At 32.2% G+C, this 461,373-nt stretch carries 421 protein-coding genes, 25 pseudogenes and 7 CRISPR repeat arrays (2 of these 453 cut by a window edge); of the genes and pseudogenes, 226 read left to right on the top strand and 220 right to left on the bottom strand.

All coding sequences use genetic code 11. The annotated features are described in order from the left end of the window. Window positions 1-434, bottom strand: partial view of a hypothetical protein gene (locus tag DFR85_RS28175; RefSeq protein ID WP_432417911.1) — the beginning only. 700 nt of this gene lie to the left of the window's left edge; only the first 434 of its 1,134 coding nucleotides appear in the window; it begins with the start codon at window positions 432-434; its stop codon lies off the left edge, out of view. Window positions 435-607: 173 nt separating this feature from the next. Here DFR85_RS28175 and DFR85_RS28180 point away from each other — a divergent pair, with 173 nt between their 5' ends. After that, window positions 608-1,945, top strand: coding sequence for a hypothetical protein (locus tag DFR85_RS28180; RefSeq protein WP_110271149.1), 1,338 nt, complete (start codon window positions 608-610; stop codon window positions 1,943-1,945). 139 nt (window positions 1,946-2,084) lie between these two features. Here DFR85_RS28180 and DFR85_RS28185 read toward each other — a convergent pair whose 3' ends face one another. Then, window positions 2,085-3,290 (bottom strand): RNA-guided endonuclease InsQ/TnpB family protein, encoded by a 1,206-nt coding sequence (locus tag DFR85_RS28185; RefSeq protein ID WP_110271150.1) that lies wholly within the window; start codon window positions 3,288-3,290, stop codon window positions 2,085-2,087. Between the two features lie 286 nt (window positions 3,291-3,576). Here DFR85_RS28185 and DFR85_RS28190 point away from each other — a divergent pair, with 286 nt between their 5' ends. Continuing rightward, window positions 3,577-4,638, top strand: coding sequence for an IS110 family RNA-guided transposase (locus DFR85_RS28190; protein WP_110271151.1), 1,062 nt, complete (start codon window positions 3,577-3,579; stop codon window positions 4,636-4,638). 307 nt (window positions 4,639-4,945) lie between these two features. Here the strand turns inward: DFR85_RS28190 and DFR85_RS28195 are convergent, their stop codons facing one another. The 4 genes from DFR85_RS28195 to DFR85_RS28210 form a co-directional block, all read right to left on the bottom strand. Beyond that, window positions 4,946-5,149: a hypothetical protein gene (locus tag DFR85_RS28195; protein WP_110271152.1), complete on the bottom strand. Its 204-nt coding sequence runs from the start codon at window positions 5,147-5,149 to the stop codon at window positions 4,946-4,948. 29 nt (window positions 5,150-5,178) lie between these two features. Then, complete coding sequence (locus DFR85_RS28200; RefSeq protein ID WP_110271153.1) at window positions 5,179-7,230, bottom strand: DEAD/DEAH box helicase; 2,052 nt, start codon at window positions 7,228-7,230, stop codon at window positions 5,179-5,181. A 57-nt stretch (window positions 7,231-7,287) separates the two neighbouring features. Then, window positions 7,288-7,860, bottom strand: a complete 573-nt coding sequence (locus DFR85_RS28205) for a hypothetical protein (RefSeq protein WP_110271154.1) — start codon at window positions 7,858-7,860, stop codon at window positions 7,288-7,290. 170 nt (window positions 7,861-8,030) lie between these two features. Then, entirely contained in the window at window positions 8,031-9,092 is a 1,062-nt protein-coding gene (locus DFR85_RS28210) for an IS110 family RNA-guided transposase (RefSeq protein WP_110271155.1), read from the bottom strand. A 140-nt stretch (window positions 9,093-9,232) separates the two neighbouring features. Between DFR85_RS28210 and DFR85_RS28215 the strand changes: the two genes are divergently transcribed. Further along, window positions 9,233-10,438 (top strand): RNA-guided endonuclease InsQ/TnpB family protein, encoded by a 1,206-nt coding sequence (locus tag DFR85_RS28215; RefSeq protein WP_110271150.1) that lies wholly within the window; start codon window positions 9,233-9,235, stop codon window positions 10,436-10,438. 103 nt (window positions 10,439-10,541) lie between these two features. On the opposite strand, the gene DFR85_RS28220 is transcribed toward DFR85_RS28215, so the two are convergent. Then, window positions 10,542-11,558 (bottom strand): hypothetical protein, encoded by a 1,017-nt coding sequence (locus tag DFR85_RS28220; RefSeq protein WP_110271156.1) that lies wholly within the window; start codon window positions 11,556-11,558, stop codon window positions 10,542-10,544. A gap of 258 nt (window positions 11,559-11,816) precedes the next feature. On the opposite strand from DFR85_RS28220, the gene DFR85_RS28225 reads away from it, so the two are divergent. The 4 genes from DFR85_RS28225 (at window position 11,817) to DFR85_RS28235 (ending at window position 14,821) form a co-directional block, all read left to right on the top strand. Further along, a complete protein-coding gene (locus DFR85_RS28225) occupies window positions 11,817-12,599 on the top strand; it encodes a class I SAM-dependent methyltransferase (RefSeq protein ID WP_246252890.1) in 783 nt (260 codons plus the stop codon). A 365-nt stretch (window positions 12,600-12,964) separates the two neighbouring features. Then, window positions 12,965-13,147: a PaREP1 family protein gene (locus tag DFR85_RS31975; RefSeq protein WP_246252891.1), complete on the top strand. Its 183-nt coding sequence runs from the start codon at window positions 12,965-12,967 to the stop codon at window positions 13,145-13,147. A gap of 10 nt (window positions 13,148-13,157) precedes the next feature. Next, window positions 13,158-13,445 (top strand): PaREP1 family protein, encoded by a 288-nt coding sequence (locus DFR85_RS31980; RefSeq protein WP_246253079.1) that lies wholly within the window; start codon window positions 13,158-13,160, stop codon window positions 13,443-13,445. Window positions 13,446-13,678: 233 nt separating this feature from the next. Beyond that, on the top strand, window positions 13,679-14,821 hold the full coding sequence (locus tag DFR85_RS28235; protein WP_110271157.1) for an AAA family ATPase: 1,143 nt from the start codon (window positions 13,679-13,681) through the stop codon (window positions 14,819-14,821). Between the two features lie 641 nt (window positions 14,822-15,462). Here DFR85_RS28235 and DFR85_RS28240 read toward each other — a convergent pair. Further along, window positions 15,463-16,158, bottom strand: a pseudogene (locus DFR85_RS28240) (transposase); the annotation flags it as partial. 160 nt (window positions 16,159-16,318) lie between these two features. On the opposite strand from DFR85_RS28240, the pseudogene DFR85_RS28245 reads away from it, so the two are divergent. Further along, a pseudogene (locus tag DFR85_RS28245) lies at window positions 16,319-17,237 on the top strand (IS5-like element ISC1290 family transposase). A gap of 203 nt (window positions 17,238-17,440) precedes the next feature. Here the strand turns inward: DFR85_RS28245 and DFR85_RS28250 are convergent. Continuing rightward, a pseudogene (locus DFR85_RS28250) lies at window positions 17,441-17,803 on the bottom strand (DUF4322 domain-containing protein); the annotation flags it as partial. 226 nt (window positions 17,804-18,029) lie between these two features. Between DFR85_RS28250 and DFR85_RS28255 the strand changes: the two are divergent. Then, a pseudogene (locus tag DFR85_RS28255) lies at window positions 18,030-19,087 on the top strand (IS110 family RNA-guided transposase). Window positions 19,088-19,151: 64 nt separating this feature from the next. Here the strand turns inward: DFR85_RS28255 and DFR85_RS28260 are convergent. Then, window positions 19,152-19,472, bottom strand: coding sequence for a purine-cytosine permease family protein (locus DFR85_RS28260; protein WP_162582799.1), 321 nt, complete (start codon window positions 19,470-19,472; stop codon window positions 19,152-19,154). A gap of 624 nt (window positions 19,473-20,096) precedes the next feature. Between DFR85_RS28260 and DFR85_RS28265 the strand changes: the two genes are divergently transcribed. From DFR85_RS28265 to DFR85_RS28280, 4 genes are all read left to right on the top strand, one after another. Then, complete coding sequence (locus DFR85_RS28265) at window positions 20,097-21,272, top strand: ArsR/SmtB family transcription factor (protein WP_110271159.1); 1,176 nt, start codon at window positions 20,097-20,099, stop codon at window positions 21,270-21,272. After that, window positions 21,269-21,931 carry a DUF72 domain-containing protein gene (locus DFR85_RS28270; protein ID WP_110271160.1) on the top strand — a complete coding sequence of 221 codons (663 nt, stop codon included), beginning with the start codon at window positions 21,269-21,271 and terminating at the stop codon, window positions 21,929-21,931. The genes DFR85_RS28265 and DFR85_RS28270 overlap by 4 nt, the downstream gene beginning before the upstream one ends. 185 nt (window positions 21,932-22,116) lie before the next feature. After that, entirely contained in the window at window positions 22,117-22,962 is an 846-nt protein-coding gene (locus DFR85_RS28275) for a hypothetical protein (RefSeq protein ID WP_110271161.1), read from the top strand. Window positions 22,963-23,157: 195 nt separating this feature from the next. Then, a complete protein-coding gene (locus DFR85_RS28280) occupies window positions 23,158-24,051 on the top strand; it encodes a 2-hydroxyacid dehydrogenase (protein ID WP_110271162.1) in 894 nt (297 codons plus the stop codon). Here DFR85_RS28280 and DFR85_RS28285 read toward each other — a convergent pair whose 3' ends face one another. From DFR85_RS28285 to DFR85_RS28295, 3 genes are all read right to left on the bottom strand, one after another. Next, entirely contained in the window at window positions 24,052-24,639 is a 588-nt protein-coding gene (locus tag DFR85_RS28285) for a winged helix-turn-helix domain-containing protein (RefSeq protein ID WP_246252892.1), read from the bottom strand. Window positions 24,640-24,717: 78 nt separating this feature from the next. Further along, on the bottom strand, window positions 24,718-25,002 hold the full coding sequence (locus tag DFR85_RS28290) for a hypothetical protein (RefSeq protein ID WP_246252893.1): 285 nt from the start codon (window positions 25,000-25,002) through the stop codon (window positions 24,718-24,720). Between the two features lie 6 nt (window positions 25,003-25,008). Next, complete coding sequence (locus tag DFR85_RS28295) at window positions 25,009-26,235, bottom strand: YeeE/YedE thiosulfate transporter family protein (RefSeq protein ID WP_110271164.1); 1,227 nt, start codon at window positions 26,233-26,235, stop codon at window positions 25,009-25,011. 372 nt (window positions 26,236-26,607) lie between these two features. Between DFR85_RS28295 and DFR85_RS28300 the strand changes: the two genes are divergently transcribed. Together DFR85_RS28300 and DFR85_RS28305 are read left to right on the top strand one after the other, a co-directional pair. Continuing rightward, window positions 26,608-27,549 (top strand): alpha/beta hydrolase, encoded by a 942-nt coding sequence (locus tag DFR85_RS28300; RefSeq protein ID WP_110271165.1) that lies wholly within the window; start codon window positions 26,608-26,610, stop codon window positions 27,547-27,549. 314 nt (window positions 27,550-27,863) lie between these two features. Continuing rightward, window positions 27,864-28,217: a hypothetical protein gene (locus DFR85_RS28305; RefSeq protein WP_110271167.1), complete on the top strand. Its 354-nt coding sequence runs from the start codon at window positions 27,864-27,866 to the stop codon at window positions 28,215-28,217. Here the strand turns inward: DFR85_RS28305 and DFR85_RS28310 are convergent. Further along, entirely contained in the window at window positions 28,214-28,678 is a 465-nt protein-coding gene (locus tag DFR85_RS28310) for a hypothetical protein (RefSeq protein WP_110271168.1), read from the bottom strand. The genes DFR85_RS28305 and DFR85_RS28310 overlap by 4 nt on opposite strands. A gap of 41 nt (window positions 28,679-28,719) precedes the next feature. Here DFR85_RS28310 and DFR85_RS28315 point away from each other — a divergent pair, with 41 nt between their 5' ends. Then, complete coding sequence (locus tag DFR85_RS28315) at window positions 28,720-30,030, top strand: APC family permease (RefSeq protein WP_110271169.1); 1,311 nt, start codon at window positions 28,720-28,722, stop codon at window positions 30,028-30,030. Window positions 30,031-30,105: 75 nt separating this feature from the next. Then, complete coding sequence (locus tag DFR85_RS28320; RefSeq protein WP_110271170.1) at window positions 30,106-30,450, top strand: DsrE family protein; 345 nt, start codon at window positions 30,106-30,108, stop codon at window positions 30,448-30,450. A 22-nt stretch (window positions 30,451-30,472) separates the two neighbouring features. Here DFR85_RS28320 and DFR85_RS32150 read toward each other — a convergent pair whose 3' ends face one another. The 4 genes from DFR85_RS32150 to DFR85_RS28335 all read right to left on the bottom strand — a co-directional run bounded on the left by DFR85_RS32150 (window position 30,473) and on the right by DFR85_RS28335 (window position 34,291). Further along, the gene (locus DFR85_RS32150; protein ID WP_281351038.1) at window positions 30,473-30,601 is read right to left on the bottom strand and encodes a hypothetical protein; all 129 of its coding nucleotides are present in this window, start codon (window positions 30,599-30,601) and stop codon (window positions 30,473-30,475) included. 71 nt (window positions 30,602-30,672) lie between these two features. Continuing rightward, window positions 30,673-31,803, bottom strand: coding sequence for a M20 family metallopeptidase (locus DFR85_RS28325; RefSeq protein WP_110271171.1), 1,131 nt, complete (start codon window positions 31,801-31,803; stop codon window positions 30,673-30,675). A 150-nt stretch (window positions 31,804-31,953) separates the two neighbouring features. Continuing rightward, window positions 31,954-33,000 (bottom strand): amidohydrolase family protein, encoded by a 1,047-nt coding sequence (locus tag DFR85_RS28330; RefSeq protein ID WP_110271904.1) that lies wholly within the window; start codon window positions 32,998-33,000, stop codon window positions 31,954-31,956. A gap of 1 nt (window position 33,001) precedes the next feature. Beyond that, on the bottom strand, window positions 33,002-34,291 hold the full coding sequence (locus DFR85_RS28335) for a glutamine synthetase family protein (protein WP_110271172.1): 1,290 nt from the start codon (window positions 34,289-34,291) through the stop codon (window positions 33,002-33,004). 114 nt (window positions 34,292-34,405) lie between these two features. Here DFR85_RS28335 and DFR85_RS28340 point away from each other — a divergent pair, with 114 nt between their 5' ends. The 3 genes from DFR85_RS28340 to DFR85_RS28350 all read left to right on the top strand — a co-directional run bounded on the left by DFR85_RS28340 (window position 34,406) and on the right by DFR85_RS28350 (window position 37,486). Further along, window positions 34,406-34,828 carry a hypothetical protein gene (locus DFR85_RS28340; RefSeq protein WP_110271173.1) on the top strand — a complete coding sequence of 141 codons (423 nt, stop codon included), beginning with the start codon at window positions 34,406-34,408 and terminating at the stop codon, window positions 34,826-34,828. A 152-nt stretch (window positions 34,829-34,980) separates the two neighbouring features. Continuing rightward, on the top strand, window positions 34,981-37,056 hold the full coding sequence (locus DFR85_RS28345) for an ABC transporter ATP-binding protein (protein WP_110271174.1): 2,076 nt from the start codon (window positions 34,981-34,983) through the stop codon (window positions 37,054-37,056). Then, window positions 37,016-37,486, top strand: coding sequence for a DUF1854 domain-containing protein (locus DFR85_RS28350; protein ID WP_162582801.1), 471 nt, complete (start codon window positions 37,016-37,018; stop codon window positions 37,484-37,486). Before DFR85_RS28345 ends, DFR85_RS28350 begins: the two co-directional genes overlap by 41 nt. A gap of 3 nt (window positions 37,487-37,489) precedes the next feature. On the opposite strand, the gene DFR85_RS28355 is transcribed toward DFR85_RS28350, so the two are convergent. Beyond that, on the bottom strand, window positions 37,490-39,082 hold the full coding sequence (locus tag DFR85_RS28355) for an outer membrane protein assembly factor BamB family protein (RefSeq protein ID WP_246252894.1): 1,593 nt from the start codon (window positions 39,080-39,082) through the stop codon (window positions 37,490-37,492). Window positions 39,083-39,230: 148 nt separating this feature from the next. On the opposite strand from DFR85_RS28355, the gene DFR85_RS28360 reads away from it, so the two are divergent. Then, window positions 39,231-40,139 carry a sulfurtransferase TusA family protein gene (locus DFR85_RS28360; RefSeq protein ID WP_110271176.1) on the top strand — a complete coding sequence of 303 codons (909 nt, stop codon included), beginning with the start codon at window positions 39,231-39,233 and terminating at the stop codon, window positions 40,137-40,139. Here DFR85_RS28360 and DFR85_RS28365 read toward each other — a convergent pair. From DFR85_RS28365 to DFR85_RS28395, 7 genes are all read right to left on the bottom strand, one after another. Next, window positions 40,136-40,555: a hypothetical protein gene (locus tag DFR85_RS28365; protein WP_110271177.1), complete on the bottom strand. Its 420-nt coding sequence runs from the start codon at window positions 40,553-40,555 to the stop codon at window positions 40,136-40,138. The two genes, DFR85_RS28360 and DFR85_RS28365, sit on opposite strands and share 4 nt — an antisense overlap. Before the next feature lie 42 nt (window positions 40,556-40,597). Further along, on the bottom strand, window positions 40,598-41,086 hold the full coding sequence (locus tag DFR85_RS28370) for a hypothetical protein (protein WP_110271178.1): 489 nt from the start codon (window positions 41,084-41,086) through the stop codon (window positions 40,598-40,600). A 147-nt stretch (window positions 41,087-41,233) separates the two neighbouring features. After that, entirely contained in the window at window positions 41,234-42,154 is a 921-nt protein-coding gene (locus DFR85_RS28375) for a 2-oxoacid:ferredoxin oxidoreductase subunit beta (RefSeq protein ID WP_110271179.1), read from the bottom strand. Beyond that, window positions 42,141-44,024, bottom strand: coding sequence for a 2-oxoacid:ferredoxin oxidoreductase subunit alpha (locus DFR85_RS28380; protein ID WP_110271180.1), 1,884 nt, complete (start codon window positions 44,022-44,024; stop codon window positions 42,141-42,143). The genes DFR85_RS28375 and DFR85_RS28380 overlap by 14 nt, the downstream gene beginning before the upstream one ends. 226 nt (window positions 44,025-44,250) lie before the next feature. Further along, window positions 44,251-44,718 carry a PaREP1 family protein gene (locus DFR85_RS28385; RefSeq protein ID WP_110271181.1) on the bottom strand — a complete coding sequence of 156 codons (468 nt, stop codon included), beginning with the start codon at window positions 44,716-44,718 and terminating at the stop codon, window positions 44,251-44,253. Window positions 44,719-45,271: 553 nt separating this feature from the next. Beyond that, window positions 45,272-46,267 carry an NAD(P)-dependent oxidoreductase gene (locus DFR85_RS28390; protein ID WP_110271182.1) on the bottom strand — a complete coding sequence of 332 codons (996 nt, stop codon included), beginning with the start codon at window positions 46,265-46,267 and terminating at the stop codon, window positions 45,272-45,274. A gap of 97 nt (window positions 46,268-46,364) precedes the next feature. Further along, the gene (locus DFR85_RS28395) at window positions 46,365-47,705 is read right to left on the bottom strand and encodes an MFS transporter (RefSeq protein WP_110271183.1); all 1,341 of its coding nucleotides are present in this window, start codon (window positions 47,703-47,705) and stop codon (window positions 46,365-46,367) included. 692 nt (window positions 47,706-48,397) lie between these two features. Here DFR85_RS28395 and DFR85_RS28400 point away from each other — a divergent pair. After that, a complete protein-coding gene (locus DFR85_RS28400) occupies window positions 48,398-49,714 on the top strand; it encodes an MFS transporter (protein ID WP_110271184.1) in 1,317 nt (438 codons plus the stop codon). Between the two features lie 2 nt (window positions 49,715-49,716). Next, window positions 49,717-50,427, top strand: a complete 711-nt coding sequence (locus tag DFR85_RS28405; protein ID WP_110271185.1) for a cyclase family protein — start codon at window positions 49,717-49,719, stop codon at window positions 50,425-50,427. Between the two features lie 7 nt (window positions 50,428-50,434). On the opposite strand, the gene DFR85_RS28410 is transcribed toward DFR85_RS28405, so the two are convergent. Then, window positions 50,435-51,193 carry an MBL fold metallo-hydrolase gene (locus tag DFR85_RS28410; protein ID WP_110271186.1) on the bottom strand — a complete coding sequence of 253 codons (759 nt, stop codon included), beginning with the start codon at window positions 51,191-51,193 and terminating at the stop codon, window positions 50,435-50,437. Between the two features lie 275 nt (window positions 51,194-51,468). Here DFR85_RS28410 and DFR85_RS28415 point away from each other — a divergent pair, with 275 nt between their 5' ends. Both DFR85_RS28415 and DFR85_RS28420 read left to right on the top strand, forming a co-directional pair. Next, on the top strand, window positions 51,469-52,692 hold the full coding sequence (locus tag DFR85_RS28415; RefSeq protein ID WP_110271187.1) for a M20 family metallo-hydrolase: 1,224 nt from the start codon (window positions 51,469-51,471) through the stop codon (window positions 52,690-52,692). Window positions 52,693-52,866: 174 nt separating this feature from the next. Beyond that, the gene (locus DFR85_RS28420; protein WP_110271188.1) at window positions 52,867-53,547 is read left to right on the top strand and encodes a hypothetical protein; all 681 of its coding nucleotides are present in this window, start codon (window positions 52,867-52,869) and stop codon (window positions 53,545-53,547) included. 88 nt (window positions 53,548-53,635) lie between these two features. Here the strand turns inward: DFR85_RS28420 and DFR85_RS28425 are convergent, their stop codons facing one another. From DFR85_RS28425 to DFR85_RS28485, 13 genes are all read right to left on the bottom strand, one after another. Then, window positions 53,636-54,661, bottom strand: coding sequence for an NAD(P)-dependent alcohol dehydrogenase (locus tag DFR85_RS28425; RefSeq protein ID WP_168367211.1), 1,026 nt, complete (start codon window positions 54,659-54,661; stop codon window positions 53,636-53,638). A gap of 119 nt (window positions 54,662-54,780) precedes the next feature. Next, window positions 54,781-55,854, bottom strand: coding sequence for an AAA family ATPase (locus DFR85_RS28430; RefSeq protein WP_110271189.1), 1,074 nt, complete (start codon window positions 55,852-55,854; stop codon window positions 54,781-54,783). A gap of 906 nt (window positions 55,855-56,760) precedes the next feature. Then, window positions 56,761-57,870, bottom strand: a complete 1,110-nt coding sequence (locus tag DFR85_RS28435) for an enolase C-terminal domain-like protein (RefSeq protein WP_110271190.1) — start codon at window positions 57,868-57,870, stop codon at window positions 56,761-56,763. A gap of 250 nt (window positions 57,871-58,120) precedes the next feature. Then, window positions 58,121-58,405: a type II toxin-antitoxin system RelE family toxin gene (locus DFR85_RS28440; RefSeq protein WP_110271191.1), complete on the bottom strand. Its 285-nt coding sequence runs from the start codon at window positions 58,403-58,405 to the stop codon at window positions 58,121-58,123. Between the two features lie 163 nt (window positions 58,406-58,568). Further along, on the bottom strand, window positions 58,569-58,724 hold the full coding sequence (locus DFR85_RS28445) for a hypothetical protein (protein WP_162582803.1): 156 nt from the start codon (window positions 58,722-58,724) through the stop codon (window positions 58,569-58,571). Between the two features lie 241 nt (window positions 58,725-58,965). Then, window positions 58,966-59,496, bottom strand: coding sequence for a PaREP1 family protein (locus DFR85_RS28450; protein WP_110271192.1), 531 nt, complete (start codon window positions 59,494-59,496; stop codon window positions 58,966-58,968). 178 nt (window positions 59,497-59,674) lie between these two features. After that, a complete protein-coding gene (locus tag DFR85_RS28455) occupies window positions 59,675-60,379 on the bottom strand; it encodes a helix-turn-helix domain-containing protein (protein WP_162582805.1) in 705 nt (234 codons plus the stop codon). Window positions 60,380-60,556: 177 nt separating this feature from the next. After that, the gene (locus DFR85_RS28460; protein ID WP_110271194.1) at window positions 60,557-61,582 is read right to left on the bottom strand and encodes an AsnC family protein; all 1,026 of its coding nucleotides are present in this window, start codon (window positions 61,580-61,582) and stop codon (window positions 60,557-60,559) included. A gap of 56 nt (window positions 61,583-61,638) precedes the next feature. After that, complete coding sequence (locus DFR85_RS28465) at window positions 61,639-61,782, bottom strand: hypothetical protein (RefSeq protein ID WP_162582807.1); 144 nt, start codon at window positions 61,780-61,782, stop codon at window positions 61,639-61,641. A gap of 383 nt (window positions 61,783-62,165) precedes the next feature. Continuing rightward, complete coding sequence (locus DFR85_RS28470) at window positions 62,166-62,813, bottom strand: GntR family transcriptional regulator (RefSeq protein ID WP_110271195.1); 648 nt, start codon at window positions 62,811-62,813, stop codon at window positions 62,166-62,168. A gap of 12 nt (window positions 62,814-62,825) precedes the next feature. Continuing rightward, a complete protein-coding gene (locus DFR85_RS28475) occupies window positions 62,826-63,947 on the bottom strand; it encodes a mandelate racemase/muconate lactonizing enzyme family protein (protein WP_110271196.1) in 1,122 nt (373 codons plus the stop codon). A 2-nt stretch (window positions 63,948-63,949) separates the two neighbouring features. Next, window positions 63,950-65,110, bottom strand: coding sequence for a UxaA family hydrolase (locus DFR85_RS28480; RefSeq protein ID WP_110271197.1), 1,161 nt, complete (start codon window positions 65,108-65,110; stop codon window positions 63,950-63,952). Next, window positions 65,107-65,394, bottom strand: coding sequence for a UxaA family hydrolase (locus tag DFR85_RS28485; RefSeq protein WP_110271198.1), 288 nt, complete (start codon window positions 65,392-65,394; stop codon window positions 65,107-65,109). The genes DFR85_RS28480 and DFR85_RS28485 overlap by 4 nt, the downstream gene beginning before the upstream one ends. 341 nt (window positions 65,395-65,735) lie before the next feature. On the opposite strand from DFR85_RS28485, the gene DFR85_RS28490 reads away from it, so the two are divergent. Further along, entirely contained in the window at window positions 65,736-67,076 is a 1,341-nt protein-coding gene (locus tag DFR85_RS28490) for an MFS transporter (RefSeq protein WP_246252896.1), read from the top strand. Window positions 67,077-67,185: 109 nt separating this feature from the next. On the opposite strand, the gene DFR85_RS28495 is transcribed toward DFR85_RS28490, so the two are convergent. Next, the gene (locus DFR85_RS28495; protein WP_110271200.1) at window positions 67,186-68,631 is read right to left on the bottom strand and encodes a sugar porter family MFS transporter; all 1,446 of its coding nucleotides are present in this window, start codon (window positions 68,629-68,631) and stop codon (window positions 67,186-67,188) included. A gap of 237 nt (window positions 68,632-68,868) precedes the next feature. Here DFR85_RS28495 and DFR85_RS28500 point away from each other — a divergent pair, with 237 nt between their 5' ends. The 5 genes from DFR85_RS28500 to DFR85_RS28520 all read left to right on the top strand — a co-directional run bounded on the left by DFR85_RS28500 (window position 68,869) and on the right by DFR85_RS28520 (window position 74,251). Further along, window positions 68,869-69,618: an SDR family NAD(P)-dependent oxidoreductase gene (locus tag DFR85_RS28500; RefSeq protein ID WP_110271201.1), complete on the top strand. Its 750-nt coding sequence runs from the start codon at window positions 68,869-68,871 to the stop codon at window positions 69,616-69,618. 57 nt (window positions 69,619-69,675) lie between these two features. Then, complete coding sequence (locus DFR85_RS28505; protein ID WP_110271202.1) at window positions 69,676-71,112, top strand: aldehyde dehydrogenase family protein; 1,437 nt, start codon at window positions 69,676-69,678, stop codon at window positions 71,110-71,112. 5 nt (window positions 71,113-71,117) lie between these two features. Next, on the top strand, window positions 71,118-72,272 hold the full coding sequence (dgoD, locus tag DFR85_RS28510; protein ID WP_162582809.1) for a galactonate dehydratase: 1,155 nt from the start codon (window positions 71,118-71,120) through the stop codon (window positions 72,270-72,272). A 62-nt stretch (window positions 72,273-72,334) separates the two neighbouring features. After that, window positions 72,335-73,321, top strand: a complete 987-nt coding sequence (locus tag DFR85_RS28515) for a mannonate dehydratase (protein WP_110271204.1) — start codon at window positions 72,335-72,337, stop codon at window positions 73,319-73,321. An 84-nt stretch (window positions 73,322-73,405) separates the two neighbouring features. Further along, a complete protein-coding gene (locus DFR85_RS28520; RefSeq protein WP_110271205.1) occupies window positions 73,406-74,251 on the top strand; it encodes an SMP-30/gluconolactonase/LRE family protein in 846 nt (281 codons plus the stop codon). A 2-nt stretch (window positions 74,252-74,253) separates the two neighbouring features. Here DFR85_RS28520 and DFR85_RS28525 read toward each other — a convergent pair whose 3' ends face one another. From DFR85_RS28525 to DFR85_RS28535, 3 genes are read right to left on the bottom strand one after another with little or no spacing between them, the layout of a single operon-like run. Continuing rightward, window positions 74,254-75,117: a sugar ABC transporter permease gene (locus tag DFR85_RS28525; RefSeq protein WP_110271206.1), complete on the bottom strand. Its 864-nt coding sequence runs from the start codon at window positions 75,115-75,117 to the stop codon at window positions 74,254-74,256. Further along, window positions 75,114-75,989 carry a carbohydrate ABC transporter permease gene (locus tag DFR85_RS28530; RefSeq protein ID WP_110271906.1) on the bottom strand — a complete coding sequence of 292 codons (876 nt, stop codon included), beginning with the start codon at window positions 75,987-75,989 and terminating at the stop codon, window positions 75,114-75,116. The genes DFR85_RS28525 and DFR85_RS28530 overlap by 4 nt, the downstream gene beginning before the upstream one ends. Window positions 75,990-75,997: 8 nt before the next feature. Beyond that, on the bottom strand, window positions 75,998-77,155 hold the full coding sequence (locus tag DFR85_RS28535) for an extracellular solute-binding protein (protein ID WP_246252897.1): 1,158 nt from the start codon (window positions 77,153-77,155) through the stop codon (window positions 75,998-76,000). Window positions 77,156-77,302: 147 nt separating this feature from the next. Here DFR85_RS28535 and DFR85_RS28540 point away from each other — a divergent pair, with 147 nt between their 5' ends. Continuing rightward, window positions 77,303-78,226: an IS5-like element ISC1290 family transposase gene (locus DFR85_RS28540; RefSeq protein WP_110271208.1), complete on the top strand. Its 924-nt coding sequence runs from the start codon at window positions 77,303-77,305 to the stop codon at window positions 78,224-78,226. 171 nt (window positions 78,227-78,397) lie between these two features. On the opposite strand, the gene DFR85_RS28545 is transcribed toward DFR85_RS28540, so the two are convergent. Beyond that, window positions 78,398-78,748, bottom strand: coding sequence for a hypothetical protein (locus tag DFR85_RS28545; RefSeq protein WP_162582811.1), 351 nt, complete (start codon window positions 78,746-78,748; stop codon window positions 78,398-78,400). A gap of 100 nt (window positions 78,749-78,848) precedes the next feature. Between DFR85_RS28545 and DFR85_RS28550 the strand changes: the two genes are divergently transcribed. Then, a complete protein-coding gene (locus DFR85_RS28550; protein ID WP_110271210.1) occupies window positions 78,849-79,907 on the top strand; it encodes an ABC transporter ATP-binding protein in 1,059 nt (352 codons plus the stop codon). Here DFR85_RS28550 and DFR85_RS31985 read toward each other — a convergent pair. Next, complete coding sequence (locus DFR85_RS31985; RefSeq protein ID WP_246252898.1) at window positions 79,899-81,743, bottom strand: glycoside hydrolase family 15 protein; 1,845 nt, start codon at window positions 81,741-81,743, stop codon at window positions 79,899-79,901. The genes DFR85_RS28550 and DFR85_RS31985 overlap by 9 nt on opposite strands. A gap of 101 nt (window positions 81,744-81,844) precedes the next feature. On the opposite strand from DFR85_RS31985, the gene DFR85_RS28560 reads away from it, so the two are divergent. The 7 genes from DFR85_RS28560 to DFR85_RS28590 all read left to right on the top strand — a co-directional run bounded on the left by DFR85_RS28560 (window position 81,845) and on the right by DFR85_RS28590 (window position 91,081). Then, window positions 81,845-84,538 carry a glycoside hydrolase family 57 protein gene (locus tag DFR85_RS28560; protein WP_432417912.1) on the top strand — a complete coding sequence of 898 codons (2,694 nt, stop codon included), beginning with the start codon at window positions 81,845-81,847 and terminating at the stop codon, window positions 84,536-84,538. Between the two features lie 500 nt (window positions 84,539-85,038). Then, window positions 85,039-86,385: an ABC transporter substrate-binding protein gene (locus DFR85_RS28565; RefSeq protein ID WP_110271211.1), complete on the top strand. Its 1,347-nt coding sequence runs from the start codon at window positions 85,039-85,041 to the stop codon at window positions 86,383-86,385. A gap of 5 nt (window positions 86,386-86,390) precedes the next feature. Continuing rightward, window positions 86,391-87,209: a carbohydrate ABC transporter permease gene (locus DFR85_RS28570; protein ID WP_110271909.1), complete on the top strand. Its 819-nt coding sequence runs from the start codon at window positions 86,391-86,393 to the stop codon at window positions 87,207-87,209. Beyond that, window positions 87,206-88,006 (top strand): carbohydrate ABC transporter permease, encoded by an 801-nt coding sequence (locus DFR85_RS28575; protein ID WP_110271212.1) that lies wholly within the window; start codon window positions 87,206-87,208, stop codon window positions 88,004-88,006. The genes DFR85_RS28570 and DFR85_RS28575 overlap by 4 nt, the downstream gene beginning before the upstream one ends. Further along, window positions 88,003-88,974: an ABC transporter ATP-binding protein gene (locus DFR85_RS28580; RefSeq protein WP_110271213.1), complete on the top strand. Its 972-nt coding sequence runs from the start codon at window positions 88,003-88,005 to the stop codon at window positions 88,972-88,974. Before DFR85_RS28575 ends, DFR85_RS28580 begins: the two co-directional genes overlap by 4 nt. Window positions 88,975-89,004: 30 nt before the next feature. Further along, a complete protein-coding gene (cas6, locus tag DFR85_RS28585; RefSeq protein ID WP_110271214.1) occupies window positions 89,005-89,793 on the top strand; it encodes a CRISPR-associated endoribonuclease Cas6 in 789 nt (262 codons plus the stop codon). A 478-nt stretch (window positions 89,794-90,271) separates the two neighbouring features. Next, complete coding sequence (locus tag DFR85_RS28590) at window positions 90,272-91,081, top strand: mechanosensitive ion channel family protein (protein WP_110271215.1); 810 nt, start codon at window positions 90,272-90,274, stop codon at window positions 91,079-91,081. Window positions 91,082-91,714: 633 nt separating this feature from the next. Here the strand turns inward: DFR85_RS28590 and DFR85_RS28595 are convergent. From DFR85_RS28595 to DFR85_RS28620, 6 genes are all read right to left on the bottom strand, one after another. After that, complete coding sequence (locus tag DFR85_RS28595; protein WP_162582814.1) at window positions 91,715-92,107, bottom strand: type II toxin-antitoxin system VapC family toxin; 393 nt, start codon at window positions 92,105-92,107, stop codon at window positions 91,715-91,717. Beyond that, entirely contained in the window at window positions 92,100-92,369 is a 270-nt protein-coding gene (locus tag DFR85_RS28600) for a VapB-type antitoxin (RefSeq protein ID WP_110271217.1), read from the bottom strand. Before DFR85_RS28600 ends, DFR85_RS28595 begins: the two co-directional genes overlap by 8 nt. A 359-nt stretch (window positions 92,370-92,728) precedes the next feature. Next, window positions 92,729-94,039, bottom strand: coding sequence for an ATP-binding protein (locus tag DFR85_RS28605; RefSeq protein WP_210433915.1), 1,311 nt, complete (start codon window positions 94,037-94,039; stop codon window positions 92,729-92,731). Window positions 94,040-94,186: 147 nt separating this feature from the next. Then, window positions 94,187-95,047 carry an NAD(P)/FAD-dependent oxidoreductase gene (locus DFR85_RS28610; RefSeq protein ID WP_110271218.1) on the bottom strand — a complete coding sequence of 287 codons (861 nt, stop codon included), beginning with the start codon at window positions 95,045-95,047 and terminating at the stop codon, window positions 94,187-94,189. A 37-nt stretch (window positions 95,048-95,084) separates the two neighbouring features. Further along, entirely contained in the window at window positions 95,085-95,360 is a 276-nt protein-coding gene (locus tag DFR85_RS28615) for a hypothetical protein (RefSeq protein ID WP_110271911.1), read from the bottom strand. A 25-nt stretch (window positions 95,361-95,385) separates the two neighbouring features. Then, window positions 95,386-95,796 carry a glycine cleavage system protein H gene (locus tag DFR85_RS28620; RefSeq protein ID WP_110271219.1) on the bottom strand — a complete coding sequence of 137 codons (411 nt, stop codon included), beginning with the start codon at window positions 95,794-95,796 and terminating at the stop codon, window positions 95,386-95,388. A gap of 52 nt (window positions 95,797-95,848) precedes the next feature. On the opposite strand from DFR85_RS28620, the gene DFR85_RS28625 reads away from it, so the two are divergent. The 5 genes from DFR85_RS28625 to DFR85_RS28645 all read left to right on the top strand — a co-directional run bounded on the left by DFR85_RS28625 (window position 95,849) and on the right by DFR85_RS28645 (window position 100,253). Further along, window positions 95,849-96,331 carry an HAD family hydrolase gene (locus tag DFR85_RS28625; protein ID WP_110271220.1) on the top strand — a complete coding sequence of 161 codons (483 nt, stop codon included), beginning with the start codon at window positions 95,849-95,851 and terminating at the stop codon, window positions 96,329-96,331. Window positions 96,332-96,477: 146 nt separating this feature from the next. Next, window positions 96,478-97,500 carry a lipoate--protein ligase gene (locus DFR85_RS28630; protein WP_110271221.1) on the top strand — a complete coding sequence of 341 codons (1,023 nt, stop codon included), beginning with the start codon at window positions 96,478-96,480 and terminating at the stop codon, window positions 97,498-97,500. Beyond that, complete coding sequence (locus DFR85_RS28635; protein WP_110271222.1) at window positions 97,497-98,387, top strand: radical SAM protein; 891 nt, start codon at window positions 97,497-97,499, stop codon at window positions 98,385-98,387. The genes DFR85_RS28630 and DFR85_RS28635 overlap by 4 nt, the downstream gene beginning before the upstream one ends. Continuing rightward, window positions 98,384-99,427, top strand: coding sequence for a radical SAM protein (locus DFR85_RS28640; RefSeq protein ID WP_110271223.1), 1,044 nt, complete (start codon window positions 98,384-98,386; stop codon window positions 99,425-99,427). The genes DFR85_RS28635 and DFR85_RS28640 overlap by 4 nt, the downstream gene beginning before the upstream one ends. Window positions 99,428-99,437: 10 nt before the next feature. Beyond that, a complete protein-coding gene (locus DFR85_RS28645) occupies window positions 99,438-100,253 on the top strand; it encodes a DUF8155 domain-containing protein (protein ID WP_110271224.1) in 816 nt (271 codons plus the stop codon). Window positions 100,254-100,490: 237 nt separating this feature from the next. On the opposite strand, the gene DFR85_RS28650 is transcribed toward DFR85_RS28645, so the two are convergent. Together DFR85_RS28650 and DFR85_RS28655 are read right to left on the bottom strand one after the other, a co-directional pair. Next, entirely contained in the window at window positions 100,491-101,552 is a 1,062-nt protein-coding gene (locus tag DFR85_RS28650) for an IS110 family RNA-guided transposase (RefSeq protein WP_110271225.1), read from the bottom strand. Between the two features lie 519 nt (window positions 101,553-102,071). Further along, the gene (locus tag DFR85_RS28655) at window positions 102,072-102,218 is read right to left on the bottom strand and encodes a hypothetical protein (RefSeq protein WP_162582816.1); all 147 of its coding nucleotides are present in this window, start codon (window positions 102,216-102,218) and stop codon (window positions 102,072-102,074) included. Between the two features lie 362 nt (window positions 102,219-102,580). Here DFR85_RS28655 and DFR85_RS28660 point away from each other — a divergent pair, with 362 nt between their 5' ends. From DFR85_RS28660 to cobB, 3 genes are all read left to right on the top strand, one after another. After that, entirely contained in the window at window positions 102,581-105,802 is a 3,222-nt protein-coding gene (locus DFR85_RS28660) for a thermopsin (protein WP_110271227.1), read from the top strand. Between the two features lie 539 nt (window positions 105,803-106,341). Then, window positions 106,342-107,520, top strand: a complete 1,179-nt coding sequence (locus DFR85_RS28665) for a PIN domain-containing protein (RefSeq protein ID WP_162582818.1) — start codon at window positions 106,342-106,344, stop codon at window positions 107,518-107,520. Window positions 107,521-107,557: 37 nt separating this feature from the next. After that, window positions 107,558-108,295: an NAD-dependent protein deacetylase gene (gene cobB, locus DFR85_RS28670; protein WP_110271229.1), complete on the top strand. Its 738-nt coding sequence runs from the start codon at window positions 107,558-107,560 to the stop codon at window positions 108,293-108,295. 12 nt (window positions 108,296-108,307) lie between these two features. Here cobB and DFR85_RS28675 read toward each other — a convergent pair whose 3' ends face one another. The 5 genes and pseudogenes from DFR85_RS28675 to DFR85_RS28695 form a co-directional block, all read right to left on the bottom strand. Continuing rightward, entirely contained in the window at window positions 108,308-109,414 is a 1,107-nt protein-coding gene (locus DFR85_RS28675) for an MFS transporter (protein ID WP_110271230.1), read from the bottom strand. A gap of 217 nt (window positions 109,415-109,631) precedes the next feature. Next, window positions 109,632-110,512, bottom strand: a pseudogene (locus DFR85_RS28680) (transposase). A gap of 71 nt (window positions 110,513-110,583) precedes the next feature. Next, window positions 110,584-112,197: an ATP-binding protein gene (locus DFR85_RS28685; RefSeq protein ID WP_110271231.1), complete on the bottom strand. Its 1,614-nt coding sequence runs from the start codon at window positions 112,195-112,197 to the stop codon at window positions 110,584-110,586. A gap of 2 nt (window positions 112,198-112,199) precedes the next feature. Further along, window positions 112,200-113,225: a DNA double-strand break repair nuclease NurA gene (locus DFR85_RS28690; RefSeq protein WP_110271232.1), complete on the bottom strand. Its 1,026-nt coding sequence runs from the start codon at window positions 113,223-113,225 to the stop codon at window positions 112,200-112,202. 89 nt (window positions 113,226-113,314) lie between these two features. Then, window positions 113,315-114,742 (bottom strand): TM1812 family CRISPR-associated protein, encoded by a 1,428-nt coding sequence (locus tag DFR85_RS28695; RefSeq protein ID WP_110271233.1) that lies wholly within the window; start codon window positions 114,740-114,742, stop codon window positions 113,315-113,317. A 1,576-nt stretch (window positions 114,743-116,318) separates the two neighbouring features. Next, a CRISPR array of direct repeats spans window positions 116,319-120,170; the repeat unit is 25 nt; unit sequence GTTTCATCCAAAAAGGAATTGAAAG. Window positions 120,171-120,209: 39 nt separating this feature from the next. Here DFR85_RS28695 and DFR85_RS28700 point away from each other — a divergent pair. The 3 genes from DFR85_RS28700 (at window position 120,210) to DFR85_RS28715 (ending at window position 122,213) form a co-directional block, all read left to right on the top strand. After that, complete coding sequence (locus DFR85_RS28700) at window positions 120,210-121,199, top strand: YncE family protein (protein WP_110271234.1); 990 nt, start codon at window positions 120,210-120,212, stop codon at window positions 121,197-121,199. A gap of 69 nt (window positions 121,200-121,268) precedes the next feature. Beyond that, on the top strand, window positions 121,269-121,484 hold the full coding sequence (locus tag DFR85_RS28705; RefSeq protein WP_110271235.1) for a hypothetical protein: 216 nt from the start codon (window positions 121,269-121,271) through the stop codon (window positions 121,482-121,484). A 330-nt stretch (window positions 121,485-121,814) separates the two neighbouring features. After that, complete coding sequence (locus DFR85_RS28715; RefSeq protein WP_110271237.1) at window positions 121,815-122,213, top strand: energy-coupling factor transporter transmembrane component T family protein; 399 nt, start codon at window positions 121,815-121,817, stop codon at window positions 122,211-122,213. Window positions 122,214-123,384: 1,171 nt separating this feature from the next. Here DFR85_RS28715 and DFR85_RS28720 read toward each other — a convergent pair. The 3 genes from DFR85_RS28720 to DFR85_RS28730 form a co-directional block, all read right to left on the bottom strand. Further along, window positions 123,385-123,564, bottom strand: coding sequence for a hypothetical protein (locus tag DFR85_RS28720; RefSeq protein ID WP_110271912.1), 180 nt, complete (start codon window positions 123,562-123,564; stop codon window positions 123,385-123,387). Window positions 123,565-123,655: 91 nt separating this feature from the next. Continuing rightward, window positions 123,656-123,886 carry a hypothetical protein gene (locus DFR85_RS28725; protein ID WP_110271238.1) on the bottom strand — a complete coding sequence of 77 codons (231 nt, stop codon included), beginning with the start codon at window positions 123,884-123,886 and terminating at the stop codon, window positions 123,656-123,658. A gap of 33 nt (window positions 123,887-123,919) precedes the next feature. Further along, window positions 123,920-124,084, bottom strand: a complete 165-nt coding sequence (locus DFR85_RS28730) for a hypothetical protein (protein ID WP_168367212.1) — start codon at window positions 124,082-124,084, stop codon at window positions 123,920-123,922. A gap of 335 nt (window positions 124,085-124,419) precedes the next feature. On the opposite strand from DFR85_RS28730, the gene DFR85_RS28735 reads away from it, so the two are divergent. Further along, entirely contained in the window at window positions 124,420-124,740 is a 321-nt protein-coding gene (locus DFR85_RS28735; RefSeq protein ID WP_110271239.1) for a hypothetical protein, read from the top strand. A gap of 596 nt (window positions 124,741-125,336) precedes the next feature. Here the strand turns inward: DFR85_RS28735 and DFR85_RS28740 are convergent. Both DFR85_RS28740 and DFR85_RS28745 read right to left on the bottom strand, forming a co-directional pair. Beyond that, a complete protein-coding gene (locus tag DFR85_RS28740) occupies window positions 125,337-125,588 on the bottom strand; it encodes a hypothetical protein (RefSeq protein WP_012716449.1) in 252 nt (83 codons plus the stop codon). Window positions 125,589-125,982: 394 nt separating this feature from the next. Beyond that, window positions 125,983-127,143, bottom strand: a complete 1,161-nt coding sequence (locus DFR85_RS28745) for a 2'-5' RNA ligase family protein (RefSeq protein WP_012716448.1) — start codon at window positions 127,141-127,143, stop codon at window positions 125,983-125,985. A gap of 350 nt (window positions 127,144-127,493) precedes the next feature. On the opposite strand from DFR85_RS28745, the gene DFR85_RS28750 reads away from it, so the two are divergent. Continuing rightward, window positions 127,494-128,585 (top strand): S-methyl-5-thioribose-1-phosphate isomerase, encoded by a 1,092-nt coding sequence (locus tag DFR85_RS28750; RefSeq protein ID WP_110271240.1) that lies wholly within the window; start codon window positions 127,494-127,496, stop codon window positions 128,583-128,585. Here DFR85_RS28750 and DFR85_RS28755 read toward each other — a convergent pair. After that, the gene (locus DFR85_RS28755) at window positions 128,572-129,174 is read right to left on the bottom strand and encodes an MBL fold metallo-hydrolase (protein ID WP_110271241.1); all 603 of its coding nucleotides are present in this window, start codon (window positions 129,172-129,174) and stop codon (window positions 128,572-128,574) included. The genes DFR85_RS28750 and DFR85_RS28755 overlap by 14 nt on opposite strands. 370 nt (window positions 129,175-129,544) lie before the next feature. Between DFR85_RS28755 and DFR85_RS28760 the strand changes: the two genes are divergently transcribed. Then, window positions 129,545-130,402: a DUF973 family protein gene (locus tag DFR85_RS28760; protein WP_110271242.1), complete on the top strand. Its 858-nt coding sequence runs from the start codon at window positions 129,545-129,547 to the stop codon at window positions 130,400-130,402. Here DFR85_RS28760 and DFR85_RS28765 read toward each other — a convergent pair. The 3 genes from DFR85_RS28765 to DFR85_RS28775 all read right to left on the bottom strand — a co-directional run bounded on the left by DFR85_RS28765 (window position 130,399) and on the right by DFR85_RS28775 (window position 132,724). Next, window positions 130,399-131,547: an MFS transporter gene (locus tag DFR85_RS28765; RefSeq protein ID WP_110271243.1), complete on the bottom strand. Its 1,149-nt coding sequence runs from the start codon at window positions 131,545-131,547 to the stop codon at window positions 130,399-130,401. The two genes, DFR85_RS28760 and DFR85_RS28765, sit on opposite strands and share 4 nt — an antisense overlap. Window positions 131,548-131,733: 186 nt before the next feature. Beyond that, the gene (locus DFR85_RS28770) at window positions 131,734-132,132 is read right to left on the bottom strand and encodes a GNAT family N-acetyltransferase (protein WP_110271244.1); all 399 of its coding nucleotides are present in this window, start codon (window positions 132,130-132,132) and stop codon (window positions 131,734-131,736) included. Between the two features lie 181 nt (window positions 132,133-132,313). Further along, the gene (locus DFR85_RS28775) at window positions 132,314-132,724 is read right to left on the bottom strand and encodes a hypothetical protein (RefSeq protein WP_110271245.1); all 411 of its coding nucleotides are present in this window, start codon (window positions 132,722-132,724) and stop codon (window positions 132,314-132,316) included. 344 nt (window positions 132,725-133,068) lie between these two features. On the opposite strand from DFR85_RS28775, the gene DFR85_RS28780 reads away from it, so the two are divergent. Both DFR85_RS28780 and DFR85_RS28785 read left to right on the top strand, forming a co-directional pair. Next, entirely contained in the window at window positions 133,069-134,034 is a 966-nt protein-coding gene (locus DFR85_RS28780; protein WP_162582822.1) for an alkaline phosphatase family protein, read from the top strand. A 129-nt stretch (window positions 134,035-134,163) separates the two neighbouring features. Continuing rightward, window positions 134,164-135,453, top strand: coding sequence for an MFS transporter (locus tag DFR85_RS28785; RefSeq protein ID WP_110271247.1), 1,290 nt, complete (start codon window positions 134,164-134,166; stop codon window positions 135,451-135,453). A gap of 130 nt (window positions 135,454-135,583) precedes the next feature. Here DFR85_RS28785 and DFR85_RS28790 read toward each other — a convergent pair whose 3' ends face one another. After that, window positions 135,584-136,408, bottom strand: a complete 825-nt coding sequence (locus tag DFR85_RS28790) for a molybdopterin oxidoreductase family protein (protein WP_432417931.1) — start codon at window positions 136,406-136,408, stop codon at window positions 135,584-135,586. Between the two features lie 112 nt (window positions 136,409-136,520). Continuing rightward, a pseudogene (locus DFR85_RS28795) lies at window positions 136,521-137,558 on the bottom strand (transposase). Window positions 137,559-137,698: 140 nt separating this feature from the next. On the opposite strand from DFR85_RS28795, the gene DFR85_RS28800 reads away from it, so the two are divergent. Next, complete coding sequence (locus tag DFR85_RS28800) at window positions 137,699-138,904, top strand: RNA-guided endonuclease InsQ/TnpB family protein (RefSeq protein ID WP_110271249.1); 1,206 nt, start codon at window positions 137,699-137,701, stop codon at window positions 138,902-138,904. Here the strand turns inward: DFR85_RS28800 and DFR85_RS28805 are convergent. The 3 genes from DFR85_RS28805 to DFR85_RS28815 form a co-directional block, all read right to left on the bottom strand. Beyond that, entirely contained in the window at window positions 138,798-140,042 is a 1,245-nt protein-coding gene (locus DFR85_RS28805; RefSeq protein WP_110271250.1) for a molybdopterin-dependent oxidoreductase, read from the bottom strand. The two genes, DFR85_RS28800 and DFR85_RS28805, sit on opposite strands and share 107 nt — an antisense overlap. 457 nt (window positions 140,043-140,499) lie before the next feature. Next, window positions 140,500-140,829: a nucleotidyltransferase domain-containing protein gene (locus DFR85_RS28810; RefSeq protein WP_110271251.1), complete on the bottom strand. Its 330-nt coding sequence runs from the start codon at window positions 140,827-140,829 to the stop codon at window positions 140,500-140,502. Beyond that, the gene (locus DFR85_RS28815; RefSeq protein WP_110271252.1) at window positions 140,813-141,232 is read right to left on the bottom strand and encodes a HEPN domain-containing protein; all 420 of its coding nucleotides are present in this window, start codon (window positions 141,230-141,232) and stop codon (window positions 140,813-140,815) included. The genes DFR85_RS28810 and DFR85_RS28815 overlap by 17 nt, the downstream gene beginning before the upstream one ends. 430 nt (window positions 141,233-141,662) lie before the next feature. Between DFR85_RS28815 and DFR85_RS28820 the strand changes: the two genes are divergently transcribed. Genes DFR85_RS28820 through DFR85_RS28830 form a run of 3 tightly spaced genes read left to right on the top strand, consistent with a single transcriptional unit; the run spans window position 141,663 to window position 143,732 of the window. Further along, the gene (locus DFR85_RS28820) at window positions 141,663-142,928 is read left to right on the top strand and encodes an MFS transporter (protein ID WP_110271253.1); all 1,266 of its coding nucleotides are present in this window, start codon (window positions 141,663-141,665) and stop codon (window positions 142,926-142,928) included. Continuing rightward, window positions 142,909-143,307, top strand: coding sequence for an STK_08120 family protein (locus tag DFR85_RS28825; RefSeq protein ID WP_110271254.1), 399 nt, complete (start codon window positions 142,909-142,911; stop codon window positions 143,305-143,307). The genes DFR85_RS28820 and DFR85_RS28825 overlap by 20 nt, the downstream gene beginning before the upstream one ends. 47 nt (window positions 143,308-143,354) lie before the next feature. Beyond that, window positions 143,355-143,732 (top strand): cupin domain-containing protein, encoded by a 378-nt coding sequence (locus tag DFR85_RS28830; RefSeq protein ID WP_110271255.1) that lies wholly within the window; start codon window positions 143,355-143,357, stop codon window positions 143,730-143,732. Window positions 143,733-143,737: 5 nt separating this feature from the next. On the opposite strand, the gene DFR85_RS28835 is transcribed toward DFR85_RS28830, so the two are convergent. Both DFR85_RS28835 and DFR85_RS28840 read right to left on the bottom strand, forming a co-directional pair. Beyond that, complete coding sequence (locus tag DFR85_RS28835) at window positions 143,738-144,487, bottom strand: CBS domain-containing protein (RefSeq protein WP_110271256.1); 750 nt, start codon at window positions 144,485-144,487, stop codon at window positions 143,738-143,740. A 25-nt stretch (window positions 144,488-144,512) separates the two neighbouring features. Then, window positions 144,513-145,073 carry a carbonic anhydrase gene (locus DFR85_RS28840; protein WP_246252899.1) on the bottom strand — a complete coding sequence of 187 codons (561 nt, stop codon included), beginning with the start codon at window positions 145,071-145,073 and terminating at the stop codon, window positions 144,513-144,515. A gap of 422 nt (window positions 145,074-145,495) precedes the next feature. On the opposite strand from DFR85_RS28840, the gene DFR85_RS28845 reads away from it, so the two are divergent. The 6 genes from DFR85_RS28845 to DFR85_RS28870 all read left to right on the top strand — a co-directional run bounded on the left by DFR85_RS28845 (window position 145,496) and on the right by DFR85_RS28870 (window position 148,706). Then, on the top strand, window positions 145,496-145,738 hold the full coding sequence (locus DFR85_RS28845; protein ID WP_110271258.1) for a hypothetical protein: 243 nt from the start codon (window positions 145,496-145,498) through the stop codon (window positions 145,736-145,738). Continuing rightward, window positions 145,725-146,141 (top strand): hypothetical protein, encoded by a 417-nt coding sequence (locus tag DFR85_RS28850; protein ID WP_110271259.1) that lies wholly within the window; start codon window positions 145,725-145,727, stop codon window positions 146,139-146,141. Before DFR85_RS28845 ends, DFR85_RS28850 begins: the two co-directional genes overlap by 14 nt. Continuing rightward, the gene (locus tag DFR85_RS28855) at window positions 146,114-146,500 is read left to right on the top strand and encodes a hypothetical protein (RefSeq protein ID WP_110271260.1); all 387 of its coding nucleotides are present in this window, start codon (window positions 146,114-146,116) and stop codon (window positions 146,498-146,500) included. The genes DFR85_RS28850 and DFR85_RS28855 overlap by 28 nt, the downstream gene beginning before the upstream one ends. A gap of 119 nt (window positions 146,501-146,619) precedes the next feature. Further along, entirely contained in the window at window positions 146,620-147,087 is a 468-nt protein-coding gene (locus tag DFR85_RS28860; protein ID WP_110271261.1) for a tetratricopeptide repeat protein, read from the top strand. Window positions 147,088-147,169: 82 nt separating this feature from the next. Further along, a complete protein-coding gene (locus tag DFR85_RS28865; RefSeq protein ID WP_110271913.1) occupies window positions 147,170-147,994 on the top strand; it encodes an ABC transporter ATP-binding protein in 825 nt (274 codons plus the stop codon). Then, the gene (locus tag DFR85_RS28870) at window positions 147,984-148,706 is read left to right on the top strand and encodes an ABC transporter permease (protein ID WP_246252900.1); all 723 of its coding nucleotides are present in this window, start codon (window positions 147,984-147,986) and stop codon (window positions 148,704-148,706) included. Before DFR85_RS28865 ends, DFR85_RS28870 begins: the two co-directional genes overlap by 11 nt. A gap of 66 nt (window positions 148,707-148,772) precedes the next feature. Here DFR85_RS28870 and DFR85_RS28875 read toward each other — a convergent pair whose 3' ends face one another. Continuing rightward, window positions 148,773-149,303, bottom strand: coding sequence for a PaREP1 family protein (locus DFR85_RS28875; RefSeq protein WP_110271263.1), 531 nt, complete (start codon window positions 149,301-149,303; stop codon window positions 148,773-148,775). Between the two features lie 346 nt (window positions 149,304-149,649). On the opposite strand from DFR85_RS28875, the gene DFR85_RS28880 reads away from it, so the two are divergent. Next, complete coding sequence (locus DFR85_RS28880) at window positions 149,650-150,204, top strand: hypothetical protein (RefSeq protein ID WP_110271264.1); 555 nt, start codon at window positions 149,650-149,652, stop codon at window positions 150,202-150,204. Between the two features lie 37 nt (window positions 150,205-150,241). On the opposite strand, the gene DFR85_RS28885 is transcribed toward DFR85_RS28880, so the two are convergent. Both DFR85_RS28885 and DFR85_RS32155 read right to left on the bottom strand, forming a co-directional pair. Next, window positions 150,242-150,493: a hypothetical protein gene (locus tag DFR85_RS28885; RefSeq protein WP_110271265.1), complete on the bottom strand. Its 252-nt coding sequence runs from the start codon at window positions 150,491-150,493 to the stop codon at window positions 150,242-150,244. 134 nt (window positions 150,494-150,627) lie between these two features. Next, window positions 150,628-151,681: pseudogene (locus tag DFR85_RS32155) on the bottom strand (IS110 family RNA-guided transposase). A 142-nt stretch (window positions 151,682-151,823) separates the two neighbouring features. On the opposite strand from DFR85_RS32155, the gene DFR85_RS28895 reads away from it, so the two are divergent. Then, window positions 151,824-153,029 (top strand): RNA-guided endonuclease InsQ/TnpB family protein, encoded by a 1,206-nt coding sequence (locus tag DFR85_RS28895; protein WP_110271266.1) that lies wholly within the window; start codon window positions 151,824-151,826, stop codon window positions 153,027-153,029. Here DFR85_RS28895 and DFR85_RS32345 read toward each other — a convergent pair. Both DFR85_RS32345 and DFR85_RS28905 read right to left on the bottom strand, forming a co-directional pair. Beyond that, complete coding sequence (locus DFR85_RS32345) at window positions 152,923-153,210, bottom strand: nucleotidyltransferase family protein (RefSeq protein WP_110271267.1); 288 nt, start codon at window positions 153,208-153,210, stop codon at window positions 152,923-152,925. The two genes, DFR85_RS28895 and DFR85_RS32345, sit on opposite strands and share 107 nt — an antisense overlap. 172 nt (window positions 153,211-153,382) lie before the next feature. Then, window positions 153,383-153,805 (bottom strand): hypothetical protein, encoded by a 423-nt coding sequence (locus tag DFR85_RS28905; RefSeq protein ID WP_246252901.1) that lies wholly within the window; start codon window positions 153,803-153,805, stop codon window positions 153,383-153,385. Window positions 153,806-154,472: 667 nt separating this feature from the next. On the opposite strand from DFR85_RS28905, the gene DFR85_RS28910 reads away from it, so the two are divergent. Continuing rightward, window positions 154,473-154,814, top strand: coding sequence for a hypothetical protein (locus tag DFR85_RS28910; RefSeq protein WP_110271268.1), 342 nt, complete (start codon window positions 154,473-154,475; stop codon window positions 154,812-154,814). Here the strand turns inward: DFR85_RS28910 and DFR85_RS28915 are convergent. Next, window positions 154,804-156,045, bottom strand: coding sequence for an HD domain-containing protein (locus DFR85_RS28915; RefSeq protein WP_110271269.1), 1,242 nt, complete (start codon window positions 156,043-156,045; stop codon window positions 154,804-154,806). The two genes, DFR85_RS28910 and DFR85_RS28915, sit on opposite strands and share 11 nt — an antisense overlap. Before the next feature lie 211 nt (window positions 156,046-156,256). Further along, window positions 156,257-157,381: an MFS transporter gene (locus DFR85_RS28920; protein WP_168367213.1), complete on the bottom strand. Its 1,125-nt coding sequence runs from the start codon at window positions 157,379-157,381 to the stop codon at window positions 156,257-156,259. Window positions 157,382-157,874: 493 nt separating this feature from the next. Here DFR85_RS28920 and DFR85_RS28925 point away from each other — a divergent pair, with 493 nt between their 5' ends. The 3 genes from DFR85_RS28925 to DFR85_RS28935 are packed head-to-tail and all read left to right on the top strand — an operon-like array spanning window position 157,875 to window position 159,396. Next, on the top strand, window positions 157,875-158,039 hold the full coding sequence (locus DFR85_RS28925) for a hypothetical protein (protein WP_168367214.1): 165 nt from the start codon (window positions 157,875-157,877) through the stop codon (window positions 158,037-158,039). After that, window positions 158,029-159,090, top strand: a complete 1,062-nt coding sequence (locus DFR85_RS28930; protein ID WP_110271270.1) for a hypothetical protein — start codon at window positions 158,029-158,031, stop codon at window positions 159,088-159,090. The genes DFR85_RS28925 and DFR85_RS28930 overlap by 11 nt, the downstream gene beginning before the upstream one ends. Before the next feature lie 30 nt (window positions 159,091-159,120). After that, entirely contained in the window at window positions 159,121-159,396 is a 276-nt protein-coding gene (locus tag DFR85_RS28935) for a DsrE family protein (RefSeq protein ID WP_110271271.1), read from the top strand. A gap of 65 nt (window positions 159,397-159,461) precedes the next feature. On the opposite strand, the gene DFR85_RS28940 is transcribed toward DFR85_RS28935, so the two are convergent. Next, on the bottom strand, window positions 159,462-160,268 hold the full coding sequence (locus DFR85_RS28940; protein WP_110271272.1) for a CAP domain-containing protein: 807 nt from the start codon (window positions 160,266-160,268) through the stop codon (window positions 159,462-159,464). A gap of 40 nt (window positions 160,269-160,308) precedes the next feature. Beyond that, window positions 160,309-162,497: a CRISPR direct-repeat array (repeat unit 25 nt; unit sequence CTTTCAATTCCTTTTTGGATGAAAC). Window positions 162,498-163,199: 702 nt separating this feature from the next. Then, on the bottom strand, window positions 163,200-163,367 hold the full coding sequence (locus tag DFR85_RS28945; protein WP_162582825.1) for a hypothetical protein: 168 nt from the start codon (window positions 163,365-163,367) through the stop codon (window positions 163,200-163,202). A gap of 143 nt (window positions 163,368-163,510) precedes the next feature. Here DFR85_RS28945 and crn1 point away from each other — a divergent pair, with 143 nt between their 5' ends. The 7 genes from crn1 (at window position 163,511) to cas1b (ending at window position 176,624) form a co-directional block, all read left to right on the top strand. Next, window positions 163,511-164,065, top strand: coding sequence for a CRISPR-associated ring nuclease Crn1 (crn1, locus tag DFR85_RS28950; protein WP_110271273.1), 555 nt, complete (start codon window positions 163,511-163,513; stop codon window positions 164,063-164,065). Window positions 164,066-164,434: 369 nt separating this feature from the next. Beyond that, window positions 164,435-164,644: a HEPN domain-containing protein gene (locus DFR85_RS31995; protein ID WP_246253081.1), complete on the top strand. Its 210-nt coding sequence runs from the start codon at window positions 164,435-164,437 to the stop codon at window positions 164,642-164,644. A 158-nt stretch (window positions 164,645-164,802) separates the two neighbouring features. After that, window positions 164,803-165,135 carry a nucleotidyltransferase domain-containing protein gene (locus DFR85_RS28960; protein ID WP_110271274.1) on the top strand — a complete coding sequence of 111 codons (333 nt, stop codon included), beginning with the start codon at window positions 164,803-164,805 and terminating at the stop codon, window positions 165,133-165,135. Between the two features lie 315 nt (window positions 165,136-165,450). Beyond that, window positions 165,451-167,706, top strand: a complete 2,256-nt coding sequence (gene cas3 / locus DFR85_RS28965) for a CRISPR-associated helicase Cas3' (protein ID WP_110271275.1) — start codon at window positions 165,451-165,453, stop codon at window positions 167,704-167,706. Window positions 167,707-167,782: 76 nt separating this feature from the next. Beyond that, window positions 167,783-169,626: a CRISPR direct-repeat array (repeat unit 30 nt; unit sequence GTTTCAAGTCCTCTAAGGATTTCTACAAAT). Between the two features lie 949 nt (window positions 169,627-170,575). Beyond that, window positions 170,576-170,833 carry a CRISPR-associated endonuclease Cas2 gene (cas2, locus tag DFR85_RS28970; RefSeq protein WP_110271276.1) on the top strand — a complete coding sequence of 86 codons (258 nt, stop codon included), beginning with the start codon at window positions 170,576-170,578 and terminating at the stop codon, window positions 170,831-170,833. A gap of 705 nt (window positions 170,834-171,538) precedes the next feature. After that, window positions 171,539-174,980: direct repeats of the CRISPR family, unit length 30 nt; unit sequence ATTTGTAGAAATCCTTAGAGGACTTGAAAC. 168 nt (window positions 174,981-175,148) lie between these two features. Next, the gene (cas4, locus tag DFR85_RS28975; RefSeq protein ID WP_110271277.1) at window positions 175,149-175,673 is read left to right on the top strand and encodes a CRISPR-associated protein Cas4; all 525 of its coding nucleotides are present in this window, start codon (window positions 175,149-175,151) and stop codon (window positions 175,671-175,673) included. A 21-nt stretch (window positions 175,674-175,694) separates the two neighbouring features. Further along, entirely contained in the window at window positions 175,695-176,624 is a 930-nt protein-coding gene (gene cas1b, locus DFR85_RS28980) for a type I-B CRISPR-associated endonuclease Cas1b (RefSeq protein ID WP_281351092.1), read from the top strand. A gap of 163 nt (window positions 176,625-176,787) precedes the next feature. Here the strand turns inward: cas1b and DFR85_RS28985 are convergent, their stop codons facing one another. After that, entirely contained in the window at window positions 176,788-178,554 is a 1,767-nt protein-coding gene (locus DFR85_RS28985; protein ID WP_110271279.1) for a TM1802 family CRISPR-associated protein, read from the bottom strand. Between the two features lie 297 nt (window positions 178,555-178,851). Between DFR85_RS28985 and cas7b the strand changes: the two genes are divergently transcribed. The 3 genes from cas7b (at window position 178,852) to cas6 (DFR85_RS29000) (ending at window position 181,260) form a co-directional block, all read left to right on the top strand. Next, window positions 178,852-179,757, top strand: a complete 906-nt coding sequence (cas7b, locus tag DFR85_RS28990; protein ID WP_110271280.1) for a type I-B CRISPR-associated protein Cas7/Csh2 — start codon at window positions 178,852-178,854, stop codon at window positions 179,755-179,757. 6 nt (window positions 179,758-179,763) lie between these two features. Beyond that, window positions 179,764-180,462, top strand: coding sequence for a CRISPR-associated protein Cas5 (cas5, locus tag DFR85_RS28995; protein ID WP_110271281.1), 699 nt, complete (start codon window positions 179,764-179,766; stop codon window positions 180,460-180,462). 63 nt (window positions 180,463-180,525) lie between these two features. Further along, the gene (gene cas6 / locus DFR85_RS29000) at window positions 180,526-181,260 is read left to right on the top strand and encodes a CRISPR-associated endoribonuclease Cas6 (RefSeq protein WP_110271282.1); all 735 of its coding nucleotides are present in this window, start codon (window positions 180,526-180,528) and stop codon (window positions 181,258-181,260) included. A 540-nt stretch (window positions 181,261-181,800) separates the two neighbouring features. Here the strand turns inward: cas6 (DFR85_RS29000) and DFR85_RS29005 are convergent. Continuing rightward, a pseudogene (locus tag DFR85_RS29005) lies at window positions 181,801-182,672 on the bottom strand (transposase). Between the two features lie 32 nt (window positions 182,673-182,704). On the opposite strand from DFR85_RS29005, the gene DFR85_RS29010 reads away from it, so the two are divergent. The 6 genes and pseudogenes from DFR85_RS29010 (at window position 182,705) to DFR85_RS29030 (ending at window position 187,230) form a co-directional block, all read left to right on the top strand. Next, window positions 182,705-184,693: a hypothetical protein gene (locus tag DFR85_RS29010; RefSeq protein ID WP_110271283.1), complete on the top strand. Its 1,989-nt coding sequence runs from the start codon at window positions 182,705-182,707 to the stop codon at window positions 184,691-184,693. Next, a complete protein-coding gene (locus tag DFR85_RS29015; protein ID WP_110271284.1) occupies window positions 184,680-185,210 on the top strand; it encodes an RAMP superfamily CRISPR-associated protein in 531 nt (176 codons plus the stop codon). The genes DFR85_RS29010 and DFR85_RS29015 overlap by 14 nt, the downstream gene beginning before the upstream one ends. Continuing rightward, window positions 185,194-185,616, top strand: a complete 423-nt coding sequence (locus tag DFR85_RS29020; protein WP_349290783.1) for an RAMP superfamily CRISPR-associated protein — start codon at window positions 185,194-185,196, stop codon at window positions 185,614-185,616. Before DFR85_RS29015 ends, DFR85_RS29020 begins: the two co-directional genes overlap by 17 nt. After that, window positions 185,558-186,027: pseudogene (locus tag DFR85_RS32000) on the top strand (integrase); the annotation flags it as partial. The gene DFR85_RS29020 and the pseudogene DFR85_RS32000, both read left to right, overlap by 59 nt. A 53-nt stretch (window positions 186,028-186,080) precedes the next feature. Beyond that, window positions 186,081-186,518, top strand: coding sequence for a hypothetical protein (locus tag DFR85_RS29025; RefSeq protein ID WP_210433916.1), 438 nt, complete (start codon window positions 186,081-186,083; stop codon window positions 186,516-186,518). A gap of 172 nt (window positions 186,519-186,690) precedes the next feature. Beyond that, entirely contained in the window at window positions 186,691-187,230 is a 540-nt protein-coding gene (locus tag DFR85_RS29030) for an MFS transporter (RefSeq protein WP_162582506.1), read from the top strand. Between the two features lie 536 nt (window positions 187,231-187,766). On the opposite strand, the gene DFR85_RS29035 is transcribed toward DFR85_RS29030, so the two are convergent. After that, a complete protein-coding gene (locus tag DFR85_RS29035; protein WP_110271286.1) occupies window positions 187,767-188,909 on the bottom strand; it encodes an MFS transporter in 1,143 nt (380 codons plus the stop codon). Window positions 188,910-189,347: 438 nt separating this feature from the next. Between DFR85_RS29035 and DFR85_RS29040 the strand changes: the two are divergent. Then, a pseudogene (locus tag DFR85_RS29040) lies at window positions 189,348-190,219 on the top strand (IS5 family transposase). 185 nt (window positions 190,220-190,404) lie between these two features. On the opposite strand, the gene csx1 (DFR85_RS29045) reads toward DFR85_RS29040, so the two are convergent. Beyond that, window positions 190,405-191,661, bottom strand: coding sequence for a CRISPR-associated CARF protein Csx1 (csx1, locus tag DFR85_RS29045; protein WP_162582831.1), 1,257 nt, complete (start codon window positions 191,659-191,661; stop codon window positions 190,405-190,407). 304 nt (window positions 191,662-191,965) lie between these two features. Here csx1 (DFR85_RS29045) and DFR85_RS29050 point away from each other — a divergent pair, with 304 nt between their 5' ends. From DFR85_RS29050 to csx1 (DFR85_RS29060), 3 genes and pseudogenes are all read left to right on the top strand, one after another. After that, window positions 191,966-193,204, top strand: coding sequence for a spermine/spermidine synthase domain-containing protein (locus DFR85_RS29050; RefSeq protein ID WP_110271289.1), 1,239 nt, complete (start codon window positions 191,966-191,968; stop codon window positions 193,202-193,204). 538 nt (window positions 193,205-193,742) lie between these two features. Beyond that, window positions 193,743-193,855: pseudogene (locus tag DFR85_RS29055) on the top strand (IS1 family transposase); the annotation flags it as partial. A 741-nt stretch (window positions 193,856-194,596) separates the two neighbouring features. Continuing rightward, entirely contained in the window at window positions 194,597-195,856 is a 1,260-nt protein-coding gene (gene csx1, locus DFR85_RS29060) for a CRISPR-associated CARF protein Csx1 (protein ID WP_110271291.1), read from the top strand. A 408-nt stretch (window positions 195,857-196,264) separates the two neighbouring features. Here csx1 (DFR85_RS29060) and DFR85_RS29065 read toward each other — a convergent pair whose 3' ends face one another. Next, window positions 196,265-196,543: a hypothetical protein gene (locus tag DFR85_RS29065; protein WP_162582833.1), complete on the bottom strand. Its 279-nt coding sequence runs from the start codon at window positions 196,541-196,543 to the stop codon at window positions 196,265-196,267. 459 nt (window positions 196,544-197,002) lie between these two features. Here DFR85_RS29065 and DFR85_RS29070 point away from each other — a divergent pair, with 459 nt between their 5' ends. After that, window positions 197,003-198,220, top strand: coding sequence for a hypothetical protein (locus DFR85_RS29070; RefSeq protein WP_110271293.1), 1,218 nt, complete (start codon window positions 197,003-197,005; stop codon window positions 198,218-198,220). A 397-nt stretch (window positions 198,221-198,617) separates the two neighbouring features. Here DFR85_RS29070 and DFR85_RS29075 read toward each other — a convergent pair whose 3' ends face one another. Continuing rightward, window positions 198,618-199,010 (bottom strand): PIN domain-containing protein, encoded by a 393-nt coding sequence (locus DFR85_RS29075; protein ID WP_110271915.1) that lies wholly within the window; start codon window positions 199,008-199,010, stop codon window positions 198,618-198,620. Window positions 199,011-199,065: 55 nt separating this feature from the next. Between DFR85_RS29075 and DFR85_RS32005 the strand changes: the two are divergent. Beyond that, a pseudogene (locus tag DFR85_RS32005) lies at window positions 199,066-199,218 on the top strand (RNA-guided endonuclease TnpB family protein); the annotation flags it as partial. A gap of 40 nt (window positions 199,219-199,258) precedes the next feature. Here DFR85_RS32005 and DFR85_RS29085 read toward each other — a convergent pair. Then, complete coding sequence (locus DFR85_RS29085) at window positions 199,259-199,492, bottom strand: hypothetical protein (protein WP_110271916.1); 234 nt, start codon at window positions 199,490-199,492, stop codon at window positions 199,259-199,261. Between the two features lie 178 nt (window positions 199,493-199,670). Then, window positions 199,671-200,724: pseudogene (locus DFR85_RS32350) on the bottom strand (IS110 family RNA-guided transposase). A gap of 538 nt (window positions 200,725-201,262) precedes the next feature. Here DFR85_RS32350 and DFR85_RS29095 point away from each other — a divergent pair. Then, window positions 201,263-202,481: pseudogene (locus tag DFR85_RS29095) on the top strand (RNA-guided endonuclease InsQ/TnpB family protein). A gap of 516 nt (window positions 202,482-202,997) precedes the next feature. On the opposite strand, the gene DFR85_RS29100 reads toward DFR85_RS29095, so the two are convergent. The 3 genes from DFR85_RS29100 to DFR85_RS29110 are packed head-to-tail and all read right to left on the bottom strand — an operon-like array spanning window position 202,998 to window position 205,439. Further along, window positions 202,998-203,561 (bottom strand): hypothetical protein, encoded by a 564-nt coding sequence (locus DFR85_RS29100; protein ID WP_110271294.1) that lies wholly within the window; start codon window positions 203,559-203,561, stop codon window positions 202,998-203,000. Beyond that, window positions 203,558-205,222, bottom strand: coding sequence for a DNA polymerase domain-containing protein (locus tag DFR85_RS29105; protein ID WP_110271295.1), 1,665 nt, complete (start codon window positions 205,220-205,222; stop codon window positions 203,558-203,560). The genes DFR85_RS29100 and DFR85_RS29105 overlap by 4 nt, the downstream gene beginning before the upstream one ends. Continuing rightward, window positions 205,215-205,439, bottom strand: coding sequence for a DNA polymerase II (locus tag DFR85_RS29110; RefSeq protein WP_110271917.1), 225 nt, complete (start codon window positions 205,437-205,439; stop codon window positions 205,215-205,217). Before DFR85_RS29110 ends, DFR85_RS29105 begins: the two co-directional genes overlap by 8 nt. 572 nt (window positions 205,440-206,011) lie before the next feature. Here DFR85_RS29110 and DFR85_RS29115 point away from each other — a divergent pair. Next, complete coding sequence (locus DFR85_RS29115) at window positions 206,012-206,530, top strand: PaREP1 family protein (protein ID WP_110271296.1); 519 nt, start codon at window positions 206,012-206,014, stop codon at window positions 206,528-206,530. Between the two features lie 27 nt (window positions 206,531-206,557). On the opposite strand, the gene DFR85_RS29120 is transcribed toward DFR85_RS29115, so the two are convergent. The 9 genes from DFR85_RS29120 to DFR85_RS29155 all read right to left on the bottom strand — a co-directional run bounded on the left by DFR85_RS29120 (window position 206,558) and on the right by DFR85_RS29155 (window position 221,893). After that, window positions 206,558-207,010 carry a hypothetical protein gene (locus tag DFR85_RS29120; RefSeq protein WP_110271297.1) on the bottom strand — a complete coding sequence of 151 codons (453 nt, stop codon included), beginning with the start codon at window positions 207,008-207,010 and terminating at the stop codon, window positions 206,558-206,560. Window positions 207,011-207,324: 314 nt separating this feature from the next. Next, window positions 207,325-208,875 carry an MJ0042-type zinc finger domain-containing protein gene (locus tag DFR85_RS29125; protein WP_246252902.1) on the bottom strand — a complete coding sequence of 517 codons (1,551 nt, stop codon included), beginning with the start codon at window positions 208,873-208,875 and terminating at the stop codon, window positions 207,325-207,327. A gap of 64 nt (window positions 208,876-208,939) precedes the next feature. Continuing rightward, window positions 208,940-210,220, bottom strand: coding sequence for an MBL fold metallo-hydrolase RNA specificity domain-containing protein (locus tag DFR85_RS29130; RefSeq protein WP_110271299.1), 1,281 nt, complete (start codon window positions 210,218-210,220; stop codon window positions 208,940-208,942). Then, window positions 210,210-212,903, bottom strand: a complete 2,694-nt coding sequence (locus DFR85_RS29135) for a DEAD/DEAH box helicase (RefSeq protein ID WP_110271300.1) — start codon at window positions 212,901-212,903, stop codon at window positions 210,210-210,212. Before DFR85_RS29135 ends, DFR85_RS29130 begins: the two co-directional genes overlap by 11 nt. After that, the gene (locus tag DFR85_RS29140; protein WP_110271301.1) at window positions 212,896-213,288 is read right to left on the bottom strand and encodes a hypothetical protein; all 393 of its coding nucleotides are present in this window, start codon (window positions 213,286-213,288) and stop codon (window positions 212,896-212,898) included. Before DFR85_RS29140 ends, DFR85_RS29135 begins: the two co-directional genes overlap by 8 nt. Beyond that, complete coding sequence (locus tag DFR85_RS29145) at window positions 213,288-216,575, bottom strand: DUF499 family protein (protein WP_110271302.1); 3,288 nt, start codon at window positions 216,573-216,575, stop codon at window positions 213,288-213,290. The genes DFR85_RS29140 and DFR85_RS29145 overlap by 1 nt, the downstream gene beginning before the upstream one ends. Next, a complete protein-coding gene (locus tag DFR85_RS29150) occupies window positions 216,572-219,367 on the bottom strand; it encodes a DUF1156 domain-containing protein (RefSeq protein ID WP_110271303.1) in 2,796 nt (931 codons plus the stop codon). Before DFR85_RS29150 ends, DFR85_RS29145 begins: the two co-directional genes overlap by 4 nt. Before the next feature lie 533 nt (window positions 219,368-219,900). Continuing rightward, complete coding sequence (locus tag DFR85_RS32160) at window positions 219,901-220,026, bottom strand: hypothetical protein (RefSeq protein WP_281351039.1); 126 nt, start codon at window positions 220,024-220,026, stop codon at window positions 219,901-219,903. A 79-nt stretch (window positions 220,027-220,105) separates the two neighbouring features. Further along, on the bottom strand, window positions 220,106-221,893 hold the full coding sequence (locus tag DFR85_RS29155; protein ID WP_110271918.1) for a DNA/RNA helicase domain-containing protein: 1,788 nt from the start codon (window positions 221,891-221,893) through the stop codon (window positions 220,106-220,108). Window positions 221,894-221,963: 70 nt separating this feature from the next. Here DFR85_RS29155 and DFR85_RS29160 point away from each other — a divergent pair, with 70 nt between their 5' ends. Together DFR85_RS29160 and DFR85_RS29165 are read left to right on the top strand one after the other, a co-directional pair. After that, entirely contained in the window at window positions 221,964-222,206 is a 243-nt protein-coding gene (locus DFR85_RS29160) for a hypothetical protein (protein ID WP_110271304.1), read from the top strand. A 151-nt stretch (window positions 222,207-222,357) separates the two neighbouring features. Further along, window positions 222,358-223,434, top strand: a complete 1,077-nt coding sequence (locus DFR85_RS29165; protein WP_110271305.1) for a DNA adenine methylase — start codon at window positions 222,358-222,360, stop codon at window positions 223,432-223,434. On the opposite strand, the gene DFR85_RS29170 is transcribed toward DFR85_RS29165, so the two are convergent. From DFR85_RS29170 to DFR85_RS29185, 4 genes are all read right to left on the bottom strand, one after another. Next, complete coding sequence (locus DFR85_RS29170; RefSeq protein WP_246252903.1) at window positions 223,431-225,548, bottom strand: phospholipase D-like domain-containing protein; 2,118 nt, start codon at window positions 225,546-225,548, stop codon at window positions 223,431-223,433. The genes DFR85_RS29165 and DFR85_RS29170 overlap by 4 nt on opposite strands. Then, window positions 225,538-228,420, bottom strand: a complete 2,883-nt coding sequence (locus DFR85_RS29175; protein ID WP_110271307.1) for a DEAD/DEAH box helicase — start codon at window positions 228,418-228,420, stop codon at window positions 225,538-225,540. Before DFR85_RS29175 ends, DFR85_RS29170 begins: the two co-directional genes overlap by 11 nt. 5 nt (window positions 228,421-228,425) lie before the next feature. Next, entirely contained in the window at window positions 228,426-229,445 is a 1,020-nt protein-coding gene (locus tag DFR85_RS29180) for a hypothetical protein (protein WP_246252904.1), read from the bottom strand. Window positions 229,446-230,019: 574 nt separating this feature from the next. After that, window positions 230,020-230,922: an IS5 family transposase gene (locus DFR85_RS29185; protein ID WP_110271309.1), complete on the bottom strand. Its 903-nt coding sequence runs from the start codon at window positions 230,920-230,922 to the stop codon at window positions 230,020-230,022. Window positions 230,923-231,197: 275 nt separating this feature from the next. Between DFR85_RS29185 and DFR85_RS29190 the strand changes: the two genes are divergently transcribed. Beyond that, complete coding sequence (locus DFR85_RS29190) at window positions 231,198-232,664, top strand: serine/threonine-protein kinase (protein WP_162582835.1); 1,467 nt, start codon at window positions 231,198-231,200, stop codon at window positions 232,662-232,664. Between the two features lie 592 nt (window positions 232,665-233,256). After that, window positions 233,257-233,922 carry a hypothetical protein gene (locus DFR85_RS29195; RefSeq protein WP_162582836.1) on the top strand — a complete coding sequence of 222 codons (666 nt, stop codon included), beginning with the start codon at window positions 233,257-233,259 and terminating at the stop codon, window positions 233,920-233,922. Between the two features lie 1,108 nt (window positions 233,923-235,030). Here the strand turns inward: DFR85_RS29195 and DFR85_RS29200 are convergent. From DFR85_RS29200 to DFR85_RS29245, 10 genes and pseudogenes are all read right to left on the bottom strand, one after another. Then, on the bottom strand, window positions 235,031-235,345 hold the full coding sequence (locus tag DFR85_RS29200) for a hypothetical protein (RefSeq protein ID WP_110271312.1): 315 nt from the start codon (window positions 235,343-235,345) through the stop codon (window positions 235,031-235,033). A gap of 73 nt (window positions 235,346-235,418) precedes the next feature. Next, on the bottom strand, window positions 235,419-235,760 hold the full coding sequence (locus DFR85_RS29205; protein ID WP_110271313.1) for a hypothetical protein: 342 nt from the start codon (window positions 235,758-235,760) through the stop codon (window positions 235,419-235,421). Between the two features lie 38 nt (window positions 235,761-235,798). Then, the gene (locus DFR85_RS29210; RefSeq protein ID WP_110271314.1) at window positions 235,799-236,935 is read right to left on the bottom strand and encodes a hypothetical protein; all 1,137 of its coding nucleotides are present in this window, start codon (window positions 236,933-236,935) and stop codon (window positions 235,799-235,801) included. Between the two features lie 52 nt (window positions 236,936-236,987). Further along, window positions 236,988-237,251, bottom strand: a pseudogene (locus DFR85_RS29215) (C2H2-type zinc finger protein); the annotation flags it as partial. Between the two features lie 580 nt (window positions 237,252-237,831). Further along, window positions 237,832-238,218, bottom strand: a complete 387-nt coding sequence (locus DFR85_RS29220) for a hypothetical protein (RefSeq protein WP_162582838.1) — start codon at window positions 238,216-238,218, stop codon at window positions 237,832-237,834. Window positions 238,219-238,290: 72 nt separating this feature from the next. Further along, on the bottom strand, window positions 238,291-238,884 hold the full coding sequence (locus DFR85_RS29225; RefSeq protein WP_162582840.1) for a hypothetical protein: 594 nt from the start codon (window positions 238,882-238,884) through the stop codon (window positions 238,291-238,293). A 45-nt stretch (window positions 238,885-238,929) separates the two neighbouring features. Further along, on the bottom strand, window positions 238,930-239,217 hold the full coding sequence (locus tag DFR85_RS29230) for a hypothetical protein (protein WP_110271317.1): 288 nt from the start codon (window positions 239,215-239,217) through the stop codon (window positions 238,930-238,932). A gap of 28 nt (window positions 239,218-239,245) precedes the next feature. Next, on the bottom strand, window positions 239,246-239,434 hold the full coding sequence (locus tag DFR85_RS32280; RefSeq protein WP_110271318.1) for a C2H2-type zinc finger protein: 189 nt from the start codon (window positions 239,432-239,434) through the stop codon (window positions 239,246-239,248). Window positions 239,435-239,732: 298 nt separating this feature from the next. Next, window positions 239,733-240,380: a DNA/RNA nuclease SfsA gene (gene sfsA / locus DFR85_RS29240; RefSeq protein WP_110271319.1), complete on the bottom strand. Its 648-nt coding sequence runs from the start codon at window positions 240,378-240,380 to the stop codon at window positions 239,733-239,735. 247 nt (window positions 240,381-240,627) lie between these two features. Next, complete coding sequence (locus DFR85_RS29245; protein WP_110271320.1) at window positions 240,628-242,193, bottom strand: AAA family ATPase; 1,566 nt, start codon at window positions 242,191-242,193, stop codon at window positions 240,628-240,630. A gap of 136 nt (window positions 242,194-242,329) precedes the next feature. On the opposite strand from DFR85_RS29245, the gene DFR85_RS29250 reads away from it, so the two are divergent. From DFR85_RS29250 to DFR85_RS29260, 3 genes are all read left to right on the top strand, one after another. Then, window positions 242,330-243,595 carry a hypothetical protein gene (locus DFR85_RS29250; protein WP_110271321.1) on the top strand — a complete coding sequence of 422 codons (1,266 nt, stop codon included), beginning with the start codon at window positions 242,330-242,332 and terminating at the stop codon, window positions 243,593-243,595. Window positions 243,596-243,755: 160 nt separating this feature from the next. Continuing rightward, window positions 243,756-244,043, top strand: a complete 288-nt coding sequence (locus DFR85_RS29255) for a HEPN domain-containing protein (protein WP_110271322.1) — start codon at window positions 243,756-243,758, stop codon at window positions 244,041-244,043. After that, entirely contained in the window at window positions 244,028-244,354 is a 327-nt protein-coding gene (locus DFR85_RS29260; RefSeq protein ID WP_110271323.1) for a nucleotidyltransferase domain-containing protein, read from the top strand. Before DFR85_RS29255 ends, DFR85_RS29260 begins: the two co-directional genes overlap by 16 nt. A gap of 126 nt (window positions 244,355-244,480) precedes the next feature. Here the strand turns inward: DFR85_RS29260 and DFR85_RS29265 are convergent, their stop codons facing one another. From DFR85_RS29265 to DFR85_RS32015, 4 genes are all read right to left on the bottom strand, one after another. Then, on the bottom strand, window positions 244,481-244,957 hold the full coding sequence (locus DFR85_RS29265; RefSeq protein WP_110271324.1) for a hypothetical protein: 477 nt from the start codon (window positions 244,955-244,957) through the stop codon (window positions 244,481-244,483). Window positions 244,958-245,415: 458 nt separating this feature from the next. Then, window positions 245,416-245,562: a DUF4143 domain-containing protein gene (locus DFR85_RS32385; protein ID WP_246252905.1), complete on the bottom strand. Its 147-nt coding sequence runs from the start codon at window positions 245,560-245,562 to the stop codon at window positions 245,416-245,418. 12 nt (window positions 245,563-245,574) lie between these two features. After that, window positions 245,575-245,733, bottom strand: a complete 159-nt coding sequence (locus DFR85_RS32390) for a DUF8612 domain-containing protein (protein WP_489884297.1) — start codon at window positions 245,731-245,733, stop codon at window positions 245,575-245,577. 206 nt (window positions 245,734-245,939) lie between these two features. Beyond that, window positions 245,940-246,287 carry an AAA family ATPase gene (locus DFR85_RS32015; RefSeq protein WP_162582842.1) on the bottom strand — a complete coding sequence of 116 codons (348 nt, stop codon included), beginning with the start codon at window positions 246,285-246,287 and terminating at the stop codon, window positions 245,940-245,942. A gap of 564 nt (window positions 246,288-246,851) precedes the next feature. On the opposite strand from DFR85_RS32015, the gene DFR85_RS29280 reads away from it, so the two are divergent. From DFR85_RS29280 to DFR85_RS29305, 6 genes and pseudogenes are all read left to right on the top strand, one after another. After that, entirely contained in the window at window positions 246,852-248,204 is a 1,353-nt protein-coding gene (locus tag DFR85_RS29280; RefSeq protein ID WP_246252906.1) for an MFS transporter, read from the top strand. A gap of 210 nt (window positions 248,205-248,414) precedes the next feature. Next, window positions 248,415-248,936, top strand: coding sequence for a hypothetical protein (locus DFR85_RS29285; RefSeq protein WP_110271326.1), 522 nt, complete (start codon window positions 248,415-248,417; stop codon window positions 248,934-248,936). Between the two features lie 41 nt (window positions 248,937-248,977). Then, window positions 248,978-249,644 (top strand): annotated as a pseudogene (locus DFR85_RS29290) (ATP-binding protein); the annotation flags it as partial. A 645-nt stretch (window positions 249,645-250,289) separates the two neighbouring features. Beyond that, window positions 250,290-250,524, top strand: a pseudogene (locus DFR85_RS29295) (AAA family ATPase); the annotation flags it as partial. 194 nt (window positions 250,525-250,718) lie between these two features. Further along, a complete protein-coding gene (locus tag DFR85_RS29300; protein ID WP_110271327.1) occupies window positions 250,719-251,084 on the top strand; it encodes a hypothetical protein in 366 nt (121 codons plus the stop codon). Then, window positions 251,060-251,440, top strand: coding sequence for a clan AA aspartic protease (locus DFR85_RS29305; RefSeq protein WP_110271328.1), 381 nt, complete (start codon window positions 251,060-251,062; stop codon window positions 251,438-251,440). Before DFR85_RS29300 ends, DFR85_RS29305 begins: the two co-directional genes overlap by 25 nt. 130 nt (window positions 251,441-251,570) lie before the next feature. Here the strand turns inward: DFR85_RS29305 and DFR85_RS29310 are convergent, their stop codons facing one another. Genes DFR85_RS29310 through DFR85_RS29320 form a run of 3 tightly spaced genes read right to left on the bottom strand, consistent with a single transcriptional unit; the run spans window position 251,571 to window position 253,065 of the window. Beyond that, the gene (locus DFR85_RS29310) at window positions 251,571-251,789 is read right to left on the bottom strand and encodes a hypothetical protein (RefSeq protein WP_110271329.1); all 219 of its coding nucleotides are present in this window, start codon (window positions 251,787-251,789) and stop codon (window positions 251,571-251,573) included. Window positions 251,790-251,792: 3 nt separating this feature from the next. Then, window positions 251,793-252,488: a CRISPR-associated endoribonuclease Cas6 gene (locus DFR85_RS29315; RefSeq protein WP_110271330.1), complete on the bottom strand. Its 696-nt coding sequence runs from the start codon at window positions 252,486-252,488 to the stop codon at window positions 251,793-251,795. Continuing rightward, complete coding sequence (locus DFR85_RS29320; RefSeq protein WP_162582845.1) at window positions 252,472-253,065, bottom strand: hypothetical protein; 594 nt, start codon at window positions 253,063-253,065, stop codon at window positions 252,472-252,474. Before DFR85_RS29320 ends, DFR85_RS29315 begins: the two co-directional genes overlap by 17 nt. Before the next feature lie 834 nt (window positions 253,066-253,899). Here DFR85_RS29320 and DFR85_RS29325 point away from each other — a divergent pair. From DFR85_RS29325 to DFR85_RS29375, 11 genes are all read left to right on the top strand, one after another. Then, complete coding sequence (locus tag DFR85_RS29325) at window positions 253,900-254,328, top strand: hypothetical protein (protein WP_110271332.1); 429 nt, start codon at window positions 253,900-253,902, stop codon at window positions 254,326-254,328. Next, on the top strand, window positions 254,309-254,995 hold the full coding sequence (locus DFR85_RS29330; protein WP_110271333.1) for an RAMP superfamily CRISPR-associated protein: 687 nt from the start codon (window positions 254,309-254,311) through the stop codon (window positions 254,993-254,995). Before DFR85_RS29325 ends, DFR85_RS29330 begins: the two co-directional genes overlap by 20 nt. Continuing rightward, a complete protein-coding gene (gene csx7, locus DFR85_RS29335) occupies window positions 254,992-255,837 on the top strand; it encodes a type III CRISPR-associated RAMP protein Csx7 (RefSeq protein WP_110271334.1) in 846 nt (281 codons plus the stop codon). The genes DFR85_RS29330 and csx7 overlap by 4 nt, the downstream gene beginning before the upstream one ends. Continuing rightward, entirely contained in the window at window positions 255,800-256,615 is an 816-nt protein-coding gene (locus tag DFR85_RS29340) for an RAMP superfamily CRISPR-associated protein (protein ID WP_110271335.1), read from the top strand. The genes csx7 and DFR85_RS29340 overlap by 38 nt, the downstream gene beginning before the upstream one ends. Further along, on the top strand, window positions 256,612-256,767 hold the full coding sequence (locus tag DFR85_RS29345) for a hypothetical protein (RefSeq protein ID WP_162582847.1): 156 nt from the start codon (window positions 256,612-256,614) through the stop codon (window positions 256,765-256,767). Before DFR85_RS29340 ends, DFR85_RS29345 begins: the two co-directional genes overlap by 4 nt. A gap of 136 nt (window positions 256,768-256,903) precedes the next feature. Continuing rightward, window positions 256,904-259,165: a hypothetical protein gene (locus tag DFR85_RS29350; RefSeq protein WP_110271336.1), complete on the top strand. Its 2,262-nt coding sequence runs from the start codon at window positions 256,904-256,906 to the stop codon at window positions 259,163-259,165. Then, window positions 259,162-259,749, top strand: a complete 588-nt coding sequence (locus DFR85_RS29355; RefSeq protein ID WP_110271337.1) for an RAMP superfamily CRISPR-associated protein — start codon at window positions 259,162-259,164, stop codon at window positions 259,747-259,749. Before DFR85_RS29350 ends, DFR85_RS29355 begins: the two co-directional genes overlap by 4 nt. Further along, entirely contained in the window at window positions 259,740-260,663 is a 924-nt protein-coding gene (locus DFR85_RS29360; protein WP_110271338.1) for a hypothetical protein, read from the top strand. The genes DFR85_RS29355 and DFR85_RS29360 overlap by 10 nt, the downstream gene beginning before the upstream one ends. Before the next feature lies 1 nt (window position 260,664). After that, window positions 260,665-261,453, top strand: a complete 789-nt coding sequence (locus tag DFR85_RS29365) for an RAMP superfamily CRISPR-associated protein (RefSeq protein WP_110271339.1) — start codon at window positions 260,665-260,667, stop codon at window positions 261,451-261,453. A gap of 59 nt (window positions 261,454-261,512) precedes the next feature. Beyond that, window positions 261,513-263,372: a CRISPR direct-repeat array (repeat unit 25 nt; unit sequence CTTTCAATTCCTTTTTGGATGAAAC). A 105-nt stretch (window positions 263,373-263,477) separates the two neighbouring features. Then, a CRISPR array of direct repeats spans window positions 263,478-264,226; the repeat unit is 25 nt; unit sequence CTTTCAATTCCTTTTTGGATGAAAC. A gap of 928 nt (window positions 264,227-265,154) precedes the next feature. Beyond that, a complete protein-coding gene (locus DFR85_RS29370; protein WP_110271340.1) occupies window positions 265,155-265,676 on the top strand; it encodes a nicotinamide-nucleotide adenylyltransferase in 522 nt (173 codons plus the stop codon). A gap of 86 nt (window positions 265,677-265,762) precedes the next feature. Beyond that, window positions 265,763-267,247, top strand: coding sequence for an APC family permease (locus DFR85_RS29375; RefSeq protein WP_110271341.1), 1,485 nt, complete (start codon window positions 265,763-265,765; stop codon window positions 267,245-267,247). Here DFR85_RS29375 and DFR85_RS29380 read toward each other — a convergent pair whose 3' ends face one another. Next, entirely contained in the window at window positions 267,248-267,931 is a 684-nt protein-coding gene (locus DFR85_RS29380) for a peroxiredoxin (RefSeq protein ID WP_110271342.1), read from the bottom strand. A 165-nt stretch (window positions 267,932-268,096) separates the two neighbouring features. Between DFR85_RS29380 and DFR85_RS29385 the strand changes: the two genes are divergently transcribed. Continuing rightward, window positions 268,097-268,255, top strand: coding sequence for a hypothetical protein (locus tag DFR85_RS29385; protein WP_162582851.1), 159 nt, complete (start codon window positions 268,097-268,099; stop codon window positions 268,253-268,255). Window positions 268,256-268,299: 44 nt separating this feature from the next. On the opposite strand, the gene DFR85_RS29390 is transcribed toward DFR85_RS29385, so the two are convergent. After that, entirely contained in the window at window positions 268,300-268,893 is a 594-nt protein-coding gene (locus DFR85_RS29390; protein ID WP_110271343.1) for a cyclase family protein, read from the bottom strand. A gap of 16 nt (window positions 268,894-268,909) precedes the next feature. Continuing rightward, a complete protein-coding gene (locus DFR85_RS29395; protein ID WP_110271344.1) occupies window positions 268,910-269,539 on the bottom strand; it encodes an amidohydrolase family protein in 630 nt (209 codons plus the stop codon). A gap of 149 nt (window positions 269,540-269,688) precedes the next feature. Here DFR85_RS29395 and DFR85_RS29400 point away from each other — a divergent pair, with 149 nt between their 5' ends. Further along, entirely contained in the window at window positions 269,689-271,269 is a 1,581-nt protein-coding gene (locus tag DFR85_RS29400) for an APC family permease (RefSeq protein ID WP_110271345.1), read from the top strand. 581 nt (window positions 271,270-271,850) lie between these two features. Here the strand turns inward: DFR85_RS29400 and DFR85_RS29405 are convergent. After that, on the bottom strand, window positions 271,851-273,164 hold the full coding sequence (locus tag DFR85_RS29405) for a TM1812 family CRISPR-associated protein (protein ID WP_110271346.1): 1,314 nt from the start codon (window positions 273,162-273,164) through the stop codon (window positions 271,851-271,853). Window positions 273,165-273,503: 339 nt separating this feature from the next. Between DFR85_RS29405 and DFR85_RS29410 the strand changes: the two genes are divergently transcribed. The 3 genes from DFR85_RS29410 to DFR85_RS29420 are packed head-to-tail and all read left to right on the top strand — an operon-like array spanning window position 273,504 to window position 277,427. After that, window positions 273,504-275,567 (top strand): xanthine dehydrogenase family protein molybdopterin-binding subunit, encoded by a 2,064-nt coding sequence (locus tag DFR85_RS29410; protein ID WP_110271347.1) that lies wholly within the window; start codon window positions 273,504-273,506, stop codon window positions 275,565-275,567. A gap of 30 nt (window positions 275,568-275,597) precedes the next feature. Continuing rightward, the gene (locus DFR85_RS29415; protein ID WP_110271348.1) at window positions 275,598-276,551 is read left to right on the top strand and encodes a YncE family protein; all 954 of its coding nucleotides are present in this window, start codon (window positions 275,598-275,600) and stop codon (window positions 276,549-276,551) included. Window positions 276,552-276,593: 42 nt separating this feature from the next. Then, a complete protein-coding gene (locus DFR85_RS29420; protein WP_246252908.1) occupies window positions 276,594-277,427 on the top strand; it encodes a DMT family transporter in 834 nt (277 codons plus the stop codon). A gap of 30 nt (window positions 277,428-277,457) precedes the next feature. Here the strand turns inward: DFR85_RS29420 and DFR85_RS29425 are convergent, their stop codons facing one another. Then, window positions 277,458-278,246: a DUF973 family protein gene (locus tag DFR85_RS29425; protein WP_162582853.1), complete on the bottom strand. Its 789-nt coding sequence runs from the start codon at window positions 278,244-278,246 to the stop codon at window positions 277,458-277,460. A 190-nt stretch (window positions 278,247-278,436) separates the two neighbouring features. On the opposite strand from DFR85_RS29425, the gene DFR85_RS29430 reads away from it, so the two are divergent. From DFR85_RS29430 to DFR85_RS29440, 3 genes are all read left to right on the top strand, one after another. Beyond that, window positions 278,437-278,976: a methyltransferase domain-containing protein gene (locus DFR85_RS29430; protein ID WP_110271351.1), complete on the top strand. Its 540-nt coding sequence runs from the start codon at window positions 278,437-278,439 to the stop codon at window positions 278,974-278,976. Between the two features lie 171 nt (window positions 278,977-279,147). Further along, complete coding sequence (locus DFR85_RS29435; RefSeq protein WP_110271352.1) at window positions 279,148-283,050, top strand: S53 family peptidase; 3,903 nt, start codon at window positions 279,148-279,150, stop codon at window positions 283,048-283,050. Between the two features lie 659 nt (window positions 283,051-283,709). Further along, complete coding sequence (locus DFR85_RS29440) at window positions 283,710-284,276, top strand: hypothetical protein (RefSeq protein ID WP_110271353.1); 567 nt, start codon at window positions 283,710-283,712, stop codon at window positions 284,274-284,276. 620 nt (window positions 284,277-284,896) lie between these two features. On the opposite strand, the gene DFR85_RS29445 is transcribed toward DFR85_RS29440, so the two are convergent. Beyond that, on the bottom strand, window positions 284,897-285,496 hold the full coding sequence (locus tag DFR85_RS29445) for a hypothetical protein (RefSeq protein WP_168367215.1): 600 nt from the start codon (window positions 285,494-285,496) through the stop codon (window positions 284,897-284,899). Then, on the bottom strand, window positions 285,496-285,777 hold the full coding sequence (gene sso10a / locus DFR85_RS29450; protein ID WP_110271355.1) for an Sso10a family chromatin protein: 282 nt from the start codon (window positions 285,775-285,777) through the stop codon (window positions 285,496-285,498). The genes DFR85_RS29445 and sso10a (DFR85_RS29450) overlap by 1 nt, the downstream gene beginning before the upstream one ends. Window positions 285,778-286,098: 321 nt before the next feature. On the opposite strand from sso10a (DFR85_RS29450), the gene sso10a (DFR85_RS29455) reads away from it, so the two are divergent. Further along, window positions 286,099-286,371, top strand: coding sequence for an Sso10a family chromatin protein (gene sso10a / locus DFR85_RS29455; RefSeq protein ID WP_110271356.1), 273 nt, complete (start codon window positions 286,099-286,101; stop codon window positions 286,369-286,371). Window positions 286,372-286,763: 392 nt separating this feature from the next. On the opposite strand, the gene DFR85_RS29460 is transcribed toward sso10a (DFR85_RS29455), so the two are convergent. From DFR85_RS29460 to DFR85_RS29475, 4 genes are all read right to left on the bottom strand, one after another. Continuing rightward, a complete protein-coding gene (locus DFR85_RS29460) occupies window positions 286,764-287,759 on the bottom strand; it encodes a hypothetical protein (protein ID WP_110271357.1) in 996 nt (331 codons plus the stop codon). Window positions 287,760-288,034: 275 nt separating this feature from the next. Beyond that, complete coding sequence (locus DFR85_RS29465) at window positions 288,035-288,721, bottom strand: metallophosphoesterase family protein (protein WP_110271358.1); 687 nt, start codon at window positions 288,719-288,721, stop codon at window positions 288,035-288,037. A gap of 182 nt (window positions 288,722-288,903) precedes the next feature. After that, complete coding sequence (locus DFR85_RS29470; RefSeq protein WP_110271359.1) at window positions 288,904-290,343, bottom strand: hypothetical protein; 1,440 nt, start codon at window positions 290,341-290,343, stop codon at window positions 288,904-288,906. Window positions 290,344-290,575: 232 nt separating this feature from the next. After that, the gene (locus DFR85_RS29475; RefSeq protein WP_110271360.1) at window positions 290,576-291,637 is read right to left on the bottom strand and encodes an IS110 family RNA-guided transposase; all 1,062 of its coding nucleotides are present in this window, start codon (window positions 291,635-291,637) and stop codon (window positions 290,576-290,578) included. A gap of 776 nt (window positions 291,638-292,413) precedes the next feature. On the opposite strand from DFR85_RS29475, the gene DFR85_RS29480 reads away from it, so the two are divergent. Further along, window positions 292,414-293,274 (top strand): MFS transporter, encoded by an 861-nt coding sequence (locus DFR85_RS29480; RefSeq protein WP_281351093.1) that lies wholly within the window; start codon window positions 292,414-292,416, stop codon window positions 293,272-293,274. 34 nt (window positions 293,275-293,308) lie between these two features. Here the strand turns inward: DFR85_RS29480 and DFR85_RS29485 are convergent, their stop codons facing one another. Then, window positions 293,309-294,403, bottom strand: coding sequence for an MFS transporter (locus DFR85_RS29485; RefSeq protein WP_110271362.1), 1,095 nt, complete (start codon window positions 294,401-294,403; stop codon window positions 293,309-293,311). A 420-nt stretch (window positions 294,404-294,823) separates the two neighbouring features. Here DFR85_RS29485 and DFR85_RS29490 point away from each other — a divergent pair, with 420 nt between their 5' ends. Next, entirely contained in the window at window positions 294,824-295,174 is a 351-nt protein-coding gene (locus DFR85_RS29490; protein ID WP_110271363.1) for a zinc-ribbon domain-containing protein, read from the top strand. 31 nt (window positions 295,175-295,205) lie between these two features. Further along, window positions 295,206-295,940 carry an AIM24 family protein gene (locus tag DFR85_RS29495; RefSeq protein WP_110271364.1) on the top strand — a complete coding sequence of 245 codons (735 nt, stop codon included), beginning with the start codon at window positions 295,206-295,208 and terminating at the stop codon, window positions 295,938-295,940. A 12-nt stretch (window positions 295,941-295,952) separates the two neighbouring features. Here DFR85_RS29495 and msrA read toward each other — a convergent pair whose 3' ends face one another. Then, window positions 295,953-296,477 (bottom strand): peptide-methionine (S)-S-oxide reductase MsrA, encoded by a 525-nt coding sequence (gene msrA / locus DFR85_RS29500; protein ID WP_110271365.1) that lies wholly within the window; start codon window positions 296,475-296,477, stop codon window positions 295,953-295,955. A gap of 524 nt (window positions 296,478-297,001) precedes the next feature. Here msrA and DFR85_RS29505 point away from each other — a divergent pair. Both DFR85_RS29505 and DFR85_RS29510 read left to right on the top strand, forming a co-directional pair. After that, on the top strand, window positions 297,002-298,189 hold the full coding sequence (locus tag DFR85_RS29505) for a coiled-coil domain-containing protein (protein WP_110271366.1): 1,188 nt from the start codon (window positions 297,002-297,004) through the stop codon (window positions 298,187-298,189). 224 nt (window positions 298,190-298,413) lie between these two features. Beyond that, window positions 298,414-299,778, top strand: coding sequence for a cbb3-type cytochrome c oxidase subunit I (locus DFR85_RS29510; RefSeq protein ID WP_110271367.1), 1,365 nt, complete (start codon window positions 298,414-298,416; stop codon window positions 299,776-299,778). Here the strand turns inward: DFR85_RS29510 and DFR85_RS29515 are convergent. Both DFR85_RS29515 and sso10a (DFR85_RS29520) read right to left on the bottom strand, forming a co-directional pair. Beyond that, entirely contained in the window at window positions 299,756-300,064 is a 309-nt protein-coding gene (locus tag DFR85_RS29515) for a hypothetical protein (protein WP_110271368.1), read from the bottom strand. The genes DFR85_RS29510 and DFR85_RS29515 overlap by 23 nt on opposite strands. A 102-nt stretch (window positions 300,065-300,166) precedes the next feature. Further along, complete coding sequence (sso10a, locus tag DFR85_RS29520; protein WP_110271369.1) at window positions 300,167-300,544, bottom strand: Sso10a family chromatin protein; 378 nt, start codon at window positions 300,542-300,544, stop codon at window positions 300,167-300,169. Between the two features lie 468 nt (window positions 300,545-301,012). Between sso10a (DFR85_RS29520) and DFR85_RS29525 the strand changes: the two genes are divergently transcribed. Continuing rightward, entirely contained in the window at window positions 301,013-301,807 is a 795-nt protein-coding gene (locus DFR85_RS29525; protein ID WP_110271370.1) for a hypothetical protein, read from the top strand. A gap of 1 nt (window position 301,808) precedes the next feature. Here the strand turns inward: DFR85_RS29525 and DFR85_RS29530 are convergent, their stop codons facing one another. Continuing rightward, the gene (locus tag DFR85_RS29530) at window positions 301,809-302,153 is read right to left on the bottom strand and encodes a DUF2173 family protein (protein WP_110271371.1); all 345 of its coding nucleotides are present in this window, start codon (window positions 302,151-302,153) and stop codon (window positions 301,809-301,811) included. A 239-nt stretch (window positions 302,154-302,392) separates the two neighbouring features. Here DFR85_RS29530 and DFR85_RS29535 point away from each other — a divergent pair, with 239 nt between their 5' ends. The 3 genes from DFR85_RS29535 (at window position 302,393) to DFR85_RS32025 (ending at window position 303,699) form a co-directional block, all read left to right on the top strand. Then, window positions 302,393-302,794 carry a hypothetical protein gene (locus DFR85_RS29535; protein ID WP_162582857.1) on the top strand — a complete coding sequence of 134 codons (402 nt, stop codon included), beginning with the start codon at window positions 302,393-302,395 and terminating at the stop codon, window positions 302,792-302,794. Window positions 302,795-302,887: 93 nt separating this feature from the next. Next, window positions 302,888-303,190 carry a winged helix-turn-helix domain-containing protein gene (locus DFR85_RS32020; RefSeq protein ID WP_246252910.1) on the top strand — a complete coding sequence of 101 codons (303 nt, stop codon included), beginning with the start codon at window positions 302,888-302,890 and terminating at the stop codon, window positions 303,188-303,190. A 119-nt stretch (window positions 303,191-303,309) separates the two neighbouring features. Next, window positions 303,310-303,699: a hypothetical protein gene (locus tag DFR85_RS32025; RefSeq protein WP_246252911.1), complete on the top strand. Its 390-nt coding sequence runs from the start codon at window positions 303,310-303,312 to the stop codon at window positions 303,697-303,699. On the opposite strand, the gene DFR85_RS29545 is transcribed toward DFR85_RS32025, so the two are convergent. From DFR85_RS29545 to DFR85_RS29570, 6 genes are all read right to left on the bottom strand, one after another. Further along, window positions 303,696-304,100, bottom strand: coding sequence for a hypothetical protein (locus tag DFR85_RS29545; RefSeq protein WP_110271373.1), 405 nt, complete (start codon window positions 304,098-304,100; stop codon window positions 303,696-303,698). The genes DFR85_RS32025 and DFR85_RS29545 overlap by 4 nt on opposite strands. Before the next feature lie 152 nt (window positions 304,101-304,252). Then, window positions 304,253-304,474 carry an SWIM zinc finger family protein gene (locus tag DFR85_RS29550; RefSeq protein ID WP_110271374.1) on the bottom strand — a complete coding sequence of 74 codons (222 nt, stop codon included), beginning with the start codon at window positions 304,472-304,474 and terminating at the stop codon, window positions 304,253-304,255. A gap of 32 nt (window positions 304,475-304,506) precedes the next feature. Then, window positions 304,507-305,853 (bottom strand): ATP-binding protein, encoded by a 1,347-nt coding sequence (locus tag DFR85_RS29555; protein WP_110271919.1) that lies wholly within the window; start codon window positions 305,851-305,853, stop codon window positions 304,507-304,509. 1 nt (window position 305,854) lies between these two features. After that, window positions 305,855-306,358, bottom strand: a complete 504-nt coding sequence (locus DFR85_RS29560; RefSeq protein ID WP_110271375.1) for a hypothetical protein — start codon at window positions 306,356-306,358, stop codon at window positions 305,855-305,857. 70 nt (window positions 306,359-306,428) lie between these two features. Next, window positions 306,429-306,989 carry a hypothetical protein gene (locus DFR85_RS29565; protein ID WP_110271376.1) on the bottom strand — a complete coding sequence of 187 codons (561 nt, stop codon included), beginning with the start codon at window positions 306,987-306,989 and terminating at the stop codon, window positions 306,429-306,431. A gap of 53 nt (window positions 306,990-307,042) precedes the next feature. Next, window positions 307,043-308,620, bottom strand: coding sequence for a B12-binding domain-containing radical SAM protein (locus tag DFR85_RS29570; protein ID WP_110271377.1), 1,578 nt, complete (start codon window positions 308,618-308,620; stop codon window positions 307,043-307,045). A 340-nt stretch (window positions 308,621-308,960) separates the two neighbouring features. Here DFR85_RS29570 and DFR85_RS29575 point away from each other — a divergent pair, with 340 nt between their 5' ends. The 5 genes and pseudogenes from DFR85_RS29575 to DFR85_RS29595 all read left to right on the top strand — a co-directional run bounded on the left by DFR85_RS29575 (window position 308,961) and on the right by DFR85_RS29595 (window position 320,574). Next, window positions 308,961-309,794: a DUF973 family protein gene (locus DFR85_RS29575; RefSeq protein ID WP_281351094.1), complete on the top strand. Its 834-nt coding sequence runs from the start codon at window positions 308,961-308,963 to the stop codon at window positions 309,792-309,794. Between the two features lie 955 nt (window positions 309,795-310,749). Beyond that, window positions 310,750-312,948: a carbamoyltransferase HypF gene (gene hypF, locus DFR85_RS29580; RefSeq protein ID WP_110271920.1), complete on the top strand. Its 2,199-nt coding sequence runs from the start codon at window positions 310,750-310,752 to the stop codon at window positions 312,946-312,948. Window positions 312,949-312,965: 17 nt separating this feature from the next. Beyond that, window positions 312,966-316,894: direct repeats of the CRISPR family, unit length 25 nt; unit sequence CTTTCAATTCCTTTTTGGATGAAAC. Between the two features lie 785 nt (window positions 316,895-317,679). Beyond that, a complete protein-coding gene (locus DFR85_RS29585; RefSeq protein WP_162582859.1) occupies window positions 317,680-318,000 on the top strand; it encodes a hypothetical protein in 321 nt (106 codons plus the stop codon). Between the two features lie 100 nt (window positions 318,001-318,100). Then, window positions 318,101-319,151, top strand: a pseudogene (locus DFR85_RS29590) (ISH3 family transposase). A gap of 365 nt (window positions 319,152-319,516) precedes the next feature. Next, window positions 319,517-320,574: pseudogene (locus tag DFR85_RS29595) on the top strand (IS110 family RNA-guided transposase). Window positions 320,575-320,724: 150 nt separating this feature from the next. Here the strand turns inward: DFR85_RS29595 and DFR85_RS29600 are convergent. The 4 genes from DFR85_RS29600 to DFR85_RS29615 all read right to left on the bottom strand — a co-directional run bounded on the left by DFR85_RS29600 (window position 320,725) and on the right by DFR85_RS29615 (window position 322,517). Next, complete coding sequence (locus tag DFR85_RS29600; RefSeq protein ID WP_110271380.1) at window positions 320,725-320,913, bottom strand: hypothetical protein; 189 nt, start codon at window positions 320,911-320,913, stop codon at window positions 320,725-320,727. Window positions 320,914-321,108: 195 nt separating this feature from the next. Then, a complete protein-coding gene (locus DFR85_RS29605) occupies window positions 321,109-321,360 on the bottom strand; it encodes a hypothetical protein (protein ID WP_162582861.1) in 252 nt (83 codons plus the stop codon). 128 nt (window positions 321,361-321,488) lie between these two features. Beyond that, the gene (locus tag DFR85_RS29610) at window positions 321,489-321,698 is read right to left on the bottom strand and encodes a hypothetical protein (RefSeq protein WP_110271381.1); all 210 of its coding nucleotides are present in this window, start codon (window positions 321,696-321,698) and stop codon (window positions 321,489-321,491) included. A 447-nt stretch (window positions 321,699-322,145) separates the two neighbouring features. Next, window positions 322,146-322,517 carry a hypothetical protein gene (locus tag DFR85_RS29615; protein WP_110271382.1) on the bottom strand — a complete coding sequence of 124 codons (372 nt, stop codon included), beginning with the start codon at window positions 322,515-322,517 and terminating at the stop codon, window positions 322,146-322,148. Window positions 322,518-323,210: 693 nt separating this feature from the next. On the opposite strand from DFR85_RS29615, the gene DFR85_RS29620 reads away from it, so the two are divergent. The 13 genes from DFR85_RS29620 (at window position 323,211) to DFR85_RS29680 (ending at window position 334,399) form a co-directional block, all read left to right on the top strand. Beyond that, window positions 323,211-323,426, top strand: a complete 216-nt coding sequence (locus DFR85_RS29620) for a hypothetical protein (protein WP_110271383.1) — start codon at window positions 323,211-323,213, stop codon at window positions 323,424-323,426. Between the two features lie 6 nt (window positions 323,427-323,432). After that, on the top strand, window positions 323,433-324,422 hold the full coding sequence (locus tag DFR85_RS29625) for a radical SAM protein (protein WP_168367216.1): 990 nt from the start codon (window positions 323,433-323,435) through the stop codon (window positions 324,420-324,422). After that, window positions 324,422-325,591: a hypothetical protein gene (locus DFR85_RS29630; RefSeq protein WP_110271384.1), complete on the top strand. Its 1,170-nt coding sequence runs from the start codon at window positions 324,422-324,424 to the stop codon at window positions 325,589-325,591. The genes DFR85_RS29625 and DFR85_RS29630 overlap by 1 nt, the downstream gene beginning before the upstream one ends. Window positions 325,592-326,205: 614 nt before the next feature. Further along, window positions 326,206-326,523: a hypothetical protein gene (locus DFR85_RS29635; RefSeq protein WP_110271385.1), complete on the top strand. Its 318-nt coding sequence runs from the start codon at window positions 326,206-326,208 to the stop codon at window positions 326,521-326,523. A gap of 177 nt (window positions 326,524-326,700) precedes the next feature. Beyond that, window positions 326,701-327,054, top strand: a complete 354-nt coding sequence (locus DFR85_RS29640) for a hypothetical protein (RefSeq protein ID WP_110271386.1) — start codon at window positions 326,701-326,703, stop codon at window positions 327,052-327,054. A 138-nt stretch (window positions 327,055-327,192) separates the two neighbouring features. Next, on the top strand, window positions 327,193-327,360 hold the full coding sequence (locus DFR85_RS29645; RefSeq protein WP_162582863.1) for a hypothetical protein: 168 nt from the start codon (window positions 327,193-327,195) through the stop codon (window positions 327,358-327,360). 34 nt (window positions 327,361-327,394) lie between these two features. Beyond that, a complete protein-coding gene (locus DFR85_RS29650) occupies window positions 327,395-327,916 on the top strand; it encodes a hypothetical protein (RefSeq protein WP_162582865.1) in 522 nt (173 codons plus the stop codon). 290 nt (window positions 327,917-328,206) lie between these two features. Further along, window positions 328,207-329,244, top strand: a complete 1,038-nt coding sequence (locus tag DFR85_RS29655; protein WP_110271388.1) for an acyl-CoA dehydrogenase family protein — start codon at window positions 328,207-328,209, stop codon at window positions 329,242-329,244. 188 nt (window positions 329,245-329,432) lie between these two features. Further along, complete coding sequence (locus DFR85_RS29660; RefSeq protein ID WP_110271389.1) at window positions 329,433-330,506, top strand: thiolase C-terminal domain-containing protein; 1,074 nt, start codon at window positions 329,433-329,435, stop codon at window positions 330,504-330,506. After that, the gene (locus DFR85_RS29665; RefSeq protein ID WP_110271390.1) at window positions 330,503-331,657 is read left to right on the top strand and encodes a thiolase domain-containing protein; all 1,155 of its coding nucleotides are present in this window, start codon (window positions 330,503-330,505) and stop codon (window positions 331,655-331,657) included. Before DFR85_RS29660 ends, DFR85_RS29665 begins: the two co-directional genes overlap by 4 nt. A gap of 25 nt (window positions 331,658-331,682) precedes the next feature. Beyond that, entirely contained in the window at window positions 331,683-332,174 is a 492-nt protein-coding gene (locus DFR85_RS29670; RefSeq protein ID WP_110271921.1) for a Zn-ribbon domain-containing OB-fold protein, read from the top strand. Next, window positions 332,175-332,591 (top strand): Zn-ribbon domain-containing OB-fold protein, encoded by a 417-nt coding sequence (locus DFR85_RS29675; protein WP_168367217.1) that lies wholly within the window; start codon window positions 332,175-332,177, stop codon window positions 332,589-332,591. Beyond that, the gene (locus tag DFR85_RS29680) at window positions 332,588-334,399 is read left to right on the top strand and encodes an AMP-binding protein (protein WP_110271391.1); all 1,812 of its coding nucleotides are present in this window, start codon (window positions 332,588-332,590) and stop codon (window positions 334,397-334,399) included. The genes DFR85_RS29675 and DFR85_RS29680 overlap by 4 nt, the downstream gene beginning before the upstream one ends. Here the strand turns inward: DFR85_RS29680 and DFR85_RS29685 are convergent. Together DFR85_RS29685 and DFR85_RS29690 are read right to left on the bottom strand one after the other, a co-directional pair. Next, entirely contained in the window at window positions 334,383-335,189 is an 807-nt protein-coding gene (locus DFR85_RS29685; RefSeq protein WP_110271923.1) for an HpcH/HpaI aldolase/citrate lyase family protein, read from the bottom strand. The two genes, DFR85_RS29680 and DFR85_RS29685, sit on opposite strands and share 17 nt — an antisense overlap. Continuing rightward, window positions 335,186-335,431, bottom strand: a complete 246-nt coding sequence (locus tag DFR85_RS29690; RefSeq protein ID WP_110271392.1) for a hypothetical protein — start codon at window positions 335,429-335,431, stop codon at window positions 335,186-335,188. The genes DFR85_RS29685 and DFR85_RS29690 overlap by 4 nt, the downstream gene beginning before the upstream one ends. Window positions 335,432-335,491: 60 nt before the next feature. Between DFR85_RS29690 and DFR85_RS29695 the strand changes: the two genes are divergently transcribed. The 6 genes from DFR85_RS29695 (at window position 335,492) to DFR85_RS29720 (ending at window position 343,277) form a co-directional block, all read left to right on the top strand. Then, window positions 335,492-336,676, top strand: a complete 1,185-nt coding sequence (locus tag DFR85_RS29695) for a 4Fe-4S dicluster domain-containing protein (protein ID WP_110271393.1) — start codon at window positions 335,492-335,494, stop codon at window positions 336,674-336,676. Between the two features lie 50 nt (window positions 336,677-336,726). Next, on the top strand, window positions 336,727-337,290 hold the full coding sequence (locus DFR85_RS29700) for a 2-oxoacid:acceptor oxidoreductase subunit gamma family protein (protein WP_110271925.1): 564 nt from the start codon (window positions 336,727-336,729) through the stop codon (window positions 337,288-337,290). A 25-nt stretch (window positions 337,291-337,315) separates the two neighbouring features. Further along, a complete protein-coding gene (locus tag DFR85_RS29705) occupies window positions 337,316-337,537 on the top strand; it encodes a 4Fe-4S binding protein (RefSeq protein ID WP_110271924.1) in 222 nt (73 codons plus the stop codon). Next, window positions 337,534-338,739 carry a transketolase C-terminal domain-containing protein gene (locus DFR85_RS29710; protein WP_110271394.1) on the top strand — a complete coding sequence of 402 codons (1,206 nt, stop codon included), beginning with the start codon at window positions 337,534-337,536 and terminating at the stop codon, window positions 338,737-338,739. The genes DFR85_RS29705 and DFR85_RS29710 overlap by 4 nt, the downstream gene beginning before the upstream one ends. Then, window positions 338,705-339,598, top strand: coding sequence for a pyruvate synthase subunit PorB (porB, locus tag DFR85_RS29715; protein WP_110271926.1), 894 nt, complete (start codon window positions 338,705-338,707; stop codon window positions 339,596-339,598). The genes DFR85_RS29710 and porB overlap by 35 nt, the downstream gene beginning before the upstream one ends. 733 nt (window positions 339,599-340,331) lie before the next feature. Next, complete coding sequence (locus tag DFR85_RS29720; protein ID WP_110271395.1) at window positions 340,332-343,277, top strand: thermopsin; 2,946 nt, start codon at window positions 340,332-340,334, stop codon at window positions 343,275-343,277. On the opposite strand, the gene DFR85_RS29725 is transcribed toward DFR85_RS29720, so the two are convergent. The 8 genes from DFR85_RS29725 to DFR85_RS32035 all read right to left on the bottom strand — a co-directional run bounded on the left by DFR85_RS29725 (window position 343,264) and on the right by DFR85_RS32035 (window position 347,659). Beyond that, window positions 343,264-343,794: a hypothetical protein gene (locus tag DFR85_RS29725; RefSeq protein ID WP_110271396.1), complete on the bottom strand. Its 531-nt coding sequence runs from the start codon at window positions 343,792-343,794 to the stop codon at window positions 343,264-343,266. The two genes, DFR85_RS29720 and DFR85_RS29725, sit on opposite strands and share 14 nt — an antisense overlap. Beyond that, window positions 343,791-344,531: a hypothetical protein gene (locus DFR85_RS29730; protein ID WP_110271397.1), complete on the bottom strand. Its 741-nt coding sequence runs from the start codon at window positions 344,529-344,531 to the stop codon at window positions 343,791-343,793. Before DFR85_RS29730 ends, DFR85_RS29725 begins: the two co-directional genes overlap by 4 nt. Further along, window positions 344,500-345,348, bottom strand: coding sequence for an ABC transporter ATP-binding protein (locus DFR85_RS29735; protein ID WP_110271398.1), 849 nt, complete (start codon window positions 345,346-345,348; stop codon window positions 344,500-344,502). The genes DFR85_RS29730 and DFR85_RS29735 overlap by 32 nt, the downstream gene beginning before the upstream one ends. Window positions 345,349-345,371: 23 nt before the next feature. Further along, window positions 345,372-345,602 carry a hypothetical protein gene (locus DFR85_RS29740; protein WP_110271399.1) on the bottom strand — a complete coding sequence of 77 codons (231 nt, stop codon included), beginning with the start codon at window positions 345,600-345,602 and terminating at the stop codon, window positions 345,372-345,374. 23 nt (window positions 345,603-345,625) lie between these two features. Then, entirely contained in the window at window positions 345,626-346,222 is a 597-nt protein-coding gene (locus tag DFR85_RS29745) for a hypothetical protein (RefSeq protein ID WP_110271400.1), read from the bottom strand. Between the two features lie 121 nt (window positions 346,223-346,343). Continuing rightward, the gene (locus DFR85_RS29750; RefSeq protein ID WP_110271927.1) at window positions 346,344-346,973 is read right to left on the bottom strand and encodes a hypothetical protein; all 630 of its coding nucleotides are present in this window, start codon (window positions 346,971-346,973) and stop codon (window positions 346,344-346,346) included. 146 nt (window positions 346,974-347,119) lie between these two features. Then, window positions 347,120-347,308 (bottom strand): hypothetical protein, encoded by a 189-nt coding sequence (locus DFR85_RS32030; RefSeq protein ID WP_246252913.1) that lies wholly within the window; start codon window positions 347,306-347,308, stop codon window positions 347,120-347,122. A 15-nt stretch (window positions 347,309-347,323) separates the two neighbouring features. Continuing rightward, window positions 347,324-347,659, bottom strand: coding sequence for a hypothetical protein (locus tag DFR85_RS32035; RefSeq protein ID WP_246252914.1), 336 nt, complete (start codon window positions 347,657-347,659; stop codon window positions 347,324-347,326). Window positions 347,660-348,103: 444 nt separating this feature from the next. Here DFR85_RS32035 and DFR85_RS29760 point away from each other — a divergent pair, with 444 nt between their 5' ends. From DFR85_RS29760 to DFR85_RS29785, 6 genes are all read left to right on the top strand, one after another. Next, window positions 348,104-349,492, top strand: coding sequence for a SelD-related putative sulfur metabolism protein (locus DFR85_RS29760; RefSeq protein ID WP_432417913.1), 1,389 nt, complete (start codon window positions 348,104-348,106; stop codon window positions 349,490-349,492). 105 nt (window positions 349,493-349,597) lie between these two features. Further along, entirely contained in the window at window positions 349,598-350,497 is a 900-nt protein-coding gene (locus tag DFR85_RS29765) for an ABC transporter ATP-binding protein (RefSeq protein WP_210433917.1), read from the top strand. Then, window positions 350,494-351,909 (top strand): ABC transporter permease subunit, encoded by a 1,416-nt coding sequence (locus DFR85_RS29770; RefSeq protein WP_110271402.1) that lies wholly within the window; start codon window positions 350,494-350,496, stop codon window positions 351,907-351,909. The genes DFR85_RS29765 and DFR85_RS29770 overlap by 4 nt, the downstream gene beginning before the upstream one ends. Window positions 351,910-351,973: 64 nt before the next feature. Continuing rightward, window positions 351,974-352,567, top strand: coding sequence for an NAD(P)H:quinone oxidoreductase (gene wrbA / locus DFR85_RS29775; protein WP_110271403.1), 594 nt, complete (start codon window positions 351,974-351,976; stop codon window positions 352,565-352,567). 274 nt (window positions 352,568-352,841) lie between these two features. Continuing rightward, entirely contained in the window at window positions 352,842-354,275 is a 1,434-nt protein-coding gene (locus DFR85_RS29780; protein WP_246252915.1) for a thermopsin, read from the top strand. 155 nt (window positions 354,276-354,430) lie between these two features. Beyond that, complete coding sequence (locus DFR85_RS29785) at window positions 354,431-355,024, top strand: GNAT family N-acetyltransferase (RefSeq protein ID WP_246252916.1); 594 nt, start codon at window positions 354,431-354,433, stop codon at window positions 355,022-355,024. 137 nt (window positions 355,025-355,161) lie between these two features. On the opposite strand, the gene DFR85_RS29790 is transcribed toward DFR85_RS29785, so the two are convergent. Further along, on the bottom strand, window positions 355,162-356,247 hold the full coding sequence (locus tag DFR85_RS29790; protein ID WP_110271405.1) for a hypothetical protein: 1,086 nt from the start codon (window positions 356,245-356,247) through the stop codon (window positions 355,162-355,164). Next, window positions 356,240-356,398: a hypothetical protein gene (locus DFR85_RS29795; RefSeq protein WP_168367218.1), complete on the bottom strand. Its 159-nt coding sequence runs from the start codon at window positions 356,396-356,398 to the stop codon at window positions 356,240-356,242. The genes DFR85_RS29790 and DFR85_RS29795 overlap by 8 nt, the downstream gene beginning before the upstream one ends. A 376-nt stretch (window positions 356,399-356,774) precedes the next feature. On the opposite strand from DFR85_RS29795, the gene fdhF reads away from it, so the two are divergent. The 6 genes from fdhF (at window position 356,775) to cutA (ending at window position 364,422) form a co-directional block, all read left to right on the top strand. Continuing rightward, window positions 356,775-359,693, top strand: coding sequence for a formate dehydrogenase subunit alpha (fdhF, locus tag DFR85_RS29800; RefSeq protein ID WP_110271406.1), 2,919 nt, complete (start codon window positions 356,775-356,777; stop codon window positions 359,691-359,693). Beyond that, window positions 359,690-360,007 carry a DUF1641 domain-containing protein gene (locus tag DFR85_RS29805; RefSeq protein ID WP_110271407.1) on the top strand — a complete coding sequence of 106 codons (318 nt, stop codon included), beginning with the start codon at window positions 359,690-359,692 and terminating at the stop codon, window positions 360,005-360,007. The genes fdhF and DFR85_RS29805 overlap by 4 nt, the downstream gene beginning before the upstream one ends. Continuing rightward, window positions 360,000-360,755, top strand: a complete 756-nt coding sequence (fdhD, locus tag DFR85_RS29810) for a formate dehydrogenase accessory sulfurtransferase FdhD (RefSeq protein WP_110271408.1) — start codon at window positions 360,000-360,002, stop codon at window positions 360,753-360,755. The genes DFR85_RS29805 and fdhD overlap by 8 nt, the downstream gene beginning before the upstream one ends. Before the next feature lie 106 nt (window positions 360,756-360,861). After that, the gene (gene cutB / locus DFR85_RS29815; RefSeq protein WP_110271409.1) at window positions 360,862-361,695 is read left to right on the top strand and encodes a glyceraldehyde dehydrogenase subunit beta; all 834 of its coding nucleotides are present in this window, start codon (window positions 360,862-360,864) and stop codon (window positions 361,693-361,695) included. A gap of 1 nt (window position 361,696) precedes the next feature. Continuing rightward, window positions 361,697-362,182 (top strand): glyceraldehyde dehydrogenase subunit gamma, encoded by a 486-nt coding sequence (cutC, locus tag DFR85_RS29820; RefSeq protein ID WP_110271410.1) that lies wholly within the window; start codon window positions 361,697-361,699, stop codon window positions 362,180-362,182. Then, window positions 362,179-364,422, top strand: coding sequence for a glyceraldehyde dehydrogenase subunit alpha (gene cutA, locus DFR85_RS29825; protein WP_110271411.1), 2,244 nt, complete (start codon window positions 362,179-362,181; stop codon window positions 364,420-364,422). Before cutC ends, cutA begins: the two co-directional genes overlap by 4 nt. A gap of 15 nt (window positions 364,423-364,437) precedes the next feature. Here cutA and DFR85_RS29830 read toward each other — a convergent pair whose 3' ends face one another. Then, on the bottom strand, window positions 364,438-365,106 hold the full coding sequence (locus tag DFR85_RS29830; protein ID WP_110271412.1) for a DUF4097 family beta strand repeat-containing protein: 669 nt from the start codon (window positions 365,104-365,106) through the stop codon (window positions 364,438-364,440). 36 nt (window positions 365,107-365,142) lie between these two features. Further along, window positions 365,143-366,202, bottom strand: a pseudogene (locus tag DFR85_RS29835) (IS110 family RNA-guided transposase). 140 nt (window positions 366,203-366,342) lie between these two features. Here DFR85_RS29835 and DFR85_RS29840 point away from each other — a divergent pair. After that, window positions 366,343-367,548, top strand: a complete 1,206-nt coding sequence (locus DFR85_RS29840; RefSeq protein WP_110271413.1) for an RNA-guided endonuclease InsQ/TnpB family protein — start codon at window positions 366,343-366,345, stop codon at window positions 367,546-367,548. A 176-nt stretch (window positions 367,549-367,724) separates the two neighbouring features. Here the strand turns inward: DFR85_RS29840 and DFR85_RS29845 are convergent, their stop codons facing one another. Next, window positions 367,725-368,477 carry an ATP-binding cassette domain-containing protein gene (locus tag DFR85_RS29845; protein WP_162582867.1) on the bottom strand — a complete coding sequence of 251 codons (753 nt, stop codon included), beginning with the start codon at window positions 368,475-368,477 and terminating at the stop codon, window positions 367,725-367,727. A 98-nt stretch (window positions 368,478-368,575) separates the two neighbouring features. On the opposite strand from DFR85_RS29845, the gene DFR85_RS29850 reads away from it, so the two are divergent. The 6 genes and pseudogenes from DFR85_RS29850 to DFR85_RS29875 all read left to right on the top strand — a co-directional run bounded on the left by DFR85_RS29850 (window position 368,576) and on the right by DFR85_RS29875 (window position 373,001). Further along, entirely contained in the window at window positions 368,576-369,379 is an 804-nt protein-coding gene (locus tag DFR85_RS29850; RefSeq protein ID WP_110271415.1) for a hypothetical protein, read from the top strand. Between the two features lies 1 nt (window position 369,380). Further along, on the top strand, window positions 369,381-370,028 hold the full coding sequence (locus tag DFR85_RS29855) for a hypothetical protein (RefSeq protein ID WP_110271416.1): 648 nt from the start codon (window positions 369,381-369,383) through the stop codon (window positions 370,026-370,028). A gap of 6 nt (window positions 370,029-370,034) precedes the next feature. Continuing rightward, the gene (locus tag DFR85_RS29860; protein ID WP_110271417.1) at window positions 370,035-370,349 is read left to right on the top strand and encodes a transcriptional regulator; all 315 of its coding nucleotides are present in this window, start codon (window positions 370,035-370,037) and stop codon (window positions 370,347-370,349) included. 48 nt (window positions 370,350-370,397) lie between these two features. Further along, window positions 370,398-371,030, top strand: coding sequence for a hypothetical protein (locus DFR85_RS29865; protein ID WP_110271418.1), 633 nt, complete (start codon window positions 370,398-370,400; stop codon window positions 371,028-371,030). 230 nt (window positions 371,031-371,260) lie between these two features. Further along, a pseudogene (locus DFR85_RS29870) lies at window positions 371,261-372,040 on the top strand (helix-turn-helix transcriptional regulator). A 55-nt stretch (window positions 372,041-372,095) separates the two neighbouring features. Further along, a complete protein-coding gene (locus DFR85_RS29875) occupies window positions 372,096-373,001 on the top strand; it encodes a coiled-coil domain-containing protein (protein ID WP_110271420.1) in 906 nt (301 codons plus the stop codon). Window positions 373,002-373,049: 48 nt separating this feature from the next. Here DFR85_RS29875 and DFR85_RS29880 read toward each other — a convergent pair whose 3' ends face one another. Further along, window positions 373,050-376,082: a hypothetical protein gene (locus tag DFR85_RS29880; protein ID WP_110271421.1), complete on the bottom strand. Its 3,033-nt coding sequence runs from the start codon at window positions 376,080-376,082 to the stop codon at window positions 373,050-373,052. A gap of 208 nt (window positions 376,083-376,290) precedes the next feature. On the opposite strand from DFR85_RS29880, the gene DFR85_RS29885 reads away from it, so the two are divergent. From DFR85_RS29885 to DFR85_RS29905, 5 genes and pseudogenes are all read left to right on the top strand, one after another. After that, window positions 376,291-376,437 (top strand): hypothetical protein, encoded by a 147-nt coding sequence (locus tag DFR85_RS29885; RefSeq protein ID WP_162582512.1) that lies wholly within the window; start codon window positions 376,291-376,293, stop codon window positions 376,435-376,437. Window positions 376,438-376,550: 113 nt separating this feature from the next. Then, window positions 376,551-377,556: pseudogene (locus DFR85_RS29890) on the top strand (transposase). Window positions 377,557-378,032: 476 nt separating this feature from the next. Next, complete coding sequence (locus DFR85_RS29895; protein WP_110271422.1) at window positions 378,033-379,289, top strand: acetyl ornithine aminotransferase family protein; 1,257 nt, start codon at window positions 378,033-378,035, stop codon at window positions 379,287-379,289. A 6-nt stretch (window positions 379,290-379,295) separates the two neighbouring features. After that, window positions 379,296-380,489, top strand: a complete 1,194-nt coding sequence (locus tag DFR85_RS29900) for an acyl-CoA dehydrogenase family protein (protein ID WP_110271423.1) — start codon at window positions 379,296-379,298, stop codon at window positions 380,487-380,489. Between the two features lie 35 nt (window positions 380,490-380,524). Further along, window positions 380,525-381,040 (top strand): hydrogenase maturation protease, encoded by a 516-nt coding sequence (locus tag DFR85_RS29905; RefSeq protein WP_110271424.1) that lies wholly within the window; start codon window positions 380,525-380,527, stop codon window positions 381,038-381,040. A gap of 189 nt (window positions 381,041-381,229) precedes the next feature. Here the strand turns inward: DFR85_RS29905 and DFR85_RS29910 are convergent, their stop codons facing one another. Then, window positions 381,230-381,502, bottom strand: a complete 273-nt coding sequence (locus DFR85_RS29910) for a hypothetical protein (RefSeq protein WP_110271425.1) — start codon at window positions 381,500-381,502, stop codon at window positions 381,230-381,232. A 185-nt stretch (window positions 381,503-381,687) separates the two neighbouring features. Between DFR85_RS29910 and DFR85_RS29915 the strand changes: the two genes are divergently transcribed. Continuing rightward, entirely contained in the window at window positions 381,688-382,146 is a 459-nt protein-coding gene (locus DFR85_RS29915; RefSeq protein ID WP_110271930.1) for a peroxiredoxin, read from the top strand. Here the strand turns inward: DFR85_RS29915 and DFR85_RS29920 are convergent. Together DFR85_RS29920 and DFR85_RS29925 are read right to left on the bottom strand one after the other, a co-directional pair. Next, on the bottom strand, window positions 382,143-382,373 hold the full coding sequence (locus DFR85_RS29920; protein ID WP_110271426.1) for a HypC/HybG/HupF family hydrogenase formation chaperone: 231 nt from the start codon (window positions 382,371-382,373) through the stop codon (window positions 382,143-382,145). The two genes, DFR85_RS29915 and DFR85_RS29920, sit on opposite strands and share 4 nt — an antisense overlap. Continuing rightward, the gene (locus DFR85_RS29925) at window positions 382,366-382,593 is read right to left on the bottom strand and encodes a HypC/HybG/HupF family hydrogenase formation chaperone (protein ID WP_110271427.1); all 228 of its coding nucleotides are present in this window, start codon (window positions 382,591-382,593) and stop codon (window positions 382,366-382,368) included. Before DFR85_RS29925 ends, DFR85_RS29920 begins: the two co-directional genes overlap by 8 nt. Window positions 382,594-382,696: 103 nt before the next feature. Here DFR85_RS29925 and DFR85_RS29930 point away from each other — a divergent pair, with 103 nt between their 5' ends. Beyond that, entirely contained in the window at window positions 382,697-383,857 is a 1,161-nt protein-coding gene (locus DFR85_RS29930; protein ID WP_110271428.1) for a nickel-dependent hydrogenase large subunit, read from the top strand. Here the strand turns inward: DFR85_RS29930 and DFR85_RS29935 are convergent. The 4 genes from DFR85_RS29935 to DFR85_RS29950 are packed head-to-tail and all read right to left on the bottom strand — an operon-like array spanning window position 383,854 to window position 387,020. Then, on the bottom strand, window positions 383,854-384,225 hold the full coding sequence (locus DFR85_RS29935; RefSeq protein WP_110271429.1) for a hypothetical protein: 372 nt from the start codon (window positions 384,223-384,225) through the stop codon (window positions 383,854-383,856). The genes DFR85_RS29930 and DFR85_RS29935 overlap by 4 nt on opposite strands. Continuing rightward, the gene (locus DFR85_RS29940; RefSeq protein WP_110271430.1) at window positions 384,192-384,533 is read right to left on the bottom strand and encodes a hypothetical protein; all 342 of its coding nucleotides are present in this window, start codon (window positions 384,531-384,533) and stop codon (window positions 384,192-384,194) included. Before DFR85_RS29940 ends, DFR85_RS29935 begins: the two co-directional genes overlap by 34 nt. Further along, window positions 384,530-386,062 carry a nickel-dependent hydrogenase large subunit gene (locus DFR85_RS29945; protein ID WP_110271431.1) on the bottom strand — a complete coding sequence of 511 codons (1,533 nt, stop codon included), beginning with the start codon at window positions 386,060-386,062 and terminating at the stop codon, window positions 384,530-384,532. The genes DFR85_RS29940 and DFR85_RS29945 overlap by 4 nt, the downstream gene beginning before the upstream one ends. After that, window positions 386,055-387,020 (bottom strand): NADH-quinone oxidoreductase subunit B family protein, encoded by a 966-nt coding sequence (locus DFR85_RS29950; RefSeq protein WP_110271432.1) that lies wholly within the window; start codon window positions 387,018-387,020, stop codon window positions 386,055-386,057. Before DFR85_RS29950 ends, DFR85_RS29945 begins: the two co-directional genes overlap by 8 nt. Before the next feature lie 155 nt (window positions 387,021-387,175). On the opposite strand from DFR85_RS29950, the gene DFR85_RS29955 reads away from it, so the two are divergent. Beyond that, window positions 387,176-387,673, top strand: a complete 498-nt coding sequence (locus DFR85_RS29955; protein ID WP_110271433.1) for a helical membrane plugin domain-containing protein — start codon at window positions 387,176-387,178, stop codon at window positions 387,671-387,673. Here DFR85_RS29955 and DFR85_RS29960 read toward each other — a convergent pair. Genes DFR85_RS29960 through hypE form a run of 8 tightly spaced genes read right to left on the bottom strand, consistent with a single transcriptional unit; the run spans window position 387,661 to window position 392,057 of the window. Beyond that, window positions 387,661-388,014: a winged helix-turn-helix transcriptional regulator gene (locus DFR85_RS29960; RefSeq protein ID WP_110271434.1), complete on the bottom strand. Its 354-nt coding sequence runs from the start codon at window positions 388,012-388,014 to the stop codon at window positions 387,661-387,663. The two genes, DFR85_RS29955 and DFR85_RS29960, sit on opposite strands and share 13 nt — an antisense overlap. A gap of 53 nt (window positions 388,015-388,067) precedes the next feature. Then, window positions 388,068-388,397: a hypothetical protein gene (locus DFR85_RS29965; RefSeq protein WP_162582870.1), complete on the bottom strand. Its 330-nt coding sequence runs from the start codon at window positions 388,395-388,397 to the stop codon at window positions 388,068-388,070. After that, window positions 388,390-388,650: a hypothetical protein gene (locus DFR85_RS29970; RefSeq protein WP_162582871.1), complete on the bottom strand. Its 261-nt coding sequence runs from the start codon at window positions 388,648-388,650 to the stop codon at window positions 388,390-388,392. Before DFR85_RS29970 ends, DFR85_RS29965 begins: the two co-directional genes overlap by 8 nt. Next, window positions 388,628-389,311, bottom strand: a complete 684-nt coding sequence (locus tag DFR85_RS29975; protein ID WP_246252918.1) for a class II aldolase/adducin family protein — start codon at window positions 389,309-389,311, stop codon at window positions 388,628-388,630. Before DFR85_RS29975 ends, DFR85_RS29970 begins: the two co-directional genes overlap by 23 nt. A 38-nt stretch (window positions 389,312-389,349) precedes the next feature. Further along, window positions 389,350-390,477 (bottom strand): hydrogenase formation protein HypD, encoded by a 1,128-nt coding sequence (gene hypD, locus DFR85_RS29980; RefSeq protein ID WP_110271438.1) that lies wholly within the window; start codon window positions 390,475-390,477, stop codon window positions 389,350-389,352. Continuing rightward, the gene (locus DFR85_RS29985) at window positions 390,474-390,746 is read right to left on the bottom strand and encodes a HypC/HybG/HupF family hydrogenase formation chaperone (protein ID WP_110271439.1); all 273 of its coding nucleotides are present in this window, start codon (window positions 390,744-390,746) and stop codon (window positions 390,474-390,476) included. The genes hypD and DFR85_RS29985 overlap by 4 nt, the downstream gene beginning before the upstream one ends. 2 nt (window positions 390,747-390,748) lie before the next feature. Then, window positions 390,749-391,000 carry a hypothetical protein gene (locus DFR85_RS29990; protein WP_210433918.1) on the bottom strand — a complete coding sequence of 84 codons (252 nt, stop codon included), beginning with the start codon at window positions 390,998-391,000 and terminating at the stop codon, window positions 390,749-390,751. A gap of 10 nt (window positions 391,001-391,010) precedes the next feature. Beyond that, the gene (hypE, locus tag DFR85_RS29995) at window positions 391,011-392,057 is read right to left on the bottom strand and encodes a hydrogenase expression/formation protein HypE (protein WP_246252919.1); all 1,047 of its coding nucleotides are present in this window, start codon (window positions 392,055-392,057) and stop codon (window positions 391,011-391,013) included. Window positions 392,058-392,312: 255 nt separating this feature from the next. Here hypE and DFR85_RS30000 point away from each other — a divergent pair, with 255 nt between their 5' ends. Then, on the top strand, window positions 392,313-393,239 hold the full coding sequence (locus DFR85_RS30000; RefSeq protein WP_246252920.1) for a hypothetical protein: 927 nt from the start codon (window positions 392,313-392,315) through the stop codon (window positions 393,237-393,239). 1 nt (window position 393,240) lies between these two features. Here DFR85_RS30000 and DFR85_RS30005 read toward each other — a convergent pair whose 3' ends face one another. Further along, window positions 393,241-393,651 (bottom strand): DUF3211 domain-containing protein, encoded by a 411-nt coding sequence (locus DFR85_RS30005; RefSeq protein ID WP_110271442.1) that lies wholly within the window; start codon window positions 393,649-393,651, stop codon window positions 393,241-393,243. Window positions 393,652-393,703: 52 nt separating this feature from the next. Next, window positions 393,704-394,231 carry a CPBP family intramembrane glutamic endopeptidase gene (locus DFR85_RS30010; RefSeq protein WP_110271443.1) on the bottom strand — a complete coding sequence of 176 codons (528 nt, stop codon included), beginning with the start codon at window positions 394,229-394,231 and terminating at the stop codon, window positions 393,704-393,706. Window positions 394,232-394,478: 247 nt separating this feature from the next. On the opposite strand from DFR85_RS30010, the gene DFR85_RS30015 reads away from it, so the two are divergent. The 3 genes from DFR85_RS30015 (at window position 394,479) to DFR85_RS30025 (ending at window position 397,843) form a co-directional block, all read left to right on the top strand. Beyond that, a complete protein-coding gene (locus DFR85_RS30015) occupies window positions 394,479-395,906 on the top strand; it encodes an APC family permease (RefSeq protein ID WP_110271444.1) in 1,428 nt (475 codons plus the stop codon). Window positions 395,907-395,986: 80 nt separating this feature from the next. Next, window positions 395,987-396,742 carry a hypothetical protein gene (locus DFR85_RS30020; RefSeq protein WP_110271445.1) on the top strand — a complete coding sequence of 252 codons (756 nt, stop codon included), beginning with the start codon at window positions 395,987-395,989 and terminating at the stop codon, window positions 396,740-396,742. Next, complete coding sequence (locus DFR85_RS30025; protein WP_110271446.1) at window positions 396,743-397,843, top strand: YncE family protein; 1,101 nt, start codon at window positions 396,743-396,745, stop codon at window positions 397,841-397,843. Between the two features lie 2 nt (window positions 397,844-397,845). On the opposite strand, the gene lrs14 is transcribed toward DFR85_RS30025, so the two are convergent. Beyond that, on the bottom strand, window positions 397,846-398,196 hold the full coding sequence (gene lrs14 / locus DFR85_RS30030; RefSeq protein ID WP_110271447.1) for an Lrs14 family HTH-type transcriptional regulator: 351 nt from the start codon (window positions 398,194-398,196) through the stop codon (window positions 397,846-397,848). A gap of 171 nt (window positions 398,197-398,367) precedes the next feature. Here lrs14 and DFR85_RS30035 point away from each other — a divergent pair, with 171 nt between their 5' ends. Together DFR85_RS30035 and DFR85_RS30040 are read left to right on the top strand one after the other, a co-directional pair. Then, entirely contained in the window at window positions 398,368-399,618 is a 1,251-nt protein-coding gene (locus DFR85_RS30035) for a thioredoxin family protein (RefSeq protein WP_110271448.1), read from the top strand. Continuing rightward, entirely contained in the window at window positions 399,605-400,093 is a 489-nt protein-coding gene (locus DFR85_RS30040; RefSeq protein ID WP_110271449.1) for a hypothetical protein, read from the top strand. The genes DFR85_RS30035 and DFR85_RS30040 overlap by 14 nt, the downstream gene beginning before the upstream one ends. Here DFR85_RS30040 and DFR85_RS30045 read toward each other — a convergent pair. Together DFR85_RS30045 and DFR85_RS30050 are read right to left on the bottom strand one after the other, a co-directional pair. Then, complete coding sequence (locus DFR85_RS30045) at window positions 400,058-400,522, bottom strand: hypothetical protein (protein ID WP_110271450.1); 465 nt, start codon at window positions 400,520-400,522, stop codon at window positions 400,058-400,060. The two genes, DFR85_RS30040 and DFR85_RS30045, sit on opposite strands and share 36 nt — an antisense overlap. A gap of 3 nt (window positions 400,523-400,525) precedes the next feature. Beyond that, complete coding sequence (locus tag DFR85_RS30050; protein ID WP_110271451.1) at window positions 400,526-401,221, bottom strand: hypothetical protein; 696 nt, start codon at window positions 401,219-401,221, stop codon at window positions 400,526-400,528. Window positions 401,222-401,397: 176 nt separating this feature from the next. On the opposite strand from DFR85_RS30050, the gene DFR85_RS30055 reads away from it, so the two are divergent. The 7 genes from DFR85_RS30055 to pyk all read left to right on the top strand — a co-directional run bounded on the left by DFR85_RS30055 (window position 401,398) and on the right by pyk (window position 409,439). Beyond that, entirely contained in the window at window positions 401,398-402,729 is a 1,332-nt protein-coding gene (locus DFR85_RS30055) for an NADH-quinone oxidoreductase subunit B family protein (protein ID WP_110271452.1), read from the top strand. Between the two features lie 5 nt (window positions 402,730-402,734). Then, window positions 402,735-404,972, top strand: a complete 2,238-nt coding sequence (locus tag DFR85_RS30060; protein ID WP_110271932.1) for a Ni Fe-hydrogenase I large subunit — start codon at window positions 402,735-402,737, stop codon at window positions 404,970-404,972. Window positions 404,973-404,977: 5 nt separating this feature from the next. Continuing rightward, the gene (locus tag DFR85_RS30065; RefSeq protein ID WP_110271453.1) at window positions 404,978-405,856 is read left to right on the top strand and encodes a hypothetical protein; all 879 of its coding nucleotides are present in this window, start codon (window positions 404,978-404,980) and stop codon (window positions 405,854-405,856) included. Beyond that, window positions 405,837-407,111 (top strand): (Fe-S)-binding protein, encoded by a 1,275-nt coding sequence (locus DFR85_RS30070; protein WP_110271454.1) that lies wholly within the window; start codon window positions 405,837-405,839, stop codon window positions 407,109-407,111. The genes DFR85_RS30065 and DFR85_RS30070 overlap by 20 nt, the downstream gene beginning before the upstream one ends. Further along, complete coding sequence (locus DFR85_RS30075; protein WP_110271455.1) at window positions 407,108-407,437, top strand: hypothetical protein; 330 nt, start codon at window positions 407,108-407,110, stop codon at window positions 407,435-407,437. Before DFR85_RS30070 ends, DFR85_RS30075 begins: the two co-directional genes overlap by 4 nt. Next, window positions 407,424-407,960 carry a hypothetical protein gene (locus DFR85_RS30080; protein ID WP_110271456.1) on the top strand — a complete coding sequence of 179 codons (537 nt, stop codon included), beginning with the start codon at window positions 407,424-407,426 and terminating at the stop codon, window positions 407,958-407,960. Before DFR85_RS30075 ends, DFR85_RS30080 begins: the two co-directional genes overlap by 14 nt. Window positions 407,961-408,128: 168 nt before the next feature. Continuing rightward, complete coding sequence (gene pyk / locus DFR85_RS30085; RefSeq protein ID WP_110271457.1) at window positions 408,129-409,439, top strand: pyruvate kinase; 1,311 nt, start codon at window positions 408,129-408,131, stop codon at window positions 409,437-409,439. Here pyk and DFR85_RS30090 read toward each other — a convergent pair. After that, window positions 409,432-410,205 carry a DUF929 domain-containing protein gene (locus tag DFR85_RS30090; RefSeq protein ID WP_110271458.1) on the bottom strand — a complete coding sequence of 258 codons (774 nt, stop codon included), beginning with the start codon at window positions 410,203-410,205 and terminating at the stop codon, window positions 409,432-409,434. The genes pyk and DFR85_RS30090 overlap by 8 nt on opposite strands. 93 nt (window positions 410,206-410,298) lie before the next feature. Between DFR85_RS30090 and DFR85_RS30095 the strand changes: the two genes are divergently transcribed. Further along, the gene (locus tag DFR85_RS30095; protein ID WP_110271459.1) at window positions 410,299-411,210 is read left to right on the top strand and encodes a fumarylacetoacetate hydrolase family protein; all 912 of its coding nucleotides are present in this window, start codon (window positions 410,299-410,301) and stop codon (window positions 411,208-411,210) included. A 17-nt stretch (window positions 411,211-411,227) separates the two neighbouring features. Here DFR85_RS30095 and DFR85_RS30100 read toward each other — a convergent pair whose 3' ends face one another. Next, entirely contained in the window at window positions 411,228-411,965 is a 738-nt protein-coding gene (locus tag DFR85_RS30100; protein ID WP_110271460.1) for a CorA family divalent cation transporter, read from the bottom strand. A 411-nt stretch (window positions 411,966-412,376) separates the two neighbouring features. Here DFR85_RS30100 and DFR85_RS30105 point away from each other — a divergent pair, with 411 nt between their 5' ends. The 7 genes and pseudogenes from DFR85_RS30105 (at window position 412,377) to DFR85_RS30130 (ending at window position 420,619) form a co-directional block, all read left to right on the top strand. Further along, complete coding sequence (locus DFR85_RS30105) at window positions 412,377-412,601, top strand: type II toxin-antitoxin system CcdA family antitoxin (protein WP_110271933.1); 225 nt, start codon at window positions 412,377-412,379, stop codon at window positions 412,599-412,601. After that, window positions 412,591-412,983 carry a type II toxin-antitoxin system VapC family toxin gene (locus DFR85_RS30110; RefSeq protein ID WP_110271461.1) on the top strand — a complete coding sequence of 131 codons (393 nt, stop codon included), beginning with the start codon at window positions 412,591-412,593 and terminating at the stop codon, window positions 412,981-412,983. Before DFR85_RS30105 ends, DFR85_RS30110 begins: the two co-directional genes overlap by 11 nt. Before the next feature lie 221 nt (window positions 412,984-413,204). After that, on the top strand, window positions 413,205-413,972 hold the full coding sequence (locus DFR85_RS30115) for a DUF929 family protein (protein ID WP_110271462.1): 768 nt from the start codon (window positions 413,205-413,207) through the stop codon (window positions 413,970-413,972). 125 nt (window positions 413,973-414,097) lie between these two features. Beyond that, window positions 414,098-414,395 (top strand): annotated as a pseudogene (locus DFR85_RS31710) (RNA-guided endonuclease InsQ/TnpB family protein); the annotation flags it as partial. 375 nt (window positions 414,396-414,770) lie between these two features. Further along, window positions 414,771-416,147 carry a selenium-binding family protein gene (locus DFR85_RS30120; protein WP_168367220.1) on the top strand — a complete coding sequence of 459 codons (1,377 nt, stop codon included), beginning with the start codon at window positions 414,771-414,773 and terminating at the stop codon, window positions 416,145-416,147. Next, on the top strand, window positions 416,116-416,649 hold the full coding sequence (locus DFR85_RS30125; RefSeq protein ID WP_110271463.1) for a hypothetical protein: 534 nt from the start codon (window positions 416,116-416,118) through the stop codon (window positions 416,647-416,649). Before DFR85_RS30120 ends, DFR85_RS30125 begins: the two co-directional genes overlap by 32 nt. A gap of 505 nt (window positions 416,650-417,154) precedes the next feature. Further along, window positions 417,155-420,619, top strand: a complete 3,465-nt coding sequence (locus DFR85_RS30130) for a proton-conducting transporter transmembrane domain-containing protein (RefSeq protein ID WP_110271464.1) — start codon at window positions 417,155-417,157, stop codon at window positions 420,617-420,619. 28 nt (window positions 420,620-420,647) lie between these two features. Here DFR85_RS30130 and DFR85_RS30135 read toward each other — a convergent pair whose 3' ends face one another. Beyond that, on the bottom strand, window positions 420,648-421,106 hold the full coding sequence (locus DFR85_RS30135; RefSeq protein WP_110271465.1) for a peroxiredoxin: 459 nt from the start codon (window positions 421,104-421,106) through the stop codon (window positions 420,648-420,650). A gap of 145 nt (window positions 421,107-421,251) precedes the next feature. On the opposite strand from DFR85_RS30135, the gene DFR85_RS30140 reads away from it, so the two are divergent. Both DFR85_RS30140 and DFR85_RS30145 read left to right on the top strand, forming a co-directional pair. Continuing rightward, complete coding sequence (locus DFR85_RS30140) at window positions 421,252-422,934, top strand: MFS transporter (protein ID WP_110271466.1); 1,683 nt, start codon at window positions 421,252-421,254, stop codon at window positions 422,932-422,934. After that, entirely contained in the window at window positions 422,921-423,355 is a 435-nt protein-coding gene (locus tag DFR85_RS30145; RefSeq protein WP_110271467.1) for a MarR family winged helix-turn-helix transcriptional regulator, read from the top strand. Before DFR85_RS30140 ends, DFR85_RS30145 begins: the two co-directional genes overlap by 14 nt. A gap of 7 nt (window positions 423,356-423,362) precedes the next feature. Here the strand turns inward: DFR85_RS30145 and DFR85_RS30150 are convergent, their stop codons facing one another. Continuing rightward, entirely contained in the window at window positions 423,363-423,557 is a 195-nt protein-coding gene (locus DFR85_RS30150) for a sulfocyanin (RefSeq protein WP_110271468.1), read from the bottom strand. A gap of 67 nt (window positions 423,558-423,624) precedes the next feature. Beyond that, on the bottom strand, window positions 423,625-424,002 hold the full coding sequence (locus DFR85_RS30155; protein WP_110271469.1) for a hypothetical protein: 378 nt from the start codon (window positions 424,000-424,002) through the stop codon (window positions 423,625-423,627). A gap of 348 nt (window positions 424,003-424,350) precedes the next feature. Between DFR85_RS30155 and DFR85_RS30160 the strand changes: the two genes are divergently transcribed. Next, a complete protein-coding gene (locus DFR85_RS30160; RefSeq protein ID WP_110271470.1) occupies window positions 424,351-425,331 on the top strand; it encodes an amidohydrolase family protein in 981 nt (326 codons plus the stop codon). A 2-nt stretch (window positions 425,332-425,333) separates the two neighbouring features. Here the strand turns inward: DFR85_RS30160 and DFR85_RS30165 are convergent, their stop codons facing one another. The 9 genes from DFR85_RS30165 to DFR85_RS30205 form a co-directional block, all read right to left on the bottom strand. After that, the gene (locus DFR85_RS30165) at window positions 425,334-425,792 is read right to left on the bottom strand and encodes a metal-sulfur cluster assembly factor (protein ID WP_168367221.1); all 459 of its coding nucleotides are present in this window, start codon (window positions 425,790-425,792) and stop codon (window positions 425,334-425,336) included. Then, the gene (locus tag DFR85_RS30170) at window positions 425,789-426,916 is read right to left on the bottom strand and encodes a ferritin family protein (protein ID WP_110271934.1); all 1,128 of its coding nucleotides are present in this window, start codon (window positions 426,914-426,916) and stop codon (window positions 425,789-425,791) included. The genes DFR85_RS30165 and DFR85_RS30170 overlap by 4 nt, the downstream gene beginning before the upstream one ends. Window positions 426,917-426,921: 5 nt before the next feature. After that, window positions 426,922-427,266 (bottom strand): MmoB/DmpM family protein, encoded by a 345-nt coding sequence (locus tag DFR85_RS30175; RefSeq protein ID WP_110271472.1) that lies wholly within the window; start codon window positions 427,264-427,266, stop codon window positions 426,922-426,924. Further along, on the bottom strand, window positions 427,263-427,664 hold the full coding sequence (locus DFR85_RS30180) for a Rieske 2Fe-2S domain-containing protein (protein WP_246252921.1): 402 nt from the start codon (window positions 427,662-427,664) through the stop codon (window positions 427,263-427,265). Before DFR85_RS30180 ends, DFR85_RS30175 begins: the two co-directional genes overlap by 4 nt. Before the next feature lie 2 nt (window positions 427,665-427,666). Next, window positions 427,667-428,098, bottom strand: a complete 432-nt coding sequence (locus DFR85_RS30185; protein ID WP_110271473.1) for a hypothetical protein — start codon at window positions 428,096-428,098, stop codon at window positions 427,667-427,669. A 3-nt stretch (window positions 428,099-428,101) separates the two neighbouring features. Further along, window positions 428,102-429,031 carry a YHS domain-containing protein gene (locus DFR85_RS30190; RefSeq protein WP_110271474.1) on the bottom strand — a complete coding sequence of 310 codons (930 nt, stop codon included), beginning with the start codon at window positions 429,029-429,031 and terminating at the stop codon, window positions 428,102-428,104. Between the two features lie 200 nt (window positions 429,032-429,231). Continuing rightward, on the bottom strand, window positions 429,232-429,678 hold the full coding sequence (locus DFR85_RS30195) for a GlcG/HbpS family heme-binding protein (RefSeq protein ID WP_110271475.1): 447 nt from the start codon (window positions 429,676-429,678) through the stop codon (window positions 429,232-429,234). A gap of 81 nt (window positions 429,679-429,759) precedes the next feature. Continuing rightward, the gene (locus DFR85_RS30200; protein ID WP_110271476.1) at window positions 429,760-430,566 is read right to left on the bottom strand and encodes a ferritin family protein; all 807 of its coding nucleotides are present in this window, start codon (window positions 430,564-430,566) and stop codon (window positions 429,760-429,762) included. Window positions 430,567-430,732: 166 nt separating this feature from the next. Beyond that, window positions 430,733-431,965, bottom strand: a complete 1,233-nt coding sequence (locus DFR85_RS30205) for an NAD(P)/FAD-dependent oxidoreductase (protein WP_110271477.1) — start codon at window positions 431,963-431,965, stop codon at window positions 430,733-430,735. A 232-nt stretch (window positions 431,966-432,197) separates the two neighbouring features. On the opposite strand from DFR85_RS30205, the gene DFR85_RS30210 reads away from it, so the two are divergent. Further along, complete coding sequence (locus DFR85_RS30210) at window positions 432,198-433,280, top strand: alcohol dehydrogenase catalytic domain-containing protein (protein WP_110271478.1); 1,083 nt, start codon at window positions 432,198-432,200, stop codon at window positions 433,278-433,280. A gap of 23 nt (window positions 433,281-433,303) precedes the next feature. On the opposite strand, the gene DFR85_RS30215 is transcribed toward DFR85_RS30210, so the two are convergent. Both DFR85_RS30215 and DFR85_RS30220 read right to left on the bottom strand, forming a co-directional pair. Then, window positions 433,304-434,311, bottom strand: coding sequence for a VOC family protein (locus tag DFR85_RS30215; protein WP_110271479.1), 1,008 nt, complete (start codon window positions 434,309-434,311; stop codon window positions 433,304-433,306). Window positions 434,312-434,930: 619 nt separating this feature from the next. Next, window positions 434,931-435,885: pseudogene (locus DFR85_RS30220) on the bottom strand (transposase). A gap of 329 nt (window positions 435,886-436,214) precedes the next feature. Between DFR85_RS30220 and DFR85_RS30225 the strand changes: the two are divergent. Continuing rightward, window positions 436,215-436,892 carry a helix-turn-helix domain-containing protein gene (locus DFR85_RS30225; RefSeq protein WP_110271480.1) on the top strand — a complete coding sequence of 226 codons (678 nt, stop codon included), beginning with the start codon at window positions 436,215-436,217 and terminating at the stop codon, window positions 436,890-436,892. Between the two features lie 3 nt (window positions 436,893-436,895). Here the strand turns inward: DFR85_RS30225 and DFR85_RS30230 are convergent, their stop codons facing one another. After that, the gene (locus DFR85_RS30230) at window positions 436,896-438,368 is read right to left on the bottom strand and encodes a CoA-acylating methylmalonate-semialdehyde dehydrogenase (RefSeq protein ID WP_110271481.1); all 1,473 of its coding nucleotides are present in this window, start codon (window positions 438,366-438,368) and stop codon (window positions 436,896-436,898) included. 168 nt (window positions 438,369-438,536) lie between these two features. Next, window positions 438,537-440,234 carry a thiamine pyrophosphate-binding protein gene (locus DFR85_RS30235; protein ID WP_246252922.1) on the bottom strand — a complete coding sequence of 566 codons (1,698 nt, stop codon included), beginning with the start codon at window positions 440,232-440,234 and terminating at the stop codon, window positions 438,537-438,539. A gap of 267 nt (window positions 440,235-440,501) precedes the next feature. Here DFR85_RS30235 and DFR85_RS30240 point away from each other — a divergent pair, with 267 nt between their 5' ends. Together DFR85_RS30240 and DFR85_RS30245 are read left to right on the top strand one after the other, a co-directional pair. Continuing rightward, window positions 440,502-441,332, top strand: coding sequence for an acetoacetate decarboxylase family protein (locus DFR85_RS30240; RefSeq protein ID WP_432417914.1), 831 nt, complete (start codon window positions 440,502-440,504; stop codon window positions 441,330-441,332). 107 nt (window positions 441,333-441,439) lie between these two features. After that, a complete protein-coding gene (locus DFR85_RS30245) occupies window positions 441,440-443,482 on the top strand; it encodes a xanthine dehydrogenase family protein molybdopterin-binding subunit (RefSeq protein ID WP_110271482.1) in 2,043 nt (680 codons plus the stop codon). 77 nt (window positions 443,483-443,559) lie between these two features. Here DFR85_RS30245 and DFR85_RS30250 read toward each other — a convergent pair whose 3' ends face one another. From DFR85_RS30250 to DFR85_RS30255, 3 genes are read right to left on the bottom strand one after another with little or no spacing between them, the layout of a single operon-like run. Then, window positions 443,560-443,826, bottom strand: a complete 267-nt coding sequence (locus DFR85_RS30250; RefSeq protein WP_110271483.1) for a hypothetical protein — start codon at window positions 443,824-443,826, stop codon at window positions 443,560-443,562. A gap of 10 nt (window positions 443,827-443,836) precedes the next feature. Continuing rightward, window positions 443,837-443,962, bottom strand: a complete 126-nt coding sequence (locus DFR85_RS32165; RefSeq protein WP_281351040.1) for a hypothetical protein — start codon at window positions 443,960-443,962, stop codon at window positions 443,837-443,839. Further along, a complete protein-coding gene (locus DFR85_RS30255; RefSeq protein WP_110271484.1) occupies window positions 443,935-444,309 on the bottom strand; it encodes a hypothetical protein in 375 nt (124 codons plus the stop codon). Before DFR85_RS30255 ends, DFR85_RS32165 begins: the two co-directional genes overlap by 28 nt. A 301-nt stretch (window positions 444,310-444,610) precedes the next feature. Here DFR85_RS30255 and DFR85_RS30260 point away from each other — a divergent pair. Together DFR85_RS30260 and DFR85_RS30265 are read left to right on the top strand one after the other, a co-directional pair. Further along, window positions 444,611-444,949, top strand: a pseudogene (locus DFR85_RS30260) (PaREP1 family protein); the annotation flags it as partial. A gap of 192 nt (window positions 444,950-445,141) precedes the next feature. Then, the gene (locus DFR85_RS30265) at window positions 445,142-446,380 is read left to right on the top strand and encodes a hypothetical protein (RefSeq protein WP_110271486.1); all 1,239 of its coding nucleotides are present in this window, start codon (window positions 445,142-445,144) and stop codon (window positions 446,378-446,380) included. A 406-nt stretch (window positions 446,381-446,786) separates the two neighbouring features. On the opposite strand, the gene DFR85_RS30270 is transcribed toward DFR85_RS30265, so the two are convergent. Both DFR85_RS30270 and DFR85_RS30275 read right to left on the bottom strand, forming a co-directional pair. Next, a complete protein-coding gene (locus tag DFR85_RS30270; RefSeq protein ID WP_110271487.1) occupies window positions 446,787-447,221 on the bottom strand; it encodes an NUDIX hydrolase in 435 nt (144 codons plus the stop codon). 451 nt (window positions 447,222-447,672) lie between these two features. Continuing rightward, on the bottom strand, window positions 447,673-448,425 hold the full coding sequence (locus DFR85_RS30275) for an SDR family oxidoreductase (protein ID WP_432417932.1): 753 nt from the start codon (window positions 448,423-448,425) through the stop codon (window positions 447,673-447,675). Window positions 448,426-448,548: 123 nt separating this feature from the next. Between DFR85_RS30275 and DFR85_RS30280 the strand changes: the two genes are divergently transcribed. Beyond that, window positions 448,549-449,385, top strand: coding sequence for an aldo/keto reductase (locus DFR85_RS30280; RefSeq protein ID WP_110271489.1), 837 nt, complete (start codon window positions 448,549-448,551; stop codon window positions 449,383-449,385). Here DFR85_RS30280 and DFR85_RS30285 read toward each other — a convergent pair. Both DFR85_RS30285 and DFR85_RS30290 read right to left on the bottom strand, forming a co-directional pair. Continuing rightward, a complete protein-coding gene (locus DFR85_RS30285) occupies window positions 449,382-449,924 on the bottom strand; it encodes a MaoC family dehydratase (RefSeq protein ID WP_110271490.1) in 543 nt (180 codons plus the stop codon). The genes DFR85_RS30280 and DFR85_RS30285 overlap by 4 nt on opposite strands. Continuing rightward, complete coding sequence (locus DFR85_RS30290; RefSeq protein ID WP_110271491.1) at window positions 449,921-450,697, bottom strand: dienelactone hydrolase family protein; 777 nt, start codon at window positions 450,695-450,697, stop codon at window positions 449,921-449,923. Before DFR85_RS30290 ends, DFR85_RS30285 begins: the two co-directional genes overlap by 4 nt. 134 nt (window positions 450,698-450,831) lie before the next feature. Here DFR85_RS30290 and DFR85_RS30295 point away from each other — a divergent pair, with 134 nt between their 5' ends. Next, entirely contained in the window at window positions 450,832-451,380 is a 549-nt protein-coding gene (locus tag DFR85_RS30295) for a class I SAM-dependent methyltransferase (protein WP_110271492.1), read from the top strand. Here DFR85_RS30295 and DFR85_RS30300 read toward each other — a convergent pair. Beyond that, a complete protein-coding gene (locus DFR85_RS30300) occupies window positions 451,377-452,795 on the bottom strand; it encodes an MFS transporter (RefSeq protein WP_110271493.1) in 1,419 nt (472 codons plus the stop codon). The genes DFR85_RS30295 and DFR85_RS30300 overlap by 4 nt on opposite strands. A gap of 88 nt (window positions 452,796-452,883) precedes the next feature. Between DFR85_RS30300 and DFR85_RS30305 the strand changes: the two genes are divergently transcribed. From DFR85_RS30305 to DFR85_RS30315, 3 genes are read left to right on the top strand one after another with little or no spacing between them, the layout of a single operon-like run. Further along, window positions 452,884-453,276: a PadR family transcriptional regulator gene (locus DFR85_RS30305; RefSeq protein ID WP_110271494.1), complete on the top strand. Its 393-nt coding sequence runs from the start codon at window positions 452,884-452,886 to the stop codon at window positions 453,274-453,276. Further along, window positions 453,273-454,265 (top strand): ATP-binding cassette domain-containing protein, encoded by a 993-nt coding sequence (locus DFR85_RS30310; RefSeq protein ID WP_110271495.1) that lies wholly within the window; start codon window positions 453,273-453,275, stop codon window positions 454,263-454,265. The genes DFR85_RS30305 and DFR85_RS30310 overlap by 4 nt, the downstream gene beginning before the upstream one ends. After that, window positions 454,265-455,146 carry an ABC transporter permease gene (locus tag DFR85_RS30315; protein WP_110271938.1) on the top strand — a complete coding sequence of 294 codons (882 nt, stop codon included), beginning with the start codon at window positions 454,265-454,267 and terminating at the stop codon, window positions 455,144-455,146. The genes DFR85_RS30310 and DFR85_RS30315 overlap by 1 nt, the downstream gene beginning before the upstream one ends. Here DFR85_RS30315 and DFR85_RS30320 read toward each other — a convergent pair whose 3' ends face one another. Together DFR85_RS30320 and DFR85_RS30325 are read right to left on the bottom strand one after the other, a co-directional pair. After that, complete coding sequence (locus DFR85_RS30320) at window positions 455,147-455,623, bottom strand: hypothetical protein (protein WP_110271496.1); 477 nt, start codon at window positions 455,621-455,623, stop codon at window positions 455,147-455,149. Window positions 455,624-455,748: 125 nt separating this feature from the next. Beyond that, window positions 455,749-456,486 (bottom strand): DUF973 family protein, encoded by a 738-nt coding sequence (locus tag DFR85_RS30325; protein ID WP_110271497.1) that lies wholly within the window; start codon window positions 456,484-456,486, stop codon window positions 455,749-455,751. Window positions 456,487-456,670: 184 nt separating this feature from the next. Here DFR85_RS30325 and DFR85_RS30330 point away from each other — a divergent pair, with 184 nt between their 5' ends. After that, window positions 456,671-457,210: a hypothetical protein gene (locus DFR85_RS30330; protein ID WP_110271498.1), complete on the top strand. Its 540-nt coding sequence runs from the start codon at window positions 456,671-456,673 to the stop codon at window positions 457,208-457,210. Between the two features lie 274 nt (window positions 457,211-457,484). Here the strand turns inward: DFR85_RS30330 and DFR85_RS30335 are convergent, their stop codons facing one another. The 5 genes from DFR85_RS30335 to DFR85_RS30345 all read right to left on the bottom strand — a co-directional run bounded on the left by DFR85_RS30335 (window position 457,485) and on the right by DFR85_RS30345 (window position 460,903). After that, the gene (locus DFR85_RS30335; protein ID WP_246252923.1) at window positions 457,485-458,423 is read right to left on the bottom strand and encodes a hypothetical protein; all 939 of its coding nucleotides are present in this window, start codon (window positions 458,421-458,423) and stop codon (window positions 457,485-457,487) included. Window positions 458,424-458,556: 133 nt separating this feature from the next. Next, window positions 458,557-458,916, bottom strand: coding sequence for a 7-cyano-7-deazaguanine synthase (locus DFR85_RS32040; protein WP_349290768.1), 360 nt, complete (start codon window positions 458,914-458,916; stop codon window positions 458,557-458,559). Window positions 458,917-458,973: 57 nt separating this feature from the next. Then, window positions 458,974-459,297, bottom strand: coding sequence for a 7-cyano-7-deazaguanine synthase (locus DFR85_RS32045; protein ID WP_246252925.1), 324 nt, complete (start codon window positions 459,295-459,297; stop codon window positions 458,974-458,976). Next, a complete protein-coding gene (locus tag DFR85_RS32170; RefSeq protein WP_281351041.1) occupies window positions 459,287-459,415 on the bottom strand; it encodes a hypothetical protein in 129 nt (42 codons plus the stop codon). The genes DFR85_RS32045 and DFR85_RS32170 overlap by 11 nt, the downstream gene beginning before the upstream one ends. A gap of 615 nt (window positions 459,416-460,030) precedes the next feature. Then, on the bottom strand, window positions 460,031-460,903 hold the full coding sequence (locus DFR85_RS30345; protein WP_110271500.1) for an NAD(P)-dependent oxidoreductase: 873 nt from the start codon (window positions 460,901-460,903) through the stop codon (window positions 460,031-460,033). 366 nt (window positions 460,904-461,269) lie between these two features. Between DFR85_RS30345 and DFR85_RS30350 the strand changes: the two genes are divergently transcribed. Next, on the top strand, window positions 461,270-461,373 hold the beginning of the coding sequence (locus DFR85_RS30350) for a hypothetical protein (RefSeq protein ID WP_246252926.1). 484 nt of this gene lie beyond the right edge of the window; only the first 104 of its 588 coding nucleotides appear in the window; the start codon lies at window positions 461,270-461,272; the stop codon falls past the right edge of the window.

A 461,373-nucleotide genomic window follows, 5' to 3' on the forward strand; every position in this document is an offset into this window, starting at 1 on the left:
AGAACACAAGTTTTGTTTAACGTTAGAGTTGTATTAGATATAAAGAATTCAATACGAAGCATATTACTAGTGTTTGTCCAAATTGTAGTAATATTAAAGGTACGACCAACAATGCTACTATAAAAATATTCATAATATGATCCATTGTAGTAAATACTAGTTTCCCATTGCGTATCGTAACCATTTTTAGTTAACATCATTGGCTGAATTACATTTTGAACAAATATATTGCTACCATTTAAATTAAGACATACGTTTTCCTGGATTGAAATATCTGGCGATCCAAGCTGTAAAGATATATTGTACAAATTCACTATTGCTTGTATTCCATTAGTTTCTACATATCCAAATTCATATCCATAATTAAACCCTGCATGAAATACTGGAATAAAAACTATTAACGTAAGGAGGAGTAATGCCTTCACAAATATCATTAGATTTAAGCAAAATAAAAATCCTTTAGTAATATTAGAAGTGTTTTTAAGATTACTCTATAAAAATTATTTTTAAATCAGAGCCATACAATACTGTATAAAAATTGATAGGGAGCGATCAAGGAAAACTCTTATAGAAAAAAGTATTAAATTTTCTATTCTCTTATTTCCATATGAAAAGTATATATTTACCATTAGTATCTTCAGAAGATCTTCTACCGTTACCTAGATATAAGCAACTTGCAGTATCCTTAGCTAAGGCTGGAGGAAAAGAAAATAGGTTTACTAAAATAGACATAATAGGCTGGCCATTTTTAGCATATAAGTTAGAAAAAAGCGGAGGCTATCTTATTTTTGATGAAACCCTAAAACTAAGTACAGAAATAAAAACCTACATAGTTCAAGATTATGAAAGGATATCTTCAATATTAGATAATTCTAAGGACGAAAACGAAATACTTAATTATATAACAAGTATCAAATGGGGAGATACAAAAGGTAGTTCTGTTCTCAGTTTCAGAGGAATAATAGAACAGAACATGCAGGATATTTTTAAGTTAGGAAACTCTGATATACCTGCTAGGATTATTGACAAAAGTTTAAAAGAAATAGATATAGAACTTTCTATTTCAGATATAGAAAAAACTATGGAAAAAATAAAAGATGATATTAACAATATAGAAAGAGCTGAGGAAAAAATTAAGACTACAATAGAAATAATTAAGGGAAGAAAAGCAGAAGATAAAAAGAGAGTAGAAGAGGAATTCAATAAAAAAATTCTAGAAAAATCTCAGATACTAAAAGAAAATGTTGGCAAAGTTAAAAAAGCCATTGAAGAGGAAGTAGGGAATACAAGTAAACAATTATATTCTAAATTGACTGACATAGAAGTTTTAATAGCTAAGGCAGAAATAGACATGGAAGCAGGATATGTTGAAAATGTAAATAGCGTTTATACTGTGAAAAATAAATATCTTAGCGAGATTAATCAAAAAATTAACGAGATTAAGGAAAAATATAAGAAGGAAATCCATAGGATAGTAGAAGATATTAACTCACTCAAAATAGAAAAGCAAACAGAAATAAATAGAATAAACAATAAAATACAGGAATTAGATAACATACAAAATCAAGCAATAATTCAATTAGAACAAATAAAAAAGGAGCAATTAACTAGCTTAGATAGACTAGCAAAATTACCAAAATTTCTCTCATTTATGGAAGATAGAGTTGAGGTAATAGTACCATTTATGGTACTAGAAGGTAATAATAGGATATTAATCTCCCCACAAATATACAAAGGAGGAAAGAAAGCTTTCTTTGGAATACTCAAAAAAGATCCGTCCGAAATTTCTACTCAAATTAATGGAATAGAGTTCCTATTGAATAACTTCTCTTGGAATACAGTAGATTCTTTAAGAAAATATAAGGAAGAAATAGAAAAAGGACTCAAAGAGCTATCAGAAGAAGGATGGAACGTTAAAAAAAGTTTGGATGAATATTATACATGATACAAAAACCATATTTATCAAAGATAATAAAGTGTTAGAATATTTCTAACAAGATAATTTATACATCTGTTCAAGAAAAGCTAGATTAATATGATATATAATTACGAATCGGAGATTAGCGTTAGTGAACTACCGCGCCCTAACGGACGTGGCTTCCTGCTTCAAAGCCGAGGCTTGCCAAAGGTAGAGGTCTCAGCTCCACAGGCACTAAGGGTCGTTCCGACCCCGATCTTCTTAGGATGTTGAGGGAAGCATTATAATCACGATCAGCGACCCAACCGCACTTGGGACAGACAAACACACGATCAGCCAAAGTTAAGTCCTTCTTAACATGCCCGCACCTAGCACAAGTCATTGAAGTAAAAGCAGGATCCACTAGAGTGAGTTTCTTACCGTACTTCCCAAGTTGATACTCCATGATACTCCTAAGCTCATGAAAAGCAACATCGTGTAACCTCATCCTCAGCCTTCTGAGAGACTTACCAACAAGTTGCTTAACGCGAATGTCCTCCATTACGAGAACATCATAATGCTCAGCAAAATACTTACCAAGTTTCATGTACATGTCCTTCCTAAGGTTCTTCAAGTGTTCGTGAGCCCTCGCTAGACGAATCTTTGCCTTAAACCAGTTGCGTGACAAGAACTTCTTCCTTGAAAGAGCTTTATGAAGCTTCTTCATCTTGTTGAGTGCCTTCTCATAAGGCCTCTGGTTGGGGACATATTCCCCGTCAGAGGTAGTGAGAAGTTTCTCTACACCAACATCCACAGCAACAACTTTGTTTGTCTTTGGGAGTTGAGGATACTCTTGATCCACAACGAAAGTAATGTACACTCTCCCTGATGGTGTTAACTTGACTATTACCCTCTTTACCTTGTCTAGCGGGAAATCCCTATGAACAATAACGTTGAAGATCCCTAGGTTTGACAGCTGAAGCGTTATTACCTTCTTCTTGTTCTTCTTGCTCTTCGTCCTTATTTCTCTCACCTTCAGGACTTTCCAACCTGATTGAGGGTAGACGAGGGAGTACCACTTGTGTGCTTTCTTTTCCTTTGGGAAACGTGCTAACCCATCGAAGAACCTCTGTCTAGCGTCGTAGAATCTGTCTGCAATCTGCTGCAGTGTTTGGGAATATAGATGTTGATATTGTTCATCCTGTTTTCTCAAATCGAGAGCTAGTTGCCTCAACTCCGTCTTAGTGAGTCCTTTTCCGTCTCTTTCATGAAAATAGATATCTGTCCAACGTAGAGTGTTGTATACTTCTGACGCTAACCTCAACTGGGCTTTTAACGCCCTCAATGTTTGTTCGTTAGTGTACGCTCTGAAGCGTAACCCTACGTCTGGCATTAATAGGATATTTGAAAAGAATTATTTAAGCTTTACAAAAGGGGGCTATCCATCTCCACCCTTACGGATGGAGTCTTCCGCTCCCTTTGAACCCCTTGTTAAGATAAAGTATTCTCTCTCAACCTTATATTTTTCTATTAGTAACTAAATTTCCTATAAATAATTCGCTAAGATAATTTTTGTAAGATGATTTTAGGGTCTACCCTCACTGATGGGGTCTTACGCTCCCTTTGAACCCTATATAGATTAATTAGTTGGGGAGAGTAATACTCTCCAACTGGGAAACATGGTCGACCCTTTGACTGAAGCAAAGTCTTCGAACGGGGGCGTGACAAACCCCTACCATCGGACTGAACATTGTGATAATATGCACGGATATAGGTGTGATAAAGAGGTAGGGATCCTAGGAATAGACATATCAAAAGATCATCTAGTAACGAGTGAGGGGAGGGTCTACGAGAACAACAAGAAGGGTTATGAAGAAATACTAAAAGTGAAACTAAACACAATAGTGGTCGAACCGACAGGAGCATACTCAATAAAACCATGTCAATACTTCAAGGAAAAAGGGATCAAGATACTACAAGTAAGCCCAAATATACTATGGAAGGAGAAGGACTTGAGAGGAAAGAAAACAGATTTTTACGACGCACAAAAACTAATAAACATGGCAAACAAGGCAAAGGAGTACAACTACAACCCATTGAAAGAACTAGTAACACTATACGTCTTCCTAAAAGACCTTGAAGTAAAGTACAAGAACAGGGTAAAAAGAGCACTATTCCTAGTCAGTGACGAGGAAAAAATAAGCAAGGAAATGCTTGAAGAATTCTCTAAAGGAAACTTCAAAATACAATTATACAACTTAGAGTACACAAAGATCGTACTTGAAGAAATCGAAGTATTATCTAAAGCACTACTGGAAACAAGCGAGAAAATAAAAGAAGTAGAGAAAATGATACAATCACAGTCTGAAAATCACGTTCTATTAACTATACCGGGAATAGGAAAACTTTCTTCGGGAATAATAATAGGCATTGTTGGAGACATTAAACGCTTTCCTAACCCTGAGTCCTTCGTAGCCTACTGTGGTTTAGACCCAATAGTTGAGAGGAGCGGTAAAGCTACTGTAAGTAAGGGAATATCGAAGAAGGGTAATAAGTACTTGCGCAGCTTGTTCTACTTCCTCGCTGAGATGAATTACTCTCGTAATCCTACATTACTAGAATTTTACGAGAACCATAAGGAAAAGTTGAAGGGAAAGAAGTTGTACACTGCTTTAGCCAGGAAATTGGCTAGAATAGTTTGGAGTGTTTGGTATAATAATAAGCCTTATGAGCCTAAGTGATCCTCCCCAAATCGCCACGTGAATTGAAAGGTACACGTGGCAATCTTAGTTGACATTATGCTTGAAGTTCAACCAAAATATTTATTACTGAACGCCCCTTGTTAAGATAAAACTCTAATGATGCGGTAAACTGTATCTTATGAATAGAATAGTATACATATACAGGGTGAGAATTATTATTATAGAATATGATGTTTCCGGAACCAGAAGTTATTATGCCTAATGTTCCATAAGGAACTTTAGAGGTAGATATTGATGAAGGTAATTTTACTTGTATAGGCTAGGACATATTATAGTAAATTAATGACTAATAGCCTGCTGTAGAGTTATAAGGTACAAAAAAGGCAGTCGAAGGACCTATTTCTGCTAGGGTTCCATGTTGAAATTGTAATATGTTTTGTTTAAATTCTTTTCCTAATTCAGAATGTATAAGTATTGAAGGCGAAACAAAAAATAGAAATAGACCTATTAATATTATAACTATTCCGATTATAAATATCTTGCTGACCATATTGACAGCTCGTCAAAAGCCAATAAAAATTAATTCGTTATAACATTTTCTAGCAATTCTTTAAAGAATATTTCTATGGCCTTGTAGCCTATTGCTAATGCATTCATTTTTACAATATCCTTATTTTCCTTATTCGTATCGTAATATGTTAGTTGAACTTTTGGGTATACAGTCAGTCTGTCTATACTCACGTTAAAATTGAGTGTTTCTGTAATAGAAGTAAAAGATTTGTTATAACTTTCAGTTAATGAGACGCTAAAATCCTTTCCTTTTAGATTTTCTAAAGAGTTTTGTATTTCCCTGTGAAGATATTCTTTTGCTTTTTCAGAGTTTTCTTTAAGGAAAACTTTCATATATAATCTTAGAATATTCTTTTTATCTAATTTTATTGATTTTATTAATCCTATCTTATTTAGCCATTCATTACAGATTTTTCTACAAGTTTCTCCATAACAAAGACTACAATATTTTCCTAAAAGGACTTTAGATAAAAGTTTTCCCATTTCTTCCACATCATAAAAATAAAGCACACTGCCTTCTTTCATTGCCTTATCTAAGTATTGTGAAAAACCTTCTTCTCCATTTAGTCTTGTATTAGACGATAAAATCTCATAGTAAAGGGAATTAATATCTTCATTCTTCTTTTTGAATTCCGCTACATATGTTAATGGTGTTACGTCCTTTTCTTCGGTCAATTTTAGGAAAGGTATCATATCTTCCTTCTCTTTATTAATAATATCTATTACCTTAGCTACAGGTCCCTTGCCTTCCTTCTTTTCTATAATGTAACTTACATCTACACCCTCAGCAAATAGATTTCTTAATGCGTCGTCAAGATTATCATATTCTGGAGTTTTAGGAGTTAATGCAACAACAAGGAATTTTTGGGTTTCTTCTTTTTCGCTTCTAATTAGTCTTCCTAATCTTTGGTAAAACCGTAATGGGCTTTGAGGCACATCAGTCATTATAAGGAGTTTAGCTTCAGGGATATCTATTCCTTCCTCGCCTACTAAGGTAGAAATAATTACGTCAACGTCTCCTCTTTTTGCGCTATCTACTAATTTCTGCCTTTCCTCTTTTGATGCGTCTCCAGTAAGAACTTTTACTCTTTTCATGTCAACTTTAGTTTCTCTTATAGCTTTTTCGAATTCGTACGCAGTAGCTTTTCTCGATGTAAAAATTAGTACTGGTTTGAAATCTTCTACCCTATATACGGAAAGTATATCTTGAAGAGCTCTAGCTTTATGGCTTAATCCTTCTGAATCACATAGCATAAAGTATGCAGAATTATCTTGAACTTTATCATTTAATCTTTGTAAACTTTCACAAAATGCACTCTTTCCGTAGCTATAAAGAGTGACTTCTAAGAATTTTAATGTGTCTTTATTTCCCTTTGCTTTCTTTTTAAAGAATAACTCATAAACGTTATCCTCTAAGGAATCCATGTCAGCATCAAAGAGATCTGCTATAGCTTTTGGCGGTTTGAAGGATGGGTCTATCTTAGACAGTGCCTTAAAGTCGTATGAAAGTACTATAGGTTCTCCAAAAGATTCTGATACTCTCAAGTCTAATTTATATCTCTTGTACCCTGGTAGAAGTGCAGTAAGTCCTATAATTATTTTTGGATTAAGTTGCATTAAAGCTTCCGTATATCTACTGTCTCCAAATGCATGGTGTACCTCATCAAAGATTATAGCGTCGGCTTTTGCATCGCATTTTGCCGCAGTAAATGGAGTTGAAACTATGATAGATTTTCCCTCGTTAAACGCTTCGCAGTTTCCTTCATATTCCATTCCTATATCTTGATAAACTTTTTTCCAAAATTTTGTATACATCTGATCGCATAAGAGTCTTGTAGGCTCCATTACTATTATATTGTGAAATCCCTTTTTCATTAGGAAATAGGCTAAAAATATTTCAATTACTGTCTTTCCACTACCTGTAGGCATTGATGCTACGACGAATTTTTCTCCTAAATCTATTGCATTTATTAAATCTTTGCTTACATGTTCTTGATAAGGAAACATTGAAAATCCAAGCTTTTCTTTTAAAAGAGAGTTAAAATCGCTAATATAATCCATTCTATATGATGTCTAAATATAGTTAAATAAAAACCATTATGCCCGTATTGTTAGAAATCAAGAAATTTGTTTATAATAACTTTCCTTTTTCTCTATTATTTTTTCAAAAAATTCGTCTAAATATACTTGATAGGCTATTAATGTTACTTTGGATCTATTTAAAAGAAGATTTTTGAGAACCTCATCACCTAATATTATTCTATTTTCCAATATTAGTTTCATGTTGGAGATATTCCTATCTACTACATATAGCGTAGCCTTAAGTTTTTCACCCTTAATTAATATAATTCCATTATCAATTTTTTCAGAAATTTCTCCTATCTTTGAAACTATTTGATTTGCAAAATTTTCTTCTCTATACATTTCATTTAAAGTTGTTTCAAAATCGTAGTCTTCGTCTTTATAAAGTTCAAAGAATGGAACAAAATGTGCTGTAACTATATGTTCTGCCAATTTAAAGGAAGAGCGTCCTAATAATTTTTCAAGACCCGTTTTCTTGTAATCTACATCAAGTATTATTTTTAATTTAGGTTTCTCATTTTCTTTTAAATAGAACTCCATGTTCCAAGAGAATTTTTCTGAATATCCCTTATATTGAATTCCTCCTATAATAAAATACGGTCCTTCCATTTCTCCTAAAATAGTAGTTACCTTAGAATCTGGCGTACCGAATATATATACTACCTTATATTTATCTTAACAAGGGCGTTCAGTAATAAATATTTCGGTTGAACTTCAAGCATAATGTCAACTAAGATTGCCACGTGTACCTTTCAATTCACGTGGCGATTTGGGGAGGATCACTTAGGCTCATAAGGCTTATTATTATACCAAACACTCCAAACTATTCTAGCCAATTTCCTGGCTAAAGCAGTGTACAACTTCTTTCCCTTCAACTTTTCCTTATGGTTCTCGTAAAATTCTAGTAATGTAGGATTACGAGAGTAATTCATCTCAGCGAGGAAGTAGAACAAGCTGCGCAAGTACTTATTACCCTTCTTCGATATTCCCTTACTTACAGTAGCTTTACCGCTCCTCTCAACTATTGGGTCTAAACCACAGTAGGCTACGAAGGACTCAGGGTTAGGAAAGCGTTTAATGTCTCCAACAATGCCTATTATTATTCCCGAAGAAAGTTTTCCTATTCCCGGTATAGTTAATAGAACGTGATTTTCAGACTGTAATTGTATCATTTTCTCTACTTCTTTTATTTTCTCGCTTGTTTCCAGTAGTGCTTTAGATAATACTTCGATTTCTTCAAGTACGATCTTTGTGTACTCTAAGTTGTATAATTGTATTTTGAAGTTTCCTTTAGAGAATTCTTCAAGCATTTCCTTGCTTATTTTTTCCTCGTCACTGACTAGGAATAGTGCTCTTTTTACCCTGTTCTTGTACTTTACTTCAAGGTCTTTTAGGAAGATATATAGTGTTACTAGTTCTTTCAATGGGTTGTAGTTGTACTCCTTTGCCTTGTTTGCCATGTTTATTAGTTTTTCTGCGTCGTAAAAATCTGTTTTCTTTCCTCTCAAGTCCTTCTCCTTCCATAGTATATTTGGGCTTACTTGTAGTATCTTGATCCCTTTTTCCTTGAAGTATTGACATGGTTTTATTGAGTATGCTCCTGTCGGTTCGACCACTATTGTGTTTAGTTTCACTTTTAGTATTTCTTCATAACCCTTCTTGTTGTTCTCGTAGACCCTCCCCTCACTCGTTACTAGATGATCTTTTGATATGTCTATTCCTAGGATCCCTACCTCTTTATCACACCTATATCCGTGCATATTATCACAATGTTCAGTCCGATGGTAGGGGTTTGTCACGCCCCCGTTCGAAGACTTTGCTTCAGTCAAAGGGTCGACCATGTTTCCCAGTTGGAGAGTATTACTCTCCCCAACTAATTAATCTATATAGGTTCAAAGGGGGCGGAAGACTCCATCCGTAAGGGTGGAGATGGATAGCCCCCTTTGTAAAGCTTAAATAATTCTTTTCAAATATCCTATTAATGCCAGACGTAGGGTTACGCTTCAGAGCGTACACTAACGAACAAACATTGAGGGCGTTAAAAGCCCAGTTGAGGTTAGCGTCAGAAGTATACAACACTCTACGTTGGACAGATATCTATTTTCATGAAAGAGACGGAAAAGGACTCACTAAGACGGAGTTGAGGCAACTAGCTCTCGATTTGAGAAAACAGGATGAACAATATCAACATCTATATTCCCAAACACTGCAGCAGATTGCAGACAGATTCTACGACGCTAGACAGAGGTTCTTCGATGGGTTAGCACGTTTCCCAAAGGAAAAGAAAGCACACAAGTGGTACTCCCTCGTCTACCCTCAATCAGGTTGGAAAGTCCTGAAGGTGAGAGAAATAAGGACGAAGAGCAAGAAGAACAAGAAGAAGGTAATAACGCTTCAGCTGTCAAACCTAGGGATCTTCAACGTTATTGTTCATAGGGATTTCCCGCTAGACAAGGTAAAGAGGGTAATAGTCAAGTTAACACCATCAGGGAGAGTGTACATTACTTTCGTTGTGGATCAAGAGTATCCTCAACTCCCAAAGACAAACAAAGTTGTTGCTGTGGATGTTGGTGTAGAGAAACTTCTCACTACCTCTGACGGGGAATATGTCCCCAACCAGAGGCCTTATGAGAAGGCACTCAACAAGATGAAGAAGCTTCATAAAGCTCTTTCAAGGAAGAAGTTCTTGTCACGCAACTGGTTTAAGGCAAAGATTCGTCTAGCGAGGGCTCACGAACACTTGAAGAACCTTAGGAAGGACATGTACATGAAACTTGGTAAGTATTTTGCTGAGCATTATGATGTTCTCGTAATGGAGGACATTCGCGTTAAGCAACTTGTTGGTAAGTCTCTCAGAAGGCTGAGGATGAGGTTACACGATGTTGCTTTTCATGAGCTTAGGAGTATCATGGAGTATCAACTTGGGAAGTACGGTAAGAAACTCACTCTAGTGGATCCTGCTTTTACTTCAATGACTTGTGCTAGGTGCGGGCATGTTAAGAAGGACTTAACTTTGGCTGATCGTGTGTTTGTCTGTCCCAAGTGCGGTTGGGTCGCTGATCGTGATTATAATGCTTCCCTCAACATCCTAAGAAGATCGGGGTCGGAACGACCCTTAGTGCCTGTGGAGCTGAGACCTCTACCTTTGGCAAGCCTCGGCTTTGAAGCAGGAAGCCACGTCCGTTAGGGCGCGGTAGTTCACAATGTTTCCATTAATAGTATGCTTCTGATATTTATAGGAATAATATTAACCATTATTGGCATAATATTCACAATAAAGAAAAGATAAATTATCTAGCTATCTCAAAATCAGAAGCAGAGTTTTTAAATATCAACAATGAAGGCTTCCCTATGTAAAAGTTCCTTATTAGTCCCCTATAGTTAACTTTGATGACCTGCGGTTCTAATACCAGTAATGTAGCATTCTTATCCTCAAATTTATCCATAAGAATACCGTTAGCTATTATTACCGAATTACCGAGTCTTATGCTTGTATTTCCCTTCTTACTGAACAGAAAGTTTAGAAATTCGTCCTTTCTTTCTATAACTTTTTTAGCTTTTAAACGTGTTATTAAGGAACTTACGTTTATAGGTTCATTCAATTCCTTCTCAATGTGCTCCTCATCTTCAGATATACTCTCATTAAGTCTTAATTTCATAGACGACCCGTATTCAAGAGGAATTCCGTTCTTAGTAGAAATTTCTATTATTTTACTTTCAATATCTCTAAATAATTCTTCTAATTGAGAATTATTTTCAACTTCTCTATCTAAAATATTCTTAATCTCGAGATAACTTGAAGAAAGCATTCTCAGTTCATCAATCTCCTTGTCATTCATATTTTGTGTAAATTCTTCATAAGGATTTGAAAAGTAAGATGTACCAATTTCCATAGCATAGTCCTTTCCTTCATACTGATTAAGCTCATTATTAATGATATAATCCTTTGCTTCTCTATCGTTTTTAAAGACTTTCAAAATTTCCATCATAATTCCTGGAAAATAGATTTTTAAACCGTCTCTTACTTCGAAGTTTTCCTTATACATATAATCAAAGCCAAAACATCTTCTTATATCCTTCTCAAATTTTACACAGTCCTTTGATACTGTATTCACGAATATTTTTTCATCAATTCCTGCAATAAAATCCTTGTTAGGATCTGAAGTTTCTATATATAGAAAATCTCCAATTTTAAAGGAATTAGTTTTTATTGCTAGCGCAGCCTTAAACCTAAAATAATGGGATTCGTCTAGAAAACATTCCTCACTATCCGCTTTTTCAGAATAAAGTACGTCTTCACAATTCATTCGAGATACTGTATTTTTGACTTTTTATTTTTTACTAGAATACCTTAATTTCAATCAACATGATAATCCTAGCCCATTTTACCATTATTTATGATTGTAAATATTCTGCACTTGGAAGCTTTTGCTTCAGAAAATTCCTTAGCTAATGGAAATTATTTAGCAATTTCAAATAATATATCTTTAAAATTGGTAAGAAATTCTTAAAGCGTTTTAAAATAAGCATGAATGTATAAAATATAGTAATTCATTCTCTAGAATATGAGTGAAAAAGAACTAGAAGACTTATTCCAGCTTATAGAATGGCCAGAAGATCCGTATAAAGAAGGAAAGAAAAGATATGAGAAAGCAATAGAAAATTTTAGGAAAATAGTTAATCACGCATTCTTTAATTTCGGTAACGATATTAGTATAATAGATTTAGCTGCTGGTACTGGAATAGGAGGAATAGCACTAAGCAAAGTACTGAAAGAAAAAGGATTTAGCGTTAAGCTATATCTAATAGATTTAAGAGAAAATTCGCTTTTAATTGGAAAAAAATTTAGTGAAAGTGAAGGAATATCTTGTGAAATAATAAAAAGTGATGTAAAAAATGTGCATAAACTTGGTTTAAAAGCTGATATAGCACTAATGTACGGAAATGTTCATGCCACCTTTAGTCCTATAGATCTTAATCTAATTATGGCAGCAGTTTCTGAGACACTAAATGAAAACGGCTTATTTATAATACAAGGAATGAACAATTTCTATTATGTGTTTTATGAGAGAGGATACAAAGAAATACTTCCAGAAAAAGTAGACAAAAATAAAATTCTCATTTCTATACATTCGAATTACGATCATTTCAACGGAATGTTTAAGAGGTATTATTTAGATTTAATTTCTGGTAAGAAAATCGGGATAGATATAAGATTTTGGGATTTTGGAGGAATTATAGGTATTTCTAAAATATTCTTTAAAGAAGTGAATTTAATAAGAGATGGTATACTAGGATTTATTTTAGCAAAAAATCCCAGAGGTTTAAAAGTTAAAGATATAGAATAGATTTTTGTATAAGGACTAAGTATATAAAATTAAATATTACTTAATTTACTAATATTATTATCTTAATATGATAAATCTACCGTGTATAAATGATGAAACTTCATATTTGATTTTGCTGATTGCTTTAATTTCTCAAAATAATATTAAACTCATTTTTAATCAATAGATAAATTTAGAATTTATCTTGATCTAGTGAGCTCAAGATCTAAGAAAATTCAACGAGTCTACAAAGAACCACGTATTTTATCAAATTCTATTGTTTCCATATATTTCAACAATATTTTTAGATTTTATACTAAATATTTGGTTATGCTTGATTATATCTGTCAAAAAGTTATATTGTGATTAAATAATATTCTCTCATAATGATTCACGAATTACCTAAGCCCTGGTATGATCCGATAGCATATAAAAAAATTAGATTAGAAGAGGCTAAATTTGAAGCAGAGATAGCCAAGAAGTTTGTAAACGAGAATCTTACTAGAAACGCTACAGGTAAAAATATTTCAAGCATGGGAAGCTTTAGTTGCAGCATTAGCTGTAGATAAACGGAATGAAATTGAGAACAAATATAAAGGAATTGTAAAAATTAAGGAAGGTAAGAAAGTAAAAAGAGCTGATTGGATTATAGCAATAATGCCAACTAGTTATTTAAAAGAAATTTCGATAATCATTGGAGGAGAGATCAATTATTTAACAGATAAGGCAATTTTAATTCATCAATACCAATATAATGGCCCAGATAAGGAAGGAGTTTTAAGTTCGTATAGAAGTGATGAAATAGCTAAAAATGATATATTGACTCTTATTAATGAAATAGAGAAGATTTTAAGCAGATTTAGCTAATCTTTTTAAAAACTAAGGATATTAAGAATTCCTAATTAAATAGATATCAAATAATTGTTCAGAATAACAAATAAAGGTAGAATTTTACTTATAAATAACCTATTTTTCATATATTGTATAATTTATACATCAATTTGATTATTAATATCTATTTTTAAATTTTCCTCGTTAGGAAAAATAATGGAAGTTCACTAACTATAAAATGTATTGGTACCCATGAAATATGGGTACCCATGAAATTCATATTTGGTAGACCTATTGATGAACCTTTTGATAGAGAAGAGGAAATTAAAGCTTTAAATGAATTAATAAGCAGGAATCAACCAACTGCAGTATTAGGCATAAGAAGAATAGGAAAAACGTCTATTATATTAAACGTTCTTAAAAATCAGAATATTCCAAAAATTTATATTAATGTAGAAGATTTTATAGAAGGAAAAAGTATTGACATTATAGGTTTATTTTCATATTTTTCTTCCTCCCTTTTATCTGAGGCTATAAAATTCATGGAACCAAGAAAAAGAATACCTATAGTATTAAAAGAAAAAGGAGAAGAAGCTATAAAAACATTAAGGGAGATTTTAGGCTATATTAAAATAAATTTCAATATAAATTTAGGAAAAGTAGAGATATTTTTAGATAGTACAAAAAAAGGTGGAATCAAAGAAAGTTTAAAGGAATTATTAGATCTTCCTCAAGAAATAAGTGAAAATATAAATAAAAAAATACTAATTGTATTAGACGAATTCCAATACTTAAAACTAGGAGAACAGAACTTTCCAGGACTTTTCCACTCACTAAGAAGTAAATGGCAATTTCAAAATAACGTAGAATACGTAATCTCCGGATCTGCTGTTGGTATGCTTGAGAATATATTTAAGAAAAATCAGCCCTTTTATCAATTTTTCTTTCCAATATATATTAAACCTTTTTGTAAAGACAAATCAGAGGAATTTCTTAGTGAAGGATTTCAAGATGAAGGTAAGACTTTCCTAGAAGATGGAATAAAAAAGGCAGTAGAATACTTGGATGGAATACCTGCATGGTTAAATTATTTCGGAATAAAATCCGTATTAGAATGCAGAACAATAGACGAAAAATGTGCAAATAAGGTAATAGAAGATATCTATAAAGATCCAGTAATTCAAGTTATAATAAAAGACGAATATAATAAACTAGGGAAAAACGCTAGAAAAATACTGAAATTTATAGCTAATAAAGGAGGAGAAGGTAACTTAAGAGGAATAGAACTTTCAAGATCAAGTATAAATGAAGGAATTAAGAGCTTGTTTAATGAAGGATATATTGAAAGGAAAGATAGAGGTGTATATAGAATAATAGATCCAATTATGAGTAAAATTGTCACTATGCTCTAGTACGATTAAAAATAAATTAATTGTCCTAAAAGATTATATTAAAACTACAAAAGCTCCTTTTTAAGTATTTATCTTAAAAATATCATGTAACAGTTGCAAACCACGACCTAAGTTTTACCATAGGCAGAAAACACTAGGCTCTCAGTACATTCGCTATTGTCTCTAATAAGGAACTACACACTTCATATCTAATATAGTTAGATGAGAATTTATCATAGCAACGTTCCTTTCGGGTATAAAGATCTAAGATAAAGAATTATCGGAATTACTAGCGTGTTAAGAAGATTTTCCATAAATATAGAGATTATAAAATTAATATGAATTTAAAAACTAAATGATTTCTCAGAAGCTTTTCTTGACGAAATATCTTTTCAACATTGGACAAGATTTATTTAATAACTTCCGTTTTTAGCAATTATGAAATCAAAAAGTTTGCTGAGTCTAATATAGTTAGTTATCATTACATTAGTTTTAATTACATTATTCTCCATATTTCATTTTCCTGTTTACAATACACAATCAAATAATATTCTTCACAATATAATGAACATAACCCCTTTACCAAAATTACATTATTATAATTTATCTGAACAAGGGTTCAAAGGGGGCGGAAGACTCCATCCGTAACGGTAGACCCAAAATCACCTCCTTAAAAATAAATCTATAGTGTAAATAAGTGTTTCAATTATATTAAATGTAAAATTCTCTGGATTGAATAAATCAGGAAATAAAAGAATTAATAATAATCTAAACTCCTCTCTCCCCACCTCCCCCTTGAATATGGTATATAAGGAGTAGAGCACAAGGGCCAGCACGAAGATCAACGTGCGGAAAACAAACTTAGTAGAACTAGTAAATGGAAGAAAAGCCTTAATGTTCCTATAAGAGGTCTCTATGGGACCTCTTACCTTATTGTACAAATCCAACACTTCCCTCTTGGGCAGATCTAGATTAGTAGCCCTAGCAAAATAAACAAGACTCTTCTTCTTTCTCCTCACTTTTTCCTTGCTATACACGAGAAGCCTGAACTTGACCTGCTCATCCCTCCTATGCCTCTTACTATTAGTTGTGTAATCCCCGTCAAACTCCTCAAACACCTTCACGTCCCCAACAGGCACAGCAATTATATACTTAAACTGTGAAATGAAATTGAGCACATCAACTGTGTAGAAACCAGCGTCAAGAGTTATCAACCTTATCTTGAATCCCATTGCCATTACTTGCTCCACGAGGATCTTCACTATCTCGTCCTTAGTCATACCGTTCACTTGCGGAATAAAGGCAAGTAAAAGTACTTTCCCCTTATACTTGGTTGTTGCAGTTGCGTAGTTCCACGAGAGAGTGTCCCAAGTGCAAATAATTGAATAAATCTATGTAAAGGTTTATAGATAATAATTCAAAAGATATTGTGAATTACTGAGAAATTTTGAATTTTCGCTTGAAGCAAAAAGTCGCGTAATACTTAAAGGGAACCGGGACGATGTAGTACCGATTCACATGAAGCATTGGATAGAATACTACAACGGCCCGGTCCCCTATGAACATTTATCAGCAAGGCATAAAACACTTGTGAAAATGAACTACATGCTGATCACGTCTGAAGTGCTGTCGCGTCTCTCTGACCTCTTCATATTGAGAGCGTTAATAGTTATGATTGTGTGGACGTGCTCCTACAGGGACGTGCGGAGCTACTACGAGTCAGACGTGGTGGTAAGGTGGTTCCTAGGCGAGTACAAGTCTAAGTCGGAGATCCATAGGAGGGCAAAGAAATTTAGGGGAGAGGTAAAGACTCTGTTCAAGGAGTACGCCAAGGAGTTGGAGGGGAAGATGAGTAGACTTGCTGACTACTTACCTAGCAGTGCGTTATACGGAAAGGTTGGAAAGCTGTGGATCGTGGATTCCTTCCTAATCGAGGTACCCTTCGGGAAGAGGAACAAGGAAACATTGAAGAAGAAGTTTGAGCTAGACCTAAGGCAGAGGAAGTACAGGGAGGCGGCTAACACGCTCTTCTTTTACATTAAGTGCAAAGTGAGGAGGAGGTTCAAGGGAGAGTTTACAAAGAAGAGGAACAGGAGTTACTTCGGCTTCAAGGTCTTCAACCTCATGTCGCCTACAATGATAGTTCACGAGATTCAAGTGGAACTGGCCAATTTTCCGGACAATAAGGTTGGCTTCTCTCGCAGCGGTTATAAGGTAGTGGATAGGGGCTTCGTGGGGAAGTCCTCGACCTGGTTGATAGGTTTCTCTAGTTTCAGGAGTGGAGTTCTTTGGGATCTTCTTGAGGAGGTATTGGAGGCCTTACGCTACTGAAAAGGGTATGGTCGAGTTCTTTGTCTACGTTATCGCGTTGATTTACAACTCCTACATCTACACTTCTGTGTTATCGCGTGTTCCGGAGAGTCAACTCGCCCACTAACTTGTACCGCGAGAGTTGATCAAGGTAGTGTGGACTATGTTGGAAATTCTGTTTTTCTCTATACTTGATTATTTTCCATTACAATATAAGCTTAATCTCTCGTTATACTGAAAGATATAATTATATTTTATTCTTAATTAATTATAAAATTGTTTTTCTATCATACTATATTTATTCAATTATTTGCGCTTGGGACACTCTCACGAGTTTCCTTTTTCAGAGCTCCCGAGCCCTTTCACTGGTTTCCCATACCACGTCTTGGTTGTCCAGTCTATTGAAAGATCTATCTCATTCACTCCCTTTAATATCTCCAAGGATATTTTCCTAGCTCTTTCCAATAGCTTTTCAATCACTTCCATCCCTTGTTTCTCTACGTAATTCCTCACGGTCTGTGGGGATACGTCATACGCTCTGGACTTGTTCTCTACTGAATCGTTCCACAAACACGCGGAGATGAGAGTTTTTGCTACCTCATCTACCTTTTCCCCTTGGAAGTTCAACATGGAAAGTAATTTATATCCTATTTGTTGAATGTTATTTTGGTGAGGGAGACCGGGTGTTACCATCTTCCTATCTCACGTGGTAATACTCCATCTCCCTCGCCTTAAACCCTTTCTTCAATTCTTTACACTCTTATAAATTTCTTTATCTTTTATAAATTCGATATTATCCTACCAGAAATATTTTTTCTAATATGATTTTGGGTCTACCGTTACGGATGGAGTCTTCCGCCCCCTTTGAACCTATATAGATTAATTAGTTGGGGAGGGTAATACTCTCCAACTGGGAAACATGGTCGACCCCTTGACTGAAGCAAAGTCTTCGATCGGGGGCGTGACAAACCCCTACCATCGGACTGAACATTGTGATAATATGCACGGATATAGGTGTGATAAAGAGGTAGGGATCCTAGGAATAGACATATCAAAAGATCATCTAGTATCGAGTGAGGGGAGGGTCTACGAGAACAACAAGAAGGGTTATGAAGAAATACTAAAAGTGAAACTAAACACAATAGTGGTCGAACCGACAGGAGCATACTCAATAAAACCATGTCAATACTTCAAGGAAAAAGGGATCAAGATACTACAAGTAAGCCCAAATATACTATGGAAGGAGAAGGACTTGAGAGGAAAGAAAACAGATTTTTACGACGCACAAAAACTAATAAACATGGCAAACAAGGCAAAGGAGTACAACTACAACCCATTGAAAGAACTAGTAACACTATACGTCTTCCTAAAAGACCTTGAAGTAAAGTACAAGAACAGGGTAAAAAGAGCACTATTCCTAGTCAGTGACGAGGAAAAAATAAGCAAGGAAATGCTTGAAGAATTCTCTAAAGGAAACTTCAAAATACAATTATACAACTTGGAACAAAGATCGTACTTGAAGAAATCGAAGTATTATCTAAAGCACTACTGGAAACAAGCGAGAAAATAAAAGAAGTAGAGAAAATGATACAATTACAGTCTGAAAATCACGTTCTGCTAACTATACCGGGAATAGGAAAACTTTCTTCGGGAATAATAATAGGCATTGTTGGAGACATTAAACGCTTTCCTAACCCTGAGTCCTTCGTAGCCTACTGCGGTTTAGACCCAATAGTTGAGAGGAGCGGTAAAGCTACTGTAAGTAAGGGAATCTCGAAGAAGGGTAATAAGTACTTGCGCAGCTTGTTCTACTTCCTCGCTGAGATGAATTACTCTCGTAATCCTACATTACTAGAATTTTACGAGAACCATAAGGAAAAGTTGAAGGGAAAGAAGTTGTACACTGCTTTAGCCAGGAAATTGGCTAGAATAGTTTGGAGTGTTTGGTATAATAATAAGCCTTATGAGCCTAAGTGACCATAAATCGCCACGTGGATTGAAAGGTACACGTGGCAATCTTAGTTGACATTATGCTTGAAGTTCAACCGAAATATTTATTACTGAACGCCCTTGTTAAGATAAACCAACCTAAAGTGTTGAGGAAATTGAGAAATGAGAAAGTTTTCCATCCCTTGTTAAACACGTCCTCAGATATCCTTATTTGTTCTTTATTAAATCTAGGTCCCATAGAAGTTGCTATTCCTAAGACTATAGAAGCTGAGAGATTTCCTAACAAGAGTGAAATTATTGTTAAATCAGGTGAAAGGCCTAATACTGCCGGTATTAAACCAATTGCATACTTTGCGACTGCAGTATTTGATGAGAACCAAAGCGTTAAGATCGAACGTGGTTTTACAGACATACGAACATGTGTTCTACTTATATATTAAAATTATTCTAGGCTAAAATTGATTTATAGCCTATATCTATAAATAAAGGAGGAAGTAATGTTACTTTCAGTTCTTATTTTTAATCTTTCCTTCAAGGAAGTTTTTATGTAAAACAGAGTATATGTCATATCTTATTTTAGATTCTTTTTCAAAGTATTTTATGGATTTATGTTCTTTTATATTAAACTATATAAATCTTCGATCTATTGCTTATGTATTTCCTCTATCTCTTTTAATATTTCTTTTCCTTTATTATTAATTTTTATATTCTTTATCAACTATATATGCTTCCTAATAGTGAACTAATTATACCTCGAATTGAAAATCTCATATGACAATCTAGTAAACATTATGTCTAATGTCCAACTGAAGATATATTACCAAATAGTCTTATAAGATAAAATGATTTATTAACTCTAAAAATATGTAATAATTATAAATTATTTTAATTAATTTTTAAACTTTGACAATTATATATTTCCTATAAAACTAAAATCAGATAATCGATTAAAAACAAAGGTTCTTATGGGTAAATTTCTCTTTACTTTATATAAGTTTACAAAATCTTTAAATTTGTAAATAGATTATTTGCATACATGGATATCTTTGATGCAATTTCAAACGAGCTGAGAAGAAAGATAATAAAATCGTTAGATAAGCCTAAATCTTTCTCTCAACTTTCGGATGAACTTAAGGTAGAAAGTTCAGCGTTAGCTTTTCATTTGAAGAAACTTGATGGGTTAATATCTAAGGATGAGCAAGGTAACTATATACTAACTGAGGAAGGAAAAAGAGCTTTATCCATAATAAATGTAATAGAAAATCAAAATATATCACTTACAAATTCACCTAAGATTCCTATGATAATTCAATACGTAGATAATTTTGTTGTAAATGAAAATATGATAAAAAAATTAAAGGAAGAAGGAAGAAAACTTATTATCAAGGACGTTAATACTGTAGAATTTAAGGAGATAGATCCAGAACTTCTAGATAGTGTATTGGAAAATATAGAGAATGTAATAACTGTTAAATGTCCAGAAGATCTAGTCAATGTAATTTCTTCTAAATCTAAGGAAATAATTTCAGTTGAACATGAGACTGAAGAAACTTCGAAAAATGAAATTGAAATATTTCAACCTGAGAGTTTAGTTGGTAAGTTTATTTCAGCGTTTCTACCGAAAATAAGAATAAACGATAAATTAAAAGTAATTTATGATGGTCCTCTTCAACCTACTAATGATTTACATATAGATCTCGATGGAGGAGTAATAAAAATATCAAAGGGAGAACCACATCTTTTTGCTAAATGCAGGGAAGTAGACGACTTAGATATAGATAAGGATAATATAGAGGCTGATGGCTGCTATATAAAAATTTCCTATCCTGATTTAAATTCTCTTGATGTTACACTGGACGGAGGTAAAATAGATGTCTCAGGATTAAAAATAAACAAATTTTCAGTCGACGTTGATGGCGGATTAATAAACCTCAACGTTTCAATACTTGATGAGGCATACTTAAGTATAGACGGAGGAAAAATTGATGGGAAAATATCGTTTTTACCAAATCAAAATTCTAAACTGACTATAGCTGTGGACGGAGGACTAGGGAACATTTCCATATCTGTACCTAATGACGTTACTGTAATTTCATCTTCTAACATAAACGGTGGAGTAGTTACTTTACCTAAAAGCAGGATAGGTAAAAACGGTATCTTAAACATAAATGCGTCGGTAGATGGAGGAGTAATCAGAGTGAAGGAAGAATGATATACGTCGGAACTTCTGGCTGGGTATACGATTGGAATGAGAAAGGAAATTTAGATTGGTACGTTAAAAATAGCGGTTTAAATGCTGTAGAGCTTAACATGAGCTTTTACAGATTTCCATTTAAAAATCAAGTTAAGTCATGGAAGAAATATAGTATAAAATGGTCTGTTAAAGTTAATAGATACATTACTCACGTCAAAAGAATGAAGGATATGGAAAGCTGGGAAAGATTCTACGAATTAATGGAAGATCTTCATCCTGATTTTTATTTATTCCAATTACCACCAAATTTCAAATACTCTGATGAGAACTTGAAGAGAGTAAAGGAGTTTTCTTCGATTCTTAAGGATAGAATGGCAGTAGAATTTAGAGAAAACGAATGGTATGATAAATTACCTAAGTTAGACTGCACTATAGTTTCTATTGATTCTCCTATAGGAACGTATATTGTCAATACTTCTGGTAAAATATACCTTAGAATGCATGGTAGAGAAGATTGGTATAATTATGAATATAGGGAGAACGAATTGCTCGAAATAGCTGAGAGAATTAAGGATAAAAATCCTAACGATGTTTACGTTTTCTTTAACAATGATCATTACATGTTAGATAATGCCAGAAAGATGAGAGAGATTTTAGATAAAATGTTTAAAGTGTAGAATTGAAATTTAATATTATAATATATAATTAATATCTAAAATGTAATTAAATTTCTTATTAAACTCAATTATTACTTATATAAACTAATTTCTTGTCTTTATATCAATTTGAAGATTATAATGGAGAACTTTTCTTTAGATGATTAATGACAAAGTTTTTTAAATAACATTGGTAAACTACTAGTATGAAAAGATACGCGTTATTATTAATAATTCCAATGTTGTTTGCTCCCCTTTTATTTGCTACTCCGTCTTCAAATTATCAATACGTACAGTATCAGATAAATTATTCTTCAATGACTCAATCTACTCACTATAATTCTACCACGTCTCTTCATTTATATTTAACATTAAATTCTACAAAAATTTCAAATAATCAATACGAGAACATGATAAAGATTATTGGAAATATAACTGCTACAAATTTCAACCATCATATGAGAATGAAATTTGTCACTAGTAAGATATTTAATCAGCATAATTTTACTAAACAGATAAACATTACTTATAAATTCAAGAGCAATTTCAGCATCGTGGCAAAATTTGAAAAGATGAATTTCACTAGTATACTAAACTTTACTAAAGACGTATTGTATAATTTCACTTCAAACATGCTGAACGTAACATATAATTTTACTTATAAACCGATAGGATTAACTGTAATAAACTTTAATGGAGTAAAATATATTGGAAAAGAATTCGCATACAACTTAAATGCTACTGCAAGCAGTAATATTTCTGGAATTTTCAATTTAGGAATGAAATATAGTTACGAGAACCACATGGAGGGGAATGTAAAAACATTTATACAAGGTTTAATATATTCAGTAAATATGCATGGTACCTCAAAAATTATTACAACTTATAGTTTAGGTATGTTTAATGGTAATCAAACGACAATAAAAACAGAGAGCTTACAAATTATGCTAATGTCAACTAATATACCATTAGGAGATCCCATGAGTCCAATGTCTTTCATTCCTGTAGTCTTTAGTAGTTCAGGTACGTATTCAATTTTAAGATATATCTAATTTTTAATTTCTTTTAAACCATATTATAAATAATTTGAAGTAAAAAATTAATTTTTTATTATATTACGCTATTTTCCAGATAAATTTTCAATAAAGCTATTTTTGGTTATTAGCTAAAGATAGATCTTTTACATAATCATCAATGGATTATTCTCAGACGATATAAATTTAAACCTTATTTCCATTTTATTTTTAATGATAATTTCTTCGGAAAAATTACCCGAAAAAGCTAAACAAATAATTCAAGTTAAAGATGAAAACGTTACTGAAGAAGATCTAAAAGAAGCTATAGCTCTTCTAACATGGCCCAGAAAAATATCTGAATACATAGATAAAATGCCAAAACTACAGGTCATACAAACTTTTTCTGCTGGAGTAGATGATGTACCGTTTTCGAAAATTCCACCTAACGTAAAAATATTTTCTAATGCTGGCGCTTATGCATTGCCAGTAGCAGAACACGCTTTCGGTTTGATACTATCTTTAGCAAAAGGGATTAATAAAAGAAAAAGGATAGAAAGTTATCAACTTAACGGTAAAATTATTCTAATATTAGGCGGTGGAGGTATCGGATCGGAGATTGCAAAAATAGCTAGGAATGGTTTTAATATGAAGATAATAGGAATATCAAGATCTTTTAGAAATCCTGAATTATTCGACGAGAGATATGCTCTAGATAAACTTGATGAGTTAATAGGAAAAGCCGACGTAATAGTTGATACTCTACCTTTGAATAAGGAAACTCTTGGTATTCTTAATTATCAACGATTATCAAAGATAAAGGATAAAGCAATTTTAGTTAATGTAGGCAGAGGAGAAACTATAGTCGAAAAGGATATAATTAAAATACTTAAAGAAAGGCCATCATTAAGATTCGGTACTGATGTTTTCTGGAGAGTTAATGGCGTTGAAAATTTTAATTCCGAGCTATGGAATATAGAAAATTTTGCAGGAACTCTTCATATAGCAGGAGGATATGCTAGCACTGAAGTTCTAGAGAGCGCTATGATAAAAGCATGTGAGAATTTATCAAAATTTCTCAAAGAAGGAAAAGCAGAAAACGAAGTTAAGATCTCGGATTATATGTAATTATTTTTGTTCTATTTTTTCTCCATTTTTTATGGAGAGTATTATTGCTTGTTTTATTCCATCCTCTTTGCTCATTATTTTTACTTCTTCAGGAGTTTTATAAATACAGAGATTTTCTCCGAAAATTAAAGATTTTTTACCAGCAAAGAGTTTTGGCCTAGAAATATTTTCATCATAGATTTCTATATCATTAACTTCTATTTTTCCCTTTTCCCTAATAAATGGAATTTTTAGAGTATTAAAAACATTCTCTAGAATATCAATAGGAGAATCTGTCTTAAATTCTATACTTACTTTTTGTTTATCTTCTAACTCTATAACGTCACTTATTTTTTCCTTGATCTTCTCTATTTTTTCCTTATGTTCCTTGTATTCATTTAAAGCTTCTAGAAATTCCTTACCCTTAGGGGTTAGAAAATAAACTCCTTTATCATTATATATTAATCTATAATCCTCTAGTAGTTTCATGTATTTTTTTAAAAGGTCGTAGCTAAGATTAGCTTTATACATTATATTAGTTTTTTTCGTTCCATTTACGCAGCAAGAAAGTATATCCCTTATAACGTCTGCAGTTGTTCTCTTTGCCACAATTATACACTATGTATAAAGAATAAAAATATTGCATAAAAAACCTAGAAAGATATATAGACAAAAATAGAAAATATTTTATTTCTCGTTCTTTTCTGACACTTCTTCTTTCTTTTCTTCCTCTTCTTTGGGCTTGCCTAGAACTGAATACGGAAATTGACTATAGATAACAGTAGCTATGACTAACAATAACACTGTTATTACACCAACAGATGCTACTTGAGATCCGGTTAAAGGCGTAGTAGCAGTATCTCCAGTAACTGCTGCGGCTATTATTATCTCTAAGATGAAGCCTATGATAAATATCGCTTTAAATATTTTATCCATTTTATCGAGAGTTTTATCATCTAATTTCTGTGCCATTTCTCATCACTTCCTGTAGTATATTCTTCCTACTATTAGCATGGATGCAAATACTGCTATTGCGAATTCCCATCCGCTCAAAGCCATCTGTATTCCTCCGCTTAATATGTGTCCAGATGCACATCCGTCTGCCATTCTAGCTCCGAACAACATTAGGTATGCTCCGCCGAAGGATCCTAGGAATCTTACTGCTTGATTGCTTCCGAATCTTTCTGCCCAGCTTGGAGGTATTATATTTCTAAATGATGTATATCTTCTTGTTAGGAATACTGCTGAGAAGAATGCACCCATTAATGTTCCTATATCGCTAAATGGCTCCCAACCTATTCCTTTGAATACTGCTTCACTGTACTTGAAAGTTGGTAGGAATAATTGACCTGCTAGCCATGAATCTGTAGTGGACTCTCCAAATATTTGATGTAAGAACATTTCTGCAACTACTGTCAATCCTACTATGCCTGCTACACTTATCATGAACCACCTTGTAACGTTATCTTCTACAGCATAGTACTCGTTTAACTTCTGTGCAGTACTTCCTTTCTTATAGGGCAATCCTCCATCAGTTAAGTATTTTGCAGTATCGATATGTTTCTGTATTTCGTATGGTGTCATTCTCTTTTCTACGTTAGCTCTTAAGCAGCTTCTTTCTCCTCCCTTATACCTTGGTAGGTAATATGCTATAATAAATAACGCTACTCCATATACTACTGAAATTCCAAATAAGTCTAATCTTGTTAATCCATCTAGTGGTTGAATTACGAATGGAGATATTTTCTTTCCTCCTAATGTAAGGCTTCCAAAGTTTAATGTATTGACTAACCATTGTCCAGCAGGAGTTTGATATAACGCTGTCCAAGATGCTGCACCTAAAACTGCACCAAATACTGCATATACTGCATCTCTTCTTCCTTCACCTAATGCCATCCAAATTGAACCAGGGAAATACCCTGATAGAGCTAAACCAGTACCAAAAAATATTCCACCTAAACCTACTCCTATTAAATATAGGGGCTTTGGAGACCAGTGAAATCCAATTCCTGCAGCATAAAGTCCGTAAATTACTGGTGTAGAAACTGCAAATCCTATTAATATACAGTCAAGGAATAACCTATCTTCCCATTTTGCTAATCTTATTAGTGTTTCTGGATTAGCTATTCCCCATGCTTCTGCGGCTGCCCCTATTATAAAACCTATTATTAATCCAACCCACATTGGGGCTGTATATGTTATCATTTGTGTCACCAACAATATAATTAGTCTCTTTAAATCAATATATAGTTGTTTTAATATAAACCTCGATATTTTACATTAACCGAGTTAATCTGAGAAAAATTTAAACTTTTCAAACGAATATGATGATTTATAGAGTTTTCATATCTAACACTGTATGGACAATAATTAACTATATAGACCATTGGTAAAAGTTAAAGGTATATAATGAAAAACTGTGAAATAAGGTTAAAAATATGTATGAACCAAATTTAGTGAAAGAGAACTATACCCTATTTATTTTTAATAAAAAGAATTTGAGAAAATATTTTTAAAATTTAATAATGATTTAACAAGATTAGTTTGCTTTATTAACCGTCTCTAAAATCTTTCCTTATGAGAAAGGAAATTATAAAGATAGAAAGCGATGCTCTTAAGGACAATTATTTAGGAGATCCTTATGAAAGGGAAGTTTTAGTATATGCTCCAGAAGGTACTGATAACCTACCATTATTTATAGAACTAGCTGGAATAAATTGGTCTGGGAACACTCATAATAGATTCGATCAAATAATGACAAATCTTTTAGGGAAAAAGAAAATAAATGCCGTTGTTGTTAATCCTAATTTTAGGACTAAGTATCATTTAAATCAATATATAAACTCTCCAGCAGTGGGGAATTATGAGGATTTTATAATCAAAGAGCTAATACCACAGCTTAAGGAGAAATATAATCTGGATAAAGTAGCTCTTTTTGGAAAATCGTCCGGAGGATTTGGAGCTTACACTCTTTCAGTAAGGCACCCTGACGTTATAAATGGTTTTGCTGACCATTTTGGAGATAGTTGTTTTCTTTATTTATATAATGATGACTTTATTTATACTATTAAGGCTTTGGAGAATAAAGGAATAAAAGATCTTTTAGACAGTTTAATGAAAAAAGAAGAGCTTGACGATAATGATATGAAGATTTTCAATGTATTCGGAAGCTCAGCTTTCTATTCCTACAATTTAAATAAGGACTACGGCTTTGATCTCCCATTTGATGATACTGGAGAAATAATTGATGATATATGGAAGAAATGGGTTAGAAATGACCCAGCTAAAAACGTTGAGAATTATAAAGACCAATTGAAAAAGTTAGACGCAATTTACTTAGATGTAGGTAAAAAGGACGAATATAATCTATTTATAGGAATGAGGACATTGCATAAGAAGTTGAATAAAATGGAAATTAACCATTTCTATGAAGAATTTAATGGTGGACATTTTGGAAATTCGAATAGATATTGTAAGTCTCTTCCATATCTTTATGAGAAATTAAAAACAGAGAATTAAAAGAGAACTCTCTAAAGAGAAGGCTAAATTAATAGTAGAACATCCGAAAAACAGGGGAAGTATCAGAATAGACGAACTTAAAAATATTTTATATTTTTTCTCTACAACTGAAATTAATATCATTGATAAAGTTAAAATAACTAAATATATATTTATTCTGAATCCTAAAATTAAAGCTTCAACTATTAACAATGTTGAGGTTATTAGAATAAAATATTTCATATTTAACCTTCCAAACGAATTTTAAAATATATTTTCTATAAAAATTCAGTTAACAATGGAGTTATATATAGATTACCAAGAATATATATTGCGTGGACGAAACAATAAGGCTTTATAATAATGATGACACATTAAAATTTGTAAAATTTTTTATAAAAATTGCTGAGGAACAACGAAATAATGTAATATGGGTAGGGAAAAATAATGAGATTATAGTACTAGCAAGAAAAAAGGTAAATATTGAAGGAGCAAAAGTTATTTCTTTAGAAGAAGAAATCAAGAACTCCTTTCTTTCTATAAGTGGAGTCAAAAAGGTAGCGATAAATGATAAGATAATTCTGAACATAGAACCTAATCCTGAAATTTATGAGAAAATCTACGTTGTTAAATATTATTTAGAGAAAGAATACGGGACAAAGTTAGAATTAGAGATAATAGAATGTTAATTTATTGAGAATCTTATAATATCATGACCTTCAATAAGAGTTCCTTTTCTAATTTTAGCATGGAGTAACTTTCCCACGTATTTAACTTTGCCATTAAGTTTAACGTAAATTATCTTGCCTGGAAATCTCCAAAATATTTCGTAAGGATATTCTGAAGTTTCACTTTCGTATATATCTTCGTACTCATTAATTCCAGAAATGAGCTGACCATTAAATCTTATAAAAATATGTATAAAGGAAATATTTTTTGTCATTAATCTAGCATTTATCCAAATTACTTTAGGTTTTACCTTTTTATGATTTATAAAAACTTCTTCATTATCTAAAAATTTTTGCATATTAGCTTTAATATCTCTAATTTTTTTCGGTCTAGAATATTCTTTATAGTAGAAAATGACATTTTGAAAAACCTCTCCAGAGTTTGACATTTCAAATATTCCTTTAGCGTATATTGGTTTCATCGTTTGACTCCCTAAGTTTTAAATAACATTTTATAACAAATATGATAGTGGAAACTAATAAAAAGGTAGTTAGTAAAAAAAGCAAGAAGCTCTCCTTTACTGATTTATTCTTCATATCTTTCGGAGGTCAAGCTCCTTTTATTTCACTACTTACCTTTGGAACTGTAATGATTGGTCTAGTTGGCACAGCAGGAGCTTTCGCTATGATTATCGCTACTATAGTAGTTCTCTTTAATGGGATGGTGGTCTATTTTCTATCTAGAAGGTTCAAAAGAGGAGGAGGATATTATATTTACGCCTTCTATTCTTTAACCTCTAGGCTAGGGTTAGAAACTGGATGGAATTATATACTTTACGCTTTAGCCTATGGAGGTACTTTACTTACCGGTGGGGCTTATGTACTTTATACAATAACTGGATTTAATCAGACTTATCTAGCTTTAATAGTTTCAATACTTGCTTCAGCATTAGTAATATCTGGAGTAAAAGTATCAGCAAAGTATGCAATGATAATGTCTTTAGTCGAAATGATAGCTCTAATTTCTCTTTCTATTTATTTCCTTTACGTTTCTGGATGGCATTTTTATAATCCTATAAGATTTTCTCCAAAACTAATTGCTGCAGTTCTGTTTGGTCTAGGAATTCCAACTGGTTACGGATCTATTGCTCCTCTTGCTGAAGAAAGTAACGCTCAAAAAAGTATTGGGAAAGCAGCGATAGCGGTTTTAATTTTTGGAGGTGCTTTAGCTTCATTATTTTTCTATTCTTTAGGAGCAATGAACTTTACTGGAAATTTGGTAAGTTATCTTCTAGATAGCTTCGGAATTGTAGGATTAATAATTCTCTCGTTTATAGCGCTAAATGACGGAACATTAGGAGGAATGGCCTATATTTTAGGAAATTCAAGAACTTTTAAGGCAATGGCCGAAGACGGAAGATTTCCAAAGATTTTCACACGTAATATAAAAGGTAAGCCATTGTTTTCAGAAATATTAATTTCAATTATTTTCGTTTTAGTAGTTACTTTGGCAGTTAATTTCTTGGGACTTTATGATACATTTCTTACGTTAGGAGCTCTAGCAGGATTTGGAAACATTTTTATTCACACTTCAGCCGATTTCTCTTTAATAAGATTAGCGTCTAAAAAATTAGGATTTAGGAAAAACATAAGGGTATTAGAGGTATCCATTGGAATAATTGCAGTATTAATATCTTTATGGGTTTTGGTAGCATCTTTACCGGAGATCAGTCCCTATATTGAGAACATATTTTTTGCATGGATAATAGGGGGATTTCTTTACGCTGAAGCCTTAGATATGATAAAAGGAAGTAATGAGGAAGATAAAGGATAATTTTCTATAATAAATTGAAAAGTTTAAAAGAATTATGTTAGCTGAATTTAATATTTCAAAATAATATTAAGTTATATGGCAAAAAACATAGTCGTTATGATAAATTCGGGTAAAGACCAAAAACCTAAGATATTAACTGGATTAACGTTAGCATTGGTAGGCAAGCAAAAGCATCTATTTGATGATATTCAAGTGATATTTTTTGGACCTAGCGAGCAATTAATAGCAGAAAAAGATCCAGATATAATGAATATGCTAAATCAAATGGTAGAATTAGAGAAAGTCTACGCGTGTCAACTTGTAGGAGATAACATGAAAATTACCGATCAATTAAAAGGAGTTAAAGGATTAAATGTAGTACTTGTAGGTCCACTTATTGCAGACCTAGTATCTAAAGGATACGAAATACTTAATTTCTAAATAAAAAATAAGCGTAACTTTTTTATTTTTCTTTCTTTCCTTTTTTAGTTATTTTTTCTGCTCCTTCCTTAACTTTTTCTCCAGCTTTTTCTGTATCCTTAGCTACAGCTTTTGTTGCATCCTCTAATTTCTTTCCTAATTTCTTTGCCATAATATGATGTTCTCTAACCTAGTATAAATTTATATCGCAGCCAATTCAAATGCAAATCTTTAAAAACATAGTTAAAATTTTATCGAAGTTAGGTATTCTTCAAGATTTTTCTCTACAAATTTTAAATCATCAATTTTTACGTATTCGTTATAGGTATGCAATTGATTTAACTCTCCAGGTCCATAAGCTATTGTTTGAATTCCCTTATATCTAAAATATCTTCCATCTGTAGCATAAGTCGTAAGAAAAGTTTTTGCATTTACGATTTCCTTAAATTTATCTATATAGTTTCCTTTACTATAACTAGGTTCCGAAATGTCTAGAATCTCTAAATCTCCTTTTATCAATTCTTTTACTGAAGCTAAAGCTTTTTCTGATGATATACCTGGAGGTATTCTCATATCTATTTCAGATTCAGCTAAATCAGGGACTACATTTACTTTTATTCCTCCCTTTATTATGCCAGGATTAAAAGAAATTCGTTTGAGTTCATTACCTAATAATGGATTTATGTTAGACAGAGTTTGAGAACCCTCTTCGACTTCCTGAGGTATGTTAATCTTTATTTCTTGGATTTTCTGTAAGGAAACTAGATCATTGACAAGCTTCATTATAGCATTTTCTCCAAGTGAAGGCATACTTCCATGAGCAGATTTTCCTTTTTGAATTATTTTAACTTGAAGAAGACCTTTTTCTCCTATATTTATCAATCCTTGGGTAGGCTCTCCTACTATAACAAAGTCTGGCGAAAATAATTGGGCAAGGTATTTGCTACCTTTTTGACCACCTGTTTCTTCGTCTGGAACTGCTGTGAAAATTAGGTTATAGTCTATTTTATCAGCGACTTTAATGAAAGTATTAATAAGTACTGCTAATCCTCCTTTCATGTCCGTACTGCCTCTTCCGAATACTTTATTATCTACAATTTTTCCAGAAAAAGGATCATATTTCCATTTAGTTATATCACCTATGGGAACTACGTCGTAATGACCATTGAGTAGAATACTTTTGCCATCTTTATTATTCTTTACAATTATTGTAGGCCATCCTTTCTCGAACTCTTTAATTTCTGCAGAAAATCCATTTTGACTAAAGTACTCTGATATAAATTTTACACAGTCGTAAAAATTTTCAGATTCGCCTTTTGGATTTATAGTTTTGAATTTTACTAGCTCTGATGTTAAATCTTCTATCTTTAACATGGGAAACAATATAATAAAGATATTGATTAATTTAAACATAGTTTTTGTAGATTAAGGTAATTTTTAGATGTACTGTGTTTTCCTTGCATATTACGAATTGGTTTCATGTTATAATCGATTATAAGCGTCAGTAAAATGATATTCAATATTTCAATCAAATTTATACACACGCTGCGCATTCTTTGTCAATATCATTTCCTTAATCTCATCGGTTTTATCCAAAATGCCAATGTTTCTCATTTTTTCTAGAACTGTATCTAAGAATCTAGGGAAGATTTTTGCGCCTAACCAAGCAATTTCTGGAATGTTAAATGCATCACTACCATACATTATCTTATTGAAAGGAGCTACTTCCATTATTTCCTCTAATGCGTTAAGTGCTCCTAATGGAGCGAAAGGAGTAACTTGTGAGAGGTCTAGGTAAACTGACGGAAAAATATAACTCATCCACGCAGTCTCTCTATGATAAGGATATCCTGAATGAACAAATACTATTTTTCCCTCATATTTCCTTACTACATCAGTTAAATAGGACGGTCTAGCTAGATCTAATTTTATATCTCTATCTCCTGCTCCAGTATGAACTTGAAAAGGAACATCTAACTCTTTAGATATATCCATAGTTTTACAAAATAAATAATCTCTAAATCCTTTAGCCTTTTTTCCATACCAATCCTCTTCTCCAGATAAGAAATCTTCAATTGCTCTTTTCTTATCACAGACTATCTTTAATCCCGTTCTATAAGCTATTATGCTCTTAAATCCTGAATATCCGTTTTTTATTTTTCCTCTTAAAGTTTCTTCAAATATTTCTATTGCTTTATCAAAAGATAAAGAAAATAGTGAATTTATTATAGTTTCTATTCTAAATAGTAATTTATAATTTATAGGAATTTCTAATTCCTTTTTCCCGAATCCCTCATCAATAACTAGTCCTTCTATTCCAGCATCTTCAAATAGGAATCTAATGTAATCTATAGGATCATTTTTTACCAATCTATTTCTTTCAGCTAGAAAATTCTCTCCAAGTAATTTTTTCATCTCATTTTTTAGAAGAAAATAGAATGGCCTCCATTTATTCATTTCTAATACGTCAGCATTAATCTCTCCTTCATTCCAAGATTCAGCTGAAGCCATAATAAACTCTTTTTCTCCCATGACTTTTGCAGAAAACCAATGACAATGAGTGTCTATCATTTTAGATCTTCCTATATACATTATATTCCCAATCTGTTACTAACGATTCATACTCTTCAACTTCTGCTAGTTTAACGTTAATAAATTCCCTTATGATGGTGTTCCCTATCCTTTCCTTTAGCCTTGTATCCTTGTCAAGTTCATTTAATGCTTCTCTAAGATTTCTTGGAATGTTTTCAATATCTTTTCTTAAGTACGCGTTTTCGTTAATTGGGCCACTAGGTTTTAACCCTCTTTCTATTCCGTCTAATCCTGCTTCTATTACGCCAAGCAGTAGGAGGTAAGGATTTATTGTAGGATCGGGAACCCTATATTCTATTCTCCTATCATTTGGAGCCATAGAAGGATAAGGTGTTGGAATTCTTATCATAGCAGACTTATTATTGTAACCGTAAGCTATCTTTGTAGGAGCCCAAGATCCAGGGACTAGTCTTTTATAAGAATTTACTGTGGGTGCAGCTAGGGCTGTTAAAGCTTTAGCGTGTTCTATTAATCCACCAATAAAATTATAAGCCAAATCACTAAGTCCGTATCCATCTTTCATATCGTAAAACGCGTTTTCTCCTTCTTTCCAAGCACTTATGTTTAAATGAAGTCCAGAACCAGCCATATTATTGAATGGTTTAGGCATAAAATTTGCTTCTAAACCTCTCTTTGTTGCTACTTGCTTTGCAATTTCCTTAAAAATAATAACTTCGTCTGCACTTCTTAAAGCGTCTTTATGCATTAAATCAAATTCATATTGTCCAGGGCCATATTCTTTAATTATTCTTAAAATGTCTATACTGGAATTAGTGAGTAATTTTGCGATTTCTCCAATAATAGGATTGTCGTAAAATGCAGAAGAGTCAAAACATCTTGCATCATCATAAGGTTTTCTATCTTTAATTAGATAAAATTCCATTTCGAAGGACGATCTAAATTTTAATCCAGTTTCTTCCTCAATTTTTTCTAATCTTAATCTAAGCTTTGATCTTGCGTCGTAATCCCAAGGTTTTCCCTTATCATAAAGTTCAGATATAACCATAGCAGAAGGTGGGAAAATTGTTAATGTTGATAGATCTGGTATTAAAAATATATCTTCGTCTTGAGGCCCAAAGGATCCATAAGGAGATAAAGTGTCCATAGGCGTAAAACTAAACATTGCTTTAGTTAATCCAATTCCAGTTCTTAGCATCTCGTCTATATGATTTATGTAAGCTCCTTTCGATCTTATGAATCCGTCAAGCCCAACCCATGTAAATCTTAAAATATCTACGTTATTATCTTTTAGAGTTCTTTCTACTGACATTAACTTCTTTTTTAACCAAAAAATTAAAAACTTTATTTAGCTATCTCTTTAAATATTGTTTTGCTATGAGCTCTTTAACAATAATTTAAATTTTAACAAGTAAATAGTAATGTTATGGAAACTCAGTATAACATTGATAAAAGAGGACTAATTATAATGACAAGTTTTTCAGTATTTTACGCTCTTCTTGAAATAGGAATAAACTGGGATCCGAAAGAAGGTTGGCTATCCCAGCTTATTAATAAAGAATCTTCGTTGTATTTCTATCGTTTCCTTTATACTGCTATATTCTTATATCCATCGTATCTTGCTTCTAGAAAAATATTTTCTATAAATACAATTTGGTACTTTATCTATGGCTCAATGGCTGAAGATATTATATATTGGATATTTTTACTTAAAGTTCCTTATACATGGGCATGGTTTTATCCAGTAATAAATGGAATACCAATACCAGATGTTATAGAAGGGATATTGCTTTTGATAATACTATATCATAAAGGAGTCTTGAATTTATTAAGGAGTATAAAGATCTAGCTTTAGTAATGAATGCTTATACTATGATAAATTAAGATAAAATTAACTAAAAGTGTAATTTTTAATGGTTAAAAGTAATATTCCATAAAAGAATATTAATTTTCCTAAGAAATGCTGTAAAGTTTTAAGTTAGTTATTATTTTATTATTAAAATGGAAACTTTAAGGGAGTTTGAGTCAGACCTTACTATCGATAAGAAGTTTGGTAAACTGAAAATCACATTATATGAGAATAAGTTAGTTTTGGATGATGGAAAAAATAGAGTAGAATATAATTTAAAAAATATTTCTAACGTAAAGTTAAATGAAGGTTTTGGTATAAACTCCATTGTAGCAGACTATGAAGGAAAAAAGATTGAGATTCTCTATTTTACTAACAGAGTAAAAGAAAAACTTGCTGAACTTTATGAAATATTGGCTTCAGTAACTTCTGGAAATTATTTGAAAATGAATAAGATAGAATCTAAAAAGAATCAAAACGTAGTAAGATGGCTTTTGTCTCTAATTTCTCCTTATAAATTTAGAGTATCAATGGGTATTCTTTTCTCTTTATTGCTTGTTATTTTGTCTCTAATTCCACCTTATTTATTAAAAATCTTTATAAATAATGTACTTTTAACCAAAGGAAATTCGTATCTTTTCACTGAAATAATTTTGGTATTGATTGCAGTATATTCATCAGTTGTAGTAATTACAGTTCTTCAGAATTATGCTTTAAACTACCTTGGACAAAAATTATCAAACGAGTTAAGAGTAAGAATATACGAGCATGTAAATAAGTTATCTTTAGGATTTATAGAAAACTTCCAATCTGGTAGAATTCTTTCAAGGATAACCACTGACGTAGGGAATACTCAATGGTTTCTAATTTGGGGAATTCCTACTTTACTGACGAATCTTGTTACAATTATAGGCATAGGCGTAATAGTTTTCTTTATGAATCCGTTTTTAGGCATTTTTGCCATACTACCAATTCCTGCAATAATTATTGGAACTACGATCTATAGGAGAAAATCTAGGTTAAAATATCATAAAGTATGGAGAAGGTCTGCCGATATTACTTCTTTACTGACAGATACTATACCCTCTTCTCTAATAGTAAGATCTTATGCTAATGAAGATTATGAAAATTCAAGGCTAAGAAGACTTACTGAAGAATTATTTTCTTCACAAATGGGAGTAATTAGATTAAATGTTTCTTGGTGGCCGACTTTAGGTTTCATTTTATCATTAACTACGGTTATAATTTGGTTTGTAGGAGGAAAGGAAGTAATAAGCGGAACTTTAGCTTTAGGTACTTTAGTGGCATTTATAACATATTTGAGTATGTTCTATCAGCCTATTCAAAATTTAACTAATGTAATTCCATTCATGCAACAATCTTTTACTTCTGCAGAAAGAATCCTTGAAATAATAGATAGCGAACCTGAAATAAAGGAATCTGACAATCCTAAAAAGATAGATCTCAAGGGAGAGATAACCTTTGACCACGTCTGGTTTGGATACGATCCATTGGCTCCTGTTGTTAAAGACGTAAACTTGAAAATAAGACAGGGAGAAAAAGTAGGCATAGTTGGTCAATCAGGTTCCGGTAAAACTACAATGATAAAGCTTTTACTAAGGTTTTATGATCCTTTGGCTGGAAAAATATTAGTTGATGGTTATGATTTGAAGGATCTTGATATAAAGAACTATAGAAGTCAAATAGGTATAGTTCATGCTGATCCAACCTTGTTATATGGTACAGTAGCTTACAATATAGCGTATGGAAAGCAAAACGCTAGTCCAGAGGAAATAATAGCTGCGGCAATGATGAGTAAAGCCCACGACTTTATTATTAATCTTCCTTTAGCTTACGATACGCATCTTGGAGAAAGAGGTAATAGATTATCAAGTGGGCAAAAACAAATGATAGCTATTGCAAGAGCCTTAATAAAGGAGCCAAAACTTCTAATAATGGATGAACCTACAGCAAACGTTGACAGTATAACAGAAGGGGAAATTATAAAATCTCTAAAAGAAGCAATGCAAGGTAAAACTACAATAATAATAAGTCATAGATTTTCAATTTTGAATTACGTAGATAGAATCATTGTCATGGATAATGGGAAAATCGTAGAAGAAGGAAAGAGAGAAGAACTATTACAGAAAAAAGGAAAATTCTATGAAATATTTAAGGGAGATGGAAATGGTACTAGAGAAATATATAAAGAAACTCAATATAGTTGAAAACTTAAAGGTAATTAAGTTCAATACCGAAGATAACACTGTCGACATATCAGTAAATAACATAGTGTACAATAGGATGAAGATAATTAAACCATTTCCTATATCTTATCCTAATTTTGTCATGTTTACTAATGGTAAAATAATTTTTACGATAAAGAACTATGATAAAGAATTAGAAGATATAATTTCAAAAATCTATTTTATTCCTAAAATTCGAAGAATAGTATCATTAGATACAAGTGGAGACGAGTTTGTGTGGAAAATAGAAACTAATTATGGAGAAACTGAAATAAGGACAAGAGGTAGAACCTCTATAATGAGAATAGAAAATAGAGTAATTATCATAGATACTTCAGACGTAGTCTATGAAATAGAAGATTTCAATAAAATAGATAAAAAAAGTAAAAAACTTATTGAAAACATAATTTAAAAATTAACTTTTCCATGCAGGGTATATTTGACTTAGAGGTATTGCAATGACCCATCCATAACTATTTGATAAATACATAGTTCCGCCAACAATAACTGGATTCATTATTCCTAGCCTACCTCCAACATAATACATTGTCATTATTTTACCGTTATGAGGATTCAAAACATAAACGTTATGCCCAGCAGCTACCCATAATAGACCATGATAGTATGTAGGACTGCCTCTAGGACCTCCTGGATATTCTGGCGGAGTTTGCAAATCTGGAAGTTTAGTTTTCCATAATATTGTGCCGTTTATAGATATAGCATTTACAGTTCCTAAAGATGGGTTTCCGTCGTAAATTACGTTTCCATATATTAATGGCATTCCACCTTTATATGCTGGAGGAATAGGTCCTCTACCTAGATTAACTGCCCATACAGGTTTACCATTGGTAGCATTTAATGCAAACGTTACCATATCAATCATGCCATTAGAGAAATTAGCAATATCATTATCTATTACTAGTCCTGCATTTTGATCTACTGCTGGAGCTACGTCTCCTAATCCGGTGTTTGCACCTACGAAAGGCGATGGCATAGTGGCGTTCCAAACTTCGTCTCCGTTAAATCCATTGACTGCTATTATATATCCGTAAGGAGGAGCTACGTAAGTGAATCCTGCGAGAAATAACGGTGTACCATTAGGCATTACGTAATAATTAACACTGGCCATATTGCCCATTAAGCCAGGGAATCTGTCCATCCATATAACTTGGCCAGTAGTTGCGTTAAGGCCTACAAAACATCCTCCTCCAGTAGTGTAGGCTAATATTCCGTCATATATTGCAGGAGCCGGCATTGCTTCTCCCATAGTGAATCTCATCCATATTAGTTGTCCATTAGTAGCGTTAAATGCATAAACTGCTCCGTTCCTTGCTCTTACTATATCGTTATATTGATGTAATTCGTAATGAACAAATTGAGAGAAAGTGAAACATACTCCTCCTACAGATACGTAAACTACTCCATTCCATACTATTGGATTATTCATGGCCTGTCCTGCTAAACCAGTAGCGTACCATACCATGTTACCCGTTAATGGATTTATTGCTGCTATACTTCCGGGTAAGCTATCTTCAGTAGCAAATAACAAATTATCAGCTAACGTTACACCTAATGGTTCACCGGCCATCTGAGTTTCCATTACCAAAGCTCCCTTAACTCCCATTTGTTGGGCCCAAGGAAGTTGACTAGGAGGAGTTGATAACGGTATAGCTACTCCACCAACATAATTTAACAATGGAATTTGCCAAGCAACACCTGAAGCAATTTCCTCAGATATTGTTTTCACTACTGCATTATGTCCTTGGTTGTAATTTGTAACTGTCCAACTTGACGGAAGCCCTAGATTGGAAGTTGTTGCGTTACCAGGATAATAGGTTACTTCCAGTTTATATGGAAAATAAGTTCCATTGTACTGGGTATACGTAGTCGATATTTCAGTTTCTTGACTTCCAGTAATTATGCTCATTGCTAGATTATGCATAAAAAATACTGAAGATATAGTTAAAATTATTAATACCGGGATTACGAGAAAATATGTTTTCCTCATATTTTAAGATGTCTAATCGAGTACAATAAATAATTCGATTTTATAAGGATATTATTTTAATAATTATTAATAAACTATCTTAATATAACATATTTTTTACCTAGAAATGAGAAGATAATTTTTTAAAATTATAAAAATATTCTTAATTATGGAAAGAATAACCTTAAACACTGATTATTCTGGGCTTTTAAATTTAGAAAAATCGTATAAGGTATATTCTCTAGAGAGCATTGAAAGGAAAAATTGGGGATATGAAGGAACCTTAAAAATTACAAATGAAATTAAGTTCCAATGTGTAATTAAGACTGGTAAAGATTATGTAGATATTTTAGAGACATCTGGAAAATTTTCCATACATATCAATTTTGATAATAGAAATGCAGAAATACATTGCAACGGAATTTCGAATTTTTTAACTAGGACAATTACTTCAAGAATTTCAAGGTTATTATCAGAGTATGGAAAATATTTTCGTAGCTCAAGGAAAAGATCAGTGTTCTTAAAAGATAAGGGAGACACTCTAGTCGATTTAAGAGGAGTATATTGCCCTTATGGAGAAGTCTCCATAATAAATATCTTGAATGGTGTCAAAATAGGAAATTCCATAGAAATTCTTTCTGATTGTGTAGCTGCAAGTAAGGTTTTTCCTAAAATAGCGGAAGAGTTAGGATTTAGATACGAAATATATGATATGGGAGATTATGCATCATATATTTTTATTAGATATAGAAAAACTGATATTAATGAACCAGATTTATGCAAAATTAAAGAAGGAATTAGAGATTATAAATACATAGCATCGCTTTTCATATATTTTAATAAAATTGAAAAAATAGAGCAATATGACGAGTTCTGTAGAGATATTTTAGATTACGATAAAGAATATTTAGCTGTAGTTTCACCTAGAGGGAGATCTTGGTTCTTAATATCTTATATTAACAAAAATATCTTAGCTTCAAGATTAGAATATGAAGGAGTTACATTCTTTGACGATTGTGCATTTACTGTTCTTGATGGTTTAAAAGGTAAATTCAGTGTATATAGACTAATTCACTAGAATTCTGATGTTCCGTTTATGTATATTGTTATTGGTCCAGTATAACTTTTCATTGGCGCTCTAATGTCAAAGCTTAAGTTTATGCTACTGCCGTGGCTTAAAGTTATAGGCAGTGTGGGAGTTGTAGAGACTAAAGTAAATGGCGAAGAAACATTAACGTATGTTATCTCTACTGGTAGTAATCCGTTATTAGAAAACTCTATAGTTATTACGAATGTTTGTCCTCCGTGTACTGATATACTTGTATTGTAAGCTGTTTCGTGTACGTTTTTAAATATACTAAGTGTCGTTCCAACATATTTTATATTAAGTCCAACCACATTTACTGAAAAAAAGTATCCTTGATCGTATAAATAATATAAACTTCCTATAACTATTAATAATACTATGATTCCAACTATTAATCCACTTTTCATTGTTGAATCCTTCTTTGTGTAAAAATAAAAGTTTTTTTAATATTATACTATATTTTGAAATGGATTATTGAGTAAGAAAACGTATATAGAGACTAAATTTTTATCATCAAAAAATTGTGAAACTCTTACTAAAATGTTAGGATCAGTAAGCAATGATGTCAAAGAATTTTTCCATTGAAATAATGTATACCAGGTCTTTTCATCATTATCGTTTTTAATACTAACTACAACACATTTTTGAACAGAATTTATAACCATTTTAGAAGAATCTTTCAAGTATTTTAATTGCATTTTTACTTCAATATCATAGGCTTTAGGTTCTAATCCAGTAACATCTTTGAGTTTTGTAACGATTTCTTTTACACTTTCCGGCGATGTAAGAGAAAAGTTTACTGATGATATCTTTATTTCAATCTCTGGATTATCCTGCGGATAAAGGAATTTAGCTTCAGAAAACCAATCTTCTGGATGCTTAGAAAATACATCCTTAAGGAACTCTATAAACGTTTTCTTGCTCTGAGAAATACTCATTTATAAAATATACAAACAACATTTATAAAACTGTTACGCAATTGTTTGACGTGATTACTAATAATCTTTTAACCAAAGTTTATCATTGTTTATAAACGGAATTAACGTTAGTTTTTCTTTATATAAAAAATTGTATTAGAAAAAAAATCATACTTGCTTCTCATTTAGAATATCTTCCATTATAGTTAACGGTTTACCGTCCTTTTCAATCTCTACCTTAGCAGGAATTATCTCTTTATAGCTTTTTGCACTTTCTGCAATTCTTTCCTCAAAGGAAGGTATTAAGTCATTTTGATAGAATATTCCTATAGGTATTTTTTCTCCCCACTCCATAGATTTTAGAATTCCACTAGCCATTTTAGCGTCCTTCTCTTCGGGCTTTCTTACTATTGGATCCCAGCCTTGTACAGTATCTAACTTGTAAACTCTCTTATCTAGAAACTCTTTTGTCATTATATCGTTATATGTAGGACATGGCTGAAGAACATCTATAAAGCTTAATCCTTGCCTAGAGAATGCAGTTTTCATTAGATCCTTAAGATGTTTTACATCATATGCATATCCTCTAGCAACGAACGTATACCCTGCAGATATTGCCAAAGCTATAGGATTTATATCATCATTAATATTAGGTTTAGGTAACGATTTAGTCTTTAACCCTCTTCTAAGAGTAGGCGAAGCTTGACCTTTAGTTAAACCATAAACTCCATTATCATGAACTATTACAGTTAGGCTAACGTTTCTCCTTCCTATACTAACGAAATGTCCTACTCCTATACCTAGTTGATCTCCGTCTCCAGCGTTTACTATTACTTTTAATGAAGGATTAGAAAGTTTTACTCCTGTGGCAAAAGTTAATGCTCTTCCATGAAGTGTGTGAATCCCAGTAATTGGATATCTAAAGAAATGAGGCGTTTTCCCTGAGCATCCAATTCCTGAAACTATTACTACGTTCTTAGTATCTAAACCAAGTTCAGTTATTGCCAACTGCTCAGCGTTTAGTATTCCAAAATTACCGCAGCCTGGGCACCAATCGTTCCATTCTGGTTTCCAATTATGCTCCACCATTTAATATCACCTCCTTCTTTCCTTTAATAGCCGCCAAAATTCCTTCTTTTACTTCGTCTCTTGCCATTGGCCTACCGTTCCATTTAAGTATATAGTTAGTGGGCTCTAAACCAGTTTTTTCTTTTATAACTTGAGCTGCTTGAGCTTCGTAGTTTCCTTCTATATCTATAATTATTTCTTTTCCAGAGAATAACTTAGTTATAAGGTTCTTAGGGAATGGATTGAACATTCTTAACTCTATCATTTGTACGTCTATTCCTTCATTCTTCAGATCTTCAATTGCGTCCAAAACAGCACCCTTTGGAGAACCCCACGTTACTATAGCAATTTTTGAATCTTCTCCGAAAATTTTGACTCTCTCCTCTTCAGGAATTTCTTTGTCCGCAGTTTCTAGTTTCTTCATTCTTTTCTCATACATCTTTACTCTGTTTTCTGGGTCTTCCGATATGTGCCCCATTTCATTATGTTCGTCTCCAGTATAGAACATAAACCCATCACCTAAGAAAGCTCTGGGTGATATTCCATCATCAGTAAATGAGAATCTATTGTAATTCTGAGATGCAGGAACTATCTTCCCTCTGTCAATTCTTAATTTATCCATCTCTAACTCATCAACGTCTATTATAGAGTATGCATTAGCTAACGCTTTTTCTACTAAATGAACTACTGGAGTCTGATATCTTTCAGCCAAATTGAACGCCCATACTGCATCTTGGAATGCTTCTACGTGATCGCCGGAAGCTATCACTATTCTAGGGAATTCTCCATGTCCAGCATTTAATGCAAATTTAAGATCTGCTTGAGACGTTCTGGTCGGTTGACCAGTTGATGGACCGCCTCTCATATAGAAAGTGACAACAACTGGTGCTTCATTCATTCCAGCCCAACCTATTCCTTCAGCCATTAATGAAAATCCTGGTCCCGAAGTAGCTGTTGCTGCTCTTACCCCAGTTAATGCTGCGCCTGATGCCATATTTATTGCAGCTAATTCGTCTTCTGATTGAACAACAACTATGGCTCTCTTTCTCTTATCCCCAGTTTTTGGATCAATATATAGGACTTCTTGGTGCGCCTCAATGTAAGTACTTTCATCACTAGCTGGTGTTATTGGATAATAACTTTGAAATTCTAATCCTCCATAGATTTTTCCCATAGCTACTGCTGTATTTCCGTCAACTTGAATTCTCTTTTTGGAAAGAGGATGAGCCTCAAGCTTAAACTCTGGAACTATGTCTTTTGTTGCAACATCTACTGCTATAGAATTTAATTTCACAAAAGTGTCCTGTTTAAATGTTCTCTTTATAGAGTTTAGAAGATATTCCTTTGGTAAACCTAAAAGCGCGTAAGATACAGCTATTGCTGCAGTATTTTTAACTCTTTCCGCTACAGAAAGAGGAACCTTTAGTTGAGAAGAAACATCTTTCATGATCCCGTCGTAATCTACTTCTATAAGTTTTAAGTTCCTATCTTTAGCATATTTAAGCACGCCATCAATGTTTTTCTCATAACCTTCAGCTTCAAGTAAATGTGAAATTCTGGAAGATACTTCTGGTTCCATACTTTGAACTTTGTCTATTGATGTTCCTTTTACACCTTTATTGTATATAATTATTTTAGTTACATCACTAAAGTGTTGAAATAATGTTTCAGCATCAAACGAAGCTAATATATCAACTTTATTGGATATGCTTCTAACTCTTTTGTCGCTTATTGTTAAGTTAAAATAACTATGCCTACCCTTAATGTTAGAATAATATTCTCTATTTCCATAAATATAATACCCAGCGGATGCCAAGGCATTGCCAAAAATATTAGCCGATGTATCTACGCCAGCACCTTGTGCTCCACCTATCATCCATGAAATTTTCATAGCTATCAATCTATAATGGTGAATCCTAATATTTAAAATAATCCTAGAAATAAACGAAAGTTTATTATAAAAGTTTAAACATCCAACACTACAATAGTGAAAAAATTAACTTTTATAATTATAGAATATTTATATTAATTAAAATAAATAAGAAAATCAAAAAGCGAATTTAAAGTTGAATAACAAAGATGAAAATCTCGTACCCTCCAGACCCAAAATCACTTCCTTATGTTAACACACTCTTTGCATTTTCTAGCATCTTTTTAACTTTTTCGATATTTACTATGATTTTGTCAACGTTCAATTTACCTTCATGGAATCCCCAAACATGTAAGACGTAAGCCGCATTCCATCCATCTACAATCCAATCACCTAGTTTCTTTGACAAATCGTTAGTGGTACTTACAAGGAGGTACGTGTACCATCTGCCTTCAACATTAGCTTGTTTATATTCTTCAGTTTTAAATTTCTCAGCTAAAGCTTTCACAATTTCTTCTGCTACCTTGTAAGTCTTCTCTGAAGCTCGAATAGGATCGCCTTTCTTTAAGTAATCGTAAGCTTCAGCCATATATTTTTCTGCAATTTCTAACCTTAATCTAATTCCTTCTTGCGGATCTTCCTTAGATATTTCTCTAATTAATAAATCTTCTACGTCAATGCCCTTCTCTCTAGCCTTTTTTATTAGCTCTTCCATAAGTGAATTGAAGTGAGATTAAGTTTATAAGTTAAAGCTAGTAGCGCTTTTTAGGAGATTTCTCTAACTTAAATATTTTTATTCTATTGCATAATTGAATAAATCTTATCCATTCTAGGCGAATATATTTTAGGCTTCACTGTAAATTATTTAACATCTATTCTCTTATATTAAATAATTTTTAACGTTACGTAATACTACAAAGAATTTTAGGAGAAAAGTCTAACCGTACAATCTTATCACTTCTAACTCTTCCAAGGACATTCTTTATATATGATATGTTGGTTAATGAAAAAATCAATTTTTCACTTTATACTTCCACGGTAATTCATGCAACAATAGCTAACGCTAACAACAACGGATATTACGAGAAAACATGAATTGAAAAACAAAATAAGCCCTAGACTTATTAAGGCTAAGAATTAGAACCTTTCTTAGACCTTAAAGTACAAGGTTACATAATAGGATAATAATTTGCAATCAGCTATATTAAATAGTTTTCTTGGCTTTTAGAGTCTAAGGAAGTATAAGAAAATAAAAAATAATTATAGCGTTATTTCTTTCTTCCTAGTACTTTAAATAATGAACTTTCGGAATAGGAAAGTTTGCTCTCAGTATACTTTTTCCAAAGTCTATTGAGAACAGGTTTTCCTGCTAACTGTTCTAAAGTCCATTCTTTTGCAAATTCACCATTCCATATTTTTTCAGCTTCTTCTTCGCTTATTTTCTTTAACATATCATAATATTTTTCAGCTCTAGTAAATTGTCCATATTGACTTGTAGTAGAATGAAACTTCATTTGCTCGAATATTCCTACATCTGCCATTGCCCTAGCAATTTCGGCGAGTTCACCAGAAGCGTAAAGCTCAAGTATTGCAGCTTCTGGAGACGCTCCGTATTTCTCTGTAACTACATCAAAATAAGCCTTAATTGCAGACACTAAAATTGGTGCCCAAGTATGCTCACTTAATAAATCAAGTAAAGCCTCCTCTTCAAATGATGACATTACTGCAACTCCTCCAGGCTTACCTATTGCACCTACTGCAGTAGCTAAAGACTTAGCGTAATCCCAGGCTTTTCCTGAATAATCATTAGAAACTCCTAATAGTACTGGATATCCTTTGTCTTCTTTATGTAGTAGAACTATCCCTTCACCTATCATCCTAGGAGCAACCATTATAACGTCAGTAGTAGATGGTGGTTTTATAAAACCAAAAGCTACGTTATATCCTGAAGCAAAATCTAGGATAAATCCTTCTTTTTTCATAATTATTCCTTCTACACTTTTATAAACCTCAGGAGCTATTTCATCTGGAATTAGCATTAATGCAACGTCTGCTCTTTCAAAAGCTTCTGGAATTTCATAGACTTTGAAACCGTCCTTTTCTGCTTTCTTGTAGTATTCATCCTTTATATTTCCTATAATTACATTTAATCCATTATCTCGCATTATGCTTGCTTGAGCAAAACCTTGATTTCCATATCCTATAACTGCTATATTTTTACCTTTAAGTAGAGAAAAATCTCCTTCAAGAATTAGTTTTCCCATAAAATAAAATAGAGAAAATGATTTAAAAAAGAGGTATCCTATCTTGTAAGGTTATATTTCGCCATAAAAGTCTCTTGTTACTTCCTCTAATGTAATTTTATCTAGATATCGCTTCTAGTGGAGTCCCTGGTTTTATGTTTTTCCCTGTCATAAATATTATAATACTAATTAGAAATCCAATAGCTCCAATTATAATTATATCTCCTGTAATTCCTATTAATCCAATTAACGTTCCATAAATCAACGATGTGATGCCCCAACCTAATTGACCTACCGCAGCAGATAAAACATTAACTGTGCCACGTATTCTAGTAGGTACTGTTTCATTTATATAGTTAATAACATTTGCAAAATTCCCATTTATCCAGAAAGAAGCAAATGAGTACGAAAGTAACAACTGAATAAATATTGGAGGCGATAGTGCAAACCAGATTATTCCTATAAGTGCCAGTAACGTACCAATAGTTCCCCCATATTTTCTTCCTATTAATTCACTTATTGCACCTGCTGTTACATATCCTGGTATAGTTATAAATGAACCTATACTAATTATTGTTCCAGTCTCTACTACAGATAGGTGCAATAGTTCCTCCATATAATACGCTGCCAAAAGAACTAGCGGAACTTGTCCGGCTAGATACAGTGTGTATAATAGGATTGACCTTAAAGTCAGTTTTCTTACGTCTCTCTCGAAAGCTTGCCTATATGGACTTTTCTTTACTTTACTAATATCAGTTATAATTCCCGTTTTTTCATCTATGTTCCCTTTTCTAGCTTTTTTTATTTCTTCGAATCTATCCGATTCTTTTATCCATCTTCTTGCTATAACAATAAGAATCATTGGAATTATTGCCACTAGCCAGATATATGTAAAGCCTAAAGGTTTATATAAAGTAGCAGCTATTAGTCCTGCTATTGCTACACCAAAAGGCCAACCAGATTGTACGAAAGAGTATATTAGTGCCCGCCAACGAGCTGGCATCTCTTCTGTTATTAAGCTAGCTGCAGTAGGTTGTTCATTTTGAGCAAGTGCTTGAGCTCCAACTCTAGTTAAAATAAGCGGAATAAGCCCAGCATAAGTAGCTATTCCAGTTACTCCTGTTAATATGCTTGTGATAAGTAAGGATATTTGATAATAGAGTTTTCTTCCTACTATATCTAAAAAATATCCCGACAAGAATACTCCAATAGCAAGCCCAAATTGAATAGAAGATAGCATTAACCCTACTTGAAAAGAAGTTAATTTTAAGATATTACTTACTGGTCCTAAAAGAAGGCTAAACATATTCCATTCATAAACTACCATTGTCCAGCCTAGCCATGCTGTGATAACAAGAAATATTTTATATTTTACGCTTTTGTTTTTTTGAATTTCCTTTTCTACTTCTAGTACTTTACTATTATCCATTATTTTTTCATTACTGCTTTTCTCCACCATTAAGAGGTTTTTTACTTAAACTATTTAAAAAATAGTTATCTTACAAGTTCGGAGTCCTTTGCCTAGCAACTGATTTATATCAAAAAATCTAATGTGAAATAGATTAATTTTTAGGAGATCAATATTATTAAAATATAATAACCCAAGGTTTAATGCCTAAATAAAAAGTTGCTGTGATGTTAAGTCGATAATGATAGCTATAATTCACAAATACTTCATTATTAAACTTTTAATAGTTATAAAACTCGATTGTCTATTATATTAAGTACATTACTTATGAAGATATTTCTAAGATTATGTTAGTGTTACCTATATAGGCAACTTTAGTTGACATTATGCTTAAAGTTCGACAGAAAGATTTATTACTGAACGCCAGTAAGTTTTTATTTTACTATTTCTCATCTTCCATAATATCTTAATGAATAAGAAGTTTATGAAATTAATACAGAGTAAGAGAAAAACTTTATCGAAACTATCTTGATAATTTATTTCAGATATCTTAATACTAATTATTGAAGTACTTCAATAATTAGTATTAAGTGCTAATTCTATTAGTTTCGTGAAGCAGTATTAGAGATTCGTATATTATTAATGATGAATACAATATTATTTATATTATAACAGATTCTTTATAGGTTCCTTACAAGTATGGACATATTAATAATAGACTTCTCTTTGAATAACTTATTAGCATGTCTGAGCGCTCTAATTCGAATAATGAATCGAATCCCAATAAATCTTCTAGATCTAGACGATATATCATTTATTTAACAATAATAGCACTAGCTGGTTGGAGTATGGCATCATTTGATTTCAATCTATTTACATTAACTCTTCCACTTACATCTAAGGCGTTAAACTTTACTGTGGCCGAAGCAGGAGCTATTTCTGGAATAATATACCTAGGGCAATTTATATCAGTTCTAGTATTTGGACCTTTAATGGATAGATTAGGTAGAAAGGTAATGTTCCAATTAACTCTATTATTTTCTGCAATATTTACTGGCTTCACTGCATTTGTACAGAATTATATACAATTTATTACCTTAAGATTTATTTCGGACGGTAGTGCATTTGCAGAATTGCCTACTGGGCTAACGCTTATAACAGAAGAATCAAAACCAAAAGTAAGAGGAATCTTATACGGATTCGTTCAAGGTGGGTGGCCCTTAGGGGTTTTCTTAGCCTCAGCTATATACTTGATTCTGGTATCGTCTATTGGTTGGAGAGGATTATATTTAGTAGGAGTACTTCCATTAGTTCTTATTTTGATAGGTAGAAGATGGGTAAAAGAAACAGATAGGTTTAATGATCTAAAAAAGGCGCTAAAAGGCGAAGAGCAAACTACACGATTTAAGACCAATCTTCAAAAGGCTAAAGAATTTCCATTTAAACAGTTATTTACTGATAAAAGTATTAGACGACAACTTATTGCGGTTAACTCAGCGTGGATGTTATATACATTTTCCTTCGTTACTACTAATGTAGTTATAACGTTAATTTTTACTTCCTATTATCACTTAACTGCGTCTCAAGCAGCCTCAATTTTATTACTTTCTTCAGCCATAGGATATTTTGCATATCCTATAGCAGGTTGGTATGGACAGAAAATAGGTAGAAGAAATGCATGGGCGTTAAGTAGCATAATTATGCCGCTATTAGCTGCGGTTTTTCTACTTACTGCAAGACCTGGAGACTATTTGTCAGTACTTATACCATATATTCCGCTATATTTCTTTAGTAATGGTACGTTTGCATCGCCTGGCTTTATGTATGTGTCCGAAAGTTTCCCAACGAGAATAAGGGGGACTGCAACTGGATTTACAATGGCATTAATAGCTGCTTCGTATGCTATAGGCGGATTTTTATTTTATGGTGTTCTCACTTTAACTCAAAGTATATATTTGACATGGATAGCACTAGCTATCATACTACCTATAGGTGCATTAAGCATATTAATAGGAAAGAACATACCGCCTAGTGCAGAACTAGAAGAAATATCGTGGTAAAAATGTCTTTTAGGGAATTTTTACACAATAATTTAATTAAAACTAAAATTTTTGATTTAACTCATTTAATATATCATAATATGCCTGTATATCCGACGTCTCCTATAATTTCCATAAATCAAATAAACAGTGTTGCTAAAGATAAATTTTCTTCTAGAGAGATTAAAATGATTACGCATCATGGTACTCATTTTGACGCTCCTAGCCATATGTTAGATCAAGGGAAAAGTGTTGATCAAATAAATCCAAGTATGTTTATTCAAAGATGTGCAATACTGAACTTAAGTTTCCTTAAACCTAAAGAGGAGATTATTTCCAAATATCTCTTACAATTTAAAGATATTATAAGCAGAAATGAGGCAATCTTACTTTATACTGGATGGAGCAAAAAAAGAGGTATAAACTCAGAATATCTTTTTCAATGGCCATATCTAGATATAGAAGGTGCAACGTATTTAGTGTCGTTTAAGAATCTTAAGATAATAGGAACTGACGGATTAAGTATTGCAGGATATGGGAATAGCGCAAATATAATAGATACACATAAAATATTACTTGAAAAAGATATTCTAATAGTAGAAGAGTTAAATTTCAATAATATTTCTACGATTCTTGATCCAGTAAACTATTTAGAAGGAGTTTTTATAGGGCTACCCATGTTAATTAAAGAAGCAGACGGTGCTCCAGCAAGAGTTTTATTTATATTAGAATAAATTTTTTCTATAACTTCTCTCCGTATTTAACAATATTTTCTGGATCATAAGCCGGAATAATTATTCTGCATTCTTCTTGGAGATAATCATATGCTCTTATACATTCATAAATATCTTCTGCTATTCCTATAGGTGTCTTAGTTTCCAGATTTTTAGAAACGAAAGCTGCATCTGTTATACAAATTTTATTATCAAGAATTATAGACATCGAGCTTCGATGATGACATCCAGTCCATTTCAGGAATATATCGCCTATTTTTTGATCATCAGTTAAAACTATTCTATTCCATGCTTCCTCAAAAAGATATTCTCTAACATATTTAGGTAAGTATACGTCTCTATTTAGGAAAGGCGAAGGAGAAGGGTTCACTACATCTTCAAACCAGCCTCTCCTAGAAAAAATCAATTTAGCTTTTTTAAAAAGATCTATATTACCTATAGTATAATCTTGAACTGGTGTGATTATTATTTGAGAAATATCGTCTGGTGTTAAATTAATTTTCTTCAAATGATTTTCAATTTTTTCTTCATCCTTTACACTAAATTTACATCTATCGCTTCCTGCCCATTCTCTCAAGAATTTATTTCTCAATGTGAGATCTCTAGCAAGACCAGTATTTATGAGAGTATAATTGTCTTCACTTTCTACCAAGAAAGAATAGAATGATAGTCTTATCCAAGAATTAAATTCCTTCATCCAAAAAACTTCAGCTCCTGGTACTTCTCCATGCTCACCTACTTTAAACATATAAACTTGTTTAATCATATTGGGAACCTTTCTTTCTAACAAATAAAAACCGTACCATACATGTAAGGATAAAACTATCAATAATCGATAAGAACATATTTTTATCAGATTTTTGTCTTTAAGGTAGAAATTAATCAATTCAATATTTATTCCATTTCTTTACTCTTTTTATCAGTTCTTCCACCTTGAAATCTTCAGTTAAAAATATTTATTCCAGTTTTCTTATGTTTAAAACATTCTTTTTTAAGACATAATCCAAATAGCTTATTTTATTCATGTATAACAATCTTGTTATGGAAGAAGTTCATAAAAATTTTTATAAAGAGATCGAAAAACAAGGAGACTTTATTATATCTCTATATAAAGAATTTATACCCATAAAAGCGTTAGGACCAGAGAACGGAGGCGAAGGTGAATACGAGAGAGCTAAGAAACTTAAGGAAATAATGATGAAATATTTTGATGACGTAAAAGAAATTGATGTTGAAGACGATAGAGTACCCTCAAAGATAAGACCTAATTTAATAGGAACAATAAAGGGAGAGAAAGAAAATACTTTATGGATAATAGCTCACATGGATACTGTACCAGAGGGTGATAGAAGCCTCTGGAAATACGATCCATTCAAAGTTAATGTTGAAGGAGATTACATTTACGGTAGGGGAGTTGAGGACGATGGTCAAGCAATAGTATTAGGAATAGCTTTAGCTAAATTGCTTAAAGAAATGAAAATTAAACCTAAAATGAATTTATCTTTATTAGTTTCTGCAGACGAGGAAACTGGAAGTAAGTACGGAGTGTCTTATTTAGCTAAAAATTATCAACTCTTTAAATCAGAAGACATAATATTAATTCCAGATGCAGGAAATTCAGAAGGATCAATGATAGAGGTTGCAGAAAAGAGCATTCTATGGTTAAGATTTACAGTAATAGGAAAGCAGGCCCATGCTAGCACTCCTGAAAAGGGAATTAATGCTCACTTCCTTGCAATGCTATTGGGAATTAATCTATATAATGAACTCCATGATAAATATAATTCTAAAAATGAGTTATTTGACCCTCCAGTTTCTACATTTGAGATAACTAAAGTTGAGAAGAACGTAGAGAACATTAATACTATACCAGGTAAACATACCTTTTACATGGACTGCAGAATTTTGCCTAAGTACAACATTGATGAAGTTATGAATACTATCAATGAGGTTGTAAAAACGTTTGAAGAGAAAAATAATTGTGAAGTTAAAGTTGAAATAGTAAATAGAGAGGACACTACAAGACCCACAGATGAAAATTCCGAAACAGTAAAGAAATTAAAAGAAGCAATAAAGGCAGTAAAAGGTGTAGATGCTAAGGTATTAGGAATAGGAGGAGGTACTTACGCTAAATACTTAAGATCGTTAGATCTAAATCCAGTAGTTTGGATGACTTGTGATGAAACTGCCCATTCTCCAAATGAATACGTTAGATTGAGTTACATTATTTCAGATTTGAAAACGATAGCGTATATGCTATTGTAGAAATCCTATATTTTTTATATTTTATTAAACAATTCTTTTTAACAAAAAGTTCAATGTAAAGAATATCCTTTTAGGTTAATTGAATAAAATCATTACTGAGATTCGCTATTTCTTTTTCACTAGATGAAAGCGTTTGACACAAAGTCTTTCTATATTTAAAATTCTAATTATCCTATGAATGCATTGGATTTATTAATTCCAATAATTTCACTCTCAGTAGGAATTATTCCATTATTTTTTGTAAAAAGAAATTTCTATTTGTTAATTTTAGCTTTAGGAGCGTATTTCGTGGCTATATTCTCAAAGCAAATAATACAATTATCTTTTTTAGGGTTTTTCCTTACACCTTCATTACCTACATATTTAGCTTACGGTCTACAAACAGCTATACTCGAAACAGGTTTTGCTTATCTTTTTCTTCACTTCAAAAAGAACTTACCTAAAGATATTTCTTACGGTTTTTCATATGGAGTATATCTAGCATTTTTCGAAAACGCTATATTATTAGGTATTCTATATTTACCGTTATATATCAATAATACGTTTGGTTTTCCTAGCAATTTACCTTTAGATACCATTGCATTATCTTATCTATTACCTCATTTTCTTGATAGGGTAAGTTCTCTAATATTTCATACTTATATAGGATTTATGTCGTTTTTAGCTATAAGTACTAAGAAGATAACATATTTCCTATTAGCTATGCCTTTTGGAATGATAGATTCACTAACTGCATGGTGGGATCTTAACCACAAACCAATTTCGTACTTAGAGTTTGCTATCATAATTTTCATAATTAATATTATATCAATATTTATAATGCTATATGCTAAAAATGCGCAAAACAGAGTGTGAGTCCAATTAGTATTAATCATGTTTTTCATGAATTGATTTCCCATATAAGACTAAAAAATGGAAATTATAGTTTTTCAAATTCAGAATATTATGGTATTATTACTTGTCTACCTAAAACTTCACCTTTTTCAAGATCATTTAATGCATAATTAATTTCATCTAATTTTCTTTTTATGATGTAAGGTTTTATGAGTTCTCTTTCAGTTAAATTAACTATTTCTCCTAGTTCATTCATAGTACCATAATTACTCCCTATTAGTTGATATTCCCAAACTACCGAATCAAAAGTAGGTATTCTTAGATTCTTTCCTTCCATTCCTACCTCAATTATTGTGCCTCCACTTTCAAGATTTTTAGAAATGTTTAATGTAGATTCTTCGTTTCCAACAAAATCTATAGCTACAGAAGCTCCATTACCATTAGTTATCTTATCTATTATGCTTTTTAATTCTTCAGGTTTGCTAGGTATTGCTCCTAATTTTTCTATAAGATCGAGTTTTTGCTCTGATCTTGCAACAGCTATTACATTAACATATGGAGCCAAAATCTTAAGTTCTTGCAGTGCATAAATACCTAATCCACCGAAACCATAAAGAATAACAGTAGAGTCAGCACCAAGAAACCTTAGAGACTTCTTAACTGCAGAATACGAAGTTAACCCTGCATCCGCTAAAGGTGCCGCTATTACGGGATCAATATTAATCTTATAAAGAAATTTAAAGCTAGGTACATACATGAATTCTGAAAATCCTCCAAAATAGAACGACTGACCTGGTACAGTCTGATTTCTACATAACATGTATTTTCCTTCTCTGCAATATTTACAAGTTTGATCTCCCCATACTGCGTAAACTATTACCTTATCTCCCTTTTTCAAACCCTTAACTTCTTCTCCTACTTCAACAACAGTTCCAGCGTTTTCATGACCTAATACAAAAGGTAAATTTAAACCAGGTCTAGGTTCTGTTCCTTTCCATATCCTCAAATCAGTTCTGCACATTCCTGCACCTTCTACTTTTATTATTACTCCTTCACCTTTAGCCTCCTGAAGTTTAATATTACCTATTTCAAGAGGCTTACCAAACTCTTTCAAAATAGCTGCTCTACTTTCCATATAGAAAACACTCTAAATATCTTTTTAAGATAATAACCAAACAGGGAAGATCCTATCTTTAATATTTGGAAAGATTTTTGACAAGAGTCATTGTGACGAAAGATGATATTTACTCATTATCAAGAAAATGCTTTACTTATTAAATGCTCTGATGGACAATATTTTCTACTATCTTTCTTAACTATCCAAGACGAATCAATTAATTGATTTAGATAATTATAGATTTCAGAGTCACTAATTTCTATGCCCGTACTTGCCTCTAATGCTCTTTTTATTTCGCTCCAGCTAGCACAGTTAACCAATGTTTTCATGATGGTTAAGTACCTATCTCTCGCTATAGCTCTGATTTTAAGAAAATTATTAAATTCTTCCCTTATTAATCCAATAGCACTATTTATTGTTTTAGTCAACGCTTCATTTAAATCTCTTTTTTGAGAGTAATAATATCCGAAATATGTAAGCCACCCTGGAATTCCTCCTAAATTTTCATAAACTACATCGAAATCGTTAAAAATAATGTTTAATTCCTTAAAACCTAATTTTAGAAACTCCACACTCTTCTCCTTATTAAAAGGATTTAACTCGATCTCATTCATAGCCCTTCCATAGAGAGGAGACCTGGGATTATCCTTCCCCAGATATCTGTACAATAAACCCATTTTTGAACCACTCAATATTATTTTAATTTTCTTTAAATTATCAAAAGAATAAGCAAATGTTGGCAATAAGTTAGCTCCCCTTAGATTTAGTAATTCTTGCGCTTCATCAATAGTTAATATAGCCTTATTTTCCGTCCAATCGTTTAGAGATTCTAATAAGAAAGAAATGTTAACTCTCTCATTACCTCCCCATTTTAGTCTAATCTCGTTTCCCATAACCTTTACTCCTTCTATTCGCTTAAGGAAGTCAATTATATTTGGAAATCTCTTGATCAATCTATTTATCTCTTTTTGTATTTCTAAAATCAAATCTTTATAAGATATATAGCCTATTTCTTCAAACTTCCTTAAGTCTATATAAATATAAGGAAGGTTGAGTTCATTTAGCGTTATATGAATTACTGAAGACTTACCTGTCCTCCTAAGTCCTAGAACTAAAGTTATAGGTGAGGATAAGGACTTAATCTTATCTATCTCCTCCTCTCTATCAAAGAAATCCTTTCTAGATTCTTTAGGTTCTGGATCAAAAATCAACTTCTACCCCCAGAAGTAACTTCTACCCCCAGAAGTTAATAAGCTATGCTAGTTTTTATAATGACAAAATTATTTTAATGCGATAGAGAATTCCATAAGCTTAAATTAGTAGTTCTTAAATTCTTGTCAATTCTTATCTGAAATCATAATAACAAGCTACCAGCTCATAGATTTACCAAAATTAAAAATATTTAAGATACTAGTTAGAGTAGAGGATGAGGTTTATTTATCTGAACAAGGGGTTCAAAGGGGGCGGAAGACTCCACCATGCGGTAGACCCAAAATCTGATTAGTAAAAATAATTTTTATCTATTATTAGTAATTTATGGGAATTTAATGAAAATAAATAATTAATTATATGATAATTTTTATAAATTTCAAAGTACCATATTAGATTTTTTATATTTCTACAAAGATAGAGCGAGGAATGTTATTGTAAATTAGGAAATGATAAGGAAATTGATGATAAAATCTATTTTATTTATATTAATTATTCGATACATTATTCTTAATACTCTTGGTTATGAGTATAATGAAATATATTCCTTCGCTTATGAAGAAAAAATATAAGGTTTAATGTTGAATTTATATTTGTAATATGATTTTGGGTCTACCGGTAAGGGTGGAGATGGATTGCCCCCTTTGTAGTTGCATTTAAATACGTATTTTTCAAATATTCTATTAATGGCAGTCACTGACGGAGTAAGCGTCACTGAGACGCCTTGGTTAAAGCGAGGGTCTATGTGGTACGCCTCTGCTCCATTCGACAGTCCCATATTGGGATACTGTGGGTTCACATTAGTGCTCGGGGTCGGAACGACCCTTAGTGCCTGTGGAGCTGAGACCTCTACCTTTGGCAAGCCTCGGCTTTGAAGCAGGAAGCCATGCCCGTTAGGGCGGAGTAGTTCACACTAAAATATCTATACCGAATCCATATCCATCAAACTCTTTCTCATAAAATACTCCCTTCTTAGGCTTTGGAGGATTTTTCAAGAAATCTTCCATCCACCTATATTTAGTTAAATATTCCGCCATAGGACATACGTATTGGGGACATGAAAATAGAAAGTGTAAATTATACGCAGTTGCAGTATGAGGTATAACTTGAATTCCATACGCCTCTGCCAAACCTTGTACTTTTTTCATTAATGTAATTCCGCCTGACCATAAGGCATCTGGCTGAAGTATTTCTACTCCGGAATCTGCCAAGAGTTTAAACTCCTGAATTCCGTATGCATGCTCTCCAGCTGAAATTGGAGTTCCTAGTTTGGATAATGATTTGTAAGCGCTGTATTCGTCCGGAGGCAAAGGTTCCTCTATCCAGCTTAACTCATATCTTTCCAATCTTTGAAACATTCTTTTAGCGTATTTTAAATTCCATGCCATCCACACGTCCGCCATTAATTCAACGTCATATCCTATAACGTCTCTTACAGCTTTGACCAGGTCCTCGTTCTTCTGCATACCAGCAGGCCCGTCTATAGGACTACAGCAGAATCTCATTTTCATGGCTTTATATCCCTCGTTAAGATATTCTTCGGCTTCCTTCTGCAATTCCTTAATATTAGTAGGATGGAGATGACTAGCATAAGCAGGTATAATTTCGGCTGTTGGACCTCCTAAAATTTTATACACAGGTTTTCTCATTTCCTTACCTTTTAGATCCCATAGCATTAGGTCGATAGAGCTTATTGCCATCATTATTATCCCTTTTCTTCCAAAAGGTAAAGTAGTTCGATAAAGGAAATCGTATATTTTTTCGGTCTCATCAGTATCTTTACCTATTATGCTGTTCTTCAATTTTAGTATAATATCTCCAACTAGGTCACTAACTTCTATTATGCTTTCTCCGTTTTCTCCTATCATTTTTACGAAAGATGTAGTATTATAACCTGCGGCTTCTAAAGGATTCGTTTTCTGAATTTCAGGATAAAAATCAGTAGGTTTAGTGTAAGGATATGCCTCAAGGTTAGGTCTATAATTAGATTTTACGATTTTTATGTCTAGTATTTTCATAAAAAATATTTCTAGACAAAGGGTAAATCTCAGTATCCAAACATATTCGGTTACACTAAATTACCGAAAACTCAACATAAATTTATCTTTCAACTAAAATATAAATCACCGTCTTTTCATGATTTTAATTCTAGAAACATATATTTAATGAGAATTGTTGAAGATAAGGACGGAGAAAGATTTCTGGAATTTGAAAGCAAGGAGGATTTGGAAGAGTTTAGGAAAATGCTAATTGAAGCTTATTATGAACTTAATCCCGACCGTAAACGTCCTTATGAAACCCAATCTCCCAAATGAAAACTACACAATTTTTTGGATCTACGCTGTAAAGTATCCTTATATCCCCTGTAACTTCTATGGAGAACGTAGGATTACCGTATTTATCTAACTTATTCTTCAACTTTTCTCTAGCGTATTTGAAAGGATTTTCCTGTAATATCTCCAGTTTATCTACTATTGACATTAATATCTCTAAATTTGAAAATCTCCTAACTACAAGGCTAAGTAAATCACCTTCGCTCTTAACATCCCTCATCAAGAACCTTACATCCCACTTCTCGCAAGCAACTTAAAGAGAAAAGGAAAACATATTTAAAAATCTTTCTAATCATTTATTATCTCGTTATGAATAATAGTTGTAATAATGATAATAGTGATAGTAGTGAATCATATGCGTTACTGTAAATAACATTATAGCGTTATTTCAACATTTTTAATAAAAATGACGAAATTAGGTTTGGAAGAGATAAAATTCTATCAGAGGAGTAAAAAATCATAGAATGCTTCAATATGAATACTTGAAGTGAGTAAAAAGAGAATTCAGCAGTAGTTTCAGTAAGTTTTTGTTCTATCATTTTCATTTTTAGACTCTTAACGACTAAGAACTTTATGAGATCACTAATGCTGCATACTTTATCCTAATAAGTCTGAAAGATCATCACTATGAGCTTAACCCTCTGGCAAGATAAAGCCTTGAAGCAGAAAGTCACGTCCGTTAGGGCGTGGTACTTCACCGTTAAAGCAATATCGTAATCTAGATTAAAAGTCATGTAGAAACAGTCTTTCACTAACTTAGTCTGCTTATTATAGTAAAAATTAAGTATGCATTAATTCTCCAATCTCTTTTTCTGCAATCCTGTAATGCTCCTCAATTTCATCGTCCCAATAGTTCTTGAAAAATTCTTTTATTATAGTCATGATTTCCTTAGATAACTGAATGATGTCCCTTATTGCTTCACTTCTGTCTGAATAATCGCTGGCGCCCTTATAGAGTCCATTATAGGAATATCTGTGCAACTCTAATGCTGTGGATGTTAAGTGGTTTACTTTAAATCCAAGTTCCTCAAGCCTTTGAGAAATACCTTTTAATCCAGTAGTTGGGGCAAGAAAGCCGGTCTTATAATACCATTCCTTTTCCTTTTCGTTTCTAGGCATCTTTTCCAAGTTTATAACTGCTAATGCACTTATAATGGCCTTCCAAGATAAGAACACTTTGCTTGCAGAATTTCTACTAAATCCTTCCTTAAGTAGTTTTAATCCTAACGTTAACTCGTCTAAACTCTCTATTATCCGTATTTTTACGTAAGCGTCTTTGTGTTTCTCAATCGTAGGTATTTTAGATTCCATACTTATCCATTACCTAGAAAATTAAAAAAGAATGAAATCTTTAATGTCCATTATAGTAGGGAAAATCCTAAAACTATTATTCGTGATCTCGTGAAGTTAAGGGCTGGTTATTGGTATTGAATATTATGAAATTCTATGAAGTTTTAAGCTCATTATCATTAAGACTAGAATGGATAATTCAGAAATCCTCTAAAGAATCGTTAACAGTCTTCAAGATCTTCTTTAACGCCTTCCTCAATATTTCATTAAAAGAAGATTTAGTTATTCCAATATTTCTAGCAACATTATCTATATTATTCTTCTTAGGATATTCAAATAAACCTTCCTTATATGCTATTTTTAAAATTTCAGCTTCTCTTGGAGTTAAAATCGAAAAATCCTTAAATTCATATTTAGATAGAATATCCGGCATTTTAGTTTTCCTCACATTTAAATCTAAAACCTTACCGTGCATTTCCATGTACCTCCTCATTCCGTCAATACCGTACTCTTGAGTAAAAAGAATTGACCAGAATTCCTTACCTTCATAGTACAGAGATGTATCGGCTATTGCACCTAAAGTATACGCAGTAGCCCTTATAGTATCCCTTAAATCACCTATTACCCCTAACTTAAGTATTTTAGGATATCCGTCATTTATAGGATAAAGAAAAAGCACTCTTTTTATTTTCCAGTGTGACCTTAAAACTTTTTGAAGTGTTTTAAGTACATCCTTAGAGGATACTCTAACCGTAGAAACTTCCACTTCTCCCTCGGAAGAAAGGAAACTATTGAAGGGAGAAATTTGCAGATGGAATTTATCTACATCCATAAACTTAGATGTCCAATCACTTTCATGAACGTAGTGCGCAGTTAGTTCATAAAACGTTAAACTATTTTCCATAATATTCTTTATTATGGATAAGATAAAATATTTTACCGCTTTAAATGTTAGAATAAGTAGAAATAGTATAAACATTCAAGTAAAGTAAATTTAGAAGAAAATTCTTTTAATTTATATAAATATTATATATAAATTGATAAAAGATAAGAAAAGATCGTGTGTAAAGTAGAAATTAACTTATGATAAAATTTCCTCTTCCTTCATCAGTAACTCTTCTACATTGAATTCCCATTTTTTATTAAAATGCTCATATGGTATCGATGCTGTCAAAGAATATTCAAAGGGTGGAAATAAAGGATGTATTGTAAAGGATATTTTACTATCCTTCTGAATTCTTGTAATAAATTCTAGTATTTTATAAAGCATATGAGACTGTGCTACTAGAGTAGCTTTAGAAGTATTATCACTTAAATGTGAAATACTTATTAAAGTTGGTATTCTAGACAACGCATTATCTACTTCCTCGTCACTGTCATAAATTAAACTCATCTTAAAATCAAATTTTCCTAGAAAGACATGATACGCAGAAATTAATCCTCTTCCTACTACATGGGCTTGATAATGATATAATACTTCTTTAAACGGTATTCCTAGTGATGATGAAATGTCCTTTAATGTAAAATCGTTTTGTTCTTGTTTCTTTCCTAGAATTTTTATATCTATTTCGTCTGGTTTAAAATTATCCGACAAATCTGGTAATTCAAATGGTTGTCTTGGATTTTTTATGAAATCTTCAGAAAATTTTCCTTTTTCAAAATCGAAAGTAGAATAATCTATTGGATAAACTTGTTTCTCTTCTTCTTCATACAATTCGTAATAATGTATTAAACCTATATCAACTAGATATTCTAATCCTCTTATGAAGTCAGCGTTTTTAGAGTACATTATTCCTATAATGTATTTTTTATCATTTAACATGTCTCTATTTATAGCTACAGTTATTCCATTAAAGGCCTCGTATAGTTTTAATAAATCAATATTTTTTGAGAAATATACTTCGACATAATATCTTTTAAGATTTAATTTATCTGCTCTTTCTATAGGATATGGCAACATTTTGTATTTTTCTTTCAAATTTTCTATTATTTTTGTAGCTTCCTTTATTCCACTCAGTGCTGTTATCAATTTCGGTGAAAGATCACCAAATCTTTGAACATAGTAAAGAACTTTAGAAATTTCTGATTGTTGTTGAAGAATCTGCACAATAAAAAATTTAAAGATATTTATAAAAAGACTTCTATATAAAAATTAAAAACTTTTTAACCACATGATCCTGCAGGGGCTTTACTTACTTCAGCATGAACTCCATGTAATGCTAAAAGCATTGTTGCTAGCATTCCTATTAATGCTATATATCTTATAATGTTTTGGTTTAGAACGAAATTTGCTTTCATTTTAATCAAGATTTTACATCCTTCAACCTACTGATAAGCATTACTCAATAAATTTTAGATAAAAATTAACTTTAAAGGTTAATGAAAACAACTATCTAAAAAGTTTTCAAGTTAAGATAATTAAAATTTAACAATAATAGTATAGCATTAAATCTTTAATTCGCGTATTACGTTTGGTTTATTTTTAAGTACATATTCTCCTTCTTCTGCCTATATTTTCTCTTTTCATCAATTTATATTTATCACGTCAGAGTTTATGCTTTTGTATTTTGATTTTAACAGCGTTTACCATGACTTTTCATAATTTTTTTACAATGTTTTATCATCAACTTAATATAATTTATTCTATCTAAATTTTCTTATTAAAAATTATATTATAGAAAGTATCTCATTTAACTCATATACATAAATACTCTCTTTTCCAAAAAATCCAGAACTTTTTTCTCGTGTTCAGTCATTAAATTTTCAGCTTTTTCAGGATTCTTCTCTTTAATAGCAGTAAATATTAGATAATGTTCATTATATTCATCTCTTCTTCTTTCAAAACTAGTAAAGAGTGAAGTTCTTACGATCTTTAATTTGACCCTTATGTCTATCAAACAAGAACGTAAATACGTATTTTTTGTTGCGTCTGCAATTGCCTCATGAAAGGCACCATTTAAATCCGCTAAAACTAATGCGTCTGGGTTTTCTTTAGCAGTTTCTTCTTTTACTTTAGAAAGTATACTCTCCATTTTTTCTATGTCTTTCTCGTCAGCTCTCAGTGAAGCTAATCTTGCAGCTAATCCTTCTAAAGGTATTCTTAATTCGTATAACATTCTTGCCTCTTCTGCAGTAATGTAAACTACTGAATATGATTTGTTATCCTTTTTTATTATTCCTTCAGACAATAACATTCTTAGTGCTTCTCTTACTGGCGTTCTACTCATGTTAAGATCTTTACATAATTGGTCTTCAGTTAGTCTTTGCCCTTGTCTGTATTTTCCTTTAACAATGCTATTGAGGATTTCGTTATAGGCGTTTTCTGTCAGATTATTCATTACTAATGATTTTTAATCATGCTTTATTAATTTATCTTCTAAATCACTAAAATGTAGAATTCTAATTTTATTTATATAAGGATATTTGACTAGTGCTTCCTCGTTGATTTCTACATTTTCTGGAGGTTTTACATATCCGTTTTTAAAAACGGGAACTGAGAAAAGATCTTCAGGAAAGTCTGCTATTGGATATTCAACTATCTCCATTTCCCTAGCTAGAGCTAAATTAAGTACGTAAATTAGAGAAACTGGAGATCTATCTGGACGATCATGAGGTGCTACTTTAACGTTATATGAAGACGCTAGTTCAAGAATTTTTAAAAATTTGCTTACTCCGCCTATTTTTGCTATGTCTGGCTGGAGATAAGAAATTCCTGATTCTAAAAGTTTCTTAAAACCGTATACTGTATATTCATTTTCTCCTGCAGCTATGGGTACTGGAGAAACTTTTGTTAATTTTTCTAGAGATGAATAATCGTTAGGTGGCCATAAAGGTTCTTCTATCCATTCTATTTCATATTTAGAAATTTTTTCTGAAAAATCTTTAGCCTTATTTAGATCGAAAGGAGAATTAAGATCTATAGCTATCTTTAATTCCTTGTATTTCTCTCTAATTTTCTTTACAGTTTCAAGAATTGTAGATGGAGACTGATGAAGTTTAATAAAATCAAAACCTTTTTCTTTAGATATTTCTACCGCCTTTATTACGTCTTCAATTTTAGAGAACCTTGGAAAACTGCCGTAGACTTTTACTACACTTTTGCTTTTACCTCCAAAAAGTTCTGCAAGTGGAACCTTCATTCTCCTGCTTTTCAACCCCCATAACGCCATTTCCACTGAGCTAATTGCTCCTGTTACAACTCCGCAATTTCCTGCACTGAACATTATCTTTTCGAGTAAGTTTTCCAATTCGTAAGGAGAATTGATTTCATTCTCTTCAAGAAACGGTTTTATCAGTTCACTTATTACTGAGGAGTATGCCCCTATTATACCGCTCCCAGCAACTAATGTTTCTCCCCAACCGAATTCTCCATCTTCAACTTTTACATATAATTGAACTGCCCACTGGTCTATCCAATCAGAAGGTGGATTTGTAATAAAAGGTATGGATAAAGAAAAAACGTTTACTTTCATTTTTATGCACTTATATATAGTTTAATTGGAGAGAATTCGTCGTGCTGTAGAACCTCAGCTCTTGTTAATCTTCCATTTAGAACTCTAAGCATATATTGGTATACTCTTTCTCCAGCTTCCTCTAGGGATATCTTTAAATCCAATAAATCTGAAACGTCGACGTCAATGTGTTCAGCCATCTGAGCTGCAGTCTTAGGATTAGCAGTTATCTTTATTACTGGGATAATAGGGTTTCCTACTATGTTACCTTGACCAGTAGTAAATAAGTGAACTACGGAACCCTTAGCTGCAAAGAGCGTTACTGCTTCTGCCGCTGCTGAAGACGTATTAACGAAGCATAAAGTTCCTTCCTTGCCTTTATTTAAAGGATCTAGATAATCAAGAACGCAATTGACTTTCCTATGTCCTAATTTTTGAATATTTCCTAAAGCTTTCTCTTCAATAGTTGAGAGTCCTCCTTTTATGTTACCTTGAGTAGGCTGAGAGCCTAACAAATCTGCACCTTCTCTCTCTATTGTGTTATCATAGTCTTTAAAAATCTTCATGAATTTCTCTCTTAATACGTCATTAGCCATTTTTTCTGCAACTATATCTTCGGCTCCAGTAAGTTCTGAAGTTTCACCGAACATTACAGTAGCACCTTGGTCTACCATTTTATCTACAACAACACCTACTGATGGATTTGAAGCTAATCCTGAAGTTGTATCAGATTCTCCGCATTTAATGCTCATGACTATTGACGATATGTCTACCTCAGTTCTATGTTTTTCACTTGCGTCTTGAACCATCTCTAAAGCTTTTCTTGATGCCTTTTCTATTGTTCTTAAGTCTCCATTTCCTTCAATAGGAAATACTTCTACTGGCTTTCCAGTCTTTGCAATCTCATCTGCTACCTTGTTTGCCCAATTTTCCTCTATACCTATTACTATTGCTCCTGCAACGTTTGGATTAGCTCCAGTTCCAGAAAGTATATGGAAGAATAGATCCAGGTCTCTGCCGAACTGTAATCTACCGTACGGATGAGGAATGACAGTAGTTCCTCTTATCAACTTTGAGACTCCTATTGCTGCGGAGTTTGATAAGTCGTCTAAAGGTAAAATAAGTACGTGATTCCTTACTCCTACTGCCCCGTTTTCTCTAACGTATCCTTTTATTGTGTTCATTTACCCCACCTCAAGGATTTTATATTATGAACATGTACATGTTCTCCTTTTATTATATCTTTAGTTGCTTCCCCTATGGCTCTTCCGTATTTAAGAACTTTATCGCCTTTCTTTATATCTCTTAGAGCTATTTTGTGACCAAGAGGAATGTCTTCTTCGCTTTTAACTAAAATATAAGACGACGGATTCTCTAAATATGCGCATATTACTTCTTCTCCTTTCCTTACGTCAGTAGTAGCTACGCAGACGTCGTCATTTTTAGAGTGAATTAAACCTTTTGGCATAATTATGAATATGATCACTACTTAATATATTTTTATTATATATCTTATGGTATACATTAGAATCTTACTAGATAAGTTATACACTTAATATTTAATGATTTACATAGAAATAAAATTTTAAGAAAATGTATTTATATGAGATAATTATAATTTACTATAATTTAAGTAAAAAGTCTTAGACTAATATCGATATTTTATTCCATAAACTCATTTTCAAAATTTTATAAATATATATAAGAATCAAATACAAAAAATAGATATACCAGATTGTATACTATAGTGTATTAGAGAATATGGATTGGGAAACCTTAAAGGAAAAGCTATTTTCCGAAATGAACTCAATGAAATCAAAACCATTTCACTATAGGATGTTATTGCTGACGGGAGGAGGAATATTCGTTGATGGTTATAATATAATAATTATATCGTTTGGATTAGCTGGAATACAGGAAGCTTTTCATCCTTCAGCCTATTTATTAGGTTTTATAGGATTATCTGTAATAATTGGAAATTTAATTGGGGCACTTATAGCAGGATACGTAGTAGACAAAGTAGGAAGAAAAACAATATTTATTTTGGATTTAATATTTTTTGTTGGTTTTGCCATTTTATCTGGATTAGTAACTAATTCGTATGAATTGTTAATAGCAAGAATTCTGGTAGGGTTGGGCATAGGCTTAGATTATCCTATAGCTACTTCTTATCTTAGTGAATTCTCTCCAGTAAAACCTAGAGGAAAATATCTTGTCATGAATATAACTTTCTTTAATATAGCGGGTATTGTTGCCACACCTGTAGCATATTGGCTCTTAGGTTTCGGAGAACTAGTAGCATGGAGATACATGCTAATGTCCGCTGCAATTCCTGCATTAATAGTACTATTAGCTAGACTGGGAACACCTGAAAGCCCAAGATGGTTATTAACAAAAGGTAGGAAAGAAGAAGCTAGGAGAGTAATAGAGGAAGTTATAGGGAAACCGTTGGATACTGATGCAGTAGAGCTATTGGAAAACACTGAAATAACTCCAGAACATTCGACTTATTATAAAGAATTATTAACAAAACACACGAGAGACGCCATATTTATAGGAGTTTTCTATTTCCTTTTCGCTATAGCATTTCTAGGAACTTCAATATTCGGTCCAGAATTTGAAAGTGGACTTCACTTGCCTGGTGAAATAAGTAGTATGATTTTCTGGTCGCTATTTGTGGTTGGAGATATTATATGCATTCTTTCTATAGACAGAATAGGCAGGAGGTCAGTTACATTGATAGGCTGGGCAGGTATGTCAGCAATGATGTTAGCACTCATATTATTACCTAAAAGTTACTATATAGGACTAGAGCTGGCATTTACATTATTTGCTATGTTCCAAGGTATTGGGCCAGGTAGTACTCACATGGTATACTCTCCAGAATTATTTCCTACTAGAATAAGGGCGACTGCAGAAGGATGGAAGCAGGGAGTTGGAAGATTAGGTGGAGTCTTAACTGGTGTGTTTTTCCCAGCTATTTCTCTTGACGATAAGCTATACATAATATTTGCCGCATCTGCGTTGGGTCTTATATGGTCTTTAGCGTTAGCTAAGGAAACTAAAGGTAAGAGTTTAGAAGAAATCTCAGAGAAAGCTAAAATAGAAGAAGACAAAACTAGCATAAAGAGAACAACTGAAAGGTTTTAATTTTTTATAAATTGATATTTTTTATATTTTACGCTTTATTAATCCCTATATAAAAATATTTTATAATTTCGTACAGAATATCAGTTTATGAAAATAAAAAAATTTTTACTTAATTTTTATTTTCATAGTCCATTTTCGATCTTATTTCAGGTTTAATATTTTCCTTAACGTACTGTCTTTGTATAGTTAATCCTTTTTCAAACACCTTTGACATATCTTCTAATGACACTCCCTTAGTCTCTGGTAAGAATAGATATACTATTATAAGTGCCATTATAGATAATATAAGTTCTAATCCGAAAAATGAGTAGACTCCGAATGTTGCTTTCCAGTACGGGAAAATAAATATTATTACAAAATTTCCGAACCAGTCTAATGCTGCTAATATTCCAGCTCCCCTTCCTCTTACTTCTGTTGGTATTGTCTCACCTTGCAAAACCCATCCTACTCCACCTACACCTACATGGAAGAATAGCAGAAATAATGTCATAGCTGTGAAAACTAGAGCTACTCCTGCAAATACTATGCCAGATGTAAAAGCTCTAAGACCTATTAGCATAATAGCTAAAGATCCAGCTAATCCTCCATATCCTAGAATTCCTAGCCTTCTTCTTCCCCATTTGTCTATAAGATAAAACGAAATTCCATATTCTACGGCCCCCAAAGATTCTGAAATCGCAGTGTTGAGTATAGCTCTAGATCCAGTTAATCCTAGATATTTGTATATAGTAGGACCATAATATAATATTACATTAACTCCTGTTATCTGCTGAAATATTAGCCATAAACCAACTAAGATTATAGCGGTTTTAATGGGTCTACTACTAAATATTTCTTTAAATGATAATTCCTTGGAAGGAGTAGCTATTTGTTCGTCCTCTGCTATATTAACTCCGAATTTTCTTAGAACGTTCTTTGCTTTTTCTTCCATTCCGTTAAGTAATAGCCATCTAGGACTTTCAGGCAAGAATGCTCTTAAAGCTACTAAGATTACTGCTGGAATTACTCCAAGGCCAAGCATAAGTCTCCAATTAGCTGAAAAAGAAAGTATGTATCCTGCCCAGAATGCTGCTGTTATCCCAGAAAATATCATTAATTGTTGAGTTATTGCTAGTCTTCCTCTCCATTTCTTAGGTGAAAATTCGGCAATATACGCTGTTGCTATTGCAGTATCTGCGCCTATAGCGAAACCTACCAAACTTCTCCATAGGATGAGAAGAAATGACGTTGTAGCTATTGCAGAAAGCAGAGCAAAAACTGCATACATTGCACCGTCAGCGACGAGTAAGGATTTTCTTCCGTATTTGTCCGTTATAGGTCCTGCTGCCAGTGCGCCTATTCCGGCTAACAGTGACGTTCCTGCTGTTAATATTGCAACTTCCCCTGAAGTTAGATGAAAAAGTGGAGTTACGTATACTAACGCACTTCCTATTATTCCAGTATCATATCCGAATAGGAATCCTCCTAGTGCTCCTATTATAGTTGCTAAAATATGCAATCCTCTAACTTTATCACTATCCAGTCTTTTTACTACCTCTTCATATGGAACTATCATGATCTATATCTAAAAATTATTGTATACTTTTACGTATATAAGGTTTAATGGTATACCTTGATTTTAAATATTAAATGTCAATTGATTAAATCTTTATAGTTAATATGCTGATTAAATGAATATTAGATATTATTTGTAAGAATTCCTTTATGATTTTGGGAACATGTAGTATTTTGTTGCGTATACATTGCAATAAAAATATTTAATATTCCTCAACTTCTTTATTCTCCGATAGACATGGAAATATCTCTTAAAGGTAAGACATGTTTAATTACAGGAGGTACACATGGAATAGGATTAACTACTGCAAAGTTATTTTCTGAATTAGGTGCAAAAGTAGTAGCTTTAGGAAGGAATATAGAGGAAAGCAAAAGTATCCATTTTGTTAAAGTAGATCTAACTTCAAGAGATCAGCTTCTATCCTTTATAGAATGGTATAAAAAGGAAATAGGAAAAGTCGATTGCCTAATAAACAACGCTTCGGTAAATTCTAGGTACTCAATATTGAACGTTACGTTAGAGGAATGGGATAAAATGATAGCTTTAGAACTTACAGCACCCATGTTACTTTCGAAAATGGCATCTGAAATCATGATAAAAAATGGCGTTAAAGGTAAAATAATAAACGTTGCTGCAATACAAGCTCATTATCCATTACCTGAATCTTTACCTTATGTTACAGTTAAAGGAGGTCTTATATCGATGACAAGAAGCCTTGCAGTAGATTTAGGTAAATACGGAATTCAAGTGATTACTGTAGTACCTGGGCCGATATATACTAAAGGAGACGAAGTTCCAGAAAATTTAGATAAAAATGCAGCAACACTTCTTGGAAGAATGGGTAGACCACAAGAAGTTGCTAATTTGCTAGCGTTTTTAGTTTCAGATTATAATACATTTATAACTGGAAGCGAGATATTCATAGACGGAGGAAGGATAATAAGTAGAAAGCCAGATCCTGAAGAAATCTCTTCAGGCGCAGTATAATTTTGAAGTTATCATCAACTGTAAAGTTTTATTATTTGTGAATACATAATTGTATACATGCTTACTATTATAGGAAATGAAAGAGTTGATTCTAATGAAAAGATAGCTGTTAGAAATCCTGCAAACGGAGAAATTATAGATTACGTTCCTTCATTATCGAGAGATGAAGTAAGGAAAGCAATAGATATAGCTTTTGATAGTTTTTCAAAACTTAATTCAATTACTCCTGCAAAGAGATCAAAGGCATTAATGGAGACTGCGTCAATCATTAGAGAAAATGCTAACGACTTAGCTGTAACTATGACTAAAGAAACTGGTAGGCCTATAAAAAGTTCTAGAGCAGAAATAGAAAGAACGGCACAAATATTTGAGTTGGCTTCCTCAGAGTTGAGAAGAGCTTTAGAAGGAGAATTTGTTCCATTGGATCTTTATGATTTTCCGGCAGGAAATGAAAAAAGAATTGCTTTCATTAAGAGAGAGCCAATAGGCGTGGTTGGGGCTATAACTCCTTTCAATTTCCCTGCTGCTAGTTTTGCACATAAGGTAGCTCCTGCACTGGCTGTAGGCAATACTGTAGTATTTAAGCCTTCCTCTCTTACTCCATTAACTCAGATAAAACTTGCAGAAATAGTTTCCAAAAAGTTTCCTGTAGGAAGTGTAAATGTAATTACTGGAAGTTCTGAAATGATAGGGGAGGAATTTATTTCTAATGATAAAGTTTCACTCATTACTTTTACAGGATCTGTTAATGTGGGATTAGATTTGGCAAGTAAGGCAGTAAAGAACGGTAAGAGAGTCATAATGGAATTAGGAGGGAGTGATGCTATGATAGTTCTTGAAGATGCTGATATTGATAAGGCAGTTAAAGCCGCATTAGTGGGTAGGTTTGACTTTGCTGGACAGTTCTGTAATGCTACAAAAAGAGTAATAGTTAGGCAAGAAATTGAGAAAGATTTTAGCGATAAATTAAGATCAGAGCTACAGAAATATAAGGCAGGAGATCCTATGGATGAAAGCGTTGATATACCTCCATTAATATCTGAGCAAGCAGTCATGAGAATGAGAGAGTTTTTGAATGATGCAATAAAGGAGGGTGGAGAGAAAATTTTTGAAGGTAAGGTTCCAGAGAAAGGTTACTATTTTCCACCAGTTGTTGTAAAGTTACAACCTACAAGTAGATCAAGAATATTAAGAGAGGAAGTTTTTGGTCCTATCCTTCCAATAGTTCCTGTAAAAAGTGATGATGAAGCAATAAACATTGCTAACTCGACGCAATATGGTCTTGATGCTTCAATATTCTCTTCCAATTTCTCGAGAGCATATGAAATTGCTTCTAAATTGAGGGCTGGAACAATCATCATAAACGATACTACGAGACTTAGATGGGATAATTTACCTTTTGGAGGTATGTTAAAAAGCGGAATAGGAAGAGAGAGCGTTATTAATACTATGATGGAAATGACTGAGACAAAGCTAATGGTTTATTCGAGGTGATAATTATGAAAATAAAAGACGTTAAAGTCTATTTAGTAAATGCTGTATGGAGAAATTTTGTAATAGTTAAGATAGATACTGACGAAGGAATAACGGGATATGGAGAAGGCACAATGGGAGATTTTGAGAAAACTGTAGAATCTGCAGTATATGATTTCAAGCCATTTCTTATAGGTAAAGAAGTAAATGTTCAGGAAATTTACAATTTCCTTTATAGGCATTTCTTTTGGAGAGGAGGAGAAATATTAATGACAGCAATAAGTGCAATAGAACAAGCTTTGTGGGACATTTTAGGTAAGAGTGTTAATAAACCAGTTTATGATTTATTAGGAGGAAAGGCTAAGGATTCTGTTAGAGTTTACGCTAATGGTTTCATATCTGGAGATAGGACTCCAGAAGAATTTGCTAACGCGGTTAGAAAAGTTATAGATAACGGTTTTAACGCAGTAAAATTTGATCCTTTTGGTTCTGCAGGTCCTCAAATAACTGGGGAAGATTTAGAAAAGGCAAAGAGTAGATTAAAAGCCATTAGAGACTCCGTAGGATATTCTGTAGATATAATGCTCGATGCGCATGGTAGGTTTAACACGGCTTCTGCTGTTAAAGTTGCTAATGAGATATCTAAATACGAACCATTTTGGCTAGAAGAACCGGTACCAGAAGAGGACATAAGGGCACTGAAATATGTAAAAGAAAGATCTCCAGTTACTATAGCCAGCGGGGAAAGGATAGTTAATAAGTATAGGTACAGAGAATTTCTCGAGGAAAGAGCTGCAGATATAATTCAGCCTGATGTGTGTCACGTAGGAGGTATATGGGCTCTAAGGGAAGTGGGCTCAATGGCTGAAACTTATTATACATCTGTAGCACCTCATAATCCTAATGGTCCAATAGCTACAGCCGCTACATTAAACCTAATGCTTAATATGAACAATTCTCTGATAATGGAATTCTGGGTTGATGCAGACACTGTAAGAAGATCTATATTAAAAGAATACTTTAATGTGAAAAACTCCTATATATATCCATCAAATAAACCAGGTTTAGGAATAGAAGTTAATGAAGAAGCTCTAGAAAGATATCCATATAAAAAGCTTCATCTAGAATATTTTAGCAAGGATTACAAATATTATGGAGACGTCAAAGACAGAAGTACATAATAAATATAATTTATTTGAATTTTAACTAATAAAGTTTAAAGTTTTAAGCCAAAATATCTCTTATGGAACTTAATTTTGCAGAAATTATCCTAGAAAATAGGCCTTCTCCATTTTGGAATATATTAAAGCAAATAGGCGTAAATAAGGCGGTTGGAGTATTGCCAAGAAGTTACAAGGATTGGAGACAAGAGTTAGAGGAAAATCCTTGGGATTATGGATCTTTAATGAAATACAAAAATATGCTTGAAGATAACGGATTAGAATTAGTTGCTATTGAAGATAATCCGCCAATGGATGGAATAAGGTACGGAATTCAAAAGCTCAAAGAGGAACAGTTAGAATATGTTTCTCATATGCTAGAGAATATGGGAAAACTTGGAATCAAAATATGGAGCTATAGTTGGATGGCTGGATTTGGTTGGAGCAGAACTCATACCCACATCAGAGGAGAAAATGGAGAGTTAGTCTCTGGTTTTAATATTAAAGACGTCGAAAATGCTCCTCCGCCTAAATTCGGTAAGATTTCGGCTGAGAAGTTATGGAATAATTTGAAGGATTTTCTAGAATACGTGGTACCTATTATAGAAAAATATGATATAAAAATAGCAATGCACCCAGACGATCCTCCAATAGAAGAATATAGGGGAGTAGCAAGAATAATGAATAGTATAGAAAACTATGATAAATATTTAAATCTAGTAAAAAGTGAGAATGTAGGAATAACGTTCTGTCAAGGAAACTTCACTTTAATGACTGACGATTTACCTAGTGCCATAAGACATTTTAATAAGAGAATATTCTTTGTACATTTCAGAGACGTTAAAGGAAATAAATATGATTTTATTGAAACCTTAATAGGAAAAGGAAAGACAGACCTAGTAGAAGTAATGAAAGCATATATTGACATTGATTTTAAAGGCATAATGAGAGTGGACCATACTCCTACCCTTGAAAACGATACTGAGTTCCTTGCTGGCTATTCGTATTTAGGGAGAATATATAGTATAGGTTATATAAGGGGACTATATGAATCGTTAAAACATGGTTGAAAGAATTATGTATACCTTTGTGTATATCTTAAATAAGCTTTTTATTTAGGAAAATTTTTAAAACTCTAACAAATAACGAACATTATGAATGTAGATACATTAAGTATATATAAAGCAAATCTTGCAGAAGGACCTATTTACGATATAGAACTAGACAGGCTTTTTTGGGTAGATATAGAAGGTAAAAAAATCTTAATGAAAGATCTAGATAATTATTCAGAGAACGCTTTTGATACACCAGATTTAGTTTCGTCGTTATGCATTGTTAACGAGAACGAAGTTATTGCTACAATAAGACATGGATTTTATATTATAGATTTTAAAACAAAAAATATCACTAAAGTAGGAGAAGTTGAATCTAATTATCAAGAAAATAGGTTTAATGATGGTAAATGTGACCCTCTAGGAAGATATTGGGCGGGAACTATGAATATGAAGAAATCCGGCCCTACTGGGAATTTGTACAAATTAGATCATGATATAGTCAAGGTTTTAGATGGATTGACAGTGTCTAATGGTTTGGGATGGGATCCAGAAAACGATATAATGTATTTAATAGATAGTCCGGTAAGGAAAGTTTATGCTTTTGATTTTGATCTGAATAAAGGAGAAATATATAATAAAAGAATTCTAATAGACTTTAATGGAGAACCAGGTAACCCAGACGGAATGACAGTAGATGAAGAAGGATACTTATGGATAGCTCATTGGGGAGGAGGGAAAATCAGTAGATGGTCACCGCGTGGAGAAAAAGTTTTTGAAATAAAGCTTCCAGTAACTTATGTTACTTCAGTTACGTTCGGAACATATGAGATGGATAGATTATTTATAACTACGGCAAGTAAAGAAGATGAACCTTTAAGCGGTAAGGTATTTACTACGCATGTAGGAGTTAAGGGAATTCCCTCTTATAGATTTAAAAAATATTGAAATTATTTTGTTCCACTTAATGAATATACTTTTGTCAGATATTTCTGAAATACTATGAATATAATGAATATGGGAATACCCATTAGCACTGAAAATGCTGCAAATACGTTGTAAAGCGTTGATCTATTTGTTATTGCAAGATAATACATACCTAAAGTTAATGTCCACATATTTCCAGAGCTTATAAATACGTTAGCTAACGCATAATCCGTATAAGCTCCCATAAAACTTAGAAGTGACACAAAGGCTATTATTGGCTTACTCATGGGTAATAAAATCCTAGTAAATGCGCCAAATCTACTTAATCCGTCTATCATTGCGGCTTCTTCGTAGTCTCTTGGTATATTATCTAGAAATATTTTCACAAGATATGCTCCAAACACAGAATTTCCTCCAGAATATGCTATAATTAATCCATAATACGTATTAACTAAATGTAAAGTTGAGAACATTAAATATAACGGTATAACAGTAACTGTAAATGGAAAGAATGTCATAACGTATATTGTAATTATTAGAACTTTCTTCATTGATATATTTAACCTAGATAATCCTAAGCCTGACACGAATGCCACTATTACAGAGATTGCCACAGTTCCAGAAGCTAATATAAGACTATTTCTTAGCCATAATAAGAATGGTTCATGGAATAGGATTCCATTATAAGCTTCTAAAGTAACAGTAGTAGGTATGAGCGATTTTAAGCTAACTGAGGCTAACGTAGGTATCGGACTTAAAGAAGTTATTATAATATAATATATAGGGAATACTGCAAAAGCAGCTACAATGATTAGAAGTGCGTAAGATATTGCCAATCTAATTAGTTTTAAAATTAAATATTTTGGGTTCACTTTTTGCCTTATCATGATACCACCTCTAATACGTGGGTAATTTTTAACATTATTATGGCCATTATTGCAAGAATTATAGTTGAAATTGTAGAATATGCTGCGGCTATATCGTATAAATTGTAGGCAAACGCTTCTTGATATGCGTAAACTATCAATATATTAGTACTTTCTCCAGGTCCTCCACCGGTTAGCAGGTAAATTGGGTAAAAATTATTCCATGTGAAAATAAATCCACTTATTCCAACAAAAGATATTGAGGTTTTCATCATAGGAAGAGTTATTCTGCCAAACTTTTGCCACATTGATGCTCCATCTACTTCTGCAGCCTCATAAAGTTCAGTAGGTATACTTTGCAAACTAGAAAGGAATATTGCAGTATAGTATGGGAAAGATAACCAAACGTTTGTTAAAATTAGGGCAATCCATGCAGTATCAGGATAAGTTAACCAATTAATAGGAGCTAAATGTATAAGTCCAATTATTTTGTTTACTACTCCATACTCATAATTCCACATTCCTAGCCAAACTAAGAGAGAAATGTATGCTGGGAAAGCCCAGGGAAAAAGCATGAGCGTAAAGAATAACCTTTTTCCTCTTATATCCTTCTGATTTAGAACAAGTGCCATTAAATATCCCAATGCCATCATTGGCACTAGGCTTCCAACAGTCCATAATGCAGTATTACCAAGAATATGAAGAAATGTATGGCTAGTTAATACTAGAACGTAATTTTGAAATCCTACAAGACTATACTTAAAGAAATGATATAAACTAAAATTTGTAAATGAAATATAAATTGCATAAGCTACAGGATACATAAATAGAAATAAAATTAATGCTACGATAGGAAGGATATAAAAATAATTACTTAACTTATGTTCATTCATTTTATATTTCACCATAAGCCTAGAATACCTAAATTAAAGAGATTTGATAATAATTCATAAGATTGTAATAAATTTAAGTTAATTGGTAATAGTAAATCTGGAGTTATTCCTGCCTGTTGCATTTGAGATAACATGTAATTTTCCATTTTCTGTGATGCTACTGTGGCAGTGATCTCGTTAGCATAATATTCAGTGGCATAGTCATAAAATCCATCCCAGTAGAAGTTCATCTGTGGGATATTGGGGAATTTTTGACCGTATTGTGCTTGTTCTAATACTCCTTTCATTATTCCGTTAAGATATGTAGGCGTTAGATTATCATTATTTAATTCAGTTATTACGGTATTATATGCTTTCATGTTAGCTGGTATATCATGAGCATAAGTCCATAAATTCATTTCTGCTTGATAGCTAGTCATAAATTGTATAAATAATAACGCCGCTTGTATTTGTTGTGGAGTTGCCCCACTTGCTTGTGGTGATGAGATTACCCAACCAGTAGATCCTACGAAAGGCGCTGCATGAAGACCAGTTTGACTAACTATAGGTAATGGTGCTGCACCTAAATTAGCTCCTAGTGCTGGGACATAGATTCCTAGATCCCATGGTCCGTCAAATATTATTGCAGCTTCATTATGAGTGAATAATTGTTGTTCTATGCTTGGAGTAACATCTGGAGCGTTTATATGGAGATTGTACGTTAAATTATACCAGAATTCTAAAGCTTCAACCATCGCCGAAGAGTTCATTTGTGGCATTCCTTGAGAATTAAATATGTGTCCTCCAAATCCAGCGAACCATGCCGCAAATCTATATCCATATTCAGAAGTCATACCATATGCTATTCCCCATATATGATAGGTCTTATTTACGTTTGTAGCTATTTGTATTAGCTGTTGAGTAGTATTAGGAGGATAAGGTACATATTGTTTATTGTAGAACATTAATATGTAGTTTACTGTATCTGGTAAACCATATACTGAGCCATGTAGTTCGAAATTTTTGATTGATATAGGAGCATACTGATTAAATACACTTTGGTTTAAATATGCTGATAAATTAAGGATTAAGCCAGCCGCAAATAAGCTTCCAGCATCATTACTTGTATCCCTATAAACTATAGGAGCTTTTCCAGCTTTTGCGTCAGTCTCGAGAGAGTGTCCCAAGTGCAAATAATTGAATAAATCTATGTAAAGGTTTATAGATAATAATTCAAAAGATATTGTGAATTACTGAGAAATTTTGAATTTTCGCTTGAAGCAAAAAGTCGCGTAATACTTAAAGGGAACCGGGAAGATGTAGTACCGATTCACATGAAGCCTTGGATAGAATACTACAACGGCCCGGTCCCCTATGAACATTTATCAGCAAGGCATAAAACACTTGTGAAAATGAACTACATGCTGATCACGTCTGAAGTGCTGTCGCGTCTCTCTGACCTCTTCATATTGAGAGCGTTAATAGTGATGATTGTGTGGACGTGCTCCTACAGGGACGTGCGAAGCTACTACGAGTCAGACGTGGTGGTAAGGTGGTTCCTAGGCGAGTACAAGTCTAAGTCGGAGATCCATAGGAGGGCAAAGAAATTTAGGGGAGAGGTAAAGACTCTGTTCAAGGAGTACGCCAAGGAGTTGGAGGGGAAGATGAGTAGACTTGCTGACTACTTACCTAGCAGTGCGTTATACGGAAAGGTTGGAAAGCTGTGGATCGTGGATTCCTTCCTAATCGAGGTACCCTTCGGAAAGAGGAACAAGGAAACATTGAAGAAGAAGTTTGAGCTAGACCTAAGGCAGAGGAAGTACAGGGAGGCGGCTAACACGCTCTTCTTTTACATTAAGTGCAAAGTGAGGAGGAGGTTCAAGGGAGAGTTTACAAAGAAGAGGAACAGGAGTTACTTCGGCTTCAAGGTCTTCAACCTCATGTCGCCTACAATGATAGTTCACGAGATTCAAGTGGAACTGGCCAATTTTCCGGACAATAAGGTTGGCTTCTCTCGCAGCGGTTATAAGGTAGTGGATAGGGGCTTCGTGGGGAAGTCCTCGACCTGGTTGATAGGTTTCTCTAGTTTCAGGAGGTATGTGGAGTTCTTTGGGATCTTCTTGAGGAGGTATTGGAGGCCTTACGCTACTGAAAAGGGTATGGTCGAGTTCTTTGTCTACGTTATCGCGTTGATTTACAACTCCTACATCTACACTTCTGTGTTATCGCGTGTTCCGGAGAGTCAACTCGCCCACTAACTTGTACCGCGAGAGTTGATCAAGGTAGTGTGGACTATGTTGGAAATTCTGTTTTTCTCTATACTTGATTATTTTCCATTACAATATAAGCTTAATCTCTCGTTATACTGAAAGATATAATTATATTTTATTCTTAATTAATTATAAAATTGTTTTTCTATCATACTATATTTATTCAATTATTTGCGCTTGGGACACTCTCTCGAAGTTAGATGTTGATATTGAAACTCCATATGTTACATCTACGTGAATCCAAGGATATGCACTCTCAAAAGCAACTAAAGATTTATTAAAACCTTGATTTTCAGGAACATCGTAAGTATCCCATACTGTTATAGTTACTGGAGTATGAGTGGAGGTTGTGGAAACGGGAGTAGGAGTTGGTTTGTGGGTAGTCATCATTATTCCTGCTACTGCAGCTATTACAACTATAGCAATTACAACTACTATAATAGCAAGCTGAGTTGTAGATAACGCTTTTTCCCGTCTATTATGTTTATTTTTCGAATTCATGAGTCTCAATTATAATTGAGAATGATAGTAATATATAAGTACTTCTAAAGATATATACATGCAAAAAATACTTAAACTAGTATATTAACTTAAAACAAGTGAAAGGTTATTGTCTGTTAGACTTAATGACATTTATAAAAGCTTTAAAGTAAAGACTGGAGTAGTTACTGTTCTTAAGGGTGTGAATTTAAATGTATCAAAAGGTCAGTTTGTTGCAGTTTTAGCTCCAAGTGGTGAGGGAAAAACTACAATTTTAAGGATAATAGCAGGATTAGAAACTCAAGATAAAGGAGATATTTATATAAACGATAAACTCGTAAACGGAATACCTCCAAAAGACAGAAACGTCGCTATGGTATTTCAAAATTATGCCATCTACCCTTTTATGTCAGTTTATGATAATATAGCATTTCCATTAAAAATAAAACATGAAAGTAAGGAAGAAATAAAGAAAAAAGTCGTTGAAGTAGCTCAGATGCTAAGAATAGAAGACTTATTGGATAGAAAACCTCATCAACTCTCTGGTGGTCAAAGGCAAAGAGTAGCTATTGCAAGAGCATTAGTTAAGGGATCCAATATTCTACTAATGGATGAGCCTTTAGCAAATTTAGATACTCAAGTAAGAGCCATAGCTAGAGCTGAGTTAAAGAATCTTCACAATGAGTTAGGAATAACTGTAATTTACGTTACTCATGATCAAAGTGAAGCTATGGTCTTAGCAGACAAAGTAGCTTTATTGCACGAAGGTGTAATACAAGCTTTTGACGATCCCTTAGTACTCTATAAAAATCCTCCTTCTGCATGGGTAGCTTCCTTTATGGGCAACCCTTCTATGAATTTAATAAAAGGAGTAATAAACGGTTGCTCCTTTGAGTTTGAGAATTACAAAATAGATCTATCAGAAAATCAGTGTAAATCCTTGCCTAAGGAAGTAGTTATGGGCGTTAGGCCAGAAGATATAGATATAGGTGGAAATATAAAAGGAAAATTGGTCACTATAGAAAATATAGGAATATATACAATACTTCATCTGCAAGTAGGTAGCACACTAATAAAAGTAGTTGAAAGGTCTCTAACAAAGAGGAATATAGGAGAAACAATAGACATAAGCATAAGTCCAGACACTGTCTACTTCTTTGACGCTAAAAGTGGGAAAAGATTAGCGTAAAAACTTTCTTTTTATTAAATAATATGCTAAGATCACTATAATAGTTATTATAATCAGAAGTGGTATATTTATTGACTCCTTTTGTATTTCTTTGTAATTTATCGCTACAATAATATACATTGCAGAAGACCATGTTAAAGGTGAAGTAGTAGGTAAAGGATTTCCATAAGTAGGATCTACTGCTTCTGGCAATAGAAGATGTTGAGAGTGAATTATTGACCAATTCATTAAGTTTAAAGCTTTAGAATACTGCCCAGTTTTCTCATAGTATAACGCTAAAAATAGTGTAGTTATTATCCATGGAGGCATAGGACCAGAACTGTCATAAAGCGTATTGGAATAATGATATGTATCTCCAGTAAATCTCGCTAGTCCACCATTTCTAGTAAGTTGAGTTATAGTGTAATTAACTGTTTTTATGGCCCTTTGTGAATTTAAAGGAACTAAACCAAAGTCTATAGGTAGAAGAGAAGAAGAGTCTGCGAGAGTCATTGGAGTGTAAACTAGTTGAGACTTACCGTTAGCGAACTCAACAGTAGGGGTAACGTACTCGGCATATCCATCATTAGTGTAAAAATATTTTTGTATAGTTTCATTCAGAATATTTTCTAATTTTAATTCTAGAGAATTATTCAGATTTAATGCAGAATAAAGTAATGCGGTATCCTTAAGACCTAAAGCATCCATAGCTTGTGTCCAAAAGTTATATTGATAATTATCTTCCCATACGCTTAAATCCTTAGGAATTAGCCCATTCTTCAAAATATAGTACGATTCCCAGGTTACTGATCTATTTATTGATGAAATGAATTGTTCTATCATAGATTTGTTATGAGTTTCTTGATACAAATTCCATATTCCTATTTGAAATAACCCTAAACTATCATATTCTGGGATACCAAAAGTCTTATCAGGTTTTCCATTCCAGAAATTATATCTTGTATACCACGTGCCATTCTGAATTTGAGAATTACTCATCCACTTCCAGAATTTTATCGCAGAATTAATATGACCTGAATCTTGTAAACTAATTGCAGCAAACGAGCCATCTCTAACCCATGAATAAAGATAAATTGGAGAAGGAGAAGCTGCAAATTCTCCAGTGAACGGATTTTGATCATCTTTTACAATGAGTAAAGACGTGAAGTATTCTTTTAAGAAGATACCCTTAATATGAGGAATTTTTGAAGAGTTTAGCCATTTTGAAATATGAATATAATTAATTTTCTGTAATGTTGTGAAATTTTCTATGGAATAATTTCCTATAACCACATTTAATGTGCCGTAACTTTCGTTTGATTTTATGTAAATATCTAATAATGTACCATTTCTAATAACAGCGAAGATAGCATTGTTTAAATATATTTTTAGTATAGGAACTGTATTAATTATTAGCATATGATCTTTTATTGAATAAGATGTTTCATTTGTAGTTACTAAAAATTTTAATTCACTTTTACCATTCTGAAAGATTGCGAATTGTTGACAGTACGGAGGAAAGATAAACTCAGTAGATCCATAACTTTGTTTAACAACTATTGTGTTATTTAACGTAAGTTCAGAAGAAATGGAATTTCCATTACTCTCTACATAAATCTTTACTGGAATTATACCATAATGCCCAGCATAAATATCTTGGACTGAAAGATTCTGATAGCTTACTGGTAAGAACGGATCTTGTATTCCAGTAGATATTAATATTGATTCATTTATCCAGTTATTGAGTAATAAGTAAGTCGGTGAATAAGCAAGATTTCTATCGTAATTTTCTCCAAGAAAAATAGGTATTGTAGATAATAAAAACAGTAGTATGAAAAGAAAAGGTAAAAGCTTCATATTTTTATGTAACTAGAAATTTGTTAAAAACATTTCGTGTACTTATTTTGTTAACTCTGTTAATATAATGTAATATTAGTCTATATAGTTAAAATTTATAAATGGTACAGCAAGGTAGATTTGTAATGATAAAAAAATTATTAGCTATTATTTTCGTTTTTGTAATATTTTCTGAGATTTTCCTTGTACAACAGTTCTATAGCAAAACAGAAATAAACGTAAATTTTACTGTTACATCGCAAGGATATACAACTATATATATATCTGGAATTCCTAGCAATGAAAGTGTAACTTTGCATTACGGTATAGAAAATGGTCCTCAAGAGTCTTGGATACAAGTATTCAATAAAGAAATGATATGGAATGGTAATAATTTTTCAGCAACTATAGGTCCTTTTACTAATAATACATGGATATCATGGGTATTTTATGATAATTCTACTGGAACATGGATAAACTATGAAGATCATCCCTTCTGGAATTGGAACCTACAAATTAATCCTACAGATATAGGCCAAACCTATGCTATAGTCTTGCCTAATGGTAGTATATTAATAACTGCAATAGGAAGAGCTCCAGATTTGTTTGATGTACATTATGGATTGGCCAGTGGACCTCAAGCTGGCCTACCATGGAGTAACATAACAGACGTAGTAATGACATATAATCCGTTATGGGGAAATTATAGTACATTGATAGGTCCTTTTAAGCCCAGGCAATGGATACAATGGGTATATCATGATCTTACTACTAATTTATGGTATAACAATTATGGTAAAAATTTTGCTATAGAAGATATATATTCTCCTGTAAAAATTATTGGAATTAATTATACTAAGTTTGTTTTCGTGACTGGACAAGTTTTAGGTATAAATATTTCTATATATAATGGCTATTCTAGTTCTCAGTCTATAGATTTAATAATAACACTAAATAATGGAAATTACTCTTTTGAAAGTTATTTAAATCCTGGTATTAATACCAAATATATTTCGATAAGCCAAAGTTTACCTCAGGGTATATATTATCCTGAAATTCTAGGCATAGACAATGGAACGGTATTATTTGCAAATCCCATGCCTCCATTATACATAGTCAATACTACTAATAAGAAGCCTATAAGTCTGGTAATAGTCTGGAATATGCATCAACCATTATATATAGAACCTAATGGAACATGGGAACAGCCTTGGGTTCCATTGCATACTGGACAAGATTTTATGTGGAATGGAAGTATGGTAGGTTCTTATGAACTTCAAGCTTTACTTATAAACAAATATAATTTAAGTGTTACAATAGATTTTACACCTGTTTTATTATATCAATGGGAAACATTACTTCACGAAAAACAATTCAACTATTCAGGAATATTTCCAGGCAATATAACTTATGATATAAAAGCAATAAATTTCACTCTAAATTTATATAAAAAATTAACTCAAGAAGGTAAGATAGAAGTATTAACAGTCCCGTTTTATCATCCATTAATGGCAATAGAATACGATAATGGATGGGAAAGCGATATGCTAGCACAAATATTAATGGGGAAGAATTTTACTAGGTACGTTTTCGGTATAAACTCTTCAGGAATATGGACACCAGAAATGGCGTTTAATATGGGTTTGATTCACCTTTATAACGAGTCAGGAATTAATTTTACTATTTTAGATCAGCAGGCATTCTTACCATATGTTACGTTAGTTAATGGTTCTTTAAATCCTGATCAGCCATTTAAAGTTGAAGACTCATTAGGTGACAGTATCTTCGTATTATTTAGAAATACTACTCTATCAAACGAATTTGGATTTCAATTCTTTAGTCAGTCTCCATATTTGACTGAAGAACAATTAATTCATCAATTAGCTACTATTTACATGAGTAATCCTGGAGGAATAGTTGTAGTAGCTTTAGATGGGGAAAATCCACTTATATTTAATCCTGTTACTGGTCCTTACGATTTAAATGCTATATATAGCGCTATTTCACAATATGAAGGCTCATGGTTAATAACTCAAACAGCATCTCAAGCTATATCATCACATAATTACTCTATAATAACTAATTTACCTGAAAATTCGTGGGATCTTAATTTAGACTATTGGAACAATGGGTATTATGGAAAACAATTAATCTGGAAAAATGTTTCAGAAGCTAGGGAATATTTAGTTAGTTTAACAATTGCATTAGGAGATCAAATATCTCCTATTGTATGGACATCTCCACGTACTACACCTAACTCAACTAATTTGGTTGACAGTCTATGGAATTATCTTTATGTTGCAGAAGGGAGCGACTGGACATGGCAAACTGGGCCGCCGGCAAACGGTCCTTCATGGTTTAAAGCTCAGGCCATTGTATATAGTAATACAATTATAAATACTATAAAAAGTTTAATGAACAATATTACTTTAGTTTCAATACAATCATCACATAAATATACTAAACTAAAGATAGAAAATAAATTACCGTACGATCTTAATTTAATTGTAGTAGTTAATAATGGGACATTTAATGCAAGCGATAAAATAATACTCCATCATGGAATTAACATAATTAAAATAGCCATAGATGATAATGGTAATAACGAATTTTTAGTGTACTTATTTGCACCGGTTAATTATAACGAAATAGGTGCTGGCGTTATTCATCTAACTCAATATGGCTTTATGCTTAAGGAATTTAATTACAGTGAGCAATCTTCTCAAAATATAGATTCGACAATATATATCGGGACTATATTAGGAATAATTGTACTATCAATCATTATATTCTTTATATATAGAAAGTTAAGATAATTTTTTTTTAGTTCTATTTTATATTCATATAAACTATTTATGCGTATTTACGTAATATGTAGTTCTGTTTAAATTGTCAAAATCTTTATTTGTCACTATTCTAAGTATGTCTAAGTACTATAATAAAACTCTTTATTTTTATGAAATAGCGGTATTTAAAGAAGTTTATAGTACTATACTTGGACATTATTAATACCGTACTATTAGTTTTTAAGAAATCAGTCAGTATAAGAGTTATTTGTTTTAAAATAATTTTTAATAAGATATTTTATATTATATTTTAAGTGTATATATTAACTATATTGAAAAATACTATATATACTCTATTTTTAGATTATAATAATGATTTAATATCAAAAATTTAACACTATGATTTATAGAAAGTAATGATGATATTATAAATATAATAAAGATTAAATTTAATTAAACATGTATAAAACTGATAATACAGGAATTAATTTTTTATACAATTTAAGCGTATAGTAATACGGGTTTTTAAAATGAGTAAGAAATTAAGAAAAGCCTTAGGTAAGACTGCTTTGATAGCGATAGTAGTTATCTTAGTAATAGCAGTAGCAGGCGGGATAGGATATTATATGACAACACCTCATCACCCAACAGTTACTAAAGTAACGATAAATTATTACGATGATCTTGCTCCTTCAGAAGCTAAAGTATTTGATGATTATATAATTCCAAAATTCGAAGCGCTCTATCCTAATATTACTGTTCATTTAACTGTAGAGAGCGCTCCTAGTATGGTGGATACAATAGAATCGTTAGAAAAAGGAAATGACGTTGGACCTACAGTAATAGCTGAAGATAACATGATTATAGGTGAGCTGTTATATGCTGGAGACCTCATGAATTTAACTCCTTATGAATCTACTATAGCTCCTTCCAGCATGATTCCTTCAATGGTTAATTTAATGCATTATGAACAATCAGTATATCATGGCATATATTTTATTCCATTTAGAGGAAATATTCCATTAGTATGGTATAATAAAACAGTATTTAGTGAGCTTCATTTACCTTTGCCACAAAATTGGACTCAACTAATGCAGGATGCTAAAATAATATACCAGAAAACTGGAGTTAAACCAGTTATGTTCCAAGGACATGGTGGTGCTAGTACTTCAACTGAATTATACCAGTGGATGGTACAAGCAGGAGGAAATCCATTCGTTTTCAATGATTCTGGAGATATAAGGGCATTTACATACCTAGATGAGCTTTCAGCTTATATGAATCCGCAATATGTTCACGGATATTGGGGTAGCTATAAGGGTTTGGCAGATGGTGAATATTATATTCTAGATTATCAATGGCCATACATATACACTACAATGCAATCTGAGGGAATAAACGTAACAAATATAGGATTCTATCCTGGTCCTGCAGGTCCAGTAAATAGTGATCATTTAGTTGGTGGTGACGTGTTAGCTATACCAAAGGGTGCTACTCATTTACATGACTTATTACTGTTTGTAAGGTTCCTATTATCAACTCAAGTCCAGAGGGATATAATAACAATATTAGGAGAACCTGCAGTTAACGCCAAAGCTTATCAGAATTTACCATCTAACATTTCAGCATTGTTTAAAGCTGAAGAAGAAGCGTTCCAGAACGCGTTCTTTAGAGAACCTGTACCGTGGATTAGCTATTGGAATACTATAGCTGATAAAGTATTTGATCAAATAGTAGTAAATCATGCTCCAGTTTCCGAAATTCCATCAATATTAAGCGGTGCTAATGCGGAGATGTATACGTACTTAAAGACAACGTACAACTCTACGGTGGCTAACGAATACGAAGAAGGAATGTTCCAGCCACTCTATGGGTGAATAATTTGAATCAAAATCTAAGATATCTATTTTTTACCCTTCCAGCTATTATTTATGTTGGAGTTTTCGCTTTTTACCCTTCATTTGATGCTATTTATTTAAGTTTCTTAAATAATGCAGGTCAATTTACACTTAATAATTATAAAGAATTATTTTATTTTAACATTTATGGAACTATTTTAAATACAATAATAGTTACCGTAGGTGCTTTATTGATACAACTATTTTTAGGTTTAGGTATAGCCTCTCTTCTAACTAGGGAGTTTAAGGGTAAGAAGGCATTTTCTACTTTGACTATAATACCAATGGGAGTTGCTACCATTGTCGCCGCAATTACTTTCTCTTTTATCTTTCAAACTACGGGAGGCTATGCTAATTCCTTCTTACATTTATTACATTTACCAACTATTAATTGGTATTCTAATACTTACATTTCTCTTTTAGTAGTAATGATATCAGATAGTTGGAAAAATACTCCTATAGTTACACTAATATTATTGTCTGGAATGATGTCAATACCAAAAGATCTTTATTACGCTGCATCGCTAGACGGTGCAGGGCCTATAAGAAGATTTGTTCATGTTACTTTGCCTAACTTAAAGAAATTTATAGCTATAGCCTTAATAATAAGGGGGGTTAGCGAATTTAACATATTTGCACTGCCCTTAGTCTTAATAGGATATCACCCTGCACTTCTCACCACATTAGCTTATGATTTATATTCAACTACAACAATTTACTTATCTTCAGCAGCTGCAGTAATTCTCTTAGCCTTTATTTCAGTTTTGATAATATTAAATATAAAACTAGGTGGTAAGAGATGAAACTTTCATATATTGCAGTAATTATATTTTCAATTTATTTCCTTTTACCACTTTATATTCTAGTAATGATAGCCTTTAGTCCTGCAAAATATACTATAGAATCTCTTTATCCACCACTTACCTTTAAGTCGTTTACGCTGAATAATTTGGTATATGCATTTACTCAATATGATTTTATACATCCCTTTATCAAGAGTCTTTCAGTAGCTACTTTAGTAGGAATATTAGGATTAGTAATAGGTATTCCAGCGGGATATGGATTAAGTAGATTACCAGGGAAGATAGCTTATCCATTATTGGTTTTACTTCTAGTAACCAATATGGTTCCTGGAATAGTAGTTGCTATACCTATTAGTGCGGAATTCATAAGACTCCATCTATTTGATTCGATTCCTGGATTAGCTTTAGTTCAAGAGCTAATAACATTACCCTTAGCTACATTTATAATGCAAGGTACTTTTTCTGCTGTTCCAAGAGAGATTGAATATCAAGCTAGAATAGATGGAGCTTCTACTTTATCCTATTTTAAGAACGTATTAATACCTACTGCATTACCTGGAATAATAGCCGCATTCCTTATTTCATGGATGTTTTCTTGGGATGAATTTACGTACGCAATAATAATTTCTCCAATACACCCTACTTTACCAGTAGAAATTTACGTAAATATAACAAGAGGAAACGAATTGGCAGCAGTAGCGTTTTCTCTTGTATTCACAATTCCTGTAATTATTCTCACACTTTTCTTACAAAAATATCTAAAAGGTGAATATTTAGCAGGAGGTGTAAAAGCATGATTCAATTTCAAGACTTAACAAAAAGATATGGAAATAAGGTAATATTAGACGGGGTAACAGAAACTATAGAAACTGGAGAATTTTTTGTAATCTTAGGACCTAGCGGTGCTGGTAAAAGTACGTTACTTAAAGTTATTGCAGGAATAGAAAAATTAGATAAAGGTAAAATAATAGTTGATGGAAAGGATATTACTAATTTACCGCCCGAAAAAAGAAACGTTGCCATGGTATTTCAAAATTATGCTTTGTACCCAAACATGACTGTTTATGATAATATAGCGTTTCCATTAAAAATGAAGAGAATGAAAAGAGAAGAAATAGAGAAGAAAGTAGAAAGAGTAGCTAAGCTATTGGGAATTTCAGATATATTGAAAATGAACGTTACTAAGATAAGCGGAGGTCAACAACAAAGAGTAGCAATTGCCAGAGCAATAATTAGAGAACCTTCTTTTTATCTTCTTGACGAACCCTTATCAAATTTAGATGCTAGAGTTAGGTTTGTAGCTAGAGGAGAATTAAAAAGAATTCAGAAGGAACTTAACGGAACATTCATTTACGTTACTCATGATCAAAAGGAAGCCATGAGCTTAGCAGATAGAGTAGCAGTTCTTCATAATGGAAAATTCGAACAAGTAGGTGTGCCAATGGAACTTTACGAATATCCTAGGACAAAATGGGTTGGAGAGTTTATAGGAGATTTTCCGATGAATTTTCTACCAGGAAAAGTAGTTGGTATAGAAGGTATAGAAATAGGATTTAGGCCAGGTTGGACAAAACTAGGTGGTGAACTAAAGGGTATAGTAGAATCTGTGGAAGTCTTAGGAGAAATGATTTACCTCTTCTGTAAGGTAGACGATAATAAGGTAATTATAGAATCAAAGGAAATGTATGACGTTGGAGACGAGGTTACGTTTAGTGTGATAAAATTCAGAAGATTTAAGGATGGTTTTCTCATTGACAAGGAATAAAGTTTTTTATTATATGTCGGAAAGAAAATTATGATTTATAATTTCAACTTTACACTGAGAGTTAAAAATGAAGTTATAATACAGCCTTTCAGTTCTAAAATTTCAAGAATTGCGATATCTAACGTTTCGCAATATTATGTAAAGAACACTGACTCACCTGGGATAAAACCCTTTAGAGTTACTGCTATAAAAGATTCCAAACCTCTATTCTCTACTGGTAAAAAATTTCTTAAGCTAATTCCAGATAAAAATTATTCATTTACTTTAACTTCTGTTTCTGAAGAATTATTTAATGAAGTAGTCAATACCCCTTCTTTAAGATTTAAAACTTACTCTACAGAAGCAGAGATTGAACTTAAGAACGTTGAAATTATAAATCAACAAGATATTATTTTAGAGGACTCAGATTCTTATTATATACAGTTTTTAACGCCAACGTTGTTACAGCCTCCAAGGCCTTCATTTAAAAGGAAGAGGAATCGTTATGTTCTTTTTCCTTACTCACCTTTTATTCTTTCCTCTTTAGCTACTCATTGGAATAATTTCTCTAATATCAAGATTTCAGGTATTAGTGGGTTAAAATCCCTTTATTATTTTAGGGAAGTATCCTATAATTTAATGCCTATTACTGTTCCATACGATAAAGGCAAAGTAAGAGGATTCACAGGCTGGGTTAAATTCGCTTTAGATGCTAGAAGAAATTCTAAACTTAGAGAAAATATAAGGAGGCTCCTAGCCTATGGTAATTATTTTGGTGTAGGGAAATCTAGGGCAATAGGTTTTGGAGAAATAAGAGCATTCCCTAAGAATCAAAATTAAGCTTATAGAAGAAAGCAAAACGTAATTACATAACCAAACAATAGCTAGTATACAAAGAATTAGGAAACACTTAATTTATTTCTAAAATATCATCAATAAAATTAATTATATATTTAATAAAAGTAAATAACTTAGTTTTTTATTATTATGTATAAATATTAATAAAAATTATATAAAGACGAATTGTTAGTCTGAATTAAATTAATAATTTTAAACATTGTTTTCTAAATTTACTATAAATAATATTCAAGTAAGATTATGAAAGATCTCTATTCTTTATTAATAATGAATTCATTATTGTCTAATTCTCTCCAACACGGATAAGCGTTTAAAGTAGATTATTTTTCATAATATACTTTTCTTATTTTGTCAAAGAAGATATTTTGTAATACGTTTCATCTAAGTCATGATATACATATTTAAGGTTGTATACAGAAAATATTTTATATAGGTTCCTTATATCTAACTTAGAACAAAAATGATACCTATAGAAACATTCTCTATATCTGCGGCATTAACTAACTTAGAAAACGAATTTATAAATGCTATACCATCTATAATACTATTTGTAATAACAGTTTTAATTGGATATGTGGTAGCGATAATAGTTTCTGACATAATAAGTAGAGTACTTAATAACTTATCAGCGTCTTACCCTGGACTAAAAATAAGTACGGGCTTAATATCTGGTACAGTAAAGATACTTATAATACTAATAGCATTAGCTATAGCCTTCTCTCTACTTAATCTGGGAACAGCTAATATTTATATTAGCTATATAGTTAGATATTTACCTGATCTAGCAGGTGCCATATTACTACTAACATTAGGTGTATCGTTAGTAAATATCTTTCTAGATTTTGTAGGTAGACAAATGGGTCAGCAAGATTCTTTCGTAAATACTATCCTAATGGTACTGAGGTTTGGTTTGTATGCAGTTATAATAACAATAGCTGCTAATTTAGCAATATTTTATTGGATACCCACTGTTAGTTCTTATCTATTCTATGATATTATTATAGGTTCAATAATTCTGCTTTTTAGTTTTACAATAACAGGAAAAGCTATAGATGACATTTCAAAATCTCATCCAGAAACTTCTAGTGTACTAGGATATGCTAGATTAATTCTCTATGCAGTGTTTATCTTAATAGCAGTAGGAGTAATCATTCAGCCATTTGGTAATGTTACAGCTATAATTCAGACGTTCGCATGGGGACTAGCAATAGCCTTTGCAATAATAGTAATTCCATTAGTATATGCCCTAGCAAAGAAAATAGTTCAATAAATTTAGTTTAAGTTATTTTTTAATTAATTTTAATTATGAAGAGATATTTTGTATATGTTATTAGATTTATTTCGTCCCTTCTTTTATAAAGTTTTTATCAGATTCAGGTGTTCAAAGGGGACGGAAGACTCCATCCGTGGAGATGGATAGGCTCCATATGCTTTGCCTCTAACATGGCTAGGCGATGGCTTGAAGAGCCGAAGGAACTACTTGATTGGGGTCAACTTGAGGGCCTTCACCACCTCCTCCCCTATACCTAGTCTTCTTAGTCTCACCCTTGTAAAGCTTGTCTTCTTGTTTAGGAGTGTTGTTCGTGAAAATCGCCGTAGGAGTAGTTCACTATATTGTATAGTCAGAGATGGAAAACTAGCAGATCTAATATCTTAAAAAGAGGGAATTATATACAAATGAAAACTTAGCTAAAGATGACTGCTATAAGGCAATAATAAATACCTCCTATTGTCATAGTTGGTATCTTGAGATAACTCTAGTAGGTTTAGATTATGAACAATTTTAATAATATAACAATGTAAAGAAACTATTTTTAAAGTGAGTAGATATATTATTTTTATTTAATTCTTAATAATATAATAGGATGGACATTCATTAAATAAGTTAAAAATTCAAAAAGATTTACGTTCTTATCACATTAACTAAATCTTTAACTCTTTCATAGTCCTTATCGTTACTTACAATTGTCATTCCGCTTCTTTTAGCAATAGTCACGTTTATTGCATCGCCTACACTAAGTTCTCTTTCAAAAATAATGTTGATAGAATTTAATATATCAAATTCAGTAATTCCTATAACAGAATTTTTAATATCGTTTAGTATTATATTTAAAAATCTCAAATATCCTTCTGCCCTATTTTTATACCCCCTTTTCAGCATATCTAAATATCTACTTCTGACTATAGTAATAAGTTCGTATAATGTAATAATAGTAATGATTCCCTTTCCTCTAAATTTTACGTATTTTTTGGAAAATAGAATATCAGTATCAATTAAGTATTTTTCTTCACTCAATTTTATGTACCTTTTTTGTTATTTCCTTTTCAAGAATATCATTAATATCATTTTCTGAAATTCCAATTTCTTCTACTAATCTTAAAAATTCATTACTAAAAACATTAGCCGAATTTTCTGAAACTTTTTCTGCAATATCCTTTTTATCAGTTATAAAGTAACCAGAACCCAGATCAACTATGTAAACGTCTTTTCTTTTGTATTCTGTCATTATCACTCTGCCTTTCTCATCTGCTTTTCGTACGAAAATTTTTCCTATCATATACAAAATGTTATGCAATAATTTAATAAGATTTTCCCACGTTTAGTTACCACTCAATTTTTAGCTTCGTTCCTAAAGGCAAGATAACTATGACCTTAGATATAAATTTAAATTTTTACAAGAAGTTGAATGAAGTCATTAGTGTTTTAAATAAGTTTTTAGTCTAATACAGTAACTTTCAAAACCTGGCTCAGTTAGCAATTCTTCATTAATATGACCATTATAAACTCAGATGTATGTTTGAAAAGATGTATAACTTTTTTGAAACTAAATTATATTTTAAATATGGAATCTAATTAAAGTCAAATTTTTTCTCAACTATTTTTAACTTTATGCGAATTATTTATAAAATTTACACATTATATCTTAGTATAGAATATCTTACTTGATGATAATAAATAAAGAAATATTGACACAGGCAATATAGCCTTTTCTCCATTAATTCCTATATCGTCTAAGGTAAGTATATATCCCTTATCTATTTTTAAATCTCTAAAATCGCCTCTTCCCCATTTTACTTCTACTCCTAAATTTTCTACAATAAAATCTATTTCTTTTCCTCCTTTAAAAAACGTATAGCCAACTCTTTCATACTCTCTGGCTAAATGCTCTCCTACTATACCTTCTATAATGTGAGGGATTTCTTTCTCTTCTAAAGTACCTAGACCTTTTGTATATCTCTTCATAACTCTATAAATAAATGGATCTATGAAATATATCTTCTTAAATGATTTATTGTTTATCTTATTTCCTTCCATTTTTCTAAAAATTCTTAAGATAAAAAGATTTTCAGCTAAATCAAGATATGTAGACACAGTATTATGAGAACCTATTGATGTTTCTTTAGCTATAGTATTTTCCGATATTCTAGAACCATAAGAATCGATTATTTTTTCAATTATTTCCCTAAATATTCTTTCTTCCTTTCTAAGTTTTGCTAGATCGCTTAGTATTGCATCCTTATAGGTTTCATAAAACGAAGCCAAAGGATCTCCTTTAATGTAGTTTGTTGCAAAAAATCCTCCTCTCTTTAGATATTCTAATAACGCTCTATTTAGTTCTGCAAGATATGGAACCAACTTTATTGCGTCATTATAAAATTTTTTTACATCCAGGATAGATGAAGTATTCACATTAAGTTTTTTGAAATATATATCGAAAAACATTCTGAAATTTAATGGATATAATATAACTTTATTTAACGGTCTTCCAGGTAATGTCTCTTTCTTCAAAGAAACCGAAGTGGATCCGCTCACGTAAACCATGGAATTTTTAAAATATCCACCATTAAATAAGTGGAGTAGCCCAATATTCCAATCTTTTACAAAAGTTATTTCGTCTAGAAAAACGAAACCGTTATCTGGATTAATTAAAGATCTGTATTGAGAAAGTAATGATATTAAATCATCTTTATCTTTTAAAGAATCACATGAAAAAAAGAGTATTTTAGTAGGTTCAGTATTTTTCTCTATAATATTCATTATTGTAGTCTTTATGAATGTAGTTTTCCCAACTTGTCTAGGTCCTATTATAAGTAAATTGTCATTTAAAGGAGATATTATGAATCTTGGATTTAGGGATAAAACTTTCTTTATTTGTTCATCATCATAAATTCTATTTTTATCTATCCACCAAGGATTCTGAAAATTCATTTGAGCAATAAGTGACATCTTGCTAATATACTGACAAGTTTTATTTAAGATTTGCTAATATACTGACAAGTTTGACATTAATCTTGTCAATTATATAACAAGATTACCGCCTTTTTAATGGTTTAACATAAAGTTTGACTAAGAAAAACCAATTAAACTAAACAATTACTTTTTACCTAAAAAAATCCTTGAAATCTCTTCTCCTGGCTTCTTGCTCCTTTTTGCATTATTTATTATATTTGTCTGAATTGAAATAATTTTATAAAGTCTGCTTGAAGTTATTTTGCGATGTTTACCTATAAGTCTAGCATGAATTATAGACGCTCTAATTCCTTCTCCAGTTATAGGAAAAACCGCTCCCGCAGATTCTCCAACCCTTCTTGTATAAGGTTTTAATCCTGAGATTGAAATTCTTGCTACTCCATAATTTAATTTTTTACCTTTTAAAAGATAATTAAGTCTATCAAGGAGTACATTGAAACTTGTATCTCCTCCTATCCCTATTTTTGCGCCATATTTTCCAGGAAATATCCATCCGTATCCTACAAAATCTGAAAAGAAATATGAATTTAGTGTATCTTCTTCTGTTTTAAAATCGGTATCGTACTGTATTGCAGGAACTGTAAAGGAAGGAGGTAAAGCTTGATATCCTCTAGCGTCTATTATTCTATCATATGTAATTTCCTTTCCATTAACAATTATCTTATTTTTATGAATAATAGCATATGAATTAAACATGACATTAACTCCGTCAGACAACCTTTCTAAGAACTTCTTCTTATCTATAATATAAGCAAAAGGTTCATTAGAATTAACTTCATGGATTAATTTGTAATCAAGATATATCCTATATTTCCTTATCTTAAAAAGAATTTCATCTCTTCTTAATTTTATTTCGTCCGTGGAAAGTACAACCCAACTGCATGGTTTTACTGCTAGTTCTTTTTCTCTCTCATAGACGTCTGCGTCTAAATATTTAGCTAGAGTAAGTCCTGCAGGCCCCGCGCCTACAATTCCAATTTTCATTAGACTAAAAAATGATTAGAATAATATTTTTACTTAACTATGAAGGATTATCATTAGAAATTCTGCTAACTTCTTCAGATGCTAATCTATCGAGTAATTTTCTCATATAGGTCTTTACAAAATATATAGTTTTATATTTCCTAAATTCTTCTTCGTTATTTACTGCTATATCTATATATTTCTCAGGCTCATAATGTCTTATACTATATTGTTTTCCGTCAATTTCTATTTCGTCTGGGCATTGCCCTCTCTTGACTATTAAGAGCTCTTTATCTTTTATCCCTGCAATCATTACATCCCATTTCCCTATCATTTCTACTGCTCTCAGTACAATCTCCTTATCTTGCAACTTTTTCGGCCTCAGCCTTAAATTTATCAATAACTTCGTCTAATGTCTTTAGATTTTCAGTGAATTTTTCAACTTTTATTTTTACTATCCATGCTTCATAAGGTTTTTCATTAATAAGACCAGGATTATCTATGACTTCCTTATTTATTCCAACTATTTTTCCTTTTATAGGTAATCTGAATTTTCCTATCCATTTTGCGCTTTCTACAGAAAATATATTACTCCTAGGAGTTACATCTTCTCCCTCTTCTTTAGTAGATACTTGAAATATTTTGCCGGCCATATACTGACCAAGAGACGTTATTCCTACCTTTATTTCTTCTCCCTCCTTCTTTACCCATACGTGTTTTTCATCGTCATATAACAAATCTTCGGGAAATTCGAAACCAGATATATTCATAAAATAAAAGATAATCTTAAAACTTAAAAATCTTAATTTTGAAAATTAAGCCATGAAATACGCTGTATGGCTAGACGGTGTTATTTTAGACATAAATATTACAGATAGGCTTTACGAATTGTATAAAGGAAAGCCAATAGAAATTCCTTACACTATGAAAATTAACTATGATTGGAACGAATTTTACAATAAGCTTAAGGGGAAAATAATCATTTTATCACCGTATAATGAGACTTTAACAAAAGAAATTCTAAACATAGCTAATATAACAGAACCTTTTATCTACAATAAAGGGAAAACAAAACCAGATAAGGATCCAATGGTACAGTTATTTTCTTCATTTACGTTAAATCCTTTAGACGTTGTTGTTATAGGTTCTTCACCTCTAGATTTACTTTCAGCTAGATTTTATGACTCTAGAGTAAAGGTACTCTGTGTAAATAGACAGATTGATTGCTCAAAATACTCTCCTTACCTAATGAATAGAAACCTTGAAGAGCTTTATCTATCCATGAGAAGACTAAAATTAGTTTAATTTCATTTTTTAATAACATTAGTCCTTTTTTATAAGGTTATTAATAATCAAGTTATTATATCTTAAAATTTTTCACTTAATTCCTTTTTCTTAGTATAATAATGCATAGAAATTTTTATATACTTTATTAACTTCATTTTCTTTTAATGCAAAGTTTTAGATTTATGATAGAAAGGGGACCTCAAGCTAGATTGTTAGCAGGTGAGGAGGCTCTACTAGATTCCGTATTCTCTGGAGAATCTCCAGTTCTTAGATTCGTTATATTTGATCCTACAGCAGTTCTCGTAGGATATCATCAATCCGTTGAACAGGAAGTCAATTTAGACGAGGTTAAAAGGAAGGGTTGGGAAATAGGTAGAAGACCTACTGGAGGAGGCACAATAATTATGGGTCCCAATCAATTAGGCTGGGAAATTTACGCAAATTCTTCCCTCTTAGGGAGTGTGGAAGAATCAATAAAGATTGGAGCACGTGGAGTTATTTCAACTCTAAAAAAACTTGGTATTAATGCCAATTATAGGCCTAAGAACGATGTGGAAGTAAATGGAAGAAAAATCTCTGGAATGGGAGCATTTTCTATAGGAAATTACATTTGTGCTACTGGAACTATACTCCTAGATTTCAACGTTGATGATATGGTCTCAACTCTAAAACTCAGTTCAGAAAAAATGAGAGATAAAATAATTAAAGACTATAGAGATAGAGTAACGTGGATTAATAGGGAATCAAATCCAATAGATATGTCTCAATTAATTAATATTTCAAGAGAATCTTTTGAAAAAGAATTAAATGTAAAACTTGTAGACGGTAATTACACTCAAAAGGAAGTAGAGGAAATAGAATCTCTATATCTTAAATACTCTTCTCCTGAATGGATTTATAATACTAGACCTTCATTAACTGGAGATATAAAATACGCAGAAGCTAAGTTTCCTGGAGGTCTAATAAAAGTTCAGATTAAGCTAAGAGGTAAAATTATAGAGTCTGTTCTAATAACTGGAGATTTCTTTGTAGAACCTAGGAGAGCTATCTATGATCTTGAAGCCAGATTAAAATGGTCTAAGGTAGAAGATATTGAAAAAGAAATTAATGATTGGTATAAAGAAGTAAAAATTATTGGAATTTCTTCTCAAGATCTAATTAAAGTTATAGAGGAGGCATTAAAATGAAACCAGTCTACTTTTACGCGCCAGCATTAAAAAGATACGAAACCTCATATCTTAATTCAAAAGAGGGATGGAGATCTATTTCTGTAACTGGTAGATACTGTGCATTCAATTGCAAACATTGTGAAAAGAGAATTTTAGAAGGAATGATAGACGGATCGAATAGAGAAAAATTCGAAAAAGAAATCAAAGAAGCAGAAAAATTGGGAGGAGTAATAATTTCTGGAGGATCTACTGTGCGTGGCGACGTACCTATATGGAAATACACTGACATACTTAGATCATCTAAGGCTACAATAATTGCGCATACTGGTGTTGTAAAAAATGACGAAATTGCAAAAAAATTTAAGGATTCTGGAGTAAAGATAGCCCTTTTAGACATGGTAGGAGATGACGAAACTATTAAAGAAGTACTGAATCAACCTTTTTCTGTAGAAGACTATCTTAACTCTTTTAAACATCTCAAGAAACAAGGAATAAAAATTGTACCGCATGTTATAATGGGCCTCAGTATAAAAGGAAAAGAAGGAGATCTAAGGGCAATAGAATTACTGAAAGAAGTTAATCCTGATGCAGTAATAATTGTTGGACTTATGCCTTTAATAGGCACATCCTTTTCAAAGATAAATCCACCGTCGCCCTCTCATATTATTGATGCTCTAAAATTAGCTCGTAATTCCTTTGATGTTCCAATAATGTTAGGCTGTGCTAGACCTAGAGGGAATAAATACCTTGATGTAGAAAAGTTTGCTATAGATTACGATATTGATGGAATAGCATTTCCGGAAGAAGAAACCATAGATTATGCTAGAGAAAGAAGAGAAATAATTCTGAGTAATGCTTGTTGTGGAAATATAGTTTATGACTTCCTATCACGGGTGTCCATATGATAAGTAGTCCAGACTGGGTAAGACTAAGTTTCGGGGCAGATATGGTATTAGGGTTCAGCCCCGGACAATTTTTGAAAGGAGCATTGAATACAACTATAAATCTTCTACAATATTATCCAGACGGATGTAAAGCAAACTGCATATATTGTGGACAAGCTAGAGAAGTAGCAAAAGGGCCAGAATGTAAGACATTAATAAGAGTTGAATGGCCATTAAGAAAGCTTGACGATGTACTTTCCAGAATAAAGGAAAGAGAAGGAAATCCAGAATATGGTTTACAAAGAATATGTGTTGGACAATTAGCTCATCCCAGAGCATCCCCAGACGCAATTGAAATAACAAGAAGAATAAGAGAGCACGGAATAGAGTTGCAAATTTCTGAACTTGTAACTGCTACATATACATTTAAAAAACACATGATAGAGATGAGAAATGCCGGCGCAGATATGATAGACGTAGCTATAGACGCAGCTAGTAAAAGAGTATTTGATGCAGTAAGAGGAAAGACTGTCAGAAGCATGCATAGTTGGGATAGATATATTCAGGCTATAGACGAAGCAGTGGAAGTTTTTGGAAAAATGAACGCTGGAATACATCTTATAATAGGTTTAGGAGAAACCGAAAAAGAAGCAGTAGAATTAATGCAATATGCTCATAATAGGGGAGCTAAAATAAGTTTATTCGCATTTTATCCAGAATATGGTACTCCTTTAGGAAATAAAAAACCAGTACCTCTTAACGTCTATAGAAGAACACAGATCGCAAGATGGTTAATAGAAAATGACATAGTGGATATTAATTCATTCAAATTTGATGAAAAAGGAAGAATAATAGATATTGATATTCCTGCAGATATTAGTTTAGAGGAATTAGCTCCAGCGTTTATGACTAGCGGTTGCCCAGGGTGTAATAGGCCATATTCTAATGAAAAACCTGGCAGTAGACTGAAAAATATTCCATGGTATCCTACTAAAAATCAAGTTATATCGTCTATAAGAGCAGCAGAAATAGATAACTTAGCTAAGAGATTCTTAAATTAAGATGTAAGATATGTTAGTTAGCTATTTTTCAAGCGGATTTCCATCTCATGTCAGGATAAAAGCACTGGATATTTCATCCTGTAGGGAATATTTTTATTCTCCTTTTGATGGAGAAATTTTTCATATAGAAAAATTTTTTGTAGGTAGACCGAACAAGTTTTCAAAAGTCAATTATGATTATCTTATATTGGCAAAAGTTAAGAATAAGATAATAAAAATACTTCACGTTGAACCTTTCTTGAATGAAGGAGATAAGATTAACAAAGGAGAGATAATAGGAAAATTTCTTGAAAATCCATATACTGGAGGAGATTTTTTACATGCGCATATTGAGGGAATTAAGATAAGTTTTCCTAAGATAACTAATTACGACGAGAGAGGCATAGGTGTAATCGTGAATGTATATGAAAGTTATTTTGACGTAAAATTAAAAACGTATTCCTCTGCTGGAAATCTAAGAGGATTGGGATGTTGTGGTGGTTTGTTAAATGCAAGTTTACCTTATTCTGGTTACGGAGGAATAATAGGGAAAGAGGTAAGTCATGTAAAAATTGGGAACACTATTTTCCATATAGCGAAAAGGAGAAGAAATCTTACTCTTTTTGAAATAAAAAAAGGTTTAATTAGAAATTGGGAATACGAATCCACATTTAAAGTACTAGAGGGCAGTCCAATATTTATAGGGCCTTTATTTGAGGCAATACTTTCCTATAAAGGATTTCCCTTAATTAGATTTTTCTTTAAAACTAACTTATCAATAGGCGATGAAATAGACGTTTGGAAAACGATTTCTAGTATGTGGACACGTTCTTTTACATTATGGTAAAAATTTTCCATATGATTTTGAAGATTAAGAATAAAAATTATTTACTTTACACTTGCATAAGATAGACTAAAGGAAATCTTGTAAACTCTATTAAAACAGCGTTTATTGAAATTGTATTTTCATTATTTATCTTAACAAGGGGGCGTTCAGTAATAAATATTTCGGTTGAACTTCAAGCATAATGTCAACTAAGATTGCCACGTGTACCTTTCAATCCACGTGGCGATTTGGGGAGGATCACTTAGGCTCATAAGGCTTATTATTATACCAAACACTCCAAACTATTCTAGCCAATTTCCTGGCTAAAGCAGTGTACAACTTCTTTCCCTTCAACTTTTCCTTATGGTTCTCGTAAAATTCTAGTAATGTAGGATTACGAGAGTAATTCATCTCAGCGAGGAAGTAGAACAAGCTGCGCAAGTACTTATTACCCTTCTTCGATATTCCCTTACTTACAGTAGCTTTACCGCTCCTCTCAACTATTGGGTCTAAACCACAGTAGGCTACGAAGGACTCAGGGTTAGGAAAGCGTTTAATGTCTCCAACAATGCCTATTATTATTCCCGAAGAAAGTTTTCCTATTCCCGGTATAGTTAATAGAACGTGATTTTCAGACTGTAATTGTATCATTTTCTCTACTTCTTTTATTTTCTCGCTTGTTTCCAGTAGTGCTTTAGATAATACTTCGATTTCTTCAAGTACGATCTTTGTGTACTCTAAGTTGTATAATTGTATTTTGAAGTTTCCTTTAGAGAATTCTTCAAGCATTTCCTTGCTTATTTTTTCCTCGTCACTGACTAGGAATAGTGCTCTTTTTACCCTGTTCTTGTACTTTACTTCAAGGTCTTTTAGGAAGATATATAGTGTTACTAGTTCTTTCAATGGGTTGTAGTTGTACTCCTTTGCCTTGTTTGCCATGTTTATTAGTTTTTGTGCGTCGTAAAAATCTGTTTTCTTTCCTCTCAAGTCCTTCTCCTTCCATAGTATATTTGGGCTTACTTGTAGTATCTTGATCCCTTTTTCCTTGAAGTATTGACATGGTTTTATTGAGTATGCTCCTGTCGGTTCGACCACTATTGTGTTTAGTTTCACTTTTAGTATTTCTTCATAACCCTTCTTGTTGTTCTCGTAGACCCTCCCCTCACTCGATACTAGATGATCTTTTGATATGTCTATTCCTAGGATCCCTACCTCTTTATCACACCTATATCCGTGCATATTATCACAATGTTCAGTCCGATGGTAGGGGTTTGTCACGCCCCCGTTCGAAGACTTTGCTTCAGTCAAAGGGTCGACCATGTTTCCCAGTTGGAGAGTATTACTCTCCCCAACTAATTAATCTATATAGGTTCAAAGGGGGCGGAAGACTCCATCCGTAAGGGTGGAGATGGATAGGCTCCACATGCTTCGCCTCTAACATGGCTAGGCGATAGCTTGAAGAGCCGAGGAAACCACTCGATAGAGGTTAACTTGAGGACCTTCACTTTGTATGTGTAATACTCTTTTTCTGATTCTTGAATTTTTCTATAATACGCGTTGTATTGTTAATTTTGTTAGGAGATAGTGTAGAGTAAGTATGAGAACGTCCCCTTAAATTTTTGCACGCTCCTACTCGGGATATTGTCCCACATGTTAGATCGCGGGGGACGTATAGCCAGCCTCCCACATGGGGTTTTATCCCCATGCCCACTTTCGGCTTGTGTTATTTTCTTGTTCTCTTTATAAAAGTTTTACTCTTGTAAGGCTTGTCTTCTTGTTTAGGAGTGTTGTTCGTGAAAATCGCCGTAGGAGGCTCCACATGCTTTGCCTCTAACATGGTTAGGCGATGGCTTGAAGAGCCGAAGGAACTACTTGATTGGGGTCAACTTGGGGGCCTTCACCACCTCCTCCCCTATACCTAGTCTTCTTAGTCTCACTCTTGTAATGCTTGTCTTCTTGTTTAGGAGTGTTGTTCGTGAAAATCACCGTAGGAGCCCCCTTTGTAGTTACATTTAAATACGTATTTTTCAAATATTCTATTAATGGCAGTCACTGACGGAGTAAGCGTCACTGAGACGCCTTGGTTAAAGCGAGGGTCCATGTGGTACGCCTCTGCTCCATTCAACAGTCCCATATTGGGATACTGTGGGTTCACATTAGTGCTCGGGGTCGGAACGACCCTTAGTGCCTGTGGAGCTGAGACCTCTACCTTTGGCAAGCCTCGGCTTTGAAGCAGGAAGCCACGCCCGTTAGGGCGTGGTAGTTCACGCTCATAGATAAATTGAAGGGAATTTTCTATAAAAAAATAATAAGGTAATATTTATATACAAGAACGTTGTAGAAGGTCTATGAAAAGAATTGTAATCTTAGGATTTTTAATATTATTTGTTATAAATATTATGATACCATATTCGTACTATAACTCTTCATCATATTCAGTGTCAAATATTCAGAACTATACAAATAAATTATCGACAAACCTCCATGAATATTTACCTCCAGCTAAAGGAAATATTTCCTTATCCAATAAATTTGAACCAGAAGGAGTAAACGTATATGCTGCCTACAGTTCGGAACCAGCTCCTATGGGAATAGCGGATTATGGAATAGGACCTAATGGTCCATTCGTTAGAAGTACGACTCAGTTTTTAGGAAAGATCTACCTTAATGAGTTAAGCGATGAAAGCACATTAAATAATCACGAGGTATCATTTCAGTTAAATGTGGTTCTTAATTATAACTATAATGGATATAACTATGCCCTATGGGTTCAAGACGTAGCGTTCTTTAATTCTTCAAATGATTTTATGTACTTTGAAAATAATATATGGAATTTTTCAGCATACAAAGCTAATGTAACAAATTTAGTAGGAAATGGAAATATATACTTATACAATTCCCAAACATACTATGCTTATGTTGCGTGGAATTACCCTGGAAGTCCTACAACATTAACCCTTCCTACAACAATATATCTTTTAGTTAACGTGAGCACAAATTCCTTAGGTCAACCGGTTATTTATTTCTGGTATAATGATGGGTTTGGTTGGGTAAACTATGACGTAGTTAGAGTAACTAATGTAAGCAATACTAATAATGTTTATTTTCTAATTGATGGGTACCAGTATACTCCTTCTGGTAATTTTTATGATGCCGAATTAGACATGGTAGGACCAGGAGATGGATCATGTGCATACATTTATAGTTCTAATGTAGAGATGAGTTTGGAATATTGGAATGGACATAATTTTCAAGGAATAAGGAACGCATACAACTTCGGTTCAGACACAGCAGAGACTTCTAATAACGTTATAGACAGTTCATATTATTTTGTACTTAGAGGATATCTTATAGCAGGATTACATACCGGTCAAGGTAGTTTAGGTCCATTATGGAATCAAAATTCAGTATCTACCTTAATTGTAAATACCGGGATTGACAATGGATATATAGTAGTTTATAATTCCAGTTATCCATATTCTTCAGCATATGTTGAATACGAAATTCCATTCTACAATGATACAGTAGAATTAACACTCGTCTCTATGGATTATGCAGTCTTGGTTTATAATCAGAATAATCAATTAGTAGGAGAGGCAAACGTAAACGCTCCTTACGGTAGTGCAAGAACTGGAGTTACACAATTTAACGTTTTTACCGTTACTTCAACAACTTTGGATGAGGGATCTTCAACATCTGTAACTATCAATTTAAATGCCTATGGTGACGTGAACTTAAACGTTATAGTACCTGAGGGCATTTCTTACAACATTCAAAATCCAATTTACGTTGATGGTCAAGGTACTGACGTCCTAACTTTGTACGCTTCTAATATATCTCAAGGCGTATATACAATAATTATTAACGCCTCATTATTTACAGGATTTTATAAAACAGTTTACATTACACTTTATGTTGGACAACCACTTTATACTGTATCATTCTCTTATTCGGTAATAGGACAGCCTTTACCTGAATCTCCACAATTAACTTTAGATTTTCCCAACGGGAGTATAATATCCTTAGCCATATCATCAACAGTTCTCAAATTACCTTCTGGGACTAAATATTCTGTGCAAAATACTATAGGTTTACAAAATGGCATAAGGTGGACTACTGATAATTTAACTTCTGGGACAATTTATGGCCAAGAATCTATAAACATTGTATATTTTGAGCAATTCCTAGTGTCATTTAATTACGAAGTTCAAGGAGGACAAGGTTATGAATTACCTATAATAACGTATAATTATTTTGGGCACATGATTCAAACTACGCCCAATACCGTATGGGTAGATTATGATTCTCCATATAGTTATCAAAGTATATTGTCAGGTTCAAATTCTCAAGAAAGATGGATTGCTTTCTCCTATTCTGGAATAGTCGCTTCGCCTGGTACAATTAATATATATTATTATAATGAGTACTACGTAAACGTTAATTCCCCTATAAGTATTTATGCTATAATAAACGGAACAAATTCTACATTAGTTTCTAACTGGTATATTCAAGGAACTTCTGTAAAAGTGGAAAATTTGACTTATTATCCTTCTTTAGGTGAGAGGGAAGTTATAACTTCAATATCTCCTTCTTCATTTACAGTAAACTCTTCAACAAAAATTAACGTTAACGTCATTACACAGTTCCATGTTAATGTTAATTCTCCTATTCCACTCTATGCATTGCTTAATAACACAAATGTTACGCTAAAATCTGGATGGTATAATGCTAACTCTGTCATAAAAGTGGAGAATTTGACTTATTATCCATCAATCTATGAAAGATACGTTATTACGAATATTTCACCGTCTAGCCTTATTGTTGATAAGCCTTCAACTATTTCAGTAAAAACATTAAAACAGTATTACATAACTATATCGTCTCAAGTTCCATTATATGCAATAATAAACAATTACAATACAAGCTTAATGTCTAACTGGTATAATCAAGGTACTAAAATAGCGATCGAGAATTTGACTTATTATCCTTCTTTAGGTGAGAGGGAAGTTATAACTTCAATATCTCCTTCTTCATTTATAGTAAACTCTCCAACTAACGTAAGCGCTAGCATTATTGTCCAATTCCTCATAAAAGTTAATTCTCAAATCCCAGTTAAAGCTACAATAAATGGTAGTTTAACATATCTAAACTCTTCATGGATTAATAAGAATTCAATAATAAACATAGAGAATTATACTTATTATGTGAATAGTGAAGAAAGGTATGTAATAACTAACATAACTCCGCAATCTGTGACCTTAACTAAACCTCTAACATTTACTATTGGAGCACAAAAGCAATACTCTGTAAAAATAAATGGAATATTAAATTGGTACAATGCAGGATCCAAAATATACCTTAATGCTTCAGTACCATTTTATGATAATGGAGAATTCAAAGGAACCTATGACGTATTACCCGGATCGCCAATAACTGTTAATGGTCCTATACAAGAGAATCTAGTAGAAACTCCTAATTACGTGGTTGTAGGCAGTATCTTTACTGCTGCAAGTGCTGCCATAATTGTAGCCCTTCTCTTCATAGTAATGAGAAAGAAAACTAAGAAGTAAAGTGATTTTTTATTACCTTAGCTAAATCAAAAATCTTAAGTTAGCAACGTCTGATAAAAAGGAATACGAAATTGCCGTAAAAGAAGTCAATGCATATCTAATATAAGAGTAAAATATTAGCTAAAGTGAATCGCTACGCCATTACTGATAGATCGAAAATATATTTATAAATATAAATTTAACTAAATGCAATATTTTTATATACAAAGAAATAATTTCTTATATATGTTATTAAGCATATTAAGAAAAATTTATTAAACAATAAATATGAATAAAATTATATTTTATCACATATATTAATATTATTTTTCAAATGATATACCCAATCCTATATCATATGAAAATACTTTGTTGGTTATTTCAATTTTTCTCAAGGTTAACGTTAACTTACCTTTAATCAAACGTTTAATTTAGTATTTGTCTTGATCTAGAGAGCTCAAGGCGTGAGAAAATTCAACAATTCACAAAGCATTAGTACTCCCAAATACTGAAAGTTTACTTTCTTTATCTTTTAATAATGATCTCCTATAATGTATATTATGGAACTTGGAGTATTAGGTTCAAACAAGCTCGTTACTACGACAAACGCAATATTTACAGAAATTTTTACTGGGATATTTCCAGATAAAATAAGTATATTGTCTCAAGATTCATCTAATGTAGACTTCACTCCCTTAAAAAAAGCCTTAAAAATTTTGGGTATTAACGCAGAAATACAGAATAAGATAGTAGGAGAAGAGTTCGAAAAATGGATAGAATTTATGGAAAAATATTCTCCAGATATTTTAGACATAACTCCAGGAAGAAAAATAATGGCTTTATCTTCCATTTATTCTAAATCTAAAGAAATAAGGTATGTATATTTGAAAGAAGAGGAGAAGGGATACAGAATATTTGGCTGGGTACCTTTTAGTGAATTAAAAGTATATAATATAATAACAAAAGCTCAACTTAACTTAAAACCTTTAAAAACAGTTAATGGAGGAAGAGCAGAACTGGACATTGAAGGTCTAACTTCCCTTTATAATATACTGAGTTTAAACGGAAAAGTGGACATTGAAAGTGAGAGTGACGAGGAAATTGAAAAGCTATGTAAGATGAGATCCGGAATTTTAGAGTTTGATGAGGAGAATGTAATAAGGGATAAGATAGCTCAAGGGGATAAAATAACTTTTGATACTAACGCGTTCATATATCTCGGATATAGGTTAAAGAAATATGGATCAAACGTTATTCCTTTAAGGAAAGTATACGACGAGTTAGAATATAATTCAACAGGATCAAGACCCGACGATAAGACTAAAATGTTTTTACTAGGACTCTCGTCCTATAGATTTTTACATAATCCTCCTCCTTCAAACGTAAATAAAGGTGGAGATGAAGGAATTTTGAGCGAAGTAAAAGAAAAAATGAAGGAGAACGGAAATATATGGTTTGTTACTCAGGATAGATTAGAATCTGAAAAAGCTAAAACTAGAGGTATTAATACAATTTTACTTAAAAACTTAAGGCCAAACCCTGATAAAATTAAAATGGGAAGCTATATTCATTGCCTTTCTGTATTTTCTAAGGTTAGACTTTCAATAAAAGATGAGGAAGTTATTACTATAAGTGACGGTAGTCCTTCAGAAGGACATTCTATGGTTAAAAGTGTGGAAGGTTTCAATTACGCAGAAGTAATAAAGAACATACAGGATTTTGTAAGATCAAAACCTTGAAGAAAACATATTAATACTTAAAGAAAAAGGATTTTTCATGGAATGTAGAAAAGTTGCAGAATTAATTGCTTCCTCTTCTTATGCTATAGCGTTCACCGGTGCGGGAATAAGTACTGCATCAGGGATTCCAGATTTTAGGGGACCTCAAGGAATTTGGAAAAAATATTCTCCAGATTTAGCATCAATAGAATATTTGGAGAAGGATCCTAAAGGCTTTTGGGAATTTTATTCTATGAGAATGAGAGGCTTATTTAACGCTGAACCTAATAAAGCACATTACGCATTAGCAGAATTAGAAAAAATGGGATTAATAAAAGCTGTAATAACTCAAAACATAGATGGTTTACATCAAAAGGCTGGGTCAAAAAACGTTATTGAGATTCACGGCACAATGCAAAGATCTTATTGCTCTTCATGTTATAGATCCTATCCTTCCTCAGAAGTTTTAAGTAAAATAGATAAAGGAGAATTACCTCCAAAATGTGACTGTGGAGGAATAATTAGGCCAGACGTAGTTCTTTTTGGAGAGCCTGTAAAAGACTTTGAGTACGCTAGAGAAATAGCTTTTGAAGCCGATCTTATAATTTCTATAGGCTCTTCATTAACAGTATATCCAGCAAATTTAATTCCGGAAATTGTAAAACATCATAATGGAAAATTAATTATAGTGAACATGGAAGAAACTCCTTTAGATAATATTGCCGACGAGATTATCAGAGATCCAATAGAAGAATTTCTACCTTGTGTTTTAGACGAAATAAAAAGAATTTTATAAGATTAATTATTTTTAGGCAATTCTCTTACCTTTTGTTTCAGCAACTAAAGCTAAACATATTAAAGTTATAATAATATAAGGCAAGACTACTATCAATATTTGATAATTAGTTATTCTCAAAATAGTTGGAGCGATTGATCCACCCATTATACTTGCTAACTGGTAAGAAAAGTTGGATGCAGTAATGCGATATTTTTTATCGAATAATTCAGTAAATAAAGAAGATTGTGGAGCGTATAATGCCGCATCAGATACTGAAAGCGTTAATTCACCTAATATGAATTTTAAAGGAAAAAGGGAGGCTCCCAAAATCATTAACATTGTTCCATTTAATATTACCATACGTCGTCCTATTACATCACTTAAATAGCCGAACATTGGCATTAATAACAACTGCACCGAAATTGAAACTATAACAATCATAGATACAACGTTAGTTGAAATAGATTTTGCAAACACATAAGAAGTAAATATATAAAAATTTGCACTTTCACTCATTTTTATTCCTATTGCTTTAAGAATATTTCTCCAATCGTTCTTGAGAGCATCAAAAATAGGCAGTTTTGATCTATTTTCTACTTTTACGTTCTTTAGGTCCTTAATCAAATAAAATGAAATTAAAGAAATTATTATAATAAATATTAATGAAAATCTCCATCCTCCTAAGTACGAGAAAACGGAAAGAAGAAAAATTGAAAAAGACGACAAAATTACTGATATCGGAACTGCTAATTGAATTATACTTGCCATAAATCCTCTAAACTTTGAAGTATTATATGCCTCAACTATTATTGTACTAGCCCCTCCCCACTCTCCGCCTAAACTTAGACCTTGTAGAAACCTAAATAACACTATAGTATAATAATTATACAACAGTATTATCAAGATTGACGAAATTACCAATATTAACGCAGTTAAGAACAATACAGTTTTTCTACTAATCTTATCTCCAATATATCCAAAAAGTATACTTCCGCTTACTCTTCCTATAAAACCCAGAATGAAAATTATTACACCAAACACAATTGGAAAGATGAATAATGAAATTTGAGAAATGAGAAAAAAGGCGTACCACTGGGAAACTGTTAAAAGTAAGCCTCCCAAAAGTAAATTCTTCATAGGGTAGAAAAGTAAAAACTAGATTTTAAGCGAATGTAGAATATCTACTATTCCATTAAATTATAGAAATTAGCCATTTTTGTATTCTTAAAGTCTTTTCTTTATGCTATAAAGGTAAAGAAGTGCTTTGTGGGTTAGTTCAATATATTTCAATAGAATGATACAGTAAAAATATGTTTCTATAGAAAATAATATCTCTCCTAAATAATTTACTATACTACTTCTTGACCTCAAAGCCCTTAGCTCGACCAACAACGAGGTTAGCCATGTACATCATCCAAGCATAAGCCAAACTAGCTTAGCCTCAACAACTTGACCAGCAAAACTTGTAGCCCTAACAGACTCACCAAATGCTTAACAACAGAGAACAAGGATTCAACCAACCACCTATTACCATAACCCTTCTCATCCCGCCAACCCTCATAACCCAATCTCAAGAACTCACGAACATTCCTTCTCCTAGCAGGATGACCACACCTAAAGCGTTCTTCCTAGGAGGAACGGCCACATCAACACCAAGATTATAAATCTCGCCATCGTAAGCCTTACCTAGAACCTCTTAACTTCCTTACCTCGCTCCTCCAAATCCTTCACGGTATTAGCTGCAGATTCAGCCTCGTTACTCGTCACCTCAGCGCTTACTATCTTGAACTCGTCCTTCTCCATAACTACTTCAATCTTAAGGAATTTTGAATCCCTCCTTTTGCCCCACTTTGCTACTACGTATTGTCCTCCTCTTGTTGTGCTTATTCCAGTACCGTCATCTACTTCAAGTTCGTCACTCGCTTCAGGGAAATTAATATTCATGTTTCTTACCCTTTCCCATATTGTTGAATAATCTAGGCTTGTTGGGATTATCTTCATTTCTGCTAGTGCGCTTAGTACTCCTTCTATTGCTCTGTAGGGTAAGAATAAGTGTAGGAATGCTAGGAAGTCGTTGAACTCCTTTGGTGCCTTGTACTTGGTCTTAGCGTACCTGTTCTCTTCCTGGAGTAATTCCCACCAGTGTTCGAAGACGTAGAAGGGGAACATTAGCTTATATCTTGTTACCACGTTCTCATCGTACTTGCTCCAATCCCTAGTGTTCTTCTTTTCCATGGGTAATACTCTGCATAATTACTTAAAAATTTTTGTATAATTCTGAAGCGATCCACAACGTACTAATGTTCTTAAAATTTTAAGGCTCTAAATATTAGGTCATGTACTTTTAATGAGAATGTCCTTATTACACCGTATCCTGCAGGAGAAGCTTGAAGAACATTTGCATATTCATCCATACCTATCTTCTCTAAAGCATCCTCGTCTGCCCTTAACGCAATTTTAGTATTTGCTAAAGTAAGTATTAAATCGTTTAAATCCGTAGGCCTATGTGTTGCCAATATTGTTCCTATTCCCCTAACTCTACCTAATCTCATGATCTTATTTATCAATCTTTCTAAAGCCTCCTTCTCATCATCTCCCCTCTTACTTTGAGGAAAATATTCGTGAGCCTCATCAAATATCATTAAGAAAGGCGTCTCCTTACCCTGATTTTTGTATTTTTTATCAATCAGTTCGAATATTCTTTCTGCAATAATGAAAGCAGTCATTGTAGCAGTGGATACACCCTTTTCCAAAACCCATCTAAGGTCAACTACAGATTTCGCTGGAGTATCATTAATCAATTCGTCGTAGTCAGGTTCATCAAGATAGCTATTCCCTTTTTCATTACTTATTCTAACGTCCAGTATACCAGTGTTTTTCAGGAGAGTAACTGACCTAATTATATTATCTTGAGTACTACTATGCAAACGCATTCCTTTCATCACTTCCACGCATTCATCCTCCCAACTGTCTATGGTTCCTTCGCAAGATTCTGTTATTATTTTAAAGAAGGAGGCTCCTTGAGCAGAAAAGAAAGGAGAAACGTCAGGAATTAACTTATAAGTTTTACTTAATCTAAAAGCAACTAAATAAATTGTTAATTCTTTTTCTCCATTTTTTAGTACAACTTTATTTCCATCTATTTTATCAATTTTATAGTTAGAAAGGTTACTTCTTGCTAGGAAAGTAGAAATGAAATTTGTAATTTTACCTGAATAATCCCTTGGAACTGGAACTATAATGTTACCTCCTATCTCAGCTGCAGGTTTAACGTAATCTCCTTGAATGTCAAAAACAACCAAAGGAATATGAGCATTTTTCATTATTACCTTAAGTAAATTTGTTTTTCCTGCTCCAGTAGTTCCAACCACTAAAACATGATGTCTCAATATCTCTCCAGTTAACTTAACTTCGATTCCCATTTCCTTGTATCCTTCAATAACTTTTCCAATACTTATACCATCGTCTGGAAGACCAAGCATTCTTTTTACGAAGAGTATATTAGGAACAAAAATAGGACTCTGAGGATCAATAGGAGAAGACGGTGGTACAACTTCACCGTCTACCTCTTCAGATAATAACTCTATAGTTAAGGAAAGCGGAGTAGTAATTCCGGAAGTATCTTCAGTAGGAGACAAAGCAGGTATTTTAGAAACTGCCAGAATATCAGACCTTTCAACTTCAGTTATTCTTCCTAGAACTAAAGTTTTAGATACTGGAAGGGAGATTCCTAGATAGCTACCAATAAGAAATTTTTTGGATAGATAAACGTCAAAAGGTACTTCAGCTTTAATTTCCTTATTTTCCTTACCGTGAGATATTGGAGAAACCCTGGAAGCTAAGCCTACTACTTCACCTTCCTTTCCTGCTTTCATCTTGGCCTCTTCCACTAATTCCCTTATGTTTTCTCTTTCAATCATGTTTAATCACCCAAATCTTGAGTTGCTTCCTTGTACCTATTCCAATCATCATAATTTACACCTATAAGACTTTTAGCATAAACAAAAGAAAGAAGAAAAGTCGACGCACTTAATTTTCTAGAAATCTTATCTGCTACTTCTATAAATGTGGGAATACCTCTTATTGAGGAATTTAATAATGCAGTTTCAACACCCCTACACAAAAGTTCCTTATCCTTACTTTCTACTCTAAATACGCTATCCCTAACTTTAACGTAAGACATAAATCTAACAAATTTCTTTCCTCCAATTTCTATTTCCTCCTTATATATTGGAGTTACGTAAGGATCTTTCCCCTTCCCCATTTCAAATACTAAAACATCATCAGTAACTCCAGATTTAACTAAATCTGGATATTTCTTTGAAATTTCTTCTTCTCTGCTTAATTTCCTCGTAAAATTCAATCTTTTTACAATTCCAACAATTTTGTCAGTCTTCCTTTCCAACGTTAATTTCTCAAATGCCGATTTATAAGGTTCCCCTACCATCTGAATATAAGGCCCAGGGAATATTGGCCCATCAACTATCATTACATCAGAATTAGAATTATTAATCGCGTAATTTTCTAACGAAATTCTTAGTTCGTCAAGAATGTTGTCATCCTTATAATCCGGAGTATAAGCTACTCCATTAACGTTTTCAGTCCTTACTACACTCATAGTAGATTTAACCTTTTGTATAACTGTACCGTTTGCTTTTATAGCCAAGAAAGGAAAAGAAGCATCTAAAGGAATAAGAACATGTCTCCCAGAATCGTTTGCATATAAAGAAGCAATGTAAATATTAGCTCCTTTTACGTTGATAATTCTTGAAGAACTATCTAAATACCCAAAATCTGAAAAAGGAGAACATTTTCCTATTTCTTCTTCATAATAAATAGGAGTAGATTCCGAAGAATCCACAGAAATTGAAGTACCGAGATAAGGCTGATCAATTGAAATCTCCGAAAGAAGCTTCATAAGACTAAGGATAGCATCCTCAATTTCCATAAAATAATTTATAGAACATGTTTTAAAAACTTTTCCTTCAGTTTATAATACTGTATTGTAAGAGATTTGGCATTTAGTTTAAAAATAAGTTATAAAACTGAACTATCCTTTACATATCTAATTGTATCTTCCAAATCGCTTTCTAGAGATTCTTTTATATATTTCTCTATATTTTCTCTTTTTATTGGATTTTCCTCATTTATATTTCCATCTTTTACATTAACCTTCATGTCCTTGGATAATCCTCCATGCATTAAATAATTTCTTTTTTCTATCAGTTCTCCATGTTTTTGTCTTAGATAAGACGTTACTAAATCTTCACAACACTTATATTTCCAATTATCATCATCAAATTTTCCTCCACCGTTAGAATCGAGACATGTAGCTACTGGTAATTCTCTAGCTAAGGATAAAGCCTTATCGTAAAGTTTTGCTTTAATATATAATGAGATCAATTCGTGTAACTTATCTATATCATTCCCTGGGATAAGAATATTCCTAACTTCCAATGTTGAATAAAAATTGGAAATTACCAATTCTTTTATATTTTCCAAACTTTTATGATTATACCATTCTCTGTAATAATTGGAAAGTTCGTTTACGTCTGTTTCAAGTTGTTGCGAATAATGTTCAACATCAGACATCGAATGCACAGCACTAACTGTAAAACCATTTCTTAAGTTCCACAAAAGATCTATTACTTTGCCAGGATCTTTTCCCTTTATTTTACTAATAGTCGTTTTTTCTTCATTAAAATTATTAGGATTAAGATTAGGACTATTTAATTTATCCCTATAATCTCTAAAATATCTTTCGTCCAATTCTTGAATGGAAGAATTTATCATCAAAGAATCCTTCATTGCCTCAACAATTTCTGTAAGCTCTACAATATTTACTTCGTTTTGGATAGGTGCCATTATAGGCGCTGCAAAAAATCTTGTTTTAAATAAAGCTCCAGTAGTTAAGGCCGTCGAAGTTAAAACGTTAGTTCCATGAGTTAAATCTAGAAGTATTTCGTAACTTTTGTTCTCATGGAAGATCGTGTATATAACATTAAAGATAAAAACTGGATTTCTAGATTCGGAATAAGCTGATCTTTGCAGTTGTTGTTTCCCATTAATCTCTGTTTTTAATACTTCTCCGTTTTTGTCTACTTTTATTGCCTGGCCTATCCCCACGTTAGGTATAACTTCAATGGTAAGATCACTAATGAAAGATTCAATATCTGATACAGTTTGTTCGTTTATATCACCTTTATTTTTGAGAAAATTAGTTCTATCCAAAACAAGCTTCTTGTATCCTTTCTTCATGGTTTCTATATCCATAGGGCGTTTTTCATGTTGTATTAGACTATCTGGAAGTAATGCTATTATTTTCTCTACTTCGAATATTTTAGACAGAGCATGAGCCGAAAAGAAAGACGTTACTTCTTTATCTGCAAATTTGTATTTAACCGGACTATAGTTTGAGACATCTCCCGCTATGTATATCAAACATTTTTGATCCAGATTTGACATGATTTAAAACTATACGAAAAACGTTTTAAAATGTATGCCCATTTATAACGCTTATGTAAGAAATATTGCATTAACCAATATTTTATAAGGATAAGAACCAGATTAGACTCATGGAAAATTAGACACTACAAAGCGGTCATGAGTGAACTACCATGCCCTTGCTAGTAGACCCAAAATCTTATTAGTAAAAATAATTTTTATCTATTATTAGTAATTTATGTGAATTTAATGAAATTAGATAATTAACTCTATAATATTTTTTTAGAAATTTTTAAGTGTTATATTAGATCTTTTATATTTCTGAAAGTAAACTGAGGAATATTATTATAATATTAGAAAATGATAAAGACACGAATAATGAAATCTGCTTTATTTGTATCAATTATTTAATACATTATTCTTACTGCTCCTGATTATGAGTATAATGAAATATGTTCCTTATGAAGAAAAAATATGAGGTTTAATATTGAATTTATATTTTTAAAATGATTTTGGGTCTATCGTCAGGAGGGGTCTTCCGCCTCCTTTGAACCCTTGAATCTGATGAAGTTCTTTACCTTTAGATTTTAAGATAATGTGATCATGGAGAAAATCAATTTATCTTTAAAATCACAAATTCATTAAATTTTCAAATATACTCGAAGAATTATATAACTCTCTCAACTATTATTTAACATCTTTATAAAAGAATATATAAATATATTCTAAATACGAATTAATCTGAAATGGTAAGTATTAAGTTAATCTAAACTTCTCATGTTTTTAACCTAATGTTCAATTTTGAATATATAAAAACCAAGGAAGTTAATACGTAAGAAAAAGGATTTCATGATAAACTTCAAATCTTCTTAATCTCTAATCAAGTTTTATTTTTAATTTATATTATTTTTAAATATAAAATAGTGAGATTGCAAATAAAATGTCTAATACAAGCAGCAATTTATAATTATCATTATATACTTTTTTAGGGAGAAGAATCATTTTATTTCTTGAAAGTAAATTTCCAAGAAGAAACAGAAAGAAAAAATGAAAAGAGAGAAAAAGTTGGTGAGAAAAAATTACTTTATGATAATCATTTTCAATAAATTTATAGACAATAGTCTATCCAATTCTCATTATAAAGATGAGAGAAAAAAGAGAAAAAATGAAAAATAAGGGAATACCATAAAAAGAGAAAAAGAAAAGGAAAGATAAAAATAGAAAATGTTCATCTCATCCCTTATTTTTTACCTTTAACTCTTGCAAAGATAAGAACATCACGAGAAGAATTAAACATTAATCTGTTATGTTGAAAAAAGTAGGATTACAATTTTGTAATACTATCATTACTAGGTAGGAGGTGAACATGAAGATTAAAAACGTAAAAGTTCGAGTTACAATGCGTACAAGACGAAATCAGACGTGTAGATTGAACGTTTAAAAGGCTGTCTATTCATTCAATTTCACGAGCGGACCATGCAAACAGAACGACGTCAGATCATTACAACGAATTAGTTCGCATGAAGAAGAAAGGAGATAAAGGAAAAGTTTATAAGTTTATTGTTCAGAATATATAAATCAGAATATAAATCCATCAGTTTCATCCAAAAAGGAATTGAAAGAGAAAAAAATACAAAATCTAGAGAAAATAGCAAATGAAGAGAGTTTCATCCAAAAAGGAATTGAAAGGCAGAAGCCTTACTGCAGATACACAGGGCTTCCTTATCCTATGTTTCATCCAAAAAGGAATTGAAAGATTATCTTCACTTATAAAAGTCAAAACACAACCGTATAATTGTTTCATCCAAAAAGGAATTGAAAGTTTTCCGCATCCTTTGTGCTAATAATATAATTTTGTAACATGTTTCATCCAAAAAGGAATTGAAAGTTAATTATATAATTATGTTTCTACCCGCGGTTTTATTTTTTGTTTCATCCAAAAAGGAATTGAAAGTCAACGGAGATATAGTTTTTTTTCTTCTTTCAATTCGCGTGTTTCATCCAAAAAGGAATTGAAAGACTCATAACAACAAACGCAATTTTGACGAAGTTATACGGTTTCATCCAAAAAGGAATTGAAAGGACTGGAGGGTACTATTCCGCCTATAGCGCTTGGAGATGGTTTCATCCAAAAAGGAATTGAAAGTCTATTTTCAAAATATATGTGCGTCCCGATATTAATACGGAGTTTCATCCAAAAAGGAATTGAAAGTAACTCGGTAGGATAACTAAGTTAAGTCCGTCCTTTGTGTTTCATCCAAAAAGGAATTGAAAGCCCTTTAGGGGGATGTTTCCTTAATTAAATAATTGGAGAATGTTTCATCCAAAAAGGAATTGAAAGATGAATAGCCCTTCCATCGGTTTTGCAAGCATCTCATACCTTGGTTTCATCCAAAAAGGAATTGAAAGTAATTATCAACTTCATTTATATGTATTTTTCAATATATTAAGTTTCATCCAAAAAGGAATTGAAAGTATTAAGAAGAAAAGCTATAAATGCTGAATGAAGATGAAATTAAGTTTCATCCAAAAAGGAATTGAAAGTTTATTTGGGGTTTTTCCCTTTGGGTTATGATTGTTTGCGTTTCATCCAAAAAGGAATTGAAAGATTACATTCTTTTCACCATGCCTTATGAAGCCTCACGTTTCATCCAAAAAGGAATTGAAAGAAAAGATGTAGTTGAATATGAAATAAATCCTTTAATTTTAGAGTTTCATCCAAAAAGGAATTGAAAGTTCTGCTCCTCATAAAACTTAGCCAATTTATCATCATAACCGAGTTTCATCCAAAAAGGAATTGAAAGTAATAAAATATAGTCTACTTCACTATACATTAATAGTTTCATCCAAAAAGGAATTGAAAGAAATTGCGTATTCCTCTTCTAAAACAAATCACAAAACAAAGTTTCATCCAAAAAGGAATTGAAAGAAATATTCACAGTCTAGTATTAGCATCAGGTGGAAAATCAAGTTTCATCCAAAAAGGAATTGAAAGGCATAAGGGGGAATCTGTATAGCCCAATTATGAGAAATTGTTTCATCCAAAAAGGAATTGAAAGAACATTAGAAAAAAACGGATATCTTTTAATGGTGAATAAAGGTTTCATCCAAAAAGGAATTGAAAGGTTGTATGGTGAAATATTTGACGAGTTGTCACAAAAATTCGGTTTCATCCAAAAAGGAATTGAAAGTTAATTATATAATTATGTTTCTACCCGCGGTTTTATGTTTCATCCAAAAAGGAATTGAAAGATGAAAGAATCATTATGAGTGATATAGACCCAATTATTGTTAAGTTTCATCCAAAAAGGAATTGAAAGATAGAAATATCAACAACATACGGCAATGCCACAGTACTTAGTTTCATCCAAAAAGGAATTGAAAGAAAAAAGTTGTTAAATGAAGTAGACCTATTTGCTATAAATAAGTTTCATCCAAAAAGGAATTGAAAGAGTACCTCTAGAATATTTACAATTTACTCCTAATATATCGGAGTTTCATCCAAAAAGGAATTGAAAGTTAAAATTGATAAGAAACGATACAATTGAGATATTCAATAGGTTTCATCCAAAAAGGAATTGAAAGAAATATTTTGTGAATATGAATAATATAATATCAACCATTCAAGTTTCATCCAAAAAGGAATTGAAAGTCGGGTTTAACATCGTCAGTAGCATAAGGGCATACCGAGTTCGTTTCATCCAAAAAGGAATTGAAAGCCGAAACATAACTATCTAATGCATACAAGAACTGATTTAAGTTTCATCCAAAAAGGAATTGAAAGTGCTTACCGAAGAGAAATGTTGTTATGTCAAAACCCTGGAAAGTTTCATCCAAAAAGGAATTGAAAGTTCCTCTTTCCGCCTTTCAACAGAAGATTAATGATGTGAAGTTTCATCCAAAAAGGAATTGAAAGATCTGTATTCCGATCCAATCGCCCTCATTAATATATTATTGTTTCATCCAAAAAGGAATTGAAAGTCTATTAGCTCATCAAGCTTTGTTTTAACGTAATCCCTTATGGTTTCATCCAAAAAGGAATTGAAAGGCTCTAAAGTCTTCAAATGCCAGCACTTCTTTCCGAAGCTCCGTTTCATCCAAAAAGGAATTGAAAGATATATACAAATTACTGGCACTAGGAGCGATAGAGACCAGGTTTCATCCAAAAAGGAATTGAAAGCTTAATAGTGTTCGTGCTAACATTAATGATAGTAGGACTGTTTCATCCAAAAAGGAATTGAAAGCTTCCCAACACTGTCATAGTATTTGGGGAGACAAAGACATACAGTTTCATCCAAAAAGGAATTGAAAGATATACCATATGAGGACATTAGGGCAACTAATAAAGAGGAAAAGTTTCATCCAAAAAGGAATTGAAAGAAATCGGTCTCCTCGTAGTAAGTAGGGTAATCAGCGTTCACCAGGTAATGTTTCATCCAAAAAGGAATTGAAAGATTCGTTTTTGGCTAACTGCTTTAGTGTTTCTATATGCGTTTCATCCAAAAAGGAATTGAAAGCTGTTTATAAAAGATGTCTATAAGGACTTACCGATCCTTCATGTTTCATCCAAAAAGGAATTGAAAGAACTTTACATCTGCGGTGAAGTAATCTCCACCAGTTAGCCGTGTTTCATCCAAAAAGGAATTGAAAGTTCCGCTCTGAGCAGGATCGAGATGTTAGCGACAAATGAGGTTTCATCCAAAAAGGAATTGAAAGTCTTCTGTTACATACTTTATGACGTAGTTGAGGCTAAGCCCCGTTTCATCCAAAAAGGAATTGAAAGTTCAACTCCAGAAAAGTGTAGGAGAAAACGGTTGCATCGTTTCATCCAAAAAGGAATTGAAAGTAGACTTTACACGTACCGTCCTTAAGCTTCATTACAATTCTGGTTTCATCCAAAAAGGAATTGAAAGTGAAAAAAGAAGATTAACTTTTTTCAGGTGTCAAAATCTATATGTTTCATCCAAAAAGGAATTGAAAGTTCTTTATTTATCTCCTTATAATACCCTCCCCTAATTAATTTGTTTCATCCAAAAAGGAATTGAAAGACAAACTTGTATCACAGTATGGACAGGATAGAACAGTGATATGTTTCATCCAAAAAGGAATTGAAAGAGTGCAGACCTAAGTGCGTTCATGATAGCAACAGTTACAGTTTCATCCAAAAAGGAATTGAAAGTCAAATATTGCATCCCAATTTATGAATGACGCTTATTCATTTGTTTCATCCAAAAAGGAATTGAAAGCCCTGAAACTAAGATATTGTTGAATTATTTCCAAAAGTACTTGTGTTTCATCCAAAAAGGAATTGAAAGCTGTTTTAAAACATCATAAATCTCTTTCTCGATTGTAATCATGTTTCATCCAAAAAGGAATTGAAAGTTTAATCTAGACGACTTTTACGAAAACAACTTCAGGAAAAAAGTTTCATCCAAAAAGGAATTGAAAGTTCGATAGCATTTATATATACAATCTCATATATTTCTTTATGTCTATATTTAAACTCTTACATATTTCAATTTTAGGTATAATATTGTTGAGTATACTTGGCATATCTTTTTCAGTTGGTTCAATATCTGTAGGGAATGGTCCCAGTTACGGAGTTTATTCTAATGGAAGGATTTTTATTATAGCCCAACAAGCTAATGAGTTGCAAGAAATTAGGGATAATAAAATAGTTAATACTGTTAAACTTCCAATTTATCCTCATTCTGTTCCTTTTAGATTGGCTTCTCTTGGGAATTATCTTTTTATAGCATATCAAAAAGGGCCAGTTATAGAACTAAATGATAAATCTGGTAAGATTATAACGGCTTTTCATATTCCCCGTATAGGAAAGTATCCTGCAATAATTTCTGCCCATAATTTTATCATAGTTTCTGCATCTTATGGTGATAAACTGTATTTTATTTTTAATAATTCAGTAAAGAACGTCAGTGTTATGAACGGCCCTCAAGCCTTAGCTTATGATAATTTTACTAACGTGGTTTATGTAGGAGGATATAAGAGTAATTTGATTTATAGAATTTCGTTTTCTTCAATGAAAATTGTTGACAATTTTTCTATAAATGATACTACAGTGGATGCTATGACTTTTATTCCTCCTAATGAGTTGGCCGTTGCAACTTATGAGCAACAATTGGAAATTATAAATCTTAGTAATAATAAAATAGTTAGTGTAACAACTTTCGAAAATGGTATAAACGGATATTCGTCTCTAATTTATGATCCCTACGATTCTTATCTATTTCTATCTCTTCCTCACCATGATAATCAAGTGGCAATAATTAATAAAGAAGGAAAAATAGTATCTCAAGTTACTGTAGGTAATTCTCCTAACGGTCTTGTTTACGATCCCTTAAATCATGAAATTTATGTTATGAATTATGCTTCATCTTCTGTAAGTTATTTTGCGTCCCCTATTCCTTCAATAGTATCCCATAAATATCATTCGAGTAACTTTTTACAAGATTTATGAGATTCTTTCTTTAGCTGCAGTAATTGTAGTAGTTTTAGGAATTGTAATAATATATTTGAGGCGATAATAATGTTTTCTCTTCAACCAGGGATAACTCCTCTACCTTTAGTCTTGGGATACTTTGTTTTTGCTGCAATAGTAGCAGTTTTCATTTTGAGGAAGTCTAAATTTACTCCTACAGATTTTGCGTTGGCAGGAGTTGGAGGAGCTTTAGTATCTGTAGCAGACCATATAATAGGAGACGCTATATTTTTGCCGTCGTCAACAGTTTCAGATAAACCGTGAATTTTATGTCATTTGATATCATTTAACATTCCTAGCTCTTCTCATGAGAGTTTATAAATTTTGTAGTTACATACTATCATGTAGAAGAGAGCCCTACAGTGAACTCGATGAGCAATGTGAGGGGGAGGATGGGTTCGATGAGGCTCCCTATGTCCTTGAAGGGAGTGGTTTAACTACCGCTCCCGTAGACGGCATGGGGAGCCGGACAAGGGGAATGAGGACGAGAGGTTGAATACAAATTCATGAAACCTCAATGAAAGTCCGACCCCTATGTTCCTCTTCTCTGGTTTAATATTTCTAACAGTAAACCCTTCTGATCTAATAAGGTCTATGCACAAGTTTAAAATTCCTTTATCTTTAATTTTTGCTGTAGCAGTAGGAGTAATTTCTGTCCCAAGAATATTTGAGGTAGCTGATACTGCGATTAAATTACAATTAATGAAAGGTGTAGGATATAAGAGAAATAGAATTTTGAAAATATTCTACAAACTTAAGGCAATGTTTGAAGCGATAATCCCTTTAACTATTTACGAATTTAAAAAGGCTAGGCTCATTAGTCTTTCTGCAGAAACTAGAGCCTTTATGGTGTACAAGGACAGAACATTTTTAAATGATATTAATTTTAGTAAAGTTGATAAAACGATATTAATTATTCTTATCATTGCAGTAATTGTAGATTCTTATCTAGTATATTCTGGATACATTCCAGCAATTCCAGTTCATGGATAAATTATCATTTGTCAAATTACACGAAAATATGTGGAAAATTCTTATATAAAATATTTATTAGAGATTATTTCATGCTTCTATTAGAAAATTCCTATAATTCTAGGTCTTCTTGAAAACTTTAAAAATCTTAATAAAATTACGTATGAGCAAAAACTTAGGAAACGATAAATATTACCACGCTCTAAGTAATATTTACTAATACTTTCAGGAAGGTTAATAGCTTTTATCTAAGGATTTATCGTTAAATTCTAGTCTAATAACTTTCAGTAAATATAACGCTACATTCACACGGCTAATCTAAAAAAGACACCACGACAAGATTACTCCTAGGAGCTAAGAAGCAGTCCAGACTGGTGAAAAGAATTTATGAAGGAGGAATAATTTTTTTAAAAAAAAAAACTGAATAAAAACACTAGTATTTCCTATATAGGAAGTACTAATGTGGCAATCTTAGTTGACACTATGCTTTAATGTAGTTTACGGAAATTTCTCTTACTTAAATATTTTCATTCTATTATGCAATGAAATAAGTTTTATCTATTCTAGATGATAGTATTTTAGGCTTTACAGTAAATAATTTTACTCCTCTTATGTTGTATTAAATTATTTTTAACGTTGCGTAATACTGCAAAGGATTTTCGTAGAAAGTCTACTCCTAATTCCAGGCTTGTCTAACTTGGGTTTAGCTAAGCCCTCAGATACTGCTCAGCACTACTAACTTTCTCTAAACTGGGGCCTTGTGAAAAAGCGAGGGCGGGCCCAAGGCTATAATAAAGTGTTAGTAGTATGTTCTCTAAAATGAGCATTAATATAATAGTCTCTCCATAAAGAAATAATATATTGTTATTTTGTGTTTAGTGTGCAAAAAAGTAGTAAAATGTAAAATAGTTTATCTCTTAAGTTGTGAAATAAAAGATAGTTAGTTTATCTTAAAGTATAAAAAATAATGAAATAAAAGAACTGTTATAATATTCATATAAAGATAATAAATGTGCAGAAAAAGAAACCAAAAGATTTAAATATCTGTTTAACTACACATCTAAATAGGGGGCAAGCCCCCGGAGGTGAGGAAATGTCTTTTTCGCCCACATTAATGAAGGGGGTTTCCCGATAGGTGACGAAGGACACAGGGCTGATCAGGGTGCCCCCCATTATATTTTATCCTTCTTCCTCATTTATACTTTTCCATGTCAATATTGTACTTCTTAGCGTATTCTTTTAGGCCTAAGTCTAATACCTCGTCGGCAACGTCTGAGTATCTTTTCCCTATGTCTACAGCTATCTTCTTTATTATCCTAGCGTATTGAGGGCTTACCCACAGTTGTTCCTTATTTGTTGGGTGAGACACCATTTCCCTCACTAAGTAAACATCTGTTTAGATGTTTAAAAACTTTACTGTTGAGATAAAGAGATTGTATAAACTCCCCAGTTTACTGCAAAAATTAGGATTGTTTATTTGCGTGAAGTTTTATAACTATCACTGTACCCTGGAGTTTACTTCTCTCAATGAAAGCATTAACTACTTTCTCTTCTTCATCATTTCTTACAACTACAACAAAAACGTGATCATTATTGTACAACTCCTTCTCGTTTTGTAAGAAGAATGCTAACCTATCTAGTTCCCTATCTATTAGGACTACTTTTTCTCCATTTACAAGTATCTTATCCATCATATTATAATAGAGGAGCTATAAAATAAAGTGACCTCACTGAAAAATATTCCTCTTTTTCCAATAAGCCTTAATCCTTATTTTTATTATTCTCTTTTTTACACCTAATACCGCCTCAACTAGGTCGTCAGTTTTAGGTATTTCCATGATTATACTAGCGTCTATCTTTACAACGTAATCTCTTCCTTCCTCATAATACATTAAATACTCACAGATCTCCCTATTTAGGTCGTCACTTTGATAATCCCTAACTCTATACTATTATACATAATATATTCGTATAATCTTGTCGCAGTTTCCTCATCATCAACATCTGCGGTAAATTCTTCATGATTCTTTATCATTAAAACTACTTCAAAAATAGTAAACGTCCTTTTCGTTTATCGGAGATCCTCTGTATTCCATCTAAATCACAAATAAATATAAGAGAGAAAGCAGCATTTAAATATTTCTCTCTTAGATTCTTCTATGATTTAGATAAGAATCTCTCTTAAAATAAAGAAAGATTTATAAAGTAAAATGGAGAATGTTTATTCATGATAATTAAAGAGGAGTTAAAGGTCAGGGTAAAGTATAATGTAAAGGTTAACAGTAAAGGAGAGAAAATTAAGTATCCTTATTATATAGTTACTTTTCCTATAGAGTATTCTAACATACTTAAGGAGAGAAAAATATTAAAAAACGTCACAATAATTACCGATGAAGAGAAAATAGAGTTAAGTAATGTGAAGATATTTTCCTTGGAATATTACAAAAAAGGAGAAGAAAAGATTCCATACTTTAGTATTTCTATTCCTAAAGAGATAGGGGAAAAGCTTGTAGGCAAGAAAGTTTTAGTAATAGCTGAGATTGAATAAACTTCTCAGTTTAATGAGAAAAATTCAACTAGTAGTAAATACTACTAAGAGGCTAAGAAGGAAAAAGAGCAAGTGAGTGAAAAGCTTAGGCCCACGGTGCTTTTCTGCTTTTATCATGTAGAAAGCCCCTTCCTTTCTCTTCATAAAACTTTTCCTAAGTTAAAAGGTATGTAGTGTATTGTTTTTGATTTTCAATTCCTTTTGGGATGAAACAAACAAGGTATAAAATGACCTCAATTTACGCCTTAATAATGCTAATCTTGCTTTCCTCCTTTCAATTCCTTATTGGGAGATATCCTTGATGTGATATGTGTTTCGTACTAATAATAGAAATAATTTTGTTCAATATCACTGTAAAATTATTGATAAAGGTAAAAGTTAAGGTTAGGATCAGGATAGTCCACAAGAGGAAGAAACAGTGACGTTAGGTTAAAATGATAAAAAAGTAAGTAGCAATTTCTTATTAATAATGAATAGTAGCATTAACTGGAAAAACGTATGCATCAAGACTAGGTAACCACAAGTATTATTGCATATGTAGAGAAAGTAGATCACTCTAATTTATGCACTATATCCTTAACTTATGATTAATATACCTACTGACTTTCGAATATTGTATGTACAAACTCGTTTAATGTGCTTCTATATTTTTCATAAATTTTAGGAAATATTCTATACACCTTAATATTTTCATTATAAGTAATTTTATTCTCTCTAATCAATTTATCTATTTCACTTTTGTTTAATATATAATATTCTGATGTCATAGGATTAGTAATTCGCAAAATTATAAAATAATCAAAACCATCTAGTTCATGTAAGATTGCAGTTTTATTATCTAATACCATTCCTTGAATAACTACTTTTACTTATTACCAGCTTTTGTATTATTATAATATAAGCTATAATACATAGAATAATATAATTTAAAAATAATAAAGTTCTACTCCTTAGAGCTATAATCTTTTTCTTATCCTACGTAAAATAGAGCCTGCGATGAAAGACGACTAGTGAAATAGAATGGCCAATAGTGCTAACTTAAAGTACGCTGACTGCAACAGTAATATTTACCATTTTTCCCATAAATGGACTAATACTTCAAGTAAGTTTTTGTCTCATTATTTCCATTTATACTGTCAAAATGAATAAGAACTTTATGAGACTATTAATATACACTATTTCTAAAAGCTACTAAGTTATAATTCATTTTAGTTTGTGCAACCCATGATGACTTTCTTTCCCTTAAATAATTTTAGGTGGTAAATATAAATAGTCACTCTTAGTTTCTATTAGATTTAGTATCCATTTCAGGTTTACAGGGTAAAATTTTGTTACGTCAACGCCAACATTAATTGTCTTTATTTTAGAGTTAATGAATGGGTACTTTCTCAGTCTGTTATTATGCACATGACCATGGATTAGCCACGCATTATAAGAATTCAAATTAGTTGGATAGTGTGAGAGTATGAATTTATAATTGTTTAGTTGTAGTTCTAATTGCTTTACTCCTATCGCTGGAGGATCATGATTACCTTGTATAAAGATCTTTTTCCCATTTAGGAAATTAACGTAATTTTTAAAATCTCTTCTAGCAAAATCCCCTACTATATAAACTATATCGTCATTAGATATCATCTCATTCCACTTATTTTTTATGTGTTCGTTCATTGTAGTAACGTCTACGAAAGGCCTTGCAGAATATTTAATTATATTTTTATGTCCAAAGTGTGTGTCAGCTATGAACCATATTTTATCTAAACTTTTAGGATTTACTTCTATTTTTAGGTACTTTTCCCTATATTTCTCATATGTTTTCTCTAGTTCAACTAATGATAAGGCCTCTGCTCTATTGAGAATTTTCTTATTTAATATATCGTACTCATAGACTATTTTACCCGTATTTACGAGTGTTATCCTTAATACCTTAGCTTCATACAAAAAACGAGATAAAATTTGGAGCATTTCTTTATTGTTTGAAATATTTTTTACTACTTTACATGATAAATGAAAAGAAATGCCAGCATGAAACCAGAAGTTCTCGTTATAGAATTTAGCGTCAGACCTTTCTTTTATATAATTTTTTAGGCTCTTATAAAGGTCTTCCCTAAATTGAAGAAGTTCATTATTAGGCCTTATACCTAAGGCTATCGTATATCCTTCTTTCCCATTTTTTATCTCGTATTTATCGTAATAAAATTCTAAATTGCCATATCTATTAGATACTTCTTTAATAACTTCCATTATTTTAAGCGGAGCTACTAATGGTCGGAAATTATATACGAGAGTAATATGAGGTACTCTATGTACTTTCAAATAACTTATAGATCTAATCTTTCGCATTATTTGTTTTAATTTATATTTCTCTAGAATTGGTCTTATTTCTATGATATAGCTATTTCTCATTATATTTTTATATTTCTCCTATTATTAAAAATAATATACCTCTCGGTAAACTGGGAAGTTTACTTCGTCAGTCCTAATATCTTTTTATAGTATTATACCTTAAAGTAGTTTTACATGGCATTTATAGTAGAAACGACATCTATAGCTATCAGCGTTATAGCATTAATGGTTAGCATATATAGTGCATATATTAATTATAGACATTATCGGTAGTACTTTCAGAAAGTTTATAGCTTTTATCTTAAGGATTTTCATTTAAATCCTAGTCTAAGAACTTTTCGAAAATACTACGGTTAGGGCGTAGTAGTTCACAGATAAAAGATTTATACTTATCATGAGTTACTACTTTGATGAAGGTCTCTGTAAAAGAATTAAAAGAGATTTTTAAACCTAAGGTTACTCCAATAATTTGGGACGATAAAAACAACGTTCTGACTCTCTTGGATCAATCGGCTTTGCCTTTTGAAACTACTTACGTAAATTTGAAGACTCCTGAAGAGGTTTCTTCCGCAATAAAATCGATGAAAGTAAGGGGAGCTCCTGCAATAGGAATAACAGCGGCTTACGGTATGGTTTTGTCAATTATTTCTTCACAGAATTTTGAGGAAGCTCTTTCTTCTTTGTCCAAGGCTAAGACCATCCTTGATAAGGCTAGGCCTACTGCGGTTAATTTAAGTTGGGCAACTTCTTACATGCTCTCAAAAGCTAAGGATTTAGTAGATAATGGAGAGGCAAGAAATGTAGGGGAATTAATTTCTTTGATGAAGGAGGAAGCTAAGAAGATTTTTGACGCTGAATTAGAGGCTGAACTTCAGATGGGTATTTACGGATTGGAAAAGATTAACGATGGAGATACTGTGCTTACCCAATGTAATGCTGGTGGTTTGGCTACTGGAACTGGTGTTGGTACTGCTTTGGCTCCCGTTAAGGTAGCCAATGCTTTAGGAATAAAAGTCTCCGTCATTGCTCCAGAAACTAGGCCGTGGCTTCAAGGTAGTAGGTTAACGGTTTATGAACTAATGACTGAAGGTATTCCAGTTACTTTGATTGCTGATACAGCAGTAGGTCTCGTAATGTATAAGAATATGGTAAATAGTATTATGGTTGGTGCTGATAGGATACTTTCGGACGGTCACGTTTACAATAAAATAGGTACTTTTAAGGAGGCAGTAATAGGTCACGAACTAGGAATTCCTTTTTACGCTTTAGCTCCAGTGACAACTTTTGACATGAAGAGTAGGGTAGAGGACGTAGTAATAGAAGAAAGGGATCCAGACGAAGTTAGGACAGTTAGGGGAGTCCCCATTGCACCAGAGGGCGTTAAGGTCTATAATCCAGTTTTTGACGTTACTCCTCCTAAGTACGTTACTGCAATAATTACAGAAAAAGGAATAATATATCCTCCCTACGATAAAAATGTTAGGAAAGTTATTGAGAGATGAAACTTTTTCCGTGAGATACGTAAATGTTTTTAGGCTTTAATTCCTTAATTTTTTCTATACTTTTTTGGAGTTCGTCGTAATTTTCATAAATTGATGGCGGTTTCAATTTTCCTCCAAGAGTGTCTCCTACTATTATTGAGTTAATTTCTGGTAGATATATAGAAATTGAATCATCTGTATGTCCGGGAGTATAAATTATTTCTATACCTTGTAGGAATTCTCCTTCTTTAATTGCTTCTCCGTTCACTCCTTTGAATGGTTTCATCAGGAAGGGCGACGCGATCTTGAAAAGTATCTTTATGGGTGAGTGGATTTGAGGTTTTCTTATTTTTCCTTCCTTTAAGTAATCAAGCCCGTTTTGATGGATGAAAAATTTCTTTTCTCCTAATTCTGAAGCTCCCCCTATATGATCCTCATGTGAATGAGTGAAAATTACGTAGGATATTTTGTTTGGATCTTTTCCTAACTCCTTTAGCCTAGATATTATCTTTTTTCCACTCCCTGGGGTTCCTGAATCTATTAGAATATCCTCTTTTCCTTCTATGAGGAAGGATTTGACTAAAGTTAGGTTTATTTCGTAAACTTTCATAAAATATTTTTCGTTTTTCTGGTTATAGTACTTTTCTTAATAATGTTTACTTTAATCATGAATTATTACTATAATATTTATTATTTTTCACTAAATTTCCATTTTTTATATTTTAAAAAGAATTTGAAGTAAGATATTTACAGGAACTTACTATCTTTACCCTGTAGGAGTATTAAAGGTAGTAGAGTCCATTCATGAATTTCTAGTTAGTTACGTTAATCCTATATTTCTTGCGTTATTAGGTATACCAATAATACCTATACTATTCTATTTGTCAAGAAAAAATAAAAGATATTACATTTTTAATTTTAATATATTAATTTTTACCTTATCTAGTTAGATTTAAATTATTGATTATCAATTAAACGTAATGGCTCAAAGTCCAGATATGGAGGGTTTAAATAAGTTAAAAGATTCTTCATTGTGGTTCACCATAGTCACATTAATTACTGCAATAGGAATTTTTTATTCTCAAGCAGCTATTTTAACTATTGTAGCTATTGTTCTTTTAATAATAAAGGCAATACCCAGTTTGAGAGATACTTTCAATTTCTTTAAAAGTACTGGGAAGGACGTAGATAGGGGAATTCAAGGATTAAATTATATATTATGGGGTTATATAATATTATTTATAGCTGGAATTTTTGGATTACTTTCGTTTATGTCTATATTTTCTCTAAATCTTGCAATAGTAGGATTTTTTGGAGCAATAACGGCCTTGCTCATAATTGTAGGAGTATTAATTATATTCATTTCCTATCTCTTCATAGGTCTATCTGTTTATAATTTGGGAGTATTTTATAATAATGATTTCATGAAAATCGGTGGTATTTTAATAATTATTCCAGGTATTAATTTTATAGGTTGGATTTTAACTTACGTAGGTAGTGACGATACTATAAGAAAGATTCAAGGAATTCAACCTTTTAATTTTCCTGCATACCAACCAATATATCAAGTAGGAAACGGAATACTTAGATTAGATGGAACTTGTTTCTTTTCATTATATTCTCCAATTCAAGGAGTTCAAATAACTAGCGCTATATTACAAGAATTAAATTTCTCTGCAACAGATATACAACCTAATATTCTAATACAAGGCGTAAATAATATTTCTATAAAGTTCCAGATATTGGGCAGTGGAATAGTAGGTAAACTATATACAGTTGTTGTAACTCTTTCTAACGGCCAAGTAATTCCTGTAAAAGTAGCTTTAACTGGTACTTAGTCTACACTAATTTTCTTAAGTATGTTAATATTTTTTATATACCATAATGTAACTGCACTCATTGTAAGTAATCCTGAGAATGGAACTAATAGCATTACAGTAGTGTATAAATATCCTGCTAACAACGAGAAAGATAGTCTGGAAATTGCAGTAACGAATTCATCTACTCCTATTGCACTTCCTAAAAGTTCTTCTCCTGCTCCATTTTGCATTCCTCTTAACCAGTAAATTTCGTATATTGAGTCCGCTATTCCTATTGCACCTAAACCGTAAACTACTATCCAAGGGTTATGTATTATCATTAAAATAAAAATAGAGAAATATATTGGTAACGTGTATGCTATTATTTTTAGTACAGACTTGAATCTTTTCATTATCCAGCTTCCTATAATGAATGATAATGAAAAGATTACTTGGGAAATGTCGTAAATTAATGATGTTCCATGGTAAATTATAATTAATGCAGGAGCGTATGAGACTATCATCCATATAGCTCCTTGTATTGAAGCAGTACCGAATGTCGTAAGTCTTAGAACGTTCTTCTCTTTAAAGAGCTTAAAGCCTGAAGATAGCGAAACGTTTTCGTGGCCTCCTCCCATTTGAAAAGTATAAAATATTATTCCTCCTATCATGGAAATTATTAATCCTAAAATTGCAGTAAAAACTCCTAAATATGAAAGTAAAAAATACCAACTAATTGTACCGGCAATTTCAGAACTTTCGTAAACTATCCTATTTATGAAGATGGCTTGTTTTTGCATCTCCCTTGGTACAATTTGATAAAAAGCTACTGAGCCTATCATTACACTGAACATAGAAAAAATAACTCGTAAAATAAAGAAAAATATTATAAATAATATCGAATGGAAGATGAGGAATATTACTACCGTAAGAGAAGAAAGTCTTGCAAATATGCCTAAAATGAAGTTAGCTTTCCTCCTGTCAAACTTATCGCTAACGTAGCCGGCTAATGGGGAAATCAAGACCTGAGAAATTGGTCTTGCAGAAGCTATTGGAATGAAAAGTAATGGATTCTGAATTTCCTTATATATCAACCAAAGTAAGGTCATCTGTATTATAGGGGTACTGAAAGATAGTGCAGAATTACCTATTAGAAAGCGTTTAAGCTTTTCCGGTATTGGCATTGATAAAAACAAAATATTTCATGGTATATAAGTTATTGATGTGAATTTTTATGTAAATTTCTTTTTATTAAAGCATTTTCATTAGTTTCATCTATCTCTTCATTTTATAACGTAAACTAAAATAACTTAATATTTTTTATAAGATTTTATCAAAAAATAATATTTGATCTTTATTTCATAAAATTTTCATATTTTGCTTGATTGAATAGCTATTTTATTATTAGCGTAATTCAATGCATCTATGTATTTTATCATTATGGTTAATATTCCCCATTCTTTATCAAACCTCTTCTCTTTAGCTATATAATCGAATTTCCTGTAGAAATTGCTTGCAGTATCTAAGGCTTCTATCATTATCATGTTCTTTCCCAATTTTAAAGAATAATCTTCTGAAAATTCTAGCAATCTGCTTCCTACTTTTTCTGATTTTACCAGTATATTTTTAGCCAACATATCTATAAGAACGTATTCACCTTTATCTATTAGATCTACTATTCCAGCTATTTTGTTATCTTCGTCTAGTACGAATACTTTATCCCCTTCTAAACTCCAAGTATAGTAGTCCTTAAGTGTGTATTTATCCATTCGTTTATCTCCAGATTTAAACGGGAAATATATGTCCTTTTGAGATATTTCCCTTATTATCCATCTAGCGCGATTTTAAATAAGACTTTATTTTTAACGTCAAGTTCATAAAATAAATTAGATAAAAAAGGGATTAATAAAAGTACGTATTAAAGAATTTGCGTATGGGAATTTATAAGGATTAAAGAGAAGCCATATATTTTTGAATTTTTTCTAAGTCTTCATCTGATAAAAATTGTTTTATCCATTCATATTTTAGGGACTTTAGTAAGCTTACTATATCTTCATAGTTAGCGTTATCGTTTTTCCATTCATCAAATAATTTGAGGGCTTTTTGTGTCATTTTATCAATCTCTGGATAATTCTTTTGCAACTTTTGAGATACTTCAAGCATTTCATTTTTAGGAACTGCACAAGGAGTATCCTTCCTGTGAAGATCGTGAATCATTGCTAGACATTGAAGCATTCTTCTTTCTGCCTTATATGCTCTAAACGCTGCTAGTTTAAGTTCTCCCTTTTTTGCTCTTTCTGTTGCTACTATAAAATCTTCTAAACTCATTTTTGCGTAGGTTTTCTCGTCTCTTATAGGCATAATATTTTTATAAAAAAAGTAGTTTTAATTTTTTCTTAAATAACATATCGTGGATTATCATGTAGATGAAAATTGTAACTTCTTAGAATATAACGGGATAATTATTCATTAAAAATTTTTAGTTAATATAAAAAAATTAAATATAATTGTATGTAATTATTATGTATACCCATATTTGCTTGTAGGAATTTAGGAGAATATTCTAATTTTAATATAAAAGAATATGATTTTAAATACTTGCAAGACTTTCATTTTAATGCAGTCTATTAGAGAAAATATAATATATAGTACTAAATAGCCAATAAATGAGAACGTTTTTATTTTTATTTTTTTCAGTACAAGCTATGAATTTATATGACGTATCAAGGGAAATAAAATCCGTTCTAAAAGAGGATAAAAGGGATGTAGATTCATTTGGAATAAAAAACAATAAGCTAGCATTAGTTCTAATTGATGGACTTGGTTGGAATATATCTAAAGATATAAAGACCTCTATTAATCCTAGGCAGATAGATTCAATATTTCCAAGTATAACTGTAACAGTTTTTGCAACGTTGCTTACAGCAAAGAAACCTGGAGAGCACGGAATTCTAGGTTGGAGAATTATTAATAAAGAGAACGGAACTATTGAAAATCTAATGGAAAAACTAAAGAAGGAGAACATTGAAGTTGACACGTATTTTCAGAATACTAATTCATTATTTATCATGCCAGAAGTTGCTACAAAGAGCCTAATGGGAAAATTAAAGGTAATTCCTTACTTTACTTATTGGGACGGACTATATAAATTTAGGACAGCTCTTGATAGATCTGATAATGATTTCGTTTTCTTTTATATTCCTTACGTTGATGCCGCTTCTCATCTCTATGGCCCTAATCACGAGGTTACCTTAAATACTGCAAAGGAAGTTGTTCAAAAAATAGACTGTATTTCAAGCTATTTTAAGGAAAAGTATTCAATATTAGTTACAGCAGATCATGGACATACTGAAATAACAAGAACTATCGATCTAAAGAAGGATAAGGAATTTATGACTGAAATGGATTTTCCGCCTTACGGAGATCATAGAAGCTTAATGTTCAAAGGAAAATTGCCAAAAAGCCTTCTTAAATACGGAATTAATGTTATTGAGGGAGAAAAAGTTGAAGAAATTCTTGGAGGCAATAAAAATAAGCCAGACTACGTTCTCATACCTAAGGACGATAATATAATTATTTATTGGGAAGACGATAGGAAACATGAATTCAAGGGTAGTCATGGAGGTTTAACTGAAGACGAAATGAAGATACCGTTATATCTTTATCAATAAGGTCAAATATTTTTATTATAACATCAGTGAAATATAATCTAAATATTTTTTATAGATCTATATAGAAAACATCTTAATACATATTATATGTAGATAATATTAATTAATTGCTTTTTACTTAATCAAACTATGAAAAATCCTCTTAAAGAATGGGATGATAAAAAACTCTCTCTTTTTCATATAAAAACAATGTTAGTAGCAGGAGCAGGTACTTTTGTAGACGGATACGATTTAACTGTAGGTTCCTTAGTGTTAACAATAATTGAAGAGAGCCAAGGTATAAACTTAGAATCGGTATCAGAAATCCTTTTTTTATCAGTTATTTTAGGAAATTTTTTAGGGGCAATAATATTTGGTTATTTAGCTAAGCATGGTAGAAAGAAGTTCTACGGAATAGATGCAATGCTAATGACTATAGGAGCAGTAATGCAAGCATTTGCATATACTCCTATTTTGTTATCAGTAGTAAGATTTTTATTAGGTATAGGAATAGGTGCAGACTACGTATTATCTCCTTTAGTTAATGCGGAGTACGCAAACAAAAAAGATAGAGGAAAATTAATGGCAATTTCTGGAGGTCTTATGTGGAATTTAGGGGCATTATTATCAGTTATTACAGTTCTAGTTTTATCAACGTTTTTACCCTCAGATTTACTTTGGAGAATTTCATTAGCTTTAGGCTCACTTCCAGCATTAATTGTAATTTATGCAAGAAGAAAATTTCCAGAAACTCCGAGATATTTACTTTACATTAAGGGAGATTTAAAGAGTTTAAATAAGTTTTATGATATAAAATTAACTGAAACTCCTCAAAGTAACGTAAACTGGAGTATACTAATAATACCTCTTATCTTAGCTTCAGCAACCTGGTATCTTTTTGATGTATCAGCTTATGCTGGAGTGTTCTTTGGGCCAAACGTTATAGCAAAAAGTATTGGGGTAAATGGAATTATATTTGAGTTAATAGTTTTAACAATATTTGCTATTCCCGGTAACGTTATAAGCGCATTTTTTGCTGATAGAGCTGGAAGAAAACCACTGCAAACAATAGGATTTTTAGGTATGGGAGTCTTTATTATAGCCTTTGCGATTATAGGTAGTAAATTAGCATTACCTCTTTATGGTATTTATAGCCTGATGGCTCAAGTAGGTCCAGGAACAATAGTTGGGTTTTGGGGAGTAGAACTTTTCCCTACTATGATTCGTAGTATAACTAGTGCCATTACAGTTATGTCAGGAAGATTAGGAGTAATAACTACCGCGCTATTATTTCCTTTAATTATCCATTCTTATGGAGTACAAAGTACTTTAATTGTCTTAGGAATACTAAGTCTGATTGCGTCGGCTTTAACTCTTTTCTTAAGGGAAACTAAAGATAAGAGTTTAGACGAATTGGAGTTATTGAGAGAAAAAGTTTAGAAAGTTTTCATATGCGGATTTAAAACATTAGCTTGAAATTTTTATTTTTAAGGTTCTTAAAAATTAAGTATTAAATATTGATTTGCTTAATAGTAAGTTATAATTATTTTTCCCAATAAAACTAAATAACTTATAATTTCTCTATCTTTATTTCAGTATACTTATATTTTGGAGCTCCAGATTCATCTAAATCGTCACATACTACGTAATTAACCTTAGGATCGTGCATATACATCATTGCGACTCCCTTTGGGACTTCATTAGAAATTTTAACCTTAAAATTCATTTTTCCGCAATTTGATATTACGCTAACTTCTTCACTATCCCTTATCTTTAGTTCCGTAGCATCATCACTACTAATATATATAGGGGTACTATACACTCCAAATCCTGGTATCCTTCCAGTAACTACGTCAGTATTATATCTTGTTACATTTCTTACTGTTATTAATATCATTCCATTTTTAACTTCATGTTGTTCTCTGAAAATGAATCTAGCTTTTCCATCCTCAGTATTGAATTTTTCCTCATATAATGAAACTTCATGATTAGGATATCTTGAATTAGACGAATAGTCCATTATTTCGTCAAGGGAAAGATTAGAGTACGTTGGACTTACTTTCTTCATTTCTTCAAAAACTTCTTTAGGATCAGAATTAAAGGAATATCCAAATCCTTCAGCTAATTCTTTTAATATTTCGTAGTCCGGTTTAGCTTCTCCTGGCGGATCTATGGCTTTGAATCTCCATTTTACTAATCTATCTAAATTTGCTACAGATCCTTCCTTTTCTACCCATAAGGCAGCTGGTAAAACGTAATCTGCTATTTTAGCAGTTTCAGTCATAAAAGGATCAATGACAACTAAGAGATCTAAGCTTCTTAGTTTTCTTTCAACTTTTTCTCTATTAGGCATACTAATTAAAGGATTATAACCCATGAATATTATCGCTCTTATTTTATCTTAACAAGGGGGCGTTCAGTAATAAATATTTTGGTTGAACTTCAAGCATAATGTCAACTAAGGTTGCCACGTGTACCTTTCAATCCACGTGGCGATTTGGGGAGGATCACTTAGGCTCATAAGGCTTATTATTATACCAAACACTCCAAATTATTCTAGCCAATTTCCTGGCTAAAGCAGTGTACAACTTCTTTCCCTTCAACTTTTCCTTATGGTTCTCGTAAAATTCTAGTAATGTAGGATTACGAGAGTAATTCATCTCAGCGAGGAAAACAAGCTGCGCAAGTACTTATTACCCTTCTTCGGTATTCCCTTACAGTAGCTTTACCGCTCCTCTCATTGGGTCTAAACCGCAGATACGAAGGACTCAGGGTTAGGAAAGCGTTTAATGTCTCCAACAATGCCTATTATTATTCCCGAAGAAAGTTTTCCTATTCCCGGTATAGTTAATAGAACGTGATTTTCAGACTGTGATTGTATCATTTTCTCTACTTCTTTTATTTTCTCGCTTGTTTCCAGTAGTGCTTTAGATAATACTTCGATTTCTTCAAGTACGATCTTTGTTCCAAGTTGTATAATTGTATTTTGAAGTTTCCTTTAGAGAATTCTTCAAGCATTTCCTTGCTTATTTTTTCCTCGTCACTGACTAGGAATAGTGCTCTTTTTACCCTGTTCTTGTACTTTACTTCAAGGTCTTTTAGGAAGATATATAGTGTTACTAGTTCTTTCAATGGGTTGTAGTTGTACTCCTTTGCCTTGTTTGCCATGTTTATTAGTTTTTGTAGTAAAAATCTGTTTTCTTTCCTCTCAAGTCCTTCTCCTTCCATAGTATATTTGGGCTTACTTGTAGTATCTTGATCCCTTTTTCCTTGAAGTATTGACATGGTTTTATTGAGTATGCTCCTGTCGGTTCGACCACTATTGTGTTTAGTTTCACTTTTAGTATTTCTTCATAACCCTTCTTGTTGTTCTCGTAGACCCTCCCCTCACTCGTTACTAGATGATCTTTTGATATGTCTATTCCTAGGATCCCTACCTCTTTATCACACCTATATCCGTGCATATTATCACAATGTTCAGTCCGATGGTAGGGGTTTGTCACGCCCCCGTTCGAAGACTTTGCTTCAGTCAAAGGGTCGACCATGTTTCCCAGTTGGAGAGTATTACTCTCCCCAACTAATTAATCTATATAGGTTCAAAGGGGGCGGAAGACTCCATCCGTAAGGGTGGAGATGGATAGCCCCCTTTGTAAAACTTATATACTTCTTTTTCAAATATTCTATTATGTCCGACGTAGGGTTACGCTTCAGAGCGTACACTAACGAACAAACATTGAGGGCGTTAAAAGCCCAGTTGAGGTTAGCGTCAGAAGTGTATAACACCCTACGTTGGACAGACATCTATTTTCATGAGAGAGATGGAAAAGGACTCACTAAGACGGAGTTGAGGCAACTAGCCCTTGACCTGAGAAAACAGGATGAACAATATCAACATCTATATTCCCAAACACTGCAGCAGATTGCAGACAGATTCTACGACGCTAGACAGAGGTTCTTCGATGGGTTAGCACGTTTCCCAAAGGAAAAGAAAGCACACAAGTGGTACTCACTAGTATACCCTCAATCAGGTTGGAAAGTCCTGAAGGTGAGAGAAATAAGGACGAAGAGCAAGAAGAACAAGAAGAAGGTAATAACGCTTCAGCTGTCAAACCTAGGGATCTTCAACGTTATTGTCCATAGGGACTTCCCGCTGGAAAAAGTAAAGAGGGTAGTAATCAAGTTAACACCATCAGGCAGAGTTTACATTACTTTCGTTGTGGATCAAGAGTATCCTCAACTCCCCAAGACAAACAAAGTTGTTGCTGTGGATGTAGGCGTAGAGAAACTTCTCACTACCTCTGACGGGGAATATGTCCCCAACCAGAGACCTTATGAGAAGGCACTCAACAAGATGAAGAAGCTTCATAAAGCTCTCTCACGGAAGAAGTTCTTGTCACACAACTGGTTTAAGGCAAAGATTAAGCTTGCAAGGGCTCACGAACACTTGAAGAACCTTAGGAAGGACATGTACATGAAACTTGGTAAGTATTTTGCTGAGCATTATGATGTTCTCGTAATGGAGGACATTCGCGTTAAGCAAATTGTTGGTAAGTCTCTCAGAAGGCTGAGGATGAGGTTACACGATGTTGCTATTCATGAGCTTAGGAGTATCATGGAGTATCAACTTGGGAAGTACGGTAAGAAACTCACTCTAGTGGATCCTGCTTTTACTTCAATGACTTGTGCTAGGTGCGGACATGTTAAGAAAGATTTGACGTTGGCTGATCGTGTGTTTGTCTGTCCCAAGTGCGGTTGGGTCGCTGATCGTGATTATAATGCTTCCCTCAACATCCTAAGAAGATCGGGGTCGGAACGACCCTTAGTGCCTGTGGAGCTGAGACCTCTACCTTTGGCAAGCCTCGGCTTTGAAGCAGGAAGCCACGTCCGTTAGGGCGCGGTAGTTCACTGTCTCGCAATAAAGCGTTTGTAACTGATAATCCAGGGTTAGTTGGAGGCTTAAATTTCCATATTTTAAGGAGTTTTTGTGCATTTTCTTCGTTCATTGCTCCGTTTGGAAAGACGTTTGGCTTTACAATATCTCCTGCTCCTTGAACGTTAGTCTGTCCTCTAAATACTAGAAGTCCACCATATTTTCCTATATTTCCTGTAAGTAATGCTAAATCTATGTAAGATCTAACGCCGTCAACTCCTGAAGATTGAGTTAAACCTAATCCCCAAGCGAATATAACTCCTTTTTGAGAAATTAATTTAGCAAAATTTTCTATATCTTCTTTTAATATTCCAGTAATCTTTTCAGCATAATCCAAAGTATATTTTGATACTCCTTTAGCATACTCATTAAATCCAACTGTTCTTTCTTTAATGAATTTCTCGTCAATTAAAGAATTTTCAATTAAATAATTTCCTACTGCATTAAATAATGCTATGTCAGTTCCAGGCTTTGGTCTTAAATGAACATCCGCAAACTTTGAAGTGCCGTTTATTCTAGGATCTATCACGACGATTTTAGTTCCTTTAATTTTTGCTTCTGTCAAATATTGGGATAACACTGGGTGACTTCCAGTGACGGATTCTCCAGTTATCACTACTACTTTCATTTTAGGAATCATTTCTGCAGAAATTGAAGAAGCTCCTATTCCAACCATTTCCTTTAATGCCATAGCTGAAGGCTCGTGACATACTCTAGCACAAGAATCTACGTTATTTGTTCCTATAGCTCTTGCTAACTTTTGCATTAAATAATTTTCTTCTAGAGTATTTTGACATCCACCGTAAAAAGCTATTGAATCTTTACCGTATTGAATAATTTCCTTAATTTTATTAACAATATCATTTATTGCCTCTTCCCACGATATTCTTATGTGTTCTCCTTTAATTTTCTTTAGAGGATAAGTTACTCTATCCCAAGAGTAAACAGGCTCAAAGGATAATGTTCCTTTTCCACATAAATGTCCTTTACTTAATACATGTTCTTTAGATGGAGATAGTCTAACAATTGACGAGTCTACGTAAAGTTCTACTCCACAGCCTACACCACAGAATGGACAGATACTTTTAACGATTTCCATTGTGTTAGATTAGTACTTATGATAAAAAGGATTAATGAGAATAAGCTTTGAAAGAATCGTTTTACATTGAAAAAGAACTTATGTAACTTTAGAAAGGAAAACTAAATATACAGTGAAAGATATTGGAGAATATTCACGTATCTTATTTAATATAGTACATTTGACATTTGAATGATTTTTCTAGTAGTTTATAAGATGTTTAATTCTAATTTTAGAGTATAAATAATGATTATTTAATGATGTATGTTGGAAAAATAGTCAAGACTGTCTGTATTTAGCAGGACGTGTATAATAAGCATGTGAAGGTAAAGCGAACTAATTAATAATATGTGATAAGAATAATGGAAAAAGAAAGAAAAAGGATTTATGAACATAGGTATTATAGAATTAAGTCTTTAGGTTAAAGGTCCTTACTCTTCTATAATTGACTTTTATACACTTATGTTTCTTTTTCAATTTATGCTATTTCTATAACCTTAGAATATTTTGAGTATTCTTTAAATCCTTCTGAATCAGTTACATGAATTTCAACAGGTGCATCGAAAGGTAGACCGTAAATATCGAAAGCTCTTAACATTATTGCCCGTTTAAAACTTCTCTTATCTTTAACATCTGTAACTATTAATACATCAATATCACTTAACACGGTAACTCTATCTTCAGCTACACCGCCAAAGACGAATACTCTTGACCTTGGGTCAAGGTCTTTGGAAGCCTTTGCTATAGCTTCAGCGTATTCCATCCATTTTCTTAAGTGTTGGAATTTTCTCTTAACCCAACTTGACATTTTTATTCAACTCCTCAAGGAGTTGGATTAGGTCTGAGACTAGCTTGATAATATCTACAGCTAAATTAGGTTCGTAATAGCCTTCTTCTCCATATCTACTTTCAGTATAACTTTCTTCTAAAATAATTAGTTTCTCCCTATTTTGAGTAACAAAATCTTTTATCTTCTTGGACTCTTTTTCAAAATGGTTATTATCAAGCTCTGTTATTAGTTGCCCTAACAAACCCCTTAGTTGGTGTCCCCTTATTTTCTCTCCAAATAGTTCGTAATAAATTGCTTTAATGTATAGTTGTGCTGCTTGTTCAGAAAGAAATAAGCTCCAATTGATGTCTTTCGAAATCTTAGCTAATTCCAATGCGTTCAAAGCTCTCTCCTTAAGTATCCTAACGTAATTACCGCTCATGATGTGTAGTTTACTTTCTCTTATTAAAAATTTTAATCTTGATTGTTTTGACAATGTTTTATTAAAAAAATTCTCTTTAAAATCCTGATAGGTTAAGGATTCTTGAAACAATGAATAAGAAAATGATTAACAATAAATATTCTCTAACAAAGTCAAAGGATTAATGAGAATAAGCTTTGAAAGAATCGTTTTACATTGAAAAAGAACTTATATTTCAAAATTCATAAACAAAAAATTTGAAGGCTATATTCTAAAAATATTAAACTACACAAAAAAATTTTTATGGAAAATGATATTTTGTATATTTATCCATTAATAATGTCTTTTTGTTATACGCTTAAAAATTTTAAAACTTTTATGAATTGTTATTATTTAATTTTAGTTTTTTATAAGTCGGACTTAAATAGACAAAGCTTTGTCAATAATTTAAATGAAATACACTAAATTACCTTCAAAATTTATTAAAGTAGTAGTGTTTTTATCAACTATAGGTTTAATTATAGAAGCTTATGACTTCTTCTCTATAGGGATAATTTCAACAGCAATATGGCCATATGTTTTCTTTAAGGGAGTATCAAGTAGCGCAATAGCTTTTTCAATATTTGCTTATGCTACAATACTTATAGGTAGACCAGTAGGAGGGGCAATCTTTGGACATTTTGGAGATAAGATAGGAAGAAAATTCTCAATGTTCTGGAGTCTTTTCTTGTCTGGTATAGCAATGCTTTTGGTAGCATTAATACCTCCAATAGGAATAATAGCAATTCTTCTAATAGCTATTCTTAGATTCGCTCAAGGTTTAGGATTAGGAGGAGACGGTGGAAGTTCTATAGTTTTGAGTTTTGAATATGCTAATAAAGGAGATAAAACTGGATACTTCATGTCCTTTCCAATGGCTGCAGCCATACTAGGAATACTCTTAGGTCTAGTGGGAGTAATTTTATCAGAAAACTTGGAAAGTAAGATATTTCTACTTTCATATGGTTGGAGAATATTGATAGGCATAGGATCTATAGCTCTAATGGTTTCCGCTTATTTAAGAATGAAAGTTGTTGAAAGTTTAGACTTTAAGGAGTTATCAAGAGAAGGAAATGTAGATCCTAGTCCTATAAAATCTGCATTTAAAACATGTTGGAAGAAAATTGTACTACTAACTTTAGGTATGGCATATTTTCCAGTAATGTTAAACTTTGTTCTTTATCCATATTCAATAGAACTTTACACTAAGTTAGGTTTTGTTGAAAAACAAGTAATGATGGTATTTCTTGTTGGATCAATAATAGCCTTCGCTTTTACTCTTCTAGGTGGTTACTTAGGTGATAAATACGGATGGAAAAAAATAGTGTTAATTTCAGCAATTGGTAGCTTAGTGACTTTGCCTATTTTACTTTTGCATAACCTCCTTGGATTAATACCATTGTATGTTTTGTCATCATTAGGTTGGGGAGCTATGGGTATGTACGCTTCGGAATTCATAGTAAAATTAAGGAATACGAGTGCTGGGACAGTATTTGGTCTTATTGGCCTCTTCCCTGCAGTATTATTACTAGTCGTGTTACCTCTGTCTATAACTATTTACGGTATAGTAGGATCTTTCATGCCTATAATGACTATTAGCGAAGCAATTACAGTCATTTCAATAGTTTCAATATTTACATTAATGAGAGGTAACAAAAATGAAGGAAGTATCTCTTAATGTCTCCCACGAATTGGACGTAGTTCTTTCTCTTTTTTCTGACCCTGAGTTTTCTTTGCCTAGAATAATGCCTGGCTATGAAAGTCACACTGGTAAAGATAACTTTCAAGTAATTGGAGTAGTAGGAATGTTTCCATATATAATGGAAGGTAGAATATTTAGAGGTTCCTCAATAAAGTACGTATTTAGAATGATAGACGGATTAAAGGGAGCAGGAAATATTGATATCTCAGGAATTGAAAGTAAACTGAAGTTTATTATAGACTACGACGGCGATGCTAAGTCACAATTCGAATCTTCCTTCGAAAAAGGAATTAAAAAGATCTCTAAAAGTATAAACGAGGACATTAGATTGGAAAGAATAAAAAGAAAAATATGATTTTTTCTCAGTCTAAAACTTATTAACTTTTTATCAAACTATTTCCCATGGATTATTTTACTGGAAACGTAAAGGATACTCCTTCCTCAGAAGTTAAAATAGGTAACTCTAAAAATACTTTTATCCAATGGTTAGTTACAAAGGATCATGGTACGTCCTACGCATTAAGGAGATTTATAGTTAAACCTAAAGGTCAAATTCAAATGCATTACCATGAGTATTATGAGAGTCTATATATAATTAAAGGTCAATGTAAAGTATGTGTAGGAAAAGAAACTAGACGGCTAAATCCAGGAGATTTCATTTTCATAAATTCGAAGGTTAAACATGCTATAGTGAACGAGGGTGATGAAGATTTAGAATTTCTTTGCGTAATAAATTATGCAGATGATATGAAAATAATTCCATTAGACGAGGAATGTTAAAAAAATTAACTTAATTGTGTTATTAAAGAGAATAATATATCTCTTTCAGTTACTATTCCTTCCAATTTTTCATCTACTACTGGTAAAGTTCCTATGTTTTTATCTCTCATGATTTTGGCAGCCTCGGAAATACTAGTATATTTGGAAACTGTTATAGGATTCCTAGTTCCTGCGTCCAAAACCTTTCCTGATACTCCTTTTCTAGATACGTATTTTACTATATCTGCTGCTGTAACTATGCCTATTAGTTTACCTCCTTCAGTAACTGGTAATCTTCTTAAATTGTTTCTAAACATTATAGTAGACGCAGAAAGTAGATCAACGCATTTGTCTGCAGTAATTATTCTTTTAGACATTACTGATTCTACGAAACCTGGGATCTGAATTTTAGAAGCTAAATTTACAGCTTCTCTTTCCGTAAATATTCCAAGGATTACGTTTTTATCTATAACTGGTACTCCTCCTATATTGTTAGCAATCATTTTTCTTATAACGTAACCTACTTCGTCTTCAGGAGATACTGCTATTAAATCTTCGCTCATTAGGTCGGAAGCCCTTAAGTTAAATAAGGATTCACCATATTCAGAAAGAGCTGCGATTATGCTTCTCGTAGTAATTACGCTTATTGGCTTATCTTTATCCATTACTATTACTCTACCAGATTTTTCTCTGGAGAGAACATCAAGTAATTCTTTCATTGGAGTCTCAATATTAACCGTAACAACGACTTTATTCATTAATTCTTCGACTTTCATATATATAATTATAGATTTTTACATTTTAAAACTTTGTATCGAATTCGTTCTTTTCTATTCTAAGCCCAAGTTTATTAGCTATCTCTAAATCTGCCAATATTACCTCAAACTCTGGAGATTGAATGATATACGAACCTATCATCTCTTCATCATATTTGGTGTTGGATTTTAGAACATAAACTCTAGCCTTTCTTTCCGGCCATTTAATCTTATTTACGTCTACTAATTCAGTAGTTATTTTGGCTTTAGGCAGAATTTCCTTAAGCAAGTCCTCATTTACTTTTGCATTAATTTCTTCAAGTTCCTTAAGAGTACTGAAATTCTTATCTTTAAATATAGAAATTAGTTTATCATTTATTAATTGAGTAACTCCTTCATGATTTTTTATAACCGAATAAGTTAATTTCATTGCAGCACAATCAGTATGAGGTAAATAAACAACTTCTTCAGGGTTTAATTTCTTAAGTATATCTTTAATTTCAAATATGTTTGCTCCAGCATTCCTTATGATTAAAGAATCTTTTTTAGATTTATTTATAACTTCTTGAGTTAATCTGTAATCCATGCAGGAAATAACGACTTGCATGATACTAACTATAATTTCCAGTATAAATTTTTTAAGTAATTTAAGTAGTATGAAATAAGAAGTAATAGTTCCAACAAATTATGAGAATCTATTTAATAATGTATATCGTAATTAGGAATAGCTTATGAATATAGAAAAAATAAATTCAATTTTATGTAGTTTATATAACGGAAGAATTCTAAATGCTATTACTAACATTAACATATTTATTGATATTACTTTTCATTGATAGCAAAAAATTAACTAGTTTCTGATATTCTCTCTCAGTCGATAAATATATATCATTATTCATACTCTATTCAGTTATATTGTTCTTAAGTAATTAAAACTTTATCCAATAAAAATATATTTATTAACAAAAGAATTCAGTCCTCATTTGCTTGGATGGAAATTTTTAATACGCCGTTTGATAATTTTATCTCATGAATATGCAAATCTCTAATTCATTAAATGGTAATTTTGCTAATAATTTACCTTCACAAGAACAAGTTATTATCCAACAACTTATTTATCCTTATATTGCTTTAGATAACGAGTCTGGGATAATAATAAGATTTAGTGATAATTGGAGTAAAGTAGAATATCATGAAGGAAAGATAGTAATATATCGTGATGAAGACGGGAAAATAAGTATTATAGAGGCAGAATACGATGATGAGAAATAAAGGGATCCAATATCAACAATATGAAGTAATTAACGTAGAGCCATTAATAATCAAGTTTTACGTTAAGGATGAAAATATTACTTTAATGTTATATATGATTCCTCAAGTAGTGGAAATTGAAGACAATAAGGTTGTTTCAGTGGTTAGTACGTCTGCTTTATCAATATTTTCCGATAAGCCTAAAATGGGCGAATTATGTAGTCCTCAGAAATTAAATAGTCGTACTCCTGTAATTCCAGAATATGATATAGCAAGTGAGGGAACTACAGAAATTAAGGTAAACGATAAAAAGGTTAAAATCAGAGCAAAAATAACAAATATCAACGTTTACCCAGATTTAAGGGATAGTTTTGGAAACCCTTGTGTGAATGTATCATGGATTCAATCGATAGATGTAGAATAGATTGCAAGTTCGTTAAAAGTGAGGCTAAAAGGGCATTTTTAGAGGAAAGACTAAAAGACTTATCCCAGTATAAGGAAGAAATATGTAAAGCGTTAAATGATGTATGTAATAGTAAAGTAAATTTTTCTTGCTTACAATGTTTTGATAAAGTTTCCAATAAATATAGTTCTGGAGAATGTAAAAAATCTTGCGATGAAAAATTTAGATTCTCCTTTTGTTTCAAACTTACACAAGATTTGATATTTAATGTTATAGCTGAGAAAGATGGAAATACGATAATTGTAACTTTCTATCCTTTTTCATTTCAAAAGGCAACAACGCTGGAAGAAAAATGTGATAACGTAATTAATTCGATCTAGGATTTCAAGCCTAAGATATAAATAAATGAAAAACACTATTAAAGCTGATACATAATTATTTCAGATTATGATAATAATCGATATTAAGCTTTAAAATTAAATCACTCATAATTATAACTATGGATATAGAAAAAATAATAGAGGAAGGATATAAGAAATCAGATAATGAATTAGAAGACTATTTTAGAAAATTATATAAAGAATTTAATAATAATCCTAGAATTGTTTATGAATATGCCAACGTATTGGATTACTTAGGAAAAGAGAAAGAAGCAATACCGTTGTACAAGGAAGCCTTAAGGAAAGGTCTATCTGGAAAATACTTAGATATGTGTTTAATTCAGTTAGCGAGCTCCTTACGTTTAGTGGGAAATTTAAATGAAAGTTATGAAATTTTATCTAATTTATATAATAAAACTAAAGAACCTTCTTCCCTTCTATTCCTTTCCCTTACACTATTTAGTTTAAACAAAATCAAAGACGCTTATTGCTTAATGTTTAAGTATATTTTGGAGAAAAACGAAGGTTTCCTTGAAGATTACAGAAGAGCTTTAACGCAATATATTAACGAAATATGCAAAAGTTAAGAAAATTTTAAGAGTTATTTCAAAGTGCCGATTTTAGTACGAGAGAGAAACTCTCATTAACATGATAGTAAAAATATGTTATATGATAGAAACACGTCAGCTTTTCAAAATTTATAAAGACGGGACTACGGCACTCAACGGACTTGACCTTAAGCTTTCCTCAAAAATTTCATGTGTTCTAGGTAGAAACGGTGCTGGTAAAACTACATTATTGAGAATACTTTCAACACAACTTTTGCCAACCAAGGGTAAAGCATTCGTTAATGGATTTGACGTAGTAAAAGAAGCTAAGAAGGTTAGGAAAACAATATGTAGTATTCCTCAAGAAGCAGGAACTGCGGGAATGCCAAGTCCTTTGGAGCATCTTGTAATGTATTTAACTGCCAGAGGTTTTTCAATTTCCGAAGCCTTTAACGTTTCAAAGAAAGTACTTAAGGATATAGGATTAGGAAAAGTTATGAATAAGCCTACAGACGAACTTTCAGGAGGAATGAAAAGAAAAGTATTTGTAGCAATGGCTCTAGCATCAAATGCTGACCTAGTATTTTTGGACGAACCTACTACAGGTTTAGATCCCCTTTCTAGACTTGAAGTATGGTCTGCAATCAGATCTATGGATTCAAAAATTGTTTTAACTACTCATTACATGGAAGAAGCTCAAGAACTTTGTGAGGAAATAGCCATTATAAACAATGGGAAATTGGTAGATAAGGGAACTCCTTCTGAATTACTTTCCTCACTAGAAGGTAAAGTAAGGGTAGAGGGCGTTGGAGACATAAAAATAGGGAACATTAGAATATCCTATATGACTCCTGATGAAGCTAAGAGTTTATTAGGAAAAGTTACAATAAAGCCAATAAGTTTAGAAGACGTTCTTATAACTAAGGGGTTGTATATTGAAGATTAGGTTTATATTAACCTTTTCGTGGTTTTACGGATTTACAACGTTAATAAGATCTCCAATCTACATTCTTTCGTATCTAGCATTACCTATGTCTTTACTATTTTTCATTTTTTTAATATCTCACGGAGCTCTTTTAAAATTCGGAATTTTAGGAGGTTTAATATCAGTTATAGTTTCTAACGCACTCTCCTTAGTTGGAGATTTTGCCTTTTTTAGACTGCAGCTAAGGCTACAAGATCTTTTAGTAGCTACAGAAATAGGTCCTATAGATTATATTTCTGGATTAGCTATAGGCAATCTTCTATACAGTATACCAGGATTAATAATTTACATAATAATGGGATTGTATTTTAACGTATTTTCTCTCATTCAACTTCCACTTTTAGGATTGGTTCTCGTCCTTTTACTAATGTCTAGCACGGGCTTATCGATAACTTTAGCAAGCTTTCTTAAGCATACAAGGCATTCTTGGGGATTATCTACATTCCTATCTTTACTATTTACCTTATTGCCTCCTCTATATTATCCTTACACTATACTTCCTAAGGTAATTTTAGACGTCCTTTACATTTCGCCATCTACTTCCGCATCAATGATTGCTCAATCTTACTTAGGTTTAGCACCATTTCAATTAACTGCAGTTATAGTGTTTACAATAGAGACTATCTTCTTTAGCGCTTTACCTTTTTATGCCTTAAGGTGGAGGGAAAGCTGAAGCCAATATGAAGGACTTAACAGAGCTTTTAAAAACTTGTAAGATTTTCCAATTTTTAAAAGAGAGTTAAATTGTTCCTAATTTTGTCTTTATCTTTTCAATTAATTCTTTCTCTTCATCTTCTAGTTTCATTGAACTAATAATTTCAATCTCAGTTTTTATTAACTCCTTTATTGAGATTATTGCATCATTTCTGCTATGAAAAGGGCTTATGTCCTTATCTAAGCCATTATATGCATATCTATGAATTCCTAGCATTGCTGTGGTTAAATTGATAATTCCTTTAAAACCAAGATCTTCTAAATCTTGTGATATACCAATCAATCCAGTAGTTGCTGAATAGCCTATTCTTAAGTACCACTTAACTTCATCGTCTTTTCCTTCTCTCTTCTTTTTTTCTATAATCTTGTTAAAATTTGATACAACTAAAGAGCTTAAAAGAGCTTTCCATGAAAGAAAAAGTTTACTTGCTGAATTCCTACTATAACCTTCTTTTAGCATTTCAAGGCTTAAATAAAGCTCTTCTAACGCTTCAAGTAATCTAAGCCTTGAATACTTTTCCGGTTCTCTAGTAAACTTAGGTAATTGCGATTCCACAAAATTCTTTTCTCTTTCCCTTATTTATTCTTGCTACTTTTATCATTAGTTATTATTATCTTAATTGAATATATTGAGATTTATATATAAAATAATATTCTCTAAGACTTTATTACGAAAAATTAGTTATCTAGGTTGTAAAATATTTTTGAGATAATTTCTTTATATATGAATATTAAATTTATCTCTTATGTTCAATAAGCTCTTATTATAGTTTTCCGCATTTAAGAAGACTATAAGATAACTATACTGCTAAAAATTTCACTATATATGAAATTCCATTCTTAATTATACAATAATAAAAGTTATAGGAAAAACTCTTTTACTCTGCGATTTATGGACTCTCATGGACGTAATAGAAGAAATGAAAAAGAAAGGGTTTAAGAAGTTAACAGGTCCTCCAGAAGATTGGCTAAAGACTTTCACTTCAATGGATTGGGGATTTAGAGAAAAAGAGAGACTCAAAAAGGAGTGGGATAAAATAGAGCCAGGTGACATTTTTATTTTTCATTCCATGAAAACTGAAAACTTATCTGCAGACTTTCCAACTGGAATTATAGGAGTTGGTATTATAGGAGAAAAGAGAACTGGAATAGACGAAGAAGCATATTTTGAGGATAAGAGACTAAGGCCTTTAAGGATAGTCTTTAAAGAAATTTGGTGGTTCGGCGATTACGAGAAGATTTCAAAAGAAAAATTTCCTTTAAAAGCTAGAAGGGGAGAGGATTTTCTGATTAAAGAGATTTATTATCTCTTAAGGAATTGCATAACTTTCCAAGAAATGAGAGAACATGACTGTATAATATCTACCCAAGGTGCAATACAAAACGTAAGTAAAGAAAAACAGAATAAGTTAATAGAACTTATAAAGCCTAGATTAAAGGAACCTATCAGGAAATGAATCACTATGCTTTAAGAGCCTACTTCAATCTACATCGTTAGTAGTTCCTGAAAATTCTTATCCTTAATTTCAAAAAACTATTCTTCTTATGACCAGATTTTATATCATAAGGTAAAATATCCTTTAGCTTATCTTTATTTTTGATTATCATATTATATATTTTATCCTTTAATTCTAAATTATCAGACAATATTTTATATCCATAATAGAGCATATGCGATAAATTAACATTATTTTCGTTACACTCTTCCGGTTTCATGACAATAATATCAACTGGAGCGTTAGGCATAGTGCGACTATAAATTTCAATACCTTTATCTTAACAAGGGCGTTCAGTAATAAATATTTCGGTTGAACTTCAAGCATAATGTCAACTAAGATTGCCACGTGTACCTTTCAATCCACGTGGCGATTTGGGGAGGATCACTTAGGCTCATAAGGCTTATTATTATACCAAACACTCCAAACTATTCTAGCCAATTTCCTGGCTAAAGCAGTGTACAACTTCTTTCCCTTCAACTTTTCCTTATGGTTCTCGTAAAATTCTAGTAATGTAGGATTACGAGAGTAATTCATCTCAGCGAGGAAGTAGAACAAGCTGCGCAAGTACTTATTACCCTTCTTCGATATTCCCTTACTTACAGTAGCTTTACCGCTCCTCTCATTGGGTCTAAACCGCAGATACGAAGGACTCAGGGTTAGGAAAGCGTTTAATGTCTCCAACAATGCCTATTATTATTCCCGAAGAAAGTTTTCCTATTCCCGGTATAGTTAATAGAACGTGATTTTCAGACTGTGATTGTATCATTTTCTCTACTTCTTTTATTTTCTCGCTTGTTTCCAGTAGTGCTTTAGATAATACTTCGATTTCTTCAAGTACGATCTTTGTGTACTCTAAGTTGTATAATTGTATTTTGAAGTTTCCTTTAGAGAATTCTTCAAGCATTTCCTTGCTTATTTTTTCCTCGTCACTGACTAGGAATAGTGCTCTTTTTACCCTGTTCTTGTACTTTACTTCAAGGTCTTTTAGGAAGATATATAGTGTTACTAGTTCTTTCAATGGGTTGTAGTTGTACTCCTTTGCCTTGTTTGCCATGTTTATTAGTTTTTGTGCGTCGTAAAAATCTGTTTTCTTTCCTCTCAAGTCCTTCTCCTTCCATAGTATATTTGGGCTTACTTGTAGTATCTTGATCCCTTTTTCCTTGAAGTATTGACATGGTTTTATTGAGTATGCTCCTGTCGGTTCGACCACTATTGTGTTTAGTTTCACTTTTAGTATTTCTTCATAACCCTTCTTGTTGTTCTCGTAGACCCTCCCCTCACTCGTTACTAGATGATCTTTTGATATGTCTATTCCTAGGATCCCTACCTCTTTATCACACCTATATCCGTGCATATTATCACAATGTTCAGTCCGATGGTAGGGGTTTGTCACGCCCCCGTTCGAAGACTTTGCTTCAGTCAAAGGGTCGACCATGTTTCCCAGTTGGAGAGTATTACTCTCCCCAACTAATTAATCTATATAGGGTTCAAAGGGGGCGGAAGACTCCATCCGTAAGGGTGGAGATGGATAGCCTCCTTTGTAAAACTTATATACTTCTTTTTCAAATACCCTATTAATGTCCGACGTAGGGTTACGCTTTAGAGCGTACACTGACGAACAAACATTGAGGGCGTTAAAAGCCCAGTTGAGGTTAGCGTCAGAAGTGTACAACACTCTACGTTGGGCAGACATCTATTTTCATGAAAGAGACGGAAAAGGACTCACTAAGACGGAGTTGAGGCAACTAGCTCTCGATCTGAGAAAACAGGATGGGCAATATCAACATCTATATTCCCAAACACTGCAGCAGATTGCAGACAGATTCTACGACGCTAGACAGAGGTTCTTCGATGGGTTAGCACGTTACCCAAAGGAAAAGAAAGCACACAAGTGGTACTCCCTCGTCTACCCTCAATCAGGTTGGAAAGTCCTGAAGGTGAGAGAAATAAGGACGAAGAGCAAGAAGAACAAGAAGAAGGTAATAACGCTTCAGCTGTCAAACCTAGGGATCTTCAACGTCGTTGTCCATAGGGACTTCCCGCTAGACAAGGTAAAGAGGGTAGTAATCAAGTTAACACCATCAGGCAGAGTTTACATTACTTTCGTTGTGGATCAAGAGTATCCTCAACTCCCCAAGACAAACAAAGTTGTTGCTGTGGATGTAGGCGTAGAGAAACTTCTCACTACCTCTGACGGGGAATATGTCCCCAACCAGAGACCTTATGAGAAGGCGCTCAACAAGATGAAGAAGCTTCATAAAGCTCTCTCACGGAAGAAGTTCTTGTCACGCAACTGGTTTAAGGCAAAGATTCGTCTAGCGAGGGCTCACGAACACTTGAAGAACCTTAGGAAGGACATGTACATGAAACTTGGTAAGTATTTTGCTGAGCATTATGATGTTCTCGTAATGGAGGATATTCGCGTTAAGCAAATTGTTGGTAAGTCTCTCAGAAGGCTTAGGATGAGGTTACACGATGTTGCTTTTCATGAGCTTAGGAGTATCATGGAGTATCAACTTGGGAAGTACGGTAAGAAACTCACTCTAGTGGATCCTGCTTTTACTTCAATGACTTGTGCTAGGTGCGGACATGTTAAGAAAGATTTGACGTTGGCTGATCGTGTGTTTGTCTGTCCCAAGTGCGGTTGGGTCGCTGATCGTGATTATAATGCTTCCCTCAACATCCTAAGAAGATCGGGGTCGGAACGACCCTTAGTGCCTGTGGAGCTGAGACCTCTACCTTTGGCAAGCCTCGGCTTTGAAGCAGGAAGCTCCGTCCGTTAGGGCAGGGTAGTTCACGTAATGGATTTTCACATTCTATGAAAACTATTATATCGAAATCGCTATTAGGTCTATTTTTACCGCTAGCTCTACTGCCAAATAATATAACAGTAGTGTTAGGATAAAGGCCTATTAACTTACCTAGTACTTCGTGAGCTTCTCTCAACTTCATTTCCTTTTCCATTTTACTTTTAAAGTATATTCAAATTTAAAGAATCTAGATTATATCATATGTTTTGTATTATTAAGAAAAAAGATAAGCTATTGTTTTAAATGTCGTTTGACCTTAATAAGTATCATAAAGATAATCATATTATAATACTAATGATCTAGTATCTGTAATTATATTTCTGTTTCTACATATAATGACTAAAATATTTTCTATTTTCCATTATTTTAACGTCCTCAGGGAAAGTTAACATTTTAGAGAACGAAAAAGCATTACTATTTTCTCCAAATTTACTTCCGACCATTTCTAGCGTAATTTTCCTTACTTCTCTTTCGTCCGCTATTCCTATTAGATGTAAATATTCGTGTAATATTACAACGTAAAGATAATCATGAGATTTCTCACTGTCAATAGCTACTCTACTATAAGGTATCTCGTTGACATAAATTACGTTACTTCCTGCTTTAACAAAACCTAAAACTGAAGGATTAAAAGAAGCAAACTGAACATAAGCTTCTGCTCTTTTTCCCATTCTTTTTAAAACGTCGCCTTGAACTTCAATAAGTATAGTATTTGGAGAACTTATCGATGGCATAGTTAATTTTCTCATTACGTATTTTTAACTTTATGGGTTAAGAGGCTTTGTAAAATATTAAAAATTAAGAAAAATTTTTATATTGATTGTTGATATAAAGTTAGATTAAAACCCTTATTGAGAATTATTTGGCAAAATTTTAGAATAATTTATAATATATTTTTATATACTATTATATGGTTTAGAAAAGATTTAATAGTATTTTATTAAAAAGTGTCATAATGATATACAGGGAACATAATAATTTATTTTATAATCAAGATAATAAAGAAGATTCATTTAGCAATTTGAATAGAAAAAGTATAAAACGAATTATATTCGAGATTGCAGTACAGGAAAGATTACTGTTTACTTTAATATTTCAGTTTATTTAAATAATTTGATATAAAATGTTATAACATTGGCACACTTATGAATATCTAAATATAATGATTAAAATGAATGTTTTTCTTAGAGCAGATTATTTCAATTCTAAATGAAACCTTGAATGTCTATAAGATACTATAATTAATCTAAATATTTTTAATATTTTACTATATATAAGAAAATTCTATAGAATATTAAGCTTTTGCCTAATCTTACATTTAAGAAATCAATATTATTTTCACTTTCGCGGAACTCTCCCTCTATTTACATTTTTAATATTCGATTATATATGATATTACACGTCAAAAGAAAATATATGATATCTTTAGGTAAATGGAAAGCTTCTTCCTATATTAACTGCTTAAGAGATTTCTTCAGTTATGATAGAGTAACCATAGACTCTATGGCATTTTTAATTGCTTCAGCCAATGATGATGAACTGGACGTATTTAAGCCTGACACTAATGGTATAATGTATGCAGAAAAACTAGAGGATATAAAAGGTAACTGCGAAAAGTGGATAAAAATTTTCTCTTCATACAAAGATGATATAATAAAAAATACAAGCATGAAATTATGGAAGTTTTATTCTAACAAAAATGTAGTATTTAATGAAGATGAGAAAAGATTACTCACGGATCTAGGTATTAAGATTTAAAGGTTAAGCCTATATTAAAATTTTTACTGAAATACCTAGACACTTCCTTTTTTAGAGATTCGTCATAAACTGCAATATGTATTCTATATCTATCTGGAAGTTTAACAATATCTTCCCTCTCAAATTCTGTATTATTTTGATAAGAGCCTATAGTTCTCTCTATATATATATCACTTCTCTTAGTTTCTATTTCCGTCTTGCCGATTATTATCTTTCCTTCGTACGGAAAAATAATGTCATTGAAAAAATCTTTAGCTACTTTCTCTTGGTCTAATAACTGTATAAGCTGTTCTGCAGTCTTACCTTCTAACGTAGATCTTAAGTAGCGTCGTCTATTAATTATAGCATTATATAACGGCTCGTAGTCATTCTTCTTTACCCTTAAGATACTAATTATCTTATCGTCTGTAAAGTCAATAAATTCTTGAACGTTTGTCGGTATATTGATATCATCATTGGATATTGCATAAGCAATAAAATATGCCATTATTCTATTAAAGATCTCTATTACTACGTGATTATATACCGAACTATACATATGAAACCTTGCTAAGAAGAAGTGTTCCAAATCATCAATTGCTTTAGGCGGGAATATGTAACCATTAGCGCATATTCTCATTTCGTTAATTATTCTCTCAGGATCTATGATTCCAAATTTAGCACCAGAATAGTAAGAATCCCTTTGCAAATAATCCAGTCTATCAGCATCAAGTTCGGAATTGATTATAAGTTTAGCAATCTTAACTACTTCCGAGTTATTGCTAGGCTCTATATTATATACCTTACTCATTAGATCCGCTATATCGTTTTTATTCATTTCTTTCAAAACTCTTATCCCCATCATTTCGTGTAACTTAGCTAAACCCTTGATAAATCCTGTTAATCTTATTAATTGATCGTATTTATTTTTATTTAAATATTTAAGTATTTCAGTTGCAAATTCGAAAGTATGAGAGAACGGAAAATGTCCTATATCATGATACATTGCAAGTTCTAGAATTTTACTCTTATCATCTTGTGTAATGTTATTTAATATCTTATTTAACAACTTTGAAGCTATATATCTCGTTCCTAAGCTATGCTCAAACCTACTATGTCTCATAGATGGAAAAACTAGGTATGCCATACCGTTCTGTATTATATATCTCAATCTTTGAAAATACGGTGAATTAATATAATTCTCATCTATTTCTATTATGCCATAAATAGGATCCCTAATATATTTAACCATGATTCAATATAAAATTAGATTAGTATATATTTTTTCATATACTATGCTTTATTGATGATATTTTTGTTAGTTTGACTAGATTAAAATTATTGTCCTACTCATAAGTATACAAATAATACATCTAATTTATTTTCAAAATTTATCTCATTTACAAATACAATTTAATTTTCTTATTGCGTCTTAGCTGTGATTATCCATGATAAGGAACAATTCAATATTTTATTATCTTGAAGGGCGTAAGGAAAAGGTAAAGTATTGCAGATATTATTCCTAGTAATGCGACGCTACCCCAAAGTATTGTAGGAGTAAATAAGAAGAAGTTCATTAAGTATCCCGAGAAAGAAGATCCAGAAACTCTTCCTAAAGCCGTTACCATGCCGTAAATTCCCATAGACCTTCCCCTAGTATTGTTTTCCGAGAGAGATGACGCAATTGCTTGAGATAATGGGGAAACTATCATTTCTGCCAAAGTTATAAACACCATATCTATAGAAGCCAACACGAAATTTGATACAAAAGCTACGGCAAAATATGATGCAGAATAAATTATCATTCCTAAGGATATCATTTTTGACGTTAATTTTCTTCCTATAAATTCTTGTAAAATTACAATTAAAATACCATTTATCATAAAAAGTAAGCCCACTTGAAAAGTATTAATTTTATCAACTACGTCATAGAATGTAAGTAGAGAAAACCCTAATTGCCCCATAACCATGAAAGTAAGGAACGTAGGAATAAGGAACTTTATGAAGTTTTTATCAGCGTGAAATGATACTTCTATTTTTCCCTTAAAATCTGGAAAATGAAGAAGCAAAGGTATAGAAATCAATGATATTAAAGAAGAAATTAAGAGAATAGGTCTAAAACCTATAAAAGAAAAAATGAATCCTCCAATAACTGGACCCGCAGCCCATCCAGCGTTAATTCCTACTCTAATCCTACTGAACGCTCTAACTAGTCCGCCAAAGCCTCTGTTAAGATCTCCTACTAGGGACGTATTAGCAACATTATAAGCAGAATTAAAGAAAGTTTGTATTAAAATAAGTCCAGCTACTACTAAAGAGTAGTTAATTAAGAAAGCTAGAAATAGTGAGAAGGAGGAAAGGATGGAAGAGAGTATCATGACCCTAACTCGTCCCATAAAATCTGTAAAATATCCCCCCATAATGTATGCAAAAATGCTTACTAATCCCTGAAAAATGTAAAATATTGATATAAATGTAAAGCTAAAGTGATAAACATCGTATAGTGCAAAACCTATAAAAGGCCAAACTATTGACCCACTTAACGCTCTTGCTCCGCCTATAATTGACAGTTTGTTTATCTCTTTCATTCTTTAGTTAGGTATTTTGTTACCTATTTAATGTTAATCCCAAAAGACATCTTTTATTAGAAATATTTTTAATAGTTAATATTTTGTTAAATATAACCCTGATTTTTTTAGAATTCCTTATTTCTTTAATATATGAACTTTAATAAGAATATATCTTGATCAGATTAATATAAGAATATATTTATATATTGGAAAACTGTTTATATTAACCAGTGAACAAGAACGAAAATAGTCCTCTCAGTTGATTCGGAAGAGTTCGGCTTTCATCGTGACTAATAGTCACTTTTCGTGACTATTAATCACTTAGCCTCATCACTCCTTCTCCCTCTCCATGCCGTCTACGGGAGCGGTAGTTAAACCACTCCCTTCGAGGACATGGGGAGTTTCATTGGGTGCCTTCCTCCACCTCGCAACTGCTCATAGACTTCATAGTGGCACCCTCCAATTTAATGTTAACGGAAATATTTATAAATCTTTCCGTAACTAATAACATATGGTTCAAGTTACATTTCACTCAAAGATCTCCTCAATGGGTCATGATAAGTACGGTGACCCGAAATACGCAATATACGTTCCTAAGAGCATTCATGAGAAGATTAAGGGTTTGCTGGATAGGGAGGTGATTATAATTGTCATCCTACCAGATGATGAGGAGTAAATTAATTGGCTCTAAGGAAGCAATTGATAACTTCCAATTCGTGACTATAAATGGTAGGGTTGAGTTTGAAGACGTTGAAAGAATCTCAAGGATTGCTTATTATTACTCAAAGGCTGTAAAGGCTGGGATCAACTTAGCTTTAAAAGGAGTTTCATTAAATGATGCTGTTAAGGAGTTGTATAATATCATCCCTTACGCCTTTTACGCTGAAACGGCTTATAAGCAGGCTTTAGCATTAGTTGAGAATAAAGGGAGTAAGGTTGAGATTAAAAAGAGATGGATCGCTTGTAGGGGGAATAAAGCTGATAATGGTAATAGGGGGATTAAGTTCCACGTTTTTCAAGACCATGTGGAAGTTAGAGTTAAAGACCCATGGAGTAAGTGGGTTCACGGGAAGGCGTACTTCGGCAAGGAGTACTTACCATTACTTTCTGAGCTAGAGGAGTTATCTCGAAGGAAGGAGGAGGGTTACGGTGCTGTAGTAAGTTTCAAGCATTACCCCATGATCCACCTCCAAATCCCACTCTGGTTGTACTTAAAGCACTTCTCTTCACCAAAACCCAAAGGTTACGGTTTGATTGCTGGTTTTGATTTAAACAGTGATAGGTTGAATGTGGTTGTAATTAATAAGGATGGTAAAGTTATTGCCATTAAGACTTTTTGGTATTCAGATGTTACTAGGCCAGGTTTTCCTAAAGGGAAAGCTAGGGCTTTGCGTTTGAATGCTCTTTCACAAGCTCTCATTTTCCTATCAAGGGTTGGCGTTGATTATGTTATCTTTGAGGATTTGTTTCTAGTGAAGAGGAGGAAGTTCACTAGGAGCAAGAGCGGTAATAGGAAGGTTTCACGTTTCGCTAAGAGGCAAATGTTAATTCACGGTGTTATTAAAGCACTTAGGTTAGGTTTCAACGTTATTCTAGTTAATCCTAAGGGTACTACAAATTCTGAGAATCACGATAGGATAATGAGAGAGAAGGGATTCGACAGACACACAGCCTCTGCTTACTTAATAGCATTAAAGGGATTAGAAGTAATTAAAAATAACGAATAGTTACGTAAACGTGTTACAGACAAGATACCCATGTCTATAACTGCAGCAACACACCTTTCTGAAATGCCTGAAGCAGAATTAGTAGAAGTAGTTTATTTAAATGGAGGAATTGCAGCAGTAACTGAAAGAAACAGAATAGCTCCTATTTTAAAGAACGAGAAAGTAAAAGTAGTAGCTTGCGGAACTTCAATGGAAGCAAGAAACATAACAAAAGAAGAACTAGCACCAGGCGTTGTTTACGTTCCGGCTAGTTTAAAAGAAATAATAAAGAGAATTCAAGAAGGATACATATATTTAGTTTTATAATTTTTATTCAAAATTAGATATAAAAGTAAAATTATGATAATTTTTTGGTTTTTTGGTAATAACTTTCATACTTTTATTGAATATGTTAGTATATTACACATTCCTAATCGAGAATTTTGCACTTTAGGTCTCCAATTTATTCCTCTAGGATCCTTTGCTCTAATTAGGATAGTATAGATTCCTTTATTTACTTTCAGAGGAAACTTTACATCAATTATTTTATTCATCTCCCATTTTATTGCATGTATTGTGGATATTCCTTGAAAAACATAATTTTTCGGCAAAACGCCCGCTACTAATTTTCCTAGATCATAGTTCCTTCTTGAAATATTTGATGGATTAGGTTCATCATGAAATATTAGAATATTTTGCGGAATCATTACATTTACTTCTCCTTTAATAGAAAAAATACCGTTCGAAAAATTTGGTTTATTTATCCATTTTATCCACGCTGATACCATAATGATATCGAGAAAAAGATTCCTTTCGTTCCATGCTATTGATATGTCAGCATAATTAAAACATGGATCCAAAAGAGAATCCCTATGTCCCCAATCACTGTCCTCATCATGATATATCATGTTGTATATTAATTGTTTCCCTTGCTTTAATGCTACTACACCATCCTTAAAATAAAGTGAATCTGAATGAGAAAATCCTATAGATTCTTCAGCTCCGTAATAATTTCCAGTAGAAGTGAAATAATATATTGGTATTTTTCCTTCTTTATCGTAATGACTAAAAAGGTTTTCTTTAAGCATGTAATTTACTCTTAAGTTAGCAGTACCAGTATTGGCGTAATTAACTGGAGGAACGCCATTTTCTTTCCTCAGTTTATTAAGGTAATCGAGCAAATTTCTTGTAATCGACATTCTAAAGATATTGATGAAAGTCACTTAAGAAATTACTTTTCTTTCAATTCTTTCGTGGATGAAACATGAAATGTTCTATTTACTGATGGCAATATTGAGTACCCTACTTTCAATTCCTTTTTGGATGAAACGAACTAGCAAATGCAGGAGGGAAATACGACGAAAGACAATACTTTCAATTCCTTTTTGGATGAAACAGGGGGATATATTACTCCCCCATACCAATGATGTTTAAAGTCTTTCAATTCCTTTTTGGATGAAACGAGGCTAGGAAGGTCATGTCGTATCACCTACAAGTCGCGAATCTTTCAATTCCTTTTTGGATGAAACGTTTGTATTCTGACACCCATTTTTCCCCGTTAAACTTCTTTCAATTCCTTTTTGGATGAAACATTATAAAATTCCAGAAGATGAATAGTAGACCGTCAAAGCCTTTCAATTCCTTTTTGGATGAAACTAGGCCTTTGAGGTCTGCTTTGCTTATTTCATGATTATTTAATCTTTCAATTCCTTTTTGGATGAAACCCGTATCATTATATACGTCAGTTAGAAACTCAAATGAATTACTTTCAATTCCTTTTTGGATGAAACTCACCTCTTGGGTGGATAGAAGGAGCAATCACAGGCGCAATTTCTCTTTCAATTCCTTTTTGGATGAAACAAACTATATTTCTCCATCAGTTGTTATAATGTAATAAATACTTTCAATTCCTTTTTGGATGAAACAATAATAATCCGCGTAGATGCTTAGATCTCGGGCTAAATCACTTTCAATTCCTTTTTGGATGAAACTTGACCGATGAAGATAAAGCGAAGTTCAGGGAGAAATTAAACTTTCAATTCCTTTTTGGATGAAACATATCTTTTATATTACAATTCATAATAACAAAATCTCAATACTTTCAATTCCTTTTTGGATGAAACTTTGAGCTAATTTTATCGAATTCTCAAGTTTTGCTTGTCCCCTTTCAATTCCTTTTTGGATGAAACAGTGCAAATTTAATTTCTAGTTTGGTATTAAGCAGTTTTTTACTTTCAATTCCTTTTTGGATGAAACACTACAACATAATCAAAATCCAATTCTTCTAAATAATTCTTTCAATTCCTTTTTGGATGAAACATTTTGTAAAATAGATATTATTTTATCTTTATTTTCAATAACTTTCAATTCCTTTTTGGATGAAACCGTAGTAAAGATTAAAGGGTTCGGGCTCGGTAAAGCTCTTTCAATTCCTTTTTGGATGAAACACATACGGAATTACCCGACGTTGGTGACACGATAGTAGAAAACTTTCAATTCCTTTTTGGATGAAACATATCTTTTATATTACAATTCATAATAACAAAATCTCAATACTTTCAATTCCTTTTTGGATGAAACTTTGAGCTAATTTTATCGAATTCTCAAGTTTTGCTTGTCCCCTTTCAATTCCTTTTTGGATGAAACAGTGCAAATTTAATTTCTAGTTTGGTATTAAGCAGTTTTTTACTTTCAATTCCTTTTTGGATGAAACACTACAACATAATCAAAATCCAATTCTTCTAAATAATTCTTTCAATTCCTTTTTGGATGAAACATTTTGTAAAATAGATATTATTTTATCTTTATTTTCAATAACTTTCAATTCCTTTTTGGATGAAACCGTAGTAAAGATTAAAGGGTTCGGGCTCGGTAAAGCTCTTTCAATTCCTTTTTGGATGAAACACATACGGAATTACCCGACGTTGGTGACACGATAGTAGAAAACTTTCAATTCCTTTTTGGATGAAACATATCTTTTATATTACAATTCATAATAACAAAATCTCAATACTTTCAATTCCTTTTTGGATGAAACTTTGAGCTAATTTTATCGAATTCTCAAGTTTTGCTTGTCCCCTTTCAATTCCTTTTTGGATGAAACAGTGCAAATTTAATTTCTAGTTTGGTATTAAGCAGTTTTTTACTTTCAATTCCTTTTTGGATGAAACACTACAACATAATCAAAATCCAATTCTTCTAAATAATTCTTTCAATTCCTTTTTGGATGAAACATTTTGTAAAATAGATATTATTTTATCTTTATTTTCAATAACTTTCAATTCCTTTTTGGATGAAACCGTAGTAAAGATTAAAGGGTTCGGGCTCGGTAAAGCTCTTTCAATTCCTTTTTGGATGAAACACATACGGAATTACCCGACGTTGGTGACACGATAGTAGAAAACTTTCAATTCCTTTTTGGATGAAACTGATGGATTTATATTCTGATTTATATATTCTGAACAATAGACTTATAAACTTTTCCTTTATCTCCTTTCTTCTTCATGCGAACTAATTCGTTGTAATGATCTGACGTCGTTCTGTTCGCATGGTCCGCTCGTGAAATTGAATGAATAGACAGCCTTTTAAACGTTCAATCTACACGTCTGATTTCGTCTTGTACGCATTGTAGCTCGAACTTTTACGTTTTTAATCTTCATGTTCACCTCCTACCTAGTAATGATAGTATTACAAAATTGTGATCCTTCTTTTTTCAACATGACAGATTAATGTTTAATTCTTCTCGTTATGTTCTTATCTTTTCAAGAGTTTAAGGAGGAAAATAAGGGTGATAATGAACATTTTTTCTCTTTTGTTTCCCTTTTTCTATCATCTTTTTATGGTATTCCCTTATTTTTCATTTTTTCTCTTTTTTCTCTCATCATTCTCATGAGAATTGTATAGACTATTGTCTGTAAATTTATTGAAAATGATCATCATAAAGTAATTTTTTCTCACCAACTTTTTCTCTATTTTCATTTTTTCTTTCTGTTTTATCTTGGAAATTTACTTTCAAGAAATAAAATGATTCTTCTCCCTAAAAAAGTATATAATGATAATTATAAATTACCATGTTAGTTATTAGCTAATTATAATCTAATAATTAATAATATTCTAAATTCTAAAATAATCTAAGTACTATTAATTTTAATCTCATCTTTGGTAAAAAACATAGCAGTGACAATTATTACGAAAAGTCCTCCTACCCCCAATATGATCGAAATATTCCCTTTTGTTATAAAACCTAATATTAGCATTACAAATCCTATTGTTTCTATCACTATAAAAGGGAGTCTCATAAAAAATAGAATTATCCTTTTAAAATAAATTTATTCGTAACTATAATCTTTCAATTAAATATTTTGATCTTGAAAAACTGATAATGGAATAGGAAAAGCTCTTCACAAGTAAGATATAAAAGTGGTTTTCCTTTATTTTATTCATGGCAAAGTTAGTCTCTACATTAGGCACGTCGCCTGGCGGTATATTTGAAACATATATGAATTTAAGAGAAGGCAATTACGAAGGAGATGACGTTAAGCCCATAGATATTAAGGAAGTCTATGTTATAAGGACATCTGATAAGTCTGTTGAGTTTGCGTGGAAGCTAATTAAGGCAATATTTTCGTGTTGTAAAAGGGAAGAGGTTACAATTTCTGATATTCCTCTTACAATGCAGGATATTAATAGTTCTGAGGATTTTAAGAAATTTAGAAAAGAGATTTTCTCAAGGTTAAATGTAGGAGATTACGTTGATTTTACAGGAGGAAGAAAAGCTATGAGTGTGGCTGCAGCTTTGGCTGCTAGGGAAGTTAAAGCACACGTAATAACTACAATTATTCCTCAAAACGAATATAATAGGATCTCAGAGATTATAAGAGGGTTAAAAACTATGGAAGATCTAGTAGATAGAGCAGGGAGAGGAGACTGTGAGACAATAAAGGAATCAATATGTAAATTAGTCTCCCCCGAAGCTAAGACTATTATGCTTATTTAATTGTGTTTCAAGATATATTTTATCTATGATTATTTTTAAAATAAGAAATTTATCGGTTCTCTGTCAATCGTAATTGTTTCTCAGATTTATAATTAAAATATTTTAGATAATAGTAAAATATTCTATATAATGGCAAATTATATTAGTAAACAGAATGATGTTTTTATAGATCTTTTTTTTAAAATTCTTATTTATAATTCAAAGAAACAATGAATTCTTTGACATACTAATCATATGAGAGAAAACTTTATTGGGGGAAGTGATACACATGTATATTTCTTCTTATTGAATTTAAACATCGTAACGCTGAACCAAATTATTTTTAGTGTAAAATAATTAGCTTTTCATGTGTCATCATATCAAAACACCGTGATTTTATGCAAAAGATCTTTAAATTATCTAAAGATTTCGAAGGAATCCTTTAATGATGGACTGTATGACGTTTCTTCTACAAACTGTCAAATTTCTGCTGACCTTCTCATAAAATCAACTTATATCTTTCTAGGATGCTCCTTCCCTCAGACTCATAATATTAGAAAATTACTTTCTGGGCTAGCCGAGTTAATTCCGAAAAATTAAAAATTTTGTAAAAGAGAAAAGAAAGGATTTAAACTTAGTAGAGCTGAATAGGTTTGAGGGACAATATTCGCTAGTATAGACGCAGAAACTGCATTGGACTGTTTAGATACTGTAGAAAAATATCTTCTTCCATTAATAAAAAGCGTATGGGATGATAAATGGTGTGGGGATTAGAATATATTAAATATTTTGAAAATAATTGGTTCAAGATAGCTGAGAGAGTGAAAGAAGTAGCAGAAAATTTAGGAAAAGTTGATAAGGTAATAGTATTTGGCTCAGTCATTAAGGGTAAAGTTACTGGAAGTAGTGACTTAGATATAGAAGTATTTTATGATGAAAGACTTACTGATAAAGAGAAAATAAGGAGAACATTAGAAATACTGAATATAGTAGACGAGGAAATTGTTGATATAAATTTGCAAGTACTGACTAAAGATGATGAAGACTTCTTCTTAAATAAATTCGTTGATAAATATGTGGAAATCATTTAATCTAAATATCTATTGAGGAATGCGCTTTAGTAGACTAGCATTTCTGGGAAGTTCTTAGACTAGGATTTAACGGTAAGTCCTTATAAAAGCTATAAACTTTCTGAAAGCATTAGTGTAGATTAGTTGAATTTTCTTAGATCTTAAGTTAAAGGAGAGATACAAAATTCTAAATCTAACGTAAGATTAAAAGTAAGTTATACATTCTCTATAAGAAAATTTTAGAGATCTACAAAGGACTCAAATAGATTTCCAAGAATAGTTTAATCTCTTCCTCAAGTAAAAGATATTAAAATTAAGAGATTATATATTCATATTATGTCAAATCTATGCATCAGCGACTTGCAAAGATATTGTTCTCATCCAGATAAGCAATTAAAAGATCATCTAAGAGAAGTAGGCGAATTAGCTAAACAGAACGCTATTGAAAGCGGTAGAAAAGATATTGCAGACTTTGCGTATATTGCGGGCTCCTTACACGACATAGGTAAATATACGAAGAATTTTCAAATTCATCTTAGAGGTAAGAAGAGAGTAGAATGTTCTGATCATGCTTTAGTTTCTTCACTTATTGCTTACGATGAAGCCAGAACCTTAATTTCAAACCGCAAAGACGAGTTTAATGACGAGATTTCCCAACAAATTTATCCATTACTAACAATGATAGCCGTGATATCTCACCACGGAGAATTAAAAGGACTATGTACTCTTAAGCTCACTTTACAAAAGAAAAATGAAGAAATAGAAATAGGTGATAGTTGTCTTTTCCAACAAATAGACGAATTGAAGAGTAAATGGGACACTATTAAATCCGAGCTTACAGGAACAAATTTAACTCTAAATACACCTTCCTTAAATCTCTTAAAAGAAGCCCGAAAATCTATATTTAACGTGGAGAACTACTTGAATAATCTAGTATCAAACAAGAATTATACGTGGAAGTGGTATTATGAAGGATTATTACTCTTTTCTAGTCTCATTGACGCAGATAAACATAGTGCATCTAATACTCAATATTTACATGTATCTTCACCACTTGTAGATAAATTAATAGACTATGCAAATACATTGCCTAAGTTAGGCAGAGTATATCAAATGAGATCACAGCTATTTAGTTTTGCCTTAAATTACTCTCCTAGAGAGAGTATATTATTCCTAAACTCGCCTACTGGTAGTGGTAAAACAATCTCTGGTAGCATTATAGGATTAAAACATTCTAAGAAGAGGCTAATATATTCCTTACCCTTTATAAATATAATTGAACAAACTTATGACGTACTTTCAAAGGTTTATGGACAGGACGTTCTTAAATACCATCATCTGACATATCCATCAAATGAAAATGAGTACACTGATATGGAAAAGAAATTGATTACTGCAGAAAGTTGGGATTCTCCAATAGTAGTAACTACATTTGAGGCTTTAGTAGATACTTTATTTTCTCCTAAAAATGCTTACCTCAAGAGATTACATAACTTAGCTAACTCTTTTTTAATTCTTGATGAAATACAGTCAATGGGAATTGAAGAACTGTATATTGTGAAAGAATCATTGGAGGAAGCAGTAAAACAACTCAATACTAACGTCCTTTTCATGACTGCTACTAATCCGTTCTGGCAAGGTGTAAGACCAGTAACAGCTACTCCAAATAGATACAAAGTAAAAGTAATGCTTGATGACATTGTAACACCGGAAAAGTTTGTAGAAAATATAAATACTCAAAACGATGTTATGATTGAATTTAACACTATAGGTTCTGCTGAAATAGGTTTCAATACACTCAAACAATCATTAAACAAAAAAATATACTACCTATCGACCAGGGTAATCCCTAAACATAGGCTAAAGAGAGTTAAGGATATAGCAAAGAAAATGGGAAGCGGCGTAGTGTTAGTTACAACCCAACTTGTAGAGGCAGGAGTAGACTTAGACTTCACTGAAGCTTATAGAGATTTAGGACCAATAGATTCTATAATACAAGCAGCTGGAAGAGTCAACAGAAATTGGCTAAGAGATCAAGGATTATTAACTGTAATGCGTGTAAAGAGAGAGGGTGGATTAACAGACTTCGCAAAGATTTACGGTAAATTAACTGAAGAGATAACAGAAGAAACTTTACGAAATTTTGGTAAAAAAGAATTTAATGAAAATGATGTAGACTCACTGTTAAATTCTTATTACAGTGTATTAAGGCAGAGGTTTAAACCAGAAAACTCTAAGAAGAGAAACGTAATCTTAACTAATGTAACTCGATTGGAGTTCGACAAAGTAAAATTAAAGTTAATACAAGAAGAACCTAAATATATTGTTTTCATAAAATATGACGATGAAGCAGAAAAAGTATACGAAGAACTTAAAGCCGCTTTAAAATCACAGGGATTTGACAAAAGAGCTAAAGTAAAGAAGGCTATGGCTAAAGCTGAAAATTATATAGTAAAAGTATGGGAACAACCATCAACATTACCTATTGACGAAAACTTAGAATGGTACATTGTGGAAAGAGATCAAGTAGACGAGTATTATGATAATAATACAGGATTTAAAAACAATAATACAAATGCGCTAATATGGTAACTACAAAATATATTTACAATAATATGGGTTACTACAAAATATTAATAGCTGCTGCTGTATTCATACTATCACTATAGTTTCAAGTCCTCTAAGGATTTCTACAAATGGGTATAGGAATTCCTATGCTATCCTTCTTAGTAGGGTCAAGTTTCAAGTCCTCTAAGGATTTCTACAAATTTTCACTAGTCACTTTCTAGTTTGACGTTCTCTGTTGGTTTCAAGTCCTCTAAGGATTTCTACAAATAATATTACAAAAGTGATAAAAAATATGCAGAAAAAAGTTTCAAGTCCTCTAAGGATTTCTACAAATGAAATGAAGTAGACCACGTTATTCCATTCCACATCAAATGTTTCAAGTCCTCTAAGGATTTCTACAAATACCGCTTTGTAGCGTTATGTAGCCCGACACTTGAATTAGTTTCAAGTCCTCTAAGGATTTCTACAAATTATAATATTTTCAGAACTTTTAGAATCATACAATTTGTTTCAAGTCCTCTAAGGATTTCTACAAATAATGTTTTTTGTTGCTTTTCAAAATTATTTCTTGTGTTTCAAGTCCTCTAAGGATTTCTACAAATCCGAGAATGTGAAGATATGGAACTTTTCTTTTTAAAGTTTCAAGTCCTCTAAGGATTTCTACAAATCCCTTAGTAATGCCCTTTATCCAATTAAGACAGGAATGTTTCAAGTCCTCTAAGGATTTCTACAAATTCTTATAATTATTATGCTTTTCCTCCTTTAGACGGAGTTTCAAGTCCTCTAAGGATTTCTACAAATAAAATCCAGTAAGACGCGTCTTCTAAAACTGAGAACAGGTTTCAAGTCCTCTAAGGATTTCTACAAATGAAACACGGTGAGTAAAAGAAACTATTTGAATGTTCGTTTCAAGTCCTCTAAGGATTTCTACAAATCCGCCTTACTGGTTTTTGGAGTATTACACTGAAGTGTAGTTTCAAGTCCTCTAAGGATTTCTACAAATTGTGTGTAGGCATAAACTGTTATCCAAAAAAGGAAAGTTTCAAGTCCTCTAAGGATTTCTACAAATATGCGGGATATCGTACAATACCAGGCAGGGTTGAGTTTCAAGTCCTCTAAGGATTTCTACAAATGGAGTCATAGAGAGCGACCAGAGCGAGACAATAAGATGTTTCAAGTCCTCTAAGGATTTCTACAAATACGATTACGTGCCTCGTCCAGGTAGGCGTTAACGCGTGTTTCAAGTCCTCTAAGGATTTCTACAAATATAATACTAGTATTTTTTTCTAATTAGTTTGGTATAGAGTTTCAAGTCCTCTAAGGATTTCTACAAATCAACACCATAAACTTTCCTAGCCAATTTTTGAGCATGTTTCAAGTCCTCTAAGGATTTCTACAAATATTAATGGAAAAAGCAAAACAAGAAGGAGAAGTTTATGGTTTCAAGTCCTCTAAGGATTTCTACAAATCCTATTATTTCCAGTTTGGTACATGAGCTATATTTTCGGTTTCAAGTCCTCTAAGGATTTCTACAAATTTAAGACCGCGTTTTCCAAATGCAAGAAGTACTTGGAGTTTCAAGTCCTCTAAGGATTTCTACAAATAAATGCAGTCTTCATTTTCTATCACGTCGATACCTGGTTTCAAGTCCTCTAAGGATTTCTACAAATACAGATTTGTTAATACTGTTTCCATCAACGCGGTAGGTTTCAAGTCCTCTAAGGATTTCTACAAATCCATTCGCTTTCACTAAAATTGATCTTGTTTCAAGATCTTCTAGTTTCAAGTCCTCTAAGGATTTCTACAAATAGAAATGGATTAAGAGATGCATATAGCGGTGTCAGAAAGTTTCAAGTCCTCTAAGGATTTCTACAAATTTCTCATTTTTTGCACAAATTACGCAAGATGACAGATGTTTCAAGTCCTCTAAGGATTTCTACAAATGGGTCTTATTTTTCATTATTTTTTGTCCTTATAAGCTTTGTTAATTTTCGGCAGTTTTTGTTTTCCTTATATTTCTCTTAGATTGCCGATGATTTTTTACGTAAATTAAATATGTTTTAGTATGAATATTTTTCCTTTCCCTTAGACAGCCGATTTCATATCCTACCAGATAAAATGAATAAAAATAAAAATAGAGAAATAATATATAATACTGATCATCTTCTTATGTCAATAAAAGGCTATAATGTTTATGTATTATTAATTAAAGTTCTTATCATTAAGCGGAATGAAAAATGATATAAAAATTTCCTAGAAGTACTACCGTTTAACGATTTAAGGACTTTTTCCTAATCGTGGAACGTTCTCATAATCCCAAGTTAAGCTAACACTTTTCAATACTAGTTCAAGCCATCTAATACGCGATGGGGAAAACTTAAATGAAGATGAAAGACTTTGCCATTATTGTTACTTAAAGAGAATATTATAAATTAAAAACAAATTAGGAATCTACTGAAAAATTCGCTTTTTACGACAAAAAGATTTAGAATTATTGTCATCTACGATAGATATAGCCAAAATAGATCTTTAGAAAGATATATTCCAAGCAGTTTTACGGAAATTTCTCATACTTAATTATTTTCATTCTATCATGTAATAAAATAAAGTTTATCCATTCTAAGCGAAGATATTTTAGACTTTATGGCAAATTATTTAATTTCTCTTCCATTATATTAAATTATTTTTCACATCCCGTAATATCGTAGGGATTTTCGTAGAAAGTTTACTTATAGTTTTAAGGAAAACGACATATCTAAGCTATTCAAAATTTTCTACATGTTAGGACAAAATTTTTTCCTTAAAATCTTAGAAAATATTGAATTCTGACTCTACAACTTTACAGTCCACTTTTAAAATATTATTTTCAAAATTTTATAATAGGCAGATTATTATGTATGTTATTCTTGTTTACGATTTTGATGAGAAGAGGGTCGTGAAAGCACTTAATATTTGCAGAAAATATCTAACATGGATACAGAGATCGGTTTTTGAGGGAGAACTTACTGAAGGCAATTTATATTTATTAAAAAACGAGTTAAAGAAGATAATGAAGGAGAACGACTCTGTGATAATATTTAAATTGGAAGGAAAGTTCATGGTAAATAAAGAGATAATGGGCAAAAAAATTAGCGATAATAATATACTATAGACAGAATATATATAATATTGATCAATATACTATTGTAGAAATTAGTTAATTTATAGTTAAGTACTTTGTTATATTCTTTCTCAGATGTAAGGCCAATAAGATTTTCTGGATTCAACATCAATTGAAAGAAAAACTTAATGCTAATTTAATAAACATTTAAGTTGCTTTTCAAATTAACTTTGTTTTTATAATATTATAGAAAATATTATAAACTTAAGTTCTTAAATATATTATTATTGCCGTCATAATTTAATAGGATATTTAGCTCATATGAGTTAATTATTTCAATTTGAAATTGGAGCCGTAAATTATCCAGCTATCAAGATTTCATTATTTTACTATTAATACATATCGTTATTTACTCATATAAAAATGATATTTAGATGTGTTAAACGGTATTTTATATATGAAAAATAATATATTTTGAGATAGTAATTAAGCAATAGACTACATGAACTTTAATACTTTCTCACGGTTCTTTAGTTCATTTTCATATTAAGATTTTTGTTAATGATACTTATTTTTATTCATTTTATCTGGTAGGATATGAAATCGGCTGTCTAAGGGAAAGGAAAAATATTCATACTAAAACATATTTAATTTACGTAAAAAATCATCGGCAATCTAAGAGAAATATAAGGAAAACAAAAACTGCCGAAAATTAACAAAGCTTATAAGGACAAAAAATAATGAAAAATAAGACCCATTTGTAGAAATCCTTAGAGGACTTGAAACCTCACAATATAACATATGTCAAAACTCATATTTAAAGATTTGTAGAAATCCTTAGAGGACTTGAAACTCGCGTCGCCGTTAGGGTGAAAACATGGCTAAAGTAAAGAATTTGTAGAAATCCTTAGAGGACTTGAAACAAGAGGCGGAAGAAATGAAATATGAACAATTAATAACAACATTTGTAGAAATCCTTAGAGGACTTGAAACCAAGATAACGGAATAGACGTAGAACCGTTCATGAGTTATTTGTAGAAATCCTTAGAGGACTTGAAACCTTTTTTAGAAAAAAATTCACCAAAACTTGATGCTGATTTGTAGAAATCCTTAGAGGACTTGAAACAAATTTGTTTCACAACCGTCATAAAAATCGTCAAGAATTTGTAGAAATCCTTAGAGGACTTGAAACATCACTAAGCTTTAGTTCTTGTAATACATCTTCAATAAATTTGTAGAAATCCTTAGAGGACTTGAAACGATTCTACTTAAAAAATCTTCAAATTCTCCTAATATATTTGTAGAAATCCTTAGAGGACTTGAAACGGAATACCGTTTACAATTTTGACTATATCTGAAAATATTTGTAGAAATCCTTAGAGGACTTGAAACACAAATCTATTTTCGACCATAATCTTATTTTTATTTGATTTGTAGAAATCCTTAGAGGACTTGAAACCACCTGCGAGCTTGTAAATCGTAGGAATGATGTCGAGATTTGTAGAAACCCTTAGAGGACTTGAAACTCAACGTGACCTGGCGACGTATTATATCCCGCATAAAATTTGTAGAAATCCTTAGAGGACTTGAAACTAATGATAATAATGACAAGTAGAGGGTGAGAGAATGAGCTATTTGTAGAAATCCTTAGAGGACTTGAAACTAGTATGACGTTGGAAGACGTGTTCTACTGGATTCATTTGTAGAAATCCTTAGAGGACTTGAAACCGACTTTAAGAACGGTACAAAAACGCTAATGTTGTAATTTGTAGAAATCCTTAGAGGACTTGAAACAAAAGAGAAAAAGAAAAATAAAAAGAGAAATGAAATTTGTAGAAATCCTTAGAGGACTTGAAACAAATATAGAATAAATATTCCATTAAGATAATAAAATTTGTAGAAATCCTTAGAGGACTTGAAACAACGTATATAAAAGCTTTTGCTTTTATTTCAATTTAATTTGTAGAAATCCTTAGAGGACTTGAAACAATATTGTAAATAAGTACTTATTAAAAGATATAATAAAATTTGTAGAAATCCTTAGAGGACTTGAAACTATAGTTATGCAATATAGAAGTTATAATTTAATAATATTTGTAGAAATCCTTAGAGGACTTGAAACCAAATATAGCAATAATATTTTTTCGGCATTCATATCACAATTTGTAGAAATCCTTAGAGGACTTGAAACGAAAATATGGATATCCACTTTCATGCCCTATGCGGGATTTGTAGAAATCCTTAGAGGACTTGAAACCCGCTGTAGCAACTGAGTTTCCGCTGAGAAGGAGGGAATTTGTAGAAATCCTTAGAGGACTTGAAACCCCAACCCATAGGGAACCAAGGTATTTCGATCAGCATTTGTAGAAATCCTTAGAGGACTTGAAACACGAGTTCGGTAGTGAGAAGAGATGGGTGGTCTCAATTTGTAGAAATCCTTAGAGGACTTGAAACCGTCACCAGGTGTAGTCGATAAAATTTCACCAACAACGAATTTGTAGAAATCCTTAGAGGACTTGAAACCATCTGCACAAAACAATTATGAATGTCAATAAAAACATTTGTAGAAATCCTTAGAGGACTTGAAACGAATATTCAATATATCATGTTCACCATGCCAAAAACATTTGTAGAAATCCTTAGAGGACTTGAAACCCTCATTCGTATCCATTTTAATTGACACACTATAGATTTGTAGAAATCCTTAGAGGACTTGAAACTAGAAATCAATAGCTTCATCTATGTCCTGGATTGGAATTTGTAGAAATCCTTAGAGGACTTGAAACTCAACATCATTCACGGTGACTCCAACATGAGCCTATGATTTGTAGAAATCCTTAGAGGACTTGAAACACGAAATGCTACGGTACCTAATAAGGAAGGAGTACGAAATTTGTAGAAATCCTTAGAGGACTTGAAACTCGCGTTATCGCTCCAACTCTACCTCTTCAATAAGGAAATTTGTAGAAATCCTTAGAGGACTTGAAACTTGATGATGATGTTTTGCCTAACAAAATTCCTACGAAAATTTGTAGAAATCCTTAGAGGACTTGAAACTTTTTTTCTCGTGTTCTATCGTAACGTTTTGTTCCATATTTGTAGAAATCCTTAGAGGACTTGAAACTATCTATTTCGATCTTTTTCCTTACATCTCTTGTTTCTATTTGTAGAAATCCTTAGAGGACTTGAAACTTAACACAGGGAAAGAGTAGAATCAAATTAATTCAAAATTTGTAGAAATCCTTAGAGGACTTGAAACATATAATCTGTTGGTCTTAATCCTTCATTTTCGTAAAAATTTGTAGAAATCCTTAGAGGACTTGAAACACTATGAACTATTCTTCAATTAGGAATGTGGCAGATGAATTTGTAGAAATCCTTAGAGGACTTGAAACTTAGAGATAGTATAAACATCGATTGTATCCAAAATCAATTTGTAGAAATCCTTAGAGGACTTGAAACTTTTCATTAGGAGAAAGAGCTTTCTGTAGAGAGAGAAATTTGTAGAAATCCTTAGAGGACTTGAAACTTAATTCCCTTTTTTCATAAAAAATATTTTTATATATTTGTAGAAATCCTTAGAGGACTTGAAACTAAAAGAACAATTGGAAAACTTTTTGATAGATTCAAATTTGTAGAAATCCTTAGAGGACTTGAAACAACTAGAGAACCATGAGAGTTGTAACATTTAAAGCAGAAGAAGATTTGTAGAAATCCTTAGAGGACTTGAAACCAAATAGTTTCAGTCTGGATACAAAAAAGTTTTTAAAATTTGTAGAAATCCTTAGAGGACTTGAAACATTTTTTTACGCAATTTACAGAAAATGATAGATATTTGTAGAAATCCTTAGAGGACTTGAAACGTTAGCTAAATGCTAAGCAAATTCTCTGGATTGAATATTTGTAGAAATCCTTAGAGGACTTGAAACTTTTTTATACACATTTTTTATCAGTTTTGTAATAATTTGTAGAAATCCTTAGAGGACTTGAAACAGTTAGTGCAAAGGATAGGAAGAGTAATGAGACCAGATTTGTAGAAATCCTTAGAGGACTTGAAACTTTCCATCAGCAGCAAATGTAATAACTGGTTGTATATAAATTTGTAGAAATCCTTAGAGGACTTGAAACTATCCTAATTCCTGTAATGTCTTCAGATTCTTCATCATATATTTGTAGAAATCCTTAGAGGACTTGAAACTAGCTCTACTAAAAATGTGTTATTGTATTCAATATCCTTCTATAATGTTTTTCTTAAATCTCTTTTTCTTTATCAGTTATATTTACTAGTAAGAATGGAAAGATCGTATTTAATACAGTCCTAGTAAAAGAAAAAATTTAATATATTTTGCATATTATAATTTATATAATGTCTGACAAACCGTTAGAGCCTTATAAGATAGCGGATGATGTTTACGTAACGGGTACACTAATATGGTATCTTCATATTTGTCCTAGGGAAGTTTGGTTAATGAGCAGGCATATCATACCCTACCAAGATAATAAGAGACTTGAATACGGTAGAGCTATTCATAAGATACATTCTGATGAGACTTTTCTCATTATGGAAGGTATGAGAGTCGACACTTATAAGAAGGAAACAGGGGTAGTAGTTGAAATTAAAAGTTCATCAAAGCACTTAGAATCAGCCAAAGCTCAGTTGAGTTATTACCTTTACAGACTTAGAGAAAAGGGCTTAAATGCCGTAGGAGTTATTAATGTACCTGAAGAAAATATTGAGGAGACTCTAGAGAACATAGATGAGGGGAAAGTCTTAGAAGACATAGATAACGTTAAAGAAATAGTAAAGATGGAATATCCACCTAAAAAAGTTAGGATTAAGTTCTGTAGGAAATGCGCTTATAAGGATTTTTGTTGGCCAGTAGGGGAATGAAGAACGTCAAAGAGGATTTTTATAACTACTCCAGGCACATTGAAGAGGAAAAATAATACAATAGCTCTAATAACTAAAGAGGGTACTAAGTATGTTCCTGTAAATCAAGTAAAGCGTCTGTATGTTTTCAGTGAAGTGAATATTAATAAGAGATTTTTACATTTTGTTAGTAAGTACGGGATTCCTGTGCATTTCTTCTCTAAACAGAGGAGATATATAGGTTCTTTCTTGCCTAGGAAAACTAACCTATCAGGTCATGTTTTGGTAAAACAAGTCGAAACTTATTTAAATACACAAAAGAGACTATATTTGGCAAAGACGTTCGTAGAAGGATCAATAAGGAATATGAGTCTAATATTAAGGGAGAACGGTGTCGATAATTCAAATGTAAAAGCTGGACTTACTAAGCTAAAGCAAGCAAATAGTGTTCAAGAGGTGATGGGTGTAGAAGGTACAGCAAGATTAGAATATTATAAAGGTATAGATAGCATACTTCACGGCTCTTTCATAAAGAGAACTAAGAGACCTCCAGAGAACTGGGCAAACTCTTTGATGAGTTTAGGTAATATGATGTTCTATGCTGAAGTGCTTGGAGAAATATATCAAACGCAATTGGATCCTAGAATAGGTTATTTACATAGTACTAATCTGAGGAAGTTTTCTCTAAATCTCGATATTGCAGATATATTTAAACCGTTAATAGTAGATAGGCTAATAATTGCTATGATTAATAAGAAAGAAATTACGGAGAAGGATTTTGAGGCTAATGGATTAAAGTTAAGCGATGATAGTCTAAGAAAGTTTGTTAAAAAATTTGATGAAAAAATGGAAACTAAAGTTAACGTAGGAAAGAGAAGAGTGACTTACTCTACTATTGTCAGAATGGAAGCTTACAAGGTTGAAAAATTCGTCTTGAGTGATGAAGAGTATAGGCCTTATGTGGGAAGATGATATATAATAAGATTTCTTATCTATTAAATTTTTGACTATGTTAATTTTCGTTTGAAAGATATTATTTGATAATAAATTGAATTAAAACAATTGATAAAAACGATCTATAAATAAGAAAATCTTACAAGTGAGTATTAAGCTAAAAGTTTAGATATACAAATTATTATTCTGCGCTTTCTTCTTGATTAGCTGTAGGTTGTTTTGTCTGAGGCTCGCCGTGCATTATAAACTGTTTTGTCTGATAAGAGTAGCCTAAGAGTATATGAAACACATTAGCGGCTGTGTCCCATAAATCATTAGGATTCTTCTTTATTGATTCTAATGCTTCAGCAAATAGGGATTCCGTAGTAGAATTTAATTGTCTGTAATCTCTTAATGACTCATGTAATCTATTGGCGTAAGTTACGATGTCATCAATGTCCATACCTTCGTAGTCGATTCTATTTAAAATAGCCTTCTTATCGTCTCCCTTATTATGTTGTTCTTTTCCTACATATGCAGTTAATACACCTAGTAAGAATAGTCCCTTTAGTCCCCCCTTAATTCCCAAACTGCCAATATAACTATCTATATTGCTCACTTTTGTTCTCTCCATATTTAATGTATCTTCTCCCATGATACCTAATTGTCTCATAACATATATAAAGATTTCTTGATATAGTAGGAGGTCTTCAAGTGAGAATCTTGTCAGACTATTGCTACAAGTATCATATCGCAAGCATCTAATTACAGAGAGAAATGAATTGTAAACGTAGTTTGGGTCTAATTTATTTCCTAATAATATTGCTTCAAGGAAATCCAAGAATACACTTGGATCTATTCCTTTACTCAGTTCTCTAACAGGTAAAATACCGTAGAGCGTAGAAAATGACACATCTTTGAGATCTATTTTATTATCATATGTTGCAGAGACTATCGCTTTTCCCCTACCTGCTAATCTCATTACGTGTACTAGCCTAGGTACTCCAACTTCTGGTATTATTCTCCAAAGTCTAAATTTATTTTGTTGCTTCTGACCGAACACTAGATCAAGTCTAACTTCCACTCCTTCAAACTCCATTATATCCAACGTTTCTCTTTCCCCCTTCTCTATTTCTCTTAACCCTTCAAGTATGTAACTACCATCTTGGTCTGTCTTAAACCTTTGTAGAAAAGTTACATCTGCTTTAGGTGGCAAGTCTGGGATAACATAAGCGTTAAGTTTGCCTATTCTAACAGATAAATTTTGTTCAACATAATTATTACCTAGTTCTAATTTATGTCTACAGGACGGGCAAATTGTATGAGACTCGAGAATATCGCCGAAATTTGAGAGAAATCCTTTTTTATCGACTATAAATATTTTTAACATAGAACCGCCTGTATAGTCAGGATTAGGGAGTACATTATCTGAACCGCAAAATTGACATTTACCCTTTACAGTAGTCATACCTTCTACTAATGAGGTTCTATAATCTGGGAGAGTAGCTATATCTATTTCCTTACCATTTTTATCTATTATTCTGACAGTATATAAGTCACAATCCCAATCTAAATTATCTACTTTTACATCTGGTGAATACCAGCTTAATACTTCGTTCAAAAGTTTCCCAGTTTCACTGTTACTTAATTTATCTGCTATGACCTTCAAAGCGAATTTATTGTTTCTTACTTTCGTGCTATCTTTTTTGTATCCTAAGATATATTCTAGGTTTCCAGTAGTAATCCTATCTTGAGGTTTCTGTGCTTTTGCATTACCTATATGGGCATATTTTTCCTCATCTCCTTCAGCTAATTTTTCCTTCTTTATATATACACTTTTTGATCTATTATCAAAAACAACTAAGCCAAGCGTAGCATCTTTTTTATCTATTGCTACTATTGGTAAAGTAACTGAGCCCTCTGTTTTCCCTATTTGCAACTCACCTATTCTTAGTAAGGAATGAAACATAAAGTAGTATATGAATTATATATAAATAAGTATTTTGTTGTTCTAAATGTGACAGTATTTGAGCTAAAATATTTTCATGTATACTAACTTTTATCTTCTTACTTAAAGATTTGGAAATTAGGTTTTCAGGATTTGTATTATAACACGAAATTCCATGAGTATTAGAAGAAAATATAGTTAGGAACTAATATTGAGTAAGTTATCTTTTCTCCAAGAGTCTTTCTCTTCTTAACTGCATTAAAATATAAAGCACAGTAATATTTATTAATGTTATTGAGATAATATTTTTGATATTTCATGTCAAAGAATGATTCGAACTTAACCACGAATTCAGAATACCTTATAATTTATGAAGTAAAGAACGCTAATCCTAATGGAGATCCAGATGATGAGAATAGACCTAGAATGGATCCTAAGACTAAAATAAATTATGTTTCCGATGTTAGGTTAAAACGATTCTTTAGAGATTACATAATAGCAAAATATGGAACCGATTATATTTGGGTAACTAAACTAGATGGAAAAAACGTTGATGCTACTAAAAGGTTAGAAGTCATAGGAAAAGATCCATCATCAGTTTTAACTAAGTGCATAGATGCCAGACTTTTTGGTGCTACTATACCTAAAAAAGGCGGCGAAGGTAAGGGAGAATCCTATGCTTTTACAGGTCCACTGCAATTATCGTGGGGTTATTCTCTACATAAGGTAGATTTAATGGATACAAGATCTATAACATCGCTTTTCTCTGGGAGAGAGACAGGATCAGGAAATATAGGCAAGGATTATAGGGTATACTATTCACTTATAGCCTTTTACGGTGTTTTCAGTTGGAGGAGAAGTAAAGAGACTAAGGTCACTCAAAACGATCTGAAAGTTTTTGATAACTATTTATGGCAGGCTATATTGGAGGAAAGCGTAACTAGGAGTAAGATAGGACATTATCCATTACTTTATTTAAGATTAGAACACAAAGATTCTGATACACTTTTAGGTGATTTAAGGAGGTTTCTAAAAGTAGAACAAAAAACTGAGAACGTGAGAGGTTTGCAAGACCTGAAAATCGATTTAAAAGAATTATCTGAGAAAATAAAAGGTCTCGGAAGTATTTACTTAAGATGTGCAGATGAGCTCTCAGAGGAATGTAAATCTTTAAATGAATTAAAACCTGTTATATTGCCGCATAAAGACGTTAAATTCCCGTGAGGAGTTTTGGAAAAGATTTTATCAATACAAATTTTTAGTAAGCTAGCTCATTTTAGAAAGGTATTCTCTAATTCAACTTCTCTATCTTATTATTTTCCACCTAGAACTACGATAATGGGGATAGTAGCTGCCGCTATGGGTAAGGATAAAGATTCGTATTATGATGAATTAGATAAGTTTAACTATGCTGTTGAGGCGTTGACACCGCTGAAGAAATTAGTTTTTGGAGAGAGTTATCTTGATACTGATTCGGTTAATGTCCAGAGATTTAGAGGGGTAAGTAATAGAGTGCCTACTACAAAAGAATTTATATCTCCGTCAAGGGGAAACTTCTTAGGTTATGATATTTATATCACTTATAATAAGAATATAGAAGAGGCATTTAAGAGGCCGAAGTACCCATTAACTCTGGGAACAGCTGAAATGCTTGCCTGGATTGAAAAGATAGAAATGTTGGAATGTCAGGAAGAGAATGATTTTTCAGATAACGAGGTTTATGGAGTTTTTCCTAGCTCTTTTTCTATTGAAACAGGAAGCGTAATAACATTAGAGTATAGTGTCCCAAGAAGGTATGAGAATGAAAGGATGTCTGGGAAGCTATATGATTATTTCTTCTCTACCAATACTTCCCCAGTGAAAGTTAAAACGGGCAAAGGTAACGGTATAAAATGTAATGAGGGAAAGAAAAATATACTATTTTTATAGACCAAGAATATTTTTATCTCTTTTAGAGTTGAATATATTAAAGCAAAAAAGAATGTGAATACAATGAGGATCTATATTAAAGCCCGTATTTTAGAAGGTTACGTTCCGCTTCATTATAACTATTATTTACAATCTTTCTTTTACAAAAGTTTACCTTCAAAAATGAGGGAGGTATTACACGATCAAGGAATAGAGCAAGGCCCTAGAAGGTTCAAGATGTTTACTTTTTCAAGGCTTTACGGTGATTTTGAAAAGAAAGAAGATAAATTATTCTATAAGGACTATGTTTACTTTGCTTTCTCCTCCGCTTTAGAGTTACCTATTAAATACCTCTATGAATCACTAAAGAACGATCCTACATTCGTTATAGGAAAAGCTAAATTTATAGTCGATAAGATTTTAGTTAAAGATTCATTAGTAGAATTAAATGATTATGATATATTTTACACTCTTTCTCCTGTAGTAGCTACTAAGAAAATGGAAAACGAAAGTAAGTTTTACTTTCCTCACCAGTTAGAGTTCAATTATCTGCTTCAACTTAATGCAAAAAGGAAAGTTTTAGCATTAACAGGGAAGACATTAAAAAGCGATTTAAATATAAGAGTTGAAAGATGGAGAAGGATAGTTGTTAAATATAAAAGAGGTAACATAGAAGGAGTTATAGGAAAGTTTAAGTTAAAAGGCCCATTAACCGTTCTTAAAATAATATATGAGGCTGGATTAGGAGCAAAGAACAGTCAAGGTTTTGGTATGCTAGAATTTGAGGGAACGAGTATAAGAAATATACTTGGTGAATAAAATACAGCATTATCTAGCTTAGAAGTTTACCATTTTGCTAAATTTAGTTCTTTTATCTCTATTAACCATTTCTATTCTATAATATCAAATAGCTTTAATGTTTAATTTTAGTTTGACGTATATTCTGTAGTACAATCTTAATTGCTATTAGCAATTAGAGTGTTTATATAATAGGGACTATAACCAACTATACTATCTGATTAACATGCTTAGTATTCTTACTAAAACAGCTAAATTCTATAAATAACAAATTTGTATGTAAACTTCTGTATAATGATATAACATAAATATTTAGAACACATAACATATAAATTAAAAATAGTGATCCAAAAGAATTCAGAAAATAGAATAAGTTACTTGAGTCATTATTATTTATTTTAGGTTTAGATCTACGATAATCATTAACTTTGACTAATATACCTAATTATACCAAACACTATGATAAGTGCTTTGTGAGTTAGTTCAATATATTTCAATAGAATGATACAGCAAAAAATGTTTTCTCTAGAAAATAATATCTCTCCTAAATAATTTACTATACTACTTCTTGACCTCAAAGCCCTTAGCTCGACCAACAACAAGGTTGGCCATGTACATCATCCAAGCATAAGCCAAACTAGCTTAGCCTCAACAACTTGACCAGCAAAACTCGTAGCCCTAACAGACTCACCAAATGCTTAACCGCTGAGAACAAGGATTCAACCAACCACCTATTACCATAACCCTTCTCATCCCGCCAACGTTCATAACCCAACTTCTTGAACTCGCGCACAGCCTTACGCCTAGCAGGATGACCACGCCTAAAGCGTTCTTCCTAGGAGGAACAACAACATCAACACCAAGATTATAAATCTCGTTAGTATCATAAGCCTTATCGCCATAGAACCTCTTAACTTCCTTACCCTTTTCCTTCAAGTCCTTTACTTTGAAGCAGATTCGGCCTCATTACTCGTCACCTCAGCGCTTACTATCTTGAACTCGTCCTTCTCCATAACTACTTCAATCTTAAGGAATTTTGAATCCCTCCTTTTGCCCCACTTTGCTACTATTGTCCTCCTCTTGTTGTGCTTATTCCAGTACCGTCAGCTATTACTTCAAGTTCGTCACTCGCTTCAGGGAAATTAATATTCATGTTTCTTATCCTTTCCCATATTGTTAATCTAGGCTTGTTGGGATTATCTTCATTTCTGCTAGTGCGCTTAGTACTCCTTCTACTCTGTAGGGTAAGAATAAGTGTAGGAATGCTAGTCGTTGAACTCCTTTGGTGCCTTGTACTTTGTTTTCGCATACCTGTTCTCTTCCTGGAGTAATTCCCACCAGTGTTCGAAGACGTAGAAGGGGAACATTAGCTTATATCTTGTTACCACGTTCTCATCGTACTTGCTCCAATCCCTAGTGTTCTTCTTTTCCATGGGTAATACTCTGCATAATTACTTAAAAATTTTTGTATAATTCTGAAGCGATCCACAACGTACATTATGGAAAAAAATACAATAATAAACCTCAGAACTTCATAGAGTGGATAATTGCTTATGCGGATAAAGCTAGTGCTTCCTCAAGGACTTTCTTACCAAGAAATAAAGAAGTATTTGAAAACTTTCTAGAATTTGCTGAGAAGCTCCAAGAACTTTACGATATAGGCAGTAAGGAGTACATAGAAGAAATAAAAAATAAGGTAGTGGAGAATGAAGAAGATAGCGAAGAGTTGAGGACTTATGGACTCATATCGCCAGATGAGAATAAGGCTATAAGTTTGGCTGAGAAGCTCATAAATGCAGAAAAAGATCTATGTGGAGGAAAGAATCTTTTGGCTTTTTATCATTTTGAAATTCCTAGCATAAAGTCGTATTTAAATAGAGGGAGAGAACTTTCAATTTATGCCGGATACAGTATAATGATAGACTCATTAATACATGATGCCTCAGATTATATTAAATCAAAAATAGGTAAGGAAGTAATTATAAGCGATGAAGGAGGATCTTTGTTGGCTATAGTCCCTTCATCATTTAATTCAAAGGAAATGATTAAGAGCTTAGATCTAAGTCCGTTTGAGACTTATAAGGAGAATTTCATGGAATTTAAGCTTGCAGAGGCTCACTTAGGCCCAGAAGAAAATTGGAAAAATTGGAGATCTGAAGATCCATACTTTAGAGATTCGCTAAGAGGATTTGGCACACTCATAAATAAGTTTCTAAGCTCTCCAGGTAAGATAAATAAAGTTAATAATAATAACGTAATTCCTATTGATAAATTATGTAATAAATGTAAGATAAACTATGCTAAAGACGGAAAAGAATGCGAAAGTTGCAAGAAAGCTGAGCTTTTCTACAAGACCTTTACCTCAATGTCCAGGAACAAGAGTGCCGATCCTCAAATCTCAGAGAAAATTAAAAGATTAAGAATCTATAAACTCGTTGAGGAAATACAGGAAAGAAATGAAGAAAAAATATTAGTAAAAGTATGGGATACTGTAGATGATTTAAACAAGGACTTTAATGGAAATGAAGTAGAATTGAAAAAGAGAAGATACCCTGTGGTGATGGTAGGTGACGGAGACAACTTCGGACAGTTAAAGTCTAGTGTTACTACACTTACACAATACCTGGAAATAAATAGATTCTTTACCTACATGACGTATTATTCAATTTTCTACGCATTAGAGAAAACCGCAATAAACTTCTATAAGCATTTTAGCTCACCCGTAATAGAGTTTCAACCAATATTGCTAGGTGGAGACGACTTTTCATTAATACTCACCTCTCAAGAACTTATTCCTTTCCTATATTATATGGACGAAGCGCTAGTAAAGATTGGTGGAAGAGTTGATAAAGATTCTCAAAAGAACTATGCAGACGCCGCAGAGATGATATCAAGTAAAAAGCCATATCAATGGTTCGGAATTTCAATAGGAGCTTATATTTATAAGAATACCGCGTATCCGATATTCTTAGCTAGAGAAGATGCAGAAGAGTTAGAACACATATCAAAAAACGTGTCTAAAGGAGTATTCCAGGGCAAGTATTTTGGTTCAGAAGTAATAGTCACTATAATGGATGAGAAATCGAAAGGCTTACTCGAGAAAATTAAGGAAAAGAATGGCATATGTATCCTTGGTAACAATATGAGAAACATATATGAGACTATATTAAAGTTTGAAAACTCAGGTATCTCTTCGAAGAAGATCTTGGATTACATTAAACTAGAAGGAGATAAGATAAGAATATTTTATGATGTAGCGAGAAATAACTCAGAGTCATTAGAGATAGTAATGGAGACAATTAGCAATGCTATTAGAAACGGATACGATATAGAAGGTTACCTGGTATTATTAGGCACGCTAATGAGTAGTCTCGAACAGAAAAATTTTGAAGGAAAGGAGTATTATAAGACTCCGTGGGAAAACATAGGGGTGATTCAAAATGAAAGCCTATGAGAATACCTTGAAAGTTAATAACTTACGAGGGCATATTAACAACGCTAGTATAGATAATTATGATGTAGATTTAAGGGCTATGTTGATAGAATACGATGATAAGGTTTATGTAATTCCAGGTTCTAGTATAAGAGGACTTATAAGAAAAAATATGAAGATATTAAATTGCAATACCTCAGTATTAGGCTCTGAATTTGGAGAGAAAAGCGAGATGTCAAAGGTAATAGTAGGTTGGGGGTACATTACCGAAAAGAAAAAGAAGAAAGTGCGGTACGGGATAAAAGTGGATAAAGAAATAGGAATAGTAGAAAAGGGAGCCTTATTCTCTTATGAGATAATACCTTCAAATATAGAAATAAGGTTCGACATAACTCCCTTGGTTGAGCTATCAAAAGAGGAAAGAGAATGCTTAAGTAAGGCCATGCTGTTAATGAAATACTCAACAATAGGTTGGGGAGGAAGTAAAGGAATAGGAATAGTAGAGGAGGTGAGCGTAGATGATGCATTACTTAGTTAAGGTAAAAAATGAAACTCCTTTAGTAATAAACTATTCATCAGGAAATTATTATAGATCTTTAGATTATATCCCTTCTTCAACAATTATTGGGGCCTTGAAGGCTAGAAAGTTAGCACAGGATAAGATATGGGGAGGAGAGGAGAAAAAAGAAGTCGAAATAAACTTGCATGTAACTGACGCTTATCCATCAATTCGTCAAGAAAAGTATCTTAATCCATCATCATTAGTTACATTATATAAGAAAAACGAATCTGACGCTTATTTCTTAGACGGTGTAAAAACAATTATTGAGACTTATCAAGGAAAGAAAAAGTGGGGAGAAGAAATAATAAGACTAAAGAAAGGTCCTAGGAATAGACCAAGTGGACTTAACAAATCGAATTATACGGATAGGGAAGGTGAGTAAAACAAAGAGGGCTTACATAACATTTATCCATAAGACTACCGTAGAGTGGTTAAAGGAAACGTATCTTCCATACCGTGAACAATTTATAAGAAGATATATGAACTCCATTAAGGCTTTTAATGTTAACATAGAGGAATGGAAGTCTAAGCTTTTTCCGTTCGATGAGAACGACATAAGGACTGAGATTAAGATAGCAATGAGGAAAGTGTTAGGGAGAGAATTTCGCTTATACGATTTACGCTCATTCTTTGCCAGTTACATGGTGAAACAAGGGGTTAGCCCCTCGTTGTGAATTTGTTACAAGGTAGAACACCTCCTCAACAGTTTCAAATACTTCAAGAACATTACCTTAACCTATCGGAAAAGGAATTACAAGAGGTATACGATAAATGCGCCCCGAGGCTATTGTAATACGTAATACTAATGAAAGGCTATATCTCACATGTACTTAATTATAATATATAATGAGTTTAAGTTGGAACAGTATAATAAATGGTATAAGGAATGTGTTAGCGACAAGTTATAAGCTAACAAGAACCGGATTTACAGATCTGTACACAGACGCAGCAGCGTTAGGAAGAGAGACTGGAGACTTAATTTTTAAACACAAATTAATACCTTTCTCTCAGGCAATACAAGACGTAGAGAATCAAAGCGTAAAAGAGACACCGATTTTTAGTCCTCTTTCAAACTTAGGTATACGAAAAGGCTCTCAGTTGTTTAATGCTCAATCAAGTCTTACCACGAATTTCATACCTATAATAGGGAGTTTCGGGCATTTAGCCGATCACCCTAATGAGCCTTTGCCTCAAAAGATCTCAGATATAGCCTTTGGTATTCTCGATATACCCGGTGTGATCGAGTTAGCAGATACTTGTAGAGCCATATTAAGAGGGGGCTGATGAGCTAAGCCAATTAGGGAGAATAGCGGAAAGGTTAGGAAAAAGTAAAGCTTTCAATTTCTCTCTACTCGCTATCGGGTTAGGCTCTTCCTTAATTCCAGGCTCTAGAGAAACGCCTTCGAGGACTGCAGTAATTCAAGGTCTTAAGCCAATAATACAAACCATAGGCGTCATGATAGGATTCTGGGTAATGATATATGCTGGTCCTCAATTCGTACCAGTGCTTTTAGGAACTGTAATGAAGTTGCCTCCAACTGTCTACGGTCCATTGGCTCTGTTCATGAACCTAATAGGAATACCCTCAATGGTAATTTCGGGTGCTCTGTCCGACAAGATAGGTAGAAGAAGCATGGAAATAATAGGAGCCATGTCTTCAATAATCGTTTCAGCAATCCTCTACTTGGGCGTACAAGCTGGGTTTCCGTTACTTTACGCTATACTCATATTCGGCTTTGGAATAAATCTACCATCTGCAATATCGCCAGCTTATTTATCGGAGAGGTTCACCACAATTAGCAGAGCAACAGGGGTTGGGTTCTCCTATAATGGGGTATTCATAGTTGCAGGTTTTTCATCTATTTACATTTCGCTGTTAAGCAGAGTTAATTCGCCTTATATATCTGCATTTATAATAGTGACTGCAGGAGCTATCATATCAATTATGTCTCTGCTGGCAGGACCAGAAACGCTAAGGATTCTCAACTTAAGATAGAGCAATCTTAATTTTAATACTTTTATATAAATAACTGGGGATTTCAACGACTTAACATCTTATGTATATTATATATTAAAATCAGATATTTATTAATAACAGTAAGATAATATATAATGTTATACATTTAACAAACTAAGTAATTTAGGAATTAATTTAACGTTTTAGACATCCGTTTATTAGGGTGTTTACCCATGGCGTAACTTATCCTGATTCCGCGACTTGCATTCCTCTTAAGGGATCGTCCATAGTCACCTTCAGATCATTGAGACTAGTCGAGAGAAACACCCTACCTTCTCATGTAACTTTTCACTCCTATCCTCATGATTAGATCCGTCATCAAGCTGAAGATCGTCAAAAGAAAAAAGTATAAGTAATAGTATATAAACGTAGTTTAATCAAAACTAATTTAGAAGTAATTAAAAATAACTAGTAGTTACGTAAAAGAGTTACAGCCTATCATGAAAATAGTGAACTTTAGAATCTTTGTTCTCCCTGGAAGTTAAAGAAGATAGCTAACTAAACCTTTTAAAGAATTAATTTAATTTTATAAATAGTAAAAGTAATGAAGAACTTACTGATAATATGATAAAGGTTAGTATACCGTAAAATATACTTATATTTATAAATAAGCCTATTATTAAAGGTACTATTATAAATATTATATAGTGGAAGAATAAATTTACTGAGTTAACTAAATTCTTCTCCTTAACGTCTTTAAATTCTCTCGCTATAACTAAATTAGATAATGGTAATAATAATCCGTGAGGAATTCCTAAGAGTATAATTCCTATGAGTAAATATATTGGATTTCCAATCATTAAAAGCATAGATCCACCGATTGTTAGTACCATGCTATATAGCTTCATATTTTCTTCATTTGTATTATATTTATAAATAAAATATCTGGATAAGAAGGATACTATAAGATATGTAAAAAAATATAAGAAGCCTAAGGAAACATTAAGATGATAATAATACTTGGCTAACAACGCCAGATAAACGTTAATAAACGCTATAGGTATATCATAAGGCAAGCTAATTAAATTCGCAATCCATAGCTTTCTATTAAACAATACTTTAAGAGATAAGATAAGATTATTACTAGAACTATAGAATTTGTAGTAGTAAAAATATATATTATAAATATTAATCATTGATAATATTATCAACAGTAAGCTAATAACTCCTAAGCGTGTGGATATCGCTTCTAATATAGTGCTAACAACTGCACCTAGACTTAAGCCAATATTATATATTTTAAGTAGCTTGGTGTTAACATTTTGTTCGTTAGCAATGCTGGATGCAATAGTAGTCATGGATGGTATTATAACGCCAAAGGATAGTCCAGCTAAAATTAATGATATAAAGAAAATATTCAAATTATTTATATTAAGCAAAATTAATGATATAGATAGAAACAAGAATGATAAAATCAAGATCTTCTTTGAGTAAATCAGATTAACTGAGAACATAGAAATTATTATTGAGACTAACACTAAAGATTCTGTTAATCCTAAGTCTTCTAGCGGGATATGATATTCAAATTTAGCAATTACTGGAGATAGTGTAAGTATTATATTATTAATTGCCCTTGAGATTAGGGCAGTTATTAACACAGATGTTAAAATGAAAGTGTATTTATTGCCCATAGCTTTTTTTACCTCTAGATGTGTCATATTTTAATATGTATAATTACCGCTTTTGAGGCAGACTTTTTGATAGTAATATCCTTTTGGAATATTATATTCTAATAAATGTAATAACTTATGCAAATAACAAGATCTAATTTTAAGTCCCCTATACGATAATAGATTATTACCTATGATTTCAAATTCGTAAATATTATTTTTAGTATATATTACTAATTTATCACTATCTATATATATATGCTTTGTATCAAGTTCGTATAATCTTTGGAAAATTTTAATCAGATTAAATATATTGATTTTAAATGATTTTTCGCATATATTTATCTCCATTGTTATCCTTAACTAATAATAGAGAAGTTTTTAAGTTTTATCGTTGTTTTTACGTTGTGGATCGCTTCAGAATTATACAAAAATTTTTAAGTAATTATGCAGAGTATTACCCATGGAAAAGAAGAACACTAGGGATTGGAGTACGATGAGAACGTGGTAACAAGATATAAGCTAATGTTCCCCTTCTACGTCTTCGAACACTGGTGGGAATTACTCCAGGAAGAGAACAGGTATGCTAAGACCAAGTACAAGGCACCAAAGGAGTTCAACGACTTCCTAGCATTCCTGCACTTGTTCTTACCCTACAGAGCAATAGAAGGAGTACTAAGCGCACTAGCAGAAATGAAGATAATACCGACAAGCCTAGATTAACAATATGGGAAAGGGTAAGAAACATGAATATTAATTTCCCTGAAGCAAGTGACGAACTTGAAGTAATAGCTGATGGTACTGGAATAAGCACAACAAGAGGAGGACAATACGTAGTAGCAAAGTGGGGCAAAAGGAGGGATTCAAAATTCCTTAAGATTGAAGTAGTTATGGAGAAGGACGAGTTCAAGATAGTAAGCGCTGAGGTGACGAGTAATGAGGCCGAATCTGCTTCAAATACTGTAAAGGACTTGAAGGAAAAGGGTAAGGAAGTTAAGAGGTTCTATGGCGATAAGGCTTATGATACTAACGAGATTTATAATCTTGGTGTTGATGTTGTTGTTCCTCCTAGGAAAGACGCTTCTACTAGGCGTGGTCATCCTGCTAGGCGTAAGGCTGTGCGCGAGTTCAAGAAGTTGGGTTATGAACGTTGGCGGGATGAGAAGGGTTATGGTAATAGGTGGTTGGTTGAATCCTTGTTCTCAGCGGTTAAGCGTACTTTTGGTGAGTCTGTTAGGGCTACGAGTTTTGCTGGTCAAGTTGTTGAGGCTAAGCTCAAGTTTTGGGCTTATGCTTGGATGATGTACATGGCCAACCTTGTTGTTGGTCGAGCTAAGGGCTTTGAGGTCAAGAAGTAGTATAGTAAATTATTTAGGAGAGATATTATTTTCTATAGAAAACATATTTTTACTGTATCATCCTATTGAAATATATTGAACGAACCCACAAAGCAGTATAATTCTGAAGCGATCCACAACGTAAGTTTTTGATGAATGTTTAAAAAATGAATTTATCGGCATCTTACAATCTTCCTATTTTGATTTTAACTAAGAAATGACTCAATTTTATCTAGCTTATCGTTACGATACCTTAACTCTCCAGTATCGCAATTGACTTCTACAAAAGCACCTGGTAATCCTGCATGCGCAAAGAAAGTCCTTTCATCTGGATCGCTAGAAACGTTACCTTTAAGGATATTACTTAAGGGATTCCAAGAACCTTTACAGTTCTCTTGAATAGAATCGGAAACACTCTTAATCTCGTTCTGAACTATAACGTTCAACATTGGGTTAATTTTATAGATATCGACTTTTTTGTTCAATTCGTCTAATTTTACTTGACTTTTCTTGTCTATATTGGAAACCTTCTTTATCATTTCTGCAACAACAAATGATTCGAAACCACGAGCAAATGAAAAATGAGGAATTACAGTTATTCTTGATGAATCATTTCTTATATCAATATTATTCTTGAAAAAGTCTACAGCAAAGTTTACGCGTTGGTCAAAATCATCCGAGAATGTATAGGCTGCAAGTAATGCTCCTTTATTAATGGCGTTAATGAAATATTTTGGGTTTGTACAGGATTTTTCATTTTTCATTTTTTTATGTAGTTCTTTTCCTAGCTTACTCTTCTCTTCTGCAGAATCTGAGTAAGGACGTAAAATACTATCGCTATAGCTAGGATAAACGAAAGAAGGTTGTATCTCTTTCTCTAATACTACATTAATATTGAGATCAGGAAATGGAGGTGATTTCCAACCTGGCGGATACGGATCTGAGTTAACTACTTTAATTTTACTATTATTAACTAGAGAATAAATATCCAATATTAAATTTACAGCATTAAATGTAAGGTATCCCATGTAATTTATACCGTGTGTTAAATCTAGAATAACTTCTACGTCTCCTTCTATTTCCTCGAATATTCTTGCTAGTTTATAAAGAATATATGCATAAAAATTGTATATTTCTCCTTTGAAATCTAGTGTCTTATCTTTCTTGGAGTCTTTCTTGGAGTAAAATACTCCTGGAGAAATAATTTTCTCAAAGTCATTGATCTCTTTTACTTTATTTTCTATAATTTTTATTGATTCCTTTTGAAGATCTTCGAAGGTATTTCCAGTGTCAGCTAATGTATATTGTCCAATCAATATTTTCTTGTCAAGTTCTTCTTTATCAATTAAAATAGAAGATGCAAAGTTACTTGTTTTTTTATAATTATTATAATGATAGTTTGCCTCATGATAGTTGGTTGGATCGCCTATTAGTGAAATTAAAATTTTCTTGATTTTTGACATAACCATAATATAAGGAGATTTCCTTAATATTTTTATATAAAGATGTAGATAACTTAGAAATTTATCAAAATTATGGAGAGCTTCCCTAAGCATAATAATTAAACTAATATTTTTCTTTATAAATAGATTACCTGAATTTATAATGGAACAGTGAAATCTCCATAGTTCCTTATTCCAATTTTTAGAATTTAAACAATCTTTTTGGATAGTAGTGATAAAATAGCAGAGTAAGTACATTTTTACAGTTTTCATATTCAAAAAAACACGAAAGGTTAATAAATTAGAGTTAGAAAAATAAAAAGTAATGGGAGGAGCACCAGTAGGTATTAAAATAAAAATTCCCATAGAACATGAAGAGGAAAACAATAAGAGTGAATGTAGTCATATACAGATCAACCTACTGCAGACAAATTATGGTCTGACGCTCATAATTGATGGTCATATACAGTTTGCTGAGAAAGACGAATATATTTATCATGAGGCCTTGGTTCATCCAGCAATGGCTTTAGCAGGAAACCTTGAGACTGTATTAATAATTGGTGGAGGAGACGGATTAGCTTTGAGAGAAGTTTTGAAATGGAAAAGCGTTAAGAAGGTTTACTTAGTTGATATTGACTCTTGCGTAGTAGAAATGGGTAAAAATATTCTACAAGGGCTAAATTGCAACGCATTCAGTGATCCAAGAGTAGAAGTTGTCATAGATGATGGAAGAAGATTTCTAGAGAACAGTACACAGAAGTTTGACGTTATAATAATTGACTCTACTGATCCTACAGGTGATGTAAACTCTTGCAGACTTTTCACTCTCTCGTTTTATGAGCTTGTAAAGTCAAGATTGAATAAAGTTTTAGTTACCAATGCTGGACAATATGGTTCTAAGGAGTTTCAGAGAATATATTTTACAATATCCAAAGTGTTCCATTATGCTAAAGGTTATTCGGTAAATGTTCCAAGCTTTGGTACTGTTTGGGGATTTGTTATAGCTTCGCCATCCATTACCTACTATCAAGGTAATCTCCCTGAAAGCTTAAAGTTTGTCAATCATGATTTTATTTACTATGTTAATGAAAGCTATCCTATAATTAATATTCAGGAAGTCATAACTGAGGAAGATCCTATTGAAGTTCAATCATTTTATGGAGTTCCTCTAGAAGATGAAGAAAAGATAATAAGAGATTTTAACTCAAAGTCTTACGTTGTCGGCGTTACAAACAAGAGGGTAATAATAGGTGACAAAAATTCAGGTAAATTTACTACTGTTGTACCTAATAAAGTAAGATCAATCACTTTAAACGAAAAAGGTATACCTTTATCAACAATAATTGCATTCTATTTAATTTTACTAATAGTATTTGAAATAATATTAATCTCCATTCATTATTACCTTGTGGGATTTCTTGAGTTAGTATTAGTCGCTGTAGTCGGAATTCCCTTGAGTATATATTTAGCCAAAAATTATACGGAAATAAACGACACGATTAAAATACCTGATGAAAATAAGGAAATATATGATACCATAGTGAAGGTGTTTAACATAAAGTGATATTTTAAAAGAACGCTCTGGATTTTCCTGCACCTATGTATCTTCAGTATTTATTGTTCTGACTAACTTCATGCAGTTAAACTACTATTCAAGGTCATAAAACTAGTGTTTCTCAATCAGACGAGGAAGGAACCTTCTCGATAGTCTGTTCCAAGTGCAAATAATTGAATAAATACTGATAGAGTGAAATCATGTGCTATTCAATTAAAAAATAATAAGGAAATTATACCTTTCAGAATAATAGAAGATTCATGATTTATTATAATTAAAAATATCTGATTATAAAGAAAAACAATTTTAAACATACTCCGCTAGTCTAGTTAACACTAGTATTTTCAAAAAGTTTATAGACTAGTATTACTAAATCGAATTATTTAAGATTTAGTTTAGACTTACGAAGAAGAGAAATATATATTAAGGAAAGAATTCTCACAGTAAAGACGCATATAGTTTACAGTATGAAAGAAATAGAAGTTGCAAGAGCCTTGACCAAGGAATACTCAACAGTGATATTACGGATGAACAAATATAGGAGTGAATGGGTGATTATAGTCTTGTCTTATTGAGCGTTATGTACCCTGTAATTCAAGGGAGAGGACTCCCTTGAATGAGGCTTACTTGAAGGGAGTACAGAATATTAGAGAGATTTGATATAATTTTTCTAAACAATATCGAATAAGATGACTGCATTAGAACATTTTCAATAGAATCGCACAAGATTATTATAAAAATACACATAGATTTTATTATTTAGATAATCGATATTTAGCATAATTTCTTCATTTCCGAGTTTTACTCTGAGTCTTTCAGTTAATCCATTTTTTGTGTTATCCCCGTTTTTAACAATGTCCAGTTCTAATTTTAATTAATAGTGCCAAAAGATCTCCTATGTAAATTACTTGTTTATCCAATAAGGAATAACATATTGAGTCCGTCCTACATGATTTACAGATTATGTTAAAATCTGTATATATCTTTGTTCTATTATTTCTCCAGATATATCTAATAATAGAACATCTCCCTCAAACGACCACACTTCTTGAAGACTGTTTGGCCTATGATTAATCGGGAACGGTACATATTTGATTAATTTACATGAATAAGATAGTTTTGGAGATGGACAGAGTAAGTCAATAGCCATATTAATCTTATAAAGAAATAGGAACCTGACTTTAAATGTATTAAACCACATTATTTTTCAAAACTTTTCCCACAAAGCTACTTTGTGGATCTGTTCAATTTTTCTAAGAGACTACATTAAACTTACTTTTAATTCTACTGCAGATTTAGAATTTATACTGAAGAAGTGAGTTTAGAGCCTAAGAAAATTCAACTAGCCCACAAAGCAACAAAGCGAGCAAGATATTTATAGAGTATAAACTATTAATTTTTATGAAGCTACTCTTTGCTCCAATAGGAGATCCTAAAAACTATGATGAAGTAACATATACAATAGATTCAAAATCTTTCAAAACTAACGCTAGTTTTATGGCCATTGAACAGGCTCTTAACTTGGATAAAACAATAGTATATGCTGGTCTTAGCTTATGCGATATCTCAAAGTATAAGGACTATACTAGTTGCTCAAATGATATTTCAACCTTTGTAAAAAATAAGTTGCAATTAAATAATGAAACTGTTATTGTAGCTCCAAATATTTATGGAAATAAATTTATTCAAATTGATAGAAAAAATACACTTTATTTTAATTTTATTTATTATAATACTCTTAATATTCTTAATCGTGAGAAACCAGACGAGATATACATTGACGTAACTCATGGGATAAATTACATGCCTTTACTTGCAACAGATGCTATAAAATTAGCAACTTATACTTATATAATTGAAAAGAATACAATAGACCTAACGATTTTTAACTCTGAGCCTATAATGTCACGTAATCCTGGTCCATATAACATTGATAAGGTATTTACAGAGAAACTTAATGTTAGACAAGCTTTACTTTCAGTTTTAATGCCTTTCCTATCTAAAGAAAATAAGAATAATATTACGAATAAAGTTTTAAAGGAAATAATGAACTGTGATACTGATTTAATTTACTCTAACGCTAATGCTTTATTTTCTGGTATATTTGCATTTTTAATACTTTCTAGAAAAGAAATAGAAGAATGCGTGAAAAGTATTGAACAAAAGATTGGAATTTTAGATTATAATAACTTCAAAGTCAATATTGAAATTAGCGACAGTCTAGTTTATAAAGATAAAATGCCTATAGAACTCAGTTATTTGCATTCATTATTAACTATCATAGGAAAAATAATTAGTAACCTACCCGACGATTCATGTGTTAAAATTAACGATATCAAAAAACTGGCAAAAAAATTCTCTATATCTGAAACAATATCATCATTAGTTTTGAGCGAAATTGATAGCATAAACAAAAAGAAAAACATTAATGAAAATCCTCAGCTATTGGCCGATATTGAAGCTCAATGTAAACATAATGAAAGATCTGAAGAGAAATTGGCTACCATGGAATCCAAAAAATCTATTTGCCAGCCTAATGAGAGAAATCTATTTGCACACGGAGGGTTTGAACAAAACGTTACTTACTTGTGGAAAAAGAATGAACAAATATGCATGAGCTATCTCGAATGCAAACAAAATGTAAAGGATCATCTTAAATAATCAATTTTCCTTCAAATATTAAATATCATAAGATAATGCTAATTTTGGACACTTTAGTTGCTAGACTAATAATCAAATCTAATGTTCTATAATTTATGTTAATTGGAAAATGGTACCTTAAGTATAACATTATTTCTGAGAAAAATTGAAGTAATACATAAAGCAGAGGAAAGTTAATTTTTCAAAATTTTGTGTAGATGTGGTATAGTTCTTTGCTATATAGTTTATAAATACGTTTTTTATTGGTAGTTTTTACGTTTTGTATTACATGTATTAAGTATATATATAAGTGATTTTTACGGGAAAAGAGATGTTTTACAACGAAAAATCTATTAAAGCCTAGTAGGTAGAATTTCATTTTTCATTATTTTGATTTTTAAGAATTTATCCAAAAACATTTCTAGCAAATTAGAAAGCATGCTTTTTATCATGCAAATCCTTAAGCATTTCAGTGTACATTTTCTCATACTTGTCAATGTGAAGAACTATTGCCCTTTTACACTTTAAGAAATACTTATCGGTAGTTACAATATAGCCGTTAATTAGTTGAGCGTAAATCATTATTTGATGGTCATATTTATAGGGAGTGATGAAAGGATAATAACCCAAATATTTAACCCTCCTTCTACACCACCTATAAAATCCTTTTATTGAAAGGTCAAAGATCAGAGGGATTCCCTCGTGCAAATTTCTACTATAGGAATTACGACCGACTGTTCCCAGTTTGCGAGGCTTGGAGTCTGAACTACTCACAGGGAATCCCAAATTTTATTGTGAAGGATACATTATAAACTTTTAAGGGTTTTTGATTTAATACTTTCAGCCCTCATTTTATCCATTTTCTGAATTCTATGAATTATTTACATTTTTCGTCTTCTAATCATTTTCCAGATCATGAATATCCGTGGAATTGAAAGATTAGTCTTAGAAAAGGTAATAAAAAGTTCTCTAATTGCTGATTTCTAACTAGTTTCGAAAAGTTTTAGTGCAGTTTTTTCATTTCTTAATTCATAAGTATTCTATGGAAATACTAGCGTTCCTCTTTAACTTAAGATTTTTCATTTTTTAGAAATGAATAACATTGAGCTTAATACCCTAAATGAGATTATCATTCTAATTTTTAAATGTTTATAAAGAAAATAATATATGAAATGTGCAGTAATCCCTATAAATAGGTCAGATTTCACTTTCGAAAGTTCCTTCTCGTCTATAGTTAGGACTTATGAACTCTTTAAGCCCGAGAAAATTCTTATACTTTACGCAGATTTTAATGACGTTCACTTACAGAAATTAAAAGATCTTTTAGATGAATTAAAAGGTAAAGGAATTGATATAAAATGCGTTAAGTTAACTATGGAAAGTTTTGAAGATTTCAAAAAACTTATTGAGGAAGAAACTAAGGGATGTGAGAAAACCTATCTTGTTCCGACTTCTGGAGCAAATATAGTCGCAGTTTATTTAACCCTACTTCATTCTCAAATTCATCCTTTAGTTAATTACCTCTTTTCCTTCGGATCTTGGATTAGGTATTATTATCCCTTTGTTCCTAGAAGTTTAGAGAACGTTCTAATATTGGGAGATAAGAAACCTAACACTGTAAATCTGGATCTTAATTTAGATAGTTATTTGGATGATACTGTCTTCACAAGAATAATTGAGATGGGTGCAGAGAAACTGAATAAAAAACTTTCAATCGAGAACGATGATTTGTATTTAAAACTTAAAGGAAAAGAAATACTAAGCACCGATCATCCAAATTATAATAAAACACTAAAGGAACTATCGATAATTTTCGATCATGCCCAAAATATTCTCACTCTTTCTGGCGCTTACGACATAATTGTCGACGATAAAAAAATTGAGGATATATCCTACGGTAGAACTCTCATAATTGACACTAACCTAATATATTATGGAATTCACAGTCACGAAATAAGAGATATAGTAATTCCATATTGCGTTCATAATGAGGTTTTATTTAACGTTAATAAGAAGGAGTCCTTTAGCGATGCCCTATTTTACGTATATGATTCATTACGTGAAAAAAGCAGAATGATACCAAGCGAGTCTACTATTTGTGACGTTGCAATACCTAAAATAGAGCCTGATCTAATTAGAGGATCCTTAGTAGTAACCGCAGATAAGTGGGCTTACGAAAGATGGAAAAAATTGGCCATTAGCTCCTACACTGATTTAAAGTTGGCACACCTTGGGAAAGAAAGGAAGGATTACGTAAATGTGAGTAACGTAATATTCAATCTTGCTGCAATACTTTGCTTAATGAAAACCTCTGAAATCGAAGTATGTTGGAAGAGTAACGGCTGTGTAAAAATAGATTGTAAGGACGGTGTAAAAATAGATTAGATCCTCTATTTTTATTAAATAAGAAAAAATATTTTAAACAATGTCATATTTTTGAATCTAAGAAAAATTAGCTCATTAAACGGAAAATTTGAGTCATAAAGTTTTCTTTGCCAATTCACTTTATTTCTATAATCAGAGAGAAAATATTACTACTTTATCGTCAAATACGTTTTCGTTAGTATTTCGGGAAAGTTCTTAGCCATTTAAAGAGTACAAATGAGAGATAACAAGCTAACTTAGTAAAACTACTAGTTTATGTGGTAATTTAATTGAATATTTCTCTCAATTGTCTATTATTCCAATTCACAATAGAGCCGTAAATTGCCCGAGGCTAAACCGTGAGCATATTTTCTTATTGTGGAGTTAAAAATCCTTATTAGTAATAAAAGGATTTAAACTAGTTAATAAATTCTACAACCTCATTTACACCTATAAGTTCCTTTTCCCTTCTGAAGAGAGCTTTTGCGCTAAGGAATTTAGCAGTTCCTATAGCGGAACAATCAGCTAAGGAAATGGAATACTTGCACTTGCATTCTGAGGTATACTTTAAAATTCTAGGTTTTACTCCTACTATCTCATAGTATCCGGATTTTATTACATCTTTAACTATTTTTTCTGCTTTCATTCTTCCCAACTTTCTGCAAAGCACGTAATACACTTCAGCAAGGTTCACTACACTGACGTATGCGGTTACTTCTTGGTTAAGTACTTTGTTATAATACTCTCTGAATTCGCCGTTGTTAGCAGTTTCAGATAAACCGTAAAGTTTGTATGTTTTAATGGAAAACATAAATACAGTCACACCAGATGGGTGGAAATATCACGACGAGGTGTGACGTTAAAAATTAAAGATGTGCGGGTTTCCCCGCATCTGTGATATTCCGGGGGTATGGGTTGGGGTTATCCAGCTAAAGGGGCGGATGGGTAACGGGTTTCCCCGTGACTCTGGTGAAGCCCAAGGGCTGAGGATTGATATTAAATATTATGAAATCCTATGAAGCCCAAACCCCTTCTAGAAAGGAGAGAATTACTCCAGTATCAAGCACTACTTTTTTCATCTTCTTTACGTCCCTTCAATAATTCTTCATATAAGTTTTCTCCTTTTGCTATTCCAAAAAGCTCTTCAGCAAGCTTTCTATTCTTAAGCTTTCTCTCAATTAAATGGTTTATTGCCTCGTCATAGGAAACTTTTCTTCCTAATTTCTTTTCAAGCATTCCAGCAATTTTAGTAAGTTTCTTCTTAGTTTCTGGTTTTACTTTTATGCTTTCCATATTTTCTACCTTTTCCACTAAGTATATAAAATTACTTTCACTTATATCAAGCGTTCCTAATGTTAGTATTTATTTTAACAAGGGCGTTCAGTAATAAATATTTTGGTTGAACTTCAAGCATAATGTCAACTAAGATTGCCACGTGTACCTTTCAATCCACGTGGCGATTTGGGGAGGATCACTTAGGCTCATAAGGCTTATTATTATACCAAACACTCCAAACTATTCTAGCCAATTTCCTGGCTAAAGCAGTGTACAACTTCTTTCCCTTCAACTTTTCCTTATGGTTCTCGTAAAATTCTAGTAATGTAGGATTACGAGAGTAATTCATCTCAGCGAGGAAGTAGAACAAGCTGCGCAAGTACTTATTACCCTTCTTCGATATTCCCTTACAGTAGCTTTACCGCTCCTCTCAACTATTGGGTCTAAACCACAGTAGGCTACGAAGGACTCAGGGTTAGGAAAGCGTTTAATGTCTCCAACAATGCCTATTATTATTCCCGAAGAAAGTTTTCCTATTCCCGGTATAGTTAATAGAACGTGATTTTCAGACTGTGATTGTATCATTTTCTCTACTTCTTTTATTTTCTCGCTTGTTTCCAGTAGTGCTTTAGATAATACTTCGATTTCTTCAAGTACGATCTTTGTTCCAAGTTGTATAATTGTATTTTGAAGTTTCCTTTAGAGAATTCTTCAAGCATTTCCTTGCTTATTTTTTCCTCGTCACTGACTAGGAATAGTGCTCTTTTTACCCTGTTCTTGTACTTTACTTCAAGGTCTTTTAGGAAGATATATAGTGTTACTAGTTCTTTCAATGAGTTGTAGTTGTACTCCTTTGCCTTGTTTGCCATGTTTATTAGTTTTTGTGCGTCGTAAAAATCTGTTTTCTTTCCTCTCAAGTCCTTCTCCTTCCATAGTATATTTGGGCTTACTTGTAGTATCTTGATCCCTTTTTCCTTGAAGTATTGACATGGTTTTATTGAGTATGCTCCTGTCGGTTCGACCACTATTGTGTTTAGTTTCACTTTTAGTATTTCTTCATAACCCTTCTTGTTGTTCTCGTAGACCCTCCCCTCACTCGTTACTAGATGATCTTTTGATATGTCTATTCCTAGGATCCCTACCTCTTTATCACACCTATATCCGTGCATATTATCACAATGTTCAGTCCGATGGTAGGGGTTTGTCACGCCCCCGTTCGAAGACTTTGCTTCAGTCAAAGGGTCGACCATGTTTCCCAGTTGGAGAGTATTACCCTCCCCAACTAATTAATCTATATAGGGTTCAAAGGGGGCGGAAGACTCCATCCGTAAGGGTGGAGATGGATAGGCTCCACATGCTTCGCCTCTAACATGGCTAGGCGATAGCTTGAAGAGCCGAAGGAACTACTTGATTGGGGTCAACTTGAGGACCTTCACTTTGTATGTGTAATACTCTTTTTCTGATTCTTGAATTTTTCTATAATACGCGTTGTATTGTTAATTTTGTTAGGAGATAGTGCGAACTAACTATGAGAACGTCCCCTTAAATTTTTGCACACTCCTACTCGGGATGTTGTCCCACATGTTAGATCGCGGGGGACGTATAGCCAGCCTACCCCATGGGGTTTTATCCCCATGTTCACTTTCGGCTTGTGTTATTTTCTTGTTCTCTTTATAAAAGTTTTACTCTTGTAAGGCTTGTCTTCTTGTTTAGGAGTGTTGTTCGTGAAAATCGCCGTAGGAGCCCCCTTTGTAAAACTTATATACTTCTTTTTCAAATACCCTATTAATGGCCGACGTAGGGTTACGCTTCAGAGCGTACACTAACGAACAAACATTGAGGGCGTTAAAAGCCCAGTTGAGGTTAGCGTCAGAAGTGTACAACACCCTACGTTGGGCAGACATCTATTTTCATGAAAGAGACGGAAAAGGACTCACTAAGACGGAGTTGAGGCAACTAGCTCTCGATCTGAGAAAACAGGATGAACAATATCAACATCTATATTCCCAAACACTGCAGCAGATTGCAGACAGATTCTACGACGCTAGACAGAGGTTCTTCGATGGGTTAGCACGTTTCCCAAAAGAAAGCACACAAGTGGTACTCCCTCGTCTACCCTCAATCAGGTTGGAAAGTCATGAAAGTGAGAGAAATAAGGACGAAGAGCAAGAAGAACAAGAAGAAGGTAATAACGCTTCAGCTGTCAAACCTAGGGATCTTCAACGTCGTTGTCCATAGGGACTTCCCGCTAGACAAGGTAAAGAGGGTAATAGTCAAGTTAACACCGTCAGGGAGAGTTTACATTACTTTCGTTGTGGATCAAGAGTATCCTCAACTCCCCAAGACAAACAAAGTTGTTGCTGTGGATGTTGGTGTAGAGAAACTTCTCACTACCTCTGACGGGGAATATGTCCCCAACCAGAGACCTTATGAGAATGCACTCAACAAGATGAAGAAGCTTCATAAAGCTCTCTCACGGAAGAAGTTCTTGTCACACAACTGGTTTAAGGCAAAGATTAAGCTTGCAAGGGCTCACGAACACTTGAAGAACCTTAGGAAGGACATGTACATGAAACTTGGTAAGTATTTTGCTGAGCATTATGATGTTCTCGTAATGGAGGATATTCACGTTAAGCAACTTGTTGGTAAGTCTCTCAGAAGGCTGAGGATGAGGTTACACGATGTTGCTATTCATGAGCTTAGGAGTATCATGAGATATCAACTTGGGAAGTACGGTAAGAAACTCACTCTAGTGGATCCTGCTTTTACTTCAATGACTTGTGCTAGGTGCGGACATGTTAAGAAAGATTTGACGTTGGCTGATCGTGTGTTTGTCTGTCCCAAGTGCGGTTGGGTCGCTGATCGTGATTATAATGCTTCCCTCAACATCCTAAGGAGATCGGGGTCGGAACGACCCTTAGTGCCTGTGGAGCTGAGACCTCTACCTTTGGCAAGCCTCGGCTTTGAAGCAGGAAGCCACGTCCGTTACGGTAGACCCAAAATCTAATTAGTAAAAATAATTTTTATTCATTATTAGTGGTTCGTAAAGATTTAATGTAATTAGTTAGATAATTATATGATAATTTTTATAAATTTCCAAGTACCATATTAGATTTTTTATATTTTCACACAATTAACTGAGGAATATTATTATAATATTAGAAAATGATAAAGATGTATATGATAGAATCTGTTTTATTTACATTGATTATTTAATACATTATTCTTAATGCTCTTGATTATGAGTATAATAAAATATATTCTTTTATTTATTAAGAAAAAATATGAGGTTTAATGTTGAATTTATATTTGTAATATGATTTTGGGTCTACCGGTTAGGGCGCGGTAGTTCACTAATTACTAATATATAACAATTCCGAGTAAACATATTGCAGACGCTAGGGAATCTCTTTTCCCTTATAAAAAACATAACCAAAATAAATTCAGTATCTTAAGTTGTCTTTAATAGAAGTCAATTATTTTAAAATTCTATTTTGAAATTAGATAAAAAGGTTTCTCAAAATTACTTCATAAAAGTTATTAATCCTTCTCCTTCACTCTTACCATAAATGTCCCAAAAGGAGTAGGGTATTTCTATGTCTCCAATAGTTACGCTCTTAATTATTCTAAAGGAAAACCCTCTTTTTCCTCTTGTCAATTTAATTAGAGAATGAGAAGTGTGTAGACCGAAAATTGAACCTTCCTTTTCTCTATCCATTGCACTAAAAATGAAAACTTTCCCTGCGTTCCTTATTGCTGAAACTATTTGAGTGTATAATCTTTTATGATGATAAGGATCAATGATTATCATCTCCTTACCCATAGCTTCAATAGTAGGTTTAACGTCCTCTGCCTTGAAAGCTCTCCTTATATAAATTTCCCCTTTTTTCTGAAAAATATTCTCAAATCTCTCCACTAAAGTTGGGTCTATTCCACCTCTTTCAGCAACTATAACTACCTTTACTGGTGAGGATAACACTATCACGCGGTGATAGAAAAGAGTTAACAAATCTCTATCTTCAGAGTAAAATTCTACAATTTGATCCTTCATTATTATTTCATCTATCTCATTAAATCCAGTAATCATTTCCACCACATCGATTCGTAAACCCTTTTCAAATAATTTAGGTAATAAAATACGTCAGCTCCATTGAAACCGTTATAAGCCTCATAAAATCCTTTTACTCCTCTTACGTAAGGGATTCCTTTTATCCAGAGGACGTAATCTTTGGGCTCTCCGTTTATTATCCTTTGTCTGTATTGACGATATATTTCATCTATTTTCTTCATGTTAATTTCCTCACACGAATTTGCATTGGACATTTCCCGTGTTAAGTCCCTCAGAAAATCCTTGATAACGTTAGGCATGTTACTTCTAATAATACCTTTAACCTTCATTTTTTCTCCCTTACCTAAATATCTTGTAGGGAAAGGAAGTCCTTCCCTATTGTTAGTAAAAATCATCCATCTGAATTTTTCAACTTTAAGTTTTAATCCCGTCCTTTCCTCTAATTCTTTAACGTAATCCTCAATATCTCCTTTTACAGTTAATGAATCGATTATGCCGTGGAGGACTTCTATTCCTCTTTTTTCAGCCAAATCTATTGCCTCCCTTAAGGTTTTCCTCGCAAAATAAGTTACTAGTTCATAAGCCTCTATTTTACCGAATTTAGAATTCCTGAAACCTAAATAACCAAAGGAAGCTACTAACATCCATTTTATAGCATTTGATCTTTCCTCATCAACTTTCTTTAATTCCTCTTTTCTTCTTATTAACCATTCTAGGGCTTCTGGAACTATTCCCTTTTCTTTAAAACATATTGAACCTATTTCTGTTTTTAGGTCTTCACAAGAGTCAACTGTCTCTGCCGAGATGTTATATTTAACTATTAGGGAAGGATACATTGAGGAAAAATCTATTTGATAAACGTTATTGAAACATCCAACTTTAGGGAATATTATTAACCCTCCTTTATCAACCTTCTTTAATTCCTCTAAAGTCCTTAACTTCTCCACCCTTGGAACAACCTTATGGATTATTATCTTCCTTCTTAATGCTACCCAGGCTTCGTTAGTAGTTAAAGCTTTACCTATAGTTGAGTAAGCTATTTCCCTAAGTAAGACCTTCGAGGAATAGGACCATTCTATTAAACCCTTTATTAAAACAGGAGATCTCTTCCTCTTCATGTCTACCTTTACTATAGCGTCAACTTTTTCACATGCATCTCCTAGACATTCTGCAACGTCTACATTAACTTTAGGATTGTATTCTATTCTTTCTTCACCGTTTTCTATTACCTTTACTTTTTCTCCTTCTTCAGCTTCACCGTACCAATCTAAAGGTATCAAAGTTGCATAACGTATTTTAGGAAAATCATAGTCACTAGTAGCAACTATTTTTCCTTTATCGATTTTTACCCATCTAAAGGGGAGGGCTTTAAGCCTGTAAAGCGTTTGGGAAATTATTGAAGGAATCTCGTTAACTACTTTCAGTCTTTTCCTTATATAATAATAAGCTGAAATTTCCTCAATCTCAAAACGGTAAAGTTTGATTTTCTTACCTTGAATATCCTTCCATTCTTCTTCCTCGTACTTTAGAACTGAAGGATGTTGGAGGACAATTTCTGGATTTTGTGTAATTACGTAAACGGGAAAAGTAGTTTTTACAAAGGCTTTTCTGAAGCCATTCAGATAAAGAATTAGACCACCTTTTACAGGTTTTGCATCTATTAAGTATCCCTCAGTCATTCTTACACTCTTCCTCTAATTCTGAAAGGAGAGAAAGGAAAACTATTTCAATAGGGCTGAGTTCTTCGTCGTAGGAAGCGTTTTGAAAATACCTTATTTTTCCCTTAGCTCTTTCTAAAACTGGAAGAAGATTTGGAGAAGCTCTTCTCAATATTCTCTCAAATTTTTCCATTTCTCTGTCTATTGCGCTCGTGTAAGAGGGCTGAGTTCTTCCCATGAATATTGTTTTGTAGAAAAAATAAATAAACTTAGAGAGTAAACTGAAAGTTATTTTTACGTTATTTTTATCGAACATTACTTTCAGAATAGTGTTAAGAAATAAGGGGGTTTTTATGCGGAAATTTATGATATTGCCTTGGATAGGTTTCTAGGTAGACATAGAAGAATCTTGTAAATTTCTGCTTTATGACTTCTTTTTTCTCAGAAGTAACGTTAAACCTTCCTTTAATTTAACAAAGTTCAGAGTTTACCCTGAACTAGTTCAAGACCTAAGAAAAATCAATTAATCCACAAAGCGTAAATTCACGTAACGTTAAAAATACTTCAGTATTAGAAGAATTAAAAATTATAAGATAACAAAAAAGATTATTGATATTAAATAGAAAATATCCATTTTAATACATTAGGATAACAGTTACATTCCAAATAATGAAACTTACTTAAGCCGATTCTAAGAAGGAAATTTAGATCAAGAAAATAACTAGATTTCCTGTGGTAACTGAGTTAAGACGGTAAGATAAAGCACAGAATGCATGAAACATTAAAAGCGGTTAAACGTAGATATATATAATGGAAAAAGACCTCTATAAGGTAAATGACGAATACGTGGAAGCTAGAGTAATTGAGAGTTTATCGGATCTGTTAATCTCACTAAACTTATGGAAGGAAGGCTATACTAGAAACTCTGCAGGAAAAGCCTTTAACGCTGTAAAGGCATTGTTGAGTGCTTTAATAGTAGTCAATGAGGATAAAATTTTGAATTTAGCCAAAGATGAGAAGGAGAAGGAATGGATTAAGAGGAAAGCTCATGTTGTACCAACTCACAGTATTTACGCTTTAGCACAAATGTTAAAGGATGTTGGAATTGACGTTGTCGACCTTGTAAATTACGCATTAGATTTACGCGACTATCAGTATAATGGATTTGAAGCTGGGTTCAGTAAATACAGTAGAAAAGAAGACGTTCTCAAGGATTTACTCACTGTAGTCAAGGAGACTAAAAAGGTAATTAGCGCCTATTTTCCAAAATTTGAAGAAAAAGGAATTTCTGAAAAAGTTGATGACTTAGTTAAGGAGTTTGTAAAATAGTTAGAACAAACTAAGCTATTATTCTCTTCAAGATTTTAGTTTAATCTCAATTTCTTCCCCTATCTTATCGTCTAATTTCTGAATACCTGGCAAAGGCCTAAAATTGAACTTCTTAAGCTCTTCTCTTGTAACGCACTTCCACCTCTTGGTGTCCCTATTTTCAAGTACTGACTTTGGTATTGCGGAAACCTTAATCGCCATATAATGTGGCCATTCGCCCTCAGGCCAATATTTCTCCTTAAGCTCACCAGTCTCCTTAATTACACCTGACAACACTATACAACCATCAAAACCCCTTTCCTCATCCCTACTTAAATAAAGGAAGACCTTCGTCCCTGGTCCTTCAACAGAATAAAGCCTACTTGTACCCCAAATAAATATACCTTCATCAAACCTCTTTATGAAAGAACTTTTCCTATTCAGATAATCATCTAAAGAAAAAAGAAAATTGTTAATCTTACCATTAATTACTATATACATAAGAACAAATAATCAGTCTTGGTAATAAATATGATAGTTTTCCTATAGCTTTTATCTAAGGACTTACCGTTAAATCCTAGTCTAAGAACTTTCTGAAAATACTAGTGTAAATAAGACTATATGATTCCGGTTTATTATTAGCTAATACTAAAATATATTATAAATATTTTAAAAAATTGACTGAATATTTAACATTATATCTGGAGATAAATATTACCATACTAGTATTGGCGAAGTTTTTAGTAATTTGCCTAACGAATATAATTGCCGAATCTGTAATAAAATAACGCTATTACATCTGGATACAATATATCTTAAAATTGTCCTATTTCGTTATCTATCTTAGTTAGAATGTCCTTGTAAATATCTCTATCTTTTATTTCTAGGTTTGATAGAATCCTAATAGTCTGCATTAGTTCGAAAATTTTACTAGGCGGTAATGTCCTTATTATAGAAGGATCCTTCTTGACTCTAAGCAATAATCCCAAGATATTATCGTCTTGTTCACTAAATTTAATTTTTCTTTTACTTGTAAGCATAAATAGCATCCTAAAGAATAATCTACTTCTTCCGTAAAATTTACCTAGTATATAATATCTAGTCATATCATCTGCTATTTTACAGCCTATGGAATTACATAAAACATTAGTTACCTCATTAAACACTTCATCTATTCCTCTTATTCCTATTATTTTCTCATATTTGGTAAATTCTTTTAATACGATCTCAAGTGCACTTGTAAGTGCCTTAATATCCTGCATATTATTGACCCTTTTTTCTTTCAATAAGTTATGAATAGCTGCTATTGTTATAGTTCCATTTCTATTCTTATCTAAAGATATCTTAAATCCCTCTTTCTCGTATTGTATAGACAATACTCTATATCTTGAATTTAATAAGAATATTATATCATCCTCTTTTATAATTTTCATCAGAAAAGTTGTTTTATTATCAAGTATATCTTCTAACGTTAATTTTTGTTTTCCCTTCTCTACGTAAGAATTACATTTATCATCTAGACAATTGAAAAAATACTCAGAGTAGAGATAAGGTACTAGAACTCCATTACTTAGATTACTTAAAGTAATCTTAAGTATACTCAAATAAAAATTATAAATTTCGTTCTGTATTCCATAATTGAGTGTTGGAATGTAGATTCCTTCCTTGGCTTTAAGTACTGCAATAGTTGAATTTACAAAATATTTTCCAGGTAATATAGGCCATTTCCAGCTTATTTTTGGTTGTATAGTATAAAACATGCTTTTTATTCCTTTATCATTTATCAATGTGAACATTGAATTATATGAAATATAATCTAAGAGAGATATGGAGAGTATAGTCCTTATGCCTTTGTCTGTTTCCCTAATTTTAGAAATTAGCCTACTCATTGTATAGAGCTGCAATGGAGAAAAAAATTTATAAACTCTATTAAAGCCGTAAAAACTTACCCTAAAATTTATTGGTTCGGTGGGAATATTCTCTATATCTTCTACAATTAACTCAAAATTATTATCTGTGGGGAATACGGGAGAACGATTTAATTCGTTGGCACTGATTTCAAAGTTCATGAATTTTTCTAGAAGTGAGTTCCATTGCTCAAAGTTAACTTTCTTAATGACGTTATTACAATTTGGACATCTTATTATCTTATTATCATCTACTTCAAAGGAAGTTTCACAATAAGGACATCTAATTTTCCATTTACCTATTTTCACATCATCAATTACTCTAATTTCTTCTGAAATATTTCTTGCACAAGTAAGAACATCTTTTACTTCAACTGGCGATTGAAGTAATCTTTTAATCAAACCGGGTGATATTGAAGGACCTCTCCAGTAAGGTATTATTGAATTTAACTCTTTCACTCCTTTTTTTCTTCTCATGAAAAGATAAGAGTTATATTAAATGCTCATAGTATAACGATAATAATTATTCACTATTATAGGATGGACTAGCACAACTATAACCAAGTTTTTTAACGTATTCACACATAACGCTTGTAGCTTCAGTGTGTATAGGAATTATTTTCTTAGGTTTAATGGTTTCAAGTATATTCTTTAATTCATAAGGATAATAATGACCAGACATTCTAAGCCTATAAATTATAAATCCTAGTGCTCTATACCAATTATCTTCTACATTCTCGTCTTCGCCACTTTCTGCTTTACTTTCAGTAGATATGGATATAATTACTGATCCTTTACTTGCATCACTTAATCTTCTTCCGAAGTTTATCAAATTACCTTTAACGGTAAATATAACATAGTCTTGAGGAGAATTTAATATCTCCTCTTCATCTATTATATTAAACTCTATGCTTTTATCCTCAAATTGGTATGCCGTATCTACTAATTGAAATTTAGAATTCCAGAGGTTAGTCATTTCTATTAGTCTACGACCCGAAAATACTGGAATTTTACCTTTCATTTTTGTAATGAGGAGAAGAGACGCTAAACCTTCTAGATCTATAGGATCAACTGAAATCATGATAAGTGAGTTATTATGGCTATCAAAAATATTGTTAATTTGCTCAATGAAGTAATGAGGTTGCATAGGAGACGTTGCTGAAGAAAAATTTGTCCCCTCTACTAATAGTACGTCGGTATCTAATCCTTTTTCTCCGTATTCTTCTAGGAGAGTTTTATCGTGAATTCTATTATGAAGATCTGAGTCTAAGAACCTTAATGGAGACGAAAGTCTAAAATCTCCTGAATATAGTATTCTAGTATCACCATTATTATAATATAACGAATATGCAGGATATGCACTATGTTCTACAGATAATGGTAATACTTCATTTCCGTTATCTCTTATATCCATAACATTAACTCCAATCGGCGGGGAAACGTAAGCAGTCCAATTACTTGATTCTTTATATGGTTCTATAAATACGTTGAAAATATCCTTGTCTGGAACATATAGGGAAGTTCCTACATTTAATAAGTGAAGTACTCCTAAATGATCTAGATGCAAATGGGAGATGAAAATCTTATTGAACTCATCGGACTGTGGTATAATTCCTAGTTTTCTCAATTCTAAAGCATTAGAAGGCTGTATATTAACGTTGTAAAATTTCTTGAACCTTGAAAATCTTATTCCTTGATCAAAGACAACCTTATTATCTTTATTTTCTATAATTATAAAATTTCCACCTATTTCATTAAATCCTTGCTTTACATTAATTTTAGTATTATTATAATTAAATTCCACTTTTAACACCTACTAATACGCCATTAACGTACGTATAATTCCAGGAGTCTTCTTTTGAATTTCTTAACATATCCAATGGACTCACTATTTTTATATATCTAACTTCTCCCTTACCTTCAGCCCTTATCTTATCTCCTAGAGTGATTTTCCAACCTTGAGATTCTAAAGCCTTTATTGTTTCATTATTTACGTCTTCGCTATGCCCTTTAACTCCTATTATTACTGCGTTTGGAATACTAACATTTACCTTTAGATCTTCCCTACTGCTAGGAATCCAATTATCTCTACCCCTGCGTTGTCTGTAAGAAACAAATTGTTGTTCAAGATAGTAGAGTTTCTCTTGAACGTAGTTAATCACCTTATATATCCAAGAATTATCATTTACAACTACTTCACTAGGATATACTTTATTACAGAAAAGTAGTTGAGGAAGAATATTCTCAATAAATTCACTTTCTTTAATTATATTACCTTTAGAATCTATAATTATAGGAATATGAATTAGACCCCTTTTTGATTTTGTTTCTACGTTAGTATCTAAAATGTATATATTATAATCTAAACTATCACAAATTACGTATTTTTTATTATACTTAGAAAACCTAGAAATTAGAGAATACAGCAAATAAATGTTCTTACCAACCCTATTATCATCGTATTGGTCAATAAATTGTTTACTAGGCATAACTATTTGATTATTAGAAAAACTTCCTTTATAATAGTTAATGAATTGTTCTAAAAATGATTTTATTGATCTATTTAGATTCTTCCTATTTTCAAATCCAGATATTTCTCTAACAGAATTTATCTCATTTATTACAGCTCCTTGCATCCTTTCAAATAACGCAAATTTTTTCATAGTTTCTTTCAATATTTTTATTCTTTTTAATAGAGAATTTACTAGTTCATCCATGTTTCCTTGCAATGCTGCTTCCCACACTTTAATTGGCGTTATTTGTTCCTTTTCATTTTTAGGATCATTATATACTGCGTATACAGGTATAGTTTCCTTATCTTCACTTAAATCAAATACTCTATTCACAGTAACTCCTTGATAAATTACTGCATCCACTACCTTATCGTTAGATCCAGTACCTTTAGTTATTGATAATAATTTATTATAATAATTCTCAAGTAGGGCTTGCTCCAAATCTATTTTCAATGATATATAATAAACATATACAGGCTTTGTTTGCTTAAGTCTCCAAACTCTTCCATTTCTTTGCTCGAATCTTACTATACTTAATGGAATCTCATAATGTATTATAACGTTAGCAGTTTGTAAATTTAATCCTTCTGACGCAACATCTGTAGCAACTAATATTTTCTTTCCCTTCCCCTCTAGCCATTTTTTAATATTATCTATTCCTTCTTGATTTACAGTATCGCTAGAGGCAATCTTAATTTCATTATCGGTTAAATTGAGGCTTTCCTTGAGTTTCCTATTAATATAATTAGCAGTATCTTTATATTCAGTAAACACTATTATCTTGTCTCCTTTGCTTAAATGTGTATTTACTAGGTTTATGAGTGCTTTTATTCTAGTATCGTCCTCCATGACTTTCTTAGCAGAGTCAATTAAATTAGGAATGAAGTCCTTAAATCTTGACAGATAAGGTTCGTTAATTTCCGCTAATTTGTTTGCTATATCATCTGGTTCTATACTCTCTCCCACATCTTCTTCTTCAGCGTATTCCTCTGCCTCATCAATGATTTCCTCCTCATTAAGCTTTGTTCTTCTATTTTCAATAATATGTTCAAACGTAATCAAACCTGCCAAAGGACTTGATAATGAGCGTCTGCCTATATTAAATGCTAGAAGTTGAAGTGCTTTAGGCTGTTTTCCTACGTTGTTATAATATTCTTTAATAATAGACAAAGAAAGTTCTCGTATAAGGGTATAGTATTTCTTCTCATCTTCTGTAGGTTCAGCCAAATATTGTACAAAATACGCTTTAGGAAATATATCTTCCTTCTCATAAACTTTATTCACGTTGTCCTTATTTCTTTTTAATATTATTGCTCTTACTGTACTCCTTAATATTTGATCATCTACGTCCCTCATATAGGGATCTATAAGAACTAATCTTTTTATGTAATCGTTATCGTTACCCTTATGAGGAGTAGCCGATAGGCCTATGAAATGAGAATTAGGATTCTTACTTACTAACGAAGCCAAAGCAGTATACCTTTGATTTTCCTTATTACCTATTATCCCTATTTTATGGATCTCATCAACCATTATTAAATCCCATGACGCTGATAGGAATTTGTTCATATGATTTGTCCTTTTTAAGGTGTCTACGCTAACTATGTAAATCCCATCCTCAAATGATAAACTCCTGTTATTCCTATAATCAATTGGTGAGAGCTTCCATTCTTTTGTAAATCTCCTCAATTCATATAACCATTGGTCAACTAGAACTTTAGGCACAATTAACAGAATCTTCTTAACTCCCCTGTTTTTAACCAACTGATCTATTATCATTATCCCTTCAATAGTTTTTCCTAAACCTACATCATCAGCTACTAAAAATCTTACTGGATCTCTAGAAAGTGTTCTATAAAATATTTCTGCCTGGTGCACATAAGGCTCATAATCTCCCCCAGTTAATAGGGAATATCTAAACATAGGGTGAGAATCCTTTAATATATTCAAATAATTTAATATAAATTCACTCATAAAGATCACGGAAAGCCTTGCTAACCTTAAAAGTGTCTACTACATTATTTCTAATTGAGAATTTACTTAAAGATTCCGTATACCAAAATTGTAAACTAAATTCGTCCATATTTATTAATGTCTTGCCTAATTCATTAATTCTTGTGGCGTAAATCTTTCTCATTGACTGCCTAACGCCTCCATAAACAACCAAAATTTTAAATAATCTTTCATTCTCAGTTCTTAGCGTTTTCTTAGTTCTTTTAAATTCCATATTTGTGTTCTTTAGAATTATGTCATACATCTCACTTAAAGTCACGGATGTCTTGAAAACTTTTGAAGTAACATTACCCCTTAGTATGTAATAAAAAGTGTTGGAATTACCTTCCCTTATGAAGTACTCCATTAGCACACCTTAACCTTTACTTTTATAAAGTTTTTATTAATAAGTTCGTTAATATTCTTTATTCCGTCTTTATTTATTTCCTTAAACTCAACAACCCTTATTACTAGAGAACCCGTAATTTTAGGCTTTAGACCTACCAGGCTTAGCTGAGGAGTTAGGAAGCTAATGAAATCGTTAATATTTGATCCCATAGGCTTCATTATCAAACTAATTTTCTTGCTGGAATCTTCTATGTTAACTTCACCCTCTAATAATTTTTTACCAATTATAGAGAAGTTAATTTTACTAAGTGTGTTTTTCAGATCTTCCGTATTTATTATATTAATCTCAGATATATGAGAATCTAAAGATATTTGATCAACAAATTTTTCACACTCATTTTGTAATATTCTTATAGGTATACTAATTCTTTTCTCCTTATCATCATACTTAGCAGTTATATTAACTATAGAATCCTGATTTACAGTAATCTTAAGAGTAGATTGAAAATCTGGATATTCCTCTTTTACATTAAGATCTCCTAAACTTGATGATAAAGATACCTTAGAATCAAATTTACCTATTTTCTTTACAATTATTTTAACTTCTTTAGTCTCGCCCTGTGTACCTTCTATCTCGCTAGGTTCGGCGCTAAGATCTATCCCAGCTTCTACAGTATCTTCAACTAGCTTAATCTCTCCAGATTTAAATTTCTCTAGCCAATCCACATCATTCCTAAGCTCACGTAAAGGTATCTTTATACCGCCTGGAAGCTCTAAAATATAATACCTTTTTATAATTTTATTCTCGCTCTCGATAATTTTCTCTTGAGATATTAAATTATCAATTTCCTTTTCAGCAGCGTCCTTTGCAGGTAAAATTATTGAAGAATCATTTACAATAATTTCCCCAGAACCTTCGTACTTCTTATAATACACTTTACCTCCATTCATAATTCCAATTTCCAGTTTTTCGACGCCATTGCGTATAGCATTGTAAAATGTTGTTTCGGTTATAAATGGTAATGACGGATTAGCGTAAAACATCTCCTTTATATCCTTTATAGACGACATCCTATCGACTATTGTAACATTTGTCGCCTCCAAGTAAGCCTTCAAAGTCTCAAAGTCAAAATTATCTTCACGCACTATCTTATCTTCATCCAATAACGTATCCTCGGCTTGTTGTAAAAGAGTTTTACCACTACTCTTTAACTCAACTATTCTAACATCGTTATTTCCAGTAGGATAAGCTACCCTATCGAAATACTGGAATATCTGGTTGTATATCGCGCTCTCTAAACTAATTACATAATCGTTCAAAATCTTTTGAGCATAGTCTTTACTAACTTGATCCCTATAATAGGGAGTAACGTCAATATTGGAACAAGAAATATATCTCTTCACATAATCACGCATTTTATCTCTATTGTTACCAATCAATGGAAATAGCAAAGTAAGAGTATTAGCATACCTTCTTGGTTTTTCAGATTTACCAGAAGAAGTATAATATATCAATTTTCTAGTTATTTCCTCGGCTTTTTTCAATGCGCCGTCAGAAGTTTTACAATCTTCACATATTGGCCTGCTAATTATTACAAGATAATATGAGGGTTCGTCTATATCAATTGGTTCATCTGTATTCCTTATTACACTTCTGTATAATTTCAACAACATACCGCTAATAGCCTTTTTACCTTTCTTTTGAATAACATCAAGGGGAATTTCAGCCAAACTGAGCATCATAGAATCAAGTTTTGTGTCAGCATCAAATTCTGACACTTTACTAGCGTCTTTTTCACATATTGTTTTTGGATCCAAAAACCACGTAACCCAATATTTTCCTTTATCTGTTATAAGATAAGGTATAATCATGTCGACGTTCTTTGAATTACTAGTTATATTATCTAAAGATTCTTTTATATCTCCAGGGAGTTTTCTAGAAGAACTTAGATACTCTGAATCTAGTAAAGAAGTAATAATCTCCTTACTATCTGGTAAGGCAGAAATTAATTGACCTGGATCTAAACCTAATTGATAATAGTACGTAGAAATAAAAATATAATTAGCTAATAAAAATATGACATCTAAACCTTTAGATCTTTGAATAATAGTATCTGCAACTACGTCGTAGCTCTTAAAGTCCTTTAATAGTATTGTCCGTATCTGAGAATCTTTTATACTTATATCCGATGGTAAAATTAAGCTTCTTGTAGGCTTATTTTCCCAAAGATTCCTTATTACATATCTAGTAATTTTTATAGCTTCACGAGAACCTTGAAGGTGAGTATTCCCTTCCAATAAATTCTTCAAAAAATTCACGTAAAGCGGATGAAAAGGATAAGTATTTACAACTTCCCGAGCCGTAGTAACGTCTAGGTAATCTTTAAATTGATCAACATACTTCTGATACTCCTCGACGACTCTCTTTTTCACATCTTCGTTTATTTCTCTAAATATTCTCTTTATTAGTACATTTGCCAAATCTATCGAAGTTTCTATCGGTGCTCTGAATATCTTTCCTCCTCTTTCTATCTTCTTAGATAAGGCCTCTATGACGTCTTCATATCCCTTTTCAAAATACATTGTAATATCTTCTTTATTTTTCTCCTCTATTTTTGCAGGAATTGTAACTAATAATACTACAGGCAAGTTAGATCCCAAAGAGGCTAAATACTCAAAGAAGATCAGACATTGATTATAATAATTTCCACCACTTAACCCCTTTAATCTTACTAAATAAGCAGCTATCTCATCTACTAGAATTAGTACTCTTTCTCCCTTAAATAATTCCTCTAGTTTATCTTTCGTCGGTGACATGAGATCTTCGTCGTATTTCCTTACGATATCGTATTTTCCTAATCTTTTGGCAATGTATCCCCACAAAGTTTTTATCTTAATTCCGTCTTCCTCTATTGGATCTTCTGGGGAAGGTGCAGTTCTACTATCCTTACCTCCAATACCTATTACCTTAATATTTTCAGGGACTTCAAGACCGAATTCCCTTGCTACCGTAGGATTATTAAAAGCATGAAATAGTAAAAGTACAGTATGAGTTTTACCACCTCCGAATAAAGAATATAACGTCATACTTAGGCCTTTACCTTGAGTCAAAGCATTCGTTATTTCCCTAACTAAACTTTTCATCGAATCGGTAATGTACGTCGAAGAGAAGAATTCTCTGGAATCAAGATAAATTGATGGTGCGTTTTTAACTATTACGTCGCTGAGCTCTGGAGCTACTTGATCGTCCAAACTTCTATTAAATACGTCTTCCCTAACCTTATTCTCGTAAATCAGATTACTCATTGAACCCACTTTTCTATATTTGTTTTTTCTCCAGATAAACGCTTAGAAGGTTCCTTTTCTACATCAGAATCGTCTAATACTTTTGTCAAGATTCTAGCAATAGCTAAAGCCTCATCTACGAAACGTGTCCTTTCCTTAAGCTTGTCCACCTCTTCCTTTATCTTATCCGGGTTCTTTAATGAGATGTATTCGAGATAATGAAATGCTTCAACTGGGTTAGAGAAGTTATAGTCGCCTTGAATAGCCTTTCTTACGTCTGGAAGTTGCTCTAATGCCGAAATGAGACTAAGTTGATCCTTAGCAGCTTGATCTGGCTCAATAAGTGCTATAGAATCTTTATCTAAACTGATAATCCCATTATCTTGTAGACTTTTAACGTCTATATTTCCAGAAATATTCAAGTAAGTTAGAGAATTTCTATCTAATTTTCTCACTCCTCTTTTTGGAGTCGGAATTAAGAGTTTTACTAAAACGTAGTACGTTGAATTAGGATTAGAAATTGACACACCTGCACCTTTAGATAGTCCTTCAATTATTGACTGCGTAGTAGTAGGAAATATATACTTAGTAATAAGATCACTTACAGCATTAACTCCTTCATCTCCCAATCCTACTAATTTCTCGTATTTTGTAAATACACTAATAACTTTTCCTAAAATTTCTATGTAAGTATCTAAGGAAAGCTTAAGCTTTCCCTTAGTTAACATGGTTGATATCCAATCTGAGACAGTTGAAATTGCCTCTTTCCTGACTTCTTGAACTAGTTTCTGTCCCTCTGCTCTTTTCCTCCATACTATAGCCATCGACTTATCTAACGAAATTGTAGTATTACGAGCCGTTATTCGCGTTTCGTCTTCCGTAGTTACCGTATATGTAGTGGTTATTCTAAACTTTGAAGAATACCAACTAGCGTAAAGTAGAGAAATCCACGCGTCTGGAGAAGTATGATTATAGAATGTTATGAGTAATCCATCATCGTTTAAAGATTCGCTAAGCTTGTTAAATGCTTTGGCTAGTCTATCTCTAAAATAATCATAAGTACCAACACTATTATCGAACGTCTTAGTTCTCTCTTCGTCAACTCCTATATCTTTTGGTACTAGTTCTTCCCATTGTGTATTATAAGAAAATGGAAAAACTCTTTTTAACCATACATAATAGAAATCACTTACTTCAGGGTAAGGGACATCGTCTGCATAAGGCGGATCTGTAACTATAAGGTCTATTTTATCGCTTAAATTTAATTCATTTACATCAGAATTAAGAATTTCGACTTGTGAATTAGAATTAGTTAGTATCAAATATTCTAATCCTTCTTCTACATGTTCCAAACTTCTAGATAAGGAACCTATAATGTTAGCTAAAGGAGACATTTCAACCCAGTTCCATGTAAACGCAAATCTTCTAAATGACAATGCATGAGCAATAAATTTTCTGCTAGGTTCAACTAATGTTAAGAAGCAATTATGTCTTATATGATTTAAGAATGCTATAGTTAAATATGTTATTATAGCTTCTTTATATTTCTCATCTCCTCCAATCTTTTCTTTAAATTCGTTTAATTCGTCAATAATTCTACTAAAAATCACTAGCTGCCTAGCATCGAATAATTTAAAGAATTTATCTATACCCCATGCAGTAAATCTGAGAACACCGTATGAAGCAACATTCTCTGTAGGTATTTTGCTTATATCAATTTCCCTTAATCTAGCAAATGATTCCCAGAATTTTTTCTCATCTTCTTCTGTAATCTCTTCAAAAGTTATGTCTTTCGATTCTCCATTAAATTTTATGAGAAGTTTAGGTCTAGCTTTAGAATTACGTAAGTCTTCTAGGTTTATTTCTCCATTTAAAAATCTTTCATAATTCTTATTCCACTCTTTTATTGCTTCTTTTATGTACCATTTATCACCTTTACCGGGGAATACATTATTACAGTACAAACATCTGGCATTACTACTTTTAGCACTAACGTTCCCCTCGGGTACGTCATAATCTTTTCCATCTACTATAATTTTATTCTTACTTACCTTCGCTGTTATACTTTGTCTATTTAACTCTTTATTTAGGTCTACAACATTTATCCTAAGGTTACCTCTATTAATTTCTGGCTTCATAAAAACTATTCTCTTAAACTTTCCAGACTTAACTCCTTCTTCGTTTTCTCCTTCATTACCTTTCATAGCCATTAGCCACCACTGGTTAATCAAAGGAGTGTAATTACCGCAATGGGGGCATTTAACTTCCCATGTCCCCACAAACCCATTGTCTTCATACAATTCTTTTACATAGTTTTCTAAGCTCTTAAGGAGTTCATCCCCATATTTTTTAACGTCGTCTATAAGTTTCTTTCCATATTTAGGATATTCCAATACTGCCTTTAGAAATACGTAGGCAGTAGGTAAAAGTTCTGATGCAATAACTTTACCTATTCCTAATCTTTTAGCCTCTAACGGAATTGAACCGAAACCTGCAAAAGGATCTAAAAGCGTAAAGCCCTTAAATCTACCGTTAGTTATAGGCTGAAGTTTATGAGGAATTTCAGTCTTTGGACCGTTATTTTGAAGTCTAATCATTCTTTTAAATTCGTCTAATGGAAAATCTTCAGGTAACAGTGCAGCAGCTGTGAAAGCTCTGGCTGAAATAAGAGGTTTTCTAGTCCACCAAAAAATCATTTCCCAATAAGTTGGTCTTCCAGGACCTTTCTCTCTAGCTGCTTGTTTATCTATTTCAGGAATTAAAGTTGCGAAAGAATCACTTTCGATTAACCGTCTCCCATTATTTATTGCCATACGCAATAAGAAACTTCTATATATTTTAAGCTTTATTTATTGATGATCGAAAAGTTTTAACTTATTGTCTCATTATAATATGACTAATCAACCTTGGAAACCATGAATCTATATATAGGATTGATACTGCTATTGCAATAATATTAGCAAATCTATTCCTCCCAATACTGTTGCAACGAAACCTTAATAAGATATATCATACTGTTTAAGATTTATAAAAACTAATGCGGAAAGAATGTTGATTATGAAAATATCACGCTCTTTTCTAGTCTTTTTTAATATAGGATATCAATATGCCTAATTTAATGTTAAGTCTGATAACTTAGGTGAGATCATTATTACTACTCCCAAAATACAATATTTATCTTAAACTCTTGGAATATAGGCAATAGAAAATATTTTCTATAACATGATAACAGCAATAATTATTATATATTATTAAAAAATCTTGGAATTTTACAAATTTTAAGTATCATAATTCTATATAAATTCAATAAAATGATATTATCAATAAATTAATTGAATAAAAATACTCATTGCTTATCGTTCTTTACGTCCTCGATTTCTTCGGGTTTTATCTCAGCGTCTTTAAGCACTTTATTCATTACATCCTCTGACGGAAAGACTATTATCATTCCTCTAATTTTCTTGACTATCATGCTATTTAACTTATTTGAAATTTGGAGTGAGTTATGTGAAAGTAAATATAGGAAAAATCATTACTAGTCCTCTTACACCTTATTGAACTAAACCCTTTACAGCTTTAGCTGTTCCTTTATCTTCAAAAAATACATATACCCCTCTTATACCCCTAGTCAGCATAATATAATATCTATTCTTAAGTAGCAATAGAGCTTTATCTCTTTTCTTAGGATTATTAGCTAACTTCTTTAGTGAAGACGACCCTCCCACGTAATCGGTTATAGGTCCAGAATTAACAATCCACTCTCCATTATGCCATATTAAATCTCTTCCCCATACTACTCCTACATAATCCGCCTCAAAACCTTGTGAACCGTAAACTGAAGAACAATATTTTAGAGAATCTAGTTCTCCTTTCCAATATCTAGGATATTCGGTTTTCTCATCCATTAACCATTTTACCTTTATTTCATTACCTTCATATTTCATTCCCTTATATAAGTCAAAGCCCGATTGCAAAGGATAACCTATCCTTATATTCTTTATACTTTCCCAACTAGTTTTGTTGTTATTATCACCCTCAGATTCTGTGAAGGAACATATAAGAGCAGTTTTCATTCCATGATTTTTCTCGTTCTTTAACTCATTGAACATATCAGTAATGTTATCAAATATCTTAAAGTCAAAATCACCAGACTTAGCTTTTTCTCCTTGTAATATCTTTCTTACAAATTCCAAATATTGTTTAGGCTCACGAAATGGTGAAGATAATTTATACTCACTTACGTTTTGCAAATACTTGAGTAAGTTTTCCCTAGTTCCGGCCTCATTACCTATAAGAACTTGAGAATCATCATAAAAATATACGTTTATCTTTCCTTTAGGAGAATTTCTAATTACATTGTCGGTCATTCTTTGAGCTTCGTCAAAGACTATTAAGTCTATATCAGTCTTACTCTCTTTACTCTTAATATGTTTAGAGAACCATTCATCAAACCCTTTTTCTCCTATTCCTATATTACGTCCAGTGGAGTAAAACATTACTAATGAGGAAAGTTCGCTACCCAAAGCTTGTCTTACAGCACTTATAAGTCTGTTATTTTTATAGGCTAAGATTGCGAAATAACCTCGGCTTAAAGCCTCCAAATATAAGGTAATTGCGAGCAAACTTTTCCCAGAACCGCTTTCACCTTGTATGATAAAGTTTTTCCTTTCGCCCTTATCCAGAGAGTCTAAAACGTCTTTTAAAACTCGCATTTGTTCTTCCGTTAAGCCGTAGCCAGTAGATAAAAGAACTTTGCTTACGTCTTTTAATCGTTTTTCTTTTACTTTTTTAACAAGTTCTATGAAAGTGTGTTTAAGCATTAGCTTACTATCTACAATTTTTCTTGCGTCGTTCAGATCGCCAGAAGGTAAATTTTTGAGCTCATTCCTTAGTTCTTCTATAGTTCTAAGCGTTTTACATTCTTCAGACGAATAATCCCTAGTATTGTAAAGGAAAAGCAGGCCTTTAAACTTTAGATTAGAAGAATGGAAAAAGTTTAACTTATATACATAATTATTGAGTTGGTAACAAGGATCCAAGTGAAGTTCTCCGTCTGCCTCTACTACGTTATCTCCTAATTTCTTTACTGATCTCCAGCCCTTTGCCTCAACTACTACAGCCTTATCTTTATCTGCAAAAATAATGTCTGCTCTTTCTGTGAAAATAGGGTATTCTAGGATAATTGGATGAGGAACGTTCAATTCCTGTAAGAGATCCAATAGTTTCTTCCACGCATTTTCTTGCTTGATAGAAGGCTTCTCGTTGTAAGTTTCAACATATTCATTCACTAAATTATTGTAGGCTTCGTCTGTTGCCGCTTTGAGTATTACTGGGAGCACACTATAGATTACCAAAATAAATTATAAATTTTCGCTCAACTCTCTCTCTTTTAACATTCTAAATGGCAGCATGGTAATCGAAATCCTATCTTGTATAGTTGAAACCACTAATTTCGAGGTAATAACATATGAAGCTTTGAGAGGAAAATCAGGAGAAGTAAAGGCTAGTGAGAAGGAGCTATTAAAGAGAGGAATTACTAAGGAATATATTGAAGATTTCATAGATGACGTTGAACATGCTGAGGGAGCAATCTGTGGAGAAATAAAGAGACTAAATGCATATCTTGAAATATTGGACATTATAGGACTCTAATAATACTATGAAGGAATTGGATTGAAATAGTACTTCTTATTTCATGATTGAGTATAAAAGTTTCCATTAGCATAAAAACTTAAAGCAGATAATATTTTTATGTACTATAAACAATAGTTAAGATTTTATATTTGATATCATATATAATCATATGTTAATGAGATATTGGGGTAGAAAACCGTTAGAGCTCATTGATAAAATAATGAATAATGTTCACGGTACCGTTATTGATCCATTTGGGGGTGGTGGTACAATAGTATTTTCAGCCTTAAGACATGATAATAAGGCTATATATTTAGATATTAATCCTTATGCGTGGTTAGTAACTTTTGTTAACGTAGTAAGTATTGATCCGAAAGAGTTTGAGGAGAAAAGTAAAGAAGTTTTGGAAAACGTTTATTTAGAATCTGTATTTTCTCTTCATAATGATTATCTTTATTATCCTAATGGTAAATTTTTTTGGAAAAGAAGAAATGCTGATAGGATTACAGAGTTTTTTTCTAGAGAAAATTTCATGAAGCTATTTTCTATTTTAAAGAGTATTGACAAAGTTGAGAGTGAAACTGAGGTAAAAATAGCACTTTATGCTGCATTTTGTTCTTCTCTTTTCACGTCTTCAAGAATGAAAAGAAGAAACTCTGGTAGCTGGGGAGTACCTTCTTATTGGGTTCCAAAAGAACATGAAGAAGTGAATGCGGAAGATGCTTTTAAAATGTCTGTTAAACGTTTTTCGTCTTATTTTAGGAGAAATAAAGGTTATGAATTAAACGTAGATGTTAAACTTTTAATAGGTAACGCATTAGCTTTTAATTACCCTGATCAGTCAATAGTTTTCACTGATCCACCGTATTTTGATGAAATACAATATATGGAATTATCCTTTTTCTATTGGGCCTGGTTAAGGGAAAGTAATTTCAAAAAAGTAATTCGAGAAGTTTTAGGCTATGAACCCGAATTTAGAATTAGTGATGAGATAATTGTTAATCCTAATAGAGGAGTTACGTTTGACAAATATATGGAAACGCTAAAGGCGTTCATCATAAAGGTTTCTAAAGTAAACTCTAAGTATCTTCTCTTTCATTATGATAATGACAAGCTAAGAGAAAAGGTTATTAAAATAGTCAAGGAAAATTGGACAAGGATAAAGGTTGATGATTTTGAAATAGTAAAACAAAGGAAAATTGGACCTAGAGGAGGTAAAAAATATTTGTTAGTTTCAAGTCCTTAAGTAGAATTGCTTTTATCTATTATTTCACTGAATTGATCTAATAATTTTTTGACAGTATTCTCGTCTATACTTACTTCTTCAGATTCTACGTTTTTTTGCAAACCGTTGATAGTAAAGTTTGCCGAACCGTGCATAGTTATAGAGTCATCTATTATCAACATCTTTGTATGCACAATTCCTTGAGAATCGGCCTTAAGTTTTATTACCTTAATTTGGTTATTTTCTGCCAATTGTATTGCGTCTTTATTTTTATCGTCGTCTAATGTCACTATCGTAATATCTAGGTCTCTGTAGGCTTTAATATTAGTGAGATCGTCTATTATATCTTTTCCTATCCAAGGTGAAACAATCTTGATGTTTTTTTGAGCCAGTCTTATTAAATCAATAAATACGTTATATAAGCCTTTAGTAATTATGAAGTTTGCTTCTCCCATCCAATCCTTATATGTGCTCAAGAATTCACTTACTAACTCTCTACTTACAAGAAACGGCTGATCGTAAGGACCAAACATACAGCCTTTATCCATACCTACACAAGAATTGCAGCCATCCCAACATAGCGGTAAAGATGATACTACGTCTTTAAACGTTTGCCTAATATTGGAATCTTTATTAATTTCCTTTCTTTTAACCTTTCCTACATAATTTCTTACAGCTAAGTGTAAAGGATGAGTATATTGATATTGCGAACTCCATTCATTATAGACGTCATAAAGTATATCTAATATACTTTTATCTATTTTACCATTGAAATTATAAATGGTATTCTTCATGTTATTTAAGGAACTGTTGAATCTTTTTTCATGATTTGGAAAGTCTAAGGTTAATATGTCACTTATAAGATTTAGTAAGTTTGTATCTCTTTTTCCTATCATATTAGCTATAGCCCTAATGTATCCTAGTCCTCCATAAACACTTTCAATAATATATACTGCTGATAAATTTGCGAGCTTATTATTGCCCATTAAGTTACGCAAAATAGGATGAGTTATAAAATATGTTATGTCATTAAGTATAGAAGATGATGGGGTAATAGGTATTATTATCTTGCTAATGATTATGTGAGCCAAAGTATGTAATAATACAAAGCTACCAAATTCCACGAGATCTTCATTGTCACAATCATTTTTTTGCTGATTTCCTTTACGTAAATCGTCAAATTCTTTTTCAAATCTTTTCATGGCATTAAACCCTGCATTACTATTATTTAGATTGACGTTAAGCCTTTTTTTAGAACCGAAGTATATTTTCTTTTTAACGCAAAGCCATGCTCTTAGTTTAGAATTATTATCAAGTAAATATTTTATATAATCCTGTAAAGTACATATACTGAATTTAATTATTATTCCATTTAATTTTCTAAGTCTAAAGCCTATTCCTTCTTTATAGCTTACCCATAGAAAATCTTTATACATAAGGTCAGCATACTTTGAGTAAAAGATTGAAGCATCGGCAAAAGCATGTAATTTTATCATATCGCTAAACTCTATCTTTCCTATTATTCTCTCAACGTTATCAATTTTAACGGTAATTAAAGAAATTATTTTTCCTTTTTTCCCTATTTCTCCTTCTTCTTCTGCGAATCTTACGATATGTGGAACAACAGTGTATAATCTCTCGTAAGAAACTGGTCCATCATAATATTTACAAGCATTTTTTCCTTCGAATACCTCACATTTGTTCATTAATGGACATTGGTGTTTATCATTAAGGAGTATGAAGCCATATTTACAATAATATCCATGAATCAGAGAATCATAGTTAAAATTCATTAATTTAGGAAATATTGATATAACGTCAGTCTTAGAAATTTTGTTTCTATTTTTCAAATTCATATCCTCGTATTTTATGCTGGTATTATTGTTCTCGTTGAATAATGTTGCATTAATTGTTGAAGGTAATATAACCTTAAAGCTTTCTCTGCCATAGAAAAAAGGCGTGTAACTATCTACTATGCCGTTATTCCAATTTAGATTTCTAGGTGTTGAATTTAAATATGTTATAGGTACTAAAATTATTGCATATTTTCTCCTACCGAATAATTGTTTAAATGGCGTAAATGTATAAAGTGACTGAATTCCACTTCTTTGAGTTCCAGAAAATTCACTCATCATTATCACTCTCGTCTACGTCTACAAGTAAGTTAATATTTGGCGAAGGTGGGAGCATTAATAAACTAAAGAAAACATAATTTGCAAATATCTTATCTAAAAGTGAAAACACATCTACATAGTTTGATTGCGTAATCAATGTTTTATTAAAACTAGAGATAAATCCTATTAATCTTAAATACTTCTCATAACCTTTATCTAATGCAACATTAATTATTTTAACTAAATCTCCAGTATTCTTAAGGGCTTTTTCAACGCTACTTTGTATATTTGATAGAAGATCACTTTTTTCTTTTTCATTGATCATATCTAGCAGATTATTTGAGGAATTGGATATTTTTATGTTATCTAATTTTTTATTAAAATTCTCAAGATTTTTCAATTTTATGTTTAAGTTTTGTATAAGAGATTTAAGACTATTATTACTAGCTGTACCAGAATATAAGCTATCTTGAATTTCTTTTACTATTTCAAAGCTTTTATTTAATATATAAATAATTTCTTTCTTATCAAATATCTTGAGTTCATCAGTATTTTGTTCTTCTATAAAATTTGCTGCTTCTGATATTGAATTGAGAGTATTATTTATGTATTCGTCTATTTTCTGACTAATTTCCATATCATTATTTTCATTGTTAATAATAATTTCCATATCATTATTAAGCTGCGTTAAAGTATCTTTTAAGGTCCGTTTTAGATCTTCGTCCGAAAGGTCTAGGCATAGTTGCTTCTTCAATTCTTTCGTAGTATCTTCTGAAGCCAAGGCATTAATAGATTGAGAGATTAATTGCCTAGCTATATCTTTGCACTCATCATATTTATTTACATCACCTACACAAGTACTAATACCATTAACTGCCCATTTTAAAAGAATGTATGAAAAGATATGCTGTAGTGTAATTTCAATATTCATAGAATTAATTGTAATGAAACGTAATTTTGAATTTAGGTTAGTTAATGTATTTCTGAGATCGTCGTTATAGATATATAGTGACGCATAAGGTGTAGATTGTAATGTTAATATACCAGTAGCTATTCTGTAACTATTTTCGTTCCTTCCCGCTCTTCCTATTCTTTGAATAAAACTCTCTTTTGACAATGGCAATTTATGTTGAATTACTAATGCTACATCTCCTATATCGATACCTAACTCCAATGTAGATGTAGAAAATAGAAGTAATTTTGTTTTATCTTTCTTGAAGCTTTCTTCTATTTCTGATCTTTTTTCAGGAGACAAGAGAGAATAATGTTCATCTATTCCATTTTTCATATTCTCGGCGAAATTTCTCAGTTCGTCGTCGTCTCCACATATCTTGCTATAGGCTGCTAGGAAAGGCCAATAGTACTCGTCTTTACAACATAAATTTTTAGGATCTTTGTAACAAAGATGATCCCTTATTTCTCTACCTTGTCTTCCTCCTAGAATCGTATTCCAAAAATATTTGTAGAGAGTATCTACTCCCGACACGCTATCAGCAAATAGTATACCTTTGCGATTGTACTCCTTAAGCCAAGTTAATGCCAACTGAGTTACATCCTCAGTTAGTGTTTCAACTCCTCTTTCTATGTTAGGAAAAAGAAATTCGTATAATATTATTCTCTCCTTTTTATTTCCTAAATGCTGATTTTTATAATAATCTTCTAATGATAAAATTTCTGGTATGCAATTTTCATTCTCACAGCAAGCTATTTTAGTTAGGAAATTTTTATAATCTGGAATAGTTGCAGATGAAAATATTATTTTATCAATATAATCTTTTTTTGTAAGATTCTTCAATGACTCAAGTAATCTTAAGATAAATTTCAAGTGTTGAGTATATATACCGTCGTAGGCATGAATTTCATCAAACACGATGTACCTAATGTTTTTAAAACTCTGTACTGTTTCTCTATTGAGAAGTCTCCTATAGAGTATCCATAAATTAGTAACTAAAATATTTGAGTACTCTTTATGGATATCTTCTCTAGTTGCAATAAGGTAATCGTATTTATGCCCACACTTTTTACATTCTATTATCCTATTATTATATATGAGATCTCCTCCGCATTTTACACATTTTAGTCCTCTATACGCATCACCGTTTCTTATTTCATATGCCTTTGGTGTATCTCCATCTTCTAATGCAATTGTAACCATTTTATTATATTTTTTTAATTCATCGTTAATTATAGAAACATATTTAAGAAGTCTAAAGATTTGATCTTTTGCCAAAGCCTTTCTTGGATATACAAATACTATATTGATTGGTTCTTCTCCTCTAATTACGCTTTCTAACAAATATACAAGCCCAGGTAAAGTAAATGCTAATGTCTTTCCACTAGCAGTAGGAGCTACTAATGGTATATACTTATAATCAGTAGAGAGAATTTGCTCAATTATATACAATTGATAACTCGATATACTTTTTATTTTAGGATCATATTCGTTTAATATTCTCTTAATAATTTTCATTATAAGGATAACATCATTTTTGGATACTCCATCTCTGTCTAATTTATCTTGAATAATTTTAAGTATTTCATTAAAACTATGCGCTTCAAAATCTGGAAATGGTTCTTCTTTTAACTCAATATCATATTCTAAAGCGTAAGGCGAATCGTTTTTATAAGCTCTTACATGAGCGGCCTTTGCTAGAAGAGCCATATGGGCTGTCCTATATTTACCACATAAATTTATAATCATTTTATTATTTATCAATCCTGTAAGTAATTGATTTCCATTATTTAAATTTAAATTTGATATAATATTATTTAACTCGTTGGCATCAAGAAAAGTTGTAGCAAAGTCTTTATTTTTCTTAAATTTATCAACCTCATACTTTAAAATCGCTTGATATAGTCTAATTTCATCTTCAGTAGGTATTTTGACAGCCATAATATCTATACCCTATTTAATAATCTTGAAGTATAAATTCTTTTTAGCTTTTGAATTATCTCTGTTATAGTTTTATATTCGATATTATAATCATTAATTATTTTAATTAATTCTTCTTTTTTATTAACTATATTTTTAGTATTATCTCTAAATAGATTCAAAAGTTTCCTTCTTTTAATCTCATCTTTTAAAATATTATTGACTAACAAAGTGTATAATTGTTCATTCTCAAAAGCAATGGAAGTTAGTTCCGGATGCACAAATATTATATTATTTCTATTATCAGCAACAAAAATCCTTATTTTAAAGTCGTTATAATTAAAAGAAAACATCTCTTCTATATCATTCCCAGATTGTATGTGAATATTCATTTTTATTGGCGAACTATTTACCTTTTGTATAAATTTAGAGAATTTTTCAATTATATTTTTGAATTCCTGAAAACTACATATTTTAAGAAAATCATCATTATCTAACTTAGTTACATATATACTTCTAAGTATCATTAGGATAATCCTTGATTTTATATCTAATTTATTATAATATCCTCCTTTTTCGTTATTATACTCTATAAGGAAGTTATTATTGCTTATCTTACATTTATCCTCTCCTGTTCTCTCTATAATAATCCTCTTAACTAATAGATACGTCAATAAATTTTTCTCTATGTTATTATCTAAATTAATATTTCTAAAATTTAAATTTATATCCAAATATTTACCATTAGTATCTATACTAGCATAAGTATGATAAATTTTGAATATAGTTAGGTATCTTTCTCCAACATATATGTAAATGTTTCCACGAAATATGTTATTCTCGTTAAATGGTAGACTCAAAGAAAATAGCCAATATGTACCATAAATATCCAATAACTTATCATTAGATAAAACATTTCCGTTATGACTTTTATTGTAATCGCAAATACCACAAGAATGACATATTAAACTCTTGTCATATTTAACTATCTTATTAGAAAATTTTCTGAAAAAATCTTTGTGCTGTCCCCAATATTTATAAGTCATTATCCTATCCTGAGTTAAAACATATATTGGCAGAAACATACCCGTATTGAATACGTTCCCTTTCCAAAGAAAAATTCGTTTGACAGTGCTTGGACCTACTAGATTACCTAAATTAAAAAAGTATACATGGGTACCACCGTAAGCATAGTCCCGAATGCTATTATATTGTTGCTCGTATTTATTGCAACCACGAAGAAGGAATTTTACGTGTTCCTCATGATCAAAAGTAATCATTATAATAACAGTATTACACAAATATTAATAAGTATTACTCTTTCTATTTATATTTAATGGCAATACTTTGTTTAAACATTAATTTATCAACTACTTTGTAGTTGGTTTGTTTTCCAGACTAAAAAGTATAAAATGAAAGTAATGAGATTTAATTTGGAAATAATTTATGAACCATATCTCGCTTAATCATTATCTCTTTTTATTAATTCATTTTCGGTTAAACTAATAAACTATCACATAAATTATGCTTTGTGGGTTCGTTCAATATATTTCAATAGAATGATACAGTAAAAATATGTTTTCTATAGAAAATAATATCTCTCCTAAATAATTTACTATACTACTTCTTGACCTCAAAGCCCTTAGCTCGACCAACAACAAGGTTAGCCATGTACATCATCCAAGCATAAGCCCAAAACTTGAGCTTAGCCTCAACAACTTGACCAGCAAAACTCGTAGCCCTAACAGACTCACCAAAAGTACGCTTAACCGCTGAGAACAAGGATTCAACCAACCACCTATTACCATAACCCTTCTCATCCCGCCAACGTTCATAACCCAACTTCTTGAACTCGCGCACAGCCTTACGCCTAGCAGGATGACCACGCCTAGTAGAAGCGTCTTTCCTAGGAGGAACAACAACATCAACACCAAGATTATAAATCTCGTTAGTATCATAAGCCTTATCGCCATAGAACCTCTTAACTTCCTTACCCTTTTCCTTCAAGTCCTTTACAGTATTTGAAGCAGATTCGGCCTCATTACTCGTCACCTCAGCGCTTACTATCTTGAACTCGTCCTTCTCCATAACTACTTCAATCTTAAGGAATTTTGAATCCCTCCTTTTGCCCCACTTTACTACTACGTATTGTCCTCCCCTTGTTGTGCTTATTCCAGTACCATCAGCTATTACTTCAAGTTCGTCACTCGCTTCAGGGAAATTAATATTCATGTTTCTTACCCTTTCCCATATTGTTGAATAATCTAGGCTTGTTGGGATTATCTTCATTTCTGCTAGTGCGCTTAGTACTCCTTCTATTGCTCTGTAAGGTAAGAATAAGTGTAGGAATGCTAGGAAGTCGTTGAACTCCTTTGGTGCCTTGTACTTGGTCTTAGCATACCTGTTCTCTTCCTGGAGTAATTCCCACCAGTGTTCGAAGACGTAGAAGGGGAACATTAGCTTGTATCTAGTTACCACGTTCTCATCGTACTTGCTCCAATCCCTAGTGTTCTTCTTTTCCATGGGTAATACTCTGCATAATTACTTAAAAATTTTTGTATAATTCTGAAGCGATCCACAACGTACATAAATTATAAATGATGAAAGTAAACTATTTCTATTACGTAGTCCTTGTGGGAATAGTTTATCTGTGGCAAATTTACTACCTTCATAATCTTATTCCATTGTTAGTTTACACGATTCTTTATTCCCTTTTTGTATTAACGTTCTTAAAAAGAAAAATTAAATATTCGACCGTTTTAAACATATTAACTTACTTTGTAATAGTAATTTACTGGATGATCTTCCATCCAAGGTACCTTTACGGTAATCCATTCTTTCTTTTTTCTTCTATAGTGGCAATAATTTCAGGAATATTAATAATCAAAGACGAGGAGAAAAAAGGTTTAGGGTTACTTTCCCTTGGAATTATAATAAACGTAATTATGGCTACTGATAAGAATTACATGAGAATCTCATTTTTAGATCCAATATTCCTAACCATTTCGTTTATTACTTGGAGAATTGGAAATGAGAGACCGAAACTTCAAACTTCTCAGACTGTATATTATCAACCGCCAATAGGTTACACTACAGAATTGAAGAAGACAACTTTCATTTTTAGGGGATTACCTAAGAATTGTGCGCCTACGTTAGAAGTATGCGGAATAAAATATACACCAAACATAGAATATCAAGGCGATTATATTCTTGAATTAACTTTTGAGTGCTCTTGGAGAGCTAGAAAAGTAAAATGTAATGGAAAAACCTACAAGCCAAATAAAGAAAGCGGTTTCGCTAAATTAGAGGATAGTATAATTATAAATTACTACGAGGATGTTACAATAACGCAAACTACAAATAAAATTAAAAACACTCAAAATCCACCAAACTCCTCATCGGTCCCTCAATGTTGGATAAACAATAAATTATCAATTTATAAAATAGATGGAATTATAGGCGAAGGAGGAACAGGTTATGTACTTAAGGGTAATTATTCTTCAAAAGAAGTGGCCATTAAAGTTTTAAAAATTCAAGGGAATCCTCAAGAGTACTTTAATAACTTATTGCAGGAAGCATCGAACTTGATAAACCTTTCGAATCATCCGCATATAGTAAAAATTTTCGCAATTAATAATTTAGATAAGTTCATTATCGACGAGATAATTAAGGGAAATAAATCACTATATATAAATAATCCTCCAATGATAGCAATGGAGTTGATGAGAGGCTCACTTTACGACCTACTTAAGGAAGATGCTTTCTTTTACTCAGTTAGATGGAGGAAAAACATATTTAGAGCAGTTCACCAAATTGCTGAGGCGTTAGATTACATGCACTCGAAAGGTTACGTCCATATGGACGTAAAACCTCAGAACATATTCATTAATAAAATTCCTTCAGACCCCTCAGAATTAGATTATGTAGAATTCAAACTCGGAGATTTGGGTAGTGCAGTTAGAATAGGAGAGAAAGTCAGACAGTTAACCTTAGAATATTCACCTCCAGAGGCGTTAATAGGAAAAGCTAATCCTTCTTTCGACGTTTTCGCTTTGGGTATGACATTGTACGTATTGCTCAATAGAAAAAATGATAGACCAGACCTAAAAGAAATGGATGAATCCTTCAATGGAGACTATTCAAAAATAGCAATTTCCAGAGAGAAGCTAAACAAATGGAGTGAAAATAAAGACGATGTAATAAGAGGAGCACTGCAAATGAAATATAGTATCAAATATTTCATGAGTAGATTATCATCAAGTTAATCATAGTTTAAAGAAACTTCACATTATGCCATTTTATTCTCTATAGCTAATAATTTTGTATATAGTATTATACTACTATTTATGTTTTTATTTATATTTAAGTCGACATTTATATCTAATGCCAAAATAATATCATGTTCTAGAGAAGTATTTGTTGACTTTTCATTTTTATGGTAATTCGATGAAGAAGATTTTCATAAAGTGAAAAATGCCTTTCTATATCTGCGTTGAAAGATTTATACATACTATGGGAACGTTATAGGTTGTTCATAAGGAATGTCTGTAACACTTCATATTTATAATACATTGACTTAAATAAGTGAAAGCATATAAAAACTATTTCGATGATTTTTCACGATCATGAAATAAGAAAATTTTGAGTATCAAAGATACTTTATAGTTGATTTTCATGCATTGACCTCAAATTATTAAAATCTCACTTTCGAAGTAATCTAAACGCTAATATTTCCATAAGGTCCTCATTCATTTAGATAGTTCGAAATAAGAAGAATAACCTAAAAACTGGAAACACTAGCTTATTCAAAAATATTAGGAAAGAGTAAAGTTTTTAAAAATGAATATCAATATAATTTTGTACAGACCTCCAATGACTACTATGACCGAAGTTAGATTAAGCGATATAGTAATTTTAAACCCTGTATATTTTGACACTAAACTGGGGATAATTACCTTGTTGCCACAAGTGACTCAGCCAGGAACTTATCGCCCAATTTATGCAGCTGGAATAGAGGGAATATATAGGTTAAGAAGATCTGGAAAATATTTGAAAGAAGCAGGTTCTGCCTTTGGAAGAATTGTATTATCAATTATAGGAGGTTTTATATTATTTTTCTTAATAATTGCAGGAGCCTCTTTAATGTATTCCGCCACAAGTGCTTTAACGGGAAATACTTTTATTTTATCAACAATTTCAGCTCTTATCGAATTATTTATTGGATTAGGTATAATAATAGGAGGAATATTTGGAATTATAAAAATAATCAAATTTGCGAGGAAAGCGAGAATGCCAAAAACTGTTGAAGCTGAGTTAGTTATTCCTTGGAAAACTGTAAAAAGGATATCAGTTACCGATGAAAAGCAAGTCAATGTTGGAACTTTAGTTAACCCTATATATAAAACAATAGGTAATTGGCATGTATTAACTGATGGGAGCGATTACCTAATCCCTGAGGTAGACGATCCGTTCAATAAATTGGATTATATAAAAGCTAAATTTAACTTAACAATTCTTGATTAAAAGCAAAATTCCTTACACTTAACCTTGAAGTATATCTTAATTTTAACTGGAGTAGCAGTTTATGTAAATTTAATTGTATAAGATGTAGTTATTGTCAAATGTATTAGAATGTTGGTATTTCCAAAAATCCTTATCACTTAAGAAATGAAAAGACTACACTAAATCTTTAACTACTAGTGTTTCTAATTAATATCGATGCTTTATATAGTAGTCGAATTTTTACGGATCTTAATCTTTTTAGAATTTGATAAATTCTAAATTTAGTGTCTAATTGAAAATTAGTTTGCCAATATTGATGAGAAAAACTGAAGAATTCCTATATAGAATTCCACTAAACATAATATCAATAATATTTTTGACTTCTTTGTTTGTAATTTATCTTAACAAGGGGTTCAAAGGGGGCGGAAGACTCCATCCGTGGAGATGGATAGGCTCCACATGCTTCGCCTCTAACATGGCTAGGCGATAGCTTGAAGAGCCGAGGAAACCACTCGATAGAGGTTAACTTTAGGATCTTCACTTTGTATGTGTAATACTCTTTTTCTAATTCTTGAATTTTTCTATAATACGCGTTGTATTGTTAATTTTGTTAGGAGATAGTGTGAACTAACTATGAGAACGTCCCCTTAAATTTTTGCACGCTCCTACTCGGGATGTTGTCCCACATGTTAGATCGCGGGGGACGTATAGCCAGCCTATCCAACGGGGTTTTATCCCCATGCCCACTTTCGGCTTGTGTTATTTTCTTGTTCTCTTTATAAAAGTTTTACTCTTGTAAGGCTTGTCTTCTTGTTTAGGAGTGTTGTTCGTGAAAATCGCCGTAGGAGCCCCCTTTGTGGTTACATTTAAATACGTATTTTTCAAATATTCTATTAATGGCAGTCACTGACGGAGTAAGCGTCACTGAGACGCCTTGGTTAAAGCGAGGGTCTATGTGGTACGCCTCTGCTCCATTCAACAGTCCCATATTGGGATACTGTAGGTTCACATTAGTGCTCGGGGTCGGAACGACCCTTAGTGCCTGTGGAGCTGAGACCTCTACCTTTGGCAAGCCTCGGCTTTGAAGCAGGAAGCCACGTCCGTTAGGGCGTGACAGTTCACAAAGAGCCTAATCCAAGAATGGACTTAAATGGTCTATTAAGAACCATATAAACTCCTTTATTACATTAATCATTTTCATAATTTTTTTATCATCTATTAGCAGTGATGAGAGCAATACAATAATTCCTATTATAATAAAAGAAGGCCATAGTGTAGCATACCATGGCGGTGGAACGTAAACACGAAAAACGTCAGGCATTCCAATTATCTCGGTGGGAAATGACTTAATCTCTATTGTAGGATGGTCTATTGAGTGAAGATAAACCGCTAACCCTAGAAGTATTATGGAAGATATTGTTAAAACTATTTTTAGCTTGTCCATTAAAATAAAAAAAGAAAAATTGGCTTATAAGATTTTTCAAGAAAATAGTCTAAAAATTACTTCGTTTTCGATTTTATTCTTCCGGTCTATGAATTTCGAATGGGCTTTTCTGCTCGCCAAACTCGTAATTATACCATTTCTTGTACAATACTCTAAAACTCTTGTATAATATTCTAAAACTATGATAAAACTCCATGTGCCAACTAATGAATAAAATTACAAAACTGGTAGTTAAGACTTCAATCCATAAGTTAGCATACCATGGCGGAGGTATCATGCGAGATGGGTGTGCAAGCGGCATCCAGTATGGACCATGCTCTGTCAAAAAAGTAGGATGGTCTATTGAGTGAAGATAAACCGCTAACCCTAGAAGTATTATGGAAGATATTGTTAAAACTATTTTTAGCTTGTCCATTAAAATAAAAAAAGAAAAATTGGCTTATAAGATTTTTGCTAAAGTAAAACTGTCGTGGTACCGCTTGGTACTGCAATTTCTTGCTGGTAACTCGTTACCAAACTTATAAAAGGATTAGCATACCCATTGACTACTATATTATTAACACTGGCATATGAATCAATACCGTTCTGTGTCCCTAACATCCAGTAATCCACATCATAATAATTTGTGATATATTCTATACGACCTTCGACATGGGTTGATGTTTTTGCTATATACTCTTGGGCACCCCATGCTACTCCACTAGGTGGCACCGATGCACCTATCATTGCACCGGAATCTTCACTTAAATCATTGTCATTTGATTGAGCAGAAACTAAGTTTTGCCCATTCCACGGTTGATCCCATTCTTGATTACCTTTCCATAACTGGAACAATGCTACAAATTTAGGAAGATCTTGAATAAATATATTCTGTGATTGTGCATTAACTTCTAATGATATACTAGGATATACAGGATATCCGAACAACGATAATTCCTGTGAAGTAGAGTCTACAGAGGTGAACGAGATACCATATACAATTATATTTTGTGTTCCTCCTGAAGATTTATAGCATATACCAGCTAATCCGTTTGACGGAACTGTAACATTAGACGGAATTGGTGTATCGGGATACTGAACTACACCACCAGAATATTGAAAAGTAGCTTCCCATTGTCCATTTGTAGATCCGGCTTCTATTATGAACTGCGAACCAGAATTATAGTTTACGGATTTTAATGGGAAAACTACCAAAATAGTATTTCCATTATTTAGAGTAAATCCAATATTCATTTCAATATAAAATCCATATCCTATAAAGTCAATCAATGCGAGTTGAACTATAATTCCAGAAAAATCAGAAGTTGTAACTGAAGTCTTTATCGTCCCACTTGCTTGTATAGGTAAATTAATCATTTCGGCCATATAATTAATTCCATTAGTGTTAGTCATAGGGAAATACGAGAAATTGTAAAAATCTACAAGATAACTATTTGCACCTGTTAGGTTCTGTGAATATGCTGATATGGCCCAATCATATTCAGAACTGCTTTGAGCCGTTGTTAATACCGATGGTATTATTGATATTGGCATTGGTATAAGGGATATTACGAATACGGCTAATACGGCTAGAGAGATTAATGACTTCATTTCAGTTCTGTTTTTACCGAATTCCGTAGTTTTTTAAATGGCAGAAAAACTACTAACTCACACAAATATTATGTTTTTTACAAATATGGTCTAACAATGCGTCTTGGGTAGTAAATGTTTTACCGCAATAACGACACTTAAGGTTATGAGCAGTATACCTAACATGTTCAATCAGACCCTTATAGGAAGAGAAAGGCATTAAACAGATAGGGCAGATGAATGTATTTATTGATTTTAACATAGCATATTTAACTAAGTTATCGTTAAGTAAGTTAGGGTTCCTTATTAACGTTTTTATGAGAAACCTTAAGGCCCTTTTCTGTTCGGTAGACCCAAAATCTAATTAGTAAAAATAATTTTTATTCATTATTAGTGGTTCGTAAAGATTTAATGTAATTAGTTAGATAATTATATGATAATTTTTATAAATTTCCAAGTACCATATTAGATTTTTTATATTTCCACACAATTAACTGAGAAATATTATTATAATATTAGAAAATGATAAAGATGTATATGATAGAATCTGTTTTATTTACATCGATTATTTAATACATTATTCTTAATGCTCTTGATTATGAGTATAATGAAGTATGTTCTTTTACTTATGAAGAAAAAATATGAGGTTTAATGTTGAATTTATATTTGTAATATGATTTTGGGTCTACCGGTTCTTCAGGTAGATTCTTGTAAATTTCGTATTCTTCACTGCTAAGGTGGAAGAATACCCCTTTATTCTCTTTACCGTGACTGACCTGATATTTTTTTGGTATCAGGCATTTTCCAACCTCCTAAACTTCTCTAAAGACAGTGATGAAAAAAGCGATATACCTAATAATGTGAAAATGAATATTGCCCACTTCATTTAGAGGAAGAGGAAAGGGTTTAAAAAAGAACTAATCTATTAAGAACCATATAAAGTCCTTAATCCTTTTAATTGTTACTTCCCTAATTATTTTAGAAATTGTTTTTCTGAATACGAATATTAAAGTTGAAAGTAACCCAATTATCCCTATTGCAAGAAAGTAAGGCCATAGGAAAGCGTAAGACGAAAATGGTGGGCTACTCATATAAGAGGATGTTATCTCTGGTGTTGTAATCTCACCCGGCGGCGTCCCATTATAATATATTACCAATTCGTGATTGCCAATATGTATTATTTCATGAGGAATATTAGGATTTATTTTTATTGGAGGTACATATATTGAATGAAGGTAAATTCCAATTCCTATGAACGCAATAAAGAGTAGGAACAAAGGAATTACTATAATAACCTTTCTCATAAACAGAAAATAAACCCCATAACCTATAAATCTAATGAATACAAAAGTATACATAAAAAAAGGGATTTGACTTTAGAGACCATATGTTGTTTGATCATTTGTAGTATCATAAAACTTATATGTAAACTGCCATAGCCCGTCTTGCATCTGTCCACCATTATAGGGATACGCATATTCATAACTATAGTGGCTCAATTCGTCCAAATTATATACTTGCGCTTTAAACTCAGTGTTTGGCTGAGGAGTTCCAGGCCCTACATACGTTTGTCCAGACGATATATAATCGAAATAGAAGTTGTATATTTTACCACCGGATATTTGAGGCATTGAAATAAAGTTTCCACTAGAGTCGTTTTTAGGCGCTTCTACTATGGTATATGCTGAATATGGTACACTGCTAAATACCCATGTAAACGTATTTGAATATTGCATTATAATATCTTGTAGATTACAATAATATGCAGTTAAATCCACATTTACTTTATTGCTACCTTCATAATCCATACACATATAAAGATAAAGCTCTGACATTTCTGTCTTGGTAATGGGTATAACCTTATAATAATTGACAGTGGCCCCGTTATCTATCGTCATTACAAATGGTACAAGCGCATAAGATCCGTTAGGATACATATTAACACTAAATCCTGCCCGGAGGAAATTCACACCTATATCACTAGATTCTGAGGGATTGTACGGCCCTAATGCAACTCATATTCCAACAGCATCATGCCCATTAGGATTAGGTATATAATGGAATGTAGCATTGCCCAAATATGCAGATTCGGCTACAGTAGTTATTTCGTTCCAACCAGAAAATAATCCTCCGTCAGTAGACCAATGGTTTCCGTATATTGCGCCCACCCAATTGGCGGTATTGATTGTGTTTATTATGTCTTGTACTCCTAATTGAGATTCTGATATTGCGTTTGTAGGTAGTATTGACATGAAGAATATTGTTGCTATAGCTATTCCGATTAGAGTAGAATACTTCCACATTGTGGTTGGGAAGAGGGAAAAAGGGTTTTTAATAGCATAAGTGATGTTTTTTGCAGAAGTGGTTTAGGAGGGTCTCAGTATCCTTAAATTCCTTTTTGCATATTGGACAAGTCTTTGTATGTTCTGAATATCTTATATGCATTTTTAACGCTTCAGGTGACGAAAATGGTATAAAGCAGAATGGACATACATAAGATGAAACTGCTTTACTTTGTATTAATCCGAATAAGTATAGCCTTTAACTGAAAAATCCATAAACACAATATAGATTAAAATTCTTAAGAATTATATTATTTAAAGAAAAAATTCTTAATAAACAGTAAGACTATAAATTTATTAGAATCATTTACTCTACTAATATCATATTTATTCAGATCATGAAAATTCATAAGGTATTTATACACAAATGTAGGTATTTTTACTAACATACAGATATTTAGTATAGATTAATATTATCAAAAACTTATATATTATAAAAACAAGGTAAATTTGTAAAGGGAAATATGAATGACCCCTCAATTGATTTTATCACAGATTTGTATGTTTCTTTTATAAATAACTTGACTTTCAATTAATGAGAAAGTCTTAATTTCTACCTCTACTCCTTTGTGTAAAGCCTCAAAGAACTTTTCTGAGAATTTCTTATCAGTTCTCTCATTAGGGTAAAAACATTTAGCATCGTCTCTCATTACCAATACTAATAACTTAGCGTTGTATCCTTTTTCCTTAAGTTTTATTAATTCTTCTAGATGTCTTCTCCCCCTTTCAGTTGGAGCGTCTGGAAACATTGCCACACCGTTTTCCACAAGACTGCATCCCTTAACTTCGATGAAAGTGTTTCCGTCTTGAAAGTCAATTCTACTGTTCCCTACTTTAACCTCAGCTTTGGCGTTAGGTAGGAATTTCCTTGCAATATCATTATGAATGCTGGAATCAACAATTACCCACAAACCGTTCCATGCTGCAGTAACTTGACAAGAAGTTTTCCTCTTATTACCGTCTACTTCTCTAACTAAAATCTTGTTCCCTGGATAAATTAACTCCTTCAATCTGCCTGGATCATGAAGATGACAAAGTTTTCCAGATTGAGTTAAAACCATAAATCTGTTTAATCTTTCCTTAACTATCTCTTCCTCTAATTTGGGGAATTGATAGACTATCATAGTAGTGTGATGTTTTTATTTTAAAATAAGTCTTTATATTATCCTTTTGATTTTATATTTTTAATGAGTAAAGGATTTTTATGAAATTATTATACTTCCTTACACTCTAGAAGCCAAGGAAACGACTTACTATGATTGATGCAGATTATTAACCAATTATGGAACCATGCACTTTAAGGTCTAAGAAAGTATGACAACTATAAATAGCTCACTCTTTATCTGAGGAATAGTATACTAACAGTAGAAATTATTGCCCTTTATTATTCCTAGATCTAAGATTTTCTATTATTTCTCTTTGATATTCCCTGAATTTTCGTAGAATTTTATCGTCAGTGGTTCCAAGAGACTTTTCCAAGGCTAATAAGAATTTTTCACTAATAGTATCTGGTGTATCGTTGGGTTCTATTAACTCCTTAAGAAGACTTAATGCTAACTTTATACTAGCAGGCGAAATATTATATTCATACTGCGATTTTTTCTGCTTATCTGAACAGCCGAACTTCTCTCTTAGGTATTTAACTTCACTGATAATTACCTCCTTAAATGGAATAGTAGAATCGTTCAAGAACATTTTTACATCTTCAGTACCACACGTATAATCTAAATGAAAAATTAGAAATCTTCTCGTTAGAGCCTCACCAATTGGAAATAAATTATTAGCGTCAATTAAATTCATAGTTCCCACGAACCTTATTTTCTTCAGGACTTCGTCTTTTTTATCTCCTAGTCTTTTTAGATTGGCAAGAAATTCCTTGGCTTCATTATCAATTTCGCTAAACTTCTCTATTTCTTTCTCTATCTCCTCTAAGATCTTTTTCCCTACAGAACTACTACCTACGTCGGACATTAAAGTTAGGATTTCACCAAAGGCCTTATCCACGTCTGCTCTATTTATCTCATCTATTATAACGTAATAATTCCCATTATTAATCTTCACAGCGCTATTATATGCTCTTATAAGTAAACCGCTATTCCATATAATACTTCCTTTCTCCATACTTTCACCACCAATTAAGTCCCTTCTGAACCAAAGAGAGTTTGCTGTAGTGACTTCGTAACAATTGGTATTTTCTCCAGTTAGTTTATCTATAACACTTATTGTCAAACTGGTTTTGCCAGTACCTGGAGGGCCTACTAAGAGAACATTATAGATCTTAAGACTAGCTCCTAGCATTTTAAAGAATTCTTCAACGTTGGGAACTTCAACGTAAAATCTATTTGTCAAACTCATTACATCGGAAATATTTCCTTTACCACAATCAATTTCGATGTTGGAAACCTCAACCCTATTACTATCATCTCTTTGTAGAGATCCAGTAAATAAGGAGTCCCATTTCTCTAAGAATTCGTCTTTATCTCTTCCATCTTCATACATGAGATAACCTAGTACTTTTTTACCATTTATCAAGCTATCCTTCTTTTCAATCCAATAGGAAGTTATTCTGCCATTACGTTCTACTATATTATTTTTTACAAATTCTAACGGTAAAACATAAGCTTTAGGAGAATCCGTATCAGCGTACGTTACTGCTATTAAAAAGTCACATAAAACATAGTTAGGAATAGCGCCTATTGGATTTCTGCCCTTGACACCAGCAACACGAATATAGACTTTACTTCCATTCGGCTTCTGTAATACTAAATGAGGTTTACAACTTAATAATTTCTGATCATCTTTAGGTGGTTTAAAATCTTCGGGTACTTGTGATATTTTATACCCTGAATATTTTGAATTTATCAGTTCATTAATTTTACTTAAAGTATATTTCATGGCTCTTTCATGAACTTCTTTCCTTGGATTACTATTTTTCATGTATATTACTAAAGAATCTTAAATTTATATATTCTCTTCATTCTCATCTGGTCGACATTATAATTTAAATTTAAGATATTTGTTATGTTGATATTCTTAGCATAGTTTATTACCATTGTAATCCCAAATAAAGTAAATGAAAGACTATAGACTAACTGTTAGAGACTTACAATTAATTAAAAAGGTAGGAAAATATTACTTACAATATATACGTGTTATAGATATGGATACTCTTTTAAAGAAAATGAAAAGGAATTCAGAGTATGAGAACGCAATAGCATTACGAAATGCACTAAACGGAATTTATTATTACGTTCTTTACATACTTACAATAGACGTAGTTAAGTCTGCGAAAGAGGCTTATAAAGATAAACTCGTGAGAAAAGAATTTAGCAATGAATTTGCGTCAGAAATCCATGGAGCATTAGATATCCCTAGATCTTTAATGACTTATCCTTCAAAGATATATTCATATTATACGTATCAAAGAGGAGCAGACTCTTCAACATTCGCAGTTTTAGGGGCACTCCTAAGGGAAATATACAGAAATATATTTAAATTAAAAAACGAATTAGAGAAATATTATGAAGAATCTCACGTTATTAATTACTTTCAATTAAATGATTTTAATGATTACGTTAATTTGCTATATGAATATAAGGATAGATTCAGAAAAGGTAAGATTAGAGCGCCTATAGAAAAAGATCCATCATGGTTAAAGCGTGCTTTTAAGATATATATTACATTGGAAAAAATGATAGGAAATGAAATATCTTTAGGAAACGAAAACTCTATACTCCCTAAAGATAAGGATATAATAAAAATGTTATTATGGAAACTTTATGAACTTTACGTATTTTACTTATTAATTAAGTATTTCGAGAAAAAAGGGTACAAAGTTAAGGTATCTAAAAAAGATAAGTTTGACGTAGTTATGGAAAAAGATGGAAAAAAGAAATTTATAACACTGAATTCATCACTTGATTTTTCCTCACTATTTAGCATAGATAACTCTCAAAAAATAGAGGATTTTATGGGAAGACCAGATATCGCTTTAATTAACGAAAAGAAAATTATATTCGAATGTAAATATTCAACGTCGGCTTCTTACATTTCACAAGGAAGGTTCAAGGTTATGGCCTATATGTATGAATACGATCCTAATATAGCTATTCTTATTTATCCTGGAATTGAGAGGATAAATAAATTGAATTCTGATAATATATTGAGTGAGAAAATAGATGAGAGTATAAGAAACAAAGAGAAAGATAAAAAGTATGTAAAGCCCATATTTAAGTCTAGAAATAATAAACCTAGACAAATGTATATAGTAACTATTGATCCATTAACGGAAGAAAATAAACAGGTCATGGAAAGCATAATGAATGAAATATTCGTTTAATATTTTTAACTATAAGCTAATATGGAATTATCGCTTAATGGCCTCTATACTAATGTCGAGAAAGGCTGGTATGATTTTACAGTTTTTGTTAGTACTCTCAGAAAGTTCTTAGCCAAAGAGTACAAATGAGAGATAATAATTACAAAGACTTAATGGAACTATCAGTACTGAACAATCTTTACAGTTAGCATTAAAGGCGACGCTCCTTGAGAATAAGGGTAATTATCCTTTTACTCATGAAATTAATGAACTAATAAGTTCTTTAAAAAATATGAAACCCGAACTGGTTGAATTAGAAAATAAGAATAAAGAATTGATAGCATTGTTAAAACTATCCTATACAGGGTCAAGATACTTTCCTAGTTCTTACGATAAAGATACTGCTAATAAGTTAATTAGTTTGGTAAAACAATTTTTAGAGGTAATAGGCTTATGGCAGAAAGAATAGAGTATTTTAATAATTGGAGAAAATACGCTTATGAGATCTGTGCTTCGCTAAAGAAGGTCTTACAAGATGTAATGGTAGTAGTCTTCGGTAGCGTAGTTAGCGGGAATTATGTGCCTTCTTTAAGTGATATAGATATTCTAATTGTAAGTGATAAGGTTGGCGGTATTTTATGGCAGGCTAAGATGAACCTTTACATATTATCTGAACTTAAGAGTGATATAACTCCTTTTGAATTTCATTATTCAAATTGGAAGGATTATGAGGAATTCTATAAGGAATTTTTCAATCCTAGGGTTGAAATTAGATGCTAATTTGTGAAATTCTTCAGTTTTTCTCAATAGAAACGTATAGCTAACTTTTAACTCAACAGAAGATTTAGAATCTATTTTACTTCTAGCTTAAGGCCTAAAAAATTCAATCAACAAGACAGATGTTAATTAAAAAATTACATATGTTCTTGTTTCTTTCTCATAGTCTATATGATCTCGTGGACCTACTCCTTCAATTCTTATATTATAGCCTCCAAATTTAGACGTTGAACGCTTTGTGTTAATCGATATCCGTGCTGCCCGTGCAAATACATATACCGAATATGTAATATAAGGATTCAAATACTCAATTGGCTCATAAGCAGAAATTATCTCCTCTTTATCGTTTTTAGCCTCTATTACTAAAAACTGTTTACCTAATGCTTCAATAGATACTAACCTTATTATAGTGAAGACATGGTGCATGTTAGCACTCAAATCTAGAAAGTATTTATATGCTGGTATTTCCGTAAATTCGTTATTTATGAATTTATTGCGAACTTCTACTACTTTATCCAAGAAATCATCTTTGTCTGAATTAAGAGTACTAACATATGTGCAATTCGGTGCTAATTTTTCACATGGACACAATGCAATTATAGGCACTCTATACTATGGATAAAAACTGCATATATATTTGTTTCCTAAAAATTTATGCTTAAAATGCTAATATTTTTATGACTATTATCCCAAATCATTTATAGAATTAATTTATATTTTTCATGACTTTAAAGAGCTAGGGAATTTCCTTCAAGAAGTCCACTGTTAATCATCTAATAAGGTAATCCAATCTCTTTACAATCAAATTCTAAAACCTCTTAGCGTTTTTAGATCATTAAAATTAACGTAAAAATGGAGTATTATCTAATCCGCCAACTGCTTGAGTGCTATATCATTAATATAAAAACATCATTTTCTTAGCAAAAACTTCCATATTGGTTCTAGAGTAATTTCCTTTCCATTATATTTAATTATGTCTTCTCTATCCCAAGTAATGATCTTGCATTTATAACCTAATGATGAAGAAGCTTTTACTAATCGATCTCCCTCTCTTTTATTCCGTCTCAGTCGTAAGTTACTTGAATAAGTTCTCTAGCCTTCTCATCTAAAAAATCTACTTCATAATCATTCCCTTTAACGTAATATATTCCCTTGTTTTGATTTTTTCTTAACAAATGTATTGCAACAATATTTTCCATCATTCTTCCCATGTCCTTCTTTATCTAAACCTCTTGTATAATCCCAGGATCTACTACATAAATTTTCTTATTTTCTTTAATCCTGCTAAGTTTTACAGAGTATCTTTCTGCTGGATAGATGATATAACTTAAAACAAGACCGTAAAACCACTGTTCAATCGTCTTATAATCTACATTAAGCATCTTTGATAACCTATTCAGTGAAATTTCAGAGGAGTAAAGAGAGAATATTGCAGACGAAAATCCTTAAACTTCGTTATCCTCTTAATTTTTAATCTCTGTACCACGTCCCTAAACAAGATATTATTATATATACTATCATTTGTCTACGTCTTAAGAGGAGCACTTCTGGAAATCTGTCAAATTCCATGTATTCTCTTAAGTAATTTTTAATTTTCGGCCTTTTCTCTAGTTGTCAATACATCATTATATTCAACTTTCTTAAAACGCAAGAACTCCTTGAATGAGAAAGGGAAAAGAACAAAGTCTACATGCCTTCCAGTTAGACTTGTTGAAAGTTCTCCCGAAAGTAACTTTGAATTGCTTCCAGTAATAATTATCCTTTTTGTATTCCTTAATCTACTAACAAAGGGCTCCCAACCTTGTATGTTCTGTAACTCATCAAAGATTAAATAAGGAACACTTCCGTAAAGTTCATAAATTGCCTGTTCAACTAAACGTAGATCTTCAACCTTTAACGTTCTTAATCTTTCGTCGTCAAAGTTTATATTATGCAAATTCCTTATCTTTTAAAAGTAGAAGAGATAAAGTAGATTTACCGCTCCTTCTGACTCCCAATATTGCAAGTACGTTTGGTATTTTTAGAATATCTAAAAGCTCGTTCCTAGGAACATCACTACATATAACTCTACTAAATCTTCTGACTCTTCTTTTTGTTCCTTTATGATACTCTTTATGTCTTCTACGTTCACGGATAATAATACACTTTCTACTTTATAAGTTTTGGAGTATACTCCAAAATCTATTCGTAAAAATATTGGAGTATAGTCCAAAGTAAGCTTTATGAGAAACTGACGCAAAGTTGTTTTCGCTGTTCTAGTTGAATTTTGATGGACAAAATTCTGAATCTAACGTAAGATTAAAAGTAAGTTATACGTTGTTAAAATTTTTAGGGATTCATAAGTTAACGTTGTTTATAAGGATTTACAACTTTTTATTATCATATTTCTCCAGTTTAAATCAATTATGCTATTTTCATAGTTTCATTCTATTATTTAGTTTCAGGAGAAAATCTTTTTAAAAATGGCTTTTATCTCACTTTATCAGAATTCATTTTCGCAATGTCAAACGAGAAAGTAAAGGGAAACGTAATAGGTAGAATGGAAAGATTACCTATAAGCAGGGTTCATTATAAATTTCTTCTTTTAGTTATGGGAGGAGAATGGGTAGAAACTCTAATGCTTTTAGGAAACGGAGTAATAGCTGCAGTTCTTTCCTCAGTTTTATTTTCTAGTATAACTGTTGCTGTTACCGCTATAACTACTGCTTTCTTTTTGGGTGAGACTGTAGGTAGTGTGTTTTTCGGTAGACTAGCAGATTTAAAGGGTAGAAGGACAGTTTTTCTAATTAATTTATTGTTATTTGGGTTTGGTTCGATAATAGCAGGATTTATGAGTAATTTTTACGTAATCTCTGTTTTAATGTTTATTGCAGGCATAGGTGTTGGTGGAGAATTTCCTTTAGTAGATACCTACACTTCCGAAATGATGCCAGGGAAGTTGAGAGGTAGTGGAGTTGCTTTAGTTTATACTCTGGCAGTTACTTCTGCACCGGTAATAGCTTTGGTCACTTACTTCTCTTCTCATCCTCTTAATTATTATTCATGGAGAATCCCATTGTGGTTCATGGGAGGTGCAGCTTTAATAGTTTGGGCTTTAAGAACCAGGTTAGACGAATCTCCACGTTGGTTAGAGAGTAAAGGAAGAAGGAGTGAGGCTGACGCAATTGTTGAAAAATGGGAAAATGAGGTCTTAAGAGAAGGTAAAACTTTACCTGAGCCCGAGAAGACTGAAGTTGTAGAGGAGCATTCCAAGATTTCTGAATTATTTTCTCACAGTTTAAGGAAAAGAACAATAATGATGATCATATTTCAATTCTTCCAGTCTGGAATATTCTATGGTTTTGTGGTATTGGCTCCGGAATTTCTTTTGGATAAGGGAATAAGTCTCGTTAATACTCTACTATTCTCCATCCTGATAGATACTGGTTTCATTGTTGGAAGTATCTTTAATTACTTCATTATAGACAAGGTAGATAGGAAATATGGCATAATAGGATCAGCGGTTTCTGCAGGAATATTGGGAACTGCCTTTGCACTTACTTCTAGCACAGCATTGACGGTTTTGTTAGGGTTTTTAGTTGCTTTTAGTTTATGGAATTTCTCTAATTTCTTTCATACATATCAAGCTGAAATATTCCCTACTAGAGTAAGGTCTACTGGTGCAGGATTGGTCTATAGCATTAGTAGATTTTCTACATCAATTTTAGTATTAATGATAACGGCCTTTTTCTTGCCTCTTGGGTTAGTTGCTACTTTCGGTATAATATGGGTATTTATAGCGATAGTTTCTTTAGATATAGGGATATTCGGGCCTAAAACTACTGGAAGGAAATTGGAGGACATTTCGAAATAATTTTTATTTTCTTAATTTTTAGTCATGATTATATAATTTATTAGATTTGTAATTGATTGAATTCAGCATAACTAATATATTGATGCATTTTCTTCCCCAAGCTTAAATAAGGTCGTACCTAATTAGACAACAATATCAAGGTCATTAGAAGGGTTTTTTATTTTATTTTTCTTAATATTATTTTAAAATCATACAACGATAATTTAAATTATGATAACGACGTATTTGATGAAGGGAAATGTAATAAGTTTGATTGCCTCAGTTATAATTTTGATTGGTTTAATCTTATTAGATTTAAGAGGATTAACATACGCATTATCTTTACCTTTCATATTAATTATGTGGATTGTGTGGATTCTTGCATTGCCATCATTATATTCTTATCATGAATCAAAACTAGATAAACCTAAAATAATGGACTATTTCGCGCTTTTCGCAATTATAATCACTTTCTTTGGTCTTATCTTAGCTTCCTTAGGCAACTTCACGGGTATTGAGATAATTCTTATAGGATACACACTTGAGCCAGTAGCCGGAATTTCAATTTATCTTACAACTAAAAAGATTAACTTAACATATTCTTCACTTTTCTTCTGGGGAGCTGTAGTGTTCACTGCGGGTCTACCACTATATTTAGTTAATCTAGGAATTATATCGATTATAGGAGATATAATAAAAATGATTGGGATAGTGGGACTATTAACTACAAATTTTTTAAAAGATAAACATTAATGAGTGATGTTTCGCAAGATTGGCGGAATATACTCCACAAAATGAACACAGAAGAAGCTAAGAGATTGGTAGCCGATCAAAAAGACCTAATAGAGGAAAAGCTTTCACAAAATTACGTAAAAAGAGACGTGAAAGATATTGATAGATTTCTAAGGATACCGAACGTATTAGCAATATTGGGAGTCAGAAGGTCCGGAAAATCTACCTTATCCTTAATATTAATGAAGGAATTGAAAGTCTGACCCCTACCTTAACTTTGATGATGAAAGCCTTTTTGGAATCAGTAGTAACGATTTAAGGAACATTGAACAAGCTATCTACGAAGTTTACGGTAATGACGTAAATTATTTAGTTTTTGACGAAATACATAACGTAAAAGGCTGGGAGTTATTTGTCTCGAGACTTAGGGAAACTAAAAGAATAATAACTGGTAGTAACTCCAAAATGCTCTCCGTAGAATTGGCTACAGTATTAACTGGAAGACATTCAGATTTAATTCTTTTTCCTTCTCCTCTAAGGAATACTTAAGGTTTAAAGGAGTTAAAGACGAAATACCCTTATCTACTAGACAGCAGAGGTCAGACCGGCCCTTGAAAAATATCTGGATGAGAGAGGCTTTCCTGAAGCTTTAATTATTTGGAAAAGATCAAAGTTGACGTAATATATAACGATATACTTTTCAAAGACGTAGTTTTTAGGTGTGAACTACTACGCCCTAACGGGCGTGGCTTCCTGCTTCAAAGCCGAGGCTTGCCAAAGGTAGAGGTCTCAGCTCCACAGGCACTAAGGGTCGTTCCGACCCCGAGCACTAATGTGAACCCACAGTATCCCAATATGGGACTGTTGAATGGAGCAGAGGCGTACCACATGGACCCTCGCTTTAACTAAGGCGTCTCAGTGACGCTTACTCCGTCAGTGACTGCCATTAATAGAATATTTGAAAAATACGTATTTAAATGTAACCACAAAGGAGGCTATCCATCTCCACCCTTACCGGTAGACCCAAAATCATATTACAAATATAAATTCAACATTAAACCTCATATTTTTTCTTAATAAATAAAAGAATATATTTTATTATACTCATAATCAAGAGCATTAAGAATAATGTATTAAATAATCAATGTAAATAAAACAGATTCTATCATATACATCCCATCATTTTCTAATATTATAATAATATTCCTCAGTTAATTGTGTGGAAATATAAAAAATCTAATATGGTACTTGAAAATTTATAAAAATTATCATATAATTATCTAACTAATTACATTAAATCTTTACGAACTACTAATAATGAATAAAAATTATTTTTACTAATTAGATTTTGGGTCTACCGGTTAGGGCGGAGTAGTTCACTACGTGAAAGGAAGAGACTTTGAAGCCGATTTTTACGATGAGTTTAACTCTAGGTTAATTCAAGTTACATACGCTATAGATAAGGTGGAGGAAAGAGAAATAAAAGGGATTATGAAAGCTAACGAACTTATCAAGGCTAAGGAATTGATAATAGTAACTTATGATATTGAAGGAAAGAGAAGGTAAAGAAATAAAAATTATTCCTTTATATAAATTCTTGCTAAAATAGTAGTCATAAATCTCATATATTAAAATATTTTCGTCTTTTTAGATAATAAAATAAATTTTGCTAAACCTACGCCAATAGTCTTTTGAGTTAACGTTGAGCTTTTTAGATTGACGATGGATAAAACTTATCGAAAGTACTAACGTTAAATGTTAATAAAGATAAACTTTATTATATTGATAATCAAAATTTAACTTATGACGACAAAGGTTCTTATAAAAAATATGGATGAAAGCATTTACAGAATGCTAAAGGCTAAGGCAGCAATGTTAGGAATAAGCGTTTCTGATGCAATACAACAAGCTATTTCATTATGGCTTAATGTAACAGATAGTATCTCTGATCAGAATTATGCTATTCTTAAGACTAATCAAGAAGCAGTAAAGGCTTTCAATGAAGGAAATTATGTTTTAGTATGCGATGGTAGATATGTAGGTTCTTTTGATGATGAGAAAAAGGCATTAGAGAAGGCTAAGGAGTATGAGAAATGTATGATAAGTAATAAGAATTATCCAAGACAGGATATAGGAGAGTGGGGATGGTCATCGATTGCTTTAGAATAAATGAGAGACCAGAAATTCCGATAACTGTTGTTGATATAGTTAAGGAAAAATCTATTGAAGTTAATGCTTTAATAGACACAGGATTTTCTGGTTTTCTACTTTTGCCAAACTCCTTGTATTCAAAAGTTAACACCGTAGAATTGGACGAAAGTTTTTGGAGAACATATGCTACTCTTAATGGTATAGTGAAAACTAAAGTAGCTAAAGCTAAGATTAAAATAGGAAAAATTGAATTGGAAAGTTTTATAGAAAGTCCAGTCTTAGGTAGAGATTTAACGTTAATAGGTAGAGAACTGTTAAAGAAAATTAGTGTAGAAATTAAGAAAGGGAAAGAAATATGTGTAGATGATCCTTAGGCTTTAAATTGACTTATCTTAAAGGTTAAATTTGTATATATTATGAATAATTCTTTCTAAATTGAGGAAAATTATGTAGAATTTGTATCTAAAAATTATTTCAAGTTTAAGAAAAAAGATAGAATAGGAACTAATCTGGTTGCTGATTCTCTATAGACAGCCTATTTACGAAGGCTTTATTTCCTATTTTTTCTATAGCACCCATTTTCTCTAAGGAGTTTAACGTGGATATTACGTCGTCTTTTCTGAAAGTTATCCCTTTTTCTAACAATTTCTTCTCTAAAGAATAAACACTAACTATTCTTTCAGATTTATATAGCAAACCTACAAATTTTTCATCCATTTCCATGGATTAACACCTTATGTTTACTACTCCGAAACCGTTATGTCTTGAACTTCCTATTCCTTTAGCTTGAGCGTTTTCCAGGATTGATCTCAGCTCTGGAAAGTAACCTCTTATCCTGAAATTCATTCTCCCAACTATCCCCTTTACCTTTTTATTAGAATAGACAACGTTTATTGAATGATAATCTGAGGGTTCCTCACTAACATTTTTCTCAATATCATAAAGTATCTTATCTAGTTCTGGGCCTCGCCTAAGCTTCATCTCATCCATAGCATTTACTGCAAAAACTATGAATGATGCATTAGTGAACCTCTTTTTCTCGTCCTTAACAAAAGGATCTGGAAATATTGCAGGAGTAAGTATGTCCACTTTGACGTATTCTTTGCATTCCAACGATACAGAAGATACTTTAACGTCTTTAATTTTCCATAATGTATTAAAGACGTTAACGTCATTAATTTGTGACAGTGCCTTTATCATTTCCTCTTCTTCGCCTCCAACTCTGAAAGTGTAAGTTTTTCCTCCCTCTACTTCTATATACGTTGGAACATCACTCTCTTTGAATATGAATTTCTCACCGTCGTACAGCGGGGATATTGAAAGTTTATAATTCTTGAGTATGGTTTTTCCTACTTTGCTAGTGAATGGCGGTATTATTGCATTATTTTCGGGTCTGACTTCTATTTCAGCTAAAAGTTTCACGATAAGCACCCACTGCTTTTTCCAAAAGTTCTTTTGCAACTTCTGGAGATATGATCTTTGAGCCTTGATATATTATTGCGTACATTGTAGCATAGGTCAGTTTAGCGATACCGCCATTTAGTTCTTTCCTCATAGTGTACAATAGGAAAGGCTTAACTGAAATTCCTTCTACGTAAGATTTGATAGCAGCATGAAAGAGAGTTTGTAATCCGTCTCTATACCGTATAATTTGGTTCTGGGCAATTTTTTCGAAGACTGTCTTCTGTTCAATTACAGTGTATTTATTTTCGTAATCACTTACAGAAAATACAGTAGTTCCTGCAATTTCTACTTGTCTTCTTACGTCTTTTTTCCAAGATTTGTAAAAACGGTCATAAATATAGTCTTCTGCAGTATAAGTTACTTTACGTGTTTCATGGTTAGAATTCGTTAGTCTATCAACTAGTTGAGTTACTGAAACCTGGTTAATACTATTGTTATGTTTTTTGCTTTCCCTACGACTTAACAATACATAGTCGTCAATGATGATCTTAATTTGCTCTGCATAATATACTCTACACTGAAAGAGAGACGACATCGTCATCAGCTCCCTCATTGTACAGTCGATAAACTTTCTAAATTAACAACGTTCTTGTTGTATGTTTTCAAAAATAGTCTTATATTTAATTCGAAATTATATGACGTACGAATCATTTTTCCACACTACTAAATCATAGTAAAAGGCTAATATAAGCTTTTCTTTTTAATTATTGCTTATAGAAATCTAATTTTGAATACTATATTGTGTAATACCTGGTACATTTGTCATATATTTATGTTTCAAGATTTTCCAAAATTTCTTATCTTTAGTCTTATTTTGAAATAATAAGTTATATATTAAATTAAATATTTTATAAAAATCAAATTTCCATGTTCGTTAAAAAAAAGGTACAAAAATGCGGTCATTAAAAAGGAATCTTACGTTATATATTTTCGTTAAGCCTATCAATTCATTTATGGACAATTATTATTCACGAATTAGTTTATAAGTATATATGAAGTTATAATGAGTTGATTTATGATTTTAATAGTAGCTCCATAAAATTCTTACTCATTTAAATAACGTAAAATCAGGAGTAATAAGACAATAACTTTCTGGAAAAATTAACTTTTATGAGTCTCAATAAGAACATGAAAAAAGGAGCAATATAAATCCTATGAATACTCAACTCCGTAACAATGAGATCTAATAAACACTTTTTATTTGGACACGCACATTTTGAGAAATCTTCAAAAATCATAACGTATACTTTTATCGATATCTTTAAATAATAGGATCTTCGAGTAATTATTACCCTATAATGATTTATTTTTAGTAACCTTTTTATAATATAATCCACAATGACTTTATATAGAAAATTTAGGTGGAAAAATGTCTCAAGGTACTCAAAATAAATCCCAAAATTCAGATTTATACGATAATTTGGCAAAAGTAGTAGTTAAGGCTAAACAGGAAGGTTTTTCGTCATCTCAAGTTAACAGTTTCTTGGAATATTCACAATCTACTACAGATAAGAACGAATTATTCGTCTTTATAATGAGACAGGCCGAAAGAGGCGAATACACAGAAACTGCTAGGTTAATGCTGAGCTATCTTAAAGATAAGGATATGTCAGAAATAAGGAAGTTTATCGGACTATTAAAGTGGTTAATGGAAGCAATAGGAAACATTAATGTACCTTCTAATATTAATAATTTTGAATCATTGATTGACCTCTATATTAAGAACGTTAACAGTAATCCAGGCTATTCTGGACATTCTAAATATCAAGGTGGGTCTCATGGATATAGTAGGAGCTGATTTCAATAATCTATCTTCAATAATTGACATTTCTGGACAACTTGTTAACGAATCTCCTTTAAGAGTAGGAGGAGGTAGGGGAAACAAATTTGATTCTGCTGCAGATTCTCCAATAATTACTATGGGTAACATTCCTTTCATCCCAGGCTCTACTTTAAAAGGAGCCTTAAGGTCTCTCGCTGAAGCCTATGCAAATAGTATGGGTTGGAAAGTTGTCTATCCGTATGAAGATAAGGAAAACGAACTTAACGATTGTATTACATGCATCTTATTCGGCTCTAAAAAAGTAGCTTCTAGAGTTTATTTATTTGATTCTCCTTTAAAGGGAGATGTTAGAACCGGGATAAGGACTATGGTTGCAATTAACAGAGTTTTTGGAGCTCAACAACCTAAAATGTTATATATTTTAGATTATATAGAGCCTAATTCTATTTTTGACTTCAAAATGAGAATAATTAACCTTGACATTATTAATGGGGAGAACGAAGAGTGGAAGAAGAAAGGAGTGCAAATAATGAATTTCCTTATATCTCAATTAAAGGAAGGAATAATGATAGGTTCTAGGAAAAGCACTGGTTACGGTTTAGTTAAGCTTAATGACGCTAAGTATGTTTTAAAGAAGTTGGATAACGGAGAGATGAAGATAATTAAGGAGGGATCATTATGACTTTCTTAATAAGAAAGGATATTTTTGCAAGAAGAGTAAAGATTTACGGTAAGATTGAGACTTTAGCCCCTTTAAGGATAGGAAAAGGCAGAGGAGAGACTAATCCAGAATCTGCTGCTACAATGCAGATTATAAGGACTTACGACGAAAAGCCTTTGATTCCTGGCAGCAGTTGGAAGGGAATTTTTAGATCTACTGGAGAGAAAATAGCCAAAGAAAAAGGAATTTTCACTTGTACTGGTTTAACTAGGCAAACTTGTATGGATAAGATTTTAAATCAAGTTCAGTCATTGATGTCAAAAGACATTGATGAGGCTGTAAAATTAGTATGGGATGAAACTTGCATTAATTGCAAGATTTTTGGAGCACCTTCTCTTTATTCTGCAATTTCATTATTTGACTCAGTGGCTGAAAAATTCAATATAGGATATAGGCCTATGATAGCTATAAGTAGGGATACGGGAGCAGTAACTAAAAGTGCATTAGCTACAACAGAATACGTTGAGCCAGGATCAATTTTCCCTTTTCTACTAATAGGGAATAATCTTCCAAATTATGCTATAGGTTACATTATCAAGATCATGAGATACATTAATGAGGGTTTAGTACAGATAGGAGGAAATAAGAGCAGGGGTTTCGGATTTATAACTTTCTCTAAATTAAGTCTAGAAGTAAGTGACTATAGAGACGGTAAGTTAAAGGCTATAGACGACCTCGATAAGGAAGTAAATATAGAGTTACCTAAAGATTCTGAAGGTAAAGATTTCTTCTCAAAAACAAAGCCTCTGGAGGAAGTGTTCGATAATGCAAAGATTACCTTCCCACACAATAATTTACACTAATAGAAGTCTACCTCAAATAATGAAGGTCCAGATGACCTTGAGCGTTATTTCAGAATATCTTCACATTTCAGAAGATCCAAAACCTTTACCTTCAGTTAAAGTAAAAGGTGACGTATCAAAGGTTATTAATGAATTCATTTCGAGTAAGAACCCTAACCTAGACGCTTACTTTGAAAGAGATTACGTAAAATTCATGAGCACAGAAAAAGGTTTAGTAATCCCAGGAAATACTGTAAAAGGAGCAATAAGGAGCAGGTTAGAATTATTAATGGATTGTGCATGCTATGATTCCTTAGGAAATAGACCTTCTAAGAGTAAAAGCAATAGATACATAAGTATTTATCATCCTAGGAGGAAAAATAGCGATAGATTCGATCAATATAAGAGCAAATATATTTGTTACGTTTGCAATCTTTTTGGGAATGCTGGATTAGCTAGCAGAGTTAATTTCAGTGACTTAGAATTTCAAGAAGGTAAAGTGGATTTTGTACCAATAAAAGGCACACTCTACGAAGTTGTAAGAAAAGGCTCTATTTTTAAGGGCAATGTAATATTGGATAATCCTCAACCGCACGAAATAGGTATGCTACTTTACGGTTCAGGATATAGAGGACAAGGTAAATGGAAAACCTTGTTATTGGGAAGATTTAAATATGAAATGAAAGAATTCGGAAGAATTAAATTCAATATTCAAATTAACAACGCTGATTCTTATCTTAATTCTTTTTTAACCTTACATAAGGGTCACGTCCACGACGTAGAGGAGGATTGGAAATGATTCTCTGTTTTAAAAGAGATTTGAGTGTTGAAATAAATGGAACTGAATGTGTAACAAAAGTTGAAGTTGAGGAGGAAAAATTCAACGATAAATATCGTATAAAATACAAAGATCTCCATTATGTTGAAGAAAAGGTGATGAGAAATTATTAGAGGAGTTTATAGACCATTAAAAAAAGAAGTAGATTTTGCTGACGAAGGAAAAAACAATCAAGCGTTTAAAAAGCTAATAGACTTAACTGTAAAGTCAATATTAATACTCTCTGGAAATATTAATACTCCAGAAGATTTGGCTAACGCTTTAGCAGATACTATCTCCCTAGTCTATAAGGCCCCTATGGTTCTCCCTCCTTTACCTTATACATCTAAAGATAATTCAATAATTACTAATAATTTTGATTATCTTACAGCATATGTAATTAATAGATACATTAAAAATATAAAACCTTCAGAAATTCTTGACATGAAAGCTGATAATCTCACAAAAATATTAAAATATAGTTCCTATACTGATATTGAAGAGATTTATGAGGCCCTTCTCTCAACTCCTGCAGATACAAGGCCTGGAAAGAACTTTTCTTCATTAGCTGCTCATATGAATCTAACTTCATTAATAGGTTGGTTAATATTTGGTGAAGCTAAGGATATACCTTATTATAGATTAGCAGCTATACTCCACGACGTAGGAAAGATAATTAAACCTGAAGCACATCTTGACGGAGCTAGCTTATTCTTTAATGAAGTGATTCAAAAGGTAAAGGAAGAAGGAGTAAAGGGAAACATTATTGATTATTTAGGAGTAGTAAAGGACAGAGTTGAAAAGCATCATTCCTTAGATTTCAAACCAGATCATATAGCTGCAGAAAATGAGAGGTTTCCTAATGAGAAAATTGAGGAAGTCTTCTCTAAAAATGAGGAATGTTCACCGTTTTCTGAAATGCTTAACCAAAAAAGCACTGCAGATTCTATAAATATTGAGAATAAATGGATAAAGGAACTAGGAGAAGAGGAATATAGGAAAAGATATTCAAAATGTTCAGCTTTAGCTTACGATCATATTATGCAAAATAAAGGCGAGAAGAAAATTGAAAACAATAAAGTTAATGGATACATATATTATATTAATTTCCCTGGAGTTCAATCTTTTATTGAGTACTTTAGCAATCTAAAGGACATTTCCACTGCTAGTTTTATGGTAGATTTCATAGTATCTACTCTACCTTTTGTGCACTTCGACAATCTACTTCAGAAAACAAGACTTCCTCTAGAGGCTTTGCTTGCAGTTAGTGGAGGACATTCGATTCTAGTAGGAAGATCAGATGTAGAACCAGAGAAATTTATTGATGACTTAAAAAACGATTCGTTATTAAGGGATCTAGATATAGAACTTCCCATTACTTATAAACCATTCTTCGTTAACGAGAATCTAGCTTCTTATGACGTTATCTCCGATCTAATGAGAGAATCTCAATTTAATAGTTTGAAATTTAAAGGTTCTAAAATACTTTCCCTTGGATTACACAGGATATGCGATAACTGCAAAGAAAGGCCTGCAGTAGACAAGGTCGGTGAGGAATACCTATGTTCAAGATGTAAAACCATAAAGGATTTTGCTAATAAAAGAGGATTTTCTGCCAGAGTAAAACCTAAGTATATTATATGCAATAAGGAGGTAGATATAGGATATAATGGAATAGATCCTATGGTTTTCATTTCTGGAGGCAATTCAGACGATGATCCTAGGTACGTAAGCATAATAAAATTTGACGCTAATGATGCGTCAATGTATTTTGCCAACACATTAACGTGGAGCGAATACGTCGATAAGAGTTTCTACACCGATTATTGGATAAAGAAAAGTTTGAGAGAGACAGCCAAAGAATATTACAATAAAAATCAAGAAATGGTAAAAAGATTAATAGCAGGAATTCAATTCTTGGGAGGAGATGAGGGTCTACTCATATCTCCTGCATTAATTTCCATCAATTTCATGATAGACATGATAAAAAAAGTATATAGGAACACTGGAGTTACGTTTAAAGTTGGAATAGTTACAGTAAAACCTGATCACCCAGTACAATTTGCAGTATCTACTGCGGAAAAAATAATGGACGAGGCAAAAATAGAAAAAGATGAGGTAAATATTGATAGGAATTCCATTGGAATACTAGTTTCGCCATCTTTTGTTTCTCCATCAGCCATAAGAAGCTTCCAAAGATTTGGAGATTTCACAATACTTTCCTATAAAAATACTATTAGCGAAGTCGAGGACATTTTAAACGACGTAAAAGTGGATATTTCAGGCAAGGACGAAAATTTTAAGGATTTTGTGAGAGAAATGGAAAGTATTGTACAATTTCTATATATGCATAAAAACATTAATGAAACAATTATTTATTTAATTAGAGAAAGGGTTAGACACAAGGAATATTCTCAACTTATAGACAAGATTCTTAAAAGTTATAAAATCGATGAAAAGAAAATCAATATATTAGATATTTATTTTATTTTGAAAAGTATTGATTCCGGATTTTCCAAGGTGAGAGAATGAAATTCGAAGTTCATTTAAAAAACCTAAGTTCTTTAACTATAGGTAATAGTTCAAGAATAGCTTACGTAGATATAGGATTTAACGATATGGGTATCCCAGGCTCAAGCATTAAAGGAGCAATGAGAACTGCAATATCTTGGGCAATAAAAAACGGATTAGTTAGAGAATTCACTTCCTGCGGTGAAGTAAGGCCAGAAAAAATAATAGAAGCACATAAGAAAGGAGTATGTGACGTATGTAAGCTGTTTGGATATCCAGATCACGAAGGCATACTAAGAGTATCTTCAATCAGCATAAATAAAATAAACGTCCTTACAAGGGTTTCAATAAAAGACGATACTAATACTTCAAAAGAACATGCATTATTTAAACAAGAAGTCATCCCTCCAAATCAAGACTTTACTTTCGAAGTAGAGCTCTACACTCAAGATTGCAGGATGCTAGAATTAACTTTATTGTCACTATATTTCTTAAGGCTCTGGAGGTTAGGGAGAGGAGGAATGATAGATTTAAAGATCGATGAAATAAAGGAATGTCCTTCTTTAGAAATAAAGAAATATTTAGGTGATTGGTTATGGCAATAATTCTCAGAATAACGCCAAAAGAACCTATTTCCTTCTACACTAGAGCTATAAAGACATATTACTACACTACGAAAGACTATATTCCTGCAACGACATTGAGGGGAGCATTACTAGAATCTTATCTAAGAAATAGTGGCGATTTGTACAAGAAAATATCAGACTTTTACGTCAGTCCTGCCTTTCCCTTGAACTCTGCCCCTTCTCACCCATTTTTACCTGCTATTTCAAGAAAAAGTGAAGATTTCGTAGAAGAACCGAATTCACTTCAAATTAAAAATTTACAAAACGATTTAGAAAGAACGTTAAATGAGATAAAAGAGAAATATTCTAAGGATCAATATCCAAAACCAAAAACTGGAACTATTGTTAAATTAGAAAACACAAATTCTATTCCATATAAATATAAAAGTTTTGGATTTAATTCAATAATTAATATGCATGTAGCTATAAACAAATTCCACGGAGCGTCTGAATCAGGAATGCTATTTGCTTATGAATATAAGGAAGTTGGAGATTTATGGGCTATTGCAAGCGAAGATTTGGGAGTAAATGAGGCTTATATTGGAAAATCCAGATATAAAGGAGCAGGAAAAGTTGAAGTAAAGAAAGTTAAAGAATACGAAATACCTAATCCTAATGAAGGAGATTGGGCATACTGCCTAAGTCCTTGTATAGAAAAATTCCTTGACAAATCATTCTTCGAATACGAAGAAGCCTTAGGTAAAGAAGAACTGTATAATGCCTGGTTTACTTACAAAGATCTAATGGGGAGAAAACCATTATTGAAAGTCCTATCTCCAGGATCTATAGTAAAAATAAAGAAGATTTATAATATAGACGAATTAAAACCGGCAGGACTCAATTTCATAATAAAAATAAACGACTTAGGATCATTCTTACGTGGGGTGCAATAAAATGAAATTTTACTTATTTAATCTAATTTTCAAAACAAGCGGATTAAGGATAGGAGGAGAAACAGATAAGAAAGTACTATATTTCCTAAAATACGATGAGATGTACGTTATACCATTTAGCTCATGGAAAGGATCGTTCAAAAGGATAAGCGAATATGTAGCAAAGTCAATGAAAATAGGTAGTTCAGATAAACACAAAGATGATAGACATGAAGGTTATACCGATAACGAAATCGAGGACATACTTCAATCAATTAAACAGAAAGGCGATAAAATAAGAGGAGAAGAAATTGAAAGCGATAAATACCCGAATTTGTCATCAATATTTTCGCCAAATAACGAATATAGTGTAAGAGATGTAGAAGATAAAATAAGAGAATACATTGCCTCAATTAAGTGCCCTATAGATGGACTTTACGGTTCTAATTTCTTTGCCTCAAAATTAACATTTAGCGATTCAGTATTTCATGAAAATGGAACATTCCTAACTCACGTAACAATAGATAGAATGAAAATGAAAGCATATGAAGAAGACAAGGGAGGTCACCTATTTGACGAGGAGGTTTTAAGGCCACAAAAAATTGAGCTTAAAATTATTCTTAGAATACCTAATGAAAACGAATTAAAAGTATGGAAGAATACACTAAAGTTTATAAATACTGAAGGATTACAGATAGGTGGCGGAAAATCAAGAGGATTAGGAATGCTTACACTGGATAAAGAAAGTACATTTGACGAAATTGAAAATTTTAACAAAATAAGTTATAGCATAAAAGATATTCTTAAATAATATTCCAATTTTTTGTGGATTTATTATACCGAGTTTTCCTATCATTTTCTCTTTCAATTCTTCCAATTCCTTTTTGGATGAAACCGCGGAAACATTATGCAGGGTTGAATACTCAAAGTTAGATCTTTCAATTCCTTTTTGGATGAAACATAGGTTTGAATGCCTAGAGATGAGTGACGGAATGCTAACCTTTCAATTCCTTTTTGGATGAAACTTAAAAATATTTGGCAAGCAATACATGTTTCCTATTCTATACTTCTTTCAATTCCTTTTTGGATGAAACTACATTATTACCAGTATATTGAAAATTTATTCGAAAAACCCTTTCAATTCCTTTTTGGATGAAACTCAGAGAGAGTCTTAAAACTCTCCCTGACTTCCCTGACGTCTTTCAATTCCTTTTTGGATGAAACATGACACAAGAAAATGTTCAAATGGAAAAAATGAACTTTCAATTCCTTTTTGGATGAAACTTATAGATTATGGGTATGATGTCCTAGGACAATTAATACTAAACTTTCAATTCCTTTTTGGATGAAACCTATTCTCAAATTGTGTTTCTTCGCAGCTTTTTCAACTTTCAATTCCTTTTTGGATGAAACTTTGCCTTTAGGCTAAAGAACGGTGTGATCCTAAAGGTAAGACCTTTCAATCCCTTTTTGGATGAAACTTATACTATAGATATGGAAAAGACAAAATACGTATTAATTAACTTTCAATTCCTTTTTGGATGAAACGAGTACTTTGAGTTTGACATATACAATAAGAAGCCATACGTGCTTTCAATTCCTTTTTGGATGAAACCCCATTGCTTCCTTCTTTGTTCTTCATTAATGTATCCTTTCAATTCCTTTTTGGATGAAACTCGCCATCAGGGAAACATTTACATATCTTTATCGTGCTTGACTTTCAATTCCTTTTTGGATGAAACCTGATAGCGTAATAGAGACATACTTGAAAACATTAATGTATCCTTTCAATTCCTTTTTGGATGAAACCTAAGACTAGATTTCCATGTTTACTCCATTAGAAGTTATAATCTTTCAATTCCTTTTTGGATGAAACTAAGTTCAAATTATAAAAATTTGAACCCAATCGAAAAAATTCTTTCAATTCCTTTTTGGATGAAACATCAGCCATCGCAAAACACGGTAAAGAACTGATACTAAACTTTCAATTCCTTTTTGGATGAAACAATTGAACAGGATAGCAAGCGAAAGGAAAGTCACAGTTAACTTTCAATTCCTTTTTGGATGAAACATAGCAAATTATTAACGAAATTATTCCAGTCTTGCAAAGTCACTTTCAATTCCTTTTTGGATGAAACAGGAATCCAATTGCTGCAGGACAGCAACGGCAACTTATACTTCTTTCAATTCCTTTTTGGATGAAACAGCTATAGCTAATTATTTTTCTTTCTTTGATAATTTCTTTCAATTCCTTTTTGGATGAAACGAACAAATTATCGAAAATGACCAGGAGTTAAAAGAAACTTTCAATTCCTTTTTGGATGAAACATTGTAGGAGTTTTAACAAGCTATTCTCCTCAAAATCCGCCAACTTTCAATTCCTTTTTGGATGAAACGTAACATAAAGAAAAACAGTTTTAATAATCACAGATATGATTACTTTCAATTCCTTTTTGGATGAAACGTGATTTAGAATTTTACGATATAAATATTTTGAAGAATACTAATTCTTTCAATTCCTTTTTGGATGAAACCCTCAAAGGCATTGCGTATCGCGTTTTCTAGAATGTCTTTCAATTCCTTTTTGGATGAAACTAAAGGAGTATTTAAATCTTTTTTCTCTGTTTTTCCTAGAAAATCTTTCAATTCCTTTTTGGATGAAACACTAACTGGAAATAATGAGGATAAAATAGAGGAGTATGTACTTTCAATTCCTTTTTGGATGAAACCTTAAATAACAGATTAACATACATGTATATCGACCAAAAACTTTCAATTCCTTTTTGAGATGAAACCTATTACAGAACTATAACGTGGTAATAGGAACATTACCAGCTTTCAATTCCTTTTTGGATGAAACAATAATTTAATTTTTTCATGCTTAATTTGTTTCATGTTCTTTCAATTCCTTTTTGGATGAAACCCATACCCCAAAACGACTGATATCCAGTATATTGAAATACTCTTTCAATTCCTTTTTGGATGAAACGCGAATTTATCGCCATCGATTATATGAAAGACGAAAAGTATGCTTTCAATTCCTTTTTGGATGAAACATGCCACACATTAAGTGTGGCATCAAATTACGCCGAAATTATCTTTCAATTCCTTTTTGGATGAAACCATATAATTAAGCTGGAGAACGAGAATATGATCTTGAAAACTTTCAATTCCTTTTTGGATGAAACTAAAATCTGATTTATTTTCATTTTCTTTATTTATCCTTTCAATTCCTTTTTGGATGAAACCCTTCAAACAAATGCAAAGTACTTAATTAAAGATGTAAAAGCTTTCAATTCCTTTTTGGATGAAACCCAAGATTACGGTTTAATGACAAAGGTGTATTAAAAAATGCCTTTCAATTCCTTTTTGGATGAAACTTTAATTAGGCGAAAAAGATGGCAAGTTTGAAGGAAATATTAGACTTTCAATTCCTTTTTGGATGAAACCTTCCAAACCGTTAAGTTCAAAACTTCCACCCCTTGATGGTAATCTTTCAATTCCTTTTTGGATGAAACCTTATTCTCTATAATTTTTTTAGAGCAAGACAATAAATTAACTTTCAATTCCTTTTTGGATGAAACTAATGGATTTATATTCTGATTTATATATTCTGAACAATAAACTTATAAACTTTTCCTTTATCTCCTTTCTTTTTCATGCGAACTAATTCGTTGTAATGATCTGACGTCGTTCTGTTCGCATGGTCTGCTCGTGAAATTGAATGAATAGACAGTCTTTTAAACGTTCAATCTACACGTCTGATTTCGTCTTATACACATTGTAACTCGAACTTTTACGTTTTTAATCTTCATGTTCACCTCCTACCTAGTAATTATGATATTACAAAATTGTAATCCTGCTTTTTTCAACATGATAGATTAATGTTTAATTCTTCTTGTGATGTTCTTATCTTTGCAAGAGTTAAAGGAGGAAAATAAGGGATGAGATGAACATTTTCTATTTTTATCTTTCCTTTTCTTTTTCTCTTTTTATGGTATTCCCTTATTTTTCATTTTTTCTCTTTTTTCTCTCATCATTCTCATGAGAATTGTATAGACGATTGTCTATAAATTTATTGAAAATGATCATCATAAAGTAATTTTTTCTCACCAACTTTTTCTCTCTTTTCATTTTTTCTTTCTGTTCCATCTTGGAAATTTACTTTCAAGAAATAAAATGATTCTTCTCCCTAAAAAAGTATATAATGATAATTATAGATATAGTCCTAGTATACTAGATTTATCTTATCGTGAGGCTGATAAGGAATATATATTTGTATATTTACGTTAACTTAATATTAAGTATCTAAAAATAAGGATTTAAATATGAAGATAATGAAAATAATTTGATTTGTATGATATTTCTGAGAGTGTAATTAGTCTATGAGAGAAGGTTAAGGATAGATAGTCTGGAATCATTAATAATTTTCACTTAATTACTTATAAATTTGCAAGTAAACCGATAATTCTTGATCTTAAACTTTTATTTTTTAGTAATCATTACTTAATAATGAGAGTTCTATTTCCAGGTAGATTTCAGCCATTTCATTTAGGTCATTTAAGTGTAGTAAAGTGGGCTTTAGAAAGATTCGATGAATTGGTTCTTATAGTGGGTAGTGCACAGGAAAGTCACACGCTCTATAATCCTTTTACTGCTGGGGAAAGAGTTGAAATGATTTATAATGCGTTGGAAGAAGAATCTCTTTATAAAAAAGTCTTTCTTTTTCCTTTAATGGAATCTATTTCTAATAAAAACTGGATTCATGACGTAGAGCTTGTTTCCCCAAAATTTGACGCAGTAATTACTGGAAATCCTTTAGTTATAACTTCTATAAGAGATAAATACGAGGTAATAGTTCCTAAACAATTTAATAGGGAGAAATATAATTCTACGTTAATAAGGAGCATGATTTTGAAAGGAGATAATTGGAAGGATTTAGTTCCTTATCCAGTTTACGAATTTATAAAGAGAATTCATGGTGAAGAGAGAATGGTAGATCTCTCCAAGACTGATAAAGCTCCTGAGGATTAATTAAATACCAAGAAATTTAAACACATAATTATCCCGAACATGTTTTCGACAGATAATTTTAAAAATTATTCGTAATACTGTACATTATGCAGTTCGTTAGGAACTCTTCTGGATTAGTCAAGAACGCTTCCCTGCTTGACGCTACAATGTTAAACTTAGCTAACATGGGTGCAGGTTTGGCAATATTTACTGGAATAAGTCCTTACATAGTAAAAGGCGCCGTACTGTGGGTTGCTTCAATATTTACTTTCTTACTTACTTTACCTTTAGTCTTCCTCTATACTTTCTTCATAATCGAGATTCATAGAACTGGAGGAGATTACGTTTGGTTGTCTAGAAAATTAAGCGGAAAAATAGGATCTATAATGGGAATAGCTATAGCTTTTAACATGCCTCCATACTTTGCTTTGTCAGCGTTCTTCTCAGTTTCTGCAATAACTACAGTTTTGTCTGTAATAGGTTCCCTAAATAATCAGTCTTATTTAGTTACAGCTTCAAACACAATTTTTGCTAACGATGCATTTATTTACGCTTTAGCAGCTGTAGCTTTTGCCATAGTGATAGGGATAAACATACTGAGACCTAAACTAGGTTTTACTTTAGTTTCTGCTTTAGGTTCCTTAGCTATAATAGGTACTATAGTAGCTATGATAGTTCTTGCCTTCAATATTCCAGATTTTCATACCAAAATTTTACCATTCCTTCATGCTTTCAATTTAACGCCAACGACTTATCACGGTCCAACTTTTAGTTTACCTGCAACTCTTTACATGATTCCGTATTTTGCGTCCTTTGCTTACATATGGCTTTACGCAGGTCCTGCAGTTTCCGCAGAAATTAAAAGCGAAAAAGGGATAAAATACAATTTAATTTTAGGAAGTTTAATGACCCTATTTTTGATAACTGTACCGTTCTTTTTAATGGATGTAGCTGGAGGATATGGCTTTAATTTCGGATTATATCCTACAGGAACCTACAATTTCTGGAGTGTGGCAATGGCTCTCTCAGGTAACGAAGTCTTGGAATGGTTTATTGGTATAAGTCTAATTTCTTGGGAATTCTTTGTCATGGCCTTCGGAGTAGTGGTATTCGCTAGATATGTATTTGCCTTCTCTTTCGATAGACTTTTCCCCGAAATATTTTCGAGATTAAATAGGAATAATTCTCCGGCATATGCTCATGTCTTGGACTTAATAGTTACTTTGATTTTCATGACAGTGCCTATAATAAGTCCTTTAGGAACTGAGGCATTGTACAGTTATACTCCTTTAGCTATAGCTTATTTACTTTTAGTGTCTATTGCAGGTGCAAGATTTGCATTACAGTCAAAGAGGAAGGGAATGCTGGTGACAGCAATAATTTCGTCTATCTTAATGATATTTATGGGATATGAGGCTTTTACTAATCCTTATTTCGGAGTAGTGGAGAACGGTGCTCCATTCTGGCCTGGCATAGCTTATATTGTAAGTTTAATAGGTCTAGGCTTAGCAATCTATGGAGTATCTAAATGGTACAATTTGAAAAAAGGTATTAATATAGATTTAAACTATAAGGAAATTCCTCCCGAATAATTAGATGTATTTTTTAGCTTCTTCAACGTCTTTTTTGTCTGCTTCCTTGTAAGTCATCCACCATGCAAATCCTTTGTATTGCCCTAACCTAAGTTTAGCATCCTTCAAATTTCTAGGTGGAGGATTAAGTACATTATCTCCTATAATTTCGTTCTTTGGCCAATTAGCAGGCATTACTGATCCAGTTCTGTCAATTATTTGTAAAGCTTTAACGCTTCTTACTATTTCGTTAATGTTTCTTCCTAGTTCTAGAGGATAGTACATGATTAATCTTACAGTGGATTTATCGTCAACAATGAACACTGCTCTTACAGTTGAAGTTGAAGACTCTGCGTGTAGCATTCCAAGTCTCTTAGCAACGTTTCCCATAGGGTCTGCTATTATGGGGAAAGGTATTTCCACTTTAAGGTTTTGTTCAATCCAGTTTACCCACTCAATGTGGCTAATATTACTGTCAACTGATAATCCTATTAGTTCGGTATTCATGCTCTTGAATTCCTCATATTTTTTAGCGAATGAAACGAATTCTGTTGTACATACTGGTGTAAAGTCTCCTGGATGACTAAAAATAACAAACCATTTGCCCTTATACTGATCTGGTAATTTTATTCTTCCTTGTGTGGTGTCTACTTCTAATTCAGGGAATTTTTCACCAATTAAAGGTATTCTAAATTCTTGTTCCAAAACTTTTTCACTATATATAATTTAGAGTTACTACTATTTAAAGTCTATTTCTAATTAGTAGATATTTCTATCTTAAAAACAATTTGGATACTACATAGAGAATTCAATAAATTAGTTGAACTTTAGATGATTTAGGTATATATACCAAAAATTCGACATTTAATTATGGCAATATTAAAGGTTTCAGAGGACGTAAAAGAAGAGCTAATGAAATTAGCAGACGAATTACCAACAAAGAAAGGAAAGAAAGAATCAATAAATAATATAATTGAGTTTCTTATAGAGTTTTATAAGGAAAATAGTAAGAATTCAGTTATAAAATAATTTTTCATATTTAATTATAAAAAATCTAACATATAAAATTCAATTTACCTCACTATTGCGATAGCTCTGACTGGGGATCCGTCAGCTCCCTTTATTAACAAAGGGAAACATAAGAAATCCACATATTTTCCTATTATCTTATCTAAATTAGCTAAGTTCTCAACTATAATAATCTCGTTTTTTAGCAAAATTCTATGAGTTTCGAAGGATCCTATACTTGGAGAATCAATTCCTACAAGCTTAAATCTTTTAGAAATTTCTTTTGATGCTTCTTCAGTAATAATAGAGTATTTATTAATATTCCATCCATTTTTCCAGGATTTACTAGTTCCAGTGTATATCAAAAGTATTTCTGATTCAACGTTTGGGATATCTTCTTTATTTATTTTCTCTTTTTCAATGGCTATAACATAAGCTTTCCCAGAAAATCTGGTAATCTCTATTTGATCTAAAGTTTTACCTTCTGGTATAAAATGAGATGGAACATCTACGTGAGTACCAGTATGAGTGCCTATAGTTAGCTTGTGAACTACATAGCCTTCCTTTTCGATTGAAGTGAATTTTTCAATCTTAGGTTGTGGGTCTCCAGGGTAGTAAGGCATTCCGTTCTCTATAGGAAAAGTAAGATCAATTATCACAAAAAATTTATCTTTTCTAGATATTTATAATCTTCCTTGCATTATCGAGAATCTCTTTATCTTTAATTATTGAAAGAGGAATATAAGGGTAACAACTACCGAAAATTAACTTATCTTTTGGAAAATCCTTAACTAAATCAATTGGAACCGAAGATATTTCACCGTATATATTACTCTCTTTAATAACTTCCTTAGCTTGATTTATGTATTGTGGATATCCTAATCTCATGAGTACTATCCTTATTTTATATTCCTTAACAACGTTTTTTAATTCTAAAGGATTTCCTTTACCTCTTCCCGTACATACAAAAACTGGTAGACTATGGTCTTCAGCAAATTGATAAACTTTCCATGCTTCTTTCAATTCAAAATCATGATTTATAGGGTTAAGAACAATTCCTACAATGCCTTTGTCGTATTGTCTTCCTAATTCAACTTCTGCAGGAACTCTGCATTTGGGGTTATAAATACCTAATTGAAGATAATCCTTTCCCTTATTCCATAAATATTGTTGGTAAAACCCATCTACACAACACATACATCCGTATTTATAAGCTGGATTCAAAACAACGTAGTCGAAAAGTTCTCTAATTTCCTTAGCTTTCACATCTCTTATCCCTAAATGTTGGTGAACATCTATCTTCATAAATATAATCTTAAAATTTGAACTAATATTTTTATATCGTTATATTCTACCTAAAAGAAAAATTGATAAATATAATCTTTTTAATTTTCTTTAATCTACTTTAAAAACTCAAAGTAAATTTATAAAGGATAAGGAATAAGGAAATCCTCATGGCAGACAATCCTGAAAGAGGAAAACATTTGAGAAAAGAAATCAACTTCTTTGAGTTATTTATTATCGGATTATCTGGAGCTGTAGCTACTGCAGTATTCTTCAGTCAAGTAGAAATGACAGCCTATGCTGGACCTGGAAGCTTAATAGCTTGGATAATTGGAATTCTTCTTTACTTTACCATTGGTTTAACGTACATAGAGCTATCTCAAACTTATCCAGAAGCTGGAGGGCCATCTCGATATTCTATTTATTCCCACGGAGTAGTAACTAACTTAATTAACGCTACCGCAGACCTTATATGGTACCTTTTTATCCCTCCTATAGAGGCTTACGCTACTATAGAGGGATTAGACTTTTTCTTTCCTCAACTTCTAAATAAGGAAGATTTTCCTACTCTCTTAGGCGCAATAGTGGGCGTCATCATTCTTATAGCATATATACCATTTAATTATTACGGGATAAAGGTATTTGCAAGGATTACTGCAGGATTTGGAAGCGTTAAAATGATATTTTACGCATTGCCTGCAATAGCTTTAATTTTTCTTTTCTCAAAACCTCAGAACTTCACAATCTACCATGGAGTTTTACCGTTTGGAATAGCAGGAGTATTTGCAGCAATGCCTTTTGCTATGTTTGCTTTTGGAGGCGCTAGAGTAGTTCCAGATTTTGCAGAAGAAACTAAAAATAAAAGGAATATTATTTATGCCCTATTGTTTACCATTTTAGGTCAAGCTACAGTTTATATATTGTATGACTTAGCGTTGATATTAACTGTAAAATGGAGTGCGTTTAGCATTACTCCGGGTAATTGGGGAGGTATGTCAAACATAGTGGGAAATCCTTTCGTTATATTAGCGTCTTCATATGATCTAAAAGTATTCCTTATAATCATATTGATAGCTGCAATAGCCGGACCTTTCCTTACTGGATACATTTACATGGGAAGCGGAAGCAGAGTACTTTTAGCAATGGGAAGATCTAAATTCATGAGTAGTGCAGTAAAACAATTACATGAAAAATATGCTATACCTTATTGGGGATTAATAATTTTTGCAGTAGTAGGAGCTCTAATTACCTTTTTGTTTGCTCCTGTACCTAGCATTTACGGTCTAATTTCTGACAGTGTTGTAGCTGGATATTTAGGTTTTTCAACAAATCCTATTGCTTTGGTAGTAATGAGAAAGCAGGGAGTTACAAAGTTCAGAATACCTTTAGGTAACGTAATTTCTGCAATAGCTTTCGTAGGTTCCTCACTAATAGTCTTCTGGTCAGGTTGGCCTTCAGTACCTTACTCTGTAGTATTGTTAGCTATCGCTACAGCAGTTTTTGCTACTATAGGAAAATCTACAAAGGATTTCCCAGAAGCTATATGGTATATAATGTATATAGCTTTCCTTACCTTTATGACCTATATTGGTAGTGATGGTGCATTGAACATAATACCTTTTATAGATTCTACAATAATTACTGCAATAGTTTCTTTAGCAGTTTTCTATCCATGGGGAATAATGTCCGGCTTAAAGAAAGAGAACTATATTGAGCACGAAAACGAAATTAAAAGTGATACTGCGTTGTAGTGAACTACCACGCCCTAACGGACGTGGCTTCCTGCTTCAAAGCCGAGGCTTGCCAAAGGTAGAGGTCTCAGCTCCACAGGCACTAAGGGTCGTTCCGACCCCGAGCACTAATGTGAACCCACAGTATCCCAATATGGGACTGTTGAATGGAGCAGAGGCGTACCACATAGACCCTCGCTTTAACCAAGGCGTCTCAGTGACGCTTACTCCGTCAGTGACTGCCATTAATAGAATATTTGAAAAATACGTATTTAAATGTAACCACAAAGGAGGCTATCCATCTCCACCCTTACGGATGGAGTCTTCCGCCCCCTTTGAACCCCTTGTTCAGATAAAAAATAATAGTATAAAGATAGCCATTTTTGGCAATCTTATCTACTTTTCCTGACAGAATTTATTTTCAACTTTTCCAAAAATACTAAATTTCAGTAAGTTTTTTGTATTATTACTTCTTTTACTACATTTAAATTGATAAGAAACTTTACGGCGTTCTATATAGGAATCACTAAGGATTCTTAATTTCTACATATACATGTTGTTAATTTCACTGAATTCTATCTATTACTTTGATAGGATAAAAATTAACTCTCTTTATCCAAATTTTTTACTGAATTTATAACATTTTCAAGGCACTCTTTCTTATAGCTTAAATAAACTCCGTTTTTTACATGTACTACAGTGAACTTTCTCCCGAAACCTGCGTGAGATATCATTTTAGTTTCTTCGAATTCGCATTCTGTATCTTCCTCTATCTCAGGTTTCTTTATCCAGTCTATTACTTTCATATTGCCCAATTTTATCAAGTAATCTAATGAGAATTCTTCTCCTTCTTTAGCTATAGAAACAAGTTCTTTTATTCTTTCTATTTCTCTTCCTATAATTACTCTCTGCATTCTTCCCATGTTTTCAGATATTTTTCCTATAGCATCTAATGAGAATTCTTCTCCTTCAGAGAGTTTCTTATAATTTTCTATGAAGTGATATCCTATAAAATAATAGGGTGCATTCTCGTGGGCCTCTATCCCTTGATCTAAAGAGTATAAATCCGGAGATTTAGATATCTTTATTGAGTCTATAATGGTCTTTTCTACATCTTCCGGTTTTACTAAGTTTTTCATGTTAGTCTCTTTTAATAAATACAGTAATGCTAAGGGAAATCCGTATTCTAGACATTTTCCTATTCCGTACATGTCTGACTTTCCTACAGCGTTAAGTCCTTTTTCCTTAGGATCAAGGATTTTTACTAATTTTATTTCATTGGTCAAATAATCTTCTATATTCGATTTTTTAACTGTCATCTTTGATATAAGGCCTATTCTTATTTCTCCTTTATCAATATATGATGGACTTGCACTAACGTGGAAATATTCTATTTCCTTTCCTGTTGAAGAAACGTAATCATCTATAGCTAATCTAGTAGCGTTCATTGATGCGGGTATTTCGTAATCTGATACGTTCGAAGTATCTAATATGACAAGGTTTGGTGAGTATTCCATCATTTTCCTATAAAGATACAAATAAAATAGAAATTGATAATTTCCTATTCCTCCCTTGTGTTCATGGATAACTGTTTTATTAACGTAGTTTCCGATACCTGGAAGTACATAAGCCTCATATTCCGCATTAATTATCTCTTTTACCTTAGATTTTATTCCTTCGCTTAGAGAAGGAAAATCTGGAGGGGGATCTTGCAACAAGTAAGATAATGTTGAGGGAAGGAAGATTAATAGTGATACTTCGTTTTTTTGTTCTTTAAAATAATTAAATTCTGCCAAAGTAGAATTGTTTGCGTTAAGTGCAAGGTCTATTGTGTCTCCTTTTTCGTCTACTGGATGGTAAGAAGATTCTTTAAATCTTAGGATTTTTTCCCACGGGGCTACAATGAGAACTTTCATTGATATTACTTATGGTAAGGTTGAATTAAAATTCTTAGATTAACATCAGCAAGGAAAGCTAATTCCTCATGAGGCTATTCTTTATCTTTTTAATTTCGATTATAATGAATTGTTATTAAATTTAAAATTTTTTATAGTGTCTTATATTAATGATGTTTAGTTGATTAAAGTTTAGAATCGCGTTCAAACTTTTTATTACATAACAATTTTAAAATAGTAGTTTATTTTGATGTCTATATTTATCTTAAAAGTCTATTTTAAATAGAAACTAAAATAATAAAAAATTATAAAATAATATTACAGATCAAACTTTTAATCTTGGGAAAGCAATCTTTTATCATGAAAAGAACCGATGTAGAAGATCTTTTAAAAGGAAAAGGTAATTATGTGGATGATGTTAAGTTTTCTGGATATCATGCAGTTTTTGTAAGAAGTTCGTATCCCCATGCTAAAATAAAAGTTGATGCTCAGGATGCGAAAAATAAGGGTGCTTTAGTTCTCACTGGGGAAGATCTACAATTTTCATTAAAATCTGAAATTACTGAAAATGAGGGTTCTGCAAATCTTCTTCCGTTAGCTTACAATAAAGTAAGATACGTAGGTGAGCCAATAGCTGTAGTAATTGCTAAAGACGTTTACACTGCTATGGATCTTGCAGAAACGGTAAATGTTGATTATCAACCTTTAGAACCAGTAGGAAGCATTGAAGAAGCGTTAGAGAATAGATCTTTAGTTTTTGAAGAAGTGGGTTCTAACGTAGTTTACAATAAGGTATACGAATACGGCTCTATGCCTAACGATAGGGAAATCGAACTGAATTTATATTGGAGTAGATCCTCAGGTAATCCGATAGAGACTTTCGGTGTAATAACCTATCCTGAAGGGGATTCTCTCACAATAATCTCTAATATGCAAGCTTCCTACATGCAAGCTCAGGATTTATCGAAATATCTTGGTAAGATTCGTGTAATTCCTGCTAGACAAGGCGGAAGTTTTGGTTCGAAGTTTTCTCTCAAAAATTACGTTTTAGCTATAGCTTTAGCTTCAAAGAAATTCAATATTCCTATAAAATGGATAGAAACTAGAACTGAGCATCTTGAAGCATCAAACAGTTCCGGTCCAGAGAGAAAATTCAAGATTAAGGCATATTTTAAGAACGATGGAACAATAACTGGACTTGATTTTAAAGTATGGGAAGATGTAGGAGCTTCTCTCTTTAACGGTCAAGCCTTTAAGCCTTTAGGAATTCTAGCAGGTCCCTATAAGGTAAGAAATATAAGATATGATGCCTCTCTTGTTGCGACAAATAAAAATCCGCCCGGAGCATTTAGAGGAGCAGGAACTCCCCCTCACACGTGGGCTTTAGAGAGAGTTGTTGATTCAATAGCCGATGAACTGAAAATGGATAGAGCTGAAATAAGAATGAAGAATTTCATTGACGAGTTTCCTTATGAGTCTCCTTATGCGTTCTACGATTCAGGCAATCCTAAGAAATTGATGGAAATTGCTTTATCACGGAAAGAAATTTTCAATTTAAGAAATCAAGGTTATGGTGTAGGAATAGCCTCTTCCACCGATCCTAGTACTCCTTCAGGACAAGAAGGCGTAAAAATAGAAGTTAAAGGAGGAAAAATAACGCTGGGAATAGGTTATGGGCCAGAAGGCCAAGGTAATGAACATACTGGAAAAATTTTGCTTTCTCAAATGCTAGGAGTTCCTTTAGATAAAATCGAGGTAAAGGTTTTAGATAACAATGAGTCTCCATATAGTTTTGGTCCTGGAGGAAGTAGGATGTCAGTTTTCCTTTCTGGCGCAATAAAAGGAGCAGTAGAAGAATTGATTAGGAATTTGAGATCTCAAGTAGGGGAAGCTAAATTTGAAAACGGATATTTCATAAAAGGAGATCAAAAGGTAAGTATTTTAGAACTAGAGGGAAGTGCGTCATATGTATATTCCTTACAAGGAAAAACAAGGTTTAACGCCTATCCTTTCGCAGTTGATATTGCTGTAGTTAAAGTGGACGAATCAGGGATTATAAGACCAGTAAAACTCATAGTATATATAGATCCAGGTACACCGTTAGATGAGGATTTAGTTAAGGAACAGATTATAGGAGGATCATTTATAGGAGTATCTGTTGCTCTCTATGAAAGATATGTTTACTCAAATGGTCAGCTTTTAACTTCCAACCTTTCTGACTATAATTTCCCTACTGCGTTGGAAATGCCGGAATTTGAGGTTAATATAGTTCCAACACCTTCTCCTTACACTCCTATGGGTTCAAAAGGCATAGGTGAGATTCCTGTAGGTATAGCTGCAGCAGCAATGACTAGTGCCGTTGAAGACGCATTAAAGAGAAAGATAAATAGCGTTCCTATAACTCCTGATAATAATCTGCAATAATTTTTTATAACCATTTAAAAAGCCAGAATTATGAAAATTATATTAACTCTTATAATTCTTTCAATAATTGTTTCTGTTTTAAACTTTCATGTAGGTACTCAACCTTTGGCATTGACTTCTAATCATTATTTGTTTGTCGCTAATTTTGGCTCAAATACAGTATCTGTAATTAATCCTGAAAATTTTTCTATAATAAAGAACATATCTGTGGGAAAAGGCCCTTCTTCTTTACTTTACGTTAATCAATTTTTATATGTTGCCTCTACATTATCGTCACAAATCAATATAATAGATGTAAATTCTTTAGATATTGTGAGAAATATTTCGGTATCGTATCCTTATTCTATAACTTATGATCCCCAGAACGGAGAGTTTTTTGTAAGTATCAGCGCTTTTAATGAATTGGCAATAATTAAGAACTACACGGTAGTGAATATAATAAAAATACCTCAAGGAGTTGGTAGTTTGGCTTACGATCCTAAGGATTCTCTGATTTATATTTCCGGAATTTATAATAATTCAGTTATAGTTTTCGATCCTATCAATGATTCTATAATTCGTGTAATTCATATTTATCGAACTCCAGTAAATTTAGTATATTCTGGAGGAAATATTTTTGTTACCGATCCTCATTCAAATTTTATGACTGTAATAAACACTAAAATAGAAAACGTTAGCGTAGGAGAAGGAATATTTTCTGTTGCTTACAATAAATCTGACGGCTTAATTTACGCTACCAATATTTATAATAATTCGATATTAATTTTTAAAAACGGAAATTATATAGATTCTATACCAGTGGGAATTAAACCTACTTCCGTCATCCTTTATAACGGAAAGATAATCACCACAGATTACGGCAATAATGAAATAAGTGTGATTACTACAAAAGTAAAATCAAGTTTAAACCCAATATACATACTGATTATTATTGCAGTTGTTATAGTAGTTTTAGCGTCAATCTACGGTATAAAGAGAAGGTAACGTCTAAAAAACGTTAAATATTCATAATGCTCAATTTTGAACGTGTCAAAAGTAAGCGGTTATTTATCAATAATTGGTGTAATAATTGTTTGGGGATTATCTTTTCCTTTATCTAAGCTAGCTCTATATTACATGTCTCCATTTATTTTAACTTTTTTCAGATTCTCTATAGGAGGCGTACTTTTACTTATTTACGCTAGAGGAATAGTTTTTGGTAAAAAAGAGGCAATAAATGCAATTTTAAATATGTCATTATTTGTAATCTTATTAAATTTAGCAATAAATTTATCTTCCAATCCTGCATTAGCTTCAGTCCTAATTTACACTCAGCCCATATTCGTTGTAGTCATAATAAGAATTTTGGGAGAGAGAATAAACCTATTGCAGCTTTTAGGAGTAATTATTGCTTTCTCTGGAATTTTCATTTCAGTAGATAGCGGCGATTTTAATATAGGTTCGCTTATAGCTGTCTTAGCTGCCATATTATGGGCTATAGGAACAGTGTATTATAGGAGGAATCTCATAAAGGAGAGCGTAACTAAACTTAACGCTTTTATGTCCCTTTTCTCAGCCTTATTTGCTTTACCTACAATAGGGATAGATTTCCGTTTTACCTTTAACGTTTATGGAATACTTTTTGCAATAGGCGTTGCTATAATAGCACAAGCAATGGGTTTCATATTCTGGTTCTCAAGTATTAAAAATTTGGGTCCTTTAACTTCTTCTACAATGGCTATATTAGTTCCAGTCTCTGCATACGTGTTTTCTTTTCTTATTCTAGGCAAGATACCTTCATATTTCCAAATACTTGGTTCTACATTAGCATTAATAGGAGTTATAATTAGTCAAATAGGTTTCGTAAGACTTGCTAAGTGAATTCTCTTCCAGAGTTTTTGCTTAAAAAAATTATTGGCTAACTGCTAAAATTAAGCTTTGTCCATTACTTAATTTTAATATTATATTAAAGCTCTTAGAAATTATCAATTGATCAAAACTTATCATTACATTGTTATTACCTGGAAATAGAATCTGAGGGTCTATTCTTTTCGCCACATACGTAGTACCTTGTATTTCTGCAGAAATAATGGGAATTTGGGAAGATGAAAATATTGTAGCATAAACATCATTATTCCTAAGAATACCCATACCCACTTGATGTAAAGAAACCTGGTTTGGTTGATATTGTATAGGGTTAGCTTGTACAATTTCCCCTAATCCAATATAGGATAAAATAAATCCTATTAAAGGTAATATTATTAGAGGTATTGCCATTAATATTCCTCCTATTTTGGTATTGGAATTATTAAAATATGAACCTACTAAATACGTTCCTATACCTAGGATAATTTCACCAATTACAATAATAATTTCTGCAAAGGAAGTTATTAGGAATATTATTCCTCCAATTAAAATGATCAAAGCTCCAATAGAACCTATATTGAAGTCTTTCGATAATTGCAATAATCCCTTGAATCCCTTATCTAGATTAATGTAACTATAAAATATGAATATTAATGATATAATTCCAATAACGAATCTTAATATAAAGAAATGAAGCATGAAATTTTTCATAAAAAACGCTCCAGCAAAGAGCACTCCTGCTCCTAGCAGAGATAGAATAGAAACTATCGATCCAACTACTAAAAATAATAATCCCGTTCTTATATTCCCTATACTTTCGTTAATAGAATTCATGTACATAATACCTTAATTAAATGGAAGTTTAAAAATATATTTTAGGGGCCATTAATTCGGTTTTGTATATAAACAAAACTATAAAAACCATAAAAATTTTTCATTGGAACTTCAAAAGATAATTTTAGTCGTATAAATTGATTTTTCTTTCAATAGTAACATTTTTATTTTAATAAATCTTAAAACTTTTATGTCTTCAATTTTTGATAGCATAAGATCTTGGGATATAAAGCCTTTTAGAAGGATGGGAGTTACAATTGACGAAGAAATATATTTTGCAAAATCCCTGCTTAAGGACTTTGAAGGAATTAATCCAAAGAGAATAGTTGAAATAGGAGGAGGAAATTGTGTTATTTCCTTAGTTCTAAAAAATAAACTTCAGAATGAAATTCTCTCTATAGATACATGGAATGAAGAGATAAAAATTGATGATGCTAAAAAATATTCACAAGGAAAGATAAATCTTTTAAATAATTTATTTCCATTACCTTTTAGGAGAGAGAGCGTTGATTTAGCGTATTCGGTATTGTATTTTTATAATGTACCAAGATTAACTAGGAAGAATTTAGCCGAAGACTTATTTTTAACAATTAAAAAAGGCGGATATTTTATCTTGGCAGAACCTGAAATTGTCAGAAATATGAGAAAGGATTTTTTCAATGTAGGATTTAAAGAGATATCATATAGATCGGAGCAAGCTGTGTTCTTCTCAAAAATGATTAAAGAATAATTAATCCAAAAAAGAAATTTTTATATTAAAATTTTTCTTACATAAAATTGAAATATAATAATAGATATATAATTCAATTTTTTCAAAATTATGTAATTAGACTTATAAATTTTATCAAAAGATCACTTTGTAACCTAAAAATTTTTAAATTCGAATGGTTCTTTTAGGATAATGAGTCCTAAAAAAATTTTAAGTGTTGTATTCTTAATATTTCTAGTAATATCTCCTACATTAGTTTTTCAATCATTTTCGACATCAAATAATACAATAATAAACAATGTTAAACCAATAACAGTTAAAGGATTCCATTACGTAGGGACACTTCCTAATTCTTCAAATGTAACATTCACAGTCTTTATTCCGCTTAAAAATGAAAACTTAATTTATTATTACGCATACCAAGTGTCTAACCCATTATCTCCATTGTATCATCATTTCCTAACAAAGAAGGAAGTCCAGGAATTATTCTATCCTATCAAATCCTTCAATAGAACGCTGAATTATTTAAAGAATAAAGGATTTAAGATCATATTAACTGCCTCAGATTCTGTAATAGTTGCTCAGGGAACAGTAGCTCAAGTGGAGAATTATTTAGGTCTTTATTATGAAAAGTATAGTAACGGAAGCGTAGTATATTATACCGCATACGGAAAACCTAAGATAGATGCTTACATTTTCTCATCTAATTACACTGCAATATACTTGCAGCATCCTAATTTTCTACTTACTCAAAAAACTCTTACTCAAATGGAGAAATATAGCAGAAACTTAACTGAGCCTTTCGTTGGATACTCTCCAAAAGTAATGCAAAGAGTTTACAATACTACATGGCTCTACAATAAAGGATATGAAGGGACAAACTACACTATAGGTATACTGGACTTTTATGGAGATCCAGAAATAGTTCAACAATTACATTATTTTGATAAAATATACAATTTACCAAACGTTAACTTAACTATAGTACCAATAGGTAGATATGAACCCAATTTAGGTATTCTAACAGGATGGGCATATGAAATAAGTTTAGACGTTGAAATATCTCATGTGATGGCTCCTAAATCTAATATAGTTCTATATGTAGGAAATAACGATTTGGATCTTCCAGCAGTAATAGCATATATAGACCAGCAAGACAAGGTAGACGTATTATCTCAAAGCTTTGGATTTGAAGAATCGGCATTGATTCAATCTCCGCAACTCTTATATGATATAGTAATGCTAACTAACATGTACTATGCTTTAGGTTCTGCAGAAGGTATAACTTTCTTAGCTAGTAGTGGGGATGGAGGAGGGTCTGGATATAGTTTCGGACCTTTAGGAGATATAGCTTATCCATCCGAATCGCCTTTCGTAACTGCAGTAGGCGGGACTACTACGTATGTAGATTTCCCTAATGGATCTTATCAAACTGCGTGGTCCTCTTATGGTTTTATTCCTTTCTTAGAAAATGAGGGAGGATCAACAGGAGGAGTTAGCATTATAGAACCTACACCATGGTATCAATGGGGATTATCTGTTAAAGGTTATCCTAATGGCAGGATGACTCCAGATGTTTCTGCAAATGCTAACATTTATCCGGGAATATATATAATAGCCCCTGGGAACTCTTCAATGTTGATTGGAGGAACTAGTGAAGCTTCTCCTCTTACTGCAGGGTTATTAACAGTAGAAATGCAGTATATTCATCATAAAATAGGCTTATTTAATCCATTACTGTACTATGTTGCTAAAAACGATTACGGTAAGGCAATAGAACCAGTTACCTTTGGATACAATATTCCTTGGGTAGCTAAATACGGTTATAATTTAGTAACAGGTTGGGGAACGATTAATGCTGGAGAACTAGCTACTTACCTATCTCAAATAAAAATTACTCCGTCTATAAGTATAGAAGTAAACGTAACAAATTCTTCAGGATTGGCTCCAAGGGAATTTTATCCAGGACAGGTAATGTATGTTTGGGCAAATATAACTAACGGCTCAACAATAACTTCTGGAAACTTCCATGTTAGTTTAGAAACTATACAAGGTAATGTAACATCACAAAAAATGTTCTATAATTCTACAGCTAAACTATGGGAGGCTAAAGTAATAGTTCCTCAAAATTCTAACGGAATAACTTTCGTAAATGTGTATGGAGATCACGCAATAGGATTTACTGTAACATTTACGGGATTTATAGTAGAGTTCCAACAGTGCTTCCTATTTGGCCCTTCAAATGGAAAAGTACCTTATACTGCTTATGTATATAATATTTATGGTATTACAATGAATGTTACTAAAGAATTAAACGTTAGCGTGTATTCATATAATATCACGACCAACCTTTACACTAAAGTAGGAACTTATACTTTTAATCAAAGTTCTGGTTATATTTACAAGATAATAGAAATTAATGGTACCTTTACGGTAATTAGAATCCCAACAGTTTACTATTCTGGGAACGTTTCTTTACCAGAAGGAGTTTACGCAATCGAACCAGATCAATTTTACGGTTTTACCTTCGGAATTAACGGTGACATATCTCAAGGAAATTGGATAATATTATCTCACATAGTTTCAATGCCTGGAGTTGTTTCGCCTGGACAAACAATTTACATTGACGGTGTACCGAATAACTTTGGAGCAAATATTACTGCCAAATTAGTTAATCCACAAGGCATAGCGGTAAGTCAAGTATCAATTCCGCCTACAGTAATAATTATGGACGGTTTAGGATTTTTGACGTGGGAAGGATTTCTAAAAGTGCCTTCTAACGCTTCACCAGGTTTGTACTCTGTCCTACTGTTCTCTACGGTTCCAACACATAATGGTAGCAGAATTGATGGGTACTTCTACGGTCAATTATACGTTTCTCCTGCAGTTTCAGAAGTTCACGCAAATGTTTCTAAATACGTATTTGAAGGATCTCAAGTGAAAATTTATGCTAATATAACATACTCTAACGGTACAGAAGTTAAGTACGGTATATTCTCTTCAATAGTCTATCCTAAGATATATGAAAGCGAAGCAACTACAATAGAGCTAGATGATGAATTCAATGTACCTTTATACTATAATTCAACACTTAATTTGTGGGTAGGAGAATTCAATGTACCTTCGTCCCAAAATCTTGGTAATTTAACTTATTACGGAACTCAATATTATGGTGGTCCATTAGAAATTCTGATATTTGGTAATGCTTATAATGGATATCCTACCAATGTTACATATAAGGATCAATATACAATATACGCTTTACCATATACAGAAATTTCTAACTCCTTCCTAACTAACGTTCAACCATTTAACGTCTATTTGAATAACGATACTTTAATGATAAATAAATTAACTATAGATAATGCTATTTTGAATAACGATACAATATACGGAGATTTAACTATAACCTATTCTAACTTAACAAATATAAAAATTGTAGATAGTAACGTTACACTGATATCATCGAACGTAAGAAACATAACGGTAATACATGGTCACGTTAATTTAATAAATTCCAAAGTTCAAAATATGATTCTAAATACTTCATCTGTTGATAACCAGGATTCTGTAATTTCAGGAATATATCCTAGCTTGCCTAACATAACTATTATAAGTCCTTCACCGTTGTCTAATATAACTGGCAAGTTTACTCTAACTTTTGAAATTAAAGGGAGTGAAATCAAGGATGTTCAAATTTACATTAATAATGTGTCATTATCTATCTTAGAAAAAATTTATCCGTATCTTAATGTGAGTTTAAACAATTCTGATAACGTTTCAAAAATTACTTTAAATTCTACAGCATTACCTGACGGAACGTATGAAATAAAGGTAGTAGCACAGCAGGCCGATGGTTTAACTACCTCTAAAAGCATAGTAGTTAATTTTGCTAATAAACTAAATCAGGAGCAAAATCAAATTACTTCGTTAAACCAAAGCATAAATAACATTATTAGTAAAGCTAACAATGAAATAAATTCTCTCAAATCTCAAATGAACTCATTAGAGACCAGGAACACAATTCTTACTATATTAGCAATAATTTTAGCTATAATAGCGATTGCTGTAGCAATTATAGTAAGGAAAAGATAAATATTTTTTTAAATCCTCCTAAAAATTAAGTAGTCCTTTTACGTTTAATTATGATTTTTTATTTATATTTTTTAGAGCATTGTTGTATATTTCTAAAAAATTTTCTAACTATCGCTATTCAATTATAAATTCTCAAAATTATAATATAAATAATGGATTGCTCATTTAAATATTAGATGATAAAGGAATTATGGATGTTAAAAAATCTTTTTTAAAGAAAATGTCATTGTCAATTAATAAAATCTTGATGCAGAAACAGAAATGTTTAATAAAAATGACATATCTTCATTATATTTTGCCAGTTTCAAAACATAGAAAATCTAAGAAAACCGTACCCAGCTGCATTAGAAATACTTAAGCATTGTAATCCTATTAAGAGAATGATAAAATGTTCAATTTTAGCTATAACTTCTGTGAAAAACGAATTTAATAGCTATATTGTTATTATGATATTTATAAAATTTTATCAATGAAATAAAATGATCTGTAACAAAGTTATATCTAAATGTTGATATAGTATCAAAAATTGAGTATCAAAATTATAAGTTTATTAAATAAAGTATCGGCATTTCAGAAAATGTTTAAAGAAGTTATTAACTTCATAGAAAAATGAGAAAGAAAATTTATTAATTCCAAATCTAGTAGTGAGAAGAGATAATATGGAAAAGACATTTCAAATGGATAATGTAGATCTTAAGGCAATTCATGATAAAATTATGAGTGAAATTCAAAGTAACGGATTAGAAGTACACAGGGATGAATGGAGAGATAACGGATTTAAAATTCTGGTAAGAAGGGGAGAAGAAAGAGGTGAAGTAGAAGTCTTTAATGATTGGGGAAGTTTAAGGTTAATAACACGCGATAGATTAGAATGGGACCTAATGAATATGATCGAACCTCTAATGAACCAAGGACCTCAATCTATTACACAACAATCACAAAATTCTGTACCTCAACCTCCAAATATTCAACCTTCGCCGCATCCTCAATTTCAACAGCCCATGAATTATCCAAAACAGGACCAACAAGCATATACTCAGCAGCCCTATCAGCAACCACAGCAATTACCCAGTGTAGTGCAAGTTCCTGAACATCAACAAATAGTAAATATCCTAATGCAAAATAATTATCAAATCGAAGTAAATACTACAAATGGACAGACTTTCTTCGTTAGAGGTAGAAAAGGAAATTATGTAATAGATATTGAAGGTAGACCTCAACCATAGAATTTTTTATATAACTATTTATGTTATATTTCTATTAGAAAGAATTATATGGACTGTTAATTTTCATAGTACTACTCATAGATTTCGTGAAAAATCTTGATTTCCATTATTGAGTTTATAAATTTTCTTAATAAACTTCCATATTTTTATGACAAAATGGAACATTATTTTATCATAATATTTTAAACAACATTAAGAATAAGGAACATTAATATAAAAATTATTTAAAATGACTCTAATATAACAACACAATCATTTACAGTATTTTATGTATTCTTATATGATATAGAAAAAGTTTATAAGAAAAAGTATATGGTTACTATTAAACTGGCAATAAAATGTATAGAGTTATATTGTTATAGGATAAAAAGTCTATAATTACTTTGTTTAGATTTATACGTTGTGGATCGCTTCAGAATTATACCATTGAGTTAAAAGTAAACTATACGGTTCTATTGAGAAAAACTGAAGTAATAAAACGGAAATGACGTTGAACTTGCTTTAATCTAGATATAGACTTAGAATTTAAAAAGAACTTAATATTTAGTAAAATATAAGAATTCCATAAAGCAAACACTCTTACAACTTTTAATTCTATTGAATTCAATGAATTATTCAAATTAACTATTGTCTTTGATATTAAATTTCTTTTTATAATTATCTATCTCATTCTGAATTTTAGAAAGAGAAATTCCGATATATGAGAGAGAACCTATTGATAAGAAGAATGAAAAAATATCTACACTAAAAAGATAAGGTAAGATAGAAGAATAAGGAATAGTAAAAGATGTAATAAGATATATTAAGGAAAGAAGTATAGATGGAAAAGATACAATTATAAATACAAATTTGAATTTATCAATATCCTTAGATAGATTTTCTAATCTAAAAACATCCTTCCCTGCATTAAGTAAATCTTGAACTTCTGCTATAACTCCTTGGAGTCTTTCATAGATTTTTTCTGCCATGGTCTTTGTATCTAAGTTATTCTTATTTAGAGAATAGTATAATATAACTTCTTCTATAAGTTCAGAAGTTTTTCCGGAATAAAAGTTAGATGCTTTATCTAAAAAGTTTGCTATAGATAAGTATAGATATTTCTCCTTCATCTGTTGAGCTTGTTTTTTTGCACTAATATAAGCATAAATAATTATTATTGCAAAAGCTAGAGAAGATAAAAACATTAAAAAAGAAGCTAATCTGAAAAACAAGATTTTCACTATATTGGTTCCTTCAACTTCGACGAAATTTCATCTAATTCTTTTTTCTTTTCTCTGAAAGTTCTAAGAATATCTAGGAATTTCATTCCTTTTTCAGTTACGAAGAATTTGTCATCTTTCTTCAATATTAACTGTTTTTCAACAAGAACGTCTACATATTTTTTTAGGACTTCAAAACTTAAGTTAGCATTATACATTAATCTAGTCTTTTTTACACCAGGTTTGCAAGTAACTAATATATCATAAATTATATCGTAAGATGATCTCTTTTTCCTTTCCATAGACTTACTTTCGGGATTGTATATATATTTATTTACGTAAAATTGTAGGGCTAAAATCTACAAGATTATCTTTAGATCTTCTATAATATTTTAGTTTTGTATTATATATTTTTCATTAAACCGAAAAATTGAAAGTTGAATTTTCATATAGTTTAAGGAATTTCTTACTTTAAATAATTACTATATCCAGTTTTCATTAAACAAACAATTTTCATCTATAACTTAGAATACTTATTAGAGCATTTTAGTTAATAGTTAAGATAATTCTTAGATTGAAATCTACAATAAATTTTATTTATAATTTATCTATATAATATAGACATGCTCAAGAGGGACAAATATAGAATAACTTATGAAATACTGAAAAACTGTAGATTGAATATGAGTAAGACTAGGCTTATGTTTGCGTGTAACTTAAATTATGTCATATTAACAAAATATATAAACGAACTTATAGCTAAAGGGTTAATTATAGAAGATCAAGGAAAATATACGCTAACTCCAAAAGGATTAGAGTTTTTAAAATTATTAGATACATATATTAAATTAAACGAAGAAATTAATAAGTTAGAAAATTTACTGTACAACTTTTGACAAAAAATAACTAGAAGATAACTCGCTTTTTAAATACAAAGAGTGACATTCTTCCATATAATATGTTTTAAAATTTTCTAAACAATTTAGGTTTATTTTTCAAAGTAAATATTTGTGGTAATTTTAAATTAGTATTGATGGCTGACTTATCTAAAAATTTCATAAACTTATGAGCTTTAATTCTTATTATAGATTATATCTCTATAATCAGTATAATTGATGATAAAGCAGTCTCTGTTTTTTCTTTAATTTGAAAACTAAATCGATAACCCTTTCTACGCAAATTCAATAACCTTCTATTTAAAGTAACTAATTCTATTAAATATGCCATAAATACAATATTCAGTATAATAAACTTTGCATTTTTATTTTAAAAATATATTGATCCCTTATCAAAAAAGGAATAGTCCTACTTCAGGCTCAAGTCCCATAATCCTAAAAGTAGCTAGACTAGCTTTTGGCACATAATACTCTTCAATACCATGTTCGGGGTGAACTAACGTTATTGTCTGAGGTTTCACTATAAGAATATTTGCTAAATTTATTTCAGCTCCCAATAAAATCCCTGAAATCTTTATTGCATGAGGTGTAGTATAGTGCCCTAATTTTATATATAATTTTTGCTCGTTAGAATAAACGTATTCAAGAAAATTCTTATAATTACTTTGGATTTTTAGCCTTCTGAATTTTTCAACTGCGTTATCAATATCTATAAATCTAATGCATTTTTCCCTTCTCGGATCTAATATTCTCCTTTTTTCATAAATATCAGGAACTTCGAAAGTAAAATATTTCATTAATTGTTTTTCTATTTTCCTCAACACTTTAATAGAATATTTTAATTTATCTTCTGACGCAGAAGTTCTTAGAATAAAATCCATCATTTCTGTATATATTGATGTTAGCTGCTCAACTTTTCTTACATCTTCATCTTGATATAGCTTGCTTCTCAAGAAAGAGTTAGTTAAGTCTTGTAGATTAGACGATGCTATAAAATTGGAAATATCTTCTTCAGTATTAAATACTTCTCTAACTTCCATTACAAGATCTCCTTGAACCCTTATCCCTATACCTTTTTTATATTCAAAGGTTTCATAGGAATGATAATCGAAACCCATACATCTTCTTATTTGGAATTTAGCTTCGTCTGGATAATATTCCGAAACATAACAGTGTCTTCTCACTGGCATTACGAACATTTTTCCAGTAGATGAGTCCTTACCCATTACGAAATTTACTGGAAAAGACTCACCTTTATCTGAGTCTCCCAATTCAAAATAATAATATTCATCGACTTTCCTAACTCTTTCCTTTAGCTTGTTGGCTAAAATAAACCGTACATAATGTTGAATACTTAAAAAGTCGTTTTCCTTAAAATCTAGGCTCATTCAATCTAGGCCTCTACTCCTAATTGTAGTGAGGTCTATCACCTTTTCATCTGAGCCTTTCTCCTTTATTTCATCTTTTTGTTTTAACTGGGTTGTTTGCATAATTATAAATGCGTTATATTATACTTAAGTATTTCCTTTTAAAAGTTTTCAATTTTTGAGCAGAGAGTAACGGTATATACTACACATAATTAGTATAGAATACGTAAAATTCTGTTAACTTTTTACTTTATAGTATTTTAAATTAAACATAACTTTATATAGAAATAGTTAGGTTAAAAATTTAAAGAAAATATTTCCTTATTGTCTTTATACACTGTTACTTTATTTTCCTCAGATTCCAATATTCCATAACATCTATAAATCTGAGAACTGTCTACTCTAAGATATTTAGTTCCTGAAGGAAATTGATAGTATGAATAGCAACCAGCAGTCATGTGTCCATTAAAGAATAATCTGGGTTTCAAATCTTCAACAGCTTCAAACACTAACTCATTGTAATCATCCGCTCTCATTTTAGGATATATGTCAGGGATATATGGAGGCTGATGAGTTATTAAAACGTCTAATTTCGGAACAGAATTTTTTATTCTATAAATAGCATTCATGAATTGTGTTGGTGTAGTTAAAGGTATTCCTTTAATACTATTTTCTCCTATAAGGCCGTTAATTCCTGCTATTTTCAAACCACCAACTTCGAAAACCTTACCGTTAGGCATTGCGTATGTTTCTATTACTGGGAAGTTTTCATGATTACCGTAGATAGTGAATAGTTTAACCTTAGAATTTATTTTCCTAAAATCCTCAGGAGTCATTCCCTCGTCCCAGTCTCCTGCAGAAATAAGTACCTCAGGCTCAGTCTTATCTATTATTTCTAATAACCATTCTACAGCTACTGACTCGTCGTATCCCTTATAGAAGTTGAACGATTTATGAACGTCGCTAACTAGTAGGAATCTCATCGTTTTATATAGAGAGGAGTACTTAATTAGATTAACTTGTCTTTAGATTAACTTAGTCCTTTATACCTTAAAGCAATATTATTGTAAGGGAAATATAATCTCATAAAATAACGCACCAAATAAAAGAAAATAATATCCGTTATTAATATAAAATAATTAATGATATTAAAAATACGTCGAATTTAAGAGTTTTCTTGAACCATCTGATTATTCATAACATACCATAACAATATTGAGTAATAACTATGAGTGCCAGCTATGTGGAATTGTAACAGTATTTGAACACTAAGTTGCGGAACCTCATTAGTCTGGGAAGTATAATAATATAGAAAAGTTATTATATCGGCAGCAGGAATTAGAACGTTTTCTTTCACTATTTTAAACTGACTAGGCTCCAAAACAATAGGATTAGAGAGAGTCTTATTTACAGTGAAGGTAGTAAAAGTTCCAGTAGATGGAACAGATTGCATAAATGTATTATATTGATATACCATCTGCATAGTTATAAGAAAATAGTTAAAAGACTCTTGCGTTACTCCCCTATTGCTCATTATTAGGAATATACTGGCATTAAAAGGAGGAACTATCAATCCTTTAACTACTATAGAAGCATTTTCGAACATTACGAAATTATTAATAGAATCTAGAGATATTGCTGGCATTTCTGTAGTATTATATATGTTTGAATTCAAAACAAAACCATTAATATAGAACGGAGCTATGCACTGTAGTTCATTCGAAATATCATTCGAAGATAGAAGTGTTATTTTACCGTGATTAAAACCAGAAACCATTATATTAGTTTGAGTAGGCGACACTGAAATATTTACTGGAACAGAATAATTATATATTGAGAGTATATTATAATACATACTATTAACTGAATATTGCACTAACCTGGAAAAGCTTAGCTGAGATTTACTTATATTAGGGAATTCACCTTGAATATATTCCACATATACGTTATTTAAGGTAATCTGATTCCAACCTTTACTGTAATTATATAAAATCAAGTTTGTAGGTGAATCTATTGTAACATTGAAAGATCTAGACAATAGTGAAATCTTCCATACGCTTCCATTATGCCAATTTAGTGTTCCATTAATGAAGATGTTGTGCCCATGATAATCTGTCTCATTTAGTTTTAATAATGCAAGATTATAGTTGTAACATATTGAGATAATACCGTAAAAAGAATTATTTCCGAAGGATATGTTTGTATCGTATTGATTATGAGAATTTAATTCCGTAGGAAAAGTTATAGTTCCGTTAAAACCAGACAAATTCATATATCCTAATCCTAAAGGCATAGTGTAATTCCCTATTATTTCACCGTTGAATGTTCCATTGTATATTCCATTGTTATCAAAAACATTCTCTAAAAAAGGTACTACGGTAGTATAAGGAGGAAAACCTTTGTCAGAATCCTGAGAAATGGAAATGTTCTGAGGTTTCTCAAACACATCTTGTAAAAATAGGTCAAGAAAAGTATCTGGTGTCGTAAAGCTTCCTAAAGAATTAAGTAAATCCACTTTGTTTATAGAAACGTTAATTTCTGTAGAATTACTATATACCGTAATAGTATCCGACAATTGAGCGTTCTTACTAATAGTCTGAGACAATGGATAAACTACAAAAACATTTCCTAAACTAGTTTCAATTTCAAGCTGATCGTAAGCGTAAGTAGAATTTACCTTAATAGCTATAGCAGGATATCCGAAATAGTAAGGAGCGTCATATGTTGTTATCTTAACAAGGGGCGTTCAGTAATAAATATTTTGGTTGAACTTCAAGCATAATGTCAACTAAGATTGCCACGTGTACCTTTCAATCCACGTGGCGATTTGGGGAGGATCACTTGGGCTCATAAGGCTTATTATTATACCAAACACTCCAAATTATTCTAGCCAATTTCCTGGCTAAAGCAGTGTACAACTTCTTTCCCTTCAACTTTTCCTTATGGTTCTCGTAAAATTCTAGTAATGTAGGATTACGAGAATAATTCATCTCAGCGAGGAAGTAGAGCAAGCTGCGCAAGTACTTATTACCCTTCTTCGATATTCCCTTACTTACAGTAGCTTTACCGCTCCTCTCAACTATTGGGTCTAAACCACAGTAGGCTACGAAGGACTCAGGGTTAGGAAAGCGTTTAATGTCCCCAACAATGCCTATTATTATTCCCGAAGAAAGTTTCCCTATTCCCGGTATAGTTAATAGAACGTGATTTTCAGACTGTGATTGTATCATTTTCTCTACTTCTTTTATTTTCTCGCTTGTTTCCAGTAGTGCTTTAGATAATACTTCGATTTCTTCAAGTACGATCTTTGTGTACTCTAAGTTGTATAATTGTATTTTGAAGTTTCCTTTAGAGAATTCTTCAAGCATTTCCTTGCTTATTTTTTCCTCGTCACTGACTAGGAATAGTGCTCTTTTTACCCTGTTCTTGTACTTTGCTTCAAGGTCTTTTAGGAAGATATATAGTGTTACTAGTTCTTTCAATGGGTTGTAGTTGTACTCCTTTGCCTTGTTTGCCATGTTTATTAGTTTTTGTGCGTCGTAAAAATCTGTTTTCTTTCCTCTCAAGTCCTTCTCCTTCCATAGTATATTTGGGCTTACTTGTAGTATCTTGATCCCTTTTTCCTTGAAGTATTGACATGGTTTTATTGAGTATGCTCCTGTCGGTTCGACCACTATTGTGTTTAGTTTCACTTTTAGTATTTCTTCATAACCCTTCTTGTTGTTCTCGTAGACCCTCCCCTCACTCGTTACTAGATGATCTTTTGATATGTCTATTCCTAGGATCCCTACCTCTTTATCACACCTATATCCGTGCATATTATCACAATGTTCAGTCCGATAGTAGGGATTTGTCACGCCCCCTCTCGAAGACTTTGCTTCAGTCAAAGGGTCGACCATGTTTCCCAGTTGGAGAGTATTACTCTCCCCAACTAATTAATCTATATAGGTTCAAAGGGGGCGGAAGACTCCATCCGTAAGGGTGGAGATGAATAGGCTCCACATGCTTCGCCTCTAACATGGCTAGGCGATAGCTTGAAGAGCCGAGGAAACCACTCGATAGAGGTTAACTTTAGGATCTTCACTTTGTATGTGTAATACTCTTTTTCTAATTCTTGAATTTTTCTATAATACGCGTTGTATTGTTAATTTTGTTAGGAGATAGTGCGAACTAACTATGAGAACGTCCCCTTAAATTTTTGCACACTCCTACTCGGGATGTTGTCCCACATGTTAGATCGCGGGGGACGTATAGCCAGCCTCCCACATGGGGTTTTATCCCCATGCCCACTTTCGGCTTGTGTTATTTTCTTGTTCTCTTTATAAAAGTTTTACTCTTGTAAGGCTTGTCTTCTTGTTTAGGAGTGTTGTTCGTGAAAATCGCCGTAGGAGCCCCCTTTGTAGTTACATTTAAATACGTATTTTTCAAATATTCTCTTAATGGCAGTCACTGACGGAGTAAGCGTCACTGAGACGCCTTGGTTAAAGCGAGGGTCTATGTGGTACGCCTCTGCTCCATTCAACAGTCCCATATTGGGATACTGTGGGTTCACATTAGTGCTCGGGGTCGGAACGACCCTTAGTGCCTGTGGAGCTGAGACCTCTACCTTTGGCAAGCCTCGGCTTTGAAGCAGGAAGCCACGTCCGTTAGGGCGGAGTAGTTCACCATTGCCGCAATACCCCCAATTATACTTCTATTATTAAGAAGAAAAATGCCAGAGAGTATCAGATGGGCCGCCGAAGTAGGGAATAAGAAAAAAGTAGAGGAAGCCGTAAAGAGACTGGAGAAATGTGGCTTAGAACCTGAGGTTAATTTTGACGCAATTCAAGAAGACAAACCTACATTAAAGCAAAATCTCAAAGCATTCTTCAGTAGGACATATGCTAGACAAGTAGCCTTCATTTTCTGGATTGGTGCAGCATACGCTTTGACAGTCAACTTAGTTTCAGTATACTCTAGTAAGGTTCTCTCAGATTTAGGAGCTTCGTCCTTTGAATCCCTATTAGGTACTCTGAGTATAGATATTTTAGGAACTTTTGGAGTTTTAATAACAGTATTTGCGGCGGACAAATTAGGGAGAAAGGTCCTAGGCACACTAGGTTTTGGACTTTCTGCAATTCCATTGGCGGTACTTTACGTGGCCTATTTGATGGGTTTCCTATCGATTCCTTTAGTAGTAGCAATGTTCTCATTATTCTTCCTTATAAATGTAGGATTTGTAGGTACTTTACAATACGTTCCAGCAGGAGAAGTATTTCCTACAAGATTAAGGGGACTATCAGTAGGTTGGGAGAAATTATTCGAATTCGGTTTAGCTTTGCCAGCATTGTCGTTGTATGCATTTCTAGGAGTAGCGAATTCATTACTTTATGATATAATAGTTGCAATAATTGCAGCAGCAATATATTACTTCCTCTCGTTAGAAACTAAACAAATGCCATTAGAAGAGATACAAAGAAGATATACTGGAAATGAAGGAATACCTAGCTTTGCATTAAAAGACATAGCAAGAAGCAAGGATAAGGATAAGTTATAAACTTTTTATATCTTTTTACGTTTTATTTAACATTTTATATCAAGATTATTAAAAGAGATAATAAAGGGCCTATTATTAAACTATCTATTGCTAGCATGGGACTTCCTATGGATATTACTATGCCCACAAATAAAGGCGCTATCATAGATCCTATCTGAGATATGGCATTAGCAAACCCCATGGAAGTTCCAGCGTTTTCTTTCCCCATTATTTTTACGACTATTGAATCTGTAGGAGGTCTATACATAAAGGAAGATATTCCAAGTATAACACTGATTGGTATAAGGAGATACAGATCTCTTGTAAATGATATAATAATTATTGAAATAATAAAGAGAATTAATGAGGTTTTAACTAGTTTAATATCCTCCATAATTCTCGAAAGTCTTTCTGAGAGTATTATAGAAAGCACTTGGCCTATTGCGTATAATATAAATAGAATTTCGGAAAGTTTTTCAGGTACATTATCGTAGAGGACTAAAAAGGGAAATAGCCACGACGACGTTCCCCATGTACCCCATAACTCTCCAGCTCTTATAATCGAGACCTTACCTACTCTCTTATTTAGTATAACTTTTCTAGCACTCTCTGATTTACCAGATTTAACATTAAGAAATAACGATAAAAAAGACGTCAATATTAATCCTATGAATATACAGATATAGAAAAATTTCCAATAAATTAATATTATTCCAGAAAGAGTAGCTAAAATAAGTAAAACTATTGGAGCTGAACTTTCTAAGAGAGCTAAATATGGTGTTAATGGTCTTTCCAACAATGAAACTATTTTTACTGATGATGGGAAAAGTCCTGCTGTTAAAAGACCTTCAATAAAATACAATAAGTAAAGTTCATATATACTTTTTATAAATATGAAAAATGGTATAAAAATTCCTGAAAGTAATGCTGAAATAAATATTGATTTTTTTGGTCCTACCTTATCTATAAATATACCCCATAATATTGAACTACTTACGTAACCTACATAAAAAAGAAAGAGTACTGTTCCTATTTCAACTGAAGTCATACGAAGAACGTAAGCAAAAGTTACTGCAACAACTCCCCAACTTAATCTTAAGGCTAATTGAAGAAAGGTTGCGGTCCAGCTTAAACCTAAAGAAAATCTCATAAAAAATGAGTAGAATGAAGATTTTTAAATTTGTTTAAAGTTGGAAATACTTTGAAATGAAACATTAAGTTTTAGAACAAAACTTCTAATGTATTACAAAAAATGGTAAAAAGGTATTCGATCAACTAATTTTTCATTAATACTCTCATCTTCTAAATACTTTTTATGAATATATGAATTTAACAGTATAAATATTCATTAACGCTTACTTTTAGTAGGATAGTCTTTAAAAATTTTAAGATGAGATAAGTAACTAAAATTTTCTAGCGAACTCGTATGAAAAATTATAAAGTTAACATTCTCAATATGCTAATTGAAAAAACATAAATAATCATTATTTAGTCTTTGAGATATAGATTCAGTTATTAAAACAGACAATGTAGACTAAAAGTATAAATATATGTAGATTTAATGTATTATATGCAAACATGTCCCATGTGTGGAGCAAATCTGGTAGAAGGTTTAAGTTATTGTCAAGTATGTGGAGCAGACGTTAGTATATACGATCAAATATACCAGAGCATTCAAGGAGTTTCTCCATTTCAATCTCCAGGAAATCAACAAAATTTCCAACAACAAGACTTTTCACAGCAAGGTTTTCAACAGCAGAATTTCCCGCAACAAGACTTTCAGCAGAATTTCCAACAACAAAATCCCCAGTATCAGCAAGGAATTCCTTGTCCTAACTGCGGTTTTATGAATCCACCAGACGCTAAAGTTTGTGGAAATTGCGGACAAGAATTAAAAAAACACCATCATCATTTCTTCTAAATTTTTATATTTGAACTCACTTTTTATTAATATGCCAGAATACAGAATTCTTGGTTACGATATGCAACATGTAAGAGTATATTTAAACCAAGGTGAAATGGTTTACGGAGACGGAGGGCATTTAGTAGCAAAATCTCCTTCTATTCAAGTTAATTATGCAGCTCAAGGAGGAATAATAAAATCTTTTGAAAGAGAACTTACTGGCAGTAGATTCTTTATAATGCAAATAATAGGACCTGGGGTAGCAGAATTTTCTTCTTTTCTTCCAGGAAGAGTAGTAAAAGTAGATCTTCAAGGTAATGGAATAAGAGTAGAGCATAATTCTTTCCTTTTTGCAGAACAGGGAATTCAATATACAGCGGCATTAGATAAAATAACTGTAGGATGGTTAGGAGGAGAAGGATTACTGATGGAGCATTTTACTGGACAGGGATCTGTATTTATCCATGCTTTAGGAGGAGTTAGCAGTTACGTTTTAAATCAAGGTGAAGAAATGGAATTTGAGGCCGGACATGTATTAGCCTTCGATGATAATATGCAATATTCAATAACGAGGGCAGGAGGAATAAAAACAATGCTTTTTGGAGGACTTGAAAAGGAGGGAATGTTCTTTGTAAAACTTACTGGACCAGGTAGAGTATGGTTACATAACGTATCATTAGAACAGTTGATCTCTAAATTAAGATTAGTCGGTGGAGGCGGTGGTGGAGGTCCATCTCAAGGAACTCCTGACATAAATATTGGAGGATTCAACATAAATATATAAAAAATTATCTCTTTATGTTTTTATTTTATCAGGAAAATATTTTAGGAATTTAGTAATCTTTGGATCTATTATCACTCTACAATAAGGATAATTTCTATGCTTATCGTAAAAGTTATGATGATAATCCTCTGCCTCATAAAAAGCTTCAAAAGGCACAACTTCCGTAACTACTTTTTTCCCTATTTTCTTTTCTACTTCTCTTATTATTTCCTCTGCAATTTTTCTTTGCTCGTCATTATGATATAATATTATAGATCTATATTGTGAACCAACATCGTTACCTTGCCTGTTTGGAGTTGTAGGATCGTGAATAGAGAAGAAAATTTCCAAAATATCTCTAAAAGAAATAATATTAGGATCAAAAGTAATTTGGACTACTTCAGCATGTCCCGTTTTGTCCGTACATACATCCTCGTACGTTGGATTAGGCACTTTTCCTCCAGAATATCCTGGTTTAACCTCAATCACTCCCTTAACTCTAGAAAAAACTGCTTCAGTGCACCAGAAACATCCTCCGCCTAATGTTGCTTTTTCCATGAAAGATATATGAAGTAGCTAAAATTTAACTTAGTGTTAGAAAATTTAAAATAGTTGTTTTGAAAAGATTTACTATAAACCTTTGATGAAGTTTTTGGAAAACGAATATTGTTATCGTGAACTACCATGCCCTAACGGGCGTGGCTTCCTGCTTCAAAGCCGAGGCTTGCCAAAGGTAGAGGTCTCAGCTCCACAGGCACTAAGGGTCGTTCCGACCCCGAGCACTAATGTGAACCCACAGTATCCCAATATGGGACTGTTGAATGGAGCAGAGGCGTACCACATAGACCCTCGCTTTAACCAAGGCGTCTCAGTGACGCTTACTCCGTCAGTGACTGCCATTAAGAGAATATTTGAAAAATACGTATTTAAATGTAACCACAAAGGGGGCAATCCATCTCCACCCTTACGGATGGAGTCTTCCACCCCCTTTGAACCCCTTGTTCAGATAAAATACTATCGGTAAGGTATATTGACAATTTTCATCTTAAATATTTAAGAACCGCACTTCAGATTAATTATTTATGAGTGAGGATTTAATCAAGGCGCTAATCAACAACGACGAATTCAATAAGAAGATAGCTAGTATAGTCTATGAAAAAATTAGAAACGATGTTATATTGAATAAATTTGATGATATATATAAAATATTAAATGAGCTAACTAAATCTGTCCAAAAGAACACTGATCATATAATCCTTATATGGGAGAAAATGGATCAAACTGATAAGACTATTAATAACATTATACAATCAATTAAGGATAACACTAACGCTATAAAGGAGATGCAAAATGAGGTAAGAACGTTAAATATTACAACACAAAAACATACTGAAGCTATAGAGTCTCTTCAGAAAAATATTGATTCACATACGAAAGCAATAGAGACAATGCAGAAAACGTTAGAAAAGCACAGTGAAATCATCGAAACACATACGAAAGCAATAGAGACAATGCAGAAAACGTTAGAAAAGCACAGTGAAATCATCGAAACACATACGAAAGCAATAGAGACAATGCAGAAAACGTTAGAAAAGCACAGTGAAATCATCGAAACACATACGAAAGCAATAGAGACAATGCAGAAAACGTTAGAAAAGCACAGTGAAATCATCGAAACACATACGAAAGCAATAGAGACAATGCAGAAAACGTTAGAAAAGCACAGTGAAATCATCGAAACACATACGAAAGCAATAGAGACAATGCAGAAAACGTTAGAAAAGCACAGTGAAATCATCGAAACACATACGAAAGCAATAGAAGAACAATCTAAGGCAATAGAGAAGTTACAAAATGCGATTTTTAGACTAAGTACAGAGATAGGTGCGTTTACTAATAGAGCAGGTAAAGGTCTAGAGAAAAGTATAATGAATATATATAGAGAAGCGTTAAAATTACATGGTATAGATCCTTCTAACGTTAAACATGGTAAAATAAAGGATACCCTAGGAATAATAGATAAGGATAAGGAGTTTGAAGTAGACTTTTATGAGACCGATGATTACGTCTATGTTTTTGAAGTTAAGAACTATGCAGATGAGGGAGTTTTAGAACAAATGAGAAATAGAATTAAATTGTTTTCCGCATTATATAAAAAGCCTATAAAATTCTATATTATATCTAACTTTATAGAAAAATCTGTAAAAGAAGAAGCAGAAAAAGAAGCAGCAATAATTATTACATCTCATGTTGTAGAAGACGAAGCATAAATTTTTCAACTTTATTTAAAGATTTATTTATAAAAATACCATTTAATATTTAAATTTCAATGATAATAGTTCTTATTTAGTATGAACTACACAATACTTGTATTGTATTTTATTATTTACAAGTTTTTAAATGATTAAACTATTATATTTATTTATGGTAACATGCATAATTTTATCAATTTTATTTAATTTATTTTTTATATTTAATTATATGAGGTGATGATATGAACGTAAGATCCTCAACCTTATATTTTATTGGAGCAATTTCATGGTTAGTCATTACTGGTTTAGGTGCTATGAATCTTAGAACTTACTTATTGAATGAAGGATCGATAAAATTTGACGAAATATATTACTTCATGCTAACTTTACATGGAGATTCTGGAATGATAGCCTTTGTTTCTTTCTCATCTCTTGCAATTTCGATATTTCTAATTGAAAAATATTACAGTCTAAATTATAAAATTCTTAATAGTTTGTTTATAATAGCAAATATTGGAATTATAATATACTTCTTAGGAGGCCCAATAATAGGATGGTATATGCTTTACCCTCTTTCTACACAATCATTCAATTTTATAGGTATTTACGGTAAATATTTTTGGATAAGCTATTTAGGAATATTTATATATTGTATATCAATAGAGACATGCTCAGTATATCTTTGGAAAAAATCAAATAATTTAATATTTATTACACTTTCGCTAATGATTTTCTCAATACCATTTCTCGGAGCCACAATGATACTTTATATTCTAAGTATTGTAAAAGGAATTTCTGTATCCCCTATAATTACCTCGTTCACGTTTTGGGAATATGGTTCACCCGATACTTATTTTCTCACTTTTTCAGTATTCGCATTACTCTACTATATCTTTAAACCTTTTTCAACAAAATGGACATTGTGGTCAAAATATCCTCTCATGATATTGCCCTTTCTTATATTTGCTAACCATCTTCAAACATGGCCTATAAATCCGATAGTAAGAGAAGCTTCGGATTTCTTTACAATAATTCTTACAGGATTTCTTGCAATTTTATTTTTTAACTTAATTATTCCATTATTTAAAACTACAATAAATTCTACAATAGAGTTTTTAGGAGTTATTACATTAGGCGGATTTTTAATTTCGTCAATATTCTCCATAATATTACCATTTAATTTCTTTGATCCTATATTTCACAATACTTATTATGTTGTAGGAAGTTTTCACTCAATAATATGGAACTTCTTAATAACAGGATTCTTCTTGGGATTCTATATCTTTACAACTAATCTTGAAGAGAAGAAAGAATTAAAGAACGAGAACGTAATTTTAAAGACTTCACTAATAACATGGTTAATTTCATCAACAATATTAAGCTATTTAATGATGTACTCTGGTTATGAAGGGTTAATAAGGAGAGAAGTCATTTTCCCTTCTAAATTCTTGCCATCAATGGATTTAATGACAGCGTTTGCGTTTATTGCAGTCACTGCAATAAGTTTGGCTTTTTCTATTGAACTTTCAAAATTAATAAGTGTTAAGATTAAAAAAATAGAATATAAAAAATTCCAAGCAAAAATTATGAATAAAATCCGTCATTGATTTTTCGTTCTATTTCTCCCAGAAGTTTAGAATTTATCCATGCTCTTCCAAAAGCACCTATATTTTCCTCATCTATAGTAACTAAAACATTATTTGGATCTCCTCTAACTCTTACTAAAATTATCTCCTCTTTATGGAAATGTCCTCTCTTTATCCCTTTTATCATAAAATCGGTTGGTTGATTTTGATTTAACGTAATTTCCCAATCTTCGTCTTTTAATGAGTTTTGAATATCTTGAACTAAGTTTTGAATATTTATATTTCTATCAATAAATTCCCTTTCCATAACTACATTACATGAAATTTAAATATAAAATTTTCGTAACATATTTACAGTTCTCGAAGTTTAAAACTATTTTCTAAATATAAAAAATAAAATTGTTTTATCTTATATTTTTCCCACAAAAAGCGTGTCAAGCTCCTTTTTAATATTTTCGAATTCTGTCATACACCTTATATATTCTTTATATTTAGTGATATATTCTCTTCCTTTTTCAGTTAAATAATACTCATCTCCTCTCAAAGTTATATAATTCAATTTCTCAAGTTTACTTAAATATTTTGTAAATATGCCATAGTTTAAATTGGCTGCATACATGAGTTTAGTTTTTTTCTTTCCGTCACAATTCTTTAATATAGAAAACATAACCTCATAACAATCTCTCTTCTTTCTTATCTCGTTATGAGCATAAGAATCGTAATATTTCGCTCCTCTATTTATTAAAACGGAGGAAATCTCTTGGACTTTCGGCTCCTTTTCCCTCATTTTTCCACCATTCTCGACAAGTATTATTTACCTTTACGTTATATAGCTTTGTTTAACAAATTATAGAAATAAATTTTAAATTATACATTTTCAAAAAAATCATGTAATTTATTATTTAAAATCCAATTATATGATAGACCCCGTACTTGTGAACTCCTCCTACGGCGATTTTCACGAACAACACTCCTAAACAAGAAGACAAGCTTTACAAGAGTGAGACTAAGAAGACTAGGTATAGGGGAGGAGGTGGTGAAGGCCCTCAAGTTGACCCCAATCAAGTAGTTCCTTCGGCTCTTCAAGCTATCGCCTAGCCATGTTAGAGGCAAAGCATGTGGAGCCTATCCATCTCCACGGATGGAGTCTTTCGCCTCGTTTGAACCCCCTGTTAAGATAAAAAAAGTAAAATAAGTTAAAATTTTTATTTTATCTGTAAAATAAGTTTTTTTAACTATAACAACATATTTAATTATGAACAAAAAGGAAGGAGAGTTAATAATACAATTATTTAGAAATCCTTTACAGTCCTATAGAAGTATAGCAAAAGAAATTGATGTATCAAACTCCCTCATAACTTACATGTTAAGAAGATCTTATTATTCTCCTATAACTAAAGATTTAGTTTTGAGCATTACTCCAAATTTTTTTAACCTTTACAAATCAACAATAGTCTTCAAAGAAGACCCGGGAAATATACCTTATTCCTTAAAATTTAAAGGAGATAATAATACTTTTGTCATGATTTATGGAAAAAATTCTAATAATATTACAGAAATTTTAAAATCACAAGGACTTACTACATCGAACATTAACATGAGATATGACCCCGAACAACTAAAATTTAATTTTCTTTCTTTCCCTAAAAGGCTGATGGAATTATTGATAGCTGATCCAAACCAAGTTTTAGATTATAAAAAATTAGGAGAGAAAATGAATAGTCCTCCAGCTACCATAAGAAGGTATATAAATTATTTTATTAAAAATAATATCATACAATTTTTTCCAAAAATAAATATTGAAAAGAACAATATGTATCTGTTTACACTTATTACCCAAAATTTTCAATTATCGATGTCTTTATTAAGAAATTATTATACAATATTAAGACCGTTGGACAATTATGGACTAATACAAGGTATTATTTACGATGAGGAAGGGACTGCATTATTGGATAAATTAAAATCTTTAGATAAAAAAGTATATATTTCTATCCAATATAAATACGAGACTAATCAGACACCATTTATAAGATTTCTAAAAAAATAACTTAACTTTGTGAAACTTCCATTAAAGTCTTGAATATTTCATTAAAGTCTGCCTTCTGCATTTCTACAAATACTCCATAATTCCCCATTACACATACTGCGTAGTCTCCTGCTGCTACAGCCCATCCATGAAACGGAGTCCATTTCATTCCCGATAGTTTAGAAAAACCTTCTGCCTGCATTTTTCCCATTAATGTATTTGCTGCTACCATCATAGCTACCATTTCGGCTATATCCTTTGGTAAGTTTCCCTTATAGCTTACCAATTTTCCATCTATAGTATATTCTCCTGCAGCTACTGCTCCCTTTAAGCCCATCAGACGATCTAATTTATCCATATTTATCATTATTATAATGTATGTTTAGATTATATAAATTTTATGAATAAAAAATTTTCTCTACTTAGTATTGAATATTAAATTATTAAATCTTTATATTGATATCTTCCTTTCACGTTTCTATTATTATAAGTTAGTTAAACCCAGTTAAAGAAAGACAAAATTTAAAAACTATATTATTTAGTTAATTTTATACAATCGGATTTGACACTTTACATTTATATATCGTGACTATAATATTTTTTCCTATGAACCAAGAGATTATAAGAAGAAACCTTAATGATATTAAATCTTCAGGAATATTATTAGAAAAAATTCTCCCTAATATATATGTTAACAGATATAACATCTTTTCTGACATTTTTATAGTAAGCGAGAAAAAAGGAATGTATGTCCATTGTATGAAACATTGTATTAAAGGTACTGGTTGTGTCTTGTATGAAACAACTCTAAGTGAGAAAATTCCAGATATTATAAACAAGGAATTTATAGAAAAACTAGAACTTAAACCAATTTATATTAGTAAAAAAGCATTAATATCAATAAACACTTTGAGAGAAGCTTCAAATACTCTAAAGAAAGAAGAATTAAAAATAGCTTCAGAGAAAATAATTCAGAAAATTAATGAAGGATTATTTGACAATTTTTAACTTATACGTTATAATTGAATTTTTCTCTTGTCAATTCTTTGAAAACTTTTGTCAAAGAATACCCTTTTAAGGAATACTAAATTATCCTAAAATATGGACGATCTTACAAAAATAATTAAGGACAGAACAAGAAGAGAGATTTTACTTTATCTTCATAATAGAGGAAAAGCTACATATTCCGACATTCTTCATGATATGAAATTATCTACAGGAAAACTAAATTATCACTTAAAAGTTCTAGAACCATTCCTCTCGAAAGAAAACGAATACTATAAACTTAATGATAAGGGCAATCAATTAGCAGAAATAATCCTTAGTTTAGGAGATAACAAAAATTCCTCAGAAAAGTATTACCGCAATTCTTTGCTATTATTTCATTTATTCTCCTCATTATAAGTTCAGAGATTTTATATTCTTCTGGATTTTATATAATTTATTCTATTTCAATAATTACTTTATTAATATCTTCATTTCTAAATTATGTACAGGAAGAAGTTGAAGGTTTTGAAAATTTTATGATTTTATTAGCACTATTTTTCCCTTATGTCTTCTTCGTATTGAGGGGAAAAATTTTCAGTTTTTTACCATTATATTTAATTATAAGCCCTTATTATCATAATATTACATTTAGTTACTATATTAATGAACTAATACCTACAGCAGTATATTATTTTGGAGTACTCCCAAGATTTGTGAACTACAACGTAAGGTTGATGAGTATAGTTTGGGGAATAATTTTAATTGCAGATTCTTTATCTGGATTTATTGATTTGACTCCTTTATTACTTGGACTATCTATTCTTGTAAATAAGGAATCAACATATAATTATAAATTGTTTTTATTAATTACCATAGTGTTAATAATTTCAGCTACGTTATTTAAAATATTTATTCTACAGTATTAATCTGGGTTTATGCTATAAAAATCAGTATTTTCTAATAGTATTCCCCTAGGTATTTTAGCAAATAGATATCTTAAGAACGGTAATGAGGAATAAGAAAGCTCTATATATTTATTTCCATCTATAAATAGTTCTATCTTATTTCTATAATGATCTACATAAGCTATAAAATTAGAGAATTTTAATAAATGGACTAAATCCACGACTGTTTTATCTCCTACAAGTAAGTGTCCAAAATTCTCTGTAAAATAGTCTAGGTCTACTTCTTCTACATCATAAACTATCATAGGTCTAGAAAATCTTATATTAATTCCTTCAAGGTCTTCTAATTGCCTTACTTCCCTTACTTTTCCATCGTAAATAAATTTCTTATCTTTAGTTAGAAACAGAACCTTGAAAGCCATAAAATTTATGTGGATTTGGTATAATTTATAGTTTTCTTATGAAGATTATTAATAAGATATGAATATAGTCATTACAAATTAATATATATACTATATATAGTCTATAGAAACTATATAGATCTAACAAAGTATTTTCGTCATATCATTTGCGTTTACTGTATTTTTTTATTACATCTTATTTTTCTCATGCAAATCTTTATATGTTTACAATTTCCTCTAATGGCGAAACCTTTGCAACTACAACTTGCTTTAACATATTTTCCAAGTTCTATCCTAACTATGTAACTCTTTAAAGGATTTTTCTCACTATTTATTGCAAACAAGTAAATTCTTGAATCCATATAATTTCTTTTAATTATGAGATATGGATACATACATTAAAAGTAAAGATTTTAAAAAATCAGACTTACCCGATATTATTTACAGTCTCATTGCCAGTTTTTTGTACAAAAGACAACGTGAACTCCTTAATTTTTTCTTCAAGTATTTCCGAATCTCCATGAAGTATTCTTATAGCTTCTAATGTAGGCACTTCTATTTTAGTTACTTTAGACTCATCTACTTTCAGTTTCATAGAATTTGTAATAACGAACCTATTGCCTACAATGTACTCTTTTTTATCATGCTCCACTTTTTCCAATTGTGATAATAATTTTATATCTTCGTCTTCTTCCTTATCGTCATTCATCAATTTTACAATTCCTACAAATGCTAAGTCGTCCTTTATAAAGAATATTCCAGCTACAATGTATTTCCCTTTAACTTCTATCCTTTTACCTCTTAAATGCACATAAGATAATCCTAATTCTTTCGACATTGAGCTAAGGCCTTCTCTAATAAACTTCTCTAAATTCTTAGACTCATCGTCAGGATTCTTTAATGTATGTGAACTCCTTAACTTTTCTTTTATGCATTCTGCATTATCACCGCATTCTTTATCAAATTTTTCTATCTGCGATTTAATAAACTGTAATATAGAGCTAACAGTATTTAATTCCCTTCCCTTCCACATTGAAAGTACTATTGGAAATATCTCTTCGCTTATAGGATTACAATAAGCGTCTACTATTTCTTTTATATCTTCTGGGGTGAGGGCACTATCGAGGGATATTCTACTTTCGTCCAATCTCCTCCTTATTGCAAGATCTGTAACCTTACTATAAGAATCTGTAGGTATTGCCATTATAACTGGTATTCCCAACCCTGCATTTATTAATCTATGAATTTTAGGAATGTGACTTTCTCTTACTTCGTCAATAAGTAACGCAACTTTAGTTATTCCGTTAAGGTCGGAAAGTAAGTTCAACATCCCGTCAAAGTCCTTATTATAGGAAAGGCAATAAATCCTCAAATATTTATCGTCGTATTTATCGCATACTTTTACTAACCAATCTTCAAGTTTAGTTCCAGTAATTTTTTTCCAAAATGAATACCCGAATTTCTTCCTATTCTCATTTAAATAGTTAAAAGTTAATTCCTTCAAGTTATATGGACTGATTTTACTCCAAAATTCTTCCTCTATTTCACCCTTACTAGCTAGATCTAGGTAAAAGGACAACTCACTTACATTTTCTTGAGTTTTCTTTAATATTGTAGTTTTACCCATTCCAGGCTGTCCTATTATAGAAGCTACATCATTGTTCTTTATAGCATCCAGAGTTTTTTGCAAATATTTTGTATAAGTAGGACCTACCAAAATAACGTTCTTACTGTTCCATGTTGTCACTGTAACTTTCGGTATATTACATAACATTTCATTCACCCCTTCTCTTAATTATACCATATATGGAACCTTTCCTAACATAACCTTCCTCTCCACCAGCAATAAAATCGTAATTATCTTCAATATGGCGCTTTAATTTAGAATAAAACTCTTCCTTGTCCATGCCCAATTCTATCCTAATTGCCTGCAAATGTGCATATCCTAGATTATCCTTAACCTTGTCATATACAGCATCAAAAGTATCTTCACTAATTTTCTTTTTTTCTGAAATATATTCTTGTAATTTCCTTATTTCGTCTTTAATTTCTCTTATTTCGTTTAATATTATGTCAGTCTTATCTATCTCTAGAATTTCGTATGCTTTACCTCCTCCACTTTCAATTTTTCTAATTTTACCACTTTTTTCCATTTTTTCTAGTACGTTGAGAAGTTCTTCTCCGTCACACTTTAATTTCCTCTTAATTTTCGAAAAAGCTACTGGTTTACCGTCGTAAAGTTCCTTTAATGTAGCAATAATCTCATCCTCTGAAAGCATGTCCTATATCTTTATTCAAATCCTTTAAATACCATAAGATAAGTAATACTTTAGATTTTTTATGAAAAAATTATTTTAACTTTATTATACCATACAGATTTCCTTTTCTCGTTAACCCTTCTTCTCCTCCAGGATATAGCTGATATTTACTTTCTATATATTCCCCATACGTAGAATAGAAGGCTTCTTTAGTTAATCCCATTTCGATTCTTATTGCGGAAAGTTTAGAATATCCGTCTGAATCCTTAGTCTTTCCGTAAATCTCGTCAAATTTCTTTGAATCTACAGTATTCTCCTTTAAGAGTATTTTTCTTATATCTTGAATATAATTTATGATATCTGAAAACATTTCATTTATCTTTGGTTCATCAATTTTGTTTTCTTTAACCTCAAGCTTATTCTCCTCATGATCCTCGTTATTCTCTTGTTTAACGTAATACAGTATAGAATTACCAGATTTTTCCTTAATTAATTTCCCTTCTTTTACTAACTCTTCTAAAAAGTCGTCTACTTGTTTACTTCTTCCTATTTTATCCTTAATTCTCGTCTTCGGTACTTTATCTATACCTTCCTTCTGTAATTGAATTATAATGTTTAAAATATCTTCTTTAGAAATAGTTTTAGCCATCATGAATAGTTAGCTTATATTAAAAAACTTAAAAAAGAGTAGGTTAAATATTATATTTACTGCGGTTTTGCTGACAATCTTATTAACCAATAAATAGCTTTTATAATTCCTACGGTGTTATTTAAATTTATTTTAGAGAATGTCTTAGAATATTCCCCTTTTGTTTCTTTAAGATTCCTGAATATATCGTCAATACTTGAAAATGTTTTATTAATCATCGTTTTCACCACGTTTCTTACAAATTTATTTCTAATTCCTCCTGTAAGTATTGGAATCAAATCCCTAGTTACCTTAAAATTATAATTCCAAGACATATAAAGTAGATCCCAATAGCCCTCAGGCAATGTCTCAGGTTTAGGATATGGGTTTTTAGAAATGTACGAAGTAGATATTGGAATAACGGGTAAAGGAAAGACCCAAGCAGTAAATTTATGATCAATAATTGACTGAACCAAATCCATACTCTCTCTAACGTCCTCCTCAGTTTCTTCTGGATATCCAATAGTCATAGTATAGCAAGGATATATGTAATAATTATTCATAATACCAGTAGCGTCAATAATTATATTCTTCCAATCCTTAGGAGTCCAAGGGAAAGCTTTAGCGGACATATATTTCTCAAATATTTTTTGACTGCCTGTTTCCAATCCAACTACTGGAGCTGCAGCTCTATCCACATCATACCTTGTTATTTCAGAAATAGCCTTAACTGTCTTAGGACTCTCCCTTACAGCTGGAGCAGAAATATGTGGAAACCATATACCGTCTACGCCCATTGCCATGACTTCTGAAAACAGTTTAACTATAGCCTCATGATTAGTCCTTAACTTTGAGGAACCATAAAGCATTACATCGTCAGTTATGAACTCAACTCTCCTCCATCCACCTTTAATATTAACCTCAACTTCCTTCTTAATTACGTCTATAGGTATAGATCTAAAACTCTCTGGAGTTATAGAACAGAATTTACATCCTCTAGGGCACCCCCTCGTAATCTGAACTTCTCCTAGCCTAGCTGGATTCTTAATAGGCGGTATATCATCTACTTTAGGATCCTTTCCCCTTACTACCTGAGGAACGTCTTCGTTCTCTATCATTCCTTTAATAACTTTTGGTAAATCTACTTCTGCGTCCCTTAAAAATACTACATCTATCCATTCCGGTTTCCTTAAACTTAATTCCCAAGCTCCTGGGCCTCCAGCTATAACCTTAAAATTAAACTTTCCTTTAAGGTCAGAGATCTTTTGCCCTAGTTCATCGAAAAATTGAGCCGTCCATGTTGGTCCTCCACCAAAAAGAAAACTAAGCTTCGCACTCACTGGATTCAGTCCAAAAGGATCATGAACAGTAATTCCTAGAATTCTCGTCTTTCCTGCAAATTTTTCTATTTTTTCTGGAGGAATAACTGCTACATTAAATCCTGATTCTGAAAGGAGAGATTCTATTTTCCTTAGTGCGTAAGGAGCATATAACGCTTTTCCTTCCTTATCCGTCTTTACTTTAGGAGTGAAGAATTTATCCATGAAGAATCTTGGTACTAACCTAGACGGCATACAGGCTACATATCCTAGGACACTGGATCCACCGTAATCCGTGAAAGATCCTCTATCTGCTGAGAGGATTACGTCATACATAATGTAAAAATAGATATATCTAAAAAATAAACGTTTCTATAAAAAGTGTTTAAACTACGATTGAAGAAAAATTTTTAAATTCAGTAGATTGAGAACGTATTTTATAATTTTTAAAAAAGTTCGATTACGAAATAACTCGTTTTCCAACATCGTTAAGATTTTAAAAGCAATAAATCATTTTACTTATCTATAATTAGGTTCACTAAAGAATTTGTATTCCCATAAATTTATTTAGCAAATTATATTTCTTAATGAAAAAGATTATCAAAAAGTTTTTAAGCTAAAAAATATTTCAATTATATATGAGTTTTACTCAAATCCTCAAAATGAAATACAAGGGATAGAAAATCTTAGAAACGGATCGCTTTACTTAATAATATCAGCATTATTGTTTATTGTAGGAGACTTTATAATATTTACTGTACTTGGAGCTATTGTAGTATATATAATATCATTTGTATTTGTATTCCTAGCATATTCTAGACTTAGAGCAGGATTCGGAATATTGCAAAGTAATGGAAAAAATACCGGTTTAGGAAGAACTGGAGCCACTTTACTGTTAGTAGGTATGATATTGGACGTTATCGGCGCAATACTCCTATTAGTGTTCGTGGGCATAGCGTTCTTAGCAATAGGTGCAATAATAGTAATTATAGGAGAAATACTAGTAGGAATAGGATTATATAATACAGGAAATGCATATAATGACGGCTTACTTAAAATAGGAGGTATATTAGTAGCAATCATCGTAACGGCTTTCATAGGTTACATTTTAGCATACGTAAGTTTAGGTGGTATATTAGATAAGCTCAAGAGTGGGTCTTTCGTACCTTCACCAACTTATAGTCAACCAGGTACGCAATATCCTGGAACACAACCAACGTTCTCCCAACCAAGCAATATATACCAAATAGGTACCGGCAATTTAAAGGCCAACGGAGAAGCTTACGTAGCAATTTATTCCCCTACTCCTATTCAAATAGTTTCAGCAGAAATAGTAGGAACATCGATGATAAGCTCATCTATAACTCCAAATCTTCTATCGCCTGGAAGCAATAATGTTACGATAAACTTCGGAACAATAACTGGATTATTGCCAAATAACACATATACAATAAAACTTACTTTAGCAAATGGACAGACTATTGATACTATTGTTGCCTATCAACCATAATGTCAATAACTAACACAAATACTATGTTTCGCAAATACCCATAAATCTAAATTATGCTCATTTTTTAACTATAATAACTATTTTTATGGAAGCTATAGTTATACTATGAATTCTAATTCCTTTCTTATTCCCCAAATCAGTAAAACATTCCATAATCTACTTCAACATTAAAAACTTAAGAAATCCCTAGAACTATTATTTCTTTTAACTCCACTTTATTCCTATTTATAAGAACTGTAATATCCCAAAGATTTTTACAGAAATCATGCACTAATTTTAGGAATAGCTACTTTTTTTAAAAAAAAATGAATCATCCAGATTCTTTAATTTTAGGTTTATGGGACTCAATAGTTCTAGGAGAATTCATTTTTAATTAGGATATATGTTACCAATCAGTCTATCATTTATTATCTTATTAGGATTATCAATGGTTATTTTAAGAGAAATGTAGGAATAGGATTATATAACTCAGGAAATGAATACAATGAAAAACTAACTAAAATTAACGGAATTATGGTATCAACCCAGTCTCATAAGGGGATACTGTAGGCTCACTGCTCGGAGTCGGAACGATCCTCATTGTCTTTGTAGAAATATAAAAAATCTAATATGGTACTTGGAAATTTATAAAAATTATCATATAATTATCTAACTAATTACATTAAATCTTTACGAACCACTAATAACAAATAAAAATTATTTTTACTAATTAGATTTTGGGTCTACCGTAACCAAGGCGGTGACGCTTACTCCGTCAGTGACTGCCATTAAGAGAATATTCGAAAAAAGAAGTATTAAGCCTTACAAAGGGGGCTATCTATCTCCACGGAGTCTTCCGCTCCCTTTGAACCCCTGATCATAATAAAGTCTTATAGTGCAAACTTACAAGATTTTTGGCTCTTTACAGACAATATTCAACGAACAAAATTTAATATATGGATTTTTTATATCACTTATGAAAGCTTACAAGATAATTTTTTCTGGTATAGTTCAAGGTGTAGGATTCAGGCCATTTATTTATAGAATAGCTGTTAAATCAGGAGTAAGAGGATACGTAAGGAATTTAGGAGGAAGCGAAGTAGAAGTCAAGATTGTAGGAAAAGAAGAAAATATAGCAGAATTCATGTCATTATTTTTCTTAAAATTACCTTCTCCTGCAAAAATAGAAAAAATTATAGTAGAAGATAGTGAAATAGAGAATTTTAAGGAATTCCAGATTTTAAAGAGCGGGAGCACAATTAAGGAAGTTGGAGAAATACCTCCGGACTTATCAGTATGTGACGAATGCATGAAGGAAGTTTTAAACGAAAAAGACAGACATTACATGTATCCATTTAATAGTTGCGCATACTGCGGACCAAAGTTTTCAATAATATATAAGTTACCCTACGATAGAGAAAACACTTCCATGAAAGATTTTCCTATGTGTTCTTCTTGTCAGAAAGAATATGAAGATCCGGAAAACGAAAGAAGATTTGACGCTCAAGGAATAAGCTGTCCAATTTGTGGACCTAAATTATTTCTCGAAGATATTAAAGGAGAAAGAATAGAAGGAGATCCTATAGCCCTTACTGCAAAGCTCATAGAAGAAGGAAAAATAGTAGCAATTAAAGGCATTGGAGGATTCCACATAGCTATAGATCCGTTTAACGATGATGTAATTATAAGACTAAGAGAAAGAAAAAAGAGACCACAACAACCTTTTGCCCTCATGGCAATCTCTACTGATGTCATAAAGAAATACGCAGAAGTGTCGGAAATAGAAGAAGAAATTCTACGTTCGCCGGAAAGACCAATATTACTACTCAAAAAAAGAGAATCAATTTCAAAATACATTTCCCCAGGATTGGACAGAGATGGATTTTTCCTTTATTATACTCCTCTACATTATCTCCTCCTCAACTCTCTGAAGAATAAAATTTCAGTGATGACAAGCGGAAATATTCACGGCTTACCTATGTGCATTGACGAAGAATGTGTTAAAGATAAATTGAAAGACGTTGTGGATTACGTACTTTACCATAATAGGAAAATTGTTCACAGAGTTGACGATAGCGTAATGAGGATCTCATCACGAAGGATAATTATGTTACGAAGAAGTAGAGGATTTGCACCTACATGGATAAGAATAAAGAAGAAGGTGGAGCCAACAATAGCTTTAGGAGCAGAACTTCAAAACACTGGAGCAATAGCTTTTGACGATAAGGTTATACTCACACCTTATGTTGGAGATACTGACAAACTGGAAAACTTAGAAGAAATGGAAAACAGTATAAGGTTCCTTTTAAATACCTATTCAATAAAACCTAAATATGTAATAGCAGATAAAAATCCAGCTTATCAAAGCCTCAGACTAGCTAAAAAATTTTCAGAAGAATTTTCGGCTGAATTTTATCAAGTTCAGCACCATTTTGCTCATGGGTTAAGCGTAGCTGCAGAAAAAGGAGTAGATGAGGGAGTAATAATAGCTATAGACGGAATAGGTTATGGAGACGATGGAAACGGTTGGGGAGGTGAGATAATAAAATTTGAAGGAAGTAAATATTCAAGAGAATATCACTTAAGGTATGTTAATTACGCAGGAGGAGACATAAACGCAAAGAAGCCCGATAGAATGTTAGCTTTATTCCTATCTAATTTCCTTTCGTGGGAAGAAATAAAAAAACATGTAAAACTATCTGAAAAAGAAATAAAAATCCTAGAAATGCAATCAAAAAAATCGTCATTGTATACCTCAAGTGTTGGAAGATTTCTTGACGCAGTTTCGGCATTTTTAGATGTTTGCCATGAAAGAACATATGAAGGAGAACCTGCAATAAAACTTGAGGCGATGAAAGGAAGAATATTAGATTTCGATTTCCCTATAAAAGGAGAAGAAATAGACACAATAGAAGCGTTCAAATGGTTTTTAAACAATAATTTAAGGAAAGAGGATATTGCTACAACCCTACAATATAAGCTAGGAGAAGCATTAGTTAATGCTGCCGAGAGACTGAATCCGGAAAGAATCTTAGTTTCCGGAGGAGCTTCAGTAAACGAATATATATTAAAAGGTATATTAGACAACGCAAAAGCGGAAGTGTTAACGCTCAGTAAAGTTCCACCAGGAGACGGCGGAATATCTTTAGGTCAAAGTTACTTTAAAGTGTTGTAATATTCTATCGGATATATCTTTCAATTCCTTTTTGGATGAAACTCCACTTTTTCGTAATTTCTCATAAAGCATTTAAAGATTTCTTTCAATTCCTTTTTGGATGAAACCCCGGCGAAGAGCCCTTGCTGGGCTCTCCCGGGTACGAGGACTTTCAATTCCTTTTTGGATGAAACGTAGTTTAGGCGTAGAGTTGGAGGGCGTTATGCCCTACTTTCAATTCCTTTTTGGATGAAACTGCGTTGGTATGCAGAAATATTGCCTATAGTTACCGAAGACTTTCAATTCCTTTTTGGATGAAACAAATATTCAAACTGATAACGGCGGAATATATTTAGCTTACTCTTTCAATTCCTTTTTGGATGAAACGTATGGTATTATCAAATGGTGAAAAAAATGGGAAACGAAACCTTTCAATTCCTTTTTGGATAAAACTTGAGGACTTCCAGGGGGGATATTACTATATCCCCTACAACTTTCAATTCCTTCTTGGATAAAACTTATTCAACACCTGCAGCAAGGTATCCAGCTAATTCAACTTTCAATTCCTTCTTGGATGAAACAAAAGGTCTAATTCAAAGAAAGAGCGTAAAGGATATCATAAACTTTCAATTCCTTCTTGGATGAAACATTGTAAATGGGTTTAGCCCAAGCATGTTAAGTCAAAATTCCTTTCAATTCCTTCTTGGATGAAACTTATGAGTTTAAGAGAGACGCCATAAGGAAGCTAATGGAAAAATACTTTCAATTCCTTCTTGGATGAAACAATGAATAAGTATGTGACAAACGGGTTCAGCCCGAGTATGATACTTTCAATTCCTTCTTGGATGAAACATACTATACGTATCGTATGACGACGGGTTTGAAAAAGACTTCTTTCAATTCCTTCTTGGATGAAACACATGATGAATATGAACCGTTTGCAAGCGCTAAATTAGAAATCTTTCAATTCCTTCTTGGATGAAACCTGAGGTTATTGTCTTAAAACTTAATGATTTTGATAAGATAACTTTCAATTCCTTCTTGGATGAAACTTCTTCTCCTCCGACATGTCTCATTCACCTCTCATATTTAACACTTTCAATTCCTTCTTGGATGAAACCTGTTTATTTCTTTTAATTCCAATAGATTTTTTGTACTGATTCTTTCAATTCCTTCTTGGATGAAACCATTTAAATATTAGTTAGGTCTTAATGTAACATGATAAACACTTTCAATTCCTTCTTGGATGAAACAAGTGATGGCAAGGGAAGGCACAAAAATGATGAGTATTGACTTTCAATTCCTTCTTGGATGAAACCTTATATCATTCGGCTGTTCCTCTGGGGTCTATAGAAAAACCTTTCAATTCCTTCTTGGATGAAACTACAATACGGTTCATTACCAGACGCGTTAATAAAATCACTTTCAATTCCTTCTTGGATGAAACTCAAAATAAGTCAAATTTAGATCAACAATTAAATCAAATTTTCTTTCAATTCCTTCTTGGATGAAACTAAAATCAAGGGGGGAAATATGGTTGAGTTTAACAAAGCGGCTTTCAATTCCTTCTTGGATGAAACATATCGATTTGTCACATAAGAATTTTGACTTTTTAACTTTCAATTCCTTCTTGGATGAAACGTCCCTAAGTGAATTACTTAGGGACATAGTGTTTGAATATATCTTTCAATTCCTTCTTGGATGAAACTTCCCAAAGAATGCCAATGGGTGGCGGAGCTGGAAAAAATTCTTTCAATTCCTTCTTGGATGAAACATAAATTCATTAACTACCGTAACCGTTGGGCAATATATAACTGCCTTTCAATTCCTTCTTGGATGAAACCTTAAAGAAATTGCAAATTGGGTTGGGGCAAGATCATTTAGCTTTCAATTCCTTCTTGGATGAAACATAATGACATACTAGTAATAGTGTACCCAAGTCTGCATGATATCTTTCAATTCCTTCTTGGATGAAACCTACTGAGCTCGAAAGTTTTGGGTGTGCCTCTGGGGTCTATCTTTCAATTCCTTCTTGGATGAAACAGTAAGGACTTACAGTGCGGAAACCGGGAAACCGGTGGCCTTTCAATTCCTTCTTGGATGAAACTTGCTACCTTCATTTGTGAGCCACCTCAACGACAATTATTTCTTTCAATTCCTTCTTGGATGAAACAGGAGGACTATAAACGCACTATATATTGACGTTGTAATGATCTTTCAATTCCTTCTTGGATGAAACACAAAAAGGGATGGAGGTTTTTTTACAACCTCCTAAAAAAGACTTTCAATTCCTTCTTGGATGAAACTCTTCTGCTTCCATAAAATCATATCCAGCAAAAAGTTTTCGCTTTCAATTCCTTCTTGGATGAAACAGAAAAATTAAAGATAAAATTAGCTAAAGAATAATAAATCTTTCAATTCCTTCTTGGATGAAACCTATTTAGTGTCACAATGCAACGACTGGTGTGCAGTTACAAACTTTCAATTCCTTCTTGGATGAAACAAGAAATAATTTTACAGTTGTGAGAAAAATTAAGCATAAAACTTTCAATTCCTTCTTGGATGAAACAAGGATACGAACGACAAAACAGATCCAGCTATAACAAACGGCTTTCAATTCCTTCTTGGATGAAACACAACAACGACTTGAAGCAATTAGGTGACAACGATGATGAGTAACTTTCAATTCCTTCTTGGATGAAACAAAAAATCGACGATCGTTTGGAAACCTGCCCGCTATAGAGCTTTCAATTCCTTCTTGGATGAAACATGAAATAAAATTACGAGAGTGAGAAATTTGATAAAGAGACTTTCAATTCCTTCTTGGATGAAACCTCAACTAAATAATAATAAAAGTAATACACTTCAAATGAACAGCTTTCAATTCCTTCTTGGATGAAACACAGCCGAACAGCAAATCTAGAGAATAACGAGACGGTAAACTTTCAATTCCTTCTTGGATGAAACCCAAAAATAGAACCGAAAATGATAATGAAAACAATGAAAGAATACTTTCAATTCCTTCTTGGATGAAACCTATCTGGATTGATTTCGGTTCTTATAGAAATTAGACCTTTTTGTCTTTCAATTCCTTCTTGGATGAAACTAGTAACGAGGCACCAACTACTAAGACTTCAGGAACACTTTCAATTCCTTCTTGGATGAAACTTTAGTCATTATATTACTACTTTTACTTTAACGTAACGTAAAACTTTCAATTCCTTCTTGGATGAAACACAAAAAATGTAATTAAGTATATGCGTAAAAATAGAAGAAAAACTTTCAATTCCTTCTTGGATGAAACAATAGAATTCTTTGTATTTTTATTTTTTTCGTTTTTTTATCTTTCAATTCCTTCTTGGATGAAACCTTTCAAAGTTTGTATTTGCGAAAATAGAATTAAAAATTTTTCTTTCAATTCCTTCTTGGATGAAACTTGATAAAGTATACTGCAAAGGTCTACATAATAATCATACAATCTTTCAATTCCTTCTTGGATGAAACACTGTTGCGTTAGAAATTTTGCAAAATGAATTGGAATATACACTTTCAATTCCTTCTTGGATGAAACGCGGTTTTTCGGCTAATAATCTGCCAAACGTCTACAAATTCTTTCAATTCATTCTTGGATGAAACTTAGAACGTAAGGGCGGAAAAGCTCCACTCATTGCAATCCAAACTTTCAATTCCTTCTTGGATGAAACTCTGCAATATCGACAGTTGTCTATAGCAATATTTTCGTGACCTTTCAATTCCTTCTTGGATGAAACAAAAGGGTTAGTGGACATCGATAAAGATAAAGCAAATAGACTTTCAATTCCTTCTTGGATGAAACGAACATTAGTAATAAAATATGAACCAAATTCAACATTATATATCTTTCAATTCCTTCTTGGATGAAACCATTTTTATCGATAATAATACAATAAAGTATATTGCTAGCTTTCAATTCCTTCTTGGATGAAACTGATGGATTTATATTCTGATTTATATATTCTGAACAATAAACTTATAAACTTTTCTTTTATCTCCTTTCTTCTTCATGCGAACTAATTCGTTGTAATGATCTGACGTAGTTCTGTTCGCATGGTCTGCTCGTGAAATTGAATGAATAGACAGCCTTTTAAACGTTCAATCTACACGTCTGATTTCGTCTTGTACGCATTGTAGCTCGAACTTTTACGTTTTTAATCTTCATGTTCACCTCCTACCTAGTAATGATAGTATTACAAAATTGTAATCCTACTTTTTTCAACATGATAGATTAATGTTTAATTCTTCTCGTCATGTTCTTATCTTTTCAAGAGTTTAAGTAGGAAAATAAGGGTAATAATGAACATTTTTTCTCTTTTGTTTCCCTTTTTCTATCATCTTTTTATGGTATTCCCTTATTTTTCATTTTTTCTCTTTTTTCTCTCATCTTTCTCATAAGAACTGTATAGACGATTGTCTATAATTTTTATTGAAAATGATCATCATAAAGTAATTTTTTCTCACCAACTTTTTCTCTCTTTTCATTTTTTCTTTCTGTTCCATCTTGGAAATTTACTTTCAAGAAATAAAATGATTCTTCTCCCTAAAAAAGTATATAATGATAATTATAAATTATCAAAGGATTTACGTTATCCTTATTTTAAATCTTATTTTTTATTTAAATATATAATTTTAAAATATTTAAATCTTATTAATATTTCTAAATATCTAAAAATAGGAATAAAAAATATTATATGTTATTTCTATATAAGATTGATTATGGATCAAGTAGTAACGGCCATGATTCTTGTCGTGGCAACGATAGCTTTAGGTCTTATAGCCTTTGCTTTTTCATCAGCATATTCCTCTACGGTTAATGTTTCGTATTATAATCAGATTGAGGCAGAAAAGATTTCTTCGTCTTTTAATCCTACAACAGTAAACATTAACAATTCTTGTGCATTAATAATACCTTATTCTTATTTTTATCACGGTATTTTTTACGTTACAGTCTTTGAGGTTCCAGAATATCTTGTGAACTACCGCGCCCTAACCGGTAGACCCAAAATCATATTAGAAAAAATATTTCTGATAGGATAATATCGAATTTATAAAAGATAAAGAAATTTATAAGAGTGTAAAGAATTGAAGAAAGGGTTTAAGGTGAGGGAGATGGAGTATTACCACGTGAAATAGGAAGATGATAACGCCCGGTCTCCCTCACCAAAATAACATTCAACAAATAGGATATAAATTACTTTCCATGTTGAACTTCCAAGGGGAAAAGGTAGATGAGGTAGCAAAAACTCTCATCTCCGCGTGTTTGTGGAACGACTCTGTAGAGAACAAGTCCAGAGCGTATGACGTATCCCCACAGACCGTGAGGAATTACGTAGAGAAACAAGGGATGGAAGTGATTGAAAAGCTATTGGAAAGAGCTAGGAAAATATCCTTAGAAGTACTGAAGGGGGTAAAGGAGATAGATCTTTCAATAGACTGGACAACCAAGACGTGGTATGGGAAACCAGTGAAAGGGCTCGGGAGCTCTGAAAAAGGAAACTCGTGGAACTACGCAACTGCAACAACCAAGTATAAGGGGAAAGTACTTTTACTTGCCTTTATTCCGCAAGTGAACGGTATGACTAAGGACGAGATAGTGAAGATCCTCGTGGAGCAAGTAATGGCAATGGGATTCAAGATAAGGTTGATAACTCTTGACGCTGGTTTCTACACAGTTGATGTGCTCAATTTCATTTCACAGTTTAAGTATATAATTGCTGTCCCAACTGGGGACGTGAAGGTGTTTGAGGAGTTTGACGGGGATTACAAGACTAATAGTAAGTAGGAGGGATGAGCAGGTCAAGTTCAGGCTTCTCGTGTATGGCAAGGAAAAAGTGAGGAGAAAGAAGAAGAGTCTTGTTTATTTTGCTAGGGCTACTAATCTAGATCTGCCCAAGAGGGAAGTGTTGGATTTGTACAATAAGGTAAGAGGTCCCATAGAGACCTCTTATAGGAACATTAAGGCTTTTCTTCCATTTACTAGTTCTACTAAGTTTGTTTTCCGCACGTTGATCTTCGTGCTGGCCCTTGTACTCTACTCCTTATATACCATATTCAAGGGGGAGGTGGGGAGGGAGGAATTTAGATTATTATTAATTCTTTTATTTCCTGATTTATTCAATCCAGAGAATTTTACATTTAATGTAATTGAAACACTTATTTACACTATAGATTTATTTTTAAGGAGGTGATTTTGGGTCTACCGTAACGGACGTGGCTTCCTGCTTCAAAGCCGAGGCTTGCCCAAAGGTAGAGGTCTCAGCTCCACAGGCACTAAGGGTCGTTCCGACCCCGAGCACTAATGTGAACCCACAGTATCCCAATATGGGACTGTTGAATGGAGCAGAGGCGTACCACATAGACCCTCACTTTAACCAAGGCGTCTCAGTGACGCTTACTCCGTCAGTGACTGCCATTAATAGAATATTTGAAAAATACGTATTTAAATGTAACCACAAAGGGGGCAATCCATCTCCACCCTTATGGAGTCTTCCGCCCCCTTTGAACCTATATAGATTAATTAGTTGGGGAGAGTAATACTCTCCAACTGGGAAACATGGTCGACCCTTTGACTGAAGCAAAGTCTTCGAACGGGGGCGTGACAAACCCCTACCATCGGACTGAACATTGTGATAATATGCACGGATATAGGTGTGATAAAGAGGTAGGGATCCTAGGAATAGACATATCAAAAGATCATCTAGTAACGAGTGAGGGGAGGGTCTACGAGAACAACAAGAAGGGTTATGAAGAAATACTAAAAGTGAAACTAAACACAATAGTGGTCGAACCGACAGGAGCATACTCAATAAAACCATGTCAATACTTCAAGGAAAAAGGGATCAAGATACTACAAGTAAGCCCAAATATACTATGGAAGGAGAAGGACTTGAGAGGAAAGAAAACAGATTTTTACTACAAAAACTAATAAACATGGCAAACAAGGCAAAGGAGTACAACTACAACCCATTGAAAGAACTAGTAACACTATATATCTTCCTAAAAGACCTTGAAGTAAAGTACAAGAACAGGGTAAAAAGAGCACTATTCCTAGTCAGTGACGAGGAAAAAATAAGCAAGGAAATGCTTGAAGAATTCTCTAAAGGAAACTTCAAAATACAATTATACAACTTAGAGTACACAAAGATCGTACTTGAAGAAATCGAAGTATTATCTAAAGCACTACTGGAAACAAGCGAGAAAATAAAAGAAGTAGAGAAAATGATACAATTACAGTCTGAAAATCACGTTCTATTAACTATACCGGGAATAGGGAAACTTTCTTCGGGAATAATAATAGGCATTGTTGGAGACATTAAACGCTTTCCTAACCCTGAGTCCTTCGTAGCCTACTGCGGTTTAGACCCAATAGTTGAGAGGAGCGGTAAAGCTACTGTAAGTAAGGGAATATCGAAGAAGGGTAATAAGTACTTGCGCAGCTTGTTCTACTTCCTCGCTGAGATGAATTACTCTCGTAATCCTACATTACTAGAATTTTACGAGAACCATAAGGAAAAGTTGAAGGGAAAGAAGTTGTACACTGCTTTAGCCAGGAAATTGGCTAGAATAATTTGGAGTGTTTGGTATAATAATAAGCCTTATGAGCCTAAGTGACCATAAATCGCCACGTGGATTGAAAGGTACACGTGGCAATCTTAGTTGACATTATGCTTGAAGTTCAACCGAAATATTTATTACTGAACGCCCCTTGTTCAGATAAAAAAGACTATATAAGGGTTTTTCGATATACGGCTATCTAAGAGCCTAATCCAAGAATGGGCCTAGATGGTCTATTAAGAACCATATAAACTCCTTTATTACATTAATCATTTTCATAATTTTTTTATCATCTATTAGTGATGAGAGCAACATAATAATTCCTATTGTAAGAAAATAGGGCCATAGTGTAGCATACCATGGCGGTGGAACGTAAACACGAAAAACGTCAGGCATTCCAATTATCTCGGTGGGAAATGACTTAATCTCTATTGTAGGATGGTCTATTGAGTGAAGATAAACCGCTAACCCTAGAAGTATTATGGAAGATATTGTTAAAACAGTTTTGTCTTATCCATTAAAATAAAAAAGAAAAAATTGGCTTATAAGATTTTTCAAGAAAATAGTCTAAAAATTACTTCGTTTTCGATTTTATTCTTCCGGTCTATGAATTTCGAATGGGCTTTTCTGCTCGCCAAACTCGTAATTATACCATTTCTTGTACAATACTCTAAAACTCTTGTATAATATTCTAAAACTATGATAAAACTCCATGTGCCAACTAATGAATAAAATTACAAAACTGGTAGTTAAGACTTCAATCCATAAGTTAGCATACCATGGCGGAGGTATCATGCGAGATGGGTGTGCAAGCGGCATCCAGTATGGAACATGCTCTGTCAAAAAAGTAGGATGGTCTATTGAGTGAAGATAAACCGCTAACCCTAGAAGTATTATGGAAGATATTGTTAAAACAGTTTTGTCTTATCCATTAAAATAAAAAAGAAAAAATTGGCTTATAAGATTTTTCATTAGAAAGTAGCAGAACCTATTGCGATTAGCTGTTGTGGCGATGTAACAATATTTACAAATTCATTTGCATACGGTAAGGGAGCAGTAGGTAATTCCTGAGTTTTTGTATCTATACCTTTCAATGTACCTAATAACCAAGTCTGCACATTATAATAGTATGTAGAACTAGTAGGGCTAGATATTGAACACTCTATTGCACCCCATGCCATACCACTAGGCGGTGTAGAAGCGCCAACTTCAGATCCGTAATCTGTGCTGAGATTTGAACTGTCTGCAGATACTAAATTCTGGCCAATATATGGTGCATTATATAAAGATGATCCTGATTGGCTCGCTACGCATAGTTGAAAGCCAGTAACAAAATACGGATTTAATAGATTTTTCCTTCTGTTATTTGAACGTCATCAGGTAAAGTTACGTCGAATTCATCATCTAAACCATTATCGATTGTATTTTGTAGTGTATCGGTAAAATCATTTAAATCATAATTACCATCTGTAATTTTTTCAGTACTATCATTTTTTACAACATTACCTCCATTGTCTTTTGCTTTATTGCAGATTCTCTTTCGGTAAAAACGTCAAGGAATATGCGAGAAGGACTAACAAATCATTAGGTGACGACAGAAAGAAGGAGAGAAGGGTTTAAAAAGGGAACTAATTCAATACAGGGTCTAAATGATCTATTAAGAATAATGTAAAATTCTTTAACGCCCTTATTATAGTCTTTCTATGTATGAATGCTAAGGAAAGGAGTCCTATAATACCTAATGTAAGAAAATAAAGCCATAGTGAAGCATACCATGGAGATGAAAAGGAAACGTAAATGTTTTTTACTGATAGTAGTATTGAACTATCATAAAGTCTAGTACTAACTCCTGATAGAAAAACGCTGATATTTTTTACTGCTAATGGTGATTCTATTGCATTTTGTAATTTTATTGTAGTTGAATGGTCTATAGAATGAAGGTAAAAAGATAAGCTAAAAAACACTAAAGAAACAAGACAGATAACAAAAGACTTCTTCATAAGAAAAATAAAAAATCTCTTTTTTAAATTTTTACCATATATACTGAAATCCTTGAACTAACTGTCCATCAAGTAGTTCAGTTATTGTTGGATTACCTTTAGCTTGTGCCTCTGGATAAGTCATAATAAATTCTGTGGCATAACCGTAAGGTATTGATACTCCTACTCCGTATTGTACTGCGACTGCTTTTATAAATAATCAGAATGGTGAAATTACCTATCAATTTGAGAAGCAATATTCTCCATTTAATCCGTCTATAACCTTAGAAGGTCTATAAGGAAATTTTTTATTGGTCCTTATATGCTATATACATGATTCATTTCGTCTATTTTGATAGTAGTGGTCTCAATATTAGTTCTTGACAAGCTCCGAATGTTACAACAGGATTCAAATTTTAAGTCCGTACTTATGAGTAATGCTTATTGTTATCTTAATTCTCTTAAATGGTATAATGAATTTATATAATTTATTTTATATTAACTAAATTCCTAACTATGCCTAGAGCTTCTATATTTAAATTTCAAATTCGTTTATAGCCTTATATCATATAGTGTATAGTAAAAAGTAAATAATACTTACTAATTATATTATAATTATATATTAGTTTACTGATTAGTATATCGAAAACATTCTTAAAAGGTTTTAATACAGTATTTCAGTTAAAAAAAGCTGTTCAATAGCCATATAAATTAATGACAACAAAATTAAAGTCTATAGATGAGATAATTAAAGTCTCAATCTATTATAAAGATATAAATGAAACAATAGGATTAGAGTCACCGGTATGTTATCTTACCGGTGGTGGCGGTGGTGGAGGAAGCGGTGGAGATCCAGAAGGAATGAGTTGCGGATATCCTACATCGTCCTGTTGGTCTATTCCGTATCCTAAATATCCTAAAAAGAGGTGACCAATTATGGTAAGCAATAATGAAAAAATTTTTTATTTAACTATTATGTCGTCAAGTTGGTGTAATTTTAGATGTATATATCGTTTTGAAAATAACTATTTTAAAAAAGAAAATATAATAACTTCACAAGACACTATTTTTAGGATAAAATTATTCATAAAGAATACATTAGAGAAAAAATTATTCAATAGAATACATATAACTTGGTATGGAGGAGAGCCATTATTAGATTTTAAAACTATTATAGATATTATGGATTATATTATTAATCTATCTAAGACATATAATATAAAAATATCTTCAGACATTCTTACTAATGGATATCTACTAGACTTATATAAATTTACGGAATTAATAAAAAGAAATGTAAATATATTTCAGATAACAATAGATGGATGGAAAGATACTCATGATAAGCTAAGACCATTATTAAATAACGGTACGACTTTTGATAGGGTATTTAACAATTTAATTCTAACAAAGAATATTAAGGAAAATTTCATAATGATTATACGATCCAATATTACACAAACTAATATATATTCAATAAAAAAATTCTTAAATGTTATATCTATATATCTTTCTAATGATAAAAGATACTATTTTAGTTTCTTTATTATAAAGAGATCTGGGAGTAAAAACGATGATAAATTAGATTTCATAGACCGTGAAAAAAGAAATTTCGTATTAAAAGATTTATACAACTATGCGTTTAGTCTTGGTCTAAATGTACTTAGTAACACTCTTTTATATCAAATGGGAACAATACCTACTAAATATGGTATGTGTGGAGCCGTATATCCTTATTCAATTACCATTAGGAATGATGGAAAAATATTCAAATGTCCTATGACAGTCTTATTGGATAATGAAGCTGTCGGATATTTAGATAAAGATGGAAGCTTAATCATAGAAGAGGAAAAGATTAATAGGTGGGCTAAATATATTAATTCTAAAATTGGATGTCCTAGGTTAGCTGAATTTGGGGAAATGTAATGGGATTTAATATTTTTAAGAATAGGGACGTTAAAATTTATCTTATTCAACACTCCATACAGCCGTATTTAGCTCTTTCTTTCATTTTACCTGCGTATGTTTTTCTATTTAGCAAGAACATTATTTTAGTTGGTGTTCTTCTGAGTATTGCGTACTTGTTAGGACATCTTACAATAATTTCTGGTTTTTTAACGGATTACGTTGTAAATACTAGGCTATACGATTTTATTCTTTCAGTTTTAAGTGGATTAATATTTCTTGTCTCTTCATTAGTTTATTCAAACTCAGTGAGTTTTATTTTTTTATTGTACGCCGTCCTAGGCGTAGTGTATACGCTTAAGGGAACTAATCATAGGAAAGTATTTAGAAATGTTGTAAATTCTTATAAGGATTATAGAAATATTTGGGTTTTAACTCATAGTATTAGGGCATTTACGTCGATTATTCTTCTTTATATTTCTCTCTTCATAGTAGGGTTGAAATATACTTTGTTAATTTTAGGATTATACATGCTTTTTGTTCATACTCCTCTAATTTTCCTTATTAATTATCCTAGAGGTACTGGGAATGCTAAGCTAATCTTTAACATGTCGTTCTCATTGTTAAAAGGTAAGAAGGGTGCCCAATTTTATGTTATAGATAATTTTTTCAGTAATTTTTTTAGTGGTATATTACCGGTATTTATAGGGGCTTTCTCTTTATCTTTTTCGTTTTTAACTAATTACATAATTTATTATGTCGCTTTTATCCTTTATGATGCTATTTATCTGATTATTTTAAATAAGGATTTGAAAGGAGTTAATGGTAGATACTCAGTTTTGTTTTTAAGGGGTCTTGTTCCTTCTTTTATTCTTTTCAGTATAGTTATCCTTTCTCCTTCATTATATATAATCCCTATTGTTCTTTTTTCTGTAGTATTAACATTTTATAATGTATTTGTGACTCAAGCAATTCAATTTAATATACCTAAGGAAGTTTATGCTACTTTTATAGGATTGAACGTAACATTTGGCAGTTTATTCTACACTTTAGGAAATTTAATACTACCTTACATGGAAATAACCTTAGGTTTAAAAGGCGTAATGGTTTTAGTCTCAATAGTGTTAGCTATTTACTCTTTGATTATCTCGTATAGATTTAAGGATTTATTTAAAGTCATTAAGAAATAATTTGAATATTCTAGTCTCTTTAAATTCTTTAGGATAAATGATATTAACTCCTTAAACATAATTATTTTTATTTAATGCAAAATCCTCTAATCTTTACATAAGAAGTTTTATCAATATCTCCATCAAAACTCCTATCTTGAATAACACTTTACATATTTCATACTTCGTATATTGTAAAATGGAAAATTAGATCTCATAGAAAATCTGTAAGGAAAATAGACCTAGGCTTAAGGATAAACTCAAGAGGAACATAGAAAGAGTAGCTAAGGAGGTTTAAATATGATTTCAACCAATTTCTCCACCGTAGTATGTTCAGTCTGCTCCAGAGATTATTTTGATTATGAGAATTATCGCTACATTGTTAACTTTTTACTTTTCTACGAAGTTGGTAGGCACAATTAAAAGGTTAAGTTCAATGTTTAGGATTTAGGAAAATCCGTTAAGTGCGGTTATTACAGAAAAGCTTCACTAGTAGTTCCTGAAAATTCTTATCCTTTAACTAGGCAAAAATTAGGAAACCATGATACAAAAACTTTTCAGAAGTACTAACGTTATAAGTTGTCACTTAACCACTTCTGCAAAAAACATAATATTTGCGTAAGTTAGGTGATCTTATGAGAATTAGAACTCTTTGGCTTATCCTTATTTTAGGTAATTTATACGACTATGTAGCAACTTTAGTATTCGCTTATTTACATATTCTATGTATGGATCGTAATGTCTTTATTGGATATTCTACGTCTTTCTCTAATGTTATAACTGTTTTAACTGGCGAGAAACTTTTATTCCTAAATGGCGTATATTGGTTTAGTAAACTTTTCGATTACTTAAAAATTAGTAATTATAAATGGTTAGGATTATTACCATTTACTATCATTACAGCACTTATAGTAATTGATGATTCATTAGCTATCATTATAACTCTTTTTTAAACCCTTTTTCCCTCTTCCCAACCACAATGAAGTGGATAAGCCTTCTAAGTCTATCCATAATATCACTAATGTTATTACCAACATTACAAACTGGAGCCCAAACATCTAATACATGGGTAATTGGGAACAGCCATAACGAAAAGATTTATATTAAAAGTTAAATTTTCTTTTTTTTATATGTTGTGGGTTTCAGTTCTAATACTTGTTGCAGGTATAATTTCTACCTTATTGACTGTTCATTTTTCCTTAAGAAAGGCAGATAAAAGAGGTTTAATTATAATACTGTCTTCTTTAGTTTTAATCGGTGTTGGATTATGGTTACTATCAATGGATCACACAGTATATATAGCTAAGCCGATCCATGTAGCTTATCCATCTAACATACAACCACTTGGGCCATTAGCCTATTGTGTTAAAATTCCACCGCCATGGTACGCTACGTTATGGTTTTATTTTCTTGGCATAGGTTTAGGAATGCTAAGTGTAATGGTAATATTTGAAAGTATAATTAGACTTTTAAAGAATGGTTAACTTTCCATTTTTATTAGTAAAGCCTACGTCCAAATAGGTGACCAAATTACAGAACTTTCCGCCAAATACAAGGCAGAAGATCTAACGCTCGAAGTATCAAGCAGAGATATTGAATCGGGAACTTATACTTTTGATGATTTGACACAGGAGATAACGGACATTATCAAAGATATAGATTCTAATGATAATATTGATTTTCCGTACGATTTAACAGTAGAAAACGGTGTAATAAAATCTTATTCTGACGAAGTATATGACGTATTTCGTTTTATGACCCGCGTGATGAAGAAGATTAAAAAGATATAGTCTTTTTTCATCATATTTATTTAGGTGATAGGTTATGCCTATTATTTTCAGCACTACGGCGTATATCCCTATTTGGAAAATGACGGAAGAGCAGAAGGAAGAGTTTAAACAGAGCCGTCTATATCGTAACGTTATACCGTTAGTTTTCAGGGAAATTAATAGTAAATATCGTTATATGTATATGGACGATAAAATAGAAAATTCTATAGAAAACGGGTTTATTGACGGCGTAAAAACCCGTGTAAAAATACGATTAGTGTTTTCTTCAAAGAAATTAGAGAGGGAAAACAGTATAGTGAAAGAGCATTTTTACCATATAGGTGTAATAGAAGAACCTAAGGAATTAGCAGGTAAAATAATATTGAGACATGGGGCGGGGATTTACGACATAAGGATAAGAGATTTCTGCCATAATTCTCATTTTTATCATTATTTTGCTGAGAAAATACAAGGGGTATTTTCCAAAGAGACATTTTATCCACAAAAGGTTATTATAGGTAAAAGTTGTCCTCTCTCTCAAATAACGATAGTTGAATACTTACGTAAAAAGGCTTAGTCTCTTTTTAAACCCTTTCTCTCTTCCTCTAAATGAAGTACCTATTAATTTTCTCTATCTAAATTATCTATCTTGTTATCAATATCTTTACAAGCCTTGTCAGTGGATAGTAGGTGTTTCCGTAGTTTAAGATTTATACAAGAGACTATCTAAGTCCTACTTGCCATGATTTTTATACAAACTGATTTACCTTTCTACGTAAAAAGTTTACAGTTATTAGTTACTTAGATCTTTTCTATATAATCACTATTATAATCTAAGTTTAAAAACTTGTAATCTAAGATAAATTTATGTTAGAATCACAACTTATTCTAGATACTGTAAGAAATTTTTCTAAAAACAAAATAGAGCCATTATCAGAGAAGATAGATAGGGAAGATTGGTATCCTAGAAATTTAGTAAGAGAAATGGGATCCATTGGTATTCTTAATCCACTTTATCAAGGCTTAGATCTTTATACTGCAATGCTAATTTTAGAAGAGATAGCCAAAGTTAGCGGTTCTGTTGCTTTAATTCAGGACGCTCAAACAGAGTTAGTTACAGAACCTATAAGGAAATTCTCTAAGGTAGATGTTAATGCTTTATCTTCTGGAGAAAAAATAGGTTCTTTTGGATTAAGTGAGCCTTGTTGCGGTAGTGATACTTCTTCAATGAAAACTAAAGCAGTAAAGAAAAATGAATGGATTATAACTGGAGAAAAGATGTGGATTACTCAAGGTCTTTACGCCGATCTTTATTTAGTCGCAGCTAAAGTTGACAACAAAATAAATGCGTTTTTAGTAAATAGGGATCCATGTATCAGTGTTTCTAAAATAGAAGTTATGGGAAATAGGGGAACAGGGACGGCCCACGTTAAGTTTGAAGAATGTAAAGGTGAACATATAGGTGGATGGGAAGTAATAAAATATGCACTAAATATTGGAAGAGTTGCAATATCTGCCATATCTATAGGATTAGCGGAAGGTGCAATAGAGGAAGCGTTAGAGTGGGGTAATTCTAGAATAGTTTTCGGTAAGAAGGTTTTAGAGCATCAAGGGAATTTGTGGAAGGTTTCAGATTCTATTTCTAAAATTCTTATGTTGAAAAGTTTCCTAAAATATGTATGTGAGAATATGAACGATTATCTTATTTCTTCTCTTAAACTGCAATCTTCTAGGATTTCCCAAGAAATAGTTGATCAATCTCTTCAAATAATGGGAGGTATGGGATACGCTAAAGGAAGTAAAATTGAAAGGATATATAGAGACATTAGATTAACTAGGATTGGGGAAGGATCGGACGAGGTTCAACTTCATATTATATCAAAAAATATTAATAAAATATTTTAAAGATAAACTATTCTAGTTTTTCCATTTTTTATGTGTATCTTGTCTTTCAATTCCATAATAATTAAAAATAAATTAATAAGTAGTTATTGTATAATTATATATTTACAGTAGGAATTAATGGAAGTTTTTAAACCCTTATTAGTAATGAAATTTATGAAATCATTTATATTTTTGAAGATATATAAACTATTGTGACTAAGTTGGAAAAAGTTGGAATAATAGGAGCAGGATGGTATGGCTTTCGTCCTCAAGTAAAAGATCTTTCCTTCAGGGAAATGGTTTTTGAAGCTGCAAGCAGGGCATACGAAAGTTCTGGAATAGATCCAAGGAAGGACGTAGATACTTTCGTTTCATGTCAAGAGGATTTCTGGGAAGGAATATCGATAGCTGACGAATTTGCTCCAGATCCAATAGGAGGTGCAATGAGACCTACTATGACAGTACCTGGAGATGGGATTCAAGGAATCATCCACGGTGCAATGCAGATTTTATCTGGAGTTTCGAAGGTTACCGTAGTTGAGTCTCATGCGAAACCTAGTGACATTGAGAAAATCGATAAAATCATTGAATTGGGAATGGATCCTCTCTTTTCTAGGTTAGGAGTTAACGTTAATTTCCTTGCAGGTCTTGACGCTACAAAGTTCATGAAAAATTACGGAATAAAAAGGGAAGATTTAGCTGAAGTAGTATCAAGAAACCTTAGTTCTGGATTTAAGACTCCTAGATCTTCTTTTGCTTCTAAAGTAAGTGTTGAAGACGTATTATCTCAGGATTTCTTAGTTTATCCGTTATCTACTATGGATATAGCTAAATATGTTGATGCCAGCATTGTTTTTATTCTAGCTTCAGAGGAAATTGCTAGAAAATATGATCCAGTGTGGATAGAAGGAATGTCTTTTTCTACTGCAGAAAAACTCGGTGAAGCTGAGTATTTGTCTATAGCATCAAGGCAAGCTTATAAGATGGCTAACGTGAAACCTTCTCAAGTAGACGGAATATTTGTAGATGACAGATACAGTTATAAGGAACTTCAACACCTAGAGGCTTTAGGCATAAGTTCTAAGGAATTTTTAAGAGACCAAAACATTGAGGTTAATCCTTATGGAGGACATTTAGCTAAAGGTGTTCCTTTAGAGGCTTCAGGCCTTTCTTTACTTTTAGATGCCGTAGATTTTATTGAAGAGGGACATGAAAGTGCCATAGTAGCTAGTTGGAGGGGAATTCCCACTTATACTGGCTCAGTATTGGTGGTGAGAAAATGAGGAAAGTCGGAGTAATAGGTGCAGGATTAACACTGTTCAGGAGAAGGATGCTTGAGACTCCTCAAGAATTAGCGTATATTGCAGCAAGTAGGGCATTAGATGAAGCGGGTTTGGAGTTAAAGGATATTGATTGCGTAGTAATAGGGAGTGCTCCTGATGCTTTTGATGGAGTTCATATGAAGGGAGAATATTTGGCTAAAGCAGGAGGAGAGAAGAAAATGGTTAGTAGAGTTTACGTAGGTGGAGCTACTGGTGTTATGACTGCAATTTCTGCGTGGTATCATGTAGCTAGCGGTCTTTGTGAAAAAGTTTTAGCAATAGCTGAAGAAAAAATGAGTCCTGCTAGACCTCATCCTCAATCTGTATTTAAATACATATGGGATCCTATAACTGAAAAACCCCTTAATCCTAACCTCATCTGGATATTTGCTATGGAAATGCATAGGTATATGGCAAAATACGGCATAAGGAAAGAGGAAATAGCTTTAGTTTCAGTAAAGAATAAGAGGAACGCAATGAATAATCCTTATGCTCAACTTCCAGGAAACATAACTGTTGATGATGTATTAAAGAGTGAAGTCCTGGTATGGCCAGTTCAATTGCTAGACGTGAGCCCAACAAGTGATGGAGCTGCAGCTATGGTTGTGGCTACTGAAGACGTTGTAAGGAGATATACGGATACTCCAGTATGGATTGAAGGAGTAGGATGGACTTTGGATAACACGTCTTGGCCAGGGAGAGAATTAGCTTATCCAAGATATTTAGAGAATGCAGCCAGGATGGCTTACAAGATGGCTAAGATTGAAAGACCTTATAAGGAAATAGACGTAGTAGAGCCTTATGATCCCTTTGATTATAAGGAGCTTCATCATTTGGAAGGTTTAATGATAGCCAAAAAGGGAGAGGCTCCTACGTTACTTAAGGAGGGAGTATTTGACATTGATGGGGATATTCCTTCAAGCCCTTCTGGCGGTCTTTTGGGAGTTGGAAATCCAATAGCTGCTGCAGGCTTAATGAAAACTATAAGTATTTATTGGCAATTAAAGGGAATTGCAGGTAAAATGCAAGTCAAAAAACCAGTTCATACTGGTGTTGCACAAGCCTGGGGCGATTTGATGCAAGCCTCAACAGTTATAGTTATGAGGAATTAAGGTGAGTTAGATGGAGAGAAAAGAATTGGAAAATCCTCTAAAAGAGGAGGAATTAAAAGATCATATTACTATAAGCTATAAACCTTTCGCTAAATACGAATATTCTGCTGGTCAAGCCATATCTAAATATTTGGAGGGATTAAAGGAGGGTAAAATAATAGGGAGGAAATGTAATAAATGCGGTAGAGTTTACGTTCCTCCAAAAATGTATTGTGAGGATTGCTTTAGGCCTACAGACGAATGGGTAGAAGTTAAGGATGAAGGAATAGTTGAGACTGCAGTTGCAAGTTTCATTTCATGGACTAGAGAAAAGATTGAGGAGCCTGAGATTGTAGGTACTATAAGGCTATTTCCATCTAAAGAAAACGATTACGTCTTCCCTGGAGTCTTTCATAGGATATGTTGTTCATATGAAGAAGTTAAGAACATGTCTATAATAGGTAAGAGAGTGAAAGCAGTTTGGAAAAGTCAAAGAAAAGGAGATGTGAACGATATCGAATGTTTCAAGGTGATTTGAATGGCATGGGATAAAAGTGCAAACTCAATTCAAGTAAAAGATAACATGGAAGTATTTGAATATGTATATACTGCGGGAAAGAATGGAGAAGAGTTCTTTAAGGCACTGAAGGATAAGAAAATTTTAGGAGGTAGATGTGATAAATGCGGTAAGGTATCTGTACCTCCTAAAATGTTCTGCGATTGCTTTGGGCTACAGAAATTAGAGGAAATTAAGGGTAAGCCGTTTATAGACTCTTTCACTATAATCTATTATGATAATGACGGTAAAAAGTTAGAGACTCCTATAACTCTTGGGTTCATATCCTTTGAAGGCGTAGAAGGAGGAATTCTTGCTTATATTGAAGGAGTTCCTGAAATTGGCAAAGAAGTTGAAATACTTGAATATAATATACCATTAAGGGTAAAAGTAAAATGAGTTGGAAACCGAGCAAGGAATGGATAGAGGAAAGTAATGTTTATAATTTTATGGCTCAAAAATCTTTAGATTTTGATTCTTTTTTGGAATATTCTACTACACCAGAATTTTGGGAGTATTTTGCTAATAAGATTTTTAATTTTCATAGAAAATATACTAAAGTTCTTGACTTATCTGAAGGGAAACAATGGCCTAAATGGTTCGTAGGCGGAGGATTAAATGTAGGGAATCAATTGAAAGAAAGTAGCGATATTTTTGTTAAGTATATGAATGAAAAAGGAGAAAAGAAAGAATTAACTTACTCTCAAATTTTAAACCAAACTAAGGCAGTAAGCAGTTGGCTTCACAAGATAGGATTAAAGAAAGGAGATAGAGTAGCTGTTTACATGCCTATGATTCCAGAAATCGTTCCAACGTTTCTTGGCATAATAAGGGCAGGCATGATAGTGGTTCCTTTATTTTCTGGATTTGGTAAGGAACCAATTAAGACAAGAATTGACGATAGTAACGCTAAGCTAATCTTTGCTTCCGACATTACGATGAGGAAAGGAAAAGAGATAGACATGCTTCAGAACATAAAGGATATTCCAATAGAAAAAGTCATAGTGAAAAGAGGAGATGAAAAGGATTATCTGGATTTTAATGAGGTTCTTAAAACTCCTGGAGATTATGTCGAGGACACTTCTACAGAAGATCCTATTATGATCATTTACACTTCTGGCACTACAGGTAAACCTAAGGGATGTGTACATACACACGACGGATTTCCTCTTAAGGCTTCTGCAGATGTCTTCTTTAATTTCGATGCTAAGGAGGGAGAAACGATATCTTGGATTTCTGATATGGGGTGGATGATGGGACCTTGGTTTTTATTTGGTGGAATGTTATTAAATAATAAAATAGCCTTATTTGAGGGTTATCCAGATCAGAACACTTTATCTAGATTTGTTGATGAATTGAAAGTAAATATTCTAGGATTGTCTGCAAGTCTTGTGAGAGCATTAAGAGCTGAATCTGAGATATATAAACTCAATTTAAGAATAGTGGGAAACACTGGTGAACCTATAGATGTAGAGAGCTGGAAATGGCTATTAAAAGTTACAGATTCACCTATAATTAATTACTCTGGAGGAACAGAAATTTCAGGAGGAATTTTAGGAAATTATGTCATCAAGGACATAAAACCTTCATCATTTAACGGTTTTAGTCCAGGGATAAAAGCAGATGTATTTGACGAGGAAGGTAAGAGGGCAAATCCCAAAACTGAAGGAGAATTAGTGATCTTAAGCGTATGGCCTGGAATGACAAGAGGATTTTGGAATAATAAGGAGAGATATATTGAAACTTATTGGTCAAGATGGAAGGATGTGTGGGTACACGGGGATTTAGCTTATTACGATGAAGAAGGGTACTATTATATTGTAGGAAGGAGCGATGATACAATAAAAGTTTCAGGTAAAAGGGTAGGTCCAGCTGAAGTAGAGGCAGTAGTGAATTCTTATCCTGATGTTATTGAGTCTGCTTGTGTTGGAGTTCCTGATCCTTTGAAAGGCGAAAAGATAATTTGTTTCGTAGTTTCTAAAAATAAGGATGAAAATAAAATTCTAGAATATACTCAAAAAATGTTGGGTAAGGCGATTGCTCCATCTGAAATTAAAATAGTCAAGGAATTACCTAAGACCAGGAACGCGAAAATTATGAGGAGACTAATAAGAGCTATAATTTTAGGAAAGAATTTAGGCGACGTGTCTTCCTTAGATAATCCTTCATCTATAGAGGAAATAAAAAAGGCTATCCATAATCCTTAACAATTTTTTTAGCTATTGCATAATGAACGTTATCTATTAATTTGTCTTCAAGTCTTATAGCTCCTCTCCCTTCTTTTATTGCGTTTTCGTAAGCTTCTATTACTTTCTTAGCCCATTCTATTTCTTCCTTTGTTGGGGAGAATACGCTGTTAGATATCGGTATTTGTGAAGGATGTATAACTTGTTTACCTACATAACCTAACTTTTTGGCGTGAAGACATTCCTCTTCAAATCCTTTCAAATCTTTTAAATCGAAAAATACTTTATCTATTGGGTCTATTCCATAAGCTTTAGCGTACATTACTATCTTTGTTTTAACGTATTCATTATTTTCATAAGTTTTAACTTCTCCTCCAGTGCTTAATGAAATATCAGCAGCACCATAAGAAATTGAAACTATGCCTTCAGATCTTACTAAGTTTTCAATATCAATAAACCCCTTAGCAGTTTCAACTAAAGGTTCTATGTTCTTTCCAGTAGACCTATAAACAAAACTTAGATTTCCCTCTGCTTTAGGAATTACTATAGTATCAATTTCGATTTCTGATATTAAGACAAGATCTTTTAATCCCTCTTTTGTTCCTAAATTGTTTATTCTTACGCAGAGTTCTTTATTTTTCCATTGTAATTCCTCTAAAGATTTTCTAAGAATTTCCCTAGCCTTATCTTTATCCTCATATGGAACAGAATCCTCTAAATCGAATATTATTGAGTCCGCTTCTAATTCAGTACTTTTCCTTATCATTTTTTCGCTAATTGCTGGTACAAATAATTGAGATCTCCTTCTCATATACATTCATCCTTTATCAAGGAAAAAATTTTTTCCTTTTCATCGTCATTAATTTCCTTTCCAAGGATATAGGTAGAGGTTTCCTCTATCATTTCTCTTAGGTCTTCTAAGCTCGAACATACTCTTTCCTTATTTTGATCTATTGAAAATTGTTTCTTAATTTCCTCCTTGTAATCTTGAGATTGTAATATAATAGAGATAAAATTTCTTATGAGAGCCTGCCTATAAAAACTAGTTTCCATAACTTTTTATTATATCTTTAAATAATAAGTCTTATTATTTATCACGATAAATTTTCTTATATGGAAAGAAAGCTTGGTTTCATCTTTGATCATAATAAATGCATAATATGTAACGCTTGTGTAGATGCGTGTAATAAGGCTTACGGAATGAATTGGAGAAAGCTCCCAATTTTCGATATTAATGGGAATAAGACTGCACTTTCTATTTCCTGTAATCATTGTAGAGATCCTAAATGTATGGATGTTTGCCCTACTGGAGCTTTAAGGAAACTGGATAATGGAATAGTCTATGTTGAGAAGGAGAGATGTATAGGTTGTAATTATTGCACATGGGCTTGTCCTTATGAGGCTCTAACTATGGGAAATGATAGCATGACTAAGTGCCACTTATGCATGGACAAACTAGGTAAAGGAATGCCTTATTGTGTAGAAGCTTGTCCTACTGGTGCATTAGCCTTTGGTTGGTTAGAGAATAGTGACGCTAAAGTAGACTATTTACCTCCTTCCGATATAACAAAGCCTGACTTAAAAATTATTCAACCAGAGGGAGTAAAGGTTAAGGCTAATGTCATCAAAGAGAAGGAAGAAAAGAACTATTTGGGTTTATTAATTTTCACAATTTTTAGTGAAATCTCATTGACCTACTCTCTCCTTAGACTTCCATACTTCTTACCAGTTTCTATCGTTTTACTTCTCTCGTCTCTAATACTTTCGATCACTCATGCTAAATTCTTTTCAAGGGCACTAGCCATGATCTATGGAATTAAAAATTCGTGGTTAAGTAGGGAAGTAATTTTCGGCCTCATTTCTGTTCTGTTCTTCATTTTAACCTTTATTTATCCTCAATTTTTCTATCCTGCAGTGCTATTCCTTTGCTTATCTGTACTGTCTTCTATAATGATTTACATGTTAAAATCTAGACCTTCATGGTATAATCCAGATACCCCCATGTCTTTTATAGGAACTTGCTTTACTGTAGTGATGCCATTAGCTTTCTTCTTCACTTCTAACATTGCTTATATTATAATAGGTATAATCTTTGGAATTCTTGAAATCTTCACTGCGTATCGTAAAAGAGATCTAAAGGAGAGGAAATTCAATATAATACCTATAGTACTATTGGGAATCTCAACTATCTTCCTACCGGTTTCTATAATATCTTCTGCTTCTGCTCTTGTGATAGAGATAATTTATAGAAGAAAGTTTTTTAAAAAGGTTATATATTATGGCATTCCTAATATTTGAACTTTTCAGTAAAAACATTTATTAGTCTAAATACTTTAATTTATATATGGGTGATAATATCGCTTGAGATACGTTTTCACGGAAGAGGTGGACAAGGAGTTGTTACTTCAGCGGAACTATTGGCTACTGCCGCGGGAATTGACGGCTTGTGGGCCTCCGCTTTCCCAATCTACGGTGCGGAAAGAAGGGGAGCTGAGATTGAGGCATATTGTAGAATTTCTAAAAGCCAAATTAGAGAAACTTCTCCAATTAGTCGTCCGGACATAGTAGTCATTTTAGATCCTACACTTTTGAAGATTTCTAATCCTTTAAGGGGGTTAAAGGAATCAGGTAAGGTAATAATTAACTCTAAAGTTCCCCCTAGCGTGGATTTTGAAACGTATTATATTGATGCTACAAAGATAGCAATGGACAATAATCTTGTAAAATCTGGATGGCCTTTAGTTAACATTATAATGTTAGGAGCATTATTGAAAGTAATAGGCACAGTATCCTTGGAGAGCCTAAAGATAGCAATTGAGGATGAATTTGAAGGAAAAATAGCTGAATTAAATGAGAAAGCTGTTGAAATTGCTTATAATTCAGTTAAGGAGGTAGAGAAGATTGCAGTTTAATGACTATCAGTATTTCCCTATTTCCATGCCAGATAAGGGAGCTGGAGGAAAGACAGGAAACTGGAGAGTAATGAGGCCAGTAATAACTGAAAAATGTATAAAGTGCAAGGCATGTTATTTATGGTGCCCAGAAGCCACTATTCACATAGAAGATGGAGTAACAATAGACTATGAATATTGTAAGGGATGTGGAGTTTGCGCTTCCGTGTGTCCAATAAAAGCAATAAAAATGGTGAGTGAAACATGAGACAAAAAATAATTTCAGGAAATGAAGCAGTAGCTCTAGCCGTTAAATTGGCTAGAGTTGGTTTGGTAGGAATATATCCAATAACTCCTCAAACGTCTATAATAGAAAAATTAGCGGAAATGAAAGCTAATGGAGAACTTGAGGCGGAAATAGTTAGGGTAGAAAGCGAACATGCGGCAATGGCTTCAACTTTTGGTGCAGCAGTAGCAGGAGTTAGGGCATTTACTGCAACTGCCTCTCAAGGTCTTCTATACATGCATGAAATGACATGGTGGGCTTTAGGCAGTAGAGTCCCAATAGTTATGGTTGTAGCTAGTAGAGCCGTAGGAGCTCCTTGGAATATTTGGGATGAGAACACAGACTTTATGAGCGAAAGAGATAGCGGTTGGTTAATGGCTTTTGCAAGCAATCCTCAGGAAGCTTTAGATCTAACATTACAAGCTTTCAGAATTTCTGAAGATGAAAGAGTATTTTTGCCAATGATGGTAGGTATGGACGGATTTATACTTTCTCATATGAAGACTAACGTTTATATCCCTGCTGAGGAAGAAATTGACGCCTTCTTACCTCCAAGAAGGCAGCCGTATATACTTGATACTGAGAGTCCAGTAGGCATGGGAAACATTTTTCCACCAATAGAATATATGAAGTTGAGGCAATCAATACACGAGGCCTTAGTAAGATCTGAAGACGTAATAAGAGAAGTAGGGAAGGAATATGAAAAAATAAACCCATTAGGAAGTTATTCCACACTCAATGTTAAATATAAACTTGATACAGCGGATTACGCCGTAGTGCTTATGGGAGCATGGGCTGGAGATGCAATGGAAGCTATAGATCATCTGAGAGATAAAGGGATTAATGTAGGATTATATAGGATAAGATACGTAAGACCGTGGAGTGAAAAGGAAATTAGTGAGGCTTTGAAAGATAAGAAGGCTGTTCTTGTTATTGATAGGGCTACGGCAATGGGTAGGGGAAGTCCATTATATGAAGAAATAAAGGCTACCGTAAATCTAGACCAAATTTCTGGAGTCATATCTGGATTAGGAGGAGTTTTGCTTAATAAGGAAGATTTCGTGAACATTATTTCCCATTTCGTGGAAAAGGCAAAATTAGGAAAAGCCAATGGAATAAATTGGTATTATCCACAGGAGGGTGGTAAAGTTGAGCTTAGGACTCCGAAATCTATCGAAGAGTAATTCGTTACTCTCTGGAACTTCAGCATGTCCAGGCTGTCCAGAGAATATGGCTATGAGAATGGTGGGCATGGGATTGGGAAGTGACGTTGCGCTCATAGTCATTGCAGGATGCTCTTCAGTAATTCAAGGGATGGCTCCCAGAAATTCCTATAATTTCCCAGTACTAAACATAGCCTTTGCGGCAGGACCTCCAGCGGCTTCAGGGATGGCAAGGGCTTACAGACTGAGAAATAAAAATACTACCGTAGTTGTATGGGCAGGAGACGGCGGAACTGCAGATATAGGTTTCGCATCGTTGAGCGGTGCTGCTGAAAGAAATGAAAATTTCATATACATTTGTGTAGACAATGAGGCGTATATGAACTCTGGAGGACAAAGAAGTGGTTCAACGCCATTAGGTGCATCGACTTCCACTACTCCAGAAGGAAAAAAGGAGAATAAGAAGGAAATGATATTTATAATGATGGATCACAATATTCCTTATGCAGCTACAGCCTCTATAGGTTATCCGCATGACTTTGTTACAAAATTAAAGAAGGCTAAGAGTATTAACGGTTTCAAGTATTTACAAGTTCTTGCACCTGATCCATACGGTTGGATGTTCGATCCTGCTAAAACTCCAGAAGTCGGTAAATTAGCAGTTCAAACGTGTTACTGGCCATTAATAGAATACGAAAACGGCAAATTAACAGTCAATTCAGAATGTATGCATTGTCTAGATAAGAGTACTAGAAGACCATTAATAGATTTCATAAAAACTCAGGGAAGGTTTAAGAAGATAACTGAAGAAGAATACAAGAAGTTAGAAGAATATATTGATAGTATGTGGAAAAGAATAGAAAAAATGATGGAACTATAAAGCTATTGATACTAATTGTTTCTTTGTAAATTAAAACTGTGGCTCTGAGAAAAACTTTTTTGTCATCTATTTAGAATTAATAAGTGACTGCTTTGAGAATTAGCTGAAAATTCTTAAGCCTTAAGTTAGGAGAATATATTATTTTCCAATAATATTTGCTTTGTGACTCTCTTCAGAATTATATGATTAGTAGTTTACGAAAATTTCTCTTACTCAAATATTTTCATTCTATTATGTAACGAAATAAATCTTAGCTATTCTAGGCGAAAATATTTTAGGCTTTATGACAAATTATTTAACTTTTCTTCTATTATATTAAATTATTTTTAACGCTACGTAATACTGCAGGAGATTTTCTTATAAAGCCTACTCAGTGTATTTAATAATATGTACGTTGAAATGGAAAGAGTTTAATTTTTAAAATAATAATCTATTTTTCAAATAATAAGAATACTATTCAATTACCTTTTATGCCAGAACTAGACTTGTGTTCTGTTATTAAATTATATATAACACCTAAATTTTTTAAAACTTTTTATTACATACTGTTAATTTTACATTAATTTTTATTCTATTGCTAGATATGCTATAACTTTTTAATTATAAATATTTGAATTTAAGTCTTACGCTGTTACTATTAGGAATTAATAATTGTTAACGAATTTATTAACTATAGAGAACTATCTAGGCGCATATTAGAAAAATTTTTATTTTAGGTCTTTCTAGATTTTTTATGTATTCACGGTTATTAATGGGAACCATATTAATCATAACAGTTATTATAAGTGTTTGTCCGGATTTATTCTTGAGTTTTTCTAGTAATTCTAGAGACTTTTCTTATAATTATTATGCTTTTCCTCCTTTAGACGGTAATGTAACGTTAGCTGGAAAGTATCTTTCTGGAGGTATTAATGTTTATAGGTATTATTCTATTGAACCTGCTCCTATGGGAATAGGATTCTTCGGAATAGGCCCTGACGGTCCGTGTATTGTAAGAACGTCACAAGTTATGGCTAGAGTTTCAATAGGTAGTCTTGATATCTCTTCATCCTTATATTCTGGCGTTATGACTTATCAATTTAATTCTGTGATGGTTTATTCTTCTAGTGGGAAAAATTATTCTCTATGGGTTCAAAATGTTGCACGAATATACTCGGACAATAATAGTATAGAGTTCATTGATAACGTTTGGAATTTTACTTCTCCTAATGCTAACGTTACCGGATTAAGAGGAAACGGAAATATAATTAAGTTTTCTTCACAAACTTTCTACTATTATGTAGCATCTGATTTACCTGGTAGTATGGGAACATATTCATATCCTTTTACTTTTTACATGTTAAGTAATGTTACAATAAATTCTCTTGGTCAACCGGAAATATTACTTTGGTATAATGATGGACAAGGATGGATAAACTATGATAATATAACCGTTACAAACGTAGTGGACGCATCTAATGTAAGTTTTCTAATAGATGGATATGAATATGCAGATAATGGTCTATTTTATGATGAGGAATTGGTAATGGGAGGGCCTGGGGGAGGACTATGTACATACGTGTTTTCTGCAAATATTCAAATGTCAATATACTACTGGAATGGCAATAATTTCCAAGAACCTTTAAATACTTTTAATTTTGGATCTGATACAGCAGAAAAAGTTAATAACGTCAAAGATATTTTAGGTCAATCAGTTAATGGTCAACCTTATGCAGCTATTACTTCTGGTTCTACATCTTTGGGTTATTTATGGAATTCAGAAGACGTTTCTTCTGTTACTATTAATTCAGACGTATCAAACGGTAGTGCGCTTATATTTCCAGAGTCCGTATCTTATAAGGATACATTTGGAATTCCACCTCTAGGATACATTGGGGATAATTTTACTGTAGTTGTGTATCCGGAGAATTATTCAATTCTAATTTATAAGGATGGTGTATTGAGCGGTGAGAGTTTTGTTTGTGCAATAGCTGGTAAAACTGAATTAGAAAAGGCAGTTAATTTTTCAGTTTCTACATCCAATAATATTACAGTATTTCAAGGTTTTTCAAATTATTTAAACTTGACCGTTAATGCCGTTGGAATATTAAAAATCTATCTTTCTATACCGTCGTTTATTTCTTATACTCCTATTTATAGCTCTTTTGATCAAGGTACTGAAATTGTATCAATCTTGCTTCATGCTAGTAAAAATTCTCCTCCAGGATTATATAATGGAGTAGTGTATGTAAAGTTACAAGACGGACAGGAAATTGTTAAAAATATTGAAATTTCTATAGAACCGAGAATATTTACTGTGAACTTAGATTATATATTTAAAGGAAATAAACCTTCGCAGATTCCAGAGATCTCTCTCATTTTCCCTAATGGGACTAAAGAAAACGTTACTGAAGGTATCTATAAAGTGCCATATGGTACTGAGTATGAAATTTCACAAGAGATTCTAGATGGAAATATTAGATGGATAACTAACCATTCTATAGAAGGATACTTTACGTCTTCTAGTAGTTTAATAATAATTTATTATGAACAATATAAAGTAGATTTTGGTTTTAAGATAATGGGAGAATATACTAGTTATACTCCCCAAATAGTTTATTATTATCTAGGAAGACAGGAGGTTACAAACCCGGGTATTGTATGGGCAGATTATAATAGTTCATATACCTATTCTAAACTTCTTAACGGGTCAAATTCTACTGAGAGATGGATATCCTATAATAACTCAGGTTTTATAGACGGATTTAACGTAACTGCGGTGTATTATAATCAGTTTTACGTTAATGTTAATTCTCCAATTAAACTATATGCTAAGGTTAGCAATTCCAATATCTCTTTCGTATCCGGCTGGTATAATTATTCTGAAGCTATTAATGTTGAGAATATATCGTATTATATAACAAATACAGAGAGAATATTGATAATCAAAATGGTACCATCAAACTTTATTATAGTTAATAATTATACTCAGTTTTATGCTTACCCTATAATTCAATTCTACGTAAATATTTCACAGAATATTCCTCTTAAAGCATTGGTTAATGGGACTGAGACAATATTAACGTCCAATTGGTATAATAATGGTACAAGGGTTTTAATTGAGAATTCCACATATACTATGAATTTCGTAAGATTTTTAGTACTCGCAGTATATCCTTATAATTTTATTGTTAATAGAAGTATAAACGTTCATTTGAGTCTTTTGAAGCAATATTATGTAACAGTGAATAGTGGAGTTCCTTTGGAGGCCTATATAAATAGTACTAAAGAGCCAATAACTTCTGGGTGGTATAATTCAGGAACTACAATAGATGTAATTAATAATACATACTATTCCGATTCATATACTAGATTCGTTATATTAGATATAATAAATAGGAATATTACAGTTAATAATCCTTCTAACATAACAGTTATGACAGAAAAGGAATTTTTAGTAAATATTAATAATGTTTCTCAATGGTATCCAGCGTCAAGTAGGATTACGTTAAATGCTAACGTGCCTTTTTATGAAGTAGGTAGTTTTAAGGGAACATATAATGTTCCTATAGGATATACTATAACAGTTAATGGGCCTATTAAAGAAGAACTAGTAACTGGAATAAACATTCTTTTCGTATTAGGAATTATGGTAGCAGTATTAGCAATAATAGTGCTTATTATTATTAAAAGAAAATAATATTCTTTTTTTCTAAAATATATATTGATAAACCTAAAATTATCATTGCTATGCCCATAATTTCTATGGAGTTCTTATTATTGACTAGATTCATCTGAGTTATTTCTATTTTTATCATAGCTGGATAAATGGGACGTGTTGTGTTTATTTCCTTTAAGTTTGTCACAATTTTTTCTTGAGTCACGTTTCCGCAGGGAAGATGAACAGTCTCATTTACAGTCTGTCTGACTTTTTGAGTATAAGACTCTGAAAATATGGAGAATTCCCAATTTCCTGAAGTTAATTTTAATACTTTAGGTATTTTATAGATATTTACTCCGTTATGAATTACTCTTACTGTTAGACTAACATTACTGTCATTATTTATGAGAATAATATAACCTTTTGCTACGTTAGGTACAGACATTGAATATGGTTTCGTTATTAAAACTGTATGATTTACCGGAATGTTTATGTTAATCATTGAGAGCGAAAGTAAAACTATTCCTATAGAAAATATTAACATTCCTATTCTCATATTTCCAACCTCACGAACCTTATGTAAGAATAAAGTAAAGCAAAAGTTAAAATTAAGATTTCAATTAACAATCCACTCAAAAGAAAATTCAGCATATTCTTATTTTCCTCATATTGTGCTAAAAGGACTATAAAAGGATTAGAGAAAGAAGATAACAATAATAATGAAGAGTTAGAAATTATTAATTCATAATTTAAAATTCCTCCAAATATAAAAATTATTCCAGAAGTGAATATTGATAATAATGTAGATATTCCTTCACTCTTGAAAGTTAAGGAAATTAAATAAATTATATTTTCTATAAAGAAATATCCGCAAGTAAAAGTTATAATAATTATTGAAGGAACATATATTCCAGAAATTATTAAATAAAATTCTAAAGACGATAACCAAAGAATATAAGGAAAAATTACGTCGGAGAAATACGTCATAAAGAAAATTGCATTCCTCTTTATAGGTAACATAAGAAACGGTATTATAGATCCCCTATAGATATGATTTCCAGTGACGAAGATTATATTTCTCAAACCCAAAGCAAACGCTATAGTTTCTGATACACTAATAATAGGGAATAATGCTAAAACTATTGCATAAGTTTGGAAAAATCCCCTCTCCAAGAAGGCTGGAAGAAATATATTTGAGGCTATCATAAAAGGAAAGACTATTTCAATAGTGGGCTCTCTATATCTTTCTCTAAAAATAAGCCTAAATATTTGAAAATTTTTTGAAAGCTTCATCTAAAGATGACCTCCTTAAACTAATAATTTTTATGTTATTTTCATCAAGAATATCTACTATTTCCCTTACGTTACCTTTAACAATTATATATCCGCCATCAACTCTAGCATTTTTTAAGATACTCATCGCGGCTTTTTGATTATCTACAAGAATGTAAATTTCTTCTTCTTCAGAGTCATTGAGTGCTTCATTTATTTTTCCGCTAAAAACTATTTTTCCGTCGTTGATAAAGACGACTTCTGTAATTATTTTCTCTAATTCTGAAAGTATATGTGAGGATATAAAGAATGTAACTCCGTTTTTGTTAAGCCTTCTTACTTTATCATAGAATTCAGATCTAGCCTTAGGATCAAGATTAGCTGTAGGTTCGTCTGCAATAATGAGTTTAGGTTTTTTTAAAAGAGCAGAAACTAATTGAACTTTTTGAGACAAACCAGACGATAATTTTGATAGTTTTTTCTTGAGGTAAGGTGTTAAAGAGAATTCTTCTATAAATGGAGAAGGATCTACGCCATAGATATCAGAGAAACCTCTTAAATATTCTTCTACAGTGTTTTCTTGAGGATAAGTTAGGTTAGTGAAAATTACGGCTATTTTTCCTTTAACTTCTGGATTATCCCAAGGATCTTTTCCGAAAACCTTCACAATACCAGATGTAGGTCTAGCTAATCCGGATATTATTCTAATAGTGGTAGTTTTTCCAGCGCCGTTAGGACCTATGAAACCTGTAATAGAATGGTCATTAACTTTAAAATTTAAGCCCTTAAGAATTTCTTTTCTTCCGTAATTCTTTGTAAGATCTGTTACCTCTATCATTCATGTTATAATGAGGGATAATATTATATAGACTTATCTACTTTAGAGGAGCTCTTTTTATGTCTTCTTTTAGGTTTTCTCTCTCTTCTAATAGAAAATTCTGAAAAACTTAGCCAATGCATATAAAAGCCTATACCTAAGACTATGGCTATTGGAATTACTAAGATAAGTATAGCAATTTCTGGGAAATATTCGATATAAAAGGGCTGTGGAGGTACCTTTGTAGTAGTCGTTGTAACATAAATTATGTTCATCAGCCTATCATAACTGATTCATCTTAAAAAGTTTTTTCATTAACATAGAAGTGTTTAATAATTAGTTGGCCTAAAAAATCACTTCCTACTATAGTGTAAACTCCAGGAGAAAACTTCTTAAAAGAGCCATTTTCCCAATAACCATTTATAATAAATGTCGTCTTTCCATTCTCATAATAATTGTTAGCCTTTATTATACTGGAATGAGGTAATATTTCAAAAGAAAACTGTTTAGGATCATTTGTAGTAAAATTAAATATATTTAAAGGAACACCGTATGAAATATTATACTTAGTATAGTATCCTTTGAAAATAGCTAAATTAAAAGGTAATTTACTCTGATTAGGAAGGGGATAAAATATCTTAAGGTTTGATTCTCCACCTCGAATTATTGTGGATCCGTTATTGTAGAGAAAAACAGTTATCTTCAGGAATTGTCCAGGGTAAATTTTAGAATTATTAAGTATAACGTAGAAATTCACATCGTCTTTCTTAGTCTTTACATCTCCAGTTATTAGGGCTAGATAAGAAACATTTATTCCATTTATAAAAATATGAGCAAAAACCAAAGAATACATAGCTATAACAATTATTACAAGGCAAATATAAGCAGGTCTCATAAAATATGATTGGGAACGATCTCTAATAAATTTTTTTATAATATTTATAAATGTGAATTAACTAAAATTTTATCTTTTTTAATTAATTTAAAAAATTTCTAGTTTTCCAGAAGAATCTCTATTATGTTACAGTAAAATATTCCAGTACTGTTTGATTAAAGTAGCTAATTCCTTCTACTGTGTATATTCCCGGTGTAAATAATGTGAATTTGCCAGATAAAGGATTAGTATAATTTGTTATCCAATACCCATTAATAGAAATAGAAATTTCATTATGTACTGTACCTACAATTTTTCCGTTATATATCAATTGCATTTGATTAGAGAGAGGCAGTAGTTTATACTGAGTTGCTGCTAGGATTACAGGGCAAAAATATATTCCAGGTTTATAAAGATATAAAGGAGTTGCGTTAGATATATTTGAGGTAGTGTAGTATCCTTTGAAAATTTCTAGCCCTACTAATAGATTTTGACCACATGGATATGGAGATGGAAGACGAATATAATGTTTGCCTACATTAACATAATAAGGAGATTCTCCCATATAATATAATTCCGTTGTAATTTGTAATGATTGTCCAGGTTTTATACTAGTGGAATTAAGCTCTAGATCAAGCTTTAACAAATTTGGCGAAATTGTTTGGACACTGGAATTGCCAAATTGAGTACTAGAATATAATTCTATATGTAAAAATAAAAAAGTAAATATGGATCCAATAACTATAATTAAAATAGGATATGTTGCTCTCATCATTCTATACCTAATAATATAATATTTTAAGTATATTCCAAAATATTACATATGAAAGATTTGTCTGAGAGCAGAATCTCGTTATTTAATTAAACGTAATGTCTCAGCTAATTTAGAATATTTCAATTATATAATGAAAATTTTTATTATGTTACAGTAAAATATTCCAGTACTGTTTGATTAAAGTAGCTAATTCCTTCTACTGTGTATATTCCCGGTGTAAATAATGTGAATTTAGCAGGTGTAGCATAATATCCTTTAGGGAAAACAGCGATGTCATCTTTCCCTCTACCTATTGATTTTCCGTTATATGTCATTTGAATTTGATTAGACATTGGAAATATTTTATATTAATTTGGATGTATAATACATATACATGAAACTACCAGATTATTATAAATGGAGAGAGGTGTAGCGTTAGATATATTTGAGGTAGTGTAGTATCCTTTGAAAATTTCTAGCCCTACTAATAATGTATTGCCATACGGAAATGGAGACGGAAGATTTATACCATTTTTGCTTACGTTAAGGTAAAAGGGCGTCTTTCCGTTATAATATAGATTTACTGTAATGTTTATTGATTGTCCAGGTTTTAACTTGGTAGAATTGAGTGTTAGACTTAAACTGAACATATTCTTGGTTGTTGTTTTGGCTACTGGATAGGCATGGTATGATTCATTGTGCAAAAATAGGAACGCTAGAATAGATGCAATAATAATTATTAATAATATTTGGATATACTATTTTCATTTATTTTAATTAAAAGTATACTATTGAATTTTACATAAAACATTCATAATATTGCTCTAAAATTCAATAGTATTATATAGTAATAGAAACATTTATATATAAATTAATAGTAATATTTCATTATATCTCTGTATAATTAGATAAAAAGAGAGAATAAATACTTATCCTTTAAACTTATAATTTTACTTCCAAATAGTGGCATATGTGCTTAAGTAAAACAACATAATATATTAAAAAATGTTTAATATAAAAGGCAAAAATAGATGACGTTTTTAATTATTTTAAATTTATCCCTAAATATGAACTTTAATATATAAGTTTATCTGTAGATATACACATTTAACGAAAATTTTAAGAATTTGACAATAAAGTATATTTATATGGAAGAAGTTTTCGAGAGATTTAAGGAAAATCTTGAGAGATACAAGAAAATGGGATTAAATCCGTTGTCTTTAGCTACTGGTTGTGCAGTAAAAGTAGATTTAATAGATACAGTTTATCCAGCATTAGAAAAAATAAAAGAAAAGCTCATAGAAAATAACATAGAGGTCTTACCCAGGGAAGACGCAGATATTTTTGTAAGTAAGGAATTGATAGAAACAAAAAGAGTTATTGGTGAGGGAAGTTTTGATGCAGATAGAGCTATTAGTTTAATTCAAGTAAATCAAGAAACTGCTGGAAATCCAGAGAAATTCGCTAATTTTTTGTTAAGGGCTTATACTTCCATAAAAACTAACAGAAAATTAACAATAGGTAAGGGACACTCGATTGTAACTACAGTACCTAAAGCTGAAGTGGCAGTTATAGATTTAGTAAAATTAGAAGGAAAGGATACAAATTCCTATACACTAGCTAATAACGATACAATACAAATCGTAGATCCATTAGACGATCCTGGTTCTCAAATGCAAGTGGATGTTGCTATATCTAATTCATTAAATGATCTATTCACAAAGGGAGCTTTCCAGAATTTAAGAATGACGCCATTATATGATTCTCCAGATATTGATCTTAAGGAGAGGCTTAGAAAGAATTTTTATAATTTTTCTAAGAAATATAATATAGAGATAAACGATGATGTACAACCTAATACTGGAACGTTAATGATTGGTGCTACTGTGTTTGGAGAATCCGATCACGAATTACCAATATATTATAATAAAGTAGAGGAGGGTGACGTAATAATAGTTAGCAGAGAAATAGGAGAATTGACTCCAATAAATGTTTACATGTGGGTTTTAGCCGCACCAGAAATTTTAGATGTTATGGAAAGTAAAGGAATATCTTTTGAAAGACTAGAAAAAGCGAAAAAGAAGGCCTTAGATTTAATGAGAGTTCCTAATTTAGGAACTGCCAAAGTAATTTACAGTTATCTTCCAGAATTCAAGAAAGTCTTTGACAGGGAAAATCATATAACTATGACGACGGACGTAACTGGGCCAGGTATTTTCGTAATTAAGGAGTTTGCAGAAAAAGCAGGAGTTGATGTAAAACTTGAGGAAATCCCAGTAATTGATAAGGATATAGCAGAATTTGCAACAGAGAGCTTCATCATACCTAACTCTACTGCAGGTACAAATGGCGGAATAGTAATTTTCAGTAGTAAAAAAATTGCAGACGATATTGTAGAGGATCTTCATAAAGCTGGAATGAATCCTAAGATAATAGGAAAGGTATTACGAAAAGGAAGTGGGACAGTATACGTTAATAGTGAAATTGAAAAATTTATTCATAGAAAGAATATATTAAAATATTTTAAAATTATATGATACTAAAAGACAATAACTAATTATTTCTATAATTAATTGTTAATGTTACTGTTCGGAAAATGAACTGCTGAGAAAATTTAAATACTACAACCAAATAAAATAGTGATGATAGAGGTTTCAAATATTTCGAAGAAATATGGCAATTTTACTGCTTTGCAAGACGTTAAGTTTACCGTAAATAATGGAGAATTAGTAGGATATGTAGGCCTAAACGGTGCTGGTAAAACAACAACTATTGAAATAATTGCAGGTGTTTCGTATCCTAACAGCGGAGACGTCATAATTGATGGACATAGTATTATAAAAGAAAAAAAGGAAGCGTCAAAAAACGTTAGTTGGGTTCCAGAATTACCTATATTTGAGCAAGATGCTAAAGTTCTTGATTATTTTATTTATCTTGCAGGATATTACGGTATAGGTAAAGAAGAGGCTAAGAAGAAAGCAGAGGAATTATTTTCCTTAGTGGGCCTGCAAGGCAGAGAGAAGGATAAATTAAAAAATTACTCTCAGGGTATGAAAAAGAGATTCGCCCTAGCTGTGTCCTTACTTTCAGATCCAAATAATTTCTTATTTGATGAGGTTCTTAATGGACTCGATCCACAAGGGATAATGTTCTTTAGAGATCTTGCTGTGAAATTGAAAAGAGAAAACAAAGCTGTACTCTTCTCTTCCCACATTCTTACAGAAGTAGAAAATATAGCAGATAAAGTTATTTTTATACATAAAGGAAAAATAATAAGGCAAATGTCGATTGAAGAAATTAAAAGCTTTACCAAGACCAACATTTTCAGAGTAGTTTTGGGAAGGATTGATGGAGACGTAATTAAGATAGCAGAAAAATATGGTAATCCAAAACTTCAAGGAAATACAATTTTTATAGAGAATTTTAATGGAAATATTCCAGGACTCTCTTCTGATTTATTAAATTATAATGTAATAGAGATGGGCAAAGTAGAAGGTAACTTGGAGGAAGTTTTCTTTAAGTTAATTGGTGAGCAAAAATGAAACCAGTATTTTATGATTTTAAGAGAAGTTTTCTTAGATTATCTGTTATTCTTTTTATAGTAATATTTGCTGCAATAGGTATAGCAGTATCTTATGAAACTTATGCTACAAACGTTTCCTCTAATCCATACTATTTTCACAATCTTAACGTATTAGGCGTAAGTATCCAAAAAGATAATGGAGTTGAAGTCATAGGCTATGTATTTAATAACCATGGAATTCCTATAAACAACGCTCAAATTAACGTAAATGGAGCGTCCTATAGGACTAATACTTCTGGATACTTCGAACTTAATTTACCTCAATCCTATTTCGAACCTATTGCCGTGAGTTACAATAATCAGAAAATTGAGTTTATTCCACTTCCAGTATTCGAAAACGGTTCAAAATACTTATCAGCTGAAGGCATTGAAGAAGGATTCGGCTATGGAATTCAGAATAATGTCCAGAATAATACTGTAAAATACGCGTTTGCTGTCATTAATAATAATGGAAAAGGTACACTTATTTTAGCTATAGATACTCCAAATAATCAGAAAGTTTACGTTAGTTTCTTAAATAATTCTTTCAGTGTCACTATATCTATTACTTCTTTTAAATATGTTGGAAACGTTACTAGTTACATTAACTTTTATCATCTTCAAACTCCTAATTCAATAAAACTTTTATCAGTTGGAGTTAAATCCTCAAGTTCCTTTACATTTCCTACAACGGAATATTATCCAGACGGTTCCGCAATAAAATCATTAGTAGGTGGAATAAATGGAGTAATTGGAGGTTTTACTTTTATTTTCCCTGCCGTAATGCTGTATTTAGCCTATATTCTATTCTCAAAGCCGAGAGATACTGGAGCTTTGAAGTTCATACTAGCTAGACCTATAACCAGAAGAGAATTATACATTAACAGATATTTAGGAGGTGTTCTAACAGCTATAATATCTTCTTTCTTGCTCACTTTCCTATCTTATGCTACTCTTTCAATTCTAGTATCATCGTCAGGAATTTTATTACCTATAGATATTCCACTAATATTGTTTGTTTCGACTTCTGGAGCTCTTATTGGATTCTTTTCGTTAGTGTATATGTTACCATCTTTTATAAAATCAGGAGGTGCAATGTTAGGAATTTCGATATTTCTCTTCTTATTCTTTCAAATAGGATTAAGCACTATTGCTGGAATAATAGCCTTTACAACTGGACATATAAATGAAGTAACTCAGATGATCTATGGAATTTACTACTTTAATCCTCTTGGAGCAGAATCGTACGGTACCTATTACCTAGGAGTTCAATATGGAACAACGCCGACAGTAAGCTCAGTCCATTTACCTTTAGTAATATTATCGTCTATAGTATGGATAGCTATTCCGTTTATAATAGGTTTAATAAAGTTTAATAAGATAAATATTTGATTTTTTAATAATATACTTGACTAAGGTGAATTAACTTTTAAACTGCGTTAGAACTTTTTCGCTTATGGACACAAAAATTCTCGTTCTGTTCTATGGATATGGGTCTATAGTTGAGCTAGCTAAAGAAATAGCAAAGGGTGCAGAAGAAGAGGGTGCAGAAACTAGAATAAGGAAAGTTAGGGAAACTCTATATCCAGACTTAATAGAAAAATTCCATGTACCGCTTGATAGTACTAAGGATATTCAAGAAGTAAATTTAGAAGACCTTAAATGGGCAGACGGATTAGCAATAGGTTCACCAACAAGATATGGCAATATGGCGGGAGGAATGAAAACATTTCTTGATACTACTGCGCCTTTATGGAGATCTGGAGATCTCTATGGTAAACCAGTAACTTTCTTTACAGAGGCCTCAACAATTCACGGCGGACATGAAACGACTATCTTAACTATGACAACTTATGCTTTTCATTTTGGAATGATTATAGTACCTCTAGGTTATGCAATTCCAGAAATATCTTCTACTAATACTGGAGGAAGCCCTTATGGTTCTTCACATTTAAGCTCTAAAAAGGATTTAGATGAAAATGAAATAAAGATTGCAAGATTTCAAGGGAAGAGAATAGCTCAAGTAGCAAGAAAACTAAAAGGCTCATAAAATCCTTAATATTTATTTAAACTAATTTATCTATTAATTAAGAAATTTTCTAATAAAAAAGTAAATCATGACTCTCATTGAGGAATATTTTAGTTTCTTTTAGGCTATAGTGCAAACGAAATAAACCCTTATTTGTAAATTTATCATATAGAATGATAAATAATTTAATATTAATAATTAAAAAATAATTTAATAAATTCGCTATAAATCACAAAATCGGTAATACATTTGATAAAAAACTTTATATATTGTTAGTTAACTTCTTTAACTGAACATGAAAATTCTATATATTCTTTTGCTAATATTAGTTTTTACATCAGTTGTGGAGCCGTTTTTTGCTTCCTCTCTAGTATCTTATCAGCCGGTAACGCTTCCTCCTAAATATTATGAATATTATCCAATAAACGTCACTTCTGGACAATGTTTATTTTTTCACGTAAATACGTCTGCATTAGCTACAATAATGCTGTTTAACCAAAATCAGTTCAATATCTTTGAAAAGAATTCTTCAGGTACGCCTATTTTTTTTAACGTTAGTGATAATGTCAGCTATAAAGTGGGTCCGCTAAGCACTGATACGTATTATATTGTAGTTTTAAATAATGTAACTAATAATACAATAAATGTAAATACTGAATATTCACTTGTTCCGTACAACGTCTACAATGTTAGGTCTTCTCTTCCAGCACCAATAGGAATTGCTGACTATGGAGTGTATAATATCTCCAATACTTTAAAAGGAACTATAACAAAATATGATGAGGCAATAGGTTACGTAACAATATATAATATCTCTGCGTTTAACTCTACACCACCAGAAGGCGTAAACAGATCTGGTGCATCATTACAGTTAAATAGTGTATTACAAATCAATACAAACAATGGTAGTTATCAATTTTGGCTTCAAAACGTTATAGGTTTTATTACGTCAGAAAGAACATATTATGTAGAAGACAATATATGGAACTTTACCTCAAATGTCTCCTATTTAACAAATTCTAGCGTAAACGGTAAAGGCTCAGTTTTCCCTTATAAAAACGAGTTTTATTATGCATATGGAACTAATTATTATAACTATACCTTTCCTTTATCAATGATACTCTATATAAAGGTTGAAGGTATTTCAAGTGAAGGTGTTACGATTTCCTTTGGTTATAATAATGGTTCCGGTATACAGTGGTATGATAATGCAACAATTAATGTAGCTAATGTTAAGTCCACTTATTTGCTTATAGACGACTATAATGTTACTGGTAGTCAATTATATTATGATCTTGAGCTAGTATTTGCAGGACAAGCCAATGGAGAATATACTTATTTTAAATCCATGAATGCTAGCCTAGGATTACAGATTATATTACTTAATGGCACATTAATAACTCCAGAAAACTTTTACACTTTTGGTTCTGATACTGAAGAATCCGCTGATAACTTAATTACTATATTTAAGGAAAATCAATCATGGGTTCTTATTGGTAATGATAACTTCTATAATATTGGAAACACAAGTATACCTAAATTCTACTTACACCCATTATCAAACAAGAATATATCTAATGCCTCATCTAGTTACTCAAGAAGTATAATACCTTCAAATACACAACAATCGTCTAATGCCACGTCGAATTTTAGCATGTTAACCTATTTACTTTTATTTGTACTCTTTATATTGGTAGCATTAGGTATCAAAAGGTTGAGAAGACGCTAAAATTAAGTTATTTTTTAGGTTACTTTGTAACCTCTACAATGTAACCAAATCTTTATATTAAAATGATTTTATAGTTAATATTTTTAAGTATATAATTTTTAAAATATTCTACTGATATAAACTAAGTTTTAAATGAAGTAAAAAGATAGGTTAATGTGGAAATCGAAATTAACGGTATTAAAATTCAGTTAGTAAATTCGACTGAGAAAAACGTTAATGATTATTTAGAATTCGTTAATTCATTATCTAAAGATGAAGATAACTATACCTTAGTAAGATATAGTGAAGTTAATAAAAATCAAATAATTGAATGGTCTAAGAGCTGGGGAAAACAAACAATGATGATTTTAGCTTATCAGGGAGATAAAGATACTCTGAAAGTTGTAGGAAATATTCAATTAAATAAAGGTAGATATTTCGGATCAGAAAGACAATTTCATGTTGGTGAAATAGCTTATGCAGTAGATAAGTATTTCAGAGGAAAGGGTCTAATCTATGCTCTTTTTAGTTACTTACTAAGAAGTACTGATGTAAAGATACTTACGGCATGGGTAGATGAAAGAAATATTAAATCTCAAAAGATTTTGGAGAATTTAGGTTTTGAAAGACTTTGTAAAATTAATGAATTTATGTATTCACTTAAGGAAAAGACATTCGTTAACTTAATTTTTTATTCTGGAAGAACTGAAGTAGCCAGAGAACGTGTTGAAAAATATTTGGAAAAATTTAACTTAAAAATTAAATATTAGCTGTGTTATTTTTTTTAAATCTATTTTAATTTGATTCATATTAGGTTAATATGTAAATATAGTACTAAAAACAGAACATGTATATCTAATACTTAATTGTCGTTGACAACAGTTTCCGATAAGCCGTGAATTTTATGTCATTTGATATTATTTAACATTCCTAATCCTTTTAAGGCTATTAAGTAAGCTGAGGCTGTGTGTCTGTCAAATCCCTTCTCCCTCATCATCCTATCGTGATACTCAGAATTTGTAGTACCCTTTGGATTAACTAGAATAACGTTGAAACCCAACCTAAGTGCTTTAATAACACCGTGAATTAACAACTGCTTCTTAGCGAAACGTGAAACCTTCCTATTACCGCTCTTACTCCTAGTGAACCTCCTCCTCTTAACTAGGAACAAGTCCTCAAATACTACATAATCAACACCAACCCTTGATAGGAAATTGAGGGACTCTGATAGAGCATTCAAACGCAAAGCCATAGCTTTCCCTTTAGGAAAACCTGGTCTAGTAACATCTGAATACCAAAAAGTCTTAATGGCAATAACTTTACCATCCTTATTAACTACAACAACGTTCAACCTATCACTGTTCAAATCAAAACCGGCAATCAAACCGTAACCCACAGGTTTTGGTAAAGAGAAGTGCTTCAGATAAAGCCAGAGCGGTACTTGGAGGTGGATCATAGGGTAATGTTTAAAACTAATTACAGCACCGTAACCCTCCTCCTTCCTTTCTGCTAATTCCTCCAACTCATGGAGTAATGGTAAGTACTCCTTGCCTAAGTACGCTTTGCCGTGAACCCACTTACTCCATGGGTCTTTAACTCTAACTTCCACATGGTCTTGAAAAACGTGGAACTTCACATTCCTATTGCCCTTATCACTTTTATTCCCCCTACTACCAAACCAGAACCTCTTGACCTTAGCGTGCAAAATCTTATCCTTCTCTCTATCCAACAAACCATCAGTAATTGTCTTAGCTTGCTTTAAAGCAGTTTCGAGGTAAATATAGTTCGGTAAGATGCTGTAAAACTCCTTAGTTAACTCATCAACACTCTTCCCATCAAACAATGGCCTAATAGCACTCTTAACTACTTGTGAGTAAGCCCTAGCAATCCTAACTATCTTATCCTTATCTTCAAAAATTACCTTACCATTCACTGTAACGAATTGGAAGTTTTCGAGAGCTTCCCTAGAACAGATAATCCTATTCCTAATCATCTGGTAGGATAACAATTACTATCACCTCCTTTTCCAACAAGCCCTTAATCTTCTCATGAATGCTTTTAGGAACGTATATTGCGTATTTTGGATCTCCGTATTTGTCATGACCCATTGAGAATATTTTTGAATGGAATGTAACTTGAACCATAATTGATTATTTAAAGTAAAGCTTATAAGCTTTACTTACAAAAATTAATCGGAGGGTGCCACTATGAACTCGATGAGCAATGTGAGGGGGAGGAAGGTGCTCAATGAAACTCCCCATGTCCTTGAAGGGAGTGGTTTAACTACCGCTCCCGTAGACGGCATGGGGAGGGAAATAAGGGGCATGAGGACGAGAGGTTGAATACAAATTCATGAAACCTCAATGAAAGTCCGACCCCTAAATTATAAGATATTTTTAATAGCTTATTTAGTTAATAAAATCTGTCATTTCTTTTTATTTCTGCTTTATTTCGTTTATTATGTCTATAAAATTTTTATACTAAGATAGTTTTTTAAATATTAGTTAATACTTATTACACATGTCCTTTAGAGTGAAAATAGATGGTAAGGAATTAGACGTCAATAAGGGAGATACCATTCTAAAATTACTAGATAAAAACGGAATATATGTACCTCATATATGCTATAATCCATACTTAGGTCCTATAAGGACATGTGACACATGCGTTGTGGAAGTCAATGGAAAAATTGTGAGAGCGTGTGAAACATATGTTGAGGAAAATATGAACATAAGAACAAATACTGACAAAGTTAAGGTCGCTAGACAAAAAGCTTTCAATACTATCTTAAGAAATCATGATTTGTATTGTACATTTTGCGACAATAACGTTGATTGCGAATTGCACGATGCAGTATCTAGACTAGGGATTTATTCCCAACATTTTATTCCAAAACCTTATGAAGTAGACGATTCAAATCCTTTTTATGTTTACGATCCTAAACAATGTATTTTATGCGGGAGATGCGTAGAAGCATGTCAAGACATTGTAGTTAATGAAGTTATAAAGATAGACTGGAAATTAAATCCGCCAAGGGTAGTATGGAGTAATGGTAAATCTATAGACTATTCTTCTTGCGTGTCTTGTGGAACATGCGTTACAGTATGTCCAGTAAATGCGTTAATGGAAAAGTCAATCTTAGGTGAAGCAGGGTATTTTACTGGAATAAATAAGGAAATTAAGGAAAAACTTATCTTGGCAGCGAAAGCAGGAGAAAAGAACTTCGCTCCATTCATGTTAATAAGCGATATAGATAAGCAGATGAGGAATTCTATAATAAAGAAAACAAAAACCGTATGCACTTTCTGTGGTACAGGCTGCTCATTTGAAGTATGGACTAAAGGAAGAAAGATACTTAAAGTAGAACCTAAACCAGAATCTCCGGCTAACGGTATAGCTACATGTATAAAAGGAAAATTTGGTCTAAATTTCGTCAACAGTGAAAGATTAACTAAGCCATTAATAAGAGAAGGTGATAGATTTAGAGAAGCTACTTGGGATGAAGCTATCTCTCTAATAGCTAGTAAACTTACTGAAATTAAAGAAAAATATGGTCCAGATTCTATAGGAATAATAGCATCATGCACATCAACAAATGAGGAAGGTTATTTAGCTCAAAAATTTGCAAGGCAAGTAATCGGAACAAATAATGTAGATAATTGTGCCAGATATTGTCAATCTCCAGCCACTACGGGACTTATAAGAACTGTAGGATATGGAGCAGATAGCGGATCTTCAGATGATTTAGCTTGTGCGGATTTAATAATATTAATTGGCACAAATACTGCAGAAGCCCATCCTGTAATTGCAGGAAAAATAAAAAGAGCTCATAAGCTATATGGTAAAAAGCTTGTTGTAATAGACGTTAGAAAGCATGAAATGGCTGAAAGGGCTGACATATTCATTACTCCTAAAGTAGGAACGGATATAGTACTACTAAACGGAATAGCAAAATATATTATAGATCAAGGATGGGAAGATAAGAAATTCATAAGTGAAAGGACTGTAGGTTTTGAAGAGTTTAAGAAAAGCCTAGAAGAATTTTCTCTAGATTATGTAGAGAGAACCACTGGAATTAGTAAAGATATTATTATAAAGATAGCAGAAATGATCCATGAAAGTAAGGGTATAGCAATTGCTTGGGCTATGGGAATTACTCAACATCAAGACGGAAGCGAAACTTCTACTGCAATATCTAACCTTTTGTTATTGACTGGAAATTACGGTAAACCTTGTGCTGGAGCTTTCCCATTAAGAGGTCACGCAAACGTTCAAGGAGTAGGAGACGTTGGAGCGCTATACAACTTCCTCCCTGGATATCAATCGTTAAATGATGAGGAAGTAAGAAGAAAATTTGAGGAAGCATGGAATTGTAAGTTATCGAGGAATCCTGGAATTCCGAGCACGGAAATGGTAGATGCGATTTTAGAAGGGAAAATCCATGCTATGTATATAATGGGAGAAGACAAGGTCCTTGCTGATTCTGATCAAGCTAAAACAAGGGAAGCTTTAAGCAAGCTTGACTTTTTAGTAGTTCAAGATATGTTTATGACTGAAACTGCAAAATATGCTCATGTCATCTTACCTGCGGCAGCTTTCCTAGAGAAAGAAGGTACATTTACTAATACTGAGAGAAGAATCCAAAGATTATATAAAGTCATGGAACCTTTAGGAGAATCTAAAAGTGATGGAGAGGTTCTGCAAATGTTAGCAAATGCAATGGGTTACAATTGGAATTATTCAAATCCTTCTGAAATAATGAAAGAAATAGCCAAACTTGCACCTATATTTGCAGGAGTAACTTACGATAGACTAGAAGGATTCAAGAGTTTACTTTGGCCAGTTAAGGAAGATGGAACTGATTCCCCATATCTTTATAAAGATAGATTTCCATTCCCTGACGGTAAAGCTAGATTCTATCCTACAAGAATTATAAAACCTGTAGAGACGGATGAGGAGTATGATCTTTATTTAGTTAACGGAAGAATGTTAGAACAATTCCATTGGATGCATATGACTGGAAAAACTCCGGGAATAATGTATAAGGTTCCTGAGACTTTTTTAGAAGTTTCTCCAGAACTTGCAAGGAAATTAGAACTTAAGGATGGAGATACGGTAATGGTAAGATCTAAGACTGGAAAATTGAAGACTAAAGTAATGATTACAAATAGAGTCTCTGGAGATAGAGTATTTCTCTCAATTCATGATAGTAAAGATATGAACGTTAATTTGGTAACGTTAGATAATAAAGATCCTACTGCTAAAACTCCAGCTTATAAAGAAACTCCAGTAAAAATAGAAAAAATAGAGTCATGTTCTGTCTGTGAACCTCCGTTACCGAAATGGAATCCTAGAAATGCTGAGAGGACACCTCAAATAGGTGTTAAGGTAGAGGAAAAGTGGCAAAGAAAAGATTATATTAAGGTGACAGACCAATGACGCAAGAAGATGAAGAAGTTTTTGAACTAGTTAAGGAATTAAAGGATTCGGGTTTACTTGATATTTTAATGTCAGCATTAAAAAATAGAGAAGGAATACTATTGGAAATAGCTAATTGGTTACAAAATAATGAGAACGTTATGAAGAACCTTTCTACTTTTCTTGCAGCTTTAAGTAAGCTTAATCCTGATGAAATGAAAAAGGCAAGGAGCTTGACCGATGTTCTTAATATGGTTAAGGATCCAGACGTTCTTTCGGGATTATCTTTCTTTCTTAACCTAATGAAGGTAATAGGGGAAGTATTACGTGAGTGAAAAAATAAGAATATTAAGATATATAGAAGGAAAAACCTTTCCCGATAACGATGAGATAGTAATTGAAGAACCATTAAAATTGACTATATCATACAAGAATATTTCTAGAACGATATATATAATGAGAACTCCAATAGACGATAAGGAATTAGCAATTGGATTTTTATTTACTCAAGGGATTATAAAGAAGTTAGAAGACGTAGAGGATGTAATTCAAGATAAAAATTCAATAACAGTAATACTTAGGAATCCTTTTAGTTTTGAAAGAGAGCTTCTAGTAAATTCTAGCTGCGGTATTTGCGGTAATCCTACGCTCGTTAAAATACTATCTAGGAAATTTGATATTAAAGTAAATAGAGATATACTAATGCAGATTCCTAAGAAAATGATAAACCTACAAAAAATATTTTTAGAAACTGGAGGTCTACATGCGGCTGGAATATTTGATTCTAACGGTAATCCAATTTTCATAGAAGAAGACGTAGGGAGACATAATGCCGTAGATAAGGCTATAGGTAAACTACTATTGTCTAATATGGATTCCTCAAATTTAATACTCCAAGTAAGTGGTAGAGTAGGATATGAAATTGCTGAAAAAGCTGCAATTGTTGGTTTTCCTATTATTTCTGCGATTTCAGCTCCTACTACATCTGCCGTAGAACTATGTGATTTTGTTGGAATATCGTTAGTAGGTTTTGTAAGAGGAAATAAACTAAATATTTATACTCATCCAGAGAGAATAATATAAATACTTCTTGTCGGTTATATTTCTTTATCTTCATATTTAACTTAAACTTTTTGCAATAGTTTTGTAATGAGAAATACTTAAATTAGGATAAAAAGATAACACTATAATGTATCCACCAGAATTCGGCTATTTTAAGCCAAGCAGTGTAGACGAAGCTCTAGATTTTCTAGATAAGGAGGATGCCAGACCAATAGCTGGAGGACAAAGTTTAATACCTATGCTTAAACTAAGAGTAATTTCATTAAATTATGTAGTAGACTTAAATCCGCTAACTTCTCTATCATACATAAAAGATGAAGGGAATGAGGTAAGAATAGGTGCATTAACTAGACACGCAGAAATAGTTTCCAATACCTCATCGAAAGTTCCATTACTTTACGATGCTGCAAGACAAGTAGGAGATGTGCAAGTAAGAAACTTAGGCACAATAGGAGGAAGCATAAGCAATGCAGATCCCGCAGCTGACTATCCTTCAGTACTTTTAGCGTTAGATGCTAAAGTAGTAATTTCATCTAAATCAGGCGAAAGAGTAGTAAGCGCAAAGGACTTCTTTAAGGGACCTTTTACAACAGATCTAAAAAAGGGAGAAATCGTTAAGGAAATTGTATTCCCACGTCTAGAGGGATACAAAACAGCATATATTAAAGTTGTTAGAAGAGCAGGAGACTTTGCTCTAGCATCCTTAGCCATGGCTATAAAAGTTTCAAACGGTAATGTTGAAGACGTTAGATTAGCATATTCAGGAGTTTCAGATTCTCCATATAGAGCATATGAAGCTGAAAAAATCTTGATAGGTAACAGATTAACAGACGAAACAATACAAGAGGCAGCCGAAAAAGCTGCTGGAGGAGCTAATCCCCCAACAGATGTAAGGGGTAGTTCTTGGTATAGAAAAGAGGTAATGAAAGTTATTACAGTTAAAGGTTTAAGAGGTGTATGAAATGCGGGTTAAACCAGGAGATAAAGTTAGAATAAGAGTAAAAGTTAACGGAATATCGTATGAGAGAGAAGTAAGTCCACGAAAATTACTGGTGCATTTCCTTAGAGACGATTTAGGATTGACAGGAACTAAAATAGGATGCGATACTACGACATGCGGAGCATGTACTGTTCTTTTAAACGGTAAGTCAATAAAATCTTGTACTTACTTAGCTGTACAGGCTGACGGAACTGAAATAACTACAATAGAAGGATTAGGTAATGGCCAACTTCATCCTATTCAGGAAGCGTTTAAGAACAATTTCGCTTTGCAGTGCGGATTCTGTACTCCTGGCATGATAATGCAGACTTATTATCTTCTTAAAGAGAACAAGAATCCAACAGAAGAGGAAATAAGAGATTGGTTACACGGTAATATATGCAGGTGTACTGGGTACCAGAATATTATAAAAGCAGTTAAGGAGGCATCTGAGAAGGTGAGATTATGAGTTACGTAGGTAAGTCTATAAAAAGATTAAACGATAATAAATTCGTATCTGGAAAAAGCACGTACGTTGATGATATACAGATATCTTCGCTTTATGCAGGATTTGTTAGAAGTACTTACGCTCATGCTAAGATAAATTCGATTAATGTTTCTGACGCACTAAAGGTTAACGGTATAGTTGCAGTGTTTACTGGAAAAGATCTAAATCCTATGTTAAAAGACGGTATAGGACCTTGGGCAACTTACGTAAATCCTAAAGAATGGAAATATGTACCTAGGAAAGCTCTTGCAGAAGGAGAAGTGAAATACGTTGGAGAACCAGTAGCTATAGTCATAGGTACTGATAAATACGCAGTAAGAGACGCTATGGATAAGGTTAGTGTAGATTACGAGAAACTTCCAGCAGTAATAAATATGGAGGATGCGTTAAAAGGAGACGTATTAGTTCACAAGGAGCTGGGCAGTAACATTGGTTATAATAAAGATTTTAATGCAGGAAACGTAGAGTCTGCATTCAAATCTGCTGATAAGGTAATTCCAGTTGAGATTTCAAATAGTAGACTAATTCCTTCTCCAATGGAACCTAGAGGAATAATTTCTAGATATGAAGGAGGTACATTAACAATATGGTATTCTACTCAGATTCCCCACTTTGCTAGGGATGAATTCAGTAAAGACTTCGGAATTCCTTCTAGTAAAATAAGGGTTATAATGCCAGACGTTGGTGGAGCTTTTGGAAGTAAGGCACATCCTATTCCGGAAGAGTTAGCTGTAATAGCGTCGTCAATAAAGTTAGGTAGAACTGTAAGATGGACTGCAACAAGAAGTGAAGAATTAATATCATCTAATGCAAGACATAATGTATTTAAAGGAGAAGTCGCAGTTAAAAATGATGGCACAGTATTAGGAATTAGAGGCCAACTTTTAGTTGAGCTTGGAGCTTATTTAACTTATACTGAAGGTATTCAACCAGAGATAATTCCTCCAATGATTCCTGGACCTTACAGAATAAGAGATCTTGCAATAAATAGTGTTGCAGTTTATACTAATACTATTCCTATAACAATGTATAGAGGGGCAAGTAGACCTGAAGCAACGTTCATTATAGAGAGAATAATGAGTACGGTAGCGGATGAACTTCATATGGATGACCTAGAATTGAGAGAAAAGAACATGGTAAGGGCAGACGAAATGCCTTATAAGAACCCATTTGGTTTAACTTATGATTCTGGAGATTACATATCCTTCCTTAAGGAAGCTAAACAAAAATTAAAATATGAAGAAACATTAAGATGGGCAGAAGAAGAGAGGAAAAAAGGAAGAAGAGTAGGAGTTGGAACTGCGTTCTATCTCGAAATATCTGCCTTCGGTCCTTGGGAATATGGAGAAGTTAGAGTAGATGATAGGGGTAACGTTACAGTTATAACAGGTGCAACTCCTCATGGACAAGGAGCAGAAACAGGAATAGCCCAAGTAGTTGCAGATGAATTACAAATAGATATAGATAGAATAAATGTAATATGGGGAGACACTCAAATAGCAGCTGCAGGATTAGGAACTTACGGGTCCAGAACTATATCAATAGGAGGAAGTGCGGCGAAATCTGCAGCATCACAAGTTTTAGAGAAAATGAAGAAAGTTGCCGCAAGAATGCTTAAAGCAGACGTAGAAGAAATTGAGTATTCAAAAGGAGAATTTAGGCATAAGAAAGAAAATAAGAAAGTAACCTGGGAAGAAGTTGCGAATGAGGCATATAATGGAAAAGATCCTGGGTTATACTCTTCAGTAACTTTGGAGGGAGACGTTACTTTCCCATACGGCCTTCATTTAGCTATAGTGGAAGTAGACGATACGGGCATTGCCAGAGTTAAAGAATATAGAGCGTATGACGATATTGGAAAAGTAATAAATCCAGCATTAGCAGAAGGTCAGATACATGGTGGAGCTATGCAAGGAGTAGGCCAAGCACTTTATGAAGAAGCAAAATTAGACGAAAATGGTCAGTTGGCAGTTAGTTACGCTGAATATTTCGTTCCTACAATAGTTGAGAGTCCGGTATATACTTCATACTTTACTGAAAAGCCTCATTTATCGAATTACGCTACTGGAAGTAAAGGTGTAGGAGAAGCTGCACTTATAGTAGGTCCAGCAGCAATAGTGAGGGCAATAGAGAACGCTACTGGGAAAAAGTTTAATAAAACTCCTGTAACTCCTGAGGAGATATATAGGAGCCTACATTAAATTCTATAAATTTCCTTATTTTGTAAATAAGTTATATATTTTTATTTCTCCATTATTAACATGGGCATTAACTATGGAAGAAATAGAAGTTTCATTCATTTTTTCTCCGTTGATGTAAATTTTACCATTATTTACACTAGGGATAACATGTATTGAGTTATTTGCTAAGTTTATTTTTATTTCTCCATTATTTACTGACGCGCTAAGGAAATTCGCTTCAACATTCTCTAATTTTATTTCTCCATTACTTATGAATAACAGCCCATTAGAAAATGATACTGAATTTAGGTCTATAATCCCATTACTTATCTCAAGATTAGAGAGATTGGAGTAAATATTACATAAGGATATTTCTCCATTGGCCATGTTAATTGTTATATTATTATATGAATATTCTGGCAATTCTATTGAAATGTCTACGCTGTAAGTTTGATAGAAGCTATTGGGGTTACTTACGTATACATAAAGGCTGTTGTCTATAGTATAGTATGTTAATTTTATGTCATTTAAGGATGCAAACAGACCTTTAGCTACAAGATTGAAATGAAGAGATGAAACTTTGTCTCTAACTATACTAACATGACCATTAGTATCAACTATAGATATATTTTTTATCTTAACAAGGGCGTTCAGTAATAAATATTTCGGTTGAACTTCAAGCATAATGTCAACTAAGATTGCCACGTGTACCTTTCAATCCACGTGGCGATTTGGGGAGGATCACTTAGGCTCATAAGGCTTATTATTATACCAAACACTCCAAACTATTCTAGCCAATTTCCTGGCTAAAGCAGTGTACAACTTCTTTCCCTTCAACTTTTCCTTATGGTTCTCGTAAAATTCTAGTAATGTAGGATTACGAGAGTAATTCATCTCAGCGAGGAAGTAGAACAAGCTGCGCAAATACTTATTACCCTTCTTCGATATTCCCTTACTTACAGTAGCTTTACCGCTCCTCTCAACTATTGGGTCTAAACCGCAGTAGGCTACGAAGGACTCAGGGTTAGGAAAGCGTTTAATGTCCCCAACAATGCCTATTATTATTCCCGAAGAAAGTTTTCCTATTCCCGGTATAGTTAATAGAACGTGATTTTCAGACTGTGATTGTATCATTTTCTCTACTTCTTTTATTTTCTCGCTTGTTTCCAGTAGTGCTTTAGATAATACTTCGATTTCTTCAAGTACGATCTTTGTGTACTCTAAGTTGTATAATTGTATTTTGAAGTTTCCTTTAGAGAATTCTTCAAGCATTTCCTTGCTTATTTTTTCCTCGTCACTGACTAGGAATAGTGCTCTTTTTACCCTGTTCTTGTACTTTACTTTCAACTTTTAGGAAGATATATAGTGTTACTAGTTCTTTCAATGGGTTGTAGTTGTACTCCTTTGCCTTGTTTGCCATGTTTATTAGTTTTTGTGCGTCGTAAAAATCTGTTTTCTTTCCTCTCAAGTCCTTCTCCTTCCATAGTATATTTGGGCTTACTTGTAGTATCTTGATCCCTTTTCCCTTGAAGTATTGACATGGTTTTATTGAGTATGCTCCTGTCGGTTCGACCACTATTGTGTTTAGTTTCACTTTTAGTATTTCTTCATAACCCTTCTTGTTGTTCTCGTAGACCCTCCCCTCACTCGTTACTAGATGATCTTTTGATATGTCTATTCCTAGGATCCCTACCTCTTTATCACACCTATATCCGTGCATATTATCACAATGTTCAGTCCGATGGTAGGGGTTTGTCACGCCCCCGTTCGAAGACTTTGCTTCAGTCAAAGGGTCGACCATGTTTCCCAGTTGGAGAGTATTACTCTCCCCAACTAATTAATCTATATAGGTTCAAAGGGGGCGGAAGACTCCATCCGTAAGGGTGGAGATGGATAGCCCCCTTTGTAAAACTTATATACTTCTTTTTCAAATATTCTATTATGTCCGACGTAGGGTTACGCTTCAGAGCTTACGCTGACGAACAAACATTGAGGGCGTTAAAAGCCCAGTTGAGGTTAGCATCAGAAGTATACAACACTCTACGTTGGGCAGACATCTATTTTCATGAGAGAGACGGAAAAGGACTCACTAAGACGGAGTTGAGGCAACTAGCTCTCGATCTGAGAAAACAGGATGAACAATATCAACATCTATATTCCCAAACACTGCAGCAGATTGCAGACAGATTCTACGACGCTAGACAGAGGTTCTTCGATGGGTTAGCACGTTACCCAAAGGAAAAGAAAGCACACAAGTGGTACTCCCTCGTCTACCCTCAATCAGGTTGGAAAGTCCTGAAGGTGAGAGAAATAAGGACGAAGAGCAAGAAGAACAAGAAGAAGGTAATAACGCTTCAGCTGTCAAACCTAGGGATCTTCAACGTTATTGTTCATAGGGACTTCCCGCTAGACAAGGTAAAGAGGGTAGTAATCAAGTTAACACCATCAGGGAGAGTTTACATTACTTTCGTTGTGGATCAAGAGTATCCTCAACTCCCAAAGACAAACAAAGTTGTTGCTGTGGATGTTGGCGTAGAGAAACTTCTCACTACCTCTGACGGGGAATATGTGCCAAACATGAGGCCTTACGAGAAGGCACTCAACAAGATGAAGAAGCTTCATAAAGCTCTCTCACGGAAGAAGTTCTTGTCACACAACTGGTTTAAGGCAAAGATTCGTCTAGCGAGGGCTCACGAACACTTGAAGAACCTTAGGAAGGACATGTACATGAAACTTGGTAAGTATTTTGCTGAGCATTATGATGTTCTCGTAATGGAGGATATTCGCGTTAAGCAACTTGTTGGTAAGTCTCTCAGAAGGCTGAGGATGAGGTTACACGATGTTGCTATTCATGAGCTTAGGAGTATCATGAGATATCAACTTGGGAAGTACGGTAAGAAACTCACTCTAGTGGATCCTGCTTTTACTTCAATGACTTGTGCTAGGTGCGGACATGTTAAGAAAGATTTGACGTTGGCTGATCGTGTGTTTGTCTGTCCCAAGTGCGGTTGGGTCGCTGATCGTGATTATAATGCTTCCCTCAACATCCTAAGAAGATCGGGGTCGGAACGACCCTTAGTGCCTGTGGAGCTGAGACCTCTACCTTTGGCAAGCCTCGGCTTTGAAGCAGGAAGCCACGTCCGTTAGGGCGTAGTAGTTCACCATAAAATAATTGTATAGTTTTCCCTTCTATTACCATGAATCGTTTCATATAAGAAAATAATTTAACAGATTAAAATTTCAATAGTTTCGATTATGGACTACTTTACCATTTTCATTTTAGTAGAATAGTTAATTTCTATATTATATTTCATTCTGACTATTTAAACGTAGTCATATATATTGTTTATATCCAGAATACTGGAATTGTCCTTAGAGGAAACTAGTGAATATTTCCTTTCTCCTATTTCAATTTTAAGTATTGAGCCTTCTTTATTTCCTTCGACTAATTTGCTTGAAAGGAATTCTTTTACTGTAATAGGGCCATATAGCTTACCTTCAATCATTAGGTACATATTCCATTCTTGAAAGTTCTTTAACATTTCGAGGTCATGAGTTACTATGAACCCTTCTTTTCCATATTTGTTTAGCCATTTCATCATTATATTTTTTCTGTTTTTATCTAAATTTTCGAAAGGTTCATCTATCATCACGATTTTAGGTTCAGATGATAATGCTAACGCTGTAAATACTATTGTTTTTTCTCCCATGGAAAGGGAAAAAGGATTTTTATCTAAGGGATTAATATTTACTTCTTTCATCATACTTTCAAAAAGATCTTTTTTGCATCCCTTAATTTCTGATAATATGGAAAGAATGTCTTTAACTTTCATTGCTATGTAATAAGCGTCTGGTATGTTAGTGGAGAGGGAAATATAATTAATATCCTTCAACTCGTTTCCGTCTATTTTTACACTTCCTTTATATCTATAAAATCCGCTTAGTGTTTTAAGCAACGTCGTTTTCCCAGACCCGTTGGGACCTAAAATTAAAGCTTTATTATTTAATCTAAAATTAATATTCTTTAGAATTATTTTTCCTCTAATCTCTAATGAAAGATTATTTGCTTCTATCATATGATTAAGTATACTAACTTTTAAAATAAGGGGACATGTTAGTTCGAAAATTGTACCTTTCATTTCTAATTAAGTATGTTCGATCACTAATGTATTCTATGGAGTACTTAAAATATGCATTAAAATCTCTCCTTAAAGATAAGAGAACATTAATATGGTCTTTATCTTTTTCTTTATTTCTTGATATTTTAATTATTTTCTATCTAAATCATATTGGAGGAGTAATTGATAAGCAAACAATTTCATTGGCGTCTGGAATAGTTTATGCCCTAATTGTAATGATGTCTATGAGTTTTGCGTCAATAGCTATTGGAAGATCCTTCGTTGAACAATCTAGGTCATTTGGTTATATTTTCAAATTTTCTAAAATGAATGGTAAAAGTTATTTAATACAATTAATTAGTGCAGTAGCTCTTATTTATTTCATAATTTCCTCAGTATTTCTAGTTATTACTTCTTATCTTTTTTATGCTAAATATGACATATTCGTTTTACCCTATAATACTGTCGAATTGCTCTTAATTTCTGTTATTGGTGGATTAACGTTAATGGGATTTGTATTGTTAACTAATGAGATTGTTCTAAGATTTCAAGGAAGAAAAAACATAAACTTCGTTCAGTTTGTTCCAGTTTATCTTTATTTTTCATTAGATTGGGCAATAGTGGAATCAGGAGTTCACGGATCTTTATATTATCTTTCTCCGTTTCTTTCAATAACATATCTAATGAGTTATTCATATGCAGGGACAACGTTGTTTCCATTTAACGACGTACCTTATCATTTTAATATAGAGCTAAGCATAATTTCTATTATTTCGTGGATTATAACACTTATTGGGTTAAGTAGTTTACTTATAAAGAAAATATATTTAAGCCCAGAAGAGGAGGAAAGAGTGCTTTAAAATGAGTGATTTCGATCCTTTAGAAAAATTCAAGGAAGGCGAAGAGTTTGCAAGGAAAGTTTACTTAAGAAAAACAAGGAAAACTATAGGCATTTTTTATTTATTAATTTCTACTTACATTCCATTATCTATTGGATTATCGGTAGCTTACTCCTATTTTCTCATTAACACACCTTTTAGCTATTTGAGAGTTGTTATTTATTCTCCATTAATTTATATATTTTATATAATATTTTCGTCAATTTTGTTGTTCAGACTAAGAAAGATTCCTGAAATAATGAAAAAAATTAGAGAGATAAATGTAAACAGATCAGGAATTAATAAGGCATTCTACTCAAAACCTTTCTACTTTTTCTTCTCTATAGGCACCATTCTGTTATTAAGTTACGGCACAATAGTATTGGGAGGAGAAGTAGGTAATATTTTAGGAATAATGGAGAACTTTATCATTCTTCTATTAATTATCAAATATTTTCACTCGGTCTTTTCCATGCTTAAAGTAGATAAGCCAAGCAAGGAAGATTACATTGCATTAATAGGTGCAATAATAGGATTTTCGTTCGGGACTCTTGTTACCCCTTATTTCTTCCTAGTTTTTTCAGCATCTTGGATGTATGCTGGACTAAGTATATTGAAGAAATATTGGTGAGTATTAATGCCAGAAGAATTTAAGGAGATTATTGATTTTATAAAATCGCCAGTATTCTCAAGCTCTGCTAGAATAGGTATTTTGCTTGTCTTATTGGGAGTTGATAAAATTACATTTACAGATCTTCTTAATTCGGTTGAAATGTCTAAGTCTTCCTTGTATTCCCATTTAAAGGTATTAGAGGAAAACGAAATGATAGTAATAAGAGACGTTTTTACTTTAACAAGACCGAGAACTATTATTCAAATAACGCCTAAGGGTAAGGCTATGGTGGAAAGATATTTACAACTTTTAGAAAATTATGTAAAGAAAAATAAGTAAGTTAATTTCAACTAGCTTTATTATCTATTACACTTTCAAATGTTAATTATGTTTATAGGGCATTTCGGAATTGCGTTTATTTTAAGTTATTTCTTCCCTTCAATACCGTTGTGGGTTTTCTTAACAGCAGTAAGTTTTCCAGATTTACTTTGGCCAATTTTAGTTTTAATAGGGAAAGAAAAGGTAATTGTAAATAAAAACAATCCTTTTATGAGCGATGTTAAATTTGAAAGCTATCCATATTCTCACTCTCTTATGTTGTCTTCATTGTTTTATTGTATATCTGCAGCAATTTTTTCTATAATTCTCGAAAATATATTAATATTTCCATTATTTTTAGTTGGTACAGCGTCTCATTGGTTTCTTGATTACCTTTACCATATGCACGATATGCCAGTTAAGGGTTTTGGTAAGGACAAGAAAGTAGGTCTAAGTATGTGGAAGAATGGACCCGTAGCGTTTTTCATAGAATTGATCTTTTATCTTATAACGGCAATCCTATTTCTTCCTAGTAGATTTGTTCTATCTGCCATAGAAATGGGTCTAATATTTCATTTAGCTAATTCAAACTCGTTTTTTGGATATATAAAGAAAAATTCTTTAGGTGGATACAAAACTAATGCAATAATGGTTTTTGTAGGCTATTTTCTCTTTATTGTATTAGGTGGAATATTGACTTGACCGATTACAACTATATTAGCAAAAACATCTTGATCTCCTATTCCGTATTATATTCTCATATTCATGAGGATATTCTTCTTTAAGATATTCTAATGGATAATAGTATATTGGTATAACATCTGCATTATTATTTCTATTATCTCGTTCTTTTAGAGATTTTAAGATGCTTTTTAAGTGCATCATAGGACGTATTAGTGATCTAACATACTTAATTAGAGACGAAAGGTACAATTTTCGAACTAACATATCTTATCACAAGTTTCTTAAGGTGAACTGTATAAATAAACGAATTCGTTTATAAAGTTTACAAACCGTGTAATTATAACGTGATCATAACGTTAATAAGCATAATTTATAAACTCTAAAGTTTATTATTATTCATGAATGAAACTTCCACGGAGAATAGGATAATCTTGTTTATTAAAGAGAAAGGTCCTGTAACACTTCAAGAGATAGCAGATAATTTAGGAATTACTAAGATGGGAGCATATAAACATGTAACGCAACTTGAACGTAAAGGATTAATTTCTAGGAAAGTCATAAAGAAGGAGGTAGGTAGGCCATCATATGTTTTTAATGTTACTGAAAGTGGCAAGCTATATTTTACTAATTCTGATTCTCTTATTCTATTAAAATTTTTAGATTATATTAAGAGGGAAGGAAAAGATGAATTAGTAATTAAATTTCTTAAGGACAGATTCAAATCTTTATATAATGAATACAAAGATAAACTGGATAAGAAGGATCTGGATGAAAAGGTAGAAATTTTAGGCAAATTGAGAACTTCTGAGGGATATATGGCAGAAGTTAAGAAATGTGGAAATTCCTTTGAACTGATGGAGCTAAATTGTCCAATTTATAGGATAGCGTCTCTATTTGGAGAGGCTTGTTCAATGGAAAGGGATTTATTTTCCAAGGTTTTGGACGCTGAAGTAGAAAATTCTCATAGACAAGTTGATAACTCTAATGTTTGTAGGTTTATAATAAGACCTAAAAGTAATATTCATTGAATAGCTTGTAAGTTAAACTATAAGTTTTAATAGTATTTAAAATAATAGAGAACATATGGAGGACGTAGTAAAAAACCTGGTGAATAATGCGGAATTTGTTAGTAAAGTTGCGGACGAAGTGGAAAAAAGAGTTACTATTAAGGAGTTGAAAGAAATTAACGAAAAAATTAGCTATCTAATAACTAACGTAAGCCAATTAGTGGACTCGATGAAATTAGTTTGGGAGAAATTCGAAGATTATGATAAGAAATTTAACATAATTCTTGAGCAGATATATAGAAATCAAGAAGATATAAAAAGATTGAATGAACGTTTAGATAAGCATGAGGAAGAGATTAAGAAGCTCAATGAACGTTTAGATAAGAACGAAGAAAAATTGGACAAAATGATTCAGAATCTAGGCAAGCATGAGGAAGAGATTAAGAAGCTCAATGAACGTTTAGATAAGAACGAAGAAAAATTGGACAAAATGATTCAGAATCTAGGCAAGCATGAGGAAGAGATTAAGAAGCTCAATGAACGTTTAGATAAGAACGAAGAAAAATTGGACAAAATGATAAAAAAACTAGATCAAGATTATAAAACAATAGCTAGAGTAGTAGGAAATACTGAAGAAGAGGCTTTAGATTATTTAACATGGAAATTTAAGAACGAATTTGGTAAAGACGTTGAGCTTTATAGGCTAGATATACCTCATGTTACTGAAATAGATATTTATGGAGAATTTGAAGATTATGTCATAATAGGAGAAACCAAAGAACGTGGAAGTATATCGGCATATAATGAACTTGCAAGGCATGTTAAGAAACTTCAAAAAATTAAACCTGAAATTAACAATAAGAAATTAATTCTAATAATTTATGCCTTGGCTCCAAGTAAAGATCTAATAGATCAGTGCAGGAAAGAAGGTATTTATCTTACTTCTGGATTTAGAGATTACAGCCAACTTAAATTAACATAAAAATTTTTCATAACAATAATTTGTATTTACAGTATATCTCTTCAATTTCTATAAAAATAAAATAAGAGAGGCTATGTATCTGGATTTATCATTTTCCTCAAGCAGTTTATGTGATATTTTGTACATAGGACCTATTCCATTTTTATTAAGATATGAAATGTAACTGCCTACATTTTCTCCCTTTATTATGGAATAAATTATTTTAGATTCTGCAAATTCTGGAATATTAATTAGTTCTTTAATATCTTTAATATTAATGTTTAATGATTCCACAACTCTCAAGAATTCGTCTATATTTTTTCCTGAAAACGCTTCAGCGGCTAGTGTTATTAAATGCGTATCTGAAGGTATTTTAATATTCTGTTTTAATGCGATTTTAGCTATTACTTGTGCATCAGATAAGCTAGGTGTATAATATTTTTCTGAAAAATCTATAAAATCACTTAAAATATTTTTATACTCATACGCGTTTCCTGATACTAGGGATTTTGCTAGGCGTATTTGTAAGGTATTAAATAGTAATTCGATTTCGTCTGGATACAAAAGTCTCTTAGAATTTTCTCTAATTAAATAATTATAATACGGTAATGATAAGAATTCTGCTAGTCTTAAGGTATCCTTTAGATCCTCATCTGGTGGAAGCATAGTATAATAGAATATTCCGATTTCCGAATTATATTTATCCTTATCAATTTCCATTCTTTTAATAGCAAAATCTAATGAACTTGCAAAGAAAGCAGTAGAAGCTACTTTAGCACCTTCGCCTTTATCTATTCTTTTTGCAATATTCTTCAATAAATTTAGATTTTTCTCAAATTTCTTGACAGTTTTTATAAAACCGTCTACATTCTCTTTCTCAAAAGCCTTCTCTGCAAGCATATCTAATGAAATAGTATTAGCAAAGATCTCTATTGGAGATTTACCTTTCCTCTTAGGCAACAGTAGGAGTGCATATGCTTTTGATATTGGAGACAATTCCGATATTTTCTTTATATGTTGTATATTTCTGTATTCTGATGTTAGAGATAAGGAAACGTAATGTCTAACAAGTTCTTCTTCCTTGAGATTCATTATTTTATCAAAAATGAATTTTTCCAGAACTCTGAAAGCTTTTTTCTCCCCATACAATGTGTACAGTATGAGTAATCTTAATGCCGTTATCAGACACTTTTTGTCGTTTGATTTTATAATTGTTTTTATTACATTTGAATAATCTTTATCTATACTCAAATAATATAGAAAGCTATACACAAAAAGCGAATTTATATCCTCATCAGATATTATATCTTTTTCCTCTAAGACCTTAAGCAAATCCATTTCTTTAGGAAGTTTTTCGCAACCATCAGTTAAATAATCCATTATGTCTTGAATTACATTTTTAAGAATTTTGTAACTTATGGGAGCTACTTCTTCTCCTGCTAGAAAATAATTGTCAAACTTTGTGTTTGATAAAACCAAAATATTCTTTAGAATTGTATGAGAATAATTAATAAGTAGATCATCAATTAGGTTTTTAGATTTTGCTTCATCAATAATAGTCTTTCTAAGAAATTCCAATATTTCTGAAGATTTTTCTTCAAAATTTTTTATATCTCCGCCTTCGTCTTTCTCCTTTATATTTGGGGGCAATTCAGAAGTTACTGAAAACCATTTTACTAGAATATCTCTCTTTTCAATTTTTCTTTGTGAATACTCTAAGATTTTTCTCGAAACACCTACAGGTAAAGGAAATCCATATTTAAGACCTACAGCTATTAATGGAGAATACCACTTAATTAGATTAGGATCTTCCTCGAAAATGACTTCATAAATATACTCAGTAAGGTCTTTTCTATAATTATTTTCTATTTCTTTTCTTATATCTGCTTCTTGACCTACTATGTTAGGGTTCTTGAGAGCATAATATGATAATTTAGGATCTGATATCTTATTTTTACTTCTATTCTTAACGAAATATTTAAATATATTAGTAGAATCTACTTCATATTTAGGTTCTGAGATATTTAAGGTTTCGGCTAGATCATCTGTTAAAATTATGAATTTATGTCCTTTTTTCCTTAAATAAGAACTAATATGCCTTAAATTCTCATAGTTTTCAGAATGATAATCTATTATAATTATTTTTTTATCACTCGTGGAATTTTCTGTAGGTAAAACTATAGAATAAGAATTATCCCTAGATAAAAGATTCTTTATAGCTTCGTTGCTTATTGTAGTCTTCCCAGTCTTTATAGCGCCTCTTAATACTACATTCTTATTATTAAGGAGCATAGTTGCTATATACTCAGCAGCTTCTAAGAATTCTGGAGTATAAGTATAATTCCATTTTTCCAATTTCGGTTCCTTCTCCTCTATTTTTTCAAGAAAATTCGAAATAACCTTCTTAGATTGGCCCGGCAAAATTCTTAGAGCAGAATCAATCCTATAAAAAATTAATTCCTTCCATGTATTGCTCAACTTTAACCATGCACCTTTCATTTCTTCAGGTGATGGAAAAAGTGAGAGTAAAGGGTATAATATTGCGTCCTCTCCATCAATCTCTCTGCTAGGAAATCTAGAATAAACCTCCTTAAATTTTACTACTATTGGAAGAATTTCGTCTAATTTTCCCTTCTTATATAATTCTTTTGCCTCGTCGACTAATTTAGGTATATAAGTAGAATAATTTGGCATGGTAATTAGGGAGTATTCTAGTATTTTAGTTAACTCTTCCCCATTAACTTCTTCTAATATATCCTGAGTATGGAAAGTTAGAGCGTTACCCTCTATATTTACGTGAGGATTTCTGAGAGACGGTTCCTTAAGTGTTACCTTTCCTAGGAATAATTCGACAATATAGTTTCTTCCCTCAACTACGATTTTCCTATCCTTATCTTTACTTAATTCACTTAACTTCTGTTTAAAGTCATTAAATTCGCCGAGATTATTTATTTCTTTTGGCAATTCAATGATTATATCATTCTCAGTAAGTAATTTCCTTAAAGTAGTAGTTTTACCTGAGAAAGGTAAGCCTGAAACTAGCACTAGGTCTTTTTCTGACAATCTTCTCGTAATAGATCTTTCTGTAATTTGATTAACCATGAACTAGTGTATAAGCTTTAAATTAAAAACTTAAATCCATTGTTTGAAGAATATTCCTATAAAATGATGAAATATTAAAATAATTCGTATATTTTCAACGTTTTTCTAATAAAATAAGCAATAAGACTTAACAAAGAAACTACGTAGCAGTTTATGGGAATTTCTCTTACTTAGGTATTTTCATTCTCTAACGCAGTGAACTCCTACGGTGATTTTCACGAACAATACTCCTAAACAAGAAGACAAGCCTTACAAGAGTGAGACTAAGAAGACTAGGTATAGGGGAGGAGGTGGTGAAGGCCCTCAAGTTGACCCCAATCAAGTAGTTCCTTCGGCTCTTCAAGCTATCGCCTAGCCATGTTAGAGGCAAAGCATGTGGAGCCTATCCATCTCCATGGAGTCTTCCGCCCCCTTAAACCCTATATAGATTAATTAGTTGGGGAGAGTAATACTCTCCAACTGGGAAACATGATCGACCCCTTGACTGAAGCAAAGTCTTCGAAAGGGAGCGTGACAAACCCCTACCATCGGACTGAACATTGTGATAATATGCACGGATATAGGTGTGATAAAGAGGTAGGGATCCTAGGAATAGACATATCAAAAGATCATGTGACGAGTGAGGGGAGGGTCTACGAGAACAACAAGAAGGGTTATGAAGAAATACTAAAAGTGAAACTAAACACAATAGTGGTCGAACCGACAGGAGCATCAATAAAACCATGTCAATACTTCAAGGAAAAAGGGATCAAGATACTACAAGTAAGCCAAAACTATGGAAGGAGAAGGACTTGAGAGGAAAACAGATTTTTACTACAAAAACTAATAAACATGGTAAACAAGGCAAAGGAGTACAACTACAACCCATTGAAAGAACTAGTAACACTATACGTCTTCCTAAAAGTTGAAAGTAAAGTACAAGAACAGGGTAAAAAGAGCATCCTAAGTGACGAGGAAAAATAAGCAAGGAAATTGAAGAATTCTCTAAAGGAAACTTCAAAATACAATTATACAACTTGGAACAAAGATCGTACTTGAAGAAATCGAAGTATTATCTAAAGCACTACTGGAAACAAGCGAGAAAATAAAAGAAGTAGAGAAAATGATACAATCACAGTCTGAAAATCACGTTCTATTAACTATACCGGGAATAGGAAAACTTTCTTCGGGAATAATAATAGGCATTGTTGGAGACATTAAACGCTTTCCTAACCCTGAGTCCTTCGTATCTGCGGTTTAGACCCAATAGTTGAGAGGAGCGGTAAAGCTACTGTAAGGGAATCTCGAAGAAGGGTAATAAGTACTTGTGCAGCTTGTTTTCCTAGCTGAGATGAATTACTCTCGTAATCCTAAACTAAAATTTTACGAGAACCATAAGGAAAAGTTGAAGGGAAAGAAGTTGTCTGCTTTAGCCAGGAAATTGAGGATAGTTTGGAGTGTTTGGTATAATAATAAGCCTTATGAGCCTAAGTGATCCTCCCCAAATCGCCACGTGGATTGAAAGGTACACGTGGCAATCTTAGTTGACATTATGCTTGAAGTTCAACCGAAATATTTATTACTGAACGCCCCTGAATCTGATAAACATTGTGGTTTTAGCAATTAAGGGACCGTTATTTTTTGTTGTGGATCATAACAGAGTAGCACATATAAAGGGGTGTAACAATTGAGACCTCAGGGAATCCTCGCTCTCAGAGCGTGGAAGAGGTCAGAAAGGCTAACTATGAAAAGAGCATTCACTGTTATTTCTTTGAAATTAACGTTATCATAGGCTTTTAAACTTTATAATACCTTTTATAGTATTTTCACTCAGTAGGATAAGGAATATAGATTTTAAAAATTAAATTTATATTTAAAAGTGAATTCTAAGTAAAAATATTTTATATTATAACTAACAAATGTATCCTTATCAATATAAACTTAAAAATTTTCAAGTATATATTAATGAATATGAGCAAATCCATTCAAATCATAAAAGAGGATTCAAAATACCTTATGCAGTCTTTTAAGAGATGGTATCCCTTAGTTATAGATCATGCAAAAGGTTCCATAATTTATGACGTAGACGGGAAAGAATACATTGATATGAATTCCGGAATAGGAGTCATGGCATTGGGGCACGGAAATGAAAAAATAATTAATGCAATAAAAGAGCAAATGAGTAATTTCTTTCATTATAGTTTAACAGATTTTTATTATGAACTAGCAGTAGACGTAGCAAAAAAATTAACATCTTTTTTGCCTTTTTCATCAAAAGTGTTTTACACTAATAGTGGAACAGAGAGTGTAGAAGCTGCAATGAAGATAGCTCGATGGTACACAAAAAGACAGTATATTATAGGATTTATAAATTCTTTTCATGGAAGGACTTTAGGATCTCTCGGATTAACCTCGAGCAAAACTGTTCAAAGAAGAGGATTTTCTCCATTACTTCCTTCTACTCTTCTACTGCCATATCCTGATAGCAGGAATCCTTTATTGAAGGACGATCCTGTTAACCGTTTAATGGAATACATAGAGGATTGGATTTTTGAGAAAGTAGTAGACCCCAACGAAGTTGCGGCTATATTCTTTGAACCTATCCAAGGAGAGGGAGGAGTCATTATTCCTCCAGAAGATTTTGTAAAAGAATTAAGAAGAGTAACTTATAAACATGGAATACTCTTAGTTGTTGACGAAGTACAGACTGGTATTGGAAGAACTGGGAAAATGTTCGGTTTTGAGAATTTCGATATTATGCCAGATATTATATGTTTAGCAAAAGCCTTGGGAGGAGGTCTGCCTTTAGGAGCAGTTGTGGGTAGATCAGAAATTATGACTTTACCTTTAGGTTCTCATGCAAACACTTTCGGTGGTAATCCTTTAGCTTTAGCTGCTTCAAAGGTAGTCTTGGAAGAAGTACCAAAACTTCTTGATAGAGTAAATTACCTAGGAAAAGAAATAATTGATGAATTGAACAATTCAAAATCTCCATATGTCTACGATGTTAGAGGAAAGGGTCTTATGATAGGCGTAGAATTAAGAAAGAACGGAAAGGCTTTTGTTGATGGTTTGGAGAGAGTACTCATGTGTTCATTCAATAGGGGTGTATTACCTATAGGAGCAGGGGAATCAGTAGTTAGATTACTTCCACCATTAGTTATAGAAGAAGAACTTGCAAACAAGGGAACAAGAGTTATTAGGGAAGAGATAGATAAATTACGGTGATATAATATGGTCTTTCCTTTCCGAAGTTTAGAGGATTTCAAAATAGAAATAAATCAAGATCATGAGCTATTTAGAGAATCAATGAAAGAATTCATGGAAAAAGAAGTTAGGCAACATGTAGAAAAAGGAGAGAACTCTGGAGATATACCTAAGGAAATAAAGGAGAAATCAAAGGAATTAGGACTTTATGGATTAGATATGCCAGAAAAATATGGAGGACAGGGAGGAAATTATATTTATTTATTGATAGCTACTGAGGAAATGAGTAGAGTATGGCCGTCAATGGCTACTTTCTTTTTAATAAATTGGATGTTTTCAAACGCAATTAATAAATTTGGAAGTGAATATTTGAAAGAAAAATATATTCCTGACATAGTTTCTGGTAAAAAAGTAGCAGCTTTTGCTAATACTGAACCTGGCGCAGGTACGGATGTGGCTGGAATTCAGAGCGTAGCTAAGAAAATTGACGATCATTACGTTATTACTGGGAAAAAGATGTTTATTACGAATGGCGATATTGCTGACTATTATATAGTTACAGCAAGAACATCATCAGAAGAAAAAAGATGGAAAGGAATTTCAATGTTCGTTATAGAGAAGGATTTTCCAGGTTTTAAAGTTGAAAGCAGAATATCAACAACTGGACTGAAGGCTTCGCATACTGCCGAGTTATCACTAAATGAAGTAAAAGTTCCAAAAGAAAATTTGGTAGGAGAAGAAGGATTAGGATTTAAATATGCTGTAGCATCGTTTGATTATGCACGAACAATAGTTTCAGCACAAGCTGTGGGAATAGGTCAAGCAGCGTTGGAGAAATTATTGGAATATTCTCTGCAGAGAACTTCTTTTAATCAGAAATTAGCAAGTTTTCAAATGGTTCAACAGAAAATTTCTGAATCAATGGCTGATATATATTCTTCTAGGCTAATGACCTATTGGGCTGGAAATCTTTATGTAGAAGGTAAAGAAGACGATTATGTGAGTGTTGCTTCATTAGCTAAATTCTTTTCAACTGAGGCAGCAGAAAGAACTATATTGAGAGCAATGACCGTGCATGGAGGATATGGAGTATCTGTCTCTACGGGATTAGAAAGAATGCTTAGAGATATTCAAATACTAAAGACATATGAGGGAACAAACGATATACAGAGACTATCTGCGGCTAAATACATGTTAAAAAAAGTCTATGGATTTTCATAGCATATTTTTATTTTATCGTTTTAATACATTCTATTATGAGAATTCTAATAGCTGGTATAGGGAACATTTTCATGAGAGATGATGGATGTGGAAGTTTCCTGGCTGAAGCTCTTGAAGGAAAAGTAGAAGCGGATGTACAAGACTTCGGTACTGGAGGAATTTCTTTGGTTGATGAATTAGAAAAATACGATGTTATAATAATTTTAGATATAGCAGATATAAACGAAGATATTAAAGTTTTTGAAGTAAATGATATAAACGAAGATGATATTGTTCAAACAGTTCTCTCCATGTCATTTGGGGGATCCCATGGTTTGGGTATAGAAGATATTTTAACAATTTTAAAAAGTAAAGGAAGTAAAGTAAAAATAATTCTTTTAACATGTAAACCAAAAATACTAAATCCAGGAATAGGGTTAAGCGATGAGTGTTTAAAAAATGCATTTCTTGCTATTGACGAACTAGAGAAAATTCTGAAACAATTCAATGTCAAAGTAGATAGAAATGAAATTAAAGAAGCACTAATATCTAGAATCAGAAGAATTAGATAAATAACGTTTATTAAAAGTACACTCATATGCCTGCTTTTATCGGCAACGAAACTCTTAGAATATATTAAAATTAGAATATATATTAAAAAATAAGATTTCCGATAGTATTGTACAGTCTCTTACTGCCTACTCAAGTACTATAGTGTATCTCTACTAAAAATAAGAATCCAGTTCAGTTGTTTCATCCGTTTATGATTTTTTTAAGTATTCGTCTGTTTCTTTAAATTCTTCTAGTCCTTTGTCAGTTATATAAACTACCTTCTCTTCATCTTCTTCCATGATTTTAACCTTCTCTTCCATTATCAAATCCCTTAGATTTGCATAAAATGCACCATCAGAATTAACTATATCCTTTAACATTAGAGTTCTCTTTAATTCGCCAATTTTTATACCTAGTCTTTCTCTTGCTAACTCCTTCAGTATTGCATAGCGAATTAATCTCAATTTTGAACGTATTTTCATATAAGCCTTTCAAGCTCGTAGTATTAAAAGTTTAACTAACTCTAGTTAAACTCGAAAAATACAGAGAGTTGGAGATAAAAAAAGGTACTATAAGATAAAGAATGATTAATAAATGTTTTTATTATAAAAATAATCAAGATGAGAAAGAGTTATTAGTATCTTTGATAAATTATCTATTGATTAAAATGGAAGAAAAGAGAAAATTAGGCCTAGTATTTGCATCAGGAGCAGCAAATAGAATTTGTTGCATAGCTATATACGGTGGTGCAGCTCTCGCATCTGGATGGGAAGTAAAACTGCATCTAGTAAACGAAGGGGTTGTTGCTTTTAAAAAGGACGTATTACCTAAATTGAATTCTTTAGATATGGGAATGACTATACGGCCAGATTTTTACTTACCTTATACTGAACAATATTTAAAAAACGTTGAGTCTGCTGTAAAGAATGGTCAATTAAAAGATTGGTATTCATTTCTAAAACAATTAAAGACGGATTATCCGAACGATTTTAAAATCTATGCATGCCCAGTAGCTTCAGCGTTTTATAATATAAAAAAGGAAGATCTAGTCGAAATAGTGGATGAAATAAAAGGCGCAGAATCTTTCCTAGAAGAAATATATGGAGGAGTTGTAATGTATATTTAATCTTTAATTTTATTCAACATATTTTTTAATTCATTTTCTATATCTTCCTTTTTTACCTTCTTTATGGCATATCCTGCATGAACTAGAATATAATCGCCTTCTTTTGCTTCAATCAATCCTAATTCTATATCTCTTCTTATACCATTGAAATCTACTATCGCTGTACCGTCTTTTATTTCAATTATCCTTCCTATGTACGCCATATCATAAGGATCAAAGTTACTCATGATTTAACACCTGAGCAAGTTCTTGACTATAACGTACCATTTCATTATATTCTTCTTCGGTAATTTTTTCCATTATCATTCCATAGCTCACTACAACATAATCTCCAGGCTTTAAATCATCTACATTTGATATAACTGGTTCTATGACATTATTTCCGTAATCTACAAATACAATAAATTCTTGAACGCTGACTACCTTAGCAGGAAAACTTATGCACATTAATTTAACTTATTCTCCAATAATTAAAAACTTTGCTAATAAGGAATCTCTATTTAAAAGACAAAAGTTTAAAAGAAGATAGAATAAGTTATATTTCAGAATCATGTTATCTCCTTTAGATTTAGAAGTAATAGATTTAGCAATAGAAATAGAAGATGGTAAGGTAGTTAATACTAAATCATCAGGAAATAGACTCAGAGGATACGAAAAGGTGTTTATTGGGAAAAACCCTAAAGAATTGTACAGTATAATACCTCGTGTTCTTTCTACATGCGCTCAATCCCATGTTTTTGCATACGCTAAGGCGAGTATGAATTTAAGTGAAAATACGTCTAAGATTTTAGAGACTATGGTTATTTTAGAAATAATTGAAAGTCATATAAGGCATCCATACACTTATTGGTTTCCATATATCGGTGGAAGGGAATATGATTTTCCTTCTGGAGATAAGTTTAAGAAAATTTCGTTCATATCAAAGCAGATAAGAAATTTGATGGAAAGAATTGGAGGAAAATGGCCTAGTGTAGATTATTTTAATATTGGAAAGAAAATACAAATTGAACAGAACGAAATAAATAAAATAAGAGAAATGTGGGAAAAAGAAACTTTAGGAATGGGAGTAGAAGATTTCCTTGAGGTTGAGGAAATAGAAGAGCTTAAAGGAGATTTATCCTTATTCAAAAAAATTCCTTACTTTATATCAGGATTAAATAAATATTTGACAGTTGGTTTTCCGTTTAATGGAGATTTAAATTACAGTAAAATCCAAGATAATGGAATTGAGGTAAAATATGATGGAGAACTTGTGGAAGTAGGTCCTCTGGCTCAAGCTTTAACTTTTGATAAAATGGTTAGAAAGCTTCATGAAAAAATTGGTCCTTCCCCTATGCTGAGAGAATTAAGCAGAATGAAAATTGTAGCATATCTTTTAAATCAATTAAATGAAATAAATGAAGAAACAGATGGTTTCTCAATAAGAGGAGATGGAGTTGGTATTGTTGAGTCTATTAGAGGCTCATTAATCCATGATGTAAAGATTGATAGTAATATAAAAGGATATAAAATAATTCAACCTACTACATTTAACGCTTCCCCAAAAGGAGCTCTTGAGAAAGCTGTAAATGGAATTCCAGTAAGTGATCCTAAAAATCCTTGGGAGATCTCGTTGGCAGTAAGCTCATTAGATTCATGTTTTGTTACTGAAGTTAGAATATTCGAGAAAGGTAGTTTAATGAGTAAGAAAAGGATAGGAGGATTCTGTTAATGAGCTCTAGCCATTCTATCAGCTATACGTTGGGCTACTATCTTTATTCCCTCAAATGTTAAGTAAACATAATTATCCTTTATTTCAACTAATCCAGATTTTAAAAGATCTTCTAAATCTTTTACTTCTTTTACTTCTGTATTCTTATTGTATGACATATTCATGTAAATTTCTTGAAGAGTATCTAATATGCCGTATAATTGAGAAAGTCTTCTAATGCCATTTTCAGTGAGATATAAGAAACCATTTTCGTCTCTAATTAATCCTTTTGAAATTAATTCTTCTATATTTATTTCTCTCATTCTTAATTCGTCTCTTCTTCTAGGCGCAGATTCTATTTCTTCAAGAGCATACAATTCAGAAAGCATTTTACTCTATCCTTATATTCTTTTGAGAATGCTATAATTGTTATCCTTGCTTTAATACCGTTTATTTTCGCATTGAGTAGATAGTTCTCTAACTCTGTATAGCCTAAAACTCCCGGATATAATTCTTTTAATCCTATTATTAAAAATCTAAAATTTCTTGCTGAATCAACTATTATGACTTCGTCTTCTTCTTTTAAAAATTTTTCTAATTCTCCCAATTTTGGACCTAAAAATATTCCTCCATACTCTTCCACAATTTTTCCTTCATTATCTCCGAAAATTTCGTTTCCTATTCCTATAATTTTCAAAGTCTAAGCACCATTTTTTCTACATTTCCATCCAATACATGAACATTACATACCATGCAAGCATCGTGAGATCTTACTATATGCGCCAATTCTATAGGATTTTCAATGTCTTCAACTATAGTCCCAATGAGAGCCTTACTCATATGACTAATATTTCCGTATGAGTCTTCTGGTCCCATATTTATTTGAGTAGGAGTAACTACTTGGTAATTGAATATTTTATTGTCCTTTATTACTATCCAATGTCCAAGAGAACCTCTAGATGCCTCTACTAACCCATATCCTTTGGATTCAGCTATGTCTAAAGGTTTTTTATACGTTGGTTCTCCGAATCTAAATTTTTCTAATTCTTCTATAATTATTTCGCTTATAATTGCTAGTCTAACAAATCTCGCAATTTCCCTCAAAAGTACATTAGAACCCAATTTATTTAGGAGGTCGATAATAAGAGGATTATTATCGACTGCCATCATAGAAAGAGCACCTACTTCTGGTGCAATCAATTTTCCATTCAATTTATATCTAAATGTTTTTGTAAAAGTATACTTATCATTAGAGAATGGAGAAAGAGGATTAGTCTCGCCTTCAAAAGGATGAAGTCCTATATCTCCATTTGAATAAGAATAGAAAGATTTTGTAACAAATTCTAGCATATTTGCTTGATCTATAGAACTGAATTCCATAGTATCCAGATTCAATATACCTCTCTTGAACCTAAGCTTAGGATTCTCCGTAGTATAATCTTCAGCCGAAGGTACATGACCAAAGGACATTAGAAAATTGGATCCCTTCCCTATTTTATCCCACTTCATTTCTCTACCATAAATCCACAACTTCGAAATATCACCGTTAGGATAGTCTTGAGACCATTGATCCAAATCTTTGACGGATTTAAGTTGGAGGAACTGATCTAATGGGCCTCCAAGCATTACTTTTTCTATAAATTCTGAAGTAATCTCATTAATTATACCTCTTGCCTTTAAAATATCATTAGGATAAGGGTCTGCAGTTACTCCTCCGGGCACCATGGAAGAACCATGAGGCCATTGTCCTCCAAAAATAGCATATATTTCTGTATATCTTTTAGACCACTTAACTGCAGCTTTATAAGACGTACCATAAAAAGGTGCCCATCTGGTAACCATATCTTTATAAAAGTCCATTTTTTCATACTTTTTATTTACAGTATCTATCATGAACATTAGATAAGTATGTCTAACGTCGTTTTGTCCCATTTCAGCCAACGCCATTATGTTTCTTAGGAGAACAGCGTTAGGTGGAACTTCGGCCTTATATGCCATGTCTAACGCTTCTACCGCAGACATTAAATGAGATCCTCCACATATCCCACATATTCTAGGCGTAATAACTAAGGAATCCATGGGATATTTATTTTTAAGAATTATTTCTATACCTCTAAAAAGTCTTGACATTGGATATGCTTCTATTACCTTATTACCACGGAAGACTACCTTAAGGTCTAGATCTCCCTCTACCCTATTTAACGGGCTTATTATTTTTTCATTCAATCCAATCCCCTTTCTTCTTAATTAATGGTCTAACAAGAAATTGGGGTGCAGATCCCTTAGCTACTGCTGAAAAAGTTACATATGTTCCTCTGCTCATTCCTAAAGGAAGTCTTTTTGGTATTCCAGATCTGTTTTTTTCAGTATGAAAGAAATTAAATGTAGGAAAATCAAATTCAGTACATCCCATACATGGAGTTCCTACTCTGGTTTTACTACTCTGGTTATTCCATAATATACTATTACAAGGACTTTTAGTATAAGCACCCCTACAGCCTAGATCAAAATAAAGACATCCTTCTTTATGACCTAACTCCTTAGAACTTATTTTATAAGTGAAATATGGCTGTCTAGGGCAACCAAACTGCGTTGTAGTAGAATAAAATATCTTAGGTCTATTAAACTCATCAAGCATATCTTCTGTCATTTTGCCTTCTGAAATTAATGATATTGTAGTTAGAATCCAATCAGGATGTGCTGGACATCCTGAAATATTAATTATAGGCAAACCCGATTTAGTTCTAAAATTCTTACCTAGAAATCCTCCAATTTCTTTTTTAAAGAATTGTAATCCAGTAGATTGAGTAGGATTCGGATCTGCTGCAGGGATGCCCCCAAATGAGGCACAGTCTCCTACAGCTATTATATATTCGCTTAAAGGAGCTAAATATTTTACCCAATCTTTCATAGGTTTACCAGCAAACATGTTAAAAGTTCCAGAATTATTAGGTCCTAAAATTACTGATCCTTCAAAAACAAATATATTTAGGCGAATTTTTCCATTTATTATATCTTCCATGATTCTTTTAACACCAATACTATCTAATGATAATGAGGGATGCCAAAGTAACTTTATGTTATGTTGGCTAAAGAATTCAAATACGTCCGGATCTGATGCGTTGAGCAACGATAACGTGTTACCACTGCAAGCTCCTCCTTGTAACCAAAGTAAGTTTCTCATATAGATTATTTGATTTAAATAAGTTTTTTAAGCTTGTTTATATAAGTTAGTTATAGTCTGATTATACTTAAGTTTTTATTAGAAAAAAATAAAAATAATTACAATTATTGATAAAACTTTTATATATCTACGTTGATTTTTAATTAAGATGCAATATGAGTGTAGATAGAGACGAAGACTATATTGAGGGTATAAACAAGATTAAGGAAATAGTGATCTATCTTAATACTACAGGAGTTCTAGATAGTATATTGGACTTTGTAAAAGACGATAAGAAACTAAGAGCATTTTTACAATCTAAGAGTTTTAGAGCTATAATAGAAATGTTAGGTGATCTAAAAGAAATGATTGATAATGGTCAAGTCAGCTCAGAGGATTTCATTAACGGAACTATAGCAATTGCTAAACATATGGATAAGATAGGTAAAATACTCTCCACATTAGAGGCACACGGAGTTTTAGACGTTATGACTTCAGGATTATCTAAAGCTGCAGAAGCAATGGTGAATAATAATCAGTCCAATATAGTTGAATTATTGGCGTCCTTCGATGATCCTGACGTTAAGAAAACCCTAGCATATTTGAGATTCATGCTTAAAGAGTTAGGAAAAGCTTCTACACCAGTAATAAGAGACGGGGATCAAGCAAAATAATCCTTTTCGGTTGGGGATATCAAGTTTGTTAATTGTAAGAGCATAAGTATAGCGTTCTTAACTGCCTTTCCTTGAATAGTTATGCTATAATTGATTACAATAGGTCTATTGTTTACTATCTCCCTCTTTATTAATAATGATTCTTCCATTTCTTTCAATCTTATTGACAAAGATCTTTGGGTAATGCCATCTATTTTTCTCATGATTTCGTTAAATCTAAGAGCTCCGTATTTATCTAAAAGCAAAAGTATTGTAAGGGTATACTTTCTTGTTATCAATTCAAATATTTTTGGATTATATGTCATGCATAAATCTTTGTCTTCTCTTAAGGGGCAATCCATACTTTTATTACGAAAATTCCTTTAAAAAATTAATGTATATTTAAATGATCTCTTTATATTTTAAATGTATAATTAAGTATTTTGCTAATGATTTTTTCTAGGTCTACTAAGAATTCCTTATTGAAATCTCCTTCCATTAATAGCTTACTCATGTTATACAGTACTTTAAGATAAATCTCATAAAGCTCCGGATTTTCTCTTATAATTTTTATCATCTTATTTTGAGTATCTGGACTATAAACGTTATATCCTTCAGATTCAAGGAGAATATCCATTGCTATTTCTTCAATGCTTCTTAAAGCAAAAGAAAGGCAAATTATAGGATTAACAGTACTATAAGATATTTGAAAATATTTTATTGCTAAATCACGATGTTCACTCAATTTTAATCCCATTTAATATTTCATTAATTTCATTAGAAATATAATAATCTTCTAAAATGACTATAGCTTCTGGGTATTTGAATTTTATATCTAAGCCCATCTTTATTACCAAAATTACTGGTGTGAAAGGAGATGGAGGCCTATAATATATTATCAATTTTCCATGCTTATTTTCTTTTCTTGCTAATCCTAATCTAAATAATGAAACACCCGTTTCCGCGTCTACTATCTCATTTTCCAGATCTTCCACCAAACTTTACCGCCCTTATATATCTAGCTCCAGGTTTTCTAAGATCTTTTTGATCTAGTTTATATTTTATTCCTCCTAATACTTTAGCAGCAACATTAAATCTAGACCATTCCTCCATAATCTCAGCAAAAGCCCTAGCTTCATGAATACAAGCACCTACTGAAAGTATACCGTGGTTCATTAGTATAACTATCCTAGGAACTTTTGCTCCTTCACCTTTTACAGCATAGCCTACATTTTTTGCAAGTTCTATTGTACCAGGATGAGAATAAGGAATGATCTTTATATCTCCAAGTATAGCAGCTGCTTCCCCATGAGTTATTTCTAAAAATCCTGAAATAGCCATTCCCATAGTATATGGGGAATGCGCATGAATTACTGCGTTTACATCAGGCCTATTTTTATATACTTCCAAATGCATAAATGTTTCAATTGATGGTTTTAAGTCACCTTCTATAACGTTACCTTCCATGTCTATAGCTATTAGGTCTTCCGGCTCTAAACTAACTCTAGGATATCCTGAAGGTGTTATCCAGATTTTATTTGCCCCAGGTAATCTCGCGCTTTGATTTCCACCAGCATTACTAATCATACCTTTCCAATAAAGAGTTTTTACACTATTTACTATCTCCTTCTTTAACTGTTCTTCATCTGTTTGACACAATTTGCAGAAAGTATTTCCTATCATGTAAACCGTTTATCTCACCTCCTACATCTGGGGCTAACATTAACTAATTTATGCATTGCCCATATCCAACATGTTCCTTCTTGTGAAACCATTGGGGCACCTTTAGGATCTTCTGGTTTGCATGATTTCATATAAAGCGGACATTCTGGAGGATCTATTAACCCCATTACAACTTCCCCACATCTAGCTCCTGCTACATACTCATCTGAAGTTTTTGACCTATCTTTTAACCCATATTGTTCTCTGGCATTGATCTTATTGAAATCGTCTTTTAATCTAAATCCAGCTTTCGGAAACACAGCCACGCCTCTTACGTAACCGTCTTCTAAATCAAAAACTTTCTCCATTACTTCTTGGGCCTTTACATTTCCTTCCCAAGTTACTGACCTAGTATACTCATTTTCTATTTTTGGAGTGCCTTCTTCAATTTGCTTTAGGATCATATATATTGACATTAATACATCAATAGGTTCGAATCCTGTAGCTACCATTGGTTTTTTGGAATTTAAGAAATATCCATAATATGGCTTTAACCCAGTTATAGTTACAGAATGACCTGCCGAAATAAAGGCGTCTATTCCTAATACGTTGGACTCCATTACAGACCCTTGAATAGCTGGAGTATATCTATAAGATACTAAAAAACTGAGATTTTCTGGAACTCCCTTCAATATTTCAAAAGCGGTTGCAGGTGCCGTTGTATCCATTCCTACTGCAAAGAATAGGAATTGTTTATTTGGCTCCCTTCTTGCCATTTTTACTGCGTCTTGAACACCGTATATAACTCTAACATCTCCACCAAGTGCCTTAGCTTCTTCTAAAGACATTTTTGTTCCTCTAGCTCTACTCATATCTCCGTAGGTTGTCACTACAATACCGTCTAAAGCTAGTTTCACTGCATCGTCTATGTCAGTAGCCGGAGTTATACAAACTGGACATCCTGGTCCAGCTCTTACTTCTACATTATCTGGTAAAAGAGACCTAATACCGTAGTGAGTTATTGTCCACTCATGACTACCGCAGACATGCATTATCATTATTCCTTCATCGATTTTTTTAGCAATTTCATGAATCTTGATTCTTAAGGCTTTAGCTAGATGTGGATCTCTATAATATTTTAATAGAGAAAGATACTCACTCACGATTCTCCACCTACAACTTCATTAAAGTCCTGTTTCTTTTTCTCTTCTGGAAGATCATTAGTCATTTCGTTCCATAACTCTATAGACTTTCTGGCTTCCTCTTCATCTACTACTTGAATTGCATAACCTGCATGAACTAAAACATAGTCTCCTACTTTGGCATTAACTAAAGATAAAAGTATATTATCTCTTATAGTTCCATTTCCAAAATCTACTTTACCGAATTCATCGTTGATTTCTATTACCTTTCCGGGGAATGCTACACACATTTTTATTCACCATAAATTTTTCTCATTTCGTTCTTTTCATTTTCAGATAATTCATATACCGGATAATAATCTTCATCTACATAAAGCATTGGCACGTTACAATGCATGGGCATATATATTTCTTCTCCACAATCTTCACATCTTAAAATATCTATTTTTCTAAAGTTTCCTTTCTGATAATATTTCATTTCCTTTTGGCAGTGAATAGGGACTTTTTCTTCATGTCTACAAATCATGCAAACTAACTTAGCCATGGAAATTCACCTAACAAATTCTGGGTACTGGATCACCTAGAGGTCTCCCTATATATCTTTTACCTCCTATTACTGTTTCCATTACTACTCCTTCTACGTCTTTTGTAACTTCGCCTATTACTGCAGCGTCCTTTCCAAGCGGATTTGACCAAAGTTCGTTTAAAACGTCCTTTTCAAATTCTGGAGATACTGCAATTACAGCCTTTCCTTCATTTCCAAGTTCCATTATATCCATTCCCATGAATTCTACAGCAGATCTTACTTCGTCTCTTACTGGTATATTTTCTTCCTTTAAATAAATACCTAATTTTGATTTTTCAGACCAATCGTTTAATAAATCGGCTAAACCTCCACGTGTAGGATCTTTAGCGTCTGCTATTCCTCCTATTTCCATAATATCGTTCATAAGCTTATTTAATGGTGCTGCATCGGAGACAATGTTAGCTTGGAAGCCTATTCCCTCTCTAGAGGAAAGTATTGCAATTGCATGATCTCCTATACTCCCAGTTACTATTATTTTATCTCCTGGTCTTAGATTTAAAGGGACAAGCCATCTTAATGGTTCTCTAGTTTTTCTTAATGTCTCAATGTTATGATCTAATTGTCGTGATCTGAAGCCAATACCAGAAGTGTTTATAACTATTTTATCTATACTCCCTCTTTCCATTACTTTAGTATCTCCAGTTATTATGTGGACTCCGGCTTCGATTGAAGTATCCTTTATGCTTTTAACAATTTTCTCTAGATCTTCTTTTTTAAATCCTTCTTCAATAATTACTCCAAGACTTAGAGCTACAGGATCTCCACCCATCATAGCTATATCATTAACAGTTCCAGTAACACTAAGCCTTCCTATATCTCCTCCTTTGAAAAATATTGGCCTAACTATAAATGAGTCCGTAGTAAGAACTATATCGTTAACTATTGAACCATCGTCTAACATTCCTAAGTTAATTTCTCCAAATCCGTCATTGAGTTGGTAGAAAATTTCCTTAATTAACGAGTACATGTAAGATCCTCCAGCTCCATGGAGAAGAGTTATAACGTCCTTATTCATACTAATCATTTAATGTTTCTTTTTAAGGTTAATAAATTTATATTAGATAAATCATATGATTAACATGTTAAAAATACTAAATCGATTTTTTCAACCGACTATTACGGTTTTGACCATATTCAATACCTAAAAAGTATACTATAATATACCAGGATAAATTATTGCGTAAAAGATTAAAAACTTTCCCATAATTTATAATTTAGATTAAAATTGATTTCAAGTTTAGTATTAGCCTATATTATCTACGTGATTTTTATGACAGTCTTACTTTCAATAGCATTGGAGCTAGGAATTAAAGGAAATAATTTTTCCTTCATAATAATGATACTTACATACGTTAACACTGCGATATTTCTTGTTTTATTTTCTGGAACCTATGCATTGATAGCAATATCTATTTCTATAATTCTTATAATAATACCCATAGTAATTAAAAATCTAGGATTTAATATGTCTTCCTATATAGTTTTTCTTATATCTAATGAACTTATAATGAGTTTATTATATTATGTTATATTGAGAGGATTTGGAAACTCTATAATAGCGTTAAATTTTTACGGAACTGATATACCTACAGTGACTGTAAATTCTCCAATTCAGATTATTTATGCTTTGATCGAGCTTTCTAATTCGTTTATGTTTTTCTTAATGATATTTCCTGAAATAATATATTTTTCTTATAGAACTAAAAATCCATATTCACTATTTTTGAGCTCCTTAGCTTTAGGTGGGCCTAATATAGCTTCAGAAATGACTCATTCAATACTTCCCCTACCCTATGATCCTATAAAAGAAGCCTCAATTCTAGCTACAATACTATCTCTATTTTTTTCAATTTATTTATCTTTTAAATTCTTTAAAAGAGAACTTTCTTTGGATAAATATATAATTTTTATAATAGTTGATTTGTCTTTAAGTTTAAGTTCAGTCTATTATTCCCTTACAATAAACGAAATACCGTATGGTATAATCACACTTATTTCTATCTACTTATCACTTAGTGGACTTAAAATAAACATAAGACATTTTCCTAATATTCAACTATCTTTAATGATACCTCAGCTATTGTGGGGTTTTTCTATTGCAGTTTGGTATAATTTAATTCAATTTGAATATATATTAGGTATTTCCCTGGCACTATTATACGGATTGTCGCAATATGTCATGATTAAGTTAACATGAATTATATTTTCCTTCTAATTCTTTCCATTCTTATATCTTCTTCAAAATTTTTTAAAAAATCGTTAATCCATCTATTTATCAATGAGAAAGATACTCTTTCCATCCACCCCTCATATTCTAAAAATATTGATACTTTATTTGATTGAAGAGTAAACATTAGTTTTCCTGATCCAAAATCTTTTCCATGTCTCAAAGTAAATATACACGAAATTTCGTTTAATGAAGAATATACATTACCATTAAGCTCATGCTCTATTCCCATATACTTAGCTTTCCCATAAAAAGAAGATCCGTTTACTTTTAAATCTTTTATTGATTTAAATATTCTAGGTAATACAAAATTCGGATCAGAAAGTAATATCTTTAATGAATCCATAGTGTGTGAAGTATTTATCTCTGTGTGATATTTCACATTAAATAGAATAGTAATTAGGGCTAAAAAACTACTTATTAGCTACAGAATTTCACAAGATTAGTATTAGGACATTGGAAATAGTATGGGCTATTATACAAGGTAAAATTCCATATTTTCTAGAGACAAATCCTAACACTATACCAATTAAAATTGTATAAGCCACAAAAAACAGCCCGTCTAGAATATGATTAAACGACCATAAAATTGCTTGGATATATACATCATATTTACCGTCTTCTAAAATATATCCTCTATAAATACATTCTTCGCATATTCCTCCTATTATAGCAGGAAAAATCAATAATGGATAATTAAATATTATTGAATTATAAAGAGAATCGTAATATGGGAATATCATAATAAGAATAAGAATTATAGTTAGTAAAATACCTTTATTTATTGAGATATTTAACGAATTGTTTGTAATATTTTTAACTAATATTAATGAGATTATTTCTGCTAACGAGACTATTAATGCACCAAGGTATAATGATCTTTCAATGGAATATGCGTAAAATTCCCAAGGTATAGCAAGAATTGGTAGTATTATTCCTGAGAATAAGGATTCCATTCTCATATTAGTATTATTATAGTGTTTATATAAAAATATTATATAGATTAGTTAGGCATTGTTATTCTATAGCTTTTCAACTATTCTCCTGATAAGAATTCATTATTAGATATTTAAATTAAGTTTTAATCTAACATTCCAAAACAACATTATTCTAGAAATATTTTTATACAAGGTAAATAGCGAGTAATTTAATGGTAAGAATATTTATTGACCATATTCATACCAACAACGTAGAAAGTAAGGTGATAAGATGGATGGAATAGAATGGCTTAAGAGGGACGTTTTGCACATACTAGATTTGGTTCCGTTATCAACATCCAGTGTAGCACCTTCTTTTAGTATAGCCGCAGCTTATGGAAGCATGGTAGCTATAATGGGGCCTCAAGCTATAATGGCTGTAGTAGTTTCTTTCCCCTTTTTCCTTTTCGCCTCAATAATATTCCGAAAATTGAACAGAAAAGCTCCCCATTGTGGGGCGTCGTATCATTGGGGAACCAAATTCATAGGAAAGAAATATGGTTCATTTCAATTTTGGATTGTAACTTTAGCATATTTTCTTTCCTTACCTCCAATAATAATTCCTGCAGGAGAATATACTCTTGATCTACTTTTCAGACTTGGCCTAATTTCAAGGAGTATAGAACTTAGCGTATTTTGGGATTCTATTGTAGGAATAATCTGGGCAATTATAGCATCTGTACCTTTAATGCTTGGGGTTAAACCCACGGCAAGATTTACTGAAGTCTTCCTAATTATAGAACTAATTATTCTTAGTACTTTCATAGGAATAGGACTTTTGGCCTTACCCTCTCACGTAGTAAATTCTTTCAACTGGAACTGGTTTTTTAACGTAAAATGGTTCTCATCAAAGTTCTTTTTTGGATTAGCTGCAACTATGGTGATAGTTGCTACAATATTGGACGGTTGGGAAATAGATAGTTATGCAGCAGAAGAGTCTAAAAAACCTACTAGATGGCCTGGAACTTCAGGGATAATAGGCTTGATATCGGTTTTTATAATTTACATGATAACTATGCCTATAATGAATATAGAAACTCCAATAACATCTCTTTCTAGTGCAGTAGATCCTTTAGCAAGATGGTCCTCCTATGTGATTCCGCAATATGTATGGTTAATGGATATAGCTGTTATAACTTCTACCGCAAGTTCTCTGTGGTTAACTGCTTTCATATTAAGTAGAGCATGGTATTCTGGAGCTAGAGAAAATTTGATGCCTAAAATATTTGGCAAATTACATCCAAAATTTAAAAGTCCATGGATAAGCATTTTAATAATGACAGCCCTTGAAGTTTCTGTACAGACGCTGGAATTAACTTCTCCTACTGTCTCATCTTTCTTTGGTATTGTACTCACTGGTGCTGGAGCTTTTCTCTTAGTAGAGTTCGGAATAGATTCTATAACTGCGACTTATGTATGGTGGAAATCTCAAATTAACGACTATTCTGACATAATTCTAAGAATAATTTCTCCTATGACCGCTGTAGTAATGTTATCTACTGTATTTTTTGGAGTAATAGAAGCCGGTCCAGCATTCGGAATATCCACATTCTATTATGCTTTAACTATAGGTATAATGGCTTCATTTGGTATATTCTTCATTTTTAGATCTAAAAAAATGAATATAATTTCCCCTAAACTGGAGAGAGGAATCTCCTGAAATTCCCTAAATATACATTTTTTCCCATAATAGAGTTATCTAAGAAAACTATTTATTTATTAAAAATTATAGTACTTAACATGTCTAATATATCTCCGACAGGTATTTCTGAGAAAAAAATATCTTTTGAAGAAATAATATCAGAGTATTTAAAAATATGGAAAAATATTTACAACGAATTAGAGAAAAATAATATAAAGGCTCTTATTTACGGTTCAGTTGCCATCTATTATAAGTTAAGTAATTTGCCTGAAGCAATAGATTTAATTAAAAGCAATAGGAAGAATGGCCCTCAAGATCTTAATGTTATAGTACCTTTAAAATTCAGGGAGAAGTTTAAAGAGATTCTAATGAAAATGGAGTTTACGCCTTATTATCATCTAGAAGTCACTATGGGAAATCTAGCAAGTATGTTTCTATATAATCAATTCACAATTAAGGTATACTATATGGATAAAGCTGAATTTAATCATGATGTTGATATTGATTGGAATCAAGAATTTTCACTTAGTCTAACAGATTTATTGCTAACTAAGCTTCAGATTCATTATCCGACTGATAAAGATTCAGCTGATATTGCGGCTATCCTTCTAAAATACGATGAAATAGACAAGGAAAAGATATGCATTCAGACGTCAAAAGATTGGGGATTCTGGAAGGATGCTGTAGATAATCTAAATAATGCTAGAACCTATGTTTCAAGACTTCAGTCAAAGAGCGAGAAGCTAAAAAATATTATAACGGCCTCATTGAAGCTATATGGCCTGGTAAATAATTATCCTAAGCCTAATAATTGGAAACCTTTGAATGATGAAAAATATTGGAGAGATTTTTAAATGAAATATTTTCTAATATTCCTTGTATTAATTCCTTTTTTTGTTACTTATTCTCAAATAGGTTACATAGAATATACAATTTATTTAAATAATATGTCCACAGTCAGTGGTGTTACACCAAATTTTTTCTCTAGCATTTCCCCAACTTATATGGTAGTAGATTCTTCTGGATATGTGTTTGCTGCTGCAGTTAACGAAGTTTTCATCATAAATCCTTATGGTAAAGTAGTTGGAAAAATTGGGGTTCAAGGAGCAGAATATATATCGTATTGTAATGAAAATAATACTTTAATAGTTAGTAGTGGAACTTTACCTAATTTTACTATTTCATTTATATCTACAATTAATTTCACTATTATCAGGACTATAAATGTAAACGATTATCCTCTCTCGACATTGGAACACAATGGGAAAATATATGTAGGAACTTATGGGGGAGTAGGAATTTTAAACAATAGTAAGATAAACATTTTTGTAAATACTCCTGGACCCGTCGTTTCTTTAGCCTATTCTAATGGATATCTATATGCTGTAGGCTATAATTTTACTCAGAGTTATGGGTTCTTATTTATAATACATAATAATTCTGTCAAATCAATTATTCTTAGTACATTTCCTAATTTTATTTATGTATACAATAATAAGATTTACATTGCAGGAGACTTCAGTGTTATAATGATAAATCAAGAGAGTTTAAAAATACAGTATATAAATATTTCAGGAGAAAAATTTGAAGGAATAGTAGTAGATCCTAAAAATAATTTAACGTATGTAACTGCAGATAGTCTTTTCGGTCCTGATTATATTTTAGTTTTAAACGGTTCTAAGATATCTGGAGAGATTTATGGTGGAATAACTCCTATAGGAATAGTATTTGATAACGTTAGTAATTTTTTATTCATATCGAATTTCTTTGATGGAACAATATCGGTAATTTCTACTAATGGTTCTCAATATTATCAGGAAAATACTTATCAAATTCCAGTAAATCAGAATATTATAAGCAATAAGCCCAAGTTAGAATTTTATATTCAAGATATTATTTTCTTTGTGATAATTATTTTTATTATAGTTTTAACTTTGAGAAAGATAAGGAAATAGAATCAAGCATTAAGTGATTCTATTATCTCCTTTAAATCGCTTATTATCATTTTTTCTATTTTAGTGTTTAAATAATATCTGTAAATTGGTCTTCCTTTTTCTCCACTTCTTAATTTTTCCTTACTTACAAAACCGAGAGTTTCCAATATTTTTAAGGATCTAATAACTGTAGGCTTATTTTTATGAGTTTTATCTATAATATCTTTTATAGTAGCATTTTTCATTTCCTTTAAAGTTAGATATATTTCAATATCTGTATCATTTAGTCCATAAAGCATTCTTAATAATGAACTTATTGTCATTCTTTTACCAGACTTTGTTACAATCTCTTTTTTAATTTCTAGATTCTCCATAGTTGTATAATAATGTAAGTTTTTCCTTATAAATATTTTTCTTGCAATAGTTGAAATATAAGTTTATTATATTTAAGTTGCTATATAAATTTACAAAATATTTTTTTAGTAGTAATCAATCTTTGGGAATAATAAATAAATTATTTAAGAATAGAGTGAGAGACTTTAAATATGAAATTTAAAAAATGGAGAGACGTAATTAACGAAGGAACTCCTCTCAAATTATTATATTTCTATACTGATTGGTGTGAATATTGCGAAAAACAAAAAGAAATTCTAGATAAAATCCCAGATTGGGATAGTTTTTCCTATGCAGAAATAAATGCAGACGAGAGGCCAGATTTGGCTATAAGATATTCACCGCAGATTTATCCTTCAATTAGTATAATAACTGAAAATAACGTAGTAGGCGGACTATATGGTTACAACGATTCTCAACAAATTGAAGAAACTATGCTTATTGCTTTGGATCTTTATAATGGAGGTGGTAAACTATTTTCCGAAAAAAACCTAAAAAATGTATCAAAAAGGACTTATAATGTAACTGACGCAATAGATTTGATCAAGAGAAATTGTTTAGCATTTTTTGATATATATTATGGAGGATTCGAAAGAGAACCTAAATATTATCTTCCGAATGTTTTAAGATTTCTACTAAGAGATAAAAAAGATCCATATTCTCTTGAAGTTGTCAAATATACTGTTGACGCAGTTATATACAATTTATGGAACGAAGGATTTTATGCATACGCTAAAAAATATGATTGGAGCGAACCATCAAAGGAGAAACTCCTTGACATTAACGCAGAAATGGTAATAACTTTACTGGAAACTTATGAAAGAACTAAAGACGATTACTATTTAGGATATGCAATAGAAACAGGGAAATGGATTTTAAAAAATAGAGATAGAGAATTCTATCCTATAGCAGTAGGAGAAAATAAAGGAGGATATTATATGCCCGTTAATAGTGAAATAGGAGAAATGTTTTATTTACTTTATAAATATTCTAATATTTCGAAGTTTCTCGAAGAAAGTACAAGATTGGCTAAAATTCTCCCTGAAAAATTATCCCACAATCTAGAAAGTGATTCACCCTTATTTCTAATTGATATGGCATATTTACTAAGATTTTTATCATCAATGGGTAAAGGAATTGAACTAATACCAAAAATAAAAGATTTATTTTATGGCGGAGATGCTTTCTTTGACGTACCTCTTTCATTAGCCAGAGAAGAAAAAATTGGAAGATTTAAACTATTGACAGATAATTCAGTTCTAGCGCAAGCACTACTAAAATTAGGTGTTGTTAATGAAGCTACAAAAATAGCAAACTTCTTCCTTAAAAGTTTCTATAACTATACATATTTTTCTCAAGCAGAGTACGGTATGTTATTGGCGATGTTAAATGAAAATGTATAATATATATCTGAGTTTCGTCATAATAGGCCAAGTATTTTTTATTGCAGAATTAGCATCAATATTTCTATTATATCAGCTTTTTAACACAGAATACATTTATTTTGAAGCAATAAACTACTTTCTGCTATTTGCCATACAAATAATACTTATATTAACATTCTTGGTATATCTGAAAAATTCTAGACTTAAATTTACTTTACCAATATTACTTATCCCTGTTATAGGACAGATAATGGAAGGAATTTACGCCCTAATGATCACAAAAGGACAAAGAAAAATAAGACTTACTGTAATTTATTATGCATTATTCATTATTTCGGTTATAGCGTCAAGGTATGTTTACGTGCCTCCAGGTTTTCCGGCTCCGTTAAGTGCTCTTCAGACTTTTGGAATAACACTTGCAATATCAGACGTATTTAATGCATTACTTCTCATCTATCTATTCGTTCTTTTCAGAATCTGGGACAAGCAATAGTTCCTTTAACTTATTCTTCATCATGTCCTTACATTCCTTTCCCCATTCACTTAATGCGATTCCTTCTTCATTTTCAACTTCACATTCAATAATCTTAGTATCTTTAGGTAGAACGCCTAAAGAATTGGATGCTTTCAAAAAAGAATCCAAATCCATATAATAACCTCTTAAATTATTATATAAGTCCATAATAGACGACATTTTATCCTCTTCGATCTTAGGTGAATATATCCTTAATTCTTTCTTTCCTTTCTTATCACATGTTAGAATAATTAGCTTATCTGGTTGTAAAATCTGAAGTAAGGAAGCAGCTTTTAATGCACCTAAACTTAAATCCATAACTTCAATTCCTTCCTTTTTTAATTCGTCAATTAGAATTATAGGTATCGAATAATCTCCCTGATAGAGGTAACCTAGGGCTGCAATCAAATTTTAATCACCTATAATTTCCACAGAATCTAAAGCTCTTCTAAATTCGATAGAATTCATTATTTCATAAGCATTTAAAGTATTTTTGTCTGCACCCTTAAAGACTCCTATTTCCAACGTAATCGTTTTATTCATGTCCATGTATTTAAAACCATTTAATTTAGCTTGATGTTCCCACATTATTCCAGCTTCTACTTTTCTTTCTTTCAGCAAATAGTATATTTCTTTCAATTCATTGGTTGTTATAATTTTGTTTTCGTTCTTGCATCTTATTTGATAAATATCAATAAAAATACTACCTATCGTAAAATATTGTGGATTAGGAACTGCTATGCTATTTGGTTTACATATATCCTCCTTTTCTGTAGCCATAGACATTCTAAGTTTTGCGTAACTGCGTTTAAGTAAAAGCAAATCCCATTCCTTTAAAGCTTTCATCTGATTTGTTGGTAAAACAACTATTTTAGGTGATTTATTTATTATTAAATTACCTATTTTAATTTTTTCATTAAAAATCTGTTTAAATAATATTTCAGATGGAAAACTCTCTATAAAATATGAGATGTAATTATCATCAAATATTTTCACTAATTTAGGTAAAAATTCTTTTAATGAATTATCAAAGAATATTGTCAAGTTAGCATCTATATTTCCCCATATATCTTCTAAATTATTAGAACTTGAGGTTAAATCTATCATTATTTTCTAATTTATCTGTTAAGCTAATAAGCTTAAAATTAAAATGATCAATAAAAAGAATATTTATAAAATAATTGATTATCAAGAATATCAAGAAAATCCTAGTTATTAAGAACTTATATTAAAAAAATTTATAAATATGGTATCATAGAATATACCAGATAAATGGTGAGATAGTGGGATTAACAAGAAGGGAATTTTTAAAACTATCAGGAGTAACTGCATTAGGTACTACACTAGCGCTTAGTGGATTGTCATTAGACGAATTAAGAGCAAAGGCACAAGATTCAGACCAACCTATAAATATAATATGGACAGGAAATGGATGGTGCGGTGGAAACACTATAGCATTTATAGATGCTATGAATCCCTCTCTAGAAAACGTCTTCACTGGAGTATATTTCGATGATAAAGCAATAACATTAAGGCAACCTAGCATCTCAGATTTAGGCAATGTGAATTTAGTTTATCATCCTATTTTAATGCCTCAAGACAGCATGGCCTACGCTACAATGGAAATGGCATTAAATGGAGAGTTAGATCCATATGTCCTAGTAGTTGAAGGAACACTTTTTGATGAGTTCGCATTATATCCTAGAGATGTTTATAACGGAGTGCCATACACATATAAGAAAAATCAATTCTGGTGCTCTGCTGGAAGAAAACCTGATGGTAGTGTATTACTATGTGAAGAATTTGTATTTAACCTAATGAAGAAAGCTTACGCTGTCGCTGCAACTGGAGCATGTGCTACTTACGGAGGAATTCCGGCTACTACTAACGGATTAGGTAAAAGATCACCAACATATGCAATGGGGATGCTAGATGATCCTTATAGAGGTATATACGGATTCCCATATTATGCATATCAAGTTTATCAAAAAGACCTAGCTCCAGATATAATTGACGAAGATATATTTTCAGTTACAAATTCTACTGTAAATACCTCATGGCCAGGCCCTAGTTATCATTGGAAATCAGTAGGAGGATTACCAATTATTGCAATTGCTGCAGATCCTCCAGCAGGTGATTGGATAATGAAAACGTTACTTTCAATAGTACTTTACGCTAGAGGAATAGGTCCCAATCCAGCAGATGATTTAGATGTGTTTAACAGACCTAAATTCTTTTATGGAAACGAGACACATCAGAACTGTCCAAGAGCCGGATTCTTTTCTGAGGGAGTATTTGCGTATGAATTTGGTGATCCTCAGTGCACTTATAGTCTAGGATGTAAGGGAACAGAAGCTAATAGTCCTGCGCCTAGATTGGGATGGCTAGGAGGAGTTGGAGGCTGCACAAGAGGCGGAGCATGCATAGCTTGTACTGCACCAGGATTTCCAGATTTATATGAACCTTTCTACGCTCCACCTAACGCTCCTACGATCCCTAGTACTACATTATTTGCTGCAGCTGCTGCAGCAGGAATAATAGTAGGTGTAGGTAGTTATGCATTTTCTAGGAGAAGAAGAACTCCACCAGCATTAAAACAAACGGAGAAGAGGTGAGAAAAATGGCAACAACTCCCTATTATTTCACGTTTGATTGGACAAAGCCAGTATTAATAGAACCAATAGTTAGAATAAAACCAGAATTAGGAATTCAAGTTACTTATGATTTTTCTACAAATAGAGCAAACGACGCTTACGCTGCAGCAGGAATGTTTAGAGGATTTGAAATCTTCATGAGGAACAAACCTGGACCTGACGTTATCATGTTATCAAGTAGGGAATGTGGAATATGTGGCGAACATCATCAATATATAGAGAGAATAGCTCAGGAAATGGCTCAAGCAGGAAATGCACCTCCGCCTTTAGGATTGGAGGGAATAGTTTTAGGAATAGATGCTGCAATGACCTACGATGCTACTGCACACTTAACTGCATTAGGAGGACCAGACTGGAGTTCATTATTCTTCAAGATAGCAGGATACTTTCCAAAAGAGATATACGAAATAGCCCAACAGACACCATTAAGTAAGGTTGCACAATATTCTGAAGCATTTCCTATGGGAGCACCAACAGAACTAGAGATGGCTGGAGTTAAGATAAAGACTGTATCCGATATAATGGATGCTTTAGTTCCTATAATTGGAGCATATTTCTTGGAAGGTGCATATTCATGGAGAATACTCCATGAAGCTGAACTTCTATATTACCTAAGAATTCCGCATCCCATAACTATGGTTCCTGGAGGCATAGGAGTTCCACCAACGGTAGAAAACTTGCAGAGATACCTACAGAGAATGATCAATGGAACAGCATGGTTAATGAAACAAATGGCTGCATACGAATATTTAGATTTGTTCTTGGCAGATTATAATAACGTATTTGGAATTCAAGCTCTATATGATAAGCTAAATGGAACTTTAGGTTTTGCAGAAGAGGGAAATAGACCAGGGAACTTCGTATCATATGGACAAAGCGATGTTTCTGAGACTCCTTCAGTTACACCTTCAACTACTAAAGTAGCTCCTTATGATGCTACGTACGCAAATATGGGAGCATGGGGGAGAGCAAGAGTAGTAAAGCCTGGACTAGTTATTCAACAATCTGCTTCATCTCCTCCAACGTTAGTAACTAATGATCTTATAGACATTAACCTAGGAATAAGAGAGTTTGTAGAATCTTCTTGGTATAATCCTTGGTATAAGGATGGAAGTTTTGCTTCAGAAGTTCCCTCTGAAGTAGCAGGTATAGAAGAAGATCCTATAGGGAATAAGGTAAGCTATTATCATCCATGGAGAAAATGGACAATGCCAAGTCCTCAGCCTAGACCAATACCCATGGCATATCCTACTCCTTATTCATGGGCAGTATCACCTAGATTTGTACCTTATCAAGGATATAAGCCTATATCTAACTTGTACTATAATGTAGAAGCAGATCCTCAAGCTGTAATGTATGCTCAAGTTCTTCAACCTCAAGCTCCAACACCTATATATTCATCATATTATTCGGTAGCTGGCTTAGGTGCAGAATACAATAGTAATGAAATGAGCGTTAAATTCTATTTGCCTACAGTAAATACTGAAACTGTTAAGTTACCTCCAGAGTTTCAACAAGGAAAGGAAATAGAGTTCAAATACGTAGCTCCATATAAACTTTCTGGAGGAAAAATAGTAACAAATGCTATAGAGAGAATGAGAGCAAGAGCGTTTGAGGCAGGATTAGACGGAATGGGAATGTGGATAGCCTGGTTTACTGCAATGAAATGGTTAAGGGAAGGTAAAACGCAAGTTAGTAGTATGCCTCCATCAAGCTGGACGTACGTAAAGAACACTAATCAAGACGTGGCTATAGGTGTAGGTATGAAAGAAGCTCCAAGAGGAGCACAATATCATTCAGAAGTTTTTGCTACAGGTAAAGGAGTTACTGTGCCAACAATTAATCCTCAACAGATGCAGCCTACTACTGTAAATGCTGGTCCCAGAGTTAAATTAACATATGATGACGGTATACAAACTATAAAGCCAGCTTCTCCTACTCATGGTGCTGGAACTTTTGAAGAAACAATAATGGGAAATCCAGATTATAATATTCTAGGAACTCCAAGACTTACAATAATTCCTACTGATCAATGGGACGGATTCGAATTTGCTCAGACACTTAGATCTTTTGATCCTTGCTTCGTATGCGGTGTTCACATGGTTTTACCAAATGGTAGAGTAAGATTCCAAACATTAGGAGCTCCAGTAGATCTAAGTAACGTATTAAAAGTCTTCTACAGATATGCAGCACAATTAAGGTGAAGACAATGCTACCAATAGTATATGCTATAGGGGCATCTTACGGTTCAGACGCTCTTTATTGGTGGGCATTAAACGTTATTTTCCCTGTAAGTTTGCTTATTTTTGTCTTCGGCGTAATTTATAGAATATCAAGGTATTTTATAGGAAGAAGGACTATAACTTATGCGTCTGCAGGATTCGGTTCAGAAGTTAAGGAAGCAGTTAAGGGAATCCCAACTCCTTTTGCTGCTGCAGGTAAAAAAGATCCATTCCTTATAATAGAAACTATATTTTGGCATATCTTCGTTCTTGGAGTAATAATAATTGTTGGTATTCATATTATAGCATGGAATTATATCTTCGGAGCTATTTTCGGAGTCTCTAATCCACTCTGGTTCTTATTTAAAATATCAACACCAGAACAATTTACTTCGGCATATCAAATGGGTATTTTAGGGAGTAATGCATATTCTCATGGAGGAATACTTAATCCATTAGGTGCGTGGAATTCTGCAGAAGTAGCTACTTCAACTTTTGATCCGTGGGGATTTCTATCTGTTCTGGTTAATGGTACTATGATGGCGCTAATAGCTTTAGCGGGCTTAGTAGGATATTTAACTACTAGAATAGTTGAGGATATAAAGGGAGATAAGAGGTTAAGCTCCGTAGGAGATTATACATTCTTAATATTATTATTATTGATAATAATTAGTGGAATAGGCGCTATGTATGATTTCTCTATACCATACTTAGGAATTCCAAATCAAGCTAACTGGTACGGTCTTCATATAGCGCTAGTCGGGGCTTTCATAGCATATATTCCATTTAGCAAGGGCTGGCATATGTTCGGTTATTATATAGGCAAGGGATTCAGAGGCTATACCTATGGGAGAAAAAGAGAATAAAGTATGTGGGGGATTTAAGGTGGAAAAAGGAAAGGTTAAAATTCAAAGACCGTTAGTTTCAAGAATTTTCGATGAAATGTCTCATTACGATGTTTGGGGAATACAGGAATGTATGAGATGTGGAGTATGCAGATTTACATGTCCGTTCTGGCTAGTAACAAAGAAGGGTACTGATGTGCCCGCATGGAGAACTTATGAAATAAATAAGATGTTTTCAATGTTTTATACGGGTTATGGAACAGTTGCAAGATATTTAAGACTTAGGAGAATAAGCTCTAAAGAGTTTAAGAGTTGGGTCGATTCGGCGTATAATTGTACTGCTTGTGGAGGGTGTACTGAAACTTCTCCACTAGAAATACCAAACTGGTATACTGCGTTATTATTAAGAAGGGTTCTGCATTTCACTGGGTTTAATCTTCCTGAAGTAGAGACATGGGCAGAGAACACTAAGAAATTCGGAAACGCGTTTGGTTTGGAGAATGAAAAATGGGTAGAGATGGCTAATAATTACGGTCTTCCAACGGATTCTAAAGATTCTGAAGTCTTGTATGTTCCAAGTGCGTTAGAAATAGTACAAGGTTACATTAACGAAGTAGGAACTATCATGATGAGTATGAAAGGAAAATGGACAGTTAGTAGTAAATTAAGTGATATAGGATATTATGCATATTTTGCAGGAGATTTCGAAACTGCAAGGGGTCAATTTAGTAAAATATATGAAGAAGCTAAGAGACTGGGAGTCAAAAAGATTGTAACTTCTGATGGAGCAGGTTACTTTTTCCTTAGATGGCAAGCTCCTAAGAGTCTTGGTTATAAACTAGATTTACAAGTGGAGCATCTAACAGAAACAGTTTATAACGCCTATAAGGAAAGTAAGATAAAAATAGATAAAGCAGATTTTAATGACGAAATTACTGTTCATGATTCTGAATTCATGAGTAGGTTAGGAGGTCTAGAAAAACCACCTAGAGAATTACTTAAGTTATCCTTACCTAAATTTAAAGAACCTAAACCTTCTCCATCATCTTATAACTTATTCACTTGCGGCCATCATTTAGAACTTATAAGAGATAAACAGGATATAGTAAAGAAAATGAGAGCTTATGCAGCGTCACAGTTAGGTAATTGGGCTAAGTCAGTAGTAACGTTTGATCCTAATTGCAAATTATCAATAGATAATGCAATAAGAGATTCACAAGGCGTAGAAAAATCCTATTATTATACAAATATATTATCGAAGGCGATTAAGAGTTGAGCTTTCTTATTAGATATTTATTTAAACAGAGTGGAATAGAAGATACAATAAAGGAAGCAATGGAAGAGATTACTTCCGATAAGGATTTCTTAGATTTGATAATAATTAGACCGTCTCCTCCTTCTAATTCCAAAGAAGAATTAATGAAATTAATAAAGAATCTTGGTTTGGACATAGAAATAAGAGATTCAAAGAATACAATAGATCCAATAAGGAGATCAACGGCTATATCTGCTAATGTAACTCCACTAGATATAGAGAATCCTATTGAAGTTTTATGGAAAATTGGAGAACATTTTAAAGGGACTAAATTTGGAAATTCTTAAGAACTCAAATTCAATCATTTTTTCTAAACCTTTTCCTTTTCAATTCATTAGAGAGTATTTTAAAAATGATAGCGATTACTTTACTGCTGGAAACGTTGAAGTATTAATAGAAAAAGAAGAGAAAAGTGAGGATTATACAAAATCGATATTGTTTTCTTCAGAAGGAGAAAAATCTCAGGAAATCTTTGATATGTTCCTAAGGTGGTTATCACTAAGAACTAGAGTTAATGAGTTTGTCTGGGCATATCAAATAAATTGTATAATTAAGGAAAAAGTAAATTTAAAATTCAATTTTCCTTCAGTCTTACCAATGGTAGGTAACGTTATGTTAACAGGTTTGATTTTAGCTAACGTAAAAAACTTAGATATGAACCAAAGAAAATTTACTATCATACAAATAGATAATGATATAAAAATAGTGAAACGTGATGAGAAATATATAAGTATATCACAAGTAAAGGACGAACTGAAGAAATTACTTTACGTAATTAATACTTCTAATTTAGGATATAAAAGTTCTTAATATTCTCATTAATAATACGATTTATGAATGCTAATTAAAATAAGTGATACAATATTTTAACCATAAAGTAAATATCCTAACGCAGAAATACATCATTACTTTTAGTATTTTGTAAAAACAGACAATAGTTGAGTTTAGTTTTATATCTTTAGTGTATAAACTTTACATATGGAAGTAAGAAAGAGGAAAACTAAGATAATAGCAACTTTAGGCCCGTCTTCTGAGAATTTTATAGACGAATTACTTAGAAACGTTGACATAATTAGGATAAATCTAGCTCATACATCTTCTATAGAGAAATACGTTAATATGATAGAAGGAAGAGTTCCTATTCTCTTAGATCTTCCTGGATCTAAATTTAGAATATTAAATGATAATATAATAAGTGTAAAAAAAGGACAGAGGCTTACTTTCGGTAATGAAATAAAAGTAGATGATAGTTTTTATTCACTAGTTAATGATGGAGACTTATTGACTATTGGAGATGGAGACTTAAAAATAATGGTAAATAAAGTTGAGGACAAAATAATTGGAACAGCTCTAGAAAATGGAATCATATATCCACATCGAGGCATATCTTTACCTAAAGAGATGCCATATGGAGTTACTGATAATGACTTAAGGTTGCTAGATAGTATTATGAGATTCGATCCAGATTTTATAGGAATTTCATTTGTAACTTCTGAATTGGATATTAAGAAAGTTAAAAATGTTACCAATGAAAAAAGTTGGATAGTTTCGAAGATAGAAAGAAAAGAGTCTCTAAATAATTTAGTTAATATAGCTAAGCTCTCGGACGTTCTAATGATAGCTAGAGGAGATTTGGGACTAGAAGTAGGCCTAGAAAATATTCCATTTATACAAAAATATATTATAAAATTAGGGAAAAAGACGAAGAAACCAGTTATTTTAGCTACACAAGTACTTGAATCTATGGTTAATTCTCCAACTCCAGTAAGAGCAGAAGTTATAGACATAGCGAACTCGATTTCTCAAGGAGTTGACGCAATAATGCTCAGTGACGAAACTGCTATAGGAAAACATCCATTAGAAGCTACTCAAGTACTTAATAAACTAATTTTAGGTATTGAAGGAAATATTAAAATTAAAGTTCCTGTAAAAATAGGAAGCTTGGAGGATTCAATTTATTTTTCAGCAATTATGAGCCTAAAGCTTAGTAAGGCTAAAGCACTAGTAATTTATTCTCCTTCAGGTAACGGAGCCATTAGAATTTCTAAGTTGAGACCTAATGTACCAATTATAGCATTAGTAAACAAGAACATTGAAAGAAAATTATCCATAGCTTTTGGAATATACACCGTTAAAATTGATCCTATCAACAGTGTAGACGAACTTATAAAAATAAGCAGAATAATTTCTATAGATTCTGGTTTAGCTAAAAAAGGAGATTCGTTAGTTATAACTGCAGAAAATTCAACAAAAATTGGTAAATTTATAAAGATAGAAGATATTAGGTAATACAATTAACTATTGGCGCACTACTACCGTAAGCTTCATTGATAATCTCCTGTAAGTAGCTTGCAGCGTTTACTAGAGTAGTTATATTATACATGTTTTGCATAACGTAAGTTATACTGTCTCCTTTAAGAACATTTGGATTTACAAGAGGAGTAGTTAGAACGTATGTACCATTAGGACCTGTTATTATTAGACCAAAATTGAGATGAGGTGGACTAACTATGTATGCAGAGGCGTTATGATAGCCTTCAACTGGAACTTGAGTTTCATATTCTATAAATAGCTTAGAAATATTTTGAGGAAGACTCTCTTCAAGTTCTTTCTTTCCTACGCTTATAAGATTTTGTACTGAAACTGGAGTTCCAGTCGGTGTAGCATTAAGATATTCGTTATAAGTATAGACTACGTTAAATTCTAAACTTGAATTCGGTGTAAATCCTGTAAATATTATTCCTGGTATGTTTGCAGCCACTTTATCATAAGGATCAGAATAGTGAGTATAATAACTTACTTTCCCATAGTGAGAAATTATCATGTAAATAACCCACGATGCTGTAGCACCTACTGGACATCCTATCCAAGACTGTTCAAATATTTCAACTTTCCCTGGTGGAGCATAATCTACATTACTTACTTTGATAAATTTACCAAAAGGTACTGTTTCAGAGACAGATTGACTACTCGTTTTAGGAACTAGCTCATAATAACTAATTCCAGCTATAATCACAATTAAAGCAATTATTGCAATTATAGTTTTCTTCATCATTAACAGAGTATAAGAGAGAATTTAAAAACCTTTATATATAGAGAGTTGAAAAAAGATTTAGATTTATATAAAAGTCATAAGATATGCTTAAGCATGAAATTACTTTCGTTCTCACCCACACCCATTGAAGAAAAAAGAGTCGGAATATATAAGAACGGTAAAGTTATAGATCTAGTTAAGGCCTACCAAATAATATACGACGCTGAGCCTCCAAACTGGTTTTACGATATGAAGAAATTAATTGAAGGTGGAAATGGACCTCTATACTTAATAAATAAACTCATGGAGGAGAATGAAGAAAAGTTATCATTGGCTACCTTGGATGCGGATAAAATAATATATTATCCTCCCATAGATAATCCAGAAAAAATATTTCTTATGGCAGTAAATTATAAGGCGCACGGTCAAGAAACTAGTACTTCTCCACCAAAAGAACCATATTTATTTACAAAATTCAATAACACGTTAATAGGTCATAATCAGTCCGTAATAATTCCTAAGTCATCACATAAGGTAGATCACGAAATAGAGTTAGCAGTAATAATTGGTAAAAAAGGGAAGTATGTAAATTCTTCCGATGCTGAAAAATATATTTTCGGATATACTATTTTAAATGATATCAGCTTTAGGGATAAGCAATTTCCATCAGAAGGGCCATATGGAATGAGATGGGTACATGGAAAAGGTATGGATACTGCAGCTCCATTGGGTCCGTGGATAGTTACTAAGGATGAAATAGTAAATCCGCATAACCTAAAATTAACGTTAAAAGTAAATGGTGAAATTAGACAGGAAGGTTATACTGAAGATATGATTTTCAGAATTGATAAAATTATAGAGTATGTAACTGACGGGATAACACTTAAGCCTGGGGATATAATATCTACAGGAACGCCTCCAGGAGTAGGATTAGCTTCTGGGAAATATCTTAGGCCAGGGGATGTAATGGAAGCTGAAATATCTAACATAGGCGTACTTAGGAATTATGTAGCAGAAGAGAAATAAATTCACGAATCTTTTAGCTATAACCATCCTATTTTATGCAAGTATGCAGTTAGCATAATTGCCAAGAATACTAATGGGGTTAGGAAGTACAGCGTATCTACTGTAGAAAAGTTAGAGGGTAAAGACGAGTAAGAAACAGCATAAATACTTGCAATAGCAGTTACTGGCAAAAATATGAAAGATATGGAAGTTAGTTTCTTTATAATTATATTTAGTTCGTTTTGAACCTCAGTTAAATAAATATTATACAAATCCGATGATCTTGTAATTAATATTTCAGTTCTTTCATACGCAAACGCAATTTCGTCTTGAATATCTTTGCTTATATATTTAGATAATTTCTTAGATACGTAATAAAGCGATGAAGAATCTGAATATAATGTCTGAATCTCTTTTCTTAAGTTTTTTATTGACGTCAAATCCTTGAGTTTACCTTCAGTTATACTGTCGAAAAGTGCGTCAAATTTCTCAAAAAGCTTTGTTCTTGTAATTCCTAAAGAATAGACTACCTCATCTAATATGCACTCTACTAACTTGTTAGATTCACAATTATCGAAATCAATTTCCTTTATCATTTCATAAATCTGTTTTGAGTATACTGTTAAATTTCCATTTAACAAGGATAAATATTGCGGAACACCATTTATATCGATCCTAGCGTAAAACCCATTATCTAAAAATATTACTCTATATATGTTTAGGTCATCTACTGAAATTGTAGGAGGTAGTTCTTGGAACTTTACTTCGCATTTCATAGAATTTAATGCATATAAAAAATATTAAACGTTGATTCTTCGTTAGTATTATCAGTAATTGCTTATCTTATATTTTTTCTATCATTAATAAATGGAATTTTATGGAATAATTAATGTAGTTTTTCCCAACTAATTTTATGTACTTTATCTAGAATATTATCCTAATCTAGAATATTATCCCAAGACTAAGGATACAATTTTTTGGAGAAGTACGAAATTATTTCTAAGTAAATCTTCATGTGAAATCATACAAAACGTTTTTGTGAATCTAAATAAATCTCACAACACTTATAGTTAATTCTGATTCTAGGAACTCTAGAATAATAGTATTGCATAAGAAAACTTGGCTATTGAATATGATGTTTTATGTATACGGAATCTTTATATACGGAGCTTCCGTATATAATAATTATGTCAGACGTAATTAGTGTAAGAGTATCGAAAGAGCTAAAGAAGAGAGCACAGGAACTGGGAATTAATATTAGAGAAGTGGTGGAAAAAGCCTTAGATAACGCAATAAGGGAAAAAGAGAAGGAAGAAATTAAGGAAACTACAATGAAAATTAAAGAATTAATGAGAGATGTAAGCGAAGATGACTGGATAAGAGATATTAAGGAGAGCAGAAATGAAAGATAATGAGTTTCTTTTCGACGCTTCGGCTTTATATTCGCTCCTAGATTATTCAGATAAATTAGACTTTAAGAGAAGTCACATACTTACATTAACCCTTTATGAGGTAGGAAATGCTATATGGAAGGAGTATTATTTACATAAAAAGGTTAAGGACCCTATAACTCTTTCGACGCTTTTTTATAAGTTTATGACAAAATTTAACGTAATAGGTAACCTCTTATTTGAAGGAGTGATGAAAATTGCCGTAGAAGAAGGTTTAAGTTATTATGACGCGTCTTATGTATACGCCGCTAAATCTTTAGGACTTGTCTTAGTATCCAATGACAAAGATCTGATTAGAAAAGCAAATGCTATTTCTTTAAAAGATTTCATTAAACTTATATAATAATTATATAATGAACGTACATACATTAGTTAATAATTTTTCATTCTTATATAAAAAAATTAAATGCGATCCTTTATGTAATTTTTCACAACTAATATTCAAAGGATTAAATGAAGTAAAAATACAGTGAGATTTTCAAGATAGAAGTAAGGAATGATACATAGATTGTGAATATTTTGTAACATACGATAAAATATATAAATTAGAATGAGATAAAAAACATGATAAAAATGAGGAAAGTTTGGATAGGGATAGTAGGAATTATATTAATTACTATTGTTATTCTTCTCGTATATCCTTCCATTTCTTTCCATCAAAATCTTGTCCTAGGAAAATTTTTTAAAATAAGTAATAAAGACTATGCTCCAAAAGGTAAAATAGTAATATGGTTCGTCACGTGGGTAGGATGTCCGGTAGGCGCATCGGATAGTTGGATACTTTATAGTTTTCTTCACAAAAATAACGTTAACGTTAACATTACACTACACTATTCCGACCCTAACGATAAAATAGGTCCTTTACCTGGGATAGTTTTCAGTAACGGAATTCCTAACACTTGCGTTCCATATAATTACTCCTCTGGAAACATTATTTTTAGTGTATGCTATATGATGAACGAATATTTTAACGAAACACCAAATGGAATTCCAGTATTACCAAATAATATCCTAAATACTGAAATCAAAGAAATTAAAGACGTACTTCCTCAATGGGTCTATTCTTTAGTATATTATTATAATGTTAAGGCAACATATAATATTAACGGAAAGACAATTTCTCCATCATACTATGTTAACCCTCACCACATAATTTCCACAATAGTTATTTCAGGTAAAGGAGGAACGTGGATTATGGTAGGACCAATGTACAATCTAACAGTTCTAAAGGGATTAACATATGAATATGTAATGCATAATTTGTATAATTTTTCGTGGTATAGAACTTCGTATCAAGAATTTTCAGAAACCGTAAATAAAGCTCAAGAATAGCATTTTATTATGTACCCTTATTTTTTATCTTAACAACGGGTTCAAAGGGGGCGGAAGACTCCATCCGTGGAGATAGATAGCTCCCCTTGTAAGGCTTATATACGTCTTTTTCAAATACCCTATTAATGTCTGACGTAGGGTTACGCTTTAGAGCGTACTGACGAAGAAACGTTGAGGGCGTTAAAAGCCCAGTTGAGGTTATCATGTGAAGTGTACGACATCCTACGCTGAGCAGATGCGTATTTTCATGAAAGAGATGGAAAAGGACTCACTAAGACGGAGTTGAGGCAACTAGCCCTCGACTTGAGAAAACAGGATGAACAGTATCAACAAATATATTCCCAAACACTGCAACAGATCGCAGACAGGTTCTACGATGCAAGACAGAGGTTCTTCGAAGGGATAGCACGTTACCCAAAAGAAATCACACAAATGGTATTGGTAGTTGACTTTAGCTTAAATATAAAGATTAGTTAAAGATGTATTCTATCTAATATTTTCGTTTTTCAAATTCTTCATCAATGTATTTTATCTTAAATAATATAAAAAACGAATAATTTTGGGACGTCCAGTGCTATACTTTACACTTAAGTCAATTAGTGACAAAAGCTACACTTGATAGTGCATTATAGAGATGTGACTAATATGTTTTATATGAGCGATTAAGCGTACAACAAAGGAAAAATGATATATTCATAATAAAATATGTATTAGATAGCTACTTATTTTTATGTGCAAAAATTGCACATATAAACTAAGAATATAGCCTATGTCAACTATATTATGAATAGATGATATATGATCCCATTTAAAACAGACCCTACTTTTTATCCATCTCCTAAGTCAGCTATGAAATCGAAACCAGAAGATCTAGCTTATGTAGCGTGTCTATATGAGGGAACCAAATTAGATAGACCAGACTTTATAGCTGTAGTTGACGTAAATCCGCACTCTCAGACGTATTCAAAAGTTGTAGGAAAAGTAGAACTTCCTTATAAAGGAGATGAATTGCACCATTTTGGTTGGAATGCTTGTAGTTCTGCATTATGCCCTAATGGAATTCCTGGAATTGAGAGGAGATATTTAATAGTTCCCGGTTTAAGATCATCTAGGATTTATGTAATAGATACTAAAGAAAATCCTAGAAATCCAAAGATAACTAAAATAATTGAGCCAGAAGAAGTTAAGGAAAAATCAGGATATAGTAGACTTCATACTGTTCATTGCGGTCCTAATGGAATATATATCAGTGCTTTTGGTAACACTGCTGGTGAAGGCCCCGGAGGAATATTGGTTTTAGATCATTTTAGTTTTAATGTCTTAGGAAGATGGGAGATAGATAGGGGAGACCAGTATCTAGCATACGATTTCTGGTGGAATTTACCAAATGAAGTAATGGTTACAAGTGAATGGGGAGTTCCAAATACTATAGAAGACGGTTTAAAAATAGAACATTTAAAAGATAGATATGGAAATAGAATACATTTCTGGGATCTTGAAAAAAGGAGAAAAATACAATCTATTACCTTAGGTGACGAAAATAGAATGGCATTAGAATTAAGACCTTTCCATGACCCTACAAAGCTTATGGGATTCATAAATATGGTAGTAAGTCTAAAGGATTTGAGTAGTTCTATATGGCTATGGTATTATGAGGGAGGAAAATGGAATGCTGAAAAAGTTATAGAAATTGAAGCAGAAAAAAGCGATACTCAACTCCCTGAGATATTGAAGCCTTTTAATGCAGTTCCACCATTAGTTACTGACATAGATCTATCATTAGATGATAAGTATCTATATGTAAGCTGTTGGGGAACTGGAGAAGTTAGAAAATATGATGTAAGTAATCCATTTAAACCATCATTAGTAGGAAAGGTAAAACTTGGGGGGATTGGTTCAAAAGAATATCATCCTTCAGGAGTAGAACTGAGTGGAGGTCCTCAGATGTTAGAGGTAAGTAGAGATGGAAAGAGAATTTACGTAACGAATTCATTATATAGCACTTGGGATAATCAGTTTTATCCTGGCGGGATAAGAGGATGGATGGTTAAGTTAAATTCGGAAGATGGTTTGAGATTGGATAAAGAGTTCTTAGTTGATTTTGGAGAAGCTAGAGCTCATCAAACTAGATTGAGTGGAGGAGATGCAAGTTCAGATTCTTATTGCTATCCTTAGTTTTCTTTTAGGAATTACAGAAGGTCTTAATGTCTATAAAGGGCCTCTTTTTTCTTTATATTTGAGAAAATTTAATAGAAAAATTGAAAGTTACACATTACCGTTTTTTATGATAATTTTTATTTTGTGGACAATTATTTTCGCTAAATTCAGCATAACATCTGTTCTCATGGTAGGTATTTTTATTGTATTAACATATTTAATGAAACTTCTTATCTGGAAGTATCATCATTACACTGGAAGTTTTAGTCCTAGTCTTATGACTGCAATAAAATGGGTATTAATAAACTCTTTAATAAACATGGAATTTATTCTTCCTTTATTTCTGGTATTAATGAACGTTTTATATTATTTTATTTATATTATAGCAAATTTTTCACCTAAAATTGTCTTATCGATCTCTAACGAAGATGTTTTAAGAGGATTTGCCATGTTGAACATGGAAATAATTAATATAATACTTGGGATAGTATTAGGGCTAATTCTAATTTTAATGAAGTAGTAACTAGTGACTATTCTATGTGTTAAAAGTTAATTCCATAGAATACTCTGTTAATTGGACTTATATTTTAACTACTTAATAATGTATATTTTAAAACTGATGAAAAATTTTATATGTTTAGCATTCATATATATTTGTTTAGTTAGAGAATTTTCTCTCAATAGATACATTTTAACAATACAAACTTTTTTATGTTTAATTTATTCATAATATATTAGATTTAATAAAAAAAGACTGATTTTTTAGAAGGTATTTACCATGATTATGATTGTAAAGAATATACTTTTCATTCTACATAAAATCTTTACTGATTTTACTTAAATATGCTTTGTAACTTCTTACTTGATATATAATTACATTTTTTAATGATACATTTCATTAATCATTTTAATTTATATCATAACTTATCTAATACAAATATTTAAATAAAATAAGTCATGTTCTAATACATATTTTATTATACCTGTATCATATTTTCATACTGTAATATCAAAAGGTGAGAAAAATGATCCCGTATATTATATTTATATTATCATTAATTTTAGTATTAATAACATTTTTAATGAAGAAAAAATTATACGCAATATCGTTATCAATAATTGCGATAACTATTAATTCTTATTTTCTTTTAAAATCAGGATTATTTACTAACTTCTTTGTTGGAACAAGAATAGGATCTTTTGGATTTACCGTAAACAGTCTAAATTATCCATTCTTGATTACAATACTTATTGTCTCAATACTCACTCTAATTTTTTCTTCTAAATATTTTGAAGGCAGAAAAATCAATTGGGGATTGTTCTCTGGATTCTTTTCTCTTTCGTCTGTTACATTAATCTATACAGTATTATCTACAAATCTCTTAGAATTATTAATATTTTTAGAAGTTTCGATTATTTCAGTATTCTTCCTAATTCTTCTTTATGGAAAAGAGGACAAAGAGAGAGCTTCCAGCATGTTTATATTATGGTCACAGATAGGAATGAGCCTTTTATTAGCCTCAATAATACTCATAGGCATAGGATTAAACACAATGGATATATATAAAACATACGGAATTTTTAATAACTTCTCGTCTTTTGGTTATGCCGTTCTAGTTTTTATGTTAGCTACTATAGGGATGATGATTAAAAGTGCTCAAGTAGGAGCCAATACGTGGTTACCTAAAACATATAAGGAATCCCCTAGTTCAGTAATAATTCTAAATAGTCTAGTAACTGGTATAAGCTTGTATATAGTTATTCTTTATTTTTATCTTTTTAACTCATTATCTTACTTAGCACCTATCTTTATAGGATGGGCAATATTATCAATGATTTACGGTGGAATTAATACATTTTCTCAAAATAATATGAATAAATTCCTGGGGTATTCAAGCATATCACAATTAGGCTACATGTTATTGGGAGCATCAATATCCTTCTTTATCGGTTTAAACTCCAGTGTTACAATTATACCATTAGGTATTTTAGCCTCAATATTTATCTATATTTCTATAGCTTTTGGAAAAGGAATATTATTTATGAGTGTTGGAGGAATAGAAAAAGAAGTTGAATACAAAGAGGACGGATTATTTAAATCATCTCCAATATATACTGCATTTTCCTTTATAGGCGTATTAAATGTACTAGGCTTACCTCCTACGATAGGATTTATAGGAGAAATATTATTAATCTTATCTTCAGCAGAGTTAATACAGAAAGCCGGAATATTGTTTATCCCAATCATAATAGGAATCTTAATTTCCATAGCCATATCCTCTGGATACGCTGCCCTCTTCTTTAAGAAAATATACGGTGGGAAAAAATTAAGTGCCAATCTCGATAAAAGTCTGTACACAGTAACCATGGGAATACTTTCTATCCTTAGTGTGATTTTATCTCTGGATCCCGAGATACTTTCGTCTTCATTTAACAATTTCGTTACATTTACTTCAGGAAATTATTTTATTTTGCCGTTAATAGTCTTTCTTCCATCTTTAGGTTCGTTCTTGGCACTAATTACTCCGAGTTCTTTAAGTCAGAATTTAAGAGGCTATATTTCTTTAGCTACAATAGGAATAGCTTCAGCTTTGGGAATTTATAATTTAATTAACATATTATCTGTCCCTCATACATTCATTTCAACCGTATTTTCATTCGATCTTTTCAGTTATTTTGCCTTTAGTTCTTCTCTAATGCAATCTATTATTTCAGTATTTGTTTTAGTAATATCCTTCTTTATTGCATTATATAGTATTGACTATATGAAAGAAGATAAAGTTTTGAGAAGATATTGGGGATTCTTTGGATTCTTCATAACATCCATGTTAGCTGTCGTACTATCAAATAATTTAATATTATTTCTCTTAGGTTGGGAAGGTACTTCATTAGCCTCATTTGCTTTAATAAGTTACTACTTAGACGATACTGAAAAGAATATAGTTGGAGATCCTGGAAAAATATTCTTTGGTATCAGAAATGTTTCTACACCCAGCGTAAGTGGTATAAGGGCGTTAATATTCACGAGAATGGCAGACGTTGGATTAATAGCTGGACTAGGTTATTTATTATTTGAAACTACTTTTTCTCAGTATTCCGGAATATCTGCATTGTATCCTCCAGGTACATCGATATTTGGATCATTATCTACATTTACTTCTCCATTTTCTATGATCATCCTTATATTACTATATATAGGTGGTTTATGTAAGAGTGCCCAATTCCCATTTACTCAGTGGCTCATAACAGCCATGACTGGGCCTACACCAGTTAGTGCATTGATTCATGCTGCTACAATGGTTAATCTAGGGGCGATTTTTACATTCCTTACATATCCCTTCTTAGTAGGTAATTCTAGTTTGAATTTATATACTTTCTTTGAATTTATGATTGCTATATCAGCTTTTACTGCAATATATACAAGTTTGAATGCATTAGTATCTAATGAGCAAAAAGTAATTTTAGCCAATTCTACGGCAGATCAGATTTCATTAATGATACTTTCATCTTCGATAGGAGGAATACTAACTCTATATTTCCATTCTATAGCTTATCTTTACACTGGAATTTCTATAGGCATACTACAAATGATAGCTCACGGATTATATAAAGCATCGTTATTTATGAATGCGGGTTCTGTAATTCATTACACTGAAAGTAGGTACATTGGTGAATATCCTTCTCTATATAAGAGATTAAAAAGCGTATTTACGCTTCAACTATTAGCTTCTCTAAACTTAGCGAGTATTCCACCACTAATAGGCTTTTGGGCACATTCCTTTATTGCATATTTAGTGTCTTTTAATCCGTACTTGGTTACTTTGTACTTAATTTTAGAATTTGCAAGCGCGATTTACATTATTAGGTACCTGGTAAGAACTTTCTTATGGAGAGGCGAAAATATGATTGGTATTGATCTACTTTACAAACCTCCAAGATACAGCTATGCTACGTTCTCATACTCAAATCACGATTTGCATAACTATTCAAAAGATGAAAATAGGTTAGGTAAATTAATGATTATCTCTCCAGGGTTATTAGTTGCAATAACTATCATAACAGGGGCTCTAATAGTAGGAATAACTAGATTCATGTCCACTCAAATGTTTGCAATTAAGGGATTCCTATCATTTAGTCTCTCGGATGCACTTATTTCGTTATTAGGCATAGTAGTAGCATATTTAGTATTTACAAGGAATATTCATATAGAGAAACTGAATCCAGTAATGGACTTCTTATATTCCGGATTCTTCATATATCCATTATTAGATAAGCTAGGAATGTACTCCATGAAATTCTTTAATAAGACATACGAAACCATAGAATATAACGGTTTATATACTGCACTAAATGTAAAATTACCTTTAATGGTAAGGAAGTTTGGTGGTTGGGCTGTAACAAAAGTACAAACTGGAATACTGAGGAACTATGTGGGATTCTACATAGTTGGATTAATAATGGTACTAATAATATTGCTTATTATAATCTAATTTTTTAAAATTAATATATTAAAAAAAATCAAGTTTTTACACTTTCTAATTTCATAATTGCGTTCATAGCTTCCTTAACGTGATTTGAGGCATTCATTTGAGAAGAATAAATATGGGTAATTTTTCCTTCTTTATCTATAACGAATGTTATTCTAGGAGGAATGAGGAGACCCTTAGCACCGTATAATTCCCTTATCTTGTTATCTGGATCACTAAGAAGTTTGAAAGGTAAACCGTATTTTTCTTTGAATTTCTTATGCGAATTAATGTCGTCTCCACTTACTCCCAATACTACAACTCCCATTTTTGTTAATTCGTCCCATTTCTCCTTAAAACTCAGAGCTTCTGTTCTGCATCCAGGAGTATCATCCTTAGGATAGAAGTATAATACTACGTACTTTCCTAGAAAATCTGATAATTTAACTCTTTTACCTTCATCATCTTCAGCTTCAAAATCTGGAGCTTTATCTCCTACTTTGAGTTTCATATCTTCACTTCCATGGTTGACTTTTTAAATTCTTTTTATAAATACTTTCTAATTTTTCATCACTAATTGAAAGAAATAACTTAAAAATCTAGTGTCTAATAGTTAGAATATAAAATATTAAATATTTAAGGATCTATTTAAGTTTATGGAGTATAAGTGGGTTGCACTGAGCAATACTACTGTAGGAATTTTAATGGCGACAATAAATGGTACCATTACGATAATTTCTCTCCCTGCAATATTTAGAGGAATAGACATAAATCCGTTTACTTCGTTCCAATACTTATTGTGGATCTTAATGGGATATAATATAGTAACAGCTACTCTTCTAGTATCCTTTGGTAGACTTTCTGATATGTACGGAAGAGTTAGACTTTACAATTTAGGTTTTCTTATATTCACTATAGGTTCAATACTTTTATCAATAACTCCAAACACTGGAAGTCTAGGAGCGTTAGAACTAATATTTTTTAGAATTATACAAGGTGTTGGAGGAGCTTTTCTAATGGCAAATAGTACGGCAATCCTAACTGATGCTTTTCCTTATACTGAAAGAGGAAAGGCTTTGGGAATAAACCAAATTGCGGGATTGGCGGGATCTCTTGTAGGATTGATTTTGGGAGGAATACTTTCAGTAATAAATTGGAGATACGTATTTTTAGTAAGCGTCCCTGTAGGAATCTTCGGAACAATATGGAGTTATACTAAATTGAAGGAATTAAGTAAGCCCAGTAGAAACGAGGGATTAGATCCTATAGGAAATATAACTTTCGGTTTAGGTCTTATATTAATATTAATCGGCGTAACTTACGGATTAATGCCTTACGGAACATCTCAAACTGGATGGGAAGATCCTTGGGTAATAACTTCCATGGTTGTCGGTACTGGACTTTTGGTATCTTTCCTTTATGTAGAAAAGAAAGTTAAATATCCCATGTTTAGGTTAGAACTCTTTAAGATAAGAATGTTTGCCGCAGGCAATATAGCAAGCATGTTAAGATCGTTCGCTTATGGGGGATTGATGATAATGATAATAATTTTCCTTCAAGGAATATGGTTACCATTACATGGATACAGTTATTCTGAGACACCGTTCTGGGCCGGAATATATACAATACCTTTAATGCTAGGATTCGTAACTATGGGACCCATAAGCGGATGGTTATCAGATAAACATGGAGCAAGACTATTATCTACTTTGGGAATGGTGATAGTAGGTATTGGATTTTTAGCATTAACCACCCTTCCATATAACTTCAATTATCCAGAATTTGCGTTAATAATTTTTGTAATGGGATTAGGTAATGGAATGTTTGCGTCTCCAAATACTGCATCAATAATGAATAGCGTACCTTCAAAATATAGGGGAGTAGCATCAGGAATGAGAGCTACTTTACAGAATAGTGGACAAACTGCTAGTATAGCTTTATTTTTTACCATAGTCATAATATCTCTTGCAGCTACACTTCCTCATGCCTTAGCTCAATCCGTCACTCAAGCGGGAGCACCTCAATTAGCTCCTTTAGTTCAAAAGGTTCCAGTTACTGGAGCACTTTTTGCGGCTTTCTTAGGTTATGATCCAGTAAAATCCATATTGTCCACATTACCCCAAAATATATTGTCCACAATACCATCAACTGCTATTTCCACAATGGAACAAAGAACGTGGTTTCCCACAGCTATAGCCCCAGCCTTCATGAGTTCCTTAAGAGATGCATTTTACGTAGGTGCAGGGATGTCATTTATTGCAGCAATTACATCCGCTCTTAGGGGAAGAATTCAAATAGCAGAACTCGAAGAAAAGGTTGGTAGAAATGCAGATAAATGAGGAAGATATACAGATTTTCAGTACTATAGCTAAGATACATAGGGCCATGCAGAGAGAATTAAATAGACGTTTACAGAAGCTTAATATTACCTATTTAGATTTCCTCATTTTGAAGGCTACAAACGAAGGACCTACTACGATGGTGGGATTAGCTAAAAGATTTTATATAACTCAAGCAGCAATTACTTCAGCCGTAGATAGATTAGAGAAGTATTATTTAGTTGAGAGAAAAAGAAATTCTAAGGACAGAAGAATAATCGTTATATCGATAACTCCTGAAGGTAAAAGAACTTTTGAAGAAGGCGTTAAAATATATAAGGCGTTCGCATCAGAGATTCTTGAGGATATGGGAGAAATGACTGACGTATTAATAAAATTAAATAGAATTTTAGAAAAAATGAATAATATTGAAGAAAAATAGTTTTATTCTATCCCCATACGTACCCTGAACTTGAGGAACTACTGGATGTAGACGTCGATGTGTTAGTGGAAGTACTGTAAGATGTGGGCGCAGTAGTATGCGATGTATGAACTGGTACCATAGCTAAGAATACTCCTCCTATTACTATCACTATAATTGAAATCACTATTATTGCCAATTCTATTGCCTTAGGTATTTTCATAGTTAACCAATCCTTTTAATTACTTATAAATGTTTTCCCAATTCTTGTAATTAATATTATTTTCAAATTATCTTCTAGATCCTATCCACGTTACTGTAGTTAAAGCTATTAGAATAATGTCAATAATTATTACTGCTATTACGTAAACATTAATAACTGGTAATGGTTTGCCTAGAATAGGCGCCGGAAATACTCTAGATTCAGTGACTAAAAGATAATTTATCCAATTATAGACCAAGAGTGGAAGATAAAGAATTCTTAAATTTATAAATAGAATTATTGCTCCGACTATCGCGAGAATAGAATCAATAATGAAAAAGTAGCCTACTATCGGTAGCAGTTTAACTAGAGACGCTGAAAGATATAGATGTATTGCTGCCCATACTATAAGTAAAGCTCCAGATATTACTCTTAACGGAAAATATAGTTGTTTTACGAGGCTCATATTCTCACCTCAAATTAAGATTTATTAAACTTTTTCCCAAATCTTAAATTATTATTAATTATTAACATCACTAATATGAGAACCTCTATCTTTCTTAAAGCAGAAATTTGGAATATCTTTAGTTACCTTGGAAAATTGTTTAAGATGGTTTCAGATATTATTTTTTTGATGTCTTAAAATCATGGAACAGGAACTAGCTTACGATAATCTCAGGAATATTTAGAAATTCATAACATATTAGAACAAGTTAATTATATTGATTTAGATATCTTATGAATATATGAACAGAACGTTTTTATATGAACACTGCAGAAAAAGATTTATTTTCTTGATATCATATCATTTACTATGCTAAAAATTGATGTGCATGCACATTATTTTCCACTTGATATTATAAAGGAATTTAAAAACAAACTTAATTTCTCCTTTAATATAAATAGCAATAAAATCAAGGTTATTGTAGGAAAGAATTCTTGGGAAGGAAGTGCCTATAATGGATTTTTAAATGAGGAGAAATTGATAGAAGATCTCCATAACAGTGAAGTAGATATAAGAATACTTTCTTTGGCACCAATTTCGTATCTATACGATGTTGACATAAATATAGCGTTAAGTTTTTATAAAAAATTTAATGATAAATTATCCGAAATTAGCGAAAAAAGTAAAGGTAAGTTTATGGGGATTGCAGGGATTCCACTTCAAGAACCTAGTATAGCGGTGGAGGAATTAAAAAGGGCTGTTAACGATCTTGGTCTTAAGGGCGTATTAATAGGTACTCATATATTAAATTGGAATCTGGATGATAAGAAATTCGAAGAACTCTTTCAAAGTGTTAGTTCTCTGAATATACCTATCCTTATTCACCCACAAATTACCGATATTATATGTAGCGAAAATTTAAGAAACTATTATTTTACTAACTTATTAGGAGTACCTATCGAAGATACTATAGCCGTAGCTTCATTGATAATGTCTGGCATGATCGAGAAATATAATCTAAGAGTAATAGTACCTCAAGGTGGAGGGTTTCTTCCATATCAGATTGGGAGAATCGATCACGGATATAAAGTTAGGGGGAATTCGGCAGATCTAAATAAAATACCAAGCGATTTTTTAAAGAATATGTATTTTGATAATATAGTATTTAATACTAAAGTATTAGAATTTCTCATTAACTTCGTAGGAGAAGATCATGTAGTATTAGGAAGCGATTATCCATTTAAAATGGGCTACTATAAACCATATGAAATAATAGAGAAAATTAAAATTAGTGAAGAAGATAAAGATAAAATAGCAGAGAAAAATGCTAGATTATTATTTCACATATGATTTTATAAAATTCTATGTCTCTCATACCAATTTTTAAATTCCTTATATCTTCTATCAATTATTTCTGCCATATAACTTTTTGGATCTAAATTCTCTACCCTAAATTTTGGTCTAATAATGTCCTCTATCGTAACATTTTCTAAACTTTGTACTGTCTCCTTGCCATAGATTTCCTCTAGCATTGTTCTCCCCTCATTAGTAGCATAACTTAAATTCCACTTAACATTATAATCTGACATTACACTTACTTTATAATTAGGAAATTCTTTGGAAATTTTATATTTAGCTTGAATAGCTATCATATCAGCTAACGTGCAGCCCTTATTTGCTGTAAAAATAAGTCTAACAGTAATCTTATCTTCATCAATATTAATCTCTCTCACTAATCCTAGATCATATATATTTATAGGAATCTCTGGATCGTAAATTTCCTTCAAAATATCTATAATTTTTTCTATCATAATCCTAATCCCTTTAGGAATTCTTCATGACCATTTCGAATATCCTTTACTATATTATCATATTCTTGTTTAAACACGTCTTTGAATCCCTCAATAGAGCTATAAGTCTCTTCCTTCCAATCGTTTAGCCATGGTCTAACAACGTCTCTTAAAGACGGTTCTTTATTAAATGCGTAGTTAAACAATTCAGTAATTTGATGCCTATGCCTCAATGTATCATTATAAAATGAACTATGTATATGCTTCAAGATTTCATCTCCTCTTGAAGTACCTAAGCTTGATAATCCGTTTAATAGTAATTCATCATATACATATTTTACTGCTAAGTTAAACGCTGTTAACGCTTCTCCTGAATCATACGTAACTAACATTTTCTCTAGTAATTTTCTAGTAGGCTGAAATATCGAACTTCTTTCAAACTGATCTCTCCCTCGTGTACCGAATGCGTATGACGGATATACGAAATCGAGCATCTTTATCCTTTGGGCAATTCTTTGCACTCTTCTTAGATGATCCATTCCCATGAAAACAAATACGTTTGTAACGCTACTAGTAGGGCTCATACTAGCTAAGTACATGGACTCCATTTGAAATATATGCCATATATATTTTATTGGATCATAAACGTCTCTATAAAACTCCAATGATTCTTCACTTAAGTTCAAATCATATTTTGAACTAACTATTTCTTCATAAATTTTATCTAAAAATGTTTCATTATCGTCTGCCATATTATTATAATTCCAATACGTTAACTTGTAAGGATCCTCATAATCGTGCCATTGCCTTCTTTCAAATAATGGTTTAATAAATGGTGAATTATCCCTAAAATGTCTATACCATTTTTGTGTAAGATGATCAGTACCTAACTCAAAAGGTCCTTTATCATATATGTATGTAGGTGATTTAGGATCAGCCCAATAGGATAAAGCATAGGTAACTATTTGATATTCAGATGGCTTTTTCTTACCTATTTTTTTCTCTAGTAAAGGCCAAGTTGCCCATACTCTTTTATATCCTTTATATTCATAATCTCTGTAGAATTTATCTCCTTCACCAGATTTAAATGCACCGAAAAGTTCCTTATATCTTTTATACCATTCTAAATCTTCTAACTTAGTCATTTTCATCACCTCTCTAAATACCACATTATATGATCTCCTCTTACTTCTATCTTTCCTGCAAATGCACTCATTCTAACTTCTATCTCTCCTGGAAATCTAATCTCTTCTCCGGCTACACGTTCTAATGTATCTTTATTTAGGATTAGCTTTCTCTCTCCTACTACTCGTATATATGAACCTCTATCTATTACTCCGATAAAATTACTTGGATTATCTGCTGCTATAGCCTCTATAACTGCGAACGCTATCTCGTCTTTTGTGAGAACTGGGCCTACTATATCTGGCGGTAATTTATCTATAGTTAATTCATATTTATTTAAAATATTTTCTATAGTTAATTCTTCACTCATTTTTCCACCTCTGCTATTTTTTGAGATTCGGAATACATTTTAAACCACTTAACCTTGAACTCTAATTGAGGAATATTGGGAACTTTTACAAAAATTTCGTTCCCCTCAACTTTTACATCTAAAGGAAAAAGAGAACTTCCTTCAGGATTTATACTTTTACCAGAAACTGCGTCATATTCCCATAGGTGAACTGGACAAGTTATTCTGTCTTCACCATCAAAAGAATATGGCTCAAGCAGACCTAAGGCATGTGCGCATCTTCCATAGTATGCTTTAATATCACCTTTTACGTTCAATACAAGTACATCATATTTATTGATTTCGAATAATTTAGCTTCTCCCTCGAATATATCATCTATATTACAGACTTTAACAAATGTTCCAGGATAATTCAACATATTCACGCCCTTAACTTACCCTCTTTCTCAAGTCTTTTAATTATACTATATTTTTCTAATTCATCTCCAAAAATGTTTGCAGGAGATCTAGGAGCATTTTTAATTTCTGCTTCTGTTTCTTTAATTACTTGGAATATTTCGTCAGTTTGATTTTCTGGTTTCCAGAATTCCTCTTTTGGTGGCCACCATACTAACCAGAACACGTCATAAGGCTTTATGCAGTCCTTTACTTTAGCTTCATGTTCAAGAACTTGTCCAGAATGATAATTAACTAATCGCAGTTCTTTTTTCTTATCCCAGACTAACACATTTACTGTAAGGCTCCTTAGAATCTCTACTGCTTCTTTTACACTAATATTAGCAGGTAATATAGCTGGTAACCACACAGTACCTTCTTCTGGAACAAAAATTATAGGTAAAGCTTCTTCGCTCATATTTTATCCCTCTGTATATTTCTTTATTCTATTAAAGAAATCTGGATCTTTTTCTTTATATAGCAATCCATACCCTCCGTTTGTGGGATCTAATCCAGCTTCTCCTTCTTCAGTCAGTCCCATATCCCAAATAACTTCTTGGAGAAGTCTTTTAGGATCTTGATATGCTTCTTCTGTGAACTGTATTAATCCTTCCAATACTCTTTGAGTATATGTCCTACGTCCAGCATATCTCTCTGGTTCTTGTTCAAAAATCCATAAGCATGCTGGACTATCGAAAGTGTAAATTTTTCCTTTATACTCCTTCAAGTAAATTCTCAAATACTTACCATTGGTTGGTGCTTGAATAGGAACCATACATATGTTACATAGATGTACTGCAGTCAGTGGTAATGGATTCTCTCCATTAATTATCTTGTTAGCATAGAAATCCCAAACTCTACCAAAAAATTTTTCCCATTGGGGATATTTCTCGTTAAGCCATTTTCTTTCATCTGGAGAAGGTCCTCTAAAGCTAATGTTTAACGTCCTTCTCCATGTATATAAACCTATATCGAAGTCATGATGCCAATAGTCTAACTCAAGTTCGAACCATTTCCAATACCATGGCAGATTTACTCCGTAATCTTCTAGTAATCGTTTGAACTGAGCTCCTACCCATTCCATCATAAATTCCTTGTATGACATTATTCTTGCATCAAGCGGTGTTAAGTAATCCATGGAAACGCCTGTAAGAGCGCCTATAAGCCTTATAGATTCCCAAAAACCTTTAGCTACAAGATATTCACCCGCCTCTCTATAACCCTTACCTTTTTCGCCCAATTTTGCAGCATATTCTACTGTTTTTCTATATTGCTGCATCAAATTTGATGAAATAGTTTGAAGATTATTCTTAACTTCGTTCCTAGTTTTGCCTAATCCTTCTTGTTCCATATATCATCATTAAGGTTGTCTATATGTTATATACTTTTAAGTATTGTTCAAACTTGTTTGAGTAGTATGATCTACTAAAATATTCCATTATTACTTATACCATTAAATAAATTAAAAATGGCTTATACTGATATCTCATTATTATAAAAAATTTAAATATTAATACAATTAATCTTATGATATACGAATTTTAGTTAAGGTTAAAAATTAGTTTTGACTTGCAGATTAGTTTTAGACTTAAAATAAGCTATTGAATCTAATCCTATCTTCTCATCCTGTTCGCTTGTGCCTCCGCTGATTCCTATTCCTCCTATTACGTTACCATTTATTATGATAGGAAAACCACCTGGCAATATTGTAAATCTGCCCAAATTAGTAAATTGTAGACCGTAGTTAACTTTTCCTGGATATGTGGTTTCTCCTATAGTTCTTGTAGGCATTTTAACTGCCACTGCTGTATAGGCTTTCGATATTGAAATTTCTGTGCTTATAAGAAATGCATCATTCATTTTATGAAATAAAATAAGATCTCCGTTTTCATCACAGATAGATATACAGACCTTAATACCCATGTTATTTGCAGATTTTTCTGCACCTTCTGCAAGTATCTTAGCATCTTCTAGATCTAATCTTAAAGTATTCCTCATAAATAATAATACGTACTACTGATTTTAAATATTTCTATATTTCATTGAAGAGAAATATATAAATATTTTAGATTAAAAAAATTATGCCTTTTTAACTAAATCATCACTTAATTTTGTAATATCAGAAAATATTTTTAGAACTGGATGTCCTATCTGTGCATGCCTAGATTCGTCTGTTTGAATACTTTGCGTTGTAGTAGAGAATACGAAGTCATTTGTTTTATTAGCCATGGCAGCTAAAGCTACAAATTGCAAATTAGTAAATCCAGTTTCGAAAGCGAAAGTTGTCATTAACGCAAATTCTATTGCAGAAGTCCCAGTAATAGTATCATCGAAGAATGACCTAGCAGCTATCGGTAACCATCCATCAACATAAAACATTTTATGAGAAAATGCAAACTTAGGATCTACGGCTATATTATCATGTGATAATAGAATCTGAAGCTGAGTATGTCTTATTTCATCCATTGACCCGAACGTAGATAGATTTCTCCACTCACCACTTTTTCCGAATCTAGCCATCCTAGCTTCTGCTATAGATGCTGTATATTCTGGTATTGGTACTGCAGTTATATGAAAACAGAATGTCCCTTGATGATATGTTGGATCCAATTTTTTCAATAATTCCGATCTTAATCCGGCTTCTCTTACGGCGAAAAACCTTTGGTCTTTCTCTTTTTGATTCTTAACATATTCCCTATATGTTACCTTATATGGAGCATCATATAGTTCTTCCCAAACATCCATAGGTAAATTAGGTATTCCGCTCATATCTACTGGAAATAGTTCCTCTTCTGAGACATATTTAGGAGTCCATTCTAATTTAGTAGCAAGGTTATAATATTCGTCTCTTGACGGTAATTTAGGTTCTGAAGGAGTTGGTTTCATTTGCATTATATTTGAAGATACTTAATATAAACATTATTAGAACATGTTCTATACTTATTATATACGTTGTCAATACTTTAGTTATACTTAAATTACAAATATGTTAATTAATATTCCATAATTTACAGAGCATTGTTTAACTATTAAAAAGAAGCATATAAAAAATTTAACTTAATAATTTTTGTAAATCAAAACTTTCATCAACCAATGAGTTCTTCCTATTGCTTACATCAACTTTTTTCTCTATTATTTTGTTTAATGCTGCTATTTCTTTGACTTTCCTATTTATACTTAGATATCCTTTTACTATTCCTCCCTTTACATATATTACACTAAACGATGGTTTTTCGAAACTTCCACGTATTAGGTACTCATCATAATCCATAGTATCTCCTGCTGATTCTATATGTAAATCAAAAATATCCGACCAAACCGTTGATATAAAATTATAAGTTTCTTCCTTACCTAGCATGTTGTGCGCTACAAGTTTTCCAGTATACTCAGCATTATTCCAGTGTTCAATACGCTTTCTTTTATTCGCTATAGGTTCAAAGATGCTAGCAACATCCCCAGCTGCATATATGCCTAGAGCACTTGTTTCTAATTTTTCATTAACTGTTATCCCGTTATTTACATTTATTTTACTTCTTTCTGCAATTTCTGTATTAGGTATAATCCCAGCCGAAATTAGAACGAAATTAGTCTCAATTTTCTTTCCAGATTCAGTAATTACTCCATCTACTTTATCGCTACCATAAATTTCTTTAACTGATTCGTTAATAAGGAATCTTACTCCTTTATTTTCAAAATATTGTTGTATGAATTTTGAAATCTTTTCATCTACAAACGTGTTCCAAATATATGGCTTAACTTCAATCACTATAGGTCTTAATCCTAGAATAGTTAGACTCGATGCTACTTCCATGCCTATGAATCCTCCTCCTATAATTACAGGGGTCTTTGTTGAAATAACATCGTTTTTTATGGAATCTGCATCATCTAATGTTCTTAGATAATGAACTCCCTTCTTCTCCTCTCCTTGAATATTTAGTTTCCTAGGTCTTCCTCCAGTAGCTATTAGTGCTTTAGTAAATTCTATTTCAGTTCCGTCTGTTAAAATCGCTACCCTATCTCCTATATCTATTTTTAATACCTCTTTGTTTAACAAGATCTCTAAGTTATCTTTCTTATAGAAGTCTGGACTCTCATAAAATAACATTTCTTTATCGATTTTTCCTCTGAGATATTCTTTTGAGAGAGGTGGTCTGTCATAGGGATAATTTCTATCTTTAGAAACTAGTATTATCCTAGAATCTGGTCTGATGCTTAATAATTCCTTTAATGCGTTATAACCTGCTACTCCGCTCCCTATTATTAAATATTTACAAGTTTTTTCCAACTTTCCTCTATATACTAATATACTAGCATTAAAATATAAGTTTTACTTTTGGTATTTAATTTATTAATAATTAAATTTTCTACTTAATGTAGAATTCCGATTAAAACTTTCTGTTAATAAATTAATGATAGTATTTTGCCTACTACGTTCATAATTCATAATTATATTTAATAAGAAATCTTCAAACATGTTAGAAACATATAATTAAGTTCCTAAATAGAGTTAACAGATAATGAGGGTAGCTAGACTAGTAGGATTTATGAGTCCATTAAAAATAGAAGACATACCAGAACCTAAGATAGGTAAGGGAGATGTATTATTAAAAGTTGATACATGCGGAATATGTAGATCAGATTGGCATTTATGGCGAGGAGATCCATCTTTAGTCGCATATATGGAATGGTCAGGAGGAAAATTGCCAATAATTCAAGGACATGAGGTTTTTGGAAAAGTAGTAGAAGTAGGTGATAACGTGGAATCAGTAAAGATAGGAGATAACGTTGTAATGCCAGCTTCTTCTACTGGAGATTTTAGGACATGCCCATATTGTATGAATGGAAATTCTAACGTATGTGAACATCTAGTTATAGCAGGTTTCGGAATAGACGGATGTTTTGCAGAATATATGCTAGTTCCAGCCAGATCTGTCACAGATCTAGTTAAAGTTCCCAAAGGAATTAAACCAGAATGGGCCTCAATTACTGGTTGCGGTTTTGGAACTGCTTGGAACGGATTAGTACTTAAATCTAAAATAAAACCAGGCGATTTAATTCTGGTTATAGGCGCAGGCGGAATGGGATTAAGCGCTATTGCTATAGCTAGCGCAATAGGAGCAAGAACAATAGCTGTAGATATTAATACTGAAACTCTAAAAAAAGCTAGAGAATTGGGCAGTATTGGAGCATATAGATATTCTGGAAAAATCAACGAACTTAATTCTGTTCTAAACGAAATAAGCAAAGTATACGGAGTCGTAGATGTTATTTTTGATGGTAGTGGAAATCCAGACGCAGTAGCCGCGCTATTACCTGCTTTAAGACCTCAAGGAACTCTTATACTTGCTGGTTTAATGATGAAAGGAAAAGAAACAATACCTTTACCAGCAGATCTGATAGTAGCTCGTGAAATAAATATAAAAGGAGCATTAATGTTAGCCGCACAGCATTATGAAGGAATTTTTAAACTCATGTCGGAAGGAAAAATTAACTTAGATCCGATAATATATAAGGTAATAAGTATTGATGAGGTTAATGATGCGTATAATGAAATGAGTGAATATAAGAATTCAGGAAGATTTATTATAAAGAAATTTTAATTTTTTTTAAATAAAAATTATTTTTATACTTTAGCGCCTAATTTTTGCCTAGCTAACTCCTTTAATTCTTCACTTACTCTGGATGGCGGTATTGGGCTACCGTCCCAGAAAGCTTCTGTTACATGACCCCAATAATATAGCCATCTGTTTTCATCTTCTTTAGTATCCCATACTACTGGTTCCCAGTCTGGTACTACATTAGTATATCCCCCATGTAATAATTCTACAGTATTTCCACTAGGTTCTTTAACATATAATGAGTGACTATCAGTTATTCCATGTCTTAAAGGGCCTCCCACTATTTCTATTCCATATTCACTGAAAGTATCTGCAGCTCTCAATAAATCGTCTGCGTAATCTACATTATAAGTAAAGTGATTTAATCTTCCAGGAATACCAGATGGATCTACACTTATAGCTAGATCATGTGCAGTTCCGTTAACTGCCATCCAATATGCTATTGTATGATTACCCTCTTTAAGCATCTCATTTACTTTAAAAGAAAGTCTTTTTAATAGATCTACTGATTTAGCTAATGCTTGATCATTATATGCAAAAATAAAAACATGCGATAGATCTTTTGCTTGCACCCCTATTGTAGGTTTTTTCATTGGTCTAGCTTTAAATCCTGACCTGAGATTACCACTAGATTTAAACGTCTTCATTTCCCAAGTTATTCTACCTACTTGCCCGCTTGGTAAAAGAAATTTATATCCTTTACCAATTCCAAATTCTGAGTCTCCATTGTCCCAGCCTAATCCTAATCCGTATGATTCTATTATTTTTACTGCATCCAATAAATCCTGTTCACTATACGTTCTCCAGTTTATTTCAGCTACACCAGTAGTATCTGATTCGGTTATCTTTAGACTATAAGTATACCAATCTTCCCATCCTCTTAAATATATCGATCTGCCTTTTCTTCCTACTTCATGAAGTCCAATCAGATCTTTAAAAAACCATAAAGTATCGTCAACTTTTGGTGTCAATATCTCTACGCTTGTTAATTGTGAGAGAATTTTATTTACCATTTTTTATCATGTTGTTAATTTGGTTAATATATTTAAAAATATTAATCGAACAAGTTTGAGAGCTTAATATATGAAACATTATATATTATAATAAAAAATTAAGGTTAATAAGAATTTCTAATAGTATATTACCATTGTCTGCAATCCTTAGTTAAAAATACATGTGAAACTTTGTTATAATTAACAATATGGGCTCTTCTAAATTACAGTGCGATTTCATTAAATCTTAAAATAATTATTGAGGTTAACTACTCGATTATACAACATAAAATTTGCATCAAATAAATTATTATCTTTTCAATCTATTACTTGGAAATTCAATAATTCTGTTAAATTTAAACTTTATTATTAAAGACTATGGAACATCTATAACAAATTCTAAAAACTCTATATAATTAGCAGTGGTGTTTCACTAAATTATTTCTTATGAAAGATATAATATTAAGCCTTTCAATAAGAGACTGATATAAAGAAAGTTAATATGATATTCATAAAACAAAACATATTCAGATAATTTGAATCAAACATGGCGTGTAGAACTTCAAGAAATTGAAGATTTTTGAATTTTTATCACGTCGTAAAAAAGACGTGCATAGAGTACACTCAACAAATAGGAAATTTAGAGAAGCCTAACGAAAGAATCAAAGGATAAAGGCTTCCTACCTGGAGAAACAAAATTAAAGAACAAGTGATTCACGAGATTCCACGCAGAATCTAGGACGGTGTAATAAAGAAAAAGAAAGACCTTGTTCCCCCAACTTCCTAACATACCTTATCCTAGCCTTCCTGACCTTGAAGCCCTCCTCAACCACCTTAACCTATAAAGTTCAGCAAGTTCATAAGGATCACCAAGAAAATTCGAAACAAAAGTAAAATGCCTAGGTTTCTCCTTAACGTAAACAACATCATAATAATAAAGACCGTCAATCTCAACCATCCTATAAGCAACGTAAATCCTATCTTCAACCTTGAAGATCTTCTCAACAAGAGGAAGAGTAGAGAGTTCCTTAAAAGCCTTCAAGCTTGACTTACCCCTTATTATTGTCTTGACCGGCATTTCCTTCAACATGTTCAAACTCAAGAATCCCGCGTCTGCAAGCATGTAATCTATGGGAATGTGTTGTGAGACCTCTCTCACGCTTTGGAGTAGGAATTCTGATGGACTTTCGCTACTCAAGTCTGCGATCTCCACGAGGAGGGTTAACCTCAAGGGTATACGAGGTCTAGTGATCTTGCTTTTATTTCCTTCCTCTTCCAGTTATACAGTTAAGGTCATTTACCTTTTCTTGTTCGTTTTCTCCTATAGTTATTCCTGATTCGTCTGCAGCCAGTACGCTTGGCTTTCCTTTCACTTTTTCGTATAGTGGGTAGAACCTGAAGCTTCTCTTGTCTTGTAGTGCTTTTTGTCCTTGTCTTATTAAGTATAAGTATTCTTTTCCTCTGTTCCCTGTCATTGGTGGGGCTGTTTTTGCGAGTTTTTGTGGGATTTCTGGGGAGATAACGTTAAGTCCTTCTAATACAGATTGTATTGTGAGGGACTCCAACCCCGTTAAGGATAACGAGGATGTCATAATGGGGAAATGGAGTCCCTCGTTTTAACCTTTTCTTGTTCTTCTCATTCTTCTACCTTTCTTCTTCTTTTGATAATACTAAACACATAGTATTATCTTGAATATACAAACTCATTTTCATCTTCTTTTGTCGATTAATCTTAAATTTTTTGATAATTATGTTGAAATATGCCGACTTTTTCTATCTCTCTTGATATTTTTCTCTTCCATAGAAATTGTATCGTTCTTAGTAAAATTGATGAAACTTCACTGCTAAAGATATGATTTGATTTCGTACTTTTATATATATAATTGACGATATCTTTAAATTCTTTAAAGATTAAAAAAGTTTAATGACTTATACTAAAAATAGGCTAAACGAGGTGATATTTGCTGTTTCACATGAACATTGCTGGACTAGTTTAGTTGGAGATTATGTAGTTAAGACTATTAATTTACAAATTGACACTGAAAAAGATTATATTAGATCTATAATAACATTTAATAAGAAAAATAAGGATCTAATATATGAAATCAAAAAATCAAAAACTTATATTGGTAGCTCACTATTAAATGCTACAGATAACAAAATCTTATTTGATTTTAGAAAAAAATACTCAAATAGTGTTATAAATACCGTACTAAATTTGAATGGAGTAATTCTAAACGGATTCAAATATAACGGTAGAGAGTTTTGGAGAGTTCTCATATATGAAGATTATTTACATCAACTTTTTAACGAGTTGCAAAGTCGCGGTAAGGTGGATTATATAGCGCAACGTGAGTTTGATATAGAAGAAGATAATCTCTCAATGCATGAGTTAGATTCATTAACACTGGCATATAAATACGGATATTTGAACTTCCCTAGGAAGATAAAGTCTGATAAAATATCAAAAATTGCTAATCTGAGTAAGTCTACATTTACTTACCATTTAAGATCTGCTGAATATAAAGTAATAAAACAATTGATTAGAGAATTGGATTTCTATAATTTGCCCAATCATATAAAAAATAACAAGGAAGACTAAAAATTACCATCTTGTTATAATTACCTTTTTCTCCGTAAAGAATTCCACACTATCTATTTGACCGTGTAAAATTCCAAAGAACGAATCTTTTCTTCCACCAAATGGGAAAAATGCCATAGGTGCAGCTACTCCTATATTTATACCTATATTTCCTGCGATAACTTCTCTCTTAAACTTTCTAGCATTATAGCCCGACGTAGTAAAGATAGAGGCTGCATTCCCATAATTACTTTTGTTAACCATTTCTATTGCATCATCTAGATTTTTGGCGTATAATATAGAGGCTACTGGACCAAATATTTCTTCTCTCGCTATAGTCATATCAAGGTGAACGTTATCAAATATTGTCGGTCCAATAAAATAACCTTTAGGATATTCGCTCACGATAACATTTCTACCGTCTAGTAAAAGTTTTGCGCCTTCGGCATCTCCCTTTTCTATATATCCCGTGATTCTCTTTTTTGCGTCTTTAGTTACTACAGGACCCATATCTACTGTATCATCAAGACCGTATCCAAGCTTTAATTGTTTAGAAAGATTCACAAACTTTTTCTTGATATTATCATTATCTCCAACTAATAGTAGATTTGCTGCTGCTAAACATCTTTGTCCGGCGTTTCCGAAAAATGATGATACCAACGATGGAACTGTAATATTTGGATCAGCGTCTGGCATTACTACTATAAAATTTTTAGCACCTGCTTGTACTATGGACCTTTTACCATTTTTACTTGAATTCTCATAGACATATTTTCCAACTCTAGTAGATCCTACAAACGTTATACCTTGAATTAGCTTATTTTCCAAAAACTCGTCAACAACATCTTTTGCTCCATGTACGACATTAATGACTCCAGGAGGAAGTTTGATTTCGTTAAAAATCTTCGAAATAAAATCCATTGGTACTGGAGTAATTTCCGAAGGTTTTACTACTACAGTATTTCCCAATACTATTGCATAAGGTATGAACCAAAATGGAACCATGCTTGGGAAATTAAATGGTGTTATAACGCCAAATACTCCTAAAGGCTCTCTAGAAACCATTTCGTCAACGTCTTGGGAAACTTGATCTATATTTTCACCTTTTGCTAACGTATATGCAACTGCAATAGCTGATTCTACGTTTTCTATAGTTCTTCTCATATCTCCTCTGGATTCTTGGATAGTTTTACCGTGATTCTGTGTGATTATTCTTGCAATACTTTCCGAATATTCTTCTAGTTTATTTTTTAACTCAAATAGATACTGTATTCTGTTAGTTACTGGTAAATCCTTCCACTTTTCATATGCTTCTTGAGCTGCTTCTATAGCATTACTAACTTCTCGTCTAGTAGAAAATGGTACTTCTGCTATCTTCTCATCTTTTGCTGGATTATATATTGGAGAAAACGTTTCTGTTTCAGAATTAATATATTCTCCATTAACAAAAAGCTTAAGCTTTCCATAGTTGCTTTGAACCTCGTCTAGAATTGTCATGTGCAATCATAGTACTTTAATCATATTGATTTATATTCTATACTTGCAACATGTTCGAAACTTTACTACATATTCTTATATTTTTTTATACATATATTTCTTATAACGTCATATAAAATTTCTAATTATAACTTTACGTTGTTAAATGTTACTTAAATATACATACAATTAGTATATAAAATCATTATTCTTATTTTCCTTAGCTTTATTAATCCAATGTTCAACTGGCAGGAGTAATCTATCCTCTGTTATGCTTCTAATATCTACGAGACTAGGCGTATTTTTAAAAGATTCTGTCAAAACTGGTGCTATATCTGCGTTTTTTTCTATTATATAACTTTTTAATCCAAATCCTTCGCTTATTTTAGAATAATCTATAGGAGAGAAATCCGTATCGAAGTATTTTGAGTTATGATATAACATCATTTCGGCTCTTATCCATCCATATGAAGAATTATTAAACAATATTATTGTTACGTTTATATTATATCTTTTTATAGTTTCCAACTCTCCAACTGAGAAATTAAAGCTCCCATCTCCAGTAAGTACTATAATGTGCTTCCTTGATGCTAAATAAGCTCCTACTGATGCTGGGATCGAATATCCCAAACCTCCCATGCCATAATTGAATATTATGCGCCTACCGCTATATTTCGTCTTATAAAACGCAGCTGTCGAAATCGCACCTATCCCTGGATCTGCTATCAGTATATCATCTTTGATTAGTTTATCCATTTCGTCTATTAATTTTGGAATATTTATATAATTTGAATCTTTCTCTTTAAGTTCTTTAATATGGTTGAGAAACTTTTCCCTCCTTGCATTTACCTCATTTCTCCATGCGGTTCTTTGAATTTTTTTAGTATTTGCAATTATCTTTCTCAAGATGGCTTTTATATCTCCAACTACGTTAATACTTTTATACACATTACCTAAATCTTCAAAGCTTATATCAATATGAACTATTACTTTGTTTTTACTTGGAATAGTCCAATAATTTGTATTAGCAGAGTCCGTGTTGCTTCCTAAAAGAAATATTAAATCAGCATCATTAACTACACTATTGGAAAAACTTGATCCTCCTCTACCACCTACTACACCTATAGACAAAGGATGTAATTCGGAAATGCAGCCTTTCCCAGTTATTGTAGAACCTACTGGTATATCTAATAGTTCTGCTAATTCAGTTACTTCATTCCATGCTTGGGAATATAATACTCCTTGGCCACAAATTATTACTGGTTTTTCTGCCTTCATCAGCATTTCTGAGATTTCTTTAATTTTCTCTTCATCATCAACTATTCTAATTGCAGGATATTTTGAAAATTCATTTTGTGAATATATCTCTGGATCCTTAACATTATCTTCAAGAACATTTGAAGGTATTCTAATATTAACTGGGCCGGGTCTTCCACTAGTAGATATTCTAAATGCCTTCCTAATTATTAGTGGAAGATCAGAGATAGAATACACCGTATATGTGCTTTTAGTAATTTTTTGAAATATACCAGACTGATCAATAGATGTTAACACGTTTTTATACTCAGAACCTAATGGGGTATCTGTTGTTATAATTATTAAAGGAGTAGCAGATTTATATGCTTCTGCAATTCCTGGAAGCATGTATGTAGAACCTACACTAGGTCCCTCTACTATACCTGGCTGAAAAGCGATCTTTGCATATGCATCCGCCATATATACAGAATTTCTTTCATCTCTCACAAGGACATGTCTAATTTTTTCATTATACTTTTCCCATTCCTCATATAACGCAAGCGAAGTTTCTCCAGGTAATCCAAAAACATATTTAACGTTATATCTTTCAAGCATTTCCAAGAGTATATTAGCGCCATTCATTACAATCATATATTTTTGAATAAGAAATTTTTATAGTTAAATTAGTATAGTAATATAGTTGTATTAAAACATATTTAGAACGTATTTCGATGTATTTTCTGAGAATATTATAGATCTAATCTCGTCGAATTAATTATGAAATATTTTACATATAAAATTAAAATTTTCCAAGACTTTATTAACTTTTCAATTGAAAAAGTTTTGATATCCTTTATTATTAGTATAATAGCATCGTGATACATAAAACTTGTTTGATAAACACTTATTTAGAATCACATGAAGAAAATGGTTATGCTACAAAACTCAAATAACGGGTTCACTCTACCTTTAACCAAAAATGATAAATCACAAATAGTATTCCCACCACCTTGGTATTATGGTGTAACATATATATCTGCACATGTTAAGTTTACTAGAGAATCGGCAAATATGGTCTTGCCAGAGTTTCTTACTACTGATGGAGAAGGCTGGGTTTATATTGCAGATTTTATATCAACTTCCGAGAATAACTGGGATTACATGTATCAAGATCCTGATTTAGTGCAATATATGGAAGGGGCCATAGGGCTTAAAGTGAACTTTGAAGGTAAAAATTACCTATATTTTCCTTTCATGTGGGTAGATAAAGACTGGGCATTGGTAAGAGGTTGGTTAGACGGTTATCCAAAGAAAATAGCCAAAATATCAATGACAAAATTACATCCGCTACTTCCTAAATATAATAAAGCTGAAGCTGGACTAAAAATGGGAGGTTATGCCGTAAGAGGAGGTGGAGTGTTATTAAGATTGCAAGTAGAGTTAAAAGAAAAAGCAGATTCCGTGCCTTTAAGAAATTTTGGTCCGTTCCTAAATATCAGAAGATTTGCAAGTAGGGGAGATAATGAAGAAGATCTATATGAAGTAGTCAGTAGAGTCAGAGACGAAAGTATTTCTGGCGAAATATGGAAAGGAAAAGCCACAGTAGAACTAGGAGGATATGTTAATGATGAAGTAGATTTACTAAAAGTTGAGAATGTAATGGGGGGATATTACTATACTTTGTATTTTAAAGTTACTAAGACTCAACTATTGACTAAAAATATACAAAATGTAGTAAAAGTAACATAGATCTTTTTATTATCAATTTTCATATATACATCTTCATTTTTCGTTATGTTAACAATAAAACAAGTTTGAAGTCAAGTTTTAATCTAATCACGAGAAATAATGGCTAAATGTTGAAAGAAAATTATGAGGTAGTGTCAGGTAATACCACGTATGTAGACGATATTCATTTTGATAACGAAGTATATCTATATGTTATAAGATCAAATTACGCGAGGGCAAAAATTAAAAGCATAACGCCACCCTCTAGTTCATTATTATTTCTAACTGGAAAAGACTTTTATGCAGAAATGCCAGCTATTACTTTCCCTGGAACTAAAGTAGCAAGAATGCCGGTCTTAGCTAGAGAAAACGTAAATTTCTTTGGCCAACCAGTAGCTGCAGTAGTGACTGAAAACAGATATGATATGGAAGATATAGCTGACGAGGTAAGTATAGATTATGAGCCTGAGACACCCATTACAAACGTTTATGAGTCAATGAAGGATGAAGATATAATACATCCGAGTTTGCGAACTAATATCTCAACAGATAACGAAATTAAAGGAGGAAATATAAACTTAAAGGAAAAGGCAGAAGTTTTTGTAGATAGAGAAATAGCACAAAATAGAATAGTTTCTAACCCCATGGAGCCTAAAGGAATAATAGCATATTATAAAGACGGATCTCTTACACTCTATGCATCAGTTCAAGCTCCTTTCAGAATAAGGAATGATCTTCATGAAGTTCTTGGCATAAGTCCAGAAAATATTACTGTAATTGCTCCTAAAAATGTGGGAGGAGGATTCGGAAATAAAGTCCCCGGACATTCAGAATATGCATTAGCCTCATTGGCTTCAATAAAGTTAGGAAGACCAGTAAAATGGATAGAGACAAGAAAAGAACACTTAACAAATCCTACTCAAGGGAGAGGAGTTTATGGAAAAGTAAGATTATACGCAAATAAACAAGGCATAACGTTAGGAATTGAGGGAGAAATAATAGTCGATCTAGGAGCATATAATTACACAATTAATGCTACCACTCCGTCCTTTATAGCAAGATTATTGACAGGACCTTATAAAATGGAATTTATTTCCGTGAAGGCTAGAGGAGTATTCACTAATTTGCCTCCTACTGGACCGTACAGAGGAGCTGGAAGACCAGAAGCTACATTATTTCATGAAACACTGATGGAGGATCTTGCTAACGAACTAAAAATGGATCCAGTAGAATTGAGAGAAAAAAATCTCATTAATGGAGAATATGTAACTCCCTCAGGATTAAAAATTGATAAAGGAGGTTATAAGGAAGTATTTAATAGAGCAAAGGAAATTTATAGAAAGATACCACAAAAGGGGAAGTCATTGGTAGTATTCGCGGAACAAATTAGCGTACCTCCCGGAGAATCTGCTAGAGTTACTATAGGTAAAGGAAAGATTAAAATCATTGTTCCAAGCGGTCCTCATGGTCAAGCTCATCGTTCTACTTTTGCTAAACTAGCTTCGCAAGTTCTTAACGTTAATGAAGATAACATAGAAGTTATTACAGGAACTACAATCGGTGTAAAAGAGGGAGTTGGTAGTTTTGGTAGTAGAACTGCAGCTATTGCAGGCTCGGCAGTAGTGGAAGCTAGTAAAAAGATATTAGAAGATCTAAAATCTAGGGGTCTCACGATCGAAGAAGCAATAAAATCTAACGAAGAGTTCTCGTATGAAGTATTTTACAAAGCAGACGTAATATTTTCTCCAGGCGCACATATAGCGGTCGTAGACATTGACGAATATTATCGTCCTAAAGTTGTGGAATATTACGCTTTCGATGACGTTGGTAAGGCTATTATTAAAGAAGAGGTCGAAGGTCAAGTTATAGGTGGCGTTTTGCAAGGCGTATCTCAAGTTTTATGGGAGGAAGCTAAATACGACGAAAATGGAATTCCTTTAATATCTTCAATAGGAGATGAAGGAGTTCCAACTGCAAAGGAGGCTTCGTATAAGGTTATTACTAATATCGTAGAATTTCCTTCATCACTTCCTGACGGCGCCAGAGGAGTAGGTGAAGCTGGAACTACTGGATCCGTGGCAGCAGTGACCATAGCTCTAGAAAGACTTTTAGGCAAAAAAATTACTAGAACTCCCATAAGTCTAGATTTTGCTTTAGAATCTAACAAATAATAGATTTTATTCCAATCTCAACGCTTTAACAATATTCTAGCTGCTTATTTAAGGAAAACAACTAAATTTCTATAATATCACTTTGATTTAAACTCTTTCATTATGCATGTTTCTCTTCCATCTAATAATATTGCCAATTCCTTTATTACCTCAAGCCCTATTAGATTCTTGCCATCAAAGTCCCTAGATGTTAAGACATAAGTCTCTATTTTCTTATCACCAACATTCAGGATTGCTTTAGCAGTCCTCATTATTAAATATCCATTCAAAGTCTTAAACCTAAACCATAACGATTCTGGAATTTCTCCAATACTAAATTTAGCATACGTTGAAGTATCAAGCAATATGCTCCCATCAAAAACCAGTATCTATTCTTAAACTCACTTCTGACGAGTCTCCCCTTAGGTTTACTAACTTGACATTAATATATGGTTTTTCACCCTCAAAGCACTCTACTGTAACATACTTCCTGTTAGCCATTCTCCCTCACGTGGAAGATCTTTATCAATTTTGACAACTATTGCTTGTTTAACTTCTAAACCTCTCAATGCTTTAGACACGTCTTCTAAAGAATCGTAAGCCCCTAGAAATTTACCTTTTGCAATTGCAATATACTTATCTTTGGGTAATCTATCTTTTAATTCCTCAAATACTTTATTGTTTAACTCTCTTTCCTTCTCTACTTCAAAATCTTCTCCTTTAGTATTGCTTAACCATAAATCTATTGCTTGATTTATAGCCTCAGATAGAGTTAATCCTCTCTTTATGGCTTCAGCTTTAAATTCTCTAAGCTTTTTTTCATCAATCTTTTTTATAACCAAAGTCATCTAATTCACCTATATTATCTATTTCACCAAGGTATTTTAATATTAGTAAACTCTAAAGGCCTTATTCATTACGAGATAAGAAAAATTGAACACTAAGAATTTTCCGGAAATACTAATGAGAAGGCTTCTAATTAAAAATACTAATAGTTTCATAAAATTCTTATTCATTTAGATAGCGTAAAACAGGAAATAATAAGACAAAAACTTACTAAAGTACTAATGATAGTACCGTATATTCTACTAAAATTCTCATCCTGTATTATAATCTTAAAGTTTTTTATAATTTAGATGCACTTAACTTATGGAAGGATATTTAGACTATAAGAAAGACTCTAAAGCGTACATTTACGCTAAATTATACGATAGCTTAGTTGAGGGTAAATTAACTTTAGAAATGCTAGAAAGAGGGCTATTACAAAATGCTTCAGCAAAGGCCTTTCTGAGCGTTAAGTCGGCTATTAGTGCGCTTGTAGTAAAAAACCTTAATGAGATTATCAAGTCTAAAAACGAGAAGGAGAAGTACTGGTATGAGAGCGTTGGATATTCTGCTCCTATCACGGGATTAATAGGAATTTCAAAAGACCTCAAAAAGTTGGGCATTGATGCTGAAAACGCAGTTAGAATAGCTTTATCTCTACACAATGTAGTCAAGATCTTTATAGCGATAGAGGAATAGTAGGGTACTTAGATGGTAATGGAAACCTATACATAGATAAAGATAAATTTAGTTGGTGGACACGAGGATTAAGAAGTAGAAATCCTGCCGAACTATTATGCCCGTATGAAGGAGCCAGAAATAATGAAGATATAATTAGTCTAGGAATGATAATATATGAAAAATATGGAAAAGATTAGCGATATTATTAAGAGTCTTGAAGTTCTGAAGCATGATAATACTCTAAAAGTTCTTTTTTTAACTCAGCTATTACCAGTCAACCTTATACTTTATTACTTGCTAGTAGGTTATACTTATCTTTATTCTAGAAATTTAGTAGACATAGGAATAATTACAGCTACATCAATAAGCGGTATTCCTTCTTTTCTACTGCCTTTCTCTTCTACAATAAATAACTTGGTAAAAAACTTAAAGAGGTACGACATTACGATAATTTCAGCACAGGTTGTTACTCTAATATTTATTATTATCCTAGTGCTGACTAACTCTAGTTTCATTCCTCTTTACGGACTAGTTCAAGGAATCTTCATTTCCTTATCTATACTTAGGGAGCCAGTCAACTTGTACTTATTAAAAAGCGTAAACCTAGATTTTAACAAGCTAAGAAAGATTGAGGGAATCTTAAGTTCTTTACGCCAAGTGAATCAGACTGTTATAGTCATAACAATAATTATGCTGGAGAATATATACGGACTAATAATTTTTGACGTAGGATTCGCAATAGTGTTACTATTCATGTTAATTATCATTTTGCTTAAGCTGAGCTTACACTATCCTAAGGCAGAAAAATCCCTCACTTTCTTATTTATAGATCAGATCAAATCTCTACAGAAGATAAACACTACTGTAAAACTCTTCCTTATGAGTGATTACGTACTCTATCCAATTATTACAGCTGTATCTCCAATAATTTTCTATTTATTAGGAGTTACAAATATGTACAATATTAGCTACTCTATTTATCTAGTTCTCCTCTCAATATCAATGATTTTAGCAACATATATTTCTAACGTATTGAGCTTTGATACTTTCGGTAACTATGTGTTGTTCTACAGAGTTACAATAGCTATGGTAATCGTTTTACTATCCTTAACAGTCTCTCTCTTTCCTGTATTCATGCTAGGAGTATTTGCAATATTGGTACTGGAAAACTCTTCGTTTATTTATCTGAACTCTTTTCTAGTAACATCTATCGAAAAGGAGAAGATAAGAACTATAATACCTATTATGGAGTTCATCTTCTCATTAGTATATTCAGTAGCAGTAATTGTAATTTCAGAAATAGGTGCTGAGATTGGAGGGTTAAGTGTTCTAAAATATGTAGGGATTATTGGTGTAATAGTTTATGTAACATTGTTTTTTAAGACAAAGAATATTAGAGTAACTTTAAAATAGTCCTTAGTTTTGTGAAATAGAAAATTTGCCATAAATTTGCAGATATAAAGGTACTATATTTACTTTCTTTCCCATATAATCTTTTAAGTAGTTTTTCTTTAATTTCTGATTTGTGACATTGTTCAGTTTTTATCAATATTGATAAACAAATTTTCAATTAGACATTAAATTTAGAATAGCGGTTTACGGGAATTTATCAAGAGTGCTTAACATGAGGGTATCACAAATACAAATAGATCGGATATATTTGAGATAATTATGATTTTTACCAAGATTTGATAAGTAATTTTTCCAATAACATCGTTAGTATTTCCATAATGCTCTTATTCATTTAAATAGTGTAAGATAAGAAATACAAAAACTTTGGAAATATTAGTGAAAATCGCTATAGGAGTTCACTTATTTTTCAAGTCCATCCGTACTCACTATATATTTGTCCTTTCTTAAGACCTAGTTCTATTGCTTGCTTAACATAAGGTACTACATTATAGGGTAATTCTGAGAGCCTAACCCATTCTAATGCTCCCGCCTTGTTTGGCTCCATAATCACTGGTTCTCCCTTCCATTTATTTGCCTTAAAGAAAAAATCTACTCTTTCCTGATTTTCGAATCTATGCATTACATGAACTAGAACTAAGTCCTTTGAGTCTAACAATATTCCAGATTCTTCCTTAGCTTCTCTCATCATAGCATTTGTAGCAGACTCTTTAGCTTCTACGTGTCCTGCTATAACGCTCCAACAACCGTCTCTGTAACCAGTATTCTTCCTAAGTTGTAAGAGTATTTCATCATCTCTTAAAAGAAAGAGATGAACAGAAAGAATTTGAGGATATCTGGCCATAATTTAAGTGAAAGAAAAGAAGTAAAAAAGTTTCATATTCTCAAAATTGAATAACTTTTTACAAATATCTGTAATTAACTTAATACGATCCTATGATTTTCCCAATTATGATCTGTTTTTGTATTATACAAAATATATAATAATGTTCACAAAGAAAAGTTGTTTGTTCTAATTGTCATGAATAATCCTAAAACAGACAGTATAATTCCTATAAGGTAAGTTATAAGTCATTCAAGTGCATCGATAAACGATATAGATGCACTCCCATTATCTAGTAGCTTCACTTTCAGTCATTGATGCATGGATGATTATCAATGATTATGGAAAATAACGATAACGCTAGTATTTACTGAAAGTTCTTAGACTAGAATTTAACGGTAAATCCTTAAGATAAAAGCTATAGACTTTCTGAAAGTACTAGCGAACGACAAATCTTGCCTTTCATTATTGATTATAAGATTCCAAGTAATGATTCTCCAGAATCTATTACTATTACCTGGCCTGTAATAGTAGGTATTTTTAGAATAGTCGCAATAATTTCGGCTATTTCATCAGGCTCAACTATTCTTCCTAATAGAGTTTTCTCTTTGGAGAAATCTTCCTCACTTCTTTTATAAATATTGAGTAGACTATCTCCCATTTTGGTTTTTACTACTCCTGGCGCAATGGCATTAACTCTAACGGGAGAAAGTTCCACTGCCATGGATCTTGTTAAGGATATTATACCTGCTTTTGCTGCACCGTATATTGAAAGACCCCTTGCTGGTATCAAACCTGCTATTGAAGAGATATTAATTATGCTTCCTTCTTTATCCAACTCTTTCCCTATCTCTTGAGAGCAGAATATAACTGATTTTAATGTTACATCTAATTGCTTTTCTATCATCTTATCGTCTGCTTCAATAAAATAGGAATATAATCCTAGACCCGCATTATTTATCAAAATATCTATTTTTCCAAATTTTTTAATCGTATCTTCCTTTAGTTTTCTACAACCTTCTCTGGTAGATACGTCTGCAATAGAGATTTCTCCTTCTCCCCCAGTTTTTTCAATAAGCTCTAATGTTTCCTTAGCTTCCTCCACTCCCTTTTTTGCATTTACCATAACTTTAACGCCTTCTTTAGCTAACCTTATAGCTACACTTCTACCTATCCCTCTTCCAGATCCAGTTACGATAGCTACTTTACCAGATAGATCTAGAATCATATTAAACTCTCATTCAACAACAATATATTCTTTATTGAATTTCTAGTTTTTATTCATTCTTGGAGATGTATTCTAACTTTAGATAATCTCAGTTAAATGTTTAAAAAATAACCTTACTTTATGGAGTTTAGAGATTTCGGAAAAACAGGAGTAAAAGTATCAGTAATAGGTATGGGAACATATTACGATCCTCAATGGATAGTCCTTTCAAGAATTGGGATAACTCCTTCCAAGGAAAGAAGGATACAAGCATTAAGAACCGGATTGGAAGGTGGTATAAATTTTATAGATACTGCTGAGCTTTATAATACTGAAGATTTAGTTGCAGAAGCAATAAAGGATTACGATAGGGAAAAGTTGTTTATAGCGACTAAAGTTTGGCCTTCACATCTAAAATATAATTCACTGATTAAGGCTTCAAAAAATAGCCTAAAGAGACTGAAGACAAAATATATAGATCTTTATCAAATACATTTTCCTTCAAGAACAGTGCCTATAGAGGAATCAATGAGAGCTATGGAGAAACTAGTGGATGATGGCATAATTAGATTTATAGGAGTTAGTAATTTTAACTTGGAACAATTGAAAAAGGCACAGAATTCTCTTAAAAAATACGAAATATCGTCCATTCAAATGCCTTATAGTTTAGTTGATAGAAGAATAGAGAATGACATAATACCATATGCTAAAGAAAACAAAATCGCCGTTATATGTTATTATCCTCTTGGTCATGGAAGGTTAGCAAAACAGTTCCCTTCCGATGCAGTAGATCTAATAAGAAAGAATCACGGCGAAAGAACTTTTGCTCAAATAGCGCTAAATTGGATAATAAGTAAGCATGATAATACTTTTCCAATACCAAGGGCATCAAATCCCGTTCATGTAAAAGAAAATTTAGACGCAGTAGGATGGAGACTTTCTCCAGAGGAGATTGAAAATCTTGAGAAATATTTCTAAGTCTTTTTAGGAACCATAAAGGCTCTATCAAATTCTATAACCTTCTCCCCTTTTTGATTGTATCCTTCAGTTCTAATTTTTATGATACCGTATTGTGGCATGCTTTTTGATTCTCTAACTTCTATTACCTCTGCCTCGGAGTAGAGAGTATCTCCAGGGAAAACCGGATGCACAAATTTAACATTATCTATGCCTAACATGAATCCCATGCTACTTGTGTATTCTATGAGAAGACCTGCAGCTATTGCTAAAGTTAAGAAACCATTAACTACCAATTTTCCTTCAAATGGCTTTTCAGAATAAAATTTCTCCACATAATCTTTATTAAAATGAATTTGATTGTTATTATTTGTTAATAGAGTAAACCATATATTATCGACGTCTGTTATTGTTCTTCCTATTTTACTCTTAAATTTCATACCTACTTTAAAATCGTCAAAAAACGGTCCTGAAGGTGGTGGATCATTTTTCTTTTCTGGATTTGTTTTTTCTATATTTTCTAAGAGTTCTGTCCAAGCTAAAAAGCATTCTAGGCTCATGAAAGCCACCTGGAGAAGAATCTAATTGTCCTATTCCACGCATCTTCAGCAGCGTCTTTATTATAAACTGGACCCCTGTCATTAAAGAAAGCGTGTTGTGTTCCCGGATAAATCTTGAGTTCCAGGTCTTTCTTATATTCTATTATTGCCTTTAATAGATCCGGTAAACCTGAGTCGATGTTTCTATCCTCTCCTGCATAGATACCTAGTATTGGACCCTTTATTTTTGAAATTTTCTCTAAGGGATTGGGATTTGCTCCGTAAAATACTGTAACCGCATCTAATTCTACTTCCGTAGCTAACTCAAAAGCTAATCCTCCGCCCATACAGAATCCTATTGCTCCTATCTTCTTGTTTAATGTATTTTTTAGATTTGAATATACTGAAACTAAATCTTTTATCATCTGTTTCATAGTATTTTCTCTATTCATTACTAAAACGTCTATAATCTTTTTTTGAACGTCTGTAGAACTCTCATATACTTTTTGAATGTATATTTCGTCTCCCCTCTTTTCTGCAGGAATTGACCAGAATTTCGTCATTGTACTTTTAATATTTTCTTCATTCATAAAATCCTGGGAATAAAGATGTGGAGCTACAACATAATAGCCTTCTTTAGCAAATCTATTAACTATATCTTTTATGTTGTCATTTAATCCCCATATTTCATGAATAACTATTATACCTGCTTTGGGATTTTCTGGGCTAGCTACATATTCCTTAATTTCTCTATCTCCCCTTATTGCTACTTCTGAAGAAGTTATCTGTGACATATGAGACTTTTATTCTAATTTTTTTTAAACTTATCTACAATTTGTGAATATAAGTAAATATTTTTTATTTTTATTATTTTAGGAAAATACATATAATAAAAACTTAATAACCTAGAGACGCTTTATATAATATTATGACAGTTATGCAAGTGGATGATAGACATATTCCCCCTTTTATATTGTCAATGCCCATTAGGAAACTCTTTGAAAACCCTTACAGAACTTTAAGTCCTTTTGTGAAAAAAGGAATGACAGTTTTGGATCATGGTTGCGGTCCGGGGTTCTACACTATTCCTTTAGCATATTTAGTAGGTGAAAAAGGTATGGTTTATGCTGTAGATTCTGATAGAAAGTCAATTCAAGCTTTAGAAGATAAGTTAAAAAAGAAGGGTATAAAAAACGTTGAGACTTTTTTATCGAGAGATTTAAGCTTTATTCCTTCTTCATCTATAGATTTTTTACTTTCTAAGGACGTTCTTTGTTGCACTGTACTACATAAGGAATTGGCTAAGGAAATAGAAAGAGTTCTTAAGCCTGGAGGTAGAGCTTTAGTAACGATAAGAAGAGGTAGGGGAAAGGATCCTAGAGGTATTTCAGCAGAAGAATTTTTCTCATTATTTGAGTATATAGAAAAAAGAGGGGTTTCTAGATTTAGTGCATGGGTTGTATTAAACAAGCGTTAGATTTCTATTGTATTTGCTCTAACTTCTTTTCCTCTTATTGCTGAAAGTATTGCTGCAACTGCTAAAATTCCTATAGATACGAGGAAAGCTGCGTGCAAGCCTATAAGGAACTTAGATGCTACTCCTCCAATTAGATTGGAAGTTCCTAAGAATACCTCAAAAGCTACATATCTAGGTACGGCTAATGAGGCTACGGTTATCGTTATTACGTAACTTAGAAGTATTCCAGTATTTCCCAGGGTTCTTAGAATCCCTGAAATTCCTCCGTATAGTTTTTTAGGAGTGTTTGCCATAACTGCACTATTATTAGCTGGGAAAAACAACGATGAGCCTAAACCTCCCACTACGGAAATCAAGATAATGTCAATATAAGGCGTTACTAAGGTGAGTTGAGTCGCATAATACGCAGCTACTATGGCCATTAGACCTATTCCGAGCGTTGCTGGAATCCTAGCCCCTATCTTATCTGAAAGCCTTCCAGCAAAAGGTCCTACCATGCTCGCCAATATATATCCCGGTATTAGCAATAATGACGCATTAAATGGAGTAAGACCTCTTATTCCTTGTAAATACATTATGAGTAAAAAAGCAGTAGCTAAATATCCGGTACTTTGGAAAAATGATGCTAATAAAGACGAGGTTAAAACTCTATTTCTGAATACCTTTAGATCTATTAAAGGAAACTTAGTTTTTCTTTCTATAAGAACAAATGGAACAAGTAATAGAATCCCTATTATTATCATGAGTTCGTTCTTAAGAACCACTCCTTCTCCTGCTATATCAGCGCTTCCATAAGTTATTAGGGATAAAGAAGTTCCAAATAAGACTAATCCTGGAATGTCAACTTTGCTTTTAATTTTATTGACGTCTTTAACTACTCTTAGTCCTACTATTGCTGCAATTATACCAATAGGAACATTTATGTAAAATATGTATCTCCATCCTATGAAAGTAGTTATTATTCCTCCTAAAACTATTCCTAAAATTGCTCCAACGTTCCATCCGATGGACGTGAAACCAAATGCCCTTCCTCTTACGTTAGGAGGGAAATAGTCAGAAACTATGGCACCGCTATTTGCTTGCATCATTGAAGCTCCTACGGCTTGAATTCCTCTTGAGCCTATAAGGAAATAGGCTGTTGGTGAAGCTCCACACAATGCCGATCCTATTGTAAATACTATGAAACCTAGATTGTAAATTTTAGCTCTACCGTAAGAGTCTCCTAATCTACCTAACTGTGTAGTTAACACAGCTATTTCCAGAAGGTAAATCAGAATAATCCATATCATTGTAAATAAATTTGAATGAAGACTCTGTACTATTGTAGGCAAAGCTAATATGACAATTGTAGAATCTACGGCTCCCATTAATACACCCAGAACAACCACAGTTAGAACTAAGGATCTCTTATCCATATCCTTCTATTTTATAAACTCTAACTTAAATGTTTTTAATCAAAAAAATATAGATAGTTTTATATTTCTTACTATCGAAATCGATATTATGATGAGCTACCAAAAAGGTAGGTTAAAATTCCTTGTTCTCTGGCTTCTCAGTCAATCCCCAAAAAGGGGAATTGATATAATTGACGATATATCGAAAATGACGTGGGGTTGGTGGAAACCATCGCCCGGCTCAATATATCCTTTATTATCAACTTTGGAGAAGGATGGAGAAATAACAAGAAAAGAGAATGGAATTTATGAAATTACACAAAAAGGTATAGAGGAAATAAGTGATTTTCTTCCACCAAGATATAAGGGTAGTGTAGAAACTGGAGTAGAAGAATTAGAAAGCTTAATGGACTTCTTTGAAGATATGGGAAAGGATAACTTACTACCGTATAAAAATAGGCTAATCAAGGCAAAGGATAGGTTAGAGAGGCTGATAGAATGAGCGAAATTAAAGCAATAAATTTAACTAAAAAATTTGGAAATTTTACAGCAGTAGATCATATAAACTTTGATGTAGAAAAAGGAGAAATATTCGGATTTCTGGGCCCGAACGGAGCTGGAAAAAGCACAACAATAAAAATGTTAACAACAGTCTTAAAGCCTACTGAGGGAACGGCTATTGTTAACGGTTATGATATAATTAAAAATCCTTCTTTAGTAAGGCAATCCATAGGTGTCGTACCCCAAGAATATACTGCTGACGAAGATCTAACAGGGTGGGATAACATGATGTTTATGGCTGGAGTTTACGGCATACCTAACAGTGTTGCAAAAGAAAAAGCTGAAGAACTTCTTAAAATGGTAGAATTAACTCAAGCTGCAAAAAGAAAAGTTTCCAGTTATTCCGGTGGAATGAGAAGAAGATTAGAAATTGCTATGTCATTAATAAGCAGGCCTGCAGTACTTTTCCTGGATGAACCTACACTAGGCTTAGATGCTCAAACTAGAAACGCTATATGGACGTATGTTATGAAATTAAAGAAAGAATTTGACATGACTATCTTTGTAACTACTCATTACCTTGAAGAAGCCGATATGTATTGTGATAGAATTGCTATAATAGATAGAGGAAAGATAATAAAGATTGGAAGTCCTAAAGAACTTAAGGAGAGTATTGGAGGAGATATGGTTACAGTAGAGGTCAATGATATTGAAAAAGCAATTAAAACGCTCTCAGAAATAGACGGTATCCTGGAAATTAAAAATAGGGATTCACAAATAAGGATGAAGGTGAAAAACGGAGAGGAGATTGCTCCAAAAATAATGGAAACTTTAGTAAAGAATAATATAAAGGTTATTAGATTATCTATTTCCCAACCTACTATGGACGAAGTTTATATGGAATATACTGGAAAGAGCCTGAGAGACGAACAATCTAGTTCAGAAGAGGCTTTTGGATTAATGAGAACCATGAGGAGGGCGAGATCATGATGGAAGAAAAAATAGAGGAAGAAAAAAGAAATAAGTCGATATTTCATGGATTTTGGACATTAACTAATAGGGAACTTAAGAAATGGTATAAAGCTCCAGTAATACTACTATTATCATTAATTCAACCCATATTTTGGATAGTACTCTTCGGAAAATCCATGAATTTAGGAAAGATATTTACTGGAACAGCCATCTCAATACCAGGATTAGTAGTTCCTAAGGAAGTTCTAGATCAGATAGGCCAAGAAGTTCTAAAGGCGACTTTTGGAACTACTGATTACTTCTCTTTTCTAGCAGCTGGAATGTTATCTTTCATAACTTTATTTACATCAATGCAGAGCGGAATGTCAGTAGTCTGGGATAGGAGACTAGGATTTCTAGATAGATTACTAACAACTCCAATACCAAGAGGAAGTATAATTATGAGCAAAGTAATGTCCTCAGTTATAAGATCATTAGTTCAAGCTACTATAGTTTTAGTAGCCGCAACTTTACTAGGGATGACATTCGCTCCAGGGATAAATGTCATGGATTTCTTGGGAGCATATTCCGCATTGTTCTTAATGTCACTAGGTCTTTCAGCACTTTTCATAATGTTAGCAATAAGAGCTACCAGTTGGGAATCACAAATGGCTATAATGAACTTACTAAACTTACCTTTATTGTTCACAAGCAATGCATTCTATCCTATAAGCGCAATGCCAAGCTGGCTAAAACCAATAGCCGAAATAAATCCTCTTACCTACTCTAATGAAGCAATAAGAAATATGTTATTAGGGATACCAAGTAGTTTAACAATTGACTTTATTTACCTAGGAATGTTCGCAATTATACTATCAGCAATAGGTATAATATTATCCTGGAAATATCTTTCAGAATAGTCAGAATTCTTGACAAGTTTCTTCTATTATGTCCTTCCATGATGAATTAAGAAGATCTTTACAGTATTTTAAATACTGATATATCTCATCTTTATTTAAGTAAGGGAGTACTTGAGGTAAAGTAGAATACCAGGTTAAAGCTCTTACATCAATATTATCCGTAGTGAGCATTTGAAAAAGACATTGTTTGCTACTTTTTATATCATTTTCATTTATTATTTTCATTTCTATCATTTTTGGTACGAAATTCCATACTCTATATCTACTTCCTTCATCCTTATAACAAAGTAAATCTATTATGAGATTCTTATCTTTAATAACATTGTTTTCTATTAATTTCTGAAGAATTTCCCAGGCTTTATGCTTAACGTCTTTATCATTACTCGAAAGTAATTCTACTAGTTGAGTAATTAAATTGGGTTGGTCTTTTATTTTATCAATAACATCTGAACTGAAAATTTCCTTTGATAGATCCATTGAAAGATATTTATGGGCAATTAAAAATAAATTTAATTTTTGACTTTCAATTTTAGTAAATTTATCATAAAACTTAAATGAAAAATATAAAAGAACATCTGAGCTTCCTGGCCATCATTATATTTTTACTGTAATCTCTTTAGTACATTGCCAGCGGAAGTATAAATCAATATTATACCTATAAAATATAGAATAGAAGATATAAATACAAAGATTTGAGATAAACTGTTAAATAATGATAATACTAAAGCTATTATGAAAAGATAACCCGCAGTTTTAAATCCTTCCTCTCCGTATCTTTTACTTAAATTAAAGCTACCTACAATTGAATATAATATATCTCCTATCAAAGCCATTATTCCTGCTATAACAATTATTATTAATCCTAATGCAATAGACGGCAAAATATTAGAAGGAACAGTGTGTGGATGTTTTACAATAAGAGGAATTATTGGAACTATAGTTAATGCTAGAACTATTAAACCTAAGATAATCAGTGGAATAGCTATCAATATCAACGTTGTCCCAGTAAATGGGGGACTAAAATCAGAAGAGAGTGTTTTCAATATTCCATATCCTTTTCTTAGTTGTAATATGGATACAATACTAATTATAAGGAGTAGTATAGTTAGCCCAATTAAAATACCAATAATAGGTGTCAATAATACAACTAGATTGCTAGGAACTGCAGAAGATAGGAGTAAAGTGGGAATTATTGTTGCAATTAAGGCTATACTTCCAACTATACCTATTATTATTGTTACAATCTGCAGAAGTGCGTATAGTCTTATTTTGCTTAATGCTTCTCTATCTTTTTGATAATTATTCTGATTGTTTGGAAGATTTGGATTATTATAGCTCATAAATCTATTTCCAATCTCATATTTATATACTTTATCATAGTTTTTATGAACTTTCCTAGAACTTATTTTAATATAAGAGAATTTTTACTTTAGAAAGTTAGTCAGTTAGATTTTTATCCTTATGTCAGATATTTTTCAGTTATAATACGAAAAGATTTTTATTTCCCATATCCACAATATTTTTATGAAATCTTTAGTAAAATTAGGTCTTATACTATTGATAATTGGAGTAATAATAGGAAGTTTTGATTATCTTAATTTTTACGAATATGCAAGAAGCATTACTGCTTTTCCTTCAGATCTTCACCAAGCATATCTTGATCACAATTCATCAATTACATTAAAATATACTGCTAATGGTAGCGCTGTATGCATTTATTACACTAATGCTTCTTACCTTAAAATAGTTGGAATACCTTCTAATGCTCTTAATTCTACCATGTTCATAAAACCTTTTTCTAATAGCTCAATAAGAATAGTTTCTAGGTCATATACTTTCGTTCCGTCATACAGTGGAAATATAACAATCATAAATACTTATTCAAAGCCAATAATAGTTAATTATAAACTCGAATATTTACCTAGTAATGACGCTAATTTTTTCCACCTACTAATCGGTTCAGCTGTAAAGATCTTTATAATGGGAGTGCTTTTCCTCTTATCAATTTTATTAATCATAGCAGGTATAGTTTTGGCAATAGTAGGACATTTTAGACGAAAGTAGAATATGAATAATAGAGAAGGATAAATAAAGGTAGTTTATATATCAACATTAAAAATTCATATTCACGCAATAAGGAGAAATAAGCATTTTAGAGAGCAAAGCGTTGACTTATTTAACACTTATCTTAGATAATGCATTACATAAAGTAGAGGATGAATTGAGAGAAATGAAAAAGTTCTTATCAGTTGAATATGAAATTATTCTTCTGATTCTAACAGAATTGATTACTGCAAATAACGAAAAGATTATTAAATTAGAAACAAAATTGTTATCTTCACTTACTATGATTGGCCATTATCCTGAAGATCATAATACTTTGCAAGAATGACGCTAAACCAGCTAATACAAACATAACATAATATAAATGGAATTTTATCAACAACGAAAATAAAATAGAAGATAACGTTAAGAATACCATATCCGTCAAGTGGGAAAAAGCTGAAAGTTTAGTGTTAAAGCGCAATAATTTTACAACAGTTTCCTCTACTGCCGGTGCTCGTAGATAAGCTGTAGCATTGGCTAATAATATTATTGATAAAAATACGAAAATGGAAATGTTATAAAATACAGATAAGAGTAAAAACAGGAAGAACTCCATTATTGTCATAATAATATATACCTTATTGCTTATTTTATGCCCTATATAGAGAAACAAAATGAGAGGAATTTGAAAAAACGCTAAATAAAGGCTTATTTTTCCCGGAGGATAAGTTGAAAAAACTGAGAGGAGAATTAAAGGAATGTAACTTACTACTAAAACTCTCCTCATAGCAGCAAAGAATTTCAATGGAAATATGATCCATATTGATTTTAATCGAAATAATTCTCTTAAAGTTCCCTTTGGCTCTTCATATTTAATTTTAAGTGAGATTATTACATTTGAAATCAAAGCCAAAATCACTGCAAATAGAATAATATCGAAATTAATAAAAGATCTCAAGTAAAATAATCCTATTCCTAATATATTTAATAGCGAAGTTAATGTCATTAAGATAGAGTAATCCTTCCTCACGAAATCTTTTTGAAGTATTATAACAGACGAGAATATAGCGTTGGATACACCCATAAGTATTGCTGCTGAAAGAAAACTGTAAACATTCTTAAAAAAGAGTAAAGATAATCCTATTAATACTTCCATTATTGCTGAAACAACTATGTTTCTCCCTATTGAGAAAATAATAAGCACTATATAAGAAATCGATTGCGTTATCATTATTAAAGTTAATACGAGTCCTACTTGAAAGCTATTCAAACCGTAAATTTTCATCAAGGCAATAAATGAAAAACTCATAAATCCTGTAAAGAGGGAAAAGATTGATCTAAACACCATAACGCTACTTTTCTGATTAATGCTTAGCACCACATTTCTTCATAATATTTACATAATTGTCTACAAACTCTTTCGGATATTCTGCAGTATATTGAAGAAAAGGTTTCAAATATTTCTCATACAGTTCCTCAAAGCTCAGTTTTTTAACAAGCTCGTCTATTTGGTTAGGATCAATATTATAGTAATAATTTGTAGGATCTTCTATTTTAATGCTGTTAAATGCTCTTTTTCTAGATCTACAAGGAACGCAAAATCCGCAATGTATTTTTCCAGAGATTATGCAACTCCAAGTTTTTGAGAAATCTACATTTAATTCCGAACCTAATTTTATTACTTCAGCTTTACTCATTTCAGAAAATGGTGAAATTATACTCAATTTAAGACTGTGTGAAATTTCATCTACGACGGCTTTCCATCTTTCCCATTCCCCTTTTTACCAGCCCACAGCAACGGTATTAAAATTCGGATAAGCTGAAAAAGCAGCAAGAATTTCGATTAAATATTGATACCTTAACCTATAATTTATAGATGAAATAGGAGGTAAATCAAACGATTTAATGTACGAAGAAAAATCTATCACCGTAAGCTCTATGTCAATATTCTTTACTAAATCTTTCACTATTTCAATCTCTTTACGCTGAGGCGGATAATCATAGTAAATAAATACGGCATGTAATTGATATTTATCTTTTAGATAATACGCTAAAACTGTAGAATCTACACCACCTGTTAACTGAATGATTACGTCATTTACCATTTTTATCCTCACTAGACGGGTCTTTAGCAGGCATGTAATACGATATAGATTCAAATGAATCTATTCTTTTGTCATTGCTTATCTCATTAAAATTAATATCAAGATATTTAAAGATCATAATTTCATCAAATAGTAGTTTTTAATATTTATATTTTTAGCTAAAATAAATACCGATCAATGTTAATTCTAGAGAAAAAATGTCTCTATATTAATTAAACATTTTATATAAAATAACATCTATTTTTTATCCTTTTTAAATATTGTTAATGATAAAATATGTCAGAAATAATCTTTGGCACTTTTATACTATTCTTCGTAGTTTTGACATTAATCTAAGAGAGTTTATTGCATACTGTAGAATAGTCTAATGGCAATTTATGAAGATTCAATATAATTTACAGATAGATTCTACGAGGAGTTTTAGAAAAATTAATATATTATAATGCTGTAGTGGTTACTTTAATTTTTCCTCAGAAATAACGTTAAGCTTACTCTTAATTAAACGTCTTGTTTAGAATTTACTTTGATGTAGTGAGTCCAGTACCTAAGAAAATTCAACAGTCAACAACACAATATTATAATATAATTTTTATATTTTTATTACTAAAAATGAATCAATTAAATGATATTTTGAATATTAAAAATAATATAAATATTTCTGATATAATATAGTTTTATTCATATATATTATTTAATGTATTATTCTTAACAAATTCTTAAATTTATGAAAAACTTAAGTTTTTATGAGTTTTTCATAAACTTTTATCAAACCTTGAGTTCCCTTTTCTCCCATGCCTAGCGACACCATCGAATTATATAACTGTAAGGCTAAGGATGTTCCAGGCAATGGGAGAGATGCAGATGTTCCAGTATCCAGTGCGTATTTTAGATCTTTCTTTAAATGCGCTGCCTTAAATCCAGGTTCCAGATCTCCTTTCATGATTTTAGGTAAATAGTATTGGACTGTGAAAGAATTTCCTGCTCCTGTAGATAGAACTGAAAACAATTTCTCATCATCTATCCCTAAAGATCTAGCAAGCATAAGACTTTCGATTACTGCAACCATATCTAAAGATACTACTACTTGATTACATAATTTCAGTGCTTGGCCTGATCCAATTTCTCCAACATAAATAATATTTTTACCCATAGCTTGGAATATTGGTTCGACTTGTCTGAATATATTTTCCTTTCCTCCAACCATAATAGTTAGAGTGCCCTCTCTGGCACCCTTATCTCCACCCGTTACTGGAGCATCAAGAAACTCAATGCCGTATTCACTCAGTTTTTTAGCAGTCTTTTTTGCAAATTCAGGTGAATTTGTACTCATATCTATAAATATAAGTCCCTTTTTACCACTTTTCACTACTCCTTTTTCGCTAAACAAAACGTCTTCTACGTCTGGTGCGTCCGTAACCATTGAAATAACAACCTCTGAATTTTCTGCTACCTCTTTAGGAGAATATGCTACTTTAGCTCCACTTTTTCCTAGCTTCTCTGCCTTTTCTATTGTTCTATTATATACTGTAAGTTCGTATCCTGCCTTTAATAAGTTAGAAGCCATGGAATATCCCATAATACCTAAACCTATGAAACCTATTCTCATAATAGTGAGTAATCTCCTTCTGTATAAAACTTTTTGAGTTATAATATATCAGCGATTTCTAGGATAATAGGTCTTCTAAAATCTAACTATTAAGGTTCATCTAAATACGACGATAATTCTTCATTTCACAATTAACCTTATTCCTAAATAATAATTTCTAAATGTGAAATATGGAATAGTTTAACTGTTAATGCAAAAACTTAAGTTTATTATGAAAAAAGATAAATTCAGAATTTAATATAGATGGAGAAGATAACTCTGTTAAATAAATTATATCAATCCTTATTGCACAATTAATTTTGTATTAAAAGCTAATAAAAACGATAGAAAATTTTAAATTCAGCAACTATAAATACATTACTGATTATGGCCATGGGAAAGCTAACGTATCTAGCCATTATAATATCCATTATAGTCATAGCTTCCCTGGTTTGGGTCAACTTTCCATCAATATTCCCTCCTAGCATCAA

Origin of the sequence: Acidianus brierleyi (genome assembly GCF_003201835.2) — an archaeon.
In the GTDB taxonomy this organism is placed as follows: domain Archaea; phylum Thermoproteota; class Thermoprotei_A; order Sulfolobales; family Sulfolobaceae; genus Aramenus; species Aramenus brierleyi.

What these genes read in the sequence shown, in the direction of transcription:
- DFR85_RS28180 (WP_110271149.1), top strand. Translation starts at nt 608, where the DNA reads ATGAAAAGTATATATTTACCATTAGTATCTTCAGAAGATCTTCTACCG.
- DFR85_RS28185 (WP_110271150.1), bottom strand. Translation starts at nt 3,290, where the DNA reads ATGCCAGACGTAGGGTTACGCTTCAGAGCGTACACTAACGAACAAACA.
- DFR85_RS28190 (WP_110271151.1), top strand. Translation starts at nt 3,577, where the DNA reads ATGGTCGACCCTTTGACTGAAGCAAAGTCTTCGAACGGGGGCGTGACA.
- DFR85_RS28195 (WP_110271152.1), bottom strand. Translation starts at nt 5,149, where the DNA reads ATGGTCAGCAAGATATTTATAATCGGAATAGTTATAATATTAATAGGT.
- DFR85_RS28200 (WP_110271153.1), bottom strand. Translation starts at nt 7,230, where the DNA reads ATGGATTATATTAGCGATTTTAACTCTCTTTTAAAAGAAAAGCTTGGA.
- DFR85_RS28205 (WP_110271154.1), bottom strand. Translation starts at nt 7,860, where the DNA reads ATGGAAGGACCGTATTTTATTATAGGAGGAATTCAATATAAGGGATAT.
- DFR85_RS28210 (WP_110271155.1), bottom strand. Translation starts at nt 9,092, where the DNA reads ATGGTCGACCCTTTGACTGAAGCAAAGTCTTCGAACGGGGGCGTGACA.
- DFR85_RS28215 (WP_110271150.1), top strand. Translation starts at nt 9,233, where the DNA reads ATGCCAGACGTAGGGTTACGCTTCAGAGCGTACACTAACGAACAAACA.
- DFR85_RS28220 (WP_110271156.1), bottom strand. Translation starts at nt 11,558, where the DNA reads ATGAATTGTGAAGACGTACTTTATTCTGAAAAAGCGGATAGTGAGGAA.
- DFR85_RS28225 (WP_246252890.1), top strand. Translation starts at nt 11,817, where the DNA reads ATGAGTGAAAAAGAACTAGAAGACTTATTCCAGCTTATAGAATGGCCA.
- DFR85_RS31975 (WP_246252891.1), top strand. Translation starts at nt 12,965, where the DNA reads ATGATTCACGAATTACCTAAGCCCTGGTATGATCCGATAGCATATAAA.
- DFR85_RS28235 (WP_110271157.1), top strand. Translation starts at nt 13,679, where the DNA reads ATGAAATTCATATTTGGTAGACCTATTGATGAACCTTTTGATAGAGAA.
- DFR85_RS28260 (WP_162582799.1), bottom strand. Translation starts at nt 19,472, where the DNA reads ATGTCTGTAAAACCACGTTCGATCTTAACGCTTTGGTTCTCATCAAAT.
- DFR85_RS28265 (WP_110271159.1), top strand. Translation starts at nt 20,097, where the DNA reads ATGGATATCTTTGATGCAATTTCAAACGAGCTGAGAAGAAAGATAATA.
- DFR85_RS28270 (WP_110271160.1), top strand. Translation starts at nt 21,269, where the DNA reads ATGATATACGTCGGAACTTCTGGCTGGGTATACGATTGGAATGAGAAA.
- DFR85_RS28275 (WP_110271161.1), top strand. Translation starts at nt 22,117, where the DNA reads ATGAAAAGATACGCGTTATTATTAATAATTCCAATGTTGTTTGCTCCC.
- DFR85_RS28280 (WP_110271162.1), top strand. Translation starts at nt 23,158, where the DNA reads ATGATAATTTCTTCGGAAAAATTACCCGAAAAAGCTAAACAAATAATT.
- DFR85_RS28290 (WP_246252893.1), bottom strand. Translation starts at nt 25,002, where the DNA reads ATGGCACAGAAATTAGATGATAAAACTCTCGATAAAATGGATAAAATA.
- DFR85_RS28295 (WP_110271164.1), bottom strand. Translation starts at nt 26,235, where the DNA reads ATGATAACATATACAGCCCCAATGTGGGTTGGATTAATAATAGGTTTT.
- DFR85_RS28300 (WP_110271165.1), top strand. Translation starts at nt 26,608, where the DNA reads ATGAGAAAGGAAATTATAAAGATAGAAAGCGATGCTCTTAAGGACAAT.
- DFR85_RS28310 (WP_110271168.1), bottom strand. Translation starts at nt 28,678, where the DNA reads ATGAAACCAATATACGCTAAAGGAATATTTGAAATGTCAAACTCTGGA.
- DFR85_RS28315 (WP_110271169.1), top strand. Translation starts at nt 28,720, where the DNA reads ATGATAGTGGAAACTAATAAAAAGGTAGTTAGTAAAAAAAGCAAGAAG.
- DFR85_RS28320 (WP_110271170.1), top strand. Translation starts at nt 30,106, where the DNA reads ATGGCAAAAAACATAGTCGTTATGATAAATTCGGGTAAAGACCAAAAA.
- DFR85_RS32150 (WP_281351038.1), bottom strand. Translation starts at nt 30,601, where the DNA reads ATGGCAAAGAAATTAGGAAAGAAATTAGAGGATGCAACAAAAGCTGTA.
- DFR85_RS28325 (WP_110271171.1), bottom strand. Translation starts at nt 31,803, where the DNA reads ATGTTAAAGATAGAAGATTTAACATCAGAGCTAGTAAAATTCAAAACT.
- DFR85_RS28330 (WP_110271904.1), bottom strand. Translation starts at nt 33,000, where the DNA reads ATGATAGACACTCATTGTCATTGGTTTTCTGCAAAAGTCATGGGAGAA.
- DFR85_RS28335 (WP_110271172.1), bottom strand. Translation starts at nt 34,291, where the DNA reads ATGTCAGTAGAAAGAACTCTAAAAGATAATAACGTAGATATTTTAAGA.
- DFR85_RS28340 (WP_110271173.1), top strand. Translation starts at nt 34,406, where the DNA reads ATGGAAACTCAGTATAACATTGATAAAAGAGGACTAATTATAATGACA.
- DFR85_RS28345 (WP_110271174.1), top strand. Translation starts at nt 34,981, where the DNA reads ATGGAAACTTTAAGGGAGTTTGAGTCAGACCTTACTATCGATAAGAAG.
- DFR85_RS28350 (WP_162582801.1), top strand. Translation starts at nt 37,016, where the DNA reads ATGGTACTAGAGAAATATATAAAGAAACTCAATATAGTTGAAAACTTA.
- DFR85_RS28355 (WP_246252894.1), bottom strand. Translation starts at nt 39,082, where the DNA reads ATGAGGAAAACATATTTTCTCGTAATCCCGGTATTAATAATTTTAACT.
- DFR85_RS28360 (WP_110271176.1), top strand. Translation starts at nt 39,231, where the DNA reads ATGGAAAGAATAACCTTAAACACTGATTATTCTGGGCTTTTAAATTTA.
- DFR85_RS28365 (WP_110271177.1), bottom strand. Translation starts at nt 40,555, where the DNA reads ATGAAAAGTGGATTAATAGTTGGAATCATAGTATTATTAATAGTTATA.
- DFR85_RS28370 (WP_110271178.1), bottom strand. Translation starts at nt 41,086, where the DNA reads ATGAGTATTTCTCAGAGCAAGAAAACGTTTATAGAGTTCCTTAAGGAT.
- DFR85_RS28375 (WP_110271179.1), bottom strand. Translation starts at nt 42,154, where the DNA reads ATGGTGGAGCATAATTGGAAACCAGAATGGAACGATTGGTGCCCAGGC.
- DFR85_RS28380 (WP_110271180.1), bottom strand. Translation starts at nt 44,024, where the DNA reads ATGAAAATTTCATGGATGATAGGTGGAGCACAAGGTGCTGGCGTAGAT.
- DFR85_RS28385 (WP_110271181.1), bottom strand. Translation starts at nt 44,718, where the DNA reads ATGGAAGAGCTAATAAAAAAGGCTAGAGAGAAGGGCATTGACGTAGAA.
- DFR85_RS28390 (WP_110271182.1), bottom strand. Translation starts at nt 46,267, where the DNA reads ATGGGAAAACTAATTCTTGAAGGAGATTTTTCTCTACTTAAAGGTAAA.
- DFR85_RS28395 (WP_110271183.1), bottom strand. Translation starts at nt 47,705, where the DNA reads ATGGTGGAGAAAAGCAGTAATGAAAAAATAATGGATAATAGTAAAGTA.
- DFR85_RS28400 (WP_110271184.1), top strand. Translation starts at nt 48,398, where the DNA reads ATGTCTGAGCGCTCTAATTCGAATAATGAATCGAATCCCAATAAATCT.
- DFR85_RS28405 (WP_110271185.1), top strand. Translation starts at nt 49,717, where the DNA reads ATGTCTTTTAGGGAATTTTTACACAATAATTTAATTAAAACTAAAATT.
- DFR85_RS28410 (WP_110271186.1), bottom strand. Translation starts at nt 51,193, where the DNA reads ATGATTAAACAAGTTTATATGTTTAAAGTAGGTGAGCATGGAGAAGTA.
- DFR85_RS28415 (WP_110271187.1), top strand. Translation starts at nt 51,469, where the DNA reads ATGGAAGAAGTTCATAAAAATTTTTATAAAGAGATCGAAAAACAAGGA.
- DFR85_RS28420 (WP_110271188.1), top strand. Translation starts at nt 52,867, where the DNA reads ATGAATGCATTGGATTTATTAATTCCAATAATTTCACTCTCAGTAGGA.
- DFR85_RS28425 (WP_168367211.1), bottom strand. Translation starts at nt 54,661, where the DNA reads ATGGAAAGTAGAGCAGCTATTTTGAAAGAGTTTGGTAAGCCTCTTGAA.
- DFR85_RS28435 (WP_110271190.1), bottom strand. Translation starts at nt 57,870, where the DNA reads ATGAAAATACTAGACATAAAAATCGTAAAATCTAATTATAGACCTAAC.
- DFR85_RS28440 (WP_110271191.1), bottom strand. Translation starts at nt 58,405, where the DNA reads ATGAGGGATGTTAAGAGCGAAGGTGATTTACTTAGCCTTGTAGTTAGG.
- DFR85_RS28445 (WP_162582803.1), bottom strand. Translation starts at nt 58,724, where the DNA reads ATGATAGAACAAAAACTTACTGAAACTACTGCTGAATTCTCTTTTTAC.
- DFR85_RS28450 (WP_110271192.1), bottom strand. Translation starts at nt 59,496, where the DNA reads ATGGAATCTAAAATACCTACGATTGAGAAACACAAAGACGCTTACGTA.
- DFR85_RS28455 (WP_162582805.1), bottom strand. Translation starts at nt 60,379, where the DNA reads ATGGAAAATAGTTTAACGTTTTATGAACTAACTGCGCACTACGTTCAT.
- DFR85_RS28470 (WP_110271195.1), bottom strand. Translation starts at nt 62,813, where the DNA reads ATGAATAATCTGACAGAAAACGCCTATAACGAAATCCTCAATAGCATT.
- DFR85_RS28475 (WP_110271196.1), bottom strand. Translation starts at nt 63,947, where the DNA reads ATGAAAGTAAACGTTTTTTCTTTATCCATACCTTTTATTACAAATCCA.
- DFR85_RS28480 (WP_110271197.1), bottom strand. Translation starts at nt 65,110, where the DNA reads ATGAACACAATAAAAGGATACGTTAGAGAAAACGGGGCAGTAGGAGTA.
- DFR85_RS28485 (WP_110271198.1), bottom strand. Translation starts at nt 65,394, where the DNA reads ATGCCAAAAGGTTTAATTCACTCTAAAAATGACGACGTCTGCGTAGCT.
- DFR85_RS28490 (WP_246252896.1), top strand. Translation starts at nt 65,736, where the DNA reads ATGAAATCAAAACCATTTCACTATAGGATGTTATTGCTGACGGGAGGA.
- DFR85_RS28495 (WP_110271200.1), bottom strand. Translation starts at nt 68,631, where the DNA reads ATGATAGTTCCATATGAAGAGGTAGTAAAAAGACTGGATAGTGATAAA.
- DFR85_RS28500 (WP_110271201.1), top strand. Translation starts at nt 68,869, where the DNA reads ATGGAAATATCTCTTAAAGGTAAGACATGTTTAATTACAGGAGGTACA.
- DFR85_RS28505 (WP_110271202.1), top strand. Translation starts at nt 69,676, where the DNA reads ATGCTTACTATTATAGGAAATGAAAGAGTTGATTCTAATGAAAAGATA.
- dgoD (WP_162582809.1), top strand. Translation starts at nt 71,118, where the DNA reads ATGAAAATAAAAGACGTTAAAGTCTATTTAGTAAATGCTGTATGGAGA.
- DFR85_RS28515 (WP_110271204.1), top strand. Translation starts at nt 72,335, where the DNA reads ATGGAACTTAATTTTGCAGAAATTATCCTAGAAAATAGGCCTTCTCCA.
- DFR85_RS28520 (WP_110271205.1), top strand. Translation starts at nt 73,406, where the DNA reads ATGAATGTAGATACATTAAGTATATATAAAGCAAATCTTGCAGAAGGA.
- DFR85_RS28525 (WP_110271206.1), bottom strand. Translation starts at nt 75,117, where the DNA reads ATGATAAGGCAAAAAGTGAACCCAAAATATTTAATTTTAAAACTAATT.
- DFR85_RS28530 (WP_110271906.1), bottom strand. Translation starts at nt 75,989, where the DNA reads ATGAATGAACATAAGTTAAGTAATTATTTTTATATCCTTCCTATCGTA.
- DFR85_RS28540 (WP_110271208.1), top strand. Translation starts at nt 77,303, where the DNA reads ATGAAGCCTTGGATAGAATACTACAACGGCCCGGTCCCCTATGAACAT.
- DFR85_RS31985 (WP_246252898.1), bottom strand. Translation starts at nt 81,743, where the DNA reads ATGAAGCTTTTACCTTTTCTTTTCATACTACTGTTTTTATTATCTACA.
- DFR85_RS28560 (WP_432417912.1), top strand. Translation starts at nt 81,845, where the DNA reads ATGGTACAGCAAGGTAGATTTGTAATGATAAAAAAATTATTAGCTATT.
- DFR85_RS28565 (WP_110271211.1), top strand. Translation starts at nt 85,039, where the DNA reads ATGAGTAAGAAATTAAGAAAAGCCTTAGGTAAGACTGCTTTGATAGCG.
- DFR85_RS28575 (WP_110271212.1), top strand. Translation starts at nt 87,206, where the DNA reads ATGAAACTTTCATATATTGCAGTAATTATATTTTCAATTTATTTCCTT.
- DFR85_RS28580 (WP_110271213.1), top strand. Translation starts at nt 88,003, where the DNA reads ATGATTCAATTTCAAGACTTAACAAAAAGATATGGAAATAAGGTAATA.
- cas6 (WP_110271214.1), top strand. Translation starts at nt 89,005, where the DNA reads ATGATTTATAATTTCAACTTTACACTGAGAGTTAAAAATGAAGTTATA.
- DFR85_RS28590 (WP_110271215.1), top strand. Translation starts at nt 90,272, where the DNA reads ATGATACCTATAGAAACATTCTCTATATCTGCGGCATTAACTAACTTA.
- DFR85_RS28600 (WP_110271217.1), bottom strand. Translation starts at nt 92,369, where the DNA reads ATGATAGGAAAAATTTTCGTACGAAAAGCAGATGAGAAAGGCAGAGTG.
- DFR85_RS28605 (WP_210433915.1), bottom strand. Translation starts at nt 94,039, where the DNA reads ATGTCACTTATTGCTCAAATGAATTTTCAGAATCCTTGGTGGATAGAT.
- DFR85_RS28610 (WP_110271218.1), bottom strand. Translation starts at nt 95,047, where the DNA reads ATGAAAATTGGAATTGTAGGCGCGGGGCCTGCAGGACTTACTCTAGCT.
- DFR85_RS28615 (WP_110271911.1), bottom strand. Translation starts at nt 95,360, where the DNA reads ATGATAGGGAAATGGGATGTAATGATTGCAGGGATAAAAGATAAAGAG.
- DFR85_RS28620 (WP_110271219.1), bottom strand. Translation starts at nt 95,796, where the DNA reads ATGAATATATCTGGTTTCGAATTTCCCGAAGATTTGTTATATGACGAT.
- DFR85_RS28625 (WP_110271220.1), top strand. Translation starts at nt 95,849, where the DNA reads ATGAAATACGCTGTATGGCTAGACGGTGTTATTTTAGACATAAATATT.
- DFR85_RS28630 (WP_110271221.1), top strand. Translation starts at nt 96,478, where the DNA reads ATGCAAAGTTTTAGATTTATGATAGAAAGGGGACCTCAAGCTAGATTG.
- DFR85_RS28635 (WP_110271222.1), top strand. Translation starts at nt 97,497, where the DNA reads ATGAAACCAGTCTACTTTTACGCGCCAGCATTAAAAAGATACGAAACC.
- DFR85_RS28640 (WP_110271223.1), top strand. Translation starts at nt 98,384, where the DNA reads ATGATAAGTAGTCCAGACTGGGTAAGACTAAGTTTCGGGGCAGATATG.
- DFR85_RS28645 (WP_110271224.1), top strand. Translation starts at nt 99,438, where the DNA reads ATGTTAGTTAGCTATTTTTCAAGCGGATTTCCATCTCATGTCAGGATA.
- DFR85_RS28650 (WP_110271225.1), bottom strand. Translation starts at nt 101,552, where the DNA reads ATGGTCGACCCTTTGACTGAAGCAAAGTCTTCGAACGGGGGCGTGACA.
- DFR85_RS28660 (WP_110271227.1), top strand. Translation starts at nt 102,581, where the DNA reads ATGAAAAGAATTGTAATCTTAGGATTTTTAATATTATTTGTTATAAAT.
- DFR85_RS28665 (WP_162582818.1), top strand. Translation starts at nt 106,342, where the DNA reads ATGGAACTTGGAGTATTAGGTTCAAACAAGCTCGTTACTACGACAAAC.
- cobB (WP_110271229.1), top strand. Translation starts at nt 107,558, where the DNA reads ATGGAATGTAGAAAAGTTGCAGAATTAATTGCTTCCTCTTCTTATGCT.
- DFR85_RS28675 (WP_110271230.1), bottom strand. Translation starts at nt 109,414, where the DNA reads ATGAAGAATTTACTTTTGGGAGGCTTACTTTTAACAGTTTCCCAGTGG.
- DFR85_RS28685 (WP_110271231.1), bottom strand. Translation starts at nt 112,197, where the DNA reads ATGATTGAAAGAGAAAACATAAGGGAATTAGTGGAAGAGGCCAAGATG.
- DFR85_RS28690 (WP_110271232.1), bottom strand. Translation starts at nt 113,225, where the DNA reads ATGGAAATTGAGGATGCTATCCTTAGTCTTATGAAGCTTCTTTCGGAG.
- DFR85_RS28695 (WP_110271233.1), bottom strand. Translation starts at nt 114,742, where the DNA reads ATGTCAAATCTGGATCAAAAATGTTTGATATACATAGCGGGAGATGTC.
- DFR85_RS28700 (WP_110271234.1), top strand. Translation starts at nt 120,210, where the DNA reads ATGTCTATATTTAAACTCTTACATATTTCAATTTTAGGTATAATATTG.
- DFR85_RS28705 (WP_110271235.1), top strand. Translation starts at nt 121,269, where the DNA reads ATGTTTTCTCTTCAACCAGGGATAACTCCTCTACCTTTAGTCTTGGGA.
- DFR85_RS28715 (WP_110271237.1), top strand. Translation starts at nt 121,815, where the DNA reads ATGCACAAGTTTAAAATTCCTTTATCTTTAATTTTTGCTGTAGCAGTA.
- DFR85_RS28720 (WP_110271912.1), bottom strand. Translation starts at nt 123,564, where the DNA reads ATGGTGTCTCACCCAACAAATAAGGAACAACTGTGGGTAAGCCCTCAA.
- DFR85_RS28725 (WP_110271238.1), bottom strand. Translation starts at nt 123,886, where the DNA reads ATGATGGATAAGATACTTGTAAATGGAGAAAAAGTAGTCCTAATAGAT.
- DFR85_RS28730 (WP_168367212.1), bottom strand. Translation starts at nt 124,084, where the DNA reads ATGTATTATGAGGAAGGAAGAGATTACGTTGTAAAGATAGACGCTAGT.
- DFR85_RS28735 (WP_110271239.1), top strand. Translation starts at nt 124,420, where the DNA reads ATGATAATTAAAGAGGAGTTAAAGGTCAGGGTAAAGTATAATGTAAAG.
- DFR85_RS28740 (WP_012716449.1), bottom strand. Translation starts at nt 125,588, where the DNA reads ATGGTATTAGATAATAAAACTGCAATCTTACATGAACTAGATGGTTTT.
- DFR85_RS28745 (WP_012716448.1), bottom strand. Translation starts at nt 127,143, where the DNA reads ATGAGAAATAGCTATATCATAGAAATAAGACCAATTCTAGAGAAATAT.
- DFR85_RS28750 (WP_110271240.1), top strand. Translation starts at nt 127,494, where the DNA reads ATGAAGGTCTCTGTAAAAGAATTAAAAGAGATTTTTAAACCTAAGGTT.
- DFR85_RS28755 (WP_110271241.1), bottom strand. Translation starts at nt 129,174, where the DNA reads ATGAAAGTTTACGAAATAAACCTAACTTTAGTCAAATCCTTCCTCATA.
- DFR85_RS28760 (WP_110271242.1), top strand. Translation starts at nt 129,545, where the DNA reads ATGGCTCAAAGTCCAGATATGGAGGGTTTAAATAAGTTAAAAGATTCT.
- DFR85_RS28765 (WP_110271243.1), bottom strand. Translation starts at nt 131,547, where the DNA reads ATGCCAATACCGGAAAAGCTTAAACGCTTTCTAATAGGTAATTCTGCA.
- DFR85_RS28770 (WP_110271244.1), bottom strand. Translation starts at nt 132,132, where the DNA reads ATGGATAAATACACACTTAAGGACTACTATACTTGGAGTTTAGAAGGG.
- DFR85_RS28775 (WP_110271245.1), bottom strand. Translation starts at nt 132,724, where the DNA reads ATGCCTATAAGAGACGAGAAAACCTACGCAAAAATGAGTTTAGAAGAT.
- DFR85_RS28780 (WP_162582822.1), top strand. Translation starts at nt 133,069, where the DNA reads ATGAATTTATATGACGTATCAAGGGAAATAAAATCCGTTCTAAAAGAG.
- DFR85_RS28785 (WP_110271247.1), top strand. Translation starts at nt 134,164, where the DNA reads ATGAAAAATCCTCTTAAAGAATGGGATGATAAAAAACTCTCTCTTTTT.
- DFR85_RS28800 (WP_110271249.1), top strand. Translation starts at nt 137,699, where the DNA reads ATGTCCGACGTAGGGTTACGCTTCAGAGCGTACACTAACGAACAAACA.
- DFR85_RS28805 (WP_110271250.1), bottom strand. Translation starts at nt 140,042, where the DNA reads ATGGAAATCGTTAAAAGTATCTGTCCATTCTGTGGTGTAGGCTGTGGA.
- DFR85_RS28810 (WP_110271251.1), bottom strand. Translation starts at nt 140,829, where the DNA reads ATGTCAAGTTGGGTTAAGAGAAAATTCCAACACTTAAGAAAATGGATG.
- DFR85_RS28815 (WP_110271252.1), bottom strand. Translation starts at nt 141,232, where the DNA reads ATGAGCGGTAATTACGTTAGGATACTTAAGGAGAGAGCTTTGAACGCA.
- DFR85_RS28820 (WP_110271253.1), top strand. Translation starts at nt 141,663, where the DNA reads ATGAAATACACTAAATTACCTTCAAAATTTATTAAAGTAGTAGTGTTT.
- DFR85_RS28825 (WP_110271254.1), top strand. Translation starts at nt 142,909, where the DNA reads ATGAAGGAAGTATCTCTTAATGTCTCCCACGAATTGGACGTAGTTCTT.
- DFR85_RS28830 (WP_110271255.1), top strand. Translation starts at nt 143,355, where the DNA reads ATGGATTATTTTACTGGAAACGTAAAGGATACTCCTTCCTCAGAAGTT.
- DFR85_RS28835 (WP_110271256.1), bottom strand. Translation starts at nt 144,487, where the DNA reads ATGAAAGTCGAAGAATTAATGAATAAAGTCGTTGTTACGGTTAATATT.
- DFR85_RS28840 (WP_246252899.1), bottom strand. Translation starts at nt 145,073, where the DNA reads ATGCAAGTCGTTATTTCCTGCATGGATTACAGATTAACTCAAGAAGTT.
- DFR85_RS28845 (WP_110271258.1), top strand. Translation starts at nt 145,496, where the DNA reads ATGAATATGCAAATCTCTAATTCATTAAATGGTAATTTTGCTAATAAT.
- DFR85_RS28850 (WP_110271259.1), top strand. Translation starts at nt 145,725, where the DNA reads ATGATGAGAAATAAAGGGATCCAATATCAACAATATGAAGTAATTAAC.
- DFR85_RS28855 (WP_110271260.1), top strand. Translation starts at nt 146,114, where the DNA reads ATGGATTCAATCGATAGATGTAGAATAGATTGCAAGTTCGTTAAAAGT.
- DFR85_RS28860 (WP_110271261.1), top strand. Translation starts at nt 146,620, where the DNA reads ATGGATATAGAAAAAATAATAGAGGAAGGATATAAGAAATCAGATAAT.
- DFR85_RS28865 (WP_110271913.1), top strand. Translation starts at nt 147,170, where the DNA reads ATGATAGAAACACGTCAGCTTTTCAAAATTTATAAAGACGGGACTACG.
- DFR85_RS28880 (WP_110271264.1), top strand. Translation starts at nt 149,650, where the DNA reads ATGGACGTAATAGAAGAAATGAAAAAGAAAGGGTTTAAGAAGTTAACA.
- DFR85_RS28885 (WP_110271265.1), bottom strand. Translation starts at nt 150,493, where the DNA reads ATGCCTAACGCTCCAGTTGATATTATTGTCATGAAACCGGAAGAGTGT.
- DFR85_RS28895 (WP_110271266.1), top strand. Translation starts at nt 151,824, where the DNA reads ATGTCCGACGTAGGGTTACGCTTTAGAGCGTACACTGACGAACAAACA.
- DFR85_RS32345 (WP_110271267.1), bottom strand. Translation starts at nt 153,210, where the DNA reads ATGGAAAAGGAAATGAAGTTGAGAGAAGCTCACGAAGTACTAGGTAAG.
- DFR85_RS28905 (WP_246252901.1), bottom strand. Translation starts at nt 153,805, where the DNA reads ATGAGAAAATTAACTATGCCATCGATAAGTTCTCCAAATACTATACTT.
- DFR85_RS28910 (WP_110271268.1), top strand. Translation starts at nt 154,473, where the DNA reads ATGATATCTTTAGGTAAATGGAAAGCTTCTTCCTATATTAACTGCTTA.
- DFR85_RS28915 (WP_110271269.1), bottom strand. Translation starts at nt 156,045, where the DNA reads ATGGTTAAATATATTAGGGATCCTATTTATGGCATAATAGAAATAGAT.
- DFR85_RS28920 (WP_168367213.1), bottom strand. Translation starts at nt 157,381, where the DNA reads ATGAAAGAGATAAACAAACTGTCAATTATAGGCGGAGCAAGAGCGTTA.
- DFR85_RS28925 (WP_168367214.1), top strand. Translation starts at nt 157,875, where the DNA reads ATGGTTCAAGTTACATTTCACTCAAAGATCTCCTCAATGGGTCATGAT.
- DFR85_RS28930 (WP_110271270.1), top strand. Translation starts at nt 158,029, where the DNA reads ATGAGGAGTAAATTAATTGGCTCTAAGGAAGCAATTGATAACTTCCAA.
- DFR85_RS28935 (WP_110271271.1), top strand. Translation starts at nt 159,121, where the DNA reads ATGTCTATAACTGCAGCAACACACCTTTCTGAAATGCCTGAAGCAGAA.
- DFR85_RS28940 (WP_110271272.1), bottom strand. Translation starts at nt 160,268, where the DNA reads ATGTCGATTACAAGAAATTTGCTCGATTACCTTAATAAACTGAGGAAA.
- DFR85_RS28945 (WP_162582825.1), bottom strand. Translation starts at nt 163,367, where the DNA reads ATGAGACTCCCTTTTATAGTGATAGAAACAATAGGATTTGTAATGCTA.
- crn1 (WP_110271273.1), top strand. Translation starts at nt 163,511, where the DNA reads ATGGCAAAGTTAGTCTCTACATTAGGCACGTCGCCTGGCGGTATATTT.
- DFR85_RS28960 (WP_110271274.1), top strand. Translation starts at nt 164,803, where the DNA reads ATGGTGTGGGGATTAGAATATATTAAATATTTTGAAAATAATTGGTTC.
- cas3 (WP_110271275.1), top strand. Translation starts at nt 165,451, where the DNA reads ATGTCAAATCTATGCATCAGCGACTTGCAAAGATATTGTTCTCATCCA.
- cas2 (WP_110271276.1), top strand. Translation starts at nt 170,576, where the DNA reads ATGTATGTTATTCTTGTTTACGATTTTGATGAGAAGAGGGTCGTGAAA.
- cas4 (WP_110271277.1), top strand. Translation starts at nt 175,149, where the DNA reads ATGTCTGACAAACCGTTAGAGCCTTATAAGATAGCGGATGATGTTTAC.
- DFR85_RS28985 (WP_110271279.1), bottom strand. Translation starts at nt 178,554, where the DNA reads ATGTTTCATTCCTTACTAAGAATAGGTGAGTTGCAAATAGGGAAAACA.
- cas7b (WP_110271280.1), top strand. Translation starts at nt 178,852, where the DNA reads ATGTCAAAGAATGATTCGAACTTAACCACGAATTCAGAATACCTTATA.
- cas6 (WP_110271282.1), top strand. Translation starts at nt 180,526, where the DNA reads ATGAGGATCTATATTAAAGCCCGTATTTTAGAAGGTTACGTTCCGCTT.
- DFR85_RS29015 (WP_110271284.1), top strand. Translation starts at nt 184,680, where the DNA reads ATGAAAGCCTATGAGAATACCTTGAAAGTTAATAACTTACGAGGGCAT.
- DFR85_RS29020 (WP_349290783.1), top strand. Translation starts at nt 185,194, where the DNA reads ATGCATTACTTAGTTAAGGTAAAAAATGAAACTCCTTTAGTAATAAAC.
- DFR85_RS29025 (WP_210433916.1), top strand. Translation starts at nt 186,081, where the DNA reads ATGAGTTTAAGTTGGAACAGTATAATAAATGGTATAAGGAATGTGTTA.
- DFR85_RS29030 (WP_162582506.1), top strand. Translation starts at nt 186,691, where the DNA reads ATGATAGGATTCTGGGTAATGATATATGCTGGTCCTCAATTCGTACCA.
- DFR85_RS29035 (WP_110271286.1), bottom strand. Translation starts at nt 188,909, where the DNA reads ATGACACATCTAGAGGTAAAAAAAGCTATGGGCAATAAATACACTTTC.
- csx1 (WP_162582831.1), bottom strand. Translation starts at nt 191,661, where the DNA reads ATGTCAAAAATCAAGAAAATTTTAATTTCACTAATAGGCGATCCAACC.
- DFR85_RS29050 (WP_110271289.1), top strand. Translation starts at nt 191,966, where the DNA reads ATGGGAGGAGCACCAGTAGGTATTAAAATAAAAATTCCCATAGAACAT.
- csx1 (WP_110271291.1), top strand. Translation starts at nt 194,597, where the DNA reads ATGAAGCTACTCTTTGCTCCAATAGGAGATCCTAAAAACTATGATGAA.
- DFR85_RS29070 (WP_110271293.1), top strand. Translation starts at nt 197,003, where the DNA reads ATGAAATGTGCAGTAATCCCTATAAATAGGTCAGATTTCACTTTCGAA.
- DFR85_RS29075 (WP_110271915.1), bottom strand. Translation starts at nt 199,010, where the DNA reads ATGTTTTCCATTAAAACATACAAACTTTACGGTTTATCTGAAACTGCT.
- DFR85_RS29085 (WP_110271916.1), bottom strand. Translation starts at nt 199,492, where the DNA reads ATGGAAAGCATAAAAGTAAAACCAGAAACTAAGAAGAAACTTACTAAA.
- DFR85_RS29100 (WP_110271294.1), bottom strand. Translation starts at nt 203,561, where the DNA reads ATGATTACTGGATTTAATGAGATAGATGAAATAATAATGAAGGATCAA.
- DFR85_RS29105 (WP_110271295.1), bottom strand. Translation starts at nt 205,222, where the DNA reads ATGACTGAGGGATACTTAATAGATGCAAAACCTGTAAAAGGTGGTCTA.
- DFR85_RS29110 (WP_110271917.1), bottom strand. Translation starts at nt 205,439, where the DNA reads ATGGGAAGAACTCAGCCCTCTTACACGAGCGCAATAGACAGAGAAATG.
- DFR85_RS29115 (WP_110271296.1), top strand. Translation starts at nt 206,012, where the DNA reads ATGGAAAAAGACCTCTATAAGGTAAATGACGAATACGTGGAAGCTAGA.
- DFR85_RS29120 (WP_110271297.1), bottom strand. Translation starts at nt 207,010, where the DNA reads ATGTATATAGTAATTAATGGTAAGATTAACAATTTTCTTTTTTCTTTA.
- DFR85_RS29135 (WP_110271300.1), bottom strand. Translation starts at nt 212,903, where the DNA reads ATGAGTGAATTTATATTAAATTATTTGAATATATTAAAGGATTCTCAC.
- DFR85_RS29140 (WP_110271301.1), bottom strand. Translation starts at nt 213,288, where the DNA reads ATGGAGTACTTCATAAGGGAAGGTAATTCCAACACTTTTTATTACATA.
- DFR85_RS29145 (WP_110271302.1), bottom strand. Translation starts at nt 216,575, where the DNA reads ATGAGTAATCTGATTTACGAGAATAAGGTTAGGGAAGACGTATTTAAT.
- DFR85_RS29150 (WP_110271303.1), bottom strand. Translation starts at nt 219,367, where the DNA reads ATGGCAATAAATAATGGGAGACGGTTAATCGAAAGTGATTCTTTCGCA.
- DFR85_RS32160 (WP_281351039.1), bottom strand. Translation starts at nt 220,026, where the DNA reads ATGATAGTCAAGAAAATTAGAGGAATGATAATAGTCTTTCCGTCAGAG.
- DFR85_RS29160 (WP_110271304.1), top strand. Translation starts at nt 221,964, where the DNA reads ATGGTAATCGAAATCCTATCTTGTATAGTTGAAACCACTAATTTCGAG.
- DFR85_RS29165 (WP_110271305.1), top strand. Translation starts at nt 222,358, where the DNA reads ATGTTAATGAGATATTGGGGTAGAAAACCGTTAGAGCTCATTGATAAA.
- DFR85_RS29170 (WP_246252903.1), bottom strand. Translation starts at nt 225,548, where the DNA reads ATGATGAGTGAATTTTCTGGAACTCAAAGAAGTGGAATTCAGTCACTT.
- DFR85_RS29175 (WP_110271307.1), bottom strand. Translation starts at nt 228,420, where the DNA reads ATGGCTGTCAAAATACCTACTGAAGATGAAATTAGACTATATCAAGCG.
- DFR85_RS29180 (WP_246252904.1), bottom strand. Translation starts at nt 229,445, where the DNA reads ATGACTTATAAATATTGGGGACAGCACAAAGATTTTTTCAGAAAATTT.
- DFR85_RS29185 (WP_110271309.1), bottom strand. Translation starts at nt 230,922, where the DNA reads ATGGAAAAGAAGAACACTAGGGATTGGAGCAAGTACGATGAGAACGTG.
- DFR85_RS29190 (WP_162582835.1), top strand. Translation starts at nt 231,198, where the DNA reads ATGATCTTCCATCCAAGGTACCTTTACGGTAATCCATTCTTTCTTTTT.
- DFR85_RS29200 (WP_110271312.1), bottom strand. Translation starts at nt 235,345, where the DNA reads ATGGACAAGCTAAAAATAGTTTTAACAATATCTTCCATAATACTTCTA.
- DFR85_RS29205 (WP_110271313.1), bottom strand. Translation starts at nt 235,760, where the DNA reads ATGGACAAGCTAAAAATAGTTTTAACAATATCTTCCATAATACTTCTA.
- DFR85_RS29210 (WP_110271314.1), bottom strand. Translation starts at nt 236,935, where the DNA reads ATGAAGTCATTAATCTCTCTAGCCGTATTAGCCGTATTCGTAATATCC.
- DFR85_RS29220 (WP_162582838.1), bottom strand. Translation starts at nt 238,218, where the DNA reads ATGAGAAAGGTTATTATAGTAATTCCTTTGTTCCTACTCTTTATTGCG.
- DFR85_RS29230 (WP_110271317.1), bottom strand. Translation starts at nt 239,217, where the DNA reads ATGTGGAAGTATTCTACTCTAATCGGAATAGCTATAGCAACAATATTC.
- sfsA (WP_110271319.1), bottom strand. Translation starts at nt 240,380, where the DNA reads ATGATAGTCTATCAATTCCCCAAATTAGAGGAAGAGATAGTTAAGGAA.
- DFR85_RS29245 (WP_110271320.1), bottom strand. Translation starts at nt 242,193, where the DNA reads ATGAAAAATAGTAATCCAAGGAAAGAAGTTCATGAAAGAGCCATGAAA.
- DFR85_RS29250 (WP_110271321.1), top strand. Translation starts at nt 242,330, where the DNA reads ATGAAAGACTATAGACTAACTGTTAGAGACTTACAATTAATTAAAAAG.
- DFR85_RS29260 (WP_110271323.1), top strand. Translation starts at nt 244,028, where the DNA reads ATGGCAGAAAGAATAGAGTATTTTAATAATTGGAGAAAATACGCTTAT.
- DFR85_RS32385 (WP_246252905.1), bottom strand. Translation starts at nt 245,562, where the DNA reads ATGGGAAGAATGATGGAAAATATTGTTGCAATACATTTGTTAAGAAAA.
- DFR85_RS32390 (WP_489884297.1), bottom strand. Translation starts at nt 245,733, where the DNA reads ATGCTTAATGTAGATTATAAGACGATTGAACAGTGGTTTTACGGTCTT.
- DFR85_RS29280 (WP_246252906.1), top strand. Translation starts at nt 246,852, where the DNA reads ATGTCAAACGAGAAAGTAAAGGGAAACGTAATAGGTAGAATGGAAAGA.
- DFR85_RS29285 (WP_110271326.1), top strand. Translation starts at nt 248,415, where the DNA reads ATGATAACGACGTATTTGATGAAGGGAAATGTAATAAGTTTGATTGCC.
- DFR85_RS29300 (WP_110271327.1), top strand. Translation starts at nt 250,719, where the DNA reads ATGACGACAAAGGTTCTTATAAAAAATATGGATGAAAGCATTTACAGA.
- DFR85_RS29305 (WP_110271328.1), top strand. Translation starts at nt 251,060, where the DNA reads ATGGTCATCGATTGCTTTAGAATAAATGAGAGACCAGAAATTCCGATA.
- DFR85_RS29310 (WP_110271329.1), bottom strand. Translation starts at nt 251,789, where the DNA reads ATGGAAATGGATGAAAAATTTGTAGGTTTGCTATATAAATCTGAAAGA.
- DFR85_RS29320 (WP_162582845.1), bottom strand. Translation starts at nt 253,065, where the DNA reads ATGTCGTCTCTCTTTCAGTGTAGAGTATATTATGCAGAGCAAATTAAG.
- DFR85_RS29325 (WP_110271332.1), top strand. Translation starts at nt 253,900, where the DNA reads ATGTCTCAAGGTACTCAAAATAAATCCCAAAATTCAGATTTATACGAT.
- DFR85_RS29330 (WP_110271333.1), top strand. Translation starts at nt 254,309, where the DNA reads ATGGATATAGTAGGAGCTGATTTCAATAATCTATCTTCAATAATTGAC.
- csx7 (WP_110271334.1), top strand. Translation starts at nt 254,992, where the DNA reads ATGACTTTCTTAATAAGAAAGGATATTTTTGCAAGAAGAGTAAAGATT.
- DFR85_RS29340 (WP_110271335.1), top strand. Translation starts at nt 255,800, where the DNA reads ATGCAAAGATTACCTTCCCACACAATAATTTACACTAATAGAAGTCTA.
- DFR85_RS29345 (WP_162582847.1), top strand. Translation starts at nt 256,612, where the DNA reads ATGATTCTCTGTTTTAAAAGAGATTTGAGTGTTGAAATAAATGGAACT.
- DFR85_RS29355 (WP_110271337.1), top strand. Translation starts at nt 259,162, where the DNA reads ATGAAATTCGAAGTTCATTTAAAAAACCTAAGTTCTTTAACTATAGGT.
- DFR85_RS29360 (WP_110271338.1), top strand. Translation starts at nt 259,740, where the DNA reads ATGGCAATAATTCTCAGAATAACGCCAAAAGAACCTATTTCCTTCTAC.
- DFR85_RS29365 (WP_110271339.1), top strand. Translation starts at nt 260,665, where the DNA reads ATGAAATTTTACTTATTTAATCTAATTTTCAAAACAAGCGGATTAAGG.
- DFR85_RS29370 (WP_110271340.1), top strand. Translation starts at nt 265,155, where the DNA reads ATGAGAGTTCTATTTCCAGGTAGATTTCAGCCATTTCATTTAGGTCAT.
- DFR85_RS29375 (WP_110271341.1), top strand. Translation starts at nt 265,763, where the DNA reads ATGCAGTTCGTTAGGAACTCTTCTGGATTAGTCAAGAACGCTTCCCTG.
- DFR85_RS29385 (WP_162582851.1), top strand. Translation starts at nt 268,097, where the DNA reads ATGGCAATATTAAAGGTTTCAGAGGACGTAAAAGAAGAGCTAATGAAA.
- DFR85_RS29395 (WP_110271344.1), bottom strand. Translation starts at nt 269,539, where the DNA reads ATGAAGATAGATGTTCACCAACATTTAGGGATAAGAGATGTGAAAGCT.
- DFR85_RS29400 (WP_110271345.1), top strand. Translation starts at nt 269,689, where the DNA reads ATGGCAGACAATCCTGAAAGAGGAAAACATTTGAGAAAAGAAATCAAC.
- DFR85_RS29405 (WP_110271346.1), bottom strand. Translation starts at nt 273,164, where the DNA reads ATGAAAGTTCTCATTGTAGCCCCGTGGGAAAAAATCCTAAGATTTAAA.
- DFR85_RS29410 (WP_110271347.1), top strand. Translation starts at nt 273,504, where the DNA reads ATGAAAAGAACCGATGTAGAAGATCTTTTAAAAGGAAAAGGTAATTAT.
- DFR85_RS29415 (WP_110271348.1), top strand. Translation starts at nt 275,598, where the DNA reads ATGAAAATTATATTAACTCTTATAATTCTTTCAATAATTGTTTCTGTT.
- DFR85_RS29425 (WP_162582853.1), bottom strand. Translation starts at nt 278,246, where the DNA reads ATGAATTCTATTAACGAAAGTATAGGGAATATAAGAACGGGATTATTA.
- DFR85_RS29430 (WP_110271351.1), top strand. Translation starts at nt 278,437, where the DNA reads ATGTCTTCAATTTTTGATAGCATAAGATCTTGGGATATAAAGCCTTTT.
- DFR85_RS29435 (WP_110271352.1), top strand. Translation starts at nt 279,148, where the DNA reads ATGAGTCCTAAAAAAATTTTAAGTGTTGTATTCTTAATATTTCTAGTA.
- DFR85_RS29440 (WP_110271353.1), top strand. Translation starts at nt 283,710, where the DNA reads ATGGAAAAGACATTTCAAATGGATAATGTAGATCTTAAGGCAATTCAT.
- sso10a (WP_110271355.1), bottom strand. Translation starts at nt 285,777, where the DNA reads ATGGAAAGGAAAAAGAGATCATCTTACGATATAATTTATGATATATTA.
- sso10a (WP_110271356.1), top strand. Translation starts at nt 286,099, where the DNA reads ATGCTCAAGAGGGACAAATATAGAATAACTTATGAAATACTGAAAAAC.
- DFR85_RS29460 (WP_110271357.1), bottom strand. Translation starts at nt 287,759, where the DNA reads ATGAGCCTAGATTTTAAGGAAAACGACTTTTTAAGTATTCAACATTAT.
- DFR85_RS29465 (WP_110271358.1), bottom strand. Translation starts at nt 288,721, where the DNA reads ATGAGATTCCTACTAGTTAGCGACGTTCATAAATCGTTCAACTTCTAT.
- DFR85_RS29475 (WP_110271360.1), bottom strand. Translation starts at nt 291,637, where the DNA reads ATGGTCGACCCTTTGACTGAAGCAAAGTCTTCGAGAGGGGGCGTGACA.
- DFR85_RS29485 (WP_110271362.1), bottom strand. Translation starts at nt 294,403, where the DNA reads ATGAGATTTTCTTTAGGTTTAAGCTGGACCGCAACCTTTCTTCAATTA.
- DFR85_RS29490 (WP_110271363.1), top strand. Translation starts at nt 294,824, where the DNA reads ATGCAAACATGTCCCATGTGTGGAGCAAATCTGGTAGAAGGTTTAAGT.
- DFR85_RS29495 (WP_110271364.1), top strand. Translation starts at nt 295,206, where the DNA reads ATGCCAGAATACAGAATTCTTGGTTACGATATGCAACATGTAAGAGTA.
- msrA (WP_110271365.1), bottom strand. Translation starts at nt 296,477, where the DNA reads ATGGAAAAAGCAACATTAGGCGGAGGATGTTTCTGGTGCACTGAAGCA.
- DFR85_RS29505 (WP_110271366.1), top strand. Translation starts at nt 297,002, where the DNA reads ATGAGTGAGGATTTAATCAAGGCGCTAATCAACAACGACGAATTCAAT.
- DFR85_RS29510 (WP_110271367.1), top strand. Translation starts at nt 298,414, where the DNA reads ATGAACGTAAGATCCTCAACCTTATATTTTATTGGAGCAATTTCATGG.
- DFR85_RS29515 (WP_110271368.1), bottom strand. Translation starts at nt 300,064, where the DNA reads ATGGAAAGGGAATTTATTGATAGAAATATAAATATTCAAAACTTAGTT.
- sso10a (WP_110271369.1), bottom strand. Translation starts at nt 300,544, where the DNA reads ATGAGGGAAAAGGAGCCGAAAGTCCAAGAGATTTCCTCCGTTTTAATA.
- DFR85_RS29525 (WP_110271370.1), top strand. Translation starts at nt 301,013, where the DNA reads ATGAACAAAAAGGAAGGAGAGTTAATAATACAATTATTTAGAAATCCT.
- DFR85_RS29530 (WP_110271371.1), bottom strand. Translation starts at nt 302,153, where the DNA reads ATGATAAATATGGATAAATTAGATCGTCTGATGGGCTTAAAGGGAGCA.
- DFR85_RS29535 (WP_162582857.1), top strand. Translation starts at nt 302,393, where the DNA reads ATGAACCAAGAGATTATAAGAAGAAACCTTAATGATATTAAATCTTCA.
- DFR85_RS32020 (WP_246252910.1), top strand. Translation starts at nt 302,888, where the DNA reads ATGGACGATCTTACAAAAATAATTAAGGACAGAACAAGAAGAGAGATT.
- DFR85_RS32025 (WP_246252911.1), top strand. Translation starts at nt 303,310, where the DNA reads ATGATTTTATTAGCACTATTTTTCCCTTATGTCTTCTTCGTATTGAGG.
- DFR85_RS29545 (WP_110271373.1), bottom strand. Translation starts at nt 304,100, where the DNA reads ATGGCTTTCAAGGTTCTGTTTCTAACTAAAGATAAGAAATTTATTTAC.
- DFR85_RS29550 (WP_110271374.1), bottom strand. Translation starts at nt 304,474, where the DNA reads ATGTATCCATATCTCATAATTAAAAGAAATTATATGGATTCAAGAATT.
- DFR85_RS29555 (WP_110271919.1), bottom strand. Translation starts at nt 305,853, where the DNA reads ATGTTATGTAATATACCGAAAGTTACAGTGACAACATGGAACAGTAAG.
- DFR85_RS29560 (WP_110271375.1), bottom strand. Translation starts at nt 306,358, where the DNA reads ATGCTTTCAGAGGATGAGATTATTGCTACATTAAAGGAACTTTACGAC.
- DFR85_RS29565 (WP_110271376.1), bottom strand. Translation starts at nt 306,989, where the DNA reads ATGATGGCTAAAACTATTTCTAAAGAAGATATTTTAAACATTATAATT.
- DFR85_RS29570 (WP_110271377.1), bottom strand. Translation starts at nt 308,620, where the DNA reads ATGTATGACGTAATCCTCTCAGCAGATAGAGGATCTTTCACGGATTAC.
- hypF (WP_110271920.1), top strand. Translation starts at nt 310,750, where the DNA reads ATGAAAGCTTACAAGATAATTTTTTCTGGTATAGTTCAAGGTGTAGGA.
- DFR85_RS29585 (WP_162582859.1), top strand. Translation starts at nt 317,680, where the DNA reads ATGGATCAAGTAGTAACGGCCATGATTCTTGTCGTGGCAACGATAGCT.
- DFR85_RS29600 (WP_110271380.1), bottom strand. Translation starts at nt 320,913, where the DNA reads ATGCCTGACGTTTTTCGTGTTTACGTTCCACCGCCATGGTATGCTACA.
- DFR85_RS29610 (WP_110271381.1), bottom strand. Translation starts at nt 321,698, where the DNA reads ATGGCATGGGGTGCAATAGAGTGTTCAATATCTAGCCCTACTAGTTCT.
- DFR85_RS29615 (WP_110271382.1), bottom strand. Translation starts at nt 322,517, where the DNA reads ATGAAGAAGTCTTTTGTTATCTGTCTTGTTTCTTTAGTGTTTTTTAGC.
- DFR85_RS29620 (WP_110271383.1), top strand. Translation starts at nt 323,211, where the DNA reads ATGACAACAAAATTAAAGTCTATAGATGAGATAATTAAAGTCTCAATC.
- DFR85_RS29625 (WP_168367216.1), top strand. Translation starts at nt 323,433, where the DNA reads ATGGTAAGCAATAATGAAAAAATTTTTTATTTAACTATTATGTCGTCA.
- DFR85_RS29630 (WP_110271384.1), top strand. Translation starts at nt 324,422, where the DNA reads ATGGGATTTAATATTTTTAAGAATAGGGACGTTAAAATTTATCTTATT.
- DFR85_RS29635 (WP_110271385.1), top strand. Translation starts at nt 326,206, where the DNA reads ATGAGAATTAGAACTCTTTGGCTTATCCTTATTTTAGGTAATTTATAC.
- DFR85_RS29640 (WP_110271386.1), top strand. Translation starts at nt 326,701, where the DNA reads ATGTTGTGGGTTTCAGTTCTAATACTTGTTGCAGGTATAATTTCTACC.
- DFR85_RS29650 (WP_162582865.1), top strand. Translation starts at nt 327,395, where the DNA reads ATGCCTATTATTTTCAGCACTACGGCGTATATCCCTATTTGGAAAATG.
- DFR85_RS29655 (WP_110271388.1), top strand. Translation starts at nt 328,207, where the DNA reads ATGTTAGAATCACAACTTATTCTAGATACTGTAAGAAATTTTTCTAAA.
- DFR85_RS29665 (WP_110271390.1), top strand. Translation starts at nt 330,503, where the DNA reads ATGAGGAAAGTCGGAGTAATAGGTGCAGGATTAACACTGTTCAGGAGA.
- DFR85_RS29675 (WP_168367217.1), top strand. Translation starts at nt 332,175, where the DNA reads ATGGCATGGGATAAAAGTGCAAACTCAATTCAAGTAAAAGATAACATG.
- DFR85_RS29680 (WP_110271391.1), top strand. Translation starts at nt 332,588, where the DNA reads ATGAGTTGGAAACCGAGCAAGGAATGGATAGAGGAAAGTAATGTTTAT.
- DFR85_RS29685 (WP_110271923.1), bottom strand. Translation starts at nt 335,189, where the DNA reads ATGAGAAGGAGATCTCAATTATTTGTACCAGCAATTAGCGAAAAAATG.
- DFR85_RS29690 (WP_110271392.1), bottom strand. Translation starts at nt 335,431, where the DNA reads ATGGAAACTAGTTTTTATAGGCAGGCTCTCATAAGAAATTTTATCTCT.
- DFR85_RS29695 (WP_110271393.1), top strand. Translation starts at nt 335,492, where the DNA reads ATGGAAAGAAAGCTTGGTTTCATCTTTGATCATAATAAATGCATAATA.
- DFR85_RS29705 (WP_110271924.1), top strand. Translation starts at nt 337,316, where the DNA reads ATGCCAGATAAGGGAGCTGGAGGAAAGACAGGAAACTGGAGAGTAATG.
- DFR85_RS29710 (WP_110271394.1), top strand. Translation starts at nt 337,534, where the DNA reads ATGAGACAAAAAATAATTTCAGGAAATGAAGCAGTAGCTCTAGCCGTT.
- DFR85_RS29720 (WP_110271395.1), top strand. Translation starts at nt 340,332, where the DNA reads ATGTATTCACGGTTATTAATGGGAACCATATTAATCATAACAGTTATT.
- DFR85_RS29725 (WP_110271396.1), bottom strand. Translation starts at nt 343,794, where the DNA reads ATGAGAATAGGAATGTTAATATTTTCTATAGGAATAGTTTTACTTTCG.
- DFR85_RS29730 (WP_110271397.1), bottom strand. Translation starts at nt 344,531, where the DNA reads ATGAAGCTTTCAAAAAATTTTCAAATATTTAGGCTTATTTTTAGAGAA.
- DFR85_RS29735 (WP_110271398.1), bottom strand. Translation starts at nt 345,348, where the DNA reads ATGATAGAGGTAACAGATCTTACAAAGAATTACGGAAGAAAAGAAATT.
- DFR85_RS29740 (WP_110271399.1), bottom strand. Translation starts at nt 345,602, where the DNA reads ATGAACATAATTTATGTTACAACGACTACTACAAAGGTACCTCCACAG.
- DFR85_RS29745 (WP_110271400.1), bottom strand. Translation starts at nt 346,222, where the DNA reads ATGAGACCTGCTTATATTTGCCTTGTAATAATTGTTATAGCTATGTAT.
- DFR85_RS29750 (WP_110271927.1), bottom strand. Translation starts at nt 346,973, where the DNA reads ATGAGAGCAACATATCCTATTTTAATTATAGTTATTGGATCCATATTT.
- DFR85_RS32030 (WP_246252913.1), bottom strand. Translation starts at nt 347,308, where the DNA reads ATGTCTAATCAAATTCAAATGACATATAACGGAAAATCAATAGGTAGA.
- DFR85_RS29760 (WP_432417913.1), top strand. Translation starts at nt 348,104, where the DNA reads ATGGAAGAAGTTTTCGAGAGATTTAAGGAAAATCTTGAGAGATACAAG.
- DFR85_RS29765 (WP_210433917.1), top strand. Translation starts at nt 349,598, where the DNA reads ATGATAGAGGTTTCAAATATTTCGAAGAAATATGGCAATTTTACTGCT.
- DFR85_RS29770 (WP_110271402.1), top strand. Translation starts at nt 350,494, where the DNA reads ATGAAACCAGTATTTTATGATTTTAAGAGAAGTTTTCTTAGATTATCT.
- wrbA (WP_110271403.1), top strand. Translation starts at nt 351,974, where the DNA reads ATGGACACAAAAATTCTCGTTCTGTTCTATGGATATGGGTCTATAGTT.
- DFR85_RS29780 (WP_246252915.1), top strand. Translation starts at nt 352,842, where the DNA reads ATGAAAATTCTATATATTCTTTTGCTAATATTAGTTTTTACATCAGTT.
- DFR85_RS29790 (WP_110271405.1), bottom strand. Translation starts at nt 356,247, where the DNA reads ATGATTAGGAATAGGATTATCTGTTCTAGGGAAGCTCTCGAAAACTTC.
- DFR85_RS29795 (WP_168367218.1), bottom strand. Translation starts at nt 356,398, where the DNA reads ATGGTTCAAGTTACATTCCATTCAAAAATATTCTCAATGGGTCATGAC.
- fdhF (WP_110271406.1), top strand. Translation starts at nt 356,775, where the DNA reads ATGTCCTTTAGAGTGAAAATAGATGGTAAGGAATTAGACGTCAATAAG.
- DFR85_RS29805 (WP_110271407.1), top strand. Translation starts at nt 359,690, where the DNA reads ATGACGCAAGAAGATGAAGAAGTTTTTGAACTAGTTAAGGAATTAAAG.
- cutB (WP_110271409.1), top strand. Translation starts at nt 360,862, where the DNA reads ATGTATCCACCAGAATTCGGCTATTTTAAGCCAAGCAGTGTAGACGAA.
- cutC (WP_110271410.1), top strand. Translation starts at nt 361,697, where the DNA reads ATGCGGGTTAAACCAGGAGATAAAGTTAGAATAAGAGTAAAAGTTAAC.
- cutA (WP_110271411.1), top strand. Translation starts at nt 362,179, where the DNA reads ATGAGTTACGTAGGTAAGTCTATAAAAAGATTAAACGATAATAAATTC.
- DFR85_RS29840 (WP_110271413.1), top strand. Translation starts at nt 366,343, where the DNA reads ATGTCCGACGTAGGGTTACGCTTCAGAGCTTACGCTGACGAACAAACA.
- DFR85_RS29845 (WP_162582867.1), bottom strand. Translation starts at nt 368,477, where the DNA reads ATGATAGAAGCAAATAATCTTTCATTAGAGATTAGAGGAAAAATAATT.
- DFR85_RS29850 (WP_110271415.1), top strand. Translation starts at nt 368,576, where the DNA reads ATGGAGTACTTAAAATATGCATTAAAATCTCTCCTTAAAGATAAGAGA.
- DFR85_RS29855 (WP_110271416.1), top strand. Translation starts at nt 369,381, where the DNA reads ATGAGTGATTTCGATCCTTTAGAAAAATTCAAGGAAGGCGAAGAGTTT.
- DFR85_RS29860 (WP_110271417.1), top strand. Translation starts at nt 370,035, where the DNA reads ATGCCAGAAGAATTTAAGGAGATTATTGATTTTATAAAATCGCCAGTA.
- DFR85_RS29865 (WP_110271418.1), top strand. Translation starts at nt 370,398, where the DNA reads ATGTTTATAGGGCATTTCGGAATTGCGTTTATTTTAAGTTATTTCTTC.
- DFR85_RS29875 (WP_110271420.1), top strand. Translation starts at nt 372,096, where the DNA reads ATGGAGGACGTAGTAAAAAACCTGGTGAATAATGCGGAATTTGTTAGT.
- DFR85_RS29880 (WP_110271421.1), bottom strand. Translation starts at nt 376,082, where the DNA reads ATGGTTAATCAAATTACAGAAAGATCTATTACGAGAAGATTGTCAGAA.
- DFR85_RS29895 (WP_110271422.1), top strand. Translation starts at nt 378,033, where the DNA reads ATGAGCAAATCCATTCAAATCATAAAAGAGGATTCAAAATACCTTATG.
- DFR85_RS29900 (WP_110271423.1), top strand. Translation starts at nt 379,296, where the DNA reads ATGGTCTTTCCTTTCCGAAGTTTAGAGGATTTCAAAATAGAAATAAAT.
- DFR85_RS29905 (WP_110271424.1), top strand. Translation starts at nt 380,525, where the DNA reads ATGAGAATTCTAATAGCTGGTATAGGGAACATTTTCATGAGAGATGAT.
- DFR85_RS29910 (WP_110271425.1), bottom strand. Translation starts at nt 381,502, where the DNA reads ATGAAAATACGTTCAAAATTGAGATTAATTCGCTATGCAATACTGAAG.
- DFR85_RS29915 (WP_110271930.1), top strand. Translation starts at nt 381,688, where the DNA reads ATGGAAGAAAAGAGAAAATTAGGCCTAGTATTTGCATCAGGAGCAGCA.
- DFR85_RS29920 (WP_110271426.1), bottom strand. Translation starts at nt 382,373, where the DNA reads ATGAGTAACTTTGATCCTTATGATATGGCGTACATAGGAAGGATAATT.
- DFR85_RS29925 (WP_110271427.1), bottom strand. Translation starts at nt 382,593, where the DNA reads ATGTGCATAAGTTTTCCTGCTAAGGTAGTCAGCGTTCAAGAATTTATT.
- DFR85_RS29930 (WP_110271428.1), top strand. Translation starts at nt 382,697, where the DNA reads ATGTTATCTCCTTTAGATTTAGAAGTAATAGATTTAGCAATAGAAATA.
- DFR85_RS29935 (WP_110271429.1), bottom strand. Translation starts at nt 384,225, where the DNA reads ATGCTTTCTGAATTGTATGCTCTTGAAGAAATAGAATCTGCGCCTAGA.
- DFR85_RS29950 (WP_110271432.1), bottom strand. Translation starts at nt 387,020, where the DNA reads ATGAGAAACTTACTTTGGTTACAAGGAGGAGCTTGCAGTGGTAACACG.
- DFR85_RS29955 (WP_110271433.1), top strand. Translation starts at nt 387,176, where the DNA reads ATGAGTGTAGATAGAGACGAAGACTATATTGAGGGTATAAACAAGATT.
- DFR85_RS29960 (WP_110271434.1), bottom strand. Translation starts at nt 388,014, where the DNA reads ATGGATTGCCCCTTAAGAGAAGACAAAGATTTATGCATGACATATAAT.
- DFR85_RS29985 (WP_110271439.1), bottom strand. Translation starts at nt 390,746, where the DNA reads ATGTGTGTAGCATTCCCCGGAAAGGTAATAGAAATCAACGATGAATTC.
- DFR85_RS29990 (WP_210433918.1), bottom strand. Translation starts at nt 391,000, where the DNA reads ATGGCTAAGTTAGTTTGCATGATTTGTAGACATGAAGAAAAAGTCCCT.
- hypE (WP_246252919.1), bottom strand. Translation starts at nt 392,057, where the DNA reads ATGAATAAGGACGTTATAACTCTTCTCCATGGAGCTGGAGGATCTTAC.
- DFR85_RS30000 (WP_246252920.1), top strand. Translation starts at nt 392,313, where the DNA reads ATGACAGTCTTACTTTCAATAGCATTGGAGCTAGGAATTAAAGGAAAT.
- DFR85_RS30010 (WP_110271443.1), bottom strand. Translation starts at nt 394,231, where the DNA reads ATGAGAATGGAATCCTTATTCTCAGGAATAATACTACCAATTCTTGCT.
- DFR85_RS30015 (WP_110271444.1), top strand. Translation starts at nt 394,479, where the DNA reads ATGGATGGAATAGAATGGCTTAAGAGGGACGTTTTGCACATACTAGAT.
- DFR85_RS30020 (WP_110271445.1), top strand. Translation starts at nt 395,987, where the DNA reads ATGTCTAATATATCTCCGACAGGTATTTCTGAGAAAAAAATATCTTTT.
- DFR85_RS30025 (WP_110271446.1), top strand. Translation starts at nt 396,743, where the DNA reads ATGAAATATTTTCTAATATTCCTTGTATTAATTCCTTTTTTTGTTACT.
- lrs14 (WP_110271447.1), bottom strand. Translation starts at nt 398,196, where the DNA reads ATGGAGAATCTAGAAATTAAAAAAGAGATTGTAACAAAGTCTGGTAAA.
- DFR85_RS30035 (WP_110271448.1), top strand. Translation starts at nt 398,368, where the DNA reads ATGAAATTTAAAAAATGGAGAGACGTAATTAACGAAGGAACTCCTCTC.
- DFR85_RS30040 (WP_110271449.1), top strand. Translation starts at nt 399,605, where the DNA reads ATGAAAATGTATAATATATATCTGAGTTTCGTCATAATAGGCCAAGTA.
- DFR85_RS30050 (WP_110271451.1), bottom strand. Translation starts at nt 401,221, where the DNA reads ATGATAGATTTAACCTCAAGTTCTAATAATTTAGAAGATATATGGGGA.
- DFR85_RS30060 (WP_110271932.1), top strand. Translation starts at nt 402,735, where the DNA reads ATGGCAACAACTCCCTATTATTTCACGTTTGATTGGACAAAGCCAGTA.
- DFR85_RS30065 (WP_110271453.1), top strand. Translation starts at nt 404,978, where the DNA reads ATGCTACCAATAGTATATGCTATAGGGGCATCTTACGGTTCAGACGCT.
- DFR85_RS30070 (WP_110271454.1), top strand. Translation starts at nt 405,837, where the DNA reads ATGGGAGAAAAAGAGAATAAAGTATGTGGGGGATTTAAGGTGGAAAAA.
- pyk (WP_110271457.1), top strand. Translation starts at nt 408,129, where the DNA reads ATGGAAGTAAGAAAGAGGAAAACTAAGATAATAGCAACTTTAGGCCCG.
- DFR85_RS30090 (WP_110271458.1), bottom strand. Translation starts at nt 410,205, where the DNA reads ATGATGAAGAAAACTATAATTGCAATAATTGCTTTAATTGTGATTATA.
- DFR85_RS30095 (WP_110271459.1), top strand. Translation starts at nt 410,299, where the DNA reads ATGAAATTACTTTCGTTCTCACCCACACCCATTGAAGAAAAAAGAGTC.
- DFR85_RS30100 (WP_110271460.1), bottom strand. Translation starts at nt 411,965, where the DNA reads ATGAAATGCGAAGTAAAGTTCCAAGAACTACCTCCTACAATTTCAGTA.
- DFR85_RS30105 (WP_110271933.1), top strand. Translation starts at nt 412,377, where the DNA reads ATGTCAGACGTAATTAGTGTAAGAGTATCGAAAGAGCTAAAGAAGAGA.
- DFR85_RS30110 (WP_110271461.1), top strand. Translation starts at nt 412,591, where the DNA reads ATGAAAGATAATGAGTTTCTTTTCGACGCTTCGGCTTTATATTCGCTC.
- DFR85_RS30115 (WP_110271462.1), top strand. Translation starts at nt 413,205, where the DNA reads ATGATAAAAATGAGGAAAGTTTGGATAGGGATAGTAGGAATTATATTA.
- DFR85_RS30120 (WP_168367220.1), top strand. Translation starts at nt 414,771, where the DNA reads ATGATCCCATTTAAAACAGACCCTACTTTTTATCCATCTCCTAAGTCA.
- DFR85_RS30125 (WP_110271463.1), top strand. Translation starts at nt 416,116, where the DNA reads ATGCAAGTTCAGATTCTTATTGCTATCCTTAGTTTTCTTTTAGGAATT.
- DFR85_RS30130 (WP_110271464.1), top strand. Translation starts at nt 417,155, where the DNA reads ATGATCCCGTATATTATATTTATATTATCATTAATTTTAGTATTAATA.
- DFR85_RS30135 (WP_110271465.1), bottom strand. Translation starts at nt 421,106, where the DNA reads ATGAAACTCAAAGTAGGAGATAAAGCTCCAGATTTTGAAGCTGAAGAT.
- DFR85_RS30140 (WP_110271466.1), top strand. Translation starts at nt 421,252, where the DNA reads ATGGAGTATAAGTGGGTTGCACTGAGCAATACTACTGTAGGAATTTTA.
- DFR85_RS30145 (WP_110271467.1), top strand. Translation starts at nt 422,921, where the DNA reads ATGCAGATAAATGAGGAAGATATACAGATTTTCAGTACTATAGCTAAG.
- DFR85_RS30150 (WP_110271468.1), bottom strand. Translation starts at nt 423,557, where the DNA reads ATGAAAATACCTAAGGCAATAGAATTGGCAATAATAGTGATTTCAATT.
- DFR85_RS30155 (WP_110271469.1), bottom strand. Translation starts at nt 424,002, where the DNA reads ATGAGCCTCGTAAAACAACTATATTTTCCGTTAAGAGTAATATCTGGA.
- DFR85_RS30160 (WP_110271470.1), top strand. Translation starts at nt 424,351, where the DNA reads ATGCTAAAAATTGATGTGCATGCACATTATTTTCCACTTGATATTATA.
- DFR85_RS30165 (WP_168367221.1), bottom strand. Translation starts at nt 425,792, where the DNA reads ATGATAGAAAAAATTATAGATATTTTGAAGGAAATTTACGATCCAGAG.
- DFR85_RS30170 (WP_110271934.1), bottom strand. Translation starts at nt 426,916, where the DNA reads ATGACTAAGTTAGAAGATTTAGAATGGTATAAAAGATATAAGGAACTT.
- DFR85_RS30175 (WP_110271472.1), bottom strand. Translation starts at nt 427,266, where the DNA reads ATGAGTGAAGAATTAACTATAGAAAATATTTTAAATAAATATGAATTA.
- DFR85_RS30180 (WP_246252921.1), bottom strand. Translation starts at nt 427,664, where the DNA reads ATGTTGAATTATCCTGGAACATTTGTTAAAGTCTGTAATATAGATGAT.
- DFR85_RS30185 (WP_110271473.1), bottom strand. Translation starts at nt 428,098, where the DNA reads ATGAGCGAAGAAGCTTTACCTATAATTTTTGTTCCAGAAGAAGGTACT.
- DFR85_RS30190 (WP_110271474.1), bottom strand. Translation starts at nt 429,031, where the DNA reads ATGGAACAAGAAGGATTAGGCAAAACTAGGAACGAAGTTAAGAATAAT.
- DFR85_RS30195 (WP_110271475.1), bottom strand. Translation starts at nt 429,678, where the DNA reads ATGAGGAATACTTTAAGATTAGATCTAGAAGATGCTAAGATACTTGCA.
- DFR85_RS30200 (WP_110271476.1), bottom strand. Translation starts at nt 430,566, where the DNA reads ATGAAACCAACTCCTTCAGAACCTAAATTACCGTCAAGAGACGAATAT.
- DFR85_RS30210 (WP_110271478.1), top strand. Translation starts at nt 432,198, where the DNA reads ATGAGGGTAGCTAGACTAGTAGGATTTATGAGTCCATTAAAAATAGAA.
- DFR85_RS30215 (WP_110271479.1), bottom strand. Translation starts at nt 434,311, where the DNA reads ATGGTAAATAAAATTCTCTCACAATTAACAAGCGTAGAGATATTGACA.
- DFR85_RS30225 (WP_110271480.1), top strand. Translation starts at nt 436,215, where the DNA reads ATGACTTATACTAAAAATAGGCTAAACGAGGTGATATTTGCTGTTTCA.
- DFR85_RS30230 (WP_110271481.1), bottom strand. Translation starts at nt 438,368, where the DNA reads ATGACAATTCTAGACGAGGTTCAAAGCAACTATGGAAAGCTTAAGCTT.
- DFR85_RS30235 (WP_246252922.1), bottom strand. Translation starts at nt 440,234, where the DNA reads ATGATTGTAATGAATGGCGCTAATATACTCTTGGAAATGCTTGAAAGA.
- DFR85_RS30240 (WP_432417914.1), top strand. Translation starts at nt 440,502, where the DNA reads ATGAAGAAAATGGTTATGCTACAAAACTCAAATAACGGGTTCACTCTA.
- DFR85_RS30245 (WP_110271482.1), top strand. Translation starts at nt 441,440, where the DNA reads ATGTTGAAAGAAAATTATGAGGTAGTGTCAGGTAATACCACGTATGTA.
- DFR85_RS32165 (WP_281351040.1), bottom strand. Translation starts at nt 443,962, where the DNA reads ATGGCTAACAGGAAGTATGTTACAGTAGAGTGCTTTGAGGGTGAAAAA.
- DFR85_RS30255 (WP_110271484.1), bottom strand. Translation starts at nt 444,309, where the DNA reads ATGACTTTGGTTATAAAAAAGATTGATGAAAAAAAGCTTAGAGAATTT.
- DFR85_RS30265 (WP_110271486.1), top strand. Translation starts at nt 445,142, where the DNA reads ATGAAAAATATGGAAAAGATTAGCGATATTATTAAGAGTCTTGAAGTT.
- DFR85_RS30270 (WP_110271487.1), bottom strand. Translation starts at nt 447,221, where the DNA reads ATGGCCAGATATCCTCAAATTCTTTCTGTTCATCTCTTTCTTTTAAGA.
- DFR85_RS30280 (WP_110271489.1), top strand. Translation starts at nt 448,549, where the DNA reads ATGGAGTTTAGAGATTTCGGAAAAACAGGAGTAAAAGTATCAGTAATA.
- DFR85_RS30285 (WP_110271490.1), bottom strand. Translation starts at nt 449,924, where the DNA reads ATGAGCCTAGAATGCTTTTTAGCTTGGACAGAACTCTTAGAAAATATA.
- DFR85_RS30290 (WP_110271491.1), bottom strand. Translation starts at nt 450,697, where the DNA reads ATGTCACAGATAACTTCTTCAGAAGTAGCAATAAGGGGAGATAGAGAA.
- DFR85_RS30295 (WP_110271492.1), top strand. Translation starts at nt 450,832, where the DNA reads ATGACAGTTATGCAAGTGGATGATAGACATATTCCCCCTTTTATATTG.
- DFR85_RS30300 (WP_110271493.1), bottom strand. Translation starts at nt 452,795, where the DNA reads ATGGATAAGAGATCCTTAGTTCTAACTGTGGTTGTTCTGGGTGTATTA.
- DFR85_RS30305 (WP_110271494.1), top strand. Translation starts at nt 452,884, where the DNA reads ATGATGAGCTACCAAAAAGGTAGGTTAAAATTCCTTGTTCTCTGGCTT.
- DFR85_RS30310 (WP_110271495.1), top strand. Translation starts at nt 453,273, where the DNA reads ATGAGCGAAATTAAAGCAATAAATTTAACTAAAAAATTTGGAAATTTT.
- DFR85_RS30315 (WP_110271938.1), top strand. Translation starts at nt 454,265, where the DNA reads ATGGAAGAAAAAATAGAGGAAGAAAAAAGAAATAAGTCGATATTTCAT.
- DFR85_RS30320 (WP_110271496.1), bottom strand. Translation starts at nt 455,623, where the DNA reads ATGGATCTATCAAAGGAAATTTTCAGTTCAGATGTTATTGATAAAATA.
- DFR85_RS30325 (WP_110271497.1), bottom strand. Translation starts at nt 456,486, where the DNA reads ATGAGCTATAATAATCCAAATCTTCCAAACAATCAGAATAATTATCAA.
- DFR85_RS30330 (WP_110271498.1), top strand. Translation starts at nt 456,671, where the DNA reads ATGAAATCTTTAGTAAAATTAGGTCTTATACTATTGATAATTGGAGTA.
- DFR85_RS30335 (WP_246252923.1), bottom strand. Translation starts at nt 458,423, where the DNA reads ATGATAACGCAATCGATTTCTTATATAGTGCTTATTATTTTCTCAATA.
- DFR85_RS32045 (WP_246252925.1), bottom strand. Translation starts at nt 459,297, where the DNA reads ATGGTAAATGACGTAATCATTCAGTTAACAGGTGGTGTAGATTCTACA.
- DFR85_RS32170 (WP_281351041.1), bottom strand. Translation starts at nt 459,415, where the DNA reads ATGATCTTTAAATATCTTGATATTAATTTTAATGAGATAAGCAATGAC.
- DFR85_RS30345 (WP_110271500.1), bottom strand. Translation starts at nt 460,903, where the DNA reads ATGAGAATAGGTTTCATAGGTTTAGGTATTATGGGATATTCCATGGCT.